Raw genomic sequence first — 429,281 nt, forward strand, 5'->3', positions numbered from 1 at the left:
GCGATACCATCCTGATCCACGCCGCGGCTGGTGGTGTTGGTCAGATCGTCTGCCAGTGGGCCAAACATATTGGCGCAACCGTGATCGGTACAGTCGGGTCCAAGGAAAAGGCCGAAATTGCCAAGGCCAAGGGTTGCGACTATCCGATCCTTTATCGCGACGAGGTGGTTTCCGACCGTGTTATGGAAATCACCAACGGCCAAGGTGTTGAAGTTGTTTATGATTCCGTTGGCAAAGACACGTTCGAAGATTCACTTAAATGCCTGAAACGTCTGGGTATGATGGTCAGCTTTGGCCAATCATCGGGTAAAGTACCACCAGTCACCCTGGCACAGCTTGCACCGGGTGCATATTTCCTGACCCGTCCAAGCATCTTCACCTATAACGCCACCCGTGAAGAACTTCTGGCAAGTGCCGGTGAACTATTCGATGTCCTGAAATCGGGCATCGTCAAAATCGACATCACCGCGACCTACCCGCTTGCCGATGCGGCAAAGGCTCATGACGACCTTGAAGGTCGCAAAACCAACGGATCGATTGTCTTTACGGTCTGATCTGACAGATTGCGAATTGATAAAATCGGATTTTTTGGCAAAGGCAGGGTGCATTCCCTGCCTTTGTTCTTTCGACCTGTCGTGCAACGGGGCGGGTTATTTTCCTGCCACAGCCTTTTCATCGTGAAATGCACGGACATCACGCGCGATGGCGTCAAAGCGATCTGACAGCCCGTTACTGACCTCTCGGCACGGCGCAACCACTGCCTCTGCCCAGTCAACATAGGCCAATATCTGCTTTTCATCCCAGCCAATCGGAGTATCAGTCAGCATTGCTCCGACATTGGCAACCTTGTCTGCCAGTCGCACCAGCTTGGCACCGGGTGTCAGATTGGGGGCATTTTCAACCTGCTTTGCCTTGCGTTCGTCGCGTGGCAACCCTTTGTCATCACTGACTTCAAGAACGATATCGGCAATGACTTCATTAAAGCAGGCGGCGATTTCATCACGGGTCGCGCCGCAATCCTCGATCACATCATGCAAAACAGCCGCACAAAGAATATCTTCGCCGGCATGAGGTTCGCATTCGACAATCAGGCGGGAAACCTCGATCGGATGATTGATATAGGGTTCCTCGGCCGGGCCCTTGCGCCGCTGGTCACGATGGGCGCGGGCGGCAAAATCAACGGATTTGAGTAAAAGTTGCATCAAGCGCAATATGGTGGTGAACGAAGATTCCCAGATTCACACGCCTTTTGCCCGGTTTCAAGCTTTCATCCCCTGTCGGGATCGAAAAACCGTCCCCACATAAAAATCAGAAATGATTCCGGATGCAGGAGGACACAGAATTTGTCACAGGACATGCGACTTAAACTGACCTTGCGCAATGAAAGCAGCCAAAGCCCGCTTCATCTGACCAGTCTGGCACCCCAGACCGGATGGCAGTCGCCCCCACCCCATCATCTTGATACCGATGAAGCTGCAACCTGCGAAATCACCACCGCCAGCGAACTTGCCATCACCATGCGTTATGGCACGCACCATATCGGCATTCATATGGGCCATGGAAATCTCAGTGTTGAACCTGGCGATGCCAAGCTCGAACAACAGAAACTTGATGGCGCAATTGCCGAACTGACGCTTGTCCTGCCCTAAACGGACGATACCCCTGCTTTTGATTGCCATTCCGAAGAGAGCTGGGCGTAAATATATTCGTCGCCCCAATTCCCGTTAAAACAATCATTTTCGATTAGATGGGCCTCTCGTCGGAATCCAAGCCGTTCAACGACAGCGGATGAGGCGACATTAAGTGTATCAAGTCGGGCAAAAATCCGATGAAAACCGAAATGTGCAAAGCCCAGATCGACGATCGCCCTAACCGCTTCGGTCGCATAACCCCGCCCGGCAAAATCAGGATTGAAGATATATCCAACCTCGCCTTGTGAGGCATTGATACTGGCAAGCTTCAAAAGAACTTCACCCAGAATCGCATCATCATCGCGACGAATAACCGCAAGGGTCAAAACATCGCCATCCTGCGTGAATCGTGCGTTCAACAAACCGGAAAACTGTTGTTTCAATGCATCGCCCGCAAGCGGATTACAATAAAGATATCGATAAACCGCAGGCAATGAGTGATAGGTGGCATAGCCGTCAAAATCAGAAGACACAAATGGGCGCAGGAAGAGACGGTTGGTCTCAACCGGTAGAGGTGCCGACGATAAATTCATTTTAAGAACAGGCTGTTATTGATTGGCCACCCTATCTAGGCAGCTTGTTTATGTGCTGCAAGACCGTACTGTGACCTTGATCATGTCCGCACTTTCCCAATCATCAGACAATAAAAAACGGGGCCCACCGGACCCCGTTTAATCATCAGACAATTACCTGTATCCGGCCATTTTCGCCGGATTTCGATTATCCGTTCATGGAATCGAAGAAATCGTCGTTGTTCTTGGTCGATTTGAGTTTGCCCAGAAGGAACTCCATCGCGTCCTGCGGACCCATCGGGTTGAGGATACGGCGCAGGACCCACATTTTGGACAGGACGCTTTTATCGACAAGCAGCTCTTCCTTACGGGTACCCGATTTAAGGATATCAATCGCCGGGAAGATACGCTTGTCAGACAGTTTGCGGTCCAGAACCAGTTCGGAGTTACCCGTACCTTTGAATTCTTCAAAGATAACCTCGTCCATACGCGAACCGGTATCGATCAGGGCCGTTGCGATGATGGTAAGCGAACCACCCTCTTCGATGTTACGTGCCGCACCAAAGAAGCGTTTCGGACGCTGCAGCGCATTAGCATCAACACCACCGGTCAGGACCTTGCCCGAGCTTGGAACGACGGTGTTGTATGCACGGGCAAGACGGGTGATGGAATCAAGCAGAATAACAACATCATGCTTGTGTTCGACCAGACGTTTTGCCTTTTCCAGCACCATTTCGGTGACCTGAACGTGACGCTGGGCCGGTTCATCGAAGGTGGAGCTGATCACTTCGCCCTTCACCGAACGGTCCATGTCGGTCACTTCTTCCGGACGTTCATCAATCAGAAGAACGATCAGGTAAGCTTCCGGATGGTTTTCCTCGATCGCGTGCGCAATGTTTTGCAGCATCACGGTTTTACCGGTGCGCGGCGGTGCGACGATCAGGGCACGCTGACCTTTACCAAGCGGCGAAACCAGTTCGATCACGCGATTGGTGGTGTCCTTGTTGCCTTCCTGATCCGATTCACGTTCCATGCGCAACGGCTGATCAGGATAAAGCGGGGTCAGGTTGTCAAAGTTGATGCGGTGACGGACTTTTTCCGGTGCATCAAAGTTGACCTTGTCGACCTTAAGCAACGCGAAATACCGTTCGCCTTCCTTGGGCGAGCGGATCTGGCCTTCTACCGTATCGCCGGTCCGCAAACCAAAACGCCGTACCTGGCTCGGGCTGACATAAATGTCATCGGGCCCGGCAAGATAGTTTGCCTCCGGGCTGCGCAAGAAGCCGAAACCATCGGGCAGCACTTCGAGAACCCCTTCGCCAAAGATGGCATGGTCGTTCTCGGCCAACTGTTTGAGAATGGCAAACATCAACTCCTGTTTACGGAGCGTGCTGGCATTTTCGATTTCGAGTTCCTCAGACAGGGCAAGCAGCTCGGTCGGAGATTTCTTTTTGAGTTCCTGAAGATGCATATGTGCGTTTAATGATCTGTGGTTGCCAGATAAGCGAAGATTTTTTTGGGATAGGATAAGAAGTGCGGTTGACCGTCAGGCAAGGCGCGCAAGCGATGCTGTGGCGTGCGGACAGTCCAAACCTTGTAGTTGCAAGAAAGGCAGGGCTTTTCATGTTTCTGGATCGAAACACCCCCGATTGATACAATTGAAAACAGCAATAGTCAAACCGTGTTTCACGCAATGCAGCTATTTTGCAGGCGATGTGGTGCAAAAAGCACGATTATGTTGCCAGAGCACGGATATATGGGCACAAAACCTGCGATATGCAGGGCCAGAAAACAGTTTCACTGCCCTTGACCCTGCATAAATCGTGGTTCCGTCAAATTCAGCTAGCCTGGACTTTGTGGACAGAATTCAGGAATTCCTCAACCTCCTTGCGCAGATCAAGGGCAACACCTGTCACACTTTCACAAGCAACAATCACTTCCTGGGTTGCCCGTCCTGCCTGATCGGTTGCGACCCGGATTTCATCAATATCACCAGATACTTCGCTGGTGCCGTTTGAAGCACGTTCGATATTGCTGGCAATTTCCGATGTTGCAGCCTGTTGCTGATTGACCGCCGCAGACAAGGAGGCGGATGTCGTGTCGATATCACTGATCCGCTTGCCGATCCGGCCAAAGGCCGTCACGGCCTGTTCGGTTGCATCCTGAAGATTGCCCATTTGTCCGGTGATTTCGTCGGTCGCCCGTGATGTCTGGGTCGCAAGGTTTTTGACCTCGTTGGCAACCACCGCAAACCCTTTGCCCGCCTCGCCTGCGCGGGCGGCTTCGATCGTTGCGTTAAGGGCAAGCAAATTGGTCTGTTCGGCAATATCGCGAATAAGTCCGATTACTTCGCCAATTTTTGCAGCCCCGTTTTGCAAGGATTCCGCAATTTTATCAGCTTCGCGCGCATCAGCAGCAGCCTCGGACGCGATATCAGCAGCACCGGAAATCTGGCGCGAGATTTCCAGAATTGAATTTGCCAGCTCCTCGGTTGCCGAAGAAACCGCTGCGACATTTTCGGATGCGGTCTGGGCATTGTGTGCGACCTTGCCCGCACGTTCGCGGCTGCTGCCAATTGCCTTGGTCATGGTCGATGATGTCGCACGCAGGTCACTGGTTGATTGCCCGATATTACCAAGCAATGTGTCAATCGTGCCCTGGAAATCACGGGCAAGTTGTTCAATTTGTTCACTTTGCGCGACCCGCTTGGCCTGATCGGCTTCGCGCTGTTTGCTCATTTCCCGGTTCTGTTCAAGATTTTGCCGGAAAATTTCAACGGCCCGGGCCATATCCCCGACCTCGTCACCGCGATTTTGACCGGTAATTCTGGTTTCAAGATTCCCGGCGGCAAGATCACTCATACTGTCTGTCATTTTTCCGATTGGCCGGGTGATGCTGCGCCCGACAGCCAGCACCAACACGCAGGCAAGAACGACAACAATCACAAGCCCGCCCAATGTCGCATAGAAATAAGTCGTTGCCGTCACCAGCTTGTTCTGTGCCAGGGTGTTAAGGCTTTGGGCTATATGGTCCTCAACCGCCTTATAGAGATTGATTTTGACCGTAATCTTGGCAAACCAGTCATCTCCGCGGATATCCTTTGTTGTTCCTGTTTCCGGATAATCCAGTGCAATGGCGCGAAGGCCTTCGACTTCCTTGATCGCTGGATCTGACATGGATTTATCAAAGAATGTCAGGATTTCATCAGATGCGAATTCCCGAAACACCGAAAGATAGGCCGTCTGCATGGTAATCAGTTCGACAAAACGTCGATAAAGTCCGGCTTCAAATTTGCCGGTGCCAAATCCCACCGCCCCGGTTGCCCGTTCAAGCCCCGCACGTTCCTTGGCCTGCATGAAATTGTTATAGGCGGCAATTACCCGCAAAATTTCAGGATCATGGCTCAGTGCACCCATCACATTCACGGTCGAAAGCATGCGTGCAATGATCGAACTGTAAAACCCGACGGCCTCGCCCAGCTTGATTTGCTGTGTGTCGACCTTGCCCCGCGTTGCATCGACCTGGTCAAGGAGGCTTGTGAATTTACTGATATCACTGGCAAGGGACGGGTCATGATCCGAAAGATCAAAGGATGCAATCACCCCGCGCAGTTCTGTGATTTTCTGATCGGATAATTCGCGCTGCTTGGCCAATTGCGGGCCAAATTGTGCCCCGGCTGATCCGATAAAGCCCGCAGACGTTCCGCGTTCTTTTTGCAACTCATGAACAGTTGCGCCGATATATCCGGCAACCTCTGTCAGGCCCCGAATTTTGCCAAGCTCGTCCATCTGCGCAAAGCGGCCACTGACAATGACAATTGCCAGAATGACCAAACCGATCACAGGCGGAACAAGCGATAATATGATTTTTGGTCCAATCCGGATGGAACTGAACATGTTTGACCCCCGAAAGCACTGGTTTCGACGGCCGCCAGAAATTGCCCACTCCGGACAAGTTGGATGTTTTTCCGATCTGAATATCTGACCGGTTTTTTATTCCACAGGAAATTTGAAGGGTAATGCTGTCACATCCCTTCGTTGATATTGGGATGTCAAAGGGGAATTCAAGATTTAATAATATACGGTGCAAAACCGCAAATTAACCGTGACCCAACCCCAACAATTCATCGAAAAACCGGGAAACCGGTTAAGGATGACGTTCACGGATAATTTCCAGCATCCGGCCAAGCTGATCGTCACTAAGCCCCGCAATCCGTTCAGACAGAAGATTGGCAAGCTCGGTCGCTTCGGGTTCAAGTCCCGCGGTATCAACGGTGATTTTCGGATGCGATAGCTGGGCCAGGCGTTTGATATCGTCAACTTCGTCCCAGACCAGATTGAAATATCCGCAAATCTGCTGCACCAGACCGGGGCTTGGACGGCCGCGATGCCCATGTTCAAGGGCCGAAAGATAGGCCGGTGACAGCTGAAGCGCGCTTGCCATATCGGTCAGTGTCACATTGTTGCGGGCCCGTAATTCCCGAATGCGATTGCCAAAAGGTGTCACGGGCGTCTCCGTTTCAACAAAACATAAAAGGCCCCGGCACCACCATGCTGGATCTGGGCCTGATTGATGGCAAGAATACGATTGCGCAGGCGCGGCGCACTCAGCCATTGGGGGGTGCGCTGGCGCAACAATCCGGTACGACCATATTCATCGGCCCGCGATCCTTTACCGGTAATCACCAAAACACAGCGCTTTCCGGCCTGCCAACTTTCTTCGATGAAGGCATTCAACGCATTATGGGCAACATCCTGGGTCATCCCGTGCAGGTCAATGCGACCATCAATGATCATCTTGCCTTTCTGGAACTTGTTGGCGGTTGACCGGTCAATACCATCGGTCACACCGGGTTTCAGGTCTGCCAATGTCTGCTTTTTAACCTGTGGTCCACGATCCGCATTGCGGGCTGAGGGCAAATTGCGGGCCGCGCGGTTTTCTTCGGATCGTTCAAGATTTTCGGCCAGATTATCCGGTAACGGAATGGCGGTATCACTGGTGTGGATGTCATCATCGGGTGCAAATACGGCATCGCCGCCCTTACGCCTTTTGCTGCGCAAGGGTTTGATGTCACGGGTAAAGACCTCCCACAGGGTCTTTTCCTCGTCACTGACGGTACGGCGTCGCTTATTTGGTTTCTTTTGTGTCATCCACCAGAACGATTTGCAGTCGGCGCGGTCCATATGCGCCAAGCTGTATCGTCTGTTCGATATCGCCCGTCCGCGAAGGCCCGGTCACCCGAAGGAATATTTCGCGGCATATTGCCGCGTCCTTCCTTTTCGCGCAACCACGCCGGCGTTTCTTCATACATTTCACCATCTCATCGGCCTTTTCAAAGACGTTATAAGGTGGTGAATATCGTCATCCGGATGAATTTGGCGGGTTCTAGTTGTCGACGCCGGCAAGGTCGATACAGCTGACACCATTATTGCCAAGATTAAGCATCGCCCGGATAAAGCCGCTTCCAGGATTGGTCGAAAGTCCGTGTGACTGGCGGTTTTCAAGGAAAAATCCGTCTGTCTTGAACTGATCAAGCTGTGCCTGAAGACGTGACACATCGTCATCAGGCACATCGCCACTGATTGCGATGTAAAGATAACAGCTGCGATAGGGCACCACGCCGTCAATATCGGCAATTTCCGCACCATTTGCCTTGGTGTTGGCCTCTTCGACATAGTGATTAAGGATATTGCCGCCAATCGCGATCAAATCGATGCGTCCTGCCTGCATCATTGGCAAAAGAAGTTCTTCGCGCGGTACGACAACCAGTCTTTCTGCCCCGCGTTCGCGCAAATAGGCTTCGCGGGCGGATGCCATCAAAACCCCGATGCGGGCATTAACAAGAAGGGATTCAAAGCCCTGATCTGCCCAGCCATCCTTTGCAAACCCGTACAGATTCCACAAAGTGCGACTAACCGGCCCGACCCATTTGAATTTGTTCTCACGTTCTTCCGAACGGGTGGTGGGATAAAGAACGTGCCCGCTGCCATGTGCAGCCTGCTCAAGCAGTCGTTTCCAGGGCATCTGTTCGACAATTCTGGCATCAAGACCGGCCTTGTCGAAAAGTTCGATGGCAAGACTGTCAAAATAACCGGGTTCCGGACGACCGGATTCGCGAACACGGCTATTTTCCGACAAATGAATGATGTATTGCCCGTCAAATGGTGCCCGGGTAACCGGCATCTCGGGGTTTGCCGCCGTTTCATCGGCATGTGACGCCAACGGATTTGTAATCAGAACAATTAAAAATAAGAACACCCGGGTAAAAGACGCAAAACGTCTGGCGACCTGCCAATCAAAAAAACGGAATATCGGGCAATTCCGTTTTTCCATCTTATGCCTCTTGCTTCTTTAGCCAGAGGGCGTCTTTGACCTTGCTTTCGATATAGGCCTGATGGGCGGAAAGTTCCTGTTCACTGATCGCATGCGGGCGCGGTTCAAGCCGATTGGATTTCGGTCCAAGCACCCGCTTGCCGACAACACCTTGCCCACCGCCTGTATCCTGGGCGTTGGGATCAAGTGACAGGCCATGCTGGCGCCCGCCAAGAAGTTCAAGATAGACCTGTGCAAGAAGGTCGGAGTCAAGCAGCGCCCCGTGCAGGGTACGGTTGGAGTTATCGATCTTGAAACGACGGCACAGCGCATCAAGGCTTACCGGTGATCCCGGAAACTTTTTGCGCGCCATCTGCACGGTATCAAGGGCGCGATCCATGGCAATGCGTGGCTTGTTAAGCCATTCAAGTTCCGCATTCAGGAACTTCATATCAAAGGCAGCATTGTGGATGACCAGGACCGAATCATCACCAATGAACTCGATGAAATCATCGGCAACTTCGGCAAAGACCGGCTGATCTTTCAGGAAATCATCACCCAGTCCGTGAACGTCAAAGGCCTCTTTGGGCATCGGACGTTCCGGGTTGATATATTGGTGATACTGCCGCCCGGTCGGCATGTGGTTGACCAGTTCGATACAGCCAATTTCCACCAGACGATGGTCGGCATAGGGATCAAGGCCGGTGGTCTCGGTATCAAGCACAATCTCGCGCATATATTCCAGTATCCGGTGGCAGTTTTCAGTCAGCTCAATTCGTCAACAATGCCTTGAATATACTGAAAAGTCACGGCCCGACCCAATCCGGTTGGAATGACGTAATCGGCCCGCTTGCGCTTTTCGATATCCGGCATCTGTTTGGACAGAATGGCGGAAAATTTTTCATCCGTCATCCCTTCTCGCGCAAGAACACGCTGGCGTTGAACAAATCCCGGTGCGGAAACAACCGAAACGACATCACAGCGTTTCTCACCACCCGTTTCGTATAAAAGCGGAATATCAAGCACCACCAGTTTACGTCCAAGCATCTGCTGGTTTCGCAAAAACCGGATTTCTGCCGCACGGATCAGGGGATGCAAGATCGCTTCAAGCCGTTTAAGGGCCTTGGCATCGCCAAATACGATTTTACCCAACGCCTGCCGATCAATCCGGCCATCGCGGATCACATCAGGAAAGAGTTCCGCAACACGATCAAAGGCCGCACCACCCGGCGCCATCAGGCGATGATTGGTTGCATCGGCATCATGAACCGGCACCCCAAGCCAGCGAAACATTGCCGCCGCCGTCGATTTACCCATTCCAATTGAACCGGTAAGTCCCATTATCACCATAATAAGATTACCTTTGTATACTTAATCTGGCGAAAGAACAAAATCACGCAGTTCCTGCGTCACTTCCGGGTCAATCCCGAACCAGCGATGAAAACCCGGCCGGGCCTGATGCAACAACATGCCAAGGCCATCGACAACCGGATTACCCCGTGCCTTTGCCTGTGCCAGAAGGTCGGTAATCAGCGGGGCATAGACAATATCGGTCACAAGCGCCGATTTGGGCAGGCCATCAAGATTGATCTCAAGTTTGGGCTGACCAACCATGCCAAGGCTTGTTGTATTGACCACAAGTGCCACATCGGAAAGCGACTTGGGATCAAGTGGCCAATCGACAACTTTCAAACGCGGGTCATTGAATTCCTTGGCCAGATCCTCGGCGCGCTTGCGGGTCCGGTTGGCAATGCGGATTTCAGGGCTTCCTTCATCCAAAAGCGCAACCAGAACAGCCCGTGATGCGCCCCCCGCCCCCAGAACCACCGCCGGACCGGACGTAAAATCGATATTGGCTGCTTCCTGACGCAGGTTTTCAATAAAGCCGAACCCGTCGGTATTATCGCCCCAAAGACGACCATCCTTGGAAAATGTCACGGTATTGACCGCGCCGATGCGCCGCGCACGATCAGAAAGCTCGTCACATTCAGGCATGGCCATTTCTTTTTGCGGCACGGTCACATTGACCCCGGAAAAACCAAGATTTCGCAGGGAAATCAAAGCAGCCTGAAAGTTTTCCGGCTCGACCGGCAAGGGCATATAACTGCCATCAATCCCGTATTTCGCAAGCCAATAGCCATGCAGACGTGGCGATTTTGAATGCGATACCGGCCATCCCATCACACCGGCCAGGCGCGAGGTTCCAGAAAGCGTACGGTAAGGAATACGGGTTGTCATGATGCGGGGTTTCCTGCCTGAAATCAGAGTATCTTTTTGTTTTTATTATGCCTTAAGCACGCCATGATCGCGCAAGAAACCGATCAATGGCAATAACGGCAAACCAAGAACCGTGAAATAGTCGCCGCGCACTTCAGTAAAGAGCTGCGCACCAATGCCTTCAAGCTGGTATCCGCCAACACAATTGAAGATCTCGTCGCCCGCAGCATCAAGATAATCTTCAAGCCATTCTTCAGTAAAATTGCGCATGGTCAGATGGGCCGTATCGATGGTGCCCCAGATGCGCGATCCCTCTTTATATATAACAGCGGCCGAAACAAGCTGATGGGTTTTGCCGCGCAGGGCCAAAAGCTGGGCCCTTGTATTGTCACGGTCGCGCGGCTTGTCAAACCAGATGCCATTGCATTCAAGCATCTGATCAGCGGCAATGACAATTCCGTCGGGTTGCTGACGATACATGCGCAACGCCTTCATTTCTGCCAGTGTTTCGGCGGCTTCGGCGGCACTGGCACCTTCGGCCTTCATAGATTGCTTATAGCCTTCCTCGTCAATCATCGAGGCGATGGCTTCGCATTCGACACCTGCATTTGTCAGCATGGTGTGACGGGCCTTGCTGCTGGACGCCAGAATAAGCCGGTGATTCATTCTTTTGATATCCTGTTAGTGACCGCGCCGGTCATACATGGTTGCCAAGATCATGGCCGCGGTTTCTTCGATAGATCTGCGGGTGACATTGATAATCTTCCATCCGCGATCGGTAAAATAACGTCTTGCCTGATGCACTTCGTCACGTACGGCAACCGGATCGACATAATCGCCGCCCTCGCCGCGTTCGATCTGACGCAGGCGGTTTTTGCGGATCGAGACCAGCTGATCAACATCCTTGATCAGACCAACCACCAGCGGCTTTTTAAGTTTATCAAGTTCAGGCGGTAACGGGCACCCTGGCACAAAGGGAATATTGGCGGTTTTGATGCCGCGATTGGCAAGATAAACCGAGGTCGGCGTTTTCGAGGTTCGCGACACGCCGACAATCACCACATCGGCTTCTTCAAGGTCCCAACCCGATTGCCCGTCATCATGGGAAAGCGTGTAGTCAATCGCTTCAATCCGACTGAAATATTCCTCGTCCATTTTATGAAGGGCACCGGTGCGGCCACGGGATTGTTGTCCAAGGTAACCGGCCATCATGGTCACTGTATTATCAAGCACATGACTGTGGGGGACCTGAAGGCGTCGGCATCCTTCTTCGAGTTTGCGGCGAATATCGCTGTCAAACACCGTGTAAAGGACAATACCCGGATTGCGTTCAATATCGGCAAGAACACGGGCAAGTTGGGCGTCGGTGCGGATCAGTGACCAGACATGTTCATGGGCACGAACATCTGGAAACTGGGCAATGCAGGCACGGGCGACACCGTCAACGGTTTCCCCCGTTGAGTCCGAAACCAGATGAAGATGAAAAATATTGTCTGCCTCGACCATCCGCGATCCGTCTTTTCGGTCAAATTTCAGCGATGCAAGCCCGCTTTTTCCACTTTTTACGCACCAAGCGATTTTTAAAACTATTTTGAAACCCGGATTCAGGTGTTCAAAATTTTGATCATTACCCGAACGGATAGAGCATATTAGCCCAACCAAGAGTTAAGGGGTTGGAGTCGGGCCTGTGGACAATTGTGGATAACGGGAACGACTCCGGTCCAATTTTTTCCACAGGAATTATCCTCCACCTCATACAAACTTTCTCAAACCAGCTGTCCCGACTTGGATAAGTGATTAATTTTTCCCGTAATAGCAGGGATAAGACGGCAAAAACCAGCCTTATTCACATTATCCACATTATTCAAAATCGGCTTTTCCCAAGCTCAGGTCTGGGAGTCGTTCGGAGTCGTACACAGTTTTCCCCAAACCGGTTTGAGATGAATCATTTTTCCCGAGTCGGAATGTGAATAAACTGTGCACTAAATTTAATCCCTGTTATCCACAGGTATCCACCTACAAACAACATCCTTTTTTATTAAATAAGGTTTTGTTAGGCAGAACGTGGAAAACGTCCTGGCACAGGTTTCAGGACAAAATTCACGTGAACGAAACTGGCCACCAGGTCATCGGGTCAAAGACCGGAACCAGATAAAAAAGCGATCGGGACAGACGAACAGGAAACCAGATGCCCAACAATACGAAGACTTTCTTGCGCGCCCTGAATGGTGAAACCCTTCCGGTGCCACCAATCTGGCTTATGCGCCAAGCCGGTCGATATCTTCCGGAATACCGAGCAACCCGCGGGGATGCCGGCTCGTTCCTTGATCTTTGCTATAATCCCGATCTTGCATGCGAAGTCACCTTGCAGCCCCTTCGGCGCTATGACTTCGATGCGGCTATTCTGTTCTCCGATATCCTCGTTATACCGCAGGCACTTGGACAGCATTTGGCATTCAAGCAGGGTGAAGGCCCGCAGCTTGATGCCATCCGCGATGCTTCAGGCCTTGGCAAGCTTTCGGTCGATGGCATTCATAACACGCTTGGACCGGTCTATGAGACGGTTTCAAAGCTTTCGGCAGCCATCCCCTCCCATACCGCTCTGATCGGCTTTGCAGGCGCCCCATGGACCGTGGCGACCTATATGGTCGAGGGTAAAGGTTCCAAGGACTTTGCCAATATTCGTCGCTTTGCCTATGGCGATCCGGATGGCTTTGCCCGGCTGATCGACATTCTGGTCGAGGCAACCACGCAATATCTGCTCAAACAGGTTGAAGCCGGTGCAGAATGCATTCAGCTGTTTGAAACCTGGGGCGGGGTATTGTCCGAAACCGGTTTCAAGCGTTGGGTGATTGAGCCGACCAAACAGATCGTTGCCAATTTGCGCGCCGTTCATCCGGATTTGCCGATTATCGGCTTCCCGCGCGGGGCCGGATTGCACCTGATTGACTTTAAAAATCAGACCGGTGTGACCGGTGTTGGCCTTGACAGTGGTGTTCCGTTGGAATGGGTTGCGCAAAACCTTCAGAAACTGGGGCCGGTACAGGGCAATCTTGATCCGATGTATCTGATCACTGGTGGCGATGCGATGCTTGATGAGACCAAACGTATTCTTGATACGCTTGGCAACGGACCGTTCATCTTTAACCTTGGTCACGGCATCACACCGGAAACCCCGCCAGAAAATGTTGATAAGCTGGTGAAATTTATCAGAAATCAGCACTGATTTTTGAAATCAATCAAATCGATTGAAAAATTCAATGCGTATAATGGCTTAAATCCGTTGCGCTCCGAGCCTGCTTGACCAATATAAGGCGCGGAGCGGGACGGGTTTATCCAACAATGTATTTCCGGTTTTCGGGAACTGGTCATAACGCGATATGCCATGAAGGATAATCCAATGTCCGAGACGACGCGCAAGAAACGCGCCATTGTTCTTTTCAATCTTGGCGGACCGGACAGCCCGGAAGCTGTCGAACCGTTTCTGTTCAATCTGTTCAATGATCCGGCGATCATCAGCCTGCCCAATCCGTTCCGGTTTTTGCTGGCAAAGCTGATTTCGCGTCGCCGTGCGCCCATTGCCCGCGAGATCTATGATCATATTGGCGGGAAATCACCACTTCTGGAGCTTACCCAGGAACAGGCAGACGCGCTTCAGGTTGCCCTGAATGAAGAAGATGACGGCTATGAAAACCGGTGTTTCATCGCCATGCGTTATTGGAAGCCGTTTGCCGATGACACGGCACAAGCGGTCAAGGCCTGGGGGGCGGACGAGCAGATTCTGCTGCCGCTTTATCCGCAATTCTCGACAACGACGAGCGGATCTTCGGTCAAGGACTGGAAACGGGCCTGTCACAAGGTTGGCCTGACCGCACCGATCAAGACCGCATGTTGTTATCCGACCAATCCGGGCTTTGTTGAAGCATCCGCCGAGATGATCCGCGCTGGCTATGACCGGGCCTTGGCCAAGGCCAACGAGCTTGGCATTGATAAGCCGCGTGTTCTGTTCTCTGCCCATGGTGTGCCAAAGGCGGTGATCACCAAGCGCGGTGATCCCTATCAGTCACAGATCGAAAAAACCTCGGCCGCGGTGGTCGAAAAGATGGCGATCGAAGGTCTTGACTGGAATGTCTGCTATCAAAGCCGGGTTGGCCCGATGGAGTGGATTGGCCCGTCGACCGAACACGAGATTGAACGTGCCGGCCGCGAAGGCAAGGCCATTGTTGTTGTTCCGATTGCCTTTGTGACTGAACATTCGGAAACCCTGGTCGAGCTTGATATCGAATATGGCGAGCTTGCCTACGAAAAGAATGTGCCGATCTATGAACGTGTCCGCACGGTCTGTTCCCATCCAAAATTCATCAACGGTCTTGTTTCGGTTGTAAAACAAACACAGGCCGAACTCGATGAAAAGGGATCGGACGATTATACGGTTGAAAGCCGTGGCTGGTGGTGCCCGGACGAGCATTCCTGTGCGGTGGCCAAGCAGCCGGGCTTGAAACCCGCTGGTGTCTAATCAGAAACTTCAATGATTTCAGGCCGGTTTCCTTTCGAAACTGGCCTGATTGCTGTTATGGTTTGAAAAATTTTCCCGCAGTATGTCTGCCAGAAATGGCCGGATCAAAACGATAATCAGAGAAGAGAGAGATGGATACATACAGCATCGTCAAGTCCCTGCATGTCATCAGCGTCATTGCCTGGATGGCAGGTCTTTTGTATTTGCCGCGGCTTTATGTCTATCACTGCGAAGTTGAACCGGGCTCGGAAGCCAGCGAGAAGTTCAAGGTGATGGAACAACGTCTTCTGCGTGCCATCATGAACCCGGCGATGATCGCGACCTGGATTTTTGGCGGATATCTGATCCATGTTGCCGGTGTGATGAGTGACGGCTGGTTCCATGTGAAACTGCTTTGCGTGGTACTGATGACCATCGCACATATGATGCTTGCCCGCTATCGCCGGGCATTCGAGGCGGACGCGAATACCAAATCACAGAAATTCTATCGTATTTTCAACGAAGTACCGACTGTCCTTATGATCATTATTGTCTTTATGGTGATCGGTCGTCCGTTCTGATCATCAATGATTACCGGGCAATTCGGTAAAATATTACGATATAAAAATAAAAAGGCCGCCTGTTGGGCGGCCTTTGTTTTGGTTTCGAACCAAATAGATATTTATCGGGTCAATCAGGCGTTTCCAGCCGGCTGACCTTCCATCTGTTTTGCAAATTTCTTGCGGAAAAGATCAGCAAAATCAATCTGCTGCATCATCAGCGGCGGGAAGCCACCATCGGCAGTCAGATCAGCGATGATCTTGCGAACATACGGGAACAGAAGACGCGGAACTTCGATCATCAGAACCGGCAGACGATGTTCATCAGCAACGTTCAGCGTCACAACGCAGCCATACTGCAATTCTGCAATGAAGGCGACTTTGTCGGCGACTTCTGCTTTGACGTTGATCTTGATGGTTACTTCGTGAAGTTTCTGATCCTGGGTGGTGCGTGCCTCAACATCGACATCGATGTTGATTTTCGGCTGCTGCTGCAGGGCAACGCTTTCCGGTGCATTCGGATTTTCAAAGGAAAGATCCTTGATGTACTGGGTATGGATCGTGATCGGATTTGCGGCTGGCTGCTGCTGTGCGCCGCCTTCTGCACCGGTGGTATTCTCGGCCATTAAAGTCTAGCTCCCTTGAGTCTTTCGGTCTTGGTCAGAAAAAAGCCTTCAGACAGGTGGCTTATGGCGAATGCCCGTGATGCTTGATCCTTCATCGGGATACGACAGCAATCCATCTGACATGCTTGTTTCTGACGCCGTGCAATCACGGCAGGTCAATTGGCCTAGCACGGATAACGGTGATGGGCAAGCCAATCACACCATGCACAAAGCCCATATTAAAGCCCATATTTCTGCGGGTTTGGATGATGGGGAACGGTGCTGCGATCCTGCCCGGGTTTCAGGAACGGTTTCAATTTGCAGGGAAAAGATAAAAGGCTGACCAGGGTATCTGATCAGCCTTCTTGAATTGTGATTCTTCCTTGAAATCAGCACCTAGTCTTTGGGTGGCAAATTTCGTGGCGTTTCGGAAGAAGACGGATCATTTTTCTGATCATTGGCAGGATGGCTGCCTGCACTGACATCTTCAAAATCGCCATCAATGATCGGGCCATTGCCGCGATGTTGCGTACCGCCTGCACCCATGCCGCCAGTGTGACCCCTGCCTCGATTACCGGGGCCGGCGCCAAATCCGCGGCCACCGAAATTTGTGCGGATGTTACCCGATTGGACCAGTTTCATGATGACCTTCGCCCCGACCAGCTGACGCAGCGGCGGGACCAGCAACAGGAAGCCCATGGTATCGGTGACAAAACCCGGTGTAAGGAGCAACACACCAGCGATCAGAATGCAGATGCCGTCAAACATCGCACCGATCGGCATTTCGCCCTGATCCATCTGGCTTTGGGCCTTTGCAAGGGTTTGCAATCCTTGCGCCCGCATCAGCGACGTTCCGAGAATAGCCGTCAGAATGACAACGCCGATGGTCGGCCACAAACCGATCAGTTCGCCGGCCTGGATAAAGACCGCGATTTCGATAATCGGTATTGCGACGAATATGGCGAGGACATAAAAACCCATTTTTACTCCGTTCCTTGGTCAGCCTGACCGCAGATTTCATCAATGATTGTGCGGTATTTTAACGTCATTCCTGACAATGTGCTTAAACATTTGCAGAAAACAACTTGGATTTCAGTGATTTCCCATTAATCTGCAACTGGTAATGGTCGAGAAACTAATGTCATAACGCGACAAAAATGCGGCAGGACTAATGTTCTGGCCCCATATAAGGGTGAAGACGATCACAGCAAAGAATGTGATCATTGGTTGCCCTTGCATTTGGTTGGGTTCATACCATCTCTCGACCACGGTTGGGATGCAAATCCCGCCTGTTTGAAACCACTAGGATCAAGAGATCGGTCTTGCAGTATTTCGATATCTTTCTATTCGCTCTGATTGCTGTTTTTCTTGTGCTGCGTCTGCGCGGCGTACTTGGCCGTCGCACCGGCAATGAAAAACAGGGGCCATCCGACATTTTCGGCCGTCAGTCCCACGACAATGACGCCAATGGTGCCCAGAACGACCAGGTTGCCAAGCAGGACAACGTGTATCGTCTGCCTGAAAATGCAAACGGTCAGGATGCGGAAAATGTTCCGTCCGGCACCTTTGCAACCCTGCAAAAGATTCAGAAATCCGATCCGAACTTTACCCAGCAGGACTTCCTGAATGGCGCGCGCATGGCATTCGAAATGATCGTCGAATACTTTGCCAAGGGCGACAAGGATGGCCTGAACCCGCTGCTTTCGGCCGAGGTTTACAAAAACTTTGCCGCGGCAATAGATGCACGCGCTGAAAAAGGCGAGCACGAGGAAACCACCCTTGTCGGCATCAAAAGCGCAACCATCCACGATGCCAGCCTCGAAGGCCGTACCGCCTATGTCACGGTGAAATTCGTTTCAGAGGAAGTTTCGGTTATTCGCAATGACGAGGGTGACGTGGTTTCCGGTGATCCCAACAAGGTGATCGAAGCTGAAGACCTTTGGACCTTTGCGCGCAACATCGAAAGCCGCGATCCGAACTGGCAGCTGGTGGCGACCGAAACCCCGGAAGAGGAAACCACCGAATAAGGCGGTTTTCGATCATCAAAAAATCAAAGGCGATCCGACAATCGGGTCGCCTTTTTTGTTTGCCCTATCGGGACAGGCTGATCGGCAAATTATCGGCTTGTTAAGCATGTGACAGGCAAGATCACCCTTTGTGTTCCGCCCTTTTCAGGGTGGCTTGTCTGCCTTGTCAAATAACGGGTTCTGTCTTGAAACGTCGTCTGGTTCTTTCGCGCAGTCTTTCGATTATCTCTGTCCTTTTCGGGGCGCTTGCAGCCCTGGTCTGGATGTTCTGGCCACAATTGACCGGGCAGATCGAAACCCCGCCCAAAGCCGAAGATAAACTGACCTTGCGCCCGGCAAGCTTTGCCACCCTTGACGGATGGCAAAGCGACGATATGCGCCCGGCCATTCGCGCATTTGCGCGCTCTTGCAAGGCGATGCTGCGCCGTGACGATGGGAAACCGGTTGGTCCCGATCCCCGAATGGGAACAATCGGCGACTGGCGCAAAGTCTGTGAAATGGCTGTATCGATTGATATCGATGCGATGCGCAAGGAAGACGCCCGTGCGTTCTTTGAAAGCGATTTCAAACCCTATCTTAGTGGCAATGACAATAAGGCAGAGGGCCTTTTCACCGGTTATTACGAACCGGAATTGCGTGGCAGCCTGACCCGCGAGGGGGCATATCAAACCGCGATCTATCTGAAACCTGATGACATGGTCTCGGTCGATCTTGGCGATTTCAGTGACGAGTTCAAGGGCAAGAAACTGGTCGGGCGCCTGACAGGCAGCAGCCTTAAGCCCTATTACGATCGGGCAGAGATTGAAAAAGGTGCTTTGTCTGGGCGCGATCTTGAAATGGTTTGGGTCGATGATGCGGTTGATGCCTTTTTCCTGCAAATTCAGGGGTCCGGCCGGGTTGTTTTGCCTGACAGCAGTGTGTTGCGGATCGGATATGCCGCGACCAATGGCCATCCCTATTTTGCGATCGGCCGTGAATTGATCGATCGTGGGGCACTCACGCGTGAAACGGTATCGCTTCAGACCATTCGCAAATGGCTGCATGACAATCCCGATCAGGCCGATGATGTGATGAATACCAACGCATCCTTTGTCTTCTTCCGTCCGCTTAAATCCGATCCGACTGATCCGACTGCGGGTCCACTGGGGTCACAGGGGGTTGCGCTTGAAACCGGTCGTTCTTTGGCGGTGGATCGCCGGTTTCATGCGATGGGGGTTCCGGTCTGGATCGAAACCCGTGATCCGATGAATGAGGATCGCAGTTTCAACCGGTTGATGGTTGCCCAGGATACCGGCGGAGCAATTCGCGGGCCGGTGCGTGGCGATATCTTTTTCGGGCCCGGTGAGGATGCTGCCCTGTTTGCAGGCCATATGAACAGAAAAGGCCAGAAATTCGTTCTGTTGCCAGCCACGATTGATCCGCAAAGCTGGCCCAAGGACGAAATGCAATGATCTGTAAAAATTGCATTGGCGCAAAGCTGTGAGGTGACAAAGTCCCGTCAGGCTTTAAACTTGTCGCAGCTTTTGTATTGCCAAATTGACCTGCCCCCGCCATGACAAGGGAAATGCCTGCCGATGCTGCGTCATATTGTTCTTTTGCAGGTGGCTGATCATGTTGCACCTGATCAAGTCAAATCGATCATCGACCAGCTTGCCAATGCGGCCATGTCCCTGCCCGGTACATTGGCGTTTTGTGGTGGTGAGAAGAAAGCTGGCAGTGGCCTAAGCCAGGGATTCACCCATGGCTTTAATATCGACTTTATCGATGAACAGTCGCGCGATGACTATCTGGCGGAACTCGATAGTGACCGGGTGGGCAACAGGCTTTCTGAAATTACGGTCGGTGGTCTTGGCGGGATTCTTGTGATGAATATCGATCTGAATGATATCCGCACCCCGGATAAGAACCCCGACCGTAAACCACAGCTCCGCTGGGTGTGATTGATATAAATATATTTATTTGATCTTATATCTATATTTCTTTGGGCTGTTTTCTGGAAAACACCCCCATAAGCTTTCCACCGAACACATTAATCATCAAGCCGGCCATGACCAGAATGGCCGAGATAATCTTGATCGGTCCAAAATCCTCGCCCAGAACCATTGCCGATGTTGCCATGCCGACAATCGGCACCAGAAGTGTAAACGGCGCAACAAGCCCGACCGGCAAGGTTGACAGCAACCGTCCCCAGATCGCAAAACCCAGCAAGGTTACAGGATAAGCCAGATACAGGATCGACCCGACCCCGATCCAGCTGATCTGATCACCAAGTGTTGCAAGATTGGCGCGGTCCTCGGTCAGGAAGGACAGGATGGCAAGCGGGATTGGCGGAATAAGGCTGGCCCAGACCACGAAAGACAGCATTTGCACCGACCCTGCCCGCTTCATAATGATATTGGCAACACCCCAGGCCGCTGCCGCGGCGACAACAAGCGCAAGTCCGATGGCGGTAATCGATCCGTCAGAGACAAACAACAGCAACCCGACCCCGCAAAAGGCCACCAGCATGGCGATATAGCGATGCGGGCCGATCTTTTCACCAAGCAGAAAGACACCGAGGATCAGGGTAAAGAAGGCCTGAAGTTGCAGGACAAGCGACGAAATCCCGGCCGATAACCCCAGATCCATGCCCAGAAACAGCAGGGAAAACTTGATACATCCCAGAACCACGCCAAAACCGACCACATATTTCCAGGGACATTTGGGGCGTGGCAGGAAGAACACCGCGGGCAAGGCCGCAAAGGCAAATCGCAATGATGACAGCAAGATCGGCGGCATTTCACCAAGGCCAAGCTTGATCACCGTAAAATTCGCCCCCCAGATGGTGACGACCAGTAGGATTGCGAAAAACTGTCCGAGTGACATAACCGTTTGTGACCTTGCGATAATTTCGTGGGGAAATTCACGCTATGCCTGTCGGGGTTGATCGACAATCAAAACAATGTCATGGCGACAATTTTGCGCAAGGATGTGAAACGACCCGGAACGCAAAACACCGGATAGCTGGGCCATCCGGTGTTTCTGAACGCATTTTTATTCTGATGAAGGTCAGGTTTGCATTACTGCGCGGCAACCACGCCTTCGTCGCTGGCACCTGCACCGGATTGGCCGCAACCCGATACGCGTGATTTACGCTGACGCTGGCTTTCGGATTTCAGCTGACCACAGGCGGCCAGAATATCGCGGCCGCGCGGCCAGCGGATCGGAGCTTCATAGCCGTTATCAAGCAGGATCTGCGCGAATTTCTTGATATCGTTGGTCGGTGTGCATTCATAATCCGAACCCGGCCATTTGTTGAATGGGATCAGGTTGAACTTGCAGTGAATGCCTTTGACCAGCTTTGCCAGTGCACGGGCATGTTCCGGTTTATCGTTCACGCCCTTGAGCATCACATATTCCATGGTGATCGGACGGGAATTGGACATGCCCGGATAGTTCCGGCAGGCATCCATCAGTTCCTTAAGCGGGTATTTCTTGTTGATCGGCATGATTTCATTGCGCAGATCATCATCAGGTGCATGCAGCGAAATCGCCAGACCAACACCAAGTTCCTCGCCGCACCGCACGATTTCCGGAACCACGCCGGATGTCGAAAGCGTCACACGGCGGCGCGAGATCGAAATACCTTCGCCATCCATGGCAATGCGCAGCGCATCGCGGACATTTTCATAGTTAAACAGCGGTTCACCCATGCCCATCATCACGATGTTGGACAGGCGACGGATACCATTGGCCGGGGTCGGCCATTCGCCATAGCTGTCACGTGCAACCATGAACTGGCTGACGATTTCGCCAGGTGTCAGGTTGCGCACCAGAAGCTGGGTGCCGGTATGGCAGAATTTACAGGTCAGGGTACAGCCAACCTGGGACGAAATGCAGACCGCACCACGATCTTCGTTGCGATCAGGGATATAGACTGTCTCGGCCTCGTTACCGTCATGGAATTTCATCAGCCATTTATGGGTATCATCGGTGCTTTTCTGATCGGCTGTCAGGACCGGGCGACCGATATAGAAATCCTGTGCGATGCGATCGCGCAGCTTTTTGGAAATATTGGTCATATCGTCGATGTTGGTCACACCGCGGTTATAGATCCAGTTCCAAAGCTGTTTGACGCGGAACTTGCTTTCGCCCATGTCGGCCATAAGCTCGGTCAGTTCTTCACGGGTAATCCCGACCAGATCGCGACGTCCGTCGGCAGCCAGCCCATTGGCAGCGCGCGAAACGAAGTCAGTCAGCGACGGTCCGTCCTGAAGGGCGGATGCGTTGGTCTGGGGTGCATTTTCGGTCAGGACGTCGGTCATCCCGGGCTCTCTCTCTTGGTTTTGGTGGTCTTGCCGGTTGCATCTGGCGCGCTTTGCGCTTCTGCGCAATAGCGGGACTATAGCAGAAAAAACGCCAAAATGCGTCGGGCAGATCAACATGTCTATAAAGCTTGGCCCCGCATATAGCGGGGCCGGGCAAAATTAGAAACGATAAATTTCACATTGCTGCTATCGCGCATATGCAATCAGGGTTGCACATCAGGCCCGTACAGCATCACTTACCGGTTCGAAATAAACGGATCAGTTGACCGGCTTGGTATTACAAGCCTTTGAAATCGCGTTATAGGCGGCGGTAAAGCCTGACAGGGAATAGGTGTCGGTGGTTTGTGTTCCACGTGTGGAATAGCCGACGACAACCATACTCGATCCCGATTTCATCGCACTGACAAGTTTGCGGTCGGTTTCGGCATCAACGGCCCAGGCGGAATCAGCATGGGTAAACAGGCTGAATTTCTTGGAATCGATTCGAAGATCAACCGTGCTTTTGTCCTTGAAGGTGTAACCGGTAATGAAGCTGACTTCATTAAACAGTTTCAACCCCGGACGGTGCGTAACCATCACATAAATCTTGCCGCGCTGGGTATAGTCACCTTTGGCCGAGGTCGGCTGACTGCCCATATAGCAGACTTTCTGGCCTTCTTCGGAATAGGTATAGCCTTCCCATTTGCCAAAGACGTCAATCAGCTGAGGCGTATTCTGGGCCTGCGCACTGGTCGCAGGAATGCTGAGTGCAATCACATAGACAAAAGCCGACAGGGCAGCGGCAATCGAAGTTCTGACGAGACGATGGGCGTGTTTTTTCATGAGGTCGCGTATCGTGTCTGAAGTTTCGGGACGGGCCCAAACGGGCCGTGAAGGAGGTAATAAAACCATCTGATATGGCAAATTTATGAGGTCGCTTATCGGAGCCTGCCAACAAAAGGTAAAGATTAAACCAAGGAATTCCGATTGGGCTGGTGAAATCACGCTTTTACCTGAAATTCAGGCGATTTCAGGATGTTTGCAAGCAATCCATGACCGAAAACACACAGTTTTGGTGTGATCGCGATAACAATCATATGCGGTCATCGGGGATATCAGGCGGTGCAGATTTGCAATCAGCCTTGGTTCAGACCCAGTTTGACGATCTGGTCGAGGCAATCCTGCACTGTGATTGCCGAATTCCCGCGGCGCATGCGTGCCAGCATATGGCGCAATTCCCGCGGGGCACCTTCGGCTTTGGGCACAAAGAATGCGTCAAACGAACATTGTTCGGACCGGTATTGCCAAACCTGGATATCGCCTTCGCCACGGATCATTTCCGGCGTGCCAACTTTGGCTGCAAACGCATCTTCTGACAGGCCCTTAAGGGTGTCGCTTGGAATGCGCTTGAACGGGATTGCCGCAACAGTTTTGCCGGTTTTACTGGTTTCGGGTTTTTTGCGCACAACCGGACGGGTGGTTTTGACCGGTTCGGTTCGGGCCGCAGGTTTGGATTGACCGTAACTGGTGTTGGTCGTGCCCGGCGGCACGGCATTGCCGCCACACGCACTAAGCCCCACAACAATCAGGGCCAGAATGCACAACACCCCGAACGGACGGGTGATGTCCGTTCGGGGTGTTGATATGGTCAAACCGGCTACGCGCACAGGAATTAGGAGTCTTCTGATTTGCGCGGAATGGTGATGGCAGCCGTGGTGCCAGCACGCGAGGTGCCGTCGTCGCTACCTTCAAGATAGTCAAGTTCACCCTTGATGCGGGCGCCATTTTCGATCTGGATCGACCCATAGGTGATTTTGCCGGTGATTTCGGCAGAATTGATGATCGTGACGCGACGCGCGTTCAGATCGCCTTCGAACTTGCCGCTGATTTCTGCTTCGTCAACCTGTGCCGAACCGATGAAGGAACCACCGTCGGAAACTTCCAGACGGGTGCAATCCTTGATCTGTGCTTCGACAACGCCTTCGACAACCAGAACGTCACAGGAACCGATTTCGCCCTTAAGCGTGATATCACGACCAACCGTCAGCTTTTTGCCTTCGGCATTGTTGGCGGCACTTGCCGGGCGGCCTGCACTGCCGCGGGTCGGGATTTCCAGCGGGCGTTTCGGGATTTCCGGGCGGAAGCTGGTGGAATGCGGTTTACTGGACATTTGCGGTTCATCCTTTGTGCGCGGCTTGGTGAAGAGCTGCGGCTCGGTTCGTTTTTCTGTTTTTTCGGCAATGCCGGCGACCTGGTCAACTTGTATTTCAGCGGCCTTGGTCGTGGTCCCGGAAAGCGTGCCTGATCCATCCTTGACAGATGTATCGGACGAAGCCGCACTGCTGTCGACTGTTTTATTGGCTTTTTTCTTTCCAAACATTGGATGACCAGGTCCTTCAAGTTGCAGTTTTGGTTCAGGGGTCCGTTTTCCGCAAGTCGCTTTACATCCGCATTACGCGGTTTGCGGCACAAAGGTGCCAAGGCGAACGGAATAATGGACCATAAAGGCTGTGGCGATGATCGGCGCGACCAGATTGACCACCGGAATGGTCATTAGGAAAGTCAGCGCGATACCGGCAACCCAAAGTTTTTTCTGGCGGCTTTTGCGAATGGTTTCGACGGTGCGCGCATCATAACGGCGACCAGCAACCAGTTCAAAATATTCGCGCGACAGAAGATAGCCGTTCATGGTGTAGAAGGCGATAATATAAAGCGGCCCTGCCAGAAGAAGCGGCAAAATCAGAATGTTAAGCGCAAGGGCGGTCAGGGCAAATTTAAGACCGCTGATCAGGGCCTCGGAAACCGGCTGCGGGCGGGTATCGGGCAGGGTCGGGTAATGCTTGTCTTCGACCGCGTCGGCAATCTGGTCCAGCAGCAGGCTTGAAATCAGAACCGTGGCTGCGGGAAACAGCAAAATCACCAACAGGGTCAGACCGATGCCAAGCAGCCAGTCGACCGCACTTTCAAGCCAGCCGCCATCGGTGAAGAAGGTAATCGAACTCAGACCAAACCAGATCAGGAACCAAAGACCAATAATGGTTGCAAGCGCACCGGCAACCCCGATCAGAACAACTTTGCGAAAACGCGGGTCGGAAAATTGTGCGATGGATTTCAGAAAGTCGTTGATCATCGAACGTGTCGGTCCTGTTCAGTCTTGTGCCGGTCTTTCCCGATGCGGGAACATGTCTGATATTCTAAGGGCAAAACCCTAGGCAATTAAAATTAACAGCCTGTGAAATCCTTTATCAGAAGACCGGAATTTTCACCAACCGATCCTGAATGATTTTCGTCATAGCTTACAGGTTGGGCAGAAAAAAGGCGTCCGGCCAGGGGGGAGAACCGGACGCCAGCGCTCCGATGATCTGGAGCGTGAGGAAAGGTAGGGGAGACCTTTTCCTCACACCGGGTTCCCGTCATTTTGGGGAACCTTGTGACAGACTCACATATAGGAAGCTGACCGCCCCTCCGCCATAGTATCGCGGCTGAATTTTCTGCGATTTCACGAAGGTTTGAATGATTCCGAACTATCCTGGAATTCGTTACGAAACCCCAATGTTGCCAAGGGCTTGAATCAAAAAATAATTACGCCCGACTGGTTCAAAAACCGGCCGGGCGTATTGTGATTTTCGGATCTTGGAAGAATGAAAAAATTCAGGATCAGTTGCCGCTTTGCGGCCAGATACGCTTGAATTTGAACAGCTCGGGATCAAGCGTCAGACCTTCTTCGGTATTGAAAAGCGTCACAGTGGTTTCAATGCCGGTCGGGTCGGTGACGATCCATTGACGCAGCTGCATCGGCTTTTCGGCAAAGACCAGGGTCACACTGCCCGCCCCCGGATCGGATTTGCGAACAAGTTCAACACGGATGGTTTCGGCGGTGCGCTGAAAATTGACGACCTTGACCTTGTCAGTCAGGGAAATGTCCTTGGCCAGAATGATCCCGGCCGGGGTTTCATCGATGTCAAAATAGGTCGGCGCGTTGATTTCCTTGTCGAAGTAAATGAAATCATGCCCGGTCGAGACCAGAAGGATCTGGGCAGGCGGGTTATATTCAAACCGCATTTTGCCCGGACGTTCCATGAACAGTTCACCCTCGGCGGCACCGCCGTCTGACGAAATCTGAACGAAATCGGCTTTAAGGGTCGTGATATTGGCCAGATAGTTTTCGATCTTGGCAATCATTTCCGGACTGATTTTATCAGCCGACTGAGCGTGGGCCGCCTGTGGCAGAAAGGCGACGCTTGTAACAGCACCAAGACCGATGGCGGTGGCAATGACACTTGCGGCAATCATGGCGCGGCTTTTACGGCCGATATGGTGCAGTGTTGCCTTTGAATTATTGCGGGTGAACGTCATATGCCTGCCTGGTCTTCAAAACAAATAATTGATCGCGATTGCGGAACAGGAATGGCGGATGGTAAAAATCCTGCCAAATGTAATCGCAATATCTTACATATCGCATCATTTGGCCGGGAAGGCCAGCCGGGTCAAGCCATGCCCGCAAATGATCACAATTGGCCGCTTTGGGCCATAATTGCGGGTTGGCAGGGGTCATGACCGTGACCGGCATAAAGGAGAACGCGTTTAATGAGCCGTATTGTCGCCATCCAGATGGATCCGATTGAATCAATTGATATCAAGGGCGATTCCACCTTTGTCATGGGCCTTGAAGCCCAGGCGCGCGGATATGAACTTTTGCATTATCATCCCGATGACATGTTCTATGACCGGGGCCGCATCAAGGCAGAAGTCCGTCCGATGACCCTGCGTTATGAGCATGGCAATCACCATGATCTTGGCGCGACCAAAATCATTGATCTGGCAAAGGAAACCGACGTCATCCTGATGCGCCAGGACCCGCCGTTCGATATGAATTACATCACGGCGACCCACCTGCTTGAAGCCGTTCATCCGGAAAGTTTTGTGGTCAACCATCCCGGTCATGTGCGCAATGCACCGGAAAAGATCTTTGTCACCGAGTTCCCGGACCTGATGCCGCCGACCCTGATCACCCGGTCTGCCGCCCGCATTCGTGATTTCCGCGAAGAATTCAAAGACATCATCGTCAAGCCGCTGTTTGGCAATGGCGGGGCTGGTGTGTTCCATCTTAAACCCGGTGACGAGAACCTTAATTCCCTGCTGGAACTGTTTGCCGCACAGTCGCGGGAACCGCTGATGGTTCAGGCCTACTTGCCTGATGTGCGCAAGGGCGACAAACGCATCATTCTGGTTGATGGCAAACCGGTGGGCGCGATCAACCGTGTTCCGGCCGAGGGCGAAGCCCGTTCGAACATGCATGTCGGTGGCGTTGCCGAGAAATCGATGCTGACCGAACGCGAACTCGAGATTTGTGATCGCATCGGGCCGGAACTTAAAAAGCGTGATCTGATCTTTGTCGGGATTGATGTGATCGGCGATTATATGACGGAAATCAACGTCACCTCGCCGACCGGCTTGCAGGAAGTGAACCGTTTTGACGGATCGAAGCTTGAAAGCCTGATCTGGGATGCGATCGAGACGCGTCTTTCCTGATCAGACAACGTTTGCAAATTCAAAGGGCAAGTGATCAAGGTCGCTTGCCCTTTTTTGTTCCGATTGCTTTGCTGAACTTCAAGGCGCCGTTCCGGGTGCTGCAGGTTAAATACCCGTCAACACGGAACCGACGCACCGTTTGAACGTATTACGAACGTATCATTTCCGCAGGTAACAGCAACGCATGACCGCCATCGCACCAGAAATCCTTACCGATAACATCCTGTTCGGGCCGTTCCTGTTTGCGCGTGGGGGGACTGATCAAACATCAAGGCTGGCGGCCCTTGTCGTTGCGCCCGAAGGGGCGGACATTCCCGAATTTTCAACATGTAGTGATGATCTGATCACACCGGAATTGCTGGCAACACTTTTTGGGCGCAGCTATTGGCGGTTTGATTTCGACCTGCCTGCCAAAGTCGATACCTGGTATCGTTTCGGAAAGGAAACATATTCCGTTTGCACGGATTTCACCGGGGATATGCGGATCGGGTTTGTGTCATGCAACGGGCAGGAAGACGGTGATCTTGATCGTCCCCTTGCCGAACGCAATGCGCTTTGGATTGATTTGGCCCAACAACATCAAAAGCAACCCTTTGCGCTTTTGCTTCATGGCGGGGATCAGATTTATGCCGACGGGGTGTGGGAATGCCATCCCGAGATCATTGCCTGGGACAAGGCACGACGTCGATCAAAGCTTGCCACCCCGTTTGGGGATGAGCTGCGCGATGCGGTTCTGAAATTCTATCTGGATCATTATCTGGCGATTTATGGTCAGCCCCAGATCAGCCATATGCTTGCTCGTGTGCCATCGCTGATGATGTGGGATGATCATGATATTTTCGATGGCTGGGGCAGTCACAAGAAATGGTTTCAGGGCTCTGAAGTGGCACGCGGTATGTTTGCTTGTGCCCGGGCGGCGTTCTGTCTGATGCAATTGGCAACAAGCCCTGAAACCGGTCCGGAAACCCTGCCGGAAATGGTGTTGGATCGGGATGGCAGAAGCCTTGCCTGGCGGGTGGATTACCCGCGGCTTAGTCTCATAGCGCCGGACTTGCGGTCTGAACGGACACCCAGTGACATTATGGGCGATCATGGTTGGCGCGATATTCCCGCAGCCCTTGAAACCATGCCGGACGGCAATCGTATCCTGTTGTTGTCAAGTGTGCCGGTGATTGGCCCGCGTCTGTCACTGGTCGAGATGTTTTTGCATATGTTGCCCAGTGCCCAGAAATATGAAGATGATCTGCGGGATCAGTGGCAAAGTCGCTGGCACCGGCGTGAATGGTGCCGGTTTCTTGAATTGCTTGATCGGGTTGCCAACGATCATGATCACGAGATCACCATCCTGTCGGGTGAAATTCATGTTGCAACCCGGGGCACCTTTGAAACCCTTGGTAAAACAGTGCATCAACTGGTGGCATCGGGCATTTCGCATACAGCACCACCAGTGGCTTTTGCCCGCGCGCTTGGCCTTTTGGCATGGATCGGGGATCATCCCTTGCCTGATCGACCGACCAGACTAAAACCACTTCCGGGGCGCAAAGGAACCTATTGTGCGGCGCGAAATTATCTTACACTGATGCGCAAGAATGAACGCTGGGATGCAAACTGGCATCTCGAAGGGATTGGCTGGACACCGGATTTGACGATCTAGGCTGTTGTAAAACCGGCAAGACCGGGTCACGGCAAAGGGGCTTTTGATGATGCAACTTTACTATTCACCTACCTCACCTTTCTCGCGCAAGGTTCGGGTTGTGCTGCGTGAACTTGGTCTTGAAAAGCAGGTCAGTGAAATCCTGATTGATCCCTGGACCGATGCGGCGCTGCGCGCCCATAATCCGTTGGCCAAGGTCCCGACTTTGGTTCTTGAAGACGGGATGACGGTGTTTGAATCCGCTGTCATTTGCGATTATCTCGACCAGCTTGCCCGATCAACCGGGCAGACGGATGGTGTCATTCCCCAGGACGGTATCGAACGGCTGAATGCCCTGAAATGGCAGGGGCTTGCCGATGGTATGATGACCGCCACAGGTCGGTTGTTTGCCGATTCAAAGCGCGATGAAAATGATCGTTCTGATTTCGTAATGGATCGTCAGGCGACTGCTGTTCAAAGTGCAATTGATGCCGTTCTTGATGGGTTGCCGCAATTGCGGACCGCGGCGCCCAATATTGGCACATGGTCGGTTCTGATCGGGCTTTATTATATTGATTTCCGCTGGCCGGACCGGCGATTTGATATTCCGGTGCGCGTGCGCGACTGGATGGCAATCATGTCCGAACGGGAATCTCTGACTGAAACGGTGTTCCACCTGCCCCATGATTAAGCCGGATTGATCATGGCAGGCCGAGAAAAAACCGCCTGCTTTTTGCAAAGCAGGCGGCATAAATGATGAACGGGGCGGGGAGCATTCATTCATCATTTTCAGAAAAAGATTTGATCAGGCGGCGTTTTGATCCTTGGACACTTTTTCCCAGGCAAAGCGCTGGAACGGTGCGTCTACCGGCGTCTCGGCGACGTGATTGACGTAGTTCGACATCACTTTTTGCGCCAAACCCAGAATGATTTCGAGTACCTGTTGCTGGCTGTAACCCGCTGTATAAAAGGCATCAAGCTGGTCTTGGGTGACGTTGCCACGTTGACGGGTGATTGCCAGGGTGAAGTTGCGCAACGCTTCAAGTTTATCCGAGGCCAAAGGCGTCTCATCGCGAAGCGCGCTGATAATGTTAGAATCAACATTCATCATGTGGGCAATTGCAGTGTGAGCCGGGACGCAATAATGACAGGCATGCTCGACATTGATGGTTAGCCAGACCACGGTCAGCTCGTCGGCATCAAAACTTGTCTTCTGAAACAGGTCATGCAGAACCTGATAGCCTTCCAAAACAGCCGGGGCTTCGGCCATGACGCCGTGAAGACCCGGAAGCATGCCGAAATTCTTCAAAGAGGTTTCAAGCAGCGGTTTTGAATCTGCCGGTGCAGAGGCAACATCGTGGATTTTAAAGTCTGTCATATCGGTATCTCCAGAATTGTTGAGTGATTGCTCAATAACGATTGGCAAACCCTAACTTGACGCCGACAAAGCTTGCAAGTAATTTTTGAGTGATCATTCAAAAACAAGGAACCAATGTGGCCAGACCAAGTTCATTTAATCGTGAAGATGCGCTGGAAAGTGCGCGGAACCTGTTTTGGCGCAAGGGATTTCATGCGACATCCCTTAAGGACATAGAAGCCGCTCTTTCTCTGCGTCCCGGAAGCATTTATGCCGCATTCGGAAGCAAGAAAAACCTGTTTGCCGAGGCCCTTGAATATTACACCACGGGGGTAGAGGAAGAATTCCGTACCTATCTTGCGCGGGCAGAGACGCCTATATCGGGTTTGATTGCCTATGTGCGGTCCATTACCCTGCCCCGGGACAGAGATCTTCCGTCAAACGCCTGCATGATCTTCAAGACAGCCCTTGAACTTGCCGATGATGAGTCTGATCTTAAACAACTTGCCCGCAATCAATTGGCTTGCGTGACAAGACTGTTTATCGAGGCGTTTGAGCGTGCCCGTCAAAGCGGTGAAGTCCCCGATACACTTGATCCGCGCCGGGCGGCCCTGAAACTACAATCGGGTATTACCGGCTTACGGGGGATGATTGAAAGCGGGCTGACACAGGCCGATGCCATCAACCTGAATGACGATATCATTGCTGAAGTGGAACGAATGCGTTCGCAACAGTGATATCGTCCGTTTGCCAAATGCATGCGACAAGTGCTGCCAAACGTGCTACGGCCCTTTTTTTACATTGAAATGCGAACTTTGCCATGACCGAACCGACTATCACCAAAGCCATGCGTGAACGTGCCTGGGCCCGTGCCGCCAGGATCGATGGCGAAGACGCCAGCGTGGTGCGCAAACACGAAGCCAGCGGCATCACCATGAAAAAGGAAAGCTTTGGCAAGTTTCGCAATTTCGGCTGGACCGTCGTTAACGAAGAAGCCGTGCCTTGCCGCAAGGAATTCCTGCCGCCACGTGAAGCAGACGAAAAGTCCTGAACGGGCCGCTTGCAAGATCGTGATGGGTTGTGATCGGCCCGCAAATTGACAAGTCACGCGATAAACGGCGCAATGAAGCATGCTTCTTGCGCCTTTTTCATGTCCGGGCTGTCAATTCCGTAATGGTTTCATCAAAAACAACATCTCGCATTCAACGCGATATCCGGTTTGTTCCCCTTGCCGAAATCGCCGCCGATAAGATCATTGCCCATATGTCTGATCCGCGAATGGCATTGCATATGCCATTGCTTGAAGGGTCTTGGGATCAGGCAGCTTATGACCGCTTCATGGCGATCAAAGTCCGATACTGGCAGCGCGACGGACTGGGACACTGGGCGATCCTGTGCGGCGGCGCCTATGTCGGTTGGGGTGGATTTCAAAAAGAAGGTAATGACTGGGATTACGGCCTGGTTTTGCGGCCTGAATATTTCGGGCTTGGCATGGCGATCACGCGAAAGGCCCTGGCATTTGCGCGCTCTGATCGGCGTATTTCCCATGTCACATTTTTACTGCCCCCAACCCGCACAAAGCTTGGGGCATTGAAACGCATCGGGGCCATATTTGTCCGACAGATTACCCACGATGGCGCGGTATTTTTGCAATACCGGCTGGAAACTGCCTAAGCGATTTTTGGCAGATTATTCAGATTCTTGCGACAGGCTGATCAGATCGGCCAGAAGTTGCTGGGCGTTGGAATCGGCAACTAGACTTTCCAACTGATTTTGCGTTTCCTTCCAGATCGGAAAGGCGCGCACCAGAAGGGCCATGCCATCCTTGGTCAGACTAAGCAAACGGCCACGCTTGTCTTTCGGGTCCGGGGTGATATCGACAAGTCCACGCCGTTCCAGTGGTTTCAGATTGGCCGTAAGCGTGGTGCGATCCATCGCCAGAAGATCTGCCACATCCTTCATATGTGGCGGCGATGGCCGGTTTAACGACATCAACAACGAATATTGCCCGCTGGTCAGATCAAGCGGCCGAAACGCATCGTCAAATCGCCGCGCAACTGTCCGTGCCGCCCGCCTGACATGCAGGCAAAGACACGAGTCCCGAACCATAAGGGTATCGGCAAACGGGACGGTCTGATCGTTCTGGTTGAAATCTTTTTTTGACATGGAATAATTATGTTGATATCAACGTATTTGTCAAACGGGAAAAACACAAAAGACTAATCAATTACCCGGTTTGATCGATGCCACCGACTTAAGCCCATTCTGCCCGGCGAGGAGGATGCCCCATGCAGAAAGTAAGCCCCTTTTTATGGTTCAACGGTACCGCCGAAAAGGCGATTGATTTCTATTCTACGGTTTTCCCGGGCACCAAAATCGGCAAGATCATGCGTGCAAGTTCTGCTGGTCCCGGACCGGAAGGTCAGGTTTTGACCATCGGGTTTGAACTTTTTGGCCAGCAATTCACGGCCCTGAACTATCCGTCGGACTTCAGATTCACCGAGGCCGTTTCCTTTGTCGTTGATTGCAAGGATCAGGCAGAGGTCGATTATTACTGGGATTGCCTGTCCGAAGGCGGCGAACCGCGGGATTGCGGCTGGGTCCGCGACAAGTTCGGGGTGTTTTGGCAGATCACACCGACCCGACTGATCGATCTGATGACCGACCCCGATCCGAACATCGCCGCACGGGCCGCCACGGCGATGATGACCATGCAAAAAATCGATATTGCCCGGCTTGAACAGGCTTGTGCCGCGGGATGACGGTAATTGGGGCAATTACGCCCGGCGTGCCTGTCAGCCATCCAACCCTTCGTGCCATCCCCAAAGGAATTGTTTGATGAAACAACCAGCCACCAAAGAATTTCAGGAAATCAAAGACGTCCTGGGCCGCTGGATTGACGCGGCAAGTAATCGCGACATCGACGCGATCATGGAGCTTTATCACGACGATATTTGTTCCTATGACGCGGTCGGACCGCTGCAATTTAACGGTCGGACCGAATACCATGCGCATTGGAAACGCTGCATGCCCGATCACGGCGAGATGATTTTCCAATCCCGCGAGCCGGTCATCCGGGCATCGGGCCAACTGGCGGTGGCGCATTTCCTGATCCGCTGTGGCATCCGCAACGAGGATGGCAGCGAACAGGCAAGCTGGATGCGCGCAAGCAAACATCTCGAAAAGCAGGACGGTCAATGGAGGATCGTCCATGAACATTTTTCCGTGCCTTTTGATATCGAAAGCGGCGAAGCCCAGTTCGGGCTTGCGCCATAACCCTTCGCGTTCACCAACATGACAAGGAATGCTTCAATGAAACTGGTTACATATCTGAATTTTAACGGTAATTGCCGTCAGGCTTTTGAATTCTATCAATCCGTTCTGGGCGGCGAACTGATCATGATGGCCTTTGGCGATACGCCGATGGCCGGTGATATGCCCGAACATAATGACAAGATTGCCCATGCCTGTTTGATGGGTGATGGTTGGCACTTGATGGCATCTGACTGCCCGCCGGAATATTACAACCCGATGCAGGGCATGAATGCATCGCTGCATTTTGAAAAGCCCGAAGACGCAAAGAAAATCTTCGATGCACTTTCGGTTGGTGGCACGGTGACAATGCCGTTTGAAGAAACCTTCTGGTCCCCGGGATTTGGCAATCTGATCGACCAATTCGGCACACCTTGGATGATCAATACTGACATGCCTGCCGATGCACAGGCCGGTTGCGCCTAGTCCCCTGTTGATAAACGATTTGTTGCCCTGATCCCTGTTTCCCGTCAAAGTAATACAACTTGGGGTTACGGGGGTCAGTCAGCATGACAGCGCGGGTTACAACAGTTGCCTTTGCCGGGATTGAAACCATCCCCGTTGATGTTCAGGTGCAAATGGCAAGTGGCCTGCCGGCCTTTACCGTGGTTGGGTTGCCTGACAAGGCAGTATCAGAGGCCCGCGAACGGGTACGTTCCGCCCTGTCGGCCATGGGGTTGGCCCTGCCGCCAAAGCGCATTACGATCAACCTTGCACCGGCTGATTTGCTTAAGGAAGGATCGCATTTCGATCTGCCGATTGCCTTGGGCCTTTTGGCCGAAATGGATGTGATCGGGCACGAGGATATCGAACGGTTTCTTGTGCTGGGTGAACTTGGCCTTGATGGTGGTATTACCGCCGTGGGTGGCATTTTGCCCGCCGCGATGGAGGCCGCGATGGCCGAATGCGGCATCATTTGTCCTCATGATAACGGGGCCGAGGCCCTTTGGGCCGGTGATCTTGAAATCCTGGCACCCAAAACCCTGATCAGCCTGATCAATCATTTCAAGGGAACACAAATTCTTGCCCGTCCGACCCGGCGTGAAGACGGGGAAATTAACGAATTTTACGGTGATCTTCGCGATATCAAGGGACAGGAAAGCGCCAAGCGGGCGCTCGAAATTGCTGCGGCCGGGGGGCACAACCTTTTGATGTCGGGCCCGCCCGGATCAGGCAAATCAATGTTGGCGGCCCGCTTGCCCGGTATCTTGCCCGATCTTGATGCCAGACAGGCGCTTGAAACCACCGTGATCCATTCGGTTTCTGGATTGCTGCCCGCAGGCGGGCTTATTCGCACCCGACCATTTCGTCAGCCTCATCATTCGGCCTCCATGCCGGCCCTTGTCGGTGGTGGACATCGGGTGCGACCGGGCGAGATTTCACTGGCCCATAATGGCGTACTGTTTCTTGATGAATTGCCGGAATTTCAGCGCAATGTGCTTGATGCCCTGCGCCAGCCCCTTGAAACCGGGCAGGTTTCAGTCGCGCGCGCCAACGCGCATGTGACCTATCCCGCGCGGGTGCAACTGGTGGCGGCGATGAACCCGTGCCGCTGCGGATATCTGGGCGATAATGATCTTGCCTGTACCCGCGCGCCAAGATGTGGTGAGGATTATCAGGCCCGCTTATCGGGGCCACTTCTGGACCGCTTTGATATTCAGATCGAAGTCCCGGCCGTAAAACCCGAAGAACTTGATCTTCCAGCCAATGGCGAAAGCAGTGCGACCATTCGCGAGCGTGTCTTTCTGGCCCGTGAACTGCAAATGCTGCGCTATAAAAACCAGAACATATCGACCAACGCGCTTGCCGATGGTGAAGTTTTACAAGAAGCCGCGGCTTTGGATGCCGATGGACGCGGATTGCTTCAGGATGCAGCGCGCCAGATGAAGCTTTCAGCGCGTGGTTATCACCGCATCTTGCGGGTGGCGCGCACCATTGCCGATCTGGCCGGAAGTGGCGGTGTCAAACGCGGCCATATTGCCGAGGCGTTAAACTACCGGCAGATGGTCTATCGCCGGTAGGGTTAGTCCGGTTAGTCCGTGACAATCCCGATCTGGATGGTACCCGAAAGGTTGCGGATATGTTCCGCGCCGGAAATTGCATGACCAAGTTCATATAATCCGCTGGCCGCGCCAAAGCGATCATAGAACATCACGACATCCCCCCACGGCGCGTAATAAGCAAGCGTACCGTTCTTGGCCGATTTGACCAGTGGTGTGTCAGACGTTGCGAGCTTTTTGGGCGGATAGAAAATTTTTTCAATGCCGCCATAATTCTCCACCTCGATGGTCATGGGCAATTGCGCATAAAGTTCGCGTGCGGCTGTGCTGTCATTAAGGACATAGACAACGTCTACGCCATTTGCACTTACTGCGATTTGCATGGCTTTGTCCCTTGAGGGTATGGTGGTTTGTGCAGCTCCGGCACCGGCCGGACTGTAAAAGCAGGACAGAAAAACACATAAACACGCAAAAGCCTGGATCAAGCGGTTCTTGAACTTCATGGTCTTTCTGTCCTGTGATCCTAAATCTTATTGGCCGCGCGCTTTAAGGACTTCCGCGAGCAATGAAGCGGTATCTTCGGCCTGTTGCGAACCGACCTGTGCGCCAAGCACCAGAACGAAGTCGCTCATTTGTGCTTTGCTTAGTCCGGTATTCATTGCCGCGCCCAGATGATAACGCAACTGCCCGGCGGTGCCGGTCATATTGGCAAGGGCGGCAATGGTTGCCAGTTCGCGTTGCTGATGATCAAGCACATCGCGGACAAAGATATCTGCAAACAGATGTTCTTTGAGGAACGTATCAATAATCGGCGAGAATTCCTGCCAAGCGGCAGGTGGTGGAATATCGTCAAGACCTGAAAGATTGGCGCGAACCCGTGCGCCATAGGCATCCCGGTCAAAATTGTCCGGGATCGGTCCGGCATCCTTGCCGATTTCGTCATTGATCCCGGTTGCCTTGCGTTCTTCAAGCGTGTTCATCAAGGCAAACATCGCACTCAGGCTGCGCGGAAACCCGGCATAGGCATACATCTGCACCAGGATTTCCTTGACCTCGTTCACCGTCAGTCCGGCGTCGAGGCCGGCATTAAGCGCCGGGGTCAGGCGATCGATATCGCCACTGGCCGTAAAGGCCGCAATGGTGATGATGCTTTGCTGCCGGGTATCAAGTGCCGTAATCTCGCCTTCCGCTTTTGATTGCGAGGCCGAAACGATACCGGTCATGAGGGCGATGGCGGCGAGAAAGTTTTTCATTTTCAAAAACATGGATCATTCACCGTGATATTGTTCATCGGTGACATGTTCTTCCCAGATGACGTTTTTGCCGTCTTTGGATGCCGTAACGACAAGATGGGTCATCGCGGTTTCCGGTGCGGCACCGTGCCAGTGTTTCACACCGGGCGGGCACCAGATCACATCACCGGCCTTGATTACGTCGATTTTGCCATCTGATGTCCCGGTAAGACCAACGCCCGAAGTTACGATGATGTGCTGTCCTGCCGGATGCGTATGCCATGCAGATCGTGCGCCGGGTTCAAAGGTGACATAGGCGCCTGAATAGTTTGCGACGTCATTTTCCGGGAATAGCGGATCAATGCGGGCATCACCGGTAAAGAAATCGGCCGGACCCTTGACCGAGGCCTGGGTTCCGGACTGTGCCAGGGTTTGCTGCGGGGTTTCAGCCAATGCAGTTTCGCCAGCCAGAACGCCAGCAACAGCGAGAGCTGTCAGGGAAGGAAGATTGGGGGATACTTTCTTCATAACCTGTTCCTTTAAAATGCTTTTCAGGGGGATTGCAGCGAACGCACAGCGCTTTAGGCTCGTGCGTTCGCCATGATGCCGGGCAGGATCACAGGGATCCGGCCTTAATGCCCCGCAAATGCGGGTAAACTGTTTGATTGAACTGCGCGTTACTGCGGCTGAACCGTCGGGCGGAACAGGATTTCATTCACGGTAAGGTCGTCGGGCTGAGAAATCGCAAAGGCGACCATGCGCGACATGGTGCTTGCCGGAACGCCGATATTATTGACGGCATCGGTCACTGCCTCGGCCAGACCCGGTTCGGTGATGTGGCTGGTCAGTTCGGTGGCAACTGCCCCCGGGGAAATGGTCGTGACGCGGATATTGTAATCCTTCACTTCCTGACGCAGACCTTCGGAGATCGAACGTACCGCATGTTTGGTCGCGCAATAAACTGCGCCGGTGGCAACGGTGATATGGCCATAGACCGACGACACATTGATGATCTGGCCGGATTTCTGTGCCTTCATATATGGCAAGGCCGCGGCAATGCCATACAGTGTGCCCTTCATATTGACGTCGATCATCTGATCCCATTCATCAACGCGCAGGCTTTCAAGCGGTGAAAGCGGCATCAGGCCGGCATTGTTAAACAGGACATCCACGCGGCCAAAAGTTTCAACTGTCTTGTCGACCAGATTCTGTACGTCGGCGCGTTTGGTGACGTCGGTCGTAATCGCGATTGCCTCGCCACCGGCGGCTGTGATTTCGGAAACCAGTGCTTCGAGCCGGTCCGCACGGCGTGCGCCCAATACAACCTTTGCACCCTGTGCGGCCAGATCGCGGGCGGTTGCCGCTCCCATGCCGCTTGATGCACCTGTGATAACCAGAACTTTTCCTGTGATGTTATCTGTCATTTACCTAATCCTTACATGGTGAAGTGCTACTGGAAGTAAGGTTTCACCGGGCTTCGAATGACTCTACGGCGGAAAATCCAGACAGCACGTCATGAGTTTCAGGGGAAATTCCCCCTTTTTTCTATGAGATGATCTTACGCCTTCCGGTCAAAGGGCGTTAAACTGATCCTGCGTGATTCTTGCCTGATCCTATTTCAGTACGGAGCATTGTGTTGTCGATCACATATGCCTCGTGATAGGTTTTTCTCGATCAAGCGGCTTGGAACGTGGCAGCAGCCAGAGAAATTCAATGACGACAGCGACCACTATTAAAAAGTTTTCGGCACCTGTATCGGCATCGACTGATAGCGGTCTGGCCGAACGCATTACCAAATGGACCGTTGGCACAAATGCGGTCAGTGATCTGATCCCGGGCGTGACGCTCCATCGTTGGGAAACACCGACCAAGCAGACCAGCTATATGCTGGCACCAAGCATTTGCCTGATTGGTCAGGGTCGGAAACGGGTCATGTTGGGCGAGGATATTTTTGAATATGATGCGCATGGATTTCTGATCACTTCGGTGGACTTGCCCGTGGTGTCCAACATCATCGAAGCATCCGTCGACAAGCCGTATCTTGGCTTGACGCTTGATCTTGAAATCCGGTCGATGGCGCAATTGATCATGAATACGGAAATGCCCGCACCGCGCCCGTCAAAGGACCCGCGTGGCATTGCGGTGAATGCGATGTCGGCACCGTTGCTTGATGCATTTTACCGGTTGCTTGATCTGATCGACACACCAAGCGATATCCCGGTGTTGGCCCCCCTGATCAAACAGGAGATCCTTTATCGCCTGTTGATGAGCGATCAGGGGGCCCGTTTGCGTCAGATTACGTCGTCGGAAAGTCACAGCTATCAGATTGCCCGGGCGATTGACTGGCTGAAGAAGAATTTTGCGCAATCGATAAAGGTCGAAGACCTCGCCAATATCGCCGGGCTGAGTGCCTCGGCCTTCCATAACCATTTCCGCAATGTCACGGCAATGAGCCCGCTTCAGTTTCAAAAACGCATGCGTCTGAACGAGGCACGGCGTTTGATGCTGATCGAACGGGTTGATGCGTCAACGGCCGCATTTGAAGTCGGCTATGAAAGCCCGTCGCAGTTCAGCCGTGAATATAGCCGTCATTTCGGCGCCCCGCCGGCGCGTGACATCAAGAATGTGATGCAGGGATAAGCGGCGGGGCAACCATGGCCATGTCTGCCCCGCCCCCGTGATTTCTATGCCGCATCCTGCTGCTGCAGGCCGGTAATCATGCCGATGATTTCGTTTTTATCGGTTTTGGCGGTTTCGCGAATGCCGATTTGTTGACCACGTCGTAATACACAAATCCGATCCGCCAGACGGAACACCTGATCAAGGCTGTGGCTGATGATCAGAACTCCGATATTGCGGGCCTTAAGCGATTCAACGATTTCTTCGACCTTGGCGGTTTCGGCAACGCCAAGGGCGGCGGTCGGTTCATCAAGCAGGATGACTTTCTTGGCCCAGCGGGTGGCGCGTGCAATGGCGACACCCTGGCGTTGCCCACCCGAAAGATCGCGTATGGTGGCGTGCGGGCTTGGAATACGGACATCAAGTTCGTCGACCAGCTTCTGGGTTTCGGCAATCATGGTTTTGCGATCCAGAAGACCAAACCGATTGGTGATTTCACGCCCCAGGAACATGTTCATATAAACACTTTGCTGATCGGCAAGGGCAAGGTCCTGATAAACCACCTCGATCCCGTGGGATCGGGCGATTTCGGCACTGGCCATCGAAACAGTTTCATCCTCGATCGTGATCGTGCCGGAGCTTGGTGCATAGACGCCCGAGATGATCTTGATCAGGGTCGATTTCCCCGCGCCATTATCGCCGACAAGGGCAACGATCTCGCCCGGATGAATATCAAGCGAGAAATTCTCGATGGCCGTTACGGCACCGAAATGCTTTTGAATGTCTTTCAGGCTCAGGACCGGTTTCTGGCTGCTCATCCCTAGTCTCCTATACCGGCCAGGCGGCAGTTTCGCCAAAGCTGTTTTCAATGGTTTCAACAACCGGATTGCCGGTCGAAATACCTGATACACCAACCACATAGGCGCGCGTGACAAAGGCCTGACCGCGGAAGCCGAACACGGCAGTATCGCCCGGTTTCGGGGATTTTGGCCCGGTGGCATCAATCATCGCGTAGTAATCGATCATGGAGGGCGGTGGTACTTCGACCGATCGCAGTGCCGTGCTTGCGGTGGTCGGTTCATCGGAAACGATGGCCTGCACGTCGTAATCGGGGAAGATCGGATCAATATAGAATCCGCCGCCAAAGCAATATGCCTTGCCGCCAGAAAGATGCGAGACCTCGGTCAGATAAAGAACAGCCGGCAGTTCCGGCAAATCTTCAACCACATGAAGGGCCGTTGTGCCGTGAATGCCATTGCCCGGTTCGCACTGGGTCGCACCTGCTTCGGCAAGACCGGCCAACAGGACCGATGACGTGGTGCCCGGTGCATTGATTTCGATATCAAAACGACCGCGTTTTGCCAAAAGATCGGCTGCCTTGGCAAGGGTGCCCAGATTTTTGGTCGGCAGGACCTTACGGCTGTCATGATCAAACAGCAAGGCCGGGAATGTCGTGATACCGGCAAAGCGTCCGCCATCCAGACCATCAAGGAAATCAGCGACTTCGGCGATATCATCAGCAGCAAAACCGCCTTCATGCCCACGATAGAATGTGTCGCCCTCGGCGTGGATACGGGCCAGAAGGTTTTGGACATAGCCGGCCTTTTGGGCCGCGGATGCGGCTTCCTTGGCCTTGATGTCGTTAAAGACTGTCCAGTAATCCGGGCGGAACCGTTCGGCGGCGGCATCGGCTTCGAACTTTGCCACCTGTTGCAGATGACCCAGATGACCGACCCGCAGACCGGCATTATGGGTTGCGCGCGCGCAGGCCATGTCGACCGCGACCGAACGATCAATACCGCCGCGCATAACCGCGTGCGAGAACGAGCTGGCACGTCCGACCTGCTTGGTCATGGCAAAGATTTTAAGGCCGTTTTTGTCGGCCTCGGTCTTAAGGGTGCGGGCATTGGCCTCGACCGCATCAAGATCAAGGATATAGGCATTTGCCGGAACCTTGCCTTCGCGGTGAAGGGCCATGGCGGCTTCGATGAATTTCGGGTTGCGGCGACGCAATACATCAAGAAACATTTTTTGCTCCTGCGTTCGGGATTACCGCGCTTTTTCGCGCAACGAGACAGCAACCGCCGCCAGAATGATCAGGCCCCGGACAATCATTTGATCGGATACCGAAAGCCCCATCAGGATCAGACCGTTATTAAGCATCCCCATCATCAGTGACCCGATCAACGCGCCAATGATCGTGCCCTTGCCGCCATGAAGAAGGGTGCCGCCAACAATGACAGCGGCAATAACGGTCATCAGGTCGGACTCGCCCAGGGTATATTTGGCCGCCTGCAAACGCCCGGCATACAGCAGACCTGCAAGACCGGCCAAGCCACCCGAAAGGGTCAGGACATAAAGGCGAATACGTGCAACCTTGATCCCTGAAACGCTTGCCGCACGCGGGTTATCGCCGGTTGCCATGACATGGGCACCAAAGCGGGTTTCGCGGTAAATGAAATGTCCGATGGCAACCGCCATCACCGTCCACCAGATCAGTGACGGAATGCCAAGGAAGCTGCCCGATCCAAAGAAACCGGCAAAATCAAGATCAAGCACCGGGATCGAGCGCAAATTGGTCATCGACCGCGCAATACCGGCAAACAATCCCATGGTTGCAAGGGTCACCAGAAACGATGGCAAACGCACAAAGGCCACAACCGCCCCGTTAAGCGCACCGGCGACAATGCCGGTTGCCATACCCGCCAGAATACCTGCGGTCATGCCGTATTCATTCATCACAACGGCGGCCGCAAGCGCAGACATGGCCACGATGGAACCGAACGAAAGATCAATTTCACCCGCCGTCAGGACAAAGACCAGACCAATGGCAAGAATGGTGGCAGGTGCCGTTTGCAAGACAATGTTTGAAAGGTTTCTGACCGACAGGAATCCGTTATCGCCAAGGGTGATGGCAAAGAACAGGAAGATCGCCAAAAAGCCGAAATAAACGACATATTGCTGCAAATTAAGGCCAAGTGCGAAGCGGATGGCAGCGGGCTTCTGCGCAGCACCAGATTGGGGACCGGACACGGAAGTCTCCCTCCTAGGATGTATTCAGGGAATGCAGGCGCACCATTGCAGCACGCCTGCATACGCGCTTAGTTGAGGGTCTTGATCACGGATTCCGGTGCTTCGCGATTAAGCGATTCTTTCCAGCCATCAAGAACGTTGGCTTTTTCCACGGTCAAAGCCGGTGCCACGATAAAGGCCGGGGTTTCTTCACCCAAAAGGGCCTTAAGGCCGGTTGCCGCCATTGCACGGCCAAGCTCATAGGCCTTGTCGGCAACAATTGCGGTGACATTGCCACCCCGTACCATGTCAAGCGCGACCGGTTCGGACAGATCAAGGGTCACGATCTTGGTATGTTTGTTGCCGCTTGCGCGAAGGGCCGCCAGAACACCATCAGCCGGTTCGGCCCAGGTGACATAGATGCCGTCAAGATCGGGGTGCTGAAGCAGCATGGCCGATGCCAGTTCCTCGGCGCGGGCCGGGTCAGTGATGCCCTGTTCGGCAACGATTTCAATGCCCGGATAGTCCTTTTCAATCGTGGTCTTGAAGGCATTGTCACGCTGGTTGGTGACGTAATAGGTAGCGTCATGGAAGATCCAGCCAACCTTGCCCTTTTCGCCGATATCTTTGGCAAGGGCGTCTGCGGCCTGTTTGCCCATCTGGAACAGGTCATCGGTCACGATGGCGGCATAGTCGCTGCCATGTTTGTAATCGGATGGCAGGTTCGACAGGAAGACCAGTTTGGTGTCATTGGCAACCGCTTCGCGGAAAGCCGCGGCCGAGGTCACCGGATCAAGCGGCAGGGCCAGAATGACGTCGGGTTCGGCGGTAAGCGCAGTTTCAATGTCGCTGCGCTGACGGGCGGCATCAAATCCGGCATCGGTGGTCACTGCGATAGAAACGCCTGCCTTGGCGAATTCATCGGTCGCACCGGCGGAAACCGCATTGATGAAATCAGACGAGGTATGCCACAGCAAAGCGGCCTTAAGACCCTTTTCCTTCAGGCTGGCGAACTCGGCGTCCGAAAGGGTGATTTCGGCACTTGGCGTTGCGGTTTCGCCGTTCGGACCAACGGTTTGGGCATGGGCGAGTGCGCTTGTCATCATGATACCGGCAATCAGACCGGTTTTAAGCAATCCCTTGATCAGCATGAGCCATTCCTCTGATAGATGATGTGTTTTTGTTGTGTTGTCTGGTTTTGTTTTTTGTCGGTTCGGTGGTCGTAAGCTGTCGCCTGATATCAGTCTGCGACCCCGCAATAGCGGGCCATAAAGCAGGCAAAGGCGACAATGCCTGCAAAATATTCTTCGATATCAACCCGTTCTTCGAACGTGTGGCAGTTGCGAATATCGCCCGGCGCGCAATAGACTGCCGGTGTTCCCAACTCGTTGACAAAGAACGGCGTTTCCGACCAGAACGGTGCGCCTTCAATGGTGCCGCGTCCGGCCATTGCCCCGGCAACCGCATCGGAAAGCGTGCGAACTTCGGGCAGGTTCGGGTCAATTTCGGCGGCCGACCCGCCAAGGGCATGGTCGCGTCCGGCCGGATAGCTTATGGAGACGCTGATTTCCGGGTCATCGATGGCGCCATGAATGACTTCTTCCATTTCACGCGCTGCATCATCAAGGCTTTCACCCGGAAGCAGTTTGCGGATCAGGGATAAATTACATTCTTCCGGGACCGCAATGAAACCGCCGCCAGTCAAGCCGGTGATCAGAAGGAAGCCTTCCCCGATCAGGTCATGATGGCCGCGTGATTTCAAATCATCGGAATGCGCCCAAAGTGCGGACATAACCGAATGTGCGGCTTTCAGTGCATCTTTGCCCAGTTCAGGGACACCGAAATAGGCCGATTTTCCGGTAATTTTAATGTCGGCAATGTAAAAACCGATCTGGGCCGGATAGACCGCAAGGCGGGTTGGTTCGACATAAACTGTAAAGTCCGGTTTGGCGATGTCACCGGCCTTGATACGGTTGGTGTAATCCTTGACCCCGGCCGAAATGCCCGATCCGGGCTGACCGCTTTCCTCATCTCCGACATAGGCAAAGGCAAGATCACCCCTAAGTTTGATCCCGGCCGCATCCAGAAGGCCCAGTGCGGCAAGGGATGCGCAAATCCCGGCTTTAAGATCACCTGATCCCCTGCCCCAGATTTCGCCATCAATCAGTGGTGCGCCAAACGGATCTTCGCGTTCGGTGCCCTGCCAATGTTCGCGCCAGCCATCGACATGGACCGTATCGGTGTGACCGATAAACAAAAGTCGTTTCGATTTGCTATCGGTATCGCAAGCGGTTCCTTTGCGTTCCCCCCAGATATTGGGGCGTCCGGGTTCAAACTCGGCGGTTTCGATGGCCCCGACGCCGTGTTTTTCCATCTGTTTGGCAAGATAGGCGACAAAATTGGCCTCGTTGCCGGTGATGCTGTGCGCGCCAATTGCACCGCGGAACAGATCAAGCGCATCATCGCGATCAAGTGCGGCAAGGAGTTTGGCGTAAAGATCGTCGTTTGATCTGGTCATTTGCCTGCCCCCTGCAAAAGAACGCTGCTGGCTGGCGGCAGTGAAATGCGCCCGTCCGGGGCATCGGCCCCAAAGAAGGTATTGTGCAAATGGCCAAGCCCGATGGCCGCTGCCCCGATAATGGCGGCCTGCTGTTGCAGGCTGCTTGGCATGATATCAATCGGTTGCGGTGTGATTTGCGGCAGGAATTTGCGCGCCCGTTCGATCAGTTCAGGCCGCACCCCGATGGAGCCGCCAATGATGATCTTTTCCGGATTGGCGATGGCCGAAATCGCTCCGACGCCAAAGGCAAGATAGCGGGCGGTTTCATCAAGAACCTGGCTTGCTGCTTCTTCGCCGGTATTGGCGGCGGCAAAGATTTCCGGGACTTTGACATCGCGGCCGGTAAGTGCCTTGTAACGCTGTGCCATACCGACCGAGGCAACCACGCGCTCATATGCACCCGCGCGAATGGATTCACTGTCAAACGGGTCGGCCCCGAAGGGTAAAAAGCCAAGCTCGCCCGCGGCATTGCCCGCACCACGGACCAGCTCACCATTGACCATCAGACCGCTACCGATCCCGGTGCCCAGTGCGATAAAGGCCAGGTTATCGATGCCCTGCCCTTCACCAAGCCAGTTTTCCCCAAGAACCGCCAGATTGACGTCATTTTCAAGCATCACATCAAAGCCGAATGCTTCTTCGAACGCGGCAAAGACATTCATGTCGGCAAATCCGGCAATGTTCGGTGCCAAAAGAACCCGGCCGGTTTTGGGATCAGGCGCACCGGGCACGCCAACCACGGCAAGACGGATGCGGCTGCGATCAATTTTCTGGGTTCTGGCGGCTTGCCAGCACAGTTCGGCAATCTGATTGATCAGATACTTTCCGCCGCGTGGATCGGTGGCTGCGACTTCCTCGGCAAAGACCTGACAGGCAAGGTCGGCAATGGCGACCCGAACCTTGGTGCCGCCAAGATCAACCGCGGCAATGAACGCCGCATCGGGGATCAGTTCATAGGTAACGGCGGTGCGCCCGATATGGCCTGTTGTGCGTCCGGTTTCCTGAACCCAGCCGGCTTCTTCAAGCTGGCGAACGATTTCGGAAATCGTCTGTTTGGACAGTCCGGTTTGCTTGGCAATCGATGCACGCGAAATCGGACCATTCTGAACAATGGCCTCCATCACTGCACGTTGGGAAAACTTCCGGGAAATGCGCAAAGTTTCGCTCACCGGCCTCTCCTGATGATCTGATTTTGTTCGGTTTATTTAATTCGTTCAGTTACCGAACTATCTATATCAGAAGAAGACGTGTCAAGCACCTTCTGCACGGAATATGCAACCCCAGCGCAATAAGTCAGGTTTCGCACGGTTCTTAATTGCTGCTTATGTGATTGTTATTGTGTAAAAAATAAGAAAACGCCGGAGAACATTTTCTCCGGCGTTTGCCAAAACTGCCGCGATTGATCGCTCGGGGTTCAAAACCTGAACGGCATCTGGCCCTAGGCCGAAAGGCGGTTGCGGCGGAGCTGATCGATGATGCGGGCCTTGTGCGGATCGGTGTGAAAAGCGTCGGCGACGATCATGACACCTCGCGTACCGTCGTTGGCTTCGATCATGAACAATGTCGCTTCATCACCCGGATCGGTTCCGTGATCCGTGCCATTTGAGTGGACCAGTCGCAATTCGTCGGGGTGATACAGATGCCCGGTGCCGTCACTGCGTACGCCATCACGTTCGCACATGAAATGGTGAACAAATCCATGTTGTTTTGCATTTGCCTGAAGATCTGCAAGGGTCATTTCTTCCTCCCGGGATTGGTTGCCCTGATGAGTCTGAAACGCCGGTGTGCAAAGGATGTTCCCGGTGGGAACTTGCTTGTCCTTACAAAGCCATCTTCATGCCTTCGTGGCTGGCGACAAACCCAAGCCGCTCATAAAACCGATGGGCATCCTTGCGGGTCTTGTCGGTGGTGAATTGCACAAGTACCGCGCCAAGTAATTTCGAAATCGAAATAGACTCGGTGATTAGCTTCTCGCCAATCTTCTGACCACGCACCTTGCTGGATACCCGGACCCCTTCGATCTGGGCGCGCAATTGCCCGCGACGTGACAGCCCGGCAATCAGGGTCAGTTGCAAGCAACCGACAACATCATCACCCAGAACCGCCAAAAGGTATTTGTTTGGCAAAGCCTCAGTTGACTGGGATTCCATCGCGTCAAAGGCCGCGTAATAGGCATCGGGCAGCGGATCGGTAAATTCCTCGCGGGTTTTGCCTTTTTCGTCATCGGCCAAAAGGGCAACGATGGCGGGCAAATCATCACGGGTGGCATAGCGGAACGCGATTTCGGTGCTGTCTGACATGGAATCCCTTTCAATACTGGCCGGGCATCATGGCCGAAAGATCGTGTTTGCGACAAGTTTGTTCAAAACCGGGAGCCATAGAAAATCGCGACCGGGACCATCGTCAAATAGCAATGACGTCGCCTGATACCAGATCAGACAACGCCAGTTGCTTATCATCGCGGGCTTGGGTCTTTGCGGGTAAGGGGTTGGGGGAAGTTACCCGCAACTAACCCCGGTTTCCGGGATGGTAATCAGATGAAAATCACGCCAGCCCGCCATTGGCACGGATGGTTTGCCCGTCAACCCAGCCGGAATCGAGTCCGGCAAGGAAGGAAACCACACCGGCGATGTCTTCGGGCTGACCCAACCGTTCAAGTGGCGGCATTTTCGAAAACTGGGCAATCTGCTCGTCAGTTTTGCCACTCAGGAACAGTTCGGTCGCGACCGGGCCGGGTGCGACGGCATTGACCGTGATGTGACGGCCGCGCAGTTCCTTGGCATAAACCGCGGTCATCGCTTCGACCGCGGCCTTGGTGGCGTTATACACCGCATAACCCGGCAGTTTCAGGTGCAAGGCCGTGGTGGAAAAATTGATCACCCGGCCATGATCGCGCAGGTGTTTTGCCCCTTCGCGCAGCATGTTGAATGTGCCGCGGACATTGATATCCATCATCGCGTCATAGGTGGCATCGTCCATCTCGGCGATTGGTTGGGTCGTCATGACACCGGCATTATTGACGATGACATCAACCCCGCCAAATTCGGTGATGGTTTTGTCAAACAGCGCAGTGACGGCATCGGGACGGGCAATATCGGCCTTGATCGCGATGGCCTTGTGCCCATTGGCCTTCAGGTTTTCGGCCAGTTCCTCGGCCGCCTGGGACGAGCTTGCATAATTGATCACGACGGCAAAGCCGTCAGCCGCCAGACGTTTGGCAAGGGCAACGCCGATCCCGCGCGATGCGCCAGTGATGATGGCAGTTCTATTTTGATTGGCAGACATGAAACGTCTCCTTGGGTGGATGCGGTGGTTGAATGCGATGACCGCACTATGCCCCGAATGACATTTCGGATAATTGCCCTATATTGGAATTAACTATTCGAAAATGATAAACAATCAGGATGTGTGATGGACCGGTTCGAGGACATGCGCAATTTCGTCCGGGTGGTCGAACGCAAAAGCTTTACCAAGGCCGCGGCCGATCTTCTGATCCCGCGCGCCACCATGACCAATTCGATCCAGCGCCTTGAAGACCGGCTGGGCACACGGTTGCTTGAACGCACCACGCGGACGGTTAATACGACCCACGATGGTGCCGCCTATTATCAGCGCTGCGTGCGCATTCTGGCCGACCTTGATGATGCCGATACCAGCTTTACCAATCCCGATCCCAAGGGGCTCTTGCGGGTTAACCTTCAGGGGACATTGGCACGCACCTTTGTCATTCCGGCCATTTCCGGCTTTCGCGAACGATATCCGGGCATTGATCTTGTGATTGCCGACGGGGATCGATATGTCGATCTGGTCCATGAAGGATTTGACTGCGTGTTGCGCAGTGGCGATCTGGCGAGTTCATCCATGATCGGGCGGCGCGTGGCGTTAATGCGCGAAGTCACCATTGCCAGCCCGGATTACATTACCCGTTTCGGAATGCCGCAATGCTTTGATGACCTTGAAACGCAGGGTCATCAGATGGTTTGCTTCCTCTCGGGCGCGGACGATAAACCGATCCCGCTTGATTTTGTGGTGGATGGCAAGGTGCGCAACATCATCCTGCCCGCCAGTATTTCAGTGACCGGGGCGGACAGCTATGCCGCCTGTGCTGCTGCCGGGCTTGGCCTGATACAGGTGCCGCGCTATCGCGTGGCCGATGATCTTAAGGCCGGAAAGCTTGTTGAAATCCTGCCCGACTGCCCGCCCGAACCGATGCCGGTTTCAGTGCTTTATCCGCAAAACCGACAGCTTTCCACACGTGTGCGGGTGTTTGTCGATTGGCTGAGTGACCTGTTTGCGAGAACCGAGTTCTGAGATTTGCGGGCTGAGGCGTTTTTAGTTGCTGGTGGTTTCCTGACTGGAAAGCGACTTGATCCGGTTTCGCAATGAAACCAGATGGGCTTGCCAGTAATGGGTTATCATTGGCTTGAACCGGTTGTCATTCAGGCCATTGCGTGCCGGATGGGCGGCTGATAGCTTTTCCAGACCAAGATGTTCAAGCGTGATGCGGGTTTGATCGCCCGCCGGGGCAAAGCGGATATCAACCACTGTAACCGGCTCTGTCTTATCGGCCGCTGGCCAGCGCCATTCAAAGCGCAGGCGTTTTCCGGGCTCAAAGCTTGTGACTTTACCGGCTTCAACGACAAAATCCGGGCGGCGTTTGTCGGCCTCCTGAATCACGTATGTCCCGTTCTTTTCAACAAACTGCATGATGCCGGGGCGAATGCCGATCAAACGGTTGCGTGGCCCCTGTTTCCACCAGTGATCGATATCGGTGACAAAGGTCTCAAACGCGGTTTCGGGATTGCATTCAACACGAAGGGCAACAAAGGTTTTGGCCGACATCGATGGTCCTGTCTGAACGGGGCTTGCGGGCAAAGGCTGTTCTAGTCACAAACAGCTTTGCCCGGCAACAGGTTCTAGTATCCGGTCTGACGATTAACCAGACCACGCGGGGTGTCACCGCGATTGATGCGATCAATGTTTTCGGCAATTTGATCAACCGATTCCTCGATCCGGGTTTCCGCGGCAATGTGGGGCGTGATGCGGATTTTCGGATGATCCCAGAACGGGTGGCTTTCGGGCAGCGGTTCGGTCACCGCAACATCCAGAAACGCACCGCGCAGATGCCCGGTATCAAGTGCGCGCAGCAAGTCGGCCTCGTTGATCATGGCTCCGCGCGCCGCATTAATGATCGCGGCCCCCTTGGGCAGGAAGGAAAGGGTTGCGCTTTCAAGCACATTTTCTGTTTCCGGCGTGCGCGGCAAAAGACAGATCAGAATATCGGACTGCCCCAGGAATTCCGGCAGGGTTTCCTTGCCGGCATAGGTGGTAATGCCGTCAATCGCCTTCATCGAACGGCTCCAGCCTGAAACGGTAAAGCCCAGATTTGAAAGTGCGGTGGCAACGGCCGCACCCAGCGCACCCAGCCCCATGACCCCGACCCGGCATCTTGAAATGCGGGCAACCGGATGTTGCGTCCAGTCGGCCTTGGCCTGCTGGGCGGCATAGACATCAAAATCGCGCATGAAATGCAGCGCGGCATAAAGGTGATATTGCACCATCTGATCGGCCATTCCGGCATCTTCGAGCCGGATCACCGGCAAATCAGCGGGCAAGCTTGGCGAAGACACCACATGATCCACCCCGGCACCGAGCGAAAAAATCGCCTTAAGATTGGAAAGGGTTTTGATCAGCCCCTGCGGTTGCTTCCAGAACAGGGCATAGTCAATCGTTGCGGGATCGTAATTTTCGTCGTTGGTAACGATTTTCGCACCCGGCAGCCGCTCGGTCATTGCCTTTTTCCATGCTCCATCGCTTCCGGCGGCGGAAATAAGGATATTGGGGGCATTCTTGGCGGCGGGCATGGTGTTCTCCTGACATATGGTGGCTGTTTGAGGGGCCGAAGTTCGGGGTCGAAGTCTGGGACCGAAGACCGGGACCGAAGTCTGGCGAAATGATGTAGCTGGCGCAATGGTCCGGTGGCGAGTTAGGTCATGGTTCCAAATGTAAAACGCGCCAGATCGCAAAGCGTTCCTTTGCAAATTCCGGCGCGTCTATTGATGGCAGTTATAACCGCGTGCGGTCAATCATTTGGCGTTTTCTGAGCTCGTGCAGCCCGTGCAGATATATGATCCTTTGGGCGACGTCAGGACGCGCATTTCATAGTGCTGTCTCGCAATGCTGCATGGATCATCCGACTTGGCCGTGATCGACCGGCCGGTCCTAGTGGGCGAAGATCATTGCCGGGTCACGGAACGTCTTGAATTCAAGACCATTACCAGCCGGATCTTCGACAAAGAACGTGCCCTGTTCACCCGGTTCACCCTTGAAGCGGATTTTCGGTTCCAGAAGGAACGGCACATTGGCGGCCTTCAGGCGATCAGCAAGGTCATGCCAGGTATCCCATTCCAGAACCGCGCCAAAATGCGGGATCGGCACCGCATCGCCGTCAACCGTACCGGCCCCTTTGTTCTGGCCGGCTTCGGGGCGAACATGGGCCGAAAGCTGATGCCCAAAGAAATCGAAATCAATCCATGCCTCGGTCGAACGGCCCTCGGCACAGCCAAGAATGTCGATGTAAAAGGCGCGGGTATCGGCAATCGATTTGATCGGGAATGCAAGATGGAAGGGGGGCAGTGACATGGGTGTCTCCAAGGGTCAGGGCATATATAATCTAATGCTTGGTTGTTGGAACCATTTTAAAGCAGCATAATACCGGGCGAAAAGTCAGAAGTTCTGCATATATCATCAGGAAATCTATTGTTATGGCGCTGCGTCCGACAACCCCGCCGCTTAATGCGCTACGTGCTTTCGAGGCCGCGGCACGGCTGGGAAGCTTTGCCCGTGCGGCGGATGAACTTGCCGTGACACCGGGCGCAATCAGCCAGCAGGTTGCCAATCTTGAAGCCAGTCTTGGCATGGTGCTGTTTGATCGTAATGGCCCGAAACTGTCGTTACGCGAAGCTGGACGGGCCTATTTGCCCAGTTTGCGCCGTGCCCTGGACGAGATCGAGGCCGCCACCCTTGATCTGGTGACCCACGGGGTTGGCGAACGCCGCTTGGTAATCGGGGCATTACATACCCTGGCAAGTAGTTGGCTTATCCCAAGATTAAAACGGTTTCAAAACGAGTATTCTGATATCCGCCCTGTGATCGAGACCTTGGCGCTTAATTTTGCCACCCCGGAACGCAGTCCCGACCTTGCAACACGGCAGATGGATGTCGGGCTTTATTTTGGCGACGGGTCCTGGCCCGGTGTGCGTGCAGATAAGCTTTTTGATGAAATTCAGGTAGTTGTTGCTAAACCCGGCACTGTGACAGTGGATCAACGAACGGATTTGAATGCCCTGATTGCCAGCCAAACTCGTCTGATCCACACCACCCGGCCCAAGGCCTGGCATGATTGGGGGCAGGTCAATGGCGTCCCTATATCAGGCGCCCCCGGACCGGGGTTCGAGCATTTCTTTATGCTGATCGAGGCCGCCAAGGCCGGTATGGGCATTGCCCTTTTGCCGCGTGTCCTGATCGAAGGTCCGCTTGCCGAGGGATCGCTCGAGGTCGCCTGCGATGCCACCCTGCAAAACCCCGGCGCTTATTACCTGATCACACCCCAAAACCGGATCGATGCGCCCGAAGTTACGGCGTTTCGCGATTGGCTGTTGCGTGAAGTCACAGACAATCACCCGGCATAAGACCGTATAAGTCTTTGGTTTTAATGGTTTGAGCCGGATCAATCATCCTGCTTGCGCCGATAGATGCTGTGAAGCAGATAATCTTTCTTCGGGCCTGTGATTTTTATTTTTGTTTCGAAATAATCATCATCCTGCCAGATCATGCAATGATGATAGAAATCTTCGCCGCAAGGGTGAATGTCACGTGCACACAGCCCATCAGTCGCGTCCTCGCCAAATTGCAGCATCACATAACGATTGCCAAAGCTCAGCGGATCGCGAAACAAAAGCTCGATCGCGGCGGGGTCTTTGTGCAGGACAAAATCGTATTCCCGGTAACCATCAAACCGCTTGCCATCCGGGCGGGTAAGAAACCCTTCCTCGCGATAGCGCAGGATTTCCGGCTTTGTCGGCTCTGCTTTCTCGAAGGTCACATCACCAACAAACCGCCCAACGTCGCCCAGATCGCGTTCAAGCGACCATTGCCCGGCAAGGGCGGCAAAAATATCGGATGCGGCTGGCGTGGGCTTGTTCATGATCATTCTGGCTGGTTCTGATCGGGACAAAAAAGGCAGGGTCGCGTTGCGATACCCTGCCTTTTTACTGAAATCTCAGATGCTTATGCTTTCGGCAGCATCAGCGGCAATTTGGTGCCGCCCAGGATATGCACATGCAGGTGCGGGACGTCCTGACGGCCATGTTCGCGGGTATTGGCGATCAGGCGATAGCCGTCCTCGATCACGCCGGCCGCTTCGGAGATTTTGCCAATCGCGCGGGTATAGGCGATGATTTCGGCATCCGACGCATTAAGGGCAAAGTCGTCATAAGACGTATAGGCGCCTTTCGGGATCACCAGAACATGGGTCGGGGCCTGGGGCGCGATATCGTTGAAGGCCAGAACATGGTCGTCTTCATAGACCTTGGTGCACGGGATATCGCCGCGCAGGATTTTGGCAAAGATGTTTTCCGGGTCGTATGCTTTGATCGCCATGTCGATGCTCCTGATGCCTTGTCGGGACGTTGCCCGGAATAAGTTTGGCCGTTGGCCTTAATCTTTGCTGCGCGATGCTTTTTCGGCAAGCCCGGAAATGCCCTGACGCTCGGCCAAAATCTGCCAGACATCTTCGGGCTTCACCCCCTGATCGGCCCACAGAACCGCCAGATGGTACAAAAGGTCTGCACTTTCCGATGCGACCTTGTCCGGGGTTTCCGCCAAAGCCGCAATCACGGTTTCAACGCCTTCCTCGCCGACTTTCTGGGCGATTTTGGCTGTGCCCTTGGCAAACAGCTTGGCGGTATAGCTGGTGTCGGGATCGGCACCCTTGCGGGCGGCGACGGTGGCATAAAGCGCATCAAGGATGTGTTGATTTGCCATTTTGTTCCTACTCCTCGCGCACCGGAATACCAGCGGCCTTCATATGGTCTTTGACCTCGCGAATGCGATAGGTGCCAAAATGGAAGATCGATGCGGCCAGCACGGCGGATGCATGGCCTTCGGTCACGCCTTCGACCATATGGTCAAGCGTGCCAACCCCGCCCGATGCAATCACCGGAACATGGACGGAATCCGCAATCGTGCGGGTCAGCGGGATGTTAAAGCCCGACTTGGTGCCATCGCGATCCATCGAGGTCACAAGAAGTTCACCCGCACCATATTCGGTCATTTGTTTTGCAAACGAAACGGCGTCAATGCCGGTTGGTTCGCGACCGCCATGGGTAAAGATTTCAAACTTGTCCGGGCCGACCGATTTGGCATCAATCGAAACCACAATGCATTGTGATCCGAACTTGCGCGCAGCTTCGCGCACGAAATCGGGGTTTTTCACCGCTGCGGTATTGATCGAAACCTTGTCCGCGCCAGCCAGCAACAGCTTGCGGATGTCTTCAAGGGATCGTACGCCGCCACCCACCGTCACCGGCATAAAGCAGGCCTCGGCCGTACGGGCAACCACGTCAAAGATGGTGTCGCGGTTATCGCTTGATGCAGTGATATCAAGGAAGCACAGCTCGTCCGCGCCCTCGGCATCGTAAATCCGCGCCTGTTCGACCGGATCGCCGGCATCGATCAGATCAACGAAATTGACCCCTTTGACAACACGTCCGTCCTTGACGTCAAGACAGGGAATGACACGGGTTTTTAACATGGTCGGTTTCCTGTTTTGCTCGGTTACGCAAGGGCTGCGATGGCTTCGGCCAGATCAATACGCCCGTCATAAAGCGCACGGCCCGAAATCGCGCCGTCAATGCCGGCATCCGTATGCTGTTTGACTGCAATCAGATCATCAAGCGACGATACCCCGCCCGATACGATCACCGGGGTCGAGATTTCAGATGCCAGTGCCACGGTGCTTTCGATATTCGGGCCACCCATCGCGCCATCACGGTCGATATCGGTAAAGATGATGGCGGCAACCCCGCAATCCTCGAACTTTTTGGCAAGCTCAAGGGCGGTGACTTCGGACGTTTCCGCCCAGCCTTCAACCGCGACATAACCATCACGGGCATCAATGCCCACAGCAACGCGGCCCGGCCATTTCGCGCAGGCTTCCTTGACAAAATCAGGATTGCGGAGCGCGACGGTGCCAAGGATCACGCGGGTGATGCCCTTGTTAAGCCAGTAATCGACCGTCTCCATCGTGCGGATACCGCCGCCAAGCTGGGTCTGGGCTTTGCCAGAAACCGCGGCCAGGATCGAATCAACGGCGGCACCATTCACCGGCTCGCCGGCAAAGGCACCGTTCAGATCAACAATATGGACCCAGTGACAGCCAGCCGCGACGAATTCGCCGGCCTGTGCGCCGGGATCATCGTTAAACACGGTGGCCTTGTCCATGTCGCCGCGCAACAGGCGCACACATGCGCCGTCTTTCAGGTCAATTGCGGGATAAAGATTCACTGTTCAGGGTCCTGTATTTTTTTGGTGTAGTAGTAACCTTCGACCATCTTGCCGTCGATCATCGCGTAATAGGGATTGATGCCCCAGCGGACATAGCCAAGCCCGTTATAAAGCGCGATGGCGGCCTTTTGGGTTTCCCGAAGGTCCAGTTTCAATACGCTATAGCCCGCTTCACGGGCGAAATATTCAATTGAACGCACAATCGCCTTGCCGTTGCCGCGCCCGCGTGCCCACGGGGCAACGAAATGGCCGGTAATCTGGGCGGAATGGCGCTGTGCTTCAAGGTTGGACGGCGTTTCAATCAACTGGGCCGCACCGGAAATCACGCCATCAACGCGCGATACAAACAGGTGGCGTCCAGGCATCAGCAAAACACCGCGCCAGTATTTTTCCATATCCGGGCGATCGGGCGGCGTAAGCCAGCCAAACCCGCCACCTTCGACAATCGCCTGGGTGCAGGCATCAACAATGTCGGAAAGCTCGCCTGCGGAAAGTTCGGTCACACGTTCGGCAATGACGCCCGGCTGAATGGTATCAGATGGTGCGATCATGGCTTCCATCCCAGGAAATTACCAATGATGGTAAGCCCCGTTTTCTGGCTTTTTTCCGGGTGGAACTGGGTGCCGATCATGTTGTCACGCCCGATCATCGCGGTTAGGTTCCCACCATAGGAAACCGATGCAAGACGCTGATCAGGATTGGTGACATGCATGTGATAGCTATGCACGAAATAGGCATGGTCGCCGTCCGAAATGCCACTAAGCACCGGGTGCGCCTTGCCTGCGGGATCAAGCACCAGCTCGTTCCAGCCCATATGCGGGATTTTAAGGGTCGGGTCGCTTGGCTCAATCGCCACGACCTCGCCCGCGATCCAGTCAAGGCCTGCGGTATCGGCAAATTCACGCCCGACAGAGGACATCAATTGCATGCCGACACAAATGCCAAAGAACGGCTTGCCGCCCTTGATCACCTGTTCGCTCAGAACATCAACCATGCCGGTAACGGCATCAAGTCCGGCCCGGCAATCGGCATAGGCACCGACGCCCGGCAGGACGATATGGCTGGCGTTGCGGACCTTTTCCGGGTCATTGGTGACAATGATCTCGTCAGAAAAGCCGGTTTCGCGGGCGGCGCGCTCGAACGCCTTGGCAGCAGAGCGCAGATTGCCTGAACCGTAATCAATAATCGCAACACTCATGGGTAGGATGGGCTCCCGTTTAAGGGGGTGGAAACAGCAGCCAGCGCAGAATGTGGAACGCGCGGGCTTGTTGTATTCAATCGGACAAAGCAGCGATGCTCGGCATCGCTTTCATTCTTGCCGGCAACGATGTCGGTCATTTTCCAGCCCTTTGCGGCCAGTTTGCGGCGGCGCAGATCATTGGCAATCAGACCAAAACCGATCCCGGTCACAAGGGCCAGCGCGAAGTCCATTTCCGGCCCGCCGTCAAACAGCATGACGGCAAGGCTGCACAAAAACGACAGCGCCAGAAGGCCAAAGAAACCCAGCCACAGCCGATGATACAACGCCCAAAGACCCGACAGCAAAAAGGCCCAGAAATTGAACCCTTCGCGGATCAGGATGGCGTTTTCCATCGGGTCGGCATCGCCGGGATGGATATGGACTGTGTAAACCTTCATCGAAAACCGATTTTCTGGTTCCGGCAGTATCGAAACACTGCCAGTAAATTTTCGATCAGATCAAGCTGACCCGCTTAAAGCGAACCGCCAAGGGTTCCCTTGGTCGACGGAATGGCATCGGATTTGCGCGGATCGATTTCAATCGCATCGCGCAAGGACCGTGCAAGCGCCTTATAGGCACTTTCGATGATATGGTGATTGTTTTCGCCATACAGGTTCTCGACATGCAGCGTAATCCCGGCTGCCTGGGCAAAGCCCTGGAACCATTCACGGAACAATTCGGTATCCATATCGCCCAGCTTGTCGCGGGTGAAATTGACATTCCAGATCAAATAGGGACGGCTTGAAATATCAAGTGCGACACGGGTAAGCGCCTCATCCATCGGAAGCAGGCAACTGCCATACCGCGTGATGCCCTTTTTATCGCCCAGTGCCTGAGCAAAGGCCTGGCCAATCGCGATGCCGCTATCTTCGGTGGTATGATGAAAATCAATATGCAAATCGCCCTCGGCCCGGACTTTAAGGTCTATCAGGCTGTGACGTGAAAGCTGTTCGAGCATATGATCAAGGAAACCAACCCCGGTCTGGACATCATAGATGCCGGTCCCGTCAAGGTTCAGTTCAACCGAGATCTTGGTTTCGTTTGTATTACGCTCAACGCGGGCCTTGCGCATGCAAAGCTCCTTTCTTGCAGATATTGATGCATATGATGGACCGTATGTAGCAACAAACCCACGGAAAAGCCAGTTTAAGTGGCTACGTATTGGCCGCAAAATCCTGAAAACGCCATTGGTTCAACCATTGTCACATCGATTGGTACCAAATCAGGCCTATTTGCTTGATAGATGATTGATGCCGTCCCAGTCTTTTGGCGGTGGGCTCGCCATAAAGGCCTTGCAACGTTCAATGTAAATTTCGACCAGTTTCGGGGTGGTGGCATTGCCGATATGGACGCTGAAAGCGGCGTGGGCTTCGGCCCATTTCTGGTCCTGATAAAGGGCAATACAGGCATCCCATGCGGCAACTTCAAGAAGCTGTTCGGCGATATTGCAAAGCCTGTTGCTGTGATCGGTTCGATCCCCGATCAGCTCGTAGATTGCCAGGGGTGACGATGTTCCGACCGGCATGACCCGATCGACAAAGCGCAACAGGAAATTGCCCGAGGCCCGCCGGACAATCGCATCACTGACGAGGATGCGTGTGCCATAAAACTTGTTCAGTCCCTCGATCCGAGATGCCAGGTTAACGGCCCCGCCAAGGGCGGTATATTGTAACCGGTGCTCTGATCCGACATTGCCGACAACCACCCGGTCCGTATGCAATCCGAAGCGGGTATAAAGCGGAAACAGCCGTGATTCCTGCGATATGGAATTAAGCTGCCGACCCGCCAGGCGACAGGCAAGGGCCGCCCGACAGGCATGATCAACATGATCGGGATCGTTGGACGGGGCGTTCCAGAATGCCATGATGGCATCGCCGATATATTTGTCGATGGTGCCATTGCCGTTGGCGGTGATCTGGTGTTCCATCGCCGCGAAATAGTTTGATAGCTCGCGGGCAAGTTCGGTCGGGGAATAGTTTTCGGTCTTGGCGGTAAAGCCTTCGATGTCGGTGAACATGATCGATAGGTCGCGTGCTTCACCACCAATTTCGACCGGATTACCGTTTGCGACAATGGACCGGACAAGATCGGTCGGCACATAGGCCCCGAAGCTCTTAAGGCTGTTTCTTGTGTTGGTGATCGCCGATGATAGCGCACTGACTTCGTAGATATGCGATGTCATCTCGAAATCACTGCCAAGATCAAACTGGCCGATTTTCTCGGCCTCGGCGGCAACAAGGTTCAGCTGACGGCTGAGCATTCTGGCAATAATCGCGATCAGGATGGTGGTCAGGATGAAAATGGCAGCGGCAATTTTCAGGATATATTGCGTGGCTTCCTTGATGCCGCCAACAAACTCGTCCTCCGGCACAATCAGTCCCAGGACCGGGGCAATCCCGAAGATTTCCGGGATGGGGGCGGCCGATACAAGGTACTTTTTGCCGTCGTCGGCATTGGTGAATTCAAAAAATGCCTTGGGATTGCCTGCCCATTGGGTGATGGCGTCCGTGACAATCGGGTCATTGATCTGACCATTGCCGATCTTGAAAAACGTTTCGTCGCGATTGGTGCCATGCGGGCCGCTATAGGCCAGTACCCGGTTTTCAATGCCCAGCATGAAGACCCGGCCTTCTGAACCGATCCGGATGTCGTTGAGAATTCTGGTGACATTATCAAGGGTCAGGTCAGCGCCAACCACCCCCATCAGACTGCCATCAGGCTGAACTACCCGCTTGGCAAAGGTCACGCCGGGCTTGCCGGTACTGTTAAAGGTATAAAACGGGCTTACGAAAATTTCGTCCTGACTGCGCGCACCCTTGTACCAGGTGCGCCCGCGCGGATCATAGGTGACGACACTGTGTTCTTGGCCCGTCACATTGCCCCAACTGGACTGATACAGATAGGTATCAAGCTTTCCGCCCGCATAGTCATAATTGATGGTGCGATAAACGATATTGCTGTTGTCAGGGATGAGGCTGTTTTCAGGGCCAAATGTCTTTAGATCACCGGGGAACTGGACGACCTGAAAGAAGCGACCATCATCCTCGAACCCGAAAAACAGTCCATAAATCTGTGAATGTCCGTTGATCAGACTGGCCATGATTGCCCCGCCGCGTGGCTGGCTGACGGCGTCGGGAAATGAATGGATCATGTCGACTGTGGTGTCGACGATTTGCCCGACCGGGCGAATGACATTCAAAAGATTTTCAACGGCGTTATGCCGGGCTGTCGTCATCTTGTTGCGCCCGGTATCAAGTGCCAGCTTGTGGTTGCTTTCATACAAAAACGCAACCGTGATACCGAGCATCAGAACGGCGATGGTCGTGAATGCAGCCGTCACGCCGATTTGAAGTTTGATTTTCACCTGATCATCTGCCCGCCATGCAACCGTTGATGTGCGCTGCCTTTTTCGTACAGCTTTATCAACAGATTAGATCACGGCGGGTCGAAAACAATACGAAGTTGATTGTTTATAAGAAAAATATATCAGTGGTTGTTTTGACGCATTCTAAACAAAGTCAAACTTGTCGACATCAAACAGGCCACGGTCGGTCATTTTAAGGTGCGGAATTACCGGAAGTGCCAGGAATGCGACCTGAAGAAACGGCTCGGGCAAAACGCATCCAAGGTCTTTGGCGGCGGCCCGCAATGTGATCAGGTCCTTTTCGACCACTTCAAAGGGCTCCGTGCTCATCAATCCTGCTACTGGCAATGGCAGTTCGGCGGTGACCTTGCCTTCATCGGCAACGGCAAAGCCGCCACCCATTTCAATCAGCCGGTTAACGGCGGCGGCCATATCGGCATCACTGGCCCCGACCACGGTGATATTGTGGCTGTCATGCCCGACCGAGGATGCAATCGCCCCTTTCTTAAGGCCAAAGCCACGGACAAAGCTGCGCCCGATATTGCCATTGATCCCGTGACGTTCGACCACAGCAACCTTGATCACGTCATTGGCAAGATCGGGTTTCAGGCCGTTATCACCAATTTCAAGCGTTGCCTCATCGCGGAAGGTCAGAATAAGCCCCGGTTTGACCTTGATGACCGGCGTCTGGTTTTGACCAGGTTTGGGATCACAAGCGAATGCCTCTGCTGTTACCGGTGTTGCCTTCATCGAGCTTAGACCGACCGGAGCAATGGTTTTGCGTTTGGCAAACAGATCGTCGCTGACCACCCGGCCACCGGCGATGACAGCGCTAACATCGCAGGTTTCCAGATCATCAAGAATGGCAATATCAGCCCGCCAGCCCGGCCCGATCAAACCGCGATCGCGCAATCCGAAAATACGGGCCGCGGAATGTGATGCCGCGCGATAGGCATGATGGATCGGGCAATTACGTGCCTTAAGATGTCCGATCAGGCGACGCACCAGACTGTCGAGATGGCCTTCTTCACCGATATCAAGCGGATTGCGGTCATCGGTACAAAGGGCCACAAAGCTTGAACTGTTTTCGTCCAGAATTTCGGCAAGGGCTTCAAGGTCCTTGGAAACCGAACCCTCGCGGATCAGGATGGCCATGCCCTTGGCCAGTTTTTCGCGGGCTTCTTCGGCCGATGTGGCTTCGTGATCGGTGCGGATGCCTGCGGCCATGTAACCGTTCAAATCCATGCCGCGCACAAGTGGCGCATGGCCATCAATATGTCCGTCCTGGAACGCTTCAAGCTTGGCCATGATGCCCGGATCAAGGTTGAGTACACCGGGATAGTTCATCATCTCGGCAAGGCCGACGACCTTTTCGTGGCTGCGGAACGGCAAAAGGTCTTCGATTTCAAGCCGCGCCCCGGCAGTCTCAAACGCGGTGGCAGGCACACAGGATGACAGATTGACCCGCACATCCATGATGGTCTGTTCGGCGCAATCCAGGAAATAGCCGATGCCTTCCGCCCCCAGAACATTGGCAATTTCGTGCGGATCACACAAAACCGTTGTCACACCATGGGGCAATACACAGCGATCAAATTCAAGCGGGGTAACGAGCGAGCTTTCAATATGCAGGTGGGTATCGATAAAGCCCGGCACGGCAAACTTGCCGGTACAATCAATCTCGGCTTCGCCTGCGTAGCTGTCATGGGTGCCAACAATCCGGTCGCCGACAATCGCGATATCGGTCCGGGTGATTTTGCCGGTGATGACATCAAGAAGTCCGATATTGCGTAAAACCAGATCAGCCTTGATCTTGCCCTGACCGGCAAGGATGCATTTGCCAAGATGGGTTTGGGTAAGATCGGTGCTGCTCATGGTGTAGGTCCTGTCATTCTTGAAATTCTTTTCCAAGCATCAAGGGTAAAGCATGTGCGCCGCGCGTGCCTTGAATTTTTTATGCATTGCTGCGTTGAAACTGTGTTTCGCTCACAGTGAAGGTTCTATACGGACCATCTGGTGGCTTCTGCCCTTGACCGGGGCGTCTGCCGTGCTAACTCTTGGGCGAAGCAATCGATGAGATTCAAGGATTATTCATGAGCGAACAACAAAGCTGGCATGGCACGACAATTCTGTCTGTGCGCAAGGGCAATGAAGTCGTGGTGGCTGGTGATGGTCAGGTATCGCTTGGCCCGACCGTGATCAAGGGCAATGCCCGCAAGGTCCGCCGGATCGGCCAGAAAGGCGAAATCATGGTCGGTTTTGCCGGTGCAACCGCCGATGCCTTTACCCTGCTGGAACGGCTTGAAGCCAAACTGGATCGTCATCCGGGCCAGACCATGCGGGCCTGTGTCGAACTTGCCAAGGACTGGCGCACGGATCGTTACTTGCGCAAGCTTGAAGCCATGATGGCGGTGGCCGACAAGGATGTGTCGCTGGTTCTGACCGGTCAGGGCGACGTTCTTGAACCCGAGGACGGCATTATTGCCATCGGTTCGGGTGGGAATTATGCGCTTTCTGCTGCCCGGGCGCTGATTGATATGGATATGACAGCCGAGGAAATTGCCCGCAAGGCAATGGCGATTGCCGGCGAGATTTGTGTCTATACCAACGGCAATGTCCTGCTTGAGAAAATCGAACTCGAGGATGCGAAGTAATCAGGGTGCCAATCCGGGCCCTGTCGCTGCATCTGTCGCAATAAGATACGGAATAAATCATGACCCAACATTTCAGCCCGCGCGAGATTGTCTCGGAACTGGACCGCCATATTATCGGTCAGAAAGATGCCAAGCGCGCGGTTGCCATTGCGCTGCGTAACCGCTGGCGCCGCCAGCAGCTTGACGACACCATGCGCAACGAGGTGCTGCCCAAAAACATCCTGATGATCGGTCCGACCGGTGTCGGTAAAACCGAAATCGCCCGTCGTCTGGCCAAGCTTGCCGATGCGCCGTTTATCAAGATCGAGGCGACCAAGTTTACCGAGGTTGGCTATGTCGGACGTGATGTCGAACAGATTGTCCGTGATCTGGTCGAAGTTTCCATCGACCTGACCCGCGAAACCATGCGCAAAAAGGTCCGCGCCAAGGCTGAAATGCAGGCCGAGGAACGTATTCTGGACGGTCTGGTTGGCGAAAATGCATCGCCTGATACCCGTCAGAAATTCCGCAAGATGCTGCGCGAAGGCGAATTGCAGCACAAGGAAATCGAAATCAACGTTCAGGAAAACAGCTCGGCCTCGATGCCGACCATCGACATTCCGGGCATGCCCGGTGCACAGATGGGGATGCTGAACCTTAATGACATGTTCGGCAAGGCATTTGGCGGCAATACCAAGCCCAAACGCATGACCGTCGAAGAGGCCTTTGATCGTCTTGTTGACGAAGAAGGTGACAAGTTGCTGGATCTCGACAAGGTCACAGCCGAGGCGATTGAAAATGTCGAACAGAACGGCATTGTCTTCCTTGACGAGATCGACAAGATCACGGCCCGTTCCGAACGTGGTGGGGATGTCTCGCGCGAAGGTGTTCAGCGTGATCTGTTGCCGCTGATCGAAGGCACGAACGTCTCGACCAAACATGGCACGGTCAAAACCGACCATATCCTGTTTATCTGCTCGGGTGCGTTCCATCTGGCAAAGCCGTCGGACCTTCTGCCGGAATTGCAGGGTCGCCTGCCGATTCGGGTCGAGCTGAAAGCCCTGACCGAAGGTGATTTCCGTCGCATCCTGCTGGAACCGGAAGCCTCCCTGATCAAGCAGTATATCGCGCTGATGAAGACCGAAGAAGTCACGCTGGACTTTACCGATGACGCGATTGATGAAATTGCCCGTATCTCGGCCAATGTGAATGAATCGGTCGAAAATATCGGGGCGCGCCGCCTGCATACGGTTCTGGAAAAGCTGCTCGATGACATCAGCTTCACCGCAACCGACCGTTCGGGCGAGACGTTTAAGGTCGATGCCAATTATGTCCGCGAACAGGTCGAGGATCTGTCAAAGGATACCGATCTTTCGAAGTTTATTCTGTAATCGAAACGATCAATCGGATCAGAAAAAAGGCCAGCACATCGTTGCTGGCCTTTCTTGTTTTTAAGCGCCTTTGGCGTGATCAGGCGGAATGCAGTTTCCGGACATTGTCATCGGTCTTGGCCGGCAGATAGACCGTAAAGACCGATCCGACACCCTGTTCACTTTCGATCTGCATGGTGCCGCGGTGGCGCTGGACAAGGTGTTTGACGATGGCAAGGCCAAGGCCGGTTCCGCCAACTGCACGGGATCGTGCAGTATCAACCCGATAGAACCGTTCGGTCAGACGCGGCAGATGTTCACGGGCAATCCCGTCGGAATGGTCGCGGATGGCAACGGCCATGATGCGGTCATGACGGAAACGCGCCAGTGCACCGGGCGGGTTTTTGACCAGTTTGATCGATACTTCGACATCGGTATTGGCATGGCCGTATTTGATGGCGTTTTCGACCAGATTGACAAAGACCTGTGTCAGTTCCTTTTCCTCGCCCACCATCTCGGTATTTTCAAGTTCGCTGGTGACGCGGATATTCATCCCCTTGGTCCCGGCCTTCATCGAAAGGCTTTCGGCGACTTTGGCGATGACTTTGCCAACATCGCAATCGCTTGACGGCGGGGTATGTTCATTCAGCTCGATACGCGCCAGTGACAGCAAATCTTCGATCAGATGCTGCATGCGCTGGGCCTGATCGCGCATAACTGGCAGGAACTGGTTCAGCGCATCGGGATCATCCTTGGCCGGACCTTCAAGCGTTTCGATAAAGCCAAGAAGAACCGAAAGCGGGGTGCGCAATTCGTGACCAGCATCGGTCGCGAAGTCGGCCCGCATTTGTTCCAGTTTGCGAAGTTCGGTCAGGTCCGAGAAACTCAGGACAAAATTACGATCCCCGGTCGCAGCTGGCAGGCGCGCAGTCAGAACGTCAAAATGGCGGTGCGCGTCACTGGCCAGAACAAATTCGGCATGTTTCATGGTTTCGCGGGAATTCGCGACATCGTCAAAGGCATCCAGAAGGATCGGATCACGAATAAACCGTGTCAGGTCCCGACCGGTTTCAAGATTGTGAAACAGTCCCTTTGCCGCCTGGTTAAAGCCGGTCACGACGCGGTGCCGGTTCACCATCACCACCGGATTTGGCAGATGGTCAAGGATTTCGGCATCGGTGCTGGTTTGGGCTTCAAGAAGCGCGATGCGATCCCGGAACGCAGCCGCGATCTGGGTATAAAGCGACGACAGCTCGGACGCGGCACCAAACGAGATATGCTGCGGCGGGGTTCCCTTGAATCGGTCACGCAGATCGGTGGCATAGCGCGCCACCCGGCGCAGATCGCCGAAATAGATGCGCAGCATCGCGGTGATGCCAAGCCAGGAAAGCGTTGCTGACAGGATTGCCGTGCCCCAGCCAAGCAGCTCCATCGCCGCAAGGACGACAAAGACAATGCCCGCCGGAAAGGCAATGGCCAAAGCTGTAAGTATCAATTGGCGGAAACCCAATTAACGCTCCTGTTTGCAAGTGTGCGCAGAGATCGTACGTGCACGGATAAAAGTGGACCAAAAATGGTTATGGGCCAGTAAAGATCAAATAAAAGTTTGATGACAGTTTTCAAGTTACTCGACGGATTGAAAAAATCTGTCGGTTCCCGTCGCGACGTGCTTTATCAGAAAATCAGAAAGAGTGAATATAAAAAAGGCCTCCACCGTGGGAGGCCTTTGGTCGATCCGGCTTGGAAACCGATCGACGTCAGAGAATTGCCGCACCTTCGTCAAAGCGCAGACGCGGATTGCGCGCATGCAGTTTATCGCGATCGCCATAGCCGATATTGATCAGGAAGTTGCTTTTGACAGGTGTCCCGGCAAAAAACTCGGCATCAAGTTTGGCCTGGTCAAATCCCGACATCGGGCCGCAATCAAGGCCAAGCCCACGCAGTGCCATAATGAAATACCCTGCCTGAAGCGAACTGTTGCGAAAGGCGGTTGCCTTAATCACTTCATCATTGCCCGCAAACCAGGACCGGGCATCGGTATGCGGATACAGGGCAGGAAGCTTTTCGTAAAATTCCATGTCCTGCGCGATGATGGCGGTAACCGGCGCACTCATGGTTTGTCTGACATTGCCTTCCGACAGGCAGGGCTTAAGCCGTTCTTTGGCAGCATCCGATTTGACAAAAGTAACGCGCATCGGTTCGCAATTGCCGCTTGTCGGGCCAAGCACCGTCATGTCCCACGCCTGTTTGAGCAAATCCGTATCGACGTCGCGATCCTGCCAATAGCTGAAAGTGCGGGCATCACGGAATAACAGATCAAAAGCATCGGAACCAAGCATGGGGGCCTCATCAAGTTGGGATTATTATCTTGGTTTAATGGTAACCGCGCTGGTCCAATCTGCAACTATCCATATGAAATATGGAAAAACAATTGGTTCGCTGATACTGTTGCTTTTGCAAAACGATCCCGGAAAACGGGACGATGTCCCGGCATAAATCCAGATTGGCAAAGCCGGGATACAGGATCGTTCCGCACAGTCGGTCCTGTTTGGAGTGGTTGGTAGAAGACTGGAAACAAACATGAATTTTGAGGCCAAAGGACAAAGACCGTCAGAAATGACAGGTCGGTTTAGGCCAGATACCATGCTGCGCGGCATGGTGTTCGGGATGTCATTTGCCGTGGGACTGACTTTTGGTGCCGGACCGGGCATGGCCCAGTCCACCGAAACCGGCACTGGCACTGGCACTGGCACCGGTGCCTCCGAAAGCATCCAAACCGATGCCCCGGCCCCGGCCCAAGCCCAAGATCCGGCACCGGAAGCGGCCGAGCCATCCGTGGTGGCAGCGGGCGGTGATGCGACATCAGCAGTGGTTTTCATGTATCACCGGTTTGGCGAAGATGAATATCCCTCGACCAATATCCGGCTCGAACAGTTCAAGGAACATATCGCGGAGCTGACCAGTGGCGGGTATTCGGTTCTCGGTCTGCCGCAGATTGTCCGTGCCCTTGAAAGCGGTGAGGGTCTTCCGGATCGGGCCATCGGGATTACCATCGATGATGCCTATCGTTCGGTCTATGAACAGGCTTGGCCGATCTTTCGCGCCAACAACATGCCGTTCACGGTGTTTGTTTCGACCGAACAGCTTGATGAAGGCGTGTCGAATTACATGACCTGGGACATGGTGCGTGAACTGGTCAAGGATGGCGTGACCATCGGCGGCCATAGTCAGCATCATTCCCATTTGCCGGCAATTGATATCGAAGCGGTCAAAGCCGAACTGGCCCATTCCGCCGAACGCTTCAAGGAAGAGCTTGGCTTTGTCCCTGAGCTGTTTGCCTATCCCTATGGCGAAGCCAATGCAGACGTGATCAAGGCGGTCAAGGAAGCCGGATACAAGGCATCCTTTGGCCAGCAAAGCGGCGCGATGAGCACGGAATCCGATTTCACCTATTTGCCGCGCTTTGCCCTGAACGAGCATTATGGCGCGATGGACCGGTTTAAACTGGCGGCCAATTCATTGCCCTTGCGGGTTAGTGATGTGACGCCGGGTGATTATACCCTGACACGCAATCCCCCGGCCTTTGGCTTTACACTTAAGGACCCGGCACCTGATATTGCCTGCTATCCGTCTGATGGCGACGCCACCATGACCCGATTGGGGGATGAACGCGTTGAAATCCGTCTGGATGGCCCGGTGGCATCGGGGCGCTGGCGGATTAACTGCACGACGATGGGCCCGCAATCACGCTGGCGCTGGTTCGGGATGCTGTATACCGTGCCGTGATTAGATGGCTTGGGCTTTGTGCAAGCCTTTGACATATATAGAAAAGACAAGCGCCGCATTCCTGATCCGGATGCGGCGTTCTGCATTTCATCTTTGGGTGCTTGCGCCTGATAATGAGACAATGTAGGTTAACCACACTTTTTAACCGTAATTAATTGGTAATCACAGTGTCGGCAGGCAAGAATATCCTTCTGATCATCTCGGGCGGCATTGCGGCCTATAAGGTTCTCGAGGTGATCCGTCGGCTCAGAGATCGCGAAATCAATATTCGCGCCATCCTGACCAAGGGCGGTGAACAGTTCGTGACCCCGCTGTCTGTGGCGGCACTGACGGAGAACAAGGTTTATCAGGATCTGTTTTCCCTGACCGACGAAGCCGAAATGGGCCATATCCGTTTGTCGCGCGAAGCCGACCTTGTGCTGGTCGCCCCGGCAAGTGCCGATATTCTGGCCAAAATGGCAACCGGTCAGGCCGGTGATCTGGCGACAACTGCCCTTTTGGCGACCAACAAGCCGGTCATGATCGCACCGGCCATGAATGTCGAGATGTGGAACCATCCGGCGACCCAGGCCAATATTGCAACGCTTGAAAGCCGTGGCGTGATCCGCGTTGGTCCGTCATCGGGTGATCTGGCTTGTGGCGAAGTCGGTTCGGGACGTCTGGCCGAACCGGCCGAGATTATTGCATCGGTCCTTGATTTCCTGGGTGGTGTGTCCGCGCCAAAACCGCTTGCAGGTAAGAAAGTCGTTGTCACCAGCGGCCCGACCCACGAACCGATTGACCCGGTGCGCTATATTGCCAACCGGTCCTCGGGCAAGCAGGGCCATGCGATTGCGCAGGCGCTAAGCAATGCCGGGGCTGATGTAACGCTGGTTTCCGGCCCCGTTGCCCTGCCCGACCCGGCCGGGGTCAAGGTTGTGCGGATTGAAACAGCACGTGACATGCTTGCTGCGGTTCAGAATGCCCTTCCGGCTGATATCGCGATTTGTGCGGCGGCTGTGGCTGATTGGCGCACCGCCGATGAAGCCGGTCAGAAGCTTAAAAAGGATGGATCGGGGGTAATCCCCGACCTCAAGCTTTCGGAAAATCCCGATATTCTGGCAACCATTAGCCAGGCCGGGGCATCGCGCCCGGGGCTTGTCATCGGATTTGCCGCCGAAACCGAAAAAGTCACCGAACATGCGCGTGCCAAACGGGCGCGCAAGGGGTGTGACTGGATTCTTGCCAATGACGTTGCCCCGGATACCGGGACCTTTGGCGGGGATCAAAACGAAATTTGCCTGATTTCAGGCGACGATGCCAAAAGTGATGAACATTGGTCACGCCAAAGCAAAACCGGCATTGCCGAGGCGCTTTGTGCCCGCATCATCAAACATTTTTCCTGATGCGATCCCGATTGCACAGGCAATGAAGAACATCCCGGATATGACCGGGCAAGATACAAGGATGGAATATGTCGGTTCTTAATGTTGATCTGAAACAGTTGCCGCACGGGGCGGATTTGCCGTTGCCGGAATATGCAACTGCGCAATCGGCCGCCGTGGATTTGCAGGCGGCGATTGACGGCAAACTGGTGCTTGCACCGGGCAAACGTGCGCTGGTTGAAACCGGTATTGCCATTGCCCTGCCCGCCGGGTTCGAAGCACAGGTACGCCCGCGTTCCGGTCTGGCAGCCAAGAACGGTGTAACGGTTCTTAATAGTCCGGGCACGATTGATGCTGACTATCGCGGCGAGATCAAAGTCATCCTGATCAATCATGGCGAAAACGCGTTTGAAATCGAACGCGGCATGCGCATCGCCCAGCTTGTCGTCGCACCGGTGACCCAAGTGGCATGGCGTGCGGTGGATGATCTTGACGAAACGGCACGTGGTGCGGGCGGTTTCGGTTCGACCGGGACCGCAAGCCCCGCGAAGTAGGTATTTAAGGCAATGTCATGGTACCGCCTTGCGGTGCCGTGGCTGTTGCCGGTGATGGTTAAGTTACTCTGGCGAAATCAGGTCTTTATGTCATCTGGGGGGATGGCTGGACCATATGGGGAGTAAAGAAGAGAAGATGCTAAAGCTTTCAAAAAAGATGCTGTTTGCGATCGAGGCGGTCGTGGATATTGCCTATAACGCGGCGGGTGAGCCGGTTCAAAGCCGTGATATCACCGCCCGTCAGGGTATTCCGAAACGTTACCTTGAACAGACCCTTCAGCAGCTGGTGCGTGCCGATATTCTGGTGGGTGTGCGCGGTCCGCGTGGCGGGTATCGTTTGGCACGTGAACGTCGCCGTATCACGCTTGCCGACATCGTTTCGGTGATCCGGTCGATGGAAACATCCGACGATCCAATCGAAGATCCGGCAGGATCGCCGTTGGGCAAGGAAGTTGTGCGTCCGCTTTGGCGGGAATTGCAGGACGAAATGATGAAGCAGCTTGAAAAAATCACGGTCGAAGACCTGTGCAACCGTGCACGTGACGCAGGCCTGCGCAGCGGGATCGAAGAGTCCCCTGATTTCATCATTTAGTCTTCTGGGCTGGCGGCGGAGTGTTGTATGGTTATTCAACAGAATTCCGCTGCAATTTTCGATAAACTACAGGCATCATGAATACCGTTTAGGTCAGACTTTTGTAAAAATTTCTTCTATCCATTTGACCTTGTGGAATAGCGATATAAATACAATTGCATCATGTGCTTGATGGCTAAAATACAGAAACGTGCGAGGAAAACATGACTGAGTTTCGCGGCAAGATTTACGACAGCATCATCGACACCATTGGCGCAACGCCGCTGGTGCGCCTTTCGCGTTTGGCCGAAGCCGAAGGTGTGAAAGCTGATCTGATCGGCAAGCTCGAATTCTTTAACCCGCTGGCATCGGTCAAGGACCGTATTGGTCTGGCGATGATCGAAAATGCCGAGAAGGCGGGCAAATTGGCACCGGGCGCAACTCTGGTCGAGCCGACCTCGGGCAATACCGGTATCGCGCTGGCATTCGTTGCCGCCGCCAAGGGGTACAAGCTGATCCTGACCATGCCTGAAAGCATGTCACTTGAACGCCGCAAGATGCTGATGCTTCTGGGCGCGCAGATCGATCTGACCCCGGCTGCCAAGGGCATGAAGGGTGCGGTTGCCCGCGCCGAGGAACTGGTTGCCGAAATTGATGGCGCCGTCATGCTTCAGCAATTTGATAACCCGGCCAACCCGGAAGTTCACCGTAACACCACCGCGGAAGAAATCCTTAAGGATACCGCCGGTCAGGTTGATATCTTTGTTGCGGGTGTGGGCACCGGCGGTACGCTGAGCGGTGTGGGTGAAGTGCTTAAAAAGCATAACCCCAACATCCAGATCGTTGCGGTCGAACCCGAAGACAGCCCGGTCATTTCCGGTGGCGCACCGGGCCCGCACAAAATTCAGGGCATCGGTGCCGGTTTCATTCCGGGCAACCTCAATACCGATGTGATTGATACCGTCATGACCATTGGCAACGAAACTGCGTTTGCGACTGCACGCAAGCTTGCGGCCATCGAAGGCCTTCCGACCGGTATTTCGTCGGGTGCGGCTGTTGCCGCAGGTATCGAGCTTGGTCAGAAGCCGGAAAATGCCGGTAAACGCATCGTTGTGATCGTACCGAGCTTTGCGGAACGTTATCTGTCGACCGCGCTCTTCGAAGGTCTGCAATAAGTCCTTTGACGGTTGGCTGAAAATGAAGGTCCGGTGTTGTGCACCGGGCCTTTTTTATGTCCGGCTTTCCGGCTGGTACTGGATGTTGGTCGATATCGTCCCAATCTGAATGACAGAACCGAAACGGGACAGCTGCATGACAGTGATCGGGCAAAACGGCGTTCATTCGAGATTACTCTGGCTGGCCTTAATGATTATTTTGGCCGCTGCTGCATTTTGTTTCGATATCAAAATATCAAAGGCCGATCATGGCGAACACAGCCTGCGGATTGTCGTCGCCGATGATGTTCTGGTCGATTACAACAAGTTCCTTGCTGATCGCGATCCCCTTGAAATTACAACATTTGATGGGCCGCATAGTCGCCGCGATGTGGTTGAGGTCGTTCTTATTCAGCAGGCCTTGCAAAAGGGTGGCTGGCGTGGTGACGTGACTTTGATTTCCGGTGGTCCCTATGCTCGGATGATGCAAATGATTGCCGATGGTGATGCCGACATTACCGGGTCGTCAACCTGGTTGCGCGATATTGAACATCGCGGTGATCTGGTGGCGGCATCGTCCGTTGTGATTCCGCTTGGGCGGTTTGAAGCCGGGTTTTACATGCTTGCTGACAATCCCAACCGTCTGAAAATCCGCAATTTACGTAGCCTTCAACGGTTGCGCGGGGCTTCGAACCGTAACTGGAAACCTGATTGGCAGGCCTTGGGCAAGCTTGGCCTGGTTGATCTGATCCATGTCCCGGCATGGGACTTGATGGTGCAATTTGTTGCCGAGGGGCGGGCGGACTTCCTTTTGGCCCCGTTTCAGCCGGGGCCGGATATGGAGCTTGTTGTCGATGGCGTTCGCATGTTGCCTATTCCGGGCTACAAGATCGCACTGGATGGCAGTCGTCACTTTGCGGTGACCAAAAACACGCCCTATAGCGGTGATTTGATCGTTGCGGTCGATCAGGGTTTGTCAGAATTGCAAAAAATCGGCCGGATCGAGCAGGCCTATCGCCAGTCCGGCTTTTTCCATCCGGCGGTCAAAAACTGGACGATGATTGGCTCGGACGGGTTTGGGCAATCCAATATCTTGCCGCAACATCATGCATTGGATCAGGATAATTCGATGGAAATGCAAATCTTTTCCTTGAGGGATCGGACCGGCAGGCTATATCCAGAAGCAAGCATCTTTGACCCGTCCTGACAGGATCGTTTGACCGCGTGACCGATTTCGATTTCAGTGAAAATGAAGTGCAGCGCTATGCCCGCCATATCGTCCTGAAGGATGTGGGTGGAACTGGCCAGATGAAGCTTAAACGCGGGCGCGTTCTGATCGTCGGGGCTGGCGGCCTTGGATCACCGCTTGCGATGTATCTGGCTGCCGCCGGTGTCGGCACCATCGGTATTGTTGATGCCGATACGGTGGAGCTGTCCAACCTGCAACGCCAGATCGCACATGGCATGAAGGATATCGGCACGCCCAAGGTCGACAGTGCGAAATCAACCATGATCGACATGAACCCGGAAATTACGGTTCATGCCCATAATGACCGCCTTGATGCGTCCAATGTCATGGATTTGATTGCCGGTTATGACGTGATTGCCGACGGGTCGGATAATTTCGAGACGCGCTTTTTGCTAAATGATGCCTGCTACCTCGCGGGCAAGACACTGGTATCGGGGGCGGCGCTTCGTTTTGACGGGCAGGTGTCGACCTTCAAGGCCCATCTTGGTGCGCCCCATCCGTGTTATCGCTGCATTTACCATGCGCCGCCACCCGAAGACGCCATTCCGTCCTGCGCCCAGGGCGGTGTTCTGGGTTCGGTCGTTGGCATGATTGGCGGTATCCAGGCGACCGAAGTGCTCAAGGAGCTGATGGGCATCGGGGATGGTCTTTCCGGGCAGCTTTTGATCATTGATGCCCTGTCGGCGTCGTTCCGCAAAATCCGCGTACCACGTGATCCCGGATGTCCGACCTGTTCGGAAAACGCCACCATCAAGGACCTTTCAATCCATGAACACTGAGACCGAAAGCCCAAAGAAACTGTCGCTGGTGGTATTTTCCGGCAGCTTTGAAAAAGTTCATTACGCCCTCGTAATGGCATCTGCGGCACTCGCAACCGGGCGTGAAGTCACCCTGTTCTTTACCATGGATGCCAGCCGCGCGCTTTTTGCCCCGTCCGGCTGGCGGCATTTGCGCACCGAGGCCGAGGGGGCAACCGCAACCTCGATTGATCTCAGTTATTCGACCCGCGGTATTGGCAGCTTTGAAGAGCTTCTGTCGGCCTGTGCATCACTTGGTGCGAAATTCATGGTCTGCGAGATGGGCCTGCGCGCCCTTGGACTGGAAAGTGAAACCACCCGCGATGAACTTTCCATCGAAAAAGGTGGCGTCGTAACCTTCCTGAACGATGCCAAACAAAGCGGCGAGATGCTGTTTATCTGATCGGGTGTTTTGGTTGCCTGTTCGTTCCGCTCCCGGGTGTTTGATGCCTTAACTTGCCAGAAGTTTGATGCCCAGACCGGCAAGGCAAAGCCCGACAGCGCGTTCGATCCAGACCTTGATCGAAGCAATGCGGGCCTGCACGGCAGGAAGGGTCAGGGCAACCGCAACCAGCGCAAACCACACCATGTGGCAGGCCGCGATATAGATGCCATATCCAATTTCCTGAGCAATCGGCGTATCGGGCGAGATCACCTGACTGAACAGTGACACGATAAACAGCATGGTTTTCGGATTAAGTGCATTGCAGGCAAATCCGATCCAGAATGCATTGCGACCGGTTGTGTACTGGTTTTGATCCGCGCCCGGAGTAACATAGACCGTGTTAGCGCTAACATCCTTTTCTTTCAGTGCCTTGCGTCGATCAGAAAAGGCGCGGATATCGGGCCAAAGGGCCGACAGCCCCAGCCAGATCAGATAGGCCGCACCAAGATATCGCAGGCCGGTCAGCACCCAGACATTGCTGGCAAAAACCACACCCAGTCCAATCAGGGTATAGGTCAGATGGACCGAAACTCCGCTTCCAATACCAATTGCACACAAAACTCCGGCCCGCCTGCCGCGTGTCAGGGCAATGCGTGTAACCATGGCAAAATCCGGTCCCGGACTGATCACGGCCAGAAGAGTGATGATGCTAACAGCGATGATTTCCATCGACAGAAATTGGGGGAAAAGCTCGGGCATGGTCGAAGTCCTGATTTGAATTAAGAAACAGATTGATCTGTGAGTAGATTGAGTATCAAACTGCTTGAAACGTCAGAAAATCGAAAAATTCCGGGATATATTGTGAGTAATATTCACAAAAAACGCAGCTTGCCGCCGCTGGCGGCTCTTCCGGCCTTTGAGGCGGCAGCGCGTCATCAAAGCTTTTCACGCGCGGCTGAGGAATTGCACTTGACCCACGGCGCCATAAGTCGGGCAGTGGCCCAGATCGAAGAACGTATGGGGGTTGATCTGTTTGTCCGGCGCAATCGCCGGGTCTGGCTGACGGCGGCAGGGGAAAGGTTGCTTAAGGCCACAGGTAGCGCCCTTGATGTGCTGGATCGGGCGGTTGAAGATATCCACCGCCATGCCGGAACGTCCCCGATCCTGACCGTATCGTGCGAGCCCAGCCTTGCCATGCGCTGGCTGATGCCCAGACTGGGTGCCTTTCGCGAAGCCAATCCTGATTTGAATATCGATTTGCGTCTTGCTGGCGGGCCGGTGGATTTGCTGGCCGATGGATGTGATGTTGCCATTCGCCGTGCCGATTACGGCATATCGGATGATTACATCACCACCCGTCTATGGGCGGAATATGCCGGGCCGGTTTGTGATCCCGATTGTTGGGAAAACATTCTGGCGCGCGATGTGTCAAATGCCCGCTGGCTTCATAGCCGCACCCGCCCCGACGCCTGGGATGACTGGAAACGTGCAAGCGGTCTGAATGTAACACCGGTAAGCGAACAATATTTCGACCATTTCTTTTTTGCCCTGCAGGCGGCGGTGAACCGGCTGGGTACAGCAATTGGGCCATTGCCGCTGGTTTATGATGATCTGGCGGCCGGGCGTCTGATTGCACCGCTTGGGATGGTGCCGACTGGCTGTGACTATGTGTTGATCACCCTTGATCCGCCCAAGCGCGACCCGCGCATTGCAATGTTTTTTGACTGGTTGATCGACATGGCACAGGGCATGGAAAGCGCGGTGCAACCCAAGTAATTGGGCAGGTCGGGTTACTTGGGGACGCAGCATTGCGGAACATTGATCGAATGTCAGGCGTTTTGGGATTCCCTGACATGTAGAAGGATTGCCGCATGCTGACCGATCTGCCCTATTTCGCGACAGCAGAAAAATATTTCGATATCGGAATTATCGATATGATTCTGCGCCTTTGTGCGGCAACTGTCATTGGTATGCTTATTGGACTGAACCGTGATGTGAATGGCAAGCCGACCGGCATGCGGACGCTGGCGCTTGTGGCGCTGGGGGCCGCGGTTGTGTCTGTGGTGGCTGTCCATTTTCAGGATTTGATCGATCACCCCGATGCACTGTCACGGGTGGTTCAGGGTATTTTGCAAGGTGTTCTGACCGGGGTCGGCTTTATTGGTGCGGGTGTGATCTTGCGTCAGCCCAAAAGTATGTCGGTATCGGGTCTGACAACGGCAGCGACGGTCTGGATCACCGCGGCTCTTGGGATTGCCTGTGCCTTGGCAGCCTGGCATATCGTTGTTATTGCCACGATACTGACCTTTATTGTCTTGATCGTGCTGAAACCTGTCGAGCTTGTTCTGGTGCGGTATATCGGTAATGAGCGGGCTGTAGATGAAGGTGTCGATCCGTAACTGTAAGGGCGGGTCGATGGGGTTGGATGTTCTGAACGCCTTTTAAGGTCTTTCCGGCACTCCGATAATCAAAGGAGTTGTCAGCAGATACCGAGATGTCAGTTTAGAAATCCTCACCCTCGCGGAAAGCGGCAAGGTCATCAATCCGGCGATAGGGCAGTAACGTTTGAAGCTGTTCGGCCGGGATGCCGGTCATTAAATCGTGCAGGTGCCGTGCAAGAACAGCGCCGACATGGCGTTGTGGCTGGTAGTAATAAGCCAGTTTCTGTTTCGAAAGCATCCTGAACGGCATGCCGCCAAACCCGACAACTCCGATTCCGTCGCGAATGGTGTCCATGCCCAGTTCCATCAATGCTTCCAATGCGCCGATCATGGTCATCTGGCTGGCGCAGACGATGGCAGTTGCATCGCGCTGATCGCCAAACAGTCTGGTGGTTGCATCGCGCGCAGCCCGCACTGAAACGTCCGACGGCATCCAGATCAGGCTATCGGGGTCCAGTCCGGCATCCATCATGGCCCGGCGCGCACCATGCTTGCGATATCCAAAAAAGGTCAGGTCTTCGGGGGGATCGATCATACCGATTTTGCGATGGCCGTCTTCGATCAGGCGTTTGATCGCGTCATAGGCGGCCTGTTCGTCATCGTGATCGACAAAGGCGTGCGGAGTCAGAAGTTCGGTCCGGCCAAAGCTGACAAATGGAAAATCGTGCTGAAGGCAATATTTGGCGCGCCTGTCCTGTAGGGTCGTCCGTGAAAAGACGACGGCATCAGCCATGCGTTGCGTATGAACCTTGCGCACCGGTTCAAGGGGATCTTCACCACTGGTTTGGGCAAGAACCACCAGCGAATAGTGATCGGCCTCCAACCCCTGCGCCAGACTTTCGACCTGAGCAAGGAAGCCCGGATCGCCATAATCGCCGACCTCGGGGGAATAAAGAATTGAACAGACCTGCATAGTTTTGCCGGTGCGCAGCATGACGCCCCTTGCATCGGGGCGATAGCCGATTTCCTCTGCTGCCGCCTTGACCTTGGCAACGGTGTCGGGTTTGACTTCCGGTCCGTCTTTCAGCGCGCGCGACACAGTGGTAACCGACAGACCAAGCCGGTCGGCAATCGTGCGCAGATTAGGGCGGGAAGCAGGCATGGCAGGTCCGTTCTTGTGTTCTTTCGGACAATTTAATCGTCTGCAGGCCCCTAAGGCAATGCGTTCTGTGTAATCACATTGCGCATAAATTCATAGGATGCCTTCGGGGTACGTTTGTGGGTGTCATAATCAACATGAACAAGGCCAAAGCGTTTTTCGTAGCCATAGGCCCACTCGAAATTATCAAGCAATGACCATGGCATATAGCCCTGAACATTGGCGCCTTCAGAGATTGCCCGCAAAAGAGCCCCCAGATATTCGGTGTAATAGGATATGCGATCCTGATCGTTGATATGACCGTTATGGCCGGGAATATCGGTAAAGGCACCGCCATTCTCGGTCACGAAAACTGGTGGATTGCCGTAATTTTCCTGAAGAATCTTCATCGTGCGATAGAAGCAATCTCCGTCAATCGCCCAGCCCATTTCGGTTCGGCGGAAATATTTTGGCGGTTCGGCATGCTGGAACGGCCAGGCTTTGCCTTCGGCGGCCTGGATGTAGCTTGGGAAATACTGGTTCAGTCCCTGAAAATCGACATTGGTACGGATATCGTCAAGGTCGTTGGCGTGAATATGGGGCTCCATCCGATCCATGATCAGTTCGGGATAGCGCCCGTAATAAACCGGATCAAGGAAGGCGCCATTCCACTTGGCTTCGAACAGATCGATCAGATGTGCATCCTGTTCGCGCCGGTGTGGCAGGGTATATCCCTTGTGCATTGGCAAGACAAAACCGACCGGTGCGTCGGGATAATGGTGCTTGATGATGCGGGTAGCGCGCGCATGACACAGATTAAGGTGGTGTGTGACCCGCATGGCGGCACGCGGATCGGTAATGCCCGGCGCGTGTCGACCTTCTTCATGGCCGACCCAGGCCACGACATTTGGTTCGTTGAAGGTTACCCAGGCCTTGACGCGATCACCAAGTCGGGTCACCAGAAGTTCCGTATATTCCCCGAACCAGTCGACAATGTCGCGGTTGGTCCAGCCGCCACGATCCTGCAAGGCCTGCGGCAAATCCCAGTGATACAGGCAAAGCCAGGGATCAACACCGCGTTCGATCATGCCATCAATCAGGCGACTGTAGAAATCAATCCCGGTTTCATTGATCTTGCCGGTCCCATCGGGCAGGACGCGCGGCCACATGACAGAAAACCGGTAATGCCGTGCACCAAGCCCCTTGATCAGATCAAGGTCTTCTTCCCAGCGGTGATAGTGATCGCAGGCAACTCGACCATTGTCGCCATTGGCGACGCGTCCCGGTGTGTCGCAATATATGTCCCAGATGCTGTCGCCGCGCCCGTCATTCGCAGCGCCGCCTTCGATTTGATAGCTTGAGGTGGAGACACCCCAGCGAAACCCGTCGGGGAATGATTTTGTCATGTTTGCTTCCTTGCCCTGATCGGATGTTCTTATTGAATGCATCCAAAATCGTAACGTTACGAAAATTTTGGCAAAAAAATATGATTGCCGTTCTTTTCCTCTATTATCATTGGGTTTTGTCGATTGACAAGGGCGAATAAACGGCTTATCAAAAAAAATCGTAACGTTACGATTTTCAATCAAGAAAAAGTCGGGCGTGAACGTATCCATTAGGGAGGTACATCCGTTATGAAGAAATTTTCCAAAGTCGCAGCCCTTGCGGCATTTCTGAGCGCAGGTGTTTCTGCCGGTGCGCTTCATGCCCAAACAGCCGAAGTCCTGCATTGGTGGACATCGGGCAGTGAACAGGCCGCCCTTGCCGAAGTACGCAAAGTATTTGAGGCAAGCGGTGGCGAATGGGTCGATACGCCGATTGCCGGCGGCGGTAACGCCCGTGCGGCGGCCGTGAACAGAATGCTTGGCGGTGATCCGGCGGCTGTTTTCCAGTTCTCAATCGGCCAGCAGTTGCGTGAATTGGCTGATCAGGGGCTTTTGGCCAACGTTGACAAGATCGCAAGCGAAGAACATTGGGACGACAAACTGCCGCCGCTGATCGTCAAGGCAGCAAAATATGACGGCGACTATATCGCTGCACCAATCAACATCCACGGCGAAAACTGGATGTTCTATAACAAGGCCGCCCTTGAAAAGGCTGGTGTGGATGTCCCCAAAAGCTGGGATGATTTTGTTGCCGCAGCCAAGAAGCTTAAAGATGCAGGTGTTACGCCGATTGGCCTTGGTGGTCAGCCCTGGCAGGAACGGATCATGTTTAACAGCGTCCTTCTGGGCGTTGCCGGGCGTGAATTCTATGCCAAGCTTTACAGCACGCTTGATGATGATCTTCTTGATTCCGATACCATGCGCAAGGTGTTCGAAACCTTTGCCGCGCTGAAGCCCTTTGTCGATGAAGGCAGCCCGGGCCGCAACTGGAACGAGGCGACCAACATGGTGATCAAGGGTGATGCTGCGTTCCAGTTTATGGGTGACTGGGCCAAGGGTGAAATCATTGCTGCGGGGATCGAACCGGGCACAACGGTTGGATGTTCTTTCGCCCCGGCGATTGATACGGCCTATATCATGACTGTGGATGCCTTTGCCTTTTCGGCAATGGATGGCGAAGAAGCAACTCCGGCACAGATCAAGATGGCCCATGTGATGCTTGAACCCGACGTGCAGATTGCCTTTAACAAGAAAAAGGGATCGATCCCTGCTCGTCTGGATGTGCCCGCAGACAGCTTTGATATCTGCGCACAAACCGCGATCAAGACCCTTCAGGACAAGAAAACCCACCTTGTCAGCACCGGGCTTTTTGGCGTGCCAAGTGCGGTTTCGGGCGCAATTGATGACAGTATCTCGAATTTCTGGAACAGTACGGATATGAGCCCGGCAGAGGGTCAGGCGCAGTTCCATCAAGCGATCTCCAACGCCAAATAAGGCGAAATTCCAGAGACTTTGCAGGGATGTGCCGCTGATTGTCGCGTGATGCGCAACAGCGGCGCCTTTACAAAGAAGCGAGTATGTCGATGACCGATCCGGCACAAGGTGTGTTGCAGGGTTCTGTTACGCAGCAGGAAAACCAGCAAGAAGGCAGGCGGCGCTGGCGTCCGCAATGGACCGCCAGAATGGCGCTGATCCCTGCCATGGCGATTACGATTTTCTGTTTCTACGGGTTCATTATCTGGACATTCGTGATCTCACTGACGCGATCACGGTTGCTACCGGTTTATAAATTTACCGGGTTTGATCAATATGCCCGTCTGTTTGCCAACGAACGGTGGTGGACAGCAATGGGAAACCTGGCAATTCACGGCTTTCTGTTTATTGGGGGATGCATTGTTTTCGGGTATTTGCTGGCCATTCTGATAGATCGCGGGGTCAAGGCAGAAGGCCTGTATCGCACGGTTTTCATGTTGCCGCTTTCGATGTCGTTCATTGTGACCGGCGTGATCTGGCAATGGGTTATGAATCCGGGGCTTGGGCTTCAGGAAGCGGTTCGTGCGCTGGGCTGGGCCGGGTTTGAATTTAACTGGATCGTGCGACCGGACCGGTCCATTTACACACTTGCCATTGCCGGGATCTGGCAGCAGGTCGGGTTGTGTATGGCGCTGTTTCTGGCCGGTCTTCGCAATATTGATCCCAATATCTGGAAGGCAGCGCGTGTTGACGGCATTCCGGTCTGGCGGGTCTATTTGCACATCATTACCCCGATGATGCGCGCAGTGTTCTTCACGGTCTTCATCCTGATGAGCGCGATTGTCATGAAGGCCTTCGATCTGGTTGTTGCCCTGACCGGGGGCGGACCCGGGTTTTCATCAGATCTTCCGGCGCGATTCATAGTTGATCACATTTTGAACCGTCAGGAGCTGGGGCTTGGCGCGGCCGGGGCGTTTGTCCTGCTTTGCACCGTGATTGCCGTGATAGCGCCCTACATCTATTTCGAGCTGCAAAAAGAACGCAGCGGTCGGGGGCATTGATGATGCGATACAATCGACTTGCCCTTTACGGATTGTTGTCTGTGGCGGCCATCATGATCCTGTTGCCGGTTTTCATCATGGTTTCGACATCGTTGAAATCGATGGATGAAATCCGCAATGGCAGCATCTTTACCCTGCCCGTCGATCCGGGTTTTGCGGCTTGGGGAAAGGCGTGGTTTGGTGATTGTGCCAAAACGCTCGGCGATACATGTGGTGGTCTTTCGTCTTCTTTCATGACCTCGGTCAAAATTGTTATTCCGGCCCTGTTCTTGTCGGTGGGACTTGGTGCTGTCACCGGCTATTCCCTTGCCGCCTGGAAGATGAAAGGCGCGAATGTGATGTTCGCAGCCCTTCTGGTTGGCATGTTTATTCCGCCACAGGTCACCCTTTATCCCCTGATCATCATGATCCGGGAGCTGGGGATATTTGGCACTATTCCCGGTTTGATTCTTGTGCATGTGATCTGGGGCGTTGCCTTTACCACCATGATGTTTCGTAACTTCTTCAAGACGGTCCCGCAGGATTTGCTTAAGGCCGCCCGGATCGACGGTGCCGGGTTCTGGCCCCTGTTCTGGCATGTGATGTTGCCGCTTTCGCTGCCGATCCTGGGCGTCGCCATGATTTTGCAATTTACCTATATCTGGAACGATTTCCTTCTGGGCCTGACCTTTGGCGGGCGGGCGGGACAGCCGATGACAGTTGCGCTTAACAACCTTGTCGGATCGCAATTTGGCGAGAAGGAATACAATGTCGATATGGCTGCGACCATGCTGACAGCTTTGCCCACACTGGCGGTTTATCTGCTTTCCGGGCGGTTGTTTGTGCGCGGGATTGCCGCAGGCGCAGTGAAAGGATGACGGGAATGAACGGCGTTGAACTTCGCAATGTAACCAAGGCCTATGCCGGGCTGACGGTGATGGAAGATATCAATCTTGAAATTGCCGACGGTGACTTCCTTGTGCTGCTTGGCCCGTCAGGATGTGGCAAATCGACCCTTCTGAATATGATTGCTGGTCTGGAACCGACAACCGGCGGGGCCATTCATATCAATGGGCGTGATGTTACGGATTTGGAACCCGATGAGCGTGATATTGCCATGGTGTTTCAATCCTATGCCCTTTATCCGACCATGTCGGTGCGGCGAAATATCGGTTTCGGTCTGAAAATGCGGGGCATGCCCAAGGACGAGATCGAAACACGGGTTGCTGAAGTTGGCGAACTTTTGCAGATCACCCCTCTTTTGGATCGCAAGCCATCGCAGCTTTCCGGCGGGCAGCAACAGCGTGTGGCAATTGGCCGTGCACTGGTACGTGAACCATCTGTATTCCTGTTTGACGAACCGCTTTCAAATCTTGATGCCAAATTGCGCGCAGATATGCGGATCGAGTTGAAACGCCTGCATGAACGGCTTGGCCGGACGATTGTCTATGTTACGCATGATCAGATTGAGGCGATGACATTGGCGACCAAGGTTGTTGTTCTTGATAAGGGCCGCATTCAGCAGGTTGATACACCTGAAAATGTCTATCGCAGACCGGCAAACCGCTTTGTGGCAAGCTTTGTCGGGGCGCCGACCATGAATTTTGTTGATGGCAAGCTGGCGCAAAATGGCGAAGACATCGTGTTTGACAGCGGGGCCGGCTGTTTGCCGCTGATCAATGTACCGATCGAGGCGCGTGATCTGGTCGGACGGCAAATGACACTGGGTGCGCGGCCTGAACATATGTTGTTTGACGATACCGGGATTTCTTCGCGTGTGTTGTTGGCAGAACCCACTGGACCGGATCAATATGTCCGCCTTGCGGTTGCTGGCGCGGAACTGACGGCGCGCAGTGGTCCGGAACAGATTTTCAGATCAGGTGCAGATACCAGAATTCTGGTCGACGGCGCACGGATGTCGCTGTTTGATCCACAAAATGGTCAGGCACTTCTTCGGGCATAGTTTGCCTAAGCGGGTCGTAACCGGTTTTGGCAAGGACAGATCCCCGGGTTGTATCTCTTTTGCATCAAGTGATCACAGTTTGCGGCGGCGGGGCATGATTGCTCCGCCGTTTTGCAAAGGCGGTTAGCGTTTCATCATTGGCTCGGCAAGGGCGCTGTCGGAAAACAGGGGATAGCGGCTTGCGGCCTTGGGCAACTGGTAATGCCACCATTCGTGATCATAGTATTCGAACCCAGCACTGACCATGATGCCAAGCAGAAGCAAGCGGTTTGCTTCTGCCTCCTTGGAGATCAGTTCAGACCCGTGATAGGAACGGCTATGCATTTCGTCAAACCCTGCCCCCATATCCAGTTCCTTGCCGTTTTGATCAATCAGGGTTAGATCAATGGCCACACCACGGCCATGTGGCGATCCGAAATCCGGATTGGCGACGAAATCGGGGTTGGGCGAATGGTTCCAAAGCGCACGTTGTGCTTCCTGGGGCCGAAATGCATCAAGGATGCGCAGCTTTACCCCTTGGCGTTTCGCCATGGCAGCAGCCTTTTTCAGGCAAGCAGCCGCATCCGCGTGAAGATAGCAGGCAGGTCGTGTATAAATTGGTGCCCCGGTGAGATTGCGATCCGTGGCATAGACGATATCAATTTCGACATCATATTCAGAAGGCGTAATTTCGACCAGCGCCATCGCCGGAGGCTCCCTGTTCTTGTCGTTCACCGATTACATAAAGAAGATGCTGACTGGACAGTCGCGATCATCAGATAGCGCAGATCATAGTGCATCGCAAACATCGTCGCGCAGTTCCGAGAAATCAGGACCAACGATTCTGGCAATTGATACGGCATCCACGTCGCTTTCGACGGCGGTGCTGATCAATGGCGAGGTCAAGGGCGAACTTTATGAGGATATGGAACGTGGACAGGCCGAAAATCTGATGGGCTTTATCGCCCGCAGTCTTGAGACGGCCAAAGTCAGTTTTGACGATATCGATGGTATTGCAGTGACGGTCGGGCCAGGTGCCTTTACCGGAATGCGGATCGGGCTTGCAACCGCACGCGCCCTTGGTCTGGCGCGCAAGATACCTGTGGTCGGTGTCAGTTCGCTTGAAGCTGTGGCTTATGGTGTTTCCGAACGCGACCAGCAGGGGCGCAATATTTTGGTGGCCCTTGATAGCAAGCGAAACGAGATTTTTGCACAGGCCTTTGATGGCAAAAAGCGTCCGCTAAGTACGCCAGAATGCGTTGCCCCGCGTCAGGCCCTGATGATGGCGCCGCCGGGGGATACGCTTTTGGCAGGCGACGCTACCCCGCGCCTTTTGACCGCTGCGGCCCATGCACCCGATGCGTTTTATGATTGCACGGCACCGGGTTTGCCCCGTGCGGGCAATGTTGCCCGGATTGCCGCCGAACGCTGGGAAGATGGTAGTAATCTTGCCCCGGTTCCGATGTATTTGCGTGCCCCGGATGCGCGGCGTATCGAAGATCAGGGGCCGCGTAAAAAGTAATGTCCGCCTCTTCTTCGCAACATCCTGTGCGTCAGATTGAACTGGTTGCCCTGACTGCTGCCTTTGCGCCGGTCGCAGCCGCCCTGCATGCACAGGGGTTTGAGGATAACTGGGACGAAGATGCGATTACCCGGTTGCTTGATGTGCCCGGTGCCTTTGGCATTCTGGCATTCGAGCCGGGTGATGCGGCGCAAAACCGTGATGATGTGCCTTTGGGGTTCGTTATGATCCAGACGGTTCTGGATGAAGCTGAAATCAACACCATCGTCGTTGCAAGGGAAGCCCGCCAATGCGGGGTTGCGACAAAATTGCTTTCGGCGGTTTTTGATCGGCTTGGCGATACTGGCGTCGGGCGGTTGTTGCTTGAGGTCGCCGAGGATAATGAATCTGCCATTGCCCTTTATCGTCAGCGCGGCTTTTCGTTCATCGGTCGGCGCAAGAAATATTATCGCCGCAAATCAGGCCGCGAAGTAGACGCGCTGGTGATGGAACGCGGGCTTGGGTCCTGTGTGCTGGGCTGGGGCGACTAGCGCCAAATCCAGTTGGGACCAAGTTCGTTTGGTGGCCATGACATTACGCAATTTGGACGCATTTAAATCTGTTATATCCACATAAAGGGTGTGGTTTTATGCATCAACCTGTTGTAGTGTAAGCCTGCATTGGAACTGGCGGTTTATCTATGCCTTGCGGATGGTTAACCGGAAAGTTCCCGGTGCATCGGCGTTCTCGAGCAATTCGATGACTTCATCGCCCATCTCGGTGACCGACCGCGGGACGTTTTTCAACGGTTCCCCGGCGCCAAGCGTCACTTCAAGAACCTGACCCGGTGTCATGGTTTCAAGTTTGAGGCGGGTACGGACAAAGGTCATTGGACAGACATCAGATGTGATGTCTATTTTGTGGTCCGGGGGGGTGATGGCCATTTGTGTCTCCTGCCGTGGTGCGCAACTGTGAAGTAGCGCCCTTGTGCACAGGTGGCAAGGGGTTAAAACAAAGTGCCGATTTTCAGTGATTACAAGTGCTTTGGCGCGGGTGATCACGTAATGACGAATTTATCGCGAATTCAACCTTGCGATATGTGGCGGATTTTTCAATATTTAGCCACAGAGAGTAGAGAGCCTAGGGGTTAGTCCTGGCTGGGGACAGGCGGAACCGGAACCGGAAACGAGACAAGACAATGCTTGCAGAATCAACCATCGAGCAAAAATGCGTCGACGCGGGCCTTAAAATGACAGGTCAACGCCGGGTTATCGCCCGTGTGCTGTCAGAGTCCGAAGATCACCCGGATGTGGAGCTGGTCTATCGTCGGGCAACCGATATCGATCCCAAGATTTCGATCGCAACCGTGTATCGTACGGTTCGCCTTTTCGAAGAGGCGGATATTCTCGAGAAACATGACTTTGGTGACGGCCGCGCCCGTTACGAAGAACTGACCGAAGAGCATCATGATCACCTGATCGATATGCGTTCGGGCGATGTGATCGAGTTTTCCAACGAGAAAATCGAAAAGCTTCAGGAAGAGATCGCCAGAGAGCTTGGCTATAAACTGGTCGGTCATCGTCTTGAACTTTATGGCGTTCCTTTGAAAGACGAGAAATAAGACCGGTTTTCAACCGCGTTCTTTATTGACCTGATTTGAGGCCACTTGCGCATTTGTGCAGGTGGCCTTCATATTTTCGTTACGCGTTCTTCACAAACCCTTCACTCGCCCTTAACGCAAATCGCGCGCAAAATCCGGGCAGATGAACAAAAGGGTATTGTCATGCGCGACGAACGACCGGCTCAGCGCCTTGAAGTCCGCCTAGCGGAAACCGAGGACGAAATTCTCGCCAGCCAGAAACTCCGTTACAAGGTGTTTTACGAAGAGCGCGGTGCCAAGCCGACCGCCGAAATGGCTGCCGAGAAACGCGACTTCGATCACTATGATCCGCTGTGCGACCATCTTCTTGTGCTTGATTATAATCGGGGTGCCGGTGCGGATGCGGTTGTTGGTACCTATCGCCTGTTGCGCCAGTCGGTTGCCAACGAACATGGCGGCTTTTACAGCGCAGATGAATATCATATCGAATCCATGCTCAATGCGGTGAAAGAAACCGGCGAGATCATGGAGCTTGGCCGTTCCTGTGTCGAAGCCGATTACCGCACCATGCCGACCCTGCAACTGCTTTGGCAGGGGATTGCAGCCTATGTGTTCAAATACGACATCAAGCTGATGTTTGGCTGTGCATCCTTCCATGGCACCGACCCGGATGCCTTCAAGGATGTTCTGACTTACCTTCATCACAATCATCTTGCCCCCGAAGACATGCGTCCGCGTGCGGTCGAGGATCGCTATGAAACGATGATGCGCGCCGAGATTGACGGCATTGATCATCGTCAGGCGCTTCGCGATTTGCCGCCGCTGATCAAAGGCTATCTGCGTTTGGGGGGCTTTGTTGGTGATGGTGCGGTGGTCGATCATCAGTTCAACACCACAGATATCTGCATCGTGTTGCCGACCGAGAAGGTAACTGATCGCTATTACAAGCATTACGAACGGACCGCGAGGGTATCGTGAACTGCTATGTGTGTGCCGCTATCCGGCTGACAGCTTTTGTGATTTTGACGCTTCTGTTGTTGCCTGTGCAATTGGTGGCACTTGCCTGCAAGTTGCGTCTGGCCGATGAATTACCGCGCTTTTATCACGCGCTGTGTCTGCGGATCCTTCATATTGAAATCCGGGTTTCGGGCGTTGATCTGATGGATGGTCCGGGTGTGATTGTCGCCAACCATGCGTCCTATCTTGATATCCCGGTTCTGGGTGCCCTGACCCATGGCAGTTTTATCGCCAAGACCGAAGTCGCTGAGTGGCCGGTTTTCGGTTTGCTTGCCAAACTTTCGCGCACCACATTTATCGAGCGTCGCGTCACCCGATCGCGTGAACAGAATGAACAGCTTGCCGGTCGGTTGCAAAATGGCGACAAGCTGATCCTGTTCCCCGAAGGTACAAGCAATAACGGCAACCGGATCCTGCCGTTCAAATCAACCCTGTTTGCCTCGGCCGAACAAGCGATGCCGGACGGGAAAGCCGTCAGGTTCCAGCCGATTTCGATTGCGGCAACCCGTTTGGACGGGGCGCCGATTGGCCGGGATTTACGGGCCTTCTATTCCTGGTACGGGGATATGGACTTGGTTCCGCATTTGTGGCAGTTTCTCGCGCTTGGCAAGGTGACGGTTGAAATCGTGGTCCATGCGCCGGTAACGTTGGCCGATGCAGCAGGATCGCGTAAGGACCTTGCCCGGATATGCGAGGCACGTGTTGCCGAAGGACATCAGGCAGCGTTGCGTGGCGTACATCAGGGTGTGCCGGTTCAGTTGATAGACTCTGGCTTGTCGGGTGATCTGATTGGTTGTTCGCCACTGGCGATCATTTCAGAAGATTTTCGACTGTTTGGTCCAGATCGGCAGTTCGGCTCCTGATCATTTTGCCGTATAATGCACCGGTTGATGTGGAATTGGGTTTCACCTGACCGGAAATTCAGATAACGAGATGTCCGAAAGTTCCGGTTGCCTTATGATGCGGAACTCAAGCGCGGTGTGACCCATTCACACCGCTTTTCGGCGTTTTGAGAGAGCGAAACGGATCTTACGTGACTGAACCGAAGAAACTTTTTGTAAAAACCTATGGCTGTCAGATGAATGTTTATGACAGTCAGCGTATGCAGGATGTTCTGGCGCCACTGGGTTACCAGTCGGTCGACAGTGCCGAGGGGGCCGATATGGTGATCCTCAATACCTGTCACATTCGCGAAAAAGCTGCCGAAAAAGTGTTTTCCGATCTGGGGCGTGTGCGCAAGCACAAGGAAGCCAAGGAAGCCAATGGCGGCGAAAAGATGATTGTTGCCGTTGCGGGCTGTGTCGCGCAGGCCGAAGGGGCCGAGCTGATGAAGCGCGAACCGATGGTTGATATGGTGTTTGGCCCGCAGACCTATCATCGCCTGCCGGAAATGGTGGCACGCGCCAACCGTGCAATCGGGCGCAATCGCATCATCGATACCGATTTTCCGGCCGAGGAAAAATTCGATCATCTGCCACAGCAGGTTTCAAGTCAGGGGTATTCCGCTTTTCTGGCCATTCAGGAAGGCTGCGACAAATTCTGTACTTTCTGCGTGGTGCCCTATACCCGCGGGGCAGAATATTCGCGCCCGGGCGCGGATGTGATCCGCGAAGCCAGGCAGCTTGTTGCGCATGGTACGCGTGAACTGACCCTGCTTGGTCAGAATGTGAATGCCTATCACGGCGAAGCACCGAATGGCGGCGAATGGACACTTGGACGTTTGTTGCGCGAACTGGCCGAGATTGATGGTCTGGATCGCATTCGTTACACCACGTCCCATCCGCGCGATGTCGATGATGATCTGATTTCGGCACACCGGGATATCAAAAAGCTGATGCCGTTCCTGCATTTGCCGGTTCAGGCCGGTGGCGACCGCGTTTTGCAGGCAATGAACCGCAAGCATACCAACGCCGATTACCGCGAAATTGCCAAACGGCTTAAGGATGCGTGTCCGGATCTGGCATTGTCATCGGACTTTATTGTCGGTTTCCCCGGTGAATCGGACAAGGATTTCGAAGATACGATGGATATCGTGCGCGATATCACTTTCATTCAGGCGTTCAGCTTCAAATACAGCCCGCGCCCGGGAACTCCGGCATCGGCAATGGAAATGCAGGTGCCTGAAAAAGTCAAAACCGAACGGATCATGCGTCTTCAGGTGCTTCTGGCCGAACAGCAGCTTGCGTTTAACCGCAACTCTGTTGGCAAGGAAATGGATGTTCTGCTTGAACGTCGCGGTAAATACGAAGGCCAGCTGGTTGGCAAAAGCCCTTATATGCAGCCGGTTCATGTGTCTGGCTTGCCGGAAACGGCGCTGGGCTCAATTGTGCGGTTGAAAATTACGGAAGCGCTGCCTAATTCCCTTGGCGGCGAACTGGTCGATGCCACCAAGAACGACCAGAAATCGGAAAGGAACGTTGCGTGAGCGGCACCCCGACAAAGAACAAGACAGCGACAAAAGTAAAACACGCCCCCAAGGATTCCGATAAGATCGAGTTTCAGGATAACGCGCTGGCCCAGCTGCTTTATGGTCCGCAGGCGGAAAATCTGACGCGTCTTTCTGAACGGACCGGCGTTCAGGTTTCAAGCCGCGGACTTGTCGTGACGCTGGCAGGGGAACCGGCCAAGGTTGCCCAAGCCAAAAAGGTTCTGTCGCAGCTTTATGCCCGTCTGCGTGACAAGGAAATTGATCATATCGATGTCGAAACGGTAGACGGTGCCATTCGCCTGTCCGAGCCCGATGATACCGATCCCTGGAACGGTCAGACCAAGGAAATGTTTGGCGGGTCGCGCCTGACCATCCAGACCAAGAAGCGCCGTATTTCGCCGCGTTCAAAGCGCCAGAAAGACTATGTCGAGGCGATTCTTGATAACGAACTGATCTTTGGCATTGGTCCGGCCGGTACGGGTAAAACCTATCTTGCGGTGGCGATGGCGGTTCAGGCCTTTATTCTGGGTCAGGTTGATCGTATCATTTTGTCGCGTCCCGCGGTTGAGGCCGGCGAACGGCTTGGCTTCCTGCCTGGTGATCTCAAGGACAAGGTCGATCCCTATTTGCGCCCGCTTTATGATGCGCTTCATGATACCCTTCCGGGCGATGTTGTGATCAAGCGCATGGAAAGTGGCGAGATCGAAGTCGCACCGCTGGCCTTCATGCGTGGCCGTACGCTTGCACATGCTTTTGTCATTCTTGACGAAGCCCAGAACACCACTCCGATGCAGATGAAAATGTTCCTGACCCGTTTGGGTGAAGGATCGCGCATGGTGGTGACCGGCGACTTGACCCAGATCGACTTGCCCGATGGCACGAAGTCGGGGCTGCGTGATGCGCTTGAAACCATTGGTGATGTCAAAGGTGTGGCGACGATCAAGTTTGATCAGCGTGACGTTGTGCGCCATCATCTGGTGACCAAAATCGTTCAGGCCTATGACGCGGCGGATGCGCTGCGCGACCGGCTGAAAAAGGGCTATCGCGGCGAAAAGGATGTCGCGCACAAGGATGCGGATCATGACGGCACCGCTTGATCTGGATCTGGAGGTCGAAGCAGGCGACTGGCAACAGGCCGAGATCGAGGCGATTGAAGCAGCCGTTATTGCTGCCCTTGATGGTGCTCTTGCCGACGGTGCGCTTTGGGATGACGACGCCCAGCCGACCGATGGCACGCCAGATGAAGGGGATGGAGCATCCCTTTTGTCGGTTGCCCCGGTGATCGAGGTTGGGGTGCGTCTGTCTGATGACGCATCGGTGCGTATCCTTAATCGCGATTATCGCGACAAGGACAAGCCGACCAATGTTCTGTCCTTTGCTGCCCTTGAAAGTGCGGATGATGCGGATGCCTTTATGATGGCGCCCGACATGCCGCTTATGCTTGGGGATATCGTCATTGCGCGTGAAACCTGTTCGCGTGAAGCGGTCGAGCAGAATAAATCCCTGAAAAATCATCTTGTTCATCTTGCAGTTCATGGCACGCTGCATCTTGTCGGCTACGATCATATGGTTGATGATGAAGCCGAAGAGATGGAAGAACTTGAACGGCAAATTCTTGCCGGGCTCGGGATCGATGATCCTTATGAGCCGATTGAAGACGAGCCGGTCTAGCCGGAAGTTTTTTGTTTTAAAGGATGTCGAAACCGACCCATGAACGACATAAGTCAACGCGACGACGACCACGACAGTATGCGCCCTCGCACCGGCGAGGATGCAAATCAGGAAGCCGAGTCCGGCTCCTTATGGGATAATGTGGCCTCGGCTCTTGGGTTCAGGCGTGGCAAGTCGCGCAATGGCGAGGCCTCGCTTTCCGATACGCTCGAAGAACTCGCAGAACGCACCGAAGAAGACGACGAGCCGGTTTCGCTGCACGAACGTTCCCTGTTTGAAAACATCATTGCCCTGCGTGACATGACGGCAGAAGACGTCATGATCCCGCGGGCCGATATTGTGGCTGTGGCCAAAACCATCGAACTTGATGCCCTGGTTGAGGTCATGGTCAAGAAGGCCCATTCACGCCTGCCGGTCTATGGCGATACGCTTGATGACATTGCCGGGATGGTGCACATCAAGGACGTGCTGGGCTGTGTTGCGGCAGGACGTGAATTCAGCCTTCAGGCGCTTTTGCGCCGGGTTCTTTTTGTATCACCGGCAATCCGGGTTCTGGATCTTCTGTCGGAAATGCGCCTTTCACGGACGCATATGGCGCTGGTGGTTGACGAGTTTGGCGGTATTGACGGTTTGATCACCATCGAAGATCTGGTCGAGGAAATCGTTGGTGAGATCGATGACGAACATGACATTGACCAGACGCCAAAACTGATCCGGCTTTCGGATGGGTGCTATATCGCGGATGCCCGGTTCGAGGTCGAAGACCTTGAAGAAAAACTCTCCTTCAGTCTGCTTGATGAAGATGAAGACGAGGATATCGATACGCTTGGCGGGCTTGTCTTCTCGCTTGCCGGGCGCGTTCCGGCGCGTGGCGAGCTGATCGAACATCCAAGCGGTATTCAGTTCGAAGTGCTTGATGCCGATCCAAGACGTATTCGCAGATTGCGCATTCATATGGTGCGCCGTGATACGCAAGACGTGATCGAACAAACAAAAGATCAGGAAAAAACGGATGATTAATGCGATGGCGACACGTCTGGGCGAGCTTTCAGGCTGGCGCAGGCGTTTTGTCTGGTTGTTCTCCGGGGCGGTTGCGGTTTTGGCGCTGCCGCCTTTCTTTTTGATCCCGGTTTTGCCGATCAGCTTTGCCATCCTGCTCTGGAGCCTTCAGGGCGTTCGTTGCAACAAGGGTGCGTTATCGGCCGGTTGGTGGTTTGGGACGGGTCATTTTGCCGCCGGGTTCTATTGGGTCAGTCACGCGTTTCTGGTGCAGCCGGAAATTTATGGCTGGATGATCCCCTTCGCCCTTTTGGGGTTGGGGGGCGGACTTGCGATTTTCCCGATGCTGGCTGTCTGGGCCACTTGGCGTTTGACCGATGGTCTGGTGCGTCGTGCAGTCCTGATGGCCGTTTTCTGGGCGGTGGCAGAGTTTGTGCGCGGGCATATCCTGACCGGGTTTCCCTGGAACCTTCTGGCGCATATCTGGGCCATTGATGCCGCCCCGATGCAGTTTGCCTCGGTCGTTGGGGTTTATGGGCTTTCATTCATCACGGCGCTGTTTGCGACCTTGCCAGCCGCGGTAATTGGCGGAAACAAAGGCAAGCTTGTTGCAGTTGGCGGGATATTGATTGCTGCCTTGCTTTGGGGGGGCGGTGCTTTGCGTCTGTCGATTGCCGGGCCCGAGGATACGGAAGTAGCAATTTCCGATCTGTCACCGGATGTGCCGGTTGTTCAGGTGGTGCAGCCAAATATCGCACAGCGCGACAAATGGCGTCCGGAATTGCAGCGCGAACATTTTACCAAACTGGTGGAAATGTCCCGCCGTCCTGCGGGCATGAATCCGGCCCAGAAGCGCATTGTGATCTGGCCGGAAACAGCGGCGACTTTTTTTGTGGAAACTCAGCCAACCGCGCGGATGCAGATGGCTGAAATGCTTGGGCCGGATGATATTCTGATCACCGGTGCGCCACGGACCTATCCGCGTGACACCGATGAATACAAGGTCTGGAATTCCATTCAGGTAATTGATGCAAATGGCGATATCATTGCCAGCTTCGACAAGTTTCATTTGGTGCCGTTTGGTGAATATGTGCCGTTCCGTTCGATCCTGCCATTTCCCAAATTGACCGAAGGTCGTACGGATTTCTCGGCCGGACCGGGCCCCCAAACCCTTTCGGTGGGGAATATGCCCAGTTTCTCTCCGTTGATTTGCTATGAAGTGATTTTCCCGGGTGCCGTGGTCGATCCTGAAAATCGACCGGACTGGTTATTAAATGTGACCAATGACGGTTGGTTTGGGCACAGTGCGGGCCCATATCAGCATTTGGCGGCTGCCCGTTTTCGTGCCGTGGAAGAAGGATTACCCCTCGTTCGGGCAGCCTATACGGGAGTATCGGTTTTCTTCGACTCGTACGGGCGTAAACTGGCCGACCTGCCCTTAAGTGCAAGTGGTGTGATGGCTCACCCCCTTTCGAGTAATAAAAACCATACCACCGTATATTATTTGTGGCGTAATATTCTATTTTACGGTATTGTTACCTTCTTCGCCGTTCTCGTTATGGGATATAATCGAGTTAAAAAATCCCTTTAGGCGGCTGTTAAATGAACTGAACCGTCCAGAGATTGTTTCATCTAAATATAAGGGCGGGGCGTTCGGAGTGAGAGAAGGAACAACCCAATGTCGCCCAAGGATGAAAGCGCGATGGTAAAAAACACCCGTGGTCGCGGTCGAGGCCGGACTGCCAGTGGCAAACCAAATCCTGTCGATATTCATGTTGGCGCACGTGTTCGTCTGCGCCGTACCCTGCTTGGCATGAGCCAGGAAAAGCTGGGGGAAGCAATCGGTCTGACTTTCCAGCAGGTTCAGAAATACGAACGCGGTGCAAACCGTGTTGGTGCATCGCGGCTTTATGACCTATCGCGTGTGCTTGAAGTGCCGGTATCGTTTTTCTTTGACGATATGCCTGACGAAATTTCGGCGAAATCGGTTCATGAACGCCGTGAAATGTCGGAAAGTCCCGACCCGTTCGACAATGATCCGATGAACCGTCGCGAAACGCTTGAGCTGGTGCGCGCGTACTATCGGATTACCGATCCCAACCAGCGCAAGAAAATCTTCGAGCTGGTCAAGTCCATGGGGGCTTTGCAGTCTGGCGACGCAGACCAGAAATAACCCTGTTTTCTGGTCATTGATATCAGGCGCATCTCGTGGAGTTACGGGATGCGCCTTTGCTTTTTGCGCAATCCGGTCGCCGGGCTATGCAATTTCCCGGTTACCATTTTGCGTCAATGATGCTTGACCTGTAAAAAGTGATCAGGCAAAAGCGACATTCAGCCATAAAATGGCACGAAATTTGTGGACGGATTTGGACCGCTTGCCACCACACAAAAAAAGGCTAAGTGGGCGCTATCAACGCCGACCCGGTGCTGAGAGCCCTCCGGTCCAGTTTTGGAAACCCATTACCGGAGAAGGTCTTAATGTCTCTTTCCGATTATCTTTTTACCAGCGAATCCGTCTCGGAAGGTCATCCGGACAAAGTTTGTGACCGCATTTCCGATTCCATCGTTGATGCATTCCTTGCCGCTGACGAAGATTCGCGCGTTGCTGTTGAAACCCTTGCAACCACCAACCGCGTGGTGCTTGCCGGTGAAGTACGTGGTCCTGAAAGCGTGACCAAAGATGTCATGATTGAAAAGGCCCGCGAAGCTATCCGTGCGATTGGTTACGAGCAGGACGGCTTCCACTGGAAGACTGCCGAAATCGAATGCCACGTTCACGAACAGTCGGCTGATATTGCGCAGGGCGTCGATTCTGCTGGTGAAAAAGACCTTGGTGCTGGTGACCAGGGCATTATGTTCGGTTACGCATGTAATGAAACCGACGAATTGATGCCGGCACCGATCCAGTTCTCGCACCGTATTCTGCGTGCGATGGCTGAAGATCGCCATTCGGGCAAATCTGCCCAGTTCGGCCCGGATGCCAAAAGCCAGGTTACCCTTCGTTATGTCGATGGTAAGCCGGTTGCAGCGACTTCTGTTGTGGTTTCGACCCAGCATGCTGATGGCCTGTCACAGGACGATGTCCGTGCGCTGGTTCTGCCGTATATCGAAGCAACCCTACCGGAAGGCTGGATGCCGTCTGCTGACGAGATTTACATCAACCCGACAGGCCGCTTTGTCATTGGTGGTCCGGACGGTGATGCCGGTCTGACTGGCCGCAAGATCATCGTTGACACCTATGGCGGTGCTGCACCGCATGGTGGCGGCGCGTTCTCTGGTAAAGATCCGACCAAGGTTGACCGTTCGGCTGCTTATGCTGCCCGCTACCTTGCGAAAAACGTGGTTGCTGCCGGCCTGGCAGAGCGTTGCACCATTCAGGTCGCTTATGCGATTGGTGTTTCCAAGCCGCTGGCACTGTATGTCAACAACCACGACACCGGCAATGTGGACGAGCAGAAGCTTGGCGCTGTTCTGCGTCAGCTGATGGATCTCAGCCCGCGCGGTATCCGCGAACATCTGTCGCTTTGCCGTCCGATCTATACCCCGTCTTCTGCTTATGGCCACTTTGGCCGTCAGCCGACTGAAGATGGTGGCTTCTCCTGGGAGCGCACCGATCTTGTCGGGGAACTGAAATCGGCATTCGGCGCCTGATCACAGGCAGCAGCAATGCAAAAGTGCGTTTTGTGAAATTCGCATGACGTGATATGAGGCGGGCGGCCCGAAATAATCGGGTCGCCCGTTTTGATTATGTGATCTCTGTGCATCGGCGCGATGATCACACCGACCGAGATTTGTTCCGATCCTGATAAACTGATACGACCATGCGCAACAAAGAACGTCCGTTACCGACCCCTGATCGCCCGAACTTCTATGGCCGTCGCGGAAGCCGACCGCTTAAGGATTCCCGCAAGGCGCTGGTCGATGCCATGTTGCCGAAGATCGGTATCAGCTATCCCGATGCGGCCGGGATTGATCCCAACAGCTATTTCGATGGCAATCATGATCAGCTGTGGCTTGAAATCGGTTTTGGTGGCGGCGAACATCTTGCCGGTCAGGCGCAGGCCAATCCGAATATTGGCATTATCGGTGCGGAACCGTTCATGGATGGTGTTGGAAGTCTGTTGCGTCACATTGATGAGCGTAATCTGAGGAATGTGCGCATCGTCGCGGATGATTCGCGCCCGTTGCTTTATAAGCTCAATGATGCGTGTTTTGATCGGGCGTTCCTGCTGTTTCCGGATCCGTGGCCCAAGAAACGCCATGCCGAGCGTCGCTTTATTGGCCCGAAAAACCTTGCTTTGCTGGCGCATCTTCTGAAGGACGGTGCAGAGTTTCGGGTTGCCAGTGATGATATGAAGTACATCTCCTGGACCTTGCAGCATATGCACAACCATCCGGATTTTGAATGGCTGGCCGAGGGGGCCGATGACTGGCGCACTCCGCCGCAGGACTGGGTTAAAACCCGCTACGAGCAAAAAGCCCTTCGTCAGGGCAAGAAGTGCAACTATCTGCGCTTCCGCCGCATACCGCGCGAAAATTGATACCTATTGCCAGTTTCTATCGGCGTGTCCGGTGATGGTCCGGCGATCCGGATATTACGATCAGTACGAATAAACGGCTTCCGGTCATTTGATCGGAAGCCGTTTTACTATGCGAGCCAAGCAAATACAGGTTAATCCACAAAACTTGTTATTGAGAATGATTGTCATGTGCGTTAAAAGGCTTCTGTTACTGACCTGAAGTCGCTGCATTTCACTGCCGGAATATCGTATGTCCTGGCAACGCCTGCAGCTTGCAAAAGCCAGAGGTCCACACCGTGACAAACTGGGATGTCAACACACTGTTCCGAACCTACAGGCACCGGCTTGTGCAATTTGTCCGGCGTCGCAAGCTGTCGTGGCATCTTGCCGACGATATTGTCCAGGATACGTTTTTGCGGGTGGTTGCAACGCCATCCCTTCCTGAACAGCGATTTGCGCAATCCTATCTGTATCGGACGGCAAGCAATCTGGTCATTGATCATTTCCGCAGGGAAAGAATCATTTCATTTGTTTCCGAGCCGGACATGGCATTTGAATTGATTGCCGATGACAGCCCGAGCCCCGAACAGATTGCATGGTCACGGCAGGAACTCCGGCGCTTGCAGGATGCCCTTGATACATTGCCCCGTGAACTTCGTGCGGTGTTCGTACTTGCCCGGCTTGAGGGCAAAACATATGTCGAAATCGGCAAGAAGCTCGGTATTCCAAGCCAGACCGCTTTCAGCCGGATGGTCAAGGCCCTTACCCTGATAAAGGACGTAATGGAGCCGGCCGAAAAAACAGATCCGGCCATCAGATAAATCCTGCTGACATCCGTCATAATAGAATGGGCTGAAAAAAGGCCGGTGCTAAGCGCTGTTTTTGTTTCTTGGGTCAACTCACAGAACTGCTGATATGAACCGCTATTCCGATATTGACGGCACTTTTGATACGCCTGCGGCACAGGCAGCGTACTGGTTTGCCTTGTTGCTTGATGGCAGTGAAACCGAACAGGACCGTCAGGATTTCGCCCGCTGGATCGAGAAGGACCCGCGCAATCGTCGTGCTTTTGGCGAGGTTGAACGTGTCTGGAGCGGCAGTTCGAGCCTCAATCTTGCCAATCAGGCAAAAGTTGGACGGCGTGCTTTTATGGCGGGCGGCTTGCTTGCCGGCATTCTTGCCACTGGTTGGGGTGCGCAAAGATATCATCCGATGGCGGATTTCCGAACTAGAACCGGCGAACGTCGTACCGTCAGCTTGCCCGGCGGGGTCAAAGCCACGCTTGCCAGTGACACGACCATGTCACTCGTGGCCGGATATGGAACGGCCGGTGTGGAATTGCATCACGGTGAAGTCTGGTTTGACCATGCACCGGAAAATGGTGACTTTTTTGTCGCGTCGTCTGGTGGTCACAGCTGGTCGCGCGGCGGGAAATTTGACATCGCCCATTTTGGCGATGAAAGCACGGTGACCGTAGAAAGCAGAAATGTTGCCGTAAAGCTTGGCAATCAAATGGCACAGGTTACAGCTGATCACGCCCTGACCTATGGGCCCGATAAGCTTGGGCCGGTTCGCAAGGTCGATGTTACGACTGACCTTGCCTGGCGGAATGGTCAGCTTGTTTTCATGGGGGAACAGCTTGGCGATGTGGCGCGTATTCTTGAACGGTGGCAGGCCGGAAAGATCGTGATCATTGGCGATGACGTCGCGCGCCGCAAGGTGACGATGGTTGTCGACCTTGATCGGACACGTGGTGTCTTGCCGGCCCTTGCCGGGGCATTATCCCTAAAGGTTGATCAATTCACCGATTATCTCACGGTTATTCGGGCGGCTTGATTCTGCTGCGTTTAGGTAGGGCATCTGATCGATGGCGATCTGGGTTCGAGCCGATTTATTATGCGAATAACAATTATTTTCAAAAAATATTATTTTAATTCAGATAAGTGGCTCCCCGTCTCGTCTCAGAAAGTAACGAAATAACGAATGCGAAGCATTTGCATCTCGTGAAATCAGGAGAAGAATAGCGATGCCTTTAAACGGGGTGGGTCGTGTGAAGCACACGATCAAAAGAAACTGGACGACTTTCACTTCCTTGGGGGGAGTACGAACGATCGCGGCGACCGCACTTGGCGGAGCATTACTTGCTTTTGTCCCGGTTGCTGTATTGGCCCAGACAGCTGCGCAGATTACAGGCGGTTCTGTACCGGAACTCGGTCAGGCCGGTTTGTCAGAACAATCATTTGAATTCGATATCGAATCCCAATCGCTTGGGCGGGCCCTTGTCGTGTTTTCAAGGGTTTCAGGGATCGATGTTGTCGTTGACGGGGCATTGCCAGATACGATCACAAGCCCGGTCGTCAAAGGTGAAATGTCGCCCGCAAATGCGCTTGATAATTTGCTGACAAATAGTGGGTTGGGCTGGGTTGTGCTGAATGCCACGACGATTTCTATCATTGATCCGAAGTCTGATACCTCGGGGGCTGATGGCACAGTTATCGCGCCGGTGATTGTCACGGCAAACAGGCAGGCCTCGGGGCCAAATGGCGTGCCTGACGAGGTCTATGAAACGCCGGGCTCAGTCGCAGTGATTACCCGGGAAAGCATGCAAAAGACACCGGTGCGCGAAGCCCGCGAAATTTTCAATCAGGTGGCCGGTGTCGATGTCGCGAATGATGCCCGCGATCCGGGTTTGACGGTTAATGTCCGCGGTCAGCAAGAAATGGGTCGCGTTAACGTAAACATCGATGGTGCACGTCAGAACTACAATCAGCTGACCCATGGGACGACATCGCGTGTCTATCTTGATCCGGCGCTGCTTGCAGAAGTGGGCATTGAAAAAAGCAATCTGACTAAAAATGGCGGTGCCGGTGCATCTGCGGGCATCGTGACGATGCGTACCCTTAATACCCAGGATATTCTTGATGATGATGAAGAATGGGGTGGCAAGGTAAATATCAGCCACGGTACCAACTCATACGACTTTGCCGGTGATGCATCCGCGGGTGTGCGTCTGTCGCCGAAATTTGATGTCTCTGCCGCCGTGAGCCGGAAGGTTGTCGGGAACTATCGTGCCGGGGCTCATAATCCGGGACTGTTTACCACCGGCAACGGAAACTATTACTCCACCGAAAACTCGCGGCCGGAATATACTTTTCTGCGACAGAGTTCGGGGTTGTTAAAGGCAAACATTTATCTGACCGAGGACCAGGAACTAAATCTTGGTTATGTCGGTTCGATGAGTGACTACGCCAAAACCAATGACGTCACGAACCTTTATACCGACTTTAACGAAACCGAAACTCATACCCTGACGGCCAAGCATGTCTGGAACCCGGCATCTGATTTGATTGATCTGAGTTCCAACCTGTACTGGACGCGGACCGAAAACCACCAGTTCCGTCCGGAACGTCGCAATACATCCGGAACCGTTACCACAGACTCGTTTGATAACAATTACACCCTTGATACCACGGGTGCGGATATTTCAAACCGCAGCGACATCGCCTTTGAAAAGGTCGGAGACGGTCTGAGCAGCGTAAGCCTGGATTACGGAACAGAACTGTTCCATGACAAGGCCAAAACGACCGCGGATATGGGCGGCTTGGGAGGTTATGGTGCGGCCTATCAGGTTGTCGGGTCGACCCCGAGCGGCAAGCGCAATGTTTATGGCGGCTATGTCAACGCCACCTATGGCTGGAATGATATGTTCAGTCTGACCGGCGGTCTTCGCTATGACCGTTATGATCTTAATGGTGATGCGTTCTGGTGCGAGACGGTGGCGGCATCGGGAAATCTGTGTTCTGACGGGGGCACGCCACTTGATATTGATCTGTCCGAAAGCAAGGTCTCGCCGAGTTTTGGTGCAAGTATCTCGCCGATCGAAGGTGTGCAGTTCTTTGCCAATTATCGTGAAAACATGCGTGCACCGACCATTCAGGAAGCGATGTTAAGTGGTGACCATATCGGTAACGTCGGTATCCCGTTCTACTCAAACGCAAATTTGAAATCGGAACAATCTGAAACCCAGGAAGTCGGGGTCAACTTCAAATTCAATGATGTTGTTCAGAAAGGGGATGGTTTCCGGGCGAAGATCGCCTATTTCCGGTCCAAGATCGACAATTACACAACCATTGCCTATGTGCCGCAGCCGACAACACAGACCGTCATCCCGGGCCTTCTGATACAAAGCAAGATGGCTGCTGCAATGGTCAATCTTGATGACCCGGTTTATATCAACGGGACGGAGATGGAGCTGTCCTACGATGCGGGTCAGTACTATCTGGGCGGAACACTTACACTGTCCGATATGGATTTGCAGGGCAATTACAACCCGTTCGTTCTTGATACCGACTACGACCAGTATGCCAATACGGGATTGTCTCCAACCGGCGTTGGAAGCCCGATTTACGGTGGTGCCAATCAGTTATACGGCATCTATGCGACGCCAAAGCGCAAATACACGCTTGATGGCGGTATGCGGTTGTTTGATCGGGACCTTGTAATGGGGATGCGTGCGACATTTGTTAATCCGCAGGACAACTTCGGCAGCACCAGCACGTCCAGCATTGTTGGCCAATATTTCAAATATCGGGTCTTCGACTTCTATAGCTCATACGAGGTCAATGACAACGTGACGCTGCGCTTTGCCGTGAACAACATGTTTGATGAAGGCTATGTCCAGGGAACAGGCGGGACTTATGCCCCGGCTGCTGGTCGTACCGCAATAATCACACTTAGCGGTAACTTCTAAGCCGCTCGACAATCTGAAAGTTGACAACCGGTCAGGTATTTAACCTGACCGGAACAGCTTGTTATTTACATGTAAATTATTGTTTTTAAACAAAAAAATATATTGACTCACTGTGATAATGAGACTCAATATCATTACATCGCTTCAATGGTTGGGGCGAACAAAAGCTAGGAGATGCCGAGATGGCTATTACGATTAATCTGAATGCCGACAGTTCAGGAAATGGCGTTGATTTGCAGGGAGTGTTTGACGCGTTCAACACAGGTTTTTCGCTTGGTTCGGGTAACCACGGTGCCTTCTTTGACGGTGCCCTTCCCGGTGGTTTTGGTGGTACGCAATATTATGCGGCTGATCTTGACAGCGGCACGACCTATACCGGTGCCGTTCTTGCGACTGCTGGTGCAAATGATTTTGCCTATGACCTCAGCACCCACACCATCGTCGGCGACCTTGATGGTTTCTCGTTTGGTGAGACCCTTGCCTATAACAGCGGGTCCGGCCAGTACGAGTTTTCCGACTCGTCAGTAGATATCTCGGGACTGGGCCTGTCGGGTAGCGATACCAATGCTGTTCTGACCGGAATCTACACCGGTAGCACCGCAACCCTCGAAGCCACTTTTGATGCCCAGGGTGTTGAAATCAATGGCAGCACCGGCAATGACACAATTTCCGGCTGGGCTGGCGATGATGTGCTGACCGGCCATGGCGGCGCGGACACCTTCGTCTTTGATGAAAGCGCGAGCTTTGGCAATGATACGGTGACCGATTTCACGGACGGCACCGATCTTCTGGATATTGATTACAGCTCGGTCACGATCGGCGATGACGGTAACGGCAATGCGCTGATCACGCATGTCAACGGCACCATCACTTTGACCGGTGTTGACTATAATGACCTTGATGCAACCGACTTCGTTTAACGAAAACGGCCCATCCCGCAAGTAGCGGAACGGGCACAAGGTCTTTGATTGCAGGGTGCCGCGCAACAGCGGCACCCACCTCATCCTATCCCAATTATCTGGAATATAAAAAGCGTGTTTGGCAAAGCATCCAGCCGGCCAGGTTTGCAAACCGATGCATCACGGCCCCTGTCCGAAGCAATCGCATCCCTTCGTGCGGCCTTTCTGGCGGTCGCAGCACTGAGTGGTGTGTCCAACATCCTGATGCTGACCGGCCCGCTTTTCATGCTTCAGGTCTATGATCGGGTTCTGGCCAGTCAGAATATTCCAACGCTGGTCGCATTGATCCTTCTGGTCGGGTTTCTCTATCTGTTTTTGGGCTGTGTCGATGCCCTGCGCGCTAGGATGCTGATCAGGATTGGCTGGCGGGTTGACGAAAAAATCGGTCCCACGGCCCTGGCGCAAACATTCGAACTTGGTTTGCGCAATGTGCGGATCAATAACCAGCCGCTCCATGATCTTGATCAGATCAGACAGTTTCTTGGTGGTGCCGGGCCGGTGGCAATTTGCGATCTGCCCTGGATGCCGGTTTTTCTGGCAATCATCTTTGCTTTCCATCCGTGGCTGGGCGTTATGGCGCTTGTCGGCGGCGGCTTGCTGGTGGTTTTGACGCTTATCAGTGAACTTGTGACCCGGCAAAAGGTCGCCACCATGAACGGCCAGACGGTCAATCGCGAACGTCTAGTCGAAGCAGGCCGTCGCAATGCCGAAGCAATGCGGGCAATGGGCATGGAGGCCGCGTTCTCCGAAACATGGACGGCGCTGAACAATCGCTATTTGCGCGACAACACCACCGTTGGCGATGTGAATTCAACCTTCTCGGCCTTTATCAAGGTTATCCGTCTTGCCCTGCAATCCGGGGTTCTTGCACTTGGTGCCTATCTTGCGATCAATCAGGAAGTAACGCCGGGTTCGATGATTGCTGCCTCGATCCTGACAGCACGCGCCCTGTCGCCAATTGAACAGGCCATTGGCAATTGGCGTGGATTTGTCGCCGCCCGCCTGGCGCGCCGCCGTCTTGATGAGATGCTTGGCAACGCAAACCGGGATGCATCACGGACCAGTCTGCCTGCGCCCAAGGAAACGCTTGCGGTCTCCAATCTGGTGGTCGGTACCCATGACAACAACACCCCCGGACAAGGCAAGGTGTTATTACGCGTTAATGATCTGTCGCTGCGTGCCGGGGACGGCTTGGGTGTGATTGGGCCAAGTGGTTCGGGTAAATCGACTTTGGGTCGCGCCCTGATTGGTATCGGCAAGATACGTGGCGGAACGATCCGTCTGGATGGTGCAGAACTGTCGCAATGGGATCCGGTCGAGCTGGGCCGTCATATTGGCTACCTGCCACAGGATGTCGAACTGTTTGACGACACGGTTGCCCGTAACATCGCCCGTTTGCAGAACGGTGCCCGTTCGAGTGACATCGTCGAGGCGGCCAAGTCGGCCGGTGTGCATGACATGATCCTGTCTCTGCCCAATGGCTATGACACGCGGATCGGACTGGGGGGTGTTGTGCTTTCAGGTGGTCAACGTCAACGGATCGGTCTGGCGCGTGCATTGTTTGGTGATCCGTTTCTGATTGTGCTTGATGAACCCAATGCCAGTCTGGATGGCGCCGGTGAACAGGCATTATTGCATGCCGTTCAGAATGCACGCGCCCGCGGGGCGATTGTTGTTCTGATTGCGCACCGCCCCGGTGCCTTGGCCACCGTCAACCTGGCAACCGTTATTCAGGATGGCCAGCAGGTTGCGTTTGGCAAACGCGACGACATTCTGCGCAGAACAGTGCGACAGGTTGGCGATCAGGTAGGAGAAACCGCATGACCGGCCTGCATATTCCTGCTCGCACTGCCGAGCAGCCCGGACTTGGGCCGGATACTGTCACCAAGGGGCAGAAGTCGCCTGCTTTGCACACCTTGCGTCAGCATAGCCTTGTCGGGGGCGGAATTGTCCTGCTGCTGTTTTTCGGGATGATGCTTTGGCTGATGGTGGCGCAATTGTCCGGGGCTGTTGTGGCATCGGGCAAGCTTGTCGTCGAAAGCAACGTCAAGGATGTTCAGCATTCCGACGGTGGTATTATTGGCGAAATCCATGTGCGTGACGGGGACCGCGTTACAGCCGGCGATCTTTTGATCCGACTGGACGATACCATGGCGCGCGCAAGCCTTGGGATTGTTGAAACGCAATTGTCGTCTCTTGCGGCGCGTCGCATGCGGTTGACCGCGGAACGTGACAATCTTTCGGAACTGCCGATCCCGGATCTTTTTACGGATCGGCTTGATGATCCGGCGGTTGGCGACCTGATTGCAGCGGAGCGCAACTTGTTCACCGCCCGACGAAACAGTCTCGAAGGTGAAAAGGAACAGCTGTCCCAGAAGCGTGCCCAACTTTCAGAAACCATCATTGGTCTTAATGCGCAAAAGACAGCCAATGAAGAAGAACGACGTCATATCGTTGATGAGTTGACCGGCCTTGAAGGGCTGTTTGCCAAGCAACTTGTACCGATCACCCGTGTTGCAGCCTTGCGCCGGGAACGGGCAAGCCTGGATGGGACGCATGGTGAATTGACAGCCAGTATTGCCGCCACCCGGATGCAGATATCGGAAACCGAAATGCAGATGCTGCAGCTTGATCGGGATCGCCAAACCGAAGTTCTTGGTGAACTTACAGACATCGATCAGCAGATTGCCGAACTGATGCAAAAGCAGATTGCCCTGCGCGATCAGCTGCGCCGGATCGATATTCGCGCCCCATATGACGGAACGGTCTATCAGATGTCGGTTCATACGGTGGGCGGGGTGATTGCGGCCGGCGACCGGATTATGGGGATTGTCCCGGATCAGGATGAACTGGTGATCGAAGCCCATATCAGTCCACGCGACATCGAACAGGTGGTGTTGGGACAGGATGCGGTTCTGCGCTTCACCGCATTTAATCAACGGACCACACCGGAACTGTCGGGAAGTGTTTTGTTCGTGGCGGCGGATCTGGAGCGTGATGAGCTGACCGGCGATACATATTATATTGTGCGTGTCCGAATTTCCGCAGGCGAAGTGGCCAGACTTGACGGTCGTGATCTTGTGCCGGGGATGCCCGTCGAAGTGTTTCTTGCGACCGGCGAGCGCACAGCGCTCAGTTATCTGATCAAACCGCTTTCCGATCAGTTCGCCCGGGCCTTTCGCGAAGACTGATCACGATAAAACCGAACCTTTGTCAGATATCGCCCTGTTTCAATCGTTTCAGAAACAGGGGGCCGGTGGAAATCCGGCCCGACAGGACATAAGGATGAGGCAATCATGAATGCAATTGTCGGGCAACCGGTTGGGGATATTCCACGACTGGAAGAAATCAGACAGTCAACACGCAGCGCGCACCAGTCTGTTGATAACATGGTCATGGCGATGGCGCCGTTTGACAACCGCGCCAATTACGCGCGCTTTTTGGGGCTGCAATATATCTTTCATGCCCGGATGAAGCCGTTATATGACGCCAAAGACCTGAATGCGACAATTCCCGGCCTTGCGAAGCGTAGCCGCTTTGACGCGGTTTGTCGCGATATGGATGATCTGGAAACAGAACATCCGAAAGACAGGAGTCGCTTGGCAGTTCCGCAGGTCGGTGCGGAACGGATCGGTTGGCTTTATGTTTGCGAAGGATCATCGCTTGGCGCGGCTTTTCTGTTAAAGGCGGCTGCCAATATCGGACTGAATGACGGTTTCGGGGCGCGACATCTGGCTGGTCATGCGGATGGTCGTGGCAAGCACTGGCGGGAATTTGTCGAACAACTCAATGGCTTGACCCTGGATGACGACGAAGAGGCCGCCGTGCGCAAAGGTGCGGTGGATGGCTTTGCGTTTTTCCGCAATCTGGTATCAAGCAGCCAACCGGCGTAAGGCCGGTTTGAATCCTTGGGTTGAATGGCTTGGTGCGCCTGTATCCTGACTTGATTTCTGCGCAAACCGGCTGTATAAAGCCGCCAAGCTTTTTGTAAATTCTGACAAAGAGTGGGCCTCGCGCCCGCTCTTTTGTGCTTTTTGGGGTATGGCATCGCTTTATGGCTGAGCTGATTGGACAACAGTTAAAAGATCCGTTGATGGCGAAAATCACGGCAATTATCGAGCCGTCGATCAACGCGCTTGGATTTGAACTGGTCCGTGTTTCCATGACGGGACAGGACCACAATATCCTGCAAATCATGGCAGATCGCCCGGATGCGACAGGCAGCATCAATGTAGAAGATTGCGCCCAGATCAGCCGTACGGTTTCTGCCCTTATGGATGTCGAAGATCCGATTTCGGGTGCCTATCACCTTGAAGTCAGTTCTCCGGGGATCGACCGCCCGTTGACCCGTGCCACGCATTTCGCAGTGTGGAAAGGTTTCGAGGCAAAGGTCGAACTGGTGATGGCCATCAATGGTCGTCGCCGTTTCAGCGGTTTGCTGGATGGAATTGAAGATAATGCGGTCGCCCTGATTGTCGATGGCGAACGCGTCTTGTTGCCGTTGGCCGATATCGCAAAGGCGAAATTGGTTCTGACGGATGAATTGATCGCGCATGTCACCGGCAATCGCCGCGCTGACGACAACGCAGAATAGAGGTTGGATATGGAAGCAACTTCGGGAATGCCGCGGCCGGAACTTTTGCAGGTCGCTGATGCCGTTGCCCGTGAAAAGGGCATTGATCGTGACGAGGTTCTTGGTGCAATGGAGCAGGCCATCCAGAAGGCCGGCCGTTCCAGATATGGCCATGAACACGATATTCGTGCCCATATCGACCGCAAAACCGGCGAAATCAAACTCGCACGTTTCATCGAAGTTACCGATGACATTGAGAACGACTTCACACAGATGTCGCTCGAACAGGCGCGTATTCGTAATGAAAACATCAATCTGGGCGAATTCCTGATTGATCCGCTGCCGCCGATCGACTTTGGCCGTATTGCTGCGCAGACTGCAAAGCAGGTCATCGTGCAGAAGGTTCGCGATGCAGAACGTGAACGTCAGTTCGAAGAATATAAAGACCGCGCTGATGAAGTGATCAACGGTGTCGTCAAGCGTGTCGAGTTTGGCAACGTTCTTGTTGATATCGGTCGCGCCGAAGCCATCCTGCGCCGCGAAGAACTGATCCCGCGTGAAACCGTCCGTCAGGGCGATCGCGTTCGTGCGCTGATCCTTGATGTTCGTCGCGAACAGCGTGGCCCGCAGATCTTCCTGTCGCGTACCCATCCGACCTTCATGGCAAAACTGTTTGCCCAGGAAGTTCCGGAAATCTACGACGGCATCATCGAGATCAAATCGGTTGCCCGTGATCCGGGTTCGCGCGCCAAGATTTCGGTTCTGTCTTCTGACAGCTCGATTGACCCGGTCGGCGCCTGTGTCGGTATGCGCGGTTCGCGTGTTCAGGCCGTTGTTGCCGAACTTCAGGGCGAAAAAATCGACATCATTCAGTGGTCGGAAGACCCGGCAACCTTTGTTGTGAACGCATTGGCTCCGGCCGAAGTCACCAAGGTTGTTCTTGATGAAGAAGCAAACCGTATCGAGGTCGTCGTTCCGGACGATCAGCTCAGCCTGGCGATTGGCCGTCGTGGTCAGAACGTTCGTCTTGCTTCGCAGCTGACCGGTTGGGATATCGACATTCTGACCGAGGAAGACGAAAGCGAACGTCGTCAGGAAGAAGCGCGCAAGCGTGCGGAAATGTTCATCAAGGCACTTGATGTTGATGAAGTTATCGCCCATCTCCTGGTCGCCGAAGGCTTTACCTCGATCGAGGAAGTCGGTTACGTGCCGCTGGCCGAACTGGCAGAAATCGAAGGTTTCGAGGAAGAAATCGCGGAAGAACTGCGCAACCGTGCGCGTACCTTCCTGGCCGAAGAAGCCGAACGTCTCCAGAAGCGCCGTGAAGAGCTCAAGGTTGCTGATGATCTGGTCGAGTTCAATGGCCTGTCGCTGGCAGTTGTTGTTCGCCTTGGCGAGAACGACGTCAAAACCCTCGAAGATTTCGCGGATCTGGCAAGCGACGAGCTGATCGAATATATCGGCGATGCTGACAGCATGACCATGGATCAGGCCAATGACCTGATTATGGAAGCCCGTCGCCAGCTTGGCTGGTTCGAAGGTCTTGAAGACGAGACCGACGAAGCAGCTGAAGACGAAGAGGCCTAAGGCCGATCGGAGGACGCCATGTCGCATCGTAAAGGCGGCAAGGTAGCCGAGGTTCCGGAACGCCGGTGCATTGTCACCGGCGAAGTCCGGGACAAGGAAGATCTTCTCAGGGTTGTGATCGGGCCGGATGGTTCGGTTGTTCCCGATCTAGAGGAACGGCTACCGGGACGGGGATTATGGTTGTGCCCGTCGCGGGATGTGGTAAATACCGCCTGTGCAAAAAACGCTTTTGCCCGGGCGGCGCGGCAAAAAGTTGTGGTTGACGCCGCGCTTGCAGACCGGATCGAGCAGCTGCTGACGCAGAAATGTCTTGATCTGCTGTCGCTTGCGCGCCGCGCCGGTCAGGCTGTTGCCGGGTTTGAAAAGGCCCGCGCCCAGATTGCCGAGGGGGCGGCTTTGATATTGGCAGCACGCGATGGTGCTGCGGACGGAAAATCCAAGATCGAGGCCAAGGCCCGGGATCTGCCGATTTATTCCGTTCTGGATGCTGCTGAAATCGGCGCGGCTTTTGGTCGCGAAAAAGCAGTGCATGTGGCTGTTGCGCCGGGTGGTCTGGCCAAACGGTTGGGCCGTTCGCTGAAACGGCTAGAAGGATTTCGCGCAGTCTGACATCAGGCATGCGCCGGACGGACAGGACAGGATCGGCATTGGAAGTCGATCCCGCAGGAAATGAGGAAGTTGGACGGATTATGAGTGATCGCGATCAGGAGAAGAAACCGCTGAGCCTCAACAGATCGAAGCTTGAATTGAGCAAGACGGTCGAGGCAGGGCAGGTTCGTCAAAACTTCTCGCATGGACGGTCCAAATCTGTGACCGTCGAAGTGCGTAAGAAGCGTACATTCGAAAAGAACGAATCCGGCCGCTTCCGTGAAGTGAAGAAGGATCTCGTTGCAGAGCAGGCCCCGGCAGAAACGCCGGCACCGGAAGCCAAGAAGGAACCGGTAGAAGAGCCGAAGCCGCGTCCGGTTGCTGAAGATCATGGCAACCTGACCGACAGCGAACGCGCTGCACGTATGGCTGCTTTGAAGGCTGCTGAAGAGCGCCGCAAGCAGGAAGAGGCTGACGCCGAAGTCCGTGCGCGCGAAGAAGCTGCCCGCAAGGTTGCCGAGGAAGAAGCTCGTAAGGTCGAGGAAGCCAAGGCTGCCGAGGCGGCAAAAGTCGCCGAGGAAGAAGCCAAGGACAAGGCAGAGGTTTCAGTTGAAGACGTTGAAAAGCAGCTTGCTGCTTCAACGGCAAAAGGCAAGACCTCGAAGCCGAAACCGGCCGCGACCCCGAAAGCCAAGGAAGAAGAAGTTATTATGGGTGAACCGGCAGAACCGCTGGTCCCGGAAGAGCGTCGTCGTGCCGCACCGTCCACTGCTAAGCCGAAAAGCCGCAATGAGCAGGACGAGGAAGATGCCCGCAAGGCAGCACGCAAGCGCGCCGAGGAAGAAGCACAGGGTCGTGCTGCGCGCGCCAAAACCGATGATGGCCGTCGTCGTGGCAAGCTGTCGATCGCCAATGCAATGACCGGTGACGAAGGTGGCCGTCGTCGTTCCATGGCGTCGATCAAGCGTCAGCAGGCCAAAGCCAAAGCCCGCGCGATGGGCACGCAGAAGCCGAAAGAGAAAATCGTACGTGACGTGATCATCCCGGACGTTATCACCGTCCAGGAACTGGCCAACCGTATGGCTGAACGGGCAGCAGACGTGATCAAGACTCTGATGAGCATGGGCGTTATGGCGACCATCAACCAGAGCCTCGATCCCGATACCGCGCAGCTGGTGGTCGAAGAGTTCGGTCACAATGTCAAACGCGTCTCGGATGCCGACGTTGAAGAAGCACTGGTCGTTGCAGATGACAACGAAGATCAGCTGGTTTCGCGTCCGCCGGTTGTGACTGTTATGGGTCACGTTGACCACGGTAAAACCTCGTTGCTTGACGCCCTGCGTTCAACCGACGTTGCCGGTGGCGAAGCTGGTGGCATTACCCAGCATATCGGTGCCTATCAGGTTACCATGGCAACCGGTGCGAAAATCACCTTCATCGATACCCCGGGCCACGCCGCATTTACCGAAATGCGTTCGCGCGGTGCCAAGGTTACCGATATCGTTGTTCTGGTTGTTGCAGCCGATGACTCGGTCATGCCGCAGACGATCGAGGCCATCAGCCACGCCAAGGCCGCTGGTGTTCCGATGATTGTCGCGATCAACAAGATCGACAAGCCGGGTGCCAACCCGACCAAGGTTAAAACCGAACTGCTTCAGCACGAAGTTGTGGTTGAGGAAATGGGCGGTGATGTTCAGGCTGTTGAAGTTTCGGCCAAACAGCGTCTGGGTCTGACCGAACTTGAAGAAGCCATCCTTCTTCAGGCCGAGGTTCTTGATCTCAAAGCCAACCCGGAACGTGTTGCAGACGGTGTTGTCGTTGAAGCCCGTATGGAAAAAGGCCGTGGTCCGGTCGCGACCGTTCTGGTTCAGCGCGGTACGCTGAAAACCGGTGATATCTTTGTCACGGGTCCGGAATGGGGCCGTGTTCGTGCGCTGGTCGATGACCACGGTACGCGCGTTAACGACGCGATCCCGGGTATGCCGGTCGAGGTTACCGGTCTGAACGGTGTTCCGTCGGCTGGTGATGACTTCGTGGTTGTTGAAAACGAAGCCAAGGCACGTGAAGTTGCTGACTTCCGTCAGCGTCGTATTCGCGAAACCCAGGCTGCTGCGATGAAGAAATCCGCGCTCGAGAACATGTTCTCGCAGAGCGGCGAAGTTAAAGAACTTCCGATCGTCATCAAGGGTGACGTGCAGGGTTCTGTCGAAGCCCTTATCGGTACCTTGCAGAAACTTGGTAACGAGGAAGTTTCGGTTCGCGTTCTTCATAGCGGCGTTGGCGGTATCAACGAATCCGACGTTACCCTGGCCCGTGCATCCAATGCACTGATCATCGGCTTTAACGTTCGTGCGAACCAGCAGGCTCGTGAACAGGCCCGTCGCGACAACGTTGATATTCGTTACTACTCGATCATTTATGATGTCGCTGATGACATCAAAAAGATGCTGTCGGGTATGCTTTCGCCGGAAGTTCGCGAGAAATTCCTGGGTTACGCAGAAATCCGCGACATCTTCACCATCTCTGGCAACAAGATCGCCGGTTGTATGGTCACCGAGGGTATCGTCAAACGCGGTGCGGGCGTCCGCCTGCTGCGCGACGATGTGGTTATCCACTCGGGCGAACTGTCCACGCTTCGTCGCTTCAAGGATGAAGTTAAAGAAGTCCGCGAGGGCTATGAATGTGGCATGTCATTCGCCAAGTATAACGACCTTCAGGTTGGCGATATGATCGAGTGCTTCGAAAACGAGGAAATCGCCGTCGAACTGTAAGACGGTGAGGAACTGAAATGGCGAAGCAACCAGCCAAGGCACCAAGTCAGCGACAGCTCCGAGTGGCGGAAGAAATCCGTCAGGCGCTGTCGCAGGCGTTGGAGCGCGGAGATATTTACGATCCGGATCTGACACGTCGCCCGGTAACCATTACCGGCGTCAATCTTTCACCGGATATGCGTAATGCTATGGTATCCTTTACCCCGCTTGGCGGCGGTGAGGCCGAAACGTCGCTTAAGGCGTTGACGCGTCAGAAAGGACATCTGCGCAATCATGTGGCCCACACGGTTCACATGAAATATGTGCCAGCATTGCGATTTGTCGAAGACAAAAGTTTTGATGTCGCAGACCATATCGGTGCCCTTTTGCGTGATCCGCATGTCGCGCAGGATCTGGCGAAAGACCGGTCTGTTGACCAGGAAGATGAGGACGACTGATGGCGCGTCGCCGTCGCGGTAAAAGCATCAATGGCTGGCTGGCGGTCGACAAGCCCCTGGAGATCACCTCGTCAACGGTGGTCAACCAGGTCCGTCGTCTGCTTGATGCCAACAAGGCCGGACATGGCGGGACTCTTGATCCGCTTGCGTCCGGTGTTCTGCCAATTGCCTTTGGCGAAGCAACCAAAACGGTTGCATATGTCATGGATGGCAGCAAAAGTTATCGTGTGACGCTGAAATTCGGCGAAGCACGCAGCACGGACGATGCCGAAGGCGAGGTTATTGAAACCTCTGACCATCGTCCGACAGAAGACGAAATCAAGGCAGTGCTGGGTGAATTTATTGGTGAAATCCAGCAAGTGCCGCCAAAGTTTTCGGCGATCAAGGTCAATGGCAAGCGTGCCTATGATCTTGCACGCCGCGATGAAGACGTGGTGTTGAAGCCGCGTCCGATTCTGATCAAGGATCTTCGACTGGTCGAGATGCCGGATCGTGATCACGCCGTGTTCGATGTTGTATCGGGCAAGGGTGCTTATATGCGATCTTTGGCGCGCGATATTGCGCTGCGCCTTGGCACTGTCGGCTATATCGCCGCGCTTCGCCGGACATCGGCGGGGCCGTTTTCGGAGGAAAACGCCATCCCGTTGCGTGACTTGCTCGAGATGGACCCCGAAGAGGTGATGAAGAAAATGCTTCCGGTTGAGACCGCGCTGGACGACATCCCGGCGCTGGCCTTGACCGAAGTCGAGGCGCAACGCCTTTCCTCTGGCCAGCCTGTCGGGCTGTTGCCGGTGGCAAAGCGCAATGCTCTCGAAAACCCCGTCGTGCAGGACGAAATCGTCTGTGCCATGCTCCATGACCGCGCTGTTGCGTTGGCGGAGATCAATGGTGGCGAAATTCGGCCTGTGCGTGTTTTTAATCTCTAAAGGCGAAAGGATGCCTGATGTCGATTACTGCTGAACGCAAAGCTGAGCTGATCAAAGAATACGCTCAGAAAGATGGTGACACCGGTTCCCCCGAAGTTCAGGTTGCAATCCTGAGTGAGCGGATCAAGAACCTCACCGAGCACATGAAAGAACATAACCACGACTTCCATAGCCGTCGTGGTCTTCTCATGATGGTTGGTCAGCGTCGCCGCCTGCTGAAGTATCTGCAGCGCAAAGACCAGTCGCGTTACGAGAGCGTTATCGAACGCCTCGGTATTCGCCGCTGATTTCAAACTGCGGCGGAGGGTGACCTCCGCCGTCGTTTTTTATTGTTCCGGTGGATCGGGACACGAGAAGCAGGGTCGGATGGGCCGACCCAATGCTTGCGCCGGACCCATTAATTATGACGCTGTTATGAAAGCCTCATAATTAATGTGTTCGGAACTCGTGTAGTATTCCGGGTCCGCCAGAGGTTTGTAAGAGGAAGAGAAAATAATGTTTAATGTCGTCCGTAAGGAAATGCAGTGGGGCAATGCCAAACTGGTTCTTGAAACCGGTAAGATTGCTCGTCAGGCTGATGGTGCCGTCAAGGTAACCTATGGTGAAACCGTCGTTCTTTGTACCGCTGTTGGCGCGAAACAGCCGCGCCCGGATGTCGACTTTTTCCCGCTGACCGTCAACTACCAGGAAAAAGCATTTGCTGCTGGCAAAATCCCGGGTGGTTTCTTCAAACGTGAAGGCCGTCCGTCGGAAAAAGAAACCCTTGTTTCGCGTCTGATCGACCGTCCGATCCGCCCGCTGTTCCACCCGCAATACCGCAATGACACCCAGATCGTTTGTACCGTTCTGTCGCACGACATGGAAAATGATCCGGACGTCGTTTCGATGATCGGTACCTCGGCTGCGCTGACCATTTCCGGTCTGCCGTTCCTCGGCCCGATTGGTGCGGCACGCGTTGGTTACAAGGATGGTGAATACCTTCTGAACCCGTCGACCGAAGCCATCAAGGAAAGCGAACTTGATCTGGTTGTTGCCGGTACCCGCGACGGCGTGATGATGGTTGAATCCGAAGCATCGGAACTGTCCGAAGAAATCATGCTTGGCGCTGTTAAATTTGGCCACGAGCAGTTCCAGGGCGTTCTTGACCTGATCATCGATCTGGCTGAAGAAGCTGCGAAAGAACCGCGCGAAGTTGCAGAACTTCCGGAAGGTTACGACGCACTGGTCGACAAAATCACCGGTCTGGGCACCGAAGGCCTCACCGCAGCATACGCAAACGTTGTCAAACAGGAACGTTCGGCTGCTGTTTCGGCTGCCAAGGCTGACATCGTCGAGAAACTCGGTGATGACGTTGCCGATACGCTTAAAGGCAAAGTTTCCTCGATCATCAAAGATCTGGAAAAAGACATCGTTCGCGGTGCGATCCTGAAAACCGGCAAACGTATCGATGGCCGTACCGGTGCAGACGTTCGCCCGATCCTTGGCGAAGTTTCGGTTCTGCCGCGTTCGCACGGTTCGTCGCTGTTTACCCGTGGTGAAACCCAGGCACTGGCAGTTGTTACCCTTGGTACCGGCCAGGACGAGCAGATCGTTGACGCACTTGACGGTGAATACCGTGAAAGCTTCATGCTGCATTACAACTTCCCGCCCTACTCGGTTGGTGAAGCTGGTCGTATGGGTTCGCCGGGCCGTCGTGAAATCGGTCACGGTAAACTGGCATGGCGTGCTCTGCACCCGCTGATGCCGGGCAAAGATGCCTTCCCTTACACCACGCGTATCGTTTCCGAAGTTACCGAATCCAACGGTTCTTCGTCGATGGCAACCGTTTGCGCAAGCTCGCTTGCCATGATGGATGCAGGTGTTCCGCTGGCACGTCCGGTTGCGGGTATCGCAATGGGCCTGATCAAGGAAGCTGACGACTTTGCAGTTCTGTCGGACATCATGGGTGACGAAGATCACCTTGGTGACATGGACTTTAAAGTTGCCGGTACCGAGAACGGCATCACCTCGCTGCAGATGGACATCAAGATCACCTCTGTGACCCCGGAAATCATGCAGATCGCGCTGAAACAGGCACGTGACGGTCGTCTGCACATTCTTGGCGAAATGGCCAAGGCTCTTCCGGAAGCACGTGGTGAAGTTTCAGGCAATGCCCCGACCATCACCCAGTTCTCGATCCCGAAAGACAAAATCCGTGACGTTATCGGTTCGGGCGGCAAGGTCATTCGTGAAATCTGCGAAGAAACCGGTGCCAAGGTCGACATCGAAGACGATGGCTCGATCACCGTTGCACATACCGATGGTGCCAAAGGCAAGCAGGCCGTTGATTGGATCAAATCCATCGTTGCGGAACCTGAATTGAACCATATCTATGATGGTAAGGTTGTTAAGGCTGTTGATTTCGGTGCGTTCGTTAACTTCTTCGGCGCCCGTGATGGTCTTGTTCACATCTCCGAACTGGCACCTGAGCGTGTCAAACAGGTTTCGGACATCGTGAAAGAAGGCGACCAGGTTAAAGTCAAGGTCATCGGTTTTGATGATCGCGGCAAAATCAAACTGTCGATGAAACGTGTCGATCAGGAAACCGGTGCCGACCTCGAAGCAGGCGAAGCCGAATAAGCAAAACGGTATGCCGGACGGCGATAAAAACAAGACGTCGTCCGGCAATCTCAGCGATACAGGGGTGTCGCTGGCAATTGCCGAATGGGAGAGACGAAGTTGAAAGCCCTTAAACCGCTCGTCATGTCGGGAAAAGAAGTCTTGCCAGTTATTGAAGGTGGCAAAGGCGTCGCTGTATCGACGGGTAAAAGCTCCGGCGCATGGGCTGCTGCCGGCGGTATCGGGACTTTTTCCGCTGTGAATGCCGACTCGTATGACGAGAACGGCAACCTGGTTCCGATCGAATATACTGGAAAAAACCGCGGTGACCGGCATCAGGAACTGATTGCCTATGGTATCCGTGGTGGTATCGCGCAGGCGCAGATCGCACATGAAATGCGCAACGGCGAAGGTCGTTTGCACATGAACGTTCTGTGGGAAATGGGCGGTGCTGAACCGATTCTGCATGGTGTTCTTGAAGGTGCCAAAGGCCTTATCCACGGGGTTACCTGTGGCGCGGGCATGCCCTACAAGATCGCCCAGATTTCCGCACAATACGGCGTCCACTATTATCCGATCGTGTCTTCGGCCCGTGCGTTCCGCGCATTGTGGCTGCGTTCGTACAAGAAGACCCCGGAATGGCTGGGCGGCGTTGTTTACGAAGATCCGTGGCGTGCCGGTGGCCATAACGGCCTGTCGAACTCCGAAGACCCGCTGGTCCCGGAAGATCCGTTCCCGCGTGTTGCAGCCCTTCGTGAATTCATGAATTCCGTCGGTCTGAATGATGTTCCGATCATCATGGCAGGCGGCGTATGGTTCCTGCGTGATTTCGAAGACTGGATCGACAACCCGGAAGTTGCCCCGGTGGCCTTCCAGTTCGGTACCCGTCCGCTTCTGACCCAGGAAAGCGAGATTTCCGACGAATGGAAACAGCGTCTGACCGGTCTTCAGAACGGTGACGTGTCGTTGCATAAATTCAGCCCGACCGGCTTCTATAGCTCGGCCGTGCGCAACGCCTTCCTTGAAGACCTGCATCAGCGTTCCGACCGTCAGGTTCGTTATTCCCGTACGGCCGAGGCTGATCTGCATGTCGGTATCCCGCTGGGCCGTCGTGGTCGTCCGATCTATGTCCGTGAAGATGACGCGGACAAGGTTCGTGCATGGCTTGATGCCGGTTACACCGAAGGCATGCCGACTCCGGACGAGACCATGGTGTTTGTCACCCCGGAAAGTGCATTGACGATCAAAAAAGATCAGATCGATTGCATGGGCTGTCTGTCACAGTGCCAGTTCTCCAACTGGGAACAGCATGAAGGCACGACCGGCAAGCGCGCTGATCCGCGTTCCTTCTGTATCCAGAAGACGCTTCAGAACATTGCACATGGTGCTGCGGTCGAAAATGAACTGATGTTTGCAGGTCATAATGCCTACAAATTCGGTGAAGACCCGTTCTATGCCAACGGTAATATTCCGACGGTCAAGGAACTGGTTGATCGCATCATGACTGGCGATTGATCAAAAGAATCGCATGCAAGTTTGAAAAGGGCCGGTTTTCCGGCCCTTTTTGTTTTTTCGCCTAGAATTTCTACATCTTATTGTAGTTGATCAAAATCAAAGAATCGTGCGTTCGGGTTCTCTAGTGTGATCCTGGGATTGAACGGAACCGCAATCATCGGTTTCCAGAAAACGATAGGGGCAAAGACATGAGAACCACTTCGCGTCCATATACCGACGCCTTGAACCGACTAAAAGACGCCAACCTGCGTCCGACGCGTCAGCGTCTGGCATTGGCACGGCTTTTGTTTGAAAACGGTCATCGCCACGTCACCGCTGAACAGCTTCATTCCGAAGCCATGACCAACAGCATCAAGGTATCGCTGGCAACTGTGTACAACACCCTGCATCAATTTACCGATGCCGGCCTGTTGACCGAAATCGTCATTGATCCGGGCCGGTCCTATTTCGATACCAATACGGCACCGCATTACCATTTCTATTGCGAGGAAGACGGGCTTCTGTCCGATATCCCGGCGGATACGGTTCAGATTGACGGCATTCCGAACATGCCAAGCGGCACGGAACTGGCATCGGTTGACCTTGTTTTCCGGTTGCGTCGCAATTGTTCCGCACAGAACGCTGCCTGATGGCTGGCGTGCGCGGGAATGATGTGTGACCACATGATATCTGGTGCGTAACAACCAGATGAAATCCGCGATGTGCCCGGTGCAAATTGCCCCTGTACCGGTTGACGATACGGAATTTCAGGACACATAAGAAGGCGGCGGGACCATAACCCCGCCGCCTTCTTTTTTAAGTCTTTCGCAGGGCTGTTTTGCAGCCTGTTGCGAACAATAACAAAGGACAGCGCACATGGCGCTCAAGGGAACCCGGACCGAGAAAAATCTGCGCGATGCCTTTGCTGCAGAAGCCCAGACCAACCGCCGTTATCTGTATTTCGCCCAGCAGGCAGATATTGAGGGCGAAAGCGAGGCGGCCGAGCTTTTCAGAACCGCTGCCGAGGCCGAAACAGGACATGCTTTCGGGCATCTGGAGTTTCTGGAAGCACTTGGTGATCCATTGACCGGAAAGCCGCTTGGCAGCACACGGCGTAACCTTGAAGCGGCCCTTGCCCATGAAAAGGACGAAGCCGAAACGCGCTATCCCGATATGGCGAAGGTCGCCCGCGAAGAGGGGCTTGAAGACATCGCTGCATGGTTTGAAAGCCTGGCACGCGGCGAGGCCGCCCATGCAGATCGCATTGATCGTTTGTTGACGCGTATGTCGGGCAAACAAGACTGATCCGGGCCGGCCAGAGATCGCCAAAACGTGATTTGTTACGGGTGACGGAATTTCCGAAAGTTCGGGCGACCAGACCCAAAACCATCTACAGGAAAACGTGATGTATGTCGTTTCGCTGACCTATAAGGTGCCACTTGAACAGGTTGATGCCCATATCGACGCGCATATCGCATGGCTGAAATCGGCCTATGCCAAGGGGATGTTTCTGGCATCCGGGCGCAAGGTTCCACGCGATGGCGGCGTGATTCTGGCCCGTGGGGATCGCAAAGGTCTTGAGGAAGAGCTGACCCGCGATCCGTTCCATCAACATGATCTGGCGGATTACAGCATTACCGAATTTGAACCGGCCATGGTTGCCAACGGGCTTGAAGCACTGAAAGCCTGACCACCGGCTTGGATTCCGGACAGAACAAGGGGGCATCTGCCCCCTTTGTTGTTTGGGGATCACCCTTCGATCAGGGCCGGGTTGGATGAATTGTCTTTTAAGGCAACGCCAGACAGGCCAAGCTTGCGTGCCTCGATCATCAGATAGGCGATCTTTTCAGCGGCCTTCTGCGGGGCCAGTCCGGCCGGTCGAATATTGGACACACAATTGCGATCGGCATTGGATCGACCGCGCTTTGGGCACCAGGTCAGATAGGCACCAAGGGAGTCTGCACTCGACAATCCCGGTCGTTCCCCGATCAGCATCACGGTCAGTCTGGCACCCAGTGCCGCCCCGACTTCATCGCCAAGCCCGACCCGGGACTGGGTCGCCAACGTGATTGGCGCAATTGACCAGCTATCACCCAGACGATCGAGAATAAGCGACAAGGTATTGGCGGCGTGATCATGGGTTGCGCGCGCCGATAGGCCATCTGCAAGGATGAAGGCCACATCATATGAACCCTTGTGATCGGCCAATGTTTGGGCCGAGGCATCATCAAGCAACCGGCCAAGGTCCGGGCGTTGCAAATAGGTTGCCCGATCCGGGGCTGCGGAATGCACATCAATAACCGCGTGATTAATCGTGCCAAGTTGTGCGCGTAGGCCATCGGCATCGAAGGCCATATGCACGGAATCGCGGGCCCGGGCATGGGCCATCTGGAATTCAAGCAACCGTTCGGTCGGCAACCCGTCGCCAACCCGGCCAAGGCCGATCCTGGCATCGGTATGGATGCGCAAGGCGTTCCAGGGATCAAGGCCGCTCGGGATTTTCTTATTGCTCAGATTGTCCATCACGCGGCCCCCGACCAAGCCAGAAGATTCTGGGCGGCCTGCCCATCCAGTTGCGGACGGGTGCGACCATTCTGATCAAGGATTTCCATCTTGCGCAGCCAGGCGGCAAATTCCGGTGCCGGTTCCAACCCAAGCACCGAGCGCAGATACATCGCATCGTGGAAGCTTGTGCTTTGATAATTCAGCATGATGTCATCGGCGCCGGGGACGCCGATAACAAAGTTGCACCCGGCAACACCAAGCAGGGTCAGAAGATTATCCATATCATCCTGATCGGCTTCGGCATGGTTGGTGTAACAGACGTCACAACCCATCGGCACGCCAAGCAGCTTGCCACAGAAATGGTCTTCAAGACCGGCGCGTGTGATTTGTTTGCCATCAAACAAATATTCCGGCCCGATGAAGCCGACGACGGTATTGACCAAAAGCGGCGAATATTTACGGGCCACGGCATAGGCGCGGGTTTCCACCGTTTGCTGATCAATCCCTTCATGGGCGTCTGCGGACAAGGCGGCACCCTGTCCGGTTTCGAAATACATGACGTTACTGCCAACCGTGCCGCGTTTCAGGCCCTTGGCGGCATCTTCGGCCTCGGCCAGCATGGCTTGGGTAATGCCGAAACTTTCATTGGCCTTTTGGGTCCCGGCAATTGATTGAAACACCAGATCAACCGGGGCATTGCGGGCCATGACGTCAATGGCCGTTGTGACATGGGCGAGAACGCAGGATTGGGTCGGAATATCGATCCGTTCGCGGACTTCATCAATCAGTTTAAGAAGCTCGATCATTGTTTCCGGGCTGTCGGTTGCCGGATTGATGCCAATGACCGCATCACCACTGCCATGCATCAGACCATCAAGGATGGATGCGGCAACACCGGCCGGGTCATCGGTCGGGTGGTTGGGCTGCAAGCGCACAGCCAAATGACCGGGAAGGCCGATGGTATTGCGAAACGCGGTAACCACATGGCATTTCTTGGCAACTGCAATCAGGTCCTGATTGCGCATCAACTTGGAAACAGCAGCCACCATTTCCGGGGTCAGACCGGGGGCAAGATTTCGAAGAACTTCCGGCGTAGCCTCGTCACCCAGAAGCCAGTTGCGAAATTCCCCAACCGTCAGGGACGCAACCGGGGCAAAGGCATCGGCATCATGATCATCCATGATCATGCGCGTAACGTCATCGTCCTCGTAGGGAACCAGTGCCTCGTTCAGGAACCGTTTAAGGGGCACATCGGCCAGTGCAAAGCGCGCAGCCACCCGTTCTTCATCCGATCCTGCGGCCAGCCCGGCCAGAACATCGCCCGAACGCAACGGACTTGCCTTTGCCATCAAGGTTTTAAGATCGGGAAATGTAAAGCGTTCGAAACTGAATGGCGCACCGGTTTGCAAGTTCTGTCTCCTGAAGCATCAATCACGCCATATGAGGTTTTTACCCGTCTTATCATACGGTTATCTTTGGCCCGTGCCGGGGCCAAAGACAGGTGATCAGAATGCTTCTATGGAACCAGAAAATTCCCCAAATGCAAAGTTTTTAATCAAAAAGAAAGTCGCGCCTGCCTATTGAGCAGCAAGCGCGGTTTCATTGCGTGGATTGCGCAGGATCGCCGTATCATGGCGGCTGTCTGTCTGATCGCTTGGACCGCGCAGGACGACGTGGCGATGTCCAAGCGAATTCAGTTCGACATGTCCGTCGACCTGATAGACATCGCGCAGTAAATCACGATCAATCACCTCGGCACATGGGCCAAAGGCCACCATCCTGCCATCGCGAATGGCCATGGCCTGATCGCAATATTGCAGGGCATGGTTCAAATCGTGAATGGCAATCAGCACGATGATATTTTGCCCTTTGGCGATATCGCGCATGAAAGACAGAACTTCCATCTGGCGATGCAGATCAAGGGCGGAAGTCGGTTCATCCATCAACAGAATCTTGGGATCACGCACCAGTGTCTGGGCAATCGCGACCAGCTGGCGTTGACCGCCGCTAAGCTCGCCAAGGTTGCGCCCAGATAGATTGGAAATGCGCAAGGCCGCCAAAATCTCGTCAATCCGTTCAAGTTCATCGGCCTTTACCCGCAGGCTCGATCCCTGCTTGGCGGCCAGAATGATGGATTCGTAGACCGTCAGAACCGCGGTTGATCCGGTATCCTGTGGCATATAGCAGATGGTGTTACGATCCTTGGTTTTGGTGCCAAGTTCGACCACCCCGGTACCCTTGGCCAATCCGGCAATGCGTTTGAACAGGCTTGATTTGCCTGCGGCATTTGGGCCGATCACGGCGGTAACAGTGCCCGGTTGAATGACCGGGGTTGTGATGCCCGATACCACCTGAACGTTGCCATAGCGGGTGCCGATATCATTAAGGCGAAGCGTTACCATGATTTCCTCCGACTTGCGAAAATCAGCGAGAAGAAGAAGGGCACGCCAACAAGGGCGGTAATCACCCCGATCGGCAGGATCGCACCCGGGATCAGCAATTTCGACAGAACCGACGTTGCCGACAGGATCAAGGCCCCGCACAGAACGGATGCCGGCAGGAAGAAGCGTTGATCTTCACCTACCAGCATGCGGGCGATATGCGGACCAACAAGACCGATAAAACCAATGGTGCCAACAAAGGAAACCGGGATGGCAGCCAGCATACTGACGATCAGCATAGTGCGCAGACGAAGTCCCTGTACATTGACGCCAAAGCTTTCAGCCTTGGCATCGCCAAGTCGAAGGGCGGTCAATGCCCAAGCCTGACGCACAAAGAGAGGCAAAGCGATGGCCACGGCAATGGCGGTAACCGCCACCTTGGTCCAGGTCGCCTTGACCAGACTGCCCATGGTCCAGAATACAACCGCGGCAAGGGCCTGTTCGCTGGCAAGATATTGCAGCAAAGCCAGAAGCGCGTTGAAGGTAAAGACCAGCGCAATGCCCAAAAGAACGATGGTTTCCACCGTAACGCCACGCATGCGGCTAAAGAAATGAATGATCAGGGCCGTTGCCATCGCCATAACAAAGGCATTGATCGGAATGATGAAATCAACAAAAGCCGGCAGCAAAGCCACACCCAGAACCAGTGCCAGTGCCGCGCCAAAACCGGCGGCAGCCGAAATGCCAAGTGTAAAGGGGCTGGCGAGCGGATTGGCAAGAATGGTTTGCATCTGGGCACCTGCCGTCGACAGGGCCGCACCGACGGTCAGCGCCATCAGGGCAATCGGCATCCGGATTTCCCAGATGACAACCCGCATCTGATCGCTGGCCGACCAGGGATCAAGCAATGTGGCGATCACATCGCTGAGCGGATAGTTCGCAGGTCCGGTCGCCAGATCAATGGCAAAGGACAAAAACAAAGCCCCGCCCATCGCGAGCAGGATCATAAAACGACGCAAGGAGCGCGCTTTGTAATGCGCGCTCCCGGCTTCGATACTGATTTGATTGGTCGACATTAATTCGTGACGCTATCGCTGATCGAGATGAAATAGCCCGGCTGGTAATCCAGCGGCAGGAACCGTGCATGCAGTTCCTTGAAGGTTGCTTCCGGATCGATGTCGGTAAACAGGTCCGGGTGGAACCATTTCGCCAGCTGTTCGATGACAACAAACTGGTACGGGCTGTTATAGAACTGGTGCCAAACAGCATGGACCTGACCGTTTTCAACAGCCTTTACGCCGGTAAATGCCGGGCGTTCCAAAAGACCCACCAGCTTGCGACGGGCTTCAACCATATCGGCATCCGGGCCAAGGCCAACCCATGCACCGCCCGGGGAATAGGCTTCCCAGCTTGCACCGGTGGCAACAAACTGATCGGGGTTGGATGCGACGACCTGCTCGGGGTTGATGGTGCCAAAGGTGCCCGGAATGATTGCGGCGGCAATGTTTACGCCACCGGCCATTTCAACCATGGTGCCGAAGTTTTCATTGCCAAAGGACATGCAGCATTCATCGGAATAACCGGCAGCGCGTTCAATAAAGACCTGCGGTTTTGCCGGGTTTTCCTTGGCAATGCGATCGGTGACGCGCTTGATGCTGTCGGTACGGAACTTGATGAATTCTGCTGCACGGTCTTCCTTGCCGGTCAGCTGACCAAGGATTTTCATGCTGGTGTCGGTGTTTTTCATCGGTGCTTCGCGGAAGTCGATATAGACCAGCGGAATACCAACAGCGGCCAGTTTGTCGTCATAACCGCCATCTTCTGTGGCGCCCTTGGCTTCAAGGTTCATGATGACAACATCAGGCTTCAGCGAAATGGCCTGTTCGACGTCAAAGGTGCCGTCCTTCATGCCGCCAAAGGTCGGGATATCATCAATGCGCGGATATTTCGCAGCATAGATGTCATAGGTCTGCGGATCGGCTTTTTTCAGATCGTCTTTCCAGCCAACGACACGCGCAAACGGATCTTTGCTATCGAGCGTGGCCAGACCATAGATCAGGCGGCCTTCGCCAAGGATCACCCGTTCGACCGGCAGATTGATCGAAACTTCCCGGCCGGTAACATCGGTTACCTTGACCGAATTCGCAGCCTGAGCGGTCCCCGCGACCAGCATGGTCAGTGCTGCAAATGCACCCAACAATTTCATTCCCGTTCCCTCATTTAAGGATTGCCTGACGACGGAATTATCAGTTAATGAGAATGCAAATCAATATGTTTCGCAATGAAAATGCAATTCATTATCCTTTTTGATCATAGGGACTGGTCAAATATCGATATGAACCGCAGGTTTAAGCCGCGAAACGCCAGAGAGAGCACCGCGATTATGAATCAGGCCAGCAACTACAATCTGCGCGACGAGATCAAGGAATACTGGTCAATGCGCGCGGCAACGTTTGATGAACAGCCGGGTCACGAGATTTTTTCCGAGTCTGAACGCAGTGCGTGGCATGCGCTGCTTGAACGTCATTTTGGCAAGGGTGAAGGCCGTCAGGCGCTTGATCTGGCCAGTGGTACCGGTGTCATCAGTCATCTGATGCATGATCTTGGTTTTGCGGTCACCGGTATGGACTGGTCCGAGGCGATGCTTGAAAAGGCGCGTGCAAAATCAAAACTGCGCGGATCAAACATCCGGTTCTTGCTGGGGGATGCGGAACGTACCCTTGAAGATGATAACAGCTATGATGTGATCATCACCCGGCATCTGGTCTGGACGCTGGTCGATCCGGCGGCGGCATTTGCCGAATGGTTCCGGGTTCTGAAACCGGGCGGGAAGCTTCTGGTGGTGGACGGGGATTTTGTCTCGCCAACCTGGGCGACCAAATTCAACAAGGTGATGGCGGGCTTCCTTGAATCCATTGGCTTGCGCAAACCGGTGGAACCGGTTGCCCATATGCAGACCCATCGCGATATTCTGGCACGGGTGCATTTTTCCAACGGTGCGCGGGCGGACGAAGTTGCCCTGATGCTGGAAAAGGTCGGCTTTGATCCGATTGCAGTCGATTTTGACCTGAAGCAGATTCACAGCGCCCAAAAGAAACATATCAGCTTCGCCAAGGGGCTGGAACGCGGGGCGCAGCACCGTTACGCCATTTGCGCGCAAAAGCCGCCTTTAAGCTAGGCGGCTGTCGCACTTTGGGCTTATCGAACCGGTTCGGTCACGACTTCGGTCGTTACCGAATTGGCCAGAAAGCATGCCTCATGGGCGCGGTGATGAAGTTCATCTTCAAGATCAATATCCGGGCCCTGCCCGCCATAGGTCACCTTGGGGCGCAGGGTGACCTTGGTGATTCTGGTTTTGCCGTCAACCGTTTCCATCACGCCGGTCGCGGCATCATCATAATGATCGATCACCAGTCCGGCATCGGACGCGAAATGTAAAAAGAACAGCATGTGGCAGCTCGAAAGTGATGCGACGAATGCTTCTTCCGGGTCGACATTTTCCGCAATCGAATAGGGTATTGGTACCACATGCGGCGACGAGGATGCCGGAACTTCGACTCCGCCATCAAACTGCCAGGCATGGCCGCGCGAATAACGCCGATCGGTGAATTTTTCAGATTCCTGGCGATGCCAGATAACATTTGCGCCAAAGCTGCTCATGCGGGGCTCCTGCATTTGATCAGGGTTGGGGACTGGTGGCTCAGTTCTGGTCAATCGGGATCAGGGTTCCGGCAGTAACCCCGATGTGGGTGGCAAGGACATCACATGCAGTCTGGACATCCTGTTCTGTCAGGGCGGCAAGGATTTGCGCGTGTTCGTCGTAAAAGGCACTGCGCGGGCGCGATCCGATCGGTTGCAGGGCATAGGCCCGTCTGGCCTCGTTGCGCAGATTAGCAATCATTTTAAGCAGGCGTTCATTGCCGCAGGCCCCATACAGCGTCTGGTGAAAGTCGCGATCGAGTTCGGCCAAGATTTCCGGGTTTTCTTCTTCAAACAGGTCCTCGTTAAGCCGGCGGGCCTTGCGCAGCGCACTGGCATCAAGATTTGGTGCAGAAAGTGTCAGCGCCGTGGTTTCAAGGGCGATGCGAATTTGCGCCAGCTCCTTGACGTCGCGGGCCATCAGCCCGGTCACCGCAAGGCTTCTGTCCGGGCGTTTTTCCAGAAGGCCGGACGCGCGCAGTCGTTCCAGGGCATGGCGGATCGGTTGGCGCGAAACGCCAAACCGTGCGGCCAGTTCTTCCTGTTTCAGGACGGTACCGGGGGTAAGCAACCCCGATTGAATATCGTTTTGAAGGGTTTGGGTAATCATGTTTGTATCCATGGATCCAAACTATGTAATGATCAGATCGACGTCAAGCTTGTTGCACGGCATGGCCGGGTTTAAGCTATGACTTCCAGTAGGCCGGATTGTGGGTCATGCCGGTGCATTTCACCGGAAGATGACCCTAAAGGGGGTATGAATGCGCCCAAAACCAATCAGTTTTCAGGCAATCACCCGTCAGGATAGACACCATGTGATGGAGCTGGTCGAACAGGCGATCAGCAAGGCGCATGGCTGGATCGAAGACAGTCAGTTCTATTCCAACAAGATGGCCACCATTCGCTTTGTGATGGATGGTCGTCAATGTGACGCCTTTTGTGCCTTCCTTCGTGGCTGTGACATTGCAGTCGAATGCGTCGGGGGCACACAATCAATGACGACTGATCCCGTCTTTTTGACAGAGCTGCCCGCAACGATCCAGCTGACCTTTATCCATGATCAACCTGATCTGCGTCGGGTCATTCCGGCAGTTCCGGGATAGCTGCGACGCACGTCCGAATGTAACAGGCTATTCGGCGGGAATGGCGCTGGGCTCGATCAGGTCGGCGCGACAATGATCGCCGATGAAATTGATGATGCGGCCATGGGTGTCGTCAATATCTTCGTTCACGATGCCGTGGCGGGTAGATTTGATCATCTGAACGTCGATTTCCTCGACGCTATTGGCAATCCGGCGGATCATGCTGGCACTTGCCGGATCAACCACCTGATCGCCGTCGCCCTGAAGGATCAGGGTCGGGCATTCAAGATCGGGCAAGCGGCGCTGCATTTCGGCAACGGCTTGGCGCAACTGGTGAAGGCCGCCAATCGGGATGTTGCGGTAATTGATGTCGGGATGTTCGGATTCGTTTGGCCGGAAGCTGAGCAATTCCTGTGCGGATGGCATCCAGCCCATCAGTTTGTTTGCCCCGTATAGCAGTGGCACAAACATCAGGTTTTTATTGCGGAATTTAAGTGGCGTTCCCGCCAGAACCAGCCCGGCAAGTTTTTCGGGTTTGTCAGCTGCAAGAATGGCCGAAAGCGCCCCGCCGGTCGAAAATCCGACAATAATCACCTGTTCACAAAATGGTTCCAGAATCTCATAACCGCGCCGGACCGATGCCAGCCAGTCCGTCCATTTGCGTTTCTGCAACTCGTGGGGGGATGTCCCATGCCCTGCCAGTCGAACACCCATCACCGCATAGCCAAGTGCTGAAAGCTTTTCACCAAGCTCATGCAGCTCGGCCGGGGATGCCAAAAAACCGTGCACCAGTAACACACCGCATGCAAAGCGCGTTTGCCCGTTGGGCAACATCAGATAGGGGCGGCTATCGGCCGTTGCGGTTTCCTGTTCATTAATCGCATCGTATTTCGGGTCTTTGAATTTTGCGCGATTCCATGACCAGGCGCGAACTTCGTCGTCAAAGCGACGCCGGGCGATATCAATCGGGCTTAGATGATCGACCTCGACCCGTGCGCGTTCAAGTGCCTGCCAGGCAGCATGAATTGGTGCCATTTCATTGGCATAGACCATGATCGGATTGTCCATGCGGATCTGATCAAAACCGGCCTGTTCCTGTAATTTCGGCAAGAAGCAATATTTGCTGTCCCGGCGTTCAATCAGGCCAAGCTGAACAGCACTGTCGATAAAGAACCTGATTTGCGGACAGTTCAGTTCAAAAATGCCGATGTAATCGGCCGGGTTTTTCATGCCCCGATGCAAATGCACATCTTCGGCCTGCTGGATATTCTTGATGGCAAGATAAAGGGTGCGGTCGAAATGGCTGATATCGACCTCGGTGACACCATCAGCCAACCACATCATGATCAGCCGCGATGCCAGATGGCTGACATTGATCGTCAGATTGGAATACATCACCGCCATACAATGATCGCGCAGCGGCCTGATGTGACGGGTCAGGGAATATTGCGTGACCCGGTCGGTGATTTTTTCAAGGTCACGCGCGGGTGTGAACAGATCATCAATGCAGTCTGCCTGTGCAACACGACGGGCCAGCATCCTGCGATCAAGCCAGTTAAATTGCATGCGCGGATCAACCGGATCACCAAGGCGGATGTCCATATCGGTCTTCTTGAACATCAGATTGCCTTCAATGATAAGTTCTTCGGCCATCTTGGGGCTAAGCCCGCCTGTGAACATATCAGCTGCCCGCGCCAAAAGGTTCTGGTCAACGCGCAGCGGATGAAACGTGATATTGGCCGGGAACATCAATGTCGGCTTGGCAAGGGTCGCACGAAGGTCGTCTTCGTCGCGTTCCAGAATATTGGCCCAGCGCGCAAGTTCATCGCGCTGTCCCTTTTCAATCAGGGTTGAAAGCCCGATCTTGAACCCGTCAATGCAAAGGCCAAGCAGCGCCGCCCCGGTGTGATGGGCACGTCTGGTATCGGCGGAGCGGGAATAGATACTGTAATCCGGGCGTTTGGGATGCGGGCGATCATCGGACAGAACCCGGCGATCCTTGACCATGCCGCCTTCGGGGAACACCACGACCTTGCCACCCCGCAAGATTTCCTCGGCCAGAAAGGGCAACAGGCGTTCATAGTCATTGGGCACGCCGCCAAGGGCGCGCAGGTAACGTGAAAAGCTGTTGTCCTGAACGAAAAACTCGCCCGATGCGATGGATCGGCAATAGACCCCGGTTTCAAGTGCGATCAGGAATTGCGGGATAAAGGTTTCAAACCGGGCAAAGTGGTTGAACATGAAAATGTCACCCTGCGCAAGATGGTCGCGCGGTCCGTGCATCTTGATATTTATATCAATATTGGCACGAAGGGCGGTCATCGCACGAATGGTCCATTCGCACGTTTTGGCATTGATCGCGAACTTTTCACGTTCGATATCGCGGAATTCATTGGTCATGGAATGCGATACCCGGTTTGGCCTAAGGCCATGGTTTCAAGGACGTTTTATCGGTTCTGTGCCGAAGGTTTCCCCGATTGAGATATGTGTCTTTATCCGTGCCATTGGAAGGTATGGTACAAGTAATTTGCGAAGAATTAATGCCAAGCACCTATCTCTTTTCTATACATAGTGACCTGCCTGACATCATCTGTGCCCTTCGTTTCATCGCTGTTTGCCCCGGCAGATTGATGGACAAATTCCGCCCTGACTTTACCCGGAGTCCCCGTGCCAACAGCCGCCCCCGATCCGCAAACGCCCGACTTGCCCGAAAACCCTGCGGTGCCATCTGCGCCTCCGCGTTCGATCTTTTCGGACCGCAACTTTGTGCTGTTTCTGGTTGGGCAATGCATCACGACACAGGGTTTGTGGATTCAGAAAATTGCCATGTCCTGGCTGGCATGGTCACTGACCGGATCGGCCTTCTGGACCGGGTTGATCGCAGCCCTGAATTTCGCCCCGGCCTTTTTCCTGGGGCCGATTTTCGGGGTTATGGCCGATCGGGTTGATCTGCGCCGGACAGCAATGGCGCTTAATCTTGCGCAGGCCGGTGTATCGTTCTTTTTGATGGGATTGTCCTATGCAGGGATGATGACGCTTCCCTGGATGGTGATCCTTGCGGGCAGCATGGGCATTTTGGGCAGTGCGATGACTCCGATCCGGCTGTCATTGGTTCCGGTCATTGTTCAGCGCGAATTTATGAGCCGTGCTGTTGCCTATGCGGCGATGAATTTCAATATCTCGCGTCTTGTTGGGCCGGCGGTTGGCGGGGTGGTGATTGCCACATGGGGCACGGGCACGGCCTTTATGCTCAATGCCATCAGTTATCTGCCGATGGTGTTTGTCATCTCGGTTGTGACCATTCATCAGGAACGCGCCCCCGATGCCAAAAGCAGACGCATCTGGGCGGCCCTTGTTGATGGGGCAAGTTATGCGATAACCCACCCGATGATTCGGTCCGTGTTAGCGCTGTCATGCTTTGTTTCTCTTGTCGGGACCGGCATGATCGAACTGATGCCGGTCTTTGCCGAGGCAGTGTATGAGCGCGGTGTCACCGGGCTTGGCATGATGGCATCGGCCGGGGGAATTGGTGCGGTGGCATCGACCTTTATGCTGTCGCGGGTCAAATCGAATGCCGCGGATTTTCAACGCATTACCATTGTCGGTGCCTTTGCGGCTGCAACTGGCATGTTCGGGCTTGGTTTTGCGCCCTGGTACGAGCTTGCGGTTGTTCTGGTTGCACTGACCGGGTTCGGATTGACTGCGGTCGGGGTTGGATCGCAAACCGCCCTGCAATTGACGGTGGATAACAAACTGCGTGGGCGGGTGATGAGTTTCTGGAGTGCGACAAGTTTCGGCGGAATGGCCCTTGGCGGGGCGATGCTTGGTGCTATATCCGAAGCTGGCAACATTCAATATACGGCGCGTGGATCGGGTGCCTTGATCCTGTGTGCGGCCTTTGTCGGGTTGTGGCGGCTATATCGCATTGGCGCGATTGGTCGGCGTTCTGCATCTGCTTCGGATGCAGTGCGGTAAAGGATTATTAAGGCATGTCCGCCTATGGTGGACAAACGCAGGTCATTTGGGGAAAATTCAGATGCGGTTTTTGGGAATTGTTGGACTATGTTTGGTGCTTTCCGCGTGTTTTAGCACGGGCAATTCCGCAACCCAGTCTACCGGTCCGATGCCAAGTGATACACTGACAACGCTTGCCAGCGTTGATGTGCCAAGCTCGCGTTTGAATGCCTTTCCGCCGACCAACAAATTCCTGCAATGCGTTCCTTATGCACGGCAAGTCTCTGGTATCGAGATTTATGGCGATGCATGGACCTGGTGGGCGCAGGCCGGCAAACAGAACTTCCAGCGTGGTAACCGCCCGCAAGTCGGATCGGTTCTGGCGCTGCGCAAAACTTCGCGCCTGAAGCTTGGCCATGTTGCCGTGGTATCGGCGATCCTTGATAGCCGCAAAATTCTTGTCAATCACGCCAATTGGGGCAGTGATTCACGCACCCGTGGCAAGGTCCATTACCGTCAGCCGGTAGTCGATGTCTCGCCAAACAATGACTGGTCCGAAGTTCGCATGATGAACACCAAGGGCACCTTTGGCAGTGTCTACCCGGCGCATGGCTTTATCTATCAGCCGCAGGAAACAGCACAGGCCAACTAGGCCATTTCGGCAAAGCATTTCGCTAACAGAAATGGCGAAGCTCCCAACGGATAGAGAGCTTCGCCAGTTAAACCCGTGCGGGCGGCACGGGTTCGGGGGTTGAACTTTTACCGGTTCTCAGGCTGCAATCGGGCCAAGGGCGGCAAACAGGGCGCTGTCGCTGTTCTCTTCCGGGTTTGGCGTGGTCAAAAGTTTTTCGCCGTAAAACACTGAATTGGCCCCGGCCATCAGGCACATGATCTGCGCTTCGCGGTTCAGATCCGTGCGTCCGGCTGACAGGCGCACCATGGATTTGGGCATGGTAATGCGGGCCGTTGCCACCATGCGGACCAGTTCCAGCGGATCAATCGGCCCGCACCCGGCAAGTGGTGTTCCGGCCACCGGCACCAGCGCATTGATCGGCACACTTTCCGGATGGGGATCAAATCCCGCCAAAACTGCAAGCATCGAAGCCCGGTCACGGATGGTTTCGCCCATGCCAATGATCCCGCCACAGCAAAGATCAATACCGTGTGACCGGACGGAAGCCAGCGTATCAAGCCGGTCCTGATAGGTGCGGGTGGTGATGATTTTCCCGTAGAATTCCGGGCTGGTATCAAGATTATGGTTATAGGCGGTCAGTCCGGCGTCCTTAAGCTGCTTGGCATGATGGGGTTCAAGCATGCCAAGGGTGACGCAGGCCTCCATTCCCAGTTCATCAACCCCACGCACCATTTCAAGAACCGCGTCAAACGCCGCCCCGTCACGCACCCGACGCCAAGCGGCCCCCATGCAGAACCGGTCCGCCCCGGCATCCTGGGCGCGTTTGGCCATTGCAATGACCGATACCGGATCAAGAAGCTGTTCCTTGCCAAGTTTGACCTCGCGGTGGTGGGCTGATTGCGGGCAATAGGCGCAATCTTCGGGGCAGCCGCCGGTCTTGATCGAAAGCAGGCTGGCCTTTTGCACGCGTGACGGATCGTGATGGGCGCGATGCACAGCATTGGCGCGCCCGACAAGATCAAGAAGCGGACTGCGATAGATCGCCTCGATCTCCTCGACGGTCCAGTCATGGCGAATGGTGTTATCGGCAGCCGACCCCCGGCTGGTCACGGGTGTGTCGTGTTGCGTCATTTCAGGATGCGGGACTGTCATCTGATCAGGCCACTGCATGACGGGATTTAAGGCGGTTTACCGCCGCAAAACCAAAGGCGACCAGTGCGATCTTGATGGTGTCGCCCAGAATGAAGGGCGTGAAACCAAGGGCAAGGACCTGCTCGGACGGCACAAAGGACGAAAGCCCCGCCAGACCCAGAAGGTAAACCGGTATCATGCCGCCCATCATGACGATGAACCGCCCAAATGCACCACGACCCTGTGCAAGGGCGCCGACCAGTCCGGCGCTAATGAGGTAACCGGCAAGATAGCCGCCGGTCGGACCCATCATATAGGCAATCCCGATCCCGCGTTCCGGTGTTCCGGCAAAGACCGGCAAGCCCATTGCACCGGCACCAAGATAGGCCAGCATGATGGCAAGTGCCATGCGCGGTCCGCTGGCAACTGCAATGGCCATGATCGCCATGGTTTGCAGGGTCATGGGGACCGGCCAGAACGGAACCGTGATCTTTGCACTGGCGGTAATCACAGCAACACCGGCCAGAATCAGCAGACCGCTTTTGGCAAGCTTGATGGCCGGATTATGGATTGCGGTCGAACTGTCCGGGGTGGGGGGATGGGCCATGATGACGTGTTCCTCTGATGTTGTTTTCAAATTATCTATAAAAATGAATCTGATCTATTAATTACGCCGCCATCCGGTCGTGAAATCAATCCAAAAAACATCAAATCAGGATAATTGTCAGAAAATTATGCCAGAAGTTTCATAGAGTAATGAAAATAAACAATAAAAATTATCTATAAAATTGGAAATTATAGGCGTGAAGATGCCATGACTGATGCCTTTGGCTTTCAGCCACCAATCATCAGACCAGAAAATTCGGATTTTTGATCAGAGCGCGGACAGTTTTCGACTGTTTTTACCGGGCTTGGTGCCGATCCATTTTACGTGGCGGGCAAGGGTCGCGGCAGCAACATCAAACTGGTGTTCACGCAGGGCCCGCAGAATGGCGCGGTGGTCCTGATCGGTCGGGGCTTCCCATTCCATCCGGAAACCGGAAAACAGGAAACGTGCACTGGCGGCATGAAGATCATCGATGCTGGCCATCAGGCGCGGCATGTTACACGGTTCAAGAATGATGCGATGAAACGCCTTGTTGGCGTCTTCCCATTCACGCACATCCTTGGCGTTTTCACCGGCACGGTTGATGTCCTCGGCGGTATCAAGGATCGCGCTGGTCAGATGCGGGGCCGCATGGCGCAGGGCAAGGACTTCAAGCGATGCACGCATTTCCGCAACTTCGCGGACCTCGGCGATATCAAAGCTTGCCACCCGGACACCCCGCCTAGGTTCGCTGACAACAAGACCCTGGGCCTCGAGCCTGCGGAATGCTTCGCGGACGGGGACGTGGCTTGCGCCAAATTCCTCGGCAAAGTGATCCTGACGCAGCTTGGTGCCCGGTGCAATTTCACCGGCAATGATGCGATCGGCAAGGGTGCGGGTGATCCGCCCGGTAACGGTGGTGTCGGTCTTTTGTGTCATGATTTTATAGATAATTTGACCGGATCAATTTGTCGACAAGATTGATGTGTCGCAATGTTGTGCGCTGCAGCGAAGCGTAGAACGGATGTAAATTCCCTTACCCACATCCGGGATGCGAATGTCATGAAAAAGACGGCTGCAACTGATCCCAATATTGTCGAGCAATCGTTGCTTTCAACCGATCCGGCCGTCGGGCTGAGTTCGGCAGAAGTCACTTTGCGTCTGCAAAGATTTGGCGAAAATCGCCTTGCCGAGGACAAAAACGGCGTTTGGAAAAAGCTTCTTTCATTCTTCTGGGGGCCGATCCCGTGGATGATTGAAGTGGCGGCCATTCTTTCCGCCGTTGTGCAGCACTGGTCCGATTTTACAATCATTATCGTTATGCTGCTTTTGAATGCCGGGGTCGGGTTCTGGCAGGAATTCAAGGCCGATAACGCCATTGCCGCGCTTAAACAGCGTCTTGCACCAACATCGCGGGTGTTGCGCGATGGCAAGTGGGCCGACCTTGCAGCACAGGAACTGGTGCCCGGTGACATTATCCGCATCAAACTTGGTGATATCATTCCTGCTGATGCCAAGCTTCTGGGCGGGGACTATTTGCGCGTTGATCAGTCCGCCCTGACGGGCGAGTCCTTGGCACTTGATAAAAAGACCGGGGACGAGGTGTATTCCGGCTCTGTCGCCCGACAAGGCCAGATGACCGGGATTGTTACCGCGACCGGTATGGGAACCTATCTTGGCCGGACTGCCAGTCTGGTGCAGCGTGCAGGCAAGCAATCGCATTTTCAGCGGGCGGTATTGCGCATCGGTAATTTCCTGATCCTTGTGACCCTTGGTCTGATTGCCTTGATCATGACGGTGGCGCTTTATCGCGGGGATCCGTTCATGGAAACGGTTCTGTTTGCCTTGATCCTTGCGGTGGCGGCCATTCCGGTTGCCTTGCCGGCGGTCATGTCGGTCACGCTTGCCGTCGGTGCGGAAAAGCTTGCGCGCATCAAGGCAATTGTCTCGCGGCTGGTCTCGATCGAGGAACTGGCGGGCATGGATATCCTGTGTTCGGACAAAACCGGAACTCTGACGCAAAATCTTCTGACAGTTGGTACCCCGGTTCTGATTGATGCGGTGGATGAACATGAATTGATGCTGGCAAGTGCGCTGGCATCTGAAAAAGACAGCCACGATCCGATTGATGCCGCCGTGTTCAAGACGCTAGGCGATGGTGGGGCACTTGCCGGTTATGACATGGTCAATTTCCGACAGTTTGACCCGGTTCGCAAACGGGCCGAGGCCGATATCATCCATGATGGCAAAACGTTCAGCGTGGCCAAGGGCGCACCACAGGCGGTTTTGACTCTGCTGTGCGGTGACGAGGCATCCGACATTGAAAGTGTGGCGCAATATTCGCGTGTGATGGCGGAAATCAACATCATGGCGTCACATGGTTATCGCGCACTGGGTGTCGCCAGTTCTGATGGCAATGGTCACTGGCGATTTTTGGGATTGCTGCCGCTTTTTGATCCGCCACGCGAGGATGCGGCATCAACGATTGCCGAATTGCGCACCAAGGGCGTTGATATCCGCATGATCACCGGTGACCACGAGGCCATCGGACGTGAAGTTGCCGGGCAACTTGGATTGGGACAAAACATTCTTCCCGCCGATGCGGCATTTGATCGCAATAATCAGCCCCGCGATCCGATGGCGATTGAACAGGCGGATGGTTTCGCCCGGGTCTTTCCCGAACATAAATACGCAATTGTCCGGCAGTTTCAGGATCGCGGACATATCGTCGGGATGACCGGTGACGGGGTGAATGACGCCCCGGCGCTTAAACAGGCAGATATCGGGATTGCGGTTTCCAACGCCACGGACGCAGCACGTGCGGCGGCCGATCTTGTTCTGACCGCGCCAGGCATTTCTGTGATTACCAGTGCAGTTGAAGAATCCCGACGCATTTTCGAACGGATGGGCAGTTATGCGACCTTCCGGATTTCGGAAACGATCCGGGTATTGCTGTTTATGACCATCTCGATCCTGGTATTTGATTTTTATCCGGTAACAGCGGTGATGATCGTGTTGCTGGCGCTTCTGAATGATTTTCCGATCATGATGATTGCCTATGACAATGCCGATGTTGCCGAAAAACCGGTGCGATGGAATATGGGCAATACCCTGACCATGGCGTCCCTTCTGGGCGGGATCGGGGTGGTTTCGTCTTTCACATTGCTTTGGGTTTCGGAAACTTGGCTGCACCTGCCACCCGAACAGGTTCAGACGCTGGTGTTTCTCAAACTTCTGGTGGCGGGGCATCTGACGATTTATCTGACCCGTCACAAGGGGTTTTTCTGGCAAAAGCCCTATCCGGGGATGAAGCTTTTTATTGCCACCGAAATCACACAGATCATCGGGACTCTGGCGGCGGTTTATGGCTGGTTCGTACCGCCAATCGGCTGGTATCACGCGCTTGTCGTGTGGGGGTATGCCTTGTGCTGGTTTGTTGCGGCTGGCTTTATCAAGGTCTGGGTCTATCGCCTTTTGACCCATCGCCATCAAAGCCATCATACGCATCTGGCCCGTGTCGAGGGGTCCTTGCATCAGGACCGGTAAGCTGATGGTGGTCCAAAACAAAAGCCGGCCCTGAAAAGGACCGGCTTTGATATTTGGATCGGGTGATTTCCGATCAATTACTCGGCTGCAAGATCGCAATGTTCGTCGGGCATATCGGCAAAGGCATCGCGCAATGCATTTGACCATGCATCGGAAAGGGCGCGGAATCCCTTGTCATCGGCCTCGATCCGGCGCAGTTCGGAAAACGCGCATTTGTCATCAGGCAATACCGCAAGATCAAGCGGCATTCCAACCGACAGGTTGGACCGCAATGTTGAATCCATCGACAGCAAAACGGCCTTTACCCCGTCCTGAATCGGGGTGTCGGGGCTGATGACACGATCAAGGATCGGTTTGCCGTATTTATGTTCGCCGATCTGCAGATACGGGGTATCGGTGGTGGCTTCGATAAAGTTGCCTGCCGCATAGACCAGAAACAGGCGTTGTTCCCCGCCTTTGCGTTGTCCGCCGACCATGATCGAGGCAGCACTGCTTTCGTGATGCTGTTCAAGCGTGTCGTGATATTTGTTCTGAACCTTTTGCATGGCTTCGCCAAACAGTTCGGCAACGCGGAACATGCTGGGCGCACTCAGGATACAGTTGCCCGGTTCGGTTTCAGGATCGTCGATGGCCTCGTAAAGGGTGCTCATCACGGCCTGGGTGATGGCAAGGTTTCCCGCAGACAAGGCAACAATTGCACGATCACCGGGCACTTCCCAGGTGAACATCTTGCGATAACGCGAAATGTTATCAAGGCCCGCATTGGTCCGCGTATCGGACAGGAACACCATCCCGTCGTTCAGCATCAAACCGACACAATAGGTCATTTTTCGTCTTGGTCCGGCTATTGTTGTGATTGCGCGATCACGACTGTTACATCCAAATTTTCGTTCGCGCCACCAGTATGTACACCCCTGATAGGTGTTGCTACCTGCCCGTCAAGTCCAGCCCCGAGACGAATATAATAATCGGTCGGGCAACACCGGTTGGCCGGATCAAATCCGACCCAGCCAAAGTCAGGCAGATACAGTTCGGCCCAGGCATGGGATGCTTCGTGCGGTTTGCCATCCTGATCGGCAAACAAATATCCCGACACATATCGTGCCGGGATGCCCAGATGACGGGCCGCCGAAATCAGAACATGGGCGTGATCCTGACAAACGCCCTTGCCATCGGCCAGTGCATCGGCGGCCGTGGTGTGGACATGGGTGGTGCCAGGTGCATATTCGATGGCATCCGATACCGCCCCAGACAGTGCATGGGCACGATCAAGGAGTGATACATCCTTGGTTTTTTTCGCGACCTTGTCAGCCAGTTTGCGGATGGCGGCACTTGATTTGGTCATGGGTGTTGTACGCAGGAAAATGGCCGGAAAGGCCCGTTCCTTGTGTCCGCGAAGGACGCCGGCTGTATCGATTGTCTCAACCTCGCCCCGCACGACGATTTCAATGGCATCGACTGGCCCACCCGCCGTCAGCGTGCTGATGACGTCGCCATTGCCATCGGTGAACTCCGCCCCGATCACACAGCCCTCGGCGGTGATCGACCAGTTCAGGATTTTCTGACCCTCGAACTGTGCCGGGGTCAGCTTAAGGCTTTGCACAACGTGACGTGCGGGCATTTCATAGCGGTAATGGGTTCTGTGTTCGACTGTCAGGCGCATGTCATTGCCCCCCGAAATAATAGGCTTCGGCAATCGCGTTCGAAAGTGCGCCATTGCGGGCCTGAAAATCATTGAGGAATTCGTGCAACCCGTTCGAGAAAATCTCGTCCATCGCACTTTGCGTCAAAAGCGAATACATCTCGACCGCCTGCCCGTGCACGTCATGGCGTTGGCCGTAATGGCGCGCCAGTCGTTCAAGATGTTGAGTGATCTGTTCGGCGCAATGGGCAAGGGACCGGGGGCTGAACGGATTAAGAATCAGGAAATGCGCGATCCGGTGTGGTGAATAATCATCGCGATAAACCCAGTGGAAGGCACGTAGCGACGATGCCGCACGCAATACTGTGGTCCATTGATAGTTATCCACACCGTCGCCGACCATGCTGGTTTCCGGTAACAGCACGTAATACTTAACGTCCAGAAGCCGGGCGGTGTTATCGGCCCGTTCGATGAAGGTGCCCAGACGGATAAAATCATATCCGTCATTGCGCAGAATGGTCGAATCGGTTGCCCCGCGGAACAAAGATCCCTGTTTTTTCACCCAGTCGATGAATTCCGGCAGCTCGTTCTTGGCCAGATTGTGCATCGACGGACGGCGAAGCTCCATCAGGGCATTGTTCAGTGCTTCCCACATTTCTGCGGTAATCGCGGTACGCATTGCGCGTGCATTGGCGCGTGCATATTCAAAACAATTGATGATCGAAGACGGATTATCCCGATTGAAAATCAGGAAATTGGCAACTTCTTCCTGACGCAACGGGGCATCGGGATCATACCCTGCATGGCAGCCCGAAGCAGAAAGGACAGATTCCCATTCCGACCGGTTACCATTGCCCACAGCGGGCATCAGCGCCATGCGATAGCCCATTTCCATCAGGCGGGCCATGTTTTCGGCCCGTTCAACATATCTCGACAGCCAGAAAAGGTTGTCTGCGGTACGACTAAGCATCTTTCAACCCTTTCCCTTGTTAATCGCTCATGATCCAGGTGTCCTTGACCCCGCCACCCTGTGACGAGTTCACGACAAGTGACCCTTCGCGCAATGCCACACGGGTCAGACCGCCCGGTGTCAGGCGAATGTCATCGCCAACAAGACAGAAAGGCCGGAAATCAACGTGGCGCGGCGCGATGCCGCTTTCAACAAAGGTCGGGCAAGCTGAAAGCGCCAAAGTCGGCTGGGCGATGAAATCACCCGGATCGGCCTTGATGCGTTCGGCATAGGCGGCCTGTTCGGCTTTGGTCGATGCCGGTCCGACCAGCATGCCATATCCGCCCGAACCGTGAACTTCCTTGACCACCAGTTCACCCAGATGTTCCAGAACATATTTCATGTCATCGGGCTTGCCGCATTTCCAGGTCGGAACGTTATTAAGGATCGGTTCCTGTCCCAGATAGAAACGGATCATATCGGGCACATAGGTATAAACCGCCTTGTCATCGGCGACCCCGGCACCCGGAGCCGAGCATATGGCGACCCCGCCCGACCGATAGACGTTCATCAGTCCCGGAACCCCAAGGACCGAGTCCGGGCGGAAGCACAGTGGATCGATATAGGCATCATCAATACGGCGATAAATCACATCAACGCGGGCCGGGCCGCGGGTGGTGCGCATGTACACGCGGTCATCGGACACAAACAGGTCTTGACCTTCGACCAGTTCAACACCCATCTGGTCGGCAAGGAAGGAATGTTCATAATAGGCGCTGTTCATCGCGCCCGGTGTCAGAACCACAATATTGGGTTCACGGTCACATTTGGGCGGTGCGATGCTTTTCAGCGTCTTGAGCAACATGTCCGGATAGCTTTCAACCGGCTCAATCCGCAGGTTTTTGAACAGTTCCGGGAACATCCGCATCATGATTTCGCGGTTTTCAAGCATGTAGGAAACGCCTGACGGGGTCCGGCAGTTATCCTCCAGCACATAGAAATCTTCGGGTCCGGTACGGACAATATCGACGCCGACAATATGGCTGTAAACCTTGCGCGGTGGATCGATGCCGATCACGGCCGGTTCAAAGGCGTCGTTTTTGAATACCAGATCGGCGGGAATGATCCCGGCTTTGATGATTTCGGCATTGTGATAGACGTCATACAGGAACGTGTTGAGTGCACGTGCGCGCTGTTTGACGCCGCGATCAAGTTTACGCCATTCGCTTGCTGTGAAAATGCGCGGGATCAGATCGAACGGGATTAACCGTTCCGGGTCACCACCTTCGCCATAGACGGCAAAGGTAATGCCGATTTTGCGAAACAGAGTTTCAGCTTCAAGGCGCTTCTGTTCGAGGACCTCGGGGCCGTTTGCTTCCATCCAGTCAACCAGTGCGCGATAAGGTTCGCGTACCTGGTCGTCCATCGTCATCTCGTTGAACATGCATACTCCCCTTATTTACCTTTTGATTAAAGGCGTCCGGGGGTGTGGTGGTCAAGGATGTTCAGGGTTGAAATGACAGATTTTTCGGCAAAAAACTGTTGTGCTGAAAAAATAAACTCGGTGCATAGGGCGTTTGTACAAAAAACGGGCGGACTTTGCATCCGCCCGGTCGGTATTACGCCTTGGCCGGGCGCAAAACATGGGTATGGTCGGCAGCATAAAGCCGGGAATCGGTAAAATCCTTCCGTCCGAACACTTCGCCCACCATGATCAGGGCGGTGCGGGTGATGCCGCTTCCTTTGACCTTGGCGCGGATATCGCCAAGGGTGCCAAAGATATATTGCTGATCGGGCCAGGTGGCGCGATAGGCAATCACCACCGGGCATTCTTCGCCGTAATGCGGGGTCAGGTCGCGGACCACATTGGCAAGGTTGTTGATCGACAGATGGACCGCAAGTGTGGCGCTTGATTTGCCAAGTTCGGCAAGACTTTCGCCATCGGGCATTGCCGATGACCGCATGGCCGTACGGGTCAGAATCACGGTCTGTGAAATATCGGGCAGGGTCAGCTCTGCACCGATTTCAGCAGCCGTTGCCGCATAGGCCGAAACACCCGGCGTGATGTCATAGGGAATGCCAAGATCATCCAGACGGCGGATTTGCTCGGCAATCGCCCCGTAAATCGACGGATCGCCGGAATGCACACGCGCCACGTCCTGACCCTTGGCGTGGGCGGTTTCAATCTCGGCGATGATTTCATCCAGATGCATCGAGGCGGTATCAATCACGCGTGCGCCTTCGGGTGCGGCGGTGACGATTTCTTCGGGCACCAGTGATCCGGCATAAAGACAGACCGGGCATTTTTCAATCAGACGCAAACCGCGCACGGTGATCAGGTCCGGGGCACCGGGGCCGGCACCAATAAAATGAACAGTCATTATTCTGCCTTGTCGTTTTTGGAAGTATCGTTACTGCTGTGAACCGGCGCCTTGGCGGCATCAGGACCCTTCTTGGCATAGCCGCGCGGGGTGTAGACCCATTCATTCTCGCCACGCGTGATATGGCGGCTGTTGCTTGACCCGACCAGTACCGTGGTCAGCATATCCACCATATCGACTTCAAGTTTCGAAAGCGGAACGACCGTGATTTCCTCGTCCGGGCGGCCCAGCTGACGGCCCAGAACGACAGGCGTATCCGCCGGGCGATGTTCCAGAAGGATATCGCGGGCAACCGCCAGCAAATCCCGACGGCGTTTGGAGACCGGGTTATAGAAGGCAATAACAAAGTCACCTTCGCCCGCAGCCTTGAGACGGCGCAGGATATCGTCACGCGGGGTCAAAAGATCTGAAAGCGAAATCGCGCAGAAATCATGACCAAGCGGCGCGCCAATGCGTGATGCCGCGGCCTGAAGGGCGGAAATACCCGGGGAAACCTGAACCGCAACCCGGTTCCAGTCTGCACGATCTTCGCGATCAAGCAACTCGAACACAAGGGTCGCCAGGGCATAGATGCCCGCATCGCCCGATCCGATCAGGGCAACATCCTTGCCGGTTGCTGCCAGTTCAAGGGCATGACGCGCACGGGCTTCTTCGGCACCAAGATCGGAATGGTGGCAATCCTTGCCATCAATCAGCGATCCCAGCAGATCAAGATACATCTGATAGCCAACAATATCGGTCGCACGGCCGATCAGGGCGGTGGCCTCGGGGCTACGCCAGCCGATCTGACCCGGACCGATGCCGACAATCGACAATTTGCCTTGTGCCTTGCCGATATTATCGGGCGTGATGTCATCCTGTGACAGGGCAATGGCACAGGTGGATTTCTTGGTCTTGTGCTTTGGCACGATCAGCTTGCCATTGGGTCCGACGGTGGCAAGGGCCGCGCCCTCGGCAACGCCGTGACAGCCGGTTTCGGCAAACACAACATCAGAGGGCGTCACAAGACGATCTGCCTCGGCCTCAAGGGTTGGGGCATCAAAGAACCGGGCCGGAACGCCAAGACGGCGGGCCAGTTCATGGACCGCTGCTTCGTCTGCTTTAAGATCAATCGAGCTGACACAGGCAATGGCCTTGGCGCTCAGACACTGACCGGCCAGAGTTTCCATGACAAGCTCATAAAGATCATCAGCCGGACAGCCGCGTTCACAGCCAACACCAAGGGCAAGGACCGGCGGGTGATAGGTGATGGCGGTTTCGGCGCTATCACTGATTGCATCATCATCGGCCCCTTCGCGGGCGGTGGCTGTGATCAGAACACTGCCATCCTCGCTTTGGGCAATCGCGCTGTTGGTCAGCCAGGCGCTTGAACCTGCTTCGACTTCGATGCGGGCGGATGCGCCAGCCAAAAGGGCGGCGGTGGCCTGTTTGACGGTTTCGGGGGTGCCCAGTTTCCAGCCCGCTGGCGGTTCATCAAGGGCAAGGCCCAGCATCGCGTCGCCCGGTGTGGTGATGGCGGCCTTGCTGCCAAGCCGTTCGGCCAGATCGCGGGCAAGACGGTTACCACCATGATGGCCGCCCAAAAGCGGGATAAAGGTATCCCCGGCTTCGTCAACGGCAATGACAGCCGCATCCTGCCACTTGCCAGCCAGAAGCGGGGCAAGGGCACGGATCAGAATGCCTGCGGCGCAAACGCCAATGATCACATGATCGGATGAAAAAGTTTGTTGCAGATGCGCAATGGTATCGTCAAAGGCAACATCGACATCCTTGACCGACACGCGGGTGCGCAGGCCATGGACGCTGGCGCCCTGAAGATTATTGGCGATTTTGCGTGCGGTCGGAAGGGCGCGCTGGGTCAGGCAAATCACCGCAATCGGGGCAATCGGATTGGTCGGCAATGCCGGGCTGTTCGAGCTGTTATGGGCGGTCATCGCCATGCGTCTCCGCGACGGTGGATCAGGATCATGGAAAAATAGGGTGCCTTGGCATCAGCCGGAAGATCAGCCAGCGGCACCATTTTTTGCGTTTCAAGGGTGGCGCGTTCGATGTAGCGCGCCCGATCGGTCAGGCCAAGCTCGTTGATCACATCGCGCACCTTGGCGAAATGACGGCCAAGTTTGATGATGGCAGCAGCATCGGTATTGGCAAGCTGGGTGCGCAGGCGTTCGGCATCAAGCGGTCCGGGAATAACTTGCAGAACATCGTTTTTGGCGGCAAGCGGCGCACCAAGCTGGGCCGCGCAGGCCATCATGGAGCTGACACCCGGAACGGTTTTGACCGGATATCCGGCCTCGGCCAAACGGCCAAACAGATACATGAAGCTGCCATAGAAGAACGGATCGCCTTCGCACAGTACGGCAACGGTTTTGCCATCTGCCAGATGTTTGCCAATTTCGATGGCGGCGGCGTCATAGACCGGATCGGCGGGCTTGCCCATTTCAATGCGGATGGCGATTTCAATCCGGCCTTCGGGAATATGGGGATCAACGATCTGGCGGGCCAGACTGACACCGTCTTCAAGGGCAGGATAGGCAATCACATCGGCCTGTTGCAGGATGTTATAGGCCTTAAGCGTGATCAGATCGGGTTCCCCCGGTCCAATGCCAAGCCCATAGGCGGTTCCGGCAACCAGAAGCCCTTTTGATGCGGGGCTATCCGCACGGTTCATGCTTTTACTCCGAGGTAGTGGGTGACAGGGGCAAGATTACTCCATCCCTTGAAACTGCCGCGCGGGACAAGTCGGGATACCGACAGGCGCGACAACGTGCCACCGTTTTCATTATAGAATCGTAATAATTGTTCTTCGCCTTCCAGCGTCACCGTGTTGGCGACCAGCCGCCCATGGCTTGGAAGCAGCTTCCAGCAGGCATCAAGCAAACCCTGACTGGTAATGCCGCCGCCAATGAAAATAGCATCTGGGCGCGGCAGTCGGTCTGCGAAGGCAAGTGCGTCTTCAATTGTCGTTTGTTCGATTACAAGCCCCGGTACGCCAAGGCGAAGCGCATTCTTTTTGATCATTGCGCAGCGTTCGGCATCGCGTTCAATTGCAACCGCCTTGCCGCGCATACGCATCCATTCAATCGAAACCGAACCGCATCCCGCACCCAAATCCCACAAAACACCACCGGCAAAGGGTGCAAGGGACGAAAGGGTTTGGGCGCGGATTTCCGATTTGGTGATCATGCCATCGTGAATGAACGCATCATCGGGTAATCCCGGCCCGGTTGGCAGCGGTCGTGCCTTGGGCCCCGCTTCAAGATCAATCATGATCAGATTTAAGGGATCGACCGATTTGACATCGGGCATGGAAGTGGCGGTTGACTGCCAGGTGCGGGCGGTCTGGGTGGTAATCCGTTCTTCCGGGCCGCCAAGGCGTTCGCAAACCGACATGCGGCTTTGATCAAATCCGGCTTCGCACAACATGACCGCGACCAGTGCCGGGGTCGACCCATCGGCACTAAGCGCAATCAGCTTGCCATGCGGGCGCAAATAGGCCCGTAAAGTTTCGGGGTCCCGACCATGCAGGGTGATCACATCGCATTCCGCCAAGGCCCAACCAAGACGTGATGCGGCCAGGGAAATGCTTGATGGTGCCGGGATTGCATATATCGGTTCGTGTCCGAAATATTTAATCAGCGTATTGCCAACCCCGAAATACATCGGATCACCACTGGCCAGAACCACCGGGTTCCGGTCAAGGCAATCCTCGATCAGGGGCAGGTTGGCTTCAAACGGGGTGATCCATTTGTTTTGGGTGGCGGTGTTGGACCCGGGCAACATGGCAATATGGCGGGTGCCGCCGAAAATGATGGTGGCATTTTCAATGATTTTGCGCGCCAGCGGCGACAGGCCATCATACCCGTCTTCGCCAATGCCGATCACTGTGATGCGGCCCTTAAGCGGGGATTGTTCATTCATGACAGCCCGGCCTTTTTACGATCAAGGGTGCCATCAGGTGTCGTTTCATCATCGCGTGCCAGGCGCGCCAGCGCATTGACGGTGGCGGCCGTCACCGCACTTCCGCCAAACCGGCCGCGCAAGGTGACAAAGGGGATGTCGCCGGCATGCTCGATCAGGGCATCCTTGCTTTCAGCCGCACCGACAAATCCGACTGGCATGCCGATGATTGCTGCGGGTTTGGGCAGGCGGCCCTGATGAATGGCTTCCAGCAGATGGAACAGCGCCGTTGGTGCATTGCCAATCGCAATTATTGCGTTTTCGATATGATCGACCCATGCCTCGACCGCGGCGGCGGACCGGGTGGTGCCAAGTTGTGCGGCAAGGCCGTGGGTATCGCCATCATTCAAGGTGCATAGAACCGGGTTTTCTGCGGGCAAAAGGCGGGAAATGATGCCATGGCGGATCATCTCCGCATCACAAAGCACGGGTTTGCCAGCGCGCAGCGCCCGTGTGGCCGCCCCGCACAGATCACCGCCAAAGGCAATCTGGCCTGCCATCTCGACCATGCCACAGGCATGAATGATACGGATGGCAACCGGACGCTCGGTCTTTGAAAAGCGCGCAAGGTCTGCCTCGGCCTCAATTGTGGCAAAGCTTTTGGCATAGATTTCCTGCGGATCACGCAGATAGTCAAACATTGCCGCGCCTTTCAGAATTCGGGGATCGACCGGTCAGGAACCGGTCGATTTGTTCGTATCACCATGATCATGGGAATGACTGTGCGCATGGTCGTGATCATGACTGTGATCGTGTGCGTGGTCATGACTATGGCCGTGATGATGGTGGCCATGACTATGACCATGGTGATGATGGCCGTGGCTATGGCCATGACTGTGCCCGTCCGTGCCGATCCCCATCACATGATGGTGGTGGCCGACCTGCGGGGTGCCGACATCGCCTTCAAAGCCAATGATCTGCTCGCGATATTTGCAAAGCTGGCAGTTCATATTGTTGTCGCCGGTATCGATTTCGGCAAGGCGTTCGGCAAAGCTTTCAAGCACCATCGGATGGTCTTTAAGGTAGCCTGCCTTGATGAATTCGACATCGCCGAACTCGGCGGCGACTTCATCGGTGTGGGTATAAATGCGGTCGATCAGGATACCCGCAAACAGGAAATAGGGGAAAACCACAACGCGTTTGTAACCCAGTTTCATGGCTTCGCGCAGACCGGCATTCACGCGCGGATGGGCAACACCGGAATAGCTGATTTCAGTGCGGCCAAATCCCATGCCTTCCTGAAGCATGCGGGCAACTTTATAAACGTTTGAATTGGCATCCGGGTCATTGGTGCCACGCCCGACAACCATCAAAAGGGTTTCCTTACGCGATACGCTGTCATCGGCATCGGCAAGGGCTTCTTCGATACGGTCTTTGGCGGCGATCAGAAGTTTGGGATCAATCGCCAGATCACGGCCGAACTTGACATCAATGTCAGGATTGTCATGGGCGAAATTGTTCACTTCGCTTGGCAGGTCATTTTTGACGTGCCCGGCAGCAAACAGCATACCCGGAAGGGCATAAATCTTTTTGTGGCCCATGGCTTTGAGCTTTTCAAAGCCATCACGCAGGATCGGGTGCGCAAATTCGAGAAAACCGCTTTCGACATCATAGTCGGCCAGATGGGTCTGTTTCATCGTTTCAACCATGGCGTTGAACTGTGAAACCGCGCGTTCATCACGCGAACCGTGACCGCAAATCATTACTGCGCCTTTGGGGGACATAAAAGGCTGCTCCTTTGTCTCTCTTTTGGTGTTTTTCGCGATGACTTTTGCCATCGCGGTACCCGATGCCACCCCCGTTTTCACCGATTGGCTTGCGGAATGCAAGCGGCAGGTAACAGAAGAAATATCGAAGGCAGGATCAGAGGCGAAAATACTACTTATGGTGGGCGGGTTGGCCGCCGATATCGAATATCTTGTGGGAACTGGGTGGTTTTATGGGGGATGCATGGTGTTGTGGAATCTGATAGTATGACAAAAATAAAAATCGTATGAAAGTCTTCTAGCAAATCGGGTCACGCTTGGCAAATGATGCTGTGACAACAGGGCTTTGGCCTATGCCCGTGTCATTGGCATTGACGGTTTGTCGCGCAGGTCGCACATTGCGCCGATGGAACCCGATCTTGCAGATTTTCTTATTCCGGCTTCCGGATTTTCCGGACCACTTTTTACAATACTGGTGTTGGCACTGGTGTTGGACGGGGTTTTTGGTGATTTTCCCCGACTGTTTTCGCGCATTCCCCATCCGGTGGTCTGGATCGGCAATCTGATTTCATGGTTCGAAAAGCGGCTTAATCGCAAGCATCTGGGCAAAGCGGATTTGATGCTGCGCGGTATGGTGACCAGTCTGACGGTCATTGCCGCGGCGGGCGCGGTTGGCGGGGTTATTCAGGTTCTGTCGGATTTTGGCGGTGTTTTCTGGTTGTTCGAGATCCTTTTGGTAGCGGTCCTGATCGCGCAAAAGGGCCTTTATCAACATGTCAAAGCTGTCTCGACGGCGCTTAAAACCGATGGGCTTTCTGGTGGCCGTAAAGCGGTTTCAATGATTGTCGGGCGCGACCCGGACAAACTTGATGAAGCCGGTGTCAGCCGGGCGGCAATTGAAAGCTGTGCTGAAAACTTCTCGGACGGGGTGGTCGCGCCGCTTTTCTGGTATGTGGTCGCCGGACCGATTGGCATTTGTGCCTATAAGGCGATCAACACCCTTGATTCGATGATTGGTCACCGCAATGAACGATATCTGTATTTCGGGCGGTTTGCGGCCCGGCTTGATGATGTTGCCAACTTTATCCCGGCCCGAATTGCCGGGGGAGTAATTTGTCTGGCCGCTTTGCTTGGTGCCAAAACCAGTGGCAAAGCCGCTTGGCAGACGGTTTGGCGTGATGCTCGCAAACATAAATCCCCCAATGCCGGATGGCAGGAAGCAGCCTTTGCAGGCGCACTTGATCTTGCCCTTGCCGGTCCGCGTCAATATGGCGATGAAATCGTCGATGATCCCTATATCGGGTCCGGTCGGCGCGATGCCGATGCATCCGATATCGATCGGGCATTGTCGCTTTATGTCGGCGCCTGTTTGATCAACGCGGCTTGGCCGGTTTTGATCAAGGCACTTTGGTTCGGGTTATGAGTGCAGGGTGCCTGATTGATCAATGCCCAAGGGGGGCGGAATTTCTAACTGCCGTGCTTCAAAACCGCTTTAATGCCGAAATCCTCGACCGTGCAAGATTTCTGGGTTTCACCGACTGGTGGCTTACGGCGGGCTGTCTGGCCCAAAGCATCTGGAACCTTAAAACCGGAAAGGCCCCGGAAACCGGGATCGAGGATTATGATCTTTTTTATTTCGATCCCGACACAAGTTGGGATGCCGAGGATCATATTATTTCGAGATGTGCTGATCTTTTTTCGGATCTCCCGATCCAGATCGAGCTTCGAAATCAGGCCCGGGTGCCGATCTGGTATCGCCAAAAATTCGATCTGGAATATGGCGCGGTTCATTCGGCAAGCGATGGCATTGATCGCTTTGCCTATCAAACCACGGCGATTGGCCTTCGCCGGGGCGTTGATGGAGATTACCGCCTTTATGCCCCGTTCGGATTAGACGCCGTCCTTGAAGGCCGGATCATTCCAAACAAAGTCCTTCCCATCGCGTCGGTTTACACCGCGAAAGTGGCCAGATGGCAGAAAATTTGGCCAGACCTTGATGTCGTGCCATGGTCTGATGACAGTGATCATGGCAAAAACGACGATTAAGCGTCAGTTTTTGCCTTCGTTCATTCGTGCAATGGTCGAGGTGGTTGAAAAACCGTCCTCAAGATTGGCCAGAACAACTTTTCCGCCATAGGACTGCACGATATCGGCACCGACAACTGTGGCAATGGTGTAATCGGCGCCTTTGACGAGGATGTCGGGCTTGATCGCCTCGATCAGTTTGATCGGGGTGTCGTCGCCGAAAATGACAACACCGCTGATGGTTTCCAGTGATCCCAGAACGGCTGCGCGGGCGGCCTCGGACTGGACCGGGCGGCTTTCACCTTTCAGACGCTTGACCGATGCATCGGAATTCAGCCCGACAATCAGCCGGTCGCAACTGGCCCGTGCCTGACGCAAAAGGCTGAGATGGCCGGGATGCAAAAGATCAAAGCAGCCATTGGTGAAGCCGACCTTATAGCCCTTGCGACGCCAGCGCTCTGCGCGATCCACCATGCGATCAAGCGGCATGAGTTTGGCTTCGCCAATCATCAGGTCATGATGATGCAGGGCAGATACCAGTTCGTCCGGGTAAACAATTGCGGTGCCGATTTTGCCAACCACAATGCCGGCTGCGACATTGGCAATGCGTGCGGCATCGGCAAGGCTTGATCCCGCCGCAACCGCCGATGCAAGGCAGGCGACAACGGTATCGCCGGCACCCGAGACGTCAAAAACCTCGCGGGCCTCGGTTGGCAGGTGAATGGCGTCGCCACCCTTGGTAACAAGGGTCATGCCATCCTGGCTGCGGGTCAGAAGAACGTTATCAATACCGCATTCGGTGATGATTTTGGTCGCTGCGGCAACCGCATCTGCGTCGCTATTGACCGTAATGCCGGTTGCGGCCTGTGCTTCGGCACGGTTCGGGGTCACAACGGTTGCGCCGCGATAGATGCTGTAATCGCTGCCCTTGGGATCAACAATCACCGGCTTTCCGGCTTTGCGCGCTGCATTGATGGCTGCGGCCACCACATCGGCATGCAAAACGCCCTTGCCATAATCAGACAAAATGATCGCTTCGACATCCGGTGCAAGTTGTCCGGCAAGGGCTGACAAGTTGCTGATCGTGGCTGGTGCGATATCGGATGTGGTTTCGTTGTCAGATCGCAACAATTGCTGTCCGCTGGCGATATAGCGGGTTTTGATTGTGGTCGGACGGTTGCGTTCGGTCTGGATATAGGGCTCAACACCCTTGTCATTGGCGACATATTCCATAACTTCGCGGCCCGGCAAGTCATCACCGACAAGGGTCAGGAACTGAACGGATGCGCCAAGGGCGGTGGCATTGCGAGCAACGTTACCCGCGCCGCCAAGCATCGCGCTTTCACGCTCGACCCGGATGACCGGGATAGGTGCCTCGGGCGAGATGCGGTTGACCGACCCATAGACAAAGCGATCCAGCATGACATCCCCGATGCACAGCACCTTGGCATTGGTCAGTTGTTCTACCTGTCGGGCCAGATGGCTAAGATCGGTCATTATCGTATCTTTATTCTGTCTGTTGGTTCGGTCGCGGATAGGTATCGTTACTTCTTGGTCAGGCCAAGGGTATGTTCAAGGGCACCAACCAGCATCTGGCCAAGCTGGATATGCATTTCCTGGATGCGGGCGGTGGTGTTGCTTGGCACGACCAAAATCGGGTCGCAAAGATCGACCATGTCGCCACCGGTTTTACCGGTCCAGCCGGTTGCAATCAGGCCCATTTCCTTGGCCTTGGCCAGGCCGAGATTAACGTTTTTGCTGTTGCCCGATGTCGAAATGCCAATCGCAACGTCATCGGGATTGCCAAGGGCTTCGATCTGGCGCGAAAACAGGTAATCAAACCCGAAATCGTTGCCGATTGCCGTCAGGGCCGAGCTGTCAGTGGTCAGGGCAATTGCCGGCAGGGCGCGACGGTCATTGATATAGCGGACCGTGAATTCGGTTGCGATATGCTGCGCGTCTGCCGCAGAGCCGCCATTGCCAAAGAACAGCAGCTTGTTGCCGTCATTCAGCGCATCGGTGCAAATTTCGACCAGCTCGATAAACCCGTCGCGGGTGGCTTCGCGGGTTTTGTTGACCAGATCAAGATGCTCGTCAAATTCGGCATCGAAAAAGGCTTTGATATCCATCGCGCTCTAAAATCCTGCAGTAAGTTGTCTTAGCCGTGCTTTGAAATCAGATCACGGAAATAGTCAATTGTCGAACCAAGGCCTGCTTCCAGTGTGACAGTCGGTTCCCACCCCAGTGTGTTGCGGGCAAAGGTGATATCGGGCCTGCGCTGAAGCGGGTCGTCGGCGGGCAAGTCCTTGAAGATCAATCTGGATTTCGAGCCGGTCATGTCAATCACACGTTCAGCAAGTTCACGGATGGTAACTTCGAACGGGTTGCCAAGATTCATCGGCCCGGTGACGGATTTGTCGGTTGCCATCAGCCGGATAATCCCTTCGATCAAATCCGAGTAGAAACAAAATGACCGGGTCTGGCCGCCATCGCCATATATGGTGATATCTTCGCCTTGCAATGCCTGGGTGACAAAGTTCGATACTACGCGTCCGTCTTGCGGATGCATACGCGGCCCATAGGTATTGAAAATCCGGGCGACCTTGATATCAAGGCCATGCTGGCGGTGATAATCAAAAAACAGGGTCTCTGCGCAGCGTTTGCCTTCGTCATAGCACGCGCGCGGCCCGATCGGATTGACATTGCCGCGGTAATCTTCGGTTTGCGGATGGACTTCCGGGTCGCCATAAACTTCGCTGGTCGATGCCTGAAAGATTTTCGCGCCAACCCGTTTGGCCAGACCAAGCATGTTGATCGCACCATGCACGCTGGTCTTGGTGGTCTGGACCGGATCGTGCTGATAATTGATCGGTGATGCCGGGCAGGCCAGATTGTAAATCTCGTCTATTTCAAGATAGAGCGGGAAAGTCACATCATGACGCATCAGCTCGAAATGCGGATTATCAAGCAGATGGACAATATTGTCTTTGGTGCCGGTATAGAAATTATCGACGCAAAGGACGTCATTGCCCTCTTCAAGCAAACGTTCACACAGATGCGAGCCCAGAAATCCTGCGCCACCTGTTACCAGAATGCGATTGCGTCGCCACATATTGCCCGTAGACCTGTCGCCGAGATGATAAATCGGGCTGAAACTAGCAGCTTGGTTGGCGGAAAGCTATGACTTATCTTTTGGCCAGATGTTTGAAAATGTCCGATTTTCACGTTTGGTTTCAATAGACATAAATGATAAATACATAACCTGTTAATCGACAGGCTCTATGATCACTTGCCTGGCATCGGATCAGGGTCCGATAAAACAATAATCTGGTTACTGCATTCATGTCCGAGAGTTCACTTCCATCACCCGAAGCCTTTTTGGTCGACTATGTGCGACGCCTTGAGCGGCGCAGGGACGGTGTTGGTGCGATCCATGTGCATTTCTCGAAGTTGCAGGCCTTTAACCGCCGCGATCACCATATCCGCACGGCGATTGTTGCCTTTGAAGAAATCGTTCCCGAGGTCACCGGGCGTATCTTCACCCTGTCAAACCAGGACCTGATCTTCATTTTTGATGCGGCCGAGATTGACGAGGTCAATGCGGTTATCTTCCGGCTTAAATTCCTGTTCAACGATGATCCGCTGATCAGTGACGGCAAGGATGAAAGTGGCGCACCGGCGACATTCACCGACTATTACGACGTTGCCCAGCAATATAAGGAATTCCTGCATCTGACCCAGATGCTGGTGCGTTCAAACGCCAACCGGCCGCGTGTGGTCAGCAAGGCCGCCGAACGCCATAATGACCATCCCGAATATGGTGATGATCGTGCGCCGCTGACGCCCAAAATTCTGGGACGTATTGATGAATCCCTGCGGCGTGCCGATCTGTCGAACCTGATGCGCCGTCAGGCGATTTGTGCGGTGGTTGGTGATGCCAACCCGACCCCGGTCTTCCATGAATTGTTCATTTCGATCAAAGATTTGCAGGAAACGCTTCTGCCGGATGTCAATGTTCTGTCGAACCGCTGGCTGTTCCAGCATCTGACCGAAATTCTTGATCGCCGGATGTTGTCGCTTTTGACCCGGTCCAATGATGCATCCGTGACCGGATCGGTCAGTATCAACTTGAATGTTTCAACCTTGCTGTCACCGGATTTCCTGACCTTTGACAGCAACGTCAAGGCCGGTCAGCGCGGTACCATCGTGCTGGAATTGCAAAAGATCGATATCTTTGCCGATCTTGGTGCATTCTTCTTTGCCCGCGATTTTTGCCGTGATCGAGGCTATCGCATTTGTATCGATGGTATCAGTCATCTTTCGCTTCCCTATATCAACCGCAACAAGCTTGGTGTTGATATGATCAAGATGATCTGGGACCCGGATATGGAAGCAATGAGCGATGAACATCGTGATTCAATGCGCGCTGCTGTTGCGGAATCCGGCGATACGCGCGTGATCCTGTGCCGCTGTGATGATGAACGGGCGATCAAATTCGGCCATTCGATCAATATCACCATGTTCCAGGGCCGCCATGTCGAACAATTGATGAGCGAACGGACAAAAAAATAGCGCCGGAAACCCGACGCTATTTTTTGGCTTTTGCCTGACTTGTTCTTCCCCGATACCCGGTATGGTCACACCTGAATGGGACATCGGATCGGAATGGTTTAATCCTGTTCCTTGCCGTCAATCCCGGCCTTTTCAAAGGTTGCCATACCATTGTGGCATTCTGCCGCCGAGCGCAAAAGCGGGATGGCAAGGGCCGCACCCGATCCTTCGCCAAGGCGCATGCCAAAATCAATCAGGGCCTTTTTGCCAAGCTGATCGAGCAAACGGATATGACCGGGTTCGGCCGATACGTGCCCGACAAGGCAGTGATCAAGGGCATCGGGGCGCATCGCGGCAAGAACGGCGGCCGCCGCACAGGAAACATACCCGTCAAGCAGAACCGGAACCCGTGAATAGCGTGCGGCAATGATCGCACCTGCCATCGCGGCAATTTCGCGACCACCAACACAGCGCAAGACATCAAGCCCGTCATGCATCTGGTTTTTATGCAGGATGATGGCATCGCCAACCACCCGGGTTTTAATGCCGAGGGCCGCGTCATCAATGCCGGTACCACGCCCGGTCCAGTCGGCGGGATTGCCGCCATAAAGCGCATGTGCAATTGCCGCAGCCGCCGTGGTGTTGCCGATCCCCATTTCGCCGGGAATAAACAGATCAAGGCCCTTTTCAATCGCGCTCATGCCAAAGGCCATGGCCTCGGCGCAGCCTTCGTCATCCATGGCCGGTTCCTGGCTGAAATCATTGGTCGGGATTTCAAGTGCCACTTCCATGACCCGCAATTCGGCATCTACCGATTTGCAAATCTGGTTAATCGCAGCACCGCCATTGATAAAGTTTTCAACCATCTGCTGGTTCACACTGGGCGGAAAGGCCGAGACGCCCTGTGCCACAACGCCATGGCTACCGGCAAAAACGGTAACACGCGGACGCGACATGCGCGGTCGCGATGTGCCTTGCCAGCCAGCCAGCCACAGGCTGAAATCTTCCAGGCGGCCAAGTGATCCGGCAGGTTTGGTCAGGGTCGGTTCGCGTTCAAGGACCGCGGCCTGTGCCTCGGTATCTGCCGTTGGCAATTCGGCCAGAATGCTACGGATTTCGTCAAGGCTTTGGGGCGGGTGCTTGGGATTGAACATGTGGGTCTCCGGCTGGCGGCAAATCGTCAAAAGCGTGTTCCGCTTGGCTTCTGGAATGGGAAAGATTAGGGTCAGAAACCGATCAATTGGAAGTCGTCCTGTCCACCATCATCTGCCAAACCTCCATTCAGGATGGCTTTGTATCGCGTCAGAATGACAAATCCGGTGAATTCGCCCCAAACTAGGCCTATGTGTCACAGATTGCCAGTTCGAAAATCGGAATATCATGGTGCCCGAAGATCATAACCAAAACGAAACAAATAAGCAAAGCCGCGATAATTCGGATGCTGACCCAAAAGACAATGCAGCACAACCCGCCGCGGATACGTCGGTTTTGTCAGATTTCTGGCGTGCCATGGCCTTGTTAAGCCGCGTTCCATTGCCGCCGGTTGGTGATTTTCGCCCGGCAATGGTTGCACGTTCTGTCTGGTGCTGGCCACTTGTCGGATTGGTGTTGGCCGGGTTGGCCCTGTTGCCGGCCATGCTGGTTGAAACCCTGTCCGGCAGTGTTGTGGTTTTTGCAATTCTGGCGGTCGCGGCCATGGTGCTTTTGACCGGGTCGATGCATGAAGACGGTATTGCAGATTGTGCCGATGGCTTTGGCGGCGGATTGGATCGTGCCCGCAAACTTGAAATCATGCGCGACAGCACGGTCGGGACCTATGCGGTGGTTGCGCTGATACTGTGTATTGCCTTGCGTCTTGCAGTGCTTGTTGCCGCGGCAGAAATCGGACAGGCCGCGATCCTGTTTCTGGTGATGGCGGTGATGTCGCGTTCGGCAATGCCATTCCTGATGCGCGTTTTGCCGCCTGCACGTGATAACGGGCTGGGCAAGGGGGCCGGACGCCCGGACTGGTTACCTGTTCTGGTCGGTTTTGCGATGGCAGGTGCGATTACGCTGTTTCTTGCCGGTTTTGCTGCGATGCTGGCAGTTGTTGCGGCGACAGCATTGGCGGTTCTGACGGTTAGAACGGTCGCAAATTGGCAGATCGGCGGGCAAACCGGGGATGTGCTTGGCGCAACGCAAATCTGTGCCGAACTGTTTGTCGGCGTCGCGTTTGTTGCAGTTCTATAAGGTCCTATATGGTTTCGGGTATGTGATAGGATTGCTTGGCTGTTGCGGACAGGATCGGGGATAACATGACCAAGGTTGAAACAACACGGTGGTGGCTGGTGCGACATGCGCCGGTGGAAAATCCGGAACGACTGGTTTATGGCCGAAGCGACATGCCAGCAGACCTGTCCGATGAGAAAAAGTTGCGTGCCGTCGCCCGGCATTTACCGCGTGACGCGGTCTGGGTCACAAGCCACCTTTCCCGCACACTTGATACGGCCCTGAAGCTTCAGGAACTGTATGACGAAGACGTCACGCCAACCCGCGAAAGTGGATTGGCCGAACAGCATTTCGGGGCTTGGGAACTTCAACACTGGAATGATCTTCCCAAAGGCGAAACAACCAAATTCTGGACTGATTTCGCCCGCCAGCAGCCCCCGAATGGTGAAAGCTTTTCCGATGTTGTCGAACGTGTCGGGCCGGTTTTTGATCGCCTTAATCGCTATTGGGCGGGGCGCGATATTGTTGCCGTTGTGCATGGAGGGACAATTCGTGCCGTTCTTGCCAATGCGCTTGGCTTGTCGCTTGATGCGGCACTGTCTTTTCACATCGATACGCTAAGCCTGACCAGGCTTGAATATATCAGTGGCGTTGATCAGCCCGGCTGGCGGGTGACCGCGGTCAATCAAGCCTATTGATTATTGCGGTTGGAAAGAGAAACGGCATCAGTCCGGTCTGGAATGATGCCGCGTTGTCTGTTTGAAATCCCCGGCATTCATGCCGATTTCAGTTCCGACTGTTCTGACAGATCTTCAAGTGCATGTTCAGCCAGATAGCGATCAAGCAAATCGGCCGTGATGTTATATTTCTCGCAGATTGCGGTCACATCCTGAAGATAGGCCTCGTAATAGGACATCGGTCGACTGCGTGATTTGTTGCGTAATGTCGCAACGGTCGGGAAATCGTGGGACAGTGCCGTGTTTTCAATCGCCTGAATGATATTGTCATCAATGATGGCGGCCGGCATCCCGCGATAGGTTTTTCCACAGGCGGAAAGCATCTTGCTGGCTGTCGGAACTGAAATACCCGGTTGGGCCAGAAGTTCGTTCAGTTCTTCTTCACCGAAGTCTGAAATCGACATCAGTGTGATCAAAGTCGGAAGATCGCGAACCAGCAAGGATAATGCGTTCACACGAATACCACGTGCATGGGACCAGATGATGGTCCCGATCACCCCTTTGGACGGATCAATTGCGAAGATATTACGCACATCGCGACGCGAAAGCGTGATGTCGCTACCGGCTGCGTATTCTTCCAGAAATGTTTGAAATGACCGGTTTTCGGAATTCAAACGTTCCAGCAAACCAAGCCACATATCCTTGCGCGACGATGTGATCCAGGTCGGTGTCGTCGGTGTACGGATTTTCGATAGTTGTGCAGAAACTGCCATCTGATTTTACAAAATTCCAGTTAACCCCAAGAGTCTTGTGCCGCAGCTTTGTGCGACGCACCGGGCTTTGATTTTTTATGTCCCGGTGATCTTGCTGGATGGTGGTTTGTTAGCACTCTAATGCCAGCGTGATAATATTATGTTCTCTTAAAGGAGAGGCAGTCTCAAGCAGGCAATTCTTACAAATACTGACCTTCCGATCAGGAGGCCTGCCCAAACAGAGAATGCCCTTTGGGTTCAAAGGCAAACCTGTTAGGTTCTCGACACCGTTCGGTGATGGGAAATCGGTGCGATGCCGATGCTGCCCCCGCAACTGTATCGGGTTGGGTGATCCGGGTGGATGTTTTGGCATTCACCAGCCACCGGGAAACCGGGAAGGCGGACCGCTTTCATGCCCGCAGCCAGGAAACCAGCCGAAGGTGTCACCAGTCAAAACTGGTGGCGACGCAATCGGGCCTCGGTGGGAGGCCATGGCGAGGAATACGAGATGACAAATACGGACCCGCTTGACGGGATGCACCTGATCCTGGGCGGTGCACGATCAGGCAAAAGCCGATTTGCCGAAAACATCATCAATCAAGCTGGCGGCGGAATCTATATCGCGACGGGTCGGGCGTGGGATGATGAAATGGTCAATCGCATCGATCTTCACAAACAATCACGCGGTGAACTCTGGCAAACCATCGAGGAACCCCTTGATCTTTGCGCAGCCCTTGCAACCTGCAACAAGGCGGGGGCAAAGCCGGTTCTGGTCGATTGCCTGACCCTGTGGGTGACAAATCTGATGCTTGAAGATCGCGACATCGCGCTTGAAACGGACAGATTGTGCGAAATGCTGCCGACCCTTGATATTCCGGTTCTTCTGGTGTCAAACGAAGTCGGGTTCGGGATTGTCCCGGAAAATGCGATGGCGCGGGCCTTTCGCGATCATGCCGGGCGGTTGCATCAACGGATTGCCGAATTGGCAGACCGCGTGACCCTGGTGGTCGCAGGCATTCCAATGTCGGTTAAATAGCTGCTTAAATAACAGTGTAAATTATTGAATTTTAAGGACTTTAGAAATGGCACAATTAGGTAAAATCCCGGCAACCGTCATTACCGGTTTCCTCGGCGCGGGCAAGACAACCATGATCCGCAACATGCTGGAAAACGCCAATGGCAAACGCATTGCCCTGATCATCAATGAATTTGGTGATCTTGGTGTTGATCGCGGCATCATTAATGGTTGCGGCATCGAAGGCTGTGCCGAGGATGACGTGGTCGAACTGGCAAATGGCTGTATCTGCTGCACGGTGGCAGATGATTTTCTGCCGACCATTCGGGGTTTGATTGATCGTGAGACCCCGCCAGATCACATCGTGATTGAAACGTCCGGTCTGGCTTTGCCCAAACCGCTGGTCAAGGCATTCAACTGGCCCGAAGTCCGTTCGCGGGTGACTGTAGACGGTGTTGTAGCGGTTCTTGATGGCGCGGCCCTGCGTGATGGCCTGTTTGCCCACGATCACCACGCAGTTCAGGCGCAGCGCGAAGCAGATGAAAACCTTGATCATGAAAGTCCGCTTGAAGAACTGTTTGAAGAACAGCTTCATTGCGCCGATATGGTGGTTCTGAACAAGACGGACCTTCTGACCGACGAAGAACGCGCCAAGGTCGAAGCCGATATCCGGGCCGAGCTTAAAAAGTCATCGGTCAAGATCATCGCCACCGAACATTCCCGCGTTGAGAACGCCATTCTGCTCGGTCTTGGGGCCGCGGCCGAGGACGATCTTGATAGCCGCCCGTCCCATCATGACGATGGTCACGAACATGATCACGATGATTTCGAAAGCTTTGTGGTGTCGCTTGATGCGGTCAATGATCCTGCTGACCTTGAAAAACGTCTGATCGACATCGTGCGTCAGTATGATGTTCTGCGTATCAAGGGCTTCCTTGATATTCCGGGCAAACCGATGCGCCATGTGGTGCAGGGGGTTGGCGAACGTTTCCAGCGTTACTTTGATCGTCCGTGGGCCGAGGCCGAAAACCGTCGTTCAGAACTGGTGGTAATTGGCCTGCATGGTCTGGATCGTGCGGCTATTGAAGCAGCAATCAAGGCCGCTTAATACCATTGGTTGCCCATAAAACCATCTGACCGATACCGGATGTAACCTGCATCCGGTATCGGTGCTTTTGACGACAGAAAACACGGAATTTCAAATGCATCTTTTGGCAGCACAGCCCGGCATGGTTACTGATGGCAGCGAGGCGGTTGACCTTGGTCAGCAACCGGGTGATGTCGTCATTCTGTCAGCAGCCGAGTCCGAACTTGCCTGCCTTGCCGGTGCGCAGGCCCGTTTAAGTGATGCGTTTGGGGATAACGTCCCGTCCCTGCGACTGGCCAGCCTTTTGCAGCTTGGGCACAATATGTCGGTTGATCTTTATGTCGATGATGTGCTGGGCGATGCGAAATTCATCATCGTGCGTATCTTGGGCGGGCGCGGCTATTGGGAATATGGTGTCGAGCAACTGGTCGCCCTTGCGCGGTCGCGTGATATTCCGCTGGTCCTGCTGCCCGGTGATGATCAGCCCGATGCCGAACTGTTGTCTCTGTCGACCGTCAAGGGGGCAGAGTATCAGCATATCTGGCGTTACCTGATCGAAGGTGGTCCACAAAATTCCGAGAATTTACTTCGTCTTATATATGAAAAGTTAAATGTAAATGTGAACTGGAACTGGTCACCGGCCGCCCCTTTGGTCAAGGCAGGCGGCTATTGGCCGGGAAAATCACAGGCAAATCTTGCGGAAATCAGATCAAACTGGATTGAAAATCAACCGGTTACACCAATTGTCTTCTATCGATCTTTGGTGCAGGCAGGCAATCTTGATGTAATTGACGCAATGGTTGAAGAACTTTGCGCCAACCAACTCAATCCGTTGCCAATTTTTGTTGCCAGTCTCAAAGATCCGGTGGCAAGTGCGTTGGTCAGTGACTGGTTGACGGAAACGCGTGCTGATTTGATCATGAATACCACGGGATTTGCGCTTTCTGTTCCGGGGTCGCAACGTTTTGACGGGCCATTTGATGCGGTTGATGCGCCGGTGTTCCAGGTGGTTTTGTCCGGCGGCAGTGAAGGTGCCTGGCGCGACGGGGTGAACGGACTTACTGCGCGCGATATCGCGATGAATGTCGCCCTGCCCGAAGTCGATGGTCGTATTCTGGCGCGTGCGATTTCGTTCAAGGGATCAGCCGGTAAAGATGACCTGACCCAGATCGATCTGGTCAAATATATTCCGGTGCGCGACCGCGTTGCCTTTACCGCCAAGCTTGCCGCCAACTGGATCAAGTTGCGCACATCAAAGGCATCGGATCGCAAGATCGCGATGGTCATGGCGAACTATCCCAACAAGGATGCCCGTCTGGGCAATGGTGTCGGGCTCGATACGCCTGCGGGCATGATTGAAACCCTGCGCGCCATGAGGACCGATGGATATGCGATTGCCGATCTGCCTGAAAATGGCGATGCCCTGATTGCGGCGATCAAGGCCGGACCGACCAACGATTTCACGTCCCTTGGCCAGCGCGATATTCGCGTGACGCTGCCCATGGCGGACTATCAGGCTGCCTTTGCTGCGCTGCCCCAATCGATTCAGGGTCAGGTGACAGAAGCCTGGGGTGATGCCAAAACCGATCCGTTTTATCTGCCCGATCAGGACAGCTTTGCCCTTTCGATCCTGCCGATGGGCAATGTGATCGTGGGCTTGCAACCTGCACGCGGCTATAACATTGATCCGCTTGAAAGTTATCACTCGCCCGATCTGGTGCCGCCGCACAACTATTTCGCCTTCTACATCTGGCTGCGTCATGTGTTTGGCGTCGATGCGATCATTCACTTCGGTAAACATGGCAATATGGAATGGTTGCCGGGCAAATCACTGGCACTTTCCGAGGATTGCTTCCCCGAGGCGGTCTTTGGCCCGACCCCGCATTTCTATCCCTTTATCGTCAATGACCCGGGTGAAGGCACACAGGCCAAACGCCGCGCACAGGCCGTTATCCTTGATCATTTGACCCCGCCACTGACCCGTGCGGAAAGTTACGGGCCGCTCAAGGACCTCGAAGCGCTGGTTGATGAATATTATGACGCGGCGGCGGTCGATCCGCGGCGCTTGGTGATCCTGAAACGCGATATTCTCGAACTTGCCATCCGCATCGGACTTGATCGTGATTGCGGGATCGAGGCGGGCGAGGACGAGGAAAGCGCACTTGCCAAGTTTGATAACTATTTGTGCGAGTTGAAGGAACTTCAAATCCGTGACGGCCTTCATATCTTTGGAAAGGCCCCGGAAGGTGATCTTTTGACCGATCTACTGGTCGCGCTGGCCCGGTTGCCCCGTGGTGCTGATCACGGGCCAAAGGCATCGCTGCATCGGGCGATTGCCAAGGATATTCTGGCAGACCCGGCATTTGATCCCCTTGATTGTGCCTTTGCCGAATTTTGGCCAGGTGCCAAACCCGAAATCCTTGCCGCCTATGGGACAAAAGATGACAGCGACATTGGCCCGTGGCGGACAACTGGCGATACGGTTGAACGGATTGAGCTTTTGGCGCGTGATCTGGTCAATGGCACCATCACTGCCGACCCGTCATGGGGGGCGGTCATTGATGTTATTTCCGATGTCGAAACAAATATTCGCCCAGCCGTAACCGGCTGTGGCCCGGCCGAGATTTCCGGTATCCTGCGCGGACTTGCCGGTAAATTTGTCGAGCCCGGACCATCGGGTGCGCCGACCCGTGGACGGCCCGATGTCTTACCGACCGGGCGCAACTTCTATTCGGTTGATACCCGTACGGTCCCGACTCCGGCGGCATGGCAGTTGGGCTGGAAATCGGCCGAACTTCTTTTGGAGCGCCACGTTCAGGACCATGGCGAATGGCCAAGTGCACTTGGTCTTTCGGTCTGGGGGACAAGCAACATGCGCACGGGGGGCGATGACATTGCCCAGGCCCTTGCCCTGATGGGGGTCCGTCCGACCTGGGACAGTGCATCGCGCCGGGTGACCGGCTTTGAAATCATGCCGGCATCGCTTTTGGGCCGTCCGCGGGTTGATGTGACCTTGCGCATTTCTGGTTTCTTCCGGGATGCCTTTCCTGGCCTGATTGATCTTTTTGACAGCGCGGTTCGCGCGGTGGCAGACCAAACTGATGAACCGGCCGATATCAACCCGATTGCCGCACGGATTGCCAAGGAAACCGCGAAACTGAGCGATCAGGGGATGACCGCCGATCAGGCCCGCCAACAGGCCGGTTTCCGCGTGTTCGGATCAAAACCCGGGGCCTATGGTGCGGGGTTGCAGGCGATGATTGATGAAAAGCTTTGGGAGGACGAAGTCGATCTTGCCGATGCCTATCTGGCATGGGGAAGCTATGCCTATGGCAACGGGGCCGAAGGTGTTGCTGCGCGCAAGTTGTTTGAAACCCGGTTATCCAATGTTGATGCCATCGTCCATAACCAGGACAACCGTGAACATGACCTGCTGGATTCTGACGATTATTATCAGTTCGAAGGCGGAATGACATCGGCGGTACGTAATCTGTCGGGTAAGCAACCCACGGTTTATCACAGTGACCATTCCCGCCCCGAAAGCCCGAAAATCCGCACGCTGGAAGAAGAAATCGCCCGTGTGGTCCGGGCCCGCGTGGTCAATCCCAAATGGATCAATGGCGTAATGCGTCATGGCTATAAGGGGGCGTTTGAAATGGCGGCAACGGTCGATTACCTGTTTGCCTTTGCCGCAACGGCGCGCTGTGTGGCCGATCATCACTTTGATCTGGTCTATGATGCCTATCTTGATGATCCAAAGGTTCGCGACTTTATTGCGGAACATAACCCCGATGCCCTGCGTGATATTCGCGATCGCCTGCGCGAGGCAATTGAACGCGGCCTCTGGCAACCGCGCCGCAACAGTGTCAGTTCCAACCTTATGGACCGATCATAGGCATCAAGGTCCAAGTCACGGGATTCACAAGAAATTTACTACGGGAACATTGTCAGGAGTTGAAACGTTACGTTTTCGCACCATATCTCGATTAACCAACTGTTAATAAGTTGTGAGGGACGGGGCACACCTTTCAGATCACCTGCCGGGAAGCAGGGTGATCACTAGGATAGGAGGCCGCGATGGAGAACAAGACCAACGTTCGTTTGCCTGACTATTTGCAAACTCCGGTGCCGACCCACAAAGGGCACACCGATATTATCGACTTCCTGCTTGCTGACTGCGATTTGCCCGAATGGCTTCGGGCGGACGTTCACGGACAAGGGCGCTATCGCCCGGCCCGCGGGGCCATTCGTGCGGTTCTGAACGCACGTGAACGCTTTAACGGCCAACATCGCCCGGTCAACTTTGATGAATTTCATGATGGCATGACCGAACTTGCCCATCATCTGCCCGGTCCGGATCAGACCCGCTTTGAAATTGATGCCAAGGTAAAAATTTACTGGCGGTATCTGCAAGGGGTTGAACGCCAAGTCTGGCGCACGGCAATCTCGATTGCCCATGTTGCCCTTGATCATTTCCCGGTCGTACGTGAATTCAAGGCGCTGATAGAAGAAGTTGTGATCAGTCGCAACTGGCTTGAGCGCCGCCTCGAAGTCGTTGAACACAGTTTCCAGAACCCGGTTGCCGCCCAAAACGAAATGGTTCGGGCCGCCCTGATGCGCTTGAAACGGATGTCGCCCGGGGATCGGTTACAACTGTTTAACAAGGCTCGCATGCGTCGCCCGGAACTGCGCAATATCGATATGCGCGAACCCGATAAATGGGCCGATCTGGTGACCGGCGACCTTGGCCTTTCTGCACGCGAAGGCACATTCTGCTAAGTGCGCTTGTGAATATGACAGATATTCCTCATTGCTGTGTGGGTGGGGGAAAGCTGCCCAAGGCAGCGGAAAGGTGTGGTTTTGCGACTGCACCTTTCTTTTTGGCTGCGATGATGACACCTGAAACGGTTGCCGCGGTTGTCAAGGATGCCTTGGCCGGGCAATGTGGGCAAAACCAGTGTTCGGGGCTGCCTATGAACGACGTCAAAAGATTGCTTTGCAGGGCCTTTTTCCTTTGTTCCTTCGTCTTGCCGATTGGGTAAGGTGTCCATGCAGCTGGGCAACAGCATTGGACTGCTGTGCCCGGCGGACCCTTTCACTGGCAGTTGCAGGGTGAATTGACGGTCAATGTGGCGGACATTGCCGTGGTCGGGGCCGATCTTGATGAAGCAAGTGCGGCGCAAGTGGCCGCATGGCGCAAGGCCGGTCTTTATCCGGTTTGCTATGTCAATGTTGGCGCGGTTGAAGTTTGGCGTGATGACCATGCGGATTTCCCAAAGGACGTGATTGGCAATTCATATTGGGGCTGGGACGGAGAGTTTTGGCTTGATATCAGCCGTTTTGAAAGGTTTGCACCGATCATGCAGGCCCGGTTTGATTTGTGCCGCGACAAGGGATTTCTTGCGGTTGAACCCGACAATATTGATGCCTACGAAGCCGATGTTTCCAACAAGACAACCGGCTTTGGTCTAAGCCGGGATGATCAGCTGCGCTATGTCAGGTGGTTGATTGATCTTGCCCATCAGCGTGGTCTTGCTATCGGCCAGAAAAATGCATCCGAACTGGTTCCAGATTTGGTGGAGAAAATGGATTTTGCCCTGCTTGAATCCGCCTTCCGGCTTGGCTTCATGGATGACTTTGATCCCTATATCGCACAGGGAAAGCCGGTCTTTGCCGTGGAATATGTCGAAGAAGGGGGCGTTGAATACGGTTCCGCCAGTGCGATCGCCGATGTGTTTTGTCCAAATGCGAAAAGTCATGGCTTTCAGGGCGTAATTGCGCAGATTGAACTCGACCAAACTCCGCAAAACTGCCCTTGATCAAAGATGTGCTTTCGCCGCATTGTGGGGCCGTACTTCAAAGGGATGAAACAATGACCGATAAAAGCCAGCCAGACGTCGATATCAATGCGCGCCATGATGAAAAAATGAAGAAAATCAAGGCAGCGCGCGACAAGATGATGGCTCAGAAGATCGATAAAAAGGGCCTGATCATTGTTCATACCGGCAAGGGTAAGGGCAAATCGTCCTCGGCTTTTGGTATGGCGATGCGCTGTGTCGGGCATGATATGAAGGTCGGGGTGGTTCAGTTCATCAAGGGCGGCTGGGAAACCGGCGAGGCCAAGCTGCTTAAAAAGTTCCCTGATCTTTGCGAATTCCACGCCATGGGTGCGGGCTTTACCTGGGAAACCCAGAACCGGGCACAGGATATCGCCCTGGCACGCGACGCATGGAACAAGGCACTGGAAATGCTGCGTGATCCAAGCTTTGCGATGGTGATCCTCGACGAGATCAATATCGTCCTGCGCTATGATTTCCTGCCCCTTGAAGACGTGCTTGATGCGCTGTCAAACAAACTTCCCGATCAGCATATCGTTCTGACCGGGCGCAATGCGCCAGATACCCTGATCGAGGCTGCCGATCTGGTTACGGAAATGACCATGATCAAACATCCGTTCCGCGAACAGGGGATCAAGGCCCAGATCGGTGTCGAGTTTTGATCTGTCGGTAACTTGTGCTTCGCTTGCGGCGGGAAAAGTGAAAGTTTTGAAACCGGAATGAACGTGCAATCAGTTCCTGCTTTGATGCTTCAGGGGACCGGATCGGATGTCGGCAAATCCTTGCTGGTGGCCGGATTGTGTCGTGCATTTGCACGGCGCGGCCTTCGGGTGCGTCCGTTCAAGCCGCAAAATATGTCCAACAATGCCGCCGTTACCGATGACGGCGGCGAAATTGGCCGGGCACAGGCCCTTCAGGCCCGCGCAGCAGGTGTGCCGACTACGGTGCATATGAACCCGGTATTGCTGAAGCCACAAAGCGATATCGGTGCCCAGGTCGTCGTTCAGGGCAAGGTCGTCACCAGTGCAAAGGCGCGTGATTATTATCGTCTGAAACGCGATCTTTTGTCCAAGGTGATCGAAAGTTTCGAACATATGGCACGCGACGCCGATCTTGTTCTGGTCGAAGGGGCAGGATCCCCGGCCGAGGTCAATCTGCGGGCATCCGATATCGCCAATATGGGCTTTGCCGAGGCTGCCAAGGTTCCCGTCATCCTGGTCGGTGATATTGATCGCGGCGGGGTTATTGCGTCCATCGTTGGCACTCATGCGCTTCTTTCCGAAGATGATCGCAAATGGTTGCGCGGCTATGTCATCAATAAATTCCGGGGCGATGTATCGCTGTTTTCATCGGCGATTGATATCATCGAGCAGACCTGTGGTCTTAAAGGTTACGGTATCGCAACATACTGGCAAGGGGCCCATAAACTACCCGCCGAAGATGGTGTGGCACTGGAAAAGGCTGGAAAATATCAACGCCGTGCCGATGGTCCTGACAGTGCTGATACGCCTGAACGCGTGATCCGGATTGCCGTGCCGCACTTACCGCGCATTGCCAATTTCGATGATCTTGATCCACTGGCGGCCGAGGATGATGTCGAACTTCTGGTGATCAAACCCGGTCAGGTGATTCCGGGTGATTGCGATCTGGTGTTGTTGCCCGGATCAAAATCCACCATGGCTGATCTGCGTTTCCTCAAAAGTCAGGGTTGGGATATCGATATTCTGGCCCATCACCGGCGCGGTGGTGCGGTGATGGGGATTTGCGGCGGTTATCAGATGCTGGGCCGCATGGTTCATGACCCAGATGGTATCGAAGGCGATCCCGGCAGCGAGGCGGGCTTGGGCCTTCTGGATGTTGAAACCGTCATGGCGGGCGACAAGACACTGCGCAAAACCACTGGCAAGACGATCTGTATCAGTGGATCAGACGGGCTGATTGCGGCCGAAACAGCCGTGACGGGCTATGAAATCCATATGGGGCAGACCAATGGTCCGGATCGGGCACGTGGATGGCTTTGCCTTGACGGGCAGGATACACCTGATGGCGCGATAAGTGCCGATGGCCGGGTTGCGGGCTGTTATCTGCATGGTTTGTTTGGCAGCGATGATTTCCGTCATCGCTTTCTTGCCACTCTTGGTGGCGATGACAGGCATCGGGCCAGTAATTTCGAGGCCGGAGTCGATGCGGCCCTTGATGAATTGGCCGATCATCTAGAAGCGTGTCTTGACCTCGACGGGTTGCTTGAGCTGGCAAAAAGCCGGGGTCAACAGGACTTTGTTCAGCTTTCTGACAGCTAGACCTCACAAAAGGGTGAAAATCGCATCAGGTATACGTGCAGGCTCTTTACTTCCGGCCTGTTGCATGGTTTGACAGGTCATGCAATTCCGGTCCTGCAATGAACCGTGTGAGTTGCTGTTTTACTAATATCCGGACTGTGTTTTCCGGTCTTTGTAAAACGTTCATCCTTGGTCGGGTATCTTCACGTTTATGCGTCAGTTATATCATTTTTGGCTATCACCCTATTCGCGCAAAGTGCGCCTGGTTTTGGCCGAGAAAAAACTAGATTTCGAATTGAAAGCCGAACCGGTTTGGGAACGGCGTGATGAATTCCTGCTGCTTAATCCGGCCGGGGAAGTCCCGGTGCTTGAGGATGAAGACGGCACGGTTCTGTGTGATTCGACCGTAATCTGTGAATATCTTGACGAGATTTGCGAAGACGAACCCAAGCTGTTTGGATCAAATCCCAAGGAACGTGCGGAAATCCGCCGCCTTGTCGCGTGGTTCGACGGCAAATTCAACCGGGAAGTCACCGATCATTTGCTGGGTGAAAAGCTTCTAAAACGCTTCTTCTCGACCGGCACGCCCGATACCAAGGTACTGCGCGCCGGGCGCACCAACGCGGCCTATCATCTTGATTATATCGGCTGGTTGTTTGAACGCCGTAACTGGCTGGCGGGTGATCATCTGACCATGGCTGATCTTGCCGCCGCCGCACAGGTATCGGTGATTGATTATATGGGCGATATCAACTGGTCCAAACATCCGCGTGCCAAGGACTGGTACATGCGGATCAAAAGCCGCCCGTCCATGCGCGATATCCTTGCCGACCGCCAGGCAAGCTTCCCGCCGTCAAGTCACTATGCGGAACTGGATTTTGAATGACGAATTCATCGATTTCAGATGAATTCTATCCAGAAGGCGGTCTGAATGCCGCAAGTTACGATCTTCGCGCCGAACTGGACCGCAAACTTTTTGACGACCCCATTCCGTTCTATACCCGGATTGCCAAAAGTCTGGCATCGGGATTGGGCGTGCTTGAACTTGGCTGCGGCACCGGGCGGATAAGTGCCGCGATTGCCGATTTGGGCATTGCTGTCGAAGGGCTTGATTTATCCCCCGCAATGCTGGGTCAGGCGCGCGCCAATTATCCCGAAATCACCTGGCATTCCGGCAATATGTGCGATTTTGATCTGGATCGGCAATTTGATCTTGTGATCATTCCGTTTCGCGGACTTCAGGAAATCACCGATGCACATGATCAGCGCCGGGCACTTGAACGTGCCTTTGCCCATCTGAAACCCGGTGGGGCGCTTGCGCTTGATCTGATGGACCCGGATTTGCGCTATTGCCTGCCCGAAGGTGATCCCGACTTTGTTGAACTGCCGATCTTTCCAATGCCTGACGGGGTTGGACAATCCGACAGCCAATTGCGGATCACGGCCTTGGAACGCACCAACGATCCCCTGACCCAGCGGTTTAGTGAACATTGGCGGTTCGAGGAAATCAGCCCTGACGGCACGGTGCTAAGATGTGAAGATGCATGGCATCACCTGCGCTGGGTGCATCGTAGTGAAATGCGCTTGATGCTTGAACTGTCGGGATTTGTTTCGATATCAGAATTTTCTGATTTTGCAGGAAATCCGCCGAAATATGCCAGTAATCAGGTCTGGATCGCAAAACGGGCGGACTAGGTCCGACCGTTTTCTGTAACTCATATTAGCAGCAATCAATTACCGACAAATTTGGCTGCCTGTGTCAGCATTTCCTGACGTTCATCCGCCGTCAGCGGCACCAGACCGTTATCGACAAGCAGGCCTTCCTCGCCAATGACTGCCTCGGAAATGTAGGTGGAGATAAAATCACCAAGGGACCGGACCAGCTGTTCGTGGTCATCCTTGACGTAAAGATACAGCGCACGCGATCCCGGATAGCTGCCATCAAGGATGGTTTCATAATCCGGTTCGATACCGTTGATCGTGATGCCCTGAAGCTTTTCCCGGTTCCGTTCAAGGTTATTAAAGCCCATCACCCCATAGGAGGTCGGGTCTTTTTCAAGCTTGCTGATGACAAGGCGGTCATTTTCACCGGCTTCGATATAGGCACCATCCTCGCGAATGGTCCGGCAGAGCAGGCGGAAGCTGTCAGGATCGGCAGATTCCAGACTTGCGATATCGGCAAAGGTCGCACAGCCTTTATCAAGCAAAAGCTGTCCCATAAGGTCACGGGTGCCCGAAGTCGGCGGCGGGCCGTAAACGCGAATTTTCAAATCCGGCAAAGACGGATCGACATCGGACCATTTGACATTCGGGTTGGGAACGCTTGCCCCATTGACCGGGATGGTCCGCGCAAGGGCCAGATAAAGCTGGCGCGCGGAAAGTTCCATGGTCGGTGCTTCGCGCGATCCCAAAAGAACAATGCCGTCATAGCCGATTTTGATTTCGCTGATCTTGCGGACCGAATTGGCGGCACAAATTGCGGTTTCGGACCCTGAAATCGGGCGCGATGCGTCAACAATATCGGGATATTGTTCGCCAATACCGCCGCAAAACAGTTTGAAGCCACCGCCTGAACCCGTGCTTTCAACCACCGGGGCGGGTGCATTGGTCGTCTTGGCAAAATGTTCTGCGACCTTGGTGGTCAGCGGAAAGATTGTCGAAGATCCGACGATGCGCACCTGATCACGTGCCTGTGCCGCAGAGACAGCAGAAACAAGTGCAATAGATGCGGCAATGGCAGTCAAGGCAAACGTGCGACGCATTTCGTCCCCCAAAATGGTGTCCGGTCATACCCGGTAATAATTCCTACCGGACATATACAAGGAAGCAGACCATCGCAAACCTAGTTTGATCCGGTATGAACATCCATCTTCTCTATATTCGCTTTTGCGGCATCTGCGACAGGGGTTCCGTTTGAATTTTCTATGACAGTTAACCAGTCTCGCCGCGCCAGATCATTTTTCCCGGCAATCCGGTAAAGCTTCCCGCGTTCAAAAAGCGCCTGCATGTTGTCGGGTTCCAGGCCAAGGGCGTTTTCAATATCGGTCATGGCAAGGTCATAGCTTTCAAGCATCCGCCAGGCCGACGCACGATAGATCAGGATGTCTGGCTGATTGGGGGTCAGATCAAGCGCCTTGTTCAGATCATCAATCGCATCCCAATATTGCCCGGCAAGTCCAAGTGACATGGCGCGGTCGACCCAAAGTTGCGGATTATTTGGCACCAGTTCCAGCGCGCGGCTTTGATCGCGCCATGCAAATTCAAGGTTGTTGGCCATCAGCCATGCCTGTCCGGCCTGTGCCAGCATGCCGGCCACCACGCCCGGTTCGGCGGTGCTGTCTTTGGCAAGGGCATCCAGTCTGGTTGCGGCTTCTTCATATTTGCCAAGCGATATCAGGGCGACCGCAACACAATGGCGTGCCGGTTCACCGCCACCCATATCGCGCCATGCAATCGCGCTTTCAAAACCGTCTTCGGGCTTAAGCTGGGCCAGCTTGATGCAGTCCTGATATTGCTGCTTTTCTTCAAGTGTAAGGGTGCCGTTGGTGTCGGAGCCACCATTGCCAGATTGCGCATAAAGGTTCGGGGCAGCCCAGATGCTGACGATACCTGCCAGAAACAAGGTGCTGGTGGCGCGCAACAAAATGGATCGGCCGCGAATATGTGACATGGTGTCGAAAGCTCCGTTTCTGGCGTAATCGGCGTGTCATCAGCATAGGCGATGATGGGGTGAAACCACCATGGCTGAATGTGTGATCCTGTTAAAAAAGACGATGAAAACGGCAAGATAATGATTGTCTTAATCACCCCGCCCCATGCCTTGTCGGGGCAACTGGTTGATGATCCGGACCAAAAGGTTTTGAACCGTGCCCCGCGCATGGTTAAGGTGCGACACGTTCCAAGATACAGGTGCCTTGATGTCTAATAAGCTGTTTTGTTTCGGGTTGGGATTTTCCGCACGGCTGGTTGCCGATCAGTTACGCGACGAAGGCTGGGAAATTGCCGGAACCACCCGAAGTGCTGAAAAGGCCGAACATCTGCGAAGCCAGGGGATCGAACCCTTTATCTTTGGGGATGATCAACCGATTACCAATATCGGTGACGCCTTGCGGGGCGTGACCCATATACTGGTTTCTGCCCCTCCCGGCGGGTTGGGGGATCCGGTGATCCATCATCATGGTGGTGATCTGGCGGCTTTGCCTGACGGAACGTGGATTGGCTATCTGTCGACCACCGGGGTCTATGGCGACCGTGACGGTGGCGAAGTCACCGAAGAAGACGAATTGCTGCCAAGTGGCAAACGTGGCCGTCGCCGGGTGGCAGCAGAAAAGGCATGGTTCGATCTGGGCCGTCGTCACGGATTATGTGTGCAAAGCTTCCGTCTGGCCGGGATTTACGGTCCGGGGCGCAATGCCCTTGAAACCGTGCGATCAGGCCGCGCACGCCGGATCGTCAAGCCGGGTCAGGTTTTTTCGCGCATTCATGTCGAAGACATCGCCCAGACCGTCTTAGCATCAATCAGGAATCCCAATTGCGGTGCGGCCTATAATGTTTGTGATGACGATGCTGCCCCGCCGCAGGATGTGATTGTTCATGCTTGCGGGATGCTGGGCATTGATCCGCCAGGGGAAGAAGATTTTGCCACGGCAAAGCTGACCCCGATGGCGGCCAGTTTTTATGAAGACAACAAACGGGTTTCCAATGCGCGGATCAAGAACGAGCTGGGTGTTGCCCTGCGCTATCCCGATTATCGCGCCGGTCTGACGGCCCTTTATGATGAAATATTGGCCAGACTGGAATCGCGCGACGAAAATGAATAATTCCGGTGCATTGTTGACCCGTCATATGCGTCGTATATAACCCAAGAGCCTGCGGACACTCATATCGTTCTCTGATCGGGCACAATATGATTGTCCACAGGATACATCCACCGGGCCGGTCATTCTGGCAGGCCCGCAAGGCATCTAGCGTCGGCACATCGGCATGCGATCAGTGACCGGCAAGGAGAAAGCAAGCATGGATCGTCGTATCGTAACTGTCTTTGGTGGCACCGGATTTGTCGGACGTCACATCGTCAAGCGTCTGCTTGAACGTGATTTTATCGTTCGCGTCCCGACCCGAAGCTTTGAACGTGTCAAAAAGCTCAAGCCGATGGGCTATCTGGGTCAGGTGGTGCCGGTTCATTGCGACGTCCGCAACGAAGACAGCATCAAGGGCGCGATCGAGGGTTCCGAGGCCGTCGTCAACCTGCTTGGCATTCTGTATGAACGTGGCAGCAGCAACTTCCTGAACATCCATGTCAAAGCCGCCAAACGCATTGCCGAAGAAGCCAAGGCATGTGGCGTGAAGACCTTTGTGCATATGTCTGCCCTTGGCGTTGATAAAAACAGTTCTGCCAACTATGCGACGTCGAAGCTTGCCGGTGAAAATGCCGTGCGCGAAGTGTTCCCGAACGCGGTGATCTTCCGCCCGTCGGTCATTTTTGGTCCGAACGACAATTTCCTGAACAAATTCGCGACCATGGCGCGGTTCTCGCCGGTTCTGCCGGTAATCGGTGCGCCGGGCCTGCCGAAAGTTGATCTGGGCGAAGGCAAGGTCGATATTCTTGGGGATGGCGGTCCGAAATTCCAGCCGGTCTATGTCGGTGATGTTGCCGATGCCTTTGTCGCGGCTGTTTGCGATGAAAGTCTGGCTGGCAAGACTTTCGAGCTGGGCGGGCCGGAAACCTATTCCTTCATGGGGCTTCTGCGCGACATGATGCGGATTACCCGTCAGCGCGCCATTCTGATGCCGGTTCCGTTCTGGATGGCCTCGATCAAGGCATTCTTCCTGCAATTCCTGCCGGTGCCGCCGATGACGCCCGATCAGGTCCGTTTGCTTAAGGTCGATAATGTCGTGTCCGAAGGCGCAAGTGGTTTTGCCGAACTTGGCATCACGCCAAACAGCCTTGAGGCCGTGGCACCGTCGTATCTGAAACGGTTCTGCCCGCCGCGCAAATCCGGTGAATTCCGCCGCTTTGTCTAAGACCGTATTGGTCTTGGAACACAAAACCCCGCCGGTTTCTGGCGGGGTTTTTGTTTGCCTCGTCTTGGCAGGTGAGGGTGCCGCCGGTGATTACCGATCCCCTAGGCCAAGCGCCCGGCCGCGGGCATTTTCAAGATGCTCGCGCAGGCAATTGGCGGCCTGTTCCGGGTCGCGCTTTTCAAAGGCGGCGATGATCGCCAGGTGATCATTCATCACATTTTGCAACAGGCTTTCGGTCAGGCGGAACCGTTCCTGGCGTATCAGGCGAATTTTGACGGAATTGACCTTGTAGATCTTTGAAATGATTTCGTTATCAAGCGAATCAATGATCGTGTCATGAAGCGACCAGTCAACGGCCTGTGCCTGTTCAAGCAGTTCCGCAGTAATGCCGTTTTCATCTGCCGATTGCAGGACGTCTTCATGGGCCTTGCGCATTTTCGCGAGCGTCTTGTCACTGGCCTGCACGGTAAAAAGCCGTGCTGCTTCAAGTTCAAGGAAAATACGCAGCTGAAACGCATTGCGCACCAGATCAAGATCGATATGGGCAACCTGCATCCCGCGTTGGGGCACGGTGGTGATCAGTCCGTCGGCCTCAAGGCGGGGGATCAGTTCGCGAATGGCACCAAGCGGCATATCGGTAATCTCGACCAGTTCACGTTGTGAAATGAACTGGCCGGGCCGGATATCACGGGCCAAAAGATGTTCGGTGAAGCTGTTATAGGCTTCGCTTCGCCGACTCTGTCTTATGGGTTGCCGCTTGTTTTCGCTCATCAATCATTCCTGGTTGCGAACAGGGTGTCATATGAATTTGTGATCCACTCATACTGTTCCTGCGTCAGTTCGACAAGCGGTGCGCGCACACGCGACCATTGCGCACAGTCGGTCGTGTGACCAACAAGCGCCTTTACCGCCGGTGTCACCGGCAATTCAAGAAGGGCATTTACCAGCGGCACAAGACGCGAATCGGGTGTCTCCCCATCCAGAAGCGGGATCAGAAGTTCCGGGGCAAAATTGGCAACACCACTGATCGCACCTGATCCGCCAAGTGCAATGGCCGCACCGAGAATACGTTCATCGCCGATCAGAATGTGACGATCGGAAAACCGGTCGATCAGGGTTTTTGCATTTTCCCAATCCCCGGACGAATCCTTGACCCCGGCAATCAGGTCCGGGTGGCTTTCGATCAGGGCGGCAATCATGTCCGGGCCAACCGGGGCGGCGGTTACTTGCGGGATGTGATACAAAATGACCTGAAGCTGCGTGTCGCTGATCGCATCAAGGAACTGTCGGAACCAGGTGATCTGTCCGGCGTCGCTTGACCCTTTGAAATAATAGGGCGGTGTAACCAGAACATATTTGGAGCCAAGCGAATCGGCGGCTTTGGCAGCGGCAATGGCATCGCCAAGGGCGGATTCAATGACGCCGACAATGATCCGCGACGGTTCAATACCCGACGCCAAAAGAGCTTTGTGCGCGGTGACTTTTTCTTCCCGCGACAGATGCGGGCCTTCACCGGTTGTCCCGCCAAGGGTGAAGGATACACATCCCTTGGCCAGCAACGATTTGGCGTGTTTGCACAGCAGGTCGATATCGACCGCACCGGTGCTGGTAAAGGGCGTGGTAATCGCAGCCGAGATGCCGAATTTGTCTGATTTGGTGGCGGGCATGACACATTCCTGTTTCGCGCCATATGGCATGGCGCCGTGATTATCGGTGTTGAAACAGTTGTCTATCACTAACATGTTAGTTATACAATAGGTGTCGTGTCAGTGCAGATGTTGTTGATTCTCATCTGTGGAAAGACCTAAAAACAATAACGACACTCAGAAAAACAGATACTTAATATCCTTTAGGGAGGATCCAATGACCAAGACACCCATGGCACGCAGCCTTGTCAGAATCGCATCCGCTGCCATCTGCACCTTTGCAATCGGTGCAAACTCGGCCTTCGCGGCGGACGCGGTAAAGTTGCGTATTTCAACCCCGGCTGTTGAATCCGACTGGCATGCCAAGATGCTGACCGTCTTCAAGGACGAGCTCGCAAAAACTGCACCGGGCGAATTCGATATTGAAATCCATCTGAATGCCAGCCTGTTCAAACAGGGCACCGAGCCCGCAGCGATGCAGCGCGGCAACCTCGATATGGCGATGATTTCGGCACAGGATATTGCCAAACAGATCCCGCAATGGTCGGTTTTCACCGCCGGTTATCTGATCCGTGACCCGGAACATCAGAAAAAAGTTTTCAACAGCGACATCGGCCAGAAATTCTACCAGATGGTCGCCGATGACATGAATATCGAGATTCTCGATGTTGGTTATCTTGGCACCCGTGAACTGAACCTTGCCAATGACAAGAAAATCACCACCCCGGCCGACCTTGATGGCGTAAAGCTGCGCATGCCGGGTTCCGATGCATGGCTGTTCCTGGGCAATGCCCTTGGTGCCGATGCAACCCCGTTGGCATTTGGCGAAGTTTACACCGGCCTTCAGACCGGCACCATTGATGGCCAGGACAACCCGCTTCCGACCGTCAAGGCGGTTAAATTCTATGAAGTCACCAAACAGATCGTTCTGACCGACCACCTTGTTGATGCGATCTTCCTGTCGATGGCAAAAAGCACCTATGACGATTTGACGGCTGAGCAGCAGAAAAAGGTCAAGGATGCCGCCGCTGTTGCGACCGCATATAACAACAAGATGCGCATCGAAGACGAAAAGTCGCTGATCGATTTCTTCAAGAACGAAGGTCTTTCGATTTATGCGCCTGACGTTGCGGCATTCCGCACCAAGGTTCAGAACGCCTATCTTGAAAGCGAATTCGCCAAAGACTGGCCGGAAGGCATCGTCGAGCAGATCAACGCGGTGAAGTGATCAACTCGTGCGTGATCTGAGCAGACCCTTCAAAAAAGGTGCCGAATTCATCGCGGTGGCATTGTTCATCGCGATGTTCGGTACCTTTCTTTTACAGATTTTTGCGCGCTATGTTCTCAATAGCCCGCTTGGGTGGACGGTCGAAATCTGCATCATCCTTTATATCTGGCTGGTGTTCTGGACGTCTGCTTTCCTGCTGCGCGAACATGACCATGTGTCGTTCAATATGCTGTTTCTGGCAGCCCCGGTACGGGGACGACGGGTTATGGCCATTCTTGGTCTTGGATGCATTGCCGCGGCCTTTATCGCCGGGTTCCCGGTGATTGTGGATTACGTGATGTTCATGCGGATCGAAAAGGCCCCGGTTACGCGTATTACCCTTGATTACGTTTATGCAATTTTCCCTGTCTTTATCGTCGCGCTGATTATCCGCAGCCTGATTTCCCTGTGGCGTCTGATGCGCAGCAAAACCAGTGACCGGGAAATTGCGGCAATCGCGGGCGAACTGACACAACCGGACCTGTCGCCTTCTGATCTGGTTGTGGCAAAGGAGCCCAAGGCATGAGTATGGCTTTCTTGATCAGTCTTGGCGGTTTCCTGCTGCTGGGTGCCATCGGAATGCCGATTGCAATCGCGGCTTTTGCGGCGTCCATCGGCTATATGTTCATTTCCGGACAGGATGTCGGACTGGTCGCCGAACAGGCCCTGAATGGTCTGTTTAACAGTTATGTTTTGTTGGCCGTTCCGCTTTTTATTCTTGCTGCCAATTTCATGAATGCGGGCACGATCAGTGACCGGTTGCTGACATTCTGTATTGCGATTGTCGGGCGTTTTCGCGGCGGGCTTGCCCATGTCAATGTGCTGGCCAGTGTGATCTTTTCGGGCATGTCGGGATCGGCAATTGCCGATGCGGCGGGTATTGGTCGTGTGATCATTGATCTGATGACGCGCAATAACCGCTATCCGGGCGGTTATGCTGCTGCTTTGACGGCGGCATCAAGTGTCATTGGCCCGATCATTCCGCCCTCAATCCCGATGATCCTCTATGCCCTGATCTCGGGAACATCTATCGGTTATCTGTTTTTGGCCGGTATCGTGCCAGGGCTGTTTCTGGCACTGGTTCTGATGGTCCTGAATGTCGTGATTGCGCGCAAACGTGATTTCAAACGCGATGACGTTGTACCGTTGCGCGAAATTCCCAGTGTCACGATGCGGGCCTTTCCGGCCTTGATGTTGCCGGTGATCCTGCTTTACGGGATCTATGGCGGCATCACCACCCCGACCGAGGCGGCTGCGATTGCCGCTGTTTACGCGCTTATTCTGGCGGCACTGTTTTATCGGTCGGTCAGCTGGAAGGATTTCTATCTTCTGGTGCTGGACGGGGCAAAGTCGACCTCGGTCGTTGGTTTGATCATCGCATCGGCACTGGTTCTGAACTATCTGGTGGCAAGTGAAAACCTGCCGGCACTGGTCGCTGATGAACTTGCGGCAACCAACATGTCACCGCTGGTCTTCATGCTGGTGATCAATCTGATCATTCTGGTGTTGGGATGTCTGTTTGATGCCACGACATTGCTGTTGATCGTGGTGCCCCTGTTCCTGCCGACTGCGGAACTTCTGGGTATTGATCTGGTTTATTTCGGTGTCGTAATAACGATTAATATCATGATCGGTCTGATCACGCCGCCCTATGGCATTTTGCTGTTTGTTCTGAACGGTGTGACCGGCATTCCGTTGCGCGATATCATTCGTGAAATATGGGTGTTTGTCGCGGCATTGATCGGCGCATTGGCGGTGCTGGTATTGATCCCAGACATGGTTTTGTGGCTGCCGCGCCTGTTTGGATATAGTGGCTAGACCAAAGCTTGAATATTGCTAGTGATCATAAAAAACCCCTCCGCCAGTTTAACCGGCGGAGGGGTTTTACTTTGCGGACAAAGGACCTAGCCAGCACGCACGCGGGCGACAAATCCGTTTGCCTCCTCCTGAAGACGCTGGGCCTTGGTCAACAGTTCCTCGGCCGTATTGCGCGCATCACCCGACAGGGTTTGGACCGCTTCGGCCGATCGCGATACTTCGTTCATATTGTCCGAAACATCACGAACGCCGCGCGCAGCTTCTTCGGAGCCATTGGCGATTTCTGCGGTGGCAGAGCCCTGCTGACGCATGGCAGCCGCAATCGAACTTGAAATGCTGTCGACCTCGCCAATCGTGCTGGCGATGGCCGAAATCATTTCAACAGCCGACGCGCTGACCGTGCGCATTTCATCGATCTGGCGGCTGATATCTTCGGTCGCACGCTGGGTCTGGGTGGCAAGGTTTTTGACCTCGTTGGCAACCACGGCAAAGCCCTTGCCGGCGTCACCCGCACGGGCGGCCTCGATGGTGGCATTAAGGGCCAGAAGGTTGGTCTGATCGGCAATCGTGTTGATCAGATCAATGACCTCGCCAATTTTCTGGGCCGTATCGGAAAGTTGCCGCACGGTGATATCCGAACGGCGGGCCTCTTCGACGGCCGAACGTGAAACTTCCTCGGCTTTGCCAACCTGGCGCTCGATTTCGGCAATTGAAGCCGACAGTTCTTCGGTGGCCGACGAGACCGAGCTGACATTGGCCGATGCGTTATGGGATGCTGTGCTGACATCGGTTGCCCGCACAACGTTTTCACCGGCATTTGAAGCCATATGATCGACCGCGTTTCGCATTTCGGTGATCTGGGTCAGAAGGTCGGTGACAAGCCCGTTGACCGAGCTTTCAAATCCGTTTGCCATTTCCAGAAGTGCCGCACGGCGTTGCTGTTCGGCGCGTTCTTCGTTGGCTTTGTTCTGCGCACGCAGTTCTTCGGCCTCAAGCGCGTTTTCGCGGAATGTTTCAACGGCACGTGCCATGGCGGCGATTTCATCGCTGCCCTTATCCGCAACCGGGGTGCGCAGATCGCCATTGGTCAGGCGATCCATCGCCGTGTTCAAACCAATCAACCGCGCAAGCAGGTTACGCTGAACATAAAGCCAGACAATCAGGATCGAAATAATGATCGCAGCCGCGGCAACAATCAGCATGACAGTTTCGGCAACCGAAATGGTCTTGCTGACACCGGCATTGGCGACATCAATCTTGTTGCGCATTTCGCCAAGCAGCTGATCGGCGGTTTCACCGATGCCATTGGCAATGGTGGTCGTCTGGTCAAGCAGTTCGGCTAGGACATCCTGTTGTTCAAGCGCACTTTGGCGCAGCGAAAACAGATTGCGCGCATTGTTCGGATCAAGTCCGGCGGACAGAATCTTAAAGCTTTCTTCCGAACGCGCCTTAAGGTCATCAACCGGAATTTCGGCGATGCTGGCACCCATCTGGGTAATGACCGGATTGGACCAGAACTTGACGCGATCCAGTCCGTCAATATCGGATGCGGAACTTGCGATACGGGCCAGGTCCGGAATTTTGAGTGCCAGGGCGCGAAGCTCGGACATGTTCTGGGCGGTCATCGCATCTTCATCAATCAACTGATCAAGAAGATCAAAAATCTCGCCTTCCTTGTCGACTTTGCCGACCAGACCATAAAGTTCGCCGGCATTGTTGGTCAGGGTCATATTGGCATTGGTCGACAGTTCGCGCGAACTGACTTCAATGGCGTTTGCCGCGCGGATCACTTCGTCAAGCAATGCGTCAAGTGCGTCGCGATTGGTAAAGACAACCCCCATTGTCTCTTCCAGGCGGCGGATATTGACGATCATTTGCCCGGTCTGTTCAGAGAATTGTTGCAGGATCACATTATTGACGCCAAGCGCGGCCAGATCTGCAATGTGATCATTCATCTGATTTTCGACCGCTTCAAGTGATGCGGTGGCTGCAACAACCTCGTCATGGCTGGTGGCACTGGCAACAGCACGGGCAATCTGAATGATTGCGTCACTGCTGACATACAGTTCCTGTCCACTGACAAGGGCCGGAATCGCCTCGGCGGTGACGACCCGCTGTTGGGATTCAGTTATTCGAAAAGAAAAAACCGCCAGTGCGGCGGCACAAACAGCAAGTAAGGCAATGGGGACAATCGCCGCCATTAACCTACCCCGCAAACCAACTTTGCCGGTCATGATATTCCCACTCATGGATTGTTTTGATTTATATGAGCCAAGCGCCATCTAAGGCAGGTGACCTGGCTCTGACGGTTATTTCCGTCTGCGGGAATATTATTGAATCAAAGTCAGATGCGGTCTAGTGGTGTTTGTGTTGCAAAATTGCGAAATTGTTATTGTTCGAGAAATTTTTGAACGCTTTTGAGTATAACTTCCCGGCTTGATGCTTGCGTAACCGGTTCTGCTCCGGGGCGTTCAATCATGATAACCGGCAGGCCCATTTTGCGGGCAGCTTCGATCTTGGCAAAGGTCGCATTGCCGCCGCTGTTCTTGCAAACAATCACATCTATCTGATGGCGTTCAAGAAGTTCGGTTTCGCTTTCGATGCTGAACGGACCACGCGCAAACAACCATTCCCCGTATGCCAGATCAAACGGATCACGCGGGGCATCAACGGTGCGCACCAGTAGCCAGGTTTTTTCAAGCCCTTCGAACGCATGCAGATTTTTTGCGCCACTGGCAATCAGGGCCCTGGTGCCGTGGTTGGGCAGGATACGGGCAGCTTCCGCGATGGAACGAACCTGAACCCAGTTGTCTTTCGGTGTTTTTTCCCAGCCCGGTCGATAGTACTGAATACATGGCATGGCAACGGCGTGACAGGCTTGGGAAATATTGCCCGAAATTTCGGTCGCATAAGGATGGGTGGCATCAATCACCAGATCAATCTGTTCGCTTTTGACATAGGAAATGATGCCTTCCGGGCCGCCAAACCCGCCAATACGAACAGGAATTCCGTCAGGAAGACTTGGTGCGCTGGTGCGTCCGGCCAGTGACAGCTGTAAACGGATGTCACGACCAAATTCATGCATCAGGTCTTCGGCAATGCGATTGGCGTCCCCGGTGCCCCCGAAAATAAGGATATGTTTCGGACGTTTGGCAGGGCGGGAAAGCGACATGGGCATAGACCTTATTCGTTCTTGGTTGATCAGACGGGCGATCAGTTGGCTTGGACTGGCCTGAAAGGTTCGAAATCGCCGACACCGTGGCGGGCAATGATGGTGCCGCTGCGATCCGTGACGACAATCTCGATTGCACCGGCCCCGTCCAGTGTGGCACGGGCCGATTCACAGGCCTGACGCGCAATGGTGTCTTCAATCCTAACGCCTGCGGCCTGACAAAGTTCCAGAACCTGTTTGGCGGTATTTGCATTGCGGGTCTGGTCTTGCAGTTCCGCATCCCCGCCTGACAGGGCAACGGTCTGCGCAAGTTTGTCAAAATCGACCTCGGACCGGCTGCTATGAAGGTCAAGGTGGCCTTGGGCGAGTTTGACCAGTTTGGCAAATCCACCGGCAATGCTGACAAAGGCCACCGGATTCTTGCGCAGATATTTCAACATGCCACCAACAAAGTCGCCCATATCCATGATCGCTTCTTCGGGCAGGTCATAAAATGCCCGGATGGCCGCCTCGGATGTTTTGCCGGTGGCCCCGGCAACGTGAATACGTCCGGTGGCGCGCGCCACATCAATGCCGCGATGGATTGAATGGATCCATGCCGAACAGCTAAACGGGATCACCACCCCGGTTGTCCCCAGAACCGATAGACCGCCGACAATTCCCAATCGGCCATTCCATGTCTTGGTGGCAATTTCTGCCCCGCCGGGGATCGAAATTTCAATTTCAACATCGGGTTTTGCCCCGAATGTTTCGCAAAGCTCGGTGATCTGGGCGATCATCATCTCCCTTGGCTTGGGATTGATGGCGGCTTCGCCCGGTGGCAGGGGCAGGCCAGGCTTGGTGATGGTGCCAACCCCGTCCCCGGCATGAAAGGTAATGCCGTTTCCAGGCTTGCCGTGGCGTACGGTTGCAATGATTTCAGCACCATGGGTGACATCGGGATCGTCGCCTGCATCCTTGATCACGCTTGCCCGTGCCCAACCATCGCCGGTCTCGGCCTTGATCAGTTCAAAGGACGGTGTTTCGCCGCGTGGCAGGGTGATGGTAACCGGATCGGGAAAGTCCCCGGACAGCAGCGCCTGCCAGGCCGCACGGGTGGCGGCGGTGGCACATGCCCCCGTTGTCCATCCCTTGCGCAGCGGTCCGTCCGGTTTTCTGGCCATTGCTGGATTTTTTCCTGTCACTCTGGCGGCGGTTCCCGTTATTGATGACCTGTGATCTGGTCATCGCGGGACGTCTGATTAAACATAAATATTTGTGTTGTTATAATAATAATACGACAAAATATCGGAAATATGTTGGACGTATCGTTTGATTGCTGTTTAACATATCCTCTTGAAACGGTCCTGCACAGATGGACCGATATTCACGCAATAGAAGTAGTACGGAATGACGACTCTTGGTCTTGATTTTCCGGTTTTTGAACCGGGTTGGGTATGGCTGGTTGGTGCGGGCCCGGGTGATCCCGGTTTGCTGACGCTTCATGCGGTCAATGCCATGCAACAGGCCGATGTCGTTGTTTATGATGCCCTTGTCGATGACCGGATTTTGAACCTGCTGCGCGCCGATGCCCAACGGGTCTATGCTGGCAAACGCGGTGGTCGTCCGTCATCGAAACAGACCGATATTTCCCTGCAACTGGTGGAACTGGCCAAACAGGGTTTGCGTGTTTTGCGCCTTAAGGGCGGCGATCCGTTCGTATTTGGCCGTGGTGGCGAAGAAGGCCTGACACTGGTCGAACATAATGTACCGTTCCGTGTTGTGCCGGGGATTACCGCCGGGATTGCCGGGGCGGCCTATGCCGGGATTCCGACCACCCATCGCGATTGCAATGCGTCGGTAACCTTTGTCACCGGCCACGGATCAAGTGGCGATGTGCCAGACAACATCAACTGGGCTGCCCTTGCCAAGGGCGCGCCGGTACTGGTGATGTATATGGCAATGAAACATCTGCGCCGGATTTCCGATGAATTGATGGCGAATGGCCGATCCGGGGATGAACCCCTTGCCGTGATCAGTCAGGCGACGACACCTCATCAGGGCATCCTGATTACCACGCTGGAAAAGGCCGCCGATGATGTGGAGCGCGAAGGCGTCGAACCGCCTGCGGTCTGCATTCTGGGCAAGGTCGTCGGATTGCGTGATCGCCTTAACTGGTTGTCTCCGCAAGACAATGTGACGTCCGTGCGCCATGTGCCGTTTGAACAGGTTCTGGACCTGATTTCAACACCGTCTGATCCCCTTAAGGACTAGGTTCTGGCGTAGCGCGGCGGGTCCGTATCCCGGTTTAAAATCCCTCCAATGAATTGATTTATATCGTTGTCGGTCGGGCGTGTGCTTGTCACAATCGCGTCAATTGATTTGACCCGGATGGATCATGGACGAGCAACAGGTACTGATCCGCATCCTAGAAAGCGGTTGGGCACAATGTGCCGAAATTCTGCGCGACGATGGCGGGGTGATTTTATCTGCCCTGATCGCAGGCCTCGTTGGCAGTGTGACCCATTGTGTCGGCATGTGCGGACCCTTTGTGATTTCACAGGTCACCAGCCGCATGGAACAGCTTCCGCTTGAAAAAATGAGTGAACTGCGCCGTCTGACCGGCGCGGCTTTATTGCCCTATCAGTTCGGGCGGTTGACGACTTATTGCCTGCTCGGAATTCTGGCCGGGTTCTTTGCCGACGGCATTACGGCCCTGACCAGCATCTGGTGGATCGGACCGGTGTTGCTGGTGCTTGCGGGTGTGTTTTTCCTGATTTTCGGGATTATGGGATTGCTGCCGCATCTGGGGGGCTTGTTGCCGGTATCGGGCGAAACGCGGTGGTGGAACCGCCTGTTCGGGAACTGGTTGCGTCCGCTTTTTGCCGCCCCGTTTGGTCTGCGCGGTTACGGGCTTGGCATCATGCTGGGCTTTATCCCCTGCGGGCTGGTCTATGGGGCGCTGGTACTGGCCGCTGCAACCGGCGAAGCCATCAACGGCGGTGTGGTGATGGTTGTTTTCGGGCTTGGCACGGTGCCGATGCTGTTTGTCACCGGCTTCATCGGTCAATATGCTGCCCAGCGTTTCCGGGGGCTTATGGTGCCGGTCGGGCGGGGGCTTATGATTGTAAACGGCTTGATCCTGTTTGCGCTGGCGGCCAAGGCTGTTGTTTGAAAACGATCAGAAGCCGGAAAATGGAAAGTCGCCTGATTACAGGTTGTTGGCCCTTGGTGTGAGCTTTCCCACAGCCGCCACCCTTGCAGGATTGATCTGGGCATTTATAGTGCCCGAACAGTTTGGAACGCTTTAAAAGCGGACAATGATAAAAGAGGTAGGACGCGTGAGCAAAAAGTCGCTTCTGGCAATTCTGGCGATTGCACTGGTTCTGGGCATCGGCCTGACCTATCGCCTGATGATGATGGGCACCGAAACCCAGTCATCAGGAGCAGCTGCAATCGGCGGTCCGTTCGAGCTCGTCAATCAGGACGGCAAGACCGTGACCGAAAAAGACTTCGCCGGAAAATATATGCTGATCTATTTCGGCTATACCTATTGCCCGGACGTCTGCCCCACCGAATTGCAGGTCATGGGCGATGCGCTTGATTTGATGCCGGCCGATCTTGCCAATGAAGTGACTCCGGTCTTTTTCACGGTTGATCCGCAGCGCGATACGGTCGAAGGCATGAAGGCCTATGTCCCCAACTTCCATGAACGTATGGTCGGCCTGACCGGTACGGTGGCCCAGACCACGGCGGCGGCAAAAACCTTCCGCGTTTATTACGCAAAATCCATCCCCGAAGGCGAACCGGAAAACACCGATGCCTATCTGATGGATCATTCCTCGTTTGTTTATCTGATGGATCGCAACGGTCAGTTCATCCGTCATTTCAATTACGGCACCACGCCCGAAGACATGGCCAAGGGTGTCAGCGAAGCGGTGAAAAAGAACGGCTGATCACGCGCCCGGGATGATATGATCGGTGGACGGATGGCGTTCTTGTCGTCAGTATCGCCCACCGATTCCATCCGCCCCGGAGAACCCGTTAAATGTCCCGTGATCTTGCAGAACCCGTACCGGGCATTCTGATTGCTGCCCCGTCCTCAAACAGTGGCAAGACCGTCATCACGCTTGCCTTGTTGCGCGCATTGACGCGGCGTGGACAGGCCGTTGCGGCCGCCAAAACCGGCCCGGACTATATCGACCCTGCCTTTCAGGCCGCGGCGTGTCGGGCCAGTTGCATCAATCTTGATCCCTGGGCGATGAGCCCGGCGCAAATCGCGTCCCTTGCCGCCAATCATGCTGCGGACAAGGCATTTCTGATGTGCGAAGGCGTGATGGGGCTGTTTGACGGTGCGGCAAACGGGGATGGTTCGACCGCCGATCTTGCCGCACAGACCGGCTGGCCGGTTGTTCTTGTGGTGGATGTAAAGGGGCAGTCGGCCTCTGCCGCGGCGGTGATTTCCGGCTTTGCCAATTTCCGCAAGGATATCAATGTTGCGGCGGTGATCCTTAATCGGGTCGGAAGCCCCGGCCATGCCAAAATGATCAAGGATGCCTGTGCAAAACATCTGCCTGATCTTCCGGTGATCGGTGCTGTGCGCCGGTCTGACGAGCTGACCTTGCCCGAACGCCATCTTGGTCTGGTGCAGGCCGGGGAACATCCCGAACTGGATGCGTTTCTCGATCGTGCGGCCGATATCATCGCCGAGGATGTTGATCTTGATTCTCTGATCGGGCTTGCTGATTGTACCAATGAGGCGGCCGAAAGCACGGCCAAACAGGCTACGGCAATTGCGCCACTGGGACAAAAGATTGCCGTTGCCCGTGATCAGGCATTTGCGTTCAGTTATCCGCATATTCTTGATGGTTGGCGCCAGGCAGGGGCGGAAATCACGTTCTTTTCGCCCCTGGCGAACGAGGCCCCGGACCCGGACTGCGATGCAATCTATCTCCCCGGCGGTTATCCAGAATTGCATGCTGCAACGCTGGCGGCTGCCGATCGTTTCAAGGCCGCAATGCGTGATGCGGCTGCCCGCGATGTGATGATTTACGGCGAATGCGGGGGCTATATGGCACTTGGCAATGATCTGATTGACGCCAGTGGGGCACGTCACGAAATGTTGGGTCTGTTGCCGCTGTCAACCAGCTTTGCCGCCCGTCGTCTTCATCTTGGCTATCGTGAAGCCCGGATGGGTATTCCGACACCGTTCGGACCGGCCGGTATGAAATTGCGCGGGCATGAATTCCATTATGCGACCACGCTGTCAGAAGACGGATTGCCGCTGTGTCGGATGACGACGGCACTGGGAACTGATCTGGGCCCGGCGGGGCTGGTGCAGGGATCCGTGTTCGGGTCGTTCTTTCACATGATCGCGCAGAGTTGAACAATTGTGCCTGTGGCCCAAGGTCGCTTAAAAGATCGCGGTGTATTACACTAGGATCACAAAAAAACAGACCGCCCGCTTGAGAGAGAAAATGACCAACAGCAACTCCGCCGGAATTCCCGACCAGCGATTCTGGGAAACCAAGAAACTTGCTGAAATGACGCAGGAAGAATGGGAATCCGTCTGTGACGGGTGCGGGAAATGCTGTTTGCACAAGTTGCAGGACGAAGATGACGACTTCGTCTATTACACCTCGGTGGCCTGCCGGTTGCTTGATTGCAAAACCTGCCAATGCATGGATTACCCCAATCGGACCAAACACGTTCCCGATTGTGTGCAGCTTTCCAAGGAAAATGTCGAAACTCTTGGCTGGATGCCGTCGACCTGCGCCTATCGGTTATTGGCCGAAGGCAAAAGCCTGCCGGACTGGCATCCATTGGTAACCGGAAATCCTCAATCCACCTTCCTGGCAGGGATGTCGGTAAGCGGCATGGTGATCCCCGAAGACGATGCACATCCTGATCTTACCCGCTATATCGTCAAATGGCCCGCCTGACCTGAGCGGGAATGCCAAGTTGGCGATTTCAGGGTGAATCGTTGATTCGAAACGCGTTTTAGCATCCTTAGATGTTCTAAAAACTGATCCCTTACGCATTCAAAGATTATCGCATGACCTGCCTCGTGTTGTTTTTGTGACCCAATGCACGGTTGTTCGCCGGTGTCGGGACCGTGCTGTAATGTCCTGTGATCAATCACTGATTTGGTCAGCTACCATGACCTACCTGAAGGTGGTGGTTCTATCTTCCCGGTTTTGACCGGGCGGGAATTGGAATTATTGGTTGAACTATTCCAAAGTATATGTATTTTGGGGATCAAATCTGCCGAGCTTGAACGATTGATCATGACAGCCCGTCAAAGAAAATTTGGTGTAGATGACTAATAGTCATCCATGGGCTGTGAACCTTTCGGGATTTGATCCGTATAACGGTTTGGCAGATTTATATAATAAAAGCGTTATTAACGGTTTAAGCGATGTGGATGTAAGTTGGCGCTTGGATGAAAAGGCGTCACCAACTTCGTGTAATACGTCCAGAAATAAACGAATTTCCAGATTGTCGCTGCCTTTAACGAAGTGGGATTTCTTGTTGCGTCAGATCAATACGCAATGGGTTTTTTATCATTATGCTATCCTAAAGTATCGGTTCGAATTGCGCGATACTGCAAGATAGGATGAACTGGGCTCAGTGGTGAGCAGATCGGAAGGGTATTGAAGTGGGATTTGGTATCTTCAGGAATGACAAGCATGCGCAGGGCGAAGCACAGGTTGCAGCTGCGCTGGGTCGTTCAATGGCGCGCATCGAGTTTGATGTGAAAGGGAATATTCTTTGGGCCAATGACAATTTTCAGAAAGTCATGGGCTATTCGCTTGATGAAGTTGTTGGCAAACATCACTCGATGTTTGTCCCTGAAGAAATCATTCACTCGGCCGAGTATCAGGGTTTCTGGAAGAAACTTGGCGCGGGCGAATTCGTCGCCGGGGCATTTCCGCGTAAACGCAAGAATGGCGAACTGCTGTGGCTGGAATCGACCTATAACCCGGTCTTTGACGACAATGGCAAACTGATCAAGGTTGTCAAATTCGCAAGCGACATCACCACGCGCCGCAATGAACGTGCATTGTTGCAAAGTGTGTTCGAAGCCATCAGTGCGTCGCAGGCGGTGATCGAGTTTGATCTCGAAGGCAAGATTCTGAACGCCAATGCCAACTTCCTGGCGGTGCTGGGCTATAGTCTTGATGAAATCAAAGGTAAACATCACTCGATGTTTGTCGATGCCAAATACCGCAACTCATCCGAATACCGGACGTTCTGGCAGACCCTTAATCAGGGTAAATTCCAGGCTGGTCAGTACAAACGCGTCGGCAAAGGTGGCAAGGAAATCTGGATCGAGGCAACCTATAACCCGGTGCTGGATGCGGTTGGCAATCCGATCAAGGTGATCAAGTTCGCGACCGATATTACCGAACAGACAAAGCTTCTGCTTAATCTTAAACAGATGATTGACGGTAACTTTGCCGAGATCGAAGGCAATATCGCCAATCTGAATGATCGCACGGCAAACGGTGTCAATGTTTCGGGTAGCGCACTCGAACTGACCAAATCCGTTGCTGTCAGTGCGGAACAGATGGCCGCATCGATTGCGGAAATCTCGCACAGCATGACCCAGTCGCAGACCGAAACCGAACGCGCCTATGATCAGACTGAAACTGCCAATCAGATGACCCGGCGTATGACGGGTGTGGTTGATGAGATGGGCAGCATTGTTGAAGCCATTCAGAACATTGCAGGTCAGATCAACTTGCTGGCACTCAATGCGACGATTGAAAGTGCGCGCGCTGGCGAAGCTGGCAAGGGTTTTGCCGTGGTTGCCAACGAGGTCAAAAACCTTGCCAATCAGGCCGCCCGTGCAACCGAGGAAATTTCAAAGGAAATCAACGGTATTCAGGAGATTTCGAACGAAGTAGCCGAGGCCCTTGAGGTGATCCGGGGATCGGTGGAAACGGTCCGCAACGACGTGACCAACATTTCGTCGGCCGTTGTGCAACAAACAGCCGTGACCGAACATGTCAGCGCCAATATGCGCGATATGGCACGTACCGTCGATGATCTCAGCCGTGATCTGCAAGTGATCCGGCACTCAAGTGACGATGTTGCTGCATCGGTTTTGAAAACCCGCCAGGCTGCCGAAGTTCTGGCTCGTTAGGTTTAAAAGAAACCTTTAAATCAAAAGCTTATCAAAGGCAGGGCGCACAAGCCCTGCCTTTTGCAGTTCTGTGACAAATTGCAGCCATTAAAGGCGGCAAATTCGGAACGACTTGCTTTGGGCGACGCAACGTCGCAAAAATAGCCGCCTGAATTCGGCAGGCTGTGTGAAAACCCCGGACAGGGGAAGGCAGGGGCAAAGCAATGGCAAACGATTATATGCGCATCGATGTGATCGGGGTGGGCGAGGCCTTTGACCCCAGTTACGCAAACTCGTCTGTTGTGGTCACGGCCGACAATTATCGTTTGTTGATCGATTGCGGGGCGACCATTGCCGGTCAACTGATGGGCAAGTTTCCCGATCCGGACGAGATTGACGCGATCTATTTTACCCATATGCATCCGGATCACATTTTCGGTCTGATTCCCGTCATGCTGAACTGGCGCGATGATGGTCGGTCAAAACCGCTGCATATTCTGTGCAGCCCGCAATTGCGCACCCATCTTGAAAAACTGATGGAGCTTGGCTTTACGGGGCTTGGCTCGGCATGGCCTTTTACCATCATCTGGCATTCAATCCTTGAAACCGAGATGATCGGTCCGTTCGAATGCAAATTCGCCCGGTCTGATCACAGTGTTCAGAACCATGCGATCCTTCTGCGTTATGCCAATAAGGGATTTGCCTATTCCGGGGACGGGAATGTGACGGCGGATACAGCGGCATTGTTTACCGGCGCTGATCTTGTGTTTCAGGAAACGTATCTTATCCGTCATGACCCGCAACATGCCGCCCATTGCGATCTTGAAACGGTTCTGCAACTTGCATCTGACATGCCCGGCGCACGGTTCTGGCTGTATCACGTCAGACGCGATGTTCGCGCGGAAATGGCCACGATTATTCAGGGAAATGATCAGGTCCGGATGGCTGTCCCTGGCGAGGTAATTGAAATCCGATAATCGGCACGTTGGTGCGGGCAAGGCGCCTGATCAGGCGTCGCATATCGGTTTTCGGTCTGCCAGATATTCGGGGCGTTGCCCGGACGGAATAGAAAACGGGCACCCGCCTGTGCAGGTGCCCGAGAATTCATTTGCCGGAAAATCAGTGAACCGCGCGCGGCTGCATGTCGTGCTGACGGATTGCGGCATCGGCCACGGCGTGGCTTTCGAACGATGCGATATGGGTTCCGTCGGCGGTGAACACGCCATAGACAAGCTCGTCGCTGTCTTCTTCGGCATTGGGAACCTGCCGGACATAGGCAAAGTCATGGATGCCCAACATGGCAAAATCAACATTCGACAACAGGCCGGTATCCTGCGCATCGCGCTGGGTGATTTCACTATCGTGGTGTGCTGTGCGGTTTGTCATTTGAACCACTCCTTGGTTAGGCCTTACCGTTATCAGCCGGCATTGCTGTCTTCGTCTTCGACTTTCATGTCGATGGTACGCGAAGGAACAGCTTTTTTCTTGTTTGATCCAATCGCGATTTCACGCACGACAGGCTCGGGTAATGGTCTGTTCAGATCAACATGAAGCAGGCCGTTATCCAGATGGGCACCGACAACTTCAATACCTTCGGCCAGAACAAATGACCGCTGGAACTGGCGGGATGCGATGCCCCGATGGATATAGACACGCTCGCTGTCATCTTCGGTATGTTTGCCGCGAATGATCAGCTGGTTGTCTTCTGTGGTTACGGACAAATCTTCTTCGGCAAATCCGGCAACTGCGACCGTGATACGCAATTTGTTTTCGGCAATTTGCTCAATGTTATAGGGCGGATAGCCTTCTGCCTTGGTTTTTGACACCTGATCCAGAACGCGTTCGATTTGATCAAAACCCAGAAGCAACGGGCTGTTAAACATAGAAATTCGAGACATTGGCAGCACCTCCTCAGTCAGAGCGAGTGTGAGTTATCATCAGACCCCACGCTTTTGGGCGCTTCGGGCATCCGTTTGTTCGACCCGACTTATTCGGCATCGAACATATCCATCTATTGAAATAAATGTGATTTTCTGCGCGATAGTCAAGACTTCCCTGTTGCTTTGCATCATGGGTCAAACCCGCCAAAACTTATACACAGGAAGCCCACAGGCTGCTTTGGCAGGAATGAAAGGAGTCACCGTCTTGCCTGTGTAAGATCGGGCATTGCATCCAATGCATAATAGGCCACCGACTGATCTTTGCCGCGCAGTGCGACTTCATGCAAAACCGCGTTTTCAGGCAAGGGAATCGGGCCGTGATCAAACAGGGTTTTTGAAATCACCAACGGCACCCCGTGGCCCTTTGTTTGGGCTTCAAGGCGGGCGGTGGTATTGATGGTGTCCCCGATCGCACTGATATTTTCGCGCCCTGGTGGGCCCATTTCCCCGACAATTGCCTTGCCCATATGCATGCCGATACCGATGCGTAACGTATGCGGCAGTTCCGATTTCAAATGTTCATTCAGGCCGTCAATCCGGCGCAACATTTCTGCGGCCCCTTCAAAGGCCTGCATGATGGTCTGTTCGGTATCGTCGCTTTGATGGCCATAAAGCGCCATTAGTCCGTCGCCGGTGAACTGGGCGTAATAACCGCCCGTGCCGCGTAGCGCCTCGGTCATCTCGGCAAAGAACTGGTTTAAGATAAACAAAACGTCATAGGGCATCTTGCGTTCGCCAAGTTTGGTCGAATCGCGCAGATCAATGAACACACAGACAACCTGTCTTTCACTGCCCGACAAACCACCGGGACGACGGCCATCCCGCGCGGTGGCATTTGGCGGCATAAGTGGTGCGACCGACAGATCGTTTTGAGGCCGGATTTGACAGGCAAGCCGCATGCCGCGGGGCGCCTGAATGCTTTTAAGGGCGGCGGCCTCGATCTGGCCGGGAACGGCAAGCTGTTCAAGTCCCGAACCGCAATGCAAACGACATGTGGTGCAACGCCCGTGCCCGCCGCAGACCGATGCCATCGGAATGCCTGCATCACGAAGGGCTTCAAGGGCGGTAGCACCTGGCGGGACACGGATGGATCGACCATTGGGAAGGTTTAACATCGGTCCACGTTTTACCCGGTCGATCGTCTGCCTGATCTGGCGCACTCCGAATGGTGCCAAGGCCAATGCAATCGTCAGGATCGAGCAGGGAATAAGCGCATTTTCATAAAAGCTGATCGCGGCCTGATTGACATTGGCGGCGTCAAGCACCCCGAACACATATTTGCGCCCGCCTTCCTCTGTACGGCGGATGACTTCTGCACTGGCGGCGGCATATCCGGCCAGGGCCAGTGTCGGGATCAGGATCGATGATGTGGCAAGCGCATTGCGCCATTTCGCGTAGAACGGCTTTGCCCGTAGCCAGAAATGAATCCCGATACAGCCGTGGGTCCAGACGACAATCACGGTGATCGCCTGAAGTATTCCCTGAAACGGGATGAAAACCGCAAGATCAAGCAGGACGCGCTCATAATTCGAATCAACATCATGGCCAAGATCAATGATACGCGTTGCAATCAGGTGGCGAAACATCAGGAACGGGATCGACAGGCCAAGGATCATCTGCGCCCATTCCGACTTGCGCAGGCGCAAGGACCGGCGACCGGTCAACCTGCTTGCAGCAAGGATGAAATGGGTGATCAGTGACGCCAGCAGCAGAATTTCAAGCGGTGGAAACTGCCAGATTTCTGTGCTGAAATCGCTGAAATCTTCCATCAGCTCGGGCGATACGATCCCCGCTGTATGATTAAGCAAATGGATCAGAACATAGGCAAACAATACCAGCCCTGAATACAATCGCAGACTTTGGATCATCGTGTCCCGCCGGTTTGCATGAAATCTGTTTACCGCCCTTCGGGCAGAATGCATTAGTTGTGAAGACTGTCTGTAACCATCGTCCCAGTATGACGTCCAATCATAAACACGTTATGTCAGGAAGCGCCCCCCGAAATGTCTCTTTCAGTAAATAACAGTTCTAAAAAAGATCAACTTAATGTTGCGATTGCCCAGATTGCCCCGGTCTGGCTTGATCGCGAGGCGACCCTGCAAAAAGTATCTGACGCCATTTCAGATGCCGCAAATCAAAAGGCAGAACTGATCGGTTTTGGCGAAACGGTTTTGCCCGGATATCCGTTCTGGATTGAACGCACCGACGGTGCGCGCTTCAACGATCCGATCCAGAAGGAAATGCACGCCCATTATCTTGATCAGGCGGTGGTGATCGAACGCGGTGATCTGAATGGCATTTGTGCCCAGGCACGCGATCATGGCATGGCGATTTATCTTGGCATTTATGAACGTCCTGCAGATCGCGGCGGCCACAGCGGATTTTGCAGTCTGGTCTATATCAACGAACTCGGCGTGATTGGGTCAGTTCATCGCAAATTGATGCCGACCTATGAAGAACGCCTGACCTGGTCGCCGGGGGATGGCAATGGTTTGCGCACCCATGCACTTGGTGCATTTCGGGTCGGCGGGCTGAATTGTTGGGAAAACTGGATGCCGCTTGCCCGGACTGCCCTTTATGCCGATGGCGAAGATTTCCATTTCGCCTGCTGGCCCGGTGGAGAACGCAATACGGCAATCTCGCCATTTCTGGCGCAGGAAGGCCGATCCTATGTGATGTCAGTATCGGGATTGATGCGGGTATCTGATTTCCCGGCGGATACGCCCCATCTTGAACGCATTCTTGCGGGCAATGGCGATGCCGAATTTCTCGCCAATGGCGGTTCTTGTCTGGTGGCGCCTGATGGCAGCTATGTGATCGAACCGGTCATAGGGGTCGAGGCCGTCAAGACCGCAACGATTGATCATGCAATGGTCCGGCGCGAACGCCAGAACTTTGATCCGGTCGGACATTATTCCCGTCCGGATGTCCTGAAACTTGATGTGGACCGCCGTCGTCAGACAGCGGCCCGATTTATCGACTGATTGGCTATATGCCTTGTCAGGCGGCGTCTCTGGCCCGCTTGCGGGTCATGAAGGCGACAAGCGATTTTGCAAAATCAAGGCTGCTGATCGGGGTTTCAAGCGACTCCATCGCAGCCTTGTGTACATCGGCCGGGATCAGATCAAGGCGCGATTCCAGCAAGGCCTGCTCATAGGGGCGCATGAATTCCGGATGCGGCTGGATGGATGCGGCATTGCTGCCATATTGCACACCGGCATAGGGGCAGAAATCCGAACTTGCCCAGACAGTTGCGCCTTCGGGAAGCTCAACCACCTGATCCTGATGAAACGCATTGATGCGAATGGTGGATGCACTTCCGCTCAGCCAGTCGCTATTGCCTGCGGTGACATCATATTCATGCACACCAACGCCCCAGCCCTTGTCGGACTTCACAACCTTGCCGCCAAGCGCGGTCGCAAGGATCTGGTGACCGAAACAGATGCCAAATACCGGTTGTCCGGCGTTAACGGCTTCGCGCAGGAAGTCTTGCAGGCGGATCATCCAGGGGGCGTTTTCATAAACACCATGCTTGGAGCCCATGACAACCCAGCCGTCTGCTTCGTTGATTGATGCCGGGAAGACATCTTCAAGAACGGTCCAGGTTTCAAATTCAAGGCTTGAGTCGACATCACCAAGGAGCTTTTCCAACATCTTGGGATAACTTTTAAACTTGTCGCGAAGTTCATCCGGGGCGAACCCGGGTTCAAGAATGCCGATCTTCATGCGGAAACCTTCTTAGACTTCAATGTGGCGCTCATGCTCAGTTATGGGATTTTAGCGCCAAAAACAAGCCCGGTGCTGCGAGAATTCACGCGAATTTTGATCGTAAATGCGAAACCGCCCGGCGAATGACGCGGACGGCTGCATTGTCTGCGATTGAAGGTTGCGATCAACCGGTTGGGGGACGGTTGATCGCATAATGTCCCCGGGGAGCTAACACAGGGAACATATGTCGGGGATCAGGGTTTATCGGTTCAGGTGCAAAGCCCGTGCACCGGCCATGCCTGCAAGCATGGTTGCGACAAAGATGATGGTGTCGGTCTGACCAAAGGCAAGCGCGCTAAGTGCCGGTCCGGGGCAATAGCCAACCAGTCCCCAACCTGCCCCGAACAGGGCACCGCCAAGGATCAGTTTGCCGGTAATGTTTTTGTTGGTCGGCAATTCCAAGCCGCCGCCGCAAACGGCATCGCTGCGCTTTTTGGCAAACTGGAAGATCGGCATGGCGACAATCAAACCGCCGCCCATCACAAAGGCAAGGCTCGGGTCCCAGTCACCATCGGCAATTGCCCAGATGTCAAGGAATCCAAGGACCTTCTGCGGATCAATCATGCCTGAAATGTAAAGACCGGCTCCGAACAGGGTGCCGCAAATCAGGGAAACCAGAATACGCATCATGCTACTCCCATCAGATGGCGGGTAACAAGAACGGTCAGGAACCCGGCAATCATGAAGGACAGGGTGGCAACCAGGGATCGCAGCGAAAAGCGCGACAGACCGCAAATACCGTGGCCGCTGGTGCAGCCACTGCCGATTGTGGTGCCAATACCGACCAGAAGACCGGCCGCAATCACGATTGGCAGCGGACTGGTGACAACGCTTTGGGCTTCGATTGATGTGCCAGTCATCAGGACAAGCGGGCCGACAATCAGGCCAATCAAAAAGACCAGCCGTTCAATCATCGGTGTGCTGCCTTTTGACGATGTCAAAAGACCACCGACAATGCCGCTGATCCCGGCGATCCGGCCATTCAGCAAAAGATACAGACCGGAAGCCAAGCCGATAAGTCCGCCGCCGATAAGGGCAGAGACAGGGGTAAAGTTTTCCATCAGTTTTCCGTCGTGCAAGACTTTATATTAAAACATGCGAATTAACTGATTCTATCATTCTTGATCGATATTTCGCAAGTTGAAATAACACCCTGTTTACTGTGCAAACGCTGCCGTCGATAGGTGCGCTGCTACCATCAAGTTTAACACCGTCATGTCACTTAACTTTTGGTTTTCCGGCGGTCACAAGTATTTGCAATGGCGTATGTTTTGATCGATTCCAGTTGATGCAAATAATTCGCAAAACAATTTGCATCGATATCAAGCTGGTGTTACCTGAATTGAAGGGGGCAAACCCGGCTTTTCCGACATGCGATACAGGGACCATAGCAACGTGAAGACTGACCAAAACATCTATGTTGCCTGTATCGGGCCCGACAAAATGGCCCCGTCGCTCAGCAACCCGGCGGAATTTGCGCCTGTGGTTTTTGACCGGTTCGAACAATATGACCTGCCTGCGCAGGATTTGACACGTTTCGCCGCCTTGTCGATTTCAATCCATGCAGATCAACGTTTCCTGTTGTCCCACAAGGACCGTTTGGAGGCCTATCTTGATCAGGGCGGGATTGTCTTGTGGAACGGTCCGATGGCCTATGAGGTAATTGATGGCGTCGGTGCCTTTTTACCGAGACCCCAGCGAAATCTGACCGGATTAAAAATTACACGCTTGGCTGAACATCCGCTGTTTGCCGGTGTCTCGGGCGAAGATTTGACATTCCGGCGCGGTGTGGCCGGTTTCTGGGGGCGCGGTCATAATGCGGCACCCGAAGGTGCTGTGTTGCTGAATGGCATGGATGAAGAACCGGAACAGGCCCCGATTGACTGGATCTGGCAACGACCCAAAGGCGGCATTGTAATCAGCCACGCCGGCAATGATTTCCTGACCTTTGCGCTGGCCGGGATCGGCACCGGTGCCGATCTGCTTGCATCAAACTTTGCCGTCTGGCTGACAGACCAGGTGCACACGATGTCGGAGAAACGGGCATGACGATTTCAATACCGACATCGACCCCGCAAAACGCACGGCCCAAACTGATCGCGCTTGATGGCGGGACGGGGTATCACAAGGTCACGTTCGAAGATCCGAAAATAGCCGAACATATTGATCATGTGATTTATATCCGGGACCTTTGTGATGATGACCTGATTGATGCTGCGGGCCTGATCATTGCGTGTCGCACCCCGGCCGAGGCCATCGTACCCCATGCCGCCCGCATTCGCGCCTTTCTGGATCGTGGTGGACTTGTGGTGGCGATGGGGGACACCGGACAGGAAAAATGGCTGCCCGATGTTTCACGCGAACAGGTGGAAACCAATTTCTGGTGGTGGCTCGAGCCCGGTGCTGATCTTGGGCTGGAGATCGCCCGACCCGACCATGATCTGTTTACCGCCCTTGGCAAGGCCGATGTCAGCTGGCATCTCCATGATCTGTTTGATGTACCTGCCGGTGCGGTATCGCTTGTCGATTACAAGGACGGGCGTTCTGTCCTGTATGAAGACACAACCAGTTTCAAGGGTCGTCTGGTCGTGACATCGCTTGATCCGATGTATCATCACGGGGCCTATTTTATGCCTGCCACCACCCGGTTTTTGTATGGATTTATCCCCTGGGTGCGCCGTTCGCTGGATGCTGGAAATCAAATGTGATGAGACAAAAGTCACCATCCGATTTAACCATCTGATTTCATTGATTCTTATCTATCTTGCCAAAGTCCGGAAATCAGCGGATATAGCATTATCTTTGGTTGCGGTTCGTGACGGTTGCGTCCGGCCCTTTTTCGGATTTCAAAACATAAATGAGCAAGGATCGTCTGTCGGCCAGTCGTCGTCTTGATGTCGCATTGGCACTGGTGGCGCAGAGTGATTATGTCGCTGCAATTGATGTGGCGCGTGCAGCCATTTCTGCAGACGCGGAATGGGACGAAGCCCATTTTACCCTTGGCGATATTTATGAACGTGCCGGTGAAACCGAAAATGCCGTCGAAGCATTCCGCCAGTATCTGATCCTTGATCCGGTCGACCGCATGGGGGCCGAGGTGCGGCTTACCTTGCTTGGGGCTGCTGCAATGCGTGATCGCTTGCCGCCTGATTATGTGCGCGCACTTTTTGACGATTATGCGCCGCGCTTTGAAATCAGTCTGCGGGATCGTCTGGCTTATCGCGGACCGGAACTGCTGTTTGAAGCGGTGCGTCCCTATTTGCCAAATATGCTGCGTCCGCTCGAAGTTCTGGATCTTGGCTGCGGAACCGGTCTGGTTGGCGAAGTCTTTGCCGGTCATTTTGATGCGATGGATGGCATCGATCTTTCGCCGCGCATGATCAACCGGGCGCGAGCCAAGGGCATCTATCGGACCCTGGTGGCGGGTGATATTACCGACCTGCCCGCCGATCTTGGGTCGGACTATGGTTTGGTGATTGCCGCTGATGTTTTGAACTATCTCGGTGATCTTGCCCCGGCATTGCGTGCCGCCCATGCCCGGATGAAGCCGGGTGGTCTGATGGTTCTGACCCTTGAACATGGGGATGCCTTCCCGTTTGATCTTGGTCCGGGGCAGCGTTTCCGCCATCACCAGCGCGCTGTGCTGGAATGGGTCAATGAATGCGGGTTTGAACTGGTTTCCGATGAACTGGGCGTGCTGCGTCAGGAAAAGGGAAATCCGGTCGAAGGCCGCATCATGGTTGCGCGTGCGATTGATGCCTTGTCGGTTATGGCCGGCAACCTGGTCTCGCAAAGCGATCCGGATCAGGCATCGGGCCATACCCTGCACTAAGCCTCTTTGATCTGATCTTCCGGACAGAATTGATCTGTGCAATCAATGCGTTCTGTTGCAGATGGCATTGATTGCTGGCGTAAAATCGGGTTTTCTGTTTTTCTCTGTGGTGCCGGGACATACGGCCTTCTAGCAAAGAGACAGATCAGATGTTCGCTCAGTGGCGCGAATCACTTCAGCATTTTATGGACTGGTTTCTGCGTAAACGCGCAGAAATGCGGTTCTTTTTTGCCAAACTGTTCACCGTTTTCATCCTGATCAATCTTGGATGTTACTGGTGGGCGCTACTGACGACCTATCCGCAATTGCTGACGTCCTGGAAGGGTGACGAATATATCCTGATGGGATTTCCGGTCGCGGTGATGGGGGCGTTGTTTGATGCCCTGTCATTCTATGTAACCGTCGAAATCGTCCGGCGTGCGCTTGCAACCAAAAGCAACGTTCAGTTCGTCAGTTACCTTAGCGTCGATATCCTGATCGCGATCATCGCCACTTTCTGGGTGCTGTTTGCCTTTGTGGCTTCGGGCTGGTTGGTCAGTGTTGTGCTGGATCGCCCCGAAACCATGTCTTATCGGACTGATCTTTATGAAAGCCGGTTCTGGAATGCGGTTCTGCATCCGTTTGAACCCGATAATCTGCGCAATCTCTATTTCGGTATGATGATGGGGGCATCGGCCCTGTTGCCGACATTGTATCATTTCGGTTTGGCGCTTTTCTCTGCGCTGCGCTGGATGTTCGGGCGTTTTAGACTGGCGGGTTCATAATCGTGGCAATTTGGATAAGACGCGTCGCCATACTCGGTTTTTGGGGATTGGCTTTTATCATCGGTTTTCTGTCACTTTTGCCCGCTGAAAACCTGCCGGATGTTCGGATTTGGGACAAGATCGAGCATCTGATCGCTTATGGTGCATTGGCGATGTGCGGCTTGATTGCCTATCCCTCGCACGCATTCAAGGTGATTGCCGCTACCATTGCTTATGGCATCGCGGTTGAATTTGGTCAGGGTCTGGTGCCCGGGCGCGATCCCAGTTTTGGCGATGTGATTGCCAATAGTCTCGGTGCTGTGATTGCGGCGTTAGTTGTGCGCCTTGCACCTGTTCAGCGCCTGTTTCCTTCCAGCACGACCTGACGTCTTTGGGGCTGCAAGAATGATCGGGGTCTGAATGCGAAACCTTCAGACCCCGTTGTTCGGATATCACGCCTTGGGCATATCGCCGCGAATGATATAGGCCAGCGCCTGAACCACTTGCTCCGGCTCCCGCGCGACGCCATTTGCTGCGCCATCAACTTCCTTAAGCGCGTGATCGTGCTCGGTCGGGTGCAGTGTGATGTACGGGATGCCCAGAGCGGCTGCATAACCGGCATCAAAGGCAGCATTCCACTGCTTATATTTTTCGCCAAAACGGATCACGGCAAGATCAGATTTTGACAGAAGGGTCTTGGTCCGCATGGCATTAAGCTGCGCACCTTTACGGTCGTGCCAGAACTTGTTTTCCTCGGGCCCGAAAACGGCAACACCGCAGTCATCGGAATCTTCATGCATGGTGATCGGGGCGACCAGTTCGACCGGAAGACCTGCCTCCTTGACGCCAGCAGCGATACGTTCGCGCCAGTCGCTGTGAATCTCGCCCGATAAGTAAACCGTCCAGATCTTGGTCATGTTTCTGTCCCTGTTTGATTCTGATGATGGGGATGGCCCATCCTGACTGTTTGATGGTGCATCCTAGTGCAACATCGTTCGCACCTCCACCGGGTGCGCGCAGATTTTGGGTCAATTGTCGGAAAGCTTTGCCCGGATTCATGTATGAAATGACGCCAGAAACCACAAAACCCGCCGCCAAGGGCAACGGGTTTTGTATCACTAAGTCGTTAGTGTTCAGAGACGTCACTATCTAGTGGCGGTTTTTCCACCCTGACGTGTCGCCATGAACCAGGCCATGGCAATTGCGGTTGCCATCAAGGCAATCCCGGCGATATCGATCCAAAGATTGGCCGGGAAGACCAGAAGGGCGGCGGAAAAACCGAACAGAACCCGGTTGGTCATCGACAATCTTGGGCCGATGGGCGCAATGCCCTGAATGGCGATGGCCATCATGATCGCCCCGCTCATATAAAGCAGGCTGCTATAAACAATGTCCTGCCATTCCCCGATCAAAAGCAGTTCGGGTACATAGGCAAAGCTGAACGGCATGATGATGATGGTTGCCCCGTATTTAAGCGCCGAGAACCCCGTGCGCATGGGTGGGGCCTTGGCAATTGCCGCCCCGGCAAAGGCCGCGACACAAACCGGTGGCGTAATGTTTGAAAGACATGCTGCGTAAAACACCGCAAGGTGGGCTGCAACAGTCGGTACGCCAAGCTGGATCAGGGCAGGGGCCGCGACAACGGAAAGAATGATATAGGACCCGGTCGTTGATGATCCCATGCCGATAATGATCGATACAAGGGTCACAAGACAGACCGCGATAAACAGGTTGCCGCCGGAAAAATCGATCAGCACGGACGAGAATTTAAGACCAAGACCGGCAAGAACAATCCCGCCAATGATGATGCCCAGTGTCCCGATGGCAGCGCCCGCCGAACTGTTGCTTTGCGCACCCCCGATAAGGCCCTGAAGGATCGCCTTTGGTCCCATGCGGGTTTCGCGGTCACGCCAGGAAAGAACCGCTGCCGATACCGTCCCCCAAAATGCACAGAACTCAGCAGAGAACCCTGCAAACAGAAGGCCGATAACCACCACAAGCGGCATAAAGAAATGCCAGCCCTTTGCGATGACATCACGGACACGCGGTGTTTCTTCGCGCGGAATTCCGCGCAGGCCAAGGCGCGCTGCCTCAAGGTCGACCATCGACAGCAAAAAGATAAAGAACACCAGCGCCGGGATAACGTTCATCAGCGCGATGGTCAGGTAGCTGGTCTCGGTCAGGGTGGCGAGAATAAACACACCTGCCCCCATGACCGGCGGCATGAATTGTCCCCCGGTTGAGGCAATCGCCTCGATCGCACCGGCATCATGGGACTTGAACCCGGTTCGTTTCATCAACGGAATGGTAAAGGATCCGGTGGTTACAACGTTGGCCACCGAGGACCCGGAAATCGATCCGAACAGGGCGGATGTCAAAACCGCAATTTTGGCCGGTCCCCCGCGCCAGCGTCCGGCAACCGCAGTACCAAGGTCCATAAAGAACTTGCCCGCACCGCTGCGCTCCAGAAAGGCGCCGAAAATCATGAAGGGAAACACAAAGGTCGCAAAGGTCGCGGTTACGACCCCGAAAATCGCTTCCTGTGTTGAATAGGTAAATTCCAGAATGCGTTCAATCGACATGCCCGGATGCGACAAACGACCGGGCAGATACTGTCCGTAAAAAAGCTGAAGCAAAAAGGCGATGGCAATCAGCGAAATTATCGGTCCAAGAGCGCGGCGGCTGGTTTCAAGCAGGATCAGGATCGCCAGCGACCCCATGATCAGATCGGTCTGGTTGGGCGATGAAACCCGGAACATCGCATAGCTGACATATTGGTCAATCCAATAGCCAAATACCGCAACGGTCAGGATCACCAGCCCGATATCAAGAATGCTGAAACGATCTGTCGGGGATTTCCGCGTTGCCGGAAACAGCATGAACACCAGGACCGAGGTCAGCATCAGATAGATGCCCCGGTTGCTTTGGGTCGATACAAGACCAAATCCCGAAGTATAAAGGTAAAAACCGGCAAAACCGGCGGCAACAAGGTTGAAAGCCAGCGCCTGGGGTCCGCTCAGGGTGCGTTTCGCGCCCTCGACCCGCATCAGCCAGGAAGTATCTGTCATTTGGTCGCGCAATCCAATTCAAGACAAAACAGGTCTGCCCGACACAGGGCCGGGCAGACAGGACGTCAAAACTTATTCAACCCACTGACCGGTTTCGCGGTAATAGGCTTCTGCGCCCGGATGCATCGGCGCACCCAGTGACAGGAAGTTCTTGGTGTCAGGCTTCATCTGGCCCCAGGCCTTGTGACCTGCGGCAAGTGCGTCCTGTTTGTCATAGGCCGCGGCAAGCATGCGCTTGACGACATCATCACTCACCCGTTCATGGGCAACCCAGTAAACAGTTGTGTACGGCATGTCGGTTGCCGGAACGCCCTTATAGGTCGTCTCTGGCATGGTGCCGGTGTGATAGAACGGATATTTCGTGTTGATCTTGCCAAGTTCCTCGTCGCTATAGGGGACGACGATAACATTGTTGGTTTCGGCAAGTTCGGTCACGGCTGCTGCGGGCGCCGAGGACTGGCAGAATGCATCGATCTGGCCATTGGCAAGCGCACGGCCCGCATCCCCAAAGGTCATCATCTGCGGTTCGATTTCTTCAAGCAGACCAAGCGATCCCAGAATGTTCGAACAGTTGAACACCGTCCCCGAACCCGGAGGACCAAGTGCGACTTTTTTGTCGGCAAGATCGGAAAGCGACTTGATGTCATTGCCTTCAAGGGTCACGAAATAGGTCGGACCCTGATAGGCCATTGCGACACCGCGCAACATCGTGCCTTTGTCGTCACTGGCAAACGGACCGGTCTGCTCAAGCGACATGTAAACGTGTGAACCGTAAACGATCCCCATATCAAGCTCGCCCTTGATCAGGCGCTTGGCATTTTCCGTGGAGCCGCCCGTGGTGACCTGGGTGATGTTGACATCGGGTAAATCCTTGCCCAGTTCGGTGCCGGCAACACCGACCATGTAATACATCACGCCGCCCGGGTTCGAGCCGCCCCAGGCAATATCGGTTTTGCTTTGGGCGATGGCAGATGTGGCAATCAAAGTACCCAGTGCAGTCAAGGCAAGCGTATTTGACAGTCTCTGAAACATAAGTTCCTCCCGATTTGAAAGTTTTGGGCGTGTTGTTTTTGTTATCGCCCGTTTCCGGTGTTTTGATTTCCGGACGGGGCGGCGATCAGGTGATCCCGCCCCAAAGAAGTCCTTTAGCGATTGATATTGCGGAAAGTGTTGGACAGGGTGCCGATGCCCTCGATTTCGATGGACACTTCATCCCCGGCCTTAAGGTAGCGCGGTGGTTCAAATCCGATGCCAACACCGGCAGGGGTGCCCGTGGCAATCACATCACCAGGCATCAGGGTAACGCCCGCGGAAATGGTTGCGATGATGGTCGGAATATCAAAGATCAGAAGCCCGGTATTCGATTCCTGGCGCAGCTCTTTATTGACGTGGCAGCGAATGGCGGTGTTCGCGATATCAAGCGAATCCCGCGTTACGGCCCACGGCCCCATCGGACAGAACGTGTCTTGCGATTTTCCAATCAGCCACTGGCTGTATTTGCCTTGCAGGTCGCGGGCGGTAACGTCATTGACGATTGTGTAGCCCCAGACATAATCAAAGGCATTTTCCGGCGAAATCGCACGTCCACCCTTGCCGATGATCACGGCAAGTTCGGCTTCATAATCCACAGCTTCGCTTGCGCTGCTGTCGATGATGACGTCATCCTGATGGGCAACAACCGTTTCGGGCACCTTGGAAAAGATGATCGGATTCTTGGGAACGGCACCGGCGGCAGCACTGGAATCAAAGCCGCTTTTGGAAAACTCGTGGGCGTGTTCCATATAGTTTTTGCCGACGCAGAAAATATTGCGCAGCGGGCGCGGCACAGGGGCCAGCAAAGTCACATCCGCAAGAGAAATCGGCTCTTTGCGGTCTGGCAGTGCGCCCCGGTCAATAAGCGACAATACACCGCGTGCGGCGTCTTCGGCGGATAAGTCGAACGGTACAACGACACCGCGATCTTCAAGAATCTCGCCAACGCCAACTGCACCATTTGTCCTGAACGTTGCAATCTTCAAGCCAAATCTCCAAAAATAATATACCAATTCAGTCCATTTCGCTGATTTTGATATACCAATGCCCCAACCAAGTCAACCAATTCGCGTATTAATAAACCAGTGGTGGTCATTTATAGCAGAAAACAGCCAAAACAGGCTGGACCTTTCAGCTCAAACCTGTTAATTGGATCACAATTGGTTGGATAAAGGGTATCTCTATGACGCGCACAAGCGCCGACGACATTGCAGTTGAATTGCGTAATCGGATTGAAGACGGACGCTGGCCCGATGGCACGCGAATCCCGCCGGAAAGAGACCTGGCAAAAGAATTTGATGTTGCCCGCAATACGGTGCGTCGTGCCTGTGATCTGCTTCAGCAGGATAATCTTCTTGCACGCTATGTCGGACGGGGAACCTATGTGACGGCCAATGCCAAATCCGGGTCACTGGCCGATATCGCCGCCCGGATGGAAGGAACAAGTCCGGCCGACATGATGGAAATCCGTCTGTTGCTGGAACCCGAAGCCGCGGCCTTTGCCGCCACCAACGCCACCTCGGCGGAGCTTGCGAATATCGAGGCCGCACACCTAAATGCTGTTGCTGCCGGTGATATGCCGACGTTTGAACAATGGGATACCGAGTTCCACAAACTGGTTTTTGATTGTTCGCGCAATGAATTGCTGCGCGAGATCAATAATATCCTGACCTTCCTGCGCAATCAGGGTCCGTGGTTCGAAATGAAGAAACGGTCATTTTCTGACGAGCGCCGCCTGCGCTATTGCGATGAGCATGCCCGCATCGTCGATGCGCTTAATCAACGCCTGCCCGGCGAGGCCCGCGACGCCATGCATGCCCATCTGGTCACGGTGCAAAGAAACATGCTTGGCCGTTAATCCAGCCCGCCTGCATTCTCTGTTTCCGGTGCCCTGCAAATGCGGGGCATTTGGCTTTTTGGGGTGGAATGTTTAACCGGGGCGAGGCTGCTTCGCCTGTTTCATGGAAAAACACCCTTAAACGACAAAACCCGTCGCCAAAGGCAACGGGTTTTGAATGGTGGAGCTGATCAGGATCGAACTGACGACCTCTACAATGCCATTGTAGCGCTCTCCCAACTGAGCTACAGCCCCACTTTAGTCCGCGTCGCAGATTTGCCTAAGCATTCTCTGCGGCGCGGCGCATATTTAGAAGGTTCGCCAAATGTTGGCAAGACCTAATTTCAAAATTTCTTAGCGATCGTCGTCGTCTGATTCGACATGCTCGTAGACTTCGCCAAGATCATCATCATCTTCGCCAAGATCCGAAGCATCTTCGAGAATATCATCGTCGAGATCGGTATCGACATCATCGTCAAGATCGGTGACGTCATCAATGTCTTCATCTTCTTCCGGTGCCGGTTTGGCAACCGCGGCTTTCTTGACCTTGGTCACGCCATCAGGTGTTTTGCATTTCGGGCAAACAACCGGGCTACGGTTCAGGTCATAATACTTGGTACCACAGGCGAGGCAGTGACGTTTCTTACCGCGTGCTGACATTACGGCAAATCCTCTTAATTACCGATATCATCTAAGAAAAAGACTCTGTGTCGCGAAGTGCTGCATTGCAGCGCAAAGCGTAATGTCTGAAAGGCCCAATTGCCATCTTGTTGGCGGCTTGTCAAAAGGAAATTTGTCCTTTCGCACATTGATCCGCCAATGATGTGAAACAGGCCCGCCATAACATCAATCTTCACGCCAAAATTTGGGTTCGATGCTGGTGCCTGACAACCGCTTGTGCTAGAGCAGGAAGCAGTGGTCCCCATGCAGTGTGAGCGCCCCGAAACCCGGCTGCACCATATGTGTGGTTCCACGTCGTAAAAACGTAAAATCAAACCGATACTGACAGGTACGCTTCAATGAGTTCTTCGCAAACCAAACGCCCGCTTTCTTCGGCCAAAACAGGACCAATTTCGGGCGATATCCGGGTGCCGGGTGACAAGTCGATTTCCCATCGCTCCCTGATGTTTGGTGGTCTGGCAATCGGTACGACCAAGGTTACCGGCCTGCTTGAAGGCGAAGACGTTCTGGCAACGGCGGATGCAATGCGCAAACTTGGCGCGACCGTCACCCGTGATGACGATGGCACCTGGCATGTGACGGGGGTTGGCGTTGGCGCATTGCGCGAACCTGACAGCGTGATTGATATGGGCAATGCCGGGACCGGCATTCGTTTGATGGCCGGTATCGTTGCCACCCATCCGATCACCACGTTCTTTACGGGCGATGCGTCGCTGTGCAAACGTCCGATGGGCCGTGTTGCCGATCCGCTTTCGGAATTCGGGGCGCAATTCATCACCCGTGATCGCGGTCGCCCGCCGATGGCTGTCATTGGCACGGACGAGGCAAAGCCTGTTACCTATACCCTGCCGATGGCATCGGCCCAGGTGAAATCGGCGGTGATGCTGGCTGGTCTTAATACGACCGGCACCACGACCGTAATCGAACCCAAACCGTCGCGTGATCATACCGAACGGATGCTGCGCCACTTCGGGGTCGCGGTTGACGTCAAAATCAATGACGATGGCGGCCGCACCGTCAGCCTGACCGGCCCGGTCGAGATGAAGGCCGCCGACATTGTTGTTCCGACCGATCCGAGCTCGGCTGCTTTCCCGATGGTTGCGGCCCTGATCAATCCGGAATCGAACGTGACCATTCGCGATGTCTGCCTGAACCCGCTGCGTACGGGCCTGATCACCACCCTGATTGAAATGGGTGGCGATATCACCATCACCAATGAACGCGAAGAAGCCGGTGAGACCATCGGTGATCTGGTTGTGACCGGCAAAAACCGTCTGAAGGGTATTGTGGTTCCGGCTGAACGCGCACCTTCGATGATCGACGAATATCCGGTTCTTGCGGTTGCCGCGGCCTATGCCGATGGCGAAACCCGCATGTGCGACCTTGAAGAATTGCGGGTCAAGGAATCGGATCGTCTGGCTGCGGTTGCCGCCGGTCTTGAAGCCAATGGTGTTATTCACCGCATCGAAGGTGATGACCTGATCGTGACCGGTGGCGTTGTTCCCGGTGGCGGCATGGTCGAAACCCATTTGGATCACAGGATTGCCATGTCGTTCCTGGTGCTTGGTCTTGGTGCGGAAAACCCGGTTGCGGTTGATGATGCCAACCCGATTGCCACGAGCTTCCCGAATTTCGAAAAGCTGATGGGGGATATGGGCGCAAAATTTGCGCTGCATTCCTGATCGCGCGTACCCAATATATAAAGCAATACCGAGCCGTTATATAAACAGGGAGCGAAGCATATGATCATCGCCATTGATGGGCCGGCTGCGTCCGGCAAGGGGACTTTGGCGCGCCGAGTCGCGGACGCAATGGACTATGCCTACCTTGATACCGGCCTTTTATACCGGGCCGCCGGTGCAAAAGTTTTGGCCGCAAATGCCAACCCGGAAAACGAGGATGCGGCAGTTTCCGCCGCAGAAAATCTGAGTGCCGATGATTTGCAGGGCGAAGAACTGCGCAGCGAGGAAGTTGGAACAGCTGCCTCTAAAGTTGCAGCGATTCCAAAGGTTCGCGCGGTCTTGCTGGACTTCCAGCGTACCCTTGCAACCACCCCGCCGGGCGGCAAGCGCGGTGCGGTTCTTGATGGCCGCGATATTGGAACGGTCGTTTGCCCCGAAGCTCCAATCAAGTTTTATCTGACAGCTTCGGTCGAAGAACGCGCAAACCGTCGGTTCAAACAGTTGCAGGAAAAAAATCCCGCTGCTATATACGAGCGCGTTCTCAAAGAGCTTGAAGAACGGGATGCCCGAGACAGTGCCCGCGATGTCGCACCGCTCACCATGGCAAAAGACGCAATCCATATCGATACGGACCGTCTGAATGCCAATGCAGTGTACGATGCCGTTATGGCGCATATTCGCACCCACATGGGTGAGAATGACTGATCAAAGGGCGTTTTAACCGTCAGGCGATGAACGATTCCGAGGTGCCGGCCATATGGTCAGTCCCTAAGGTGAACGACATGTGCGTTCACCTTTTCGTCTATTGAAGATACGTCTTCCCTAAGCGTCCGGAATTGGACTGCGACTGACAAAATTGCCGCGATTTTGCGGTTTTAAGACCACCGGACACAACCGGTTGGCCAGAATATAATGACGATACTCGAAAGGAAGTCTGGTTTATGACCATCGCTGATGAAGCACTATTCTCGACCGGCGAAGATTTTGCCGCTCTGCTTGCTGAAACCCTCGGTTCTGAAGACGAAGGTTTCGTTGGCCGCGTAATGACCGGTACGGTCGTTAAGAAAACTGACGACGACGCAATCGTTGACGTTGGCCTCAAATCCGAAGGCCGCGTTCCGCTTAAAGAATTTGGCGCAGGCGAAGTAAACATTGGCGACACAGTTGATGTTTATGTCGACCGCTATGAAAACAAAGATGGCCTGATCGTTCTGTCGCGCGAAAAAGCGCGCCGCGAAGAAGCTTGGGTTGAACTTGAAAAACAGTTCTCCGAAGGCAAACGCGTTGACGGCACCATCTTTGGTCGCGTTAAAGGCGGCTTCACCGTTGACCTGTCGGGTGCAGTTGCATTCCTTCCGGGCAGCCAGGTTGATATCCGTCCGGTCCGTGACGTTACCCCGCTGATGAACAACCCGCAGCCGTTCCAGATCCTGAAAATGGATCGTTCGCGCGGTAACATCGTGGTTTCGCGTCGTGCAGTTCTCGAAGAGACCCGTGCAGAACAGCGTGCTGAACTGATCCAGAACCTCCAGGAAGGTCAGGTTCTTGACGGCGTTGTCAAAAACATCACCGATTACGGCGCATTCGTCGATCTCGGCGGCGTTGATGGCCTGCTGCACGTTACCGACATCGCTTGGAAACGCATCAACCATCCGTCCGAAGCACTTCAGATCGGCCAGACTGTTAAAGTACAGGTCATCCGCTTCAACAGCGAAACCCAGCGTATCTCGCTTGGCATGAAGCAGCTTGAAGCTGATCCGTGGGAAGGCGTCGAAGCCAAATACCCGGTCGGTTCGAAATTCGAAGGTCGTGTCACCAACATCACCGATTACGGCGCATTCGTCGAACTCGAAGCTGGTGTCGAAGGCCTGGTCCACGTTTCCGAAATGTCCTGGACCAAGAAAAACATCCACCCGGGCAAAATCGTTTCGACCTCGCAGGAAGTCGAAGTCATGGTGCTCGACGTCGATGCACAGAAGCGTCGTATCTCGCTTGGTCTCAAGCAGTGCACCTCGAACCCGTGGGATGCCTTCCTTGCAGCTCACCCGGTCGAGTCCGAGATCGAAGGCGAAGTCAAGAACATCACCGAATTCGGTCTGTTCATTGGCCTTCTGGGCGGCATCGACGGTATGGCTCACCTCTCGGACCTGTCATGGGACCGCGCTGGTGAAGAAGTCATCAAAGAATACAAAAAAGGCGACATCGTCAAAGCCAAGGTTCTTGACGTTGACGTTGAAAAAGAACGCATCTCGCTTGGCATCAAACAGCTTGCTGGCGATCCGTTCAAAGAAGCAGTTACCGGTATCAAGCGTGGTGAAACCGTCACCTGCGAGATCACCGAAGTTAACGACGGCGGCATCGAAGTTGCTGTTGGCGACACCGAACTGAAAGGCTTCATCCGTAAAGCTGAACTGGCGCGTGAGCGTTCGGAACAGCGTCCGGAGCGCTTCGCAGTTGGTGAAAAAGTCGACGCACGCGTTACCGCAATCGACGCCAAAACCCGTAAAGTTTCCCTCTCGGTCAAAGCTCTTGAAGTTGCTGACGAGAAGAAAGCAATGGCGGATTACGGCTCTGCTGACAGCGGCGCATCACTCGGCGATATCCTCGGCGAAGCTCTGCGCAAAAAGCAGGAAGGCGGCGAATAAGCCTCCCTCCCAGGAAATACAGTCTGCTTTCGGGTGGACTGAAAAGACGGGTCGCACATTGTGCGGCCCGTTTTCTTTTGCGCATTCGCGATGGGCATCCGGACCGAGATCAAGATTGAGATCGGGATAGCTGTTAAGGGCTTGGTAGCCGTCTATATCGATGGCGGCTGCGATGGGTAACAACTTATCTGATCGCTGAAGCGCGCTCCTCTCACGGGAATTTCTGCGTGGTTCCGGCGGACAATACAGTCCGTGGTCCCGGCCCCTCAGACGGGCTGTCTGTACGGCCTTTCGGGATGGTTTTCTTGGTTGGCAAGTGCTGCCAGCCTGATTTCGGCTAGCGCCCGGAATTGTCACACTAAATTGTATATCATCCGAGTTTTGACCCCGGATTGGTGCCCGGTGCTGTCCTGTTCGCCATTTTTCGCGAAAATTTTGATTTTAAACACTTTTTGTCCTTGCCTTCTGGTCCGAGAAAAACCATTTGAAAAGGCAGGTTTCGGGGTTGGGCCCGGCTTAAGTCTTTGATTGAAAAATTATAACCGGGGCACCGTAAATGGCGCTTGATGCCGATATCCTGCTTGATCGACGTCGCTTGAAAAAATCCATCTTTCGCTGGCGTGTCGTGGCGGCCATTGCAGTGCTTGCCGTCATCGTAATCGGTCTGGCCGGAACCGGTGTTCAGAACAGTGTTCTGGGCGGGCTTGGTCCCCGGATTGTCGAGATCAACATCGAAGGCGTGATCACAGAAGACCCGTATCTTCTTGATGCGCTGGCCGCGATTGAAGATGACAGCAACGTTGTTGGCGTAATTGTCCATATCAACAGTCCCGGCGGCACCATGGTTGGTGGTGAAACTTTGTTCGAGGCCCTGCGCCGTATCGGGGAAACCCGACCGATTGTTGCCGAAATGGGCACGGTTGCCGCATCGGGTGGCTATATGACGGCGATTGCCGCTGACCATATCGTCGCACGTCGCGGCACGATCACCGGATCTATCGGGGTGATTTTCCAGTCGATGAATTTTAACGGAACGCTGGAAAAGCTTGGTGTTGAACCGCTGACAGTTAAAAGCGGCCCGCTTAAAGCGGCACCCAACCCGTTCGAACCGGTTGATGATGCTGCAAAAACGGCCATGCAGGGCCTGATTTCCGACATGTTTGACGTGTTTGTCGGAATGGTTGCCGAACGGCGTGAAATGCCGGTCGCAACGGTAAAAACATTGGCAGATGGCCGGGTCTATACCGGACAGCAGGCACTTGCCAATGGTTTGATTGATGAAATTGGAGGCCGTCGTGAAGCCTTGCACTGGCTTGAAACCCAAGCCGGTGTCACGCCGGAAGCGGACGTAGTGCCGCTTGAAATCGAGTACCCGGAAGACGATTTGATGACTGCACTCTTTGAAGGAAACCTTGGAAAAGTGCTGTCATCTGAGGGGCTTAAACTTGACGGTTTGCTGGTGGTCTGGCAACCTGAGTGAGAGTTATCCGATAAAACAATCTAATCCGCGGTTGAGTGAGACTGTCAGCACGAACAGGATGGGGCCTGGAAATGACGAAATCTGAATTGATTGCCCGACTTGCTGAGTTGAATCCGCATCTCTATCAGCGAGATGTCGAACGGATTGTTGCAACGATCTTTGATGAAATTACCGACGCACTTGCCCGTGGAGACCGGGTCGAGCTTCGCGGTTTCGGTGCTTTCTCTGTCAAACAGCGTGATTCGCGTGTGGGACGTAACCCGCGTACCGGTGATGCGGTTCCGGTTGGCGAGAAAAAGGTTCCCTATTTCAAAACCGGCAAGCAGCTCCGCGAACGTTTGAACTGATTTCCGCTTGCGGATACTGATCGGCGTTCCGGCCCGGCCGGATAATGCAAACTGCCACGACACAGCCATGCTGTGTCGTTGGTGGCTTGGCTTTTGCCGCCTGTTTGCGCCATACTGTCGATCCGATCCCGAACGTCTACCTGTGGCCTGATTTCGGGGATGTCCGGTTTGCCGGGCATCTGCCGCCATCCCGTCAGGCACAAGGAGCCAAGAATGCGTATCCTTTACTGGATTATCTCCATACCGCTTGCGGTTCTGATTGCCGTATTTGCCGTGTCCAACCGCGCGGCTGTGACCCTGTCGCTCTGGCCTTTGCCCTATGAGGTCGACCTTCCGCTGTTTCTGCCGATCATGGTGGCCCTGCTTTTGGGGCTGGGCATCGGATTTGCCTATGAATGGCTGATCCATGGCAAGCATCGCCGGGCGGTGCGCCGGATGGATAGCGAACTGAAACGCATCAAAACCGACGATACGACCCCGAAATCCGATCAAAAGGCACTCGGGCACAGCTGATACAGACAAGGGCTCCTTTCAGGGGCCCTTTTTTGTGCTGCTTTGATAATGTGTCTTGCCTGTGCATAGGGCCATGCAGGGACGTTGGGCTATTTGACATTGGCCTTTGTGGATAAATCGGATAAGCCATGTCCGGTCCGCACTGCCTGAATGTGGGCCATGACCCAATTGCAAACCGCCAGAGGACATCATGACCCAGACACTTTCCCCAAAAGACCGCATCTTCTGTGCCATTGATACCACCGACCTTGATCATGCCATTGATCTGGCATCCAAGCTGTCTGGCGTGATTGGCGGGGCCAAACTGGGCAAGGAATTCTTTGCGGCCCACGGTCCACAGGGTGTCCGCGCGGTTGCCAAGGCTGGTATGCCGATCTTCCTTGATGTCAAATATCACGATATCCCCAATACGGTGGCTGGTGCCATTCACGCCGTTACCCCGATGGGGCTTAAGATCGTCAATGTTCATGCCGCTGGCGGCATCGAAATGATGAAGCGCGCTGGCGAGGCCGCCCGCGAAGCGGCCGACAAGGCCGGTGTTGAAGTGCCATGGGTGATTGCAGTCACCATCCTGACCAGCATGGATCAGGGCGATCTTGATGATGTCGGCCTGAAAGGCCCGATTGACGAACGCGTGGTCAAACTGGCCGAACTGACCCGGAAGGCCGGTCTTGACGGTGTTGTTTGCTCGGCCAAGGAAATTACCCCGGTCCGTGCGGCCCTTGGCCCGGATTTCAAACTGATTACGCCGGGTATTCGTCCGGCCTGGGCATCAAGTGACGATCAGAAACGTATCGTCACCCCGGCCGATGCGGTTGCCATGGGCAGTGACGTTCTGGTCATCGGCCGTCCGATCACCAAGGCTGATGATCCTGTCGAAGCTGCCAAGCGCATTGTTGCCGAGCTTTCATAATCTGTCCTGATCTGGCCTTCCCCAGACCAAGGCATCCAAATTCGCAAAAGGCCCGGCATTATCCGGGCCTTTTGTCTGTCTGCTTTTGGATCGTAAGAAGCTGTGAATGCAATGCATGGTGCCATGCGGTTTTTGCGATGGTTTGGCGGATCGATTTATCTAAGAATTGAATCGTTTCAAAATTTCGTGCACTATCGCTATCTCGCAGTTGCACAAAATTCGGGTCGCATGGACCGACACGAATTTTTCTGGATATTTCTGACATGACTGATACCGCCACCGACCGGGGTTTCCTCGGTAATTTGCCGATTCTGGCGCTTGCCCTTGCCTCCTTCGGGATTGGTACGACCGAATTCGTCATCATGGGCCTGTTGCCCGACGTTGCCCTTGATCTTGGCATCACCATTCCCGATGCCGGTTTGCTGGTGACGGGCTATGCGCTTGGTGTGACGTTCGGCGCGCCGTTCCTTGCCATTGCAACAGCACGGATGGACCGCAGGCGCGCGCTTTTGCTGCTGATTTCCATCTTTATCCTTGGCAATTTCCTGTGTGCCGTTGCCCCGGATTACTGGACGCTGATGGCGGCCCGTGTTGTCACGGCATTCTGCCACGGCGCGTTCTTTGGCCTTGGTGCAGTTGTGGCATCGAACCTTGTTGCCCCGCATAAACGGGTACAGGCAATCGCCCTGATGTTTTCGGGCCTGACCCTTGCCAATGTGCTTGGTGTTCCGTTCGGAACCGCACTTGGTCAGGAACTTGGCTGGCGGTCGACTTTCTGGGCTGTGGTTTTGATCGGTGTGGTGGCTGCGGGTGGTCTTTATGTTGCGCTGCCGCGTAAAATTGCCGCCTCAACCGGAAGTCTGATGCGCGAAGCCAGATCGCTTGGCAAGGTACAGGTTCTGTTTGCCATGCTGATTTCGGTTCTGGCCTCGGCCAGCCTGTTCAGCGTCTTTACCTACATCACCCCGATGCTTCAGGAAATCACCGGCATTTCCCCGCGCCAGGTTACCTATGTGCTGTTGCTGTTCGGGGTCGGTTTGACCATCGGCAACTATATTGGCGGCCGCCTTGGTGACTGGCGTTTGATGCCGGCGATCATTATCGCCTTTGTGTTGCTGATTGTTATTCTGGCGATGTTTACAGCAACCCTGACCGAAATCATCCCGGCGGTGATCACGGTGGTGCTGTGGGGTGTGATGGCCTTTGTTCTGGTCTCGCCACTGCAGATGCGTGTGGTGAACGAGGCGTCAGAAGCCCCGAATTTGGCCTCAACCCTTAATCAGGGTGCCTTCAATCTTGGCAATGCGGGTGGTGCATGGTTTGGCGGCTTGGCGATCACGCATGGCGTTTCCTATCAGCATATTCCGTGGCTGGGTGCAGGAATTGCGCTTTTGGCCCTGCTGTTCACGGTCTGGAGCCACCTTTTGGACCGTGGCGAGGAAGTGCTTGTTGAAAATGGTGCCAGTGCCTGATTGATCTTTCTGATCTTGCTGCAAATACAAAACCCGTCAGCCTTGCGGTTGACGGGTTTTCTTATGACTTATGCAGATGATGTCCGCTGGCTTAGCCAACCCAGTGACGCATGTGATCCCAGGTCTGACTGATCACCGTGCCGTATTGATCAATGATCAGCTTGATCGAAATCGCGATCGAGGTCACGACAAGCAAAGGTCGAACAAGGCGCGCGCCAACCTTCATCACCAGATGCGATCCGATTTGCGCACCAATAAGGGCGCCAACCGCCATCACCCCGCCAACAACCCAGACAACCTCGCCACCGGCAATAAACATCACAAGGGATGCAAAGTTCGACGTGAAGTTCAGAACCTTGGTATGGGCGGTCGCCTTGGTCATGTTGAAACCAAGCAATGCCACAAATGCGATGGAAAAGAACGACCCGGTGCCCGGACCAAAGAACCCGTCATAAAATCCGATGCCAAATCCGGCGGTAAAGGCAAAGGTCGCCTTGCTGATCAACTGATGGGCATCAATGTCACCAACCTTTGGTGAAAACAGGAAATAAAGCGCAATCAGGATCAGAAGCCCGGGCAGGATGGTCATCAGGATGCCCGGATCAAGCATCTGCACCAGCAAAGTACCAAGGGCCGACCCCGCAAAGGTCAGGACAATGGCCAGTACCATGTCACGTGGATTGACGTGACCCTTGCGGATGAAATTAAGCGACGCGGTGAAGCTTCCGAAACTTCCCTGCAGCTTGTTGGTGGCAAGTGCCTGTGCGGGGGATACACCCGCCCATAACAGGGCCGGGATGGTGATCAATCCGCCACCCCCGGCAATTGCATCAATACAGGCGGCAAGGGCGGCAACGCCAAACAGGATCGCTAAAAGATCAAAACCAAATTCCATGGGGTGGCTTTCGTAAAACAGGGGATCACGCAAAGGTGGGGCAAGGCGCGACCTGAAATCCCGGACGCTGGTCTGACATGGGGCGTCATTGAGGCCGGGCGTCGCCATCATATGGTTTTGTGGATCGGCGTCCAGTCGAAGATGACCACCTTGTTACGCCCGTGATACTCTATGGTCATCAGGTCGTGACCGGGGAACTGATCGGGGGAAGGGGTGATGAAAATCTGGTTTTTCGGATTGGCATTGTTTTTGGGCGTGACAAATCCTGCCAATGCCCACGAGATCAAGAATTGCAAGTGTGACGAGGCCTGCTTAACCGACGAGATTTCCCATCTTGCCTGTGATCGCGACAAGGTGCGATTCTCGGCCAGGGGGCTGCCCGATCCGTCCCATCCTGTCATGACCGGCATTACCGCCAGCAATCAGCAATTCCCCGCCGCCCATGATTTTGAATTCGAAATCCTGCAACATCCCCAATTGGCATCCCGACCAACCGCGACCGAGGCCGGGCCGGTAGGGGTTGCCGTCAACGGGGTGCCGATTTTTGATCCGTCGACACAAGGTCCGGTCAATCCACAAACCGGCAAACGTCCATCGGCCTTTACCGAGGGCGAGCTTGATGAATGTGGCGGTCATGCCGGGCGCGGCGATGACTATCATTACCACATCGCGCCAAGATGCCTGATCTATGACCTTGGTCGCCAATGGGTCGATATCGATAAAAAGCCGGTTGGCTACGCCATGGACAGCTTTCCGATTCTTGCCCTTGGCTGGTTTGAACCCGCCAATTCGGTCGAGTCCCTGCTCGATGCCTGTCGTGGCATGAAAGATGACAAGGGATCCTACTTCTATAATGTCAAAACCGCGCCGGACTGGAATGTTCTGAATTGTCTTTCGGGCACGCCACGCGGATTTGCCCGGGATCGTTGGACCATGCGTCGTGATCGCACCGGACAGGATATTGTCGGTCTGCCGATTCCCTTTGAAATCAAAACCGCGTTGTCACAGTCGTTCGGCCCGGATGTTTGCCGGGTGATGACCGGGACCTTGCGCGGTGAACAGCTTTTGCAAAGCAACGGCACGACCAAGCGGATTGATCGCCAGGACGGCGCGCTGTTTTACTGCAATGCCACCTGCTATGGCTTGTTCTTCGAGGCGGACCGCGCATCATCCATTCGTGGTCGTGCGATCTATTACGATTACATCGATGATGCCTGCCCGGCGGGTTTTGGTCTTGCTTCGCTTGCGATATTTGACCCCTATCTTGGGCCTGCCCAGTCACGCAAAGGTCCGGCAGGCACGGGCAAGGCCGGGCCGGGGCCCAAACCGCGCCCCGATGGTCAACCGGGGAATGGCCCGCCACCACGCAATTGAAATTGGTCCTTATTTTGTGTGCTGAACTGTTTTAAAACGTGAAACGCTTTCATTTAAACGAGTTCCAGATATGCCCGAATTGCCAGAGGTCGAAACCGTCACCCGTGGTCTGACACCCGTGATGGAAGGTTATGTCGTCGACCATGTTGTGCAACGTCGTCCGAATTTGCGCTTTCCGTTCCCGGACGGCTTTATCGACCGGATGGCAGGCCGCAAGATCGATCAGCTGACCCGGCGGGCGAAATACATTCTGGGCTATCTTGATGATGGACAGGTCCTGCTGATCCATCTTGGCATGTCGGGCCGCATGACCATTCATAACGATCCGGCGATTGAGGTCCCCGAACCGGGCAAGCACGATCATGTCGATTTTGTCATGCAGGGCGGTGCGGTTGTCCGTTTTAACGATCCCAGACGATTTGGGGTCATTACATTGATCGCAGCCAACGAAGTCGCCAGCCACAAGATGCTGGCCGATATCGGGCCCGAACCGCTTGGCAATGCCTTTAACAGTTCGGTTCTGGCCGAGGGGCTGGCACGTCGCGGCAGCCCGATCAAAACCGCCTTGCTGGATCAGAAACTGGTCGCCGGGCTTGGCAATATATATGTGTGCGAAGCGCTGTTCCGTTCCGGTATTGCTCCGGACCGTCTGGCCAAGGACCTTAAGTCCGGCGAAATTGATCGTCTGTATCGCGAAATCCGGCTGGTGCTTGAAGATGCGATTGCCGCGGGCGGATCAAGCCTTAAGGACCATCGTCAGACCAATGGCGAGCTTGGCTATTTTCAGTATAATTTCCGCGTCTATGGCCGTGAAGGCGAACCCTGCGTGTCTGATGGCTGTGACAGCACGATTGACCGCATTGTTCAGGCAGGGCGTTCGACCTTCTTCTGTCCGACCTGTCAGAAGTAAGGCGGGATAGGTCCGGTCTTTGGGGTTTCGGGACGGTGCGTCGTGCTCTGTCGCATGGCTGATCGGGGAATCGATATCTTTTGCGCCTGATCAGGGTTGCTTTCGCACAGGTCAGGTTGCGGCACGCGATCAAAATCGGTAAAACAGTATCAAAATATGGTTTCAGACGAATCGACCGGGCGGCAAGCCCAGGTTGATCGGACATAAAGGATTACAGGCATGTCATATGAAAACATCATCGCCGAGAAAAAAGGCAATGTCGGACTGATCACCCTGAACCGTCCGCAGGCGCTTAATGCGCTGTGTGATGCGCTGATCAAGGATATCGGTGCGGCACTTGATGATTTCGAATCCGATGAAAACATCCGTGCCATCGTCATTACCGGGTCGGAACGTGCCTTTGCGGCCGGAGCCGATATCAAGGAAATGGCCGATTACGATTATATGGATGTCTATAAAAACGACTTCATCACCAAGGGCTGGACCCGCGTTGCAAGCTGCCGCAAGCCGACCATCGCCGCTGTCGCCGGATTCGCACTGGGTGGTGGCTGTGAACTTGCCATGATGTGCGACATCATGATTGCCGCCGATACCGCCAAGTTCGGTCAGCCGGAAATCACCATCGGCACCATCCCCGGTGCAGGCGGGACCCAGCGCCTGACCCGTGCGGTTGGCAAGGCCAAGGCCATGGAAATGTGCCTGACCGGGCGCATGATGGATGCCGAAGAAGCCGAACGTTCCGGTCTGGTGGCGCGAATCGTCCCGGCCGACTCGCTTCTCGAAGAAGCCCTTAAAACGGCTGAAAAGATCGCATCTTTCTCGGGCCCTGTTTCGATGAAGGTCAAGGAAACGGTGAACAAGGCCTATGAAATGACCCTGACCGAGGGTCTGATGTTCGAACGTCGTGAATTCCATTCGACCTTCGCACTCGAAGATCGCGCCGAAGGCATGAAAGCCTTCACAGAAAAGAGAAAAGCCGATTTCAAGCACCGTTGATTGTGTATTGATTGGCGCTAGTTGACCCCTGATTCCGGTGCTGCATATCTGTATTGCAGCACAGCAGAGTCCTAAACCGCAGAAAATAGGGCATCGACGCGGCATCGGGGGTTGACGAGGGTTTCGGACAGAGCTATAAGCCGCGCTCCGAATTACGTAACATTTGTTTGAAGAGACAGGTTCGCAATGGCTCACCATAAATCGGCCAAGAAGCGCATTCGCCGCAACGCCGCCCGTGCAGAAGTTAACGGCGCACGTATCGGTCGCATTCGTACCTTCGTTAAGAAGGTCGAGGCTGCGCTGAACGTTGGCGACAAAGATGCTGCTCAGGCTGCGATGAAAATCGCCGAGCCGGAAATGGCGCGCGGCGCACAGCTTGGCGTTCTGCACAAGAACACCGTAGCTCGCAAAGTTTCGCGTCTGACCGCTCGTATCAAGTCGCTCTAATTTATCCCTTACGGGATGGCGAGTCGAAGGCCGTACCTCTGGTACGGCCTTTTCGCTGCCCGGATTTCAGAGAATCACCTTTTGTTCCTTGATTCCGCGGGTGTAAGAAACCGCAGAAAATAAGGAACGTTTTGGTGCCGAAATCCTTTTAACGTTCTGTTAAAGATCGCCTTGCCTGATGTGGGTCGCATCAGTACAGTGTTTGGACTTCGCAGGTCGCGCAAAGCGGCCCGTGACGAAGAACCAAAAAACAAAAGGCGCGAGTACGCTTCCACTAATTTGCGGAAGGCCAGCGTGTTCAGCACATTCGTGATGAACGCGACATAGTACTATTTTGTCTTTTGCAGTCATGATTGTGTGGAATTTTGGGATATCGGGGAAGGTTCAAACAGTGCAGCACGCCGTGAGGGGAACGCAATCGGCACTCGGGCAATCCAGCGGTGGAATGCAGAGTGACCAGCAGGCGGCACTTGATGATCACACGATAGCAACATGGCAGGTCGTTCGCGAAAAGTTGCGTGCCGAGTTCGGTGCGACGGCTTATCGCTATTGGCTTGAACCCGTTGTTCTGATCGGTGTGGAAGCTGGAGTCGCGCGTCTTGGTGCGCCGACCCGCGCCATGCGTGATTGGGTCACCCAGCACTATCTCGACCGTATCCAGGCCTTCTGGCACGCCGAAGATGCCAATGTGCATTTCGTCGAAATCAACATCATTTCTGTTTCCAGTGGTGTGGCTCAGGCTGCTCCGTCCTCGGTTGACATGGCGCCGTCTTCGGCTGGTGTTGCTGCGTCTGCTGTGGGGGCCAAGGCACCGTCAAAGGCCGCTGTATCTGCACCTTCCGCGCCCGTATCGGGCGGTGTTGCCGTTGCAGAACCCGGGTTCCAGCCACAGGCATCGGGCCGTACCGCCATCGCCAGCATGTCTGATGATGGTATTTCGGCGGCCCTTGATCCGCGCTATACCTTCGACAACTTTGTGATCGGCAAGCCGAACGAATTTGCCTATGCCGCCGCCCGTCGTCTGGCAGAGGCCGAATCGGTGCCGTTCAACCCGCTGTTCCTTTATGGCGGTGTCGGTCTTGGTAAAACCCACCTGATGCATGCGATTGCCTGGCATATCCGCCGCACGCAGCCGCATCGCACGGTGATTTACCTGTCGGCTGAAAAATTCATGTATCGCTTCATCCGGGCGTTGCGTGACAAGAACACGGTCGATTTTAAGGATCAGTTCCGCTCGGTCGACGTTCTGATGGTCGATGATGTTCAGTTCATCTCGGGCAAGGATTCGACCCAGGAAGAATTCTTCCACACCTTTAATGCGCTGGTCGATCAGGGCCGTCAGATCATTGTGTCGGCTGACAAGTCGCCGTCCGATCTTGAAGATATCGAAGAACGCCTGCGTTCGCGTCTGGGCTCCGGTCTGGTTGCCGATATCCATGCAACCACCTATGAGCTTCGTCTTGGCATTCTCGAATCCAAGGCCGAACGTCAGGGTGTTGAGCTGCCGCAGCGCGTGATGGAATTCCTTGCCCACAAGATCACGGCCAATGTCCGTGAACTTGAAGGTGCGCTGAACCGCGTGATCGCGCATTCGCAGCTGGTTGGTCGCGAGATCAGCCTGGAAATGGTTCAGGATGTTCTTCACGATGTGCTGCGCGCTTCCGAGCGCCGGGTATCGATCGAGGAAATTCAGAAACGCGTGGCCGAGCATTTCAACATCAAGGTGTCGGACATGCATTCTGCCCGCCGTGCGCGTGCGGTTGCCCGTCCGCGTCAGGTGGCGATGTATCTGTCCAAACAGCTTACCACCCATTCCCTGCCGGAAATCGGTCGCAAGTTTGGCGGGCGTGACCACACCACGGTCATGCATGCCGTGCGCAAAATCGAAGAACTCCATAGTGCCGATCCGTCGCTTTCCGAAGATATCGATCTTCTGCGCCGGATGCTTGAAGGCTAGGCGCTGCGCTTGATCCGAACACCGGTCACATTTCCCTGAATTCGGGGTGGAATGTGGCCGGATTTCACCCGGTATTTCGGGTGGGTTCCGGGTCAAAAAGGCCGGCAAAATTTCCCGTAATTACATGATCGAAACTGCGAGTCGCGCAGTATGCGCCGATTTGCGCGTTTTTGGCGGAAATTGGTGCGCCGACTCCTTTTATTTGCTTGGGTTTAAGCCGTAAAAATCCTTCGATTTCGTGCCATGCATGTTATAATGCGCCTGCCTTGCCCGAACGGGTGGGGTTCAGGTGAGAAAACTGAATAAAAAACAATTTGTTAAACGCATACTGACAGACGGATAGGACGGGCATGAAGCTGACCATCGAACGCGCGGCTCTGTTGAAATCGCTGACCCATGTTCAAAGTGTTGTTGAACGACGCAACACCATCCCGATTCTGTCCAATATTTTGCTGCGGGCAGAAAATGACCGTCTTTCCCTGACGGCAACCGATATGGATCTTGAAGTCGTCGAAACCACGACGGCCGAGGTATCCGAGGCGGGTGCAACCACCACCCCGGCCCATACCCTTTATGAAATCGTTCGCAAACTGCCCGAAGGATCACAGGTGCAGATCGCCCTTGAACCGGGTGCCGGTCGTTTGACCCTGGCGGCGGGCCGTTCGAAGTTTAATCTGGCAGTTCTGCCGGTTGATGATTTCCCGGTTATGTCCGGTGGTGATCTTCCGGTCAGCTTCGGTCTTGCTGCTGCTGAATTGCGTGGCCTGATTGATCGCGCTGAATTCGCGATCTCGACCGAGGAAACCCGTTACTACCTCAACGGTATCTATTTCCATGCCACCGACGCCGAGGGCACCAAAATTTTGCGTGCTGTCGCCACCGACGGTCACCGTCTGGCCCGGGTCGAGGCACCGCTGCCCGATGGTGCGGAAAACATGCCGGGTGTCATCGTTCCGCGCAAAACCGTTGGCGAATTGCGCAAACTGATCGAAGAAACCGGCGAAGCCGTCGATATCACCCTTTCGGATACCAAAATCCGTTTCGGTTTCGGCAATGCGGTTCTGACCTCCAAGCTGATTGACGGCACCTTCCCGGATTACGAACGCGTGATCCCGTCGGGCAATGACAAGACCCTTGATATCGAATGCAAGGCCTTTGCCGATGCTGTGGATCGTGTTTCTGCGATCTCGATTGAAAAATCCCGTGCGGTAAAGGTTGTGCTTTCGGGCAATACCCTGACCCTTTCGGCTTCAAGCCCGGAACACGGCACCGCGTCCGAGGAACTCGAAATCAACTATGATGCCGAGGATATCGAAATCGGCTTTAACTCGCGCTATCTGCTCGACATTGCCAAACAGGTTAAGGGTGACACCATCAACCTTCTGATGTCGGACGGTTCAAGCCCGACCATCCTGCGTGATACCGACGACCTTTCGGCATTGTATGTTCTGATGCCGATGCGTGTTTGACGGTAAGCACGATACGCTGTGGCTGTTCTTGCCAATAACCTCACGCCAAAAGACGGTGCGTCCATGACAAACCGTCTTGCCGTTTCCCGTATCCAGCTCAGTGAATTTCGCTGTTACGAAACCCTGCGCCTGTCACTGAGTGGCGCGCCGGTGGTGCTGACGGGGCCAAACGGGGCGGGCAAGACCAACCTGCTCGAAGCCGTATCCTTGCTGGCACCGGGCGGCGGATTGCGCCGGGCCAAACTGGGCGATATTGCGCGCAATGTTCCGGCAGCTCCGAACGGGGCGACACGGGCCTGGGCAGTTGCCGCCGATCTTGAAACCCCGGACGGGGCATTTCAGGTGGGATCGGGCCTTGATCCGGCCGCCCTTGAACAGGGGCGCGAACGCCGGGCGGTCCGCATCGATGGTCAGGCCCAGCGCGGGCAGGCGGCCTTGGGTCGGGTTTGTGCCGCGGTCTGGTTGACACCACAAATGGATCGTCTGTTTCTGGATGGTCCTTCGGCGCGCCGGCGCTTTCTGGATCGGCTGGTTTACGGCCTTGATCCCGATCACAGCAGCCGCGTTGCCGCCTATGAGCATTCCCTGCGCTCGCGGGCGAAATTGCTCAAGGAAGGCAAGGGCGATGATAAATGGCTGGCCTCGATCGAAGATTCGATGGTCCGTCATGGTATTGCCGTTGCCGTTGCCCGTGCCGATCTTCTGGCGCGATTAAGCCGTGCGGGAACCATGGCCATCGGGCCGTTTCCCGCTGCGCGTCTGGCGCTGGCGGGTGATCTTGAAGACTGGCTGGAAAAATATCCGGCCATCGAGGTCGAAGACAGAATGCGGGCGGCATTGCGCGACGGACGGTCACGTGATGCCACCTATGGCGGGGCGATTGTCGGCCCGCAACGCAGCGATCTTCTGGTCTGGCACGATGCCAAGGGCCAGTCTGCCGATCAATGTTCGACCGGCGAGCAAAAGGCACTGTTGCTGTCGATCATTATGGCCAATACCCGCCTGCAGACAAAGGCGCGCGGGGCTGGTCCGCTGCTGTTACTTGACGAGGTGGTTGCGCATCTGGATGCAGAACGCCGCACCCACCTGTTTGACGAAATCGTGGCGCTTGGCGTCCAGGCCTGGATGACAGGTACGGACCGGGCGCTGTTTGAAGGTTTGGACGGGCGTGCGCAATTCTTCCGCGTGGAGGATGCCACTCTGTCCCTGGAAACCAATCCGTGAATGCCGAGGTTGTGACGCTATGACCAACGAAACAGAAACTCCGAACACTGCCCAGCCGGCGCAGGAGTACGGTGCAGAATCGATCAAGGTTCTCAAAGGCCTTGAAGCGGTGCGCAAACGCCCGGGCATGTATATCGGTGACACCGATGACGGAACCGGTTTGCACCACATGATCTACGAAGTCGTCGATAACGCGATTGACGAAGCCCTTGCCGGGCATTGCGATACCGTCTGGGTGCAGCTTAATGGCGATGGTTCTGCCACCATTCGCGATAACGGCCGTGGCATCCCGACCGACATGCACAAGGAAGAAGGCGTTTCCGCCGCCGAGGTCATCATGACCCAGCTTCATGCCGGCGGTAAGTTCGACCAGAACTCCTATAAGGTTTCCGGTGGTCTGCACGGCGTGGGCGTTTCGGTTGTGAACGCGCTGTCGACCCTGCTTAAGCTGCGCATCTGGCGGAATGGCAAAGAACATTACATGGAATTTTCCGGCGGCGATGCGATCAAGCCGCTTGAAGTCACCGGTGATGCACCGCTGACCGCCGATGGTACACCGCTTTCGGGGACCGAGGTTACCTTCTACCCGGATGGCGAAATCTTTACCCAGCTTGAATTTGATCTGGCGACCCTTGAACATCGACTGCGCGAACTGGCCTTCCTGAACTCGGGTGTGATCCTGACGCTGCGCGATGAACGTCATGGCGAGCCGGTCGAAACCAAGCTGCATTACGAAGGTGGTATTCGTGCCTTTGTCGAATATCTGGACCGTAACAAAACCCGCCAGATCGAAGAATCCATCAGCATCGAAGGCGAAAAAGACGGCATCACCGTCGAAGTCGCCCTGCAATGGAACGACAGCTATCACGAACAGACCCTGTGCTTTACCAACAACATTCCGCAGCGTGATGGCGGAACGCACATGGCCGGTTTCCGTGCGGCCCTGACCCGTCAGATCAACAACTATGCGCAGGAAAGCGGCATCGCCAAAAAGGAAAAGGTTGCCCTTTCCGGTGATGACGCCCGTGAAGGCCTGTCTTGTGTGATTTCTGTCAAGGTTCCCGATCCAAAATTCTCGTCCCAGACCAAGGACAAGCTGGTTTCGTCCGAAGTTCGTCCGGTTGTTGAAAACATCGTCAATGACAAGCTGCAACAGTGGCTTGAAGAACATCCGGCTGATGCCCGCAAGATCGTTACCAAGGTTGTCGAAGCCGCATCCGCCCGCGAAGCTGCCCGCAAGGCCCGCGAACTGACACGGCGCAAAGGTGCGCTTGATATCTCGTCGTTGCCGGGCAAACTGGCCGATTGTCAGGAACGCGATGCGTCCAAAGCCGAGCTGTTCATCGTGGAGGGTGATTCCGCAGGTGGTTCGGCAAAACAGGGCCGTGAACGCGGCTTCCAGGCGATCCTGCCGTTGCGTGGTAAAATCCTGAACGTTGAACGCGCCCGCTTTGACAAGATGCTTTCAAGCCAGGAAATCGGCACTCTGATTACTGCCATGGGCACCGGGATTGGCCGCGATGATTTCAACATCGACAAGGCCCGCTACCACAAAATCATCATCATGACCGATGCTGACGTCGATGGCGCGCATATCCGAACCCTGCTTCTGACCTTTTTCTATCGCCAGATGCCCGAACTGATTGAACGCGGCTATCTCTATATCGCACAGCCGCCGCTCTATCGTGCCAAGCGCGGTAACTCGGTCCAGTATCTCAAAGACGACCGCGAGATGGAACAATACCTGACCGCGCAGGGCACCGAAGAAGCGGTTCTGACCCTTGCCGATGGTCAACAGGTTGCTGGCCCGGATCTGGTGCGTGTGGTGGAGCTTGCCCGCAAGGCCAAAGGTTTCCTGCAACCGCTGTCGATCAAATTGCCGATCTCGGTTCTTGAACAGGCGACCCTTGCCGGTGCCCTGAACCCGGCATTGCTTGATGATGATGGCAAACGTGCAGACGCCGCACAGACTTTGGCCAAGCATCTCGACAGCCTCGAAGAAGATTTCGACCGCGGCTGGCAGGCCGAGGCACCGCTCGATGAAATCGTCATCTGGCGTATGCTGCGCGGTGTTGAACAGCGCCACGTGATCGATGGCAATATCCTGCGTTCGGCCGAGGTCCGCGCGATTGCCGGTGTCCTTGCCGACCTGCGCGAAATCTTTGAAAAGGGTGCCGAATTCGTCGCAAAGGACAAGAGCTGGAAAATCAACGGTCCGGTCGATCTGGTCAATGCGGTCATGGAATTTGGCCGCCGCGGCATCTCGATCCAGCGTTATAAAGGTCTGGGTGAAATGAACCCGGATCAGCTTTGGGAAACCACCCTCGATCCGAACGTCCGTTCGCTGCTTCAGGTCAAGGTCAACCACGCCGACGAGGCCGAAGAAGTCTTCTCGACCCTGATGGGCGACATCGTTGAACCGCGCCGCGACTTCATCCAGTCCAACGCCCTCAAGGTTGCCAACCTCGACGTTTGATGCGCGGGTTCCTGGAACCTGCCTGTGAATTGACGCATAAAATTGGAAACGCGACAGATAAATCTGGAATCTGTGACGCATAAAATAAGAAGCCGAAGGCATAGCCTTCGGCTTCTGTAGTTTAAGTTCGTTGAACTATCGTTCGCTTAAACTATTCCGCCACCACTTCCTTTGCTGGCGGGGCGTTGTTGTCCGACTTCGGCGCGATAACCCGCTTTGCGATAGGCAATAACCGGGTCAATTGCACCACCGTCACGCTGGCGCGCCATGGCGAGTATTGGTGAGACATCGGTATTGTATGCTGCCTTGAGCGTACGGCTTGCCATCATCACATCGTTTTCGTCCTGATAGGCTTCAAGCGCAGCACGGTCGACAAGCAATGCCTGCACATAGGCACGCTGGACTTCAGCAGCACTTGAAATCAGGCTTTCGATCGGATCCGTCACATTATGCGATTGATCAAGCATGTAGGCCGGATCGAATTTTTCCGGTGCACGGCGCTCTGCCTCAACCAATTCATTGAAAACAAGGAACAGCTGATAGGGATTGATTGATCCGCTATCGAGGTCATCATCGCCGTATTTGCTGTCATTGAAATGGAAACCGCCAAGTTTCCCAAACTGGAACAGTCGGGCGACGATCATTTCAATATTCACATTTGGCGCATGATGACCAAGATCGACAAGGCAGGACGCCTTGGGCCCAAGCTCGGTCGCAGCGAGATAATTGCTACCCCAATCCTGAATGACCGTCGAATAGAATGCTGGCTCGAAAATCTTGTGCTCGATGAACAGCTTCCAGTCATCGGGCACGCCCGCATAGACTGCCCTCATCGCATCAAGATAGCGTTCAAAACTGCGCGTAAAGCTTTGCTGGCCCGGGAAGTTCGTGCCATCCCCGATCCAGACAGTCAGCGCCTTTGATCCAAGCTTCTGACCAATTTCGATACATTCAAGATTATGGGCAATCGCCTGTTCACGCACTGCCGGATCAGAATGGCTCAGGCTACCGAACTTGTATGACTGACCTTGATCATCCTGGTCTTGAAACGTGTTGGAATTCATCGCGTCAAAGCCAAGACCATATCCCGTCGCGACATCGCGAAGTTCACCCAGATCATCGACCTTGTCCCATGGGATATGCAACGATACGGTCGGCGTCGCGCGGCCCAACTGCTGAATGACAGCGCAATCAGCAAGTTTTTCAAAGATGTTGCGCGGCTCGCCCACACCGGGGAAACGCGCAAAACGCGTCCCCCCGGTTCCGACACCCCAGGACGGGATTGCGACCGAAAAGTCCCGGGCTGCCGTTGTCAGTTTTTCGATATCAAGGCCACGACGGGCGAGCTGCTCACCCAATGCAGTGTAATCTGAATCCAATGCTGAAATATGGGCATCGTTATGTTCGGCAATCAGGTCTGCCGAAATCGGGGCTTGTGAAGTCATGGGTTCCTCCCCGGGTCGTTATAACCGACCCTTGATGTGTTTAGCGGGTGAATGACGGCGCGTGACCGGCATCGACATTGACCACATTACCCGTTGATTTTGCCGCATTGTCAGATGCGAGGAAATAGATTGCCTCGGCAATGTCTTCTGGCAGAACATTGAGTTTGAGCATACTGCGCTGACGGTAATGTTCCTCCAGCTGATCGGGTGCCATGTCATAGGCCTTGGCACGCTGTTCGCGCCATTCCCCGGACCAGATTTTAGAACCACGCAGAACCGCATCAGGATTGACCACATTGACACGAATACCAAACGGCGCCCCTTCAAGGGCAAGGCATCGGGCCAGTTGGATTTCAGATGCCTTTGCCGTGCAATAGGCCGATGCCCCAGGCGATGCCACAAGCCCGTTTTTGGATGCGACAAACACCATGCTTGCAGGACGTTTTTGCAGTTTCATGATTTTGAAGGCTTCGCGCGCCACAAGGAAATATCCGGTCGAAAGGATATCCATATTGCGCTGCCAGACTTCAAGGCTGGTTTCATCAATTGGCGCTGCTGACGAAATACCTGCATTCGAGACCAGGATATCGATCCCGCCAAACTCGGCACAGCTATCATGCATCAGCTTGATGACAGAGTCTTCGCTCGTCACATTGACCGGAAGCCCACGCACCTGATCTTTGCCAAATACGGATCGCAAATCCGCAACCGCGTCGCCGAGTGCCGCTTCATCAATATCACATGCAACTACGCATGCACCTTCTTGCAACAAACGGCCGCAGGTCGCCTTGCCGATGCCACCAGCACCGCCTGTAACGACAGCCACGCGGCCTGCAAGGCTTTTGGGTTTGGGCATGCGCTGTAATTTGGCTTCTTCCAACAGCCAGTATTCGATATCGAACGCTTCCTGCTCATCCAGTCCCATATAGGTGCTGACGGTGTCTGAACCCCGCATGACATTGATCGCATTGACGTAAAACTCGCCAGCAATACGGGCCGTTGCCTTGTCCTTGGCAAAGGACAGCATGCCGACACCTGGGATCAGATAAATCACCGGATTGGGATCGCGCATCGCCGGGCTGTTATCGTGTTTGCAGCGCTCGTAATAACCTTTGTAATCTTCGCGGTAGGCAGCAAAGGCTTCGGACAATCCTTCGATGACGGCATCCAGATCCGGTTTTGCCGGGTCGAAGTCAATAATGATCGGACGGATCTTGGTGCGCAGGAAGTGGTCCGGGCACGAGGTGCCAAGGCTTGCGAGTTTTTCAAGCTTGTTGGAGTTCACAAACTGCAATACGGCATCGCTGTCATTGAAATGACCGATCTTGCGTTCACCGGCATCAATGAAGCTGCGAATGCGCGGCATCAAGGTTGATGCAATCGCGCGGCGTTGCTCGGGGTCGAGGCTTACATGGCGCTCACCGCCAAAGATTTCAGCATTTGCCGTTTTGCCATCGAACCAGGCAATTGCCTTGTTAATGATGTCAACTGTCGTGTTGTAGCATTTCTCGGCGCTATCACCCCAGGTAAACAGGCCATGGCTTTCAAGGACAACACCCTTGCTGTTCGGGTTATCGTTGAAATACTGCTCAAGCATCAGGCCAAGTTGATATCCCGGGCGCTTCCACGGAAGCCAACCGATATCATCGCCATAGATTTCCTGTGTAATCGCACGGCTGTCTTTTGATGCGGCAATTGCAATCACGGCATCCGGGTGCATGTGATCGACATGGGGTTTGTTGATATAGGCATGAAGCGGTGTGTCGATACTTGCCGCACGGGGATTAAGGTTAAAGGTGCAATGGGGCAAATAGCCAACCATTTCATCTTCAAATTCCTCACCGCGATACAGCCCATTAAGCGCGCGCAGCTTATCCATGTAAAGCGTCGAGAAACCATCAAGCTTCATGCTGCCGACATCGCCACCAGACCCCTTGACCCAAAGCACTTCGACTTCATCACCGCCAAGTGGATCCTTTTGCCAAACCTTTGCCGACGTGTTTCCACCGCCGAAATTGGTGATACGCAAATCAGAACCAAGCAGGTTGGACCGGTACAGAAGACGTTCAGGCTCACTCAAGCCTGAGGCGTGCTCCGCGTCCCATTTATTTGGAAGAAGAATCTCAGAAGGAACAGATGACATGATCCGATAACCTATCACTTGGACGTTACACATGGCGGTCTGCTATGAATGCGATTGCCGCCTCCCATTTTTTTCAAGCAACTAAACCGGATTTCAATCATAGTCAATCATAAACGATCATTTTCTTTCAATATTGCACTGCAAAATGATCAATTATGACATTTTATGTTTGACAATGATCGAAATTGCGCGAATATCTGGCGAATGGAGAGCCAATATGCATGAACGTGAACGACATAGATTGATATTGCGCGCGGTCGGGGAACATCCCGTCGTCACGGTCGCCCAGCTTGTTGATATGCTGGACGTTTCCGAGGCAACTATCCGTCGCGACATCGCAGCCCTTGACGATGACGGCAAGCTTCGCCGTGTTCGTGGCGGGGCAGAAGCCATCAATCCTGTCACAAGCAAACAATTGCTTGGACGGCCATTTTTCGTAACCAAAACGCTCAATGTCGCGCAAAAAGCTGCAATTGCCGCCAAAGCAGTCGAAATGTGTGAAGAAGGCGATTCCATCATCATCCACGGTGGTTCGACCACCTACCAGATGGCACCGCTACTCAAGTCCAAGAAAATGCAGGTGCTGACCAACTCGTTCCCGCTTGCCGACTATTTGATCGAGCACAGCCAGAACAGCGTGGTCGTTCCAGGCGGGACCATCTATCGCGAACAGAACATTATCCTTAGCCCGTTTGAAAGCGATGTGATCCACAACTTCTATGCCTCCAAGGCATTCGTGGGTGCACAGGGCATCAATTCGATGGGACTGATGGAAAGCGATCCCATGATCATCCAGTCAGAGCAACGCCTGATCGCACAGGCCGAGAAGCTGGTGGTGATGATCGACAGCACAAAATTCACCCAGCGCAGCAACATGTTCCTGTGCCGGTTGGACAATATCGACACCCTGATTACCGATGACGGTATTCGTGATGAAGACCGCGCCATGATTGAGCGTTCGGGCATCAAACTTGTCATCGTGTCAGCACAACAGGAAGACGACCAGAATACGGCAAGCGCATAGCCCAAAGGGACAAAAAGAGCCCGGCGCCTGTCAGACAAAAAGCAATAAAAACCAATCATGGAGGAACGTTATGAAATTCAGAAAGTCTCTGATGGCAGCCGCCATTTTTGCCATGGGCATGGCATCCGTAACCGCACAAGCCGCTGACCCGGTTCGTGTCGGACTTGTCGTAAAATCACTTGGTAATGGCTTCTTTGAAGCGGCCCGGGATGGAGCAATAGAGGCCGCCAAGGAAATCGGCAACGCCGAGGTTATCTATACCGGCCCGACTTCCACCACGGCTGAAGGCCAGATTGAAAGTATCAACGCCCTGATGGCCCAGCGTGTTGACGCAATCGCCGTTTCCGCAAATGACCCGGACGCACTGGCACCGATCCTGAAACGTGCGATGGATCGTGGCATCAAGGTTATTTCTTGGGATAGCGGTGTTGCAGATGATGCACGCATCGTCCATCTCAACCCGTCGAGCAACCCGCTGATTGGTGCTATGTGCATCAAGCTTGCGGCCGATGTCGCCGGTGATGCTGGCGGTGAAATCGCCATTCTTTCGGCAACCCCGACATCCACGAACCAGAATATCTGGATCGACGAGATGAAAAAGGTGCTCCCTGATTACAGTCAGCTGAAACTTGTCGACACAGTTTATGGCGATGATCTTGCTGATAAATCCTATCGCGAAACCGTCGCACTGCTCAAAAAACATCCGAACCTCAAAGTAATCGTTGCACCGACCTCTGTTGGCATTGTTGCAGCAGCACAGGCCGTCGCTGATCAGGGCAAAATTGGTGAAGTCTTTGTCACCGGTCTTGGCCTGCCGTCCGAACTTGCCGGCCACGTTGATGCCGGATCGGTCAAGAGCTTTGCGATTTGGAACCCAATTGATCTTGGCTACTCGGCGATGATGATCGCTTATCAACTGACCCAGGGCGACGAGCATATGATGATCGAAGCCGGTCGCATGGGCACCATCACGTTTGACAAGGACGGTAACGGCGCAATGTCTGACCCGTTTGTTTATGACGCGTCAAACGTCCACAAGTTCGCCGACATCTTCTAAGCGATACCACGGAACTGGCGGAAACCCTTTGCTCCCTTAAGTGGTTTCCGCCACTCTTTCCCGCGATCACGACGCTCTTGGCATAAGCATCACTCGAATGCGGCCTGAGCCAAAATCTCCAGACTTTGATGTGAAGGCTTGAAAAGCATGGACAGGCCTGTTCTTGAACTGCGCAATATTTCCAAGACATTCCCCGGGGTGAAGGCGCTTGATGGCGTTGAATTGCAACTTTATCCCGGACAGGTCACGGCACTTATCGGCGAAAACGGCGCAGGAAAGTCCACTTTGGTGAAGGTGCTCACGGGCATCTATACGCCAGATGGCGGTGACATCCTGATCAATGATGAACCCGTCAGAATGCAGGCTGCAACTGATGCGAAGCGCCACGGTATTTCGGCGATCCATCAGGAAGCCGTGATGTTTGACGAACTTTCCGTCACCCAGAACATTTTCATAAACAATCAGAACCGGAACAGGTTTGGCCTTCTGGATTGGCCGCTGATGCGTCGACGCGCCAGAACGCTTCTGGAATATCTTGATGTCAATATTGACCCTGATCTGCCGCTGCGCGAGCTGAGCGTTGCGCACAAGCATCTGGTGTCTTTTGCCAGTGCGCTTTCAATCAATTCCAACATCGTCATCATGGATGAGCCAACAGCATCGCTGTCTCATCACGAGATTCAGGAACTCTACCGTCTGGTCCGCCGCCTTCGTGACGAAGGAAAGGCAATCCTTTTCATCAGCCACAAGTTCGACGAAATCTTCGAGATTTGTGATCGCTACACCGTCTTTCGTGACGGCCAGTTCGTCGGTGCAGGCGAAATCAATGATGTGACCCAGGATGATCTGGTCGCAATGATGGTCGGTCGAACCGTCAAACAAATCTATCCAAAGATCGAAGCCGAAATCGGCGAACCGGTCATGACTGTTGAAGGTCTGTGTCATCCGACTGAGTTTGCCGACATTGACTTTGAGCTGCGTCGTGGTGAAATCCTTGGGTTTTATGGTCTCGTCGGTGCAGGTCGTAGCGAAGTCATGCAGGCCCTGTTTGGCTTGACCCCGACCTCGGCCGGGTCAATCATACTCAATGATAAGCCCTTTAATCCGCGCACACCCGGTGATGCTGTCGATCAGGGATTGGTTTATGTCCCTGAAGATCGCCAGCATCAGGGCGCAATCCTCAGTTTGCCAATTTTTCAGAACATCACACTTCCTCAATTGGGCGGTCTGTCGCGGTCCGGCTTTATCGATATGGCCCGTGAATTTGACGTAGCCCGCCAATATGCCACACGCCTTCAGCTCAAGGCGGCGAGCCTGTCGGAGAATGTTGAGAACCTCTCGGGCGGGAACCAGCAAAAAGTCGTTATCGGCAAATGGCTTGCGACCAATCCGAATGTCATCATCGTCGATGAACCAACGAAAGGCATTGATATCGGCTCAAAAGCCGCCGTGCACAAATTCATGGGCGAACTGGTCGCACAAGGATTGTCGGTGATTATGGTGTCCTCTGAACTGCCCGAAGTCATGGGCATGTCTGATCGCATTATTGTCATGCATGAAGGTCGGATCGCAGCACGATTTGATCGAGATGAAATGACAGCCGAAGCCATCGTCACCGCGGCGACAGGAGCCTGAAATGAAAACGACATCCATAATCGGCAAACTGATCTCGCACCGTGAATGGCTTCTTGGTGGGTTGATAATCTTGATGCTCGTTGGTGTTGGCTCAGCCGCACCCTTCTTTGTTGGTACCGCCAACCTTGCCGAAGTTTTCGATGATACGGCGATTCTGATCATGCTTGCCTGTGCGCAGATGCTTGTGATCCTGACCCGGTGCATTGATCTGTCGGTCGCATCGAACTTGGCATTTACCGGCATGTGCGTGGCCCTGTTCAATGTCGCTTATCCGGAAACATCCGCCTTGGTGACAGTTGTGATGTCAATCGGGATCGGATTGATGCTTGGCGCCTTTAACGGTCTTCTGGTCTGGCTGGTTGGCATTCCGTCGATCGTTGTCACCCTTGGCACCATGAGTGCATATCGCGGTTTTGTCTTTTTGCTTAGCGACGGAGAATGGGTAAACGCCCATGAAATGACGCCGCAATTCCTGGCCCTGCCGCGGGCAGCCTTCCTTGATGTGACCGTATTGTCCTGGATTGCCATTGCCCTGACGCTGGTGATGTTTGTCTTTACGCGCTTTACCAAGACCGGCCTTTCGATCTTCGCGGTCGGCGGGAACCCCAAGGCTGCTGTCTATAGTGGCCTTGATGTCGGCAAGCATCAGTTCATCACATTTTGTATTTCTGGCGCAGTTGCTGGCTTGTGCGGCTATCTCTGGGTCTCGCGCTATGCCGTTGCCTATGTGGAAGTTGCCCTTGCCTTCGAACTTCAGGTCGTTGCGGCTTGCGTCATTGGCGGGATCAGCATTGCAGGTGGCATCGGATCAATCTGGGGGGCCGTTCTTGGCGCGATCTTCTTGGGGCTGATCAAAAACGCGCTCCCCGTAATTGGAATTTCTCCCTTCTGGCAGCTCGCGATCTCCGGGCTTGTGATTGTTCTGGCCGTTATCGTTAATTCTCGTAGTGAAAAACGAGGCGGCCGACGTATCCTGCGGGAGGCACATCAATGATCACCGAGAAAACATTGAAACAAACAATGACCAATGATTTGCCCAAGGATATGTCCAGGCATCTGCCTGATAGCTTGAACAGCGATTTGCGCAGTAAGATGATGCGCTGGGAAACATTGTTGATGGTGTTTGTGGTGATTGCCTTTTTCACCAACATACAGCTTTCGCCTTATTTCCTTGATCCCTGGAGCCTGTCGGACGCGACGTTCAATTTCACGGAAAAGGCGATCATTGCCTTACCGATGGCGCTATTGATCATTGCGCGTGACATTGATCTGTCTGTTGCATCAACCATCGCGCTGGCATCAGTCGCAATGGGCTTTGCCAACACAATGGGCGCAGGCCCGATTGAACTCGCCCTGATCGGTATGGGTGTTGGTACCGTTGCCGGCTTCGTGAATGGCTGGATCATCACCAAGTTCGACATTCCGGCAATCGTTGTCACCATCGGCACCATGAGCCTTTATCGCGGCATCGCCTATATCGTCCTAGGCGATGAAGTCTATCGCAGCTACCCGGAAGGCTTCGCATTCTTTGGTCAGGGTTATGTCTGGGGCGTGCTGTCGTTCGAGTTTGTTCTGTTCCTCTGCCTTGCTGTGGCGTTCGGGATATTGCTGCACAAAACGACCTTTGGTCGTCGGGTCTACGCGATTGGCAACAACCCGACGGCAGCCTTGTTTTCCGGGATCAATGTCAAACGTCATCGACTGTTCCTGTTTACGCTTGTCGGTCTTTTTGCCGGGGTTGCGGCGGTTCTTCTGACATCGCGCATCGGTTCAACCCGCCCGTCAATCGCGATGGGATGGGAACTTGAAGTCATAACGATGGTGGTTCTTGGTGGCGTCAACATTATGGGCGGTGCGGGCAGCATCGTCGGCGTATTTATAGCTGTGTTCTTGATGGGGCTTGTCACCTTTGGCATGGGCCTGATGAATGTGCCGGGCATTGTGATGTCGATCTTTACCGGCCTGCTTTTGATCCTTGTGATTGGCACACCAATCATCTGGCGTCGCGTCTTGACTGCACGCAAAATGAAATCAAAATCCGGGAATTAGCAAAATGGAGAAAATTGCCTTCAAAATGATGCTTAATCCCGGTCAAGCTGAAGAATACAAGAAGCGGCATGATGAAATCTGGCCGGAGCTATCTTCCCTTTTAAGAGACTCGGGAATCTCCGACTACAGCATATTTCTGGATGAGGAGACCCACATTCTTTTTGCTGTTCTGCGCCGTACGAAGAGCCACGGGATGGATGAATTGCCACGTACGGAGATCATGCAGCGTTGGTGGTCCTTCATGGGCGATATCATGGCAACGAATGCTGACGGCAGCCCGGTTGCGATCCCGTTAACCAACATGTTCCACCTGCAATGACGGACCAAACGAACCGGTTTGCCACTGCCGTCATTGATATAGGCAAAACCAATGCCAAGCTTGTCGTTTGGGATCACGATGGCGAGCACATTCTGTTTGAAGTCAGTCAGCCCAATCGTTCGATTGATCGGTCTCCTTACCGACATCTTGATACCGAAGGACTTTGGCAATTCTATCTTGGGGCTTTGACGCAGGCTGTGTCGGAAATTGCCCCGATCACAATTGGCAAATTGATCCCAACCACCCACGGTGCAACTGTTGTTATCCTGAACAAGGATCAGTTGGTTCTTCCGGTCCCGGATTATGAAAATACATATGATGCGTCCATCAATGAGGCCTATGACGCCGCCCGTGATGCCTTTACAGACAGTCAAAGTCCCTGTTTGCCCGCAGGCCTGAATTTCGGGCGACAGATATATGCCCTTGAACAGAACTTTCCTGCCGAAATGGCGCAGGCAACGGACTTTCTGCCTTATCCGCAATACTGGTCATGGAAATTCTCGGGCGTGAAGGCTGCCGAAGTGACATCTCTTGGATGCCATTCGGATCTGTGGCGACCTTACGAGGGGGATTGGAGCAAGCTTGCAAAAGTACGGGGTTGGGATCGGAAATGTCCACCGATCCGAAAGGCGCAAGACATTTTGGGGCCGATATCGCCGGAACTCGCAAAGCGCACTGGATTGCCCGCCGATTGCCAAATCTACTGTGGCATTCACGACAGCAACGCATCTCTTGTGCCTCTCATCACGCAAATCGATCAACCGTTTTCGCTTGTGTCTTCCGGAACCTGGACGGTCTGCTTTTCTGTTGGCGTACATTCAAAACCAGTGTTGGATGAAAATCGTGACAGCTTGTGCAATGTCGATTTCAACGGAGAAGCAGTTCCCAGCGCCAGATTTATGGGGGGGCGAGAATATGCCTTTCTGGCAGGCGACTGCACCGAAAACCCGACAATGGGCGATGTCGAACGTTTGATCCGTGCGGATTGTCTTGCGATCCCCTCATTCGCAGGAGCCGGGGGACCGTTCAGTCGACATTCAGGAAGAATCTTAAATGAATCTGTTCTCAAAACCGATCGGGATAAAGCTGCGCTCGCAACGCTTTATTGCGCTCTGATGGGGGATTATTGCCTTGAAATGACGGGAAGCGGAGGCTCGATCATTGTCGAAGGGCCACTTGCAATGAATTCGGCGTTTTGCGAGCTCTTGGGAGCCTTTCGTTTTGGACAACAGATTTTTGCGTCAACCGACAGTTCGGGTACGAGCTTTGGTGCGGCAATGCTCACAAGCCAAGCGGTCAAAATTGGATTACGTGGTATGAAACGGATATTGCCCGAAAGAAGCGAAGCCTTGATTGCTTACCGCGACTTCTGGCGCACGAAAATTAACCAGCTCGATTTGTATCTTGCAAGGTGATGTGCCTCTGGGGGCAGTTTCTGTATTCAGAATGGCCAATCTGCTGTGGAATGAACTCATTCCCCTCCGGTCAGAAGCGCCCCGTGTGTCTGGATAACCTTTGCCGAAAGCACTTGGCCGCTTTGGATGGCATTGCCGGTATCGGCACCGCTTAGCCGGGCTGCCAAAAATGCTGCGTTAAAGGAATCACCCGCACCTGTTGCATCCACCACCTTTGAAACTGGCGGTGTTTGAACGCTTTCCACCTGACCATCATGCCGGAAAAAGCACGGACCGCCGCCGTTCTTGACCACGATTTCCGCAACGCCAAGATCGCGATATCGCATTACGGTTTCTTCCGGCGTTGCATCTCCGAACAATGTTGCCTCGTCATCAAAGCTCGGAAGAATGATGTCCGAGATCGCCGCAACGTCGCTCAGTACCCGTTTGCAGCTATCCCGATCTTGCCAAAGTGCCGGTCGGATATTGGGATCAAATGCAATGCGGGTCTGTTTCGGGCGTGCCTTGATGATCTCAATCAAGGCGGTACGGCGATCCTCGCTCAGGATCGCCAACGTGATCCCCGACAGATAAATAACATCCGCCCCCAGTAACGCCGATTCCAGTGCCGCAATATCATCGGCCATCTTGCGTGCCGCTGAATTTTCGCGCCAATAGGTGAAAACGCGATCACCATTTTCCTGATCAATAAGATACAGACCCGGACGATTGCCCGACAGACGCTGAATGGCGCTGGTATCGATACCGGCATCACTGATGAACCGCGCGATACGATCGGAATATCGATCATCGCCAAGTGCGGTAACGTAACGCACCTGCCAGTCCCGGTCATTCGTCGCATTCCGGAAATGCCATGCCGTATTCAGGGTATCCCCGGCAATCCCCATTTTCCAGTGGCCATCCTGCCCGCCGGACATTTCGATCATGCATTCGCCGATGGCGACAAAGCGCTGCATCGTCATTGCGCGATTTCATCGGCAATGGCGGCATCGGCCCCGTGCGACAATAAAGTCGACAGGCGGCTGATCACGGCTTTGCGCCAATGCGGATTGTCATGCAGTTGGGTTGGCATCCAGCCCGGCAAATTTGCCAGACGGTCATAAAGGCCTTCGGCACCTTGCGGAATGTCGAGAAGTTCTTTGATTTCACCGGCCCGCGGATCGTCGGGCAATCGGCTGGTTTCGCCCGGCTCCGTCGGGTGGATCTGCTTTTGGACAAAGGCAAGCCACGCGGCAAAACAAAGTGCAAATGTGCCAAGACGCTCTCTGTCGCCCGGCAAGTCACAAGCTGGGGCAAAAATCCGCTGTGGCAGCTTTTCGGTGCCGTCCATGGCGATCTGCCGGGTTTCATGGGCAATTTCGGGATTGCGGAATCGCTCGGTCAGTTCCGCGCCATATTGGGCAAAATCAATTCCGGCCAGTGGCGGCATGGTCGCGGCGGAATTTTCCATATGCTGTGCGACAAGACTAGCGAAATTGTCATTCGCCATGGCATCACGGACATAGCGATATCTGCCAAGTTGCCCGACATAGGCAATCAGCGAATGACTGCCATTAAGCATGCGAAGCTTCATCCCTTCATAGGGATCGACATCCTCGACAAGGATGGCGCCACCTTCTTCCCAGGCGGGTCTGCCATTGGGGAAATCATCCTCGATCACCCATTGCGAAAAAGGTTCGGTCTCGATTGCCGCGGGGTCGTCCATCCCGGTCAGGGCTTTGGCATCGGCATATGTGGCGGCGGTTGATGCCGGGGTGATGCGATCCACCATGGTGGACGGGAAAGACACATTCTCCGAAATCCAGTCACCAAGTGCCGGATCGATCTGCCTGGCAAAATCAGTCACACCAGAACGAAGCAACTTGCCATTGGCCGGAAGATTGTCACAGGACACCACCGTAAACGGCGCAATACCGGCATCCTTGCGGCTTTTCAATCCGGCAACCAGAATGCCAAGAAGTCCCGACGGTCTGTCGGGATTTTCAAGGTCATGGCGAATGGCGGGGTGATCGTTCTGGATTTTTCCCGATTGACGATCAATGCCATAGGCCTTTTCCGTCACGGTAATGGTCACAATCCGGATTGCCGGATCGGCAAGGGCGTCAAGAACCGGCATGACATCGCGCGCCGCCGCAATGGCGTGTGACATGCTGGTAATGCGATGGGCTTCTGGTCCTTGGGCATGGCGTTCGATTACCGTAAATGCGCAATCCTGCGCATTCAGGGCATCAACAATATCCGTGCTGCGCAAACTGACACCGATAATGTGCCAGTCGCCCCCTTTGGCGGCCATCGCCGCATCGGTGTAAACCGCCTGATGCGCGCGATGGAATGCCCCGATACCGATATGCAGGATGCCTGATTTGGCCAAGGCAGATTGCAAAGCCATATCCGACGAACCGGACTGTTTCATCCCTTAACTCCCGAGCTTGTCAAAGCGGGCCGACAGGGCGGTCATCACGCCGCGCAATTCGGCCAACCCTTTCAGGCGTCCGATGGCCGGATAACCCGGTTGTCCCTTGCGGTTCAAATCGTCAAGGATGTCGTGCCCGTGATCGGGACGCATCGGAATGTTCCAGTCCGCACGACCGGCGGCCTTGCGCGATGCCTCCTCACGCAGGATCTGCTCGATCAGGGCAACCATGTCGGTATCGCCGTCCAGATGTTCGGCTTCATGGAAGCTGCAAGGCAGGCCTTCGGTTTCGCGCTTGGTATTGCGCAGATGGATGAAATGCACGCGATCACCCCAACGCTTCATCATGCCCGGCAAATCATTGCCCGGATGAACGCCAAGCGATCCGGAACACAGGGTAATGCCGTTTTCCGCAATATCGACGGCCTTCATGATGAATGCGTAATCGTCTTCGGTGGACATGATGCGCGGAAGACCCAGCAACGCAAAGGGCGGATCATCCGGGTGGCAGCACATGCGAATGCCGACTTCGCGCGCGACCGGCACCACTTCTTCAAGGAACGCAACAAGATTGGCGCGCAGCGTATCGGCATCGATATTGGCATAGGTCGCAAGAAGCTCGCGCAGATCATCAAGCGAAAGGCTTTCGACCGATCCGGGCAGGCCAAAGGCAACGGTCCGTTCCAGTTCCGCGCGACGATCATCGGTCATTGCTGCAAAACGGGTTTTGGCCTCGGCAATGATTTCGGGGCCATAGTCGTTTTCGGCACCGGCACGCGACAGAATGAACAAATCAAACGCGACAAAATCAAATAGGTCAAAGCGCATGCAGGTCGCGCCATTTGAGAAACGCCAGTTCAAATGGGTGCGCGTCCAGTCAAGAACCGGCATGAAGTTGTAACAGACGATGCTGATCCCGGAGCTGGCAAGATTGCGCAGGCTTTCCTTATAGGCTGCGATATGGTCGCGCCACGGGCCAACCTGCCGTTTGATGGATTCGGAAACCGGAAGACTTTCAACAACATCCCAGGTCAGACCCGACACAGAGCCGTCTTTCATCGTCGCGATTTCGCGATGACGCTTGGCAATCTCGTCCGGCGCCCAGACTGCGCCGCTGGGAATGTGATGCAGGGCGGAAACCACGCCATGCGCCCCGGCCTGACAAATATCGTCAATGCTGACCAGATCACGCGGTCCGAACCATCTCCAGGTTTGTTTCATGTGTTTCTCTCTGTATTGGCATGGTGTTATCAACACCGACTAAGAATAGCGTGAACCGTATCACGTTACAAATTTGTTGACTAGTATGGTAGTATGCATTATCGATCAGGAAGGCAAGGAGAGAATGATGGGTGATCCCGAACAAAAGGACTGGGAGATTTCGAACGATCAGGCTGTTGGCCCGCAGATCCACCGCATTATTCGCGAACGGATCGTGTGCACAGACTTGCTTCCCGGCGTGCGCCTGTCCGAAGCCGAACTTGCCAAACATTTCAATGTCAGCCGCCAGCCGGTGCGCGAAGCCTTTATCAAGCTTGCCGATGAAGGCCTTTTGGAAGTTCGCCCCCAACGCGGCACCTATGTCCGGAAAATTTCGGTCGCCTCGGTTCTTGATGCCCGGTTCGTCCGCGAAGCCATCGAAGCCGATATTGCGCGTTTCGTTGCCAAAGAACCGGACGACGCGTTTCTGGACCGGCTTGAACAGTTAATCATCGATCAGCGCAAGGCCATGCAGGGCGACGCCCGCTCGTTCCTCGCCCTTGATCATGATTTCCATCGGTGCCTCGCCGAAGCGGCGGGCAAGACCTATGCGTGGAAAGTCGTCGAGGACGTGCGCGCCCAGCTCGATCGGGTGCGCTACCTCAGTTACTTCCAGTTCTCGATGCACGACATCATCGAGCAGCACGTTCGAATTGTTTCTGCAATCAAATCACGTGATTGCGAAGCCGCCAGTGCAGCCATGCGTGAACATCTTCGCGAAATTCTGCATACGCTGCCTGATATTGCCCGCTCCAGAACGGAGCTTTTTGACGACGCCAGTTCTGCGTTGTCGCCCTAAGGCATCAACCGAACAGGGAGGAAACGATGCTTAAAAAAACGACCAAGAAGCTGATGATTGCCGGTATGGCTGCAATGATGATGGGAAGTTCCGCAATGGCTGCGGAAATGACCCTGAAGCTCGGCCATCTCGCCAATGAACAAAATGCCTGGCACAAAGCGGCTGTTAAGTTCGGGGAAGAACTTTCGACCCTGACCGATGGCCGTATTGACGTTCAGGTATTCCCGAACGAAACGCTTGGCAAGGAAATCGACCTGATCAACGGCATGCAGCTTGGATCAGTCGATATGACAATCACCGGCGAAAGCTTGCAGAACTGGGCACCGATGGCTGCCCTTCTTGCGGTTCCCTATGCCTATCCGACGCTTGATGACATGGACGCTGTTGCCAGCGGTGAAATCGGCGATCAGATCGAACAGCAGATTGTCGAAAAAGCACGTATTCGCCCGATCGCGTATTTTGCACGCGGCCCGCGTAACCTGACCTCGAACCGCGAAATCAAAAGCCCGGACGATCTGAACGGTCTCAAGCTTCGCGTGCCGAACGTTCCGCTTTTCGTTGATGTCTGGAAATCGCTGGGTGCCCAGCCGACCCCGATGGCGTTCTCCGAAGTCTTTACCTCGCTTCAGGCAGGCACCATTGACGCTCAGGAAAATCCGCTGGCTCTGATCGATTCTGCAAGCTTCAACGAAGTGCAGAAATTCGTGAACAAAACCGAACATGTGCGTTCATGGATCTATCTGACGATTTCGGAAATCACCTGGAACAAACTGTCGGATGCCGACAAGGACGCGGTCATGGAAGCTGCCAAACGCGCGCAGGCCTTTGAGCGTGACCTGTTTGTGGCTGATGAAGAACGTCTGACCCAGGAACTTCAGGCCAAAGGCATGACCTTTGTCGACGTTGATACCCAGGCCTTTGCCCAGAAGGCAAAAGACGCCGTTCTTGCAAATGTTTCCGACGAAATCCGCCCGATTGTCGAAAATCTTTTCGCAAACTGATAGCTGCCGGTTCGGTCGCCCTGGTGCGACCGAACCTTCTTCCTTCGACGGGGACGTAACGTGCTTTACGCCAGACTATACGCATTCATCATTGCTCTTTGCCGGATCGGAACCGGGGCCGCCTTTGGTCTTTTGATTTGCACGGTCCTGATACAGGTCTTTTCCCGGACCTTCCTGCCGAGTTCACCGGTGTGGACCGAGGAACTGACACGTCACACATTGCTGTTTCTGGCAGCGTTCGGCGTCGGCCTGTCGTTCCGTAACGGCGAACTGGTCAATGTCGATATTGTTTGCGAGATGCTGCCGCTTCGGGTTCAGCGCGCCCTGGCATTCATTTCGGCCGGGATCACCGCTGGATTCTGTCTGATATTGCTGTCCCCGGCATGGATGTTTGTTTCAATCGGGGTCCTTCAGACCTCGCCCGCATTAGGCGTTCGGATGGATTTCATTCACGCCACCGTTTTCATTCTGCTTGTTGTGCTCGGTCTTTTTGCAGTGTTGCGAATGGTACGGGTGATTGCCGGTGTCTCTGACGGCAAGGCCGAAGATACGACAAAGGACTTCCCATGAGCCTCGCAATTCTTTTTGGCGTTTTTGCGCTTGGTCTGATCATCGGTCTTCCGGTTGCTGTCACGCTGGGTTTGTCCTCGCTGTGCTATCTTCTGCTTGAAGGCATCCCGCTTGTCGTGATCCCGCAAAAGCTGTTTGCCGGGATGGATGTGTTTGTCCTGCTGTGTATTCCGGGCTTTATTCTGGCCGGTAATCTGATGAATGGAGGCGGCATTACCCCGCGTATTGTCCGGTTTGCCAATGCCATGGTTGGCTGGATGCGCGGTGGACTTGGTCTGACCAACGTTACCGGATCGATGCTGTTTGGCGGCATTTCCGGTACAGCGGTTGCCGATGCTGCATCAATTGGCGGGATGATGATCCCGGGCATGGTGCGCGCCGGATATACGCCTGCTTTTTCCGCGGCTGTGACGGCTGCATCCTCCACCGTGGGCCCGATCATTCCGCCAAGCATGCCGATGATCATCGTCGGGGCACTGTCCGGTATTTCCGTTGGCAAGATGTTCATCGCCGGTGCCATTCCGGGCATCCTGATGGGTCTTGCGATGATGGTGACCTGCTACATCATTGCTGTTCGCCGCAACTTCCCGCATCAACCCTGGCAGGGATTTGGTGAACTGGCCCGCTCCTTTGCCGGTGCTTTCTGGGCGCTGGCAATGACGGCCCTGATTGTGGGCGGTCTGCTAAGCGGTTTTGTGACCCCGACCGAAACGGCTGTGATTGCCAGCCTCTATGCGATGATTGTCGGCTGTTTCATTTATCGGGAACTGCCGCTGCGCAAGGTGCCGAAAATCATCATCGACAGTGCGGTGACGGCTGCTGCCATTCTTGCGCTGGTCGGTCTTGCCAACGTGTTTGGCTGGATTCTGGTTTCTGAACGCATTCCGCAAATGATTTCCGATGCGGTCCTGTCTGTGACCGACAACAAATATGCCGTGATCCTGCTGATCAATCTGGTGCTGCTGATTGTTGGCATGTTCATGGAAACGATTGCGGCATTGATCATTCTGTTCGTCCCGCTTCTGACACTTGCGACCAGCGTGGGGGTCGACCCGATCCACTTTGCGGTCTTTGCGGTTCTGAACCTGATGATTGGTCTGACAACGCCGCCGGTCGGTATCTGCATGTTCATCTGTGCCAATATTGCAAAGGCACCGGTGACAACCGTGATCCGGGCACTGTTGCCGTTCCTGCTGACCAATATCGGCATTCTGTTTCTTGTTTCTTACATTCCGGCGCTGTCAACCTGGCTGCCGTCCCTGATGGAGTAACTCTTTATGCAAACCCGTGTTTGCCGCCTTTACGGTCAAGATGACCTGCGGATTGACAGCGAAGTCACTTCGGATCCGGTCGGGGATGAAGTTCTGATCCGTGTCGGGGCTGGTGGTGTCTGTGGTTCGGACATGCATTACTATTTCGAAGGCGGGATTGGTCAGATCCGCGTGCGCGAACCGATCATTCTTGGCCACGAAGCCGCCGGGACGATTGTTGCTCTTGGCCCGGACGCCCGCGGATTGTCTGTCGGGCAAAAGGTCGCGATTAATCCAAGCCATCCGTGCGGCACTTGCAGCTATTGCCAAAAGAACCTGCAACAGCATTGCCTGAACATGAAGTTCTTCGGTTCGGCGATGCCGATGCCTCATATCCAGGGGGCTTTCCGTGATCTGGTCAATGTGCGGGCCGGGCAATGTTACAGTGTTGGCGATCAAACCGATATCGGGAACGCCGCCTGTGCCGAACCGCTTGCGGTCTGTTTGCATGCTGTGGCGCGGGCCGGTGATTTGACCGGCAAGAAAGTCCTGATCACCGGGGCGGGGCCGATTGGCAGTTTGTGTGCGGCGGCGGCCAAGGTTGCCGGTGCTGCTGAAATTGTCGTTACCGACTTGCAGGATTTCGCCCTTGATGTCGCCCGTCAGATGGGCGCGACCCGGACGATCAATATCGCCAAGGCCGCCGACGAACTGACCCTCTATGAAAAGGACAAGGGACAGTTCGACGTGTGCCTTGAATGCTCTGCCGCACCGGCGGCCCTGCGCACTGCCATCAGCACCCTGCGCCCGCAAGGCATTCTGGTTCAGGTCGGTGTTGCCGGTGAAATGCCCGTACCGTTCAATCCGCTGGTCGCCAAGGAAATCACCATCACCGGTACGTTCCGCTTCCATGCCGAATTTGGCCAGGCGGTCCGGATGATTGATAGCGGCGAAATCGACGTCACCCCGATCATCACCCAGACCTTCCCGCTGGAAACAGCCAAGGAAGCCTTTGAAATCGCCCGTGATCGCAGCAAATCGGTCAAGGTTCAGCTGTCATTTGCCAGCTGATCTGGTGCTGACGGGTGTAACTCCCGTTCGTCCGGTTCGGAAAACATGAATGTAAGGAGGGCTCCTGTTTGGGGTTCTCCTTTTTATTTGGCAGCACTCAGTCATCAGAATTGCAGTCAGACTCGGCTGTTGGCCTCTAAAAAAGACGGTTGCTAATGCAGTGCTGAATGAAAATTCCATGATCCGTACCTGACTGCGGATCAGGTTGCGCTGCGGGCTCGTATGACCAGATGCGCGACGCGCAAGTGTCAGCTATCACTTTGAATTAAATCATACAAACCGAACTGGTCCATCTGACGAGCGGGGGCTGTTTTGCCTGAAAATCGTGTGTTTGCTTGTCCGGTTAGATGTTAATAAAAATTACAACATTGTTTACATCATACATAATATGTATTACCTATGGGCTAGAAACAGAAGATGAGTCGCCACCGCCGGGCGTCCCCGCCTTGCGTCACCATGACTTCGACCCTGCTTTCTCTAACGAACCAATTAAGCAAGCCCCCCGGCGTCGTTCGGGGAAGGGAGGAATACAATGATGATCTCGAAAAATGCCCGGCGTTTCGCCGGCGCGTGCCTGATGACCTGCGCCAGCTTCGCCCTGACCGGCACCGCCTTTGCCCAGACCACCATCAAGATGGCGATGTCTTCGGTTGCCGATCTGGAAAACGACAATGGCATGACCGCCTGGATCATGCAGAACTATGTCAACAGCCACTCGGATAATCTGAAATTCGAAGTCTATGGTTCAAGCGCCCTTGGCGGTGACCAGGACGTCTTGCAGGCCATGCAGCTTGGCGCGGGTGCCACCATGCATGTTGGCGGTACCGCCGTTTATAACAGCATCGTGCCGGTTGGCGGTGTGCTTGATCTGCCGTTCCTGTGGCAGGATTTCGATCATGTCGGTCGTGCGCTGGATGGCGAACTTGGTGCCAAGCTCGAAGCGCGTTTCGAAGAATCCGGCTTCAAGGTACTTGGCTGGGGCTATAGCTGGGGCTATCGCAATGTGGTCACCAACGGCAAGGCGATTGAAAAGCCCGAAGATATCAAGGGCCTGAAGATCCGTACCATTCAGTCCCCGGTTTATGTGGCTGCCCTGAATGCCATGGGTGCCAACGCCACCCCGATGGCATTTGGTGAAATCTACACCGCCCTTCAGACAGGTGTTCTTGACGGCTTTGAACATGCAGCGTCCATGGTCTATTCCAGCAAGCTTTATGAAGTCAGCGACCATGTCGCCCTGACCCGCCATCTGTTCGGCCCGACGGTTCTGACCTATTCCCTGACCCTGTGGAATCAGCTTTCCGAAGAAGATCAGAAAGTCCTGACCGATGCCGCGAAATTCGCAATCGAGGTCAACCGTGCCATGGCCCCGGTCCGTGAACGCAAAGCCCTTCAGCAGCTTGAAGATGTCGGCATGACCATCACCAATGTCGATACAACACAATTCAAGAAAGATGCCGTTCCCCTTCAGGACGAACTGGCTGCCGATCTTGATGCGACCGATCTGCTGAAACTGATCCGCGACGCGCAATAACTCTGTCGGGCCGGTCCCAGTCACCTGGGGTCGGCCCGGTTTTGCCTGTGGATTAAAATGCGACTGATCGGAAAAGGCTCCATTAACATGACACGGTTTTGGGCGGTCATCGACCGTACAATCGAATTGACTATTTTTGTCATCTTCCTTGGCATCGTGATTGTCGGGACGATGCAGGTCTGCAACCGGTTCTTCCTGAACCTTTCGCTAAGCTGGAGCGAGGAACTTCAGCGATATGGCCAAATATGGATCGTCTTTCTCGGCGTTCCGGTGGCTTATCGCCATTGCGCCCATATCGGCATGGAAACCCTGACCGACATGTTATCCCAACGCGGGCGCGGCATGTTCTTTGCCGTGGTCGATCTGTTGTGGATTGCACTTGCCGTCGCCCTGATCACCGGCACGATTGAACTGTCGCACTTCCTGCAAATGCAAAAAAGTCCCGGAATGCGTCTTCCGATGCATCTGGTCTATGCCGCGATCCCCATCGGGTCTGGCTACATGATCATTATCGCCCTGCGCAGGCTCTATTGCTTTTTCCGGCATGGCGCGGCCCTCGATCCTCAAATTCGGAATTAACCAATGTTGATAGGTCTTTTCATTGCCCTTCTCGTGATGATCTTCATGGGAATTCCGGTCATCCTGTCGCTGGGCCTTGTTGGTCTGGCGGGGATTCTGATCGTGCCGGAACTTGCCTTGCCGCTATATCCGCAAAAGATGTTTTCAAGCCTCGACAGCTTCAGCTTGCTGGCCATGCCCTATTTCATTCTGGCGGGCGAGTTGATGTCGCGTGGTGGCATCAGCCGCAAGCTGGTTGATTTTGCCGAAACCGTGGTCGGTCATATGCGCGGCGGTCTGGCCCAGGCCAATATCGTGTCCTCGATGATCTTTGCCGGTGTATCGGGCTCCTCGACGGCGGATACTTCTGCGGTTGGTTCGGTCCTGATCCCGGCCATGAAGGAAAAGGGCTACCCGGCCGGCTATGCCGCCGCCATCACCGCCACCAGCAGCACCATCGGCGCCATCATCCCGCCCAGTATGACCATGATTGTCTATGGCGCACTTGCCAGTGTGTCGGTCGGCGGTCTGTTTTTGGCCGGGATTATTCCGGGCATTCTGATCGGGCTTGCCCTGATGACGGTTGTCTATCTGCATTCGCTTTCTCCCTCGCGTCACCCTGAATTGCAGAAATCCGGTCAGAAATTCTCGATCAAGCGTTGCCTGCGCTCGCTTGTCGATGTCTGGGCCGCCCTTGTTGCCCCGCTGATCATCATCACCGGCATTCTGGGCGGGGTCTTTACCGCGACGGAATCCGGTGTTGTTGCCTGTATCTTTGCCTTTTTGGTCAGTTTCTTCATCTATCGCACGATCAAGTTGCGTGACCTGCCGCAAATCTTTGTCCAAGCCGCGGTTACCACATCGATGGTTCTGGGCATCATCGGCATCGCCAGCGGTTTTGGCTGGTTGCTGTCCTATCTGAATTTCAATCAGTTGATCCTGTCTGCGATCATGTCGACAACACAGGACCCGACGGCGGTCTTCCTGTTGCTGGTATCGGTGATGCTGGTTCTGACGATGTTTGTCGACAGCATGGCGGTCCTGATCATCACCGTGCCAATTGCCGTGCATATCGGTCACGCGGTCGGGATCAATGATCTGCAACTTGGTCTGGCCCTGGTGATGGCGACCCAGATCGGGTCGACGACGCCCCCGGTTGCGGTTTTGTTGTTTGTCGCATCCAGTATTGCGAAATGCCCCTATGGCGAGACCATGCGCTATTCCTGGAGCTTCATCGCAGCCGAAGTCGCCGCCCTGTTGCTGGTCGTGTTCTTTGAACCGCTGACCGTTGCCATCCCGTCTTATGTATTTGGCAGGTAATCAGGCTGCCGCCCTTTTCGAAAGATAAAGATGTTACGTATTTTTCTGACGCATACCCCTGATAGTTTGCCGTTGCTGTTTCCGCCAAACGCACGCGCCAAGCTGCAAGAACAGTGCGAACTGGTGATCAATCCGACCGGCAAGGTTCTGGCGGGCGCGGAACTCGCCCGGGCTGCTGCGGGCTGTGATCTGGTGATTGCGGATCGTCAAACCCCGGTTGATCGCGCGTTTTTTGATGCCGCCCCCGATGTTCTTGCCGTGATGCGATGTGCGGTGGATATCAGCACGATTGATGTGGATGCCGCCACGGCCAATGGTGTTCTGGTCACCCGGTCCATCCCGACCTTTGCCACCTCGGTGTCGGAACTGGCCCTTGGTTTCATGATTGATGGCGCGCGCGGCATCAGTCATTCGGTCGCGGCCTATCGATCGGGCAAACTGCCCGCCCTTGGCATGGGACAACAACTTGCGGGTAAAACGCTTGGCATCTGCGGGTTTGGTGTGATCGGCCGTCAACTCGCAACTTTGGGTCAGGCCCTTGGTATGACGGTTGTAATCACCGATCCGGCCCCGGGCTCCTTGCCTGATGGTATCGGCAATGTGGCATTCGATGTTTTGCTTGGCATGGCCGATTTTGTCGTCTGTCTGGCCCCGTCCATTCCGGAAACGGCGGGCATGTTTAATGCCCGTGCTTTTGCTGCGATGAAGTCCGATGCGATGTTTATCAATCTGGCGCGGGGCGAGCTGGTGGACGAAGACGCCTTGATACAGGCCCTTGATGCCGGGCAGATCGCCTGTGCGGCAATGGATGTCGGCAGTGCCCATGACCAGCGCCCGCCATCGCGTCTGGCAACCCGAAATGATGTGATCGCCACCCCGCATATTGGTGGTCAAACCCCGCAGGCCAGCGAAGGACAGGCAATGCATGTCGCCTCGCAGGTCCTCAAGATCGCAAAGAATGAAATTCCCGACAATGCCGTGAATGCCGATGCAGCAACCCGTCTGCATGCCCGCATTTCATCGTCAAACCCAAACAGCAGGAGCACAACATGACCCGCACCATCGTTGTACCCCGCGGGGCCTGTGATACGCATATTCATGTCTATCGTAAGGGCGCGCAAACCGTACCCGATGCCATTGCCGCACCCGAAGAAGATGACGTCGAAAGCTATCGCGCCGTGCGGGATGCACTTGGTCTGACCCGTGCGGTGATCGTACAGCCAACCGCCTATGGCACCGATAACTCGGTAACGGCCGACGGGATTGTCGCACTGGGCCGTCGCGATACCCGCGGGGTTGCGGTTGTCGATGATAGTGTGTCGGAAAAGACCCTGCGTGATCTGACCGATTCCGGTTTCTGTGGCGCGCGTTTTCAAATGCTTGCAGGCGGTGTAATCCCTTGGGACCAGCTTGATACAATTGCCAATCGGGTTCATGACTTCGACTGGCATGTTCAGTTGCAGATGGATGGTCATAACCTGCCTGATCGCGAAGCACAGATCTTGTCCTGGCCCGGTCGCATCGTCATTGATCATATCGGCAAGTTTCTTGAACCTGTCGAACCCGATCATCATGCCTTTCAATGTTTGCTGCGCCTGATTGATACCGGGCGTGTCTGGGTCAAACTTTCCGCGCCATACGAAGTTTCACGTATCGGTGAACCACGATACAATGATGTATCGGCCCTTGCGAAGGCACTTGTGGCCCATGCACCGGAACGCATGATGTGGGCATCGAACTGGCCCCATATCATGACCACGCCCCGCCCGGATGATGGCAAGATGCTGGAACTGCTCCAGGATTGGGCACCCGATGCGTCCCTGCAACGGCGTATCCTTTGCGAAAACCCGCAAAAGGTTTATGGGTTTGAACCCGTCCTGGCGGATGCCACGCCGGCATGATGGCAAAAAGCAAAACCGACAGAAAAAGAAGTATCTGAATGCACGAAACAGATCAGCAAATCAGACCATTGCGGTCCCTTCATTCCGAGGCGGTCGAAGCCATTGCAAAATGGTTGATGAGCGGACGTTACAATGTTGATGCCGTCCTGCCCAACGAAGCAGAAATTGGCGACGAACTGGGTATTTCGCGAACCGTTGTGCGCGAAGCCATTCGAACCCTTGTCGCCAAGGGTATGCTTCAGGTCCGTCGCAAGACCGGGACAATTGTCCGGCCACTTTCGGATTGGAGCCTGTTTGACCCAGAAGTTCTGGCCTGGCGGTTCCGCTATAACCGGGACACGGTTTTTGTGGATGACATGACGCAGTTTCGTGCGGCCATTGAAACGATTGCTGTCGAAATTTGTGCATCCAATCCGAACTTTGACTGCTCCGATCTTTATGATGCCTGCGACGGTATGGAAGCGGCCCTGAACGGGGACGGGGACTGGTTTACTGCCGACCTTGCATTCCACCGGCATTTGCTCAAGGGGACCGGTAACCAGTTCATCCTGCATATGCAGCCGATGCTCGATAACTTCTTTGATGCCATGCTGTCACCCGAAGTTCTCCTGCCTGAAAACATGCGGATTACCTTGCCCTATCACCGCGCCATTGCCGATGCGATTGCTGCCGGTGATCCGGTACGTGCACGTCAGGCAATGCTGCAACTTGTTCAGAAGGGCCGCGAAGACATCCTTAATCGAATTGAGTCGATTGGTAAGTAAAACGCCGAATTTTGTTTGCGGACTTCTTGCGGTCCTGCCGATCAAATTTGCTTTCAACAACGTCGGAGGTGCCTGCCGCAAACAGTATTTGCACCGGTAATGAGTGGAAATTCAAAACCTTCGGACACAATCAGCGCAGAGGAAGTGCGTTTGGTTCTTTGCTGTCCGGATGTGTTGTGGATGCATTGCCCGATGCAATTTTTGACTATTCCTGAATACTCAAATCCCCGTTTTTACGGGGATTTTTTTATTGCCGCATCCCCACGGTGGGCAAACGGGCATTCGGGTAAATCTTATTGAATAAGGTAAGTTTAATATTCCTACCCTTATGGGAAGTTAAATCGCAAGTTATCTATCTTTTAGTATATTTTATTATGATTATTTGAAGTATTTCGGAAAAATATGTTAGTTTCCCAATGCTTTACCAACTGTGATATATGGACTTAAAGTTTTTTAAACTTGCAAAACTTATGAACAAGCACATGAATTACAGATTGAATATTTGAAATGTCTAATAATAGATTATCAGTGAAAATTGCTCAATCTCAGGATGACATCGAAGCCGTCCAGCGATTGCGCTTTGATGTGTTCTTTAATGAATATCAGGCACAGGCATACACGGACTCCCACGCAGACGGGCTGGACCGTGACATGTTTGATGAACATTGCGCCCATCTGATGGTTGTCGATAACAGCCAGGATGGCCGCGTTGTTGCCACCACCCGTTTGTTGCTGTCGGCCCGCAAGCCTGCCGATGTTCCCTATATCGCGGCATCGGAATTTTCCATTCCTCTGCTCGGGGAAAAGACCGGTAACTATATGGAAGTCGGTCGTTCCTGCGTGCACAAGGATTACCGCGACGGCAACGCGATCCAGCTTCTGTGGCGTGGCATTACCAAATTCGTCTTTGCCTATGACATCGATTTTCTGTTCGGCTGCGCCAGTTTCCATGAAACCGACGCCGACAAGATCGCGACCGAGCTTTCCTATCTGTATCACCGCCATCTGGGCGAGGGCAAAACACTGGCCCGTGCGCTTGAACATATGCCGATGGATCGCGTGCCTGCCGATCAGATCGATGACAAGTCCGCAATGGCAAGCCTGCCGCCGCTGATCAAGGCCTACTTGCAGCTTGGCGGTGTTGTCGGTGATGGCGTGGCGCTCGATGATCAGTTCAACACCCTCGATATCATGATGACGGTCGAAATCGCCAAGGTCCCGCAGACCTACGTTAAGTTCTTCAAAAAGCAGGCAGACCGCCTCGAAATGACCCCCTGAAAGTGTGAGCAATTGAAATGTTGAAACAAGCCCTCTTTGGTGCCTTGAGCTTTGTCTTGCTGGTCTCGTCCAACGGTCTGGTCTCTGCCCAGGAACTTACCGGCCGCCAGATCATGGATGAATCGTCCGACCGTCATGACTTGCCGCGCGAATATGAAGAACTGGACATGAAACTTTCCGAAGACGGCAAGGTCTTCGAGGAACGTGAATTGCGCCGCTATTCGCTTGAAGGTGATGATGGCTTGTTCAAATATCTGACGGTTTTTGACGGGCCTGCCGGGGTTGAAGGTGTGGCATTGCTCAGCTGGCAGAACAAGGGTCGTTCAGACGATCAGTGGACCTATCTGCCCGCAGTCAGCAAAAAGCTCAAACGCACCGCCGGGTCATCCAAGCGTAAACCGTTCCTTGGTACGGACTTCACCTATGAAGACATGACATCTGATGATCGTGATGACTTCACCTATGAACGTCTTGAAGATTCAAACATCGACGGCGAAGAAACCTTTGTCGTCAAAGCCACACCCGCGAACGACGAAGTCTCGCGCGAGACCGGCTATGCATGGCGGATTTTCAATCTGTCCAAGGAAACCTATTTCGTCATTCAGGTCGATTTCTATGATCGTCGCGAAAACCATTCCAAGGTTCAGCGCAACTACGACCCCGAAGTCGTGGCCGATCCGGCAATGCGCCCGAAAAGCACCATCATGACGACGCTGGAAACCAAAACCAGCACCGAAATGATCATTAAGTCCAGAAGTCTTGCCGAAGATGCGGTCGAAGAAGAAATGTTCGAACACCGCTGGATCAAGACCGGCCGATATATGCGTTAATTTTGTCCTGTCATCGCTCCCGCTTCCGGGAGCGATTTCTTTTTTCAGGTAGTCCCGATGACTGTTACCCGCCTCTTCGCACCGGTTTTGCGTCACCCGCTGCTTTGCATACTGACCCTGGTTGTTCTGACTGCCGGTTTTGCGGCCGGCTTGCCACGGATGACAATCGATACCAGCATCCAAAGCCTGATCAGTGATGATGATGTCCATCGGGACAAATATATCGACTTCATCAATCTGTTCGGTTCGGACCGCACGACAATTCTGCTGGTCGAAGACAAGGACATGTGGACGGTCGACAAACTCCAGGAGTTTGAAAACCTCCATTACGATCTTGGCGACATGAAAGACGCCGAAAAGGTCGAAAGTCTGATCAATGTCAGTGATGTCCACGACGAAGACGGGGATGTCGCATCGGGCGCCTTGCTTGATCCGCTGCCCTATGACGCCGAAGAAGCCGCAACCGCGCGTAAATACGCCCTGCAAAACCCGCTTTTCAAAGGCCAGTACATTTCCGAAGACGGCAAGGGGCTGGTCATTATTGTTACCACCCCGTCCTATATTCTCGGCACGGTCAATGATGTCGCCATTGACGAGGAAATGGACAGCATCATTGCGGATTATCGCGATAAATTTGAACGGATCACGATCATTGGCGGTACGCGCCTGAATGCGGAAACCACCGATGTGCTGGTCGGCGAAATGCCGCCGATGTTCCTGTTCCTTGTCGTGATGCTGATTGGCGGCATGTGGGTATCCTCCAAACGTCCGCAGGCCTTTATTCTGCCGCTGATTACCGCAACCCTTTCAACGGTGATCACGTTTGGTTTCCTTGGCTGGACGGGCATTCCGCTTAATATGCTGGGCAGTTTGGCCCCGGTGATCCTGCTTGCACTCGGCTCGACCGAAGACATGCATTTCTTTGCCTCCTATATGGAAGGCCTTAAGAAAGTAAATGGCGAGAAATCTGATCTCAGCCGCCCGGAACTGGTTCTTGCCGCGCGCAAATACATGATCAAGCATGTCGGGTTGCCGACGATCTTGACCGCCGGGACATCGACCCTTGGCTTTGCGGTCAGTGCGATCAGTGACGTTCCTGCGATCCGTGATTTCGGGATCATGGCGGCCTTTGCGATCTTTGCCAATGGCGTGATCACCATCTTGCTGGCACCGTCATTCTTCCATTTCTTTGGGGACAGCAAATACACCAAAAACCGTCTCCCGAACCGCTATCTGCGCCTGGTATCCTATTTCATCGCGCGCAGCTTTGACCGTATCTACAAAAAGCCGGCGCTGTTTATTGCGCCATTTGGCGCGGTATGTGTGCTTGGTGCGGTTGCCGCCACCCAGGTCGAGGTTTCCAACAATCCGCTTGATGCGCTGACACCCGGCCATCCGTTCATGCAGGACTACCGGTTCTCCGAAGAACGACTGGGCGGTCTCGAGGGTCTGACCATCCTGATTGATGGTCAACGCGATCACCAGATCGAAGACCCCGAAGCTCTTGGCATCATCTTCAAGATTGGCAGTGAAATTGAAAAACTGCCGGGCGTGACCATGGCGACCTCGCTGTCTGAACAGCTGGCCCATATCAACCATGTCTGGGGCAATCCGGAAGTCACCCCGCCCGAAACCGCCGATCAGGTTTCGCAATTCCTGATGTTGCTCGAACGCTCTGACATCGAAAGCTACGTCACCCGTGATTTCCGTTATGCGACCATCAAGGTCAAACACACAATCAGCGAAACCAAGGAACTGTTGGCGCTGATTGATGAAATCAACGCCATTCTTGAAACCGATCTGCCGCCCTGGATGAAATACAACATCACCGGCGAAGCACCGCTTGCCGCCTATACGGCAACCAATCTGATCTCGTCGCAGATGCAAAGTTTGCTGTTCCTGGTCGGTGCGATCTATGTGGTGATGTCGCTGATCTTTTCCTCTCTCAAGGCCGGGCTTGGGGCGGTCTTGCCCAATATCTTTGTGCCACTGCTGACCGTCGGGATCATGGGGGCGGTCGGTCTTCCGATGAACCCGCCCCTGATCATCGTGATTGTGGTCTCGATCGGTATTGCGGTCGATGACACCATCCACATGCTCAGCAGTTATAAGGAAAGCTGCCGCAAGATCGCCAATCCGCGTCTGGCGGCCCGCCACACCATCCGTTCCGAAGCGGCTGCTGTTCTGACCACCACCTTTGCGCTTAGTCTGGCCTTCTATTCCCAGTCGGTCTCAAGCCTGTATTACACGCAGGTCTTTGGCATCCTGATGGGCACAGCCCTTCTTCTCGCACTGGTGATTGATATATTCCTGACACCGTTGCTGATGACCCGTTTGAACTTTGTCGGGATCTTCGATCTGGTTACGCAGCGCATTCCGCATTCAAAGCTCGGAAACTTTCCGCTGTTTAACGAAATGCCTGACCGCCATGTGCGCGATCTGATCCTGACCTCGGTACAGCGGGACATGGAACCGGGCGATACCATCATTCAGGCCGGTCGCACGGAACGCAGCCTGATGGTCCTGCTTGAAGGCAAGGCCGGTGTGTATATCGCCGACCATGACGGCGGGCTAAAGCGCATTACCGACATGGTCGAAGGCGATACTGTCGGCGAAATGTCGCTTCTGGCCGGAACACCGCGTTCGGCAACCGTAATTGCCGATACCAAGTGCTGGCTGATTGAAATTGATGCCGATCTTTTGCGCCGTCTGCAATTGACCCAGCCCTATCTTCTTAGCCGCGTTTACAAGAATATCGGTACAATCTTGTCGGCGCGCTTGCTCGCAGCCAATGAAAGCAAGAAATAATCATGCGACATTTTTTGCGACTGACACCTTTTGCTTTGGTTCCGGCTGTGCTGGCGTCACCGGCCTACGGGTTTGACGGGCTTGACGATATCGAAATCAGTCAAAGCATCAAATCGACCGGCACGATGTTCAAATCCGATACTGCCGATGGTGTTGAAAACAACGCCTATGAGGCAAGCCTTCATTACTCGGCCAAGACCGACCTTTATCTGACCGATACGCTCAGCATGGTTTTGTCGGGATATGTCCACGGTGCGTCCCATACCGAGATATCGGGGGCGTTTGTCGGCCCGAACAACAGTAAAAGCCGCTCGCCCTATGGCGATCTGATCGAGGCGGGCGTGCGCTGGGACGGGGATGATTCGACGATTAAAATCGGCAAGTGGAAACAGAATTACGAATTTGCCGAACGTCTGACCCTGCTTAATCGCTATAATCTTGGCGATTACACCGTGCCGCTAAACAACGTCAATACCGGTAACTGGCTGGTGCAATGGCAGCGTTTCTTTGACGAAGGCAACCTTAATGTCACGGTGATGCCCTATCACCCGGCAACCGGGCAACCCTACAAATATGGGCGCTGGGGCGGGGCGGACAGCAATGGCTCGCTTGACTCGAAATACACAATCGGCGGCAAGGAATACACCTATAAGGAAGAAAACCTGACCACCGACAAGCCCGACCTGACCCTGATCTGGGAAGGCAGTGCCGAGCTGTTTGACTATGCCATTGGCGCTTCGCGCGCCCAGTCGCTTTATTCCGTTTCCAAGGAAGGCGAAGTGGTTGGCGAACGCTATACGGTCTATCCATACGCCACCAGCGTGTTTGGCGGGATTTCCTGGCCTCTGGATAGTGTCCGTCTGTTCATGGAAGCCTATTATCAGAATACCGATGATGGCATTGACGATGATTTCGTGCGGGTCAATACAGGGATGGCGTTCAATTTCTACAACACCGCTGAACGCATCGGCCTCGAAGATTTGAATGCCTCGCTGGAATTTCTGGCGGATCGCACTGTTGAAAAACAGTCGAACCCGGAATATAGCACGCCAAGTTCATATTCCCGGCCGTTCCAGAACGCGCTTTACGGCGTGGTCAGTGCCAAACTGACCAGCGACTGGACCCTGTCACAGGAACTGGCCCGCGGGTTTAGCAAACGCGACCTGCTGTCCATGACCAAGCTGACCTATAACTTTGATGATTCCACAAGGCTTGCTGTGCAATATACCATCTTTGACGGTATCCGTGACGTCAGCCTGTTCGGAAACTGGAAAGACAATGATAACGTCACCATGACGTTCACCAAGGATTTCTAACTGCTTTGGACCAGATGGTAACTTCGACAACAACTGCACCGATCACCGCATTCGGGCATCTCAAAGCCACAATCAAGTTCCTGACTTTGATGACGTGGCTTGTGGTGATGCTGTTTCCGTTCCTGATCCTTGAAGGTTTGAAAATTCGCGCCAGTGCCCGGATCGTCACCATCTGGCATCAGGTCGCGCGCAAAATCACCGGCATCCGTGTAACCGAGATTGGCACACCGGCCAAAACCTTGCCGCTTCTGATGCTCAGCAACCATACATCCTATCTGGATATTCCGGTGCTGAACGCGATGTTCACGGTCAATTTCATTGCCAAATCCGAAGTCCGCGGCTGGCCCGGTATCGGTTTTCTGGCGCGCTGCTGTCAGACAATCTTTGTTGAAAGACGGGCGATCAAATCCCAGGAACAGATCAAGATCCTGCGCGAAAAAATCCTGCCCGACCGTCGTCTGGTCTTGTTTGCCGAAGGCACAAGTACCGATGGCAGCGTGGTTCTGCCGTTCAAATCATCGCTGCTGGAATTTGTCTTTGATGATCAGATCGGTTCGAAATGCAGCGTCCAGCCGGTCACTGTCCTGTGCCTGAAAGACGGTTCCGTTATTGGTGGCGGGGCAGGTGCAGTTGAACCCGAACGGGTGTTGTATCCGTGGTTTGATGACACGCCGCTTGCCACCCATTTCTGGCGGTTTCTGGCAACATCGGGCGCGGATGTCTTTGTGCATTTCAGCCCGGCCCGCCCGGTCAGCGAATTTGACAACCGCAAGGAACTGACCCAGTGGGCGCATGATCGCGTTCAGGACGGCTATCAGGAAATCCTCAAAAGGGCGTAACGTCGGTTACGCCCCGTCCCAACAAGATATTCTCTCAGCACGGGCATTGCTTTGACCGGAACTCGTTTCCGGTCAAACATCGTTTAAGGCAGGGTGCTGTTTCAAACCGGGGCAGTCTTTGCCCCGGAACGCCCATACCCATATCCATATCCGGCGCACTCATCATCGAAGTGCGACGCCGCTATCTTTGCGATGCCTGCTGCACCGAAGATCAGATTTGATGTGCCAAATCTGATCTGTCTTGATGCTGTCGGATCGTCTGATGCCTGATCCGTCGATGCTGATCAGGCTCGTCTGGCCCGTGCATGGGCCCAGTCTTCCTTGATCCCGTACCATTTCTTCTCGCCGATCATCTTGCCCAGATACTGGTCCATGACCTTGAGCTTCATGATGCTGGTCAGGCCTGCGGCTCGTTCGGTCCAGCTTTCCGGCAAGGCGCGCAGCGTCAGGCTGATGCCTGCTGTGCTGTATTCGATGAAATGCCACCAGCGGCTGGGGATAAAGATCGTATCGCCCGGCTCAAGAATGCATTCATACCCCTGAAGTTCCTTAAGCTTGGGATAGCGCGCAAGGTCCGGGTTGCGGAAATCGATATTGCACGAAACCGTAAACGGATGCTGATACAGCTTGCGGCGATCGGCACTGTCATACAGAACGACGCGCTTGGTACCGGTCATCTGGGTCAGGAAGACATGACTGTGATCGAGATCATAGTGAATATCGACATAGGCATCCTGACCGCCGACAAACAGGAACGGATGGTTCTTAAGGAAGGTCACGCCAAGATCGGGGAATGAGAAATCCTCGCGCAGCTGCGGCATATGTTTGAAGACGTTAAACAAAAACATGCGAAGCGGCGTCGGGCCCTGCTGAATAAGGTCCAGATAGTCGCCAAAGGCCATCGATTGCGTGGAATCAAGATAGTCATTATCCGAATTGGCAAAGGCTTCGCTGTAAAGCGGCACTTCAACCTGCCCGCACCCGGCCTTGAGATAGTCATAGGTCCATTTTTGCGTCGCGGGCCAGCTGCCGGCAAAGCTGCGCATAACGACAGGACGCTTGGGTTTGAGGTAATTCTGGATGAAATCTTCGCGGCTTAGATGTTCCTGACGGTCAATGGTCAGGTAAGTCAGTTCCTTGGTCATAGTGCCCCGTGTCGGTTTCGGTTTATTGATTGTTGCATTCTCAAAGTGCCGGACCGCCACAAGACAGAATATCCCCGTTCAACGAGGATCAAAGAAGGCATTCGGTCTGGGACTGGATGGGCATCGCCGGGCACCCAATATCCATAGTCTTTTGTACGCAGGATCAACCAGCTCGGAATTGTTACATACAAATGACAGTCCCTCAGATAGAGCATAGGCAGAAGCTGAAATCAAGAAGGCATTTGCAACCTCAGACTGTATTAAGAGGCTGTAATTATTATTCTATTTAAAAATTGTCCCGCCTGGAAATAGCCAGGCCTTTTCGTAAACTTTGCATTCGCGACTGCCATCAAAGTATTTTCTTAACAGCTTGGCGTTTTACTGTTGGGGAACAATATAAAGCACGGGCAAAAAACGGAATTTGGGCGTGGCAGAAGACGACGACGACGAACAGCAAGCTGGCGGGCAAACGGCTGCGCAAGCAGCGATGAAGCGCATCGCCGACCGTGAGTTACGGAAAATTCGCCGGCAAATTCGCCGCCGACGAGCTTTGCTGATCGCATTTTTCCTGTCGATTGCGGGCTTTGCCATTCTGGGCATCGGCTATTCGATCAAGTCCAATCTGGATCTGAGCCGCAACATGATCCGAAGCCCGGAAATCCGTATTCTGGGCTATGACGGTGCACTGCTTGAAACCATCAAGGGCCATTACAGTCAGGACGTGTCGCTAACCACCCTGCCCGAACGGGTGCAAAACGTCTTTGTCGCGGCCACCGATCCGACTTTTTATGACCATATGGGCGTCTCGGCGACCGACTTCGCCCGCATTTTCACAAGCCGCGAAGGAACCGGCTCGACCATCACCATGAAGGTCGCACGCAGCTTCTTTAAAACCAAGGATAACAGCGCTGGTCGCCATTTTCAGGAATTCCTCGTCGCCCTGTGGCTGGACTGGAGTTTCGATAAAAAGACCATCCTGCGCAGTTACCTTGAACGCACCTATGTCGGGCGCGGGATTTTTGGCATCACCGCCGCATCGCGCATCTGGTACGGTGCGCCGTCCGAACGTATGAGCCTGCATCAGGCCGCCGTTCTTGCCGCTGCGATGAGCGACCCTGAAAAATACAATCCGCTGTTCTTCCCCCGTGAAACCGCGGCCGAGGCCAACAGCATTCTTGCCAAGCTCGGTCAGTATAAATTCATCGAGGCCGACCGCGTTTCCGCCCTGACCCTGGTCATGCCCAAGCTTGATGTGCAGGTCGAAGAAAACGTCCTGTCGGGCTATGTCGTTGATATGGTCCTGGAAGAAGTCGCCGATTTGGTCGGCTATACCAGCCGCGATATCGAGGTTGTCACAAGCATCGATCTCAAGGTGCAAAACCTTGCCCGCGACGTGGTCAAGGAAGTCGCCGAACTGCGCCTCAAACCACGCGGTGCCGATCAGGTCGGCCTGCTTGCCATAAGTCCCGAAGGCCGCATTCGTGCAATGATCGGCGGGGCGGATTACAGCCCGTTCCAGCGCAACCGCGTGACCGAGGTCCGTCACCCGGCGGGCCGGATGATCAAGATCGCCACATACTATTACGCCCTTAATGAAAACAGTGATCCGGCCCAGTGGGTCCGTGATAACCGCATGGCGGTTGGTGGCTGGCGTCCGATCAACCCCGATCACGAATATCAGGGGCAAATATCCCTGCGCGAAGCCTTTGTGCGCGATGTGAATACCGTTCCGGCCAATCTGGCCGATCATTACGGGCTGCTCAATGTCCGGCAATATGCCCATGATATCGGCATCACAAGCCCGCTTTCGACTGATATCCGAACTGTGGTCGGGCTTGATCCGGTAACGGTAAGCGACATCGCCGCCATTCACACCCTGCCGCAAAGTTCGGGCAAGCCCGCCTTTATCACCCTGATCAACAGCGTATCCTACACCAGTGAAAATGGCGGGCAGTTGCTTTATCAGCGTGTTGATCCGGTTCAGGAAAAACGCCTGACGGACGAGGCCATTCAAGGCTCCTACGTGCTTTATTCCAGTGTCACCGATCCGCAAGTCCGTCTTGATCGGCCCTTTGCCGGTTATGGCACGGTTGCGGGTGGCGGCACCGATGCATGGTATGTCGGTTTCTCGTCTGATCTGATCACGGCGGTCTGGGCGGGCAATGACGCGCGCGAACGCATGGATGTGCGCGGCGAGGTAGAACTTGCGTCTTTGTGGCGGTTATTTATGCTTGATGCGCATGAAGGTTTGCCGATCCGTTCCATGATCCGGGCGTCCTCGCAACGCCGCCGGACAAGTGACGGGGTAACCGACCTGTGGAAACAGGACTTGAACGCCCAAAACTGACATAACAGAAAGATCAGTCGCAAAGCGGGGAGACGGGGGACTCCCTCCTCGGTTGGGACATCGCGATATAATATACGCCGGATCGCACGGCGCATCTGCCTGGCATGAAAAGTCGATCAGAACTTTTGCCATTGCGGATGCCTGTGTCAAGGCCGGTCCAGACCGATAGGTGCATTTGTGGTCCAAAGAGAATTCAAGCGGCGAACCAAGGTCCGTAAAGGATCAACCGGTTCAAAGCCCAAGAAAAAGCGCGTCAGCAGTGCCGGCAAGCGCAAGGGAAGTCTGTTTTCCCGCCTGGGAGACATGATTCCCGGGCCAGAGGCGATTGCCAAATTCATTGTTCTGGGCAGCATCTGGGTGATGGTTCTGGGCGGTGGCGTCATTGCCTTTTACGGCTATGGCCTGCCCGATAAGGTCAGTTTCGAAGTCGCCAGCGAACGCAAACCGTCGATCCGCGTCGTCAGCATCGATGGCGCAACCCTTGCCACCTATGGCAACCGCTATGGCACCCCGGTCGAGGTTCAAAATCTTCCCGAATATGTCGGTCAGGCGTTTGTGTCTGTCGAAGACCGCCGTTTTTATGATCATTTCGGCATTGATGTTGTCGGTATCTTGCGTGCGACCTGGGTCAATCTGACATCCGGGCGCATTGCCGAAGGTGGAAGCACCATCACCCAGCAGCTTGCCAAGAACCTGTTTCTGTCACCGGAAAAAAGCTTCGGGCGCAAAATCGAAGAAGTCCTTCTGGCGATCTGGCTGGAATTCAAATTCGATAAACAGCAAATCCTGTCGCTTTATCTCAACCGCATCTATTTCGGCTCCGGCCTTTACGGGATTGATGCCGCATCGCGCTATTATTTCGGCGTCGATCCGCGTCGTCTGAACCTGTATGACGCCGCTGTGCTGGCCGGTCTGCCCAAGGCACCAAGTCGCTATAACCCGATGGTCGATCCGGTCAAATCCGCCGAACGGGCCAATATCGTGCTGGATGCCATGGCCTCGACCGGCGCGCTGACAACCGCACGCGCCGATCGGGCCAAACAGTCTCGGGTCCGTACCGCACGTTCGGCCAAAACCGGGCCGGGTGTCCGTTATTTCTCTGACTGGGTTCTTGATCGTGTGCGCGACTATATCGGCTATATCGATCAGGATCTTCTGGTTCACACCACACTTGATTCCCGCCTTCAGGAAATCGCAGAATTCAATCTTGAACGCGCACTTGAAAGCAACGGCGCCAAGGCAAAACATGTCAGTCAGGGCGCGCTTCTCGCCATGACGCCGGATGGTGCCGTGCGTGCCATGGTCGGTGGTCGCGACTATTTCGAAAGTCAGTATAACCGCGTCACACAGGCACGGCGTCAACCGGGCTCGGTGTTCAAGCTGTTTGTCTATCTGGCCGGTCTGGATAAAAGTCTCGGCTCGAATGACTGGATGCGCGATGTGCCCATCGTGATTGATGGCTGGGAACCGCGCAACTTTGACCGTAAAAATCACGGCACCATGTCGATCCGCGATGCGGTGGCAACGTCAAACAACTCGATTGCCGTGCAAATGGCGATGGAAGTCGGTCTGGATAAAGTGATCCAGAAGGCCCGCGACATGGGCGTTTCATCGCCACTCGCCGCCGAACCAAGCCTTGCGCTTGGCACCAGCGAAGTCTCGATGCTGGAACTGACCGGGGCCTATGCCATCGTCGCCAATGGTGGCTTTGCCGTCTTCCCGCACGCGGTCAGCAAGATTGTCGGACGCGGTGGCGAAATTCTCTATGAACGTACCGATGATTTCCCGGTCCGGTTGCTCAACCCGCTTCATGCCGGTGAAATGAACAACATGCTTTCGGCCGTGATCGCCAAGGGCACGGGCCGTAACGCCATCATCGACCGTCCAACGGCCGGTAAAACCGGCACCACATCGGATTATCGTGATGCCTGGTTTATCGGTTACAGCTCCGATCTGGTGGCCGGTGTCTGGATGGGCAATGACGATGGCAGCCCGATGGACGAAGTCACCGGCGGCGGGCTTCCCGCAACGCTTTGGCATGACTTCATGCTCCACGCCCATCAAAACATCCCGGTCCGCTCGCTCGGCAAAGCCGCCCTCGCACGATCCAAAAAGGTCGGCGAAGACGACAGCTGGCGCGACTTCACCAAGGGCTTCAGCGCCAGCAGCGCAAAACAGTAATGCAGCACTGAATATGTATTGAAAAATGGCGGGTCATTTCATTATGGCCCGCCGTTATCGGCACCAAGCCTAGGGGGAGAGATACCCAGTGACACTTCTTCGAAATGATCCGACGACCCAGCTTGCTTTTTCCGTTTATGAAAACAAGGGCGTGTTTGCTGTCTTACTCGGATCAGGGCTATCGCGTTCGGCAGAAATTCCTACGGGCTGGGAGATTACTCTCGATCTGGTTAGGCGTGTCGCCTTGACCAAAGGGGTGGAAGATCAGTCAGATTGGACAAAATGGTATCGGGACGAAACAGGACAAGAACCAAACTACTCTACATTGCTTGAAGAGATCGCAACTTCACCTGCTGAACGACGGGCAATCCTGCATCGCTATATTGAGCCAGACGAAGACGATCGCGAAGAAGGGCGTAAAATTCCGACAGAAGCTCATCACGCAATCGCAAGTTTGGTTCGGTCTGGTCATATCCGGGTCATCATTACTACCAACTTTGACCGGCTTATGGAAAATGCTCTCCGGGAACAAGGGATTGAGCCCACGGTTGTATCCTCTGCCGATGCCTTGGCAGGTGCGGAGCCATTAACTCACAGTCGTTGCTACCTTTTGAAATTACACGGCGACTACAAGGACAGCCGTATTCTGAACACCGATCAGGAACTCAGTTCTTACCCGGATTCATACAATAAGTTACTGGATCGGATTTTTGACGAACACGGACTGATCATATGCGGTTGGTCTGGTGAATGGGACCATGCGCTGCGTGCCGCCTTCTTGCGTGCGCCAAACAGACGTTATCCGGTTTATTGGGCTGCCCGCGGTAAGCTGGGTGGCGGTGCAACGGAACTTGCTGAACACCGAGATGCCAAGACTGTTGCTGTCAATGGTGCGGACGAATTTTTCCGGTCGCTGCAACAACGTGTGGAGACGCTTGAACAAAGTCAGCGGCAAAATCCACTAAGCGTCGAATTACTGGTAAGTAGTGCTAAACGCTATCTGGCTAAGTCAGAGTATAGAATTCAGTTGGATGAGTTGTTTACACAAGAATTTGAACGACTTCTCATTCAACTAAGAGACGACCAGCTCTCTCCACAGGGGCGGTATGATCCAGAACAATTCCGGTTTCGCGTAGCACTATACGAAGCGCTAACAGAGCCTTTAGCACGTATGGTTGGTGTGTTGGGAAGATGGGGTGATGGTAGCGAACTGCCATTAGCTTTAGATATTATCGGTGGGTTACATCGTCGAGCAGTAAATATCAGAAGTGGTAGTCGTGTGTGGATCGGTTTGTCTGCTTATCCAGCGGTATTGGTGTTTACTGCCTATGCGGTTGCTCTAACACGTTCTCAAAGATGGAGTAGCCTCCATGCTCTTCTTGATGCTCCTTTATCACGGGAATATGGCAAGACCGAAAACTTAGTTTCAACGCTGTTCTTGCAGGCATGGGGAGAGCCGAGAGAAGATGTTTGGAAACAGTTGGAGGGATTTGAAAACCGCAGATGTCCCCTCAGTGACCATCTCTTTGATGTTTTGTCTGTATGGAAATCCAGCTTCATTGGTGTGTCGTCGGAGTTCAATCTAACGTTCGATAGATTCGAAACACTCGCGACCTTGGCATATTTTGAGCGGTACAGTGAAGAAGATATGGAAAAGGCAATTGTCAGTAAACCTGATGCCGTATTTGCCGGAATGCCCATTGGTAGGGCTGTCTACCATGACGATTCAGCTATGACATTGATTAATGATTTACAGTTGGATGAGACGATTGTTGCCTTGCTCAATGCTGGTTTTGCAAGAAATAGCCGACGTTACCTTGAGCTTTTTGTAGAAAATTTCAAACGCTACGTGGGAAGTTCGCGTTGGTGGTAGCGCTAGGAGCGCCGATCTAGGCAGATACAAAAAAAGACCGGTATCGCTTGCGCGAACCGGTCTTAAGTTTGGTTTGCATTGGGTCAGGACCGCCATGTTTGGCATTGGCCCCAACCCGCAGCCACACCCCTTGGGGAGAGATGTGGCCAGGGAGTTCTCACCTGTCGGTTCGCGACGCTAAGCTGGAGTGGACAGCTCGCATATAGCAGCCGATTGGCGCTGAGGGTGACGCAGCGCCGCGGTGAGTGTATCAGGCAGCAACTGCCTGATCGGTGAGCGCTTCAAGGAATTCAAGACATTCCTCGAGCTGCGAAATCTCGATAAATTCGTTGGGCGTATGCGCCTGCTTGATGCTGCCCGGGCCGCAAATGATCGACGGGATATTGCCCTGTTTCTCAAATACGCCGCCTTCGGAACCGTAGGACACCTTGCCCGATACGTCCGGGATGATGTTGCGGACAAGCTCGAATGCCGGTGCGTCGGTGCAATCGCCCATACCCGGATAGGAAAAGATCTTTTCCCAGCTAAATCCGGTTTCGGGTGCCTTTGCCTTCATTTCCGCATCCAGTGTCGCCATGACGGTATCGCGAATTTCGGCAATTACCGCTTCGGCATCATGTTCGGGCAGATGGCGAATTTCAAAGGTGAATTCACAATAATCCGGGGTGACGTTGGTTGCCGTGCCGCCGCCAATCGTTGTGGTCAGCATGGTGCTGTGCGGAACGGTGAAATCTTCGTCAAACGGGCCGTTTTCTTCGAAATGGCGGGCCTTCTCGGCAATCAGGTTGATCGCACGGGTCGCATATTCGATGGCATTGACATGGTTCGGCGCAAACGAGCTGTGCCCGGCGGTGCCGGTAACGCCCACACGCATCGAATATTTGCCCTTCTGGCCATTGATGACCTTCATGTCGGTCGGCTCGCCAATCACGGCCAGACGCGGCGGGGTATCCATGGCGGCGAGATGATCAACCATCGAACCAACGCCGATACAGCCAACTTCCTCGTCATAGGACAGGCAAAGATGGAACGGCATGGTCAGGTCGCGTTTGACCAGATCGGGGATCAGCGCCAGCACACAGGCCGAAAAGCCCTTCATGTCGGCCGCACCGCGCCCGAACAGCTTGCCGTCACGCTCGGTCAGCTCGAATGCCGGGCTGACCCAGGTGGTCTCAAGGGCGGGGACAACATCGGTATGACCCGAAAGGGCAATACCCGGAACCCCTTTGGGGCCGATGGTCGCAAGCAGGTTGGCTTTCTCGCCCGTTTCATCATGGAACAGGGTCGATTCAATGCCATATTCCGCCAGATAATCGCGGACAAAATGGATCAGACCGAGATTCGAGTTTTTGCTCGTGGTGTCGAACGCAACCAGCTTGCCAAGCATATCAATGGCACTATGGAGGCGGGACATATTGGTTTTGGACATTGTACTTCTCGTTTCTCGGATCAGGAAGCGGACGCGGTGGCCGCAGCACGCTTTTCGCGCCATTTCTTCCATTCACGACGAATGGTCAAAGTGACGAACAAAACAGTCAGGATAAAGAAGCCCCAGGAAATCCATGACTGGAAGAAGACGCCAAGGTCACCGCGCGAAATGGCAAGCGAGCGACGCATATTGTCTTCAAACATCGGGCCAAGGATAAAGGCGATCAGGAAGGGTGCAGCCGGAATGTTAAGCAGCATCATGATAAAGCCGACCACACCCATCACCAGCAGAACCGTGACGTCAAACGGGCTGGCACCAATCGAATAGATGCCATAGACGCACAGGATCAGAATGCAGGGCAAAAGCAGGGTCTGCGGAATGCGCGAGATTTTGGTAAAGGCATTTGCCGTGATCTTGCCTGCGATAAACAGGAAGACCGAGCTGAACAGAATGCCGATAAACAGCGCGTAAACTTCGCCGATATTGTTCTGGAACAGAAGCGGGCCGGGGGTCAGGCCATGGATCATGAAGGCACCCAGCATCACACCGGTGATCACGTCACCGGGAACACCCAGCGCCATCAACGGGATCATGGTTGCGCCGCATGCGCCGTTATTGGCCGATTCAGATGCCGCAACACCTTCAAGTTCACCTTCGCCGAACTTGTCGCCGTTTTTCGAAGTGCGGCGTGCCTCGCTATAGGAAAAGAACGCGGCTGTTGACGGACCGATGCCGGGGATCGCGCCAAGAATGACCCCGATCAGCGACCCGCGACAGATCGATTTCAACGATCCGCGGAATTCCGAAAGGGTCAGGCGGTTATCACCAAGCTTAAGGGCCTGCGTGTTATCTTCCGGACGGAACACGATTATCTTGATCAGTTCAGGCAGGGCAAACAGACCGATCAGAACCGGCACCATGCCAAGACCCGACTTCATGTCTTCGGACAGGGCAAAACGGTAGGAGCCGTAAATATCTTCGCCAACAGTTGCCAGCAAAAGGCCAAAGCAGGCGGAAAGAATCCCGAGAACAAGCGAACGGCCGGAAATACTCGCGACAATCGTCAGCGAAAAGGCCATCAGCATGAAGAATTCCGGCGGGCCAATGCGCAGCGCGAATGCAGCAAGCGGAATGGCGAGGAAGAACAGCGAGATATTGGAAATGAAATCGCCAATACAGCTTGAAATCAGCGCCATGTTCAGCGCCTTGCCACCCTTGCCGGCACGGGCCAGCGGATAGCCGTCAAGAACCGTACAGGCCGCCGATGCGGTGCCCGGCGTTTTGATCAGAATGGCGGAAATCGAACCGCCATAGGTCGAACCTTTATAAAGCGCGACCAGAAGAAGAATACTGGTGACCGGCGGCAGATAGAAGGTAAAGGGCAGCGCCAGTGTCACAGCCATCGTACCGGTCATACCCGGGATGGCACCGATAATCACACCGGCCCAAATCCCGGCAAACATTGCCAGAAAGTTCGGCAGGGTCGCGACTGCGTCAAACGCATAAAGTAATTCATTCCACATAACGATGGGACTTTCGATCAGATCAGGGTTACGAGGTCAGAAAAACAGCGAACCTTCGGGGAAGGGCGTATGGGTGACTTCGGTAAACAGAAGATAAAGCAGAACCGGGAAGATGACGGACAGGCCGATCATCCAGAACTTGCGTTCGAAATTGCCGGTCATCATGAACAGCACGGCCAGCAACAGGATGGTTGCCGGAACAAAGCCGACGAATGGCATGCCAAACACAAAGGCGGCAAAAACAGCAACCACACCCACAAAACGGATGATCAGGGTCTTGTGGCTGCAAATCCGGCTGCCAAGGCTTGTGACCTGGTTGCGGCTGGCTTCGCGCATTTTCGGGAATGCCAGACCAACTGCCGTAATACCCATCACAAGGCCGATGATCGCGACAACGCGCGGCCACATGTCAGGCGGCGGGGCAAAGCCGGGAATGAAAGACGGAACCTTCACATAGATCGGGATCAGGATGAACAGGATGATGGCAAAGAACAGTGTTCCGACCAGCCCTGCATAGAAATCGCGATTTTGGTTCATGGTTCCGTCTCGCATTAAAGTTTTGGATCAAAAAACGTTCGAAAACGTCTTACTGGATGTAACCAAATTTCTTGGCCATACCGTTGTAAAGCTCGAACTGGCTTTTAACGTATGCGGACGGATCTTCGTCACCGATGACCGAGGTCGAGCCGCGTTTTGCAGCAAGATCAAGCCACTGTGCGTCGGTCGAAACGCTGCCAAGGATTTCGGTCCATTTCGCGACAACCTCGTCCGAAAGACCTTTCGGTGCATACAGGCCGCTCCAGCCGCCAACCTGACCAGCCTGGGCATAACCCAGTTCTTTGGCAGTCGGGACGTCCGGAAGGGCAGCCATACGCTTCGGCGAGTAAACCATCAGCGGGCGCATTTTACCGGCTTCGATATGGGGCATCAGCGAACCGGCAGCAATAGCGAGGAAATCAACGTGACCGCCAAGCAGAGCAGCGGCCAAAGCAGAGCCGCCTTTGTATGGCACGAGGGTGGAAGCGGTCAGCGGATCAAGATCAACGTCAGACAGCAGGGCCTGAACAGAGAAGCCGTCAATCGCGGTGGGGCCGGATGCGGCATAGGTGGTTGCGCCGTTGCTGTCCTTGATTTTGGCAATCAGGTCATCAATGGTCTTGATGTCGGAATTGGCGTTTACAGCCAGAATCATCGGGGTGGATTCGAGAATACCCAGGAAGGTGTAATCGTCCCAGCCAACCGGGCTGTCATTGTAAACTGCCGGATACAGGGCCATGCCAACGCGCGACAGCAGCAGGGTATAACCATCAGGCTTCTGTTCGGTGACGAATTTCGCACCGCTCATGCCGCCGTTACCGGTTTTGTTAACGACAACAACCGGCTGGCCGCCGGTGTAGTTGCGTGCGGTTTCTGCAAGCGCACGGCCGGCAAGATCCGATGCACCACCGGCACCATAAGGTACAACAAGGGTGATGGCTTTTTCAGGATAGGCATCAGCCTGGGCAGTCGAAATCATGGTGGTCGTCGCAAGGATGGCGGCGGCTAGGCCGGCTGCTTTTTTGAGCTGTCGAAACATTTACATGTCTCCCTGTTTGGTGGTGGCAGGATTGCCAAAGCTCGGTCTTTTCTTTTTGTATCCATTATCCATAGACAAACTATAACTGGTGACGCAAAAAATTAATTTCAGTATAACTAATTTACATACTGAGTACGGAATGCCGCCAAACACCGCGTCGTTTCAAGAACCCGGAAATGCTCATGCATGGCCCGAACCGGCGGTTTCGGGCGGGTATTCCAGGACGGGCAGGGCTGTTTGTTCTGCGACGGTTTGGGGCAAAATTGCCTGCTCTCAGATGCTTAACCGGATGCCATTTGCATCCAGAACGGCCGTTTTGGGCGGTTATGCGCGATGATCGGAACCTGAATTATGAACCTGCGCGAACTTGAAAGCTTCAATGCCTTTATGACCTATGGTTCTGTCACCAAGGCGGCCCAGGCGATGAATATCAGTCAGCCGATGGTCAGCCGGTTGCTCAACAATTTTGAAAAATCCGTCGGGTTCGAGCTGTTTAACCGCAAACGCAACCAGTTGACCGCGACCTCCGAGGCCCAGCAATTCCACGCCACGGTGTTGCGTTCGCTCAACGCCTTTCGCGAAGTCGAAACCCAGGCCCGCGCCATTGCCAACGACCAGTTGGGCGCAATCCGTATCGCGGCCCAGCCGATCTATGTTGATACCTATCTGATTGATGTGGTGGCCAAGTTCAAAAAAGCCCACCCTAATGTCTCGATCAGCATCACCGATACCGGGCTTGAAGGCATGCTTGATATGATCTCGACCCGGCAATGTGATCTCGGGATCGGCATCACCCTTGATCTTCAGGACCCCAACGTTCTGGTCACCCCGCTTGCGCAATCGCGCGCGGTCTGTTTGATGCCGGTTGATCACCGGCTGGCCGGATTCGAGACCATTGATATTGACCTTCTGCGCGGTGAAAACTTTGTCGAACTGTCGATCGGATCGCCGTTGCGCACCAAGATCGACTATATTTTCCAGATCGCCGGCTGGCCGCGCAAGATCGCGGTCGAGGGCCGCACGATCCGAACCGTCTCGCGTCTGGTTGAACGTAATGTCGGCATCGCGGTCAGTGATCCCTTTGCCGGTCTTCTGGTCGATCACAGCAAGGTCGTCGCCCGCACCCTGACCCCGACCATCGAATGGGACGTTGCCCTGTTTACCGCCACCCGCGAACTCAGTGCCGTGGAAAAAAGCTTCCTCGCCTTCCTGCGCGCCGAACTCCCCCGCCTGCGCGAAACCGGTTGCGTGGTCTAAAGCCGACGCCACCCCAATTCTGATTGGTCGATTTGACGCAGGTGTAAACTTTTCTTTACAGTGTCGTCGGGGTTTCCATGCTGCCTATCGCAGCGGTAAGAATGAATTGTTAGGCTCAGACTAATAATCAGGATGATTATTTATTATCGCTTATCAAAGGCGAGCTTCGCAGCCAGTCCCAAAAACACGCAGCCGGTAAAAATCTGGAAGCCGCGGGCGATCCGGGCGGAGCGGGCAAACAGCTGCCCAAGCTTCCCGGCGAAACTTCCGACCAGGCAATTGATGATCGTGCCGCCGATATTCAGGATCAGCCCGAAAATCAGGAACTGCATCAGCACCGATCCGCGTGACGCATCGACAAATTGTGGAATGAAGGCCAGCACGAAAACGATAATTTTCGGGTTCAGCAAATTGACCACAATCCCGTCACGCCAAGCCACCAAGGCGCTGGAACGCTTGGTTTGCGCGGGGCTAAGCTGCTGATCCTTTGACCGGAATGCGCCAATTGCCAGCCACACCAGATAGGCAATCCCCGCCCAGCGCAGGACTTCAAGTGCCACCGGATGGGCTGCGACCAGTGCTGCCAGACCAAGACCGGCGAGCAGAGTATGGATCAGCGCACCCGTCGCAATGCCAAGACTCGCAGCATTCCCGGCCTTTGGCCCTGACTTGATCCCCTGTCCCAGACAAAACAGCATGTCATTGCCCGGCGTCATATTAAGTGCCAGCGCGGTCGGAATGAAAATCGCCAGTGTTTCAATCGGGATCAGCATGGGTGGGGCTCCAAAAACTGTGCTGTTACGGTGGTTTAAGGCATTCGGGGTGGCGGCTGTTTCAGGCGTCGCAGTGATAATTTCTTGCCGGTTTGGTCAGTGTCAAAGCCTACGGTCGTGTGCGTTTGTCACGGGAAGCCGGTTTGGCGGGCGTGGCGCTTTTTGCAGCCTTTATCCGGACATCACTTCTGCCTTCCCGCGCAGTGTTATCTAGCCGCCCGCGCCATAACGATGCAGGCCTGAACCGTGGCGTTTGAGCCAGTGTTGCTGTTTCTTGGACGGACCATAAAGGTCTTCGACCACGGCCCAGAAACGCGCGGAATGATTGAGTTCCTGAAGGTGGGCGACTTCGTGGGCAACCACGTAATCAAGCACATCTTCAGGGGCAAGAACGAGTCGCCAGCTAAAAGACAGATTGCCGTTCGACGAACAACTTCCCCAGCGCGTACGGGTATCCTTAAGCGATATGCGGGTGATTTTCTTGCCGATCTGATCGGCATAGGCATGGGCCCGCGGAGCGATTTCAAGCTTGGCCTGTTTCTTGAGCCAGTCCGTGACCCGCCGGTTGGTATATTCCGGCTGGCCCGATACCCAGATCACCCCGGATTCTGCCCAGACGCCGCGTTTGGCATCGGGAACCGCACGGATGGCATGATCATGGCCAAGGAACGGAATCCACGCACCGGGCACAAACTGCACCCGTTCTGGAAGGCGCTGGATATGGGCTGTAACCCAGTCGCCATGCTGGTGCAGCATCGAAATCGCGGTCTTGCGCGATACCCCGTTGGGCACAACAATTTCCACCCCGTCAAAGGCCGGATCGATCCGCAATTTGAGTCGCGACGCGCGCGCACTGGGCCGCAAACGGACCGGCAGCGGACCGATTTTGGGCAGGTCGATTTCGGTTTCTTCGACAGCTTTCAGCATTCGGAGCGGTTTTTTCCAAAAGCGGGGCGAAAATTTACGGGTTTTTGTGCCTTTTTGGCCTCAATCCCATCTTGGGTCTTGCCCGCTGGTAGTGTTTTCCTATACTCCGCGCTCAAGGTCTAGGGCTCTTTATGCAAGACGGGAGACATTTTGCATAAAGAGCCGTCGAACAATCCGTCGAGCAGTCTGGCGGACTATTCGGGGCCGACCGCAACGACAATGTTGCATAGCCAACAGGGATGAATGGCCAAATCCGGCCGCGCCCTGGGTTTTATCGGAAGAAGAAAGGCGTCACTCCCATGAGCGATAAGGTCAAAAAGGTCGTCCTTGCCTATTCAGGCGGTCTGGATACCTCCATCATTCTGAAATGGCTTCGCGAAGAATATAACTGCGAAGTCGTGACCTTCACCGCCGATCTCGGCCAGGGTGAAGAGCTGGAACCGGCCCGTAAAAAGGCGGAAATGTTCGGCGTAAAACAGATCTTCATCGAAGATCTGCGCGAAGAATTCGTTCGCGATTACGTCTTCCCGATGTTCCGTGCCAACGCCCTTTATGAAGGCGTTTACCTGCTCGGTACCTCGATCGCACGTCCGCTGATCGCCAAACGCCAGATCGAAATCGCCGAAGAAGTCGGCGCAGACGCCGTTTCCCACGGCGCAACCGGCAAAGGCAACGACCAGGTTCGTTTCGAGCTGGGTTACTATGCCCTTAAGCCGAACGTTAAGGTCATTGCACCGTGGCGCGAATGGAAACTGAATTCGCGTACCGCGCTTCTGAACTTTGCACGTGAACACCAGATTCCGATTTCGGCCGACAAACTTGGTGGTGACGAGCCGCCCTATTCGACCGATGCGAACCTTCTGCACATCTCGTATGAAGGCAAGGCACTGGAAGATCCGTGGGTCAAGCCGAACGAAGGCATGTTCGAGCGCACCGTTTCCCCGCAGAACGCACCCGATGCGATCACCACGATCGAGATCGAGTTCGAACAGGGCAACCCGGTTGCGGTCAATGGCGAACGCATGAGCCCGGCAACCCTTCTGACCAAACTGAACGAAGTTGCCGGCAAGAACGGCATCGGTCGTCTTGATCTGGTCGAAAACCGTTATGTCGGCATGAAGTCGCGCGGCGTTTACGAAACCCCGGGCGGCACCATTCTGTCGGTTGCACACCGTGCAATGGAAAGCATCACCCTTGATCGTAACGCCGGTCACCTCAAAGACGAGCTGATGCCGCGTTATGCCGAGATGATCTATAACGGTTACTGGTGGTCGCCGGAACGTCAGGCCCTGCAGCGCCTGATGGACGAAACCCAGCGTACGGTTAACGGCGTTGTCCGCCTTGACCTTTACAAAGGTAACGTCACCGTCACCGGTCGCAAGTCGCCGAACTCGATCTACTCTGAAGAGCATGTCACGTTCGAAGCTGACACCGTTTATAACCAGCGCGATGCAGAAGGCTTCATTAAGCTGAACGCCCTTCGTCTGCGCCTTGGTTTCGACCGCGACGGCGTGAAATAAGTTTTCCGCAAGAGATTGTGGAAAGACAGGCGAGGGGCATGATTGCCCCTCGTTTTCGTTTGAAAGCCCAGCTATAAAGCCGTGAGATTGGCTTGTTCAGATAATTGTATCGGTGATGCAGCGCTATAAATGTACCGTCGAATATGACGGCCGCCCGTACCACGGCTGGCAATTCCAGGACGAAGTGATTTCGGTTCAGCAGGTCTTCGAGACCGCCATCGAAAAATTCGCCGGTACGTTCGTGCGCGTCCATGTTTCGGGCCGGACCGATGCGGGTGTGCATGCGCTTGGTCAGGTCGTGCATTTCGATTTGCCGAAATATTATCCGGCAGAAGCCGTGATGAATGCGATCAATCATCACCTTAAACCCGATCCGGTGGCGATCAAGGACTGCGAAGAAGTCACCGAAGACTTCCATGCGCGTTTTTCATCGAAGAAGCGCTACTACATGTATCGCATCATCAATCGCCGTGCGCCGCTGACCTTCGAGGCGGGACTGGCCTGGGGGATATACAAGCCCCTTGATATCGATGCGATGAACGAAGCGGCACAGCATCTGATCGGGACGTTTGATTTCACGACGTTCCGGGCTTCTGAATGTCAGGCCAAAAGCCCGATCAAGACGATGGAAAAACTTGAAATCGTCCGCAGTACAACCGATCCGCTTGATATCCGCGTCTATACCGAAAGCCGGTCCTTCCTGCATCATCAGGTGCGCAATATGGTTGGAACCCTTGTTCTGGTCGGCAAGGGCAACTGGAAACCGATAGACGTCAAAACCGCGCTTGAAGCCTGTGATCGCCGGGCCGGTGGTCCGACGGCACCGGCAGACGGGCTTTATTTCGTCAAGGTCGATTACTGATCAAATCATCCGGGCAACTACCCCGATGCCTTTCATTCTTCCCTGAAGTGATCCGGACGCGTGACGGAACCGTCGCGCCGTTTGGCATGTCTGCGTCGCAATCGGTTTCAATATTACGGGTCATACGGGGGGATTGAGGGCCCTTCATCCTCATTTGGGGATGTTGCTATGCAATGGTTTAACTATTTATACTTAAAGATAATTCATGTTGTTGTTCTCTTTATAAGAGATTTAATCTTGGCGCTAAGACCTTCGTGAAATGTGAATGATAAACCCTTCACTGGCGGGCCTCATTTTACCGGTGATGGTGAAAAGGGAGAAAGCATGTCGAAAAGTCTGGTACTGAAAGTCGCGCTTGCCGCCGTGCTCATTCTGATGAGCGGAATAATCTTGCTGGGCGTTCTGATCATGCAGCGCGTGGATCAGAAAGTGTCAGCCGACAGCGTCACGTCGCAGAAACTTAACCTGCGTGTTGCGGCAATGTTGCTTCAGGACGCCAATCCCGATTTCAAAATGACGATCAGCAAGGATGGCGAAACATCCAAGCTTGTCATGTCCGAAATTCCTGATTTGTCGTCGCATGAACTGATTGACCGCATTGGCAAGGCAACCGGCGAAACCGCCACGGTCTTTGCCTATGTCCCGGAAGAAAAGGACTTTGTCCGCGTGTCGACCAACATCATCAAACCCGATGGTCAGCGCGCGGTGGGCACCATGCTTGGCAAAGGCAGTGCCGCCTATGAACCGATCATGGCGGGCAAGACATTCCGGGGTGAGGCACTTATCCTTGGCACCGAATATATCACCCAATATAGCCCGATCATGACGCCGGGCGGTGATGTGCTGGGCATCCTGTATGTCGGGATCAAAAAGGAAGAAGTGGTTGCTGTTTCCGACGAAATTGCTCTGCGTATCGGGATCGTGGGCCTGATTGTTGCGCTTGCCGCGGCTGGTTTGCTGTTCTTGTTGCTGCGCTGGCAGCTTGGGCCGCTTGCGGTTCTTAGTCAGACCATTTCGCGCTTTGTGGATCGCGATTTTTCCCAGAATGTGTCCTTTACCGACCGCAAGGATGAAATCGGATCGATTGCCAATGGTCTTGTGCGCTGGCGTGAAACCGCCGAGAAAATCAAGGAAGCCGAACAGGCCCGCCTTGCTGCGGAAAAAAGCGCGGAAGAAGGCCGTATGGAGCAACGCAACCGTCTTGCCGTCGAACTGGAACAATCCATCGGGCGTATTGTGACATCGGTGCGCGAAGCCACCGGCGGCATGATGAAATCAACCGCACATATGCGTGAATCGGCCAATCATTCGGTGTCGCAAAGCCGGAAGGTTTCCGATGCCGCCAATAATTCGGCGCGCAGTGTGCAAACCGTTGCCGCCGCGACCGAGGAACTGTCGGCATCAATCAGTGCGATTGGCGGACAGGTCCATGAATCAACGGCAATTGCCGAAACCGCCGTGGGCGAAGCATCGCGGGCCAATGAAATGGTCGGCGGTCTTGCCGAGGCGGCAGAACGCATTGGCGAGGTGGTCAGCCTGATCAATGATATTGCGGCCCAGACCAACCTTCTGGCCCTGAACGCAACCATTGAAGCCGCCCGTGCCGGTGAAGCGGGCAAGGGCTTTGCCGTGGTGGCCCAAGAGGTCAAAAACCTTGCCAACCAGACCGCCAAGGCCACAGATGACATCGCCCAGCAGGTCGGTGCCATTCAGGATGAAACCAAGGTCACGGTTGAGGCGATTGAAAAAGTCACCCTGACGATTTCGTCGATCAGCGAGATTGCCAATGGTATTTCATCGGCCGTCAGCGAACAGAACTCGGCAGTCAATGAAATCGCCAACAGTGCGACCAGTGCATCTGCCGGATCGTCCGAGGTCGTTGCCAATATCGATGAAATCCATCAAGCGGCAACAAGCAGCGGTGCAGCCGCTGGTGAACTTGATACCAATGTTGCAGCCCTGGCAAAGCAGATCGATACCCTGCAAGGCACCGTGTCGGACTTCCTGTCGCAATTGCGCGCAGGCTGATCTTTAACATCCGGGCGGGCTTGGTTCCCGCCCGGATGTGCTTTCTTATCCGAATATCCAGTGCCACAGGAACGGGATGGTCAGGGCGGTTGCCATGGTGTTCAAGCCCATGGCAAGGCCGGAAAAGGCACCGGCGGTTTCATTGACCTGAAAGGCGCGTGCCGTTCCAATCCCGTGTGCAGCAACCCCCATGGCAAAGCCGCGTGCGCGCCAGTCTTTAAGGCGTGCCATATTCATCACCATCGGACCCAGTGTCGCCCCGACAATGCCGGTGGCAATCACGCAGACCGCGGTCAGGGCGGGGACACCGCCAATTTCTTCGGCAATGCCCATGGCAACCGGGGTTGTGACCGATTTGGGCGCAAGGGATGCCAGGGTTTCCGGGCTTGCCCCCAAGGCCCAGGCCAGAATGACCGTGCTGGCACTGGCAACCAGCGATCCGAACAACACGCCAAATACAATAACGGGCAGGGCACGTTTAAGCGTAGCGGTCTGACGGAACAGTGGCACGGCAAGGGCGACAGTCGCCGGACCCAACAGGAAGTGAACGAACTGTGCGCCTTCAAAATAGGCGGCATAGGGCGTGCCGGTGAGATGTAGCACAAAGGCAATCAGGGCAATCGCAATCACCACCGGATTGCAGATCGGGTTGCGGTTGCTTTTCTGATAAAGCCAGAAGCCAATCGCATAAGCCACCAGCGTGATGGTCAGCCCGGTCAGCGGTTTTGTCGACAGGTAAACCCAAAGCTGGGTGATATCGGTCTCGTTCATTGCGCGTCCTCCGCCTTCTCAGCCGTTTCCTGTTTCGGGAACAGTTTCGACATCAGAAGTGCGGTCAAAACCATGGTCAGAAGGGTCGAGACAGTCAGGGCGGCTGCAATCGGCAACCAGTCGCCCTTAAGGCGGTCAATCTGGGTGACAACGCCGACCCCGGCCGGAACGAACAGCAATGAAAAATGGATCAGAAGATTGTCGGCGGCATCGGTCAAAACCTTGGGCGGTTTGCGCGAGATCAGAAGGCCGAAAAATAGAAGTACAAGCCCGATCACCGGACCGGGAACCGGCAGATCGAACAATTCCGATACCACTTCCCCGAACAGCTGGCAGACAAGGATCAATGCGAATGCTGCAATCATTGAACGACCTCCCCACAGGTGTTTTTGATTTGTCTTGTGGACAACACATAATGCCTGTGAGGACGTTCGACTTTTATTAATTACGAAAAACGCCCGTGCCGGACGGGCACAGGCGTTTGAATTCGGGATGTTTTCAACGGTCTAGGTTCTAGAGGATATCAAGAACATTTTCCGGCGGGCGGCCCAGAACGGCCTTGTCGCCATTGATCACGATCGGGCGTTCAATCGCACGCGGATGGGCGCACAGGGCTTCGATCAAAGCGGTGCCGGTCAGATCGGCAATGCCTTCTTCGCGGGCCTCTTTTTTGCGCACGATATCTTCGGCATTCAGACCAAGTTTGGCGAGGATATCGCCAAGTTCTTGCGGGCTTGGCGGGGTATCAAAATAGGTGATGATTTCGGGCGTAATCCCCTTTTCCTCGATCAGGGCAAGGGTCTGGCGCGATTTGGAGCAGCGCGGATTGTGATAGATGCGGACCATTTCGGGGTTCTCCGTATCGGGGATGTTTGCCCCAGTCATAAACAGCTTTGTCGTTGCGATCAAATCCCGTCGATCATCGAAAGCAGATCATTGAGTTCTTCAAGGTCACTATTGATGATGCGGGTGGCGGTGTCATAGCCAAATCCCTGCCGGGCAAGGGCCGCCATATCCTTGTCGCGCTTTTCGTCGCGGATATCGGGCCTGCGCCAGGGGCCAAGGCGGCGACGTCGGGCATAGGCCGCTGCCGCGGCAATGTTGGGATCGGTGCCGCGGACTTCCTCATAGGCGGCCTGATCGGCCTCGGCGCGAAGATCGCGGATGGCATCATCAATCTGATCGGATGCAATACCGCGTGCCGACAGGTCGGCGGCAATCACGCGCATGGCTTTGCCCTTGCGCAACAGTGATCTGGCGCGGCCACGAGCATAGGCATCATCATTGATGAAACCGGCCTTTTCGCAGGTCGACAGAACCGCGTTCATCCAGGCAACGGCTTCGTCCGGGTCGGTGCCATATTCGGCAACCGAAAGACGAATTTTGCCGCGCATCAGCTTTTCCAGCCGGGCACGGGATGCGGCAAACCGTTCAAGATACCAGGTGGCATAATTCATCAGATAGTCACGGGTGACTTTGCGCGGACGTTTGGGTTCGCGCTTTTTGTCTTTGGCATTTTTACTCCCAAAACTGGTGAAACGGACGTTCCCGACAGGTTTTGTATCGGTGCCAGAGGCCAGTGTTTCCGGGCTTTGATGCTGTTTATCGACCATATCAGCCAAAATGAATGAATACGCACCCTTGCAAGAATGCCCCCACTCTCCCTATTTTACGCGCAATTGTCTGCATTTTTCCGAAGGAAATTCTATGAAGGAATTAGCCCCACGTCAGATGGGCGCGGTCAACTGGCTTGGTCTTTGGACACTTTATGCCAAAGAAGTCCGCCGGTTCCTGAATGTTCATCTGCAAACCGTTGGTGCGCCGGTTATTACCAGTCTGCTGTTTCTGGCAGTCTTTTTGCTGGCCCTTGGCCGCGCGGTTGAAACCGTAAACGGTATTCCGTTCGCCACCTTCCTTGCACCGGGTCTGATCATGATGACCATGGCGCAGAACGCATTTGCCAATACGTCAAGCTCGATCATGATTTCAAAGGTTCAGGGCAATATTGTCGATGTCCTGATGCCGCCGTTATCCGCCGGTGAAATGGTGGCCGGTTTTGCCTTTGGCGCGGTAACTCGCGGGATCGTGGTTGGTCTTGCGACCGCGATTGGCATGGCGCTGTTTGTTGATGTCAGCATCCATAACCTTTGGGCGATCCTGTATTTCGGGATTTCGGCATCGCTGATGCTGGCTCTTTTGGGGATTGCCGGTGGTGTCTGGGCCGAGAAATTTGACCATATCGCGGTTGTGACCAACTTTGTCGTCACGCCGCTTTCGTTCCTGTCGGGGACTTTTTACAGTGCCGAAAACCTGCCCGAAGCCGGCAAGATTCTGGTTCATTTCAACCCGTTCTTCTACATGATTGACGGGTTCCGTTATGGCTTTACCGGGATTTCGGATGGCACGATCATGACCGGCGTCATCGTGCTTGCGGTGGTCAATGCGGTTCTGTGGGTGCTGTGCTATCGGATGATCAAAAGCGGCTATAAACTGAAGGCATAAACATCTGCCTCCTAGCCGCTTTGAGCAAAAAAACATCAAAAGGACAGCCTCCAAAAGTGGATGCTGTCCTTTTTCATTTTGGTTACGATTTACAAAAGCCGCATCTAAGGGGTTTTTGGGACGTTGACAGGGGTAAGGAATCTCTTGATACTCCCCGGCTTCCCGGTATTCTGCCGGAGTTGACCAACTGGTCAACAAACCGATTTTTACCCTAATTTGAGGAATAAAGAAGTGATTACTCCCGTCATGCCGACCTATGCGCGGGCCGATTTGGCCTTTGAGAAAGGTGAAGGACCTTATCTCTATGCGCAGGACGGCCGACGATTCCTCGATTTCGGGTCGGGTATTGCGGTTAATACCCTTGGCCATTCGCATCCGCATCTGGTTGCCAAGCTGACCGAACAGGTTGGCAAGCTTTGGCATACCTCGAACCTGTACCGGATTCCGGGGCAGGAAAAGCTTGCGGAACGTCTGGTTGCCAACAGCTTTGCCGATACGGTTTTCTTCTGTAACTCGGGTGCCGAGGCCAACGAGGCCGGCATCAAGATGCTGCGCCGCTATCAGCATGTGTCGGGCAACCCGGAAAAGAACCGTATTCTGGTCGCGACCAATGCATTCCATGGCCGGACCCTTGGTACGCTGACCGCTGGTTATAGCGACAAGTACCGCGAAGGTTTCGGGCCGATGCCCGAGGGCTTTGACCGTGTGGCTTATGGCAATCTTAATGAATTGCGCAATGCGATTACGCCCAATACCGGCGGTATCCTTTTGGAGCCGATCCAGGGCGAAGGCGGCATTTGCCGTGCGCCGGAAGGCTATCTTGAAGGTGTGCGCAAGGCGGCTGACGAGTTTGGCATGCTGGTGATGTTTGACGAAGTTCAGACCGGCGTTGGCCGTACCGGCAAGCTTTATGCCTATGAATGGTCGGACATGACCCCGGATATAATTTCCTCGGCCAAGGGCCTTGGCGGTGGGTTCCCGGTTGGCGCACTTCTGGCCACGGAAAAGGCCGCAGCGGCACTTCCGGCGGGCATGCATGGCACGACCTTTGGCGGCAACCCGCTTGCCATGGCGGCGGCCAATGCCGTTCTTGACGAAGTTTTGAAACCCGGCTTCATGGACCATGTTCTGGACATGAGCCAATTGATCCGCGACGGCCTTGCGGCCATTGCCCGTAAACATCCGGGCTTTATCGCGGAAATCCGTGGCATGGGTTTGTTGTTGGGCATGAAAACCGTGCCGACCAACACCGATGTTGTCGCCAAACTGCGCGAACTTAACCTTCTAACGGTTCCGGCGGGCGATAATGTGGTGCGTCTGTTGCCGCCACTCAACATCACGAAAACCCATGTTAACGAGGCGCTTGCTGCCATTGAAGCAGCAGCCGCAGCCCTGGCGAAATAAGGGTGCAGGAAGGAAGACTTAGCTATGACTGATATTCGCCATTTCCTTGATCTCGACAAACTGCCGTCGGGAACATTGAATGATATTCTCGCTCTTGGCGATTCCGAGAAAGCAGGCAAGGCGCCGTTTGGCGACAAGCCGCTGGCGGGCAAGACGCTTGCACTGATCTTTGAAAAACCCTCGACCCGTACGCGTGTATCGTTTGAAGTCGGCATGCGCCAGCTTGGCGGTGATGTGGTTATTCTTGATGCCGCCAGCAGCCAGCTTGGCCGCGGTGAAACCATTGCCGATACCGCACGCGTTTTGTCGCGCTTTGTTGATGCGATCATGATCCGTACGACCGATGAGTCCAAACTGCTTGAACTGGCGAAATATGCCACGGTTCCGGTGATCAACGGCCTGACCGATCAAAGCCACCCGTGCCAGATCATGGCGGACCTTATGACCATCAAGGAACATAAAGGCACGCTCGAAGGGCTTAAATTCGCCTGGGTTGGTGATGGCAACAATGTTTCGGCATCGTTCATTCATGCGTCGCCGAAATTCGGCTTCTCGCTTGATCTGGCCTGCCCGGTCGGGTATCGCCCCAATCAGGGCCTGATTGAAACCGCCAATGCCGAAGGCGGAAAGGTGCGCATGACCGATATGGACAGCGCCCTTGAAGGGGCCGATGTGGTTGTGACCGATTGCTGGGTCTCGATGGGCGATGATGATGCGGACGCCCGTATGGAGGCGCTTGCACCCTATCAGGTCAATGCCAAGACCATGGCACAGGCCAAGGATGACGCGATCTTCATGCATTGCCTGCCGGCACATCGCAATGAAGAAGTCACCGACGAGGTGATTGATGGTCCGCAGTCTGTGGTCTTTGACGAGGCCGAGAACCGCCTGCATGCGCAGAAAGGGGTTCTGCTATACTGCTTTAACGGCTTGCCATCTTAAGTCTTGTGACTAAATAAGGCATATCGAAATTGAAGGGCGGCTTTGGCCGCCCTTTGTTATGCTGTCAGGCGGTCGTTTTAAACCACCTCGACAATCAGGGGTTTGACTTGTTATACGGCCCCAAACATCTAACCACCGGAAACCGAACATGCAGATCGCAGTCGATTTTTGCCAGCCCTTTACGCTGGATCATTCCAATATCCGTGGCCGCTTTGTGCGCCTTGGACCGACGGTGCAGACCATTATCGGTCAGCACAATTACCCGCCGCTTGCCAACCATCTGTTGGGCGAGATCATTGGTTTGGCTGTGTTGCTGTCATCGTCGCTGAAATATGAAGGCCTGTTTACCCTTCAGACCAGCTCGGACGGTCCGATCAGCATGCTGGTGGTCGATGTCGACAGTGACGGCAATGTGCGTGCCTGCCTTCGGGTTGATGAAGAACGCCTGAATGCGATGATCGCGGCCGAAGAAGGTGGCGAAGACGCGCTGCGTGGCAAGGTTCTGAAACTGATGGGGCGCGGGCATATCGCCTTTACCGTCGATCAGGGCGACGACCATGAACGTTATCAGGGGATTGTATCGCTTGAAGGCGAGACCCTTGCGGAATGTGCAGAATCCTATTTCCGTCAGTCCGAACAGCTTGAAACCGCCTTCAAACTTGAAGTTCATCGCGGTGAAACAGGTACGGACTGGTGGGTTGGTGGTCTTTTCCTTCAGAAAATGCCGGCAAGTGCCTCGGGCGATGCCGCAACCCCGGAAGAAGCCGAAAAGATCGTCGAAGACTGGAACCGTTCGACCATTCTGATGGCCAGTGCGACCGAAAACGAGCTTGTTGATATCTCGCTTTCGGCCAATGACCTGATCTGGCGTCTGTTCCATGACGAGGAACCGCGTGTGTTTGAGCAGGCAACCTTGCAGTTCAAATGCCGTTGTTCGCGCGAGAAGATCGAAGGCGCGCTTGTGACCTATCCGCTCGAAGAGCTTCTGTCGATGCGCGAAGACGATACTGGCGAGGTTGGCGTATCGTGCCAGTTCTGCAATACGCGATACGGCTTTAACGAGGCAGACCTTCGCACCCTCAAGGCCGGGGATGTACCGTCGGCATAATGCCCGATGGTTTGTCATATCGTGAAATTACAGGGCACTAGGCCGTCATAGCCTTGCCTTAATCATCTTGCAACGTCACCATGGCTATAAGCGCTGTGGTGGCGTTTTCTTATGGCGCTTTGCATCTTGTTTTTGCCAACCGTTAAAAGGCAGGGGAGTTTGAACTATGAAGCTATTGTCCATCAATGGTCTGCGTACCGTGGTTGCGGGTGCGGCACTTGCCCTTATGGCGGCCTGTACCAGCGCGCCGGTGGCAAATTACCCCGATGTGACATGGCGACATCTGAGCCCGATTGTTTTTGCCGCCGGTCCGATTGAAAAGGTTGCTGCCTGGAACAGCAACGAAGCCGGATCGATTGCATCGACCCTGCCGTTCAGCCTTGGCAAAATGGCAATGAACTGGCCTGATGATCGGCTTCAGACCGCGGGGACAAGCGACATGCTGCGCTATTCCGTGACCGAAGCATCGATCACGTCAAATGCGCTTAAAACCACCAAGGGTATCAAGGGTGTCTTTACCGATGACCAGTCCGACAAGATCGAACTGAAAGTCGCAGCCAAGCTTGAACTGATGGATGCCAACGGCGTTCAGAAAGGTGAAGTACAGGCAATGGCCGCACGGTCGCGTACCCTTGCAGAATCGATGTCGGTCGATGAACGTGAACAGGCAATCTATGACGCTACTGCGGCATTGCTGATGGATTTGGACCGTGAACTGGAACGTCAGATCAACGCCAATCTGGGGCGTTTTATCCTGCATTAATCCCGGTATTGTGCGCCCGTCGGGCGCAATTTGATCATTGCCAAAGGCCCCCGGTTAACACTGGTTCGGGGGCCTTTTTTGTTCCGTAATGTGGAAAAATTCCAAAAATATGAATGATTTCACAGATTTAAACTTATCAATCCGTAGCTATACCCGTTAAGCTATGCGTACCCGGAGTCTGGAAACGACAAAAACAAAAATCGGGTGCTTTCCTGGGATATGACATACCGGCGGACCGAGCATCCGCCCCAATGAAACGGCCTGATATGCCCAAAAAAGAAGAAACCGCGGCAAAAGACGTGTTTCTTCACGTGTCGACACAACATCTGCGACCCGATCAACGTTTGGAATACTGGCGCAGTTTGCATGGTCGGATCGAAATTGATGCCGCAGATGCCGAAGGTGCCAAGGATTACCGGGCATCATTAATGCGTTATGCCGATCCGACGGGTGTCGAATTCGGTTATGCGACAAGTGATGCCAATATTGTCGGTTACGGCAAACCGGAAAGTGATCTGGTGATTGTCAGCGTGCCGGTCGCCGGCGAGATGTTGTTCACCACGCGGAACGATGATCGTATTCGTGTCCGGGCATCCAGCGGCCTTACTATTGTGAACGGTGTCGAGCTTGAAAAATCGCGCAGCGACGGCTTTTCGCATGTTTATCTGACGCTTGAACGCACGCATATAGAAGCGGCGCTTGGCATCGGTGCGGGGATGCTGGCGCGCGGTGTTTACAGCGTCCCCGAAGATGGCCTGACACGTATGTTGCAAAGCCATCTGCAATCGATGGCGCTTCACGGTGATCAGCTTGATGCCAATGGAGCAATGATCGCGACCAAGGCGGCAACCGATCTTGTGCTTGGCGTGATGGCAAGCCAGAACGCGCAACTTGTGGAAAATGCAGGTGATCTTACCGCCGCGGCCTGTTTTGAGGCCGCAAGCCGCTACATCACGCTTAATATTTCCAATGTGAGCTTAACGGCCGATGATGTCGCACAGGCACTTGGCGTTTCACGGGCGCATCTTTATCGATTGTTTGAGCAGGAACAGCTTAGTATTGGCGATATGATCCGGTCACAACGTATCGCCCGGGCATCGGATATTTTGCGCGATGATCCAGGCCGTCCGATCAAGCAGGTTGCCTTTATGGTAGGCTATCAGTCAGCGGCATCTTTTACACGGGCATTTCGTGATATTACCGGATATTCGCCATCTGATTTCCGACAAAGCCTGGTTGAACGTCTAATTTAGACCTATTTCCCAAGAAAATTACCGATGAGACAAATGCGCAAGCGAAGAGACACCCTGCATCACGTGTTTGGGTTAAGTTCCGCGATGACAGCAACCAAACGACAGTTCATCCACCTGTCGACTGTCAGATATCTCTCACTCATGACGCCGGATTTTTCCAGTTTTCGCGGTGTCTTGTCGCCCCGGTGAATTTCTTTCATCGGGGCCTTTTTATAAAAGAAAACCCCCGAACATCGGGATGCTCGGGGGCAATCAAAACAGATGTGATGTCGCTGGATTATCTGAACATCATTACCGGGACATGGCAGGACCGGACCATTTCGGTGGTGGTGCTGCCAATGATCAGGTTGCGGATGCGCGAATGGCCATAGGCCCCCATGACCAGAAGATCGATATTGTCGGCTTCGATTTTGGATTTGATCACGTCTTCGGGTTCGCCCGATGCAAAGCCGGCATCGACTTGATACCCGGCCTTGCGCAGGATGGCGGCGGCCTCGTCGAGTTTTTCCTGCATGGTATCGGTGGCTTTGCCAACCGACAGAAGAATGCAGGGCAGGCCGGTGAACAGTTTGCCCGCCGCGATGTGACGCACGGCCTTCATGACACTTTCGCCGCCATCAAAGGCAATCAGGAACTTGTTGATCGGCTTGAATGCACGGGATGCCACCAGAACCGGCTTGTTGGCCGAACGCACCACCCGTTCAAGGTTGGAACCCAGGTGCAGCTTGGCGAAATCGGCGGCTTCGCCGCGTTTGCCAACAAGGATCAGATCAGCGTTACCTTCAAATTCGGCGATGCTGTCGATCAGGTCACCGTGGCGCAGCTTGGTGCTGACAGTGGCAAGACCGGATTCTTCAAGACCGGCCTTGGCATCTTCAAGCAACAGGCGACCGCGTTTAAGCTCGAGCTTGTTTTTCTGCTCGTCAAGATCCGCCAGTTCCTTGAGAAGGGCTGTGCGCGCGCCGAGTTTCAGATTACCACTCAGATCAGCCGGTTCCGAGCCAACCGAACGACGGCCCAGCACATGCATCAGTTCAACAGATGCATCGGTGCGCTCCGCCACCCAGCGGGTCAGGTCACATACACTTTGCGAATAACCCGAACCGTCAATCAGTGCGATCAGATGAGTCATTGGTCATTTCCCATTTCCATTGGCCCTTTTCCGCCTAGTGGCCCATCAGGCGTTCAAGTGCGCCGGGTTTGTCGTGGATGGCCAGTTTATCGACAATCGTTTCGCTGGCTTCATTGAGACCGATCAATTCAACCTCGGCCCCTTCACGGCGGAATTTGAGTACGACCATATCAAGCGCAGCAACACTTGAAATGTCCCAAATATGCGCGTGGCTGACATCAATTGTCACTTTATCAAGGGCTTCGCGGAAATCGAATGCCTTGGTGAAATCTTCGACCGAGGCAAAGAAAATCTGGCCGCGAACTTCATAGGTGCGATGGGTGTTGTCAGCCGAAAGGGTGCTGGTGATGCGGAAAATCTGGGCGATTTTCCAGGCAAAGAAAATACCCGACAGCAACACGCCAACCAGAACGCCAATGGCCAGGTTGTGCGATCCGACAACCGTAATGACGGTGGCGAGCATCACAATCGACGAGCTGCGCGGATGTTCGCGCAGGTTCTTGATCGACGACCAGCTAAATGTGCCGATAGATACCATGACCATGATGGCGACAAGGGCGGCCATCGGAATGATCGCGACCAGATCACCAAGAACCACGATCAGGATCAGCAGGAAGATACCGGCAAGGAAAGTCGAAAGACGGCAACGACCGCCTGATTTCACGTTGATCACCGACTGGCCGATCATCGCACAACCGGCCATGCCCCCAATGAAGCCGGTAAAGAAGTTTGCGATTCCCTGACCATAGCATTCACGGGTGCGGTTCGACGTGGTGTCGGTCAGATCATCAACGATCTGTGCGGTCATCAGGCTTTCCAGCAGACCCACAGCCGCAACCGCCGCCGAATACGGCAGGATGATCAGCAAGGTATCAAGGTTCAGCGGCACATCGGGCAAATAGATCGCCGGGAAGGCGTCAGGCAGCGCGCCCATATCGCCCACCGTGCGCAGGTCGGCATCCATAAACAGTGAAATACCGGTCAGAACGATGATGCACACCAGTGGCGACGGGATGATTTTGGTGATGCGCGGGAACAGATAGATGATGGCAAGGCCGCCCGCGACCATCACATAGGTCATGTTTGAAACCCCGATCAGTTCAGGCAACTGGGCCATGAAAATCAGGATTGCCAGTGCATTTACAAAGCCGGTCATTACGGATTTGGAAACAAAGCGCATCAGATTGCCAAGACGCAGGGCGCCGGCAAGCATCTGGATCACACCGGCAAGAATGGTCGCCGCCAACAGATAATCCAGCCCGTGATCACGGACCAGCGACCCCATCAGAACAGCGGTTGCCGCGGTTGCCGCCGAAATCATACCCGGACGACCGCCAAAGATCGCGGTGATCACGGCAATCGAGAAGGAGGCATAAAGCCCGACCTTGGGATCAACCCCGGCAATGATTGAAAAGGCAATGGCTTCGGGGATCAGGGCAAGGGCCACGACAAGGCCCGAAAGCACGTCACCGCGAATGTTGCCAAGCCACTCAGCCCGCAAGCGCGGAAGAAAATCGCTATTCACAGAAAGTCTCCGTTTCCAGATGCCCGCAAACTCAAGGCTGTCCCCCGGGCAGGAATAATATCAGCAGGAATGTCATCAGGATGGCTATCTATCCCGTCAGCCGGTCTTTGCGGCGACAGGGGTCCCCAAACCGTCCTGTTCGTTGCTGCGTCGCAGCAGGCTGTACCTATACCAATTTAAGTTTTTGCACAACCGCAGGGCACGCATAGGGCCGTTTCGATGTGGCCGCATACGAAAAAACCCGCCGGATAACCGGCGGGTTTGATGCGGGGATCATTATGTTGATGTCTATCGACATATAGCTACGGGATGATAGCGGATATCTGACGGGTCAAGCTGTCGGCACCGTACCGCCATCAATCACATATTCGGTGCCGGTGATTGCACCGGCCCGGTCTGAGGCTACAAAGGCGATCAGGTTGGCGACTTCTTGGGGTTTGGCAGGGCGACCAAGCGGAATGCCACCCAGAGAATCCATGATGATCTTTTTGCCGCCTGCATAGTCAGTCCCGGCTTGGGCTGCCAGTCGCTCGGTCAGGTGCACGGCGGCTTCTGTTTCTATCCAGCCCGGCGAAACGCGCACGATGCGGACGCCTTTGGGGGCGACTTCCTTTGAAAGTGCCTTGCTGTATGTCGACAAGGCGGCCTTTGCCGCGGCATAGGCGGTTGTCGATTCCGGCAGCGGCAGTTGGCGCTGAATTGATGTTACGTGGACGATCACGCCATGCCCCTGTTTGATCATGTCAGGAACAAGCAGCCGGTCCAGACGCACCGCGGGAAACAGGTTCAAATCAAGTTCCTGATGCCAGTGCGTATCTGACAGCGCACTAAACCCGCCAGCAGGAGAAGATGACCCGCCGAGCATGTGAACAATAATATCAACCCCGCCAAGCCGTTGCCGAGCTGCTTCGGCGACTGAAATGCAGCCTTGATCGGTTGTCAGATCGGCGGCGATAAACGCATCTTCGGGAAGGGTTTCGGGGCGGGAACGTGCGGTGGTGATCACATTTGCGCCAAGGTCGCGGAACAGTTGGAAGGTTGCAGCGCCTGCACCTTTTGTCCCGCCGGTTATCAGGACGCGTTTCCCGGTAAGCTTTAGAAAATCTGTCATTATTCTACACCCATCTCGGTGATCTTGCCGTTTTTGACGTGGAAGAAATAATCGAGTGTGACCGGGTTGTTGGGGAAGGTGCCACTGACCTTGGCGCGCACGGTGACCCTGTCGCCATTTGTGTTTGCCTCAATCGGTTCGGCGACATGGTTGTACTTTGCCTTGGCCGCCAGCCACCAAGCGCGTATTGCGTCGGTGCCGGTATGGCTTTCGCCTTCGTCATGGACAATTGCGTTCGAGGAGAAAATATCGGTCAGAAGTTCGGCGTTTTGGCCTTGATCAGCACTGAAATAGGTTTTCACGGCATTTGGCATATCCATCATCTGTCTCCGTATCGGTGATTGATTGTTCGACAGATAATCCGGAAATATTGTATCAACAATCAGGATAATTCTTCATGTAGTGATGAATGGATCGGGATAATGGATCGTATCGTATTGAACGATCTGGATGCTGTGATGGCAATTTCCAGGCGGGGAACGTTTCGGGCAGCGGCGATTGACATGGGTGTTTCGACGACCGCGCTCAGTCATGCCATCGGCAAGCTTGAGGCGGGGCTTGGCGTCAGATTGTTCAATCGCACAACGCGCAGTGTTTCGCTTTCGGATGCGGGAAAATTGTTTGTCGAACAGGTGGGGCCGGTTCTTCAGAACATGCATGATGCACTTGAAATTGTGCGATCCCAGCGTGAAACCCCAACTGGCACCCTGCGCATCAATGCGGCCCCGTTCGCAGCCCGCGAGGTGATTTCGCCGCTTGTGTTCGAATATCTGCGACGTTTTCCGGACATGCATGTCGATCTGGTGACCGAGGGGCGGTTGGTCGACATCGTTGCGGAGGGTTTTGATCTTGGCGTGCGGATCAGGGATCTTGTTCCGACGGATATGATTGCCGTGCCGCTCGGCAATGCGCAAAAATATGCGATTGTTGCGTCGCCCGAATATTTCAGATGCAACGCAAAGCCGATGGTTCCACCCGATCTTTTGCAACACAAATGCGTCCGGGTCCGGTTGCCGGACGGGTCCGTTTTCCGGTGGCGGTTTGAAAAGAACGGTGAGGCGGTCCAGATTGATGTCGATGGACCGGTAACCCTTGATGAAGCAAGTCTGGCGCGGGCAGCTGTTTTGGAAGGCGTTGGTGTCGGCTGCTTTATGGAGCGCGATGTTCTTGCCGATATCAATGCGGGCAAGCTTGTTCGTGTTCTGGAGGATTGGACCGTCCCGCTTTCGGAGCTGTGTCTTTATTATCCCGGGCGTCGCAACCTGTCGGCGGGGCACAAGGCCTTTATTGCGCTTGCACGCGAACTTGGCCATCGGGGTGCCGGGCAAAAAAACGGTGTGTCGCCAATCGAACTGTGAGTGGCAGTGCGCCTGTTGGTGATTTACGGATGTCCGTGAAACAAGAAAGCCCGTCGGCGGACCGACGGGCTTTTGGATTAGTCAGATCAAGGTTCGACGTATCTTGTCGAAGTAACCTTAGCGGTTCTGACGGTTTTCGATCAGATCGTCGACCACGCCCGGATCGGCAAGGGTCGAGGTATCGCCAAGCTGGTCATATTCGTTCGCGGCAATCTTGCGCAGGATGCGGCGCATGATTTTGCCTGAACGGGTTTTGGGCAGACCCGGCGACCACTGGATGAAATCCGGGCTGGCGATCGGGCCGATTTCCTTGCGGACCCATTTGACCAGTTCAAGACGAAGCTCCTCGGTCGGTTCTTCGCCGGCATTCAGGGTGACATAGGCATAGATGCCCTGACCCTTGATGTCGTGCGGAACGCCAACCACGGCGGCCTCGGCAACCTTGGCGTGGGCGACAAGTGCGCTTTCGACTTCGGCGGTGCCCATACGGTGACCGGAAACGTTGATCACGTCATCAACGCGGCCGGTAATCCAGTAGTAACCGTCATCATCACGACGGGCACCGTCCCCGGTGGTGTAGACATTGGCGAATGTGCTGAAATAGGTCTGGATGAAGCGTTCATGATCGCCATAGACCGTGCGCATCTGCCCCGGCCAGCTATCCTTGATCACAAGATTGCCATCGGTCGCACCGGTCAGTTCCTTGCCCTCGTTATCCAGAAGGGCCGGCTGAATACCAAAGAACGGAAGCGTCGCCGAACCCGGTTTCAGGTCGGTTGCACCCGGAAGCGGCGTGATCAGGATGCCGCCGGTTTCGGTTTGCCACCAGGTATCGACAATCGGGCAATTACGCTTGCCGACATGCTCGTGATACCATTCCCAGGCTTCCGGGTTGATCGGTTCACCAACCGAACCAAGGACACGCAAGCTCGACAGATCGGCCTTGTTGACCCAATCAACGCCTTCGCGCATCAGGGCACGGATTGCGGTCGGTGCGGTATAGAAGATATTGACCTTGTGCTTTTCACAAACCTGCCAGAAGCGCGAAGCATCCGGGTAGCTTGGAACACCTTCGAACATCAGCGTGGTCGCACCATTGGCAAGCGGACCATAAACGATATAGCTGTGACCGGTGACCCAACCCACATCGGCCGTGCACCAGTAAATATCGCCTTCGTGATAATCAAAGACATACTGATGGGTCATCGATGCATAGACGAGGTAGCCGCCAGAGGTGTGCAGAACGCCTTTCGGCTTGCCGGTCGAACCCGAGGTATAAAGAACAAACAGCGGGTCTTCGGCGTTGACTTCGGTCGGCGGGCAGTCGGTTGACGCAGCGGCGCAGACTTCGTGATACCAGACGTCGCGGGTGTCATTCCAGGCGACATCCTTGCCGGTGCGTTTGACAACGACCATTTTCTCGACCGATTTGACACCCGGATGCGACAGGGCTTCGTCGGCATTGCGTTTGAGCGGAACCGCACGGCCACCACGCAGACCTTCGTCGGAAGTGATCACGACCTTGGCACCGCAATCTTCAACGCGACCGGCCAGTGCTTCGGGCGAGAAACCGCCAAAGACGATGGAATGGATCGCACCGATACGTGCGCAGGCCAGCATGGAAACAGCGGCTTCGGGGATCATCGGCAGATAGATGACAACGCGGTCGCCTTTGCCCACGCCCATGGATTTGAGCGCATTGGCAAAGCGGCAGGTACGTTCGTACAGGTCGCGATAGGTGATGTGTTCGGAAACGTTCGGATCATCGCCTTCGAAGATGATGGCGGTCTGATCGCCGCGCTTTTCAAGGTGGCGGTCAAGGCAGTTGGCCGCGACGTTCAGCGTGCCGTCTTCGTACCACTTGATATAGAGGTCCTTGGCGTCATAGCTGACATTTTTGACTTTGCTGAATGGCTTGATCCAGTCAATGCGCTTGCCATGTTCGCCCCAGAAGCCATCCGGGTCCTCGACCGACTGTTTATACATGGCGTCATATTTTGATTTGTCGATCAGGGCATTCTTTGCGATGTCGCCGGGGACGGGATAAACGTTCGCAGACATATGTGGCCTCTTGTTCGTTTCCTGTGGTCTCGTAATGCAACAGACAGATGCCCGTAATTTTCCGGTGTGTCGGAAAAGGCAGTCATGCCTGCGCGGTATCTCGGTGCGGTTCAGGGATCGGGTTTTGCCGAAATTGCCTGTTCCGTAACGGAATACAGGTGGTCAAAATGATCCTGTCGCTTGTGCCCTATGCTAGTGCGCAGAAGATATTCAGGGAATACAACTTTAGAACGGGGGCAATCGCGGCCGAGATCGGCGGATTGCTTTGGAATGTACCGGTTTGTGGTGACCGGTGGTGGGGCGTTTTGCGGGTACGGGCGACGGGTATAATGACGGGCTGCATTCTTAATATGTGATTGATAGATAGCGGTTATTTGCAATTTTCGCTAGGGTCGGGATAAATCTTTTTGATGATCGCCTTTGCCGCGGTTATCACACAACAAATACCGATTTGCCCCACAATCGAGGTTTGAAATGAAATCCAAGCTGAATGCACCTGTCGCGGTTTTTGACGCGGGGATCGGAAGCTATTCCATTGTTGCGCGGATTCGCGATACTTGGCCGGACAAGGATATTGTCTATTTTGCCGACCGGGCGAGCTTCCCCTATGGCCGTAAAAATGCCGACGAACTGACGCATGTGATGATGCGGACCATCGGGTTGCTGGAACAGTTTGACCCGTCGGGCATCGTGATTGCATCCAACGCGCCATCGATCATGGTGCTTGAAGAGGTGCGCAAACTAAGCCCCGTTCCGATCAGCGGCGTTTTACCGCCGGTCGCAGAAGCAATTGAAGCTTCCAAAAACGGGCATGTCGGGGTGATGGGGGTGGCGTCCCTGATTGAAAGCCGGATGTTTGCCGATTTCATCACGCCCTTTGCCGGACATGCAAAAGTTTCCGGCTTCAACGCATCGCGGGCCATTGACCATGTTGAAAATGGTGACTTCCTGTTTGCCAGGGAAAAGACGGCGCAATCGGTCAAGCATCTGGTTGACGAGATTTTCCAACGTGACCCGGATATCGATGTTTTGACCCTTTCAAGCACGCATTTGCCGTGGTTGCGGGACTATTTTGAAGCCGCCGCACCGCATTGCACGTTCCTTGATCCGGCAGATTCGGTTGTTGCAGCCCTTGATATCGGGCCGATGGGCAGTGGCATTACCCATGCGATTGCCACCGAGGCGCCGGGATTTGAAATCGCCGAATTTGAAAAGATGCTGGGTCAGATCGGCGTTGATCTGCGCATCGAGAAAGTAACCCTTTAACCAAGGTCGGGCGTTATCGGGAGGACCGGCAGAAAAATGTGCGGTCCTCCTGACTGGATTTGGTGGAACAAAACAGATACAAAGAATCCACACGATAATGAAATGGTGGGATAATGGATCCGATTTCTTTGGCCGCGGGCGCGTTTGGTGCCTCTGTTCTGGCGCTGGTTTTCTGCATTTTGATGATCAAACGCATCAAGGATGCCGCCGATGCCGAAACAGAGTCGCGCACGGCTTTGCTGGCCTCCCAGCTTGAACAGACCGAAGCAACGCGGCGTGATCTTGCCGGCGAACTTGCAATCACGCGCGACCGGCTTGCGGAAAGTTCGGAAAAACGGGCCATTGCCGAAACCACGGCCAACCGCGTGCCGATCCTTGAAGCCGAGATGAAGGAGCTGCGCACGCTTCTGGATCAATGGCGCGAAAAGGGATCGGAGCTTGAAACCGCCCTTGAAAAAGAACGCGAAGCCGCAGCCGAAAAGCTTGCGATGCTCGAAGATGCCAAGACCAAGCTTCTGGATAGTTTCAAGGCGCTGTCGTCCGATGCGCTTAAGGTCAATAACGATGAATTCCTGAAACTGGCGCGGGAAAACTTTTCGCGCCTTCAGGAAGGGGCCAAGGGCGATCTTGAAAAACGTCAGCAGGCAATTGATGGCCTTGTGAAGCCCATCAAAGAACGGCTTGAGGCCTTTGATACCAAGGTTAATGAACTTGAAAAGAGCCGCAAGGAGGCCTATGGCGAATTGCGCGAACAGGTCGGGACCCTTGTGCAATCCCAGACCCGGCTTTCAAAAGAAACCCAGACACTAAGTTCCGCACTGCGTTCGAGTTCATCGGTATCGGGCAAGTGGGGCGAATTGCAGCTTAAGCGCATTGTCGAACTTGCCGGGATGGTCAAGCATTGTGACTTTGACGAGCAGGTTCATTTCAACACTGACGATGGCATCCAGAAACCCGACATGGTCATTCACCTGCCGGGCGGGAAAAACATCGTGGTCGATGCCAAGGCGCCGACTTCGGCCTATCTGGAAGCAATCGACGAAAAATATGACGATGAACGCCGCGAAGCGTTGCTGGCGACCTATGTCGGCAATGTGCGCAAGGTGATCTCGGAGCTTTCGAAAAAGTCCTATTGGAAGTCGGTGGACAGCCCGGAATTCGTAGTGCTGTTTCTTCCGGGTGAAAGCTTCTTTTCAGCCGCCCTTGAACGCGACCCGCGTTTGATCGAGGACAGTTTCCGCGACGGGGTGATCCTGGCAACGCCGACGACGCTTCTTGGATTGCTTAAGGCGGTGGCATATGGCTGGCGTCAGGAAGCCCTGGCCGAAAACGCCCGCGATATCAGCGAGATCGGCCAGCAATTGTTTGATCGTCTTGGGACGCTCGCCAAGAACTTTTCGTCGATGGGCAAGTCGCTTGAAAGCACGGTCAAAAATTACAACAAGACCCTTGGTTCGCTTGAAGGATCGGTGCTTGTTTCGGCCAGAAAGCTTAAAGAAAAGCACATCGTTTCCGATGATCGCATGATCGAGGAACCGGCACCGTCGGAAACCCACGTGCGCGATATCACCAAGATGGAACTTCTGGCCGGGCCGGAAGACAATGCGGGCGAGGATCAAGCCGCCGAGGAATAGGATATGAAGGGGATCAACCATGCGTCACATGGCAGATACCCGGCCCGATTGGCCCAGCTTTCTTGACTTGGGCGACGGGAAACCTTATCTCGAAGCGCGAAATTCGCTATATTAAGACATAGAACCTTGTTCGAAACCGGATCAGAGACCCATGGCCCTGCGTGAAATCCTTATCGTTCCAGACCCGCGCCTTAAGAAGGAGTGCGAGCCGGTCGCAGAAGTGAATGATGAGATCAGAGACCTTCTTGATGACATGCTTGAAACCATGTACGCGGCGCCGGGCATTGGCCTTGCCGCGCCGCAGATTGGTGTGATGAAGCGCGTTGTTGTCATGGATGTATCCGATGACAAGGACAAGCCGGAACCGATGAAACTGATCAACCCGGAGATCATCTGGGAATCCGAAGATCTGTCGGTGTATCAGGAAGGCTGTCTTTCGATCCCCGAACAATATGCCGATGTCGAACGCCCGGCCGAGGTTGGCGTGCGTTACCTTGATGAAAACGGCAAGGAACACGAGATCGAGGCCGAAGGATTGCTTGCGACCTGCATCCAGCACGAGATCGATCACCTTGATGGTGTTCTGTTCACCGATTATCTGAGCGCGCTTAAGCGCAACATGATCCTCAAAAAGGTTCAGAAGCTTCAGAAAACCAAGAAATCTGCCTGATCGCATTGGCGATGATGGACGCTCAAAGGGTCGGGCAACCGGCCCTTTTTTATTGGGCGTGCGCTTTGGGCGGGGTTTTAAGGGTGCTGCCATCCATGCCAATGATCCAGCCTTCACGTTCGCGGATCACCCGATCATCGGGCAGATGTTCGGGGCGCTTGCCATCGGCAATTTGAATTAACCCTAAAACACCAACCAGCGCGTCGAAAGCATCATCCTTGCCCTGTTCGGGGCCAAAGCCCGATTGAATGTCGGCGATGACCGCCGGGCTGATTTCAACCGAGTTGCGGGCCGCATAATTGATCAGTGATGCAACGGCGTTTGCACGGCTTTGCTGATTTGATTTAGTTAACTCACTAATTCCAAGCCAGCCATAAACTTCGCCGGGATAGGTTTCCATCAGGGTGACGCCGGGATGTTGGCAACATGCCGCAAGATCACCGTCAAAGGGCCAGATGTTGAACCCGTCACGCGCCCCGGGAATGATCAGATGTTCAAGACCATGCAGCATCCCCTTGCCAACCTGATTGGCACCAAGGGTCCAGAAGGACGGGCAGGCAGCCGCGCGATCATCCGTGGCGCGTTCGCAGCGACGATGCAACTCATCAAAGCTTGAAAGGCCAAGCGCCTTTACGAGATGGTCGCGCTTTACACTGCCCTTTGTGCCGGATGATTTGGGGTAAAACGGGCGGTGATATGTGATCTGATCCGGGGTTTCGCAAACGTATGGGAAATCTTCCATATCACGGCTAAAAATGTTTTTAAGTAACGACTTAAAGTTTTGAATATTTGCGCCATCATACCAATAGCCGGCAAAGCCGATCGGCATATCAAGGCCAAGCCAAATGGATTTGTTGCGTCCATGATCGGCGAGTGACTGACGGAACTGGTTTAACATGCCAACCGGTTCGATGGCATGTATCTGCCAGCCGCCTGCTTTGCGGCGGGATTTTGCGACCCAGCGCGCTTTGACCGATATGCTCCAATCGGCATGCCAGATGTGATTAACCGGGTATTTGCGTGGTTCGGATAAGGCTTGGCTTGTCATTTCGACAAGATAGCGCCAAATTGCCGCCTTGGAATAGGAAAGACCGTTGGTCTTGCCCCGATCTTGTGCTGAATGCCGATCCTTTGATGAATGCCCGATCCTTTGATGAATGGACGTGACGATATGACCAAGCTGCGTATTGCCTTTATGGGAACCCCGGACTTTGCCCTTGTGGCGCTTAAGGATTTGGTAGCGGCGGGTCATGATGTGGTTTGCGTCTATTCACAGCCGCCACGTCCGGCCGGGCGCGGGCAGAAGGAAACGCCAAGCCCGGTTCATGCCTGGGCCGCTGAACAGGGCATTGAAGTTCGTCATCCGGTGTCGCTTAAATCCGACGAGGAAAAGCAGGCCTTTGCCGATCTTGATCTGGATGTTGCGGTGGTGGCGGCCTATGGCCTGATCCTGCCCAAGGCGATCCTTGATGCGCCGAAATATGGATGCCTGAATATTCATGCGTCATTGCTGCCGCGCTGGCGCGGGGCGGCCCCGATCCAGCGGGCCATTCTGGCCGGTGATGCGGCAACCGGCGTGACCATCATGCAGATGGATGTCGGGCTTGATACCGGCGACATGTTGCTGATCCGCGATATCCCGATTACCGGGGCAACCTATGCCAATGCGCTGCATGATGATTTGGCGGCACTGGGCGGGGAAATGATCGTCGAGGCGCTTGATAAACTGCCAAAAGGTGACCTTGTCGCGACCAAGCAGCCCGAAGACGGCGTGACCTATGCCGCAAAGCTTGAACGTGCCGAGGCGAAGCTTGATTTTGCCGATGATGCGGTAAGTCTGGAACGTAAAATTCGCGCCTTTACTCCGTGGCCGGGGGCCTATTTCGAACTGGGCAACGAGCGCATCAAGGTGCAGGCCGCCGAGGTGATTGATCAATCGGGTGCGGTTGGTGAAATCCTTGATGATGCCCTGACGATTGGCTGTGGCAGCGGGGCATTGCGCCCGATGCGTATTCAGCGTCCGGGCAAGGCCGCGATGGATACCGACGCGGTTCTGCGCGGCTATGACAAACTGGCCAAGGGCGTGGTGCTGGGCTGATGGGAAGCGACGTTGCAAAACCGAAAAGCCCGTCCGTTTCCGACCTGACGATCCGTCCGGCCTTTAATGCCGATGGCGATGGCATCGGGGCATTGATCGAACTGGTTTTTGCCGAATATCCGGGCTGTATTTATGACCGGGTGGCAGAATTCCCGGAACTTGATGCGATTGCCGATGATTTCAAACAGGGCGATGGCCGTATCTGGGTTGCGGTTGATCCGGCAAACCGGGTTCTGGGTTGTTTCGGGATCAAATATGACGCGGCGACACAAGAAGCCGAGCTTCATAAAGTCTATCTGCATCGTGATACCCGCGGTCAGGGCATGGCGCAGAAATTGATGGCCAAGGCATTGGCCTGGCTTGGGCAGACCCATGAAGGTTGTGCGACCGTGATGCTTTGGACCGATACGCGGTTTGAGGCCGGGCATCGGTTCTATGAAAAATGCGGCTTTGCCCGTACTGGCGAAAGCCGCATTCTTGATGATCTGAGCGCATCGTCGGAATATCAGTTCCGAATGGATTTTGGTGCCTATCAAAAGGCCCTGTCGTTCTAAACCAATTTTCCCCGACCTTATTGATCGGCAGACGCGGTCGGCTGTGCCTGTGGTGCGGTGTCGGTCGGGCGACGCACCGCACGGGCATCGCGATAGCCAAGCTCCCACGGCGGGACCGGGGTGAATTTTTCAGCCAGGAAGTCCACAAAGGCACGGACCTTTGGCGACAGGTGGCGTTTATGCGGATACACCGCAGAAATCCATGCCTGATCGTGGACATATTCGGTCAGAACCGGGGTCAGGCGACCGGCCCGGATATCTTCGTGAACCAGATATTCGGCAAGGCGCGCCATGCCAAGACCGGCAAGTACCGCTTCGTGCAGCACATCACCGTCATTGGCCGAGAACGAGCCCTGTGCGCGGAAGGACACGTGACCATCGGGTGTTTCAAAGTGCCAGTCGTTGAAGCTTTCGCGCGATGACAGATGCAAACAGTTGTGGTTTTCGAGATCCTGGGGTTTGCGCGGGATGCCGTTCTTTTCCAGATATTCCGGCGAGGCAACAATCATGCGGCGGTTGACCGCATATTTACGCGCGATCAGTGACGAATCTTCAAGAGCGGACAGGCGAATGGCCAGATCATAGCCATCGTTGACCAGATCGGTGAATTTGTCATCAAGGGTCAGCTCGATCCGCACATCGGGATAGCGGGCCAGGAATTCCGGGATCAGCGGCACCACCTGCATCTTGGTGAAGGCGACCGATGCGTTGATGCGAAGCGTCCCGCGCGGTGCGGCATAAAGCTGGGTGACGACTTCTTCGGCTTCCTCGATCTCGTTTAAGATGGTGCGCGCACGTTCATAAAAGGCGCGGCCTTCCTCGGTCAGGCTGAGCTGACGGGTGGTGCGCATCAAAAGGCGCGCGCCCAGCCGGTCTTCGAGCCGGGAAATGTATTTCGACACGGCTGATGGTGACAGGCGCATTGTCCTTGCCGCGGCTGAGAAGCTGCCTTCTTCAACTGCATGGACAAAGATTTCCATTTCTGCGGCGCGATCCATATCTTGGATTTCCTATTTATGACGTTCTTTCACAAGTAATGTGCATATTGAGCTAATTCTCTTTCCCGGTAAAGAAAATTAGATTGAGTTCATCGAGAGCGACACGGCGTCGCAACGAACGAAATTTTTAGGAGGTCAAGATGGCCACTTACGAAGAAATCACCACCCGTTACATCTCCACCACCGAAATCGAAGCTGGTGTACGTAAAGGTCAGCAGCTGCGCGCTGAGTTCGTAGGTTCCTTCTTCCGCAACCTGTTCAAAGGTTCGGACAAGGCATCCGACATCAAGCACCCGGCCGGTTCTGTTGGCGGTGCTGCCTAATCTGACGAAATACAAACGGTCGAGCGCCGATTGAGTTTCCTCCCCAAGAGGTGCTCCCGTTTGTTGGACTACCGATTTCTATCTAGCGTCTTCCTCCCTATTTGACGCTGTTTTCCCGACTGGCCCGGTCACCTTTGTGATCCGGGCCATTTTTTTTGCGCCACGTTGCCGGGCGGCTTTTGCAAGTATCGGCAAAGGGTTTCCTATCCGTGACGATATGACACAATTCAACCCAGTTCGATTGTGCGCCATCATCGATGTTAACCGGATATGGGGAAACTCGATGCGTTGTTGCCAGACCAATCTGATTTTTCGACGCGCGAAACTCGATGTACCGATTTTCAGTTAATGTGAGTCTTGCGGGCTGACGCCGGGTGGAATGTAAAAGCCCGGTCGTTCTGACAGCCAGGACAGAATACTGATTGCGGTCATGACGATCAGGGTCGCGATCAACATCACCTCGATCGATATATCAGCTGCAAACATCCAGCCATAAATCGCCGGTCCCATTGCGGAAGCCAGAACCATGACCGCGGTCAGTGTGCTGCGCACCGCGCCGATTTCATCGAGTGGCACCAGTTCCGGGATGATGGCGGTCCGCAAGGTGGTTGCGAATCCGACTGTAATGCCGACCAGCCCCATATAAATCAGGATCACAAATGGTTGCTGTCCGATGGCAAGCACGATAATGCCAGCCATCATCGGGATCAGATGCCATGGAAACAGGCGGCGGGCGGAATGTTTGTCAATCAACGGGCCGCTGCCAAAGGCGCCCATCACCGACGTGATGGCAAAAACCGTAAACCCGGCGGCAAACCAGCCAAGTTCGATATCCTTGTGGGTTGAAATAGCCCCCTGATGGAAAAACAGCGCGGTCATGATCAGCGGCGGTGCGGCCAGCATCGGCATGCAGAACCAGACATAAAGTGATCTGAACAGGCGTGGATGTTCGCGATCTGATGATGGCGAGTCGATACTGTTCCCGGCATTAAGGGTCGTTTGCGACTCGCCATTGGCAGCAGTGGTTGTTTTGGCGGTGGCTTTATCTTTGCGGGTTGGGGCGGCGCGGAATTTCTGATCGCCCCTGATCAGAACAATCGCAAGCGGGATCAAAATTCCGACAATAAAGGCCGCCGATCCGGCATAGGTATAGCGCCAGCCAAAGGTCGCAATCAGGGCCAGCAAGGTGGCAGGCAAGATGGCCTCGGCCAAAGGAAAGCCGAAACTGGCCACGGCCAGGGCGCGTCCGCGATGTTTGCTGAAATAGCGCGCGATGCCGGTCATGCTGACATGGGTCATCAATCCCTGTCCGGCGAGGCGCAAGACAAACAGGGCGGCAATCAGCATCCAGACATTACTGGCAAGCGAGATCATCACACAGCCAAGGGCAAGCAGCGCCATGGTCGCAAGGCTGTAGGCAAGGATATCGACCTTGTCGATCCAGCGCCCGACAACCGGCAGGCACAGGGCGCTGCCAATGGTGATCCCGGCATAGATATTGGCAAATTCGGTTTCGTTCAGTCCCAGGCTGGCGGAAATGAACGGCACGAAAAGGGCAACCAGAAAGGTTTGACCAAAGGATGAGCCGAAACTGTGCAATGCGCCAAAGGCAAGCTGCCTTGGGGCCTGACGCAGCAGAAGAAGAAACTGCATGGGAGGTGACGTTTCCGGAGTTAAAGGGGCGCGTACAGGGCTGGATTTATTTGTATGAGTAATACTGTATCGATTCAAACCCGGATGGTCTACTGCCCGGTCGGGTAGGTCGATCAGGGATGAATGCAAAGAAAAAGCCCGCAGACAAAATCTGCGGGCTTTGTTCAATAAGATGGTTAACGGGGATTAGCTTGCGACCGCCGTCGGGGTTGCACCGTTCTTTTTGCTTTTCCACCAGTTCAAGCCAAGAACCGCAAGAAGCACGATGGTGCCGGCGATCTCGGCCTTGATGTCGGGATAGAACACGCCAACCGTGGCCGGAACGATCAGGATACGCGAAACCACGTCCATGTGATCGAACAGGTAGCCTTCAAGTGCGGCGGCAAAGGCCACCAGACATAGGATGGCGGTAAAGCCGGTCCACAGAACGATCGGGATCGAACCACCCAGGACGATTTCCGGATTGAAGACCATGAAGGCCGGGATCAGATACAGACCCTTGGCGAATTTCCAGGCCTGAATACTGGTTTCCATGGGGCTTGCATTGGCGATTGCCGCCCCCGCAAACCCGGCCAGCGCAATGGGCGGTGTCACGTTACTGTCCTGCGAGTACCAGAAGACCACAAGATGGGCGATCAGAAGCGGAATGCCAAACTCGTTCGACAGGGCCGGACCAACCAGAACGATCAGAACGATATAGGATGCCGTGACCGGCAGACCCATGCCGAGGATCAGGCTGGCCAGCAGAACCAGAACAAGCGCCAGAACGATGTTGCCACCCGAAAACGCGATCATCATCGACGAGAATTTCAGGCCAAGGCCGGTCAGGCCAACAACGCCAACAATGATCCCGGCAACCGCACAGGCCATCGAAACGGCGACAGCATTTTTGGCGCCCAGTTCAAGGGCCGCGATGGTGATTTTGACACCGTTTGCCAGGGCCTTTTTCAAGCCGTCATGGGTCGGGTTTTCGCCGTTTTGCGGGGCGACCACGAAATACCAAAGGGCATAACGCAGGGCAGCAACCGCCATAACCGAGATGATGGCCCAGAAACCAACGCGCATCGGCGAAATGTTGAGAACCAGCAGGTAAATCAGGATGCCAAGCGGCAGGATGAACTGCCAGCCTTCCTTGAGAACCGCACGCCAGTCAGGAAGTTCTTCGACCGGCATACCGCGCATGCCGTTTTTCAGCGCAACGATATGCACGAACAGATAAACCGTGCCGAGATACAGGATCGCCGGGAAGATCGAGATCATGACGATATCGAGATACGGCACCTGGGTGTATTCGGAAATCAGGAAGGCACCAGCCCCCATCAGCGGCGGGGTAATCTGACCGCCGGTGGACGCAGCAGCTTCAACGCCACCGGCCTGTGCGGGGCGATAGCCGAGCTTTTTCATCAGCGGAATGGTAAAGGCGCCGGTGGTAACAACGTTGGCAATGGCCGATCCACTGATCGATCCCATGCCAGCCGATGCGAGAACGGCGGCCTTGGCCGGGCCACCAGCCTTTTTGCCAGTTGCGGCATAGGCCATGTCGATAAAGAATTTGCCCGCACCGGTGACTTCAAGGAACGCACCGAACAGTACGAACATGAAGATATAGGTCGCGGCAACCCCCATCGGCAGGCCGTAAATGCCCTCCTGGCCGAGGTAAAGCTGACCGACAAGACGATCAATATCGGCACCGCGATGGGCAAGGATACCGGGCAGCCATTCGCCAAGCCAAGGCAGCGCCCCACGCGGGCCCGACAGGGCATAGATGATGGCGACAACGCCGATCACGGTCATGCCAAGGCCAACGGCGCGGCGGCTTGCTTCCAGCACGGTGATGGTCGCAATCACACCGATGATCAGGTCGGTGTCGCTCCAGAAACCGGCGCGGTTGATGATCGCATCAAGATAGAAGGAAAGATAAAAGCCCGTGGTAAAGGCACCGGCCAGAAAGGCGATATCAATCAGCCATCCCAGTGCTCCGCGCTTCTTGTTGCTGCCAAATGCAGGAAACATCAGGAAGGTCAGGAACATGACGAAGGCAAGATGGATGCTGCGCTGATAGAACAGACCAAGCGGCTCGATCCCGGCACCATACATCTGGAACAGGGAGAGGACGACAGCAACAATCGAGATTGCCAGTGCAACCAGTTTGGGCTGCGGCAATTTGTCCGTCATGGACGGAAACGGTGCCGGTTCAGACATTAAACTTATTCCCCGGTATCAAGGCGGATGGTGACACGCGTGTGTTCAGCCATCTTTGAAAGATAGATTTCGTCACCTTCGGTTGTGACGATACGATGGTTAACCGCAAGTGACCCGACGCGCAGTACATAGGCATTGCCCGGCACCGCTTCGTCGATATCTTCGATCCAGTATCCCCCGCCTTCTGCGCTGGTCAGAACGCCGCGCCCCGGGAAGTGTCCCAGTCCCGCCGCGAAGTCGGGTTGATAGGCGCGATGAAGAACCATCTTGCCAAGATCGTCTACGTAACAGTCGATCACGCCATCCCCGGTAACAGAATGGTTCCAATAAAGGCACCAGCCGGACTGACGCGGTATATCGGTTCGTGCAAGGACCGATCCGTTCTGGCCGATCACCTCAAGATGATCGACGGTGGTACCGGGCTTGATTTCAGTATGACTGGCCGGGCCAGCGCAAGCCGTGACCGAGAGAAGAAGGGCGGCCAGAAGAGGCCGCCCGAACTTTTGCGAAATCATGGACGCAGTTTTTCCGGAATCGGGAAACCGGTTTCTTCGTAGTAACGAAGTGCACCCGGATGCATCGGGATCGGGGTCGAACCCAGTGCGAAGTCAACGGTGGTGTCGTTGGCTGCCGGATGGATGGCGATCAGTTCGTCGACTTTCTCAAAGAGGGTCTTGGTGATCTGGTACGCCAGTTCTTCGTCCATTTCGTCGCTGACAAACAGAACGTTCGGGGTTGAGACGGTGTTAACCGGTGCGGTTACGCCTTCGTAGATGCCTTTACGCAGAGCGTAAGGTGCGAAGGTCGGTTCTGCATCAAGCGCCTTGAGGATCTCGTCATCGGTGAGCGCGATCAGCTTGATGTTGCGGGTGGTTGCAAGGTTCAGGATCGAGCTGGTGGGCGGGCCTACGCTCCAGAAACCGGCATCGATGTCACCATCACGGATCGCATCAGCGGTTTCGTTGAAGTTCAGACGCTGTTCTTCGATGTCATCATAGGTGATGCCATTGGCTGCGAGCAGGGTCTGAGCGGAAACTTCGGTACCCGAACCCGGTGCGCCGACGGAAACGCGTTTGCCTTTAAGGTCGGCAAGGCTGTTGATGCCGCTGTCAGCAAGGGTAACGAGCTGAACTGCGTTCGGGTAGATCGATGCCAGGGCGCGAACGTTGTCGAGCTTGCGGCCTTCGAATTTACCGGTGCCGGTGTAGCCGGCATAAACGGTGTCGGCCAGGCCGATTGCGATGTCACTGTCGCCACGGGAAACGAGGCCCATGTTTTCAACCGATGCACCGGTAACTTCGGCAACGGCGCTGGTGCCGTCGACATATTTGGTGATCAGTTCCGCAAGGCCGCCGCCATACGGATAATAAACGCCGCCGGTCCCGCCGGTTGCGATCGAAAGCTGCTGTGCTGAAGCAGAAGTCGCGGTCAGCATCATGGCTGCGGCTGCTGCGGTAAGCAGAGTACGGAGCTTCATGGTAGTCCTCCCTAGGGTTAACACTTCTAATGTCCAATTAATAAAGATCGCTTCAGAATTCGGTTCTGCACGTTCTTGGTCGGCCAATTGTTATGGCCTGTTATTCTTGGATTTCACGGATATCCGGTGCGGCCGTAATCGGGCAAATAGCCTTCAGCTTCCGGGTCCTGCCATTGCCAGCTTTGTGCTGTGCATTCGGGGCAGGCCGATGAAATCATGTGACGGGATTGGATCAACAAAAACAGCCATTTGGACAACCCGGATGGGTTGGCTGTTTGATCTTCCTCCCTGTGTTTTTGTCATTTTATCATTTTGGTACTCGAATGTGCAATGAGTATGCCAAAAAGGAAATAAAAAATATTGTTTAAATTCAATACGTTATTTTAAGTTGATTTGATGTATCGGCAATATTCCGCCGATATGCCGATTTTAATCGGCGGATTTTTGCCGATATGCAGATTGCTCAGAGTGGTTTGTCGCGCCGAATATTGAGCTTTTTCATCTTCTCGTTCAGGGTTCGGCGTGGGATGTCGAGTTCTTCCATCACCGATTTGACATTGCCGTCATGACGATCAAGCGCATCGCGGATGATGCGTTCTTCGAAATCGCGGACCTGATCAGCCAGTGCAAAGTCACCGGCCGGTTTGCGAACCTGATCAAAACCGCCTTTAAACAGGCGTTTGAACCGTTCTTCGGCACTGCCGACCAGAAGGACATAACGTTCGGCCATGTTTTTAAGTTCGCGGACATTGCCCGACCATTCATGGGATTTAAGCTGGCCAATCAGGGCCGATGTCAGGCGTTCATAGGGGCGTTCAAACCGTTCGGCAGCGCGTTCGGCAAAGATGTCAAACAGCAGTGCGACGTCATCCTTGCGATCACGCAACGGGGCGATGGCAAGTTCAAACGTGTTGATACGAAACAGCAGATCTTCGCGGAATTTGCGGTCATTGACCGCATCAACCAGATCTTCGTTGGTGGCACAGATCAGCCGGAAATCGACCTTGACCGGGGCGTTTGATCCGACCCGAACGACTTCACGCTGTTCGATGACGCGCAGAAGTTTGGCCTGAAGGGCAAGCGGCATGCTGGATATTTCATCCAAAAATAGCGTCCCGCCAATCGCATGTTCGATCCAGCCGATCCGTTGGCCGACAGCACCGGTAAAAGCCCCTTTTTCATGGCCGAACAGTTCACTTTCGGCGGTTGTTTCGGGGATAGCAGCGCAGTTTACGGCGACAAATTTTTCAGCGCGACGGTCGCTGAGATCATGAATGGCGCGTGCGACCAGTTCCTTGCCGGTGCCGGTTTCCCCGGAAATCAGAATCGGGACTTCGGTGGGCGCGATGTTGGCGATTTCGTCTTTCAGGGCGCGCATGGGCAAAGAATTGCCGATCAGGCGACTTTCAAGACTGCCGCGTTGGGCGATTTGTTGGCGAAGGGTCCGGTTTTCCAGAACCAGACGGCGCTTTTCAATGGCGCGTTCGAGGCTTTCGACAATGTCATTAGGTTCGAACGGCTTTTCAACGAAGTCATAGGCACCACTTTTCATCGCCTCGACCGCCATCGGGACGTCGCCATGACCAGTCATCAAGATGACGGGAATATCGGAATCGGCCGACAGGACGGATTTGGTAAAGGTGATGCCATCCAGTTTGGGCATCTTCACATCGGTCAGGATGACACCGGGAAAATCGGGCTTGATATCGCGCAGGGCCGCATTGGCGTCCTCATAGACTGTGACAGAAAAATCAGACAGTTCCAGCCATTGCGACAGGGCCATGCGCATGGCGGCATCATCATCGACAATGATGATATGCGGCTTGGGGTTCTGGTCGTCTGTCTGAGGCGTGGAAGTCACGGTTTATTGTCCCTGAGCAACGGCAATCTTACTTCAAAGCAGGCACCGCCGGTTGTTGTGTTATAGGCTTTGATGGTGCCGCCAAAGTCCCGCACAATGCCATAAGTTACCGAAAGTCCCAAACCGACACCCTGTCCCGGGTCCTTGGTGGTAAAGAACGGGTCAAACAGCAGTGACAGGGTTTCGTCATTCATGCCGGGGCCTGTATCGGTGATGTGCATGATGACATCATCGGCATCGGCGGCAAGATCAATGTAAATGCGTTTGATCGCACTGTTTTCCATCGCATCAAGGGCATTGCGGATGATGTTGACGCAAATCTGTTCGATGCGGACCAGATCGGCCTGAATGATCAGGGGGTGATCGGCTTCATTGCGTTCAAGGGTGCAATTTTCCGAATCAAGCTGCGGGCTTAGAAGTTGAAGGGCGTTGTTCAACGCGATCTTCAGGTCAACCGGTTCGAGAACGCCGGTCGATTTGCGCGAGAATGTTTTAAGCTGGCCTGTGATGGCCCCCATGCGTTCGGTCAGCGATGAAATCTGGCTGATATTTTGATCAAGCTGGTCGGTTTTGCCACGTTCAAGCATCAGCTTGGCGCTGGCGCAGAATGTGCGGATGGCGGTAATCGGCTGATTGATTTCATGGGCGATGGCAGCCGACATCTGACCAAGGGCTGCGAGTTTTCCGGCCTGAACCAGTTCGTTCTGGGTGCCGCGCAGTTCTTCCTCGGTCTTGCGCCGTTCGGTGATTTCTTCTTCAAGGCGGGTATTTAGGGCCTGAATGCGTTCAAGTTCGCGTGCTTCGCGCTGGGAGGCCAGTTTGAGTTCGCGTTCGCGCAAGAACAGGATCAGCAAAACAATCATGCCGCCACCAATGATGGCAATCAGCATGACGGCGGCCTGACGGTCGGTGACCTGATCCATCGAGGTCAGGTAATAAATCCGCCAGTCACTGCCGCGGATGGGTTTGCTGTCAAACAGGTAGCGTTGTGAACTGATGGTGACGATGCCTGATCCCTTGGATAACTGTTGCCCGACATTCAGTGATGTCAGTTCGCGACCGGGATATTGGCGGTTTCGCATGATGCGGGTGCGATCAGCATCAGAGAGGGGCGACAGGGTGCGATATTTCCAGTCGCCGCGACTGGTCAGGGTAATTACGCCATCGGCATCGGCGACAAAGACGGTTTCACCGCCTTCCTGCCAGTTCATTTCCACTTCATCGAGTTCGAGTTTGACGACGACCACACCGATGATTTCGCCATGCTGGAAAATCGGATTGGAAATGAAGACCCCGGCGCGTCCGGTGGTGACACCGATCCCGAAAAAGAACCCTTCGTTCCCGGCAAGGGCCAGACTGTAATAGGGGCGGAATGAATAATCTTCGCCAACGAAACTGTCCGGGGTGTTCCAGTTGCTTGATGCGACCGTGACCCCGGTTTTATCGAGAACATAAAGGGCGGCTGCCCCTGAACGGTTATTGACCCGTTCAAGATAGAGATTGGCGGTCTGGGCCGATTTGGGATCAAAGATCGCCTCGATCACCTGATGGTGGCGGGCGACCACATAGGGCAGGTAACGATAGCGATCAATGGCGGCCCGCAACGAGCTGTCATAAAGGGCAAGGCGGGCCTGACTGGTGGTTTCGAGTTCGCGAATGGTCAGATTCCCGGTCGAACTGACGGCCAGCCAGACCACCAGTGCGGAAATCAGCGTGCCTGCAACGGTCAGGCTTGCGCGACTGAAATTGCGTAACCAGTAAAAAATTGCGGCCTCCGATCCCGTTCGGGACCCTTTTTGTGTTTCGCGCGTTTCCTGATGGATACGTGCATTTGCCCTGATGGGGTGATTGTTATTGGGCGGGATGACGCAAAGTCAATATATGAGGTGATCTGTGGCGAGACGTATCAGTGTATTTGAATAGCCTTAATTATGCCGCAAGCGGTTATTTTTTCGCCACATTGGAATGTAAATTGTATAGTCACCCGATGAATGAACGAATTTTATCTGTCCAGATGAAGAGGTCCAGGTGAGTAAGATCGCACTTGTTGATGACGACCGGAATATCCTGACGTCTGTATCCATGGCTTTGGAAGAAGAAGGTTATGAGGTCCTGACATATTCCGATGGTTCGGAGGCGCTTCATGCCCTGACCAAGGAAGAGCCGGATCTTGCGGTACTTGATATCAAGATGCCGCGTATGGACGGACTGGAGCTTCTGACCCATCTGCGCAAGAAAACCGAAATGCCGGTTATTTTCCTGACCTCGAAAGATGACGAGGTTGATGAACTGACCGGCCTGCGCATGGGTGCAGACGATTATATCAAAAAGCCGTTTTCCCAGCGTTTGCTGATTGAGCGTATCCGCACCCTGTTGCGTCGTTCGGAGATCATGCGGGCGGGTGGTGTTCGCCCGAACGGGTCCGATGACGTGTTGCAGCGTGGTGATCTGGTTCTTGATCCGTCGCGCCACATGTGCAGCTGGAAAGGTCAGCATGTCAACCTGACCGTGACCGAGTTCCTGTTGATCCAGGCACTTGCGAAACATCCGGGCCATGTGAAAAACCGTGATCAGCTGATCGATGCGGCTTACGGCGAACATATCTATGTCGATGACCGTACCATCGACAGCCACATCAAGCGCCTGCGAAAGAAGTTCCGTGAAACCGACAAGGAATTCAAGGAAATCGAGACCCTGTATGGTGTCGGCTATCGGTATCGTGATTCTGCCACTGTGGCAGGCTGATTTGATGGATTCTGATGCCGGAACAACCATGTTCCGGCATCATTGATTTTGCAGACCCGATCAATCCGGGTCAGTTATGCAGGTTTGAATGAGCGATCTAAGCGCTGGCGATCAGGACCAGACGACAAGCCAGTCCGAAACACGGACGGCACGCATAGAGGAACGCCACGGGCTGTTTTCCCCTTTGACCTGGCGCATTCTGGCGGTGAATGCGCTGGCTTTGTTTGTGCTGGTGGCGGGTATTCTGTATCTGGGGCGCTATAAGCAGGAACTCATTCATTCCGAACTTGAAGCCATGGCCGTTCAGGCCGAGATGTATGCCGCCGCCCTTTCGACATCCGCTGTCAGTTCCGAAGATGATGCAACCAACCGCGTGAAACTTGAAGTCGCCCGCGAAATGGTGCGCCGTCTTGTAGGCATTACCGGGGCGCGCACGCGCCTGTTTGCCACCAACGGCAAACTGATGGCTGATAGCCGCAATATCCAGTCATTTGGCGCGGGCACCATTCAGGCCGAAGACCTTCCGGCACCGGGCGATGAAGATGCCTTTGCAGATATCATGCGCACCCTGACCGACGGGCTTTTGACCCTGTTTGAAGGCGAACAGCCGCTGCCACTTTATGTTGATCCGCCGGTCGCCAGTGCGGCCGATTACCCGGAAGTCCGCGCCGCACTTGCGGGCTATTCGCGTGGTGTGGTGCGGGTTGATAGCCAGGGACGCCGGGTATTGTCGGTGTCTGTGCCGGTGGCACGGTTCAAGCAGGTTTTGGCATCGGTGATGCTGACCAAAAGCGGCGAGCAGATTGAAAGTGCGCTGCATGCGGTTCGGCTTGATATCCTGAAAATCTTTGTTTTTGCGTTCGGGATCACGGTGTTGCTGTCGATTTATCTGGCCGGGGTGATCACCCGGCCGCTTAACCGGTTGGCGCGGGCCGCCGAACGGGTCCGGCGCAGCAAGAACCGGCAGTTCACCATCCCCGATCTTTCGGACCGGCGCGACGAGATTGGCGATCTTTCGACCACGCTTCGCGATATGACCGAAACCCTTTGGGATCGTATGGATGCGATTGAACGGTTTGCCGCCGACGTGGCGCACGAGATCAAAAACCCGCTGACGTCGCTTCGCAGTGCGGTCGAAACCGCGACCCGCCTTAAGGACCCGGAACGCCAGCGCCGCCTGATGGAAATCATCGCCGAAGACGTGCAGCGCCTTGATCGACTGATCAGTGACATTTCCGATTATTCGCGCATGGATGCCGAACTTTCGCGTGCCGAAAGCGAAGATGTTGATTTGCGTGTTCTGCTGCAAACGCTGGGCGAACTTTATAACGCCGATCCATCCGGCCCGCGTATCAAGGTTTCGGTGCCCGAAGATTTGCATGTTCCGGCGCTTGAAAGCCGTTTGACCCAGGTGTTCAGAAACCTGATTTCAAATGCGATTACCTTTAGTCCCGAGGGGGGTGAAGTCCGTGTTCGCGCCTGGCAGGACAAGGATCGTGTTGTGATCACGATCGAGGATGACGGGCCGGGCATTCCGCCGGGCAAGGAAGAGGCGATCTTTAACCGCTTCTATACAGAGCGCCCGGCGACCGAGAAATTCGGCCAGCATTCCGGCCTTGGTCTTTCGATCTCCAAACGGATTATTTCCGCCCATAATGGTGAACTCGGGGCGCAGAATCGCTTGGTTGACGGCGAGGTCAAAGGGGCGATCTTTACCATCCACCTGCCGCAGAAATAGGGCGTTCCCGCGTTAAAAACCGCCAAACGCTTATGCGGGAGGGTAGGTCTGCATGTTTGGTGTTTGACAACAAACGTCCATCCCCGCATCGTTTCGGGATTATGTCCCAGCTTCATGCAAATTGTATCGGGATTGGTGAGCACGCGCTTTTGCTGCGCGGTGCGTCCGGTTCAGGTAAATCCAGTATTTCTCTGCGCTTGATCAATGCGGGGGCCTTTCTGATCGCTGATGATCGGACAGACGTTACCGCACGTGACGGACGGCTGATTGCGACCGCACCGCCGACGATTGCCGGGTTGTGCGAAGTGCGCGGGATTGGCATCGTGCGCGGATTGCCCTACCGGGACCAGGGCGATGTCAGGGTTTTGATTGATCTGGTCGAGGATTGTGATCTTGTTGATAGGATGCCTGATTACGCATCAGAAGAGATTTGTGGCATAACTGTCCCGCGTTGGACATTATGTGCATCCGATCTGGCGATTGAGGCCAAGATCAGGATAGCTTTGGCGCTTGCGACCGATGAATTGCGACTTGAATCCTAGGGAAGCTGTTTTGCAAAAGACCTCCGACCAATCCCGTGATGACCAGAATGCCGCACCCGGCAGCTTTGATGGCAAAAGCGGTCTTGTCCTTGTGACCGGTGTGTCGGGGGCAGGACGCACCACCACTTTGAAGATTCTTGAGGATTTCGGGTTTGATGCGGTGGATAACCTGCCGCTTCGGATGTTGTCGGCATTGGTGCCCAGTGATTGCCACCCGGATCGTCCGATTGCCATCGGGCTTGATATCCGTACCCGTGATTTCGGCGTTGATCAGTTTGTCGAGATTGTCGAACGTCTGCGCAAGCAGACCGGCATGGTGCCTATGATGATCTATGTCGATGCCGAGACATCAGTCCTTCAGCGGCGCTTTACCGAGACCCGGCGTCCGCATCCCTTAAGCCATGACCGGCCGCTGGTTGATGCGATCGAGCATGAAAAACGCCTGATGGCGCCGATTGCGGCGACGGCGGACATGCGGATTGATACATCGCGGATGAAATCGGCCGAGCTTCGCAAGATTCTTCAGGACCAGTTTGATATTGGCGAAAACGAAGGCATGGCGATCTTTGTCAAAAGCTTTTCGTTCCGCCAAGGGGTGCCCGCAGAGGCCGATCTGGTTTTTGACGTTCGCTTTCTGCGCAACCCGCATTATGATCCCGAGCTTCGCCTGCTGACCGGGATGAATGATCGGGTAGGCAAATATATTGAAGAAGACCCGGACTTCTCCGGGTTTGTGACCCGTCTGAAAGCAATGCTGGAGCCGATCCTGCCGCGCTATGCGCAAGAAGGGAAAAGCTACCTGACCATCGCAATCGGATGTACGGGTGGACAACATCGTTCGGTTTATATCGCACGGATACTCAATGACTGGATTGCCGATCTGGGATATGACACACATCTCGGGCATCGGGACAAACCAGACGAACCGGCATCGGGGGAGTGAATAATATGGAGAAAACTGCATGATCGGGATGGTGCTGGTCACCCATGGCGATCTCGCGAAAGAGTTCGTATCTGCCTTGCAGCACGTCGTTGGCGAGCAGGAAAATGTCGCAGCGGTCTGTATCGGACCGGATGACGACATGGAGCAACGCCGTTCGGACATTCTTGCCAGCGTCGAAAAAGTCGATAGCGGCAAGGGTGTTGTCCTTTTGACGGACATGTTTGGCGGGACTCCTTCGAACCTGGCAATTTCCATCATGGAACAGGCACATGTCGAAGTGATCGCAGGGGTTAATTTACCTTTGCTGATCAAACTGGCATCAGTGCGTATTGACGGGACGCTGGCCGAGACGGTCAATGCGGCTCAGGACGCCGGGCGTAAATATATCAACGTTGCGTCGCGTCTTCTGAGTGGCGAGGAATAAGACGGTAACAAAAATAAGAAGGCCGGATGTGGTGCGATCAAGCATCCGGCTGGCGGGGACATAGATGGCGCAAAAGGAAAAACGTATCCTTACGATTAGCAACCAGCGCGGTTTGCACGCGCGGGCGGCTGCGAAATTTGTTAAACTGGCTGGTGAATTCGAATCCAGCATTATGGTGCGCAATCGGGGCACCGAAGTTTCGGGCGTGTCGATCATGGGTCTTATGATGCTTGCCGCATCGATTGGCACCGAGATCGAGGTCGAAGCCACCGGACCGGACGCGGTTAAGGCGATAGAGGCCCTTAACGAACTGGTTGATGCGAAATTCGACGAAGAATAACCGGACTTCAAAGACCAGAGACTTCTGACTTTCGGGAAAACAACAAGAACAGGTTCTGACCCCAGGTTTGCAAGTTCCGCCAAAAGACCAAACCATACCAGAAGACCATTCAACCGGCGTCCGGCGGGTTATTACCGGATTGGGCGCATCGGGCGGCATCGTGATTGGTCGGGCCTTTGTTCTGGATCGCCAATATATCCAGGTCAGCCGTAAACCGATTGCCGAGGACGCGGTTCAGGCCGAATGCAAACGCCTGCATGACGGCGTTTCCGAAAGCATCGATCAGCTTAAACGCCTTAAATCCCAATCATCGACCGCCGACAGTGCCGCATCCGAGGAGCTTGGCTTCCTTCTGGATGCCTATATCCACATGCTTACACAGTCGCGCCTTGTCCGCGGGGCGGAAGAACTGATTGTTTCGCGCAAGCTGAATGCGGTTCATGCGGTCAGCGAGGTGATTGACGCCATCGCCACCCAGTTTTCGGGAATGGATGATCGCTATATCGCGGCGCGTGCCACTGATATTCGCGAGGTTGGCCTGCGCCTGATGCGCTGTCTGATGGGGGAAACCGACCGGGCGGTGGACAAGGCCCCGAAGGGCTCGATCCTGATTGCCGAGGATGTCAGTCCGGCTGATATGGCCCGGTTCGAGCCGGGTCAGTTAACCGCCTTTGTCACCGCCCTTGGCGGGGCAGAGGGCCATACAGCGATTATGGCGCGATCCCTTGGTATTCCGGCGGTATTGGGGGCTGCGGATATTATTCGCGGTGTATCGGGCGGTGATCAGATCATTGTCGACGGCGGACGGGGTGAAGTGATCCTGTCACCATCCGAGGCCGATATTGCGCATTACAGTCAACGGCGCACAGACTGGCTTGCCGCACGTGACAAGCTGGCATCCCTTCGTGATGTGCCATCGGCAACGCGCGACGGGGTTGATATTGATCTTCATGCCAATATCGAATTGCCGATTGAACTTTCGGCTGCCCTTGAAAACGGCGCGACGGGCATCGGGCTTTTGCGCAGTGAATTCATGTTCATGAACAAGGATTACCTGCCCGACGAAGACGAGCAATACGAAGAACTGGCCGATATTGTAAAACGGATGGGCGGCAAGCCGGTGACGATCCGTACCCTTGATATTGGCGGGGAAAAGCTTGCGGTGGCCCTGCAAAATGAAATGGGTTCGGGACCGAACCCGGCATTGGGATTGCGCGGCATCCGGTTGTCACTTCGGAAATCCGAACTTCTCGAAGCACAGTTTGCCGCCATTTTGCGTGCATCCTTGCATGGTCCGATCCGGGTTCTGATCCCGATGGTGGTCGGGGTGCATGAAATGACCCGGGCGCGCCAGATTTACGAAGCGGTGGCCAGACGCCTACGCAAGGACGGGCATGCCATCCCGGAAACATTGCCGCCACTGGGCGCGATGATTGAAATTCCGGCAGCGGCGATTGCCATCGATACCCTTTCGCGGGAATGCGATTTCTTTGCCATCGGCACCAATGACCTTACGCAATATACCCTTGCGATTGACCGGACCGATGATCAGGTGGCGGGGCTTTATGATCCGCTTAACCCGGCGGTTTTGCGGTTGATCCGGGATGTCATCCGGGTGGCGGGCGAACGCGATATCCCGGTTAGTGTCTGTGGCGAGATGGCGGGTGATCCGCGCTATGTGCCGCTTTTCATCGGGTTTGGTTTGCGTAACCTTTCGATGTCGCCGGTCAATCTTTTACCGGTTAAACAGCGGTTGCGCCGCCTTGATACCCGCAATTCCGAACATCAGGCCAGCCGCGTGATGGAACAGTGGGATTCGGCCCGCATCGCCATGATGCTTGATGATTTCAACGATCTTGCCTGATTGCGGATTCAGAGCGGCGAGGTCTGGCCGGTTGGTCACGGCCTTGTTTGGCGCATTATGTATCACGACATAGGGGACTGCCTTGCGCTGTCCCGGTCTTTCACCACGAAGTCCGACGGATTTCGGGGCGTGATTGCCTGTGGAATGCAGCATGTTTTGCATTCGGGCAAAAAAAGACTTGAAAACGATATAAAGAAATCTTTATATGTGACCCATCGCGGTCAGGGAAATGATCGCAACAGAATTTCTCGGCGTATCGGCAGGACAGAAGTCCGTGGCGGATGCGCCATTCCTGTTTGATTGGAGACGACATGTCGAACTTTACCGATTACAAGGTCGCAGACATCTCGCTGGCCGGTTGGGGCCGCAAGGAAATCGCGATTGCTGAAACCGAGATGCCGGGCCTGATGGCGCTGCGCGAAGAGTATGGCAGCTCACAGCCGCTTGCTGGCGCACGTATCGTCGGTTGCCTGCACATGACCATTCAGACCGCGGTTCTGATCGAGACCCTGACGGCACTTGGTGCAGAAGTTCGCTGGTCTTCGTGCAACATCTTCTCGACCCAGGATCAGGCTGCTGCGGCGATTGCTGCTGCTGAAATCCCGGTATTTGCCTGGAAAGGCGAAACCGAGGAAGAATTCTGGTGGTGCATCGAGCAGACCATTTCCGGCCCGGACGGCTGGAAGCCGAACCTTATTCTTGACGATGGCGGCGACGTTACCCAGCTGATCCACGACAAGTATCCGGAACTTCTTGAAGACATCAAAGGTCTGTCGGAAGAAACCACCACCGGTGTTCACCGCCTTTATGAAATGGCGAAAAAAGGCACCCTTAAGGTTCCGGCGATCAACGTCAATGACTCGGTCACCAAGTCGAAATTCGACAACCTGTATGGTTGCCGTGAGTCGCTTGTTGATGGCATCAAACGCGCAACCGACGTGATGGTTGCGGGCAAGATTGCTGTTGTTGCCGGCTTTGGCGACGTGGGCAAAGGTTCTGCTGCTTCGATGCGCAGCCAAGGTGCCCGTGTTCTCGTGACCGAAATCGATCCGATCTGCGCATTGCAGGCCGCGATGGAAGGTTACGAAGTCACCACCATGGAAGACGCTGCACCGGTTGGCGATATCTTTGTCACCACCACCGGTAACATCGACATCATCACGCTTGACCACATGCGTGCGATGAAAGACCGCGCAATTGTTTGCAACATCGGTCACTTCGATTCCGAAATCCAGATCGGTTCGCTGCGTAACTACAAGTGGGACAACGTCAAGCCGCAGGTCGACGAAGTCGAATTCCCGGATGGCAAGCGTCTGATCGTTCTGGCCGAAGGCCGTCTGGTCAACCTTGGTTGCGCAACCGGTCACCCGAGCTTTGTTATGTCTGCTTCCTTCACCAACCAGGTGCTGGCACAGATCGAGCTTTGGAAAAACCACGGCAACTACGAAAACAAGGTTTATGTCCTGCCGAAACACCTTGATGAGAAAGTTGCAGCCCTGCACCTTGACCGTCTTGGCGTGAAACTGACCAAGCTTTCCAGCGAACAGGCCGAATATATCGGCGTTCCGCAGGCTGGTCCGTTCAAGCCGGATCATTACCGCTACTAATCGGTATTTGCCGATTTGCATCAAAGCCGGTCCGTTCATTCGGACCGGCTTTTTTGTGTTCAAGTTACGGGTTTCTTGGTAGAAAAATTCATCCCCACCATAGAGATTGCCACCATGCCCCAACTTGAAATCGAATATTCCGCCAAGCTTCCGATTGCTGATGAATTGCCGAAGCTGGCCGTTGATTTACACTATGTCGTTGCCCGCGAAGCCGACGCGGAGCTTGAGTCCTTCAAGACCCGGATTTCACCGCTGGAAAATGTGGTGATTGCCGATGGCAATGACAGTCACGCGATGGTGCATCTAGATATCCGGTTGCTGTCGGGGCGAAGCACTCAGATGAAATTTGCCACCGGTGAAGCAGCCCTTGCCGTGTTGCGCGATCGTCTGGAATGGCTGGTCGGTGATTATGCGGTGCAGTTTACCGTCGAAGTGCATGACCTTGATCGGGCCAATTACCACAAGCACGTGACGAAAACGCGTCAGGCCGTGGTCTGAGCCGTTACATCAAAAGGGCTTCGTGGATCGGATGATCCGGACCGTAACGATCATTCAGCAGTTTGATCAGTTCGCGCGAGAAGTCCTTGCCGGCATCAAGCAGGGATCGCAATTCGGCATCGTTGCGATCATGCGGGCCAACGCCATCAAGGCGTGCGCGCACTTCGGGGTCGGACAATTCGCGCAGGAAGCGGTCATAAAGATCAAGGGCAGGCAGGCTTTTTTCGCCAAATACGGTTTGTAAACGGGTGATTGGCGGCAGCTGTAAAAGTTCCGACAGTTTTTCCCGTTTTCCCGTGTAATCACGGCCTGCGGTTTCAGCAGCCGCAATAATGCCGCCGAAGTAAAGCATTTTTCGGGAAAAGACGAGTTTCAGTCGGCGCGGTGCCCATGCCTTGCTGGCATCGCCTTCGCGGGTTTTGATTTCAAAATCGACACTGATGGTCCGGTAATAACGGATCACGTCATTGACCAGAAAGCGCGCAATTGATTCCCGGGTTACGGATGTGGTGACGTAATTGGCAATCAGGTCATCAAAGAATTTGCGTTTGCCGGCCTCGTTATAAAGCCATTCGCATTCCAGAAGGAACAGCAGCCGCCGGGTGGTGATCGAGTTGGTATCGCCATCAAGACCGATGCGGTTCACCAGTTCTTCGGCGGTGACATAGGATGAAAACGGACCGTTTACCGCCGGTTTCTTGGTGACCATTTTGCCAAGGATATCGGCGACTTCCTGATGCGGGGCAAGATCACGTTCGGCTTCGCGCCCGATGATGAAGTAATCAAGGTCGGATTGATCGGATGCCTCGTGCCGTCCATAAGACCCTGTAACCACAACGCAAAAGTTATCCCCCGTCAGGCTGTTGCCCAACGCGCTGCGCATTTCCGCCAGACGTCTGGCGGAATAATCCTGATTGGTGGCAATGGTTGCAGGTAACAAGATCGGGACAGCCTCTTGGTACGACTCGTTGATTACCAACTATCTGCCTATAGGTTAAAGATTAATACCGCGTTTAACTGATATGGGGAGTGGTTGATTAAGGTGATTGACGCTGTTTGGGCAAAACCCCTACCTTATCGGCGTTTTCCGGCATCGGAAAATGCGCCCCACACTTCATTTCGAAAGATCCCCTTTTATGAATATCTCCGATCTGCCCTTTGGCACGACCGACTGGTCCAGTATCGAGCCAACCGAACATCGCGGCGAAACCGGGATGGCAACCTGGCGGACCTGCAATTTCGGTCCGATCCGGGTGCGGATGGTGCAATATTCAGCGGGCTATCTGGCCGATCACTGGTGTTCGAAGGGGCATATTTTACTGTGTCTTGAAGGCGAGCTTGTGACAGAGCTTGAAGATGGCCGGACTTATGCGTTGAAGCCGGGTATGAGCTATCAGGTGGCTGATAATGCCGAGGCACATCGTTCTTCAACCGAGACCGGCGCGACCCTGTTTGTGGTTGATTGATCTTTTATTACCTCGTTGCGACAAGGTATTGGCGGGGCCATCCGGCTGCCCCGCCTAACAGTTCTGGCCGATTGTGAGCGCCATCGTCGGTGAAGGATCGATAAGGCAGTCCCGGTTTCGGGGCTTGCGATGCCTACATCACAGCCCCGATTTGCCAGGGGACAAATTCCGCACTGCCAAAGCCGAGGGCCTCGCTTTTGCTTTTGGTGCCCGATGCAATTTCAAGGAACAGGTCGAATATTTCGCGACCTTTGTCTTCAATGGTGATCGCGCCATCGACAATGGTTCCGCAATTGATGTCCATGTCTTCGGACATGTTTTCATACATCGTGCTGTTGGTGGCAAGCTTGATGCAAGGGCTTGGCACATAGCCCGACACCGATCCGCGACCGGTTGTAAAGGCAATCAGGGTTGCGCCGCTTGCGATTTGACCGGTGACAGAACACGGGTCGTAGCCGGGGCTGTCCATGAAGACAAAGCCCTTGTTGGTGATGATCTGGCCGAACTCATAGACATCGGTCAGGGGGGCTGTGCCACCCTTGGCGACAGCACCCAGTGACTTTTCCAGAATCGTGGTCAAGCCACCCCGTTTGTTGCCGGGTGACGGGTTATTGTTCATTTCGCCGCCGCGCACCGATGTGTAGTTTTCCCACCATAAAATCCGGTCGACCAGTTTCTGGCCAACTTCGTCATTGATGGCGCGTCGGGTCAGAAGATGTTCTGCCCCGTATATTTCCGGGGTTTCCGACAGGATGGTGGTACCGCCGTGACGGACCAGCAAATCGGACGCATAGCCGAGTGCCGGATTGGCAGTAATGCCGGAATATCCATCCGATCCACCACATTGCAGACCAACAATCAGTTCGGATGCCGGTGCGCGCACCCGCTTGGCCTGATTGGCGCGCAGGGCCAGATCACGAACAATATCAACACCGCGTTCGACAGTTTGGCGTGTGCCGCCACTGTTCTGGATGGTCATGTAATGGAAATTGCCGTCATGACGCAGTTTTTCAGCACCCACAAGGTCTTCGACCTGCATTGCCTCGCAGCCCAGACCAACCAGGAGGATGCCGCCAAAGTTCGGATGTTTGGCATAGCCCGCAAGGGTGCGAAACAGGGTGTCATAACCCTCGTCATGGCGGCCCATGCCACATCCACTGCCATGAACGATTGGCACAATACCATCAACATTTTCAAGTTCGGCAAACCAGCCGGTCTTTTCCGCCTGTTCGGCAATGAAGCGCGCCACACTGCCCGAGCAATTCACCGATGTCAGAACACCGATATAGTTCCGGGTGCCAAAGCGCCCGTCACTGCGCGGATAGCCCATGAAAAACCGGTCGTCCGAAATGGGCGGCAAAGGTTTGGCGTCTTTGCTGAAATCGTAACTCTGGCGATGGTCGCTCATACCCAGATTGTGGGTATGAACATGATCGCCGGGTTTGATGTCCGCCGTTGCAACGCCGATGATCTGGCCATAGCGCAAAACAGATTGGCCGGTGGCAATTGGACGTATCGCAATTTTATGGCCACGTGTGACCGCGGCGTTCAGGGGGACAGAAATTTGCGAAAGTTCTGTCCCGGCTTTCAGGTCCGCCAGCGCAATTTCGACATTGTCGCCGGGATGCAACAGAATGCTGATGGGTGAAGATTGGGTCATTTGCATTTATCTTCGTGTTTTATTGCCGATAAAGAAGTTCAGGCAAGAACAGGGTGATCGAAGGCACATAGGTCAAAAGCAGCAACACAGCGATCAGCGGGATCAGGAACGGCATCGTGGCCTTGGCACAGCGTTCGAACGGAATGACTGATACCTTGGACAACACATAAAGCACCATGCCGATGGGCGGTGTCAGAAGACCGATCATCAGGTTGAGGATGACGATGATGCCAAGATGGATCGGGTCGATGCCAAGCTGCAACGAGACGGGCAGCAAGACCGGAACCAGAATGGAAATTGCAGCAATAGTTTCCATGAACAGGCCGATCACAAGCACGATCAGGGTAATGATCAGAAGGATCAGGGCCTTGTTCTGTGTCAGGCCAAGCAGTGTTTCAGAAAACACAACCGCGGCCTGATTGGCAGCAAGGATCCAGGCAAAGACACTTGCCGTTCCGACAATCAGCAAGATCGAGGCGGTGGTTTCGATGGTGTCGATCGAAACCCGGATCAACTTTTTCCAGCTTAGGGTCCGGTAAACCGCCATGCCCAGAAGGATGGCATAGCTTGCTGCGCAAACGGCGGCTTCGGTTGGGGTGAACATGCCCGATGCGATGCCACCAACAATGATGACCGGGGTCAGAAGCGGCAGAAAGGCGGTTTTGAAGGTCGAACCGACAAGCTTCGGGCTGAAGGCAACGTCACGCGGATAGTTGCGTTTACGCGCCATCCACCAGACCATGATCATCAGGGACAGGGCCATCAGAAGGCCCGGGATGATGCCCGCAACAAACAGTTCCCCGATTGAGACCGAGGCCATGACGCCAAAAATAACAAGCGGCAGCGAAGGCGGAATGATCGGGCCGATGGTCGAGGATGCGGCCGTGATGCCGACCGAAAAGTCATCATCATATCCGGCGTCACGCATGGCCTTGATTTCAATTGAACCAAGGCCGCCGGCGTCGGCAACAGCGGCACCCGACATGCCGGCAAACACAATACTGGCGCCGATATTCACATGGCCCAACCCACCGTGGGTCCAGCCGACAAGGGCGCGGGCAAAGGCAAAAATCCTGCTGGTGATACCGGCCGAGTTCATCAAACCGCCAGCGAGAATAAAGAACGGGATCGCCAAAAGCGGAAAGCTGTTCATGCCGTTGATCATGTTATGGAGCAGAACAACAGGCGGCATACCTTCGAGCAGGATATAAAGCAGCGAGGAAAGGCCAAGTGCCACGGCAATTGGCAAGCGCAGGGCGATCAGGACGACCAGCGATACCAGAAGAAGAATGAAACTCATCAGCGCGTTCTCCGCAGCAAAAGATAAATCTGGTAAAGATGGACCGCCAAAAGGACGCCAAGGGCCGCCAGGATCAATCCATAGAAGTAGTATTTGGGAAGCGGCAGAGAGACCATCTTTTGGTAGGAGGTCTTGGTCATCAGCTCATTCAGGGAATAGATGGCAAAGCCAAAGAAGCCCGACGACAGCAACAGTGCGACGAGTTTGAGCTTGGTCAGTCCCCGCCCGGCAAGTTTGTCGATAAATTCAAGGCGGATATGGCTGTCGACAAGCTGGCATTTTATCGCACCGACAAAGGCCAGAAGAATAAGCAGGTAACGTGCGACTTCCTCGGTCCAGGCCAGTGAGTCATTCAGGACGTAGCGGGTAAAGAATTGCAGGAACACCGTGACGAACAAAGCACAGAACACCAGTAAAGCCGGAAAGTCGGCCCAGGTGATGTTCAGGCGGAAGTTCGTTTCGGCTTCTTGTTGTTCCTGTTCCTTGAAAAGATCCCCGTTGATGTCGGACATTTTTGTCTCTCCGTTGGGCACGGGACATGGCGTAACCGGGGGAAAAGACTTCCCCCGGCCGGATTTGGGATGGAAAGATCAGGCAGAATTAGCCCTTGATCGCCTGCAGGCGTTCATAAATTTCCGGATCCCAAGGCATGTCGGCGCTTTTCAGGCGCGGGGCAATGACATCAATGAACGGACCACGATCAACCTTGTTGACGGTAACGCCCTGTGTGGTGAACCAGTCAGCCAGTTCGTTTTCGCTTTTGACGATTTCATCGGATGCGTGAATGCCGGCTTCCTGAAGGGTATCAAGCAACAGCTTCCCGTCTTCATCGCCCAGCTTCGACATGGTCGAAGGCGAAACCAGCATGATCAGCGAGTTGATGATATGGCCGGTCAGATTGATGTTTGACTGAACTTCATAGAACTTTTTGAACTTGATGGTCGGAAGCGGGTTTTCCTGCGCGTCAACGACACCTTGCTGCAAGGCAAGATAGACTTCGGAAAAGGCCATAGGTGTCGGGTTGGCACCGGTTTCCTTGGGGAACATCTGATAGGCCGGTGCATTGGGCGTACGGATTTTCAGGCCCTTCATATCCGCCGGGGTCAGGACCGGTTTGTTGGACGTGACATGGCGTGCGCCATAGTAAACAAGGCCTGCGATCTGGTTGCCGGTGACGTCGGTATATTCTTTGGACAATTCGGCAAACAGATCAGATTTGACGTAGTTCGACCAATGATCATAGCCGCGCAGGGCAAAGGGATAATCCGAGATCGAGATCGGCGGATAAGTCTGCCCGAGATAGGCAACACCGGTATAAATGATATCGATTGAACCAAGGGTCAGGGCTTCGTTGATGGCGGCTTCCTTGCCAAGCTGGGATGCCGGATAGACCTTGATTTCATAGCGCCCGTTTGTACGTTCCGAAAACAGCGAGGCGGCTTCAAGTGCGGCGCGGTGATAGGGGGTATCGACCTCGTAAACATGGCCGAATTTCAGGACTTCTTGCGCATTGGATGCCTGTGACATTCCAGCAAGAGTTGCAAAAGCCGTCAATCCCATCAGAAGCGTACGGGACAATTTCCGAGTGAACATTTAGTCCTCCTTGATTGTGGGTATTTTTATTTTTTGTTTTTCCACGTGATCTTAGGGAACAGTTGCCAATCACCTCAACTGTCTTTAATGCTTAAAAAACATCCATAAAGACAGGGGCTTTGGTGGCGCGTTCGGATCAGAAATTCAAGACAAGCTTCAATACCTGGCTTGATAGTGTGGCGGTCGGAAATTGCCCGGAATCCATATCCGGATTGGCAAGGTTGCTGGGGGTCAGCCGGACATTGGCGCGCAGTATCCTGCAACGTGCACGCGAGATCGGTCTTGTCGCCGAGGACAGGTTTCCGGTCGTGTTTTTGCGCAAGACGGCCAAGTCGGATTACTTTTCAAACGCCGATATCCGAAGCCTTGAAGAACAACTTGAAACCGATTTCATGATGTGGCTTCGAACCACACAACCACCCCCGGGCAGTCGCCTTCGCGAAGCGGTTCTGGCCCGTCAGTTCGGGGTTTCAAATACAACCATTCGAGAATTTTTGATCGGGCTAAGCCGGTTTGGTTTCATTCGCAAAGAACCACAGCGCAGCTGGATTCTGGAAGGCTTTACCGAGCAATATGCCCTTGAGCTGCATGAAGTGCGCCAGATGTTTGAAACACGCGCGATCAGTGCAGTATTTGCGATCCCCAAGGAAGCCCCGTTCTGGGGCAAGATGCTGCGTATTCGCTAGGAACATATTCAGTTACGCAAAGAGATCGATACCCGTTTTATCGAGTTTTCAGAACTTGATAGCCGATTTCACCGCACCCTTAATGCGGCAACGGGAAACCGGTTTATGGATGGTTTCCAGGATTCGATATCGCTGATTTTCCATTTCCATTACCGCTGGTCAAACAAGAACCAGGTTGAACGCATCATCCTTGCGATACGCGAACATCTTGAAATCATTGATGCGATTCTGGACCGGGATCAGGTCGGTGCGTTGCAGGCGCTTGAACGGCATCTTGGCACAGCAAACCAGACATTTGTCGCATCGATCCAGCGCGATTAGGCGGATCGAGACGGTGCCTAGTCAAACAGGCTGGCAGCAGCGGCCTGCTGGGCGGGATCGGTCAGGCTGCCGACGCGGCGCAGGAAGGAATGCTTTTCCTCGTAATAGCGTTTTGACAGATCGGCAAAACAGCGGACTTCGACATCCGTGTTGATGTGAAATTCGCGGCGGGGGACCTTGGCCTCGTTGAGGTCAAAGGTGCTGGCCGATGCACTGATCTGATGGTCAACCGCATCGGCAACGCCATCAAGCTCGATCCGGTTTTTCAGGCTGTGCAGAAACTTTTTGAAGGCGGGGTGGCTGTTAAGAAACGCCTTTTCGGTCAAAAGGAAGTCATCGGCGGCAAAGTCCGGTGCGTTTTTAACGACAAATTCGCGGCACAGATGATCGGTGGCAAAGCACATCGGCCCAAAAATGAAGTTGCGATAGATGTCTTCCTTGAGTTGCCAGAACTTATCAAGGCGCTTAAGCGAGTCCGCATCAAGTTTGACAGCAGCTTCAAGCAGCAGGCGCGGATGACAATGCACATGGTTGGGATGCACATAGGTTTTCGTGCGGCTGATCCCTTCGAGGGTATCGATATTGACCGGGCCGGAAAACAGGCTGGCATGCGGGTGGTTTGATTTCTTGGACAGAAGTGCGATCACTTCGTCGGGATCAACGTTGTGTTTGACCAGCAAATGATTGACCGACAGATCAAGCTGCACCTCGCCGGTGATGATCTGATTGGTCAATTGATGGTGGTTGCGGTTAAACCGCCGGGCAAATTCCGGTTCCAAAGTATGGGAAAACGGCCCGTGACCAATATCGTGCAGCAGGGCCGCAGCACCGAGCAAATCGCAATCGGCATCCGACAATCCCATCAGGCGGCAGTAACGCTGAGACAGCAAGGCAACGCCGATGGTGTGATCATAGCGCGAATGACGGATGTTGGCGGGTTTGCCGTTCGGATGGAACAGATAGTCAATCGCACCCAAAAACGAGATTTCGCGCAACCGTTCAAAGGCGTGCGATGCGATCAGTTTTTTATGCAGTGGGCGATCAAAAGCCGATGCGATCTGGGCGCGTTTGAAATGATAGTTATATTGCGGGACATCGCGAAACAGCAGTTCCCATTCGGCGATGTCATCGGCATTGAAATTGGTATCGAACAGATCGCCGATTTCCGGCCCCGGGTCTTTGGATGGCTTGGACGCGGCAGAATCTTTTTGCGGCGCGGCCGGTTTGGCTGCTGCGCGCGGTGCAAAAAGGTCTAGCTGCGGTTTGGGGCTCATCTTTGAAATGACGGGTATGTTGTGTCTGTTGTTAAAGCCAATATCGCAGACATAAACGGATTCAGTGCCCATGTCATTGCGGTTTTTCCACAGGCAAACCCCGTGAAACACGGCCCCAGACAAGGCTGTTGCCGAGATGATGCGAAACGGTGGTAAAAGCACCCTGTTTTCACCATAATAATAGCTCATAAACACAAACGGTTAACAACACGTGACACGGAACGTATCCGAGCAAGCTTCCAGACGGATTGGGGGAATGAAACAGGTGAGGGCATTTTTGCGCAACTTGCCCGAATGTCGGCTGTCTGCCCCTGTCCTGGGTGCGGTACTGGTATTATCAACGATGATTCCGGGGGCCGCATTGCATGCGCAGGAGAAATTTCGTGTCAATGCGACGGTTGAACCGGCCCCTGTCCCGACCGAGGGAATCGGTGCCACCATTTTCGGAAGCCTTGCCGGACTAAGTGATCGCGACTGGCTTGTTGTGGCCCTGGCGGCGGTATGTGGTGCGGCGATTGCCGGATGGATCGGTTGGCGCATGTCGCTTCGGGTGCGGCGTCATCTTGAAGAAGTCGAAGATCACGAACACGAACTGGCCGGTGAAACCGAGCTTTTCACCCATCTTTTGTTTGCGGGTCCCGATCCGGTTTATTACTGGAGCCGACAGGGCTTTGCCGAGGGGGCAAGCCCGTCACTGCGCCGCACGTTCCAGATGGGAACCGATGGCCGTTTCCCCGACTTGCTTGATCTGTTGCGCGACGAGGATGCCAAGGCGTTAAAGGAACGGGTTCGGAACCTTAAATCCGGGCATGAGCGGTTTGAACACTGGATAACGACCCTTGATGAACGCAAATTCCATGTCACCGGGATGGCCGCACGCAAGGATCGTTCAAGCGAGGTCCTGGCCCATGGATTGTGGTTCCGCGATGAAACCCGCCATACCCGCGAACGCGAAAGCCAGTTTGGTGATTTTCAAGTTTTAAAGCACGAGGTATCGGGCCTTCGGGTGTTGCTTGATAGCTTGCCGTTCCCGGTTTGGCGACGTGATAGTGAATTGCGCCTGATTGACTGTAATGCGGCCTATGCCGATGCGGTTGAACAGCCCAGCATCGAAGATGCATTGGCCAATCAGACCGAAATCGGTGCCGGGATCATTCCCGATCACGGCCGGTCGCTTGCCGCATCCGTGCAGCGCAATGGCGAAAGCCTGACACGCGATTATCACGTGGTGATCAGGGGGGATCGCAAATTGTTGCGCATTACCGAATCCCCGTCACGCGACAATAACGGCATTGAAAGCCTGATCGGGTTTGCGATTGATTGCACCCCGGTCGAAGAATTGCAGTCCGATCTTTCGCGCCATATCCGCGCCCATGCAGAGGTTCTTGAAAATCTGGGGACAGCTATTGCGGTTTATGGCGGGGATAAAGGCCTCATTTTCTTTAATACCGCCTTCACCAAGCTTTGGGATCTTGATGACGAATGGCTTTGGACCGAGCCGACCCATGATGATGTTTTGCGTCGTTTGCGCGACGAACGCAAATTGCCGGAAGTCACCGATTTTACCCAGTTCCGTAATGTCGAGAATCAGCGATTTACCGATCTTCTGAAACCCGAAGAAGATTTGATGCATCTGCCCAATGGCATGACCTTGCGGCGCTTTATCTCGCCCCATCCGTTTGGCGGGCTGATGTTTGTCTATGAGGATGTTACCGACAAGCTGGTTCTTGAAAGTTCCTATAACACCCTGATTGCTGTGCAGCGCGAGACGCTTGAAAGTCTGCATGAAGCAGTTGGCGTGATCAGTGGGGACGGTCGTTTGCGGCTTTATAACCATGGCTTTGCCGATGTCTGGGGGCTTGAAACCGCCTTCCTTGATGCTGCCCCGCATCTGGCCGAGGTCGTGGAAAAGGCCAAGGATTTCTGGCGCGAACGTGATGACTGGGACAAGTTCAAAAGCCGGATGGTTGCGCGTATCACCAATCACGAGCCAATGAATGGCCGTCTTGAACGGTCCGATAATACCATCATTGATTTTGCGATTGTGCCGCTGCCCGACGGGGCGGTGATGATGTCCTATATCGATGTCACCGATACCATCCGGGTTGAACGTGCCCTTCGTGAACGTAACGAGGCGCTGCGCACCGCCGATCAGATGAAGTCGGACTTTATTTCCACTGTGTCACGCGAACTGACCAAGCCGCTTGATCATATCAATGGCGAATCTGATCGATTGATCCCGCATCTGACCGGCAATGTGGCGCGTTCGGTCGAAACCATCCGGGCCGAGGCACAAAGCATGCTGGCGCTTGTTGATGATATGCGCGATCTGGCAACACTTGGATCGGGGCAGGTTGCCCTTGAACTTGATACGGTTGATCCGCGTCGTTTGTTACGTTCGCTGGAAGCCCTGACACGGGCCCGTCTGGCGGAGCTGAATGTTTCACTGCGCCTTTATTGTTCGCGCAATATTGGCTGGATGGTGGCCGATGAACGCCGTTTGAAACAGGCCTTGTTCATTCTGGTGACCAATGTGCTGCGCACCGCCCCCGAAGGCAGCGAGGTTTCGGTGGTAGCGCGTCGTCGCGGGGAAGATATTGAAATTTCGATATCGCTTTCCGATGAAGCCCCGCAACCGATGCTGTTTGAAGGGCTGCGCGATGGGGAATCGCCATCGGCCCGCCGTGCGCTTGGCATGGCGATGGTGCGTGCAGTGGTCGAAATCCATGGTGGCCGCGTCAAGGTCAGCCGCGATGGCCGCGAGATCGCCTGTATCCTTCCGGCGGGCGAGGAAAGCGATCTGGGTTAGATCGGGCAAGCATTCAGCTTATCGAAATGCAAAAAGGCGCTGATGACAGCGCCTTTTCTGTTTCAGGTATGCCGGAATGCGGATCAGACCGGATAGGGAACTTCCAGACCTTCGATAAAGGCATCGATGTTATCCAGTGCACGGAAACCCATGGCATTGCGGGTTTCAACCGTGGCCGAGCCCAGATGCGGCAGAAGGAACGTGTTTTTAAGATCACGATATGCCGGTTCGATATTCGGTTCACCTGCAAAGACATCAAGGCCGGCAGCCGTCAGTTTGCCCGATTTCAGGGCGGCGATCAGGTCGCCATCATTGACCACATCGCCGCGTGCCGTATTTACGATGATCGCGCCATCGGGCAGCTTGGCGATGAAGTCGGAATTGACCATGCCACGGGTTTCCGGGGTTGACGGGCAATGCAGGGACAGGAAATCACAATGGGGCAGCAGGTCATCGATGCTGCTGTGATAGGTCGCGCCATATTCCTGATCGGCAGGCAACTGACGTCGGTTGAAATAGTGGATTTCCATATCAAAACCACGCGCCCGTTTGGCAACTGCCTGACCAATACGGCCCATACCAACGATTCCAAGGCGTTTGCCGGTAACCTGTGTACCCATCAGGTGGGTCGGACGCCAGCTTGACCAGGTGGCGTTGCGAACTTCGGCTTCGCCTTCGCTGGCACGGCGTGCAGCACCCAGAATCAGAAGCCACGCGATATCAGCAGTCGCATCGGTCAAAACGCCCGGCGTGTTGCCGATAATCACGCCCTTTTTCTTGGCTGCGGCCAGATCGATATGATCGGTGCCCACCGAGAAGGTCGCGACGATTTTGACACTGTCAGAAAGTTCTTCAAAGAAGGTCGCGTCAATCGGATCGCCAACCGAAACAAGGGCAGCATCCGCACCATGACAAAGGGCCAGGATTTCATTGCGTGACAGCGGGTCGTCGCCTTCCTGTGTGCGGATGTCATAGCTTTCCGCCGCACGTTTTGCGACGGCTTCGGGCAATTGGCGGGTGACGGCAAGGACGGGCTTCATTTTTGGTTTTCTCCCTGATGAGGATGATTTTTCAAATTGTTATAAAATTAGAATAGCTGCCCAACCGCCAGACGGATACCAATTGATGTGATGATGATCGATAACAGGAAATCGGCAATGACGATGCCGCCAGCCGTCGGAATGGGTACGGCAAGGGTCAGTCGGGCGATAAAGACGCTGTAGACCAGTGTCGCGATCACGGCAATCATCACAAATCCGCCCGCACCAAGCATCGGGAACAGCACGCCCAAGGCAAGCGCAATCAGATAAACGCCCATCTGAAGAACACTTGCCCAGTTATAGACCGTGATGAACGCGATATAGCGTTCGGCGCGGCCAAGCATTGTCGTGATGTGGAACATCAGGAGCGGAAAGGCGACCCATTTGATCACATAGGCGATGATTTCGGTGGTCATGTAGCGCAACAGCGGGAAATCATCAGGCGCGTTGATCAGGTCATGCCAGCGCAAAAAGGCGAAAGCCGGGAAAATCATGACACCGGCAAAGAAGGATCGCCAGAATCCGACAAGCGAGTAATTGAAAAACGCAAGTCCACCCTTATCGCCGCGGGCGATACGCCAGGTGCCATAAAGGGCGCGCAGGGTTTCAGTTTGTAAGCTCATCTGGGGCTGAATTCCGGGCAGTGGGGCAAGCAGAAATGGAAATCGATTGTCTGAACCTATCAGGCTGCCGGGGACAGTGAAACAGCTTATCGTGGAAACAGGGTCACAGTCCGGCATCCTTCACAAAACGCCCTTCTGGAACGTCTTTTCCCTGCGCGATCAAACCGGTCGTGATGCATGACATTAACGGATTGGCGGGATCGGGATGACGGACAAATCGGACGAATATGCGTTGCGTTTGTCCTACCTTGAACAGATTGACGCCAATTCGCTGGCAGTAGCAAGGCTTTGTCTTGAGATGGCAAGCAGTCAGCATCATCACGAACGGGAAAGTGCCTTGCGCCTGTTTGATAAGGCCGATCTGATTTTTGCCAGTCACCTTTCAACGTCACGCGATGCGGCAATTGCCGGACTGGCACTTAGTCTTAATAACCGCGCAGCGCTTGAACTTGAGGCAGAAGAATGGGACTGGGCGATTGATGCGGCCAGTCAGGCGGTGTCGCTTAGACGGGATCGGCTGCGCAACTGTATCGGGCGCAAGGATGACAATGAACGTCTTGATCTTGGCTATTCCCTGGCGGCACTGGTTCTTGCCATGCGCGGGGCGGGGCAGATTGATCTTGCCTGTGATGTTGCAGCCGACGCGATCAGGGTTCTGGGCAAGTTTGCCGGGCTTAACAATCAGGAAGCTTTTGTCCTTCTGACCAAGCTGATTTGCATTTATGCGGAACTGTGCGGGCAGATTGACAGGTTGCCTGATACAGCCCTTCTTATGCCGTTGGCAAAGTCGTTCTATAGCAGCCGAAAGGACCGGATAGGGTGACAGCAAGACAAACAAAAACGGCTGTAAAACCGAAAGTCTTGCAGCCGTTCAAGTTAATCGGGTCAGGTCTTAGCGGGTGCTTTCAACCGACCAGCTGATTTTCGCATCCGAATTGGCCGGAACCTTGAGAGTCCAGGTAATCAGGCCCGGTTCGGCACGTTCATGTTTGTGGCTTTCCGCAGTAACCTGCCAGTCAGACGGAACATTTTCCCGAATGACGATGGTTTCATCACGCTTGCCGGTATTGCGAATGGTCCAGTTCAGGTCTGCTTTGACTTCGTCGGGCAGGTTCTGACGGGCCTTGCGCGAGAAGGAAGTGACTTCGCGGATACCCGACAATTCACTGGCCTGACCGATGGGCAGGGTGGCATCGCGCCCGACCGGGGTCAGTGACATATAGTTTTCGCCAAGAAGCCCGGTATCACCCGATGGGGTCTTGGCAAAGATACGAACGATGCCAGCTGGCCACGGGCTGTTTTTGTCCGATCCGCCTTCATTGGTCAGTTTCAGTTCCAGATCCGGGCGGACGAAGTCGGCCGGGTTGCCCTGGCCCATGCTATAGGGATTGCTGGCCGACTGGAAAATGGCGCGGCGTTCAACCGGCAGGACCTGTGCATCAATCAATGGCAGGATGACGGTATCGCCGTCCTTCATCGAAAGATCGTTGAAGGGACCATAAACATGCAGGTTTTCAAACGTCTCGCGATCCGGTGCACCCGCCGACGGGGCAGTGGCATCGGCCATTGCCGACATCATCATTTCGGTGCGCGCACCCTTGGCCATCGGGGCATTGCCAACCCGGTTCATGTCGCCAGCAACAAGGCGAAGCTGAGCGCCGTCGATGTGGCTTCCTGAATTGTTGGTTACACGTGCAATCGCCGAGAGTTTGAGTTGATTGTTTTCACTGTCATAGGCCGCGACATAGGACGTATTCCAGCCAATGCCGCCCAGAAGATAGGCCATGGAAACATGGTCAAGCGGGGCGGTGGTGGCGATATCGGCGTCAATGGACGGCGACAGGATGAAATCCTTGGGCAGGTCACTGATAATGATCTGATCCACAGGAACCTGTTCGATCCCTGCATCGGTTTGCACCAGCGCGATATGGGTCAGCGCGATCAATTTGCCTTCGACCAGATCATCATCGCCGCGACGAATGGTGACCGTTTTGCCGATCTGATCGCGCAGAAGGGTATCAAAGGCGTTATAGCCATTGCTGTGATTGCGCAGCGACATCCAGACCAGATCGCTGTCCTTTGCCGTGCCAAGCAGGAAGGAATCATTGATCAGCGTGGTCGGAAGATCGGCAATTCGTAACGTGCTTTGACCTTCGGGGATCGCGGTATTGCGCTGTTCGGCAATGAGTGAAAGGTTGCCCGGATAGATGGTCAGCTGCAATTTGCTGCGGGTATCAGCCGAAAGCGGAATTGCCGGTCCGAGATTGTTGCGTTCCTCGACCGTGCTTTGGGCGCTGGCCGCTTCGATATCCTGTCCGAAAAATACCGCACTGCCCAGCATTGCTGCCAAGGCGAAACGGTTACGCAAAGTTCCTGCCATTTCCGGTCCCTTATTGATTTTGCATGATTTGGAACCACTACCATTGCGTGAAAAGATGGCAGGATCAAGGAAAGGAAAAGACGTTTTCGGGTATCTTCACCGTGCTGACCCATTCGGGATCGAAAGAAAAATACCGGGCAGGACGCCACTCGGTCCTGACCCGGTATTTGAATTCAACCTTGCGCGTTGGACGGCAGATCAGTTCACGACGTGATGGAACGAATATCCGCCAACTTCGGGAAGGTGATGCTGATAGGCCGACTGGCGCGCCGTATCGATAATGATCGGTGCACGCAGATTGACCGACATGATCATGTCGCCGTCTTCGGGTTTGTGCAGGGTCACAATCAGAAGAACCGCACCGTCCTCTTTCTTGATGCCGTGAATGTTAAAGGCCTGTTCAAGATGTTCCGCACGGATTGTGCCGCTTTCAAGATTGTAAGGGGCAACAATGAAGGCCAGTTCCGGTTCGGTCAGGCACTGCATCAGAATGAAGGAAGATGCGCCATCACCGGGGAAACTTGCCAGTGCGAAGACGTTATGGTCAGGGAAGCCTTTCAGGCCGGCCGGAAAGTAAATGGCCTTGTCCCAGGCAAATTCACGTTCACCAAACAGGGTCGTAAGCGTTACGGCAGTCGGAACGGTGCCCGGAGCCGGTGTATTCACGTCAGACGTCGTTACCATCATTTCCTCCTGCAATCACACGTTCGGATTGGCCTCGGTTTATGAAAGCATCTTGTGCCGTGGCGCTATAATTTCAAGGGTTTGATGGTCATATCAGGATTTGGTAAACAAGCTTATAACGCCGGAGAGAACAGAACACCGACCGGTTCGCTAAAACCTTTGACCTGAATGGTTTCCTTTTGGCTATAGCGGGCCAGAAGAAGTGGTGCCCCGACCGGGGTTTCCTGATGCAGTTTACGGGCGAAATCGGTGCTGATGACCATATCGCTGCCAAGCTCGCGGGTGGCTTGTTCCAGACGGGCGGCCAGATTGACACTTGCACCGATAACTGCGGGGGTGACTGCTTCGCGCTGGCCGATATCCCCCACAACAGCTGCCCCGAAATTAAGCCCGACCCCGATCCGGAGCGGTTCATTGCCGTTGGATGGATCAGTGCCCTGCCATTCGGCGACTTGCTCGATAATGGCCTGTGCTGCGCAAAAGGCATTGGCCGCCGGGTTATCAAGATCGTCAAAGGCCGCGAAACTCGCCATTACGGCGTCGCCGATATATTTTTCGACAATCCCGCCATAGGCCCCGATCTGGCTTGTCGTGATCATGTGAAACTGATTGAGAAACCGCATGACGTCCTGCGGGTCACGTTTCTCGGCAAAGCGCGAAAAGCCCATGATATCGGCAAACAGGATCACGCATTCGCGCCGTTCGCCAACCCGGACCGGTTCGTCACGATCGGCAAGCTGATCGGCAAGGGCGGTGGGGAAATAACGGGCCAGGTTGCCATGTGCACGTTCGGCTGCTGCCGATTGATTGATCAGAACGCGCAAGCGCGAAACCATCACCGCACAGGCCAGTGTGAATACGATAACAAGGATAACCTGTTCGGCCAGTGACGAGATATCGACAAATTCCGGCAGGTTATAGGTATCAATGATTTCCTGCTGGCTTGGGTTCCATTCATCACCGAAATGCTGCGAAACAATGACACCGGGCCGTGTTGCCAGCCACCAGATGGCCCCGCACCAGGATACAAACAGCCAGAACCCGAACCAGAGAATCAAACGTGGCGAAAAGGTCATGATGACCAGTGCCATCATGATCATGGAAAAGACGACGCCACGGTCACGGACAATAAAGCCATATAGCCAAGCCGGGTGATCAATCAGGGGATTGAGCGGGTCTGGTACGATCGAGACATAAACGATCAGGACGGCATCAACGACCGCAAGCAGATAGACCATCCAGTATGTCTTGCCGCCCCGAAATGCGACAAAAAGCTGGATGAAAACGCCGGGGATAAACCAGCCGAGAACTTCAAGCAGGGTATAAAGCTTGCCCGTCGGGGAATCCGGTTTGCTGAACAGCAACAGGATAAAGGCCAGCATGCAGATGCGCAAAAACGCGACAAGGATCAGCCCGCGTTTTTCCTCGCGTGCGACAAGGCGGTCAAATAATGAATCCGAAGGTTCAGTTTTTGATGGCATCAGCAAGAAGTTGTTTCAGCCCGTCGCTGTCCTTGATGATCAGGCGACCGTCGCGCCGGGTGATCATCCCCTGTTTTTCCAGTTCGCGCAGTTTCTTGTTCACCGCTTCACGCGTGACGCCCAGCATCAGGCCCAGTTCCTGCTGCGACAGCGGCAGGGCAATGCGGATGCCCTCGGGGTCCGGGCCGCCATGGCGTTCGGCCAGCCACAGGATGCGTTTGATCAGACGTGCGGTAAGATCAAGGAAATTGGCATCTTCGAGAAGGTCACTGACCCAGCGCAGGCGACGGCACAAAAGGGCCGTGATATGACGGCGCAGCGGTGCTTCGCGGTCAAAGATTTCAAAGAAATCATCGCGGGAAATAAACAGGGTACGGGTCGGCCCGACTGCGCGCGCACTTGCGGTACGCGGTTCGCCGTCCAGCAAAGCGATTTCACCAAAAACAGCACCCGGCGCCAGAACGTTCAGAACGATTTCCTTACCGGTTTCCGATACCGAGGAAATACGAACCTTGCCAGCTTCTACTGCGTACAGGCCGTCAGCCGGTGCTCCCTTTTCAAACAGCAACTGACCATCTTCCAGTCGGCGCACGGTGGCCTGACTTGAAAGTTGTTCAAGCAGTTCGGGATCAAGATCCTCAAACAGGAAGCTGCCCGCCAGAATACGCGAAGCGATCTTTGCAAGCTGCGGAGATGATGGGCCGTTGACACTGTTCACGGAATTCACTTTGGAAATAGCGTTACTTCAAGGGGCGAATCGTCAAGTTTCTGTGCCAAAGTAGCACAAATACCCGCAATTGCAGCAAGCTGTTTTCAAATCTGCCGTGGCGGCGGTTTTTTTCGGCAAAACCTATGTGAAACCGACAGTTGGACAAGAAACGCGGTGCGTGCCCTGTCACTATTTTGTCAGTTCACAAGAATGATTTGTCAGAGCAGCGGGGCGAAAAATCATGGTTTGAGGGTGGAAAAATCAGACAGGCTGACAAGATGAAAGATGATTTTCCGCAGAAAATAGCGGGTTTTAGGAAAATATAGAATGTTTGACAAAATCTCCTATATTTTTTAAATTATCCTAATTCCGAAATCGGACTGCACAAGAACAAGAGTGTTACAAGCAACCACGGTCCTCGGAATTTTGTTCAATCGGGAGGAAGTAATGAAGATGATTTCCAAGGGTGCCCTGTTCGGTGCCGTTTCAATGGTTGCTGCGTCATTCGGTTATTCCGCGCAGGCAGCTGACGTGACCTTGAACTTTGCCCATGTTGATCCGGCAGAGTGGACCACCTCGAAAAAAGGTGCGGCATCCCAGGTCTTTAAAAATATTGTCGAAGCAGAATCCGGTGGCCGTATTGAGGTCGCACTTTTCCCGGCCGGTGCGCTGGGTGGTGAAACCGATCTGTTGCAGAATACCCAGGACGGCACGCTTGCCATGTCGATGGTTTCCGGCCCGTTTTCCAAGGTTTGCCCGGAAGCAGCCGTTCTTGATATTCCCTATGTATTCCCGAACGCCAATGTTGCATGGAGCGTTCTGGACGGTGATTTCGGCAAAGAACTTGCCGCGCATTGCCTTGAAAAAACCGGCCTTCGTACGCTGGCTTATGGTGAAACCGGTTTCCGTAACTTCACCAACTCCAAACGCGCTGTTGCAGAGCCCAAAGACATGGATGGCCTGAAAATCCGTGTCATGACCGTTCCGCTGTTCGTCGAGATGGTCAAAGCCCTTGGTGGCGAGCCGACCCCGATTCCGTGGCCGGAAGTTCCGACTGCATTGACCACCGGTACGGTTGACGGTCAGGAAAACCCGATCAGCGTGATCTATGCCAACAAATTCTATGAAATGCAGAAATACCTGACGCTTGACCGTCACGTATATGGCACCGACTTCATCGTGATCAACGAAGCGATCTATGAAGGTCTGTCCGACGCTGATCAGGCGCTTCTGCGTCGTGCGGCGGGTGTCGCATCGAATGTTGGTCGTGCGATCCAGCAGTTCAACTCTGCCGACGGTGTTGCGAAACTGGCCGCCGAAGGCATGGAAGTCACCACGCCGACTGTAGAACAGCTTAAAGCATTCCGCGACGCAGCCCAGCCGGCTGTGATCAACTGGCTTTCGGGTCAGATTGATGCGGCATGGATTGAGAAGCTCCAGAAAGCCGTGTCCGAAGCAGAAGCTTCGATGTAATCGGTATTGGCAGGCCGGAAGTTCCTCCTTTTCTTCTGGCCTGCCCTTTTTCCCGCCACCGTGCCCGCCGGGGCATATGAATTTTCCGCGATGATCCGGGGGAACCCATGCAACGCGCAGAGAATGCGTTCAAGCGTTTGCTCGCCGGACTTTCGGGGCTCAGTATCCTCGTAGTCTTTGGCGTTGTTTTTGCTGGTAGTGTCAGCCGCTATCTTTTTTCTTCCCCGCTGCAATGGAGTGAAGAAGTCGCGAAATACGCGATGATCTATGGCTGCATGTTCGGGGTGGCATTTGCCTATCTCCAGGGAACCCAGATCACGTTCAGTATTGTCGCTGATACCGTTCCGGCCCGCCTGCGCCGCAAGCTTACGATTATCATTGATGCCGCGACCCTGATCCTTGGCGGTGTTCTTGCCTATGCTGGCTGGATCTTTGCAGCCAAACGCGGCGGGATCGTTGCTTCGGGCATCGGCATTCAGATGTATTGGGCGCAAATTGCCATCACGATTGGCGGTGTATGCCTTGTGATCGCTGCGATCCTGCGTCTGGCATCGGCCTTTAACAAGAATTCGACCGGGGGTGAGGCATGATTACCGGCGTTAGCCTTTTGGTCCTGTTGGCGATCGGGGCACCTGTTGCCTTTGCGATTGCGCTTGGACTTGTCGCCTATATCAGTACCGGGACATTCGGGATTGATTTGCTGCCCCAGCGCATTTTTGCGGGCATGGACAGTTTCACCATTCTGGCGATCCCGCTTTTTGTCTTGGCCGGGGAATTGATGAATGCCAGTGGCATTACATCGCGTGTGATCAATCTTGCCAATGCGCTGGTCGGGCATGCCAAGGCCGGTCTGGCGCAGGTCAATATCTGGTCATCGGTGATCTTTGCCGGTCTTTCGGGATCGGCGGTGGCAGACACATCGGCAATCGGCCGTATCTTTATTCCGTCGATGGAGAAGGAAGGCTATCCGCGTGATTTTGCCGCGGCCCTGACCGCTGCATCCTCGGTGATCGGCCCGATCATTCCGCCAAGCATTCCGGTGATTATCTATGCCCTGATCACCACCAATGTGTCGGTTCCGGCCTTGTTCCTTGCCGGGATTGTTCCGGGCATTCTGCTTGCGATTGCGCTTTCGATCTATGTGCGTTTCTTTGTCAAAGATTACGCCAAACCGCGCGAACGCATGAATATGAGCGAAAAGCTTAAAGCGCTTTGGAATGGCTTGATCCCGCTGTTCATGCCGGTTTTCGTGATTGGTTCGATCCTGGCCGGGATTGTCACCCCGACCGAAGCCGCAAGCTTTGCCGTGTTCTATGCGCTGGTGGTCGGACTGTTTGTGTTCCGCGAACTTAAACCGGGTGATCTTCCGGGTATCTTTGCCGGTGCGATGCGCGATTCTTCAAGCATCCTGATCATTATGGCGACGGTTGCCGCGGCAAACTGGTTCATGACATTTGCCGGTATTCCGCAGTCGATCAGCAAGTTTGTTCTGGGCTATGTCGACAGCCCGGCGACCTTCCTGATCCTGATCAACCTGATGCTTTTGGCAGTTGGTCTTGTACTTGAAGGCATTGCCGCGATGCTGGTGCTGGTGCCGATCCTGCATCCGATTGCGATCAGCCTTGGGATTGATCCGACCCACTTTGGCATCATCGTCATCTTTAACCTGATGATCGGCCTTATCACGCCGCCGATGGGGCTTTGCCTGTTTGTTGCGGATGCGATTGCCGGGGTCGGGATGGCTCGAATGATCAAGGCAATCATGCCGTTCTTCATTGTCGAGCTTCTGGTGTTGATCATCATCACCTTTGTTCCCGACATCGTCACCTTCCTGCCTAACCTGTTTGGATTTTAGGATACCATTCCATGTTGAAGCTCGGTCTTATTGGTAAAGGCATTTCACGGAGCCAGTCTGCGCGACTGCACGTTTTGCTGGGCCGTATGTGCGGGATGGATGTTACATACGACTATCTTGATAGCGATCAGATTGCCGATTTCGATCTGATCAAACAACTGACCAAATGCGCTGACACCGGCTATGCCGGGGTCAATGTGACCCACCCTTACAAGACCAGCGCACGCAAGCTGATTACGCCACGCAGACGCCTGCCCGAGGCATTGGGTGCGGTGAATACGGTTGTGTTCCGCGAAGACGGCTGGCGCGGGGATAATACCGATTTTGTCGGTTTCATGCGCGGCTATCGCCAGCAATTTGGCGATGCGAAGCCGGGCACGGTCTTGCAGCTCGGCGCGGGGGGCGTCGGGCTTGCAACCGCGTTTGGTTTGCGTGGTCTTGGTGCCGATAAGATCCTGATCCATGACAAGGATGTCGCCCGCGGCGAGGAACTGGTTGCGACCATTACTGCGGCGGATGCCAATGCGGTTTTTGTGGGCGAAAGTGACCTTGCCGATGCAGTGCGGTCTGCGGACGGTTTGATCAATTGCACGCCGATTGGCATGAACCAGTATCCGGGTTGTCCGTTTGATGTTGATCTGTTTGGCGGGCAAAAATGGGCCTTTGATGCGGTTTATACCCCGGTCGAGACGGCATTTCTGCGCGCAGCGGCGAAATCGGGCATGGAAGTCATGACCGGCTTTGAGCTTTTCTTCTTTCAGGGTATTGAAGCATTCGAGGTTTTCAGCGGGGCGGAAATCGATGCCGATGCTGCAAGAAAAGAATATTTCAGTGCCTATCCCGAGGCATTGACCGGGTAGGGAGCAAGCAATGAGCACCAGCAGTACAGTTGCCGAGACAGTCTATAACGAAATTCGCGATGACATTTTGTATGGCGAATTGCAGCCGGGCGTGAAGCTTAAGCTTGAAGCGCTTCGGGAACGTTATAGCGTCGGCGTCAATACACTGCGCGAGGTGCTTAATCGTCTTGTTGCTTCGGGTTTTGTCTTTGTCGAGGGGCAGAAAGGCTTCCGGGTTGTCGAAACATCGCCATCCAATTTCATGGAATTGACGGCAATGCGGCTGTTGCTTGAATGCGACGGTCTGACCGCATCAATGAAGAACGGGGATGTTGAATGGGAAGCCCGCGTTGCCGGGGCCCATCACAAACTGGCTGCCATTGAAAAGAAAATGGTGGTGGAGCAAAGCCGCGAACTGACTGTGCGATGGAGCCAGTATGACCGGGAATTTCATCAGGCCCTTATTTCGGCATGCGGTTCGGATCTTCATTTGCGGCTTCACCGCGAGATTTTCGATCAGTTCCGGCGCTATGTCGTGATCGAGCTGAAAACCCACGGATTCCGTGGGCAGGAAATTATCGATGAGCATCGGGAACTTTGCGAACGGGCACTTGCACGCGATGCAGATGCCGCGATTGCAAGGCTGACCGATCATATTGAAACTTACCGGCATCGTTCACAGGATTAACCTGCTGGGCGGGTGGCGCATTTTGCAAGCTGCCCGACGCGTTTGATCAGAATTTTCTGACAAGTCACAGCAGATATCCCGACGGGGCCGGAGCACTCTTTGCGTAGTCCGGAGGGATAAAATGCTGACCTCGATTGCCACAGTTTCACTGTCTGGCGACCTTCAGGAAAAACTTGATGCCATTGCCGCTGCCGGCTTTGACGGTGTCGAGATTTTTGAAAATGACCTTTTGTCCTTTGACGGATCACCAGCCGATGTTGGCAAGACGATCCGTGACCTTGGCCTGAAGCTTGTTACTTTCCAGCCATTCCGCGATTTCGAAGGCATGCCCGAACCCCAGCGCACGCGCGCGTTCGAGCGGGCCGAGCGCAAGTTTGACCTGATGGAAGAACTTGGTACCGATCTTTTGATGGTTTGTTCAAACGTTTCGCCGCAATCGCTTGGCGGGCTTGACCGGGCAGCAAAGGATCTGGCCGAACTTGGCGATCGGGCGGCAAAGCGCGGATTGCGCATCGCGTTCGAAGCTCTTTCGTGGGGCAAGCATATTAGCGATTACCGCGACAGTTGGGAAGTGGTGCGCAGGGCCAATCATCCGAATGTCGGCTTGGTGCTGGATACCTTTCACATCATGGCGCGCAAGGTGCCGCTTGACGCGATTTCATCGATCCCGGGTGACAAGATTTTCCTCGTACAGGTGGCTGATGCCCCTATTCTTGAAATGGACGCCCTGTCCTGGAGCCGCCATTTCAGATGTTTCCCCGGGCAGGGGGACTTCCCGCTTGATGAGTTCATGCGCAATCTGGCGATGACCGGTTATGACGGTCCGCTGTCGCTTGAAATCTTCAATGACCAGTTCCGGTCCAGTTCGACCAAGAACGTCGCCAAGGATGGTTTGCGGTCGCTGATTTATCTGGGCGACGGGATCGAGGGCGTCAAGGTCGGGGAAAAGGCAACGACCCTGCCGCCCAAGGCGCATGCGCAGGAAGTCGGTTTTGTCGAGTTCGCGGTCGAGGAAGAAACGGCGGACAAGCTTGAAACGCTGTTTGCCGGGCTTGGATTTGAAAAACGCGGCAGCCACAAGACCAAGGCGGTGACATGGTGGAAACAGGGCGATATCAACCTTGTGATCAATTGCGACAAGGATGGTTTTGCCCATTCCTATAACATCGTGCATGGCCCGTCAGTTTGTGCGGTCGGCCTTAAGGTTGATGATGCCAAGGCCACCCTTGACCGCGCGCAATCACTTCTTGCTGCACCGTTCAGTCAGGCCGTTGGCGAGGGCGAAATTGAAATGCCCGCCATTCGCGGTGTTGGCGGCAGCCTTGTTTATTTCCTGGATGACCACAGCGAGCTGTCGCGCATCTGGGATGTTGAATTTGAACCGGCAAGCACCGCAGAGACCGCAAAGGCAAAGCTTCGTGCAGTCGATCATGTTTCATACTCGATGCAGTATGAGGAAATGCTGACCTGGCTTTTGTATTTCACCTCGATCTTTGATCTGGGCAAGATGCCAACCCTTGATATTCCCGATCCGGGCGGCCTTGTGCAAAGTCAGGTGGTGCAAAGTGATGCCGTGCGCCTGATCCTTAACGGGTCGCAAAGCCCCCATACCCAGCATTCGCAATTCCTGAACGAGTTTTTCGGAAGTGGAGTGCAACATCTGGCCTTTTCGAGCGACGATATCTTTGCATCGGTTGATTATTGCAAAGAAAACGGCGTCGAGATTTTACCGATCCCGGAAAACTATTACGATGACATCGAAGCACGGTTCGGATTGGAGCCGGAACTTCTTGATCGTTTGCGCGCACGTAATATTCTCTATGATCGTGATGACGAAGGTGAATATTATCAGGCCTATACGCGCACCTTTGCCAACCGCTTCTTCTTTGAGCTGGTTGAACGGCGGGCGTATCGCGGGTTCGGGGCGGCAAATGCACCGATCCGACTGGCATCGCAAACACGCATGAACCGTCGCAGCGAGGCGGCGAAATAAACAGGGTCGTCTGACGGGCTTATGCAGCCCCCGAAATGCAAGGACGGGCAAAAAGGTGGAAATACAGAAATGAGCGTGCAGGAAATTCTTGTCATCAATGGACCGAACCTGAACCTTCTTGGTCAGCGTCAGCCGGAAATCTATGGCTATGACACGCTTGAAACGATTGAAGCGAAATGTGTCGAGCTTGCCAAGGAACTGAATGTTTCAGTGCGTTTCGGGCAGTCGAACCACGAAGGCGCGATCATTGATCTGATCCATGAGGCCCGCCTGAAATCAGCGGCGATCATCATCAATGCCGGGGCATACACCCATACGTCGGCGGCCATCCATGACGCACTTAAGACCTTTGACGGCTATATCATCGAGCTGCACATTTCCAATCCGCATGCCCGTGAAGAATTCCGCCATAAAAGCTGGATCAGTTCGGTGGCAGATGCGGTGATGGCAGGGGCGGGTGCGTATGGCTATGAACTGGCAACGCGACTGGCAGCAGAGAAGATCAAGAAAAGCTGATTTTCGGGTTTGCTTTTTCATATCGTATTCGCCATTTGGTTCGGTTATATGGCGAATAATGATTTGAAAATTTACGACACGATTTGAATTGAAATCAAACAAGGGCAGCATTTGGCTGCCCTTTCCTGTGCGGTTCACATCAATGCCTAGACCGAGCTGCGCGACCGCAGGGCAGCCGCAAGGGTGCCATCATCAAGATAATCAAGTTCCCCGCCAACCGGGACGCCATGGGCAAGGCGGGTGACTTTTACCCCGGTTTCGATCAGCCGTTCGGTGATGTAATGGGCCGTGGTTTGGCCATCGACCGTGGCGTTGGTGGCAAGGATGACTTCGGCAACATCGCCATTGCGCACCCGATTGACCAACTGATCGATTTTAAGGTCGTCCGGGCCAACACCATCAAGCGGCGATAATGTGCCGCCAAGAACATGATATTGCCCCTTGAAGGCACCGCCACGTTCAAGCGCCCAAAGGTCCTGGACTTCTTCGACCACGCAAATCATGTCGGTGCCGCGATTATGGTCGGCACAGATATGGCAGGGGTCGGTGACATCGATATTGCCGCAATTGGTGCATGTGGTCATGGCCGCAGCCGTTTCATGCAGCGCATCGGCAAGCGGGATCATCAGGGTTTCGGGTTTTTTGAGCATCTGTAAAACCGCACGCCGCGCAGAACGCGGGCCAAGGCCCGGCAGGCGCGACAGAAGCTTGATCAGATTTTCGATTTCCCGTCCGGTCATGGTGATCCCGTTTGTGGTGGTGTTAGTGTACTGATCTTGTATCAAAAACAAAGGGCGGCGCAATGCCACCCTTTGCCGCGTACGATGAATGTACGAAATACTATATGGCGTTCGATGACAAATCAGAACGGCAGTTTGAAACCTTCGGGAAGGTTCATGCCGCCGGTGACGTCTTTCATCTTTTCCTGAACGGCGGCTTCGACCTTGACCTTGGCGTCGTTATAGGCCGCAACGATCAGGTCTTCGAGGACCTCGGTATCGTTCGGGTCTACGATGCTTTTATCAAGCGAAAGACCGCGCATTTCGCCTTTGCCATTGAGCATCACCTTGACCATGCCCGCACCGGACTGGCCTTCGACCTGGAGTTCAACCAGACTTTCCTGCATTTCCTGCATTTTGGTCTGCATTTGCTGGGCCTGTTTCAGCATCCCTGCAAGGTTCTTCATAGCTCGTCGTCTCCTTCGAGATAAAATGCGTCGTCATATACGGAACCGCTTTCGTCCTCTTCACCTTCGGACGTTTCCTGTCCGGGTGGCAGGTGGACGGCAACGATTTTTGCGTTTGGCAAACCATCAAGGATGGCTTTGACCACCGGGTCCTGCGAGGCGTCAGCCTTGCGCTGTTCCAGTGCCTCGAGTTCCTGTTCCTTAAGGGTCGGTGCCCCTTCTTCGCGTTCAGAAACACTGACCAGCCAGCGATGCCCGGTTAGGGTATTCATCGCCTTGATCAATTGTGTTGAAAGGTCTGAACGCGCACCCCGTGCCGGGCGGAATTCAATCCGGCCCGGTTCGTATTTCACGAGATGCATATAGTTTTTGACCTGCATGGCAATGCCGGTGGTCTCGCGGTCCTTGCCAAGAAGTTCCGCAACCTCGGCGAAGCTTTCAGGCATTTTGGCGTAAACGACCTGTTCGACCTGTTCTGGTTCGCCAAGCGGGTCCGGGCGGCGCTGGGCCACTGCCGCGGCACCACCACCACCATTAACCACCTGCATACGCGGGCCGGGGCCGCCATTGCCGCCCCCGCCGCCGCCTTGCGGGGCACCGGCACCGCCATTTGCCATGTCCTGGCGGAGTTTTTTGATCAGATCACCCGGCGATGGCATTTCCGCAGCATAGGCCAGACGGATCAGAATCATTTCAGCGGCCTGAATGGGCGAAGGCGCAATGCGCGTTTCTTCAAGCCCCTTAAGCAGCATCTGCCATGCGCGGGTAAGCTGCGGCATGGCAAGTTTGGCCGCGATTTCCTTGCCGCGTTCACGTTCGATCTGTGAAACACCGGGATCATTGGCGGCATCGGGCGACAGTTTCACACGGGTCAGCCAATGGGTCAGGTCGAGCATATCCTGCAACATCACGGCGGGATCGCCACCCAGTGCATATTGCGCGCTCAGAAGTTCAAGCGCCTCGTTGATTTCGCCCTTCATGGTGAAATCAAACAGATCGAAAATGCGTGACCGATCCGAAAGGCCCAGCATATCACGGACCTGCTGGGTGGTGACTTTGCCGGCACCATGCGAAATCGCCTGGTCAAGCAGGCTCATACCGTCACGGACAGAACCATCAGCCGCACGGGCGATCAGGGCGACGGCTTCTTCTTCGATCTCTGCCTTTTCCAGCCCGGCAATGCGGGTGTAGTGGGCGGCCAGTTCGTCAGTTTGAACACGGCGAAGGTCAAAGCGCTGACAGCGCGACAGAACCGTGATCGGAATTTTGCGGATTTCAGTGGTCGCGAAGATGAATTTCACATGCTCTGGCGGTTCTTCAAGGGTCTTGAGAAGCGCGTTGAACGCACTTTTCGACAGCATATGCACTTCGTCGATGATGTAGATCTTGTAGCGTGCCGATGTCGGGCGATAGCGAACGCCTTCGATCAGTTCGCGAATGTCATCAACACCGGTCCGCGACGCGGCATCCATTTCCAAAACATCAACATGGCGGTCTTCGGCAATTGCCCGGCAATGTTCGCATACACCACACGGTTCAATCGTTGCCCCGCCCTTGCCATCAGGCCCGATGCAGTTCAGCGCACGGGCAATGATACGGGCCGTTGTGGTTTTCCCGATACCACGCACACCGGTCAGAACGAAGGCATGGGCCAAACGTCCGCTTTCAAGGGCGTTTGACAGGGTCTTGACCATCGGGCCATGACCGATCAGCTCTTCGAAGGTTTTCGGACGGTATTTTCGCGCAAGAACCTGATACTCGCTTTTGGGGGCGGTATCGGTGTCACCGGCTGCGGGCGCGGCGCTGGTTGGTGCTGCGGCGTTGCTTTCGGGCATATCCTGGCTGGCGGTCTCGATCTGATCGCTCATTCATCCGGTCCGGCATGTTTAAAGTCAGTTCGGTTTTAGCAGCTTCCATCGGCGATGGGAAAGACCAAGTGGGAAATTTCCCACACAAAAAACCACATGCCCGAAGATGTAAGGCACATGACAAAAAACAAGGGGATGTTCGGGGAGAGATAAGGGTGAGAGACTGAACAACGACCCGGAAAAACTCGTTACGGCTGCTACCTTCCGGTCCTGACCGGGTTGGCGAGCGGTCCGTCCACTGCCAGCCTCTCGCCCCCTATATCGCGCAACAGGCACCAAAACGCAAGCGTTGGCTGGGATTTTTTCTATCATGACGCAATCGTGGCTTTTGGCGGGCTGGCGTCCGCGTTAATGTCGCCACAAATCCCCACATAAAAGCCGGGAACCTCAACAGGTTGAAAGACCGGTTTCCGACAAGCCCCATTCAAGGAAACGCACCGCCATGAACAGGCAGTTTTACGAATCCATCAATCTTGATCGTGATGCCGTGCTGCGCAAAACCCAAAACTGGCAACAGATTCTGTTGGCAGAAGAGTCGCTGCGTATTCTGGTCTGTCACGATGGTGATCCGCTTTTTGCCTGGCCAGAGGATATGGATGCCCATGAACTGGTGGTGTTGGGCGGGCCTGCAATTGCCTATCTGGATGTTGATTTGAATGGCGGGCACTGGATTTATATCGGGCGGGATGCAAGTGGCCCGGTGATCGCGGTTGATATTGCCCCGGTGGTTCCCGAACGTGATGATGCCGTGCGTGCCCTTGGTGGCGGGTTTGGCGATATGCGCACACGCATGGCCGCCCTTTCAAGTGACGAGGCGGCATTGGCCGCCCAGGCACGTGCGATTTTCAACTGGCATCGCGGACATCAGTTTTGCGGGGCCTGCGGGCATCCCAACCGGATTGAAGAGGCCGGCTACCGGTTGCAATGTACCAATCCGAATTGCGGCAAGGCCCATTTCCCGCGCACGGACCCGGCAGTGATCATGCTTATCCATCATCAAGACCATGTGTTGCTGGCCAGATCGCCGCAATTCATGCCCAATATGGTGTCGGTGCTGGCGGGATTTGTGGAGCCGGGCGAAACTCTTGAACAGGCGGTGGCGCGTGAAGTTTATGAGGAAGTCGGTGTACGGATCAAACGCCCGCATTATGTTGCGTCCCAGCCTTGGCCATTTCCCGGTTCCCTGATGCTTGGCTTTGTCGCCGAGGCAGAAACAACCGAACTGATCCCGGATAAGGAAGAGATCGAATTTGCCCTGTGGGTGCATCGCGACGATGTGCCGACATTGCCCGAAAGAGGCATTAATTTGCCGCGTCCGATCTCAATTGCACGCTACCTTCTGGAAAACTGGTGTGCCGGGCTCATATAGAAAGCAAGGGGCATTGTGATTGTGCTGATCCGATCGGCACAACCTTTCAGACGACCCGTCGGGCACAGGTATTACAGGACAAAGATTTGGTGCAGGAAATCCGTTCAAAATGGAATGCAATTCTGGCGTTTTTGATGCTGGTTGCATTGTCATTGGTATTTGAACCCCTGCCTGCACATGCCAAAGACCCGGTTCCGGTCAAGGTCGGGGCATATGAATATGGCGTGGTCTATTTTTTTGAAAATGGCGAGCCAAAGGGTCTTGTCCCGGCCCTGATTACTCTTATGAACAGGATGCAGGACGACTATCACTTTGAACTGGCTGAAACGTCGTCGCGGCGCAGATATCAGGCGATTGAACAGGGTGAAGTTGATCTGGTGCTTTTGGAAAGCGCAGAGTGGGACTGGCCGGATTATGATGTTCTGCTGTCGAACCCGATTGTTCGCGAAAAGGATATCTATCTTGCGCTTTCAAACCGCACCGATACCAAGGAACTTTTTTCGGATGTAACGGCGCATCGGTTGTTATGTGTTCTGGGCTTCCATTACGGGTTCGCCAATTATAATGCCGACCCTGAATATCTGCGTGATAATTTCAATGTGTCGCTGCACTACAACGAAGGCGAGGTTCTTGCCGGCCTGTTTGCCAATGAAGCGCCAATTGCCATCGTGTCAGCCGGTTTTCTTGCCCGGCAACTGGTCGATGATCCGAGATTGCGCGACCGTATCGTCATTGCGGATCAACCGGACGCGACATATGACCTTGTTTCTGTCCTGTCCAAAGATTCTGCCATTTCCCTTGATGCATTCAATGCACTGATTGCAGAACTTCTGGCGACCGGTGAAGTCGAACGGTTGTGGCGACAACTTCACATCGGTGTATCGGGCTAGGGACGGATATCCTAGTCAAGTGGCGGTATGCGGGCGATGACATTGCGCCGCAGGCTTTCCGGGCGTTCGCGCCAGGCAACAATTCCTTCTTCACTTTCGGCGTAGCGTTGGGCCAGATCGCAAAGATCGTCGATCATGGTATCGGGATCGACATTGCCATAGACGTATCCCCACTTGCCCGCACCATTCAGGGCAATCGAACAGCCCGATTTGCAATTGTTCAGACATTCCGCCGGACGCAGGTCAAACGGCAAATCCTGGTCTGCACACAGTTCTGTCATGCGATCAAACAGCTGTTTACCGTGACGAGGATCGGTCTGGGCATCGGCATGTGATGCGGTGCAGGTGATGCAGATATTCAGGCGTGGTTTGGCGGGCATAACTTGATCTTTGATGAAGGGGTTTTTGACGGGCAATTACGGGGCGGGCATCCAATCAGCTTGCAACCGCCTCGGTCAAGTCATCTTCAAGATTTTGGCTAACATATTCCTGAATCGCCCCTGCCAACTGACGGCTGACCAAGGGATGGGAATCTTCGGCAAGCATTACCGCAACGCCCACGGCGGGCAGGGGCGGGAAGCCGTCGCGACTGTCCAAAATCTGGAATTCATCGGTGACACTGGCTGCGGCAAGGGCGGCAACACCAAGACCGTCACGTACCAGATGTAAAAGAGATGCGGCTTGTCTTGTCGTGGCAAGCAGGCTGAACGGGCGGCCGGATTTTGAAATCGCATCAATGGCCCAAGCATGGAATTTGCAATCCTCGGCCGGAAGAACCAGCGGCAGCGGGTCCTGTTCATGTTGCCGATGAATGGGGGACGTCACCCAGACACCCGGTTCATGACGCAGGAAATAGCCCTCTTCTCCCATAGCCGAGCGACTGACGAGCGAGATATCAAGTTCCCCCTGATCAAGCATCCGTTGCAGCAGGATGGTTGGATTGACCGAGACAAAGAATGTCGCATTGGGATGGGCCTTGCGGATGGCGCGCAAGACAACGGGCAGGATTTTCTGGGCGTAGTCATCCGGGCAGCCAATACGGATCGGGCGCGAGGCATCCTGTGTGCGCAACTTGCCCATGGCCTCGTCCTGAAGCGACAGGATACGCCGCGCATAACCAACAAAGGTAATGCCGTCATTGGTCAGATGAACATTACGACCGTCGCGTTCAAACAGCTTGTTATCAACCAGTTCTTCCAGACGTTTCATCTGCATGGAAAAGGCCGATGGCGTGCGCCCGATACGATCGGCAGCACGGTTGAAACTGCCGCATTCGGCAAAGGCGACAAAACTGCGCAGCAGGTCGGAATCCATGGCATCATCCTTTGATCAGAAATTATGATCAATTTATTTGAACTATTGGGTCAAAACTATTCGATTGTTTGAAAATCATCCAGCGGCAAATATCGGAGCTGGCCGGCCAATGCTTTAACGCGAATGCTTTTGATGCATGTGCCACAAGGAATTTCACGATGATTTTGAACGACTATCTGATGTCGGGGAACGGCTATAAAATCCGTTTGCTGCTTTCGATGCTGGGACAATCTTTTGAGTATGTCGAACGCGACATCATGAAAGGCGAAACCCGCACGCCCGAATATCTCGAAAAGATCAACCCGAACGGCAAGATCCCGGCCCTTGTTCTGGATGACGGGCGGGTTCTGGCGGAAAGTAACGCCATTTTGGGCTATCTGGCCGAAGGTACAAACTTTATCCCCCATGACCGTTTTGAACGGGCCGAAATGATGGGATGGTTGTTCTTTGAGCAATATGACCACGAGCCGAACGTCGCTGTTCTGATTTCCTGGTACGAGATCAAGGGACTCCCGGACAATGCCGATATCTTCGAGCCGATGAAACAGGCCGGTGCCAAGCGCGCACTTGACCTGATGGAGCGGCGGTTGTCGGACCATAACTGGCTGGTGGGCGAGGCGCTGACGATTGCTGATATCTCGCTTTATGCCTATACGCACCGGGCGGAACTTGGGAAAATCAGTCTTCAGCCCTATCCGGGTATCCGGGCATGGCTTGCACGGATTGAGGCACTTCCGGGATATGTGCCGATTACCTGGACACCCTGAGTTGTCTTAAAAAAAGCAGTCACCACAGACAGGAAATCCACCCGTTTCCGGGGAAAGGGGAAGGAAGTTATTCCCTGACTGTGGTGACTGAAGACCCCGATGCGATTAAGGGGAACATCGGGGAGCGGTATCGGGGCCTTAGGCGGATTTCAAAATCTGTTCGGGCAGCAATGGATCAGTCTGTGCGGCGGAACTGCGTCCCTTGAAACGGTGGTAGGCATCCAGAACATTGGGGACATCATCAAGCATTTCCGGACCGCCGGGCATGACATTGAGATAATGCAGCATCGGCATGATCATCATGTCCGGAATGGTGAAACGATCACCAACTGCCCAGCCATCACAATAGGCCTCATTAAGAACCGACAGATCATGACGAATGATGTCGGCCTGCTGATTGATTTGGGTTGCAAAGGCCGGGTCATGGCGTTGCTGATGATCGGCAAACACCATCGGAATTACAAATTTGCGGATGATGTTTTGATCAAGCCTTGTCATGGCAAGACTGATCCACTGGTTCATGCGCGCAATCTTTTCGGCTTTGACCGGGCTTTGGCGCGGACCGGCAAAGTTATCGTCGATATATCGGCAGATGGCGGCAGTTTCATAAAGAACGAACGATCCATGGATCAGGACCGGCACCTTGCCAAACGGATTGTGGCGCAAGACGGTTGGTGTCGCACTTTGTCCCGGCATCTGCACATTGCGGCTGGTGAATTCGAACGGGATTTCCTTTTCGAGACACATGATACGCACGGTTCGGGTCAGGTTGCTGCGGGGCATTCCGACAATCATCACATCTGACATGGTGGTGTCCTTTGCTGCATGATACGGCACGTAGCCAGTCCGGTCGGTTTGAACCGGTTTGGTGCACCGCACTTGCACGCAGCATCGCGTTCCTCATAATATGTTCAAGAACATATTATTGTGATGTGGCAAGGTTATCGGAATGTTGATCCGGACAGCCCCGCGGAGTTGCCAATGCCCTATGACCCAAAGCACAAGCCAAAGACCCGTATTCGTATTCTGAATGCGGCAACCGCACTTTTCAAAAAGCACGGATTTGAAAATGTGACGATTGATCAGGTGATGGCGGCCGCCGGACTGACACGCGGCGGGTTCTATGCTCATTTCAAAAACAAGGAAGACCTGTTTGTCGCCTGTGTCGAGAACGGCATGTCGTTGCTGTCATCCCCGGTTCTGGCAAAGTTGCGCAAGGCAGAGCTGCTTGGCAATGATTGGGTAACGTCTTTTGCCGAACTTTATCTGTCGCGGCTGCATATTGAAAACCCGGATATGGGTTGCGCCCTGCCGACCCTGTCGACCGAAGTTTCCAGATCAGGGGACAAAGCGCGCACGGCTTTTTCCAAACTGATCAATCAGGCGAGTGAAAAGCTTGCCTGGAAACTTGCCAAGGAAGACGCCGTTCCGGGGATTGACCGCCACATCAATATTGACGGGGATGATAAACCGCGCGATGTGCCCGAATCCTATGAACAGGAAGCAACGGCCATGTTGGCGATGATGGTGGGCGCCGTGGTTCTTAGCCGTGCCGTTGATGACGACACGGCAGATCGCATTCTTGAACGTACGCGCGATACGATCCTTGATGCCCGATCAAAACAGATCGGGGAAAAGGACGAAAACGTGTCAGAAAGTGACGTCGTCGATCAGTCAAAGAAGCCGGTCAGAACTTCGGCATAGATCGTGACAAGGTTTTCGATGTCATCAACCATCGCATGTTCGTCGACCTTGTGCATGGATTGTCCAACCAGACCAAATTCGGCGACTTCGGTATATTTCTGAATGAACCGGGCATCGGACGTGCCGCCGGTAGTGCTCATTTCCGGGCGCTTGCCAGTGACTTTTTCAGATGCATCGGCAATCAGGGTGGCGAGCTTGCCGGGGTTGGACAGAAATGCCTCGCCCGAGATTTTGACTTTAAGCTCGTGCGTGCCGGCATGTTCTGCACAGGTGTCCTCGATCCATTTTTTCAGATCGGCACCGGTATGCTGATCGTTAAAGCGGATGTTAAAGGCGGCACTGACCTTGGCCGGGACCACGTTGGTGGCGGCATTGCCTGCATCGACCGTGGTGATTTCCAGGTTGCTGGGCTGGAAATGATCGGTGCCCTGATCGAGTTCGCGGGAATTAAGCACATCAAGCGTCTTGATCATGCGCGGCACCGGGTTATCGGCCAGATGCGGATAGGCCACATGACCCTGTGCGCCAAAGACTGTCAGCCAACCGGTTACGGAACCGCGGCGACCGACTTTCATCATTTCGCCGAGATATTTGGGGTTGGTCGGTTCCCCCACCAGACAGCAATCAAATTTTTCACCCTCCTGGTCGCACCATTCAACCAGTTTAACTGTGCCATTGATCGCATCGGCTTCTTCGTCGCCAGTGATCAGGAAGGAAATTGTTTCATCAAAGTCAGGGTTTGCCGCCAGAAAGGCATCAACACCGCCGACAAAGCAGGCGATGCCGGTTTTCATATCAACTGCACCACGCCCGAACAGACGGCCATCAATCACATCGCCGCCGAACGGATCAACAGTCCACGCGCTGGTATCGCCTGCGGGAACCACATCGGTGTGACCGGCGAAGCAGAAGTTGCGGCCCTTGGTGCCCAAACGGGCATAAAGATTGTCAATCGCATCGCTGCCATCGCCGTCAAAGACCTTGCGCTTGCAATCAAAACCGCGCGCTTCAAGCGCCTTTTGCAGGACATCAAGTGCCCCTGCGTCAGCAGGTGTTACGGATGGGCAACGGATCAGTGACTGGGCAAGTTCAAGGGCGGCGGACATTGGGCAATCTCTTGTTGGTGATCAGGCAGTAACAGGTTCGATTAGGTGCGTTTATGAAAAAGGGCAAAACGGATTGGCCGTTTTGCCCTTATAGATCATCCCTGTTGCGCGGAACAGAAATCAGTCGCGCAGCAGTTCGTTGATCGAGGTTTTGGAACGGGTTTTTTCATCAACACGTTTGATGATAACCGCACAATAAAGGCTCGGCCCCGGGGTGCCATCGGCAAGCGGCTTGCCCGGAAGGCTGCCCGGAACGACGACGGAATATGCCGGAACACGACCGACAAAGGTTTCGCCGGTGGTGCGATCAATGATTTTGGTCGAAGCGCCGATAAAGACACCCATCGAAATCACGGCACCTTCTTCGACGATCACGCCTTCAACGATTTCCGAACGGGCACCGATGAATGCATTGTCTTCGATGATGACTGGACCAGCCTGAAGCGGTTCAAGAACGCCGCCGATACCAGCACCACCCGAAAGGTGAACGTTTTTGCCGATCTGTGCGCAGGAACCAACAGTCGCCCATGTATCAACCATAACGCCGGTATCAACATAGGCGCCAAGGTTAACAAAGCTCGGCATCAGGACGGTGCCCGGTGCGACATAAGCCGAACGGCGCACGATGCTGCCCGGAACGGCACGGAAACCGGCCTCTTTGAACTCGGCTTCGCCCCAACCTTCGAACTTGGACGGAACCTTGTCCCACCAGTTGGTGTTTTCGCCCGGACCGCCGGAAATGGTGGCCATGTCATTCAGACGGAAAGACAGCAGAACCGCCTTTTTGGCCCACTGATTGACAACCCATTTGCCATCAATCTTTTCGGCAACGCGCAGTTCGCCACGGTCCAGAGCATTCAGCGTCTGGTTCACGGCCTTGCGGATTTCGCCCTGGGTGGCGGAGCTAATTTCGTCGCGGTTTTCCCAAGCGACGTTAATCACGCCTTCAAGTTCAGTTCTGTTCATTTTCGAAGGTCCTTGCGGTCAGCCTAAATCTGTCGGGCGGAGAATGGTCAATGCAGCCCATGAAGTCAACTCCGCCAGTTTGCGTAGAAGTGCCCTTTTGGGGCATTTCACCGTTCCTGATCCCTATGCGCGATAGACATAACGGATCAGGCCGCGAAGCTCAATCTTAGAACCGTGACAAATCGGCCTTTGGTTTACGAAACGGTGGCAAGATTGCGCAGGAAATCGACAATGTTGGTTGTCTGGTGATCAATGCGCGGATCATCGCTGCCATTCTGGGCCCATTCGACGTCGGTATTCACCCAAACCGTGGTCATACCCATATCCTTGGCCGGCAAAAGGTTTTTGGCCATATCTTCGAAATAGACCGCCCGGGTTGGGTCAACGCGATCACGTGCCAGCAACCGGTCATAGGGATGTTGCTGTGGCTTGGGAATGTAGTCGGCGTCAACGATATCAAAAATGGTTTCAAACCGATCCGCGATGCCCAGACGGTCCATGACCCGTTCGGCATGTCCGCGCGATGCATTGGTGAAAATCAGTTTGCGGCCCGGCAGGTTATCAAGGGCCTCGGCCAGATCAGGTGCCGGTGACACAACAGACAGATCAATATCATGAACCTTGGCAAGATAGTCCGCCGGATCGATTTCATATTCGGTCATAAGGCCACGCAGGGTCGTTCCATAGCGATGGAAGAAATCCTTTTGCACGCGATAGGCTGCGTCTGCTTCGAGTTTCAGTGTGTCGCGCACATATTGACCGATCAGTGCCGATACCTGTGTGAACAGGTCGCAGGCGGCCGGATACAGCGTGTTGTCGAGATCAAAGATCAGAACAGATTCGGAATTCAGACGCGGCAGGGAAGCGGTGCTTTTCGCAGACAGAGTCATGTCGGGTGGCCTTAAGCATTAATTTCGCGGGGGCTTGGTTCGAATACCGGGTCATTTGTATGCGATCCTGACGATCTTGCAAACAACTGCCCTGCATTACGCAGGTTGGCATTGTTGTTATGCGTTTGATGCAGGCACTTAAGGGTCGAAATATTGCAGGTGGGGGTTTAAAAGCCGCTGCAAGAACAAAGATATAGGGAATCCTTGGGGTAAATATACGGATTTCCTGACTGTTTTCCGCCAGTTTTGCGGGAACGGGTATGGGGTTCTTGTTCGCCAGAATAGCAAATGTCGGGATCGTAAAACCCTTGTTAATCAAACCGGGTGGATCATGGCACAAAGCCAAAATGGCGGAGCCGACGTTTTTCGAGTTCGGGGGAAGTGGGAAATGTCGAAGTTTGCGGGCAGCGTGAGAGGGCGCATTGGATAAACTTATAAAAGCTCGAACAACCGAATTGCGCAATGAACGGAACCGTTTTGCAGCACTTGCCTTTGTCTGGGGAGACCTTCTGCTTGAGCTTGATGGCGATTTCCGGATCGTTTTTGCATCGGGCGCATCGGACGGGATTATGGGGCACCGCCCCCAGGATCTGGCAGGCAAACTTTTCACAGGTTTTCTGGCAAAGCAGTTTCAACCACTTGTGACCGAGATGTTCCATGTCGCACGTCGGCGTGGTCGTATGGATAATATTCAGGTTCGTTTCGCGCAAAACCGCGAAATGTTAAGCCCGCCCGTTTCGATGAGCGGCTATTTCCTGCCTGATCTTGGTGATCATTTCTTTGTCGCCCTGCGGGTTGCGATCAATTCGTTACCGCCCGAAATCGCCGGTTCCATTCAGCGCGATAATGCCACGGGCCTTCTTGATGAAGAAAGTCTGTCAAAGGTTGTGACCGAACGACTGGTGGCGCAGCGCGAAACCGGCGTTGAACATAAATTCACCCTGATGACGCTCAATGCGTTTGATCCGCTGTGCAAGCGTATGGAACAGATTGAACGTAACGAACTGATGGCCAGTGTCGGTGCGTTTTTGCGCGCCCATTCCGTGGCCGGGGATACGGCCGGACGTCTTGGCAAGGAACAGTTTGGCATGTTGCATCGTCCCGATGTGCCGATTGGCGATCTTGAAAAACGGATCGAGGAATGTGTGCGGGATGCCGATCCGAAGGGGATCGGTGTTGAAGTGACATCAACCGTGACCGATTTCACCGCCGAGGTTATTCCGCCGGGCGATCTGGCGCGCGGGGTTTTGTATTCGATCCGCCGGTTCTGTGATCGTCAGGATCACGGATTTACCTTCTCTCGTCTGATGGGGCAGGCCGACAATCTGGTCAACAGCACCTTTTCGGCGATGCAGGATTTCGGGATGCGGGTAGATCGCCTGAAATTTGATGCGGTCTATCAGCCGATTGTGCGATTGCCCAATGCCGAAATCCATCATTTCGAAGTGCTTGTGCGTTTCTATGATGATGAAGGAAAACTGATCCCGACGCAGGAATTGATCTCGTTCGCAGAACAGGTCAATATGGTCCACCGTCTTGATCTTGCGATGTTGCGCCGAAACCTTAAATGGATCAAATCACAGCTTGAATCCGGGATAACAGTGCGTGTTGCCGTGAACGTTTCCGGTCATTCGCTGGAAAACCCGGATTTTTGCCGGTCTGCAATCGCATTGTTCGAACGGAATCGTGAAACTCTTGGCCAATTGATGCTGGAGGTCACGGAGACATCCGAAATCAAGGATATTGATACCGCGGCGAAATGGATTTCGCGGTTCCGGGAATTTGGCATTGAAATCTGTCTTGATGATTTCGGCACCGGGGCATCGAATTTCCGGTATCTCAGTGCGATGGAAGTCGACTATGTGAAGATTGATGGGGAATCCATTCGTCAATCGATGAAAAGCAGCAAGGGGCAGGCTTTTATGCGGTCGCTTGTTGATCTATGCCACGAGATCAATGTTGAGGTGGTCGGCGAGATGATCGAAACCGACCAGATGCGAGACCTGATCACCAAGGCGGGCTTTGATTACGCCCAAGGGTATCTGTTTGGTAAACCGGAATCCGATATTACCCTTTATTGGCGGGATACGGTTTCAAGGCGGTATTAACCGGCCAAACGCCCTTTGCGGGTGGCGATAAGAACAAGCAAGGCTGCCTTCGGGCGGCCTTTTTTGTTGTGAATGCCAAAAAATTTAAAAAACCTGCGCCAGCTTTCCAGGGATGTTGCGTGTGCATCTTTATCGGCCCGTATTCGGGGGCCTTTTGGCAGGTAAGCCAAACGACACATCCATATAGGAGAGTTAAAATGGCAAGCATCAATACCAACATGTCGGCGACCCTTGCGGTGTCGAACCTGAACAAGACGACTGATGAAATGACATCGGTCCTGACCGCAATGTCGAGCGGCAAGTCCATCAACTCTGCATCTGACGATGCGGCGGGACTTGCAGTTTACACCGCGATGTCGGTTGACTATGCCGCCTGGGAACAGGCGGGCGATAATGCAGAAGTTGCCACAGCCATTCTTGAAACGGCGGATGGCGGCCTTTCTGAAATTGCCGATATTCTTGAACGTATGTATGAACTGGCGTCCCAGGCATCATCGGGTTCGGTGACCAATACCGAACGTACCTATCTTAATGATGAATATCAGGAACTGATGAGCCAGATTGACTCCATCGTTGAAGCAACGACCTATTTCGATACGTCGCTGCTTGATGGTGCCTATGATGAAAACTTCACGGTGTCGGCAGATTCTGCTGCATCAGCGATTTCAGTGACGCTTGATACCAATTATGCCACCAGTGAAGACGTGGTTTATGTCGTTGGCAGTGGTACGACGGCAACGACTGCCACGGCGGCGTTTGATACCTCGTCGGTCAGTTCGGCAGCCAATGCCACGACGGCACTGGCCATGATCGAAGCGCAGATCGAAACCGTTTCTGCCGGGCGTGCATCGGTGGGTGCGATGATGTCACGGTTTGAATATGCGGCGGGCAATATCGAAACGGCCCAAACCAATCTTGAATCGGCGATGAGTGTTTACATGGACGCCGATATCGCCCAGCTCAGTGCGGATCAGACTGAATTGGGTGTCAAGATGGACTCAGCCATTCAGGCCCTGTCCGTTTCCAATGAAAATCTGGAAAAACTTTCGAAATTGCTGAGCTGATCAAAGCGATTTCAGGTTCCAAAAGGCAGCCTTCACAGGCTGCCTTTTTTCATTGTGGACCATCAAATACGGCGCAAAGCAGCCCGCCGATCCGGTTCGGGAAAATAAATCAAAAAAATCGTCATTTCTTGCGCCAGTTTTTTTGCGCCGCTGCGTGGGCATCTATATCGGCCCGAAGTGGGTCGCGTTGGCAGGTAAGCCAAATGACATCCAAATAGGAGAAGCGAAATGGCGAGTATTAACACAAACATGTCGGCCACCCTTGCGGTGTCGAACCTGAACAAGACCACTGACGAGATGACCTCGGTCCTGACAGCAATGTCGAGCGGCCAGTCGATCAACTCGGCATCTGATGATGCGGCAGGTCTTGCTGTTTATACCGCGATGTCGGTTGACTATGCCGCCTGGGAACAGGCGGGTGACAATGCCGAGGTTGCAACAGCAATCCTTGAGACGGCCGATGGCGGTCTTGCCGAAATCGCCGATATTCTTGAGCGTATGTACGAGCTGGCGTCCCAGGCATCGTCCGGTTCTGTGACCGATACCGAGCGCGCATATCTTGATGACGAGTTTCAGGAATTGCTCAGTCAGGTCGATTCCATCGTTGAATCCACGACCTATTTCGATACCGCGTTGCTTGACGGCACGTATGACGAAAACTTCACCGTCTCTGCGGACTCCGCTGCGAGCCCGATTGCGGTGACAATCGGTACTGACTTTGACACCACAGGTCTGGGTCTTGCTGCTGCCGATGTAACGACTTCGACAACGGCTGCTGCGGCTTTGACCCTGATTGAGACGGCGATTGAAACTGTTTCGGCCGGCCGTGCTTCTGTCGGTGCGATGATGTCGCGCTTTGATTATGCAGCGGGCAACATTGATACCGCCAAAACCAACCTTGAATCAGCGATGAGCGTCTATATGGACGCCGATATCGCACAGCTTAGCGCGGATCAGACCGAGCTGGGCGTGAAGATGGATTCTGCCATTCAGGCCTTGTCAGTTTCCAATGAGAATCTCGAGAAGCTCTCGCGTCTGCTGAGCTAACTCGTGACAGGACCATCCGGTGTTTGAGAGCCCCCGGATGGTCCTGAATTTTTTAACGGATGAAAAAAGGAGGAGCACATGTCGACCATCAATTCTGCAACGTCGTCGAGTTATGCCTCTTCATCCTATGTTTCCGGCCTGACCGACCTTGATACTGCCGAACTGGTTCAGGATGCCTATGACGCCAAGATTGCGGTTGCTGATACCGTCGAGGCCGAAATTGACGATATCGAACTTGAAATTGCGGCCTTTGAAGATTTGCAAACGCTGCTTGAAGCACTTGAAGATGCTGCCGAGGCCCTGACAGCGCAAACCGAACTTGAAAGTTCGCGTGATGATGTCTGGGTTGGTAAATCGGCATATTTGTCGTCATCGGATGCAAGTATTGCGGCCTCGGATGTTGTCGGTGTTCTGGTTGATGACACGGCAGCAACCGGCAGCTACACGTTAGAAATCACGCAACTCGCAACGGCGCACAAACTGGGTGGTGATACCGTCACCGACAGTACCGCCGCGATGGCGCTTGACGGTACGATCAGCCTCGTGGCCGGTGACGATTACGAGGCGGTCGATATCGAGATCACCGCTGACATGTCGCTTGATGACATTGCCGATGCCATTAATGATCAGAAATCAACGAGCGGTGTCAGTGCAAGCGTCCTGCAAATTTCTGACGACGAATATATGCTGGTTCTGTCGGCGGTCGATACCGGTCAGGAAATCACTTTTGATACGGATGGTGCAGACACGACACTTGCGCAATCACTGGGATTTGTTGCCGCGGACGGTTCCTATGCCAACGAACTGGTGACAGCAGACCAGGCGATCTTTTCAATTGATGGTGTTGAAGTCACGCGCAGCAGCAACACGGTTGATGACGTCATTGATGGCGTGACGCTTTATCTCTATGCCGAGGAAGAAGGCACTGAAATCACGCTTGAAATCGACGAAGATGCCAGCACCGCCTATAGCGCGATCGAGGCGTTTGTTGATGCCTATAACGAATTGCGCAGTTTCATTATCACCAACCAGGCCTATGAAGCCGGTGAAGGTGCCGATGAAGACGCGGTTCTGTTTGGCGATAGTCTTTTAAGTTCGGTGTCTTCGACCGTTTACGACATGCTGTCCTTTACCAACGATAACGACACATATGCGTCGCTGGCATCGATTGGCATTACCCTTGATGACAGCAACTATCTGGTCATTGATGAAGAGGTACTGGAAGACGCACTGGTGTCGAATTTTGACGCGGTGGCGGATCTGTTTTCCTATTCGGGGAAAACGGATTCGGATGATCTTCTGGTTTCCAAGGCGGACGGCTCATACACCGGCACCTTTACTGTCGATATCGTAACGGATGCGGATGGCAATATCACATCGGCCAGTGTGAATGGCGATAGCAGCCTGTTTACCATCAGTGACAACAAGATCGTGGGCGTCGAGGGCAGTACCTATGAAGGGGTGACGCTGTTCTTTGGCGGCGACACATCGCAAAGTGTCGAGGTCACGATCACCAGTGGCCTTGCCTATGACCTGACCAATTCGCTCGACAAATATACCAGCAGCACGGATGGCCTGATTGCCAATCGCCTCGAACGGCTGGAAGAACAGGTCGATGATCTTGAAGACAAGGTCGAAGATATCACAACCGATGCCGACGAATATGCGGCCGAACTGACCGAACGCTATTCCGCGATCGAGACCAAGCTTTATCAGCTGCAGCTTATGCGTGAACAACTTGAAGCCTTGTGGGGTGAAGATGACTAATAATACAGCAGCCGCCTCCCAGCAGGCCTATCGGTATGCCGGCGCAAGTGCGCAATATAACAATGCGCTTCGCACCACGTCGCCCGTGGCCATGATGGCAATCGCCATCACCCGCACCAGACAGCATCTTCGGACCGCGCTTAAATATCGCACGGAAAAGAAATTCGATCTTGAAAGCCGTGAAAAAGCGATTGTCATGACACGCCTCAAAGCATTGCAGGCATGTGTTGCACCAAAATCGGCACCGGAACTTTCAAGAGATCTCTTTGCCTTTTATGCAAGAATGATTAAATTGCTCGCACGTAACCGCAGGGACGCTTCCATGGAGGAACGTTACGAGGTCGTTGACCGCAACCTGCAAGAGCTTGCGCGCGAATGGGAAAAATTCTCGAAAGTCGATCCAAGTAGGACTGTTCAAGCCCAATCAGGGCATCCGATGATCGGAACAGTGTTGTGAGGGACATTTGAGTGTAGGTCTTCGCGGAGCAGTGTCGACAAGCTCTGACATATCAGACATTGCATCAGCCAATGACGTTCTGAGCGATCTTGATGATAACAGCCTTGTTGCGCGTATGGTCGAAGGTGACAAGCGCGCCTATCGGGTGATCGTTGAACGTTACTATCGTGGAATTGTCGGTATCGCGCGCCGTATGGGACTGACCGGTGGCGATGCCGAGGATGTGGCACAGGATGTTTTTGTCCGTGTCTGGTTGCATCGTGACAAGTGGCGGGCAGATGGCGGGGCAACCTTCAAGACCTGGTTGTACCGGGTTGCGGTCAACAGGGTGATCGACCTTAAGCGCAAGCCGCAATTTGTTGACGGGGCTGAACTTGACGAAGTTCCCGATGAAACAATGTCGGCTGTTGACCGGTTGGCCCAGCATCAGGAATTCAAACGCCTGCGGGTCGCAATCAAAAAGCTGTCTGACCAACAACAAATTGCCATTAACCTGTTTTATGACCGTGAATTATCCAATCAGGAAGCTGCCTCGATTATGGGGGTTTCAGTCAATGCTATGGAATCACTGTTGAAACGGGCGCGAAGGCGTTTACGTGAAGAGTTGAAAACGATCTGAGATACGATTAGTTTTACGTTCCGTTCGAACAGGTAAGTTCGTCCTAAGAAAAAGCGGTGTGCTGTGAAAATCGAGCGTTTCGAAGAATTACTGGACCAGTACGGTTGGGATCTTGGGTCCTGGCCTGATAGCTTGCGTCGCGAGGCGAATGTTCTGCTGGCACAGGATGCACATGCCGCGGAATTGCTGCGCTCGTTGCGTTCTGTCGAAGATCTTCTGGCCGATGATCCGTTGCCGATGGGCAAGCACAAGGCCATTGATGATATCTTTGCTGCCATCGAGGCCGAAGAAAACAAAGCCAGCAGCGTATCGCAAGCAGAAGCATCCGATCCAAACCAGTCCTTTCAATCCATTGATGATCGTCCCAGATCGCGTGCGCACCTGACAGTTGCGAGTGCAGCACCCTTGGGCGAGGGACCGGCCCGCAAAACTTATCCGACCCAATCAACAAAATCCCCGGTTAATCCGGCGATTGCGACTGACGCAGCCCACTATAACGGGCGGGCCAAAGGTGTCTTGCATCTATTGGGCCGCCGCATGTTTTCAGGGGTTGGCATGGCCGCCTGTGCGCTGGCCGGTTTTGTTTTTGGCGTTGTTATGACCATCGAAGAAGGCCAGCAAGTGAATGCACATGCCGACGAAATCGAAGTGATCGATTTCCTGGAAAACCACCTCTATGTCATTGATCAGGTTACAGTTCCGAAGGATGGTCAGGATACGGCCGTTCCAAATTCTGTTTCCGGACAGGGAGTGTCGGCACAATGAGCTTTGCATTCCGACGGGTTTCGACCATGCGCAAGCTGATGTGGGCGTCCCTTGCAATCAATCTGTTTCTGGCAGGCGCGCTTGCCGGAAATCTGGTCAGTGGTTATTCGATGTTCCGTTCGCCGATGCCGCCGCCTCCGCCTGGCGGATTTGATGACGAACCGCCCGGTATCCGGATGTTGAAAAATGTCCGGACGCGTCTGAGTGACGAGGGCAAAGTTATTTTTGATGCGGAATTCAATTCGGTGATTGCTGAAATCCGCAGCCGCCCGAGCCCGCGTCTGCTGACAGAAGAGTTGCGTTCAACACTTGATGATCCGGAGGCGTCAGACACCGAAGTTCGTGCCGCATATGCCGGGTTGAAAGAAGCAATTCAGGAAGATTTGACGACGGTTCTGGGGCATATGGCCAATGCCGCCATTGCGCTTTCACCAGAAGATCGACGTCAAATGATCTTTATGGGGCCGGGCGATATGCCGCCCCCGCCAAGGCAATAAACAAATCGTTTAAAATCAAGGGATGCAAATGCATCCCTTTTTTATTTCGGAAAAGTCGAAACTTTCTGCGCCAGTTTTCGTCATTCCCGCCGTGCAAAGAACATAGACGCCCAAAACTGTTCTTGCCCGGAGTTGGTGATGAGTTTCCTTAGTGGCCTGACATATGACAGCCTGACTTCCTCGACCTCGTCGTCGAGCAGCAGCACGATCTCGACCAGCACCAGTGACAGCTCGACATATGAAACCTATATGACGCTGCTTCTGACGACACTGGAGAATCAGGATCCGACCGATCCGGAAGACGTGTCGGAAATCACCACTCAGTTGGCGACCTTTGAGCAACTTGAACTGGCGGAACAGAACAACACGCTTCTTTCCAACCTTTCGGAATCCCTTTCAGCCCTTCAGGGGGTTGTCGATAACAGTGCTGCGCAGGCCTATCTGGGCACAGATATCGTTGCGGTTGGCGACACCGCCCCGCTCGAGAATGGCGAGGCCGAGTGGTACTACGTGCTTGATGATGATGCGGCCAGTGTCACGGTTACGGTGACCGACGAAGACGGCAATGTTGTTTACGAGACGACCGAAGCCGGTTCTGAAGGCAGCAATAATTTCATCTGGGATGGCACCACCGACGCAGGCGGGACCCTGAATTCGGGGACTTACACCCTGTCGGTCAGTGCCGTTGATTCCGATGGCAACTCCATTGATTCCGAAATCCTTATGACCGGTGTGGTGTCGGCACTCGACCTGACCGGGGATGAAGCCGTGCTGTACGTCAACGGGGTCGATGTTTCGATCGATGATGTGCAGGGCACGCAAACAGTTTCCTGAAACAAAGGATAAAAACCATGAGCCTTAGCAGCGCACTGAATTCCGCCGTTTTAGGTCTGAATGCACAATCGACTTCGCTTGGCATCATTTCCGGCAACATCGCCAATAGCGAGACCGTTGGTTACAAGGACAGCACCGCGGCATTTTCATCCCTTGTCACAACACCGGGTTCGACCACGCAGGGTTATTCCAACGGTGTGACGACATCGACACTGACCAATATCTCGGCCCAGGGCCTTATTGAAGCGGATAATACCGCGACCAGTCTTGCGATTTCGGGGGACGGCTTTTTCGTTGTGACCGACGGAAATGGCGATACCTATTACACCCGCGCCGGGGACTTTTCGGCTGATGCCGATGGCAACCTTGTGAACGGATCGGGTTACTATTTGATGGGCTATGCCCTGAATTCGGACGGGGATCCGGAATCGGGTACGGTTCCGACCAGCACGGCGGCACTGACCACAATCAATCTGGAAAACCTGACCGGTACGGCAGAAGCGACAACCGAAACATCGATTGTGGCCAACTTGCCTGCCGATGCCGAGGTCGGTGACAGTTTCTCGATTGATGTTGAGGTGTTTGACAGCCTCGGCACCAGCCACACCATCACCTATGAATATACCAAGACGGCCGCCAATGAGTGGGAGCTGACCTATTCCGATCCGGTTCTGACATCGGATGGTACGACCGTGACCGGAACGTCATCGGGTGGTCCTTTGACCATTACTTTCAATTCCGATGGTGAGCTTGCCTCTATCGAGGATAGCGGTGGTACGGATGTGACTGATAGTGCGACCCTGACAGTGACCGGATGGACGACCGGGGCATCTGACAGCACGATTGTGACCGACATGGGTACCGCGGGCGAGAATGATGGTCTGCAGCAATATGCGTCGGACGATGAAGACGGCGACATGACGCTTTATTCCGTCGATCAGAATGGGTCGAACTATTCCGAAATCTCGGAAATTTCGATCTCTGACGACGGGGTGGTTTCAGTGACCTACGACAACGGTGTCAGCGAGCCTGTCTATCAGATTGTTCTGGCCGATTTTGCCAATGCAGATGGTCTGACCGCGTATAGCGACACGGTTTTCAAGGAAAGCAATACGTCCGGGACCTATGTCCTGAAAACGCCGGGTGATGGCGGGACGGGCACGATTGCCGACTATTCGCTTGAAACGTCGACCGTCGACACAACGACCCAGTTTTCAAAAATGATTGTCGCACAGCAGGCCTATTCGGCGGCCGCGCAGGTGATTTCAACCACCAGCGACATGTATGACACCCTGATTTCTTCTGTGAACTAAGGCGAGGCTGACATGACTGCATTAAACGCCACGGAAACCAACACCCTGTCTGCCCCGCAAGATGATGACAAAATCCAGGGCATCATGCATCGCCTCATCGACCTTCTGGATGTTGAATGGCGCATCCTTGAACAGGCGCAATACGATCTGTTGCCAGACATCACACAGGAAAAAACCAAGCTTGAAGACGAACTGCATGCCGAGTTGGCAACGCAGCGTAAGGTTCGCACCGGTCAGGTTCATGCCGGGCTGATTGTTGATTTTGAAATGGTCAAAACGCTTCGTGCCAAACTTGATCGTAACAATGTACGTCTGAAGGCAAAGCGGGAAGCCTGTCTTAAACGCATTCGGGCGGGTTGGGCGGCGACCGCGGGTGACAGTTCGACATCCTATGACCGTCAGGGCGATCTGCGCGGCAAGGCGCATCAGAAAATATTCAATATGAAGATGTAAGCCCCGTTCCGCTTTCCAACTGCCATTCGTTTTATCCGATCAGATTCGATAGGTCACACCATGTCGATCCGTGCCGCACAGTCATCTGCTCTCAGTGCCCTGCAGTCCAGTCAGGCCGGGATCAGTGTGTCTGCGGAAAATATCGCCAATGCATCGGTCGAAGGTTACACCGCAAAATCGCTTAGTCTGGCGAGCAGTGTCACCACGGGGGCTGCAACCGGCGTAACGGTGACCTCGGTCGGATCGACGGTGGACAGCTATCTTCTGAAATCGATCAGCGAGGCCGCTTCTGAAAGCGGATATGCGTCGGTTTTTGCCGATCCGCTGAATATGGTGGCGACCCAGTTCGGGGATATTGGCGATGATGGTTCGATTTCGACCCTGATCACTGACCTTGAAACGGCAATCGCAGCGCTGGCGATCAGTTCTGACAGCCAGTCGGCAAAGTCGACGACATTAAGCGAAGCAAACGCGATTGCCGACGAACTTAATAACCTTTCCCAAACAGTTCAAAGTGAACGCGCCAATGCTGATCAGTCGATTGAAGATACGGTTGATCAGATCAATGATCTTTTGAATGTTATTCAGGCCTACAACGATCAGCTGAATGGAACAGATGGCACGACGCTTTCGACAAGCGAACTTCAGGATGCCCGGACCCAGGCGATCAATGAATTATCCGAACTGGTCGATATCAGCTACTACACCGACTCATCGAACACCACCCAGGTCTATATTGGCGGCACGCTTGTTGTTGGCAGCCAGGTTCAGGAACTGTCCTATAACGCGGTCGGAACAGTAACGGCCGATACGACATTTTCCGATATTACCGTGAACGGCAAATCGATCATGAGCAGTATTTCAGGCGGAAGTCTGGGCGGCTTGATTGAACTGCGTGATGAAACTCTTCCCGGTATTCAGGAAGAGCTGGATAACCTTGCCACAACCCTGATGGACAGCATCAATGCCGTGACCAATCTTGGGACGGCCTATCCGGCGCCAAGTGAACTTGTCGGGACTGTCGAAACAGATCTGACCGATGCGTTTTCAGGGTCGGGCACGGTTCGACTAGCCGCAACTGACGAGGATGGCAACGCTGTCGAAGTCATTGAAATCGACCTTTCGACGATCACAAGCGTTCAGGACATTGTAGATGCAATCAATGGATCGACCTATCTGGATGCGTCGATTGGCAGTGACGGAACACTTGAAATTGCCGCATCCGATGATGATTACGGCGTTTCAATCATCAATATGGATGCCAGCGTTGGCACCGATGATCAGGGATTTTCGGATTATTTCGGCCTAAACGACATGTTTACCGGAACGGACGCCGGAAATATTTCGGTGAATGCAGACTGGCTTGCCGATACCAGCAAGCTGCCGGTCGGGTCAGGATCAGACGATGCCGGACTTGCCGTGGGGGACAGTGTGATTTCATCGGGCAGTTCGGATATTGCGGAATCCCTTGCCGATCTGTTTGACGAAAATATCAGTTTTGATGCGGCGGGTGACCTTGGATCAACCAAAACCACCTTGTCAGACTATGCCGCCGAAATCCTGTCAGACGTCGCACAGCAGGCATCGAGTGCGGAAACCGAGGCCAGTGTAGCCAGCAGCGCCTATGACGAGCTGGTCGAAAGTTTTTCCAACCAATATGGCGTGAATACCGATGAAGAGGCACTCACGCTTAGTAACCTAGAAAGTGCCTATGAGGCCGCCGCAGCGATCCTGGAAATCACCCAGTCGCTGATGGATACATTGCTTGATGCGGTCAGGTAAGGGATCAAAGAAATGCGCGTTTCCACAGCCGCGATGCAGCAGAACATGCTTAGTCAAATTCGTTCGGTTCAGTCTCAGCTGGCGACCGCGACCGAGCAATCGAGTTCCGGCGTGAAATCGGATTCCTATGCCGGTGTCGCCGACAGTTCATATGTCATTGCGACCCTGAGTGCGGAAATCTCCGAAGCATCGGCCTATGCAGATATTGCCGAAACCATTCAGACAAGGGTCGAGGTCTATTATTCGACGCTTAATGACATGGTCGATCTTTTGACGGAAATGACGTCGGATTTGTCCGGTGCATTAAGCACCGGGACGGACAAGGCATACGGGATTAATGAATCCGCCGGTGCGGCCCTTGAGACTTTTGCATCACTTTTGAATACCCAATATGAGGGGCGTTATATCTATGCAGGCTCTGCGACGGATACGGCCCCGGTTTCGGTTGATGCCGCCGATTATGCGGTGATTACCAGTCCGTCGACCACAGATCTTAGCTATTATTCCGGGAATAGTGACATCGCATCGGCCAAGGTTGCGGATGGCACAACCATCGAATACGGGATCACGGCACAGGAAGATGCGTTTGAGCAGGCCTTGCGTGCCTTGAACCTTGCTGCGAATGCCAGTACCGATCCGGTGGACGAAGATGCCTTGAGTGAAGCAATGGAACTGATCGAAAGTGCGGCGGCAGGATTGTCAGAATTGCAAAATCAGGTGTCCTATACGCAGGACCAGCTTGAAGCTGTTGTTGATATGCATATCGATTTTCAGCTGGCGGCCGAAGGCACCGTATCAAACCTGACCGACATTGATCTTGCCGAGGCGGTGGTTACTTTGGAAACATTGTCGATCCAGCTTGAAGCATCCTATTCGGTGACGGCGCAAATCACCGACATGTCGCTGTTTGAATATCTGCGGTGATAAACAGGCTTGGGTGCAGATCGAAAGCACGGGCTTATTGGGAGATATCGGACAGAATTCCGTATTTTTCCATGATGGTGTCATAGAGACCGTTTTTCCGGATCGCTGCAAGGCCGACATTCAATTCCGTCATAAGCCGGTCGGCATGTTCGGTCTTGCGGGCAATACAGGAATAATAGGGGTCGTTTGACAGGATTTTGCTTTTGATTGTCGAGGCATTTGGAATGCCGTCATTCTTGACATTCAACAGGTAATCCATCGGGGCCCGGAAAGACAACACCGCGTCAAGACGGCGAGACAGCAATAGATTTACCAGGGTTGTTTCGCTATTAGCCATGATTACGTCGACACCGGCTTCGCGTGCGGAAGTTTCAAGATTATAGCCATTAACCACCCCGACCGTCATGTTGCGGGCATCCTCGATTCTATCGACGGTCTCAAGGACTTCTTTATTCGTGGCATATAACGAAACGCGGACATGGCCAAGCGTGTCGGAATAGAGGAAATCTGCTTCACGTTCGGGCAGGTAACTGCACGAACACAGGCCATCGACCTGACCGGTTTGGGCCAGAAAATACGCCCGTTTCCACGGATAAAAAGGTGTCAGTAGTGATATGTTCCGGCTGGCAAACGCCGCCCTAAGAATTTCGACATCATAGCCGGGTTGATTGGCATTTTCGGCAATTTTGGCTGGCGGGAAAGGGTTGCAGGCCAATGTGATGGTCTGGTGATTGCCCACCGGGGAATTCAGGGAGTTTTGCGCCACTGCGCCACCGTGCACAGATAGAATAAGGGCAAGGCACAGAACCGAAAGCGTTGAAAACCATCGCAAAAGTTGCGTATTGCCAGACAGCTTTGGGCGCCCTGCCGTTTCATTGGCAATCGGGTTACGTGCTGTGTCGGTGCAATGTGCTTTGATGCGCATCTGGCTTCCGGTTTCAAAGATCTTCTAATATTCAATGGGTTCTGACGCATGACGATATCATGCTTTGGGCGCAATGTATTATTTCTGTTGTGTCAGTGAATTGCGCTAGATCAGTTCGGTACGCAATCTGGAATTGTTTATTTTCGTTTGCGATGCGCAGCAAAAAGGCCGGTGCAAGCACCGGCCTTTCTGAATGATATGGGCAGAAGATTATTCTGCTGCTTTGACTTCGGCGCTGTTGCGGATTGCCGCATCGCGAACGTCGTCGGTGACATGTTCTTCGAACTTCGAGAAGTTCTTTTCGAACAGGCCGGTCAGGTTGGCAGCGGCCTTGTCGTAGGCTGCCTTGTCGCTCCAGCTTTCACGCGGATTGAGAACTTCTGCCGGGATGTCGCCGCAGGCGGTCGGATATGCCAGACCGAAATACGGATCAGTCGCGAAATCGGCATTTGCCAGTTCGCCATTCAGAGCCGCGTTCAGAAGACCACGGGTGTATGCGATTTTCATGCGCGAACCAACGCCATAGCCGCCACCGGACCAGCCGGTATTGACCAGCCAGCAATTGGCTTCGTGTTTTTCCATCAGTTCACCAAGAAGCTTGGCGTAAACCGACGGGTGACGCGGCATGAACGGTGCACCAAAGCAAGCCGAGAACGCAGCGGTCGGTTCCTTGACACCTTTTTCGGTGCCGGCAACCTTGGCGGTGTAACCCGACAGGAAGTGATACATCGCCTGTGCCGAGCTAAGTTTTGCGATCGGCGGCAGAACGCCAAACGCATCACAGGTCAGCATGATGATGTTTTTCGGATGACCACCACGGCCGCTTTCCGATGCATTCGGGATGAATTCAATCGGATAGGAAGAGCGGGTGTTTTCGGTGTGACGGGCGTCGTCGAGGTCGAGTTCGCGCGACTGCTTGTTCATCACAACGTTTTCAAGAACGGTGCCGAAACGTTCGGTCGTCGCAAAGATTTCCGGTTCAGCTTCTTTGGAAAGCTTGATCACCTTTGCATAGCAACCGCCTTCGAAGTTGAACACACCGTCTTCGCCCCAACCATGTTCGTCATCACCGATCAGGGTGCGCGACGCATCAGCCGAAAGCGTGGTTTTGCCGGTGCCCGACAGGCCAAAGAAGATGGCGGTGTCGCCGTCTTTGCCCATGTTGGCCGAGCAATGCATCGGCATGACGCCTTTGGCCGGAAGGATATGGTTGAGAACCGAGAAGATCGATTTCTTCATTTCGCCGGCATACCAGGTGCCGCCGATGACGACCATTTTACGCTCGAAGCTGACCATCACGAAAACTTCGGAACGGGTGCCATCCACTTCCGGATCTGCCTGAAGGCCCGGTGCATGAAGGATGGTGAATTCCGGAGCAAAATCGCGAAGTTCTTCTTTCTGCGGCTGAATGAACATGTTGCGCGCAAAAAGGTTATGCCATGCGTTTTCGTTGATCACGCGAACCGGAAGACGGAAACGCGGATCGGAACCGGCAAAGCAATCCTGCACGAAAAGTTCGGTGCCCTGGAAATATGCGCGCACTTTCTGATAGAGGCGCTCAAACACTTCCGGGCTGACAGGGCGGTTTACGTCGCCCCAATCGATATCTGCCTTGGTGCTGTCTTCTTCAACAACGAAACGGTCCAGCGGGGAACGGCCGGTATGTTCGCCGGTCAAGGCGACAAATGCGCCACCTTTGGCAATTTTGCCTTCATTGCGACGGATCGCATGTTCGTAAAGGCCGGCAGCGTCGAGGTTCCAGTGAACGGCGCCAAGGTTTTTGAGGCCATGAGTTTCAAGGCCTACACGGCTGACAACGGGTCCTGATTGCAGCACGAATCTCTCCTGGTGGGAATTAAAAGAGCTGGGGGTTAATATGCTATTCTACACAACAATTTGTGGGAAACCGTTGTGTTGAGACATATTGTTACAAAGGTGTCTTAAAAGCAACCGGTCCTTTTGCCTAATACCTAGGAAAACGTAGCGACTTTTGCGTTTGCGAAAATTACATGTTCAGGGTCGAAGTAATAAATTTTCGGAATACAAATGGTCCGACTTATGTGCGCGAAATTTTGCACATTTCGACCAAAATTTCGCGTGCATCCCCCGGCGTTCGGATGGTGCGCGCAAAGTCGATTCTGATCGATCCGGTATTTGCATCGTTAGCGATCAAAACCATGCCGTCACAGTCGATGGAATGCATCTTCCAGCCCGCTGACGGATCATGGGTGGTGAAGTGCCCAACGATGTCAGCCAGTGCGTCCAGATGATCGGCATTCATGTGACTGATGATGCCGTCGTGACCGGCGATCAGGGGCGAACAATCCTCGACAAGGAATTGATGACTGTTCAGGCGACGTTGCTTGCCAAATCCGCCGACCCAGTAAATGGCGTCGACTTCGATGCGATAAAAAGCAAAGTCGGCGAAATCGGCATATTGGGCGGCATCTGGCTGGGCACGCAAATAGCAGGCGCGTGTTATCGCGGATTCGTCACGCACAGCCCGGCCAAAGACGGTTATTCGGGCGTTGTCCGTTTCTATGATACTTGCCGGACCCGGTGCCGCTGATGGATTGGTGAATAACAAAGATACCCGGTTATCTGCCTGAATGTGGCGGGTATGGTCGGCCAGATCGGAAATCAGCAAGATCGGCGTACCATCAATTCCAATTGCCGGAACAACCATGGAAACCGCCGGCCAACCATCGGCGACCTGTTTGTGATCAGATGCGATGGTCGATAATGCAGCCTGTCTGGCCAAACGGCAGGATTGGCGTAGCGCACTGCTTGCTGAACTGTTCGGGGTGTCGGACATCGGTTTTCCTATCCTGAAAGCAATTCCTGCAAGCTTGACTGATCCCGGGGGCCTTGCGCAAGCAGACAAGATGAGCTGCACTTATGGATAGAGTTGTTTTATGCGTAATCGTGCATAAGTTTATATATGGGCCAGTTCGGACTTAGAGTGATTTCAAGTTCCGGGCCAAGCTGTTTTGCGCATTTGGCTTAGTTTTAATTGGCCTGTTTGCCTTGTTATTAAGCAAAACGGCATACTATATATATGTATATGTTTGGTCGAAATCTCGATACCGTGACAAGTGAGATGATCCTGGCCGAACGTCAGAAATATCGGTGTAGACCGGCTGTTTGCGGACATTTTAACGGCTGAAAGGCCAGATGCCCAAACAGGCCAAAATCATTTGGTTTTTTCCAGACGACTTTCGTCGTTCGATCCGGAAAACGGGCGACACCGGATAACAAGGCGTCCGACATAGAAGCGGACAAGAGTGATCAAAATGCATCAAAGGTTTCTGGACGATTGTGTGTCGGGGAGGATGCTATGGGTCTTGAAGGCGAAAATGACGTTGCAGAAACATCAAATGACGCAGAGAATAAATCGGACCGCAGTTTCGTAGAAAACAGTCTTGTACCCGAGCACAACTGGAAAGTGCTGGTTGTTGACGATGATGTCGACGTGCACGAGGCAACTGAATTTACGCTTTCCAAAGTCAAGATACTCGGCCGTCCGCTTAAGCTTCTGCATGCGGTGAACGCAGAGGAAGCGCTTAATTATCTTAAGCTTGTCCCCAATGTTGCGGTCATTCTTCTGGATGTGGTGATGGAATCACCAGACACCGGTTTACGGTTGGTCAAAGAGTTTCGAGCACTTGGTTTTAGAGAACCCAGGATCATCTTACGCACCGGTTATCCGGGGCTGGCACCGGAAAACCGGGTTATCCAGGACTATGAAGTTGATGATTACTGGTCCAAGGACGAACTGACACGATCCCGGCTGATCACGTCCCTGACCACAGCGATACGGGCCTATGATTATATCCGAACCCTAAGTGCGACCCGCGCCGGATTGGAAATGATCATCGATGGGACCAGACAGCTTTTTGGCAACAAGGATCTGGACCTGTTTACCGAAGGGGTCTTGCGCCAGATTGCCGCCATTTTGCATTTGCGCCCGGAAGGCGCGATTTGTGCGATGGGCAGTTCGGAAACCAATGCCGAGAATATGGTCGTGATGTCGGGTGTTGGCCGTTTCGCCGGGCAGGTCGGGGAATGTATTGCCGACTTGAAAGACATGGATCACGAACTGATTTCACTGTGTGAAAGCAGATATAACGAGCCGGTGATCAACGGCACGCGCATTGGATTGCGCCATAAAAGTGCGACCGGTCGGGAACTTCTTGTCTATTTCGAGCATAATGGTGATCTGACTGATCATGGACTTGTTTTGCTGGAAGTTTTTTCCAGCAACCTTGCGATCTGTTTTGAAAACCTTGCACTGATCAATCAGCTGGGCGAACTGGCATTTCATGACCAGCGCCTTGGTGTTCCGAACCAGAATGCGTTTGATCGTGAATTGCTTGGTCTGAACAGTTCGGATGCCAAGCAGGCCGTTGTCGCAATGCTCAGCATAGAAGATGCGCCTGATCTTGCGGTTGCATTTGGTGTTTCGATGGCGGATGCCCTGATGCTTGCGGTTTATGAACGCCTTGAATGTGTGACGGAAGTCGGTGTTCTGGTTGCCCGTGTCAGCGAATTTATTTTCGGTATTGTCGATGGAACTGGGCATCTTGAAACATCGTCGCTTGAAAAGGTGTTTGACGAGCCGTTTGATGTGATGGGCAACAAGATTACGGTCAAGGCATCAATCGGCGTTGTACGCGGCAATTTGCAGGGGCGTAAAAGTTCTGAGATTCAACGTGCAGCCCGCATAACCCTTTTGAAACAGGAACAGACGGCGCCGGGCGGAACATCCGAATTCCGATCCGAGATGGCCGACGACGTTGAAAATGCCATGCGAATGCGCGGCGATCTTCAGGATGCCTTGAAGGCGCGCGAAATCACCTTTGTATTCCAGCCGAAAATCAATCTGCGTACCGGGGCGGTTGTTGCCAGCGAAGCCCTGTGTCGCTGGAAACATGAAGGGAAAAATATCTCGCCGGGAATCTTCATCCCGATTGCCGAACGTGCGGGACTAAGTGCCGATATCGCATTCCAGTGCCTTGATAGCGTCGTGGAAATGCGGCGGGTTCTTAAGGCTCACGGGTTCTCGCAAATGCGGGTGGCAGTTAATCTTGCCGCCAGTGATGTCAGCAACCTTGAATTCATCAAGGAGCTTATCCGCCAATGTCAAAGCCGCGGTCTGGGCAGTGATGCGGTCAGCTTTGAAATTACCGAAAGCCATGTTTTCACCAGCGAAGATGACGCAACCACGGCCCTGCGAATGCTGGCTGATAATGACTACAAAATCTGGCTTGATGACTTCGGGACTGGTTATTCGTCACTCAGCCATCTGAACCTGTTACCGGTTTCGGGTATCAAGATTGACCAGTCCTTTGTCAAAAACCTGACCATCGAACGTGCACGGGGAAGTGTTGCGGCGTCAGCTGCTGCGATTGCAGAAAATCTGGGGCTTAAGGTCGTTGCCGAGGGGGTTGAAACCCGCGAACAGCATCAAATCGCGCGGTTCCTTGGCATAGACGAAGTGCAGGGCTTCTTTTACAGCCCCGGCCTGACACCACAGGAATTCATCGAATGGTATAAAGGCTGGAATCTGGACGAGGCGCTTAAAGGTGATTGAGAGCCCCGTACAAAAAGCCCCCGGAAATGTACAGGCAAAAAGAATTGCGGAATCCCTGGAAGTCCCATGGTTCAAACTTCGGCAATTCTGGATCGTAAGTGTAAGCCTGTTTGTGGTTGCATCGGCGGTATTTCTGGCCGGGTGGTTTCAATGGCATCAGGCAGAGGCAGATCGTCGGGACGATCTGACATCCAGGCAGTTGCTTGTTGATAGCGAAAACCAGATCATCAATCTGTTGCGCTGGTATGAAACGGCAATTCAAACGGTGAAGCTTTCGGCTTTGCATCCGGCAGTGCGAAATTTTCGTGAAAACCCGGAAGCCACACGCGCCTACTTTAAGGAATTGTCCGGTGTGGTTCGGCGATTTAGCCAATTGCGTATTCTGATGCCGGAAGGGATGGAAGTCATCCGGGTGGATCGTCGTGATACGCATGTGGTTGTGGTTCCCGAAGATCAGTATCAAAACAAGGCAGGCCGATATTACTTTGAGGCATCCCGATTGCTGCATCCGGGACAGGTTTATATCAGTCGGCTTGATCTGAATGTCGAACACGGCAAAATCGAATTCCCGTATCAACCAACGTCGCGTTTGATTACCCCGATTACCACGGCGCAGAACGAGGTTATCGGCTATCTCGCCATCAATCTGGATATGGCCGAGCCACTATCAGATTTCCTGACCATGCAAGATGGCGCGATTGCCAGAGAGTTGCTTAATCGCGAAGGATATTGGTTGGCCGGGGTTTCCGATGATCAGCTTTGGGGCTTTATGCTTGGCGAAAATACGACGCTTGCTGCCAGGGATGCGCAACTTTGGGAAAAAATGAGTGCCGTTGTGCGGCGGGCAACGTTTGAGCACCGCGATCTGCTTTATCATGTCGGTGTTCTGTCGATTGCCGATCTGGCCGAGGCATCAGAACAGGAACTCGTCCTGCCGGATCAGCCCAAGCTTTATGTGGTTAGCAAGGCCAGCAAGTATGACGGGCTTCTTTCAACCCGACCGGCAGATCGTTTTATTTTTGTTGGTGCGATCTTGGCGATTACCTGTTTTTCCATATTGATCGGGTATTTTGCGGCACGTCGCAAACAGGCACAGGACATCCAGCAACGGATTGAAGAAAACCTTGTTTCGGTAAGACGCATGGCGGCACTTGGCCGTATTGTGGCCGGTGTTGCGCATGAAATGCGAACTCCGCTTGGCAATGCCTTGTCAGTCAGTACGACGGTTGTTCACGATATGGATGAAATGATCGTCAATCTTGCCCGCGACGCAGAATACAGTTTGCAAAGTGAGGATATCGAACATCTGCGGCGCGGTATCAGTATTATTCAGAAGAATATTGAACGCACCAGTGTGCTGGTGCGCAACTTCAAGGAAACTGCGACCGATCAGTCCAATCATGTCAGGCGCAACTTTGACATGGCCGAAGTTGCGCATAATCTGGTCGGGACTTTGGCCTCGCAACTGGCAAAAAAAGGGATCGAACTGACACTTTCTGCGCCGGAAACAGCACCGATTGACAGCTATGCCGATGCCATTGAGCAGATCATGTTGTCGTTGATCAATAATGCTGTTCAGCACGCTTTTTACGGGCGCGAAAGCGGCAAGATCGAGCTTGATATCAGCGATTTTGATGAAAAGTTTTACCGATTGGTGGTCTGGGATGACGGGATTGGCATTGATCCCAAGGATCATGAGCGCGTGTTTGAACCGTTCTGGTCAAGTGATTTGCCCGACCGTGGCAGCGGTCTTGGCTTGACCATCGTGTCCAACATTGTTGTCGGGGTCCTGGGGGGTGAAATCACCTTGCAGTCAGAACCCGGTGAAGGGTCCAGCTTTATCATGATGATTCCCAAAGTGGTGCCGGTTACTGAAACAGCCAACCCGTATATCTTTGAGGACGGTCGGAAAAATGGCCGTGATCCCGCGGAAGCATCACGTTCTTCGCATGCGACCGGCTAGGCGATATCAAGATGCCGTATCGTTCGGTTGGGCAATCTGGTTGCGGCGTTTGGCGGCCTTGCTGATAACGCGCTTTTTATTCCCGTCACTGAGCCCCATCCACGCACCGATTTCGTCACCCGTGCGAAAACATCCCATGCAATAGCCCGATTTCGGGTCAAGCACGCAGGTGCCGATACAGGGTGATTTGACAGTCATTTACGGGTCCGGTCAGGTTGATGATGTGGTCGATCATAGAAAGCAGGTTCAGTGTTCATGATCAAGTCAGAGATATCATCTTTAACGAAGGCGCCCATTCCCGGGATGCCGGAAATGGGCCGGTTTGCTTGCCATATCGGGTTCATAAGGGTATAGCCCCTTCCACGTTCTGTTTATGGAGTTGATTTCGCACGCGCCCGAATGTGGCATGGCGTGCGGCACGGAGGAAGATATGCGCGGCTATTTCGGGATTGGAATTGAAGGGGCAAGCAAGCCTTTGAATGTGGGCACCCTGTTTCGTTCCGCCCATGCCTTTGGCGCAAGCTTTGCGTTTACGGTGGATGCGGATTTCCGCGAGGAACGTTCCAACATTACCGACACATCGAAGTCGGGCGAACAGATGCCCTACTATCATTTCCCGGATCATGACAATTTGCTGTTGCCGCAAGGTTGCCGGATGGTCGGGATCGAGCTGACGCCGGATGCGATCGAGCTGCCAAGCTTCAAACATCCGTCGCAGGCGGCCTATATCCTTGGTCCGGAACGCGGAAATCTGTCCGATGAAGCGCAGGAAAAATGCGATTTCATCATCAAGATCCCGATGAGTTTCTGTGTGAATGTCGCGATTGCAGCCAACATCGTGATGTATGATCGCCTGATCAGTCTGGGCCGTTTTGCCCCGCGTCCGGTGCGTGCGGGGGCGCCAACCGAACCCAAACCGGAAGCCCATTATGGTGGCTGGATTTCGCGTACCCGCGAAAAGCGCAAAGGTGACCCGGAAAAATTCCGTCAGGCCCCGCCGCCCGATTATTCGGTGATTGATGGCACGCTTGATGACGATGACGCCTGAGTAACGGGCAATCGATCAAGATCAAAAAAGAAAGCAACGGCCGCGAGGGAGGAGCGCGGCCGTTGCGCTTTGTGATCTGCGCTTTGATGTGCCGTTAAAGGGGGGGGGGCTTTGGCACGGCGCAGATCGGTGCAGGTGTTATGCCGCCCTGATATCGGACTTGATATCTGACGGTGCGTTTTCAGTGTCGTCTTCGGTTTCGGGCAAGGTTCCGTGCGGGTTGCGCAAAAGGTTGGCAATCATCCGCATGCCGACATCGCCCTGAAGGGTCAGAAGACTTTCCGGATGGAATTGTACCGCACTGATCGGAAGGCTGCTGTGACGAATGCCCATGATGACGCCATCATCGCTTCGTGCTGTTACTTTCAGATCCGCGGGTAATTCCGCCGCCTTGGCAAACAGGGAATGATAGCGGCCAACCACGATGTCTTCGGGCAATCCATCAAACAGCGGATCGGTCGTATCAAGTTTCACCTTTGACGGTTTGCCATGCATCGGTGTGACAAGCTGACCCAGTGATCCGCCGAAAAATTCGACAATTCCCTGCAATCCAAGGCAAACACCAAAGACAGGCAAGCCGGCTGCAAGGGCGCGTTCGATGCTGTCGCGCAGATGGTAATCATCGGGACGGCCCGGACCCGGTGACAGGAACACCAGATCGGGTTTGAAATCATCAAACGCCTCGTCCGGGAAGCCGGGACGCAGTGTCAGGGTTTCGGCACCGGTTGCACGGATATAGCTGGCAAGGTTCTGAACAAAGCTGTCTTCATGATCGATCAGAAGAACGCGTTTGCCGATGCCCGAGCTTGCCGGATCAATGGTGATTTCATCCTTGGCATCGCGGGTGACGGCATCAATCATCGCCGATGCCTTAAGAACGGTTTCGGCTTCTTCGGCGTCAGATTCACTATCATACAGCAAGGTGGCACCAGCACGGACCTCGGCGACACCCTGTTTCAGGCGCACGGTCCGAAGCGTCAGGCCGGTATTAAGATCACCATTGCACAGAACCGCACCAATCGCCCCGCCATACCATGCGCGGGCACTGCGTTCGACGGCTTCGATATGTTGCATGGCCGCACGTTTGGGCGCGCCGGTCACGGTAACGGCCCAGCAATGGGTCAGGAAGGCATCAAGTGCATCAAATCCTTCGCGCAGGCGGCCTTCGACATGGTCAACCGTGTGGATCAGACGTGAATACATTTCGATCTGGCGGCGGCCCAGAATGTGGATGCTGCCCGGTTTGCAGACGCGGGCCTTGTCATTGCGGTCGACGTCGGTACACATGGTCAGTTCCGACTCATCCTTGGTCGAATTCAGCAATGTGCGGATGTTTTCGGCATCTTCAATCGCATCGCGACCACGGGCAATCGTGCCCGAAATCGGACAGGTTTCAATGCGCTGCCCCTTTACCCGGACATACATTTCCGGTGACGCACCAATAAGATGTTCACCATCGCCAAGATTGATCAGGAAGCCGTATGGGGCCGGATTGCGGCGTTTAAGACGGCGGAAAATTTCCGATGGTGCGGTGGCGCAAGGGGTTCTGAAAACGCGGCTGGGCACAACTTCAAACAGTTCGCCACGGGCAAAGCGGGGCTTGGTTTCATCGACAATTGCGGCGTACTCGCCGGTTTTCATGTCGTTTTCGACGATGGCATTATTGCCGCGCGACGGCGGGTGGGGCTGAGACGAACGATCAAGGCCAGCCGTGCTGTGACCATCCGGGGTGATGAATTCGTAATCGATGCGGGTGGCGATCCGCGATGCATGGTCAACCGTGATCAGCTGATCAGGCAGGAACAAATGCACGTCCTTGTGATCAGACGGGCGATCCTGGGACAGGTTGATCTGTTCGAAATGAAGCGCGATGTCATAGCCAAAGGCACCATAAAGACCAAGGCGTTCATCGCCTTTGTGCCCGAACAGATCACGCAATGCCCGAACCACGGAAAACAGGCTTGGCTGCTGGCTGCGTTCTTCTTCGGGGAACCAGGATGCCGGTTTTTTGACGACGCCATAAATTCCATCCTCGCCGTCGGTGATGCTTTCGACATGGGAATGGGAACTTAGCGTATCTGAAATCACATCAAGCAGAACACGGCCACGGTCATTCAGCGCCCGCACGGCAAAGCCGCGTTCACGGCCAATGATTTCAAGCGGCGGCGCATCAAAGCCCATATCCCAACGCGAATAACGACCCGGAAACTCATAGCTTGAAGACAGCAGAACACCCTTGGTCTGATCAAGTGCATCAATCAGGCCTTCGGTTGCGTCTTCATAGGCAATGGTGGTCATGCGACGGATAACCGCAACACCGCCATCGGTGGTATAGCGGTATTCGCTGCTTTCTTCGGAAATGCCTGTTTCCTGATGTGGGGTCGTCACGTTCGTTACTCCTGTGTGGGCCTTATGCCGCAGGAGCCATGTGATGATCAGGAAGAAAGGAAGTCTGAAAACACAAAGCCGCCTGCAAGAATGAGGCGGCCGGTATGTTCAGGGCATGTGTATTGGCCGCCCGCTTAAGCGAGCCACCACCAACGATTGGAAATACGGATCGGGTTCATGCCTTGTGTTTTCATGGATCAAACCATGGGGGCAAAAAAGGATGGCGTCAAGACTTTTGCGTTGGCGTGTTGCCGTCTGCTTCTTTCAGCTCCATGTGGAGCGGCAAGTGACAATGCGGACAGGTCAGAATCTCGTCACTTTCACTGCGATGAACATCGCGGATGTCATCAATAACCGATTGTGCCTGTTCGTCACTGATGCCCAATTCTTCCTGATGGGATTTCAATTTGTTGCGCACCCGTTCGGTCAGGCGTCTGCCCATCAACTGACGGGTGGCCTGATGACGGTATTCGTTTTCACGCCGACGCAGTTCGGAGTTAAAGGCAGATGCAAGAATACCGGCGGGAACCGCAACAATCCCGATCCCGGTCAGGGAGATGATACTGGCAAGGAATTTGCCAAAAGGCGTGATCGGAACAGTGTCACCATAACCGACTGTGGCCAATGTGATGACGCTCCAATACAGGGCATCAAGCAGATTGCCGAAATGTTCGGGCTGGGCTTCGTGTTCAGCAACATAAATCGCCCCGGCACTGAAGACCAGCATACAGGCAAGGGCGGCACTGGCGGCACCGAAAATCCCCATTTGCTGGCGGAATACCAGCAACATCAATTCCAGTCCGGTTGAATAGCGGGTGAATTTCAACAGGCGCAGCAGGCGAACAATTCGAACAAAGCGCAAGTCGACAGATGTAAAGAACCACAGGAAAATTGGCAGAATTGCCAAAAGATCGATCAGGGCCATCGGGGTCAGGATATAGCGCAATCGTGCCCAGGGACGGCCGATAAAGCGTTCATCGTCGGGCGATGACCATACACGCAGCCCGTATTCGACCGTGAAGATCAGCGTACAGACGATCTCGATCACAGCAAAAAGCAGATAGTACCGATCCGCGAATTCATCGACCGAGTCAAAGATCACTGCGGTCACATTGATGATAATTGCACTGGCGAGGATCAGATGAACGAAGAGCGACAAACGAGAACTGCGTTCTACGCCGTGCAGAAGTTTATGCGTCTTTGAACGAAGCGTCGGTTTCATGTTGCGATTACTCGATCCGGGCAGTGATTGCGGTGCTGCCCGGTGAGTTTTGCGCCAATCGCTTCAGAAATGGTTAAATTACCAAACGTGAAGGTTCAGTAACCCTTTGCCGCGTGGACAAAATCGGCAATTTTGCGGGCATCCTTGACGCCTTTGGCCTTTTCCACACCCGACGAGACATCAACCCATGGTGCACCGGAAATACGTACGGCTTCTGCGACATTGGCCGGATCAAGGCCACCGGCAAGCATCCAGTTGCTTTTGAAATTCTGGCCGGTCAGAAGCGTCCAGTCGAACGATACGGCGTTACCGCCCGGAAGGATGCTGTCTTTGGGCGGTTTGGCATCGAACAACAGGAAATCGGCAACGCCGTCATAATTTTCCTTGGCGTGTTCGATATCTTCAGCTGTGCTGACCGAGATGGCTTTCATGACTTTCAGGCCGAAGCGTTCCTTGACCTCGGCGACACGTTCCGGGCTTTCCTTGCCATGAAGCTGGATGACATCAAGGTTGCCAGCTTCAATCGCATTTTCAAGCGCCTCGTCACCGGCTTCAACAAACAGGCCGACCTTAAGGATGCTGTTGGGGACCCGTTCAGTCAGGGTCTTGGCACCCTTAAGTGATATGTGGCGCGGGCTTGGTGGAAAGAACACATATCCCAATGCATCTGCCCCGGCACTCATGGCCGCGATAAGGGCGTCTTCGCTGTTGATTCCACAGATTTTGACCATGCAGCTCATCGGGGTATCCTGTCTTGTCGTCACTCTAATTTGCACGGCAAATAATTGCCGGGTCTGAATCCCTTAACAGAAACGCCATCATATCGACAGGATATTTGCGATTTGGCGTGGCTTTCCACTGGCAGGATAATCATTGCTGCGCTATTTTCCCGACCATGAGCAAGCACACAGACCCTGCCGCGGGCGAAAACGGCGAAAACACAACCCACTTCGGGTTTCGGGATGTTCCTGAAAGCCAGAAGGCATCCATGGTGCGCGAGGTTTTCGACACTGTCGCGTCCAAATATGATTTGATGAACGATCTGATGAGCGGCGGTATCCATCGCCTGTGGAAAGATACGTTCATCAACGAATTGAAACCGCGCCCGAACATGAAGCTTCTTGATGTTGCTGGTGGTACTGGCGATATCGCGTTCCGCTTTTTGAAGAATGGCGGTGGTTCGGTCACCGTGTGCGACATCAATTACGAGATGCTGCATGTCGGTCGCGACCGTGCGGCGGATCACGGTCTTTTGAAAAACATCAACTGGACGGTCGGAGATGCGCAGAAATTGCCGCTGCCCGATCATTCGGTGGATGCCTATACGATTGCCTTTGGCATTCGTAACGTGACCCGGATCGAAGAAGCCCTGTCCGAAGCATTCCGTGTGTTGCGTCCGGGTGGAAAATTCCAGTGCCTTGAATTTTCCAAGGTCGTTGTGCCGGGCTTTGACAAGATTTACGATACCTATTCCTTCAAGCTTCTGCCTGAAATCGGTCGTTTCATCGCGGGCAACCGCGAAGCTTATCAGTATCTTGCAGAAAGCATTCGTAAGTTCCCTGATCAGGAAACCTTTGCGTCGATGATCCGCACAGCCGGATTTGAACGGGTAAAATACCGCAACCTGTCTGGTGGTATTGCCGCCATTCATTCAGGTTGGCGGGTTTGAGGTCCTGAACAGATGATCCGGTTTGTCCGAAACAGTTTTCGCCTGCTTGCCATGGCGCGTACTTTGGCGCGACATGATGCTTTGTTCCCGCTTGCGCTTGTGCCGGGTGGCAAGGCCTTGGCATTTTTTGCCCGTCTGACCGCACCGTTTTCCGGGCGTTCCGATTTGCCGCCGGGCCGTCGACTGGCGCGTGCGCTTGAGGAACTTGGTCCGGCATTTATCAAGCTTGGACAAACCCTTGCGACCCGGTCAGATCTGATTGGCGACGATGTTGCCGCCGATCTGTCGACCTTACAGGATCGTCTGCCACCGTTTTCGGCCAAGATTGCCAAACGGATCATCACCGAACAATTGGCCGAACCATTTGATGTTCTGTTTGCCGAGTTTGGTGAAGAGCCGGTCGCGGCAGCGTCAATTGCACAGGTTCATTTTGCAACCACACCTGATGGGCGCGAAGTTGCGGTCAAGGTTCTGCGCCCGGATATTAAGGTACGGTTTGCCCGCGATCTTGATCTGTTTTACTGGGTCGCTGAAATTGTCGAACTGACCCAGCCGCGTTTGCGCCGCCTGAAGCCTGTTGAAACTGTCAAGGCGCTTGAAGACAGCGTGCATCTTGAAATGGATCTTCGGTTTGAGGCCGCAGCAGCATCGGAATTCCGAGATAATTTCGAAAGTGATCCGACCTATTACATCCCGCAGATCGATTGGGAACGGACCGCCGAACATGTGATGACCATGGAACGGGTCAAGGGTGTTCGTATCGACAATGTCGAGGCCCTTGATCGTATGGGGATTGACCGGTCGGCCCTTCTTGCCAAGGCCGCAGGTGCATTTTTCCAGCAGGTTTTCCGCGACGGGTTTTTCCATGCCGATATGCATCCGGGCAACCTGTTTGTCGATGAAACCGGCCGGGTCAGCATTGTCGATTTCGGGATAATGGGGCGCGTGGATCGTCAGACGCGCCTTTATCTGGCCGAGATGCTTCTGGGCTTTTTGACCCGCGATTATCATCGTGTGGCCGAGGTGCATTTCGAAGCGGGTTATGTTCCGCGCAACCAGTCGCTTCAAACCTTCCAGCAGGCCTGCCGATCAATTGGCGAACCGATCTTGGGCAAGGAACTTTCCGACATTTCCGTAGGACGTTTGTTGGGGCAGTTGTTCCAGATTACTGAACAGTTCGGGATGGAAACCCAGCCACAGCTTTTGATGCTTCAGAAAACCATGATCGTTGCCGAGGGACTTTCGCGTATCCTCAGCCCGAACGAGAATATGTGGGAATTGTCACGTCCACTCATTGAAGAATGGATGCGCGAAAATCTGGGCCCGGAAGCCAAGATCAAGGAAGCCACCCTTCAGGCTGGTTCGATGTTACGTCGTTTGCCGCGTGTTCTTGAGGCCGCGGAAAAAGCATCGTCAGTTCTGACCGATCAGGGATTGCGTCTGCATCCGGAAACGGTTGCCGCAATGCGTGGGAAATCCGGCAACAACCAGCGTAAATCAGGCGTGTCGCGCCAGACACTGGTTCTGTGGGTGGCGATCATTGCGTTGGGTATTGCTGTCTATCTGAAATAGGGCTGCCTGCGTCTGTATTGTCGGGGGTATCTGTGACAGGGGACGAAAACAGCATGATCGAGATCAGCACAGATCGAACGCGGATCGACCTTCCCTATTGTTATGCCTTTATCGCTGCTTCCTATTGGTCCGGTGGACGGACGCGCGGCGAATTTGACCGATCCGTCGAAATGTCTTTTCCGGTTGGGGCCTATTGTGATGGCAAACAGGTCGGTTTTGCCCGTGTGGTCAGTGACCAGATTGCCATTGCCTATGTAGCTGATGTGTTTGTCGATCCCGGCTATCGCAGGCGGGGCATCGCGGCAAAGATGCTTGATGCGCTTCATACCCATCCCGAGTTGCAACGTGTGAAACGCTGGATGCTGGCGACACATGATATGCAGCCACTTTATCGTCAGCATGGATACGAAGACCTGAGTGATCTTATGATGATGCGCGTTGACGAAGATGCACAAAAACGCGGTCCGTTGCGTTAAGGCAGGCACCAATTACACAAACAAAACGCCGCCACGGTCAAGCCGGGCGGCGTTTTTGATTGGATATGTTGTTCCGGGTTAGCTGGCGCGTACTTCATCAAGGAAGTTGCCGACCTCACCGCGAAGTGTGCCTGACTGACTGTTAAGCTTGTCAGAGGCGCCAAGAACCTGATGGGCTGCTTCGCCGGTTTGGCGGGCTGCTTCACGCATTTCGTGGATATGGTTGGTCACTTCCTGCGTGCTTTGAACAGCCTGCTGGACCGAGTTGGAAATCTCGGTAGTTGCCTGCCCCTGTTCTTCGACAGCGGCAGCAACTTCAGAGGCAATTTCATTCAGATTGGCAATGATACTGGTGATGCCATCAATGGCACCAACAGCTTCCTGGGTGGACCCCTGAATACCGGAAATCTGGGCTGAAATGTCTTCGGTTGCGCGGGCCGTCTGGTTGGCGAGGTTTTTGACCTCGTTGGCGACCACGGCAAAGCCTTTGCCTGCATCCCCGGCCCGGGCTGCTTCGATGGTGGCGTTGAGGGCGAGAAGGTTGGTCTGTTCGGCAATTGCCTGAATGATCTGGACGACCTCGCCAACTTTCTGGGCCGAAACATCAAGGCCCTGGACCATTTCGTTGACCCGCACGGCTTCGGTGCTGGCATTGGCGGTGATGTTGGATGTTTCGTTCACGCGTGCACTGATGTCACGGATCGAAACGGCCAGTTGTTCGGCTGCGCTGGCAACGGTTTCAACGCTGTGATTGGCCTGCTCAACCGCGGCAACAACGGCCTGCGAGCCGGCTTCGTTCTGTTGAACAGCCGCGACCATTGTTTGGGCAACTTGTTGCATTTCGCCCGAAGCACCCGAAACGCCATCAACAACGCCCATGACGGTTTGCTCAAACCGACCGGCAAGGCCGACCATGGCTTCGCGACGTTTTCTTTCCGAACGTTCGCGTTCCTGTTCGCGTTCGCGGTCAAGCTGGGCAACGCGTTTGGCGTTTTCCTTGAAAATCTCGACCGACGATGCCATTTCCCCGATTTCGTCCTTGCGGCCGACACCGGGAACTTCGACTTCGAGATTGCCATCAACAAGTGATTGCATCGCGCCATTGATCTTGACCATCGGTGTCAGGATTTGCTTGCGCAGGACAATCCAGGTGGCGCCAAGCAAAACAACAAGGATTGCCGCGGCAAGGGCAACCTGAACGATGATGGCTTGCTGAACTTCCGCGTTCACGCGGTCAAGGGACCATGCGGTAATCAGCATGCCACGATACTGATCTTCGTCCCGGCGCTTGGAATATTTGGTGATCGGTGCTGCTACAATTACGGCATTTTCCGAGATGAAGCTGATGACTTCCTTATTTTCCAGCCGCTCAAGATACGGTTCGATCAAAGCCGGAAGATCGTGCTGGCGCAAAGTTTCAGACTGATAGGTGCCAATGGCGTCACCGCCCGGGTTGGCTGCGATCAGCGTGGCAAGCTGGGAACCTTCCTTGTCGGTAATCTTGCGGAATTCTTTTTCAACGGATGCACCGTCCATCGCGATGAAACCGGGCTGGACAGCAGTCGACAGCATTTCGGTTTTTTCGACCGATTCATTATACATGATTTCGATCATGGCTTCGCGTTGCGAAACGGTCTGAATGGTCATCATGGCGCCAAAGCCGACAACCAATAGAGCGACGATAACAAAGATAACTTTTCGTCCGACGGATGCACCGGATCGTTTTGGTTCAGCCATTTATGGTCTCCCACTCCTTCAAAGGCTTTTTAAACGCTTCCCTAGACAATCTGCCATGTTGATCGCGATTGTTATTGTGCGACGGCATGGCAATTTTTTTGACAGATCGTTTTCCTGAAAATTAAGGATTCAGGGCCAATCTGCATTTTTATATTTTATCCACTTTACCGCGTGGGGACGTGAAAGTTGAAGTGGAAAGCTTCTCTTCCTGCCAAAGAGGCTACTCTAACGGTCATATTACCGAAACAAGAAACGACGGTTTTGCTGAATATTCGGTTTCGGACAGTACAAACGACAAATACAGCTATTGGTAAGGTAATTTTTGGCAAAATATACTAGTCTGCTTATGTAAGGGTACCAAGGCGACTCGTATAAAATTGGGTGCAGTCCCAAATATCTGAGTCACGAGACAGGGGATGGCTCCGATTACGGATCAGGCGGGGCACAAGGGGAATGAAATGGCTAAACCGGCAACAACGACAAAAAAGCGCCCCCGAAAAAAGGGGCCCAAATCGGTAGATGGAAAAAAGGTGTCCAAACCGGTCGAGCCAGATGAAACTTCTGTTGCCGCGTCAGGCGAAGCCGACATTCCAGTCAAAGATGCCGCTGCCGAAATGCCACATTCAGAACCCGTTGAAAACCCCCATCTTGTCGAGAAGCGCCGGATTGTGAATGACCTGTTCCAGCGGGGATTGGCCGCCCATCAGGCAGGCCAGATCGACGATGCGATCCGTCTTTACAGTGCGTCCCTTCGTCAGAATCCCAAACAGCCCGATGTCTGGAATAATCTTGGCGTTGCATTACGACGCAGCAAGAAGTTCGAGGCGGCCCTGATGGCCTATCGCCGTGCCGCCGAACTACGCCCGGAGAATGCAGGTCTTTGGTCAAATATGGGCAATTGCCTGCGCGAAATGATGCGCTTTGAAGAGGCCATCGTTGCCCATAAAAAGGCACTTGAACTGGATGACAGCATCAAATCCCATACCTTTAACACCGGACTTGTTTATCGCGATCTGAACCGGTTTGAAGAGGCGCTTGAATATTTCGAACGGGCGCTTGCGATTGACCCGGATTACGTCGATGCGAATTGGGACAAGGCGCTGGCACATCTTGCACTTGGTAATTTTGCCGATGGCTGGGCCGGATATGAAACACGGCGTAAACTGGCCGATAATCCCATTCGCCCCCTTGAAGGCGCCGTAGAATGGGACGGTAAGGCCGATTTGCGCGGCAAGCGTATCCTTCTGCGCGCCGAGCAGGGCTTTGGCGATATGATCCAGTTTGCCCGGTTCGTGCCGTTGGTGGCAAAAAAAGCCGCCCATGTGATCCTTGAATGCCGCAAGGAACTTTTGCCGATTATGCGCACGGTCTCCGGGGTCGGAACACTGGTCGAGAAGGGCGCACCGCTTCCTGAATTTGATGTGCATGTACCGCTTTTAAGTTTGCCTCATGTGATGGGGATCAGTGGCAAGGAACTTCAGAAAATTTCTGCTGATCCTTATATCACCCCACCACCAGGCAAACAGGTTCGCCTTGCCCCACCCGCTGGAACAGTTCTTAAGGTCGGTCTGATCTGGGCAGGCAAGCTTAATCCGCGGGATCGGTCTTGTCCGCTTGAGATGCTTTTGCCGCTACTCTCGGCCAAGGGGGCTGCGTTTTACAGTTTCCAGATTGATGATCGCCGTGCTGATCTTGGAAAGATCGGCCTTGATGCATTTGTGACCGACCTTGGCGATCATATTCACGATTTTGGTGACAGTGCCGCCTTGATGCAGGCGATGGATCTTGTGATTTCAATCGACAGCTCGCCGGCCCATCTTGCCGGTGCGCTTGGTGTACCGGTCTGGATGTTGCAGCTTTTTACAACCGATTGGCGCTGGATGGTTGATCGGGCAGACAGCCCCTGGTACCCGACCATGCGCATCTATCGACAGGAACAAGCAAATGACTGGTCTGTACCAGTGCGAAAACTGTCGGCTGATTTCGCGACACTTCTTCAGGCACGGCAACGTAATGATTCAGTGCAATAGGGAAATCTGAAACAGCACACGGCAATAGTGTTTTCACAATCCTAGTGTTTGCGTCCTAGATACTCGTCTCCAAACGATCCTTCCTATGGATAGGTAGGCCTCCCATCCGGACAGTTATCTTATTGTTCGAAGGTGCTTTATATTCCTTTTTCATCAATTGCATATGGGATGTGTGAGGGGGGATTTGGGTGACGAAGCGATATATGTTTGGTCTCGTGACGGCGTGTGTTGGAATGCTCGGGGCGAACAGCTCATTTGCGCAAGATGGCGATATCCGCGGGGTAAGAGTCGCTTATCCTTCTGCACCGGTCTTGGTCTGCGATTCAAATTCAGCTTCTCGCAAGTGTGAGATTCTGGAAGGTGAAAAGTTCCCTGATCAGATCATTTTCTATTCTCACGATAGTAAGAATTTCGGCGCGTATCAGATCCGATTTCTTGACGCCGAAAAAATCCACTGGATTCCGGACGATATGATTGTGATTGAAGGTCAAGAGATCGCACGCAACCCGGTCGTTTGCGGGGGGGCTGTCGGGACGCTTGGCGGTAAGGGAACTCGCGGGGCTGGCGCAGATTGCGTTTCGCCGAAGGGGAAATAAAAAATGAAGAAACTAGGTTTGGTCGCACTGTTTGGTGCAATAGCACTGAGTGCCTGTGTCAAAGATATGCAGTTGCTCTCGGATTCCGTTCCGTCAGAAGGGAAGTTGATCGACACAATTTCGATCCCTGCAACAAAAACGTATGCGGTTCAGGAAATTCATTCGGCAAAAACGTCCGTCATGGCCAAATCAATCGGAGAAGCACCGATTGATGATCTTCAGCAATATGCCCAAGGGGTCTTGGATAAAATTATTGCAGTTGCCCCCGCGGGGGCTCCGACAGCTGAGATCGTGCTGATTGGTAATTCTGGGCCGGGTGCGAATGCTGCGCGTGAAGGGGTTGTATTCCTTTACCATTCGGCGTTTGAGTATCTGCGCAGCGAAGATGAATTGGCTTTTCTTGTCGCACATGAATACAGCCATGTCTTGATGCAGCATACACCGGACAATCTGTTTTCTATGCTTCGGCCCTATCTTTTGACGGCTGCGGATATTGCGGTTGGAACTCAAAATAATCAAAGCGACCTGCTTCGAAAAGCCGGGCAGATGTATGGCAGTGATCTAATCCTGCGCGATCTATTGTTGCCGAATTGGGACCGTAGTCAGGAACAGGTTGCAGATCATCTTGGTTTGGATTTGATGGTTAAGGCTGGGTATCAGCCAAAAGGTGCGTCCGGCTACTTTGAAGTGGCGAAAGAAGCGGAAGAAAAATTTGGGGCAAATTACCAGGTAACGCGTAACCAGCTTGAGTTGTTTCTTCAGGCGCAGTTTCAGCCGAAGGGTCAGGATAATGCCCTGTTAAACCAGTTTCTCTCAGAACTGGGTAATGCTGTCGATACAATCCAGAAAAGTCTGGCAGCCAAACACGATGATGCGGCCGAGCGTGCAGAAGAAATCTTTGCTTATGGGATGCGTGAATATTTGCCGGAACGTTCAAGCCGGATGATACAAAACGAAGCTTTTGATTCTGTTGTCCAGCGGAACAAGCAGACTCTGGAAAACTACCGGATTGCGGGTGAGATTCTGCAATCGTTGCAGCGCGAAGACAGCGAGTTGGACTTCCGGGCTCTTGAAGATGATGCCCGTAAGGCCGTGAGTGGTTCAACGGCAAATCATCCATACACGCGTTGGGCATTTGCCAAAGTTCGAGAACGTCAAGGGAACCTTGGTAAGGCTGCCCGGAATATAGACCTGATTGGAAATGGTGAAGTTCTGGCGCTGCCTGTTGAAATGAAGCGCGCGGAACTCCTCAAGGCACTTGGCAAGGTTCAACCCGCTTATGAGCGCGTTGAAGAAGTTGCGAACTATTATGATTGGCCGCTTGAAGCCTATCGGTTCATGTATCCTGTTGTAAAAGCAAGCGGAAACAAAGCTAGAGAGAATGAGCTTCTGATTGGTTGCGTTACCCGGTACCCGCAACAACGCGCTCTGTGTGCGGGACAATCATCGGCAGGGCAAATGGTCGGAATGTAAATGGTGCAGGATGTTAATGATGCCGTGCAGCCGACTAAAAGCCTAAGAGTTGGCCGTATCAAACCTATCTGGTGGGTCATTATAAACGTTGTCTTTGCTGCTGTGGTTTTATGGGCAGAGCCTGCTTCGATTGCGGATGCAGTTGATGAATACAGCTACGCCGTTTTCAATCGCACAGTAGGCGGGCCGTTGTATCCGGGCAAACATGTGGATGACATCGGGGTTATTATCCTTGATGACGAATCTTTGGCGGGTTTGGAAGCAAGTTGGCCAGCTGTGTATGGCTTACATGCAGAAGTTCTGCTGAATTTGCTGATTGCGCAGCCAAAGGCTGTATTTTTGGACTTTACGTTCCGGGATCGGCGTGGTCCGCCGTCAGAGAACGCGGCATCAGATGAATGGGTGCCTGAACGTTATGTTCGAGACGACAGTCTGGAGAGCCTGAAGAGCATGCTTGAAGTGTATCAGGATGCAAACATCCCCGTATATCTCCAAGCCGGGGCTGTTAATATCTTTCAGTATCATACCGTTTTGTCAGAGCTTGCCCCTTATGTGACGTTGGTTGCCGGATGGGGAGACGCGCGTCGGCAGGCAGATATCAGAGCGTTGACGTATGATCTTGCGCCGGAAATGCGTGGTCCGGGATACTTGCCCGAAGGACAGAGTCCTGAGGATCTACCTCTTTGCGGTGACGGTGTCATACGATCTGGTACCGGGGATGTTCGCGGCTGTGATATTGCCGGTATTGCCGCAGCAGCAATAACAATCTATCAGGATTTTTGCAGCGGCGAGAAACGCCCGGAATCAATCACGCATGGTTGGAAATGTGATCCGTCACTGATTATGCCATCGCAGGCCGATAAGCCTGCTTGGTTGGCTTGGCGCGACCAGCTCTTAGACCGTCCAATGTGGTTGTCTTGGCCTGATCGACTGGCAGACTATTCAACTTGGCCGTATGGATATGATGCAGAGGGCAGAGCATTCAAGCCGTATAATTGCGGTGCTCTCGATGGCGATTCTGATGCAGATGTGTTCTCACGGGTATGGACAAACTTGGCGGTTCTGTTCGGTTTTGGCGAACGGATCAACATTGAATGCCCGCCTTTTCACTTGATATCTGCAGCGCAGGTTATTGAAAAGACGCCGTCCGCTGGGCCCTGGGTAAATAACTTTAAAGATCGCATCGTAATGTACGGTCAGAACCTTCAGGGTTTTCAAGACGTCATTCACCCTCCGACAATGGATACTGATATTCCCGGTGTGTTTATCCATGCCATGGCGTTGGAAAATCTACTAAGCAGCGGTGCTAAATATCTATCAGACAAATCTACATACAGCTCTTGGCTGGTGGTTGACCTGATCGAAATTTCTACCTTGTTTATTATTGTTAGTCTGCGTTTCGGGTTGGCTTCGCTGGCACGCTATATGTTCCCGCCGCTACCAATGTCCAGTAACGTATCCTATCAGAAACGCGACCCCGTGACGTATTTGATACTAAGCGTCTGGGATAAAACTGTGGTGTTCTTGGCAATGATCAAAATCATTCCTCTGATACCATATGTAATCGTTGTTTGGTTTCGGAACAGGGCATCGGAATCGCATTGGTGTGAAAGTCTGGATCCGGAAACACGTGAATTGGCACGTAATTGGTTCATGTGTCTGATTTGTCTGCTTGATTTGGTTGTAAGTGTCGCCATCGTAACCTTTGGCGCCATCATTCTTGAGCTGTCCGTACTTTCGATTGCACCGGTTAACTGGTTGGCCGTGATTGGATTGGGGATGCTGAGTTACATACCGTTTGTAAGATCGTTGTTTGCTTCTGAAGAGGAATAGTTTCAGCATATCCGCGCGTAAGTTCAGGGGGTGGAAAAGGAGCTACTTCCGGGGAATGGCGAAATCTGCCAATGCAAGACAGCGATCGGCAAGCAACAGCTTCTCTTGCCATCAAGGCAAACAAGGCGTAGTTAAGCGCCTTAATTTTTGAGTAACTGTCCTTGACGGATCGGTATCGTTCACAATGTGAAAGGCCACCGTTTGGGCGAATTGATCTGGCGCAGGAGAATTCTTGTGAGCGAAGCTGCTTATAACAAAGGTTTCCCGGTTTCCTGGGAACAGATGCATCGCGACGCACGTGCATTGGCATGGCGTCTTTTGGAAAAAGGTCCGTACAAGGGCATTATCGCAATTACCCGTGGCGGTCTTGTTCCGGCGGCAATCATTGCACGCGAACTTGATATTCGTCTGATTGATACCGTCTGTGTTCGCAGCTATTCCGATAAAAGCCGCGGCGATCTTGAGTGGCTTAAAGGCATCGAAGGTGACGGCACCGATATGCTGATCATTGATGATCTGGTCGACACCGGCAAAACCGCCAAGGCCGTTCGTGAAAAGCTTCCGAATGCGCATTTCGCGACTGTCTACGCCAAGCCGCTTGGTCGTGAAATCGTTGACAGCTTCGTCACCGAAGTTTCCCAGGATACGTGGATTTACTTCCCGTGGGATATGGAACTGTCGGTCAACGCGCCGATTTCAGAACGCGCACGTTAATTCGTGATCGTCTGAATGCTCTGGACCCTATTTGTGTGGTTTAGAGTGACAAAGATTTACGCCCGGATATCCATCACATAACGCGTTGCGTTTTGAAGATGGGCCGGGCGATTTCTTTACTGGGCTTTGCAATGTAAAGAGCCCTCGTTAAGCGCAAATAATTTGCCAGATCGGTTTGCGATCTGCTTGCACCTGTTGGCAAAGCGGGCTATAAAACGCGCGCTTAGCGGGTGTAGTTCAATGGTAGAACGGCAGCTTCCCAAGCTGCATACGAGGGTTCGATTCCCTTCACCCGCTCCAAGCTTTTCCTCCAAATCATTATCCAAAGCAAACAGCGCATATATCGGCGTCGCAAACGTGTGAAAAATATTTGCGAATGATTATTAAAATCGTGTATGAGGGGGAGTTGAAGCTGTTAGACAAATGAAACTTCCATCGGCAGCCTCAAATGGGGAGCCATTGTGTCAGAAATAGCCGGGCAGGTTTCAGCAAGCCTAGAGTTGGTCGTCGAAAAATATTATGACGACCTGTTGCTTTTTATCGGAAGGCGCTGCGGATCTGATGTCGTAGCGGAAGAAATTGTCCAGGAAACCTGGGTGCGGGCCAAGAACGCACCTGTGACGATTCCGGAAAATCCGCGTGCTTATGTTTTCCGAATTGCACGCAATCTTTTGGCTGATCATTATCGCCGACACCACAATTCGCCTGAAACTTTCGGACGACTGACACATCTATCCGTGCCGTCAACACATGAAGGTTTGCCCGGAATTGTTGAAATCGATCTGGCCCCGTCGCAAGAAGACGTCGCTGCGGCCCAACAGGAGCTGCGTATTATTTCGCAAACGGTTGAAGCCCTTCCGGCGAAGTGTCGCCAGGTTTTTCTGATGTATCGTGGTGAAGAACTGTCTATGCGAGAGATATCGGAAAGGCTGGATGTATCCGTGAAGACAGTTGAAAATCATATTCGCAAGGCGATGCTGGAATGTCGGCGCAGCCTACAAAAAGCACATGCGGATAACTGACAGTGGATCTTCGAGTTTTGAAAATCGTTGGTTTTTGCAGTGCAAGCAGGCGCTTCTGCGTTGTATTACATGGCGATATGGCATTGGCTGGACATCACGAATCTTTAGGTGCGATTGAATGACGGATCGTCAGGGCATGTCCCATGAGCCGGTTTCAGAACAGTTGTTTGACGAGGCTGTGATCTGGCACACGCATCTGCGTGAAGCAAATGACGGCACAGGTTCCGATCATCAGGAAGACCTGATCCGACAGTTTGAAAAATGGAAGTCGCTTTCAGCAGATCACATACGCGCCGTTGAAGAGGTTGAGCAGCTTTGGGGCAGATTGGCGCTTCCGGTAAAGCGACAACTGCAATCCTCTGATGATCAAGAAAGCCGGGCGCACCAAACCGTTCAAAAAAGGCGTGGCTATATGCGACCTGTAATGGCGGTGGCAATGGCGGCTTGTTTGTTGCTTTTCATCGGGCTTGGACAAAACCTTTATCCGACCGTGATGGGGATGCTGGACGATGATTTTCTTCATGCACAACATTCTGTCCTGACCAAATCGCTTTCGGATGGGAGTGTGATCAAGTTGAACGCAGGAAGTACTGTGTCGGTTGATTTTGACGAGAAAACGCGACGCATTGGTCTGGTTAAGGGGGAAGCATGGTTCGATGTTGCACATGATCCTCAACGCCCCTTTGTCGTGCACACCAAATTTGGAAATGTGACAGCACTTGGCACTGAATTTAACATGCGTTCAGATGCAGAACAGGTCAAAGTCAGTCTGGAGCAAGGAAAGGTTGCTGTGAACTGGTCTGTCGACGGAGCAGGTGAGGATACGGACGGCGACAACGCAACGGTGACTTTGGTGGAAGGTGAGGCAACGACACTTTCTTCGCGCGGGATCGGAGAAAGTACCCGTTTTGATCGTGTTGCAACTACCGCCTGGCGCAAAGGCAAAATGGTCTTCTATCAGACCCCGCTTTCTGAAGTGCTTGATGTCCTTAATACCTATCACGATGGGCATATTGTGGCGTTAAACCCCGAACTTAACGGCCTGTCCGTCAGTGGCGTTTTCCGCACGGACGATATTGAGCAGGTCCTTGACGCGATTAAAGGGACATTGTCGGTGCGTGTCGTCAGGCTTACTAACTATATGATATTACTTGTGTAATGTTGTAAATCTATCCGCGTACCCCTCGGTTGTTTTCAATGATTTGAAAAAATGTTCGCTGACGTTTAGGGGACTTGCCGTTCTCTCGCGTCTTTATATTCACGTTGTCAATGCGACCTATTCGCATTTGTGTATTTGAAGACTTGGGGAACTGACGTGGTCAGCTTAGTGAATATGAAAATTGGTCGGCAAATGATGGTTGGGGTATCGTTGCTGGTCTTTCAAAGTGCGTTTGCACAAAGTACTTTCGCGCAAGATGCCAATCAGCAGGAACAAAACCAGACACTGTTCCTGTTTGATCTATCGCCGCAGCCTCTGCCGCAGGCACTGAGTGCATTTTCCGACGTTACTGGGATGCAGATCCTTTATACGGAACAGTCGATTTACGAACATGATGCACCGGCATTAACCGGTGAATATACCGTAGATCAGGCACTTGATATTCTGCTGAACGGCAGCAATGTCGAATTCAGTTATACATCTGCAACCTCGATCACGTTGCGTCGCAAAGACGTAAATAGTGATGCCGGTGTCATGATGCTCGACACGGTCGAAGTCATCGGTACGCGGCAATCCCGGTATGACAGTCGTTATGCAGAAACGGGAACCATGATTCCCAAAGATGTAACCGAAATCCCTCGCACCGTAGAAATTATTCCCGAGCAACTGCTGCTTGATCAGCATGCACAAGAGCTTGAAGACGTATACCGTTTGTCACCGAACGTGGTGAATATGGATGGCTATGGCGGCAGTCGCGAAGACTTTCTTATTCGCGGTTTTCGGCGTCGCGATGATATTTATCGTAACGGTGTACGCCTTAAAACCAACGGTCGCATCAACCCGTCAACCGTTGATAATGTGCAGATCATCAAAGGGCCGGTCGCAGAAATTGGTCAGATGACACCGGGCGGATTGGTTAATGTCATTACCAAAAAGCCGTCATACGAGCAGCAAGCCTATGCCGTCACGAATTTCAACGAACATGGCCAGAAACAGCTATTGGCCGATGTGACCGGGCCGATCGGCGAGAGTGACGCGTTCGCATACCGTATTACGGCCTCTGCCGAGGATAGTGAGAACTTCCGGGATGCCACGATCGAGCGGCAGTTTCTGAACAGCTCGATGTCGTGGATGACCGATGGTGGTTCACTGATTGATTTCAGTTATGAATACACCCATGACGAACGGCCAGTGGACCGCGGAGTGATCACGGTTGCCGGAAGTGGTGGCGGTCGGGAGATCGCAAATGTGTCGCTTGATACACGGTTTGATCAGGACGATCTGAACAATCGCGACGTGACGACACATATTTGGGAACTTGATAACTCCGTCCCGGTCTTTGATGACGAGTGGTATCTGGAAAGCAAGCTTTTTTATGCTTATGAACAGGTTGACGAGATTCGGAACGAGGTAACCAGTGTTTCAAGCACTGGTGTTCTGACCCGGCGTGTGCAGGGGAATGAGGACCGTGAGCTCAGTACTGCGTTCGGGCGTATGCAACTGCGTGGCGAGGCTGATCTTTGGCGACCGGTCGATCTGGTTTCAGGGGTCGAGCTGCGACATCAATACGAAACCTGGACCAACTTCTCCGGACAGGATCAGGTGGGCGGTACGGTTTCAAATCCGTCTTCCTTTACGCTGGTTGACAACACGGCGTCCAACCCTCGCTCTCGCCAATACACCGAAGTTGAGCAAATCTCGTATGGGCCATACGCACAGAGTGACTTGCATCTTACCGATGATGTCACACTGACCCTTGGGGCGCGCTACGAGATCTTCGATAATGAATACAGCGCTGAAAACAAGCTGACCGGAGCCCTGTCAGGTGTGGATCCGAAGCGCGATGGCAAACTGACAAAATCGGCAGGACTTTTGTGGAAGCCGGTTGATCAGTTGTCACTTTATGCGTCCTTTGCCGAGACTTTCCAGTCGCAAAATATCTATAGCGGCAATGGAACAACCTCTGTGTTTTCACCGGAAGAAGGACGCCAATACGAAATCGGGGCGAAGTGGTCTGGTTTGAAAGACCGTTTGCTGTTGACCGCATCGTTGTTTGATATCGAACAGGAAAATGTGGTGGAAACCGTGAACGGCACACCGCAATTGACCGGTGGCATTCGTTCGCGCGGGTTTGAAAGTTCAGTCACCGCGACCCCGATAAAAGGCATGAACTTGCGCGGGAGTATCGGTTTCCTTGGTTCGGAAATTGTCAGTGACAATGCCAATAACGGTAATCGTCCGGCAAACACCCCTGACATGACCGCAAGCCTTTGGGCCAGTTACGAGTTTCAGGATGCCGCAAGTGAGTTCAAGGGCCTCGGCTTCGGGGGCGGCTTGACGCATGTTGGTGATCGTTACGGTGACAATGGTCATTCTTTCGAGCTCGGCAGTTACACCGTTTATGACCTTGGCGTCTGGTATTATCTGCCGCTTCGAAATGAGTCACGGGTCCGCTTTGATCTGGGGGTGAAAAACGTAACGGATGAGGACTATTACGTGGCATCGGGTGGAACCTATCGCGTGAGTGTTGGCAATCCGAGAACCCTGTTTGGAAGTGTCAGAGTCGAATTCTGATGGTGCGTGACCAGAAACTGACGGCGAAGATGCCAGTCAAACCAAACTGGTTTGACTGGCACAGCTGGATCGGCGTGTATTTGGGCTTGCTGTTGTTTTCCATCTGTTGGAGTGGGGCTTTTGCCGCATTGTCATCGGAAATCGATTGGCTTCTGATGCCGGCATCCCGCATGGTCACGGCAGAGGACAACTTCGACTTTTCCAAGGCCTTCCCGGTTGTGGAACGTGCGTATCCCCGGGCCAAGATCGAACTTGCCGAAGCGCCGGCAAACAGATTTTCCGCAGCGCGTTTTACCGTCAAGGAACCGGGCGGCGGGCGGCTGTTTGTCTATTTTAATCCTGCGACGGCCGAGGTTACCGGAAGCCAATCGATATTTACGGTTCAGAGGTTCTTTCGCGAATTCCACGAAGCGTTTTTCGGGCTTTATGGTGTGGGCAAATTTCTTGTCTGCTTGTTCTCTGTTCCGCTTTTCCTGTCGATGTTATCGGCACTGTTGTTTTTCAAACGGTGGTGGCAGCGTTTCTTTCAGTTGCGGCTGGGTAAAACAAAGATCAGCTTGTGGAGCAACCTGCACAAGTTTGCCGGTCTTTGGAGCCTTTGGTTCGTCTTGTTGATGGCGCTTACCGGTGCCTGGTATTTATTTGAAGAAGCACGTTACAAACTTGGCGACGAAAAATTTGCCTTGGTTGATGCCTATCCGCTGGCCGTTCATCAATTGCCGGATCCCCGTATTGCGGGGCAGGAACGCATGCCTATCGGGGATCTGATTGCAATCGCGCGACAGGAACGTCCCGATATGCAGATCACAACGATCCAGCCGGATCGCGCCGGATTTTTTTACGTTATCGGCCAATCCGATGATGTGTTGGTCCGAGACCGTGCGAACAAGCTGTTCATTAATCCCGTTAGTGGTGAGATTGAATTCAATCAGTATGCCGGGGATTTGAACGCGTATTGGCGTTGGTCAGAAACCGCCGATATCCTGCATTTTGGAACTTTCGCAGGGATCACCAGCAAGATCGTCTGGTTTGTTTTTGGCCTTGTTCTTGCGGGGTTATCGCTTTCTGGGGCGTGGCTTTATGTGCAAAAGCAACAAAACAGAAGGTCTGCAAAATGGCCGAAGGCGAATTTGGCCGCCTGTGTCGCATTGATCGTCCCGATCTCGGTATTACCGATTGTCTGGGTTTACCTGCACCGTGTTGGCGGCAAGGTCGATGGCAAGTATGTCATGGTTGAGCTGCCAGATGGTGTGGCAGTCTTCATCCTCTGCTGGGGGATCGTAACCTTGATGATCGAACTGGTTTGGGTGATTGGTCTTTTTTCACTTCGCCGCGCAAAGGTCAGAAAGCATCACCCGGCATGATCAAGGGGCAGGCGCGAGATACTCGTAATCGAGTGTGCGCGCCTGTTCATCGCTGCAAATCTGGATTGTGTTATCGGTCTTGATTTTGTCAAAGCGCGGATCAAGCGTCCCGACATAGTGTTTATCCGGGGTCGCGACATAAAGGCAGCGCCCGGTTTCACCTTCAAGACGCTTTCCAGCACGCCAATCAGATGGCGCAATCATATCACTGCCATGAATGCCGATTTCCGCATTGGCCGCCTCGGCGGAAAGGCTGTCATAGCGATGTGAATAACCCTCAATCGGCAGGGCTTCGCCATCGCGGATCATGGCCGCGGCGACATCGCGATCTCCTATTCCGCATTCGACAATCGGAAAATCGTTTGCCTTGCCAGCGCGGTCTTCATCGCCGGGCCAGCATTGAACCGTAAAAGGTGCCATGGCGAAATATTTGCGCAACTGCATGGCGGCCGACATGCCACAATCCCAGAAACTGCCGTTGTGCCGGCATTGCTGACCCAATTCGGGGGCATCGAGGCCGGCAATATCGACCACCTTGCCGTCAATGATGATGGTATCACCATCAATGACGTTGATATCGCGGCCTTCGGCTTCGAGTGCCGGGGGGGTGTCCGAATGGTTTGCATTGTTCGCGGCATTAACCGGCTTGTCTTGCAGGTAAACCGCAAGGGCTAATAACACGGGCACAGCAATCAGGAAAAACAGATGGTGCAAACGTTGCAACGGAAACCTCGGCGTGTGGTCAAACGGTTGATTTGTGAAGAATGACACATCGAACAGGGTAAAAGAACAAGCGAAAAGAACGGCAAAATGATGACGTCTGATGATTCGGCCGGACGATGGTGACCAGAATGTCGATCTTGCCCTGCACAATAACAGGATGCATTTAAAGGGAATTGGCGCTAAAAGCGGGTTTGTCTTTTGCTGACAAGGAAGCTTCTTTGTTTCGTCTGCAACCCATCTTCTTCGTCGTCGGGGTCATGGTGATTATCATCGGTATATCGATGATGGTTCCTGCTGCTGTTGATCTTTATTACGGTAACCCGGACTGGAAAATTTTCGCCCAGGCATCGGTCACAACCATCGGACTTGGGGGCATGGCGTGCCTTGCCTGTCGGTCCGATATTGGTCCGCGCGTGACAGCCCGGCAGGGTTATGTCCTGACCGTTGTGTCGTGGATCGCCATCAGTGTGACCGGGGCGCTGCCACTTTGGTATTCATCGCTTGGCATCAGTTTCTGTGATGCGGTTTTTGAAACGGTTTCGGGTCTGACCACCACCGGATCAACAATCCTTTCCGGACTTGATGATATGCCGCCGGGTCTGTTGATCTGGCGATCAATCATGCAGTGGCTGGGCGGGATTGGTATTATCGTGACAGCATTGGCCCTGTTGCCGATGATGCGGGTTGGTGGCATGCAGCTTTTCCAGATGGAAAGTTCGGATCGCTCCGAAAAGCTCAGCCCGCGCATGCGCGACATGTGTCTGCAGATTGTGCTGATCTACAGCAGCCTGACCTTTACCTGTGTGGTTCTCTATCGCGTCTTCGGGATGAACTGGTTTGATGCGATCAATTACGGCATGACCACATTGTCGACTGGCGGCTATGCGACATCTGACCTGTCATTTGCCAAGTTTGACAGTAGTCTTTCGCTGCACTGGATTGCCATCCTGTTCATGATTGCCGGCGGTCTTCCGTTTACGGCCTATGCGGTTATGCTGCGTAAACGGACGTTGCGTGCAGTGACGGGCAACCAGCAGATAAGACTTTTTGCTCTGATCATTACCGGCTTTACGTTGCTTCTGACGTTGCGGCTTGCGCAAATTTCCGATGACAGCATCTTCCGGTCGCTGACGTTGGCGGCGTTTAACCTTGTTTCGGTGATTACCACCACCGGCTTTGCATCAGGTGACTATTTGCTGTGGGGGCCAACGGCCGTCATGCTGTTCTTCTTTGCGACCTTTATTGGTGGCTGTTCGGGATCAACATCGGGCGGCTTCAAGATGTTTCGCCTGTATGTGGTCTTTACCGGGTTGCGCGCCCATTTTATGCGCCTGCGCAGTCCGTCTGCGGTTGTGGTCAGTCGCATTGATCGTCATGAAATCACGTCTGACATCTATAATGCGGTTACAGTTTATGTCTTCCTTCTGACCATCAGTTATATCGGCGTAACTGTTGCGCTGGGGATGACCGGGCTTGATCTGATCACATCGATGAGTGCCGCTGCAACAGCACTGGCCAACGTTGGTCCGGGGCTTGGCAATATCATCGGGCCTGCCGGAAGTTTCCAGTCCTTGCCCGATGCCGCAAAGTGGATCCTTGACGTTGCCATGATTTTGGGACGGCTTGAGTTTGAGACGTTGCTGGTTCTTTTGATGCCATCTTTCTGGCGGGACTAGTTCCGTTACAAAATGATCAACGGTAAAAGTTGGACCTGTGACGAATGCCACTGACATTGCTGGTGGCGTCCGTCAGGTTTGATCGCGGTTGATCTTTCAACACATAAAACAAACAAAACTTGGACACGGGCATGATGTTGTCGAAAAAATTCGCACGCAAAGCAGCAGGCATTGTTTCGGTATTGATGATTGCGGGGGCCGTTTCGGCCTGTTCGCCGGAAGTCGGAAGCGAAGAATGGTGTGCTGATCTTAAGGAAAAGCCGAAGGGTGACTGGACTGCAAACGAAGCAGCCGATTTCACCAAACACTGTCTTTTCTGATCGTGTGAAACCTTGATCGACAAGGTGCTTGTCGGTCGATTCTTCTCATCTGTCTGGAAATGCCGCCATTGTGGCGGTTGAATCCGCTCTTTGGCACCTGCTTGGCGGTGGTACTGCCAAGGGGCGGATTTTTGCGTTTAAATGGCGGAAAATAACGTGGAACAAACTGTTGTCCACCGCGTTTGAGACAGAAGATTTCGACGCATAAGTGTGATGCAGCAAGGTACATTTGCGTTGCCTTGATAAATCCCTATAATGCGCGGCCCGTGACTGATCGCGGGAGTCGAATACGACAACAATTTTTATACGAGGTTAGACAATTATTATGAGTGCCGAAAATCTCCATGTCGGTGTGATCGGCGCAACCGGTGCGGTTGGCGTCGAGCTGATCAACGTTATGTTTGATCGTAACTTCCCTGTGGGTGAACTCACCCTGTTCGCTTCCGAGCGTTCAGCAGGCAAGACCGTGGAGACTAAGTTCGGCACTAAGACCATCGCACTGTTTTCTGTAGAAGAAGCAAAGCAGTGCGATATTGTCTTCCTTGCTGTTTCCGGCGATTTCGCCAAGGAATATGCCCCGCAGATCGCCGAAGGCGCGCTGGTCATTGATAACTCCTCGGCTTTCCGTCTGAATGATGACGTTCCGCTGATCGTTCCGGAAATCAATGGTGATCTTGCCAAGACTGCAAAACTGATCGCAAACCCGAACTGCACCACGGCGATTGCCGCTGTTGCGCTTTGGCCGCTGCATCAGGCCTTTGGTCTGAAAAAGGTGATCGTATCAACCTATCAGGCAGCATCGGGTGCCGGTCAGCCGGGCATGAACGAACTGCGCGAAGGTCTGGCAGCCGGTCTTGAAGGCAAGCCGGTTCCGGCCGAAGTCTTTGCCCATCCGCTGGCATTCAACGTGATCCCGCATATCGATAGCTTCCAGGAAAACGGTTACACCCGTGAAGAAATGAAAGTGACCTGGGAAACGCGCAAAATCTTTGGCGCGCCGGATCTTCCGGTATCGTGCACTGCGGTTCGTATCCCGACCGAACGCACCCATTCCGAGGCAATTGTCGTTGAAACCGAAAAAGCGGTTACCCCGGCAGCAGCCCGTGAAGTTCTTGCAAAGGCCAAGGGCGTCAAGCTTGTCGATGATCCGGCAAACAACGTCTATCCGATGCCGTTGACCGCAACCGAACAGTATGATGTTGAAGTCGGCCGTATCCGTTCGAACCTGATCTTTGGGGATCATGGTCTGGAACTGTTTGTGGCTGGTGACCAGCTGCTTAAAGGTGCGGCGCTGAATGCAGTTCAGATTGCCGAGGCATCGATTGCCGACTAATTCCAAACGGAGTTAGGACGAAATACAAACGGCCCCGTCAGGTATCTGACGGGGCCGTTTTGTTTGAATGATGATGGTTTTACGCCAGCGAGATGTGGTCGCGACCAGATGCCTTGGCGGTATAAAGGGCGTTATCAACACGTGACATCAGCGTATCAAGGTCTTCGCCATCACGGTATTCAGTGACACCTGCGCTGATTGTGATCAGGATTTTATCGCGGCCAAAGCGGACTGGTGCTTCGCGGATGTGATCTGCAAGTTCACGGGCCTTGGTCAAGGCATCCTGCCTGTTGGTATCAGGGAACATCACAACGAATTCATCGCCGCCCCACCGACAAATAAGATCGGACTCGCGAACATGCGTTCGGATTGACGTCAGGACTTCACGCAGAACAGCATCACCGCCTGGATGGCCATAGGTGTCGTTGATTGCTTTGAAGCCGTCCAGATCGAAGCACATGACCGACAAGGGTGATTTTTGACGTCTGGACGATTTGGTCGTCTGATCAAACACCATGTCAAAGACCTGACGGTTGAGGCTTCCGGTCAGTTTGTCACGTGATGCCAGTTCTTCCAGCCGGTTCTGATAGTTTCGCACGGTCAAATAGGCGATTAGCCCGACAATCACCGTAATCAGAAGCGATATGCCGATATTGACGAACAATGTGTTCTGAAGGCGGTTGTTCGATGACAGGTCACTTTGTTCAACGATCAGAAGCCAGCCAAATTCCGAAACCAGTCGGCTGTTGACGAAATAGGTATGTCCATCTTCGCTATATGAGATCGATGCCCCGGGAGACGTCAGGATTTGGGTTGCAAGATTTCGCATGCCGGGACGTTCATACAGGTTCTCGGCATTGCCAAATCCGCTGCCGCGCAAGGTGACATGGCCTTCGGTATCGACGAAGTAAATCGTTCGGCCATAGCGGTTCTGATAGGTCTCGATCAGGTTGGTGACCGAGTTGACCGACAATCCAACCCCGGTGATCCCGATGACGTTCCCGTCATAATCGCTTACCTGATAATTTATAAAGATCGACAGCCGCGAACGATCAACCGTGTCGTGGTCAATATTGATCTCGTAGGGCTTTTTGGCATCGCGCGCGCGGAAATACCAACCGTCGGCAGGGTCATCTTCGGTGATCTGTTTGATGACGCCGCTGGGGTGGTAGTAATTCCGGGTTTTGTCGGAGATGTAATAGGCTGTAATGGTGTCGTAGCGCGACTGGATTTCGTTCAGATACTTGATGATGCGTTGTTCATCGCTTTCACCGGACAATGCCCAGTCGCGGACAAAGGTATCATGCGCCATCAAGGACGAAATAAAGATCGGCTGCAATAGATCGCGCTGTATTTCCGAATAGATATTGTCGCTGGTCAAAGGCAGCGTTGATTCGGAAACCTGTTCTTCAAGGGATTCGCGTGCGACATAAAAACTGACGAAACTTGTGGTCAGAAAACCGACAGCAAGAAGTACGCACAAAATAACGGCGAAGTATATTTTCTTTCCCTGCACGGAAAGCTCCCCAAAAGACAATCGTTCGTCGTTGCCGGTATTTGATTCCGCAATTTCGACCCGGTTAATCTACGGGAAAGCCGGGGGTATTGCACGGGGCAATATCAGTTTGAGGACCGATTGTGTTTGGGGATTAATTTAGAATAATTAAAAAGAAACCGCCGATCTGGTGGTCGGCGGTTCCTTGAAACTTCTACGTGTGCAGGGCTGTGTCTAGCGCCGGAATACGATGGTTTTGTGATCGTTGCGGAACACGCGATGTTCGCAATGCATCTGGATGGCGCGCGAAAAAACCACCGATTCAATATCGCGACCGATCTCGACCATGTCGTCAGCAGTCATGGTGTGATCGACACGTTCGACGGCCTGATGAATGATCGGACCTTCATCAAGATCGGCAGTGACATAGTGCGCGGTCGCGCCAATCAGCTTTACGCCGCGTGCATGGGCCTGATGATAGGGTTTGGCCCCCTTGAAGCTTGGCAGGAACGAATGGTGGATGTTGATGCAACGTCCTTCGAGTTCCCGACAAAGATCGGTCGACAGCACCTGCATGTAACGGGCCAGACCAACCAGATCGGCATCATATTCACCAATCAGGTCAAGAAGCTTCTGTTCCTGGGCTTCCTTGGTGTCTTTGGACACGGGCAGGTGATAATAGGGGATGCCATACCATTCGACGATACCGCGCATGTCTTCATGGTTTGAAACGATGGCCGGGATTTCGATATGCAGGTTGTTCGAAGCAACCCGATGCAGGATATCATTCAGGCAATGCCCGAATTTCGAGACCATCAGGACTACTTTGGGTTTGCGATGGAAATCGTGCAATTTCCATTTCATCGAGAATTTTTCGGCAATCGGTGTGAATTTTTCAGTGAATTCGGCATTGGTTCGAAGGGCACGGCCTGCTTCGAATTTCACACGCATGAAGAAACGCTTGCTGTTGGGGTCGCCAAACTGTTCGAGTTTGGTCACGAACGCGCCTTCGTCGGCAAGGAAACTGGATACACCTGCGACAATCCCGAAGGTATCGGGACATGTGATGGTCAAAATAAAGGTTTTGGCGAGTTCGGACATTTCCGCGGCTGCTTTCGTTCTTGAATTTGTTTACCCCGCCGATATAGCGGTGATCATACGTCATGCCAACCCGGAAATGGCGGATTTCCGCCTATGCCAAACCTGCCAGACCAAAAACGCATAGCCGATAAAGAACTGGACTTTATCGGCGCTTGTGCCAAGAATTCCGCTGCTTGTTATGAATAGGGTACATGTTGTCCGCAATTTCGGTTATGCAGTGCCCTCAAAATTAATGGGGCTTGGCCCTGGAACAGCAAATGCATCATGCCGCAGCATCCGGGGGGAGACGCGGCTCATATGCCAAGAGGCGTTTCATTGATTGATTTCCGTCCCATTCTCTTCATCGTCGGCATCCTGCTTTGTACGTTATCAGTAGGCATGTTTGTGCCGGCGCTGGTTGACCTGTATTACGGTCAGTCGGACTGGATCGTCTTTTCGGCGGCATCTGTTGTTTCGCTGTTTGTCGGCGGTGCATTGATCATGATGAACCGGATGGACAACCTTAAGATCAACTCTCGGCAGGCCTTCATCCTGACAACGCTGAGCTGGGTGGTTCTGACAGCGGCATCTGCGTTGCCCTTTGCCTTTTCCGATCTTGATATGTCCTATACCGACGCCTTTTTCGAGGCGATGTCGGGCATTTCCACCACCGGATCGACCGTTATTGTAGGGCTTGATACAGCCCCGCCGGGTATTTTGCTTTGGCGGGCACTTTTGCAGTGGCTTGGCGGGATCGGGATCATTGTAATGGCGATTGCTGTTATGCCGATGTTGCGCGTTGGCGGGATGCAGCTTTTCCGGATGGAAAACTCCGACAAGTCGGACAAGGCTTTCCCGCGTGCGACCCAGATCGCGATGGGCATTGCCATGCTGTATCTGAGCTTTACGGCATTGTGGGCAATCTTGTTGTGGTGGGCGGGGATGCCGCCATTTGATGCGATTGCCCATGCCATGACGACCATCGCAACAGGTGGTTTTTCGACCAAAGACGCGTCGGTCGGGCATTTTGACAGTGCGGCGATTGATGTCATCATCACGCTGGGCATGGCAACCGGCGCATTGCCGTTCATTTTGTATCTGCAAATGCTGCGCGGGCAGGGCAATGCGCTTTTCCGCGACAGTCAGGTTCGTTGGTTCCTGACCATTGCGATGTCGATCATTCTCGGGCTGGCATTCTGGCATTCGGAAACCAACGGTGTGCCGTTCCTGACCGCCCTTCGTTATACGTCCTTCAATATCGTGTCGGTCATGACCGGGACCGGATATGCGACGACGGATTATGGTCTTTGGGGACCTTTTGCCGTTACGGTGTTCTTCTTTGTCATGTTTGTGGGTGGATGTGCGGGATCGACGACCTGCGGGGTGAAGATTTTCCGTCTTCAGGTGCTGTATGAAATCGCCAAAATCCAGTTGTCACATATGTTGCGGCCACATGGCGTCTTCATTGCCTATTACAACCGCAAGCCACTGTCAGAAGACGTTACAGAATCGGTTTTGAGCTTCTTCTTCCTGTTTGTCTTCTGCTTCGTGGTGCTTGCCGCCGCCCTAGGAGCTATGGGGCTTGATTTCATCACTGCGGTTTCAAGTGCGGGCACAGCGATTGCCAATGTCGGGCCGGGGCTTGGCCCGATTGTTGGTCCGTCGGGGAACTTTGCGACCCTGCCGGACGGAGCAAAATGGCTGATGTCGATCGGTATGCTGATCGGGCGTCTGGAAGTCTTTACCGTCCTTGTATTGTTGTTCCCGGCTTTCTGGCGGGATTGATCCCGTCTCGTCTTTGTATCTTGCGAATGTTTCAACACCCGAGGGCCATTGGTCTGCGGGTGTTGTTGTTTTGGTTTGTTGACAAAGTAGGACGATTGACCTAATTCTGAAATTGGGACAATTGTCCTAATACGGTGCAGTCAGAATTGGAAAACCCATGTCAACGCGTGACCGGATTATTGAGACGGCGGATCATCTGTTTTACCAACAGGGGTTCGAGGCAACGTCATTTGCCGATATTGCCGCGGCAGTCGGTATCTCGCGGGGCAATTTTTACCATCACTTCAAAACCAAGGATGACATCCTTGATGCGGTGATCAATCAGCGTCTGGCAAATACCAAACAGATGCTTGATCGCTGGGAAGTCAGTGGGAATGACCCGGCCGAACGTATTCGAAGCTTTATCCATATCCTGATCGTTAATGGCGACAAAATCCGTAAGTTTGGCTGCCCGGTCGGCACGCTGTCCTCGGAATTGGCCAAGCTTAATCATGCGGCACAAAGTGACGCAGCCGGGTTGTTTACCCTGTTTCGTACCTGGCTGGGGCGCCAGTTTGTCGCCCTTGGGTTCGGGGGGCAATCAGACGGTCTTGCCATGCATGTTCTGGCCCGCAGTCAGGGTGTCGCGACTCTTGCCAATGCCTTTGATGATGCGGGCTTTCTGAAAAGTGAAGTCGATCTGATGTGTGATTGGCTTGATCAACAGATCGCGGGTCTGACGCAAACCACCCGGTCCTGAAACAGGGAGAAAAGAATGTTTACTGTATTTTTGAAGTTTGGTGAAAACCGTACCCTTGCCCCGCAATTCATGGATGCTCACAAGGCCTGGATTAAAAAGGGGCTGGATGACGGCGTGTTCATGATGGTGGGTAGTTTGCAGCCCAATATGGGGGGCGCCATCCTTGCGCATGGTGTGACGCGCGATCAGATTGACGCGCGGGTAAACGAAGACCCGTTCGTGGTAGAAGGGATTGTTTCTGCAGAAATCATGGAAATATCCCCGACCTTTGCCGACACGCGTCTTGAATTCATGATGGCCTGACCGATGAGCAAGACAGTCACGGGGCCAGATGGGAAATGCCGGTGCGCATGGTGCGATGCTGCGCCGGAATTCAATGCCTATCACGATACGGAATGGGGGTTTCCGGTTATTGATGATCAACGATTGTTCGAGAAAATCTGTCTTGAAGGATTTCAGTCAGGTTTGAGTTGGCGGACGATATTGGCAAAGCGCGAGAATTTCCGCGCGGCCTTTGCCGATTTTGATTTCCGGAAGCTTGCCAAATTTGACGAGAAGGACGTTGAACGTTTGTTACAGGATGCGGGTATCATCCGTCACCGCGGCAAAATTGAAGCGTCGATTAACAACGCCAAGCGTGCCTGTGAGATGGTCGAACGTGAAGGATCGCTTGCGGCTTATTTCTGGCGGTTTGAACCTGATCCATCCGAAATCGCAATCCCACAGACAAAGTCGACGTCACCGACTTCTGTTGCCCTTTCCAAGGACCTTAAAAAACGGGGTTGGAAATTTGTTGGTCCGACCACAGTTTTTGCCTTCATGCAGGCAATGGGGTTGATCAATGACCATGCCGAGGGGTGCTTCCTGCGTCCGAAGATTGACGAGGTTCGCAAATCTCTTGTTCGTCCGGGGTAACAGGGCTTGGCAATTTGGTGCTTGGGGAAAAAAGACGCCCCTTGCCCAGGGGCAAGGGGATGAGGGCAGGGACCAGTTGCCTGATCCCTTGATGATAATCCGGCAAGGATTATTGGTTCGTCCCGTTTTCGGTTTCAACCGCAAGGCGCGATGGTGCTGATGTTTGCCATGCTGTTCTTCTTGCAGGTGAACCGGGTCACGGGGAAATCAATCAGGCGACACCGAACCTTGGGTCAGGAGCGGATCGGGGATCGGGATTTCGGCCCGGCATCGCCTTGAGACCAAAGTGCCAAATAACTTTCCAAAGATGAAATCGAATATAAAAATAGTTTTAATAGAAAAAAACTATCGATTTGGTGCGTTGCAATAGAGTTATGCATTGAATTAACCAATATATGGCAATTTCACCCCGAAAACCGCGCCATCCGGACCTGTTGCAACAAGGCGAAGGTCGCCGTGATGGGTGCTTATCAACTCCCGCGCGATGGCAAGGCCAAGGCCGGTTCCGCCTTTGCGGCCACTTCCGGCGAAGGGCACAAACAGGTTCTTGATGGCTTTTTCGGGCAATCCCGGGCCATTATCTTTGATCAAAACTTCAATGAAACTGCGTTTTACATCCGATTCTTCGGCATGGTGATGCGATAGTTTCTTGTTGAAGGTGACCGTTACCATGTCAGCCCCGGCTTCGAGCGGATTTCGGATCAGGTTGCTGAAGGCGCGGAACAGCATGTCATAATCAGCTTCAAGCACCACGTCGTCTGGTAGGTCGATTTCAATCTTTGCCGTACAGGGTACATCCTGTGGATCATTGTCGGTAAGCGGGCCGTCTGAAAGGCCATTTACCTTCTGCAGCAAGACCTGATCACGGATTTCTTCAATCAACTCAATCAAGGTGAATTTGGCAAGATCACGCGGCGGTGGGGTTTCGCGTGCGAAGGACAAGGTTTGTTCACTGATATAGACCGCACGTTCCATCGATGACAGCAATCGGGGCACCACTGCGCGGACTTCGTCATCCTGACTTTTGGCAAGCTGTTCAGTCATCAGCATCGATGTTGCCAGCGCATTGCGCAGATCGTGACTGATTTTGGTGGCTGCGGTGCCAAGGGCGGCAAGACGTCGACGCTGATTAAGCATCGCCTGAATGTCCTGTTGCATGATTGCCAGTTCCTGACGGGCAACCCCGATTTCGTCATCGCGAACACCGGGCGTAATCAGCGATGACTTGTCCTGTGGATTTTCGCGAAACCGGATCATGTCCCGTGTCAGGGATCGCATCGGACGGACCATCAATCGGTTCAGCGCAAAATAAACCAGTCCGGCCGTGAAGAACGAAATCATCAGTGACAGGCCAAACACACGCCATCCGAAATTGCGCATGGCATCAGTCAGGGACTTTTCATGCACAAGGATTTCAATTTCAAAATCCGGTGCCATTGATGGCATTCCGACAACGCGTAACATCCGGTCGTCGGTTTGGGACAGGGTTGATAACCCCTCCATGACGGCCATGGGGATCGAGAAATCGGTCAGATCGACATTCTTGTCGACCTTGGCGGGCATGTCGTCGCGCTGTAAAAGAAGTTTGCGACCTTCCAGCCGCAAAATCACGGCTTCGATCCCGGCATTGGATAACAACTGCTTTTCAAGATCGTCCGGAATCATCTGATCGGGCGTTGCTTCAAGGGCAAGGGCTGCCAGATATCCTGAATCCAGATGCGCCTTAAGCCAGTCAATCCTGAAGCGGGCGACCGAGGGGGCAAAGACAAAGATCTCTGCAAGCATCACAAAGCTGACCGTCAACACCAGCAGGCGTGCGGAAAGTGATTTGGCCCACGGGGGCAATTTCAGATGCGGTCGTTCCATAAGGTGATGTTAGTCAGAGACCGGCAAAAAAGTACAGCGCAACAGAACCTTGTTCCCCTCTTCCGCCCGAATGCCAATCATCCGAGCTTCAAAAGGAACCGGACAATTTTACGGGTTTTCTCGCTAAACAGGCTGGGCGTGTACCAGGCACCGGCCACCCGTTTGGAAAGTTCCCCCAACGTTGGATAGGGGGTGATCATTCCGGCAATAGCCCCGATCTTCATTTTTCGTGAAATTGCCAGTGACCAGACGCCGATCAATTCCCCGGCTTGGCGACCGACGATACCTGCGCCAAGGATGTGTCCTTTGGAGGAGGTGATCACCTTGATAAAGCCGGTCGTATCATCCTCGGCCCGGGCGCGGTCATTTTCGGCGTAATCCCATTTTACCACCCGGATGTTATCGCCGTACCGGGCGCGTGCAGTGGCCTCGGTCATGCCAACCTGTGCGACTTCGGGATGGGTATAAGTAACCCAGGGAACGGCGCTGTAATTGACCTTGGCGGGTAATTTGAACAGGGCGTTTCGAATAACGATCCCCGCATCATAGCCCGCCATATGGGTGAATTGCAGGCCGCCGGTGACATCACCAATCGCAAAAATTTTCCTGTTCGATGTCCTCAGCCGCGCATCCACCGAAATGCCCGTCCGTTCAAAGGCAATACCGGCCTGCTCCAGCCCAAGGTTTTCAACATTCGGCCGACGTCCGGTTGCCAGCAATAAATGGCTGCCTTCCAGTGTAATCTCGATGCCGTCATGTTCTATGATGACCCGGACTTTATCGCCACTTGACTTGACCTCTTTGGTTTTGGCCCCTTCATACAGGGTGATATCGCTTGCCTTGATTGCATCACGAACAACCTCGACCATATCGGGATCGTCTTTGGGCAGGATCGTCATCATTTCAATGACGGTAACTTTGGCGCCAAGCTGTTGGTGGGCCTGCGCCATTTCAAGGCCGATCGGACCGCCGCCGACAATGATCAAATGTTCGGGGCAGACGCGGTTTTCAAAGATATTCTCGTTGGTGAAATAGGAAACACTATCAAGGCCGGGAATAGGCGGTACCGCTGCGCGTGACCCGGTGGCAATGACAAAACGTTTTGCCCGAATTTCGGTGTCGCCTGCGATAAGGGTATCTGGTGCGATAAACCGCCCTTCGGCCTGAATGACGGTGCATCCAAGGTCTTCGAACCGTTCGACAGAATCGTGGGGCGCTATCCCCGATATCACAGAATGGACATGATCCATTGCCTTTGCAAAGTTGACTTCAACCTGGCCCGTGGTGACACCAAAACGCGACGCAGTACGTGCATTTTGCACGGCATGGGCCGCAGCCAGAAGCGCCTTGGAGGGCACGCACCCGGTATTAAGGCAGTCACCACCCATCTTGGCCTTTTCGACCAAAACGACATCAGCACCCATTTGAACGGCACCGGCTGCAACCGAAAGCCCGCCTGATCCGGCACCAATGACACAGATGTCGGTTTTGATTACCTTATTCATGATTGGCGTCCCCGCTTTTGGATTTACGCAGTTTCTTACAGGCAACAGGCATTAGTGCGAGAACGGCCAGGCCGATGATCGGGGTCAGGATGCGTGGCTCGAAAATCACGCCGAGGTCCGGCGTCTTTCCCTGATCAAACAGGGCACCAAGCCCGTCCCCGATGGACGCATAAACGAACGTACCAGGAATGATGCCAAGCAATGTACCAAGGATAAAAGACCGCAACGGAACGCCCAAAAGTGCGGGTACAAGATTGACCAGCCAGAAGGGAAAAATCGGGATCAGGCGCAAAACCATCAGATAGCTGAACGCATTTTCGGCAAAGCCGTGTTCCATCTTGCGAATCGCGCTGCCTGCCTTGTTATGCATGACATCGTAAAACGCGTAACGTGCCGCAAGGTAAACGATGACCGCCCCAAGGGTTGCCGCACTGACCACATAGGTGGTGCCGAGTACCGCACCAAACAGGAACCCGCCCGAAATGGTCAGAATCGAACCAAGCGGTAGGGAAAGTGCGACCGCAATAACATATATCCCCATGAATCCGAGGATGCTGAGTGTCGGTTTGCTTGAAACAAGGTCCTGAAGCAGTTCCCGATTGTCGCGCAGGGTATCAAAGGACAACAAATCCAGAACCCCGCTTGCCCATGCTCCGACAAGGCCGCAAATCAGAATAATCAACGGCAATAAACGACGCCAAAGCGGTTTGGCTGGGGCGGTTACCGGATCTGGATTTTCTGTTTTGTGTTGGGACACGTTGGGCGTCACTGAACTTGTTTTGGTCATTAAAATCACGCTCTTGCAGGTTGGTGGTGACGGGATGAAGAGCAAATCCCGACAAACAGGATTGCATTAATTTCCCCAACATTAGAGCGAATTTTCCAAAGACGCTTATGAACTGCTTTCACCATTGCGTGAGGATCACGCGAACAGCGACAGGTTTGGAAAAGGCACCAAGCTGCGCAGAAATCCTGATGGTCTGGTGCTTGACGTCGGGGAAGTCTGGACGTATCGTCTGGGCATCGTGGGATTTGTCGACCGGCTTGCGGCCACGTAAAAAATCGCTAAAGAGGGGTAAAAAGGCTTCGGCCCTGACCCATTCATGCCGGTCAGGGTTTTTTTGTGCCCGGAACGCACCAATATCTTCGGGCATATTAGGAGCAAGACGATGACGACCGAAAAAAAGGCTTCCGATAACTGGCGTGCAGCGACCCGTTCTGTTCGTGGTGGTACCGCGCGCACCGGTTTCTCCGAGACATCCGAAGCCATCTTTATGAATTCCGGCTATGTGTATGAAACCGCCGCCGAGGCAGAAGCTTCCTTTGATGGCAGCGGGCCGGAACGTTATGTCTATTCACGTTTTGCCAATCCGACCGTGAACATGTTCGAAGAACGTCTGGCGCTTCTTGAAGGGGCCAAATATTGCCGTGCGACGGCATCGGGCATGTCAGCTGTCTGGAACGCGCTTGCAGCTTGCACCAAGGCCGGTGGCCGTGTGGTTGGTTCGCGTGCCTTGTTCGGATCGTGTGAATTCATCCTGACCACACTTTTGCCGCGCTATGGCGTTGAAACCGAACTGGTTGACGGAACCGATCGTGCTGCATGGGAAGCAGCCCTTTCCAAACCGGCCGATGCGGTTTTCCTTGAAACCCCGTCAAACCCGACCCTTGAAGTGCTTGATATCGCCTTTATTGCCGATCTTGCCCATAAGGCCGGTGCCAAGGTCGTGGTTGATAACGTTTTCGCGACCCCGATCCTGCAAAAGCCGATGGAGCTGGGTGCTGATATCGTTGTTTATTCCGCGACCAAGCATATTGACGGTCAGGGACGTTGTCTTGGCGGTGCCATCCTGTTCAATGACAAGGAATGGCATGACGAACATCTGACCACTTTCCTGCGTCATACCGGCCCAAGCATGAGCCCGTTCAACGCATGGGTGCTCCTCAAGGGTCTTGAAACACTTAGCCTGCGCATTGACCAGCATATCCGGAATGCAACAGCCCTTGCCGAATTCCTGTCGGAACAGCCGCAAGTGTCGCGCGTTATTTATCCGGGACTGAAAAGTCATCCGCAGCATGAACTGGCAATGAAACAGATGTCTGGACGCGGTGGTGGATTGATCGCAATCGAGCTTGCCGGTGGTAAAAAAGCAGCCTTCTCGTTGCTTGATAACCTTAAGCTGATTGATATTTCCAACAACCTTGGTGATGCCAAAAGTCTTGCAACCCATCCCTGGACCACAACGCATCAGCGCGTACCGGCCGAGGACAAGATCACGATGGGCATTACCGAAGGCATGCTGCGGCTTTCTGTCGGTCTCGAAGACATTGACGACCTGAAAGAAGATATTCTGGCAGCACTTTCCGTATAACGGAAAAAGATGCAGTAATCCTGATATCAAAGCGGCCCGTACGATGTGCGGGCCGTTGCTTTTCAATGGGGGACATACACGCATGTCCCGTTGGCAGGCAGGGTGTTTCGCGACTATTGTGACTGGCCACTGGTACTTCTGTTGTCGACTGTCTACATATGGCTGATCAATCTCAGTCTTGGCTGACACACAATGAATGGAACACATTTGGCCCGGAGACGTGCATGTATTCGACCGTAACCCACGATATCAAGGTTTCGGTACAACCCGTATTCCTTGAGGATGAATCCGATCCCGAAAGCCACCGTTATGTCTGGGCTTACAGGATCGAGATTGAAAATCTTGGATCCAAAACTGTCCAGTTGCTTAACCGTTACTGGCGGATCACGGATTCACGCGGGGCAACCCAGGAAGTCAAAGGCCCCGGTGTCGTTGGCGAACAACCCGTTCTGGCAGGCGGGGAACGTTTTAACTACACAAGCGGTGCCCCCTTGGCGACACCAAGCGGCTTCATGGTCGGGACCTATGAAATGACGGATATGGATGGAAATCACTTTGATATTGCCATTCCGGCCTTTTCTTTGGACAGTCCCCATGGGCAACATACCGTAAACTAGGATAAAAGCGGGTCAGGAGCCCCACCAAGGCGGGAAGCAATTCCGCCAGGAAAAGATAAAAGGATTTAGTATGTGCAGCGAACATAGCGCCGTAAAACGCCCAACCCGGGAAGAAGCAGAAGACGCGGTACGCACGCTCCTTCGCTGGGCGGGGGATGACCCCGATCGTGAAGGATTGCTTGGAACTCCTGATCGTGTCGTGCGCTCCTATGGTGAATTCTTTGCCGGTTATCAGCAGGATCCGGCAGAAATTTTGCGCCGGACTTTTGAAGAAACCGACGGCTATGACGAGATGGTCGTGTTGCGCGACATTCGCGTCGAATCCTATTGCGAACATCACATGGTTCCGATCATCGGTGTGGCCCATGTCGCCTATTTGCCGCGTCGCCGTGTTGTGGGGATTTCCAAACTTGCCCGCGTGGTCGAAGTTTATGCCAAGCGTCTGCAGATTCAGGAAAAAATGACTGCACAGGTCGCCAACACCATTCAGGAAGAACTTGATCCGCTTGGTGTTGCAGTGGTGATTGATGCCAACCATCAATGCATGAGCACACGCGGCGTTCACAAGACCGGTGTTTCGATGGTCACCAGCCGGATGCTTGGCGCATTTCGTGATGATCCGATCACCCGCCGCGAATTCTTTGCAATGATCGGTCGCTGATCACGGGTTTTGCAATGACGAAAAAGGCCGCAGCGTAATGCTGCGGCCTTTGTTGTTTCGGTGATATCTACCCGGGCAGACTATTCACGGAAATCGGTATGGCAGGATTTGCAGGTACGCAGCATCGTGCCAAGCGCGCCTTTGAATTCATCTTCGGAACCATTGCCCGCGGCCACCGTCTTAAGGGCGTTGGCGCTGGTTTGCAGTTCGGCCGCAAGGTCGGTGAATTTTGACCAGTCGGTCCAGATATCGCCAAGGGCCTCGGATGGCTTTTCGTTGCTGCCTTCCGGGAACAGGCTGGTGAAGTTTTCGCCGGCATGGCTTTCAATGATGCCAGCCGATTCTGCAACCTTGGCCGGGTCATAGGGCAAGGCGCCTTTCATCATCGGAACCATGATCTTGACCTGCTGGCCGATGGCTTTCATGCCGTCCATACGTTTTTCGATAACGCCCGATGCGCCTTCATGGGCGATGGCGGCGATGCTGGCTGTCATGGAAATGGCCAAGACGGCCCCTGCTACAAATTTCAACTCTCTCATCCCTTATCTTTAGCGATCCCTGTGTGCGTTCGGGCCTGTATCAGCACCCGAAGCGCATCAGAATATTTTCAACTGCGCCAATATAGGGCGCACCAAACAGTCTTACATGAACCAATAGGGGGTAAAGGTTATATAAATCTCTACGTTCTTCGAAGAACCCCGGTTCAATGGGCAGTATTTCGTTATATCGTCCGAAAAAGGCGGGACCAAGATCGCCAAACAGCGTACCGAATGCCAGTTCAATCTCGCGATCACCGTAATAAAGTGCCGGATCAATCAATCCTGCCAGCTTGCCATCCTGGCACAGAATATTTCCGCCCCATAAATCACCATGCAGTAAGGCAGCAGTTGGTTTGTCAGGGATCAAACCATCAAGCTTGTCAATCAGACGATCAATACGTGCGGTGGTGGATGCGGACAATTGGCCGCCCTGATGGGCAGCTTGTGCTATATGACGCAGCCTGTGTTCGCCAAAGAATGTCACCCAGCTTTCTGTTTGCGGATTGGGTTGGGGAAGCCCGCCAATCAGGGTGTCGAATTCAAGCCCAAAGGTGGTTGCCGTAATCCTGTGCTGTGCTGCCAGTTGTTCGGCCAGATCACGCTGAACGCGTTGCGACATCTGATTGTCATTGGCCATGTAATCCATGACCAGACAGGCATTGTCGGCGTGTAAAACCGACGGGCAGTGGATTGGTGAATGTCGCGCAAAATATCGCAACATTCGTGCCTCAATCTTAAGATCGCTGTTTGCCAAATGACTTTGTTTGATGACCAGCAATCGGCCAGATCCAAGTTCAACCCGTGTGACACTTGCCATCGTTCCACCTGACAGGTTCGAGATACTGGCAACGACGTCACTGGTCAGGTTTTCAATCAGGTCTTTCAGGGCGCTATTGTGCATGGGGGAAATGATGGCACGTAATCAAAGGGCATGTTTCTGCCGGATATGGATCAACAGGTTGTTTGACGTTTGTTCGATCATGTCAAAGACATGAACAAACCCGTTTGTCCCACCGTAATAGGGATCGGGAACGCTTTGCCCGACCATATCGGGATGATAATCAAGGAACAGTTCGATCTTGGCCTGGTTGGCAGATGGTGCCTGACGACGCATGTCGCGCAAATGTCCGTCATCCATTGCCAGTATATAGTCAAACTGCACGTAGTCGGACGGTTTGATCTTGCGTGACCGAATATCGCTTAAATCATACCCCCGGCTTTTTGCCATTTCGCTGGATCGGGGATCGGGAAGTTCGCCAACGTGATAGGCGGATAATCCGCAGCTATCGACGCTGATCAAATCAGAGAGCCCTGCCTCGTCAACGATTTTGCGGAACACACCATCTGCCGTCGGTGACCGACAGATGTTGCCGGTACAAACAAAAAGAACCTTGATCACACTATCAATCCGCTCGTGAGTATTTGAAAGAACGCCCAGACTGACATGCGGGGCAAAATCGGGCAATGACGGTAATCTGGTGTCGCGGCGGGTTTCCAACGCTGATCGGCCTGATTTGCTCTTTATGTAACAGCTTCGTGACATTTTGGATCGTGCGCTGACAGTGTGATTAATAGTTTGTATGATCGCGCCATTGTTCGAAGTTTGGCGTGATTTGATGCAAGAATTTGTTTCTTTCGGATTGCATGTTGCCCTGATCCGGCAATTGGCCTGGTTGCCGCGCGGTTATGATCTGGTGCCCGCGGGTACAGTTGTGACATCTGCCAAGCTGCGCAGCATCATGCTCGCACTGGAAGAAACAAATGGTCCTGCCGTTTTGGTGCGCCTTGGTCGCCATCTTGCTGCCAAGGAACAGGAACCGGTTCTGACCATGTTGCGCCATTCGGCGACGCCTTCGGTGATCGCAGATCGCTGGCGACGACTGGAAGGCTATTCCCACGCCCGTGCCCGCAGTGATTTTTCCATTACCGGTAAATCGATGAACATCCATCGCGGTGTCGTTCGCGGACAACCTCCGGCACGGGTCGAGAACCTTTTATTGCAGGGCTTCCTGATCGGTTTGCTCGAAGCTGCCGGGGCCGAAAATATCGACGGAACAATCCTGCCAAGTCATGGTCCGGCGATCCGTGTGGTGCGCAAAGGCCGGATTAACAACAAACTTGATTTCACCGGGCGCGGGCTTCGGTTCAGGATTAACTGGAACAGTTTTGAACCGGTATCGTCCTCCTATCCGTTTATGGCCAATATGCCGGGATCGGCGCCATCGCTTGGCGGGCAACGTCCGATCGTGCGTCAGCTTTGCGGCGTTCTTGAACAGGATATCGGACGCAGCTGGTCGATTGATGAAGTTGCGGCCGCCCTTGATACATCCGGGCGGACATTGCAGCGCCGCCTGCAACAGGCCAGCAATCGCTTTTCCGATGTCTTGCGGATCGTGCGTGTGCGCGAAGCCTGTCGTTTGTTGTCTGGTACAAGTCTTTCGGTAGGGGAAATCGGCTTTTGGTGCGGCTTTACCGACAATGCCCATTTTTCGCGTGATTTCAGGCGATTGATGGCAATGCCGCCGTCTGTTTACCGCGAAGCAAGCATCAGTCACGCCGGCCTGACCCGAGCATAAACATTACCTGACCCGGAAATCAGGTCAAATGCGGATAATTGACCTGCTCCCCGTCCTTGTTTATCAGCAGCACCAAGACGGTACGAACCGTATCGTACCCCACTTGCATCCACGAGGCTGCCATGACCGACGCATTCGATTCCGACAATCAATATTCCGGGTTTCTGCCGCCGCGCTTTCGCGACCGGCTCGATGCCGATGATGTGACGGTCAAAACCTGGACAGTCGGGGATGCGTTGCCGGACCATTCGGTTCCGGACCTTCCGGCACCGTTATCAGTGTTCTTTGATCTGGTTGCGCCATCGGCTGAACGGGCCGGTGCGTCTGGCTTCGCCATGCTATGGCTTGATCGTCATCCGCATGAAGAACCGGGCTGGCGCTTGTCGGTCGGGCATGCTGGTGATGTTGATACACTTGAAACCGCGGTAGCCAAGCCGCTTGCACGTCTTGTCGGCGCAATGTCGATGGCGGAATTTGAAACCGAAAACTGGCATATGACCCGGCCTTTATGGCGCAAACGGTCCGAACCGGTCCGTCTGGTGTTCTGGGGAAGCTTTGCCAAGCATGCGCGCGCGGTTCTGGCCCACGGGGATGGCGCATCATTTTATCAGCCGCTGGGGGCGGGGCTTCGCGCCGATCATGTCGCGGCAAGCCTGCCACTGCTTGAAGATATGCTGGGTGATCCGTTCCTGATCGGCGGTATGGGGTTTGAAGATGCCTTGCGTCTTGGGATATCGCTTGGCCGGGCGCATCTGATCGAAAGCTGGATCGAGGCCGGCGGCCCGGAAAAGGAACCCTATTTCCGACCCATGCGCATCTGGCATCAGGCATGGCTTGCCAATGCCTTGATCGATCCTGCGGTGGCAAGCCTTGCCATGTCGGGCAAGCCGCCGATGCCTGCCCTTGATTTTGCCGCGAACAGCACACCCGATACCCGTCGTCGGTCCCTTGATGAGGTTTCTGGCTGGTTGACCTCGGTCTTCTTTACCGATGAACAACCGGCCTTGCGCAATGCCTTTGTTGCCGGGGTGCAAAATGCGGTGTGGCTTGATAGCGACCTGCAACAATATCTTCAGCCGCAACAACGAACCGAAATCGTGCAGGGCCTGATGCCCTATTGCCGCTGGTTCCTTGCGATGGCGCTTTATAATCATCTGGGCAATCTGGCGGCCGGAACGGCACGTGCTGATCAGATTGAATTTTACAGTACACTTGTTGATGCCTTGCCGGAACTTTCTCCGCTTGGTGAACTGGCGACCCAGCGCGATATCGAACTTCATATCATCCGCATTGATGCCGCCCGTGCGGCATCGGCCTTCGATACGCTGGTGCTGCCATTCTGCGATATTTTGATGCCGCGATGCCAGTTTGATGCAGCGCGCTCCTGATCAGGGTCATTGAAGGAAAAAGGTCCGCCGGATTGCTCTGGCGGACCTTTTTGTTTTATCGGTACGGTTTGATGTGGGCTTATTGCGGCCCGACATAGGCCGGGATCGGTCGGCGCGACACAATCGCAAACCGTATGGCCAAGCCCGTGGCCGCGACCAGACTGGCAAGCGCAATACCCCAGAAAAGTCCCGGAACCCCCATCTCAAAGACAAAGGTCAGGACATAACCCGCCGGGATCATGACAAAGATATAGGACACCAGATGCAATATGGTTGGTGCCCATTTGTCTCCGGCCCCGCGCAACGCACTGATGGCGGCATTCTGTCCGCCATCGGTCGGGAAAATGATCGGCATCAACACCAGAACCGAAACCGTGGTCGCAATCACGGCGACATCCTGTGTGAACAGATGTGATACGCCATCCGGGAACAGAAAGATCGGAATGCTGAGCACGAACATCACCGCCATCGTGGTCAGATATCCGATCCAGCCGGCAAGCGCCATGTCGGGCCGGTCGCGCCGCCCATAGGCAATCCCGACACGCACCGATGTTGCCGATGCCAGTCCAAGCGCCACCATGAACATCAGCGCCAGCATTGTCATCGCAATGCCGTAACTTGCCGCAGCAACCACGCCAAGCCGTCCGGCAAAAAGCTGCATGGCAGCAAAGGCACTGGTTTCCATGCCCTGGCTGGCACCAGCAGCATAGCCAAGATGACGGGCATCGCGCGATCCCCGCCACCATCCGGCAAAGCCTTTGCGAATGCCATACAGATCATGGCTTTTCATCAACAGGACATAGGCCAACAGAATAAGGGCCATGGTCCAGCGAATGACGCTTGATGTCCAAGCCGCCCCCTCTGCGCCAAGTTCGGGCAGGCCGAAGGCGCCGTAAACCAGACCATAATCAAGCACCAGATTGATCAGATTGGCGATGATCATCACGATCATGCCCGGTAACGGGCGCTGCAATCCTTCAAGGAAAAAGGCACAGGTGGTATAGATCAGGGCGGCGGGCATCCCGATCGACAAGATGATGGCCAGTCGTCCGGCATGGGTGGCAATTTCATCGGGCTGTCCGGTAACGATAAACAGCCACTCTGCCTGCCAGGTCAGGAAGGTAAAGGCGATACCGATCAAAATGGTATAGGGCATGGCATGGCGCCAGACCGCACCGGCTGCTTGCCAGTCTTCGCGCCCCTTGGCATGGGATGTCAGGATCATGACCCCGGTCAAAAGACCGATGCCGGTCACCATCAAGGACGTAAATGGCGCGTGCGCAACGTTCAGATAGGCCAGCTCCGCACTGTCGTAGTTGCCGACAATGATGGTGTCGACAACCGCCATGATCAACATTCCAAGCCGGGCGATGGTTACCGGCAGGGCAAGGCGAAACAGCTCGCTTAGATGGCGCTTGACCCGGTTATCGGGATAAAGCGGGGTTGGTGATGCGGCGGGATCTGGCGGCGGAGTGGCCGCTGTCCCGTCTTGTGGGGCAAGGGTCATGCAAACGTTTCCTGTTTATAATTGTCGCCACCCGAACAGATGATGGTGGTGGCATATCCTGTTCGGGGGGCGTTTATGGGCCCGTTATGCGGGCAGTTATCTGTGGGCAGCGAACGGACGACGTGGGATCGCTGCAAGCAATTTCGCCGGATCGTCGGTGATGACCGATGTCACGCCCCAGGAAAACAGCTCCTTCGCCCGGTCAACATCATTAATGGTATAGCAAACCAGTGGTATGCCGGCATCGACAATCTCGGCGGCACTAACCGGGGTCAGGGCCGCATGATCGATATGGATGGCGGATGCACCAAGGCGCTCATATTCGGTTTTCCAGTCCTTGGGCAGGGTTTCAAGCAACCATCCGCATGGCAGTTCCGGGGCATGTTTGCGCATTTCGGCAACCGCGATATCGTCAAAGCTCGAAATCAGGATCGGCAGATCGCGTGCGCGCTTCAGTTCGGCGATCACTTCATGGCACAGACGTACCGGATCACAGCCCGACGGTTTGATTTCGAGGTTCGCGCCCATCTCCATATAGAAAAGGGTCTCAAGCGTATCTGAAAGGGTCGGAATGCGTTCACCCTTATATATGTCTGAAAACCAGCCACCGGCATCAAGGGCGCGTAAGGATGCAAGATCGCTGTGGTGAATCGGACCTGTGCCGTTGGTGGTGCGCTCCAAGGTGTCATCGTGAATCAGAACGCATTTGTCATCGGAACTTAGCGTCACATCGCACTCGATCCATTTTGCACCACGGGCACCGGCAACGCGAAATGCGGCAATGGTGTTTTCCGGGGCTTCAATCGATGCGCCACGATGGGCGACAATATGCGGAATATTGATCACGGTCTTTGGCCTTTTCACAGCAAGGGGTGCAATGCGGCTTTTCGGGGTTATCGGATGGTCCGGTCATCGCCGCACATTGCAGATACGGACTATGGATTCTCTTACGCCACTTGGTTTCCGTGAAAAAGCGAAAATCTTGTTGCGATTTGAACGCTTTCTTATGTGTGTGACGGGCGAAGTCATTGGACTCCATATTCTAATCGGCGCGCCAGAGTCGAATAGAATGCCGGTTTTCGGCGCTATGCGCGTATGTTGGTCTCGCCATGCACAGAGATAGGGTCTAAGTGAAATCCCCGAAAGCCAAGGGTTTGCGCGGACTGTTTCGGGGATGGAAAAAACAATCTTCGAAAATCTCCATGAATCTTCAAAAAAGGTGTTTACAGGTCCTGATATGGGCC

At 54.1% G+C, this 429,281-nt stretch carries 405 protein-coding genes, 2 tRNA genes, 1 other RNA gene and 2 riboswitches (1 of these 410 cut by a window edge); of the genes, 233 read left to right on the top strand and 175 right to left on the bottom strand.

Going from position 1 to position 429,281, the window contains the following annotated elements:
• Positions 1–554: the 3' portion of a quinone oxidoreductase family protein gene (locus TH19_RS00540; protein ID WP_114100377.1), read on the top strand. 421 nt of this gene lie to the left of the window's left edge; 554 of the gene's 975 nt are visible here — the last part of the coding sequence; the start codon falls outside the window, past its left edge; the stop codon is at positions 552–554.
• A 96-nt stretch (positions 555–650) separates the two neighbouring features.
• On the opposite strand, the gene TH19_RS00545 is transcribed toward TH19_RS00540, so the two are convergent.
• Entirely contained in the window at positions 651–1,202 is a 552-nt protein-coding gene (locus tag TH19_RS00545) for an HD domain-containing protein (protein WP_114100378.1), read from the bottom strand.
• A 141-nt stretch (positions 1,203–1,343) separates the two neighbouring features.
• Between TH19_RS00545 and TH19_RS00550 the strand changes: the two genes are divergently transcribed.
• On the top strand, positions 1,344–1,649 hold the full coding sequence (locus TH19_RS00550) for a hypothetical protein (protein WP_147250687.1): 306 nt from the start codon (positions 1,344–1,346) through the stop codon (positions 1,647–1,649).
• Here the strand turns inward: TH19_RS00550 and TH19_RS00555 are convergent.
• The 12 genes from TH19_RS00555 to TH19_RS00615 form a co-directional block, all read right to left on the bottom strand.
• Positions 1,646–2,224 carry a GNAT family N-acetyltransferase gene (locus TH19_RS00555; protein WP_114100380.1) on the bottom strand — a complete coding sequence of 193 codons (579 nt, stop codon included), beginning with the start codon at positions 2,222–2,224 and terminating at the stop codon, positions 1,646–1,648. The genes TH19_RS00550 and TH19_RS00555 overlap by 4 nt on opposite strands.
• Positions 2,225–2,411: 187 nt before the next feature.
• Positions 2,412–3,674, bottom strand: a complete 1,263-nt coding sequence (gene rho / locus TH19_RS00560; RefSeq protein WP_114100381.1) for a transcription termination factor Rho — start codon at positions 3,672–3,674, stop codon at positions 2,412–2,414.
• A gap of 367 nt (positions 3,675–4,041) precedes the next feature.
• Positions 4,042–6,099 carry a methyl-accepting chemotaxis protein gene (locus tag TH19_RS00570; RefSeq protein ID WP_114100383.1) on the bottom strand — a complete coding sequence of 686 codons (2,058 nt, stop codon included), beginning with the start codon at positions 6,097–6,099 and terminating at the stop codon, positions 4,042–4,044.
• Positions 6,100–6,349: 250 nt separating this feature from the next.
• Positions 6,350–6,709 carry a helix-turn-helix domain-containing protein gene (locus TH19_RS00575; protein ID WP_114100384.1) on the bottom strand — a complete coding sequence of 120 codons (360 nt, stop codon included), beginning with the start codon at positions 6,707–6,709 and terminating at the stop codon, positions 6,350–6,352.
• Entirely contained in the window at positions 6,706–7,353 is a 648-nt protein-coding gene (locus TH19_RS00580; RefSeq protein ID WP_114100385.1) for a Smr/MutS family protein, read from the bottom strand. The genes TH19_RS00575 and TH19_RS00580 overlap by 4 nt, the downstream gene beginning before the upstream one ends.
• Positions 7,331–7,522, bottom strand: coding sequence for an LUD domain-containing protein (locus tag TH19_RS00585; RefSeq protein WP_114100386.1), 192 nt, complete (start codon positions 7,520–7,522; stop codon positions 7,331–7,333). The genes TH19_RS00580 and TH19_RS00585 overlap by 23 nt, the downstream gene beginning before the upstream one ends.
• A gap of 66 nt (positions 7,523–7,588) precedes the next feature.
• On the bottom strand, positions 7,589–8,425 hold the full coding sequence (locus tag TH19_RS00590; RefSeq protein ID WP_258547764.1) for a substrate-binding periplasmic protein: 837 nt from the start codon (positions 8,423–8,425) through the stop codon (positions 7,589–7,591).
• Positions 8,426–8,537: 112 nt separating this feature from the next.
• Positions 8,538–9,251: a DNA polymerase III subunit epsilon gene (gene dnaQ, locus TH19_RS00595; RefSeq protein WP_114100388.1), complete on the bottom strand. Its 714-nt coding sequence runs from the start codon at positions 9,249–9,251 to the stop codon at positions 8,538–8,540.
• Between the two features lie 29 nt (positions 9,252–9,280).
• Positions 9,281–9,865: a dephospho-CoA kinase gene (gene coaE / locus TH19_RS00600; RefSeq protein ID WP_114100389.1), complete on the bottom strand. Its 585-nt coding sequence runs from the start codon at positions 9,863–9,865 to the stop codon at positions 9,281–9,283.
• Between the two features lie 21 nt (positions 9,866–9,886).
• On the bottom strand, positions 9,887–10,753 hold the full coding sequence (locus TH19_RS00605) for a shikimate dehydrogenase (protein ID WP_114100390.1): 867 nt from the start codon (positions 10,751–10,753) through the stop codon (positions 9,887–9,889).
• Between the two features lie 45 nt (positions 10,754–10,798).
• Entirely contained in the window at positions 10,799–11,398 is a 600-nt protein-coding gene (locus TH19_RS00610; protein ID WP_114100391.1) for a Maf family protein, read from the bottom strand.
• Positions 11,399–11,413: 15 nt separating this feature from the next.
• Complete coding sequence (locus TH19_RS00615; RefSeq protein ID WP_114100392.1) at positions 11,414–12,238, bottom strand: pyruvate, water dikinase regulatory protein; 825 nt, start codon at positions 12,236–12,238, stop codon at positions 11,414–11,416.
• A gap of 682 nt (positions 12,239–12,920) precedes the next feature.
• On the opposite strand from TH19_RS00615, the gene hemE reads away from it, so the two are divergent.
• From hemE to hemJ, 3 genes are all read left to right on the top strand, one after another.
• Entirely contained in the window at positions 12,921–13,958 is a 1,038-nt protein-coding gene (hemE, locus tag TH19_RS00620) for a uroporphyrinogen decarboxylase (RefSeq protein WP_114100393.1), read from the top strand.
• Positions 13,959–14,132: 174 nt separating this feature from the next.
• Positions 14,133–15,248 carry a ferrochelatase gene (gene hemH, locus TH19_RS00625; protein ID WP_114100742.1) on the top strand — a complete coding sequence of 372 codons (1,116 nt, stop codon included), beginning with the start codon at positions 14,133–14,135 and terminating at the stop codon, positions 15,246–15,248.
• A 131-nt stretch (positions 15,249–15,379) separates the two neighbouring features.
• Complete coding sequence (gene hemJ / locus TH19_RS00630) at positions 15,380–15,808, top strand: protoporphyrinogen oxidase HemJ (RefSeq protein WP_114100394.1); 429 nt, start codon at positions 15,380–15,382, stop codon at positions 15,806–15,808.
• A gap of 113 nt (positions 15,809–15,921) precedes the next feature.
• On the opposite strand, the gene secB is transcribed toward hemJ, so the two are convergent.
• Complete coding sequence (gene secB / locus TH19_RS00635) at positions 15,922–16,413, bottom strand: protein-export chaperone SecB (protein WP_114100395.1); 492 nt, start codon at positions 16,411–16,413, stop codon at positions 15,922–15,924.
• A gap of 76 nt (positions 16,414–16,489) precedes the next feature.
• On the opposite strand from secB, the gene TH19_RS22390 reads away from it, so the two are divergent.
• Positions 16,490–16,735 (top strand): hypothetical protein, encoded by a 246-nt coding sequence (locus TH19_RS22390; protein ID WP_181846257.1) that lies wholly within the window; start codon positions 16,490–16,492, stop codon positions 16,733–16,735.
• A gap of 53 nt (positions 16,736–16,788) precedes the next feature.
• Here the strand turns inward: TH19_RS22390 and TH19_RS00640 are convergent, their stop codons facing one another.
• Entirely contained in the window at positions 16,789–17,373 is a 585-nt protein-coding gene (locus TH19_RS00640; protein WP_114100396.1) for an FxsA family protein, read from the bottom strand.
• A 341-nt stretch (positions 17,374–17,714) separates the two neighbouring features.
• Between TH19_RS00640 and TH19_RS00645 the strand changes: the two genes are divergently transcribed.
• From TH19_RS00645 to TH19_RS00655, 3 genes are all read left to right on the top strand, one after another.
• Entirely contained in the window at positions 17,715–18,419 is a 705-nt protein-coding gene (locus TH19_RS00645; protein WP_114100397.1) for a Tim44/TimA family putative adaptor protein, read from the top strand.
• 185 nt (positions 18,420–18,604) lie between these two features.
• Complete coding sequence (gene mltA, locus TH19_RS00650) at positions 18,605–19,870, top strand: murein transglycosylase A (protein ID WP_114100398.1); 1,266 nt, start codon at positions 18,605–18,607, stop codon at positions 19,868–19,870.
• 123 nt (positions 19,871–19,993) lie between these two features.
• A complete protein-coding gene (locus TH19_RS00655; RefSeq protein ID WP_114100399.1) occupies positions 19,994–20,359 on the top strand; it encodes a Dabb family protein in 366 nt (121 codons plus the stop codon).
• 31 nt (positions 20,360–20,390) lie between these two features.
• Here TH19_RS00655 and TH19_RS00660 read toward each other — a convergent pair whose 3' ends face one another.
• The 7 genes from TH19_RS00660 to TH19_RS00690 form a co-directional block, all read right to left on the bottom strand.
• Positions 20,391–21,284 (bottom strand): EamA family transporter, encoded by an 894-nt coding sequence (locus TH19_RS00660; protein WP_114100400.1) that lies wholly within the window; start codon positions 21,282–21,284, stop codon positions 20,391–20,393.
• 194 nt (positions 21,285–21,478) lie between these two features.
• On the bottom strand, positions 21,479–22,723 hold the full coding sequence (gene rlmN, locus TH19_RS00665; protein WP_114100401.1) for a dual-specificity RNA methyltransferase RlmN: 1,245 nt from the start codon (positions 22,721–22,723) through the stop codon (positions 21,479–21,481).
• A gap of 261 nt (positions 22,724–22,984) precedes the next feature.
• The gene (locus tag TH19_RS00670; RefSeq protein ID WP_114100402.1) at positions 22,985–23,548 is read right to left on the bottom strand and encodes an invasion associated locus B family protein; all 564 of its coding nucleotides are present in this window, start codon (positions 23,546–23,548) and stop codon (positions 22,985–22,987) included.
• Positions 23,549–23,841: 293 nt separating this feature from the next.
• The gene (locus TH19_RS00675) at positions 23,842–24,357 is read right to left on the bottom strand and encodes a hypothetical protein (RefSeq protein ID WP_181846258.1); all 516 of its coding nucleotides are present in this window, start codon (positions 24,355–24,357) and stop codon (positions 23,842–23,844) included.
• A gap of 20 nt (positions 24,358–24,377) precedes the next feature.
• Entirely contained in the window at positions 24,378–25,085 is a 708-nt protein-coding gene (locus tag TH19_RS00680; RefSeq protein WP_114100404.1) for a bactofilin family protein, read from the bottom strand.
• 72 nt (positions 25,086–25,157) lie between these two features.
• Positions 25,158–25,835 (bottom strand): EI24 domain-containing protein, encoded by a 678-nt coding sequence (locus TH19_RS00685; RefSeq protein ID WP_114100405.1) that lies wholly within the window; start codon positions 25,833–25,835, stop codon positions 25,158–25,160.
• Positions 25,836–26,362: 527 nt separating this feature from the next.
• Positions 26,363–27,061 (bottom strand): LolA family protein, encoded by a 699-nt coding sequence (locus TH19_RS00690; RefSeq protein ID WP_114100406.1) that lies wholly within the window; start codon positions 27,059–27,061, stop codon positions 26,363–26,365.
• A 231-nt stretch (positions 27,062–27,292) separates the two neighbouring features.
• Here TH19_RS00690 and gshB point away from each other — a divergent pair, with 231 nt between their 5' ends.
• The 3 genes from gshB (at position 27,293) to TH19_RS00710 (ending at position 30,561) form a co-directional block, all read left to right on the top strand.
• Positions 27,293–28,237, top strand: a complete 945-nt coding sequence (gene gshB / locus TH19_RS00700) for a glutathione synthase (protein WP_114100408.1) — start codon at positions 27,293–27,295, stop codon at positions 28,235–28,237.
• A gap of 184 nt (positions 28,238–28,421) precedes the next feature.
• On the top strand, positions 28,422–29,891 hold the full coding sequence (locus TH19_RS00705) for an alkaline phosphatase D family protein (protein WP_114100409.1): 1,470 nt from the start codon (positions 28,422–28,424) through the stop codon (positions 29,889–29,891).
• A 46-nt stretch (positions 29,892–29,937) separates the two neighbouring features.
• A complete protein-coding gene (locus TH19_RS00710; RefSeq protein WP_114100410.1) occupies positions 29,938–30,561 on the top strand; it encodes a glutathione S-transferase N-terminal domain-containing protein in 624 nt (207 codons plus the stop codon).
• 114 nt (positions 30,562–30,675) lie between these two features.
• On the opposite strand, the gene TH19_RS00715 is transcribed toward TH19_RS00710, so the two are convergent.
• Entirely contained in the window at positions 30,676–31,248 is a 573-nt protein-coding gene (locus TH19_RS00715) for a carboxymuconolactone decarboxylase family protein (protein ID WP_114100411.1), read from the bottom strand.
• Between the two features lie 116 nt (positions 31,249–31,364).
• Here TH19_RS00715 and TH19_RS00720 point away from each other — a divergent pair, with 116 nt between their 5' ends.
• The 3 genes from TH19_RS00720 (at position 31,365) to TH19_RS00730 (ending at position 32,901) form a co-directional block, all read left to right on the top strand.
• On the top strand, positions 31,365–31,964 hold the full coding sequence (locus TH19_RS00720; RefSeq protein ID WP_181846259.1) for a TetR/AcrR family transcriptional regulator: 600 nt from the start codon (positions 31,365–31,367) through the stop codon (positions 31,962–31,964).
• 83 nt (positions 31,965–32,047) lie between these two features.
• Positions 32,048–32,278 carry a hypothetical protein gene (locus TH19_RS00725; RefSeq protein WP_114100413.1) on the top strand — a complete coding sequence of 77 codons (231 nt, stop codon included), beginning with the start codon at positions 32,048–32,050 and terminating at the stop codon, positions 32,276–32,278.
• A 122-nt stretch (positions 32,279–32,400) separates the two neighbouring features.
• Positions 32,401–32,901 carry a GNAT family N-acetyltransferase gene (locus TH19_RS00730; protein ID WP_181846260.1) on the top strand — a complete coding sequence of 167 codons (501 nt, stop codon included), beginning with the start codon at positions 32,401–32,403 and terminating at the stop codon, positions 32,899–32,901.
• Between the two features lie 15 nt (positions 32,902–32,916).
• On the opposite strand, the gene TH19_RS00735 is transcribed toward TH19_RS00730, so the two are convergent.
• Positions 32,917–33,393 carry a MarR family winged helix-turn-helix transcriptional regulator gene (locus tag TH19_RS00735; protein WP_114100414.1) on the bottom strand — a complete coding sequence of 159 codons (477 nt, stop codon included), beginning with the start codon at positions 33,391–33,393 and terminating at the stop codon, positions 32,917–32,919.
• A gap of 122 nt (positions 33,394–33,515) precedes the next feature.
• Between TH19_RS00735 and TH19_RS00740 the strand changes: the two genes are divergently transcribed.
• The 4 genes from TH19_RS00740 (at position 33,516) to TH19_RS00755 (ending at position 36,560) form a co-directional block, all read left to right on the top strand.
• Positions 33,516–33,989 carry a VOC family protein gene (locus tag TH19_RS00740; RefSeq protein WP_114100415.1) on the top strand — a complete coding sequence of 158 codons (474 nt, stop codon included), beginning with the start codon at positions 33,516–33,518 and terminating at the stop codon, positions 33,987–33,989.
• A 76-nt stretch (positions 33,990–34,065) separates the two neighbouring features.
• Positions 34,066–34,503, top strand: a complete 438-nt coding sequence (locus tag TH19_RS00745; protein WP_114100416.1) for a YybH family protein — start codon at positions 34,066–34,068, stop codon at positions 34,501–34,503.
• Between the two features lie 36 nt (positions 34,504–34,539).
• Entirely contained in the window at positions 34,540–34,965 is a 426-nt protein-coding gene (locus TH19_RS00750) for a VOC family protein (protein WP_114100417.1), read from the top strand.
• Between the two features lie 83 nt (positions 34,966–35,048).
• Positions 35,049–36,560: a YifB family Mg chelatase-like AAA ATPase gene (locus TH19_RS00755; RefSeq protein ID WP_114100418.1), complete on the top strand. Its 1,512-nt coding sequence runs from the start codon at positions 35,049–35,051 to the stop codon at positions 36,558–36,560.
• Positions 36,561–36,571: 11 nt separating this feature from the next.
• Here the strand turns inward: TH19_RS00755 and TH19_RS00760 are convergent, their stop codons facing one another.
• The 4 genes from TH19_RS00760 to TH19_RS00775 form a co-directional block, all read right to left on the bottom strand.
• Positions 36,572–36,922 (bottom strand): cyclophilin-like fold protein, encoded by a 351-nt coding sequence (locus tag TH19_RS00760; protein WP_114100744.1) that lies wholly within the window; start codon positions 36,920–36,922, stop codon positions 36,572–36,574.
• A gap of 147 nt (positions 36,923–37,069) precedes the next feature.
• On the bottom strand, positions 37,070–37,792 hold the full coding sequence (locus tag TH19_RS00765) for a carboxymuconolactone decarboxylase family protein (RefSeq protein WP_220151678.1): 723 nt from the start codon (positions 37,790–37,792) through the stop codon (positions 37,070–37,072).
• 15 nt (positions 37,793–37,807) lie between these two features.
• Positions 37,808–38,299: a (R)-mandelonitrile lyase gene (locus TH19_RS00770; RefSeq protein ID WP_114100420.1), complete on the bottom strand. Its 492-nt coding sequence runs from the start codon at positions 38,297–38,299 to the stop codon at positions 37,808–37,810.
• A 149-nt stretch (positions 38,300–38,448) separates the two neighbouring features.
• The gene (locus tag TH19_RS00775) at positions 38,449–39,195 is read right to left on the bottom strand and encodes an SDR family oxidoreductase (RefSeq protein ID WP_114100421.1); all 747 of its coding nucleotides are present in this window, start codon (positions 39,193–39,195) and stop codon (positions 38,449–38,451) included.
• Positions 39,196–39,484: 289 nt separating this feature from the next.
• Between TH19_RS00775 and TH19_RS00780 the strand changes: the two genes are divergently transcribed.
• Entirely contained in the window at positions 39,485–40,411 is a 927-nt protein-coding gene (locus TH19_RS00780; RefSeq protein ID WP_114100422.1) for an AraC family transcriptional regulator, read from the top strand.
• 44 nt (positions 40,412–40,455) lie between these two features.
• Here the strand turns inward: TH19_RS00780 and TH19_RS00785 are convergent, their stop codons facing one another.
• The 9 genes from TH19_RS00785 to TH19_RS00825 all read right to left on the bottom strand — a co-directional run bounded on the left by TH19_RS00785 (position 40,456) and on the right by TH19_RS00825 (position 49,247).
• Complete coding sequence (locus tag TH19_RS00785; RefSeq protein WP_114100423.1) at positions 40,456–41,208, bottom strand: ATP-binding cassette domain-containing protein; 753 nt, start codon at positions 41,206–41,208, stop codon at positions 40,456–40,458.
• Between the two features lie 10 nt (positions 41,209–41,218).
• On the bottom strand, positions 41,219–42,418 hold the full coding sequence (locus TH19_RS00790; RefSeq protein WP_114100424.1) for an alanine racemase: 1,200 nt from the start codon (positions 42,416–42,418) through the stop codon (positions 41,219–41,221).
• A gap of 21 nt (positions 42,419–42,439) precedes the next feature.
• A complete protein-coding gene (locus TH19_RS00795) occupies positions 42,440–43,423 on the bottom strand; it encodes an ABC transporter permease (protein ID WP_258547765.1) in 984 nt (327 codons plus the stop codon).
• 68 nt (positions 43,424–43,491) lie between these two features.
• Positions 43,492–44,553 carry a substrate-binding domain-containing protein gene (locus TH19_RS00800; RefSeq protein WP_114100425.1) on the bottom strand — a complete coding sequence of 354 codons (1,062 nt, stop codon included), beginning with the start codon at positions 44,551–44,553 and terminating at the stop codon, positions 43,492–43,494.
• An 89-nt stretch (positions 44,554–44,642) separates the two neighbouring features.
• Positions 44,643–45,920, bottom strand: a complete 1,278-nt coding sequence (locus tag TH19_RS00805) for a M20 family metallopeptidase (RefSeq protein WP_114100426.1) — start codon at positions 45,918–45,920, stop codon at positions 44,643–44,645.
• Positions 45,917–47,131, bottom strand: coding sequence for an ROK family transcriptional regulator (locus TH19_RS00810; RefSeq protein ID WP_114100427.1), 1,215 nt, complete (start codon positions 47,129–47,131; stop codon positions 45,917–45,919). The genes TH19_RS00805 and TH19_RS00810 overlap by 4 nt, the downstream gene beginning before the upstream one ends.
• A gap of 269 nt (positions 47,132–47,400) precedes the next feature.
• Entirely contained in the window at positions 47,401–47,700 is a 300-nt protein-coding gene (locus TH19_RS00815; protein ID WP_114100428.1) for a phosphoribosylpyrophosphate synthetase, read from the bottom strand.
• Between the two features lie 82 nt (positions 47,701–47,782).
• Positions 47,783–48,262 carry a GNAT family N-acetyltransferase gene (locus TH19_RS00820; RefSeq protein WP_114100429.1) on the bottom strand — a complete coding sequence of 160 codons (480 nt, stop codon included), beginning with the start codon at positions 48,260–48,262 and terminating at the stop codon, positions 47,783–47,785.
• 244 nt (positions 48,263–48,506) lie between these two features.
• Positions 48,507–49,247, bottom strand: coding sequence for an SDR family oxidoreductase (locus TH19_RS00825; RefSeq protein ID WP_114100430.1), 741 nt, complete (start codon positions 49,245–49,247; stop codon positions 48,507–48,509).
• A gap of 126 nt (positions 49,248–49,373) precedes the next feature.
• Here TH19_RS00825 and TH19_RS00830 point away from each other — a divergent pair, with 126 nt between their 5' ends.
• On the top strand, positions 49,374–50,273 hold the full coding sequence (locus TH19_RS00830) for a LysR family transcriptional regulator (protein ID WP_114100431.1): 900 nt from the start codon (positions 49,374–49,376) through the stop codon (positions 50,271–50,273).
• A gap of 21 nt (positions 50,274–50,294) precedes the next feature.
• Here TH19_RS00830 and TH19_RS00835 read toward each other — a convergent pair whose 3' ends face one another.
• From TH19_RS00835 to TH19_RS00845, 3 genes are all read right to left on the bottom strand, one after another.
• A complete protein-coding gene (locus TH19_RS00835) occupies positions 50,295–50,804 on the bottom strand; it encodes an SRPBCC domain-containing protein (protein ID WP_114100432.1) in 510 nt (169 codons plus the stop codon).
• Between the two features lie 74 nt (positions 50,805–50,878).
• Entirely contained in the window at positions 50,879–51,826 is a 948-nt protein-coding gene (locus TH19_RS00840) for a 2-hydroxyacid dehydrogenase (RefSeq protein ID WP_114100433.1), read from the bottom strand.
• 358 nt (positions 51,827–52,184) lie between these two features.
• Positions 52,185–52,604, bottom strand: a complete 420-nt coding sequence (locus tag TH19_RS00845; protein ID WP_114100434.1) for a VOC family protein — start codon at positions 52,602–52,604, stop codon at positions 52,185–52,187.
• A gap of 122 nt (positions 52,605–52,726) precedes the next feature.
• Between TH19_RS00845 and TH19_RS00850 the strand changes: the two genes are divergently transcribed.
• Positions 52,727–53,653: a LysR substrate-binding domain-containing protein gene (locus TH19_RS00850; RefSeq protein WP_114100435.1), complete on the top strand. Its 927-nt coding sequence runs from the start codon at positions 52,727–52,729 to the stop codon at positions 53,651–53,653.
• A gap of 38 nt (positions 53,654–53,691) precedes the next feature.
• Here the strand turns inward: TH19_RS00850 and TH19_RS00855 are convergent, their stop codons facing one another.
• The 11 genes from TH19_RS00855 to ade form a co-directional block, all read right to left on the bottom strand.
• Positions 53,692–54,168, bottom strand: coding sequence for a DUF6314 family protein (locus TH19_RS00855; protein WP_181846261.1), 477 nt, complete (start codon positions 54,166–54,168; stop codon positions 53,692–53,694).
• An 83-nt stretch (positions 54,169–54,251) separates the two neighbouring features.
• On the bottom strand, positions 54,252–54,623 hold the full coding sequence (locus TH19_RS00860) for a histidine triad nucleotide-binding protein (protein ID WP_114100436.1): 372 nt from the start codon (positions 54,621–54,623) through the stop codon (positions 54,252–54,254).
• A 57-nt stretch (positions 54,624–54,680) separates the two neighbouring features.
• Positions 54,681–55,007 (bottom strand): phosphoribosyl-ATP diphosphatase, encoded by a 327-nt coding sequence (locus TH19_RS00865; RefSeq protein ID WP_114100437.1) that lies wholly within the window; start codon positions 55,005–55,007, stop codon positions 54,681–54,683.
• Between the two features lie 7 nt (positions 55,008–55,014).
• A complete protein-coding gene (gene hisF, locus TH19_RS00870) occupies positions 55,015–55,776 on the bottom strand; it encodes an imidazole glycerol phosphate synthase subunit HisF (RefSeq protein ID WP_114100438.1) in 762 nt (253 codons plus the stop codon).
• A 23-nt stretch (positions 55,777–55,799) separates the two neighbouring features.
• Positions 55,800–56,528 carry a 1-(5-phosphoribosyl)-5-[(5-phosphoribosylamino)methylideneamino]imidazole-4-carboxamide isomerase gene (gene hisA / locus TH19_RS00875; protein WP_114100439.1) on the bottom strand — a complete coding sequence of 243 codons (729 nt, stop codon included), beginning with the start codon at positions 56,526–56,528 and terminating at the stop codon, positions 55,800–55,802.
• Positions 56,525–57,079 (bottom strand): GNAT family N-acetyltransferase, encoded by a 555-nt coding sequence (locus TH19_RS00880; RefSeq protein WP_258547766.1) that lies wholly within the window; start codon positions 57,077–57,079, stop codon positions 56,525–56,527. Before TH19_RS00880 ends, hisA begins: the two co-directional genes overlap by 4 nt.
• Positions 57,076–57,726 carry an imidazole glycerol phosphate synthase subunit HisH gene (hisH, locus tag TH19_RS00885; protein ID WP_114100441.1) on the bottom strand — a complete coding sequence of 217 codons (651 nt, stop codon included), beginning with the start codon at positions 57,724–57,726 and terminating at the stop codon, positions 57,076–57,078. The genes TH19_RS00880 and hisH overlap by 4 nt, the downstream gene beginning before the upstream one ends.
• On the bottom strand, positions 57,723–58,166 hold the full coding sequence (locus TH19_RS00890) for a DUF2628 domain-containing protein (RefSeq protein WP_114100442.1): 444 nt from the start codon (positions 58,164–58,166) through the stop codon (positions 57,723–57,725). Before TH19_RS00890 ends, hisH begins: the two co-directional genes overlap by 4 nt.
• Before the next feature lie 74 nt (positions 58,167–58,240).
• Positions 58,241–58,840 (bottom strand): imidazoleglycerol-phosphate dehydratase HisB, encoded by a 600-nt coding sequence (gene hisB / locus TH19_RS00895; RefSeq protein ID WP_114100443.1) that lies wholly within the window; start codon positions 58,838–58,840, stop codon positions 58,241–58,243.
• 156 nt (positions 58,841–58,996) lie between these two features.
• Complete coding sequence (locus TH19_RS00900) at positions 58,997–61,132, bottom strand: adenylate/guanylate cyclase domain-containing protein (protein WP_114100444.1); 2,136 nt, start codon at positions 61,130–61,132, stop codon at positions 58,997–58,999.
• A gap of 144 nt (positions 61,133–61,276) precedes the next feature.
• Positions 61,277–63,007 carry an adenine deaminase gene (gene ade / locus TH19_RS00905; RefSeq protein ID WP_114100445.1) on the bottom strand — a complete coding sequence of 577 codons (1,731 nt, stop codon included), beginning with the start codon at positions 63,005–63,007 and terminating at the stop codon, positions 61,277–61,279.
• Positions 63,008–63,225: 218 nt separating this feature from the next.
• Here ade and hslV point away from each other — a divergent pair, with 218 nt between their 5' ends.
• Positions 63,226–63,786 carry an ATP-dependent protease subunit HslV gene (gene hslV / locus TH19_RS00910; protein ID WP_114100747.1) on the top strand — a complete coding sequence of 187 codons (561 nt, stop codon included), beginning with the start codon at positions 63,226–63,228 and terminating at the stop codon, positions 63,784–63,786.
• Between the two features lie 59 nt (positions 63,787–63,845).
• Complete coding sequence (gene hslU / locus TH19_RS00915) at positions 63,846–65,156, top strand: ATP-dependent protease ATPase subunit HslU (protein ID WP_114100446.1); 1,311 nt, start codon at positions 63,846–63,848, stop codon at positions 65,154–65,156.
• Between the two features lie 79 nt (positions 65,157–65,235).
• Here hslU and TH19_RS00920 read toward each other — a convergent pair whose 3' ends face one another.
• Positions 65,236–66,645, bottom strand: a complete 1,410-nt coding sequence (locus TH19_RS00920) for an ATP-binding protein (RefSeq protein ID WP_114100447.1) — start codon at positions 66,643–66,645, stop codon at positions 65,236–65,238.
• A gap of 247 nt (positions 66,646–66,892) precedes the next feature.
• A complete protein-coding gene (locus TH19_RS00925) occupies positions 66,893–67,474 on the bottom strand; it encodes a malonic semialdehyde reductase (RefSeq protein ID WP_114100448.1) in 582 nt (193 codons plus the stop codon).
• Positions 67,475–67,751: 277 nt separating this feature from the next.
• On the opposite strand from TH19_RS00925, the gene TH19_RS00930 reads away from it, so the two are divergent.
• From TH19_RS00930 to TH19_RS00965, 8 genes are all read left to right on the top strand, one after another.
• Positions 67,752–68,921, top strand: coding sequence for a polysaccharide deacetylase family protein (locus TH19_RS00930; protein ID WP_258547767.1), 1,170 nt, complete (start codon positions 67,752–67,754; stop codon positions 68,919–68,921).
• A 167-nt stretch (positions 68,922–69,088) separates the two neighbouring features.
• On the top strand, positions 69,089–70,306 hold the full coding sequence (gene coaBC, locus TH19_RS00935) for a bifunctional phosphopantothenoylcysteine decarboxylase/phosphopantothenate--cysteine ligase CoaBC (protein ID WP_114100450.1): 1,218 nt from the start codon (positions 69,089–69,091) through the stop codon (positions 70,304–70,306).
• A gap of 68 nt (positions 70,307–70,374) precedes the next feature.
• Positions 70,375–70,839 carry a dUTP diphosphatase gene (gene dut, locus TH19_RS00940; RefSeq protein WP_114100451.1) on the top strand — a complete coding sequence of 155 codons (465 nt, stop codon included), beginning with the start codon at positions 70,375–70,377 and terminating at the stop codon, positions 70,837–70,839.
• Between the two features lie 136 nt (positions 70,840–70,975).
• Entirely contained in the window at positions 70,976–71,431 is a 456-nt protein-coding gene (locus TH19_RS00945; RefSeq protein ID WP_008888834.1) for an RrF2 family transcriptional regulator, read from the top strand.
• A gap of 203 nt (positions 71,432–71,634) precedes the next feature.
• Positions 71,635–72,585 (top strand): cysteine synthase A, encoded by a 951-nt coding sequence (gene cysK / locus TH19_RS00950; RefSeq protein WP_114100452.1) that lies wholly within the window; start codon positions 71,635–71,637, stop codon positions 72,583–72,585.
• Positions 72,586–72,775: 190 nt separating this feature from the next.
• Positions 72,776–73,771 (top strand): ABC transporter substrate-binding protein, encoded by a 996-nt coding sequence (locus tag TH19_RS00955; RefSeq protein WP_114100453.1) that lies wholly within the window; start codon positions 72,776–72,778, stop codon positions 73,769–73,771.
• A 17-nt stretch (positions 73,772–73,788) separates the two neighbouring features.
• Positions 73,789–74,592, top strand: a complete 804-nt coding sequence (locus TH19_RS00960) for a HesA/MoeB/ThiF family protein (RefSeq protein ID WP_114100454.1) — start codon at positions 73,789–73,791, stop codon at positions 74,590–74,592.
• Positions 74,582–75,013 (top strand): DsrE/DsrF/DrsH-like family protein, encoded by a 432-nt coding sequence (locus TH19_RS00965; protein WP_114100455.1) that lies wholly within the window; start codon positions 74,582–74,584, stop codon positions 75,011–75,013. Before TH19_RS00960 ends, TH19_RS00965 begins: the two co-directional genes overlap by 11 nt.
• A gap of 48 nt (positions 75,014–75,061) precedes the next feature.
• On the opposite strand, the gene TH19_RS00970 is transcribed toward TH19_RS00965, so the two are convergent.
• The gene (locus TH19_RS00970; RefSeq protein WP_114100456.1) at positions 75,062–75,754 is read right to left on the bottom strand and encodes a LysE family translocator; all 693 of its coding nucleotides are present in this window, start codon (positions 75,752–75,754) and stop codon (positions 75,062–75,064) included.
• A gap of 102 nt (positions 75,755–75,856) precedes the next feature.
• Here TH19_RS00970 and TH19_RS00975 point away from each other — a divergent pair, with 102 nt between their 5' ends.
• A complete protein-coding gene (locus tag TH19_RS00975) occupies positions 75,857–76,771 on the top strand; it encodes a LysR substrate-binding domain-containing protein (protein ID WP_181846262.1) in 915 nt (304 codons plus the stop codon).
• Between the two features lie 95 nt (positions 76,772–76,866).
• Entirely contained in the window at positions 76,867–77,394 is a 528-nt protein-coding gene (locus TH19_RS00980) for an MgtC/SapB family protein (RefSeq protein ID WP_114100457.1), read from the top strand.
• Between the two features lie 103 nt (positions 77,395–77,497).
• Here TH19_RS00980 and TH19_RS00985 read toward each other — a convergent pair whose 3' ends face one another.
• Together TH19_RS00985 and TH19_RS00990 are read right to left on the bottom strand one after the other, a co-directional pair.
• Positions 77,498–78,538, bottom strand: a complete 1,041-nt coding sequence (locus TH19_RS00985; RefSeq protein WP_114100458.1) for a LacI family DNA-binding transcriptional regulator — start codon at positions 78,536–78,538, stop codon at positions 77,498–77,500.
• A 50-nt stretch (positions 78,539–78,588) separates the two neighbouring features.
• The gene (locus TH19_RS00990; RefSeq protein ID WP_114100749.1) at positions 78,589–79,920 is read right to left on the bottom strand and encodes a GH1 family beta-glucosidase; all 1,332 of its coding nucleotides are present in this window, start codon (positions 79,918–79,920) and stop codon (positions 78,589–78,591) included.
• 228 nt (positions 79,921–80,148) lie between these two features.
• Between TH19_RS00990 and TH19_RS00995 the strand changes: the two genes are divergently transcribed.
• The 4 genes from TH19_RS00995 to TH19_RS01010 all read left to right on the top strand — a co-directional run bounded on the left by TH19_RS00995 (position 80,149) and on the right by TH19_RS01010 (position 84,375).
• Positions 80,149–81,393 (top strand): ABC transporter substrate-binding protein, encoded by a 1,245-nt coding sequence (locus TH19_RS00995; RefSeq protein ID WP_114100459.1) that lies wholly within the window; start codon positions 80,149–80,151, stop codon positions 81,391–81,393.
• 83 nt (positions 81,394–81,476) lie between these two features.
• On the top strand, positions 81,477–82,433 hold the full coding sequence (locus tag TH19_RS01000; protein ID WP_258547768.1) for a carbohydrate ABC transporter permease: 957 nt from the start codon (positions 81,477–81,479) through the stop codon (positions 82,431–82,433).
• Complete coding sequence (locus TH19_RS01005; protein ID WP_258547769.1) at positions 82,433–83,290, top strand: carbohydrate ABC transporter permease; 858 nt, start codon at positions 82,433–82,435, stop codon at positions 83,288–83,290. The genes TH19_RS01000 and TH19_RS01005 overlap by 1 nt, the downstream gene beginning before the upstream one ends.
• A gap of 5 nt (positions 83,291–83,295) precedes the next feature.
• On the top strand, positions 83,296–84,375 hold the full coding sequence (locus TH19_RS01010) for an ABC transporter ATP-binding protein (RefSeq protein ID WP_114100752.1): 1,080 nt from the start codon (positions 83,296–83,298) through the stop codon (positions 84,373–84,375).
• 123 nt (positions 84,376–84,498) lie between these two features.
• Here the strand turns inward: TH19_RS01010 and ddpX are convergent, their stop codons facing one another.
• On the bottom strand, positions 84,499–85,059 hold the full coding sequence (gene ddpX, locus TH19_RS01015) for a D-alanyl-D-alanine dipeptidase (protein ID WP_114100460.1): 561 nt from the start codon (positions 85,057–85,059) through the stop codon (positions 84,499–84,501).
• A gap of 46 nt (positions 85,060–85,105) precedes the next feature.
• Between ddpX and tsaB the strand changes: the two genes are divergently transcribed.
• Both tsaB and TH19_RS01025 read left to right on the top strand, forming a co-directional pair.
• The gene (tsaB, locus tag TH19_RS01020; protein ID WP_258547770.1) at positions 85,106–85,876 is read left to right on the top strand and encodes a tRNA (adenosine(37)-N6)-threonylcarbamoyltransferase complex dimerization subunit type 1 TsaB; all 771 of its coding nucleotides are present in this window, start codon (positions 85,106–85,108) and stop codon (positions 85,874–85,876) included.
• A complete protein-coding gene (locus TH19_RS01025) occupies positions 85,876–86,406 on the top strand; it encodes a GNAT family N-acetyltransferase (protein WP_114100462.1) in 531 nt (176 codons plus the stop codon). Before tsaB ends, TH19_RS01025 begins: the two co-directional genes overlap by 1 nt.
• 147 nt (positions 86,407–86,553) lie before the next feature.
• Here TH19_RS01025 and TH19_RS01030 read toward each other — a convergent pair whose 3' ends face one another.
• Complete coding sequence (locus TH19_RS01030; RefSeq protein WP_114100463.1) at positions 86,554–86,799, bottom strand: sulfurtransferase TusA family protein; 246 nt, start codon at positions 86,797–86,799, stop codon at positions 86,554–86,556.
• Positions 86,800–87,053: 254 nt separating this feature from the next.
• On the opposite strand from TH19_RS01030, the gene TH19_RS01035 reads away from it, so the two are divergent.
• From TH19_RS01035 to TH19_RS01180, 30 genes are all read left to right on the top strand, one after another.
• Positions 87,054–87,476 (top strand): Fur family transcriptional regulator, encoded by a 423-nt coding sequence (locus TH19_RS01035; protein WP_114100464.1) that lies wholly within the window; start codon positions 87,054–87,056, stop codon positions 87,474–87,476.
• 162 nt (positions 87,477–87,638) lie between these two features.
• Complete coding sequence (locus TH19_RS01040; protein WP_114100753.1) at positions 87,639–88,433, top strand: GNAT family N-acetyltransferase; 795 nt, start codon at positions 87,639–87,641, stop codon at positions 88,431–88,433.
• Positions 88,430–89,335, top strand: coding sequence for a lysophospholipid acyltransferase family protein (locus TH19_RS01045; RefSeq protein ID WP_114100465.1), 906 nt, complete (start codon positions 88,430–88,432; stop codon positions 89,333–89,335). Before TH19_RS01040 ends, TH19_RS01045 begins: the two co-directional genes overlap by 4 nt.
• A gap of 170 nt (positions 89,336–89,505) precedes the next feature.
• Positions 89,506–90,897, top strand: a complete 1,392-nt coding sequence (miaB, locus tag TH19_RS01050; protein ID WP_114100466.1) for a tRNA (N6-isopentenyl adenosine(37)-C2)-methylthiotransferase MiaB — start codon at positions 89,506–89,508, stop codon at positions 90,895–90,897.
• Entirely contained in the window at positions 90,894–91,997 is a 1,104-nt protein-coding gene (locus TH19_RS01055; protein ID WP_114100467.1) for a PhoH family protein, read from the top strand. Before miaB ends, TH19_RS01055 begins: the two co-directional genes overlap by 4 nt.
• A complete protein-coding gene (gene ybeY / locus TH19_RS01060) occupies positions 91,981–92,571 on the top strand; it encodes an rRNA maturation RNase YbeY (RefSeq protein ID WP_114100754.1) in 591 nt (196 codons plus the stop codon). Before TH19_RS01055 ends, ybeY begins: the two co-directional genes overlap by 17 nt.
• 78 nt (positions 92,572–92,649) lie before the next feature.
• Entirely contained in the window at positions 92,650–93,591 is a 942-nt protein-coding gene (locus TH19_RS01065; protein ID WP_114100755.1) for a hemolysin family protein, read from the top strand.
• Entirely contained in the window at positions 93,584–95,161 is a 1,578-nt protein-coding gene (gene lnt, locus TH19_RS01070; protein ID WP_114100468.1) for an apolipoprotein N-acyltransferase, read from the top strand. Before TH19_RS01065 ends, lnt begins: the two co-directional genes overlap by 8 nt.
• A gap of 111 nt (positions 95,162–95,272) precedes the next feature.
• Positions 95,273–95,743 carry a helix-turn-helix domain-containing protein gene (locus TH19_RS01075; RefSeq protein ID WP_114100756.1) on the top strand — a complete coding sequence of 157 codons (471 nt, stop codon included), beginning with the start codon at positions 95,273–95,275 and terminating at the stop codon, positions 95,741–95,743.
• Between the two features lie 305 nt (positions 95,744–96,048).
• Complete coding sequence (metK, locus tag TH19_RS01080; RefSeq protein WP_114100469.1) at positions 96,049–97,221, top strand: methionine adenosyltransferase; 1,173 nt, start codon at positions 96,049–96,051, stop codon at positions 97,219–97,221.
• Between the two features lie 170 nt (positions 97,222–97,391).
• A complete protein-coding gene (gene trmB, locus TH19_RS01085; RefSeq protein ID WP_114100470.1) occupies positions 97,392–98,111 on the top strand; it encodes a tRNA (guanosine(46)-N7)-methyltransferase TrmB in 720 nt (239 codons plus the stop codon).
• A gap of 275 nt (positions 98,112–98,386) precedes the next feature.
• Positions 98,387–98,911, top strand: a complete 525-nt coding sequence (locus TH19_RS01090) for an RNA polymerase sigma factor (RefSeq protein WP_258547771.1) — start codon at positions 98,387–98,389, stop codon at positions 98,909–98,911.
• A 94-nt stretch (positions 98,912–99,005) separates the two neighbouring features.
• A complete protein-coding gene (locus tag TH19_RS01095; RefSeq protein WP_114100471.1) occupies positions 99,006–99,926 on the top strand; it encodes a FecR family protein in 921 nt (306 codons plus the stop codon).
• A gap of 328 nt (positions 99,927–100,254) precedes the next feature.
• The gene (locus TH19_RS01100; RefSeq protein ID WP_258547772.1) at positions 100,255–102,840 is read left to right on the top strand and encodes a TonB-dependent receptor; all 2,586 of its coding nucleotides are present in this window, start codon (positions 100,255–100,257) and stop codon (positions 102,838–102,840) included.
• A 182-nt stretch (positions 102,841–103,022) separates the two neighbouring features.
• The gene (locus tag TH19_RS01105; protein ID WP_114100473.1) at positions 103,023–103,760 is read left to right on the top strand and encodes a calcium-binding protein; all 738 of its coding nucleotides are present in this window, start codon (positions 103,023–103,025) and stop codon (positions 103,758–103,760) included.
• A 114-nt stretch (positions 103,761–103,874) separates the two neighbouring features.
• Positions 103,875–105,623, top strand: a complete 1,749-nt coding sequence (locus TH19_RS01110; RefSeq protein WP_258547773.1) for a type I secretion system permease/ATPase — start codon at positions 103,875–103,877, stop codon at positions 105,621–105,623.
• Positions 105,620–106,990 (top strand): HlyD family type I secretion periplasmic adaptor subunit, encoded by a 1,371-nt coding sequence (locus TH19_RS01115; RefSeq protein WP_114100474.1) that lies wholly within the window; start codon positions 105,620–105,622, stop codon positions 106,988–106,990. Before TH19_RS01110 ends, TH19_RS01115 begins: the two co-directional genes overlap by 4 nt.
• Before the next feature lie 105 nt (positions 106,991–107,095).
• Positions 107,096–107,692 carry a biliverdin-producing heme oxygenase gene (locus tag TH19_RS01120; protein ID WP_114100475.1) on the top strand — a complete coding sequence of 199 codons (597 nt, stop codon included), beginning with the start codon at positions 107,096–107,098 and terminating at the stop codon, positions 107,690–107,692.
• Between the two features lie 161 nt (positions 107,693–107,853).
• Positions 107,854–108,393 (top strand): ribosome maturation factor RimP, encoded by a 540-nt coding sequence (gene rimP, locus TH19_RS01125; protein ID WP_258547774.1) that lies wholly within the window; start codon positions 107,854–107,856, stop codon positions 108,391–108,393.
• 9 nt (positions 108,394–108,402) lie between these two features.
• Positions 108,403–109,959: a transcription termination factor NusA gene (gene nusA / locus TH19_RS01130; protein ID WP_114100476.1), complete on the top strand. Its 1,557-nt coding sequence runs from the start codon at positions 108,403–108,405 to the stop codon at positions 109,957–109,959.
• Positions 109,960–109,977: 18 nt separating this feature from the next.
• Positions 109,978–110,568: an RNA-binding protein gene (locus tag TH19_RS01135; RefSeq protein ID WP_114096301.1), complete on the top strand. Its 591-nt coding sequence runs from the start codon at positions 109,978–109,980 to the stop codon at positions 110,566–110,568.
• Between the two features lie 80 nt (positions 110,569–110,648).
• Positions 110,649–113,318 carry a translation initiation factor IF-2 gene (infB, locus tag TH19_RS01140; RefSeq protein ID WP_114100760.1) on the top strand — a complete coding sequence of 890 codons (2,670 nt, stop codon included), beginning with the start codon at positions 110,649–110,651 and terminating at the stop codon, positions 113,316–113,318.
• Positions 113,319–113,335: 17 nt separating this feature from the next.
• Positions 113,336–113,755 carry a 30S ribosome-binding factor RbfA gene (gene rbfA / locus TH19_RS01145; protein ID WP_114100477.1) on the top strand — a complete coding sequence of 140 codons (420 nt, stop codon included), beginning with the start codon at positions 113,336–113,338 and terminating at the stop codon, positions 113,753–113,755.
• Positions 113,755–114,681, top strand: coding sequence for a tRNA pseudouridine(55) synthase TruB (gene truB, locus TH19_RS01150; protein WP_114100478.1), 927 nt, complete (start codon positions 113,755–113,757; stop codon positions 114,679–114,681). The genes rbfA and truB overlap by 1 nt, the downstream gene beginning before the upstream one ends.
• 17 nt (positions 114,682–114,698) lie before the next feature.
• Positions 114,699–114,968, top strand: a complete 270-nt coding sequence (rpsO, locus tag TH19_RS01155; protein ID WP_101246771.1) for a 30S ribosomal protein S15 — start codon at positions 114,699–114,701, stop codon at positions 114,966–114,968.
• Between the two features lie 208 nt (positions 114,969–115,176).
• Positions 115,177–117,300, top strand: coding sequence for a polyribonucleotide nucleotidyltransferase (gene pnp / locus TH19_RS01160; RefSeq protein WP_114100479.1), 2,124 nt, complete (start codon positions 115,177–115,179; stop codon positions 117,298–117,300).
• 99 nt (positions 117,301–117,399) lie between these two features.
• The gene (locus TH19_RS01165; protein WP_114100480.1) at positions 117,400–118,794 is read left to right on the top strand and encodes an NAD(P)H-dependent flavin oxidoreductase; all 1,395 of its coding nucleotides are present in this window, start codon (positions 117,400–117,402) and stop codon (positions 118,792–118,794) included.
• Between the two features lie 188 nt (positions 118,795–118,982).
• Positions 118,983–119,423, top strand: coding sequence for an iron response transcriptional regulator IrrA (irrA, locus tag TH19_RS01170; protein WP_114100481.1), 441 nt, complete (start codon positions 118,983–118,985; stop codon positions 119,421–119,423).
• Between the two features lie 226 nt (positions 119,424–119,649).
• Entirely contained in the window at positions 119,650–120,078 is a 429-nt protein-coding gene (locus TH19_RS01175; RefSeq protein ID WP_114100482.1) for a rubrerythrin family protein, read from the top strand.
• 100 nt (positions 120,079–120,178) lie between these two features.
• Positions 120,179–120,463, top strand: a complete 285-nt coding sequence (locus TH19_RS01180) for a YciI family protein (RefSeq protein ID WP_114100483.1) — start codon at positions 120,179–120,181, stop codon at positions 120,461–120,463.
• A 59-nt stretch (positions 120,464–120,522) separates the two neighbouring features.
• Here the strand turns inward: TH19_RS01180 and eutC are convergent, their stop codons facing one another.
• The 5 genes from eutC to TH19_RS01205 form a co-directional block, all read right to left on the bottom strand.
• Positions 120,523–121,296: an ethanolamine ammonia-lyase subunit EutC gene (gene eutC / locus TH19_RS01185; protein ID WP_114100484.1), complete on the bottom strand. Its 774-nt coding sequence runs from the start codon at positions 121,294–121,296 to the stop codon at positions 120,523–120,525.
• Positions 121,296–122,687, bottom strand: coding sequence for an ethanolamine ammonia-lyase subunit EutB (locus TH19_RS01190; protein WP_114100485.1), 1,392 nt, complete (start codon positions 122,685–122,687; stop codon positions 121,296–121,298). The genes eutC and TH19_RS01190 overlap by 1 nt, the downstream gene beginning before the upstream one ends.
• Positions 122,688–122,855: 168 nt before the next feature.
• Positions 122,856–123,680 (bottom strand): ABC transporter ATP-binding protein, encoded by an 825-nt coding sequence (locus tag TH19_RS01195; protein ID WP_114100486.1) that lies wholly within the window; start codon positions 123,678–123,680, stop codon positions 122,856–122,858.
• Complete coding sequence (locus TH19_RS01200; protein ID WP_114100487.1) at positions 123,674–124,735, bottom strand: FecCD family ABC transporter permease; 1,062 nt, start codon at positions 124,733–124,735, stop codon at positions 123,674–123,676. Before TH19_RS01200 ends, TH19_RS01195 begins: the two co-directional genes overlap by 7 nt.
• A complete protein-coding gene (locus tag TH19_RS01205; RefSeq protein WP_114100488.1) occupies positions 124,735–125,865 on the bottom strand; it encodes an ABC transporter substrate-binding protein in 1,131 nt (376 codons plus the stop codon). The genes TH19_RS01200 and TH19_RS01205 overlap by 1 nt, the downstream gene beginning before the upstream one ends.
• A 177-nt stretch (positions 125,866–126,042) precedes the next feature.
• Here TH19_RS01205 and TH19_RS01210 point away from each other — a divergent pair, with 177 nt between their 5' ends.
• Positions 126,043–126,837 (top strand): class I SAM-dependent methyltransferase, encoded by a 795-nt coding sequence (locus TH19_RS01210; RefSeq protein ID WP_114100489.1) that lies wholly within the window; start codon positions 126,043–126,045, stop codon positions 126,835–126,837.
• 20 nt (positions 126,838–126,857) lie between these two features.
• Here TH19_RS01210 and TH19_RS01215 read toward each other — a convergent pair whose 3' ends face one another.
• Together TH19_RS01215 and TH19_RS01220 are read right to left on the bottom strand one after the other, a co-directional pair.
• Positions 126,858–127,319: an OsmC family protein gene (locus TH19_RS01215; protein WP_114100490.1), complete on the bottom strand. Its 462-nt coding sequence runs from the start codon at positions 127,317–127,319 to the stop codon at positions 126,858–126,860.
• A 40-nt stretch (positions 127,320–127,359) separates the two neighbouring features.
• Positions 127,360–127,968, bottom strand: coding sequence for a GntR family transcriptional regulator (locus TH19_RS01220; protein ID WP_258547775.1), 609 nt, complete (start codon positions 127,966–127,968; stop codon positions 127,360–127,362).
• A 151-nt stretch (positions 127,969–128,119) separates the two neighbouring features.
• On the opposite strand from TH19_RS01220, the gene TH19_RS01225 reads away from it, so the two are divergent.
• Positions 128,120–128,461 (top strand): hypothetical protein, encoded by a 342-nt coding sequence (locus tag TH19_RS01225; protein ID WP_114100492.1) that lies wholly within the window; start codon positions 128,120–128,122, stop codon positions 128,459–128,461.
• Positions 128,462–128,488: 27 nt separating this feature from the next.
• Here the strand turns inward: TH19_RS01225 and TH19_RS01230 are convergent, their stop codons facing one another.
• Positions 128,489–130,840 (bottom strand): alpha/beta fold hydrolase, encoded by a 2,352-nt coding sequence (locus TH19_RS01230; protein WP_114100493.1) that lies wholly within the window; start codon positions 130,838–130,840, stop codon positions 128,489–128,491.
• A gap of 267 nt (positions 130,841–131,107) precedes the next feature.
• Between TH19_RS01230 and TH19_RS01235 the strand changes: the two genes are divergently transcribed.
• Both TH19_RS01235 and TH19_RS01240 read left to right on the top strand, forming a co-directional pair.
• Positions 131,108–132,415 (top strand): MFS transporter, encoded by a 1,308-nt coding sequence (locus tag TH19_RS01235; RefSeq protein ID WP_258547776.1) that lies wholly within the window; start codon positions 131,108–131,110, stop codon positions 132,413–132,415.
• Positions 132,416–132,476: 61 nt separating this feature from the next.
• The gene (locus tag TH19_RS01240; protein WP_114100494.1) at positions 132,477–133,046 is read left to right on the top strand and encodes a CHAP domain-containing protein; all 570 of its coding nucleotides are present in this window, start codon (positions 132,477–132,479) and stop codon (positions 133,044–133,046) included.
• 117 nt (positions 133,047–133,163) lie between these two features.
• Here the strand turns inward: TH19_RS01240 and bioB are convergent, their stop codons facing one another.
• The 3 genes from bioB to TH19_RS01255 all read right to left on the bottom strand — a co-directional run bounded on the left by bioB (position 133,164) and on the right by TH19_RS01255 (position 135,684).
• Positions 133,164–134,138: a biotin synthase BioB gene (gene bioB / locus TH19_RS01245; RefSeq protein ID WP_258547777.1), complete on the bottom strand. Its 975-nt coding sequence runs from the start codon at positions 134,136–134,138 to the stop codon at positions 133,164–133,166.
• A 46-nt stretch (positions 134,139–134,184) separates the two neighbouring features.
• The gene (locus TH19_RS01250) at positions 134,185–134,766 is read right to left on the bottom strand and encodes a biotin transporter BioY (protein ID WP_114100495.1); all 582 of its coding nucleotides are present in this window, start codon (positions 134,764–134,766) and stop codon (positions 134,185–134,187) included.
• Between the two features lie 267 nt (positions 134,767–135,033).
• Positions 135,034–135,684 carry a GntR family transcriptional regulator gene (locus tag TH19_RS01255; RefSeq protein WP_114100496.1) on the bottom strand — a complete coding sequence of 217 codons (651 nt, stop codon included), beginning with the start codon at positions 135,682–135,684 and terminating at the stop codon, positions 135,034–135,036.
• Between the two features lie 123 nt (positions 135,685–135,807).
• Here TH19_RS01255 and TH19_RS01260 point away from each other — a divergent pair, with 123 nt between their 5' ends.
• Entirely contained in the window at positions 135,808–138,291 is a 2,484-nt protein-coding gene (locus TH19_RS01260; RefSeq protein ID WP_114100497.1) for a plasma-membrane proton-efflux P-type ATPase, read from the top strand.
• Between the two features lie 77 nt (positions 138,292–138,368).
• Here TH19_RS01260 and TH19_RS01265 read toward each other — a convergent pair whose 3' ends face one another.
• From TH19_RS01265 to TH19_RS01310, 10 genes are all read right to left on the bottom strand, one after another.
• Positions 138,369–139,118 (bottom strand): proteasome-type protease, encoded by a 750-nt coding sequence (locus tag TH19_RS01265; protein ID WP_114100498.1) that lies wholly within the window; start codon positions 139,116–139,118, stop codon positions 138,369–138,371.
• Positions 139,119–139,135: 17 nt separating this feature from the next.
• A complete protein-coding gene (locus TH19_RS01270) occupies positions 139,136–139,954 on the bottom strand; it encodes a transglutaminase family protein (RefSeq protein WP_114100499.1) in 819 nt (272 codons plus the stop codon).
• Between the two features lies 1 nt (position 139,955).
• The gene (locus TH19_RS01275) at positions 139,956–140,903 is read right to left on the bottom strand and encodes an alpha-E domain-containing protein (RefSeq protein ID WP_114100500.1); all 948 of its coding nucleotides are present in this window, start codon (positions 140,901–140,903) and stop codon (positions 139,956–139,958) included.
• A 19-nt stretch (positions 140,904–140,922) separates the two neighbouring features.
• Positions 140,923–142,326 (bottom strand): circularly permuted type 2 ATP-grasp protein, encoded by a 1,404-nt coding sequence (locus TH19_RS01280; RefSeq protein WP_114100501.1) that lies wholly within the window; start codon positions 142,324–142,326, stop codon positions 140,923–140,925.
• Between the two features lie 175 nt (positions 142,327–142,501).
• Complete coding sequence (gene cobM / locus TH19_RS01285; RefSeq protein WP_114100502.1) at positions 142,502–143,263, bottom strand: precorrin-4 C(11)-methyltransferase; 762 nt, start codon at positions 143,261–143,263, stop codon at positions 142,502–142,504.
• The gene (gene cobJ / locus TH19_RS01290; protein WP_114100503.1) at positions 143,263–145,203 is read right to left on the bottom strand and encodes a precorrin-3B C(17)-methyltransferase; all 1,941 of its coding nucleotides are present in this window, start codon (positions 145,201–145,203) and stop codon (positions 143,263–143,265) included. The genes cobM and cobJ overlap by 1 nt, the downstream gene beginning before the upstream one ends.
• Positions 145,194–145,934 carry a precorrin-2 C(20)-methyltransferase gene (gene cobI / locus TH19_RS01295; protein ID WP_114100504.1) on the bottom strand — a complete coding sequence of 247 codons (741 nt, stop codon included), beginning with the start codon at positions 145,932–145,934 and terminating at the stop codon, positions 145,194–145,196. Before cobI ends, cobJ begins: the two co-directional genes overlap by 10 nt.
• Positions 145,931–147,184 (bottom strand): precorrin-6y C5,15-methyltransferase (decarboxylating) subunit CbiE, encoded by a 1,254-nt coding sequence (gene cbiE, locus TH19_RS01300; RefSeq protein WP_114100505.1) that lies wholly within the window; start codon positions 147,182–147,184, stop codon positions 145,931–145,933. Before cbiE ends, cobI begins: the two co-directional genes overlap by 4 nt.
• Positions 147,181–147,864, bottom strand: a complete 684-nt coding sequence (locus TH19_RS01305) for a precorrin-8X methylmutase (protein WP_114100506.1) — start codon at positions 147,862–147,864, stop codon at positions 147,181–147,183. Before TH19_RS01305 ends, cbiE begins: the two co-directional genes overlap by 4 nt.
• Positions 147,865–147,897: 33 nt before the next feature.
• The gene (locus TH19_RS01310; protein ID WP_114100763.1) at positions 147,898–148,947 is read right to left on the bottom strand and encodes a sirohydrochlorin chelatase; all 1,050 of its coding nucleotides are present in this window, start codon (positions 148,945–148,947) and stop codon (positions 147,898–147,900) included.
• 328 nt (positions 148,948–149,275) lie between these two features.
• Between TH19_RS01310 and cbiB the strand changes: the two genes are divergently transcribed.
• The gene (gene cbiB / locus TH19_RS01320) at positions 149,276–150,352 is read left to right on the top strand and encodes an adenosylcobinamide-phosphate synthase CbiB (RefSeq protein ID WP_309471245.1); all 1,077 of its coding nucleotides are present in this window, start codon (positions 149,276–149,278) and stop codon (positions 150,350–150,352) included.
• Between the two features lie 53 nt (positions 150,353–150,405).
• Positions 150,406–150,975, top strand: coding sequence for a nucleotidyltransferase family protein (locus TH19_RS01325; RefSeq protein WP_258547778.1), 570 nt, complete (start codon positions 150,406–150,408; stop codon positions 150,973–150,975).
• 3 nt (positions 150,976–150,978) lie between these two features.
• Here TH19_RS01325 and rfaE1 read toward each other — a convergent pair whose 3' ends face one another.
• Genes rfaE1 through TH19_RS01340 form a run of 3 tightly spaced genes read right to left on the bottom strand, consistent with a single transcriptional unit; the run spans position 150,979 to position 154,066 of the window.
• A complete protein-coding gene (gene rfaE1 / locus TH19_RS01330) occupies positions 150,979–152,451 on the bottom strand; it encodes a D-glycero-beta-D-manno-heptose-7-phosphate kinase (RefSeq protein ID WP_114100509.1) in 1,473 nt (490 codons plus the stop codon).
• A gap of 47 nt (positions 152,452–152,498) precedes the next feature.
• The gene (locus TH19_RS01335; protein WP_114100510.1) at positions 152,499–153,083 is read right to left on the bottom strand and encodes a D-sedoheptulose 7-phosphate isomerase; all 585 of its coding nucleotides are present in this window, start codon (positions 153,081–153,083) and stop codon (positions 152,499–152,501) included.
• Between the two features lie 29 nt (positions 153,084–153,112).
• The gene (locus tag TH19_RS01340) at positions 153,113–154,066 is read right to left on the bottom strand and encodes a UDP-glucuronic acid decarboxylase family protein (RefSeq protein WP_114100511.1); all 954 of its coding nucleotides are present in this window, start codon (positions 154,064–154,066) and stop codon (positions 153,113–153,115) included.
• 230 nt (positions 154,067–154,296) lie between these two features.
• Between TH19_RS01340 and TH19_RS01345 the strand changes: the two genes are divergently transcribed.
• Entirely contained in the window at positions 154,297–155,526 is a 1,230-nt protein-coding gene (locus TH19_RS01345; protein WP_114100512.1) for an EAL domain-containing protein, read from the top strand.
• A gap of 98 nt (positions 155,527–155,624) precedes the next feature.
• Here the strand turns inward: TH19_RS01345 and cobT are convergent, their stop codons facing one another.
• Positions 155,625–156,659, bottom strand: coding sequence for a nicotinate-nucleotide--dimethylbenzimidazole phosphoribosyltransferase (gene cobT / locus TH19_RS01350; RefSeq protein ID WP_114100513.1), 1,035 nt, complete (start codon positions 156,657–156,659; stop codon positions 155,625–155,627).
• A 334-nt stretch (positions 156,660–156,993) separates the two neighbouring features.
• Here cobT and cobS point away from each other — a divergent pair, with 334 nt between their 5' ends.
• Both cobS and TH19_RS01360 read left to right on the top strand, forming a co-directional pair.
• Positions 156,994–157,734: an adenosylcobinamide-GDP ribazoletransferase gene (cobS, locus tag TH19_RS01355; RefSeq protein ID WP_258547779.1), complete on the top strand. Its 741-nt coding sequence runs from the start codon at positions 156,994–156,996 to the stop codon at positions 157,732–157,734.
• Between the two features lie 65 nt (positions 157,735–157,799).
• Positions 157,800–158,411 (top strand): histidine phosphatase family protein, encoded by a 612-nt coding sequence (locus TH19_RS01360; RefSeq protein ID WP_114100515.1) that lies wholly within the window; start codon positions 157,800–157,802, stop codon positions 158,409–158,411.
• A 77-nt stretch (positions 158,412–158,488) separates the two neighbouring features.
• Here the strand turns inward: TH19_RS01360 and TH19_RS01365 are convergent, their stop codons facing one another.
• The gene (locus tag TH19_RS01365) at positions 158,489–159,163 is read right to left on the bottom strand and encodes a hypothetical protein (protein WP_114100516.1); all 675 of its coding nucleotides are present in this window, start codon (positions 159,161–159,163) and stop codon (positions 158,489–158,491) included.
• A 237-nt stretch (positions 159,164–159,400) separates the two neighbouring features.
• Positions 159,401–159,595, top strand: a riboswitch (cobalamin riboswitch).
• A gap of 55 nt (positions 159,596–159,650) precedes the next feature.
• Between TH19_RS01365 and cobU the strand changes: the two genes are divergently transcribed.
• The 9 genes from cobU (at position 159,651) to TH19_RS01415 (ending at position 171,055) form a co-directional block, all read left to right on the top strand.
• Positions 159,651–160,178 (top strand): bifunctional adenosylcobinamide kinase/adenosylcobinamide-phosphate guanylyltransferase, encoded by a 528-nt coding sequence (gene cobU / locus TH19_RS01370; protein WP_114100517.1) that lies wholly within the window; start codon positions 159,651–159,653, stop codon positions 160,176–160,178.
• A 46-nt stretch (positions 160,179–160,224) separates the two neighbouring features.
• Positions 160,225–161,265, top strand: coding sequence for a cobalamin biosynthesis protein CobW (gene cobW / locus TH19_RS01375; protein WP_114100518.1), 1,041 nt, complete (start codon positions 160,225–160,227; stop codon positions 161,263–161,265).
• 94 nt (positions 161,266–161,359) lie between these two features.
• Positions 161,360–165,139, top strand: coding sequence for a cobaltochelatase subunit CobN (gene cobN / locus TH19_RS01380; protein ID WP_114100519.1), 3,780 nt, complete (start codon positions 161,360–161,362; stop codon positions 165,137–165,139).
• Between the two features lie 182 nt (positions 165,140–165,321).
• The gene (locus tag TH19_RS01385) at positions 165,322–166,023 is read left to right on the top strand and encodes a hypothetical protein (RefSeq protein ID WP_114100520.1); all 702 of its coding nucleotides are present in this window, start codon (positions 165,322–165,324) and stop codon (positions 166,021–166,023) included.
• A 299-nt stretch (positions 166,024–166,322) separates the two neighbouring features.
• On the top strand, positions 166,323–167,063 hold the full coding sequence (locus TH19_RS01395; protein ID WP_114100522.1) for an endo alpha-1,4 polygalactosaminidase: 741 nt from the start codon (positions 166,323–166,325) through the stop codon (positions 167,061–167,063).
• 53 nt (positions 167,064–167,116) lie between these two features.
• A complete protein-coding gene (gene cobO / locus TH19_RS01400) occupies positions 167,117–167,743 on the top strand; it encodes a cob(I)yrinic acid a,c-diamide adenosyltransferase (RefSeq protein WP_114100765.1) in 627 nt (208 codons plus the stop codon).
• Positions 167,744–167,800: 57 nt separating this feature from the next.
• Positions 167,801–169,381, top strand: coding sequence for a cobyric acid synthase (locus tag TH19_RS01405; RefSeq protein ID WP_114100523.1), 1,581 nt, complete (start codon positions 167,801–167,803; stop codon positions 169,379–169,381).
• A gap of 190 nt (positions 169,382–169,571) precedes the next feature.
• A complete protein-coding gene (locus TH19_RS01410; protein ID WP_114100524.1) occupies positions 169,572–170,246 on the top strand; it encodes a glutathione S-transferase family protein in 675 nt (224 codons plus the stop codon).
• Positions 170,243–171,055 (top strand): class I SAM-dependent methyltransferase, encoded by an 813-nt coding sequence (locus tag TH19_RS01415; RefSeq protein WP_114100525.1) that lies wholly within the window; start codon positions 170,243–170,245, stop codon positions 171,053–171,055. Before TH19_RS01410 ends, TH19_RS01415 begins: the two co-directional genes overlap by 4 nt.
• 35 nt (positions 171,056–171,090) lie before the next feature.
• Here TH19_RS01415 and TH19_RS01420 read toward each other — a convergent pair whose 3' ends face one another.
• On the bottom strand, positions 171,091–172,122 hold the full coding sequence (locus TH19_RS01420) for a substrate-binding domain-containing protein (RefSeq protein ID WP_114100526.1): 1,032 nt from the start codon (positions 172,120–172,122) through the stop codon (positions 171,091–171,093).
• 80 nt (positions 172,123–172,202) lie between these two features.
• A complete protein-coding gene (locus TH19_RS01425; protein ID WP_114100527.1) occupies positions 172,203–173,030 on the bottom strand; it encodes a tetratricopeptide repeat protein in 828 nt (275 codons plus the stop codon).
• A 247-nt stretch (positions 173,031–173,277) separates the two neighbouring features.
• Between TH19_RS01425 and TH19_RS01430 the strand changes: the two genes are divergently transcribed.
• Together TH19_RS01430 and TH19_RS01435 are read left to right on the top strand one after the other, a co-directional pair.
• Complete coding sequence (locus tag TH19_RS01430) at positions 173,278–174,180, top strand: SDR family oxidoreductase (protein ID WP_114100528.1); 903 nt, start codon at positions 173,278–173,280, stop codon at positions 174,178–174,180.
• Positions 174,181–174,376: 196 nt separating this feature from the next.
• Positions 174,377–175,384, top strand: a complete 1,008-nt coding sequence (locus TH19_RS01435) for a complex I NDUFA9 subunit family protein (RefSeq protein ID WP_114100766.1) — start codon at positions 174,377–174,379, stop codon at positions 175,382–175,384.
• 90 nt (positions 175,385–175,474) lie between these two features.
• Here the strand turns inward: TH19_RS01435 and TH19_RS01440 are convergent, their stop codons facing one another.
• Both TH19_RS01440 and TH19_RS01445 read right to left on the bottom strand, forming a co-directional pair.
• Positions 175,475–176,155 carry a GntR family transcriptional regulator gene (locus tag TH19_RS01440; protein ID WP_114100529.1) on the bottom strand — a complete coding sequence of 227 codons (681 nt, stop codon included), beginning with the start codon at positions 176,153–176,155 and terminating at the stop codon, positions 175,475–175,477.
• The gene (locus tag TH19_RS01445) at positions 176,155–177,051 is read right to left on the bottom strand and encodes a dihydrodipicolinate synthase family protein (protein WP_181846263.1); all 897 of its coding nucleotides are present in this window, start codon (positions 177,049–177,051) and stop codon (positions 176,155–176,157) included. The genes TH19_RS01440 and TH19_RS01445 overlap by 1 nt, the downstream gene beginning before the upstream one ends.
• A gap of 196 nt (positions 177,052–177,247) precedes the next feature.
• Here TH19_RS01445 and TH19_RS01450 point away from each other — a divergent pair, with 196 nt between their 5' ends.
• The 3 genes from TH19_RS01450 to TH19_RS01460 are packed head-to-tail and all read left to right on the top strand — an operon-like array spanning position 177,248 to position 180,115.
• Positions 177,248–178,258: a sialic acid TRAP transporter substrate-binding protein SiaP gene (locus TH19_RS01450; protein ID WP_114100531.1), complete on the top strand. Its 1,011-nt coding sequence runs from the start codon at positions 177,248–177,250 to the stop codon at positions 178,256–178,258.
• A 7-nt stretch (positions 178,259–178,265) separates the two neighbouring features.
• Positions 178,266–178,823: a TRAP transporter small permease gene (locus TH19_RS01455; RefSeq protein WP_114100532.1), complete on the top strand. Its 558-nt coding sequence runs from the start codon at positions 178,266–178,268 to the stop codon at positions 178,821–178,823.
• The gene (locus tag TH19_RS01460; protein ID WP_114100533.1) at positions 178,820–180,115 is read left to right on the top strand and encodes a TRAP transporter large permease; all 1,296 of its coding nucleotides are present in this window, start codon (positions 178,820–178,822) and stop codon (positions 180,113–180,115) included. Before TH19_RS01455 ends, TH19_RS01460 begins: the two co-directional genes overlap by 4 nt.
• Positions 180,116–180,201: 86 nt before the next feature.
• On the opposite strand, the gene TH19_RS01465 is transcribed toward TH19_RS01460, so the two are convergent.
• From TH19_RS01465 to TH19_RS01475, 3 genes are all read right to left on the bottom strand, one after another.
• Positions 180,202–182,316 (bottom strand): methyl-accepting chemotaxis protein, encoded by a 2,115-nt coding sequence (locus tag TH19_RS01465; protein ID WP_181846264.1) that lies wholly within the window; start codon positions 182,314–182,316, stop codon positions 180,202–180,204.
• A 188-nt stretch (positions 182,317–182,504) separates the two neighbouring features.
• The gene (locus TH19_RS01470) at positions 182,505–183,287 is read right to left on the bottom strand and encodes a cobalt-precorrin-6A reductase (RefSeq protein WP_114100767.1); all 783 of its coding nucleotides are present in this window, start codon (positions 183,285–183,287) and stop codon (positions 182,505–182,507) included.
• Positions 183,288–183,328: 41 nt separating this feature from the next.
• Positions 183,329–184,450, bottom strand: coding sequence for a cobalt-precorrin-5B (C(1))-methyltransferase (locus TH19_RS01475; protein WP_114100535.1), 1,122 nt, complete (start codon positions 184,448–184,450; stop codon positions 183,329–183,331).
• A gap of 226 nt (positions 184,451–184,676) precedes the next feature.
• On the opposite strand from TH19_RS01475, the gene cobA reads away from it, so the two are divergent.
• The 7 genes from cobA to TH19_RS01510 all read left to right on the top strand — a co-directional run bounded on the left by cobA (position 184,677) and on the right by TH19_RS01510 (position 192,371).
• Positions 184,677–185,540: a uroporphyrinogen-III C-methyltransferase gene (cobA, locus tag TH19_RS01480; protein ID WP_114100536.1), complete on the top strand. Its 864-nt coding sequence runs from the start codon at positions 184,677–184,679 to the stop codon at positions 185,538–185,540.
• A 124-nt stretch (positions 185,541–185,664) separates the two neighbouring features.
• A complete protein-coding gene (locus TH19_RS01485) occupies positions 185,665–186,441 on the top strand; it encodes a sulfite exporter TauE/SafE family protein (RefSeq protein ID WP_114100537.1) in 777 nt (258 codons plus the stop codon).
• A 166-nt stretch (positions 186,442–186,607) separates the two neighbouring features.
• Complete coding sequence (locus TH19_RS01490) at positions 186,608–187,222, top strand: SCO family protein (RefSeq protein ID WP_114100538.1); 615 nt, start codon at positions 186,608–186,610, stop codon at positions 187,220–187,222.
• Between the two features lie 92 nt (positions 187,223–187,314).
• The gene (locus TH19_RS01495; protein ID WP_114100539.1) at positions 187,315–188,652 is read left to right on the top strand and encodes a cobyrinic acid a,c-diamide synthase CobB; all 1,338 of its coding nucleotides are present in this window, start codon (positions 187,315–187,317) and stop codon (positions 188,650–188,652) included.
• Positions 188,653–188,743: 91 nt separating this feature from the next.
• On the top strand, positions 188,744–189,208 hold the full coding sequence (locus TH19_RS01500; RefSeq protein WP_114100540.1) for a YcgN family cysteine cluster protein: 465 nt from the start codon (positions 188,744–188,746) through the stop codon (positions 189,206–189,208).
• A gap of 716 nt (positions 189,209–189,924) precedes the next feature.
• Entirely contained in the window at positions 189,925–191,415 is a 1,491-nt protein-coding gene (locus TH19_RS01505) for a methyl-accepting chemotaxis protein (protein WP_114100541.1), read from the top strand.
• A gap of 203 nt (positions 191,416–191,618) precedes the next feature.
• Positions 191,619–192,371 (top strand): MBL fold metallo-hydrolase, encoded by a 753-nt coding sequence (locus TH19_RS01510; RefSeq protein WP_114100542.1) that lies wholly within the window; start codon positions 191,619–191,621, stop codon positions 192,369–192,371.
• A 142-nt stretch (positions 192,372–192,513) separates the two neighbouring features.
• Here the strand turns inward: TH19_RS01510 and TH19_RS01515 are convergent, their stop codons facing one another.
• From TH19_RS01515 to TH19_RS01525, 3 genes are all read right to left on the bottom strand, one after another.
• Complete coding sequence (locus tag TH19_RS01515; protein ID WP_114100543.1) at positions 192,514–192,780, bottom strand: DUF1150 family protein; 267 nt, start codon at positions 192,778–192,780, stop codon at positions 192,514–192,516.
• Between the two features lie 32 nt (positions 192,781–192,812).
• Complete coding sequence (locus tag TH19_RS01520) at positions 192,813–193,292, bottom strand: Hsp20 family protein (protein WP_114100544.1); 480 nt, start codon at positions 193,290–193,292, stop codon at positions 192,813–192,815.
• A gap of 239 nt (positions 193,293–193,531) precedes the next feature.
• The gene (locus tag TH19_RS01525) at positions 193,532–195,202 is read right to left on the bottom strand and encodes an adenylate/guanylate cyclase domain-containing protein (protein WP_114100545.1); all 1,671 of its coding nucleotides are present in this window, start codon (positions 195,200–195,202) and stop codon (positions 193,532–193,534) included.
• 135 nt (positions 195,203–195,337) lie between these two features.
• Between TH19_RS01525 and TH19_RS01530 the strand changes: the two genes are divergently transcribed.
• Entirely contained in the window at positions 195,338–196,318 is a 981-nt protein-coding gene (locus tag TH19_RS01530; protein ID WP_114100546.1) for a carbon-nitrogen hydrolase family protein, read from the top strand.
• 16 nt (positions 196,319–196,334) lie between these two features.
• On the opposite strand, the gene TH19_RS01535 is transcribed toward TH19_RS01530, so the two are convergent.
• The 3 genes from TH19_RS01535 to TH19_RS01545 all read right to left on the bottom strand — a co-directional run bounded on the left by TH19_RS01535 (position 196,335) and on the right by TH19_RS01545 (position 198,163).
• A complete protein-coding gene (locus TH19_RS01535; RefSeq protein WP_114100547.1) occupies positions 196,335–197,060 on the bottom strand; it encodes a glutamine amidotransferase-related protein in 726 nt (241 codons plus the stop codon).
• A gap of 243 nt (positions 197,061–197,303) precedes the next feature.
• The gene (locus tag TH19_RS01540) at positions 197,304–197,732 is read right to left on the bottom strand and encodes a DUF6691 family protein (RefSeq protein WP_258547780.1); all 429 of its coding nucleotides are present in this window, start codon (positions 197,730–197,732) and stop codon (positions 197,304–197,306) included.
• Entirely contained in the window at positions 197,729–198,163 is a 435-nt protein-coding gene (locus TH19_RS01545; RefSeq protein WP_114100548.1) for a YeeE/YedE family protein, read from the bottom strand. The genes TH19_RS01540 and TH19_RS01545 overlap by 4 nt, the downstream gene beginning before the upstream one ends.
• Positions 198,164–198,497: 334 nt before the next feature.
• On the opposite strand from TH19_RS01545, the gene TH19_RS01550 reads away from it, so the two are divergent.
• From TH19_RS01550 to TH19_RS01570, 5 genes are all read left to right on the top strand, one after another.
• Entirely contained in the window at positions 198,498–199,151 is a 654-nt protein-coding gene (locus TH19_RS01550) for a hypothetical protein (RefSeq protein ID WP_114100549.1), read from the top strand.
• The gene (locus TH19_RS01555) at positions 199,148–199,810 is read left to right on the top strand and encodes a hypothetical protein (protein WP_114100550.1); all 663 of its coding nucleotides are present in this window, start codon (positions 199,148–199,150) and stop codon (positions 199,808–199,810) included. The genes TH19_RS01550 and TH19_RS01555 overlap by 4 nt, the downstream gene beginning before the upstream one ends.
• 149 nt (positions 199,811–199,959) lie before the next feature.
• The gene (locus tag TH19_RS01560; protein WP_114100551.1) at positions 199,960–200,934 is read left to right on the top strand and encodes a class I SAM-dependent DNA methyltransferase; all 975 of its coding nucleotides are present in this window, start codon (positions 199,960–199,962) and stop codon (positions 200,932–200,934) included.
• Between the two features lie 149 nt (positions 200,935–201,083).
• Entirely contained in the window at positions 201,084–201,698 is a 615-nt protein-coding gene (locus TH19_RS01565; RefSeq protein ID WP_147250691.1) for a hypothetical protein, read from the top strand.
• A gap of 47 nt (positions 201,699–201,745) precedes the next feature.
• On the top strand, positions 201,746–202,063 hold the full coding sequence (locus TH19_RS01570; RefSeq protein WP_114100553.1) for a VanZ family protein: 318 nt from the start codon (positions 201,746–201,748) through the stop codon (positions 202,061–202,063).
• Between the two features lie 66 nt (positions 202,064–202,129).
• On the opposite strand, the gene TH19_RS01575 is transcribed toward TH19_RS01570, so the two are convergent.
• The 4 genes from TH19_RS01575 to TH19_RS01590 form a co-directional block, all read right to left on the bottom strand.
• Positions 202,130–202,594, bottom strand: coding sequence for a YtoQ family protein (locus TH19_RS01575; protein ID WP_114100554.1), 465 nt, complete (start codon positions 202,592–202,594; stop codon positions 202,130–202,132).
• A 228-nt stretch (positions 202,595–202,822) separates the two neighbouring features.
• The gene (locus TH19_RS01580; protein ID WP_114100555.1) at positions 202,823–204,745 is read right to left on the bottom strand and encodes a TRAP transporter permease; all 1,923 of its coding nucleotides are present in this window, start codon (positions 204,743–204,745) and stop codon (positions 202,823–202,825) included.
• A 72-nt stretch (positions 204,746–204,817) separates the two neighbouring features.
• On the bottom strand, positions 204,818–205,777 hold the full coding sequence (locus TH19_RS01585) for a TAXI family TRAP transporter solute-binding subunit (protein WP_114100556.1): 960 nt from the start codon (positions 205,775–205,777) through the stop codon (positions 204,818–204,820).
• A gap of 113 nt (positions 205,778–205,890) precedes the next feature.
• Positions 205,891–206,763, bottom strand: coding sequence for a fumarylacetoacetate hydrolase family protein (locus tag TH19_RS01590; protein WP_114100557.1), 873 nt, complete (start codon positions 206,761–206,763; stop codon positions 205,891–205,893).
• A gap of 197 nt (positions 206,764–206,960) precedes the next feature.
• Here TH19_RS01590 and TH19_RS01595 point away from each other — a divergent pair, with 197 nt between their 5' ends.
• The gene (locus tag TH19_RS01595) at positions 206,961–207,635 is read left to right on the top strand and encodes a FadR/GntR family transcriptional regulator (protein WP_114100558.1); all 675 of its coding nucleotides are present in this window, start codon (positions 206,961–206,963) and stop codon (positions 207,633–207,635) included.
• Between the two features lie 158 nt (positions 207,636–207,793).
• Here TH19_RS01595 and TH19_RS01600 read toward each other — a convergent pair.
• A tRNA-Ala gene (locus tag TH19_RS01600) sits at positions 207,794–207,869 on the bottom strand.
• Between the two features lie 99 nt (positions 207,870–207,968).
• Positions 207,969–208,274: an FYDLN acid domain-containing protein gene (locus TH19_RS01605; protein ID WP_114100559.1), complete on the bottom strand. Its 306-nt coding sequence runs from the start codon at positions 208,272–208,274 to the stop codon at positions 207,969–207,971.
• A 359-nt stretch (positions 208,275–208,633) separates the two neighbouring features.
• On the opposite strand from TH19_RS01605, the gene aroA reads away from it, so the two are divergent.
• From aroA to TH19_RS01645, 8 genes are all read left to right on the top strand, one after another.
• The gene (gene aroA / locus TH19_RS01610) at positions 208,634–209,977 is read left to right on the top strand and encodes a 3-phosphoshikimate 1-carboxyvinyltransferase (RefSeq protein WP_114100560.1); all 1,344 of its coding nucleotides are present in this window, start codon (positions 208,634–208,636) and stop codon (positions 209,975–209,977) included.
• Positions 209,978–210,037: 60 nt separating this feature from the next.
• Positions 210,038–210,682 carry a (d)CMP kinase gene (gene cmk, locus TH19_RS01615; protein WP_114100561.1) on the top strand — a complete coding sequence of 215 codons (645 nt, stop codon included), beginning with the start codon at positions 210,038–210,040 and terminating at the stop codon, positions 210,680–210,682.
• A gap of 236 nt (positions 210,683–210,918) precedes the next feature.
• Complete coding sequence (rpsA, locus tag TH19_RS01620; RefSeq protein WP_114100562.1) at positions 210,919–212,622, top strand: 30S ribosomal protein S1; 1,704 nt, start codon at positions 210,919–210,921, stop codon at positions 212,620–212,622.
• Positions 212,623–213,178: 556 nt separating this feature from the next.
• Positions 213,179–214,102: a signal peptide peptidase SppA gene (gene sppA / locus TH19_RS01625; protein WP_114100563.1), complete on the top strand. Its 924-nt coding sequence runs from the start codon at positions 213,179–213,181 to the stop codon at positions 214,100–214,102.
• Between the two features lie 71 nt (positions 214,103–214,173).
• Positions 214,174–214,449, top strand: coding sequence for an integration host factor subunit beta (ihfB, locus tag TH19_RS01630; RefSeq protein ID WP_114100564.1), 276 nt, complete (start codon positions 214,174–214,176; stop codon positions 214,447–214,449).
• Between the two features lie 213 nt (positions 214,450–214,662).
• On the top strand, positions 214,663–214,962 hold the full coding sequence (locus tag TH19_RS01635) for a LapA family protein (protein WP_114100565.1): 300 nt from the start codon (positions 214,663–214,665) through the stop codon (positions 214,960–214,962).
• A gap of 190 nt (positions 214,963–215,152) precedes the next feature.
• Positions 215,153–215,875, top strand: a complete 723-nt coding sequence (gene pyrF, locus TH19_RS01640; protein WP_114100566.1) for an orotidine-5'-phosphate decarboxylase — start codon at positions 215,153–215,155, stop codon at positions 215,873–215,875.
• Positions 215,876–216,138: 263 nt separating this feature from the next.
• Positions 216,139–217,347 (top strand): MFS transporter, encoded by a 1,209-nt coding sequence (locus TH19_RS01645; RefSeq protein WP_114100567.1) that lies wholly within the window; start codon positions 216,139–216,141, stop codon positions 217,345–217,347.
• A gap of 91 nt (positions 217,348–217,438) precedes the next feature.
• Here TH19_RS01645 and TH19_RS01650 read toward each other — a convergent pair whose 3' ends face one another.
• A complete protein-coding gene (locus tag TH19_RS01650; RefSeq protein WP_114100568.1) occupies positions 217,439–218,242 on the bottom strand; it encodes a TSUP family transporter in 804 nt (267 codons plus the stop codon).
• 216 nt (positions 218,243–218,458) lie between these two features.
• On the opposite strand from TH19_RS01650, the gene TH19_RS01655 reads away from it, so the two are divergent.
• The 8 genes from TH19_RS01655 (at position 218,459) to gyrB (ending at position 229,095) form a co-directional block, all read left to right on the top strand.
• Entirely contained in the window at positions 218,459–219,616 is a 1,158-nt protein-coding gene (locus TH19_RS01655) for a YHYH protein (protein WP_114100569.1), read from the top strand.
• Between the two features lie 70 nt (positions 219,617–219,686).
• Entirely contained in the window at positions 219,687–220,526 is an 840-nt protein-coding gene (gene mutM, locus TH19_RS01660) for a bifunctional DNA-formamidopyrimidine glycosylase/DNA-(apurinic or apyrimidinic site) lyase (RefSeq protein WP_114100570.1), read from the top strand.
• A gap of 219 nt (positions 220,527–220,745) precedes the next feature.
• On the top strand, positions 220,746–221,522 hold the full coding sequence (locus TH19_RS01665) for an enoyl-CoA hydratase (protein ID WP_114100571.1): 777 nt from the start codon (positions 220,746–220,748) through the stop codon (positions 221,520–221,522).
• Positions 221,523–221,708: 186 nt separating this feature from the next.
• On the top strand, positions 221,709–221,969 hold the full coding sequence (rpsT, locus tag TH19_RS01670) for a 30S ribosomal protein S20 (RefSeq protein ID WP_114100572.1): 261 nt from the start codon (positions 221,709–221,711) through the stop codon (positions 221,967–221,969).
• Positions 221,970–222,414: 445 nt separating this feature from the next.
• Positions 222,415–223,926, top strand: a complete 1,512-nt coding sequence (gene dnaA / locus TH19_RS01675; protein ID WP_181846265.1) for a chromosomal replication initiator protein DnaA — start codon at positions 222,415–222,417, stop codon at positions 223,924–223,926.
• 350 nt (positions 223,927–224,276) lie between these two features.
• Positions 224,277–225,395 carry a DNA polymerase III subunit beta gene (gene dnaN / locus TH19_RS01680; protein WP_114100573.1) on the top strand — a complete coding sequence of 373 codons (1,119 nt, stop codon included), beginning with the start codon at positions 224,277–224,279 and terminating at the stop codon, positions 225,393–225,395.
• 63 nt (positions 225,396–225,458) lie between these two features.
• The gene (recF, locus tag TH19_RS01685) at positions 225,459–226,619 is read left to right on the top strand and encodes a DNA replication/repair protein RecF (protein WP_114100574.1); all 1,161 of its coding nucleotides are present in this window, start codon (positions 225,459–225,461) and stop codon (positions 226,617–226,619) included.
• 19 nt (positions 226,620–226,638) lie between these two features.
• Entirely contained in the window at positions 226,639–229,095 is a 2,457-nt protein-coding gene (gene gyrB / locus TH19_RS01690) for a DNA topoisomerase (ATP-hydrolyzing) subunit B (RefSeq protein ID WP_114100575.1), read from the top strand.
• Between the two features lie 146 nt (positions 229,096–229,241).
• Here the strand turns inward: gyrB and rhaI are convergent, their stop codons facing one another.
• Together rhaI and TH19_RS01700 are read right to left on the bottom strand one after the other, a co-directional pair.
• The gene (gene rhaI / locus TH19_RS01695; RefSeq protein ID WP_114100576.1) at positions 229,242–230,540 is read right to left on the bottom strand and encodes an L-rhamnose catabolism isomerase; all 1,299 of its coding nucleotides are present in this window, start codon (positions 230,538–230,540) and stop codon (positions 229,242–229,244) included.
• Between the two features lie 40 nt (positions 230,541–230,580).
• Positions 230,581–232,716, bottom strand: coding sequence for a bifunctional rhamnulose-1-phosphate aldolase/short-chain dehydrogenase (locus TH19_RS01700; RefSeq protein ID WP_309471246.1), 2,136 nt, complete (start codon positions 232,714–232,716; stop codon positions 230,581–230,583).
• Positions 232,717–232,900: 184 nt separating this feature from the next.
• Between TH19_RS01700 and TH19_RS01705 the strand changes: the two genes are divergently transcribed.
• From TH19_RS01705 to TH19_RS01735, 7 genes are all read left to right on the top strand, one after another.
• A complete protein-coding gene (locus TH19_RS01705) occupies positions 232,901–233,707 on the top strand; it encodes a DeoR/GlpR family DNA-binding transcription regulator (protein WP_114100770.1) in 807 nt (268 codons plus the stop codon).
• Between the two features lie 70 nt (positions 233,708–233,777).
• Positions 233,778–234,764, top strand: coding sequence for a rhamnose ABC transporter substrate-binding protein (gene rhaS / locus TH19_RS01710; RefSeq protein WP_114100578.1), 987 nt, complete (start codon positions 233,778–233,780; stop codon positions 234,762–234,764).
• Positions 234,765–234,911: 147 nt separating this feature from the next.
• The gene (locus tag TH19_RS01715; RefSeq protein ID WP_114100579.1) at positions 234,912–236,399 is read left to right on the top strand and encodes a sugar ABC transporter ATP-binding protein; all 1,488 of its coding nucleotides are present in this window, start codon (positions 234,912–234,914) and stop codon (positions 236,397–236,399) included.
• A 1-nt stretch (position 236,400) separates the two neighbouring features.
• Entirely contained in the window at positions 236,401–237,393 is a 993-nt protein-coding gene (locus TH19_RS01720) for an ABC transporter permease (protein WP_220151679.1), read from the top strand.
• Positions 237,390–238,448 (top strand): ABC transporter permease, encoded by a 1,059-nt coding sequence (locus tag TH19_RS01725; RefSeq protein WP_220151680.1) that lies wholly within the window; start codon positions 237,390–237,392, stop codon positions 238,446–238,448. The genes TH19_RS01720 and TH19_RS01725 overlap by 4 nt, the downstream gene beginning before the upstream one ends.
• A 4-nt stretch (positions 238,449–238,452) precedes the next feature.
• Positions 238,453–238,767 carry an L-rhamnose mutarotase gene (gene rhaM / locus TH19_RS01730; RefSeq protein ID WP_114100580.1) on the top strand — a complete coding sequence of 105 codons (315 nt, stop codon included), beginning with the start codon at positions 238,453–238,455 and terminating at the stop codon, positions 238,765–238,767.
• Positions 238,764–240,182 carry an FGGY-family carbohydrate kinase gene (locus TH19_RS01735; RefSeq protein WP_114100581.1) on the top strand — a complete coding sequence of 473 codons (1,419 nt, stop codon included), beginning with the start codon at positions 238,764–238,766 and terminating at the stop codon, positions 240,180–240,182. Before rhaM ends, TH19_RS01735 begins: the two co-directional genes overlap by 4 nt.
• A gap of 56 nt (positions 240,183–240,238) precedes the next feature.
• On the opposite strand, the gene TH19_RS01740 is transcribed toward TH19_RS01735, so the two are convergent.
• From TH19_RS01740 to uxuA, 3 genes are read right to left on the bottom strand one after another with little or no spacing between them, the layout of a single operon-like run.
• Positions 240,239–241,144: a sugar kinase gene (locus TH19_RS01740; protein WP_220151681.1), complete on the bottom strand. Its 906-nt coding sequence runs from the start codon at positions 241,142–241,144 to the stop codon at positions 240,239–240,241.
• On the bottom strand, positions 241,141–242,595 hold the full coding sequence (locus tag TH19_RS01745; protein WP_114100582.1) for a mannitol dehydrogenase family protein: 1,455 nt from the start codon (positions 242,593–242,595) through the stop codon (positions 241,141–241,143). Before TH19_RS01745 ends, TH19_RS01740 begins: the two co-directional genes overlap by 4 nt.
• Positions 242,596–242,598: 3 nt before the next feature.
• The gene (gene uxuA / locus TH19_RS01750; protein WP_114100583.1) at positions 242,599–243,816 is read right to left on the bottom strand and encodes a mannonate dehydratase; all 1,218 of its coding nucleotides are present in this window, start codon (positions 243,814–243,816) and stop codon (positions 242,599–242,601) included.
• A 127-nt stretch (positions 243,817–243,943) separates the two neighbouring features.
• Between uxuA and TH19_RS01755 the strand changes: the two genes are divergently transcribed.
• From TH19_RS01755 to TH19_RS01830, 16 genes are all read left to right on the top strand, one after another.
• Entirely contained in the window at positions 243,944–244,654 is a 711-nt protein-coding gene (locus TH19_RS01755) for a GntR family transcriptional regulator (RefSeq protein WP_114100584.1), read from the top strand.
• Between the two features lie 26 nt (positions 244,655–244,680).
• On the top strand, positions 244,681–245,655 hold the full coding sequence (locus tag TH19_RS01760; protein ID WP_114100585.1) for a TRAP transporter substrate-binding protein: 975 nt from the start codon (positions 244,681–244,683) through the stop codon (positions 245,653–245,655).
• Positions 245,656–245,715: 60 nt separating this feature from the next.
• Positions 245,716–246,225, top strand: a complete 510-nt coding sequence (locus tag TH19_RS01765; protein WP_114100586.1) for a TRAP transporter small permease — start codon at positions 245,716–245,718, stop codon at positions 246,223–246,225.
• Positions 246,222–247,496 (top strand): TRAP transporter large permease, encoded by a 1,275-nt coding sequence (locus tag TH19_RS01770; RefSeq protein WP_114100587.1) that lies wholly within the window; start codon positions 246,222–246,224, stop codon positions 247,494–247,496. The genes TH19_RS01765 and TH19_RS01770 overlap by 4 nt, the downstream gene beginning before the upstream one ends.
• Positions 247,497–247,502: 6 nt before the next feature.
• A complete protein-coding gene (locus TH19_RS01775) occupies positions 247,503–248,546 on the top strand; it encodes an L-idonate 5-dehydrogenase (RefSeq protein WP_114100588.1) in 1,044 nt (347 codons plus the stop codon).
• A gap of 532 nt (positions 248,547–249,078) precedes the next feature.
• The gene (locus TH19_RS01780) at positions 249,079–250,080 is read left to right on the top strand and encodes a TRAP transporter substrate-binding protein (RefSeq protein ID WP_114100589.1); all 1,002 of its coding nucleotides are present in this window, start codon (positions 249,079–249,081) and stop codon (positions 250,078–250,080) included.
• Between the two features lie 87 nt (positions 250,081–250,167).
• On the top strand, positions 250,168–250,659 hold the full coding sequence (locus TH19_RS01785) for a TRAP transporter small permease (protein ID WP_181846266.1): 492 nt from the start codon (positions 250,168–250,170) through the stop codon (positions 250,657–250,659).
• Between the two features lie 3 nt (positions 250,660–250,662).
• Entirely contained in the window at positions 250,663–251,958 is a 1,296-nt protein-coding gene (locus TH19_RS01790) for a TRAP transporter large permease (RefSeq protein ID WP_114100591.1), read from the top strand.
• A 30-nt stretch (positions 251,959–251,988) separates the two neighbouring features.
• The gene (locus TH19_RS01795; RefSeq protein WP_114100592.1) at positions 251,989–253,011 is read left to right on the top strand and encodes an NAD(P)-dependent oxidoreductase; all 1,023 of its coding nucleotides are present in this window, start codon (positions 251,989–251,991) and stop codon (positions 253,009–253,011) included.
• Positions 253,008–253,859 carry an amidohydrolase family protein gene (locus TH19_RS01800; protein ID WP_114100593.1) on the top strand — a complete coding sequence of 284 codons (852 nt, stop codon included), beginning with the start codon at positions 253,008–253,010 and terminating at the stop codon, positions 253,857–253,859. Before TH19_RS01795 ends, TH19_RS01800 begins: the two co-directional genes overlap by 4 nt.
• Before the next feature lie 38 nt (positions 253,860–253,897).
• Positions 253,898–254,623, top strand: coding sequence for a FadR/GntR family transcriptional regulator (locus tag TH19_RS01805; RefSeq protein WP_114100594.1), 726 nt, complete (start codon positions 253,898–253,900; stop codon positions 254,621–254,623).
• Positions 254,624–255,151: 528 nt separating this feature from the next.
• A complete protein-coding gene (locus TH19_RS01810; RefSeq protein WP_181846267.1) occupies positions 255,152–255,901 on the top strand; it encodes a GNAT family N-acetyltransferase in 750 nt (249 codons plus the stop codon).
• 17 nt (positions 255,902–255,918) lie between these two features.
• Complete coding sequence (locus TH19_RS01815) at positions 255,919–256,731, top strand: outer membrane lipoprotein-sorting protein (protein ID WP_114100596.1); 813 nt, start codon at positions 255,919–255,921, stop codon at positions 256,729–256,731.
• 57 nt (positions 256,732–256,788) lie between these two features.
• Entirely contained in the window at positions 256,789–259,539 is a 2,751-nt protein-coding gene (locus tag TH19_RS01820; protein ID WP_114100597.1) for a cyclic nucleotide-binding domain-containing protein, read from the top strand.
• Positions 259,540–259,541: 2 nt separating this feature from the next.
• Positions 259,542–260,855: a hypothetical protein gene (locus tag TH19_RS01825; protein WP_147250692.1), complete on the top strand. Its 1,314-nt coding sequence runs from the start codon at positions 259,542–259,544 to the stop codon at positions 260,853–260,855.
• A gap of 14 nt (positions 260,856–260,869) precedes the next feature.
• Positions 260,870–261,694: a lysophospholipid acyltransferase family protein gene (locus TH19_RS01830; protein WP_114100599.1), complete on the top strand. Its 825-nt coding sequence runs from the start codon at positions 260,870–260,872 to the stop codon at positions 261,692–261,694.
• 284 nt (positions 261,695–261,978) lie between these two features.
• Here TH19_RS01830 and TH19_RS01835 read toward each other — a convergent pair whose 3' ends face one another.
• Entirely contained in the window at positions 261,979–262,839 is an 861-nt protein-coding gene (locus TH19_RS01835) for a cupin-like domain-containing protein (RefSeq protein WP_114100600.1), read from the bottom strand.
• A 427-nt stretch (positions 262,840–263,266) separates the two neighbouring features.
• On the opposite strand from TH19_RS01835, the gene TH19_RS01840 reads away from it, so the two are divergent.
• The 3 genes from TH19_RS01840 (at position 263,267) to TH19_RS01850 (ending at position 269,240) form a co-directional block, all read left to right on the top strand.
• Positions 263,267–265,186 carry a transglycosylase domain-containing protein gene (locus TH19_RS01840; protein ID WP_114100601.1) on the top strand — a complete coding sequence of 640 codons (1,920 nt, stop codon included), beginning with the start codon at positions 263,267–263,269 and terminating at the stop codon, positions 265,184–265,186.
• Between the two features lie 303 nt (positions 265,187–265,489).
• Positions 265,490–267,367, top strand: a complete 1,878-nt coding sequence (locus tag TH19_RS01845) for a transglycosylase domain-containing protein (protein WP_258547781.1) — start codon at positions 265,490–265,492, stop codon at positions 267,365–267,367.
• A gap of 88 nt (positions 267,368–267,455) precedes the next feature.
• Entirely contained in the window at positions 267,456–269,240 is a 1,785-nt protein-coding gene (locus tag TH19_RS01850) for an SIR2 family protein (RefSeq protein WP_114100603.1), read from the top strand.
• Positions 269,241–269,490: 250 nt separating this feature from the next.
• On the opposite strand, the gene argE is transcribed toward TH19_RS01850, so the two are convergent.
• From argE to TH19_RS01870, 4 genes are read right to left on the bottom strand one after another with little or no spacing between them, the layout of a single operon-like run.
• Positions 269,491–270,669 carry an acetylornithine deacetylase gene (gene argE / locus TH19_RS01855; protein WP_114100604.1) on the bottom strand — a complete coding sequence of 393 codons (1,179 nt, stop codon included), beginning with the start codon at positions 270,667–270,669 and terminating at the stop codon, positions 269,491–269,493.
• A gap of 20 nt (positions 270,670–270,689) precedes the next feature.
• Positions 270,690–272,192, bottom strand: coding sequence for a tripartite tricarboxylate transporter permease (locus tag TH19_RS01860; protein ID WP_114100605.1), 1,503 nt, complete (start codon positions 272,190–272,192; stop codon positions 270,690–270,692).
• A 36-nt stretch (positions 272,193–272,228) separates the two neighbouring features.
• The gene (locus TH19_RS01865; RefSeq protein WP_114100606.1) at positions 272,229–272,729 is read right to left on the bottom strand and encodes a tripartite tricarboxylate transporter TctB family protein; all 501 of its coding nucleotides are present in this window, start codon (positions 272,727–272,729) and stop codon (positions 272,229–272,231) included.
• Positions 272,730–272,778: 49 nt separating this feature from the next.
• A complete protein-coding gene (locus tag TH19_RS01870; protein ID WP_114100607.1) occupies positions 272,779–273,768 on the bottom strand; it encodes a Bug family tripartite tricarboxylate transporter substrate binding protein in 990 nt (329 codons plus the stop codon).
• A 351-nt stretch (positions 273,769–274,119) separates the two neighbouring features.
• On the opposite strand from TH19_RS01870, the gene TH19_RS01875 reads away from it, so the two are divergent.
• Positions 274,120–275,025 carry a LysR family transcriptional regulator gene (locus TH19_RS01875; protein ID WP_114100608.1) on the top strand — a complete coding sequence of 302 codons (906 nt, stop codon included), beginning with the start codon at positions 274,120–274,122 and terminating at the stop codon, positions 275,023–275,025.
• A gap of 143 nt (positions 275,026–275,168) precedes the next feature.
• Here TH19_RS01875 and TH19_RS01880 read toward each other — a convergent pair whose 3' ends face one another.
• Both TH19_RS01880 and TH19_RS01885 read right to left on the bottom strand, forming a co-directional pair.
• Complete coding sequence (locus tag TH19_RS01880; protein WP_114100609.1) at positions 275,169–275,798, bottom strand: LysE family translocator; 630 nt, start codon at positions 275,796–275,798, stop codon at positions 275,169–275,171.
• 210 nt (positions 275,799–276,008) lie between these two features.
• Positions 276,009–276,725 (bottom strand): M48 family metallopeptidase, encoded by a 717-nt coding sequence (locus TH19_RS01885; protein ID WP_114100610.1) that lies wholly within the window; start codon positions 276,723–276,725, stop codon positions 276,009–276,011.
• Positions 276,726–277,024: 299 nt separating this feature from the next.
• Between TH19_RS01885 and TH19_RS01890 the strand changes: the two genes are divergently transcribed.
• The 3 genes from TH19_RS01890 to TH19_RS01900 all read left to right on the top strand — a co-directional run bounded on the left by TH19_RS01890 (position 277,025) and on the right by TH19_RS01900 (position 281,135).
• Entirely contained in the window at positions 277,025–278,245 is a 1,221-nt protein-coding gene (locus TH19_RS01890) for an argininosuccinate synthase (protein ID WP_114100611.1), read from the top strand.
• A gap of 115 nt (positions 278,246–278,360) precedes the next feature.
• Positions 278,361–279,107 (top strand): tRNA pseudouridine(38-40) synthase TruA, encoded by a 747-nt coding sequence (gene truA, locus TH19_RS01895; RefSeq protein WP_114100612.1) that lies wholly within the window; start codon positions 278,361–278,363, stop codon positions 279,105–279,107.
• Between the two features lie 324 nt (positions 279,108–279,431).
• Complete coding sequence (locus TH19_RS01900) at positions 279,432–281,135, top strand: methyl-accepting chemotaxis protein (protein WP_114100774.1); 1,704 nt, start codon at positions 279,432–279,434, stop codon at positions 281,133–281,135.
• 45 nt (positions 281,136–281,180) lie between these two features.
• Here the strand turns inward: TH19_RS01900 and TH19_RS01905 are convergent, their stop codons facing one another.
• The 4 genes from TH19_RS01905 to TH19_RS01920 all read right to left on the bottom strand — a co-directional run bounded on the left by TH19_RS01905 (position 281,181) and on the right by TH19_RS01920 (position 283,519).
• On the bottom strand, positions 281,181–281,906 hold the full coding sequence (locus TH19_RS01905; RefSeq protein WP_114100613.1) for an LrgB family protein: 726 nt from the start codon (positions 281,904–281,906) through the stop codon (positions 281,181–281,183).
• Positions 281,903–282,271: a CidA/LrgA family protein gene (locus tag TH19_RS01910; RefSeq protein ID WP_114100614.1), complete on the bottom strand. Its 369-nt coding sequence runs from the start codon at positions 282,269–282,271 to the stop codon at positions 281,903–281,905. The genes TH19_RS01905 and TH19_RS01910 overlap by 4 nt, the downstream gene beginning before the upstream one ends.
• A gap of 148 nt (positions 282,272–282,419) precedes the next feature.
• Positions 282,420–282,752 carry an arsenate reductase (glutaredoxin) gene (gene arsC, locus TH19_RS01915; protein ID WP_114100775.1) on the bottom strand — a complete coding sequence of 111 codons (333 nt, stop codon included), beginning with the start codon at positions 282,750–282,752 and terminating at the stop codon, positions 282,420–282,422.
• Between the two features lie 59 nt (positions 282,753–282,811).
• Positions 282,812–283,519 (bottom strand): regulatory protein RecX, encoded by a 708-nt coding sequence (locus TH19_RS01920; RefSeq protein WP_114100615.1) that lies wholly within the window; start codon positions 283,517–283,519, stop codon positions 282,812–282,814.
• 94 nt (positions 283,520–283,613) lie between these two features.
• Here TH19_RS01920 and TH19_RS01925 point away from each other — a divergent pair, with 94 nt between their 5' ends.
• From TH19_RS01925 to TH19_RS01950, 6 genes are all read left to right on the top strand, one after another.
• Entirely contained in the window at positions 283,614–284,408 is a 795-nt protein-coding gene (locus tag TH19_RS01925) for an ABC transporter permease (RefSeq protein WP_114100616.1), read from the top strand.
• A gap of 246 nt (positions 284,409–284,654) precedes the next feature.
• Positions 284,655–285,812, top strand: a complete 1,158-nt coding sequence (locus TH19_RS01930) for an aspartate aminotransferase family protein (RefSeq protein WP_114100617.1) — start codon at positions 284,655–284,657, stop codon at positions 285,810–285,812.
• A 24-nt stretch (positions 285,813–285,836) separates the two neighbouring features.
• Positions 285,837–286,754, top strand: a complete 918-nt coding sequence (argF, locus tag TH19_RS01935; RefSeq protein WP_114100618.1) for an ornithine carbamoyltransferase — start codon at positions 285,837–285,839, stop codon at positions 286,752–286,754.
• A gap of 148 nt (positions 286,755–286,902) precedes the next feature.
• A complete protein-coding gene (gene hslO / locus TH19_RS01940) occupies positions 286,903–287,862 on the top strand; it encodes an Hsp33 family molecular chaperone HslO (RefSeq protein ID WP_114100619.1) in 960 nt (319 codons plus the stop codon).
• A gap of 166 nt (positions 287,863–288,028) precedes the next feature.
• Entirely contained in the window at positions 288,029–288,625 is a 597-nt protein-coding gene (locus TH19_RS01945) for a hypothetical protein (protein ID WP_114100620.1), read from the top strand.
• A gap of 266 nt (positions 288,626–288,891) precedes the next feature.
• Entirely contained in the window at positions 288,892–289,878 is a 987-nt protein-coding gene (locus tag TH19_RS01950) for a helix-turn-helix transcriptional regulator (RefSeq protein ID WP_181846268.1), read from the top strand.
• Positions 289,879–290,155: 277 nt separating this feature from the next.
• On the opposite strand, the gene TH19_RS01955 is transcribed toward TH19_RS01950, so the two are convergent.
• The 4 genes from TH19_RS01955 to TH19_RS01970 form a co-directional block, all read right to left on the bottom strand.
• Positions 290,156–291,010 (bottom strand): universal stress protein, encoded by an 855-nt coding sequence (locus tag TH19_RS01955; protein WP_114100622.1) that lies wholly within the window; start codon positions 291,008–291,010, stop codon positions 290,156–290,158.
• A 34-nt stretch (positions 291,011–291,044) separates the two neighbouring features.
• Positions 291,045–292,535 (bottom strand): SulP family inorganic anion transporter, encoded by a 1,491-nt coding sequence (locus tag TH19_RS01960; protein ID WP_114100623.1) that lies wholly within the window; start codon positions 292,533–292,535, stop codon positions 291,045–291,047.
• Positions 292,536–292,866: 331 nt separating this feature from the next.
• Complete coding sequence (locus TH19_RS01965; protein WP_114100624.1) at positions 292,867–293,646, bottom strand: SDR family oxidoreductase; 780 nt, start codon at positions 293,644–293,646, stop codon at positions 292,867–292,869.
• The gene (locus TH19_RS01970) at positions 293,646–293,969 is read right to left on the bottom strand and encodes a nuclear transport factor 2 family protein (protein ID WP_258547782.1); all 324 of its coding nucleotides are present in this window, start codon (positions 293,967–293,969) and stop codon (positions 293,646–293,648) included. The genes TH19_RS01965 and TH19_RS01970 overlap by 1 nt, the downstream gene beginning before the upstream one ends.
• Before the next feature lie 99 nt (positions 293,970–294,068).
• On the opposite strand from TH19_RS01970, the gene TH19_RS01975 reads away from it, so the two are divergent.
• Positions 294,069–295,004 (top strand): LysR family transcriptional regulator, encoded by a 936-nt coding sequence (locus TH19_RS01975; protein ID WP_114100625.1) that lies wholly within the window; start codon positions 294,069–294,071, stop codon positions 295,002–295,004.
• A gap of 117 nt (positions 295,005–295,121) precedes the next feature.
• Here the strand turns inward: TH19_RS01975 and acs are convergent, their stop codons facing one another.
• Positions 295,122–297,065, bottom strand: a complete 1,944-nt coding sequence (gene acs, locus TH19_RS01980) for an acetate--CoA ligase (RefSeq protein WP_114100626.1) — start codon at positions 297,063–297,065, stop codon at positions 295,122–295,124.
• 474 nt (positions 297,066–297,539) lie between these two features.
• Here acs and TH19_RS01990 point away from each other — a divergent pair, with 474 nt between their 5' ends.
• The 3 genes from TH19_RS01990 (at position 297,540) to def (ending at position 300,635) form a co-directional block, all read left to right on the top strand.
• The gene (locus TH19_RS01990) at positions 297,540–298,331 is read left to right on the top strand and encodes a glutamate racemase (protein WP_114100628.1); all 792 of its coding nucleotides are present in this window, start codon (positions 297,540–297,542) and stop codon (positions 298,329–298,331) included.
• 113 nt (positions 298,332–298,444) lie between these two features.
• Positions 298,445–299,965: a DNA recombination protein RmuC gene (locus tag TH19_RS01995; protein ID WP_114100629.1), complete on the top strand. Its 1,521-nt coding sequence runs from the start codon at positions 298,445–298,447 to the stop codon at positions 299,963–299,965.
• A 151-nt stretch (positions 299,966–300,116) separates the two neighbouring features.
• The gene (gene def / locus TH19_RS02000) at positions 300,117–300,635 is read left to right on the top strand and encodes a peptide deformylase (protein ID WP_114100630.1); all 519 of its coding nucleotides are present in this window, start codon (positions 300,117–300,119) and stop codon (positions 300,633–300,635) included.
• Between the two features lie 49 nt (positions 300,636–300,684).
• Here def and TH19_RS02005 read toward each other — a convergent pair whose 3' ends face one another.
• Positions 300,685–301,683, bottom strand: coding sequence for a methyltransferase type 12 (locus TH19_RS02005; protein ID WP_114100631.1), 999 nt, complete (start codon positions 301,681–301,683; stop codon positions 300,685–300,687).
• A gap of 123 nt (positions 301,684–301,806) precedes the next feature.
• On the opposite strand from TH19_RS02005, the gene fmt reads away from it, so the two are divergent.
• On the top strand, positions 301,807–302,733 hold the full coding sequence (gene fmt / locus TH19_RS02010; RefSeq protein WP_181846278.1) for a methionyl-tRNA formyltransferase: 927 nt from the start codon (positions 301,807–301,809) through the stop codon (positions 302,731–302,733).
• The gene (locus tag TH19_RS02015) at positions 302,733–303,287 is read left to right on the top strand and encodes a GNAT family N-acetyltransferase (protein WP_114100632.1); all 555 of its coding nucleotides are present in this window, start codon (positions 302,733–302,735) and stop codon (positions 303,285–303,287) included. The genes fmt and TH19_RS02015 overlap by 1 nt, the downstream gene beginning before the upstream one ends.
• A gap of 17 nt (positions 303,288–303,304) precedes the next feature.
• Here TH19_RS02015 and TH19_RS02020 read toward each other — a convergent pair whose 3' ends face one another.
• The gene (locus TH19_RS02020) at positions 303,305–304,285 is read right to left on the bottom strand and encodes a LysR family transcriptional regulator (RefSeq protein ID WP_114100633.1); all 981 of its coding nucleotides are present in this window, start codon (positions 304,283–304,285) and stop codon (positions 303,305–303,307) included.
• 140 nt (positions 304,286–304,425) lie between these two features.
• On the opposite strand from TH19_RS02020, the gene TH19_RS02025 reads away from it, so the two are divergent.
• The gene (locus TH19_RS02025) at positions 304,426–304,608 is read left to right on the top strand and encodes a hypothetical protein (RefSeq protein ID WP_114100634.1); all 183 of its coding nucleotides are present in this window, start codon (positions 304,426–304,428) and stop codon (positions 304,606–304,608) included.
• Positions 304,609–304,953: 345 nt separating this feature from the next.
• Here TH19_RS02025 and TH19_RS02030 read toward each other — a convergent pair whose 3' ends face one another.
• From TH19_RS02030 to TH19_RS02055, 7 genes are all read right to left on the bottom strand, one after another.
• Positions 304,954–306,261 carry an MFS transporter gene (locus TH19_RS02030; RefSeq protein ID WP_114100635.1) on the bottom strand — a complete coding sequence of 436 codons (1,308 nt, stop codon included), beginning with the start codon at positions 306,259–306,261 and terminating at the stop codon, positions 304,954–304,956.
• A gap of 186 nt (positions 306,262–306,447) precedes the next feature.
• Positions 306,448–308,463, bottom strand: coding sequence for a TRAP transporter permease (locus TH19_RS02035; RefSeq protein WP_114100636.1), 2,016 nt, complete (start codon positions 308,461–308,463; stop codon positions 306,448–306,450).
• Positions 308,464–308,468: 5 nt separating this feature from the next.
• Complete coding sequence (locus tag TH19_RS02040) at positions 308,469–308,978, bottom strand: DUF1850 domain-containing protein (RefSeq protein WP_114100637.1); 510 nt, start codon at positions 308,976–308,978, stop codon at positions 308,469–308,471.
• Positions 308,975–309,940: a TAXI family TRAP transporter solute-binding subunit gene (locus tag TH19_RS02045; protein WP_114100638.1), complete on the bottom strand. Its 966-nt coding sequence runs from the start codon at positions 309,938–309,940 to the stop codon at positions 308,975–308,977. The genes TH19_RS02040 and TH19_RS02045 overlap by 4 nt, the downstream gene beginning before the upstream one ends.
• Positions 309,941–310,053: 113 nt before the next feature.
• Positions 310,054–310,176: a hypothetical protein gene (locus TH19_RS22985; protein ID WP_258547783.1), complete on the bottom strand. Its 123-nt coding sequence runs from the start codon at positions 310,174–310,176 to the stop codon at positions 310,054–310,056.
• A gap of 227 nt (positions 310,177–310,403) precedes the next feature.
• The gene (locus tag TH19_RS02050) at positions 310,404–311,801 is read right to left on the bottom strand and encodes a sigma-54-dependent transcriptional regulator (protein ID WP_258547784.1); all 1,398 of its coding nucleotides are present in this window, start codon (positions 311,799–311,801) and stop codon (positions 310,404–310,406) included.
• Entirely contained in the window at positions 311,798–313,498 is a 1,701-nt protein-coding gene (locus TH19_RS02055; RefSeq protein WP_258547785.1) for a sensor histidine kinase, read from the bottom strand. The genes TH19_RS02050 and TH19_RS02055 overlap by 4 nt, the downstream gene beginning before the upstream one ends.
• Positions 313,499–313,829: 331 nt before the next feature.
• Here TH19_RS02055 and TH19_RS02060 point away from each other — a divergent pair, with 331 nt between their 5' ends.
• The 9 genes from TH19_RS02060 to TH19_RS02105 all read left to right on the top strand — a co-directional run bounded on the left by TH19_RS02060 (position 313,830) and on the right by TH19_RS02105 (position 322,502).
• Positions 313,830–314,546: a response regulator transcription factor gene (locus TH19_RS02060; protein ID WP_101246917.1), complete on the top strand. Its 717-nt coding sequence runs from the start codon at positions 313,830–313,832 to the stop codon at positions 314,544–314,546.
• A gap of 88 nt (positions 314,547–314,634) precedes the next feature.
• Positions 314,635–316,284: a stimulus-sensing domain-containing protein gene (locus tag TH19_RS02065; protein WP_258547786.1), complete on the top strand. Its 1,650-nt coding sequence runs from the start codon at positions 314,635–314,637 to the stop codon at positions 316,282–316,284.
• Between the two features lie 59 nt (positions 316,285–316,343).
• The gene (locus TH19_RS02070; protein ID WP_258547787.1) at positions 316,344–316,826 is read left to right on the top strand and encodes an HPr kinase/phosphorylase; all 483 of its coding nucleotides are present in this window, start codon (positions 316,344–316,346) and stop codon (positions 316,824–316,826) included.
• Between the two features lie 10 nt (positions 316,827–316,836).
• The gene (gene rapZ / locus TH19_RS02075; protein WP_114100641.1) at positions 316,837–317,769 is read left to right on the top strand and encodes an RNase adapter RapZ; all 933 of its coding nucleotides are present in this window, start codon (positions 316,837–316,839) and stop codon (positions 317,767–317,769) included.
• 19 nt (positions 317,770–317,788) lie between these two features.
• On the top strand, positions 317,789–318,193 hold the full coding sequence (locus tag TH19_RS02080; RefSeq protein WP_114100642.1) for a PTS sugar transporter subunit IIA: 405 nt from the start codon (positions 317,789–317,791) through the stop codon (positions 318,191–318,193).
• Between the two features lie 64 nt (positions 318,194–318,257).
• On the top strand, positions 318,258–318,533 hold the full coding sequence (locus TH19_RS02085; RefSeq protein WP_114096144.1) for an HPr family phosphocarrier protein: 276 nt from the start codon (positions 318,258–318,260) through the stop codon (positions 318,531–318,533).
• A 67-nt stretch (positions 318,534–318,600) separates the two neighbouring features.
• Positions 318,601–320,397, top strand: coding sequence for a phosphoenolpyruvate--protein phosphotransferase (ptsP, locus tag TH19_RS02090; RefSeq protein ID WP_181846269.1), 1,797 nt, complete (start codon positions 318,601–318,603; stop codon positions 320,395–320,397).
• 311 nt (positions 320,398–320,708) lie between these two features.
• On the top strand, positions 320,709–322,004 hold the full coding sequence (gene ahcY / locus TH19_RS02100; RefSeq protein ID WP_114100780.1) for an adenosylhomocysteinase: 1,296 nt from the start codon (positions 320,709–320,711) through the stop codon (positions 322,002–322,004).
• Positions 322,005–322,118: 114 nt separating this feature from the next.
• Positions 322,119–322,502 (top strand): 5-carboxymethyl-2-hydroxymuconate Delta-isomerase, encoded by a 384-nt coding sequence (locus TH19_RS02105; RefSeq protein ID WP_114100645.1) that lies wholly within the window; start codon positions 322,119–322,121, stop codon positions 322,500–322,502.
• A 4-nt stretch (positions 322,503–322,506) separates the two neighbouring features.
• On the opposite strand, the gene TH19_RS02110 is transcribed toward TH19_RS02105, so the two are convergent.
• On the bottom strand, positions 322,507–323,442 hold the full coding sequence (locus tag TH19_RS02110; RefSeq protein ID WP_114100781.1) for a DUF294 nucleotidyltransferase-like domain-containing protein: 936 nt from the start codon (positions 323,440–323,442) through the stop codon (positions 322,507–322,509).
• Positions 323,443–323,638: 196 nt separating this feature from the next.
• Between TH19_RS02110 and TH19_RS02115 the strand changes: the two genes are divergently transcribed.
• On the top strand, positions 323,639–323,968 hold the full coding sequence (locus TH19_RS02115; RefSeq protein WP_114100646.1) for a DHCW motif cupin fold protein: 330 nt from the start codon (positions 323,639–323,641) through the stop codon (positions 323,966–323,968).
• A gap of 133 nt (positions 323,969–324,101) precedes the next feature.
• Here the strand turns inward: TH19_RS02115 and TH19_RS02120 are convergent, their stop codons facing one another.
• From TH19_RS02120 to TH19_RS02135, 4 genes are all read right to left on the bottom strand, one after another.
• Positions 324,102–325,628, bottom strand: a complete 1,527-nt coding sequence (locus TH19_RS02120; protein WP_114100782.1) for a UxaA family hydrolase — start codon at positions 325,626–325,628, stop codon at positions 324,102–324,104.
• 19 nt (positions 325,629–325,647) lie between these two features.
• A complete protein-coding gene (locus TH19_RS02125) occupies positions 325,648–326,928 on the bottom strand; it encodes a TRAP transporter large permease (protein ID WP_114100647.1) in 1,281 nt (426 codons plus the stop codon).
• Positions 326,928–327,440 carry a TRAP transporter small permease gene (locus TH19_RS02130; protein ID WP_114100648.1) on the bottom strand — a complete coding sequence of 171 codons (513 nt, stop codon included), beginning with the start codon at positions 327,438–327,440 and terminating at the stop codon, positions 326,928–326,930. Before TH19_RS02130 ends, TH19_RS02125 begins: the two co-directional genes overlap by 1 nt.
• 88 nt (positions 327,441–327,528) lie before the next feature.
• Positions 327,529–328,521, bottom strand: coding sequence for a sialic acid TRAP transporter substrate-binding protein SiaP (locus tag TH19_RS02135; RefSeq protein ID WP_114100649.1), 993 nt, complete (start codon positions 328,519–328,521; stop codon positions 327,529–327,531).
• A gap of 122 nt (positions 328,522–328,643) precedes the next feature.
• Between TH19_RS02135 and TH19_RS02140 the strand changes: the two genes are divergently transcribed.
• Together TH19_RS02140 and TH19_RS02145 are read left to right on the top strand one after the other, a co-directional pair.
• Entirely contained in the window at positions 328,644–329,207 is a 564-nt protein-coding gene (locus TH19_RS02140; protein WP_147250694.1) for a GntR family transcriptional regulator, read from the top strand.
• A 24-nt stretch (positions 329,208–329,231) separates the two neighbouring features.
• The gene (locus TH19_RS02145) at positions 329,232–329,528 is read left to right on the top strand and encodes an FCD domain-containing protein (protein WP_347403078.1); all 297 of its coding nucleotides are present in this window, start codon (positions 329,232–329,234) and stop codon (positions 329,526–329,528) included.
• A gap of 17 nt (positions 329,529–329,545) precedes the next feature.
• Here TH19_RS02145 and TH19_RS02150 read toward each other — a convergent pair whose 3' ends face one another.
• Complete coding sequence (locus TH19_RS02150; RefSeq protein WP_114100783.1) at positions 329,546–330,802, bottom strand: HD domain-containing protein; 1,257 nt, start codon at positions 330,800–330,802, stop codon at positions 329,546–329,548.
• 256 nt (positions 330,803–331,058) lie between these two features.
• On the opposite strand from TH19_RS02150, the gene TH19_RS02155 reads away from it, so the two are divergent.
• The gene (locus tag TH19_RS02155) at positions 331,059–333,611 is read left to right on the top strand and encodes a sensor histidine kinase (RefSeq protein ID WP_258547788.1); all 2,553 of its coding nucleotides are present in this window, start codon (positions 331,059–331,061) and stop codon (positions 333,609–333,611) included.
• A gap of 83 nt (positions 333,612–333,694) precedes the next feature.
• Here the strand turns inward: TH19_RS02155 and TH19_RS02160 are convergent, their stop codons facing one another.
• Both TH19_RS02160 and TH19_RS02165 read right to left on the bottom strand, forming a co-directional pair.
• Positions 333,695–334,651 carry a 2-hydroxyacid dehydrogenase gene (locus TH19_RS02160; RefSeq protein ID WP_114100652.1) on the bottom strand — a complete coding sequence of 319 codons (957 nt, stop codon included), beginning with the start codon at positions 334,649–334,651 and terminating at the stop codon, positions 333,695–333,697.
• Positions 334,652–334,698: 47 nt separating this feature from the next.
• A complete protein-coding gene (locus TH19_RS02165; RefSeq protein ID WP_114100653.1) occupies positions 334,699–335,274 on the bottom strand; it encodes a hypothetical protein in 576 nt (191 codons plus the stop codon).
• Between the two features lie 205 nt (positions 335,275–335,479).
• Here TH19_RS02165 and TH19_RS02170 point away from each other — a divergent pair, with 205 nt between their 5' ends.
• Positions 335,480–336,097, top strand: a complete 618-nt coding sequence (locus tag TH19_RS02170) for a hypothetical protein (protein ID WP_114100654.1) — start codon at positions 335,480–335,482, stop codon at positions 336,095–336,097.
• Positions 336,098–336,166: 69 nt separating this feature from the next.
• Here TH19_RS02170 and TH19_RS02175 read toward each other — a convergent pair whose 3' ends face one another.
• The 4 genes from TH19_RS02175 to TH19_RS02190 all read right to left on the bottom strand — a co-directional run bounded on the left by TH19_RS02175 (position 336,167) and on the right by TH19_RS02190 (position 340,537).
• A complete protein-coding gene (locus tag TH19_RS02175) occupies positions 336,167–337,654 on the bottom strand; it encodes a DUF4139 domain-containing protein (RefSeq protein ID WP_114100655.1) in 1,488 nt (495 codons plus the stop codon).
• 198 nt (positions 337,655–337,852) lie between these two features.
• On the bottom strand, positions 337,853–338,338 hold the full coding sequence (gene fliW, locus TH19_RS02180) for a flagellar assembly protein FliW (protein WP_181846270.1): 486 nt from the start codon (positions 338,336–338,338) through the stop codon (positions 337,853–337,855).
• A gap of 113 nt (positions 338,339–338,451) precedes the next feature.
• Complete coding sequence (locus tag TH19_RS02185; RefSeq protein ID WP_114100657.1) at positions 338,452–339,819, bottom strand: adenylate/guanylate cyclase domain-containing protein; 1,368 nt, start codon at positions 339,817–339,819, stop codon at positions 338,452–338,454.
• Complete coding sequence (locus TH19_RS02190; RefSeq protein ID WP_114100785.1) at positions 339,803–340,537, bottom strand: Crp/Fnr family transcriptional regulator; 735 nt, start codon at positions 340,535–340,537, stop codon at positions 339,803–339,805. The genes TH19_RS02185 and TH19_RS02190 overlap by 17 nt, the downstream gene beginning before the upstream one ends.
• Positions 340,538–340,975: 438 nt before the next feature.
• Between TH19_RS02190 and TH19_RS02195 the strand changes: the two genes are divergently transcribed.
• From TH19_RS02195 to aroQ, 7 genes are all read left to right on the top strand, one after another.
• Positions 340,976–342,001, top strand: a complete 1,026-nt coding sequence (locus TH19_RS02195) for a DctP family TRAP transporter solute-binding subunit (RefSeq protein ID WP_114100658.1) — start codon at positions 340,976–340,978, stop codon at positions 341,999–342,001.
• A gap of 107 nt (positions 342,002–342,108) precedes the next feature.
• Positions 342,109–342,591: a TRAP transporter small permease gene (locus tag TH19_RS02200; protein WP_114100659.1), complete on the top strand. Its 483-nt coding sequence runs from the start codon at positions 342,109–342,111 to the stop codon at positions 342,589–342,591.
• Positions 342,588–343,856, top strand: a complete 1,269-nt coding sequence (locus tag TH19_RS02205; RefSeq protein WP_114100660.1) for a TRAP transporter large permease — start codon at positions 342,588–342,590, stop codon at positions 343,854–343,856. Before TH19_RS02200 ends, TH19_RS02205 begins: the two co-directional genes overlap by 4 nt.
• A gap of 11 nt (positions 343,857–343,867) precedes the next feature.
• On the top strand, positions 343,868–344,716 hold the full coding sequence (locus tag TH19_RS02210; RefSeq protein ID WP_114100661.1) for a shikimate dehydrogenase family protein: 849 nt from the start codon (positions 343,868–343,870) through the stop codon (positions 344,714–344,716).
• 10 nt (positions 344,717–344,726) lie between these two features.
• On the top strand, positions 344,727–345,383 hold the full coding sequence (locus TH19_RS02215; RefSeq protein ID WP_114100662.1) for a GntR family transcriptional regulator: 657 nt from the start codon (positions 344,727–344,729) through the stop codon (positions 345,381–345,383).
• Between the two features lie 121 nt (positions 345,384–345,504).
• Complete coding sequence (locus tag TH19_RS02220) at positions 345,505–347,376, top strand: bifunctional sugar phosphate isomerase/epimerase/4-hydroxyphenylpyruvate dioxygenase family protein (RefSeq protein ID WP_114100663.1); 1,872 nt, start codon at positions 345,505–345,507, stop codon at positions 347,374–347,376.
• A 69-nt stretch (positions 347,377–347,445) separates the two neighbouring features.
• Complete coding sequence (gene aroQ, locus TH19_RS02225; protein ID WP_114100664.1) at positions 347,446–347,892, top strand: type II 3-dehydroquinate dehydratase; 447 nt, start codon at positions 347,446–347,448, stop codon at positions 347,890–347,892.
• 146 nt (positions 347,893–348,038) lie between these two features.
• Here the strand turns inward: aroQ and recR are convergent, their stop codons facing one another.
• From recR to ffs, 4 genes are all read right to left on the bottom strand, one after another.
• Positions 348,039–348,632, bottom strand: coding sequence for a recombination mediator RecR (recR, locus tag TH19_RS02230; RefSeq protein ID WP_114100665.1), 594 nt, complete (start codon positions 348,630–348,632; stop codon positions 348,039–348,041).
• Between the two features lie 122 nt (positions 348,633–348,754).
• Positions 348,755–349,078, bottom strand: a complete 324-nt coding sequence (locus TH19_RS02235) for a YbaB/EbfC family nucleoid-associated protein (protein WP_114100666.1) — start codon at positions 349,076–349,078, stop codon at positions 348,755–348,757.
• The gene (locus TH19_RS02240; RefSeq protein WP_114100667.1) at positions 349,075–350,946 is read right to left on the bottom strand and encodes a DNA polymerase III subunit gamma/tau; all 1,872 of its coding nucleotides are present in this window, start codon (positions 350,944–350,946) and stop codon (positions 349,075–349,077) included. Before TH19_RS02240 ends, TH19_RS02235 begins: the two co-directional genes overlap by 4 nt.
• Positions 350,947–351,101: 155 nt before the next feature.
• An RNA gene (gene ffs, locus TH19_RS02245) (signal recognition particle sRNA small type) lies at positions 351,102–351,196 on the bottom strand.
• Positions 351,197–351,388: 192 nt separating this feature from the next.
• Between ffs and nudC the strand changes: the two genes are divergently transcribed.
• A complete protein-coding gene (gene nudC, locus TH19_RS02250; protein WP_114100668.1) occupies positions 351,389–352,315 on the top strand; it encodes an NAD(+) diphosphatase in 927 nt (308 codons plus the stop codon).
• 89 nt (positions 352,316–352,404) lie between these two features.
• Positions 352,405–353,205 carry a transporter substrate-binding domain-containing protein gene (locus TH19_RS02255; RefSeq protein ID WP_114100669.1) on the top strand — a complete coding sequence of 267 codons (801 nt, stop codon included), beginning with the start codon at positions 352,405–352,407 and terminating at the stop codon, positions 353,203–353,205.
• Positions 353,206–353,216: 11 nt separating this feature from the next.
• Here TH19_RS02255 and TH19_RS02260 read toward each other — a convergent pair whose 3' ends face one another.
• Positions 353,217–353,585 carry a DUF1636 family protein gene (locus TH19_RS02260; RefSeq protein WP_114100786.1) on the bottom strand — a complete coding sequence of 123 codons (369 nt, stop codon included), beginning with the start codon at positions 353,583–353,585 and terminating at the stop codon, positions 353,217–353,219.
• A 55-nt stretch (positions 353,586–353,640) separates the two neighbouring features.
• Complete coding sequence (locus TH19_RS02265) at positions 353,641–354,519, bottom strand: LysR substrate-binding domain-containing protein (protein ID WP_114100670.1); 879 nt, start codon at positions 354,517–354,519, stop codon at positions 353,641–353,643.
• A 158-nt stretch (positions 354,520–354,677) separates the two neighbouring features.
• Here TH19_RS02265 and TH19_RS02270 point away from each other — a divergent pair, with 158 nt between their 5' ends.
• Positions 354,678–355,286, top strand: a complete 609-nt coding sequence (locus TH19_RS02270; RefSeq protein WP_114100671.1) for a glutathione S-transferase family protein — start codon at positions 354,678–354,680, stop codon at positions 355,284–355,286.
• Between the two features lie 138 nt (positions 355,287–355,424).
• Here the strand turns inward: TH19_RS02270 and TH19_RS02275 are convergent, their stop codons facing one another.
• Positions 355,425–356,093 (bottom strand): glutathione S-transferase family protein, encoded by a 669-nt coding sequence (locus TH19_RS02275; RefSeq protein ID WP_114100787.1) that lies wholly within the window; start codon positions 356,091–356,093, stop codon positions 355,425–355,427.
• Between the two features lie 174 nt (positions 356,094–356,267).
• On the opposite strand from TH19_RS02275, the gene TH19_RS02280 reads away from it, so the two are divergent.
• Positions 356,268–356,990 (top strand): TetR/AcrR family transcriptional regulator, encoded by a 723-nt coding sequence (locus tag TH19_RS02280; protein ID WP_114100672.1) that lies wholly within the window; start codon positions 356,268–356,270, stop codon positions 356,988–356,990.
• Here TH19_RS02280 and dapE read toward each other — a convergent pair.
• From dapE to TH19_RS02295, 3 genes are all read right to left on the bottom strand, one after another.
• Positions 356,957–358,096, bottom strand: a complete 1,140-nt coding sequence (gene dapE, locus TH19_RS02285; RefSeq protein ID WP_114100673.1) for a succinyl-diaminopimelate desuccinylase — start codon at positions 358,094–358,096, stop codon at positions 356,957–356,959. The two genes, TH19_RS02280 and dapE, sit on opposite strands and share 34 nt — an antisense overlap.
• 120 nt (positions 358,097–358,216) lie before the next feature.
• Positions 358,217–359,062: a 2,3,4,5-tetrahydropyridine-2,6-dicarboxylate N-succinyltransferase gene (gene dapD, locus TH19_RS02290; RefSeq protein WP_114100674.1), complete on the bottom strand. Its 846-nt coding sequence runs from the start codon at positions 359,060–359,062 to the stop codon at positions 358,217–358,219.
• Between the two features lie 194 nt (positions 359,063–359,256).
• Positions 359,257–359,952, bottom strand: coding sequence for a pyrimidine 5'-nucleotidase (locus TH19_RS02295; protein ID WP_114100675.1), 696 nt, complete (start codon positions 359,950–359,952; stop codon positions 359,257–359,259).
• Positions 359,953–360,374: 422 nt separating this feature from the next.
• Between TH19_RS02295 and TH19_RS02300 the strand changes: the two genes are divergently transcribed.
• From TH19_RS02300 to TH19_RS02365, 13 genes are all read left to right on the top strand, one after another.
• Entirely contained in the window at positions 360,375–362,060 is a 1,686-nt protein-coding gene (locus TH19_RS02300) for an EAL domain-containing protein (protein ID WP_114100676.1), read from the top strand.
• Between the two features lie 197 nt (positions 362,061–362,257).
• Positions 362,258–363,124, top strand: coding sequence for a flagellin (locus TH19_RS02310; RefSeq protein WP_114100678.1), 867 nt, complete (start codon positions 362,258–362,260; stop codon positions 363,122–363,124).
• Between the two features lie 228 nt (positions 363,125–363,352).
• Positions 363,353–364,171 (top strand): flagellin, encoded by an 819-nt coding sequence (locus TH19_RS02315; RefSeq protein WP_114100679.1) that lies wholly within the window; start codon positions 363,353–363,355, stop codon positions 364,169–364,171.
• 78 nt (positions 364,172–364,249) lie between these two features.
• Positions 364,250–365,938: a flagellar filament capping protein FliD gene (gene fliD, locus TH19_RS02320; protein ID WP_114100680.1), complete on the top strand. Its 1,689-nt coding sequence runs from the start codon at positions 364,250–364,252 to the stop codon at positions 365,936–365,938.
• On the top strand, positions 365,901–366,395 hold the full coding sequence (locus TH19_RS02325; RefSeq protein WP_147250695.1) for a flagellar protein FliS: 495 nt from the start codon (positions 365,901–365,903) through the stop codon (positions 366,393–366,395). The genes fliD and TH19_RS02325 overlap by 38 nt, the downstream gene beginning before the upstream one ends.
• Before the next feature lie 7 nt (positions 366,396–366,402).
• On the top strand, positions 366,403–367,014 hold the full coding sequence (locus TH19_RS02330) for a sigma-70 family RNA polymerase sigma factor (RefSeq protein WP_258547794.1): 612 nt from the start codon (positions 366,403–366,405) through the stop codon (positions 367,012–367,014).
• 63 nt (positions 367,015–367,077) lie between these two features.
• A complete protein-coding gene (locus tag TH19_RS02335; RefSeq protein WP_114100682.1) occupies positions 367,078–367,779 on the top strand; it encodes a hypothetical protein in 702 nt (233 codons plus the stop codon).
• Positions 367,776–368,276 (top strand): periplasmic heavy metal sensor, encoded by a 501-nt coding sequence (locus TH19_RS02340; RefSeq protein WP_114100683.1) that lies wholly within the window; start codon positions 367,776–367,778, stop codon positions 368,274–368,276. The genes TH19_RS02335 and TH19_RS02340 overlap by 4 nt, the downstream gene beginning before the upstream one ends.
• A gap of 138 nt (positions 368,277–368,414) precedes the next feature.
• The gene (locus TH19_RS02345) at positions 368,415–369,110 is read left to right on the top strand and encodes a flagellar hook assembly protein FlgD (RefSeq protein WP_114100684.1); all 696 of its coding nucleotides are present in this window, start codon (positions 368,415–368,417) and stop codon (positions 369,108–369,110) included.
• A gap of 17 nt (positions 369,111–369,127) precedes the next feature.
• Positions 369,128–370,423, top strand: a complete 1,296-nt coding sequence (gene flgE, locus TH19_RS02350) for a flagellar hook protein FlgE (RefSeq protein ID WP_114100685.1) — start codon at positions 369,128–369,130, stop codon at positions 370,421–370,423.
• A 12-nt stretch (positions 370,424–370,435) separates the two neighbouring features.
• On the top strand, positions 370,436–370,876 hold the full coding sequence (locus TH19_RS02355; protein ID WP_114100686.1) for a hypothetical protein: 441 nt from the start codon (positions 370,436–370,438) through the stop codon (positions 370,874–370,876).
• 60 nt (positions 370,877–370,936) lie between these two features.
• Complete coding sequence (flgK, locus tag TH19_RS02360) at positions 370,937–372,658, top strand: flagellar hook-associated protein FlgK (protein ID WP_114100687.1); 1,722 nt, start codon at positions 370,937–370,939, stop codon at positions 372,656–372,658.
• Positions 372,659–372,670: 12 nt separating this feature from the next.
• Positions 372,671–373,582, top strand: a complete 912-nt coding sequence (locus tag TH19_RS02365) for a flagellin (protein WP_114100688.1) — start codon at positions 372,671–372,673, stop codon at positions 373,580–373,582.
• A 34-nt stretch (positions 373,583–373,616) separates the two neighbouring features.
• On the opposite strand, the gene TH19_RS02370 is transcribed toward TH19_RS02365, so the two are convergent.
• The 3 genes from TH19_RS02370 to TH19_RS02380 all read right to left on the bottom strand — a co-directional run bounded on the left by TH19_RS02370 (position 373,617) and on the right by TH19_RS02380 (position 377,322).
• Entirely contained in the window at positions 373,617–374,507 is an 891-nt protein-coding gene (locus tag TH19_RS02370) for a substrate-binding periplasmic protein (protein ID WP_114100689.1), read from the bottom strand.
• Between the two features lie 210 nt (positions 374,508–374,717).
• Positions 374,718–376,343 carry a phosphoenolpyruvate carboxykinase gene (locus tag TH19_RS02375; RefSeq protein WP_114100690.1) on the bottom strand — a complete coding sequence of 542 codons (1,626 nt, stop codon included), beginning with the start codon at positions 376,341–376,343 and terminating at the stop codon, positions 374,718–374,720.
• 220 nt (positions 376,344–376,563) lie between these two features.
• A complete protein-coding gene (locus TH19_RS02380; protein ID WP_114100691.1) occupies positions 376,564–377,322 on the bottom strand; it encodes a HugZ family pyridoxamine 5'-phosphate oxidase in 759 nt (252 codons plus the stop codon).
• Between the two features lie 522 nt (positions 377,323–377,844).
• Between TH19_RS02380 and TH19_RS02385 the strand changes: the two genes are divergently transcribed.
• Positions 377,845–380,100, top strand: a complete 2,256-nt coding sequence (locus TH19_RS02385; RefSeq protein WP_114100692.1) for an EAL domain-containing protein — start codon at positions 377,845–377,847, stop codon at positions 380,098–380,100.
• A complete protein-coding gene (locus tag TH19_RS02390; RefSeq protein ID WP_114100693.1) occupies positions 380,093–382,063 on the top strand; it encodes a sensor histidine kinase in 1,971 nt (656 codons plus the stop codon). The genes TH19_RS02385 and TH19_RS02390 overlap by 8 nt, the downstream gene beginning before the upstream one ends.
• 6 nt (positions 382,064–382,069) lie before the next feature.
• Here the strand turns inward: TH19_RS02390 and TH19_RS02395 are convergent, their stop codons facing one another.
• Positions 382,070–382,261 carry a DUF1289 domain-containing protein gene (locus tag TH19_RS02395; RefSeq protein WP_114100694.1) on the bottom strand — a complete coding sequence of 64 codons (192 nt, stop codon included), beginning with the start codon at positions 382,259–382,261 and terminating at the stop codon, positions 382,070–382,072.
• Positions 382,262–382,493: 232 nt separating this feature from the next.
• On the opposite strand from TH19_RS02395, the gene TH19_RS02400 reads away from it, so the two are divergent.
• Positions 382,494–383,111: an RNA methyltransferase gene (locus TH19_RS02400; RefSeq protein ID WP_114100789.1), complete on the top strand. Its 618-nt coding sequence runs from the start codon at positions 382,494–382,496 to the stop codon at positions 383,109–383,111.
• Positions 383,112–383,249: 138 nt separating this feature from the next.
• Here the strand turns inward: TH19_RS02400 and TH19_RS02405 are convergent, their stop codons facing one another.
• The 3 genes from TH19_RS02405 to TH19_RS02415 form a co-directional block, all read right to left on the bottom strand.
• Positions 383,250–385,499, bottom strand: a complete 2,250-nt coding sequence (locus tag TH19_RS02405) for an anthranilate synthase component I (protein ID WP_114100695.1) — start codon at positions 385,497–385,499, stop codon at positions 383,250–383,252.
• A 226-nt stretch (positions 385,500–385,725) separates the two neighbouring features.
• Entirely contained in the window at positions 385,726–386,721 is a 996-nt protein-coding gene (locus TH19_RS02410; protein WP_114100696.1) for an ion transporter, read from the bottom strand.
• Positions 386,722–386,816: 95 nt separating this feature from the next.
• Positions 386,817–387,461: a phosphoribosylanthranilate isomerase gene (locus TH19_RS02415; RefSeq protein ID WP_114100697.1), complete on the bottom strand. Its 645-nt coding sequence runs from the start codon at positions 387,459–387,461 to the stop codon at positions 386,817–386,819.
• Positions 387,462–387,616: 155 nt separating this feature from the next.
• Here TH19_RS02415 and ubiE point away from each other — a divergent pair, with 155 nt between their 5' ends.
• The 3 genes from ubiE to TH19_RS02430 are packed head-to-tail and all read left to right on the top strand — an operon-like array spanning position 387,617 to position 390,438.
• Positions 387,617–388,390 carry a bifunctional demethylmenaquinone methyltransferase/2-methoxy-6-polyprenyl-1,4-benzoquinol methylase UbiE gene (gene ubiE / locus TH19_RS02420; RefSeq protein WP_114100698.1) on the top strand — a complete coding sequence of 258 codons (774 nt, stop codon included), beginning with the start codon at positions 387,617–387,619 and terminating at the stop codon, positions 388,388–388,390.
• A gap of 12 nt (positions 388,391–388,402) precedes the next feature.
• Entirely contained in the window at positions 388,403–389,962 is a 1,560-nt protein-coding gene (gene ubiB / locus TH19_RS02425; RefSeq protein ID WP_114100699.1) for a 2-polyprenylphenol 6-hydroxylase, read from the top strand.
• 53 nt (positions 389,963–390,015) lie between these two features.
• Positions 390,016–390,438 (top strand): GNAT family N-acetyltransferase, encoded by a 423-nt coding sequence (locus tag TH19_RS02430; RefSeq protein WP_114100700.1) that lies wholly within the window; start codon positions 390,016–390,018, stop codon positions 390,436–390,438.
• Positions 390,439–390,516: 78 nt separating this feature from the next.
• Here the strand turns inward: TH19_RS02430 and TH19_RS02435 are convergent, their stop codons facing one another.
• On the bottom strand, positions 390,517–392,175 hold the full coding sequence (locus tag TH19_RS02435; RefSeq protein ID WP_114100701.1) for a methyl-accepting chemotaxis protein: 1,659 nt from the start codon (positions 392,173–392,175) through the stop codon (positions 390,517–390,519).
• A 530-nt stretch (positions 392,176–392,705) separates the two neighbouring features.
• Between TH19_RS02435 and TH19_RS02440 the strand changes: the two genes are divergently transcribed.
• The 10 genes from TH19_RS02440 (at position 392,706) to TH19_RS02485 (ending at position 404,940) form a co-directional block, all read left to right on the top strand.
• A complete protein-coding gene (locus TH19_RS02440; protein ID WP_258547796.1) occupies positions 392,706–394,205 on the top strand; it encodes a tetratricopeptide repeat protein in 1,500 nt (499 codons plus the stop codon).
• A gap of 203 nt (positions 394,206–394,408) precedes the next feature.
• Positions 394,409–394,801 carry a hypothetical protein gene (locus tag TH19_RS02445; protein WP_114100702.1) on the top strand — a complete coding sequence of 131 codons (393 nt, stop codon included), beginning with the start codon at positions 394,409–394,411 and terminating at the stop codon, positions 394,799–394,801.
• Positions 394,802–394,804: 3 nt separating this feature from the next.
• Entirely contained in the window at positions 394,805–396,274 is a 1,470-nt protein-coding gene (locus tag TH19_RS02450; protein ID WP_114100703.1) for a M48 family metalloprotease, read from the top strand.
• Complete coding sequence (locus tag TH19_RS02455; RefSeq protein ID WP_114100704.1) at positions 396,275–398,107, top strand: CHASE2 domain-containing protein; 1,833 nt, start codon at positions 396,275–396,277, stop codon at positions 398,105–398,107.
• 234 nt (positions 398,108–398,341) lie between these two features.
• A complete protein-coding gene (gene gpt / locus TH19_RS02460) occupies positions 398,342–398,821 on the top strand; it encodes a xanthine phosphoribosyltransferase (RefSeq protein ID WP_114100705.1) in 480 nt (159 codons plus the stop codon).
• A gap of 226 nt (positions 398,822–399,047) precedes the next feature.
• Positions 399,048–399,121: transfer RNA gene (locus TH19_RS02465), tRNA-Gly, on the top strand.
• 161 nt (positions 399,122–399,282) lie between these two features.
• A complete protein-coding gene (locus tag TH19_RS02470) occupies positions 399,283–399,843 on the top strand; it encodes an RNA polymerase sigma factor (RefSeq protein WP_181846271.1) in 561 nt (186 codons plus the stop codon).
• 118 nt (positions 399,844–399,961) lie between these two features.
• A complete protein-coding gene (locus tag TH19_RS02475; protein ID WP_114100707.1) occupies positions 399,962–401,002 on the top strand; it encodes a FecR family protein in 1,041 nt (346 codons plus the stop codon).
• 156 nt (positions 401,003–401,158) lie between these two features.
• Entirely contained in the window at positions 401,159–403,576 is a 2,418-nt protein-coding gene (locus TH19_RS02480; RefSeq protein ID WP_147250696.1) for a TonB-dependent receptor, read from the top strand.
• 29 nt (positions 403,577–403,605) lie between these two features.
• Positions 403,606–404,940 carry a PepSY-associated TM helix domain-containing protein gene (locus TH19_RS02485; RefSeq protein WP_181846272.1) on the top strand — a complete coding sequence of 445 codons (1,335 nt, stop codon included), beginning with the start codon at positions 403,606–403,608 and terminating at the stop codon, positions 404,938–404,940.
• Here the strand turns inward: TH19_RS02485 and TH19_RS02490 are convergent, their stop codons facing one another.
• Positions 404,941–405,663 carry a thermonuclease family protein gene (locus tag TH19_RS02490; protein WP_114100710.1) on the bottom strand — a complete coding sequence of 241 codons (723 nt, stop codon included), beginning with the start codon at positions 405,661–405,663 and terminating at the stop codon, positions 404,941–404,943.
• A 218-nt stretch (positions 405,664–405,881) separates the two neighbouring features.
• Between TH19_RS02490 and TH19_RS02495 the strand changes: the two genes are divergently transcribed.
• The 3 genes from TH19_RS02495 to TH19_RS02510 all read left to right on the top strand — a co-directional run bounded on the left by TH19_RS02495 (position 405,882) and on the right by TH19_RS02510 (position 408,992).
• Entirely contained in the window at positions 405,882–407,339 is a 1,458-nt protein-coding gene (locus tag TH19_RS02495) for a TrkH family potassium uptake protein (RefSeq protein WP_258547797.1), read from the top strand.
• A 131-nt stretch (positions 407,340–407,470) separates the two neighbouring features.
• Positions 407,471–407,659 (top strand): DUF3012 domain-containing protein, encoded by a 189-nt coding sequence (locus TH19_RS02500; RefSeq protein WP_114100711.1) that lies wholly within the window; start codon positions 407,471–407,473, stop codon positions 407,657–407,659.
• Positions 407,660–407,984: 325 nt separating this feature from the next.
• Complete coding sequence (locus TH19_RS02510) at positions 407,985–408,992, top strand: aspartate-semialdehyde dehydrogenase (RefSeq protein WP_114100713.1); 1,008 nt, start codon at positions 407,985–407,987, stop codon at positions 408,990–408,992.
• A gap of 79 nt (positions 408,993–409,071) precedes the next feature.
• Here TH19_RS02510 and TH19_RS02515 read toward each other — a convergent pair whose 3' ends face one another.
• Positions 409,072–410,508, bottom strand: coding sequence for a sensor domain-containing diguanylate cyclase (locus TH19_RS02515; RefSeq protein ID WP_114100714.1), 1,437 nt, complete (start codon positions 410,506–410,508; stop codon positions 409,072–409,074).
• A gap of 213 nt (positions 410,509–410,721) precedes the next feature.
• Positions 410,722–411,588, bottom strand: coding sequence for a formyltetrahydrofolate deformylase (gene purU / locus TH19_RS02520; protein WP_114100715.1), 867 nt, complete (start codon positions 411,586–411,588; stop codon positions 410,722–410,724).
• A 297-nt stretch (positions 411,589–411,885) separates the two neighbouring features.
• Here purU and TH19_RS02525 point away from each other — a divergent pair, with 297 nt between their 5' ends.
• The 4 genes from TH19_RS02525 (at position 411,886) to TH19_RS02540 (ending at position 415,006) form a co-directional block, all read left to right on the top strand.
• Positions 411,886–413,352, top strand: coding sequence for a TrkH family potassium uptake protein (locus TH19_RS02525; protein WP_258547798.1), 1,467 nt, complete (start codon positions 411,886–411,888; stop codon positions 413,350–413,352).
• A 157-nt stretch (positions 413,353–413,509) separates the two neighbouring features.
• On the top strand, positions 413,510–414,091 hold the full coding sequence (locus TH19_RS02530) for a TetR/AcrR family transcriptional regulator (RefSeq protein WP_114100716.1): 582 nt from the start codon (positions 413,510–413,512) through the stop codon (positions 414,089–414,091).
• 15 nt (positions 414,092–414,106) lie between these two features.
• The gene (locus TH19_RS02535; RefSeq protein WP_114100717.1) at positions 414,107–414,394 is read left to right on the top strand and encodes a YciI family protein; all 288 of its coding nucleotides are present in this window, start codon (positions 414,107–414,109) and stop codon (positions 414,392–414,394) included.
• Positions 414,395–414,397: 3 nt separating this feature from the next.
• Complete coding sequence (locus TH19_RS02540; RefSeq protein ID WP_114100718.1) at positions 414,398–415,006, top strand: DNA-3-methyladenine glycosylase I; 609 nt, start codon at positions 414,398–414,400, stop codon at positions 415,004–415,006.
• 384 nt (positions 415,007–415,390) lie between these two features.
• Here TH19_RS02540 and TH19_RS02545 read toward each other — a convergent pair whose 3' ends face one another.
• From TH19_RS02545 to TH19_RS02555, 3 genes are all read right to left on the bottom strand, one after another.
• On the bottom strand, positions 415,391–416,872 hold the full coding sequence (locus tag TH19_RS02545) for a sensor histidine kinase (protein WP_114100719.1): 1,482 nt from the start codon (positions 416,870–416,872) through the stop codon (positions 415,391–415,393).
• Positions 416,873–416,949: 77 nt separating this feature from the next.
• Positions 416,950–418,377 carry a dihydrolipoyl dehydrogenase family protein gene (locus TH19_RS02550; RefSeq protein WP_114100720.1) on the bottom strand — a complete coding sequence of 476 codons (1,428 nt, stop codon included), beginning with the start codon at positions 418,375–418,377 and terminating at the stop codon, positions 416,950–416,952.
• A complete protein-coding gene (locus TH19_RS02555) occupies positions 418,370–419,164 on the bottom strand; it encodes a TVP38/TMEM64 family protein (RefSeq protein WP_114100721.1) in 795 nt (264 codons plus the stop codon). Before TH19_RS02555 ends, TH19_RS02550 begins: the two co-directional genes overlap by 8 nt.
• A 228-nt stretch (positions 419,165–419,392) precedes the next feature.
• Positions 419,393–419,464, top strand: a riboswitch (SAM riboswitch).
• Positions 419,465–419,546: 82 nt separating this feature from the next.
• Between TH19_RS02555 and metZ the strand changes: the two genes are divergently transcribed.
• From metZ to folE, 3 genes are all read left to right on the top strand, one after another.
• Positions 419,547–420,749 (top strand): O-succinylhomoserine sulfhydrylase, encoded by a 1,203-nt coding sequence (metZ, locus tag TH19_RS02560; RefSeq protein ID WP_114100722.1) that lies wholly within the window; start codon positions 419,547–419,549, stop codon positions 420,747–420,749.
• A gap of 224 nt (positions 420,750–420,973) precedes the next feature.
• Positions 420,974–421,366, top strand: a complete 393-nt coding sequence (apaG, locus tag TH19_RS02565) for a Co2+/Mg2+ efflux protein ApaG (protein ID WP_114100723.1) — start codon at positions 420,974–420,976, stop codon at positions 421,364–421,366.
• A 70-nt stretch (positions 421,367–421,436) separates the two neighbouring features.
• Entirely contained in the window at positions 421,437–422,027 is a 591-nt protein-coding gene (gene folE / locus TH19_RS02570; RefSeq protein WP_114100724.1) for a GTP cyclohydrolase I FolE, read from the top strand.
• Between the two features lie 80 nt (positions 422,028–422,107).
• Here the strand turns inward: folE and TH19_RS02575 are convergent, their stop codons facing one another.
• The 3 genes from TH19_RS02575 to TH19_RS02585 all read right to left on the bottom strand — a co-directional run bounded on the left by TH19_RS02575 (position 422,108) and on the right by TH19_RS02585 (position 424,064).
• On the bottom strand, positions 422,108–422,521 hold the full coding sequence (locus TH19_RS02575; protein ID WP_181846273.1) for a c-type cytochrome: 414 nt from the start codon (positions 422,519–422,521) through the stop codon (positions 422,108–422,110).
• Between the two features lie 85 nt (positions 422,522–422,606).
• Positions 422,607–423,467 carry a fructosamine kinase family protein gene (locus TH19_RS02580; RefSeq protein ID WP_114100726.1) on the bottom strand — a complete coding sequence of 287 codons (861 nt, stop codon included), beginning with the start codon at positions 423,465–423,467 and terminating at the stop codon, positions 422,607–422,609.
• A gap of 21 nt (positions 423,468–423,488) precedes the next feature.
• Positions 423,489–424,064, bottom strand: a complete 576-nt coding sequence (locus TH19_RS02585) for a low molecular weight protein-tyrosine-phosphatase (protein WP_309471247.1) — start codon at positions 424,062–424,064, stop codon at positions 423,489–423,491.
• 118 nt (positions 424,065–424,182) lie between these two features.
• Here TH19_RS02585 and TH19_RS02590 point away from each other — a divergent pair, with 118 nt between their 5' ends.
• Positions 424,183–425,142: a helix-turn-helix transcriptional regulator gene (locus TH19_RS02590; RefSeq protein ID WP_114100793.1), complete on the top strand. Its 960-nt coding sequence runs from the start codon at positions 424,183–424,185 to the stop codon at positions 425,140–425,142.
• A gap of 122 nt (positions 425,143–425,264) precedes the next feature.
• Entirely contained in the window at positions 425,265–426,530 is a 1,266-nt protein-coding gene (locus TH19_RS02595; protein ID WP_114100728.1) for a hypothetical protein, read from the top strand.
• A gap of 79 nt (positions 426,531–426,609) precedes the next feature.
• Here TH19_RS02595 and TH19_RS02600 read toward each other — a convergent pair whose 3' ends face one another.
• Together TH19_RS02600 and TH19_RS02605 are read right to left on the bottom strand one after the other, a co-directional pair.
• Positions 426,610–428,037, bottom strand: coding sequence for an MATE family efflux transporter (locus TH19_RS02600; RefSeq protein WP_114100729.1), 1,428 nt, complete (start codon positions 428,035–428,037; stop codon positions 426,610–426,612).
• Positions 428,038–428,133: 96 nt separating this feature from the next.
• A complete protein-coding gene (locus tag TH19_RS02605) occupies positions 428,134–428,883 on the bottom strand; it encodes a glycerophosphodiester phosphodiesterase family protein (RefSeq protein ID WP_114100730.1) in 750 nt (249 codons plus the stop codon).
• Positions 428,884–429,281 lie beyond the last annotated feature (398 nt).

Origin of the sequence: Thalassospira profundimaris (genome assembly GCF_003326675.1) — a bacterium.
Classification (GTDB): Bacteria; Pseudomonadota; Alphaproteobacteria; order Rhodospirillales; family Thalassospiraceae; genus Thalassospira; species Thalassospira aquimaris.

Bases quoted from the DNA above. Each gene is read 5' to 3' on its own strand.
- TH19_RS01970 (WP_258547782.1), bottom strand. From the start codon at position 293,969: ATGATGGATATGCCAAATGCCGTGAAAACCTATTTCAGTGCTGATCAA.
- TH19_RS02165 (WP_114100653.1), bottom strand. From the start codon at position 335,274: ATGAGCTTACAAACTGAAACCCTGCGCGCCCTTTATGGCACCTGGCGT.
- lnt (WP_114100468.1), top strand. From the start codon at position 93,584: ATGATTAATGCGATGGCGACACGTCTGGGCGAGCTTTCAGGCTGGCGC.
- TH19_RS01520 (WP_114100544.1), bottom strand. From the start codon at position 193,292: ATGTCTCGAATTTCTATGTTTAACAGCCCGTTGCTTCTGGGTTTTGAT.
- TH19_RS02135 (WP_114100649.1), bottom strand. From the start codon at position 328,521: ATGTTCACTCGGAAATTGTCCCGTACGCTTCTGATGGGATTGACGGCT.
- TH19_RS00740 (WP_114100415.1), top strand. From the start codon at position 33,516: ATGCAGAAAGTAAGCCCCTTTTTATGGTTCAACGGTACCGCCGAAAAG.
- TH19_RS02130 (WP_114100648.1), bottom strand. From the start codon at position 327,440: ATGTCCGACATCAACGGGGATCTTTTCAAGGAACAGGAACAACAAGAA.
- TH19_RS00765 (WP_220151678.1), bottom strand. From the start codon at position 37,792: ATGAAAAACTTTCTCGCCGCCATCGCCCTCATGACCGGTATCGTTTCG.
- TH19_RS00715 (WP_114100411.1), bottom strand. From the start codon at position 31,248: ATGACAGACTTTAAAATCCACGATGTTGCCTCTGCACCGGCAGATTCA.
- TH19_RS01240 (WP_114100494.1), top strand. From the start codon at position 132,477: ATGCGGTTTTTGGGAATTGTTGGACTATGTTTGGTGCTTTCCGCGTGT.
- TH19_RS01795 (WP_114100592.1), top strand. From the start codon at position 251,989: ATGTTACGTATTTTTCTGACGCATACCCCTGATAGTTTGCCGTTGCTG.
- TH19_RS01770 (WP_114100587.1), top strand. From the start codon at position 246,222: ATGAGCCTCGCAATTCTTTTTGGCGTTTTTGCGCTTGGTCTGATCATC.
- TH19_RS01270 (WP_114100499.1), bottom strand. From the start codon at position 139,954: ATGCGCCTGACAGTCGAACACAGAACCCATTACCGCTATGAAATGCCC.
- TH19_RS00805 (WP_114100426.1), bottom strand. From the start codon at position 45,920: ATGACCAGATCAAACGACGATCTTTACGCCAAACTCCTTGCCGCACTT.
- TH19_RS00780 (WP_114100422.1), top strand. From the start codon at position 39,485: ATGACGACAGCGACCACTATTAAAAAGTTTTCGGCACCTGTATCGGCA.
- dapD (WP_114100674.1), bottom strand. From the start codon at position 359,062: ATGAACAGAACTGAACTTGAAGGCGTGATTAACGTCGCTTGGGAAAAC.
- fliW (WP_181846270.1), bottom strand. From the start codon at position 338,338: ATGGTAACGACGTCTGACGTGAATACACCGGCTCCGGGCACCGTTCCG.
- TH19_RS01095 (WP_114100471.1), top strand. From the start codon at position 99,006: ATGAACCGCTATTCCGATATTGACGGCACTTTTGATACGCCTGCGGCA.
- TH19_RS01805 (WP_114100594.1), top strand. From the start codon at position 253,898: ATGCACGAAACAGATCAGCAAATCAGACCATTGCGGTCCCTTCATTCC.
- TH19_RS00655 (WP_114100399.1), top strand. From the start codon at position 19,994: ATGCTGCGTCATATTGTTCTTTTGCAGGTGGCTGATCATGTTGCACCT.
- TH19_RS01540 (WP_258547780.1), bottom strand. From the start codon at position 197,732: ATGATGCGTATTCTGGTTTCCCTGATTTGCGGCACCCTGTTCGGAGCC.
- coaE (WP_114100389.1), bottom strand. From the start codon at position 9,865: ATGGTGATAATGGGACTTACCGGTTCAATTGGAATGGGTAAATCGACG.
- TH19_RS02265 (WP_114100670.1), bottom strand. From the start codon at position 354,519: ATGGATTCCGACCTGCTGCGCAGTTTTGTCGCCTTTGCCGAATGCGGC.
- TH19_RS01740 (WP_220151681.1), bottom strand. From the start codon at position 241,144: ATGACGATGCAGCGCTTTGTCGCCATCGGCGAATGCATGATCGAAATG.
- TH19_RS02410 (WP_114100696.1), bottom strand. From the start codon at position 386,721: ATGAAACCGACGCTTCGTTCAAAGACGCATAAACTTCTGCACGGCGTA.
- TH19_RS02155 (WP_258547788.1), top strand. From the start codon at position 331,059: ATGAAACAGGTGAGGGCATTTTTGCGCAACTTGCCCGAATGTCGGCTG.
- metK (WP_114100469.1), top strand. From the start codon at position 96,049: ATGTCTCTTTCCGATTATCTTTTTACCAGCGAATCCGTCTCGGAAGGT.
- TH19_RS02510 (WP_114100713.1), top strand. From the start codon at position 407,985: ATGAGTGCCGAAAATCTCCATGTCGGTGTGATCGGCGCAACCGGTGCG.
- TH19_RS01880 (WP_114100609.1), bottom strand. From the start codon at position 275,798: ATGCTGATCCCGATTGAAACACTGGCGATTTTCATTCCGACCGCGCTG.
- ade (WP_114100445.1), bottom strand. From the start codon at position 63,007: ATGAGCAGCACCGATCTTACCCAAACCCATCTTGGCAAATGCATCCTT.
- argF (WP_114100618.1), top strand. From the start codon at position 285,837: ATGACTGATATTCGCCATTTCCTTGATCTCGACAAACTGCCGTCGGGA.
- TH19_RS02445 (WP_114100702.1), top strand. From the start codon at position 394,409: ATGTTTGGTCTCGTGACGGCGTGTGTTGGAATGCTCGGGGCGAACAGC.
- TH19_RS01580 (WP_114100555.1), bottom strand. From the start codon at position 204,745: ATGACAGATACTTCCTGGCTGATGCGGGTCGAGGGCGCGAAACGCACC.
- TH19_RS01815 (WP_114100596.1), top strand. From the start codon at position 255,919: ATGTTGAAACAAGCCCTCTTTGGTGCCTTGAGCTTTGTCTTGCTGGTC.
- TH19_RS01475 (WP_114100535.1), bottom strand. From the start codon at position 184,450: ATGGCCAGAAAACCGGACGGACCGCTGCGCAAGGGATGGACAACGGGG.
- TH19_RS00555 (WP_114100380.1), bottom strand. From the start codon at position 2,224: ATGAATTTATCGTCGGCACCTCTACCGGTTGAGACCAACCGTCTCTTC.
- TH19_RS01255 (WP_114100496.1), bottom strand. From the start codon at position 135,684: ATGACACAAAAGACCGACACCACCGTTACCGGGCGGATCACCCGCACC.
- TH19_RS01435 (WP_114100766.1), top strand. From the start codon at position 174,377: ATGGATCGTCGTATCGTAACTGTCTTTGGTGGCACCGGATTTGTCGGA.
- TH19_RS02105 (WP_114100645.1), top strand. From the start codon at position 322,119: ATGCCCCAACTTGAAATCGAATATTCCGCCAAGCTTCCGATTGCTGAT.
- cobT (WP_114100513.1), bottom strand. From the start codon at position 156,659: ATGTTCAATCCCAAGCACCCGCCCCAAAGCCTTGACGAAATCCGTAGC.
- TH19_RS02540 (WP_114100718.1), top strand. From the start codon at position 414,398: ATGAGCAAGACAGTCACGGGGCCAGATGGGAAATGCCGGTGCGCATGG.
- TH19_RS00865 (WP_114100437.1), bottom strand. From the start codon at position 55,007: ATGGCAAATCAACACATCCTTGATGCGCTTTATGCCACCGTCGCCGCC.
- TH19_RS01040 (WP_114100753.1), top strand. From the start codon at position 87,639: ATGCGCGACGAACGACCGGCTCAGCGCCTTGAAGTCCGCCTAGCGGAA.
- TH19_RS00615 (WP_114100392.1), bottom strand. From the start codon at position 12,238: ATGGTCGAGGCAGACAATATTTTTCATCTTCATCTGGTTTCGGACTCA.
- TH19_RS01725 (WP_220151680.1), top strand. From the start codon at position 237,390: ATGATCACCGAGAAAACATTGAAACAAACAATGACCAATGATTTGCCC.
- flgE (WP_114100685.1), top strand. From the start codon at position 369,128: ATGAGCCTTAGCAGCGCACTGAATTCCGCCGTTTTAGGTCTGAATGCA.
- TH19_RS01910 (WP_114100614.1), bottom strand. From the start codon at position 282,271: ATGATTGCAGCATTCGCATTGATCCTTGTCTGCCAGCTGTTCGGGGAA.
- TH19_RS01515 (WP_114100543.1), bottom strand. From the start codon at position 192,780: ATGACAAACCGCACAGCACACCACGATAGTGAAATCACCCAGCGCGAT.
- TH19_RS01405 (WP_114100523.1), top strand. From the start codon at position 167,801: ATGAACGTGCAATCAGTTCCTGCTTTGATGCTTCAGGGGACCGGATCG.
- TH19_RS01995 (WP_114100629.1), top strand. From the start codon at position 298,445: ATGGATCCGATTTCTTTGGCCGCGGGCGCGTTTGGTGCCTCTGTTCTG.
- ihfB (WP_114100564.1), top strand. From the start codon at position 214,174: ATGACGAAATCTGAATTGATTGCCCGACTTGCTGAGTTGAATCCGCAT.
- hslV (WP_114100747.1), top strand. From the start codon at position 63,226: ATGAGCGAACAACAAAGCTGGCATGGCACGACAATTCTGTCTGTGCGC.
- TH19_RS01925 (WP_114100616.1), top strand. From the start codon at position 283,614: ATGAAGGAATTAGCCCCACGTCAGATGGGCGCGGTCAACTGGCTTGGT.
- TH19_RS02545 (WP_114100719.1), bottom strand. From the start codon at position 416,872: ATGGAACGACCGCATCTGAAATTGCCCCCGTGGGCCAAATCACTTTCC.
- TH19_RS01340 (WP_114100511.1), bottom strand. From the start codon at position 154,066: ATGTGGCGACGCAATCGCATTCTGGTAACAGGTGGCGCAGGATTTCTG.
- TH19_RS01460 (WP_114100533.1), top strand. From the start codon at position 178,820: ATGAGTATGGCTTTCTTGATCAGTCTTGGCGGTTTCCTGCTGCTGGGT.
- TH19_RS01510 (WP_114100542.1), top strand. From the start codon at position 191,619: ATGGCAAACGATTATATGCGCATCGATGTGATCGGGGTGGGCGAGGCC.
- TH19_RS02125 (WP_114100647.1), bottom strand. From the start codon at position 326,928: ATGAGTTTCATTCTTCTTCTGGTATCGCTGGTCGTCCTGATCGCCCTG.
- TH19_RS02555 (WP_114100721.1), bottom strand. From the start codon at position 419,164: ATGACCAAAACAAGTTCAGTGACGCCCAACGTGTCCCAACACAAAACA.
- TH19_RS02455 (WP_114100704.1), top strand. From the start codon at position 396,275: ATGGTGCAGGATGTTAATGATGCCGTGCAGCCGACTAAAAGCCTAAGA.
- TH19_RS00890 (WP_114100442.1), bottom strand. From the start codon at position 58,166: ATGAAGGTTTACACAGTCCATATCCATCCCGGCGATGCCGACCCGATG.
- TH19_RS02385 (WP_114100692.1), top strand. From the start codon at position 377,845: ATGGGTCTTGAAGGCGAAAATGACGTTGCAGAAACATCAAATGACGCA.
- TH19_RS01525 (WP_114100545.1), bottom strand. From the start codon at position 195,202: ATGATCCAAAGTCTGCGATTGTATTCAGGGCTGGTATTGTTTGCCTAT.
- sppA (WP_114100563.1), top strand. From the start codon at position 213,179: ATGGCGCTTGATGCCGATATCCTGCTTGATCGACGTCGCTTGAAAAAA.
- aroQ (WP_114100664.1), top strand. From the start codon at position 347,446: ATGAGCGTGCAGGAAATTCTTGTCATCAATGGACCGAACCTGAACCTT.
- TH19_RS00985 (WP_114100458.1), bottom strand. From the start codon at position 78,538: ATGCCTGCTTCCCGCCCTAATCTGCGCACGATTGCCGACCGGCTTGGT.
- TH19_RS00660 (WP_114100400.1), bottom strand. From the start codon at position 21,284: ATGTCACTCGGACAGTTTTTCGCAATCCTACTGGTCGTCACCATCTGG.
- TH19_RS01835 (WP_114100600.1), bottom strand. From the start codon at position 262,839: ATGACCAAGGAACTGACTTACCTGACCATTGACCGTCAGGAACATCTA.
- TH19_RS02295 (WP_114100675.1), bottom strand. From the start codon at position 359,952: ATGACTCTGTCTGCGAAAAGCACCGCTTCCCTGCCGCGTCTGAATTCC.
- hemH (WP_114100742.1), top strand. From the start codon at position 14,133: ATGTCCGAGACGACGCGCAAGAAACGCGCCATTGTTCTTTTCAATCTT.
- TH19_RS02530 (WP_114100716.1), top strand. From the start codon at position 413,510: ATGTCAACGCGTGACCGGATTATTGAGACGGCGGATCATCTGTTTTAC.
- TH19_RS01000 (WP_258547768.1), top strand. From the start codon at position 81,477: ATGTCGATGACCGATCCGGCACAAGGTGTGTTGCAGGGTTCTGTTACG.
- nusA (WP_114100476.1), top strand. From the start codon at position 108,403: ATGGAAGCAACTTCGGGAATGCCGCGGCCGGAACTTTTGCAGGTCGCT.
- TH19_RS01560 (WP_114100551.1), top strand. From the start codon at position 199,960: ATGAGCAAGGATCGTCTGTCGGCCAGTCGTCGTCTTGATGTCGCATTG.
- TH19_RS02395 (WP_114100694.1), bottom strand. From the start codon at position 382,261: ATGACTGTCAAATCACCCTGTATCGGCACCTGCGTGCTTGACCCGAAA.
- TH19_RS01230 (WP_114100493.1), bottom strand. From the start codon at position 130,840: ATGACCAATGAATTCCGCGATATCGAACGTGAAAAGTTCGCGATCAAT.
- TH19_RS01785 (WP_181846266.1), top strand. From the start codon at position 250,168: ATGACACGGTTTTGGGCGGTCATCGACCGTACAATCGAATTGACTATT.
- TH19_RS02380 (WP_114100691.1), bottom strand. From the start codon at position 377,322: ATGTCCGACACCCCGAACAGTTCAGCAAGCAGTGCGCTACGCCAATCC.
- TH19_RS01820 (WP_114100597.1), top strand. From the start codon at position 256,789: ATGACTGTTACCCGCCTCTTCGCACCGGTTTTGCGTCACCCGCTGCTT.
- TH19_RS00745 (WP_114100416.1), top strand. From the start codon at position 34,066: ATGAAACAACCAGCCACCAAAGAATTTCAGGAAATCAAAGACGTCCTG.
- TH19_RS01310 (WP_114100763.1), bottom strand. From the start codon at position 148,947: ATGTCCCCCAAAGGCGCAGTAATGATTTGCGGTCACGGTTCGCGTGAT.
- TH19_RS01470 (WP_114100767.1), bottom strand. From the start codon at position 183,287: ATGTCGCTTTCCCGCCCTGCCAAACGTCCGAAACATATCCTTATTTTC.
- mutM (WP_114100570.1), top strand. From the start codon at position 219,687: ATGCCCGAATTGCCAGAGGTCGAAACCGTCACCCGTGGTCTGACACCC.
- TH19_RS00880 (WP_258547766.1), bottom strand. From the start codon at position 57,079: ATGATCGCACCATCTGATACCATTCAGCCGGGCGTCATTGCCGAACGT.
- TH19_RS00955 (WP_114100453.1), top strand. From the start codon at position 72,776: ATGATTATTTTGGCCGCTGCTGCATTTTGTTTCGATATCAAAATATCA.
- TH19_RS01345 (WP_114100512.1), top strand. From the start codon at position 154,297: ATGTCCGAGAGTTCACTTCCATCACCCGAAGCCTTTTTGGTCGACTAT.
- TH19_RS00930 (WP_258547767.1), top strand. From the start codon at position 67,752: ATGACAGGTCGGTTTAGGCCAGATACCATGCTGCGCGGCATGGTGTTC.
- TH19_RS02475 (WP_114100707.1), top strand. From the start codon at position 399,962: ATGACGGATCGTCAGGGCATGTCCCATGAGCCGGTTTCAGAACAGTTG.
- TH19_RS01575 (WP_114100554.1), bottom strand. From the start codon at position 202,594: ATGACCAAGATCTGGACGGTTTACTTATCGGGCGAGATTCACAGCGAC.
- argE (WP_114100604.1), bottom strand. From the start codon at position 270,669: ATGTCCAAAACCAATATGTCCCGCCTCCATAGTGCCATTGATATGCTT.
- TH19_RS00710 (WP_114100410.1), top strand. From the start codon at position 29,938: ATGATGCAACTTTACTATTCACCTACCTCACCTTTCTCGCGCAAGGTT.
- dapE (WP_114100673.1), bottom strand. From the start codon at position 358,096: ATGTCCGCCGCCCTTGAACTTGCCCAGTCACTGATCCGTTGCCCATCC.
- TH19_RS02205 (WP_114100660.1), top strand. From the start codon at position 342,588: ATGATTACCGGCGTTAGCCTTTTGGTCCTGTTGGCGATCGGGGCACCT.
- TH19_RS02260 (WP_114100786.1), bottom strand. From the start codon at position 353,585: ATGCCCGCCAAACCACGCCTGAATATCTGCATCACCTGCACCGCATCA.
- TH19_RS01205 (WP_114100488.1), bottom strand. From the start codon at position 125,865: ATGAAATTGTTGGGTGCATTTGCAGCACTGACCATGCTGGTCGCGGGG.
- TH19_RS00840 (WP_114100433.1), bottom strand. From the start codon at position 51,826: ATGCCCGCCGCCAAGAATGCCCCCAATATCCTTATTTCCGCCGCCGGA.
- hslU (WP_114100446.1), top strand. From the start codon at position 63,846: ATGACCCAACATTTCAGCCCGCGCGAGATTGTCTCGGAACTGGACCGC.
- TH19_RS01215 (WP_114100490.1), bottom strand. From the start codon at position 127,319: ATGAGCAGCTTTGGCGCAAATGTTATCTGGCATCGCCAGGAATCTGAA.
- TH19_RS01955 (WP_114100622.1), bottom strand. From the start codon at position 291,010: ATGACTCATCTGATCGCACTGATTGACGGTTCGGGTTATTCGCAAAGT.
- ahcY (WP_114100780.1), top strand. From the start codon at position 320,709: ATGTCGAACTTTACCGATTACAAGGTCGCAGACATCTCGCTGGCCGGT.
- TH19_RS01605 (WP_114100559.1), bottom strand. From the start codon at position 208,274: ATGTCAGCACGCGGTAAGAAACGTCACTGCCTCGCCTGTGGTACCAAG.
- rpsT (WP_114100572.1), top strand. From the start codon at position 221,709: ATGGCTCACCATAAATCGGCCAAGAAGCGCATTCGCCGCAACGCCGCC.
- TH19_RS00855 (WP_181846261.1), bottom strand. From the start codon at position 54,168: ATGAACAAGCCCACGCCAGCCGCATCCGATATTTTTGCCGCCCTTGCC.
- TH19_RS02040 (WP_114100637.1), bottom strand. From the start codon at position 308,978: ATGATTTCGCAAAAGTTCGGGCGGCCTCTTCTGGCCGCCCTTCTTCTC.
- TH19_RS02365 (WP_114100688.1), top strand. From the start codon at position 372,671: ATGCGCGTTTCCACAGCCGCGATGCAGCAGAACATGCTTAGTCAAATT.
- aroA (WP_114100560.1), top strand. From the start codon at position 208,634: ATGAGTTCTTCGCAAACCAAACGCCCGCTTTCTTCGGCCAAAACAGGA.
- TH19_RS00785 (WP_114100423.1), bottom strand. From the start codon at position 41,208: ATGAGCAGCCAGAAACCGGTCCTGAGCCTGAAAGACATTCAAAAGCAT.
- TH19_RS01450 (WP_114100531.1), top strand. From the start codon at position 177,248: ATGACCAAGACACCCATGGCACGCAGCCTTGTCAGAATCGCATCCGCT.
- TH19_RS00730 (WP_181846260.1), top strand. From the start codon at position 32,401: ATGGTTTCATCAAAAACAACATCTCGCATTCAACGCGATATCCGGTTT.
- TH19_RS02430 (WP_114100700.1), top strand. From the start codon at position 390,016: ATGATCGAGATCAGCACAGATCGAACGCGGATCGACCTTCCCTATTGT.
- TH19_RS02215 (WP_114100662.1), top strand. From the start codon at position 344,727: ATGAGCACCAGCAGTACAGTTGCCGAGACAGTCTATAACGAAATTCGC.
- TH19_RS01195 (WP_114100486.1), bottom strand. From the start codon at position 123,680: ATGGTAACGCTTCGCCTTAATGATATCGGCACCCGCTATGGCAACGTT.
- TH19_RS02345 (WP_114100684.1), top strand. From the start codon at position 368,415: ATGAGTTTCCTTAGTGGCCTGACATATGACAGCCTGACTTCCTCGACC.
- TH19_RS02575 (WP_181846273.1), bottom strand. From the start codon at position 422,521: ATGACAGCCAGCATCGCCGCCATCGCCCATGAAGGCGCATCGGGCGTT.
- TH19_RS01305 (WP_114100506.1), bottom strand. From the start codon at position 147,864: ATGTTTGACTATCTGCGTGATCCGCAGGAAATCTATGCCAAAAGCTTT.
- TH19_RS01115 (WP_114100474.1), top strand. From the start codon at position 105,620: ATGACCGGCCTGCATATTCCTGCTCGCACTGCCGAGCAGCCCGGACTT.
- TH19_RS00980 (WP_114100457.1), top strand. From the start codon at position 76,867: ATGCTGACCGATCTGCCCTATTTCGCGACAGCAGAAAAATATTTCGAT.
- TH19_RS01700 (WP_309471246.1), bottom strand. From the start codon at position 232,716: ATGTGTAACGTCCAAGTGATAGGTTATCGGATCATGTCATCTGTTCCT.
- TH19_RS01365 (WP_114100516.1), bottom strand. From the start codon at position 159,163: ATGGCAGTTTCTGCACAACTATCGAAAATCCGTACACCGACGACACCG.
- truB (WP_114100478.1), top strand. From the start codon at position 113,755: ATGGCGCGTCGCCGTCGCGGTAAAAGCATCAATGGCTGGCTGGCGGTC.
- TH19_RS01865 (WP_114100606.1), bottom strand. From the start codon at position 272,729: ATGAACCAAAATCGCGATTTCTATGCAGGGCTGGTCGGAACACTGTTC.
- TH19_RS02400 (WP_114100789.1), top strand. From the start codon at position 382,494: ATGCGCGGCTATTTCGGGATTGGAATTGAAGGGGCAAGCAAGCCTTTG.
- TH19_RS00830 (WP_114100431.1), top strand. From the start codon at position 49,374: ATGGACCGGTTCGAGGACATGCGCAATTTCGTCCGGGTGGTCGAACGC.
- pyrF (WP_114100566.1), top strand. From the start codon at position 215,153: ATGACCCAGACACTTTCCCCAAAAGACCGCATCTTCTGTGCCATTGAT.
- TH19_RS01075 (WP_114100756.1), top strand. From the start codon at position 95,273: ATGGTAAAAAACACCCGTGGTCGCGGTCGAGGCCGGACTGCCAGTGGC.
- TH19_RS01275 (WP_114100500.1), bottom strand. From the start codon at position 140,903: ATGCTTAGTCGTACCGCAGACAACCTTTTCTGGCTGTCGAGATATGTT.
- TH19_RS01005 (WP_258547769.1), top strand. From the start codon at position 82,433: ATGATGCGATACAATCGACTTGCCCTTTACGGATTGTTGTCTGTGGCG.
- TH19_RS02590 (WP_114100793.1), top strand. From the start codon at position 424,183: ATGCAAGAATTTGTTTCTTTCGGATTGCATGTTGCCCTGATCCGGCAA.
- pnp (WP_114100479.1), top strand. From the start codon at position 115,177: ATGTTTAATGTCGTCCGTAAGGAAATGCAGTGGGGCAATGCCAAACTG.
- acs (WP_114100626.1), bottom strand. From the start codon at position 297,065: ATGTCTGCGAACGTTTATCCCGTCCCCGGCGACATCGCAAAGAATGCC.
- rimP (WP_258547774.1), top strand. From the start codon at position 107,854: ATGGCTGAGCTGATTGGACAACAGTTAAAAGATCCGTTGATGGCGAAA.
- TH19_RS01775 (WP_114100588.1), top strand. From the start codon at position 247,503: ATGCAAACCCGTGTTTGCCGCCTTTACGGTCAAGATGACCTGCGGATT.
- TH19_RS01905 (WP_114100613.1), bottom strand. From the start codon at position 281,906: ATGAACGAGACCGATATCACCCAGCTTTGGGTTTACCTGTCGACAAAA.
- TH19_RS00995 (WP_114100459.1), top strand. From the start codon at position 80,149: ATGAAGAAATTTTCCAAAGTCGCAGCCCTTGCGGCATTTCTGAGCGCA.
- rpsO (WP_101246771.1), top strand. From the start codon at position 114,699: ATGTCGATTACTGCTGAACGCAAAGCTGAGCTGATCAAAGAATACGCT.
- TH19_RS00725 (WP_114100413.1), top strand. From the start codon at position 32,048: ATGACCGAACCGACTATCACCAAAGCCATGCGTGAACGTGCCTGGGCC.
- cbiE (WP_114100505.1), bottom strand. From the start codon at position 147,184: ATGAATGAACAATCCCCGCTTAAGGGCCGCATCACAGTGATCGGCATT.
- TH19_RS02600 (WP_114100729.1), bottom strand. From the start codon at position 428,037: ATGACCCTTGCCCCACAAGACGGGACAGCGGCCACTCCGCCGCCAGAT.
- cobO (WP_114100765.1), top strand. From the start codon at position 167,117: ATGACCGATAAAAGCCAGCCAGACGTCGATATCAATGCGCGCCATGAT.
- TH19_RS01595 (WP_114100558.1), top strand. From the start codon at position 206,961: ATGACGCGCACAAGCGCCGACGACATTGCAGTTGAATTGCGTAATCGG.
- metZ (WP_114100722.1), top strand. From the start codon at position 419,547: ATGACGACCGAAAAAAAGGCTTCCGATAACTGGCGTGCAGCGACCCGT.
- folE (WP_114100724.1), top strand. From the start codon at position 421,437: ATGTGCAGCGAACATAGCGCCGTAAAACGCCCAACCCGGGAAGAAGCA.
- TH19_RS01360 (WP_114100515.1), top strand. From the start codon at position 157,800: ATGACCAAGGTTGAAACAACACGGTGGTGGCTGGTGCGACATGCGCCG.
- tsaB (WP_258547770.1), top strand. From the start codon at position 85,106: ATGCTGACTGGACAGTCGCGATCATCAGATAGCGCAGATCATAGTGCA.
- TH19_RS01830 (WP_114100599.1), top strand. From the start codon at position 260,870: ATGGTAACTTCGACAACAACTGCACCGATCACCGCATTCGGGCATCTC.
- TH19_RS02150 (WP_114100783.1), bottom strand. From the start codon at position 330,802: ATGAGCCCCAAACCGCAGCTAGACCTTTTTGCACCGCGCGCAGCAGCC.
- TH19_RS00990 (WP_114100749.1), bottom strand. From the start codon at position 79,920: ATGACAAAATCATTCCCCGACGGGTTTCGCTGGGGTGTCTCCACCTCA.
- recF (WP_114100574.1), top strand. From the start codon at position 225,459: ATGACAAACCGTCTTGCCGTTTCCCGTATCCAGCTCAGTGAATTTCGC.
- TH19_RS02595 (WP_114100728.1), top strand. From the start codon at position 425,265: ATGACCGACGCATTCGATTCCGACAATCAATATTCCGGGTTTCTGCCG.
- cobA (WP_114100536.1), top strand. From the start codon at position 184,677: ATGACGACTCTTGGTCTTGATTTTCCGGTTTTTGAACCGGGTTGGGTA.
- TH19_RS00790 (WP_114100424.1), bottom strand. From the start codon at position 42,418: ATGTTTCTTGATGTATTGCGTCGCCGCAACCCGAAATTCATCGAAGCC.
- TH19_RS01920 (WP_114100615.1), bottom strand. From the start codon at position 283,519: ATGGTCGATAAACAGCATCAAAGCCCGGAAACACTGGCCTCTGGCACC.
- TH19_RS02020 (WP_114100633.1), bottom strand. From the start codon at position 304,285: ATGGATCGCGCCGCAGAAATGGAAATCTTTGTCCATGCAGTTGAAGAA.
- cobJ (WP_114100503.1), bottom strand. From the start codon at position 145,203: ATGGCGATGACCGCCCATAACAGCTCGAACAGCCCGGCATTGCCGACC.
- TH19_RS01780 (WP_114100589.1), top strand. From the start codon at position 249,079: ATGATGATCTCGAAAAATGCCCGGCGTTTCGCCGGCGCGTGCCTGATG.
- TH19_RS00800 (WP_114100425.1), bottom strand. From the start codon at position 44,553: ATGCTGATCAAGGGATTGCTTAAAACCGGTCTGATTGCCGGTATCATG.
- TH19_RS00815 (WP_114100428.1), bottom strand. From the start codon at position 47,700: ATGACCCTTGCAGATCTTCAGGCAAATGCAAAACAACATGGATTTGTT.
- TH19_RS01030 (WP_114100463.1), bottom strand. From the start codon at position 86,799: ATGGCCATCACCCCCCCGGACCACAAAATAGACATCACATCTGATGTC.
- TH19_RS00640 (WP_114100396.1), bottom strand. From the start codon at position 17,373: ATGGGTTTTTATGTCCTCGCCATATTCGTCGCAATACCGATTATCGAA.
- TH19_RS02170 (WP_114100654.1), top strand. From the start codon at position 335,480: ATGACGGACAAATCGGACGAATATGCGTTGCGTTTGTCCTACCTTGAA.
- rho (WP_114100381.1), bottom strand. From the start codon at position 3,674: ATGCATCTTCAGGAACTCAAAAAGAAATCTCCGACCGAGCTGCTTGCC.
- gyrB (WP_114100575.1), top strand. From the start codon at position 226,639: ATGACCAACGAAACAGAAACTCCGAACACTGCCCAGCCGGCGCAGGAG.
- TH19_RS02120 (WP_114100782.1), bottom strand. From the start codon at position 325,628: ATGACCCAATCTTCACCCATCAGCATTCTGTTGCATCCCGGCGACAAT.
- TH19_RS01225 (WP_114100492.1), top strand. From the start codon at position 128,120: ATGCGCCCAAAACCAATCAGTTTTCAGGCAATCACCCGTCAGGATAGA.
- TH19_RS00580 (WP_114100385.1), bottom strand. From the start codon at position 7,353: ATGACACAAAAGAAACCAAATAAGCGACGCCGTACCGTCAGTGACGAG.
- TH19_RS01495 (WP_114100539.1), top strand. From the start codon at position 187,315: ATGTCCCGTGATCTTGCAGAACCCGTACCGGGCATTCTGATTGCTGCC.
- TH19_RS01635 (WP_114100565.1), top strand. From the start codon at position 214,663: ATGCGTATCCTTTACTGGATTATCTCCATACCGCTTGCGGTTCTGATT.
- TH19_RS00775 (WP_114100421.1), bottom strand. From the start codon at position 39,195: ATGACAGATAACATCACAGGAAAAGTTCTGGTTATCACAGGTGCATCA.
- TH19_RS02025 (WP_114100634.1), top strand. From the start codon at position 304,426: ATGGCCACTTACGAAGAAATCACCACCCGTTACATCTCCACCACCGAA.
- TH19_RS02280 (WP_114100672.1), top strand. From the start codon at position 356,268: ATGCCCTATGACCCAAAGCACAAGCCAAAGACCCGTATTCGTATTCTG.
- TH19_RS02240 (WP_114100667.1), bottom strand. From the start codon at position 350,946: ATGAGCGATCAGATCGAGACCGCCAGCCAGGATATGCCCGAAAGCAAC.
- rhaM (WP_114100580.1), top strand. From the start codon at position 238,453: ATGGAGAAAATTGCCTTCAAAATGATGCTTAATCCCGGTCAAGCTGAA.
- TH19_RS01860 (WP_114100605.1), bottom strand. From the start codon at position 272,192: ATGTGGAATGAATTACTTTATGCGTTTGACGCAGTCGCGACCCTGCCG.
- fmt (WP_181846278.1), top strand. From the start codon at position 301,807: ATGACCAAGCTGCGTATTGCCTTTATGGGAACCCCGGACTTTGCCCTT.
- TH19_RS00685 (WP_114100405.1), bottom strand. From the start codon at position 25,835: ATGATCAACGACTTTCTGAAATCCATCGCACAATTTTCCGACCCGCGT.
- TH19_RS00570 (WP_114100383.1), bottom strand. From the start codon at position 6,099: ATGTTCAGTTCCATCCGGATTGGACCAAAAATCATATTATCGCTTGTT.
- TH19_RS01265 (WP_114100498.1), bottom strand. From the start codon at position 139,118: ATGACCTATTGTGTCGGTTTGATGCTGAACGACGGGATGGTGTTCCTG.
- cobN (WP_114100519.1), top strand. From the start codon at position 161,360: ATGCATCTTTTGGCAGCACAGCCCGGCATGGTTACTGATGGCAGCGAG.
- TH19_RS00670 (WP_114100402.1), bottom strand. From the start codon at position 23,548: ATGAAAAAACACGCCCATCGTCTCGTCAGAACTTCGATTGCCGCTGCC.
- rfaE1 (WP_114100509.1), bottom strand. From the start codon at position 152,451: ATGACCGATCTTAGCCATCTGGCCCGACAGGTAGAACAACTGACCAAT.
- TH19_RS01135 (WP_114096301.1), top strand. From the start codon at position 109,978: ATGTCGCATCGTAAAGGCGGCAAGGTAGCCGAGGTTCCGGAACGCCGG.
- TH19_RS01565 (WP_147250691.1), top strand. From the start codon at position 201,084: ATGTTCGCTCAGTGGCGCGAATCACTTCAGCATTTTATGGACTGGTTT.
- TH19_RS02415 (WP_114100697.1), bottom strand. From the start codon at position 387,461: ATGAGCTGCATGGTCAAAATCTGTGGAATCAACAGCGAAGACGCCCTT.
- rlmN (WP_114100401.1), bottom strand. From the start codon at position 22,723: ATGACCGACGTCCTGACCGAAAATGCACCCCAGACCAACGCATCCGCC.
- cmk (WP_114100561.1), top strand. From the start codon at position 210,038: ATGATCATCGCCATTGATGGGCCGGCTGCGTCCGGCAAGGGGACTTTG.
- truA (WP_114100612.1), top strand. From the start codon at position 278,361: ATGCAGCGCTATAAATGTACCGTCGAATATGACGGCCGCCCGTACCAC.
- TH19_RS02065 (WP_258547786.1), top strand. From the start codon at position 314,635: ATGAGCGATCTAAGCGCTGGCGATCAGGACCAGACGACAAGCCAGTCC.
- TH19_RS00760 (WP_114100744.1), bottom strand. From the start codon at position 36,922: ATGCAAATCGCAGTAAGTGCAAATGGCGTAGACGTTGTCTATGTCCTT.
- TH19_RS01755 (WP_114100584.1), top strand. From the start codon at position 243,944: ATGGGTGATCCCGAACAAAAGGACTGGGAGATTTCGAACGATCAGGCT.
- TH19_RS02525 (WP_258547798.1), top strand. From the start codon at position 411,886: ATGCCAAGAGGCGTTTCATTGATTGATTTCCGTCCCATTCTCTTCATC.
- TH19_RS00585 (WP_114100386.1), bottom strand. From the start codon at position 7,522: ATGGTGAAATGTATGAAGAAACGCCGGCGTGGTTGCGCGAAAAGGAAG.
- TH19_RS01555 (WP_114100550.1), top strand. From the start codon at position 199,148: ATGACGATTTCAATACCGACATCGACCCCGCAAAACGCACGGCCCAAA.
- TH19_RS01410 (WP_114100524.1), top strand. From the start codon at position 169,572: ATGCGTCAGTTATATCATTTTTGGCTATCACCCTATTCGCGCAAAGTG.
- TH19_RS01485 (WP_114100537.1), top strand. From the start codon at position 185,665: ATGGACGAGCAACAGGTACTGATCCGCATCCTAGAAAGCGGTTGGGCA.
- dnaQ (WP_114100388.1), bottom strand. From the start codon at position 9,251: ATGCGCGAGATTGTGCTTGATACCGAGACCACCGGCCTTGATCCCTAT.
- gshB (WP_114100408.1), top strand. From the start codon at position 27,293: ATGAGCCGTATTGTCGCCATCCAGATGGATCCGATTGAATCAATTGAT.
- TH19_RS01105 (WP_114100473.1), top strand. From the start codon at position 103,023: ATGGCTATTACGATTAATCTGAATGCCGACAGTTCAGGAAATGGCGTT.
- TH19_RS01585 (WP_114100556.1), bottom strand. From the start codon at position 205,777: ATGTTTCAGAGACTGTCAAATACGCTTGCCTTGACTGCACTGGGTACT.
- eutC (WP_114100484.1), bottom strand. From the start codon at position 121,296: ATGGACAATCTGAGCAATAAGAAAATCCCGAGCGGCCTTGATCCCTGG.
- TH19_RS00945 (WP_008888834.1), top strand. From the start codon at position 70,976: ATGCTAAAGCTTTCAAAAAAGATGCTGTTTGCGATCGAGGCGGTCGTG.
- TH19_RS01790 (WP_114100591.1), top strand. From the start codon at position 250,663: ATGTTGATAGGTCTTTTCATTGCCCTTCTCGTGATGATCTTCATGGGA.
- TH19_RS02045 (WP_114100638.1), bottom strand. From the start codon at position 309,940: ATGAAGCTCCGTACTCTGCTTACCGCAGCAGCCGCAGCCATGATGCTG.
- TH19_RS00605 (WP_114100390.1), bottom strand. From the start codon at position 10,753: ATGACAACCCGTATTCCTTACCGTACGCTTTCTGGAACCTCGCGCCTG.
- TH19_RS00965 (WP_114100455.1), top strand. From the start codon at position 74,582: ATGAACACTGAGACCGAAAGCCCAAAGAAACTGTCGCTGGTGGTATTT.
- TH19_RS02195 (WP_114100658.1), top strand. From the start codon at position 340,976: ATGAAGATGATTTCCAAGGGTGCCCTGTTCGGTGCCGTTTCAATGGTT.
- TH19_RS00755 (WP_114100418.1), top strand. From the start codon at position 35,049: ATGACAGCGCGGGTTACAACAGTTGCCTTTGCCGGGATTGAAACCATC.
- TH19_RS02580 (WP_114100726.1), bottom strand. From the start codon at position 423,467: ATGCACAATAGCGCCCTGAAAGACCTGATTGAAAACCTGACCAGTGAC.
- dnaN (WP_114100573.1), top strand. From the start codon at position 224,277: ATGAAGCTGACCATCGAACGCGCGGCTCTGTTGAAATCGCTGACCCAT.
- TH19_RS02175 (WP_114100655.1), bottom strand. From the start codon at position 337,654: ATGGCAGGAACTTTGCGTAACCGTTTCGCCTTGGCAGCAATGCTGGGC.
- TH19_RS02035 (WP_114100636.1), bottom strand. From the start codon at position 308,463: ATGTCTGAACCGGCACCGTTTCCGTCCATGACGGACAAATTGCCGCAG.
- TH19_RS02315 (WP_114100679.1), top strand. From the start codon at position 363,353: ATGGCGAGTATTAACACAAACATGTCGGCCACCCTTGCGGTGTCGAAC.
- TH19_RS01220 (WP_258547775.1), bottom strand. From the start codon at position 127,968: ATGATTACCCAAACCCTTCAAAACGATATTCAATCGGGGTTGCTTACC.
- hisH (WP_114100441.1), bottom strand. From the start codon at position 57,726: ATGAGTGTTGCGATTATTGATTACGGTTCAGGCAATCTGCGCTCTGCT.
- hisB (WP_114100443.1), bottom strand. From the start codon at position 58,840: ATGCGCAAGGCCCGCGTTGAGCGTAATACAAACGAAACCAAGATCTCG.
- TH19_RS02015 (WP_114100632.1), top strand. From the start codon at position 302,733: ATGGGAAGCGACGTTGCAAAACCGAAAAGCCCGTCCGTTTCCGACCTG.
- TH19_RS01465 (WP_181846264.1), bottom strand. From the start codon at position 182,316: ATGGCGGCGATTGTCCCCATTGCCTTACTTGCTGTTTGTGCCGCCGCA.
- TH19_RS02355 (WP_114100686.1), top strand. From the start codon at position 370,436: ATGACTGCATTAAACGCCACGGAAACCAACACCCTGTCTGCCCCGCAA.
- TH19_RS01705 (WP_114100770.1), top strand. From the start codon at position 232,901: ATGCATGAACGTGAACGACATAGATTGATATTGCGCGCGGTCGGGGAA.
- TH19_RS02550 (WP_114100720.1), bottom strand. From the start codon at position 418,377: ATGAATAAGGTAATCAAAACCGACATCTGTGTCATTGGTGCCGGATCA.
- TH19_RS00680 (WP_114100404.1), bottom strand. From the start codon at position 25,085: ATGTTTGGAAAGAAAAAAGCCAATAAAACAGTCGACAGCAGTGCGGCT.
- TH19_RS01745 (WP_114100582.1), bottom strand. From the start codon at position 242,595: ATGAAACAGTCCGGTTCGTCGGATATGGCTTTGCAATCTGCCTTGGCC.
- ubiB (WP_114100699.1), top strand. From the start codon at position 388,403: ATGATCCGGTTTGTCCGAAACAGTTTTCGCCTGCTTGCCATGGCGCGT.
- dut (WP_114100451.1), top strand. From the start codon at position 70,375: ATGTCGGTTCTTAATGTTGATCTGAAACAGTTGCCGCACGGGGCGGAT.
- rhaI (WP_114100576.1), bottom strand. From the start codon at position 230,540: ATGACTTCACAAGCCCCGATTTCGGCAGACCTGATTGCCGAACATAAC.
- TH19_RS02435 (WP_114100701.1), bottom strand. From the start codon at position 392,175: ATGGCTGAACCAAAACGATCCGGTGCATCCGTCGGACGAAAAGTTATC.
- hslO (WP_114100619.1), top strand. From the start codon at position 286,903: ATGCAGATCGCAGTCGATTTTTGCCAGCCCTTTACGCTGGATCATTCC.
- rbfA (WP_114100477.1), top strand. From the start codon at position 113,336: ATGGCGAAGCAACCAGCCAAGGCACCAAGTCAGCGACAGCTCCGAGTG.
- TH19_RS02030 (WP_114100635.1), bottom strand. From the start codon at position 306,261: ATGCAGTTTCTTCTTCTGCTGCGTCAGGCCCCAAGGCAGCTTGCCTTT.
- TH19_RS01665 (WP_114100571.1), top strand. From the start codon at position 220,746: ATGTCATATGAAAACATCATCGCCGAGAAAAAAGGCAATGTCGGACTG.
- TH19_RS01175 (WP_114100482.1), top strand. From the start codon at position 119,650: ATGGCGCTCAAGGGAACCCGGACCGAGAAAAATCTGCGCGATGCCTTT.
- TH19_RS02200 (WP_114100659.1), top strand. From the start codon at position 342,109: ATGCAACGCGCAGAGAATGCGTTCAAGCGTTTGCTCGCCGGACTTTCG.
- hisF (WP_114100438.1), bottom strand. From the start codon at position 55,776: ATGTTAAAAACCCGTGTCATTCCCTGTCTTGACGTCAAGGACGGACGT.
- TH19_RS02085 (WP_114096144.1), top strand. From the start codon at position 318,258: ATGGCGCAAAAGGAAAAACGTATCCTTACGATTAGCAACCAGCGCGGT.
- TH19_RS02500 (WP_114100711.1), top strand. From the start codon at position 407,471: ATGATGTTGTCGAAAAAATTCGCACGCAAAGCAGCAGGCATTGTTTCG.
- TH19_RS00545 (WP_114100378.1), bottom strand. From the start codon at position 1,202: ATGCAACTTTTACTCAAATCCGTTGATTTTGCCGCCCGCGCCCATCGT.
- flgK (WP_114100687.1), top strand. From the start codon at position 370,937: ATGTCGATCCGTGCCGCACAGTCATCTGCTCTCAGTGCCCTGCAGTCC.
- TH19_RS01965 (WP_114100624.1), bottom strand. From the start codon at position 293,646: ATGACAGATTTTCTAAAGCTTACCGGGAAACGCGTCCTGATAACCGGC.
- ubiE (WP_114100698.1), top strand. From the start codon at position 387,617: ATGAGCAAGCACACAGACCCTGCCGCGGGCGAAAACGGCGAAAACACA.
- recR (WP_114100665.1), bottom strand. From the start codon at position 348,632: ATGACCGGACGGGAAATCGAAAATCTGATCAAGCTTCTGTCGCGCCTG.
- TH19_RS00750 (WP_114100417.1), top strand. From the start codon at position 34,540: ATGAAACTGGTTACATATCTGAATTTTAACGGTAATTGCCGTCAGGCT.
- apaG (WP_114100723.1), top strand. From the start codon at position 420,974: ATGTATTCGACCGTAACCCACGATATCAAGGTTTCGGTACAACCCGTA.
- TH19_RS00860 (WP_114100436.1), bottom strand. From the start codon at position 54,623: ATGGCGATCAAAGCATACGACCCGGAAAACATCTTTGCCAAAATCCTG.
- TH19_RS01900 (WP_114100774.1), top strand. From the start codon at position 279,432: ATGTCGAAAAGTCTGGTACTGAAAGTCGCGCTTGCCGCCGTGCTCATT.
- TH19_RS01430 (WP_114100528.1), top strand. From the start codon at position 173,278: ATGTCTAATAAGCTGTTTTGTTTCGGGTTGGGATTTTCCGCACGGCTG.
- TH19_RS02005 (WP_114100631.1), bottom strand. From the start codon at position 301,683: ATGACAAGCCAAGCCTTATCCGAACCACGCAAATACCCGGTTAATCAC.
- TH19_RS01530 (WP_114100546.1), top strand. From the start codon at position 195,338: ATGTCTCTTTCAGTAAATAACAGTTCTAAAAAAGATCAACTTAATGTT.
- cobM (WP_114100502.1), bottom strand. From the start codon at position 143,263: ATGACTGTTCATTTTATTGGTGCCGGCCCCGGTGCCCCGGACCTGATC.
- TH19_RS00705 (WP_114100409.1), top strand. From the start codon at position 28,422: ATGACCGCCATCGCACCAGAAATCCTTACCGATAACATCCTGTTCGGG.
- fliD (WP_114100680.1), top strand. From the start codon at position 364,250: ATGTCGACCATCAATTCTGCAACGTCGTCGAGTTATGCCTCTTCATCC.
- infB (WP_114100760.1), top strand. From the start codon at position 110,649: ATGAGTGATCGCGATCAGGAGAAGAAACCGCTGAGCCTCAACAGATCG.
- irrA (WP_114100481.1), top strand. From the start codon at position 118,983: ATGAGAACCACTTCGCGTCCATATACCGACGCCTTGAACCGACTAAAA.
- TH19_RS01120 (WP_114100475.1), top strand. From the start codon at position 107,096: ATGAATGCAATTGTCGGGCAACCGGTTGGGGATATTCCACGACTGGAA.
- TH19_RS02340 (WP_114100683.1), top strand. From the start codon at position 367,776: ATGAGCTTTGCATTCCGACGGGTTTCGACCATGCGCAAGCTGATGTGG.
- TH19_RS01280 (WP_114100501.1), bottom strand. From the start codon at position 142,326: ATGTTCAACGAGATGACGATGGACGACCAGGTACGCGAACCTTATCGC.
- TH19_RS01200 (WP_114100487.1), bottom strand. From the start codon at position 124,735: ATGTCGACCAATCAAATCAGTATCGAAGCCGGGAGCGCGCATTACAAA.
- TH19_RS01870 (WP_114100607.1), bottom strand. From the start codon at position 273,768: ATGTTTCGACAGCTCAAAAAAGCAGCCGGCCTAGCCGCCGCCATCCTT.
- TH19_RS02270 (WP_114100671.1), top strand. From the start codon at position 354,678: ATGATTTTGAACGACTATCTGATGTCGGGGAACGGCTATAAAATCCGT.
- TH19_RS01445 (WP_181846263.1), bottom strand. From the start codon at position 177,051: ATGCCCGCCACCAAATCAGACAAATTCGGCATCTCGGCTGCGATTACC.
- nudC (WP_114100668.1), top strand. From the start codon at position 351,389: ATGAACAGGCAGTTTTACGAATCCATCAATCTTGATCGTGATGCCGTG.
- TH19_RS02310 (WP_114100678.1), top strand. From the start codon at position 362,258: ATGGCAAGCATCAATACCAACATGTCGGCGACCCTTGCGGTGTCGAAC.
- dnaA (WP_181846265.1), top strand. From the start codon at position 222,415: ATGCAGAGTGACCAGCAGGCGGCACTTGATGATCACACGATAGCAACA.
- TH19_RS01890 (WP_114100611.1), top strand. From the start codon at position 277,025: ATGAGCGATAAGGTCAAAAAGGTCGTCCTTGCCTATTCAGGCGGTCTG.
- TH19_RS01500 (WP_114100540.1), top strand. From the start codon at position 188,744: ATGACCAACAGCAACTCCGCCGGAATTCCCGACCAGCGATTCTGGGAA.
- TH19_RS01065 (WP_114100755.1), top strand. From the start codon at position 92,650: ATGCGCCCTCGCACCGGCGAGGATGCAAATCAGGAAGCCGAGTCCGGC.
- TH19_RS01210 (WP_114100489.1), top strand. From the start codon at position 126,043: ATGAATCAGGCCAGCAACTACAATCTGCGCGACGAGATCAAGGAATAC.
- TH19_RS01425 (WP_114100527.1), bottom strand. From the start codon at position 173,030: ATGTCACATATTCGCGGCCGATCCATTTTGTTGCGCGCCACCAGCACC.
- TH19_RS01720 (WP_220151679.1), top strand. From the start codon at position 236,401: ATGAAAACGACATCCATAATCGGCAAACTGATCTCGCACCGTGAATGG.
- TH19_RS02210 (WP_114100661.1), top strand. From the start codon at position 343,868: ATGTTGAAGCTCGGTCTTATTGGTAAAGGCATTTCACGGAGCCAGTCT.
- TH19_RS01385 (WP_114100520.1), top strand. From the start codon at position 165,322: ATGGAGAACAAGACCAACGTTCGTTTGCCTGACTATTTGCAAACTCCG.
- cobU (WP_114100517.1), top strand. From the start codon at position 159,651: ATGACAAATACGGACCCGCTTGACGGGATGCACCTGATCCTGGGCGGT.
- ddpX (WP_114100460.1), bottom strand. From the start codon at position 85,059: ATGGCGCTGGTCGAAATTACGCCTTCTGAATATGATGTCGAAATTGAT.
- TH19_RS01760 (WP_114100585.1), top strand. From the start codon at position 244,681: ATGCTTAAAAAAACGACCAAGAAGCTGATGATTGCCGGTATGGCTGCA.
- TH19_RS02485 (WP_181846272.1), top strand. From the start codon at position 403,606: ATGCCAGTCAAACCAAACTGGTTTGACTGGCACAGCTGGATCGGCGTG.
- TH19_RS01950 (WP_181846268.1), top strand. From the start codon at position 288,892: ATGCCCAAAAAAGAAGAAACCGCGGCAAAAGACGTGTTTCTTCACGTG.
- TH19_RS01735 (WP_114100581.1), top strand. From the start codon at position 238,764: ATGACGGACCAAACGAACCGGTTTGCCACTGCCGTCATTGATATAGGC.
- TH19_RS01535 (WP_114100547.1), bottom strand. From the start codon at position 197,060: ATGAAGATCGGCATTCTTGAACCCGGGTTCGCCCCGGATGAACTTCGC.
- TH19_RS01875 (WP_114100608.1), top strand. From the start codon at position 274,120: ATGAACCTGCGCGAACTTGAAAGCTTCAATGCCTTTATGACCTATGGT.
- TH19_RS02275 (WP_114100787.1), bottom strand. From the start codon at position 356,093: ATGTCAGATGTGATGATTGTCGGAATGCCCCGCAGCAACCTGACCCGA.
- TH19_RS01645 (WP_114100567.1), top strand. From the start codon at position 216,139: ATGACTGATACCGCCACCGACCGGGGTTTCCTCGGTAATTTGCCGATT.
- TH19_RS01180 (WP_114100483.1), top strand. From the start codon at position 120,179: ATGTATGTCGTTTCGCTGACCTATAAGGTGCCACTTGAACAGGTTGAT.
- TH19_RS01420 (WP_114100526.1), bottom strand. From the start codon at position 172,122: ATGCGTCGCACGTTTGCCTTGACTGCCATTGCCGCATCTATTGCACTT.
- TH19_RS01800 (WP_114100593.1), top strand. From the start codon at position 253,008: ATGACCCGCACCATCGTTGTACCCCGCGGGGCCTGTGATACGCATATT.
- TH19_RS01250 (WP_114100495.1), bottom strand. From the start codon at position 134,766: ATGGCCCATCCCCCCACCCCGGACAGTTCGACCGCAATCCATAATCCG.
- TH19_RS00970 (WP_114100456.1), bottom strand. From the start codon at position 75,754: ATGCCCGAGCTTTTCCCCCAATTTCTGTCGATGGAAATCATCGCTGTT.
- TH19_RS01025 (WP_114100462.1), top strand. From the start codon at position 85,876: ATGTCCGCCTCTTCTTCGCAACATCCTGTGCGTCAGATTGAACTGGTT.
- TH19_RS01335 (WP_114100510.1), bottom strand. From the start codon at position 153,083: ATGGATATCAAAGCCTTTTTCGATGCCGAATTTGACGAGCATCTTGAT.
- TH19_RS00825 (WP_114100430.1), bottom strand. From the start codon at position 49,247: ATGTCTGCCAATCAAAATAGAACTGCCATCATCACTGGCGCATCGCGC.
- hemE (WP_114100393.1), top strand. From the start codon at position 12,921: ATGCCCAACAATACGAAGACTTTCTTGCGCGCCCTGAATGGTGAAACC.
- def (WP_114100630.1), top strand. From the start codon at position 300,117: ATGGCCCTGCGTGAAATCCTTATCGTTCCAGACCCGCGCCTTAAGAAG.
- cobI (WP_114100504.1), bottom strand. From the start codon at position 145,934: ATGAACCGTGCGGATAGCCCCGCATCAAAAGGGCTTCTGGTTGCCGGA.
- cysK (WP_114100452.1), top strand. From the start codon at position 71,635: ATGACTGAGTTTCGCGGCAAGATTTACGACAGCATCATCGACACCATT.
- TH19_RS02160 (WP_114100652.1), bottom strand. From the start codon at position 334,651: ATGAAGCCCGTCCTTGCCGTCACCCGCCAATTGCCCGAAGCCGTCGCA.
- TH19_RS00925 (WP_114100448.1), bottom strand. From the start codon at position 67,474: ATGCTTGGTTCCGATGCTTTTGATCTGTTATTCCGTGATGCCCGCACT.
- purU (WP_114100715.1), bottom strand. From the start codon at position 411,588: ATGTCCGAACTCGCCAAAACCTTTATTTTGACCATCACATGTCCCGAT.
- TH19_RS02115 (WP_114100646.1), top strand. From the start codon at position 323,639: ATGAATATCTCCGATCTGCCCTTTGGCACGACCGACTGGTCCAGTATC.
- ybeY (WP_114100754.1), top strand. From the start codon at position 91,981: ATGACGGCACCGCTTGATCTGGATCTGGAGGTCGAAGCAGGCGACTGG.
- TH19_RS01035 (WP_114100464.1), top strand. From the start codon at position 87,054: ATGCTTGCAGAATCAACCATCGAGCAAAAATGCGTCGACGCGGGCCTT.
- trmB (WP_114100470.1), top strand. From the start codon at position 97,392: ATGCGCAACAAAGAACGTCCGTTACCGACCCCTGATCGCCCGAACTTC.
- TH19_RS02370 (WP_114100689.1), bottom strand. From the start codon at position 374,507: ATGCGCATCAAAGCACATTGCACCGACACAGCACGTAACCCGATTGCC.
- TH19_RS02220 (WP_114100663.1), top strand. From the start codon at position 345,505: ATGCTGACCTCGATTGCCACAGTTTCACTGTCTGGCGACCTTCAGGAA.
- TH19_RS01715 (WP_114100579.1), top strand. From the start codon at position 234,912: ATGGACAGGCCTGTTCTTGAACTGCGCAATATTTCCAAGACATTCCCC.
- TH19_RS00690 (WP_114100406.1), bottom strand. From the start codon at position 27,061: ATGACGTTCACCCGCAATAATTCAAAGGCAACACTGCACCATATCGGC.
- TH19_RS01825 (WP_147250692.1), top strand. From the start codon at position 259,542: ATGCGACATTTTTTGCGACTGACACCTTTTGCTTTGGTTCCGGCTGTG.
- TH19_RS01415 (WP_114100525.1), top strand. From the start codon at position 170,243: ATGACGAATTCATCGATTTCAGATGAATTCTATCCAGAAGGCGGTCTG.
- TH19_RS01655 (WP_114100569.1), top strand. From the start codon at position 218,459: ATGAAAATCTGGTTTTTCGGATTGGCATTGTTTTTGGGCGTGACAAAT.
- TH19_RS02080 (WP_114100642.1), top strand. From the start codon at position 317,789: ATGATCGGGATGGTGCTGGTCACCCATGGCGATCTCGCGAAAGAGTTC.
- TH19_RS00610 (WP_114100391.1), bottom strand. From the start codon at position 11,398: ATGAATCACCGGCTTATTCTGGCGTCCAGCAGCAAGGCCCGTCACACC.
- TH19_RS02235 (WP_114100666.1), bottom strand. From the start codon at position 349,078: ATGAAGAACCTTGCAGGGATGCTGAAACAGGCCCAGCAAATGCAGACC.
- TH19_RS01545 (WP_114100548.1), bottom strand. From the start codon at position 198,163: ATGGAAAACTTTACCCCTGTCTCTGCCCTTATCGGCGGCGGACTTATC.
- rhaS (WP_114100578.1), top strand. From the start codon at position 233,778: ATGAAATTCAGAAAGTCTCTGATGGCAGCCGCCATTTTTGCCATGGGC.
- uxuA (WP_114100583.1), bottom strand. From the start codon at position 243,816: ATGAAACAAACCTGGAGATGGTTCGGACCGCGTGATCTGGTCAGCATT.
- TH19_RS00850 (WP_114100435.1), top strand. From the start codon at position 52,727: ATGGCGCTGCGTCCGACAACCCCGCCGCTTAATGCGCTACGTGCTTTC.
- rpsA (WP_114100562.1), top strand. From the start codon at position 210,919: ATGACCATCGCTGATGAAGCACTATTCTCGACCGGCGAAGATTTTGCC.
- TH19_RS01440 (WP_114100529.1), bottom strand. From the start codon at position 176,155: ATGAGCGAAAACAAGCGGCAACCCATAAGACAGAGTCGGCGAAGCGAA.
- TH19_RS01975 (WP_114100625.1), top strand. From the start codon at position 294,069: ATGGATCGTATCGTATTGAACGATCTGGATGCTGTGATGGCAATTTCC.
- TH19_RS00735 (WP_114100414.1), bottom strand. From the start codon at position 33,393: ATGTCAAAAAAAGATTTCAACCAGAACGATCAGACCGTCCCGTTTGCC.
- TH19_RS00835 (WP_114100432.1), bottom strand. From the start codon at position 50,804: ATGTCGGCCAAAACCTTTGTTGCCCTTCGTGTTGAATGCAATCCCGAA.
- TH19_RS02185 (WP_114100657.1), bottom strand. From the start codon at position 339,819: ATGCCATCAAAAACTGAACCTTCGGATTCATTATTTGACCGCCTTGTC.
- cobW (WP_114100518.1), top strand. From the start codon at position 160,225: ATGGCACAATTAGGTAAAATCCCGGCAACCGTCATTACCGGTTTCCTC.
- secB (WP_114100395.1), bottom strand. From the start codon at position 16,413: ATGGCCGAGAATACCACCGGTGCAGAAGGCGGCGCACAGCAGCAGCCA.
- hemJ (WP_114100394.1), top strand. From the start codon at position 15,380: ATGGATACATACAGCATCGTCAAGTCCCTGCATGTCATCAGCGTCATT.
- TH19_RS01845 (WP_258547781.1), top strand. From the start codon at position 265,490: ATGATTCCCGGGCCAGAGGCGATTGCCAAATTCATTGTTCTGGGCAGC.
- arsC (WP_114100775.1), bottom strand. From the start codon at position 282,752: ATGGTCCGCATCTATCACAATCCGCGCTGCTCCAAATCGCGCCAGACC.
- TH19_RS00845 (WP_114100434.1), bottom strand. From the start codon at position 52,604: ATGTCACTGCCCCCCTTCCATCTTGCATTCCCGATCAAATCGATTGCC.
- TH19_RS01260 (WP_114100497.1), top strand. From the start codon at position 135,808: ATGAAAAAGACGGCTGCAACTGATCCCAATATTGTCGAGCAATCGTTG.
- TH19_RS01990 (WP_114100628.1), top strand. From the start codon at position 297,540: ATGAAATCCAAGCTGAATGCACCTGTCGCGGTTTTTGACGCGGGGATC.
- TH19_RS01650 (WP_114100568.1), bottom strand. From the start codon at position 218,242: ATGGAATTTGGTTTTGATCTTTTAGCGATCCTGTTTGGCGTTGCCGCC.
- TH19_RS02450 (WP_114100703.1), top strand. From the start codon at position 394,805: ATGAAGAAACTAGGTTTGGTCGCACTGTTTGGTGCAATAGCACTGAGT.
- TH19_RS01885 (WP_114100610.1), bottom strand. From the start codon at position 276,725: ATGCTGAAAGCTGTCGAAGAAACCGAAATCGACCTGCCCAAAATCGGT.
- TH19_RS01010 (WP_114100752.1), top strand. From the start codon at position 83,296: ATGAACGGCGTTGAACTTCGCAATGTAACCAAGGCCTATGCCGGGCTG.
- TH19_RS00820 (WP_114100429.1), bottom strand. From the start codon at position 48,262: ATGTCAGACAGCACCGAAATCGCGTTCCGCTATGCCACCCGTGATGAT.
- TH19_RS01930 (WP_114100617.1), top strand. From the start codon at position 284,655: ATGCCGACCTATGCGCGGGCCGATTTGGCCTTTGAGAAAGGTGAAGGA.
- TH19_RS01945 (WP_114100620.1), top strand. From the start codon at position 288,029: ATGAAGCTATTGTCCATCAATGGTCTGCGTACCGTGGTTGCGGGTGCG.
- TH19_RS02535 (WP_114100717.1), top strand. From the start codon at position 414,107: ATGTTTACTGTATTTTTGAAGTTTGGTGAAAACCGTACCCTTGCCCCG.
- TH19_RS00770 (WP_114100420.1), bottom strand. From the start codon at position 38,299: ATGAAGAAAGTATCCCCCAATCTTCCTTCCCTGACAGCTCTCGCTGTT.